We start from the raw sequence: 426,911 nt of genomic DNA on the forward strand, positions 1-426,911 counted from the left end.
TTGCACTCAACTCCATAAATAAAATGACGCCATAAGCAAATTCCTTTGCTAAGTTTGCAAGCGAATATCGCAAATAAACATAAAGTTTGTCGATCAAAGGGTTGTAACGAAAAATGTAGATATCTTTTAAAATATTAAAAAACAAAAGGTTATAAAATAAAAATAATAAATTAAAACTTTATGCAATCGAAAAAAATATGTGATAAACATCACAATTAAAGAATAGCAAAGACATATATCCCAGATTTATTTCATCCAATTGTTTGATTAATGAAGAAAACTATCCTTATACAATAATCTTCCCCCTACTTCACCCGGTATTTTATCCACTAAAAACCTATTTCACGCTCACAAAAATGATATCCAGATCTTGGGCTGGAATAAAGTTATGCTTGACCATCTGGAACTGGGTTAGGCTGATCTTTTCAACTTTGCCATTCCAACAGAAAGACACCAGCTCGTTATGATCACGCTCAACTGTCAATTTAAATTTTTCTATCGGTTTGGCCCAGTTTGCACCTGTAGTCAGGATATAGCTCAAGGCACTAAATGGTGAATGTTCTGCACTGGCTTTTTTCAAGCCCTGCTTAAATGATTTATCCATACAGAATTGCTGGTTATATTCATCTGGATAGAGCGCGACAGAACCACTAACCAAAGGTTTATATGCATGATAGATTTTAGTCACACTGTTGGCTTTAAAGTTCTGCTTCCAGCTATAGATCACTTGAGATGACCACGGGATCACATCATCTTTGTTGAAGCCCGCCAGAATTTTCTGTATCTGTGGCTGCTTACATTGTCTCAATTTATCTTGATAATATTCATAATCATCGTTATTTCTAGCCCAAGGATTGAGTATATCTGCCTGACTAAAGCCACATTGTTGAAATGCCTCGGTGCTATCTATCAGCGGCGATTTATCATCCCTTTGAATAAAGGTACGTACATGCATTTCAGGTTTTATATGTTGACCATCGACAATAATCTTAAAACTTTTTAACAGTGCTTCGGTATGGGCAAAATCAGCCTCAAAGAAATTATCGATACGCGGTAAGGGAAATAACACGGTTTCAGTAATATCGTGCTTACTTAAATTTTTATAAACATAATCAACCTTGATCAGCTTTTTGCTAATAAACAAATCTTCACTTTGCATCGCTATCTGCGCGTTTTTAAGATACTGAATGCCGTCTGTGCCAATATAGCCCGTAGAATCATTAGCTAGACTATAAGTTGATGATGAAGCTAAACAAACCAAAACCACTGTCATTTTTTTCATTTTTAACTGCTCTCACGGAACTTGTTATTATGAGATTTTCATTTATTAGAAATCATAGCGGTTGTAGCGCCACAATGTGAAATTTTTATGGGGATGGATGAGGGAAAAGCATTTATTTAGAGCAAATGTAAACTCCGGCTTAAAAAACATAAAGTATTGAAAATATAGACCTGTACCCCTCTTCTTATTTTAATCAGCAATGAAACGGCTTCCAGTTTTTTAGAAACCGTTTGAACATATTTACTGTTTAAAACTTAAAGCTATAGTCAATATTCAAGCGTGTTTCATTGGCAGCATGGAAAGTCATATTGGTTGGCATATCGTTGCGATAGTGAGAAAACCGAGCCCGCATTCCTAAGCCTTTTAACTTGCCTTCTGGAATTTTATAACCCAAATCAAACTCCATCGACTCTTCATTAAAACGCTGATCGCCATATTGCAACAAATCAATGTCTTCGCCTTTTGCATAACGAGTCATAAAACGTAGCCCATTTAAGGAAATATCGCCTAGTCGCGCATTTTTAAAGTCATATTCATAACGTATCGAATAGACTTTTTCGTCTTTATTTGAATAGTCCGAACTCATAAAATCAAGCACGACTGGACTTTCAGTTCCCGATAAAAACGGCAAACCCGTCGAGCCAAACGACTGCATATAACCCAAAGAAAGCGTATGATTTTGATAGTTCAAACCAAATAAGCCACTGATATGGCGGTTATCGACCTCTCCTATTTTTTTACTTCCAGTTTCGTCACTATTAAAAAAGCGCACGTCACTTAAAAAGTTAAGCTGATCATTTAAAGGTTGTTTGCCGTTAAAACCCAAAAACTGTTGCTGGTAAATGTCTTTGAGTTCAGCATGATAAGCCCGTAGACGATAATCCTTTAACTGATAATTTCCTCCCAAGGTATAAAAAGAATCGGTGGTTGCCGCTTTGTCAAAACGATGGTTGATATTATCCATGCCAACATCGGTAAAACGAATCGAGTCGCGTTGACGTACTTCGTCGACATAAAAGCCTTCGAGTTGAAGATTTGGAATTTCATTTGAAACAAAGCGAATACCGCGATAAGTCTGCGGAAACAATCGCGCTGGCGATGAAAATAGGGTCGGCAATTGCGGAACCAGATCTCCCACAAAAAGCTCATTTTTTCTAAATTTCGCCTTCCCTGTAATGCCGATTTTTCCATAATAATCGTCACGCGAATTATCGGTATTGACTTGAAGTAAGCCACTACGCGCATAGTCATCCGCCCGATTACCCATCAGGTTAAAGCCTGCCATTGCCAGCACATCAACACCGAAACCAACTGTCCCTTCGCTATAACCAGACTGTCCTTTAAAAATCAGACCCTGTGCCCAATCTCTGGCTGCAGTATAGGGATATGGGTCTTTTTTATAGTCTCGGTCAAAGTAAAAATTACGTAGTGTCAGCTCAGCTTTACTGTCTGCAATAAACTCGGCATGCACAACTTGACTAAATAATGGGCACAAGCATACCCCCACCCACAATGGTGTCTTTTTCATTTTTTATCTCAACTGTTTAATTTTTAATGATTTAAGGTGCTGTTTTAAACGAATAGCTTTGCTCTTTTTGACTTCGGTAAAAAGCATTGCCCAAACTTAAAATCAGGAAAATAGCCAAAATAAACACCACACCGTAATAGGCGTACAGCGTTGCGGGTGCAATCCCTTGATCTAAAAAAATGCCTGCAACCGTTGGCGATAAAATAGCCCCAATTCGTCCAAAACCAATGGCATAGCCCACGCCACGACTACGGATTTCAGCATCGTAAATTGTTGGAGAAATCGAATATAAACCGGCTACACAGCCATTAATAAGTGTGCCAAGTAATAACCCCACCATGAGTGCAACACTGACTTGAGCAGAGACTGCGACAAATAGGAAAACACATGCCGAGGTTAGACCTAAAAACAGGCTTAAGGCATAGAAGATTTTCATGCGTGATGCCAATAAACCAATAATGGCTGCCCCGAAAATCCCGCCAATACTAATTAAAATACCGGTACTTACACCTTGGTGTGGCGACATCCCCATTGAAATAAGAATTTTTGGTGTCCAGCTCATCACGAAGTAAAAGCCAAACATCACTAAAAAGAAGGCAAACCATAAACAAAGTGTTTGAAATCCAAGTTGTCCAGCAAATAGTTTGCCCAATTCACTACCATTTTGCGTACTGATTTTTTCATAACGCGGCATAACTGGTAATTCATTAAGCCCCATACGATTTACAGCTGCATTAATTCGTTCTAGTGCCTGTTTTGGTCGTTTTGCGAGTAAATAATCTAAAGATTCTGGTAATAACCAGGCACTGATCAACAGCATTGCAATGGTAGTAATGCCACCTGCTAAAAAGATTGAGCGCCAACCTAAATGCTCAATCAATGCCAGTGATAGCACTCCGCCAAGGGTCGCGCCAATGCCATAACCTGTAGACATTAAACTCACTGCAAGACTGCGCCAGCGAGCATTGGCATATTCACTTGCCAATACATTACTACTTGCAAGAATGCCACCCACCCCGATTCCAGTAATAAAGCGAAGTGCTGCCAACATGCCGTGACTTTGTACAAAAGCACAGCCCAACATGCTAAGACCTGCAATCACAAGACAAACCAAGATAAGTAAACGGCGACCGATTTTATCGGCCAAAGGTGCGAGGAAAATGGAACCAGCAGCCATTCCAAACAGGCCGGAACTGAGTAACAAACCAATTTGTGCACCTGAAAGTGACCATTCTGCTGACACGGATGGAGCGGTAAATGCCATTACCATCACGTCAAAGCCATCAATAATATTGAGACAAATACAAATCAAAATGACGAACCACTGGTAGCGGCTCATACTGTTTTGATTGATCTCATTGAGAACGTCTCTTTCCATTTGTGTATCTCCTAATGCGGATAAGAGACACATACGACATCGCCAATATGAGTAATTGTGTGCTTATGCATATCCGTATCCATAGACCTAGAGGAATATTTGTTTTTGAGCATCCTGCTCTTTTTCTATACTGAATATTTGGATCCAAAAAATCAACAATATTTTTTAAATTTAATTAAACCAAAATTAAACAACTGAAAAACATAAGTATAATTTATTTATAATAATAAAAACAAAAAATATGGATCCATAAAACATTACCCATTTTACTTACCCCAATTCCAAATATGAGATCCAGTTCAGCTTTCAAGCATACAAAATGGATCCAAATAAAAACCAATAAATTTTTCTCCCAAAAACTCAAAATAAATACAAAAAGCCTTTAATAACATCAGAAAATATACATAGAAGCCAAACCTAAAGATCAATATTTTTTCAAAATATACTGCTTATCAATTGACCAATATTTTTATTTATTATAAATTGGATCCAATAAGTGATAAGGAGTCGTCACAATGTTTATTAAAAATGCTTGGTATGTTGCCTGCCGCCCAGAAGAAATCCAAGACAAACCACTAGGTCGTACGATTTGTGGTGAAAAAATTGTTTTTTATCGCGGTAAAGAAAACCAAGTTGCAGCCGTTGAAGATTTTTGTCCCCATCGCGGTGCCCCACTTTCACTTGGCTATGTAGAAGATGGCAACCTCGTATGTGGATATCATGGCTTAGTCATGGGTTGTGACGGAAAGACCGTTTCAATGCCAGCTCAACGTGTCAATGGTTTCCCTTGCAACAAAGCATATGCAGTTGTCGAAAAGTTCGGTTTTATCTGGATATGGCCAGGCGAGAAAGCTTTAGCAGATGAAGCAAAACTGCCAACTTTAGAATGGGCAGAGCATCCAGAATGGAGCTATGGCGGAGGCCTATTTCACATTCAGTGTGACTATCGTTTGATGGTTGATAATCTGATGGATTTAACCCACGAGACCTATGTTCACTCAAGCAGCATCGGACAAAAAGAAATTGATGAATCATTACCAGTCACTAAAGTTGATGGTGATCATGTCATTACCGAACGCTACATGGAAAATGTAATTGCACCTCCATTTTGGCAAATGGCCCTTCGCGGCAATCATTTGGCAGATGATGTACCTGTTGACCGTTGGCAACGTTGCCACTTCTTTGCGCCAAGTAATGTCCACATTGAAGTAGGTGTAGCGCATGCCGGACACGGTGGTTACCATGCACCAAATGACAAAAAAGTTTCCTCAATTGTGGTTGATTTTATTACACCGGAAACCGAGACCTCTCACTGGTATTTCTGGGGAATGGCGCGCAACTTCCAGCCAGATAATGCTGAACTCACCGATCAAATTCGTGAAGGCCAAGGCAAAATCTTTACTGAAGATTTAGAAATGCTGGAGCAACAGCAGCAAAACATTTTAAACAATCCACATCGCAAATTACTGATGCTCAACATCGACGCAGGCGGTGTACAGTCTCGTAAAGTGATTGAGCGACTGCTTGCCGAAGAAAATAAAATACCTCCTGAAACATCCGCACAGAAGTTTCCAAACATTCGGATTATTTAAAGGAGCATGAACATGGACGTTATTATTCAAAAAATTCACCAGCTCACCCCGACTATTCGTGCTTTTGAGTTGGTCTCGGCAAATGGCACAGCGCTACCGAGTTTTGAGGCTGGTGCACATATTGATGTGCATCTAAAAAACGGTCTAATTCGTCAATATTCACTTTCAAACTGCTGCACTGAAAAGCATCGCTATGTCATTGGTGTTTTACATGATGCCAATTCACGCGGTGGCTCACGTTGCATCCACACCGAATATCGTGAAGGTGACCATTTAAAGATTGGTGAACCACGCAATTTATTTGAGATTCATCTTCAAACCAAACAAGCAGTTTTATTTGCTGGTGGTATTGGTATTACGCCTATTTTGTCGATGGCGTATCGGCTTAAGTCGGCCAATATACCTTTCGAATTGCACTACTTTGTTCGTAGTCATGGAATGATTGCCTTCTATGGCAACTTAACCGAGCACTTTGGTGACCAAGTCCATTTTCACATTCAAGACCAACCAGATACTGAAGGTAATATGGCAGAGGTTTTGGGTCAGAGTTCACCAGATAGACACTTATATGTATGCGGTCCAACAGGATTTATGCAGTTTGTCATGAGTTCAGCCGAACAGGCGGGTTGGCATAATGAACAATTACATCAAGAGCATTTCGTCGCTCAAAAAGTAGATACGTCTAACGATGAAGCTTTCACGATTGAAGTGAAAGGTACGGGCCGTCGAATTGAAGTACTACCAGAGCAAACTGCTACTGAGGCATTAATTGCAAATGGTTTTGATATCCCGGTTTCATGTGAACAAGGTATTTGTGGGACCTGTATTACCCGCGTTGTAGAAGGTACACCTGATCATCGGGATCTATTTATGACTGATGAGGAACATGCTTTGAACAACCAATTTACACCCTGCTGTTCTCGTGCAAAAACTAAACATCTTGTGATTGAGCTTTAATATTTAAGTTCCTTTATTCAGAAATAAAGGAACATTTCACCTTAAGCGCTGAGAACATTTCTTAGCGTTTCACCCAAAATCACCACACTACTGTGTTCGCGCATTAACGTTTCAGCACGCCCTGCTTGACGATGTACCAACGCATCAAAAATCGAACAATGCTGTAAATGCGCATAGTGCAAACGACGATATTCTGACAAAGCTTGGTTCTGGTCATAGGTAATGGCTTGGGCAGAAGCCATTGGCAATTGATTGTTTTTTGCTAAGGCTTGGATGAGCGCAACGTTTTGCGCGCCTTCAATAATGGTGTCATGAAAAATGACATTAAAATGGTGATAACGTTCCAGTTCAGCATCGCCAAACTCGTCTGTTTCATTAAAGAGTTTTTCAGTTTCTTGAATGCAATGTTGCAGCGTCTTTTTCTGCTCTTCGCTTAGGCCTTGTTCTGCCAAAGTTTTCGCAGCTAATCCTTCCAGCACACCACGCACTTCAAGCGCATCATGAACAAGTTGTTCTGAAATTTCACGAACCGTGTAACCACGAGTTGGGTTTTTAATCAGGAGGCCTTCTTGCTCAAGCAAGCGAAAGGCAATACGAACAGGCTGCCTTGAAACACCAAGTAACTCGGCAGTTGGAATTTCGGCAATTCTGGCACCGCCTTCAAGCTCCCCTGAAATAATCATTTTTCTTAGTTTAAGTAAAACTTGTTGTCCTGAAGACATTCGCTGCCACACATCACCAAAAACGTCACTTCGATGCTAGCAAGTTCATTTGCAAAATGAAATAAATTTTCTGTGTGAATCAGTGCTTAAGCATTTCTATTAAGTTTAATAAATTAAATTGCAAACAACCTTTTATCAAAGATTTTTAAGATTATTGACCATAATATCGAGGTTATTACGGATTAAATAAGCCAAGTTAATATCAATGCCTTCAAGCATTTTTTCTTCAACTTTCAAAACCACTTCATTACATTTATTTAGCTTATCAATACCACTGTCTGTCAGTGTAATTAAAATACGGCGGCCATGTGTTGGGTCAGGTTTTTTCTCAATCCAGCCATTCACCAGTAAATCTTGCAAAATTTTGTTGGCAGATTGCGGCTTTATAAAAGAGCGCTCAGCAAGCTTGGCATTGGATAAATTACTTTTTGAAGCTAAAACAGAAAGTGCAGTAAATTGCGGTAAGGTAATTTCAAGCTCTTTTAAATGTTCTGTTAAATGTTTACTAATAATTCGGTCAACACGAGCAATCATGTAACTTAACTTAGGCTCATCTTCTGCTTTTTTTTGAACTAAATTCGAACGTACCATAACCTTTCAATCATCATAAGAAAATCTGTAATGAAAGTATGAGGCTCGAACCCCATACTTTCGTTGAAACTTAGCCAGCACCTGAGCTTTGTATTAAATGTACAGGCTGTTTAGGTTTTTTGACAAGAAGTAATGCAGAGATCGCTGCAATTAAAATCACTGGAATGCTTGAACCAATTACAATGGTCGAACTTTGTCCAAGCGAGAGTAAAAAACCAGCCATTAAAGGTCCTGCAAAAGAACCAATACGCCCGATTGCAACCGCTGCCCCCACTCCGGTCCCACGCATTTCGGTTGGATAATACATGGCAGCCAGACCATACAACGCCGATTGTCCGCCCACAATGAATAAACCACAGCCCACTGCCGAAAGTGCAAGTAAAGCAACGGTTGGGGATATTGCCAAACAGCACAGTGAGAATAAAATGCCGAGATAAATCAGCTTAATCACAAAGCTCATGCGTAATTTATCAAGTAAGACACCCATGAGGATTGAACCTAAAATTCCACCCACGTTGTAGCCCATCTGCACATAGTTTGCCTGTAGTTTTGATAGGCCTTGCGCACCCATCAGCAATGGCAACCAGTTCAACAGGAAATACAGCACCACCAGCGTACAGAAAAAACTGACCCAAAGCTGAATCGTCGACATACGGCGTTCTTTCGCAAATAAAACTTCCAAAAATGGCGTGGTTTTTTGCGCTTGATCTTTACGTTGCAGGTAATCATTTGACTCAGGTAAAAAGCGCATAATCAACGGAATGAGTAAAATTGGTGCAATCCCACCAATATAGAAAATATGACGCCACTCTGCATCACCTGCCAACGACATAGCAACGACAGAAGTAAGTAATCCACCAAAAGGAATGCCGCTATACATAATACTCACCGCGGTTCCTTTATATTTATCAGGTACAGCTTCAGATGCCAGTGTAATCATCATTGGAAGTGCCCCACCCATTCCTAAACCAGTACAAAAACGAATGAGTAACAGCAAACTAAAGTTAGCAGCATAAGCCGTTAGCAAAGACATAATTCCAAAAAGTAAAATACTAAAAATCAGAATTTTCTTACGCCCGACAATATCTGCAAATCTACCACCTAATATGGCACCTGGTAGTGTTCCTAAAATTGCAGCACTAAATGCCCATGCCATCTGGCCATTGTCTAGCATAAACTCAGCCCGCATTCTTGGAGCGGCTACCCCCATTGACTGAAGATCAAAACCTTCAAAAATTGCTATTGCAAAGCATAATAGCAACGTGATTTTTGCCCTTGCAGACTGTCCTAATATCTTTTCCATTGTGTTATCCCTTATTGACTAGTCGTTCCATTTAGCCCTTTGTGTATTATTGTTTAAACACAGCAAAAATATCAGTTAAACTTACTAAAAAATCAACATATTTTTATATTAAATCATCAATAAAATTAATTAATGATTAGAATACAATTAATTATGAAATATTTATGAAATTTTATAAAAAAGACTTGAATGTAAGTTTGACTGATATTAAATTAAATCCCAGAACAGCTAAAAATCATTCAAGGAGTATGAAGATGAGTTATGAAAACCGCTGGGAAACAGTAGATGTTAAAGTTGAAGATGGAATTGCATGGGTAACACTAAACCGCCCAGAAAAGAAAAATGCCATGAGCCCAACACTCAACCGTGAAATGATTGATGTACTTGAAGCGATAGAACTTGATCAAAATGCACGTGTGCTTGTGTTGACAGGTGCAGGCGATTCTTGGACAGCAGGCATGGACTTAAAGGAATATTTCCGTGAAGTCGATACTCAACCAGAAATTTATCAAGAACGCATCCGCCGCGACTCATGCCGTTGGCAGTGGCAACTTCTTCGCATGTATTCAAAACCAACCATTGCTATGGTCAACGGCTGGTGCTTTGGAGGCGGTTTCTCACCTTTAGTGGCTTGTGACCTTGCGATTGCAGCAGATGAAGCAACTTTCGGTTTATCTGAAATTAACTGGGGGATCCCACCAGGTAACCTTGTAAGCAAGGCAATGGCAGATACGGTAGGTCACCGTGCCTCTTTGTACTACATCATGACGGGTAAAACCTTTAGTGGTAAAGAAGCTGAAACGATGGGCCTTGTAAATAAAAGCGTACCGCTTGAACAATTAAAAGCAGAAGTGACTGAGCTTGCAAACTGTCTACTTGAGAAAAACCCTGTGGTTCTTCGTACCGCTAAAAATGGATTTAAGCGTTGTCGTGAACTCACTTGGGATCAAAACGAAGACTACTTATATGCCAAACTTGATCAATGTATCCACCGCGATACAGAAAATGGTCGCCAAGAAGGTTTGAAACAATTTTTAGATGAAAAATCAATTAAACCGGGTTTACAGAGCTATAAACGTACTGGTTAACTTTTGATTCTCTAATGGCAATGTAAGGACACAACCCATGCAAAATGTACAGTTACTTATTCACGGTCAATCTGTTGATGCATCAAATCAGGCAACTTTTGAGCGTATTAGTCCCATTGATGGATCAGTGGCAACTAAAGCTGCTGCTGCAACTTTAGACGATGTTGATCGTGCAATAGACTCGGCACAACAAGCTTTCAAAGTATGGTCGAAACTCTCGCCTACCGAACGCCGTTTACGCTTATTAAAAGCAGCCGATTTAATGGACCAAAAGACCGAGCAATTCATTGAAACTGGAATGCAAGAAACAGGTTCAACTGCAACATGGTATGGGTTTAACGTTCATCTTGCTGCCAACATGTTACGTGAAGCCGCAGCAATGACCACACAAATTGACGGAAGTCTGATTCCGTCAGATGTGCCGGGCAATCTTGCGATGGGTGTGCGAGTTCCTTGTGGGGTGATTGTAGGAATTGCACCTTGGAACGCTCCTGTCATTTTGGCTACACGTGCGCTTGCCATGCCTTTGGCTTGCGGAAACACAGTGGTATTAAAAGCATCGGAAGCCTGCCCAGCAACACATCGTCTGATTGGTGAAGTGTTACATGAAGCAGGTCTTGGCGAAGGTGTGGTGAATGTGATTACGCATGCCGCTGAAGATGCACCACAAATCGTGGAGCGTTTAGTCTCTCACCCAGCCGTGAAGCGTATTAATTTTACCGGTTCAACCAAAGTCGGAAAAATTATTGCCGAGACTGCTGCCAAATATTTAAAACCTGTTTTACTTGAATTGGGTGGTAAGGCGCCTGTCGTGGTTTTAAATGAAGCTGATATTCATGAAGCCGTAAATGCAGTCGCTTTTGGAGCGTTCTTTAATCAGGGTCAAATCTGTATGTCGACCGAACGTGTTTTGGTTCAAGACAAAATTGCCGACCAGTTTATTGAAAAGCTGATTGAGAAAACCCGCTCTATTCGGGCAGGTAGTCCAATTTCAAAAGACAATGTACTCGGTGTTTTAGAAAGTCGACGTGCTGCAAACCGTATTCAGCATTTGCTGGAAGATGCTCAAAACAAAGGGGCTGACTTACCTTTAGGCATTCATATTGAAGACACCACCATGCAACCGACGCTGGTACTCAATATTAAACCTGACATGCTGCTTTACCGCGAAGAATCATTTGGACCTGTATGCACAGTTCAACGTTTTTCAAGCATTGAAGAAGGCGTAGCACTGGCAAATGACAGCGAGTTCGGCCTTTCTTCGGCAGTGTTTAGTCAAAATATTTCGCAAGCACTGGAAGTGGCTCAACAGATTGATTCGGGTATTTGTCATATTAACGGCGCAACCGTACATGACGAAGCTCAAATGCCATTTGGCGGAACAAAATCGAGTGGTTACGGACGTTTTGGTAGTAAAGTCTCTGTTGCCGAATTTACCGAACTACGCTGGATCACCATCCAAACCCAATCACGTCATTACCCGATTTAGTCAGGCTAATGCAGACAACAACAGATTAAATAAAAATTGCATGATGCAAAAAATTAAAGCGCAGTGATGCGCTTTCCATGGAGTGAAAGAAATGCAAATGAATGCCACTCAATCACAAGACCGCGAACGGTTCGTAAAATTAGGGCAACATGATATTCATTATCACCACAAAGATGACACGCTCTATATCAGCCCAAAAGAGCAATTAAAACCGTATCCACAAAAACTGACAGATCGGTTAATTCATTTTGCACAAACCAAGCCCGACCATATTTTTGCAGCAAAACGCAATGCTCAAGGTGAATGGGTTAAACTGAGTTATGCAGAAGTTTTACAACGTGCATGGCACATTGCTCAGGCATTACATGAACGTAAGTTAAGCCAAGAAAGACCTCTGGTCATTTTAAGTGGTAATGATCTCGAACATTTAACACTGTCTATGGCTGCCATGTTGGCAGGTGTACCTTTCTCAGCTATTTCCCCTGCCTACTCTCTGATTTCTCAAGACTTTGGCAAACTTAAACATGTGTTTGAAGTGCTTACACCTGGTATGGTTTATGCCAGCGATGGACAAGCTTTTGCCAAAGCGATTCAGGCATGTATTACACCTGACATTGAAGTGGTGACCAATAAAGGGATTGTGGGCGATCAGATCTGCACATCTTTTCAATCGTTGTTAGATACGCCTGTTTCAAATGTTCAAGAGTTTTATCAGACCCTTGATGAAAACCAAATTGCCAAATTCCTATTTACGTCAGGTTCAACCAAATTGCCTAAAGCTGTACCAACCACGCATTTAATGTTGTGTGTGAATCAGCAAATGTTATTGCAGACTTTCCCTGAGTTTGAAGAAACGCCGCCTGTCCTACTCGACTGGCTGTCTTGGCACCATACTTTTGGCGGCAGTCACAATGTCGGCATCGCGCTCTATAACGGCGGTACCATTTACATTGATGACGGCAAACCCGTTGCAGGAAAATTTGATGAAACCATTCGTAATCTGAAAGAAATTTCTCCAACCGTTTATTTAAATGTGCCAAAAGGTTGGGAAGAACTCACCGAAGCTTTAGAAAAAGATGAAGAATTAAGAGACCGCTTTTTTGCCAAAGTTAAAATTTTATTCTTTGCAGGCGCCGCGCTTTCAGAAGCGGGCTGGAACAGACTCGATAAAATTGCTCAGCAACATTGCGGAGAAAAAATCCGCATTATGAGCGGATTGGGCATGACCGAAACAGCACCATCTTGCGCTTTTACAACTGGCCCACGCGTAATGGCTGGCTTTATCGGTTACCCTGCTCCGGGATGCGAAATTAAGCTAGTTCCATGTGGTGACAAACTAGAATTTTGTGTTCGTGGCAAACATGTCATGAAAGGCTATTGGCGCTTAAAAGCAGACCAGCAAAGCACTGTGTTTGATGATGAAGGCTTTTTCCATACTGGCGATGCTGTTCGTTTGGTCGATATCAATGATCCGACCAAAGGCTTGATGTATGACGGACGAATTGCCGAAGACTTTAAACTCAATACAGGTACTTTTGTGAATGTGGGCACACTACGCAACAAAGTACTCATTCAAGGTAATTTACTGGTTCAAGATGTTTGTATTACAGGTTCAAACCTGAATGCGGCTGGCTTTTTGATTTTTCCAAAACTAGATGCTTGTGCTCAACAAGCTGGTCTTAAGCTGGGCGAACATTCTCCAGCAGAGATATTACAGCACCCTAAAGTCCAGCAATGGTTCCGCCAATTTTTAACCACCTTTAATAAAGATGCGACTGGTAGCTCAAATACAGTCTCAATGCTTTATTTAATGACCGAGCCGCCTCAACTCGATGCAGGTGAAGTCACCGATAAAGGTAACCTCAATCAAGGCAATATTACCAAACGTCGCGCCGCTTTCATTGATCAGCTTTATCAAAAGCAGACTGATAACCCGCTGATTATTCGGGTACCCACCTTAAAGCAATAAACAATTGAAATAAAAAAGGAAGCTCAAACTTCGGTTTGGGCCTTAGCCTCACTTTTGCCTAAAAAAAGGTTCAACATGCTACACGATACAGAATTTGAACTATTTCGGGACAGCTATCGCAGGTTCTTAAAAGAACAGGTTGCTCCGTATTATGTACAGTGGGAACACGATGGCCTCATCCCACGTGAGCTATGGCTTCGTCTCGGGGAAAATGGCTTTTTGTGCGTCGATGTACCCGAGGAATATGGAGGGTACGGTGCTCCTGTGCACTACTCACTCATGCTGGTTCAGGAAACGGCTCAAGCTGGTTTTGCATCTTTGGCGGTTGCCATTGGCGGGCAAAATGAGTTGGTTTCCCCTTATCTGCAAAATATTGGAACTGAAGCGCAAAAACGCTATTGGTTACCGAAAATGGTGACAGGTGAAATCGTCACTGCAATTGCCATGACCGAAGCGAATGCTGGCTCGGACCTACAAGCTATACGCACTCAAGCCATTTTAGAAAATGATCATTATCGTATTAATGGTTCAAAAACCTTTATATCAAATGGCTTGCATGCCGACCTGATTGTTTTAGTGACGAAAACTGATCCGCAAGCTAAAGCAAAAGGCATTTCCATTTTACTAGTCGATGCCGCTTTAGACGGCGTTAAAAAAGGCCGTTCATTACAAAAAATCGGGCTGCATGCCCAAGATACAGCCGAACTATTTTTTGATGATGTTTATGTGCCTACAACTCAGCGTTTAGGTGAAGAAGGACAAGGCTTTGCTTATTTAATGCAAGAGTTACCTCGTGAACGTTTGAGTATTTCCATGATGGCGTTGGGGTCAATTTTAGGCGCCATTGAAATTACTAAAGACTATGTGCTGGAACGTAAAGCTTTTGGACAACCGTTAAGCCAAATGCAAAACACACGCTTTGTGCTCGCAAACGCGCAAATCAAAGCAAAAGCCGCACAAGCCTTTGTAGATCAATGTGCAGCGCTGTATCAACAACAGCAGTTAAGTGTCACTCAAGTTGCCGCACTGAAATGCTTTATCACCGACACTCAATGTGAAGTGATTGATCAGTTACTTCAGCTCTTTGGCGGCTACGGTTACATGCAGGAATACCCGATTTCACGCTTTTTTGTGGATGCACGGGTACAGAAAATTTATGGGGGAACCAATGAAATTATGAAGGAAATCGTGGCCCGAGAACTGCTCGGAAAATAATTCGATTTAAAAACCAAATCAGGCAGACACAACAATCATGCCTTGTTTAAAACAAAAAAATATTATTTCAGGAAGAAATGCGATGTCGAAATTATGGATGTACTCTACCCTTATGCTCTCTGGTTCAGTGTGGGCTGGCAATTTTATTGACAACAGTTCAGTAGAACTCACCACGCGAAATTTCTATTTTGACCGTGACTATCAAGAGCAATCTGCTTACCCTGCTGCCAAGGACTGGACACAAGGGTTTATTCTTAAAGCCAATTCAGGTTATACCGAAGGGACTGTCGGTTTTGGGCTGGATATATTTGCAACGGCCGGCTTTAAGCTGGATGCCGATGCGCAACATGCAGGTACCGGCAATTTAATCAGAAATACGGTTACCAATGAACCTGCTGACTCTTATGGAGAAATTGGCGTTACAGCAAAAGCGAAAATGAGCCAGACCGAGCTACGCATCGGTACGCTCATGCCGATGAACCCTGTTTTAGTGGCTTCACCTGCTCGTTTGCTTCCTCAGACCTATCGTGGTATTTCACTCACCAGTAAAGATATTAAAGACTTCGACTTACAAGCGGCCTATCTCGATAAAGTGAATCATCGTGATTCGACTGACTACGAAAAAATTAAAATTTCAGGGGTGAATGGACGTTTCAAAGGTGCTGAAACCGATGGGCTCTATTATTTAGGGGGGAACTATCAGCTCAATCCAGCATTCAGGCTCACCGCTTTTTATATGGATGTTGATGATCTGTATCATCAGACGCTGGTCGGTGTATTACACCAACATAAAATTAATGACACTACCAATCTGAGTTCACAATTACGTTACTACCGCAGCCGAGATGACGGACAAGCAAAAGCTGGCTTGGTCGATAATGACCTGTATCATGCGCATTTCGAACTCAAACATCAAAACCATAAATTTATTTTTGGAACCTTCCAACATCACGGTGACACAGCCTTCCCGTATTTGACTGGCGGTGAAACTGGCTTACTCATTGATACATGGCCGGGCGAGTTTTTAAATCCAAAAGAGAAAGCCTATAGCTTCCGTTATGAATATGACTTCAAAGATTATGTGCCGGGTTTGCGTTTTATGACCCGTTACACCACAGGTCACAATATTTATGCACCCAACTTAGGCGGAACCAATCTAAAAGAACGCGAAACAGACTTTGATTTAGGCTACACCATTCAAAGTGGCTGGTTAAAAAATCTAGGGCTACGTGCGCGCTACGCCATTTATGACAACAACATGCTCTCTACAGCCAATATCAAACCTGTAAACGAAACCCGTATCAACATCGACTACACATGGAAATTTAAATAATCCAAAACCAGAGGTTCTGTCACTGATAGAACCTCTTTTTATTTCGGGAAATTCATCATGAAGAAAGTTGTAACACTACTCTGCGGAATGAGTCTGATTGCCCTGACTCATGCCGAAACGCAATATAGCCCACCACCTATTCAGCTTGAGCCTTTAGCAAAATTTAGTGTTGATTTAAATGCGCCTGTTTGGGAGTTAGGTACCACCAGTGACGCAGGTAAACGCCGAATTATTCCTATTACAGGTGGGACATTTGCAGGGAAATCACTTAAAGGCCGCATTTTAAATAATGGCGCAGATTGGCAAATTGTCGACAGTAAAGGATTAGCCATTATTGATACGCGATATCTGTTAGAAACCGATGACGGTGCACTTATTTATCTTCAAACCAAAGGTTACCGACATGGCTCGGCAGAAATACTAAAACAGCTTGCTCAAGGCAAAGATGTCGACCCGAAAAACTACTATTTCAAAATTACCATGCAGTTTGAAACCAGCTCACCCAAATATTCATGGCTTAACCAGACCGTTGCGGTAGGTAGTGCAATGCGCTTGGGCAAAGCGGTTATTTATGATGCCTACAGCTTGAAATAATCATTTTTATAACACCAACAAAAAGGATGGACCCTTCATTATGGATCAGAAAATTTTAGAACACTTACCGCCCATTCATCACCATTTGGGTGGACATAATATCCATTGGAATGACCAAAACACTAAACTCACCATCCATTACACAGCCCTAGAAAGCTTTACTAATCCACGCGGCACCATTGAAGGCGGCATGATCTGCGCCATGCTTGATGACGTGATGGGGCTTTTTGCATTTCTTGCAAATGACAGTAAACCAGCTACTACCATTAACTTAACCATGGATTTTTTAAGGCCCTGTGCTGTGGGCGAAGTCATTACAAAATGCCGATTCATTAAACAAGGCAGAACTGTACTGAATCTCGAAAGTGAAGCTTGGCAAAACAACAAAATGATTGCACGAAGCACAGCTAATTTTCTGGTTTTAGATTAATTGCGACCATTCATTCAATAAGGATATGAATCAATGAATGACACCAACAATAAACGAATTTTGACCCACTCCGCTTTAGTACTTGCCATGCTTGGCGCTTTGGCAGGCTGTGGAAGTGATAATGATGACACAACGGTTCCCTCAACAACCAAACCACCGCAGTTATCTCCTGCTGTTGGCGTAAAAATGACAGGAAGCTGTTCAGACTTACTGGGGTTTCAGTACAACAATACCGTTATTAGCTCAGCTACCCTTCAAGAAGCAGGTACATTGACTGTCACCAATAAACCGATTGGCGCACATTGTTTGGTCAAAGGTTATATGGATCAACGTGTAAGCCCTGTCGATGGACAAACCTATCAAATTGGTTTTGAAATGCGCTTACCTGTTGACTGGAACGGCCGTTTTCTCTATCAAGGCAATGGTGGAACCGATGGTAACCTAGTATCTGCAACGGGTCAGGTCGGTAGCGGTGGTCCACTCACCAATGCCCTGCATGATGGTTTTGCTGTTATTTCTTCCGATGCTGGACATAATGCCTCACAAAATCCAATGTTTGGTTTAGATCCTCAAGCCAGAATTAACTATGGATATGGTGCAATTACCAAACTCACGCCTATGGCAAAAAACCTAATTAAAGCCGCATATGGGAAATTACCAGATCGCTCCTATGCAGGCGGCACATCGAACGGTGGCCGTCATGCCATGATTGCCGCAACTCGTTTGGGCGACCAATATGATGGAATCCTGGCAAGCACACCGGGTTTTCACTTACCTCGTGCAGCCGCGGCTCAACTCTACACAGCACAGCAGCTCCGTCGTGTCGCAACAGATGAAAATGACCTAAGTACCGCCCTTACTCTTTCAGAGCGTAAAGTATTAGCAAAAGCGATTTTAGATCGATGCGATGCTCTAGACGGTGTTGCAGATGGACTTGTTCAAGATGTTGAGGCTTGCCGTACAGCTTTTGATATTCACAAAGATGTACCCGTTTGCTCAAGCACAAGAGATGGTACTTGTTTAAGTACCGAACAAATTGATGTATTAGCCAACATTTACCGCGGCCCTGTAAACTCTGCTGGACAAGCACTTTATGCAACCCAGCCTTTCGACCCCGGTTTAGTCGGTAGTAACTGGGCAAGCTGGAAATTCGAATCTTCGGTGGGAACAGCACGTGACCCGGTTGCAGTCGGCATTCTGTTTCAGGTTCCACCCGACCCAACCGTGACTCAAAACTCTAGACAATTTGCCTTTAATTTTAACTTCGATACCGACTATCCAAAACTCTCGGCAACCAATGATGTATACACCGAAAGTTCGATGTCATTCATGATGCCACCTGATGAATTGAATCTGGATAAACTGCGCAATCACGGTGGAAAAATGATTGTGGTACAAGGCACAGCAGACGGTGTTTTCTCTGTAGATGACACCCAAAATTGGTACGATCAACTACTACAACACTATAAAAATGATGCAAAAGGCACAGCACCTGAATTTGCACGTTTCTTTAGAGTTCCGGGCATGAACCATACCCGTGAGGGCATTGCGACCGATCAATTTGATGCATTAACGGCTTTAGTCAACTGGGTGGAATATGGGCAAGCACCTGACAAAATCATTGCGACCGCACGCGGCGCAGGTAACCCAAGTGGTCAAGTGAATACTGAGCTTCCTCAAGACTGGGCACCAGACCGTACCCGCCCACTTTGTCCTTACCCACTGATTGCCCGTTACAATGGTCAAGGTGATAGCGAAAAAGCTGAAAACTTTAGCTGTAAATAAGTTCGTTGGAACTAAAAGAGAGCTTATTTAAGCTCTTTTTTTATTTCCAAAAATTATGGCCTTGAACAAAGGTTAACTCGCTATGAAAGAGCTAAATTAAAAATCTTCAAAAACTCAGTGTATATTACTGCGGATGGTTTCTTTTTTTACTGCTGATATGAACAATACATTTTCTGATCACAAGCAAGTCGGTGTGGTGTCTACTTTCTCTGAACTGATTAATACGCATTTTCAAGGAGAAATGAATGCGCTTTGCTGGCATAGAAATCCGGTTGGAGATTTTAAAGAAATCGTGACTCAGCTTCAGTTAAAAGAAAATGTTACCGAAGTTTCGGCAGAAGACCTTTTAGTACTACACCTTTCAGAACAAGGAAACCTAGCTAGAACAATGATCTTGCAGGATATACAGTTATTGACTGATCTTGGCGCCTTGCCCACTCTTAATTTAATTGAAAGTTACCAGCGCGATGACGTACTGGATTTCATTTCAACAGATGTCTATTCCTATCATGTCGATCGTTCGCCCATCGCAACGGACACATTTTTATGCACCTATCATGGGGCTGCTAGCGAAATCCTGCCTAATGAACAGGTTGAGCAAAAAATTTTAATCCCGGAAATTAGAGAACAGCTCAGAAAATTACATGACGGGCCAGAAGCTGAATTTGAGCATTTCTTGCAAGAATACTTTTTTGATTTGCATTATCAGGCCCCACCTGATGCACAACCGGTCAGTTTAGGTGTGGGACATCTTTGGCGCTTAGCTGTAGATCACCCAACCCAACAGGTCTTGCCTTGTGTTCATAGAGCACCTATTGAAAAAGATGGCGAATATCGGTTACTGTTGATTTGTTAGGAGGCTAATGCACTAGATTAGACAGCTATTGTGTGAATATAGTGCATTTTTCATTTAAATTATCCAATAAAATCAAATTCTAGCGTGGCATAAAATTTGCTCTAAACATATCCGTTATTTTTTAAAATTCATTAGGATATGTTTTATGTTTAAGCGCTCGCTCCTCTCTTTTGTCATTCTCAGCAGTTTTGTGACATCAACGGTTTACGCAGAAAGTTTTAATATTCTTAAACAGATCTCAAATAAACCTGTCCAGCTAAAAGATGGTGACTATAAAGGCAATTATTATGTGCCTTCGACGTTACAGACCATCACTTGGGGCTATTTACCCAATAAAGATGCCAAGCCTGTTATTGCTGTTCCATCAGGAAGTGTGGTGACCTTTGATACGGTCTCACATGAAGGCTTGTTGGAGGATCAAGGGCGTGATGCAGAAAAATATTTTAAGTCGAAAGGTGTAAAAGCTGAAAATATTCTCGATGAAGCAAAAACAATTACGAAGTCTAATTTAAAACATGATTTTCATCAGGATGGCCCGCATATCGTCACAGGACCTATTGAAATTCAAGGTGCACAACCCGGTGATATTTTAAAAGTCGAAGTCATTAAAGTTGAACCTCGTGTTCCTTACGGCGTTATTTCCAATCGTCATGGTAAAGGAGCGCTGGTGGGTGAATTTCCTAAAAAACCTAAACAAGAAAATGCATCTACTGCTCACCCAGAACGCTATGGGAATGTTTCAGTATTTACCCCGATAGAAAAGAACGCCAAAGGTGAATACGAAGGTGTACTCAAAACAGAATCAGGAAAAGCAATTCGTTTCCCGCTTTATCCATTCATGGGCATTATGGGAGTAGCGGCCAATACATCTGAGCCTGTCCATTCTGTCCCGCCTGCAATGTATGGTGGTAATATTGATATCAACGAGTTAGGCGCTGGATCAACCATTTACTATCCAATACAAGTTCCCGGTGCGCTGTTCTATACAGGCGATAGCCATTTTTCACAGGGCGATGGTGAAGTTGCGCTGACAGCGCTAGAAGCATCCGCTCGTGCAACCCTTAAATTTACCTTATTAAAAGCAGGCAAAGATAAAATTCCGGGTAAAGAAATTGTGCAGCCTTTGGCAGAGAATGCAGAATTCTGGATTACGCCAGGACTGGATGAGGATTTAGATGAAGCTATGAAAAAGTCGACTCGTGAAGCAATCCGTTTTTTAAATCAGGAATATGGCATTGATGAAGCGCTTGCTTATGCTTATCTAAGTGCAGCCACAGATTTTGAGGTTTCGCAGGTAGTGGATAAAACCAAAGGAATTCACGCCAAAATACGTAAAGCTGATTTTAAAGAATTTAATCAAGCAGCCAAATAATACAGTTAATTCCCTATTCGTAATTTTGCTCAGAGAGTCAGCGTGTATCGCTTGGCTCTTTGAGCTTTATATTTAATTGATAGGATGAAGATAGTATGGAAATTGATACTTCTACTCACGCTATATATTTATTCTCTACAATGACCAGTGGCAATGGAATAAAACACGTTCAATTGGTGAGGAATATCACCCAATATCTTAAAAAAAGATACTAGATTGCTCAATAAAAATGATAATTAGTTAACACTTTATTAACATCAGTTCTTATGATTTCTTTTATGATGAGACTTTTCAATAATTGAGAAAACAAATGAAAAAAATCTTATTTATAGCATTAACAATAATTGCGCTAACAGCTTGTTCAAAAGACGCGAATAAACAGACTGAGACCAAACCCACAACTGAAGATAAATCTGTCACAGCACAAACGAGAGCAGAGCAAATGCCTAGCCGAGTTTCATATCTTGAGATTTTTCCAAAAACTCAAAAGTGTGATGCTGGAGCAGGACAAATGGATTGCTTACAAGTTAAACAACTTGATTATAAAGATGGGCAAAAAATATATAAGAGCAAAGATTGGGAAAATTTCTATGCAGGAATCGAAGGTTTTACGCATAAGAGCAATGAACAAGTCCTCATTCGTGTTAAAGAATATGACATCCCGAATCCACCAGCTGATGGCTCAAGTATCCGTTATGTCCTAGATGAAGTCATTGAAACGGTTCCTAATAAATAAAAATTTAAAGATAAAAACACTCGGTTTTAGCGCCGAGTGTTTTTCAATTTTAAAGCCTGAAATGTTTAGTTGACGGCTCGCCTACATCTTTCTTATATATGATTTAGAATCTGGCTCGCAAAGACAAGGTTACATTACGTGGTTCTCCCCAATACACGCCATTATAAAATCCTATTTCCTGATAGTACTTTTTATCAAATAAATTAGTAACTTGAATATTAGCACTCAGATCTTTACTTAATTCATAGCCAATATTGGCGTTTGCCAAAAAATATGCTTCTTGTCGAATGAAACCATCTGTATTCGATGGTGCTCCACCCCATTTGCGCTTTACTTCACTTTGCCAATTTACCCCAAACCCTACATTTACCTTATTTGCACCATCCCATAAATCTTCTGGTAATTTAAAGTTGGTATAAACCTTCGCTAAGTTTTGGGGAATAGAGGTAGAAGCGCTTACTTGTTCTGAACTTATGCTGTTTACATAGGTATAACCAGCTGTAATATTCCAATTAGGTGTGATCTGCCCAATAGCTTCGAGTTCAAAACCTTCAATTTTTAACCCCTCACCTGATGCTTTCATTGGGTCAGCACCATCATCTGTTTTAATACCCGCAGCGACTGCTTCACTATCAAGTATGGCAACATTCGATTTTTTAGACCAAAAAGCAGCAGCTGTTGCCAGCAATTGATTGTCTAGCAAACTTGCTTTCAAACCTGCTTCATAACTTTTACCAACTTCTGGCTCCAAGAAGCTATTATTACGGTCTTTTTGACTACTTGGATTAAACATATCGGTATAACTGGTATAAGCCGTTATAAAATCATTAAGATCATACGTCACTCCAAAGTAAGGCGTAAATGCATCAGCTTTTACATCACTTTTCGTTCCATTCGTCGCTGAATAATCACTATAGCGTCCGCCTACAATTAATTTTAATTCATCGGTAACATTGAGTTTTAAAGTGCTATATACCCCATAATTACGTTGTTTGGCATCTTTGGTTGCTGGCGTGACGGTATAATCTGGTTTAATGGTTGCATTGCCATCCCATGTACGCCAATCATTAATCACGCATGTATCACCAATATTATTAGAAGGTAAAGTGACATCATTCACTTTTTTAGTACAGGTCAATTGACCACTCGCCAAACCATTCAGCTGACCTGAAGGGCTATTTGTAGAACGGTCAAAGCCATTAGCACCAATAATAAGTTCATGTTCGCGATTAAATAACTGAAAAGGACCACTCGCATAAAGCTCTAAACTGGTTTTTTTAGACTCTGATGTTGGGTAGACTGTTGACCATACTCCAACTCCAGTTCCGTCATGTTGATTCGGGAAACCAGAACCACCATAGGACATTAACCAAAAACTTTTGGATAGTGAATACGCGGCAGCAGCCTTGATCATCCAGTTGTTATCAAATTTATAGGTCAAATCGGCAAATGCTGTTTTGTCTCGTTGGCTAATGGTGTTCCAGCTATTCGCCAAGCTGAAATTTCTTGGTAAATTGGCAAGAGAGCCATCTTGATTCCAGTAAGGTACTGTTCCCCATGTCGAACCACGGGGCTGATTATCTTGATACTGGAAGCCAACACTGCCGGTTAATTTTTCTGTAATATCGGCTTCTACCATTGCCATTGCAGCCAAAGTTTCAAGAGAGTAGTAATCCATATACGAATCACCCTCAGTCCGGGCTGCCATTACACGACTTCTTACACTGCCGTCAGCAGATAATGGAATCGAAACGTCAACCTCATTACGAATTTTATTCCAACGACTAAATGAAGTTGCTACATTACCCGACAGTTCTTTAGTTGGTCGCTTACGAATCATATTAATGGTTGCAGAAGGATTTCCAGTACTCCCTGTTAAACCCGTCGCACCCTTCACAACCTCAATACGGTCAAAGAAAAAACTATCTACACGTGGACTATTTTCACCTATTGGCATTCCATCGATTTGTCGATTTGTAATTGCATAACCTCTCGCAAAATAATTTGAACGCTCGCTATCACTTTTAGTGACCGTTACCCCAGGTGTAGCAGCAAGGACATCATCGATAATATTTAGATTTCGCTGTTCTATTTGTTCTCGTGTAATCACACTGACTGATTGAGGTGTTTCTTTTAAAGAAAGTTTAAGCTTGGATGAACTTCGAGATGAGTTCGCTTTAAAACTTTTATTCCCTTCAGTTTTTTCATCTTCTTCTGCAGTAACTTTTATCGTAGGTAAGATTGAAGATGACTCCTTGGCCAAAGGCTGTTCTTCTGCAAGCGCACTGTTTGATAAAACGCCCCACATTAAGATTGACTTTATCGCAATATTTAAAGCAGTTTTTCTGATCTGGCTGTCCATAATATTTTAACAAATAAACAAGAATCATTATTATTATCATTTAACCAACAAAAACAAACAAATTTAACTGATTTCTATTATTTATGAGTGATATAAGCAGCTCTTTATGATCCTTTCCATCTCACTAGGCCTGCTTAGCTCAAGTCTTTAATGCCCTTGCTTCAGCAATATTATGCTGTTCCACCAAAGTACGAATGGTATATTCATGACTGCTTTTCTGATCACAGGCAAATTCACATTTTTGATCCAACGGCAACGCACTACCCCCAAGCAATGGACAGCCTGCAAACAGCTCTGCTACCCAATCAACAAAGACCCGAACCTTATGCGATAAATGTCGACTTTGCAAATACACCACCGAAATCGGCATCGGTGCAGGCGTCCATTGGGGTAATACTTCTTTTAAAGTCCCTGCCTCAAAGTGATTGGTCAGCATATAACGTGGTCCTTGAATCAGGCCAAAGCCTTGTAGCGCCAAATCGATATAGGCATCGCCATCATTGACAGACACCTGCCCATTAACACTGACACTCTGGATCAGGTCATCGACCACAAAATCCCAGTCAAAATTACGTCCAGTACGGCTGGAGAAGAAATGAATGGCTTGATGATTTTTTTGTAAATCTTCAAGTGTTTTCGGTTCACCATATTTTTCTAAATAGCATGCTGATGCCGCTGTTGCACACTGAAACGTACCAATACGGCGTGCAATGAGACTGGAATCCTGCAATTCCCCCACCCGTATTGCACAATCCACCGCCTCGCCAACCAAGTCCACTGGCCGATCATTCATGCCAATGACCAGATCAATATCGGGATAGCGATGATGAAATTCTCTCAATCGTGGAATTAAAATCAAACGACCAATCGAGACAGGCACATCAATCCGTAAACGCCCTCGCGGCCCTCGTTCCTCGTCATGGAATGACGCCTCAATATCTTCAACATCCGCCAAAATTCGTAGGCTGCGGTCATAATACACTGCACCATCAGGCGTTAGGCTCAGTTTACGCGTGGTGCGATTGAGTAGGCGAACCTGTAAATGTTTTTCTAAACCCTGAATCGTGGTGGTCACCGAAGCGCGCGGTAGCCCAAGACTGTCTGCAGCCAGACTAAAGCTGTTGGTTTCAACCACTTTATTGAAGACTCTCATTGCATGAAATAGATCCACAGGCCCACTCCCATTGATGCATTTTTTAGATTTTATGCATCAATTGTTATAAAAATACGAATAGTGTTATCAAATTTAGTATATTTATTCGTAATTGACAAACTTTTATGCTCCTTCCATTCCATAAACCTGTTTCTCCCATACAGACCACAACAAAAAGTCTGAAAACAGGGATTCAAATAACCAGGAGCATCCCATGTCACTTTCCCGCAAGCAGCTAACGCTGTCTGCTGTCATTATTGCCGTTTTTGCAACAGGTGGCAGTTTTATTCTCTTCCAAGAAAATGCAGATGCTAAAGCGACTTCAACAGCAAACACACCGCCAGCGGCAACTGTTGATGTAGCCAATGTCGTCAGCCAAACCATTACCGACTGGCAAGAATATTCCGGACGTCTGGAAGCCATCGATCAAGTCGATGTCCGCCCTCAGGTCTCAGGCAAACTGATTGCCGTGCATTTTAAAGATGGCAGTTTAGTAAATAAAGGCGACCTGCTGTTTACCATTGATCCTCGCCCTTTTGAAGCAGAACTGAATCGCGCCAAAGCGCAACTGGCTTCTGCTGAAGCACAAGTCACCTATACCTCAGCAAATCTAGACCGGAACCAGCGTTTAATTCAAAGTAATGCCATTGCCCATCAAGAACTTGATCAAGCGCAAAATGAAGCCCGCTCAGCCAATGCCAATTTACAGGCAGCTAAAGCCGCAGTAGAAACCGCCCGTTTGAATCTGGAATATACCCGTATTACTGCCCCTGTCAGTGGGCGTATTTCCCGTGCCGAAGTCACGGTGGGTAACGTGGTTTCCGCAGGTAATGGCGCACAGGTGCTCACCAGCTTGGTTTCAGTATCACGTCTGTATGCATCTTTCGATGTCGATGAACAGACTTATTTAAAATATATCAGCAATCAACGTAATTCAGGCCAAGTCCCTGTTTATCTAGGTCTTGCCAATGAATCTGGTTTTAGTCGTGAAGGTTATATCAGTTCGATCGACAATAATTTAAATACCACCTCAGGCACCATCCGTGTCCGCGCTACCTTCGATAATCCCAAAGGCGTGATGCTTCCCGGACTGTATGCCCGCATTCGTCTGGGTGGAGGACAACCCCGCGCAGCCATTCTGATTAGTCCGACTGCGATTGGTGTCGATCAGGACAAACGTTTTGTGGTGGTGGTCGATGCGAAAAACCAAACTGCGTACCGTGAAGTAAAACTTGGCGCGCAACAAGATGGTCTGCAAATCATCAATAGTGGTCTGCAAGTCGGTGATCGTATCGTGGTGAATGGTTTACAACGTATTCGTCCGGGCGATCCTGTCAAACCTCATCTCATTACTATGCCGAATCCACAAATCATTGCCGATAACACAGCACAACAACCTCAGCCTTCAGAAAAAACCCAAACTTCGGCAAAAGGTTAATCCTCATGAATATTTCCAAATTTTTTATTGATCGCCCAATCTTTGCCGGGGTGCTGTCCGTCCTGATTCTACTGGCGGGCTTACTCTCCCTTTTCCAACTGCCTATTTCTGAATATCCAGAAGTGGTGCCACCCTCTGTGGTGGTGCGTGCTCAATATCCAGGTGCCAACCCTAAAGTGATTGCTGAAACCGTTGCTTCTCCACTGGAAGAATCCATCAACGGCGTAGAGAACATGCTGTATATGCAGTCTCAGGCCAACAGCGATGGTAACCTGACCATTACCGTCAATTTCAAGCTTGGAATTGATCCAGATAAGGCACAACAACTGGTGCAGAATCGGGTTTCTCAAGCCCTGCCACGCTTGCCAGAAGATGTACAACGTCTCGGTGTGACCACGTTAAAAAGTTCACCCACCTTGACCATGGTGGTGCACCTCACCTCTCCTGACAACCGCTATGACATGACCTACTTGCGTAACTATGCAGTGCTCAATGTCAAAGACCGTCTGGCACGCTTACAAGGCGTGGGTGAAGTCGGCCTGTTTGGTTCAGGCGATTACGCCATGCGGGTGTGGTTAGACCCACAGAAAGTGGCGCAACGTAACCTCACCGCCACTGAAATTGTGAATGCAATTCGTGAGCAGAACATTCAGGTTGCCGCAGGAACCATTGGTGCCGCGCCAAACAATTCACCATTACAGCTCTCGGTGAATGCACAAGGCCGTTTAAGTACCGAACAGGAATTTGCCGATATTATTTTAAAAACGGCAGCAGATGGTGCCGTGACTCGATTGGGTGATGTGGCCCGTGTTGAACTGGCCGCTTCACAATATGGCTTGCGTTCATTACTGGACAATAAACAGGCCGTGGCAATTCCAATTTTCCAGGCACCGGGTGCCAATGCCTTACAGGTCTCGGATCAAGTACGTAGCACCATGGCGGAACTGTCCAAAGATTTTCCAGCCTCGATTAAATATGACATTGTTTACGACCCAACCCAATTCGTGCGTTCAAGTATTAAAGCGGTGATTCATACCCTGCTTGAAGCAATTGCACTGGTGGTTGTGGTGGTGATCCTGTTCTTACAAACATGGCGCGCTTCTATTATTCCTTTACTGGCAGTACCTGTTTCAATCATTGGGACCTTCGCCTTGATGCTGGCCTTCGGTTATTCCATCAATGCCCTGTCCCTGTTCGGGATGGTGCTCGCCATCGGAATCGTGGTCGATGATGCCATCGTGGTGGTGGAGAATGTCGAGCGGAATATTGAAGCAGGACTCAGTCCAAGAGATGCCACCTATCGTGCCATGCGTGAAGTCAGTGGGCCGATTATTGCCATCGCGCTAACATTGGTTGCCGTGTTTGTCCCTCTGGCCTTTATGACCGGCTTAACAGGGCAATTCTATAAGCAATTTGCCATGACCATTGCCATCTCCACCGTGATTTCGGCATTCAACTCACTCACCCTGTCTCCTGCTTTGGCCGCCATGTTACTCAAAGGTCATGATGCCAAACCTGACTTCCTGACCCGCGTGATGAACCGTGTTTTCGGACGCTTCTTTGCCCTGTTTAACCGCGTATTCTCACGTGCCTCTGATCAATATGGCCGTGGCGTCAGTCGGGTGATTTCCCATAAAGCCTCAGCGATGGGTGTGTATGCAGCTTTACTTGGTCTGACCATCGGAATTTCTTATATCGTTCCGGGTGGCTTTGTGCCCGCACAAGATAAGCAATACCTGATCAGCTTTGCCCAATTACCAAACGGCGCCTCACTGGATCGAACCGAAACCGTGATTCGTAAAATGAGTGATGCTGCGCTGAAACAACCCGGCGTAGAAAGTGCGGTGGCTTTCCCTGGCTTATCCATTAATGGTTTTACCAACAGTTCCAGCGCAGGGATTGTGTTTGTGACCTTAAAACCTTTCGCTGAACGCAAAGCAGCTGATCTTTCTGCCAATGCGATTGCAGGTGCTTTAAATCAGAAATACGCCGCGATTCAAGATGCTTATATTGCAGTATTCCCACCACCACCGGTGATGGGTCTCGGCACCATGGGCGGCTTTAAACTCCAGCTCGAAGATCGTGGTGCTTTAGGTTATGCCGAATTGAATAACGCAGCGCAATCCTTTATGAAGGCGGCACAATCTGCACCTGAATTGGGGCCAATGTTCTCTAGTTATCAAATCAATGTACCGCAATTGAATGTTGATCTGGATCGAGTTAAAGCCAAGCAACAAGGCGTTGCCGTGACTGATGTATTTAATACCATGCAAATTTATCTCGGTTCACAATACGTGAATGACTTTAACCGCTTTGGTCGTGTCTATCAGGTGCGTGCCCAAGCGGATGCGCCATTCCGTGCCAATCCTGAAGATATTTTACAGCTTAAAACCCGTAACAATGCAGGACAAATGGTGCCGCTGTCTTCTCTGGTCAATGTCACTCAAACCTATGGCCCGGAAATGGTAGTGCGTTATAACGGCTATACTGCAGCCGATATTAACGGGGGTCCTGCACCAGGCTATTCATCCAGCCAAGCCGAAGCTGCGGTTGAGCGTATTGCCGCTGAAACCTTGCCACGTGGGGTGAAGTTTGAATGGACCGATCTGACCTATCAAAAAATCTTGGCAGGTAATGCCGGATTGTGGGTGTTCCCGATCAGTGTGTTATTGGTGTTCTTGGTCTTGGCGGCGCAATATGAAAGCCTGACCTTGCCATTGGCTGTGATTTTGATTGTCCCGATGGGTATCTTGGCGGCACTAACAGGGGTTTGGCTCACAGGCGGTGATAACAACATCTTTACCCAGATTGGCTTGATGGTACTGGTCGGGCTGGCCTGTAAGAATGCTATCTTGATCGTGGAATTTGCCCGAGAACTGGAAATGCAAGGCGCGACCGCATTCAATGCTGCGGTTGAAGCCAGCCGTTTACGTTTGCGTCCGATCTTGATGACTTCAATCGCCTTCATTATGGGTGTGGTCCCACTGGTCACATCAACCGGTGCGGGTGCTGAAATGCGTCATGCCATGGGCGTTGCGGTGTTCTTTGGCATGATCGGAGTGACCTTCTTTGGTTTGTTCCTGACCCCTGCCTTCTATGTGTTGATTCGTACCCTGAACAGCAAACATAAACTGCATTCAGCCGCTGTGCATGAAGCACCTCTGCACAGTTCACACGATCATTAAGGAGCAGGACATGACAGGATTCAAGCCCCACTGGATACTCTCCTCACTGATGGGAAGCCTGCTGCTTGCAGGCTGCTCATTGGCACCGGAATATCAGCCAGCCAAGGTGATTATTCCGCTGCAATTTAAAGAAGCGGATACCAGACTGGATGATCCCAACTGGAGCATCGCGCAACCTGCCGATGCGCAGTCTCGCGGTGAATGGTGGCGTATTTTTAATGATCCACAATTAAATGATCTGGAACAACAAGCCATTGTGGGTAATCAGAATCTAAAGGCAGCAGCTGCCAATATTCAGGCCTCACGTGCTTTAAGGTCTGCTGCACAAGCTGAACGCTTACCTAGTATTGGCGCAGGTTTTGGGCCAACCCGCCAAAAACCCTCACCTGCGTCTTTAGGACTTGATTCGGATGCATCCACATCTGCACGTACCTTATGGCGGGCGCAAGCCAATGTCTCTTATGAACTGGATCTATTTGGACGGATTGCCAGCAGTGTCAATGCGGCGACCGCAGGTGTACAGCAACAGGAAGCACTTTATCATTCGGCACTATTAGCACTGCAAGCAGATGTGGCACAGGCGTACTTTCTGATTCGCCAATTCAATGCTGAGCAAGCCATCTATGCGCAAAACATCAAGTTACTGACTGAGAATCAAAATTTGATTCAAGCACGTTATCGCAATGGTCTCGTCAGTGATCTGGATGTTTCTCGTGCACAAACGGAACTCTCGACCGCCCAAAGCAATGCGCTCAGCATTACACGGAATCGAGCCAGTACCGAACATGCGCTGGCGGTATTACTCGGGAAAGCCCCTGCTGATTTTAGCTTAGCCATTCAACCCTTGTCTGCTAAGGTGATTCGCCTGCCTGCGGGTTTACCTTCGAGCTTGCTGGAACGTCGTCCCGATATCGCTGCCGCTGAGCGTGCCATGGCAGCCGATAACGCCCGAATCGGTATTGCCCGTGCTGCCTTTTTCCCCAAACTTGATCTCACTGGTGCACTGGGTTATGAATCTGCAAGTTTAGGTGATTTAGGCAAATGGTCGAGTCGAACTTTTTTACTCGGCCCTGTTGCAGGCACAATTTTGTCTTTACCGTTATTTGATGGTGGGCAACGTAAGGCAGGTGTTGCACAAGCACGGGCTGGCTATGAACAAAGTGTGGCGAATTATCGACAGACCGTGCTGAATGCTTTCCGTGAGGTTGAAAATGGTTTGTCTGATCAACGTATTCTGGATCAGCAAATACAGGCTCAAGGCCAAGCACTTGCATCATCCCGACATGCCAATCAGCTTTCACATTTGCGTTATCGTGAAGGCAGCATTAGTTATCTGGATGTGATTGATTCGGATCGGAGCATTTTGCAGCAAGAGCAACTCGCTGCACAGCTTCATGGCAGTCGAATGATTGTCAGTGTGGATCTTATTCGGGCTTTAGGTGGTGGTTGGCATACTGGGCAAGTGGAGCTGGCACGGCAATAAGGCTTAAATTGGGAAAATATACAAGGATGTAGATTTTCTTGGTTATATTGGGCAACTTAAATTTTATCTCAACCTTCCTCAATCCGCATCTACTCAACAAAATGATTTGTTAGAAATATTTGAATGGATACAAAGCATATAAATCTTTAGATATCGTACTCATTGTTTGCTTAAATTTTTCTTGTTGATCTTTGCTTAAATTTTCATTTTTATCTAGTACTTGTTCAAGTGCTTGATAGTGAAACGCCATTGTCAAAAAATCTTTAAAGTTGATATTCAAACAATCACCTAACACTTTTTATCCCACCAACCCAGTAATGTTTCATCATCAAAATCTTCATAATTTTTATAAATATTAGTAAAAGCCCAGCTATTACCTGATATTTCACTAAAGTTTATAAAAAAACTATTTACTCTTTGAATACCTTGAGTTGAGGAAACAGTAATAGCCATATTATTCCCACTCAAACCATCTATAGTTCCTTCCAAATAATCTAAAAGCTCATTCTTAAAATCTTCATAATCCTCAAGAGTTAAATTTGCCTCATAAATATGTATATTAAAATTCCCACCTCGATGTATAACCTTTACGGGTTCTTCGCTATTAAAAAATTTAAAAATATCACCTTTTGCTAAATTTAGAGCTAAACCTGGTGCAGATAGCAGCTTATAAGTATTTACATCTATATCTTCTACAAGGACTTTCTCTGCTTTAGTATTACCAGAGCTAGTTTTTCCTGCACAAATATTTAATACTTTCAAACTATCCTTCACTTATCAAACACCTTCAACCACACAATAAAAATAATAAAATATTTCATTAATTTTCAATTTATAAGAGTATCTAAAAATGAATTTCTATTAATATCAACTAGACTAAGATTACTACTCGATTCTAAACAATCAAATTTCTCTATTCCATTTTTCAATATAAAATCTGCTTCATCCTTATAGACTGGGATTACCCATCGTAAAGCAACGTTATTAAATTTTTCTGCTATAAAGATATCAGCAAGTTCTTCTGCTTCTCCTCTTGCCTCATCAACAAGAATTGATTTTTGCAAAAAACAATTCGGTGCAATATTAATCTCTGAAATAACTCTAATATCACTTTCTGCCTCTGACTTAGAAAGATGCAGCGCTATATCTAATAAGTATTTCACAACTACCTCTTCATTTTTCTCTACAAAATCATATGGTAAGGCAAAAAGATACTCAAAATTAAATTTTTGCTTCTTGAATTGACTAATAAGCCCTATACCAATTGTTACTATACGAGATATAGAATCATTATCTTTCCTAGGGAAAAAATATATTTCTAATGGAATATCATTTTCTTTTTTAAAAATCCATCTATTCTCTGGCTGCCCCCACTCTTTAATATACAAAGATAAAATTTGAGAACGATATATATCTAATATCAGGCTTTCTTTGCTATCAAACTTCATTTTTTCCCTCTTGGCTTTCTGAATCGAGTTGGATAGTTTTCTTTTCTGATTCCCATTAATCCTAAAGAATCAATCCAACTTACAGGGTTTGGCGCGTAAGTATAAACGTTATTACCACCCAACAACCCAATCGGATCTTTAGAGATAAAACGTCCTAAATGAGGTATAGAGTAGCTGGAATGAATTAAACAATTTATTTTGATCATGACTGAGCACCGCTCAGTCTTTTTCTAAATTCTTAAAAAATTATTATTTTTCTAAAATATATCACATAATGCCTCAGATAATTTAGTCTTAATAATTTCATCAGATATTCCTATTACTTTAAGCAGTGTAAAAGCCCAATCTAAACTATCACCAATCTCACTTGACGGAGGTTTAGTCCATAAAGGCAAAATTGAAAACTTTAACTCTGGCTGAACATTAACATCATATGAAATATTTTTTTCTTTCATACATTTTAGTATCTTAACCCTTCTATCAATTATTTCTGACTCAGCAACATAGCTTTCGCCATAAAACCAAAATAGTTTAGCGTCTTCAATAGATTCAGCGACATAATTTAAATGCACACTATTCAACAAAGGAATTATTTTATAGCAAAACTTTATGTATACAAAATATGCTTTTTCCAACTCCATATCTTCTATTTTTTCTATCAAGCTTGCTATTTCTTGATTACTTTTCACTACTATTAACTCCAAATTGCTTTAAAACATTATTACAACTACTACACGCTGGTTTATGTGTACCATGGCGTTTGTCATTACTATTAATATTTACAACATCAATTGTAGCACCTTCAACATTTATACCCTTCTTTAATGCTTTATTAATTGCATCAACCTCCGCACAATTACCATGCCATGGAGCCTGTTCTTCTTCAGGAACGTTATTAAGTGCTTTCTTTAATTGTGGATGAATATTTTTATCTACTCTTCCACTTATACCACTAATATTAATACTTCCAACTTGTAAATCAGCTGCCGCACCTGATGTCTTACCTAGTTCAGATCTAGCTCTATCTGCTGTTAATTGTGCTGGCGTTTTCTTACGGTTTAAACCTAAGGGATCAATCCAACTTACAGGATTTGGCGCGTAAGCATAAACGTTATTACCGCCCAACAACCCAATCGGATCTTTAGAGATAAAACGTCCTACATAGGGCGAATAATATCGATAACGGTTGTAATGTAAACCTGTTTCTTCATCAAAATACTGCCCTTGGAAGCGAATATTATTGGTGACGATTTCTGAATTTTCAAAAAAGTTAGATGCTGACTTTACTGATACACGCTCGCCCCATGCCTTATATTCAGCTTTCCAGACCATTTGACCTTGAGCATCGCTCATCTCCTGAGGCGTCCCCAAATGATCACAATGATAGAAACAAATATCATCTAAAGATTTTGCTGGGGCAGTCTTACGCCATAAAGGATCTTTGGCAATATGATAAGGCTGATCTGTCCAATCAGGTGTTTGTACAAGCTCAATCGGTTCACGATAGATTGCTTGCAGTAGAGGGACAAAACTATCCTTCTCATACACATAATGCTTGGTGATCTGTTCATTGGATTCGAATGCCAAAGTATTGCCATCCCAGCCATAAATCACATTCTGTTCTTCACCTGTATGATGGTGTTTACTACGTTTTTGAATACACCGCCCTAAAGCATCATAACGATACTCCGCAGTGTATTCTGCATTACGACTCTTGATTAACCGCCCACAAGCATCCCACTCAAGGTACAAGTCCCCTTTAGATGACTTTTGACGCACCAATTGACCATAAGCATCGTACTGATATTGCTGATCTAGATATGCTTTAACAACATTATTCACCAAACGGTTATAACCATAAGCATGACTTGCTGTTGGGGCTGCACTCGGTTCTTGATGATGATTTCGGTCAATAATGTTACTTGCAGGGTCAAAACTAAAGGTTTCTTTGCCCAGCTTACTATTGGCTTCCAGTAAACGACCAACAGGATCGTATTTATACTGGATATTGCCACGGCGAGTATCTGCAATATTGAGCAATTGCCCCGTTTTATCGTACTGATATAAACGCTGAATCAACTGTTCAGTTTCTTGAATGGCATTGTTCTGTATTGCCTGCTGCGGCGATGTATATGCAAATTCATGCCCATTCAGTACGCGCTGCTGAGTCAGACGCCCCAATTCATCATAATGCTGCTTTTGGCTAATCCCGTTGGTATAATGGCGAACAATTTCACGATGCAAATCGTCTCTTTCAAAACTGACAGTATCTTCACCATTCAGGACCAAACCATGAACATGCCCACTGCCATAGGTTAACCAGTCGACCTGTTGTCCATCTGGACGTATGGTTTTAATCCGGTCATTAATTTCATCATAACTGTGTTTCCACACCGCAGTTTTATGCGTTTGATAATCTTGATGATGCTCTCTCACCAGATTGCCGACGACATCATAATACGCTTGGAGATTGCTCTCATTATTTTTAGCCTGAATCAATTGGCCATTATTGTTATAGGCAAATTCTTCAACCTGTTTTTGTTCTAATTCCTGCTCGGTATAGCCATAGCCTGCCTGACGCTGTTCCAGTCGTCCCATGCTGTCAAATAAGAATTGTTGAATACGATCTTTCGGTGCAGCCCGATCTTTTAAGTCCTGCCCAAATGCAGAGGCCACCTCAATACTGCTGGATAAATTACCATCTGTTTCATCGTATAGGCATCCGCTACATAGGTTAAACGGATATTTTCATCTCATGCCAATCAGCTTTCACATTTGCGTTATCGTGAAGGCAGCATTAGTTATCTGGATGTGATTAATTCGAATCGGAATATCTTGCAGCAAGAGCAACTCGCTTCACAGCTTCATGGCAGTCGAATGATTGCCAGTGTGGATATTATTCGTGCTTTAGGTGGTGGATGGCATACAGGACAAGCAGAGCTGGTACAGCAATAAAGTACATTTAGAATAGATTAAAGCCCCATATATGATGGGGCTCTTTTAAACTTAAAATTTAATCTTGTTCATTTATTATCTTTCAGCATTGTCAGTATGACTGATTCTATCCCATGTTTTTCCATCAAACCGAATCAAGTGCTTATAGCTAAGGATCCAAAGAACTCCATCTTTTTCCTCAACAGAGATGACCCCTTGTATATCACTTAACTCAGGAACGATGGAGTATTCCGAATCTGCATATTTATATAACCCCTGCTCGGAAGCTATGTAAATCATTTCTTGATAAAAAGCTGCATTATAAAAAGTCGAATTTATACTTCTATTTTTTAGACTTTTAAATCCATCATCTATATTCCCTTTCAGAAGTGCGCCATCTTGCCCAGTAATTAAAATATTTTTCCCATCTGGACATAACGTAATTCCATACAATGCAGAGGTCGCAATTCGATTAACCTCTATCCAATTATTACCATTAAAGAAGGCCATAAACCCAGCTTCTTTTTGTGTTCCACACATATATAAAGCATTGTTATTAAATCCATTTATATCATAAAAGCATCTATTAAAAGCTAAGTCATTTTCATATTCTAAACAGGATAAATCCTGATTTTTCAATTCAATTGGGTCTTCCTCTAACCCTATTCCGATAGATTTCCATTCATTCTGGTTATTCTTATAAACTTGACTTCCATCTCCACAAGCATAAAGATCACCATTAATTACACGGACATGATTAAATTGCCCATAAATTTTTTCCTCTAATTTATATCTAATTTCTTGATGTTCATTATTATTTTGTTGAAATATCCCAACATCTCCTTCTTGATCGAGTGAAATAATGGAAGGTTCACCCTCTCTACTTTGGTAAGCAACTGAAATAACTTTCCATCCTTCCAAATCCAAACATGACCAGTTTTGCTGTTCTAAATGTTTATAAATTATTGTTTTACTAAAGCAATCCCATGTATCCAATCCATCAACATTTGCTGATAAACAGAAACTATCGGCGCTAATAGCGCATCCTGAAGTAAATGTAATAGAATTTTTCATATATTTGATCTAATAAATATAACCATATCATTTTTTAAAAATATAAAATGACATAAAAAAAGCCCTTACGGGCTTACTCATCTTTTCCTAAACCTTGCTCGTCCACGAACTTACCAATATCTAGCATCATTCTTGGCGTATCAAGAGAGGCTAACAATTGTAGATGTGAAATAATTGGTAGCTTGCGTATATTCTCTAGTTTAGCTTCCCCACCTAGAATCAAAGCGGGTTCAAAACCAAACATTTCATTCGGTTTTAATACACCATACTTTTTGACGGCTCTATCAAAAAGTGGTTTATTTTTCCAATCACCTAAATCTAAATTACCTTTTTCTTGAACTATGAGAAATGTTCGAAGCAAACTATCCCATCTTTCATTTTTAGCAATTTCCATTTGTGGATAAATACGAGAAAATATAGATGAAATTGTTAAACAATGACCATGAATCGTACCCCATATTTCTAAATCCCCGAAGGCTGTTCGGGCAATTACAAAGTATTCTTCATGAGAAGGTAGTTCTACATGTTCTAACCAAGCATCAAGTACCTCTTGATAGTCATCAGGATTGACTAACCAAAATAAACCATTTCCCCAACCAGAGAAACCAAAAGCTTTCCAATATTCAAGTAACTGATTAGGTAATTTTCCTTCAAACTTAGCTAATATTTCTTTTGAGACGGGGGTAGACTCAATAGGAGGGCCAAACCCTTCATCATTATAGAAGTAGTCAAATGCCTCATCCATAATATATTTTTCAGCCATTCTCTTTACTCCTTACAATCTGGGCTAGAATCTAATTTTACATTCATACCGGTAGTATTTCTTTCACCTTCTGGTATTTGTCGAGCAGCAGCATCTAATGCTTCAACTTTTGTCTTCCATTGACTACCAATAGAAGAGTTAACATTTTTTAAACCTATTGCTTTATCTTTAATCTCATTCCGTCCACTAGCAATCTGATCGGGATTATGAAGAGCCGCCATTTCATTCATGATTCGTTCAGATTTCGCTTTTGCTTGCTTTTTAGCTTGTACTTCACTGATATCTGGATTTAGCTCAACATATTCTTTGGTATACTTTTCAACTAGCTTTTTTTGATACTTCTCTCTAGCATCAGCAGCAGGACCTCCGCCACCACGCCCTTTGTCATCAAATGCATCTCTCCCTTTTAAATAATCTTCAACAGACATCTCATTAAGACCCTTTTGTTGATTATCTAATTGCCACTGCATTTCTTTATCTAAATAGTCTTTTGATGATAACCCTGCACTACTTTTTGGATACCCCTCATTAGACATCTTAGTTGCATTAGAGTGTGCTTTTTTAGTATCGACTGTTTTAAAGCAAATCTTTTTTTCCTTCATTTTTTTAGTGACAGGTTCTTTCACTTTTGGCTGATGTACATTTTCAGGTGTTTTGGTGCCTGATGCACTTTTATTAGATGCGCCTGCTGTATGTACTACATTCGCTTTTGCAGTCTGAGGGTATGAAGGTCTAACCGTTTGTGTTGGTGTAGGAACGGGCTTTACCTTGGTTCCAACTGTAGCATAAGCAGGTTCATACTTGACCGATTGCTTTAATAAGTCCTGTAAATGTTCGTCAAACTCTTTAAAGCCCTGTTTAATTTTGATCGCTGATTTCTGAATCATTGAAATTAAAACCGCTTCAAATCGCTCCATTCTTAAGTAAATAGATTTGGCCCATCCTAAGCCCATCCAATTGATCTTTGCGCCGTAACTCAACAATGACTTAACACGTTTGACCAAACCAAGTAATTGATTAAGTATCGAGGTAATAATATTCGTAACAGCGCTAGCGTAATCTGAGTACTTTATCTTCTTCAATGTTGGAACTACATTGCCCTTCATAAAGCCATTGAGCTTAGAAATAATCGTTGCTAAATGAGGCGTTCTTTTAATAAGAAAAAGTCCTACACACTTAACAACATTTCCAATTTCGCTTCCGATAGCCCCACCAAGAACACCACCAGCTCCTGCACCTGGAGCGGCACCAACGCCTCCAAAAAATGCACCTCCAGCACCGCCTGTTGCAGCACCTGTCGCGGCAGTCGCACCAACTAAAACAAACGGTAGCAAATAAACAGCTAAAAGCATCCACTCCTGTACTTCATCTTGTTTCTTTGGATCATTTAGCATCCTCATGATAACCGCGATCGCATCTCGGGCACTAAATACAAGAACCGTCCCGGGAACAAAACCTGCGAGCATTTCAGTTACAATGACAGAAACAGGACGTTCATCTGTATTGAACTCACCATAAATGAAACTTTTAACCCAGCTTTGAGCGCCATCCAATGACTTACCATATTCTGCGATAAGTTCATTCAGCTCCTTCTCTACCCATTGTGCGGTTTGATTAAAATTGGATTGCAAACCATTGATAGATTGATTAAAGCTTCTCTGAAGCTGATTTTGGTAACCACTAAGTGTCTGTAACATATCCATAATTATTCTTCTGATTGATCGTCTACAAGTGGAAGTACAAAAATTTCAGTTTTAAATAAGTTATCTAACTCTTGCTCAAACTTCATTTCTAATGCTGACTCCAATGGATTTCTGTCATCACCATATTCGATAACAGCACGTCCATTTTTTTGATCAGCGTAAAATGCCATACCATTTGAATCCGTTTTACCTTGTTGCGTAGTTCCATCAGGCAAATGAATTGTATAAGGGATGTTAGGGCTAGGTGTCCCATCTGCATATACCTTTCTAAATTCAAGCAGATTCTTAGGCATTGAAAGAGCTGGAAAAATTGGCAAATTCTGTTTTACTGTACCTCCACCCATAAACAAATGCTGCCCCGCTTTCACCTCAAACTTGCCACCTGTGGTCGGAAAAATCCCTGAACCATTCAGCTTAAGTTGCGAACCTTGCGCGGTAAATACAATTTCTTTAGGGCTGGTAATTTCAATACGGTCTTCGGTGGAAATAATCTGAATCCCTTGCTTGGCAAGCAAGTCCATCCCATCCGATTGAGCATGTACCTCAAATTTACCTTTGGCAGCCACCTGCTTGATGCCATTCTGCGCTGCAAAAAGACTGATTCTATTCTGAACATGAGCAACCAGATTCTTTTGCGTACTCAAGTTAATGCTATCGCCCGCAATCTGATTGATCTGCCCATCTGCTGAAAGATGAATATCTTCATTAGTGCTGAGGCCAATTCCGGCAGGTGAATTCAATAGCAATAACGCTTTTTCAAATTTCGCAATCTTATCCTGAATCTGATCAGCAAAGTCTTTTAGCTGATCAAGTGATTCAATTTCATCCGTTTGCTGGTTCTTGGCCACTTCACTGAGCGCTTTGGCATTGCTTTGATTGCCTTCGATCTGTTGCTTGGCTGGCTGCGCATCGAGATGCTCCCCTTGGGCCTGATCCTGTTTCTGCGTACTCAGCAACAAACCTTGACCTGCACGAACCGCACCCCATTGATCAGTCCGCAGCTCAAAACCTTCACCTCGGTCTTCACTTTCAGCCTTGTCTTTGGGATGGCTGAGTTTACCCAGATTCAGTTGACTGGCAGCATGACTGCTTTGTAGTTGTGCACTGATCTGGCCCGTGGTGTCATCAAAGCGTAACTGGTTAAAACCTTCGCCTTGGACTTCTTTGGATTTGATCCCGGCCAGTTTTTTGGTATCCGGCAGCTTGCCGGCATTGTCAAACTTGGTCGGACTACGTTGTGCTTCATGAATCCTCCCTACCACATAAGGACGGTCAATATTGCCATCAAAGAAGTTGATCACCACAATCTCACCAATACGTGGCAAGAAACGTGCGCCGTAGCCTTCACCTGCCCATGGCGTCAGTACATCGATCCATGCAGAGTCAGTATCGTTATCATTAGCACCTGCGCCACCATCATGGCTATGGTCCTCTGCACGAGTAAACAGGAATCTGACTTTAATGCGTCCCCATTCATCGACATGGATTTCCTCGCCACTCGGCCCCACCACTTTGGCGCGTTGCGGATACGCTTCGGGACAATGCTGCTGAGGATTGTATGCCGGAACGATCTTGATCTGACGGCGTTGTAGTGTGAGCTGATTGGCTTGGCGTTCTTGGGTATTGCCTGTATTGAACTGTTTAGGTTGCCAGTGACTCTGTGCCAAGAGCTGATCAATTTGCTGATGCAGATCTTTAGGCAGATTGTTTTGATTATAGAAATGCTTGGCTGTAATCAGGAATTCCTTGTCTGCCCCAGCATGCTGATCAATTTCAGGATGGTCCTGCAACTCAAACCAGTAACCCACTTGTGCATCACGTAGGGTCGATTGGGCAATGAATTGCTTGGCCTGTGCATTATGGTAATGACTCAGGTTTTGATTAAAACGTTCAACCTGTTGATTACCTGAAGGTGTTGCGCCATCTTCCTTGTTCAGGTCTTGCATCCATGCAGGCGTAAAGTGCCATGCATCTTCCAGCGCCAAGCGGGTTGCATCATGCTGTTCTGAATGTTGCTGCGTGGTAAGGACCGAACCGGTGCCTTCATCCATATCTAAAGCATCAGGCTGCCAACGGTTCACATACACCGAAGTCGGTTGTAAGGAACGGTTGCCGATAAAACTGGTAATCGAGTCAAATTGTTCCGTTGCACTGCTACGATGGTACTGCACCTTGCGGCGATCCAGCGCCTGGTACTGGGCATTGTCATCAATCAGTCTTAATCGCTGCGGCTGAATGCTGCTATTTGAATTCGGTACAGTCAGTTGCGCTTCATCAATCAGCCAGTTGATCCCTTCGCTACGCATCAGGCGGGTCAGAAAATCATAGTCGCTTTCATTCTGTGACATGATAAATGGGCGAATATCGTAGTCTTGACTCAGTCCGCTTAAATCTAGCGTCAGACTGGCGGCAAAGAGCGGGCTTTTCTGTTGCCACTCCTTAAACACCAGTTCAACAACGTCCCGCACACTTTTATTCATGAATACACGGGAGTTGCGGCGTTTATGCCACAGTGCGGTCGGATCTTGCAAAGTCAGTTTATAGACCGTCAGGCTACCATCCGATTGTCCTTGCAATGCTTGAGTAATAATGCCGGTGGTACGGAATAGTTGTCCTGTATCTGTGACCTGATCAACGGCAACCTGACTGCCAATAAATTGTTTGAGTGGAATGGTCGCATTGGTCGACAGACAGATGAGTTCAGCTTCAACCCCGGCATTGATTTGATGTTGCCCATCGATACGCTGCAAAAAGACCTGCGTATTTAAATCTTGATTGGAAAATAAAATATGTAAGGCACGTTTTTGTGCAGTAAGCCCTAAGCTGTCTAAGGCTTGAAATATATTGTTCAACATCTTGTTATAGGCTTACGCTTAAATTTAGTGCATTTTACAAAGTATCGCGTTGCTCTGTCTATACGGTTCTGTCTATTTGTGACAATTTACGTCACTGAATTCCTTATGCCTAAGTCGCTCCTATCAAGATCAAGCTTAAAAATAAACAAGCCCACCATGAGATGAGCTTATTCATCCGATAAAATAAACTAACAGTTGCCCTTTTTGGCTTGTCCCGGAGGACAGAAACGACCATTGCCATGCCCGTCATAATATCGGCCATCATTGAGTCGTCCTTCCGGATCCACCACAATACTTCCTTCACGGGTATGCACAGCACAGGCAGTCAGTCCCACGCTGCCGAACAAAGTCACCACTAATAAAAAATATTTCATAATCCCCTCCCTTTTTAATAAAAAAATAAAATTATTTTGTCCACTTTTCAATCCAGATTTTGTTATCAATATTTTTTGTATGATCTGTCACTTAAGTGCCTGTACAGGATACTGCTATTGAGGTAAGAAGGCGTAAAGACGAGATGCTAAGCATGGATGCGTGATCATCCAGTATGTATGTCATCTCCCTGAGATATAAGGCTAACTTACGCGATAAAAAAGTAGATTCTCATCGTGCATTGCCATATTCCTGATTGATGAATATCGGCTTGATTCGCTCTAGACCAGAACTTAGCTGCAGCACACATGCTGCAGCCAAGCGAATGATTTACATCTGGCGTTAAATTTCAATCTGGCTTCCCAACTCGACCACACGGTTGGTTGGAATATGATAAAAATCACTGACAGCACTGGTATTACGTTGCATCGAAATAAATAAACGCTCACGCCAAGGTGACATGCCTTCCCCCACGCTATGTACAATACGGTCACGTGAAATAAAGAAGCTGATTTGCATTACATCATATTCAAACTCTAATTGTTCATAGGCCTGAACCAAGGCTTGCGGTACATCCGGCTCATCTTTAAAACCATAGAAAATCTTGATGCGATAAAAATGCTCATCCAGGGTTTCGACGCTAATCCGTTGCTGTTGTGCAACGAAAGGTACATCTTCAACCACGACCGTTACCAGAATGTTGCGTTCATGCAACACTTTATTATGTTTAAGATTATGCAGCATTGAATGCGGAACCACATTAGGCGTTCCTGTCAGAAACACGGCATCGCCCAGTACACGAGGGACACTATTCCCGATGCTTTTCACAAATAATTCCAGTGATAAGGTATCGTGCTCAAGCTTGGCAAAAGTAAGCTCCCGACCTCGCTTCCAGGTCATGAGAATGATCATTGCGACAGCACCGATTAATAACGGTACCCAACCACCTGAGAATATTTTTAAAGAGGCCGCAGCAACCAGAACCGACTCAAGAATGAAAAATGGAATGATCAGCAGAAATACTTTAGGTAAGCTCCATTTCCATCCATAGTAAATAAAGACTGCCACCAAAATAGTGTCACACAACATGGTCAGGGTAACCGCAAGCCCATAGGCGCTAGCCAGATTTGAACTGGTTTTAAAAATCAAAATCAGCATCACGATGGCAACCAGCAGCAACCAGTTCAGAAAAGGTACATAGATCTGGCCCGCCTCCTGATCAGAAGTGTGCTTGATACTTAGTCGAGGTAAATAACCCAACTGGATTGCCTGACGTGCCAGAGAAAATACACCGGAAATAACTGCCTGCGACGCAATCACAGCCGCCATGGTGGCGAGTATGATCATGGGATACAAGGCCCAGCCCGGAACCAGCAGATAAAAAGGATTTTCGATTGCAGCAGGATTACGCAACAGCAAGGCGCCTTGTCCTGCATAGTTTAAAACCAGACATGGAAGAACCACACTAAACCATCCAAAACGGATGGGTTGAGCACCGAAGTATCCCATATCTGCATACAGCGCCTCGCCCCCTGTCACGGTTAAGACTACGGCGCCCATAATAAAAAATGACTGTACCGGATGGGTAAAGATAAACTGTATCGCCCAGTGCGGACTAATCATCCCAAGCACCAAAGGCGTCTGTATCACGCTGACAATTCCGAGAATACCCAGTGAGAGAAACCACAACAGTGTAATCGGGCCAAAGAACTTGCCCACAAAAGCGGTGCCCTGTTTCTGCATTAAAAATAATGTCAGCACGATGACCAGCGCGATCGGCACAATAAAAGGATCCAGCACATTCGTGGCAATAGATAAACCTTCAACGGCCGAAAGTACGGATATGGCCGGAGTAATGATCCCGTCGCCAAAAAATAAAGAGGCGCCAATAAAACCAATTGCAATCAGATAAATTTTTTTATGATCGGAGATTCTGGCCTTGCGAAGGTTCAAGGCCAGTAAAGCCATAATGCCGCCCTCGCCATTGTTATCGGCACGCATCACGATGGCAATATATTTAATGCTGATAATCAGCATCAAGCACCAGAAGATAATTGAAAGAATACCCAAGACATTGCCGGGCTGAATCGCCAGTCCATGCGCGGCATGAAAAGACTCTTTTAAGGCATATAAAGGACTGGTCCCAATATCCCCAAAAACCACGCCTAATGCAGCTAATGCCGTGGCAGGCAATGCTGTCTTTTTTACAGTACTTTGCATAATCAATGTTCTATATCAGGTTATGGCAGGCAATATTTTTAATGACGCGTGTTGTAACTGAGCTCGGTTTATATGGATTTTGCCAGTGCTCAACTATTTTATTGCTTAAGCATCTGCTGGATTTCGATCGAGCTATAGCCTCTTTCTTTTAAAATCTGAACCATCATTCGTTGTATTTCAACAGGTTCCTCAGGATACTTTTCAACTAAAGCCTCGGTTGTATAACCCGTAAAGACACTTTTTTGATTGAGAAGCATGTTATGCAGGTGATTACTTTGACTGTCGGTATTAAATAAACCCATTAACCTACCTATAGGAACGATCTTCAAAATGATATTTTAGTAATCTTCAAAACTCGGCGGCGTAAAATTTGCGTAAATTTTTTATTTTATTGACCCTATTCTTAAATAAGCAGCATCTATTTATTATTGTAGCCAGACGACTCTAGGTTTCCATTGACCGACTTAAATTTAACGCTTGTTCGAGACTTCTCAATTCAGCAGAGCCAAATTCATTTAAAGCATGCGTTAAACTCAATCAGCCCAAAAAACGTAAGCCAACCCCTGCAATGGTATAAATATATTTGGGACTGAGGGCTGAATCGCCAATTTTTGTTCTGAGTTTTTTCACCAGGATCCTCAGATAATGAGTGTCTTCTTCATGAGTAATACCCCATAACTCGGTCATGATCTGTTTTTGCGTCACAATCTTGCCTTGGTGACGAATCAACAGCGCCAAGAGCTGAAATTCTTTTTTGGTCAAGGTAATTTCCTGACCTGCCAATTGCGCCGTATGCTCGGCGACATCGACCCAAAGCTGGCCATCATTAAAGACAATATTTTGTTCTAAGTGCTGCGGTTTATTGCGGAACATCACCCGGATACGGGCACACAGTTCCTGAATACTAAAAGGTTTGGTCACATAATCATTGGCGCCGGCATCCAGCAACCTGATTTTTTGATTTTCGTCCGGTCGCGCAGATAAGACGATCACGGGAATATCCGACCATTGCCGTAATTCTGTCAACACCTCTTGTCCTTCCATATCGGGCAAACCCAGATCAAGAATCAGCAGATCTGCACCACGGCTCGCCAGACTCTCCAGTCCTTTCACCCCATTCTCAGCAACATGGACCGAATAGCCTTGCGCGCGTAAGGCAATATCCAGAAATTTTCGAATTTGCGGCTCATCATCGATGATGAGAATAGAGGCATGCTGATTGAATGTGTGTGGCATAAAGAATGATTTTAATCCTGATGAAGTGGTAAGCGTATTCTAATTAAAGTCCCTTGAGCATGAGCTCCCGCTAAAGCTTCTATGCTGCCCATATGCGCCCCGATAATCGCTTTTACAATGGCAAGCCCTAAACCTGTTCCTGTTTTACCACGATCTCCACGTTGCATGGTATAGAACATATCAAAGATTTGTTCGCGTTCTTCTTCAGGAATGCCCACCCCTTGATCCATAATATCAATCTGAAGCGCGTTTTCCTCCTGCCGAATCCGTATTTCAATTGGCACATGATCTGGTGAAAACTTGGCTGCATTTTCCAGTACATTAAAAATCGCCTGTTCAATCAAGGCAGGATGCACATATAGTTGCGGCAAGTCTTCCGGAATCTGAACCTCAATACTCACCTGGGGTTGATAGCGTTTCAGTCGCTGGGTCGCGGAACCAATCAGTTCTTCCACCGCAATCCAGTCGCGACTCAAGCTTAATCCCTGATGACCGAGCCGGGTCATATCCAGCAGGTTTTGAATATAGCGGTCCAGTCGTTCCCCTTCGACATGAATGGTGTCCAGTAAACTTTCACGATCTTCTGCGGACATCTGCCCGGCATAGTATTTCAGGCTATCCGCCGAACCGATCATCGCTGCCAAAGGTGAACGTAAATCATGGGAAACCGATGACAATAATGCCGAACGCAATTTTTCAGTTTCGGCGACAATGCGGGAGTTTTCCAACTGCAAAGACAACTGCACCCGCGACGTGGTTTGGGCAATATCATCAATCATTAGTTCAGCCAGCCGCTGCTGCTCAAAACTGATGGTGTCTGTGTTTTGACTAAACCGCAGTGCAATCACACCATAACCGCCGACCAGATACAGCGGATTAAACCACCAGTCCGATTGGGTTAAGGTATTGGTAAATCGTCCACAGGCTTTGGCATTTTTCTGGGTCCAGTTTGCTGCAATCTGGTCTTTTTCATTCAATACACTGCTATCGCCTAATTCCTGCTCTCCGATTCTGAGCCAGACCGTCGCTTTTAAACAGCTCTCTAAATGTTGCTTGGCAACATTCATCACTTGCTCAATATCAACACAGCTAGACAGTTTCCGTTCCAATTCCTGCATTTGTAAGGAAACCGAATTTGCTGCACGTAAACTCAGCACCTGCGCACGTAATTGATTGGCTAAACGCCCAACCAGCAAGGCTGAAATAATGAAGATAATGATGGTCATGACCCCACGCTCGGCACTAATTCGTAGCGTAAATCGTGGTTCGATAAATAAATAGTTATATAACAAGAAGCAAATCAGTACACTCAAAATGGTGATGAACATTCTGGCGCGCATCGCCACGATCAGCACGGTAACCACAAAGATTAAGGCTAGCTCGCTATAACCGATAAAATGATCACTCACGGTTGCCGCAATCAAGCCGAGTAAAACAATCAAAATGCTTTCGATCATCTCGCGCGGATTGAAAGCCAGCCCCTGTTCAAACCAGGATGAGCGGACATGATCGCTCTGTGACCTGGCCTGATGATTTTGAGTTTTTAATGGTTGAACAAAGGTAATCTCAAAAGGATGCTGCTTTTCTAACAGCTGATCGGCAATATGGTCGGAAAATAGACGTTGCCAGAGCGACTTGCTTGGACTTTTCCCCAACAAAATATTGGATGCACCATAATCATAGGCTGCCTGCAAAATGGTCGATGCAATATGATTGCTATACAGCAAATAGGTATCGGCCCCCAGTTTTCTGGCTAAATTAAAGGCTTTAGTCACGGCAAAGGCTTGGGTATTGGCGTTTTGGCTCTTTTGGATCGAGATTACGCTCCAGCTTGCATTGCGTCGTTCTGCAATACGATGCGCGCGTCGCACCAAATCTTCAGAAAACGCTGAACCGTCAATCGCCAACATGACATGATTTTGAATCGGGATGATCTGTCCCTGCGCAACAAACTTTTCCCGATAATCAATCTCAACCTGCCCTGCAACAGTCTGAATCGCCAAATCACGTAATGCGGTTAAATGAGCAGGCTTAAAAAACCCCTGTAATGCATGGGGGGCAACATCGGCTAAATAAATCTTGCCATGGTTCATCCGCTCTAATAGCTCAGGTACCGGCAAATCGACCAGACGAATGTCTTTCAATCGCTTGAATAATGCGTCGGGAACGGTCTCAGCCACCCGAATGCCCGTAATCTGGTAGACCACATCATTCAGGCTTTCCAGATGCTGAATGTTTAAAGTGCTATAAACATCAATTCCTGCATCCAACAGTTCATTAACATCTTGCCACCGAAATTCATGCCGACTGTTCGGTACATTGCGATGTGCGAGCTCATCCACCAGCACGATTTCAGGCTTTATTTTGAGGATCTGGTCAAGATCCATCTCTTCCAATCGGCGGCCTTGATATTCTAGCGCCTTTCTTGGAATCACATTGAGACCTTGAATCAGGCGCTCGGTATCAGACCGACCGTGGGTTTCAACCACGCCCACCACCACCTGCTGCCCTTGTTGCATCAGTTCATGGGCCCGGGTCAGCATGGCATAGGTCTTGCCTACACCTGGCGCAGCCCCCAGGAAAATGGTCAAACGTCCAGACTGTTCACGTTGACTATGCGCCAACCATGCATCTGCTTTGTTATTGCGGTCAATCTGCATAAATGTGACTCTACCAACGAGATGTAGATGACAATTGATCTAAGGCCAGATTGAGCTGTAGCACATTGACCCGCGCTTGCCCATAGACACCGAACTGGGCCGGCTGAATCTGTTGTTGCACCAAATCCCGCAATTTTTGCTCTGCCAAATGGCGTTGCCCTGCTACGCGTTTCACCTGTAACAAGGCACTTTCAGGTGAAATGTCCGGATCAATCCCGCTGCCTGATGCAGTGATCATCTCATTTGGCACCTGTTGCTCTGAAATATGATGACGATGAGCAAATTGCACGGTTCTTTGCTTAATCTGTTTTTGTAACTCTGGATTGGAAATTGCCAAATTACTGCCTGCCATTGCAGCGACATTGTAACTTATCGCACTGGGCCGGCCATGAAAATATTGTTCACTGCTAAAAAGTTGTCCAACTAAACGCGAACCTACAATTGTTCCATTTAACTCAATCAAACTGCCATTGGCCTGCGTAGGAAAAATCAGTTGCGCGATAGAAACACTGGCCGTAGTGTACAAAAGTCCAGCCATTAAAAAGCCCACCAAAACAAGCCCCATACCCGGACGTAGCATTGATTGAGCTTCGGTTGATAAGGGCAGATTTTCTAATGTATTCATTTTCATCTCCTAAATCCACAATGACACAACAAGGTCAATCAACTTAATCGCAATAAACGGAAAGATCACGCCGCCTACGCCATAAATCAGCATATTACGGCGCAACAGTTGCAGGGCACTGGCAGGTTTAAACTGTACCCCTCTTAATGCCAAAGGGATTAACATCGGAATAATCAAGGCATTAAAAATCAAGGCTGAAATCACCGCACTGCTCGGACTGCCAAGTTGCAGAATATTCAGTACCGCAAGTTGTGGAATGGCTACCGCAAACAAGGCAGGCAGGATCACAAAGTACTTGGAAACATCATTGGCCAAAGAAAAGGTGGTTAAGGCACCCCGGGTAATCAATTGCTGCTTGCCAATTTCCACCACATCGAGCAGTTTGGTCGGATCGGAATCCAGATCCACCATATTGCCCGCCTCTTTCGCAGCCTGCGTGCCCGAGTTCATGGCAAGACCAATATCCGCCTGCGCCAAGGCAGGTGCGTCATTGGTCCCATCACCCACCATCGCCACCAGTTTACCCGCTGCCTGTTGTTGACGGATACATGCCAGTTTATCTTCAGGTTTGGCCTCTGCAATGTAGTCATCCACACCCGCTTCTGCTGCAATCGCGGCGGCAGTCAACGGATTATCACCTGTCACCATGATGGTTTTGATGCCCATCTCACGTAACAGTGCGAAGCGTTGTTTAATCCCTGATTTAATCACATCCGAAAGCTCAATCACGCCCAGAATGCTATGATTTAAAGCCACCACAAGCGGTGTCGCCCCTTTAGAAGCCACTTGTTCGACCCGGGTTTTAAGCTCGATGTTGTCTTTGATCTGTTGATGGGTAAAGTTCAGAATGGCGTCGACTGCACCTTTACGAATTTTTTGCCCATTGGCCAAGTCCACCCCAGATAACCGTGTCGAGGCACTAAACTGAATAAATTCTGCATCTTTTGGCTCCTGAATGCTTTCCCCCAGTTCTTTCCCTAGGCTGATGACCGATTTCCCTTCAGGGGTGGGATCCGCAAAAGAAGTCAGCATGGCTGCTTGACGCAACTCGGTGGCTGTCACACCGGCCAATGGATAAAAGGCGGTAGCCTGACGGTCTCCATAGGTGATCGTTCCCGTTTTATCCAGCAACAGCACATCAATATCACCCGCAACTTCAACGGCTTTCCCTGACTTGGCCAAGACATTGGCTTTTAAAGCGCGGTTCATTCCTGCAATCCCGATTGCAGGCAATAAGCCCCCAATCGTGGTTGGAATCAGACATACCAGTAGCGCGATCAGCAATACCATGCTGATTTTGATCCCGACCATAGACCCAATAAAAGGTAAGGTGATGACCACCACAATAAAGGTGATGGTCATGATGTTGAGCAAGATACTCAGTGCAATCTCATTCGGTGTTTTTTGGCGATTGGCCCCTTCAACCAAGGCAATCATACGATCCAGAAAGCTGTGACCAGCTTCATTGCTGACACGAATAATAATCTCATCGGACAGCACCTTGGTGCCGCCAATTACCCCTGAACGATCGGTATGGGCTTCACGCAATACTGGTGCGGACTCACCGGTAACAGCCGATTCATTGATGGTGGCAAAACCCTGAATAATCTCACCATCCGCAGGAATAATTTCACCAGCTTTAACAATGACTAAATCATCTTTTTTGAGCAGATTGGCAGCTATGATATTCGGTACCGCATTTAAGTCGAGGATACGATTTGCAGTTAAATTTTCACGCGCCTGCCGTAAAGATGCAGCTTGTCCACGTCCTTTGGCCTCGGCAACGGCTTCTGCATAATTGGCAAATAACACCGTGACCAGTAAAATCAGACTGAGGATCAAGCCAAAACCAAGGCCGGCATGACCCAGCAAAGTCGCAACAATCGTTAGAATTGTTCCTACCCAGACACAGGCCATTACCGGGTTTTTAAAAGCATATTGTGGCAACAACTTATGAAAGGTCTGTTGAATAATTTCTTTATTCAAAATATCCATTTGTTGTGTCGCATGAGAATGTTTCATTGTGCTTGCTCCACGCTTAAACTTTTAGAGATAAATAATCTGCAATTGGCCCGATCACCAACACGGGCATGAATTGCAACACGGTCAGGATCAACACGATCCCGATCAAAGTTAAAGCGAAGGTTGGGGATTCGATCTGTAAAGAACCTTTACTTTCAGCAGCTTGCGCTTTAGTTGCCAAACTGACTGCTATCAGTACAGGAATAATCAGTACGCTATAACGACCTGCCAATAACGCTACACTGGCACTCAGATTCCACCACAGCGTGTTATCGCCCAAGCCTTCAAAACCTGAACCGTTATTGGCATAGGCCGAGACATATTCATAGAACACTTGGCTAATGCCGTGGAAAGCTGGATTTGAATTCCCTGTAAGGGATGGAAAGGCAATCGCGATTGCGGTCAAGCCCAGGATCACCACAGGCTGTAACAAGATCACAAAAGCCAAAAGCTTGATTTCCGTGACTTCAATCTTGCGACCAAATAATTCAGGGGTACGTCCTGTCATCAAGCCTGCGATAAATACTGCAAGGAACAGATAAATAAAGAATTGTAATAGACCACAGCCGATCCCGCCCCAAATGGCATTGATCAGCATATTGCACAGTTCTACCAGTCCGGTCAGTGGTGAAGCCGAATCATGCATCATATTGACTGAGCCATTATTCACTTGGGTGGTCAAACTTCCCCACAATGCCGATGCTTCGGCCCCGAAACGGACTTCCTTGCCTTCCATTAAGGCAGTATCTGGAATTAAGGAAGATTTTTCAGTCCACAGCGTCAACAAGGTTGAGGCCAGCGACATCAGTAACATGCTACCAAAAATCATCCACATCAATTTCTTACGTTGGATAAAACGCCCCACCATAAACACCACGGACAATGGAATCAGTAAAATCGCAATCATCTCGATTACATTGGACAACGGCGTTGGATTTTCTAATGGCACACTGCTGTTCGGTCCATACCAGCCTCCACCGTTGCTGCCTAATTGTTTAATTGCCACCATCGGAGCAACGGGTCCCAGTGGAAGATGCTGGGTTTTAACGTCCGCCGTTTGTTCCAGAACCTGTGCGGTTGGACCAGCAGATAAAGTTGCTGGAACGCCCTGAAATGTCAGCAACAAAGAAAAAATCAAGCCGAGTGGAATAAAGAACCGAAACAACGGGCGGATGAGATCCATCCAGTAATTTCCTAGATTGATCGTCTGCCAGTCTTTTTTATTTGCTCCGTTCTTAAGCCCCGATTGCAGAAACAAAGCCCTCAACATGGCGACCAGTAAGGCCAGTCCCATAATGGGCGACAAATACTGCAATCCCACAATCACGGTCATTTGCGAGAGGTAAGACAGTTGCGCCTGCCCTGAATAATGTTGCTGGTTGGTGTTGGTCAGGAATGAAATACTGGTATGTAAAGCCAGATCCCAATTCATATTCGGACTATGATCCGGATTTAGCGGTAACCATGCTTGAGTCATCAAGATGGCGAGACTGGCTCCTAGCAGTAAAGCATTGCTAAGCACAAAAGCACCCAGATATTGCCGCCAGTTCATGCCGTTACGCTTGACACCGAGCACAGCATAAATCGGCTTTTCAATCCAGTTAAACAACGCATCACTTTTCATTGGCTTGGCCTGCATCACATCGGCAAGATAATTCCCGAGCGGATAAGCCAGCAGTAATGAAAGGACAAATACAGAGATAAATTCCCACATAGCAGATGCCATTTAATAATAGGTCAGCTTTAGTATGGAAATTGAAGGCGTAAATTCTCTATATTGAAAAAAGCCGAACTCGTAAATTTTGCGTAAATAAAAACCTATCCTGGTTGATGAAAGCAGATCATGCTCTTTGTCTGTATTCTGCGATGAGCTCAAGGCAGGTATTGCTATATTCTTGTCATACAACAGCGTAAACTGATCCTACCGATAGTGTTCTCATCCTATTGATAATGCCCATCATATTGATTAAATTGCTTCACTGAATAATCGGATGCCCACATATAAAAGAATATATTTCATGGAAATCAAACAAATAAAGTATTTTTTAACGGTGGTTGAGGCAGGCAGCATCGGTAAAGCTGCGCAAAAACTCGATGTCGGTGCTTCTGCAATCAGCCAGCAAATTAGTAAGCTCGAACAAGAGTTAAGCATTCGCTTATTACAGCGGAATGCTTTTGGCGTCACCCCAACCCCTGCGGGACTGGCCTTTTTAAAACACTCGCAACTCATTTTGCGTCAAGTAAACTTTGCGGTCGATGCTGCACATTCTGCACGACTTTCAGGCCATGTCAGCCTTGGTTTTCCACCGACCATTACCGCATTAATTGGCATCCCTTTAATGAAACTGATGTCTGAACGCTATCCAGACATTCGCCTAGAAATTGTGGAAACGCTATCGGGCAACCTGATTCAGTCGATTAATTCGCGTCAGCTTGATATTGCCATTATTTTTACCAATGAAATTGATAAACAGTGGTCGATCCAGCCCCTGGTACGCGAGCAAATGTATTTAATGGCACGTAAGGAAGTGCTTGAAAAATACGGTCTTTCCGAATGTATTAAAAGCGGAATGATTCAGTCGCAGCAAATTGGCGATATTCCCCTGGTGCTGCCACGGCAGCGTCATAGCTTAAGAAAGCTGCTTGAACATAAGATCGGACAACTGAACGTGGTCTATGAAATTGATGGGCTCCACTTACTTATGGACAGCCTGATTCATCTCGAACTTGCCAGTGTCCGCCCCGGAAGTGCCTGCTTGCAAGAATATAAACACAAAATCCAATTACTAAAACTGATTGATCCTGAAGTGGAGCGGATCAATTATCTGGTCAGCCTTGCCGAAGAAGAGCTGTCACCTGCTGCACTTGCTGCAAAATCAGCAATTAAAGCCTGTGTCAAAGAGCTGATTCAAAACCAGATTTGGCCGTGTTCTGAAATTATTTTATAAATAGTCATTAATTTTATTAAATACCTCATTAATTGTGCCCTCTCACTCCCTCCTGCTGTTTGAGATTACATTTTCATCTGAATGATAAGTGAATTTCTGTTTATCGACTTATAGATGTGTAGTTTGAACTGGAAACAAGGCATCACATTTTCTACCAAGGATACTTTTAAATCTCATCTCTAACCCATTTCCTATTTGGGTTTATTGAATGAGTCCATTTTAAAGCCCTCAATTGAAAATCGTGAATGTTTCCATTTTGTCAGGCCAAGGAGGTCTCCAATGGATGTCGTGAATAACCGTAGGGCTACTTTTAAAAAAATATTAAATGTAACGAGTGGCAACTTTTTAGAACAGTACGATTTTTTTCTTTTTGGTTTCTATGCCACTTATATCGCAGCAAAATTTTTCCACTCTGAAAATGAATATGTCTCTTTGATGATGACCTTTACCGTATTTGCTGCGGGTTTTCTGATGCGACCTCTCGGCGCTATTTTCTTGGGCGCTTATGTCGACAGAGTGGGTCGACGTAAAGGTCTTATTGTGACTTTAAGCCTTATGGCAATCGGGACCATCTTAATTACTTTCATACCAGGTTATGAAACCATTGGTATTATTGCGCCAATTTTGGTGGTGATTGGACGTCTATTACAAGGCTTCTCGGCCGGTGTGGAATCTGGCGGTGTATCGATTTATCTCGCTGAAATTGCAACAGATAAAAACCGTGGGTTTATCACAAGCTGGCAATCTGGCAGCCAACAAATTGCGGTGGTATTCGCAGCATTACTTGGCTACTGGCTCAACACCATTTTAACTCATGCTCAAGTGGGTGAATGGGGCTGGCGTATTCCGTTCTTAATTGGTTGTTTGATTATTCCTTTAATCTTCTTGTTCCGCCGTACGTTAGAGGAAACTGAAGACTTTAAAGCGCAAAAAACTCATCCATCGACCAAAGAAATTTTCAGCACATTGGCAAGCAACTGGCGCATCGTACTTGCGGGCATGATGATGAGTGCCATGACCACAACCACATTCTATTTCATTACGGTTTACACCACTGTGTATGCAAAACGTACTCTAGAAATGTCGGTAACGGATAGTCTTTTAGCAACCGTATTTGTGGGTTTATCAAATTTCTTCTGGTTACCAATGGGTGGCTTACTTTCAGACAAAATTGGTCGTCGTCCAGTTTTAGTCGGCATTACTTCCCTTGCCATCTTTACCACTTATCCAGTTTTAAGCTGGTTGGTGAGTGACATTAGTTTTACCAATCTGATTATTACGCTTGCTTACTTCTCGTTCTTCTTTGGTATGTACAACGGCACCATGGTGGCAACGCTTGCCGAAGTAATGCCAAAACGTGTACGTACAGTTGGCTTCTCTTTAGCGTTCAGCCTTGCAGCCGCTATTTTTGGTGGTATGACGCCAATGGCATGTACTTTCCTAGTCGAAAACACTGGTAACGCAAGTACCCCGGCGTTCTGGCTCATGCTTGCTGCGGTTTGTAGCCTCATCTCAAGCTTGTATCTATGTCGCGGTTCTCAACAGAAAAATACTGACGCGATTGCTGAGCCTGTCAAGGTGAGCGCTTAAAATAATAACGACTTCGCCTGAAATTTTAATGAACAGTACGGCGCATGTTGCAGCCGTACTGTGCTCTCCTATCATTAAAGCGAGATATTATGAAAAAATCCCCTATCTTTATGACCATTTGCTTAGCTGGAGCAGGTTTAGGCTCAACGCTTGCTAACGCAGATACACTCGAAGTGATTAGCTCAGGCGGTTTCTATTCATCTATGGAAAAACTCATTCCAATATTTGAAAAGCAAACTGGTCACACGGTTCACCTTTCGTCTGGTTCATCCATGGGCGCGTCGCCAACGGCAATTCCAAATCGACTCGATCGTGGTGAACGTTTTGATGTAGTGGTCTTAGCTGCTCCTGAACTGAACAAGCTCGCAGAAAAGGGTTATGTAGACCCAAATTCACAACGTGCTTTAGTCAATTCAAGCATTGGCATGGCTGTGCCTAAAGGTGCACCAAAACCGGATATTAGCTCTGCGGCAAAGTTTGAAAAAGTTTTACTCAATGCCAAGCACATCGGCTATTCAGCAAGTGCGAGCGGCACGCATCTTGAAAAAGATGTTTTCCCAAGTTTCCCACCTGTCGAATACAAAGTGATTGCTGGTAAAGCAGAAAAAGTAGTCGGTGACCGCGTTGCCAACCGTATTGCCGAAGGTCAGTTTGATATTGGGTTCCAGCAAATGAGTGAAATCAAACCGTTTACTGGCCAATATGGTCAAGTTGAATTAGTCGGTCCAATTCCTGCGCCTTATCAAAAAGTGACTGTGTTTGCAGCAGGCATTGGTAAAAACACTGAACATGAAAAAGTCGCAAAAGAGCTCATCAACTTTGTGAAGTCACCACAAGCCACACAAATTATTGAACAACAGGGGCTTGAGCAGGTTAAACAATAAAAGCATTAACAGGCAGCATCTGGTGATGATGTTGCCTGTTCGCTTTGGACGTTTTACTGAGACGATAGAACAGAATCTATGTGACAAAGCAGTGTAGAATTCATCCATAAAGGACAATGTAGTATTTGCCGTGGAACTCAAACAACTCAAGTATTTTATTACGGTGATCGAGACAGGAAGCTTGGGCAAAGCTGCAAAAAATCTCGATATTGGAACATCTGCATTAAGTCAGCAAATCTCAAAATTAGAAAGCGAGCTTTCGATTCGCCTGTTACAACGTACCGCTTTGGGTACGGTTCCCACCCCTGCAGGTTTAGCATTTTTTCAACAAGTTCAACTGGCACTTAGGCACTTAGACCATGCTGTAGATTCTGCACACTCTTCACGTTTAAGTGGTCATGTCACCGTCGGTTTTTCGCCAAGTGTCGCGTCGGTTATTGGCACACACTTTTTAAAACTGATGCGAAACCGTTATCCCGACATTAAAGTCCGTTTAATTGAAGGCTTATCGGGTGACCTCAAGGCCTTAGTGAATGCAAGGCAGCTCGATGTGGCCATCATCTTTAGTGATGATGTTGACCCACAGTGGGCCATACAGCCTTTAGTCAAAGAACAGATGTTTTTAATCTCGCCTAAAGAAGTGCTGAGTGAATACCAGCTTGAAAGCTGTATAGACACTCAAACGATTACCCATTCACAGCTTAAACAACTTCCCCTAATTTTACCGAGCCAACGACATGGACTGCGCTTGTTGCTCGAACAGAAAATTCATCAGCTTAAAGTGGCCTATGAAATTGATGGACTGCATTTGTTAATGGAAAGCATTAGCCAACTCGAAATGGCAACCATCCAACCTGCGGGTGCATCGTTAAACTCACGGCAAGACCTGTGTTTGCTACGCATTGTAGAACCTGCTATTGAGCGTATTAACTATTTAATTAGTCTGTCCGAAGAGGAACTCTCGCCTGCTACCTTAGCCACCAAAGTGGTGATTCGTGCTTGTGTGACCAACCTGATTAATGAAAAGCGTTGGCCCGGTGCGAAACTCATAAACACTTAAGCTCTTAGTGTTTATTTTTACTAAACACCCATTCAAGCTTAGCCTCTCACTTCACCTTCCCTTTTAAAGCTACATTAGCCCGAGCTGAGAAAGGGAGAAATCCATGCATGATGTGATTGTAATTGGCGGTGGGAATGCCGCACTGTGTGCCGCGCTCACAGCAAAAGAAAGTGGCGCGTCTGTGCTTGTCATAGAAGCAGCACCTAAAGAATGGCGTGGTGGTAACTCACAACACACTCGTAACCTCCGTTGCATGCATGATGCTCCTCAAGATGTATTGGTCGATGCCTACCCTGAAGAAGAATATTGGCAAGACCTACTTAAAGTCACTGCTGGAAAAACCAATGAGCACTTAGCTCGTCTCGTCATTCGTAGCACGGCGACCTGTCGTGATTGGATGCGTAAACATGGCGTGAATTTTCAACCACCGCTCTCAGGTGCTTTGCATGTTGCACGTACCAATGCCTTTTTTATGGGTGGCGGTAAAGCCCTTATTAATGCGTATTACCGTAGTGCCCAAAAACTTGGCATTGAGATTTTATACAACACAAAAATTAAAGATCTAAAGTTAAACCAAGGACATTTTGAAGCTGCAATTGCCGAAGATGGCCGTGTGTTTAAAGCGAAAAGCTGTGTATTGGCCGCAGGTGGTTTTGAATCAAATTTAGAATGGTTAAGAGAAGCATGGGGACAAAATGAAAACGGCGAATGGCCTGCCGATAATTTCATTATTCGTGGAACCCGCTTTAATCAAGGCAACTTACTTAAATTTATGATAGATCAAGGCGCCGATATTATTGGTGACCCATCACAATCGCATTGCGTCGCTGTAGATGCAAGAGCACCGTTATATGACGGCGGCATCTGCACCCGTATTGACTGCGTTTCACTAGGAATTGTGGTCAATAACAAAGCCGAACGTTTTTATGATGAAGGCGAAGACTTCTGGCCAAAACGTTATGCAATTTGGGGCCGCCTTGTTGCCAAACAACCGCAGCAAATTGCCTATTCGATTAACGACTCAAAAGCCATTGGTCGCTTTATGCCACCTGTGTTTGCGGGTGTAAAAGCAAATAGCATTCAAGAACTGGCCGAAAAAATTGGGCTAGATGTAAAAACCTTCTGTCACACCGTAGAAGAATTTAATCAAGCCTGCGTACAAGGCACCTTTAACCATACCGTTTTAGATGACTGCACTACCCAAAATATTGTTCCCAACAAAACCCATTGGGCCGTTCCTCTCGATCGCCCGCCGTTCTATGCCTATGCGCTTAAACCCGGCATTACCTTTACCTATTTAGGCTTAAAAGTCGAAGATGATGCTGCTGTGCGTTTTAACGATAAAGCCAGCCGCAACCTGTTTGTCGCTGGTGAAATGATGGCAGGTAACGTACTCGGTCAGGGTTATACCGCAGGCGTTGGTATGTCGATTGGCACAACCTTTGGACGCATTGCCGGAAAAAATGCAGCCCACTATGCACTTTCACAAGGAGTTGAACATGAATGCTAGTACTAAAGCCCTAATTCCAGTTGTTCAGCTCTCTGACCATGAGCAGGAAGTTCAAAGAGCGCTACAGATTTGTAATGCTTGTCGTTACTGTGAGTCGTTTTGTGCTGTATTTGCGGCGATGACTAAACGTCTTGAATTTAATCAAGCCGATATTCATTACCTCGCAAACCTGTGCCATAACTGTGGTGCTTGTTTACACGCTTGCCAATATGCCCCGCCGCATGAGTTTGGTGTAAACATTCCAAAAGCGATGGCGCAAGTACGTTTGGAAACTTACCAAGAGTTTGCGACACCTCAACCGCTAGGCCGACTTTATAAATCTGTAGGTATTGCTTTTGTTTCGGCATTAACCCTTATTTTCTTCTTATGCATGTTGGCTGGGGTGTGGTACAAAGGCACCGACCTGTTTGCAGGCTATCAAGGTAATTTCTATGCGATTTTCCCACATAACTTTTTAGCGCTCCTGTTTGGAGCGACCTTTACAGTTGCGATTGTTCTGCTCGGCATTGGGATTAGTAAATTTTGGCGACAGACGTCTAAAGTTATTCATGGCAAAGTTGAGAAACCCGACCTAGTTCAAGCCACCCAAAATGTATTAACACTTAAATATTTAGATGGTGGTCATGGCAAAGGCTGTAATGAACAGGATGACCGTTATACACAAATCCGCCGCGTGTTCCATCACCTAACTTTTTATGGCTTTATGCTCTGCTTTGCAGCCACAGGTGTAGCGACTTTATATCACTATTTCCTTGACCTACATGCACCTTATGCTTTCTTTAGCTTGCCTGTTATTTTGGGAACGTTGGGTGGAATTGGCTTAGTGATTGGACCATCTGGCTTGCTCTATTTAAATCTTAGACGCCATCCATTACATGGTGACCACGAGCAAAAACCTGTAGATCGGGGCTTTATTTTCCTTTTAATTTTAGTCAGTGCTTCAGGCTTAGCGCTTATGGCATTTCGTAATACACCTTATATGGCACTTTTACTGAATTTCCATTTAGCTACAGTCATGACTTTCTTTATCACCATGCCCTTTGGAAAGTTCGCACACGGTTTTTACCGTAGTGCAGCTTTACTCAAATTTGCCATTGAAAATAGGCTAACAAAACAATAAATCTGTATATGAATATAGGGCATGCATAACACATGTCTTATATTCAGCCATTCAGCGCCAGACCGGGAAGACTGTAGAATTGATTAGCAAGTGCTTAAATTAGCTCAAGTAAACGCAAACTGGCAGATAGGCCTATCACTTATAAATTTCATTTATTTTAAAATTAATACCGCCTTCAATATAATCTTTTAAGTATTTACCCAGCAAACGATGATCCTTGACGTTAGTCGGCCAGAAATGTTCCAGACCAATATCGCTAATCACGTTTAAAACAATATTAAAAGTAAAAAGAACTTTTAAGGAAAGAATATCAGGATCAGCCTCAGGAAGTGCAATCTGTAATAACGCTACAGCTTTCTTTGAAATAGGAACCAAAGTCTTGGCGACAATGGCACGCCCTTCATCTCCAGCACTTACCGTTTTAGAAAAAAATTTAATATAATGAATTCCATTTTCCTGCAAAAGTATTTGTACCATAGGCTTCGTTAAAGCCTCCACTACATCAGAAACTTTTATATTATTAGGCGGGATCTCATTCAGCAATTTCAAACTTTCCGTCATATAAGGTTGCATGACATGATCAAGAGCAGCTTCAACCAAGCCCCATTTGGACTTAAAGTGATAATAAAGGGCGGACTTATTTGCGACCCCTGCAATTTCATTGATCTTTTGCACAGACATTGTTTCAACATTGTTTTGTGAAAAAAGAACAATCGCTGCTTCTATCAGTTTTTCTTTAGTTTGTTTGCTCATTAAATCCTTCAATACAAAAGTTCAAATAAATCTGGAATTACTCGGGCAATTCAAAAAATAAACCAATCTTTTTAAGGGATTGGTTTATTTTTCTATTCTAGGTTATGCCTTAAGAACAGCCTTTTGTTTCAAAAGCTTCTTTAGAAGTATATTTTATATCTGGCAGATAATCACCCATCACCGCCTTTTCCTCTCCCCAGGCTTTTACATTCTGTACAGCCTGTTTAAATTCTGGATTCGGTAACAGATTACGCATGATGAAAATACCAAAATCAGCATGACCAAATGCCTTACCGTCTTCTGCCATATAGCCTGAACCACGTGGGCTTAATTCAAGGAAATATACCCCGCATTCTTCTCGAGCATTGGCTGGACGGTCTTCTGCCAATGAGGCAACAATGGTATAGAAACCATCTTTATCAACTTTCTGGATGTTCTCATCATATAAACAATAATTGGTTGCCGTACTGATGATTTCATTGCTACAGATCGACCAATACCGCACATCGGTTTTTTGCACAAATTGATCATTATTAAAGGTTTTTTCTGTATTCGGAACTTTACCCCGAAGCTCAATCACTTTACCTAGACGTCGGCTAGTGATTGCAAAAACATATTCATTGTCAGGCGTGGCCCAATAGTTCAGCTTAGGCGTTACGCTTAGCCCTTCACATTTATCCAGCGGCTGTTTGGTGACCGGATCAAATTTATAAGTACATTTAAAATTATCCAGCCCACTAAATGCTTTATACCATTTCGGTTCTAGCTGTGCGGGAAAACCGGTATATCTATTTTGGTTAAAAGCAGCCAGGGTGGCGGCCAATGGCAGGCTTGTGGTACGGTCTATAGGACCTTTTTTTACCTGTAAAATATTGCACACCTCTTGCCCACGTTTAACTTCACCACTTGCAAGCTGTACTTTAAATCGAGGAAAACTGACATTACCTTTTTCATTCATATTTTTATTGGGTACATAAACCCGATATAGAATTGCAACCTTATTGTCAGCAGTTTTAGGTGCATACAGGGTATTTGTAGCAGGCTGTTCTGGTAAGTCTGCCAATTGTAATTGTGTTGAATAAGCACGCTCTTTATCTAAACGGTTATTTCCTACCAAAAATGGATTGGTTGAACCCTGATTCGGTACAATTGCCCGATCCAGCAATGAATTAACACGTTCACCTTGCGCGGTATAACTCACCAAAGAAAAATGACGTGAATATGGGTAATCTCCATCAATCATCACTTTGGCTCCTTCTGGAACGATAAATTCCGATGACCAATAGCTTACATTTGAGTCAGGAAAAGCAAAATTCAACGGGTCTTCCCCAGTATGGGTTTTACTGGTCACCGAATTTTGCCACATACAATCTGTTAATACTGAATCTGTATCAGATGGGGTGCTTACCCGATTAGTATTATCACTCTCGTTACACGCGCTTAGGCTTATTGAACCGAGAACCGCCAGTAATACGCCAACGTTTATTTTTTTTGATCTTTGCATCAGACATCATCCTTTTAAGCCTAATTATCAAACACTTTTTCTATCATTGTTGTTATAGACCTTGCACAATCCTAACAAGGACTAATCTATACAGATTAAATAATAATCCGCTTAGATTAAATTGCAAGCATCTTTTAAAAATTCATGATTCACTTCGTGTCAGGGTTTATTTGCTGCAGCACAATATTGATAGGCTTTGAATCGTTCTAAACTGGGAAAGCATAAAAAGGCATATGATAAAAAAGAGAATCAAAAACTCTTTTATCTTTAGATCCACTTGGGCTTTGTCCAGAATATTTAAAGCTGAGTACTTATGAGCATGGCTATAGCTGGAGCGCTCAACATATTCTGATCGATAGCGTAAACAGACCAGCCCATTTCCTTTTGCTGCTTATTTCTGCATTCCCCTTGGCAATCCTTTTTGTGAATTTCCATGGATTTGATAAGATGAGCTATGTGCACATCCAATCTCACCTCATATGCGTTTAACCTCATGTGACATAAAAAAGCTATACTTTTTTAAGCAATTCGGTCAGATTTGCACAGAATAAAGAGGATGAATGATCACGCTCATCATCCAGAACAGATTTAACTAATTTTTAAGTTTTAAGGATTTAAAACGAATAAACAGCGCTGAAATCATGGCTGACCTAGATTCTCATACACCTATAATGCAGCAGTGTTTTATCTTTGATATTAAATAACTTTTTATTAATTTATTAAAAAAGGTATACTTAAAGGTACACTTGCGAAAAATTCATAATTTTTTTATTTGTGCCATATTTTGTGACAACGCCTTTTTTAAGCAATGCTTTTTATAACAAGAATTTGGTGGAGATGGCGTCAGTTAAACTAAATAAACAACCTACTGTTTTATTTGTTTTTATTTTCATTCAACTTAAATTTATCCAATTTTAATCCTTTACTCTTTCTGAATATCCTAAAGAAGGGGCACACCAATTTTGTTATGATCTTGACTCATTTATACCAAACGTTCAAATTCACCTATAACCTTGCATAGAAGTATACAAAACATCATGTTCTAATTAAATCTTAAATTTCATCTGATAGACGCTTTAAAAACAGAGTACTATCAGAGGAAATTTGAGCTTAGCCATCATTAAAATACGAGAAATGAAATTCTCTCGATATTTAAGTTATTAAAATTATGGCAGAATATCAAAGTCAGGTGATTTACAGATCATCTGGCCTGTCTTACCAAATTCTGCTATAGCTGCTGCTCGTGCTTGCTGAAGCAACTGCCCTAAAGTCGGTCCATAAAAAGTTCCTACCGATCTAATCTCACCCCATATGTATGTATCACAATAGATAGTTTTAACTGGTTTGGCTGGGGCTGCAGAAACAGGCCCTACATAAAATGCAAATAACGCAGGCAGGATAAATATAGATAGTTTTTTCATAAAATCTTCCATAAAACTTTAATTGAATGACTCTTAATTTAGAAATAAAACTATATAACAATGTCTCATTCCTACTTCAATATATCCCCTTAGCATTCACCTGTATGTAATAAAACCAGAAAATAAGTGTCATAATTCTCTTAAATATCATCAAGATACTCATTACTTAAACAATCCTAACTGCCATTATATTTAATCATAAAACTACATTTATTCATGCATTTTAAATTCTATTTATATAACAATGCATCCCCTAGGTTTAATTTATTAATACTGATATTTTCAATATGTAAACCTGCTTCATTACCACTGACATATTCGATTACTTTAGACTAAACCAACTGTATTTTTTAATTTAAAGACAATTTAATACATCATAGGCTGCCTGAATTCGCGCTTTATTCAGTATTCTCTTATTCATTAACATCACTAAATCAAAATTTTCTTAGGGAATTAAATAACATAAGCGCCAAAGCTGTTTTTAGAGCCATTTTTATGAAAAACTTTGGAATAAAATTGCATCGTGACTTTTTAAACGTGATTGGACTGCATCACTACTTGTTTAGAATTTCTTTCTTGTAAAACTTTAAGTATGGTTGGATAAGAAAAAACTTCCTATCCCAAAGCAGGAGCCATTGTGCCCAATTTAAAATACAAAAACATTTATGACACAAAATTAGAATATCTTGATTGAGAGAAAACCGTTGCCGTCATCTCATTCGCTTATTATTAAATGAATTTCCAGCCTACGCTTCTATCCCAAAAAAGATAAACAGCCTGATTCAATCATAGGTTTTTTTTAAACATCTCGTAATTTTCGCTTTTTGATAAAACCGGTTACTGCCTAGTAACCGGGCCTTATTTTATTGCAGCCGAATCCACGCATCCTGCCAATTTGATCCTTTACCCGGTACATAATGGTGTGAAGCGATCGTACACCAACCACTATACGGGAAAGGCTTACATTGATAAATTCTACCGTCAGCTCCCTTGACTTTTGTTCCAGTTTTATAATTACGTATATTCTGCGGGTAAATATGTTCATATCCCCCACCACCTTCCGTAGCTCTTATAATCTGGATTTCTACACTTTGAATATGACTGCCTGCCTTACTGAACACATCATTTTTGCCATTCACGGTTACGATTTTACCCGTTGAGCTTTTTACACCTGCCCGTAAATTAGTATGTTCAACATTAATTTTCTCAGCCAACAAGCGTGTCCATGTATTACGAGCACCATTCGCAGAGGAATTAATCACCAGCTCAGTTTTAAGATTAGGGTTTTCACCATTCAAATCAAATACACGCGTTACTACCCGATCATTTACTTTAAGATCATCGAGCGGATTAATATCCCCTACATCGTTCCAAGTCGATGGCGGTGGAGGCGGTGGTAACACTGGTGGCTTAGTCGCTTCTCCTTCCCCTACTTGCACATCAATCACATTATAAAATGCATTCGCCGTATCACCGACCTCCCATACTGCAAGTATTACATGATAACCATTACGGTCCGCGGGTACATTACAACGGTGAGTAACCTGACTTGGTGGTTTCTGGTATTTTCCATCCACTGAGCAAAAAGGCTTGAGATCGAATGAATTTCTCGAAAGCGGTATATTCTGGTTCCAGCCAGTTTTGGTTATATAATATTTCCAGCCTTGAGTTACATGGGGTGCTGTCAATTTCCAGGTAAAATCATTCGCCCCAGTAGGCAAGTTTATTTTTGTCCAACGGCTTGATGACTGAGCATTTAATTCAGCAAACTGGCTCAAATTTGCATTTGCAATGTGTCCATCCGGTGGTCCAGATTGAGGGAATCCTTTTGGTGCCTCTAAACTTTGAGGCTCCCACATTACACTACCACATTGTAAATTTTTATTAAGCTTACATGCATAGCCACGAGATTCTGGCTTCATTACATAACCATGAGCATATACCAAAGACGGAATTAAAGCGCCTAGTAAAACTAAACTCTGTTTGAGCAAGCTATTGTGTTGAATCTGACGGCTACTAGAATAACGTTTAGAGAATATCTGACTTAGATGATTCAAAATGACCTCCATGATCAAAACCAATAATATTCCAAAAAATATTATTAGGTATTAAAAAAACTAAAATTAAAAATACCTTCAACACTCACATGTGCCAAACATGTTGTATAAAAAATTGGCTGTTGCATCATCTTGGAATATATCTTTTGCTTTGACTCTAAATACCCGTCCGCTACATAAAATTGTAAAGTAATCACGATTTCTATTGATAACTACACCTCTAACAACATCTTTATTATTAATTTGATCAAATGTTTGATTAGTAATATCTTTATTTCGATAAAAATAGACTTTTCGCCCCACCTGGATACCATTCAAGTTTACTTTTTGATATAAACCACACTGTTTACAAATCCATCTTTTCATAGCTCAATTTTGGAATTACCATGCTTAGTTTCTGAATAGTATTAATATACCTTCGTAAATATTAAGGAACTTGGATGTTGTACCATTCCTTCTCACCACCTCATTATTTATAGTTTTATGGAGAAGTAGTATCATCAAAAAACTTAGAAATTGAACAAAAACCCTGATAATTCTGTAAGGGTTAAACTACATCAGACTACTAAAAATTAAATCTTGAGTTATATTTAAATATCTATAATTTTCTAAGCCTTATATATCGTTTCAATACTAAAGATACTTTGAAATTTTCTTTTTATAAAAGCTCCACGAGCTATAAAATATAAAATCTAGGAAAGTTAAAAATTATTTGGTATATCGACATGTCATCTATCCCCTACACCTATCCAAGCCTAAGACTTCAAAAAGATGATCCAATCCAACAATAAATACATCCAAGCCCGATAAAAACATCATCCTATTTTCACTATGCTCTGATCTGGATTTAACGTGTTTATTGATTGTGTATAGGAAGTTTCTTTATGAGAAAGGTTTTATTGGCCTTAGGCTATTTGATTGCAACACCAGCTTTTGCAAGCTCAAGCGGAGAAATTACTTTTTCCGGTTTAATCATTGAAGAAACAAGTTGTCAGATCATTACAATCCATAAAACGGTAAAACCAGAATGCTTTCACAATGGCGATGCCGTAGCCACCAGTGAGATCCTTGCCCAAACCCAGCTCGAGTATTTAGATCAAGAGAAAAATCTGGCAGTGATGCAACTTACTTATCATTAAACCAGTCGTCTCATTTAAAAATTATTTTTCTTTTCCAATATAAGTATCAACCGCTTGATTCAAGGTCATGACCACTTGAATCAGATGGTCGGTTAATTTCTGAATCTCATGAAAGTCCACTTGCTGTTCACAGGCTTGTTGCAATTCGCGACAAAGCTTTTCAATCTCCAAAGCACCAACAATTTGGGCTGCACCTGCCAGTCGATGAAAAGAATGGCCTAGAGCCAGTTTATCCTGCGTTTTAATTGCTTGTTTGACCTGATCAAGATCTTTTATATTTTCATCACGGGTTGTGGTTAATAACTTTTCTAATAGTTGCCGATCAGCTTGAACCAGTTGTTGTAATGCATCCAAATCAATAAGCTGTTCTAATGAAGATGCATTTTCAACAGGATGATGACTCTGACGGGCGACCTTATTGAGCAGACTCTCTAACTGCGTTAAACGTAAAGGTTTAAATAAACAATCATCCATTCCTGCTGCAAGACAACGGGCTTTTTCTTCAGGTTGAGCATTTGCAGTCAGGCCAAAAATTGTAACCGCTCTTGTTTGATCCTGACGTAAATGCCGAGTTAAGGTGATCCCATCCATGATCGGCATATTGCAATCGGTAATGACCAGATCAAAGTCATCTTCCTGCCATTGCTTTAAGGCTTGGTCTCCATTCTCTGCTTCCACAACCTTATGCCCTAAACGTTCAAGCTGAGATTTCAGCAACAATCGGTTGGCAGGATGATCGTCGACCGCCAGAATATGTAATGGTTGAATTTGATTAATCACCTCGGCAATAGGCTCAACCGACTCATGTATTCGCTGACGATGCTCAACCGGAATATGTACCGTAATATGGGTGCCCTTGCCTAACTCACTATGCAAGGTAATGACGCCACCCATCATCTTTACCAGTTGGGAACAGATCGCTAACCCTAGGCCAGTTCCGGTTTGCAGCTTACCCGCCTCAGACTGTTTGTAAGGTGCAAATATTTTTTCCTGATCTTTCTCAGCAATTCCGATACCGGTATCGGAAACCTGCATTTCCAATACCGCCGTGTGCTCGTTCTTTCGAAGAAATTTCACCTGCACATCAACCGAACCTTGCTCGGTAAATTTGATTGCATTACTAATAAAATTGGAAAGAACCTGATGCAAGCGTAGAGAATCAACAAAGATTTCATCGGGATGTAAGATATCAATATGGCTATAAAGGGTCAGATTTTTCTGACGTGCCAAACCATCAAATACTCGCACGATCGGTGTAATCAATTCATTAAAAGGCGTCCATTTAGGCGCCAGTTCAAGCTCGCCCGATTCAATTTTAGCCATATCCAGAATTTCACCAACCAGTCCCATAAGGGATTGGGCTGACTCATAAGCAACCTGGATGGCCTCTCTGTCCGTTTGGGAAAAGGTTTTATTGGTCACCGTCAATTCCAGCAAACCAATAATGGCACTGATCGGTGTACGGATTTCATGACTCATTGTCGCGAGGAACGTACTTTTGGTACGGTTCGCCTGTTCCGCTTTCTCTCTGGCTGAAGATAACTCGCCCAGAAGATACTCATGCTCGGTAATATCTTGCCAGCTGCAGATCAGTCCGCTGACTGCGCCGTGAATATCCTCATAAGGAACGGCCTGATGCATAATCACCCGTGCTTCTTCACCATTACTTATGGTATATCGATGCCTATGGAATGAATGCCCTTGAGGATGATTCAGGATTTTCTTTAAATTGGAATAAATCGTATATAACGGATGTGTGGATGAAGTGAGTGCCTGTTTATCCAGATCAGTCACATCCAGCTTAAAAAAATCGGTCCATGCCTGATTGTGGTTAAGGATATTTCCCTCACGATCAATTACATAAACTGGCACAAGCATACTATTAAATAATGTTTCTCTAAATACGATTTGTTCTTGTAGCTGTGTTTGGGTTTTCTTGCGTCGAGCAATCTCTTGGCGTAAGTAATAATTCCAAAATAGAGAGGTCAGGACCAAAGCCACAAAAATGCCTGCTAACCAATAAAACTCTTTACGATAAACGGTCCAGGTATCTAATTTGACGTCCGGCGTTCCTTGCCATTTATTGGCAATGATCGAGATATCCCGAGGTGAGATATCTGCCAAGGCTTTATTCAATATGCTATAGAGTTGTGGTTCATCACGGCGTACAGCAAAGCCCATCTGTGAAGGAACATCGCCTATTCTTGACGCAATCTTAAGTTCGCCCCGAAAAAAGCGATCAATCATGTAGTTGGCGCCCATCAGGTTATGAACCGCCCCATCAACTTTATTCTCTTTCACCCATTGCATGGCCAAACTGGCATTATCAGCTTTGACCAATTCAATTTGCGGATATTCTTTTTTTAACCACTGCCATAAAGAATTATCAGAAGTGATGGCTAAAGTTTTAATTTCAGAGAGTGAGGTTGGAGCTGTGGCACTATTATTTACAATCAATACAAAGGGTGGATGCACATAAGGCCGTGTAAAGATTAACTGCTTGTCCCGCTCATCGCTATAACTCATCGCAGCAATAAAATCAGCCTTTTTCTGTTTCACCAGTTCAAACATATCTGCAACTGATGTTGCTTCGATCACTTTGAAATTTAAACCGGTTCTTAAGTGAATCAAGCGTAATAGGTCTGCCCCGACACCATAAAACTGCCCATTTTCATCAAACATGGTAAAGGGTGCATATAAAGGATTAATCACCACCCGTATTTCAGGGTTCTGCTCTAACCAACGCTGCTCTTTCGACGTCAAAGTAAATGACGGCTGAGATTTCCATAATGCCTCAGCTTGACTCCACTGACTGGTAATAGCTTTATGCTGTACCAGTGTCACCGCATTTAAAACGGTATTTACAACATGCTGAAGCGGCTGATCTTGTTCTCGAAATACGAAATGAGGCCCTGTGATCTGGTCTGTCGACACCACATCGGTAATGGACAGTAAATTGGCGTAATTACGCTCAATCAGAAAACTGGTTTCGGTAAGATTCCCAATAAAATAGTCATTTTCACCAAATGCCACAGAGGATAAGGCAACGGGGGCAAATGCATAACGGGTGACTTTTGCTTTTGGATAATGTGCTTTAACCCAGTCATCACTCAAATAACCTTGCGGCATTGCAATTTTTACATCTGAGCTGTCTGTTAAAGCTGAGGCCAAAGGCGTATCACGGCTTACAAAGGCAATATAAGAAGGATTAAAAGGCTGACTCGCGATCAGATGATCCGCTTGTTTAAAACTTTTATTGGCATAGTCGATCAGCATATCCACCTGACCTTGTTTAAGGCCCTCTAACGCAGCAGCTCTATCGGCATAACGCAATACCTTGATTCGTAGACCCAATGAATGCGCAACCAGAAGACTATAATCCGCAGCAATTCCCTCCCATACACCAGACTCAGTCACTAAATCAAAAGGAGGTTTTTCAGGGGCATAGACCGCAACTGAAATTTCTCTTTTTCTGCCTAACCAGCGCCAGTCACTGTCTTTTAACTCAAACTTAACCTGAGGCAGAGGTTCCCGACTGAAAATATTCATGGGTTGTGGATTTTGTGCCCACACACTGCCCACTATCAAGCAAGAGAGGATGCAACCCATGAACCAGCGCTTAGGCATAAGCATATTTAACCTAAATTATTTCTTTGAACAAAGTCATATAGTTCCATCATATTTTTTAATTCCAGCTTTTCCATCAAACGGCGTTTATAGGTACTGACTGTCTTGTCACTGATATGCATCAGGGTCGCAATATCAATAACCTTTTCACCTTTGGCCAGAAAATTTAAAACTTGTAACTCTTTAGCCGAAAGTCCTGCAATTCTTTCTTTATCACCAACCGAATTATTGGTGGCAGCTTCATAACGTGCAAGACTACGTGGAAAATAACCATAGCCACTTCTCAGCACACGGATTGCATCGTGGAGTTCTGTAAGCTGGTTTTTTTTACTGATAAAACCATCGGCACCAGCACTGGCACAACGCTTGATATAATGGTCATCATCTTTACCACTCAACACCAGCATACCGCCTTTATAGTCATTCTTGCGTAAGCGTTGCACCACATCGATTCCATTCATGGATGGAATATCAATATCAATCACCACTAAATCAGGAGCGAGTTGCTTTATCAGTGACATTGCTTCCAGTCCATCACCAGCTTCTGCAATAACGGTCATACCCTCTTTTTCAAGAAGCATTCGAACTGCCATACGGGCAACTGGATGGTCATCTACAATTAAAGCGTTTCGCATATCGTTCCTTAAAATAAGTCCCGTCAACCCGACATAAATCGATGAGTAACTATTTTTACATTATATTATCAAGCCTACTACACCCTACAATTCAAGGTTATAGTCGATCTACTATATCTCCGTCATTTTAACACTACTTTTAAATCAGGATTATCTGATATTGAAAAAAAACAAAGCAATTCATAATCCTCTCTAACATAGTTTGTTAGCAAGCAAGCCTAGTTTATGAACAGAAATATCGAACATCAGGATTACCTCACTCGCTTTGTTTTAAATCTGGCAAATATTATTTCATGGCTAGTCATCGCCACTGTCATGATTTGCTTTTTTTACCTTCTGGCACTGGAATACCAGCTTGTTCCTGCCTGTTTACATATTTCAGATAAAGCTCAATAAGCTTATTCGATATATCAGTAACATCACTGTTTTTATAGGGGTCACCAAACCCTATAAGCTGCCCCCCATAGCACTATTTTGGGGGCTTTTTTTATGCCTGCTCATTTTTCCTTAGCCTATTCAAAAAAACCCGGAAGGCTAAAATAAAAAATATCCTTGCTAAAATAGAAGGACACTCTAAAAAATATAATCGATATGAGATATGCCTAGTAGGAAATAAACAGATAAATAATCAATTCAGATTATTTACCTTTAATTAGATTAAACTCAGTCATACGGGACAAGAATATAAAAATAAACACTCAGGAAGATCAACAAAGCCGTTGCCAGACATAAATATGTATCGATATTACAAAAACTTTTCAGGAATTTTACTAGATCCATTGATCTCACCCTCTGTTACATTCAACAATCGCACGCCACTCTGAGCCATCTTTTCAGCATCTGTTTTGACTAAAACAGACTCTCAGGATTGCGGTTCATACCGTATGGCAAACACAGCCATCATCATCAATACCACCAGTAAAATCGCAGCTGAAATGCTTAAAAGCTCAGTCCATGCTGAAATGCCTGACAATAGAGACACAACGGCGAGTATCCCGGCTGAACCTCGATTTAACATTTAATCACCTTGATTTATTGATGGTTTCATCTAAAAAGATTATCTCGGGTTCAAGCCACAGATACTGTCATTCAAGCAGGTTTCAATCGTAGGGCCAGCATGATGTTATTGTAGTCAATGGACTACATTGGAGTTTTTAAGGAATGGCTAAAAGAGAAATATTCTTTAGAAATGAAAAAAGACATCAAAGGATGCCTGTTTTCATTTCTAAGTTATGAGCTGTAGCAGCTTAAGATCTGCGTTCAATTTATTTATAATTGACCAATATGGTGGCTTGGGCATTTAACAAACCAGGTTTAACAGGAGCATTATCTAACTTATGATAGCGAGCTAAGAATCGTTTGGTTACTGAGGGTCGTGTACCTCCACTTAAAGTACCAAACACATCAGTTGTATTATGAGTAATAACTTTATTCCCCATATCGTCATATACAGCAACACCAACATTATTAGTTTCAGTCACCGTATTTGTCAAAAAATTAGTCTTTACTGTTAACGGTGCATTATTATCCATCATTGTATACATCAATTGCTTACCAGCATCAGCTGCTTCACAGCTCGCTGTTATAGCAAAACTAGCACCGCCAATCTCATCACCTATATTTCGTAAATTTCCAGCAGGAACATCTGGGAGTTGTACTGTTTCACTTGTAACAGAACAACTTTCAGCTAATGAGGGTAAGATATTTAAGGTGATATATGCATTTTGATAAGCATATAAGATAATATATCCATCTGGATTACTCCAATTTACACCAAGTGTCGACGATAATTGACCTAAGTCTATTGAAATGTTATCAAGTTTTTCTTTAGGCCCAGTAATCGGATTACCTGCTGTATCAAAGAAACTTACACTAATTGAGTCAACTTGAATACCATGATTCGCAGTCCCCCTAACCCCGCTAAATCTATAACGTAACTTTTGAACAGCTGATGAAGAAATCCCATTTTCACCTGTTATTTTGAAAAAAATAAACCCAAATTTATTTAAGAAGTCAGAACCAGTATTTTTCAATCCATAATATGTCTTTCCATTTGAAGTTACGGACTTATTAAAATCAATATTTACACTTTTATCAAAATAAAAACTTAAATCTGCTAAAAACACATCACTTTCTGGTATCGCTCCACTTGGTCCTGCATCATCACATTTATTTAAATCAGGACTTTTCAAAACTGCAGAAAAACTGGCTACACCCTGACTATTGCTAATGCTATTGAGGTTTCCGTAAGTATTCCCTTCAATTAAATTATTATTAGGATTATGGTTGCAAGAATAAGAATCAATAGCCAACACTGCAGATGTCTGAAATACTGTCCATAGACCAGTTAATGCTATAAAAAAAATGTTTTTAAATTTCATCACTTACACTCCACAGCAACCATCTGCACACTTTTAGATGGCTTTGGTTCAGCAATTTGTTTTTGCGGTAGATCAATCACACAACGTTGCTGTTCTTGCGTGCCCCACTGTACCCACAGCTGATCTTTGAGCAGGCCAGCGTTTTCAATAAACAGCTGATTTGACTGACCAAACATCCCTACCGCCTGTCCCTCTTCAGTCATGGCTTGAACCCCGATCGGAACCTGTTTACCGCCTTCAGGCACCGTGACCTCGAGTAGAAGATTAGAGGTTTGTTCGACATCAAATTTGACCAAGGTCGAGCTAAAGCGTCGTGGAATCACTTCAGTCTGGTTCGCCTTAATATTGACATCCATCCCCAAATCTTTGACATCAATCGCAATGCGGTTGCTAGCATAAGGACTGAGATTGGAATAGATCGCATTGCCCCAATAATCAAGCTTTGCTCCCCAAGCATTCATAACACTGGCACCACGTGCGCCTTTGGCATGAACGATGGTATAGGTATCCGAGATCTGATTGGTCGCAGTAATGCCATATGGGTGAGCAACCAAGGCTCCACGGGCACTAAATCCATACTGGCTTTGTGTATTACTTTTTCCAACAACCGCCCCTAACCGTACCGAAGGCAAGTTATAGTTCAGATTGGCTGAAATGGAAGAGTTGCGCTCGGTAAAGTCATTCCAGTTGTGGCTGGTAGTGACCGCATAGCCGATCTGATTATATTCACCAGCAACGCCCGAAAAACCTAAGGATGCATTGGTCGGACGCCCAGCAGTATCAGCATGCTGTATATTCGAGTGAATATTGGTACGATGTTTAGCCCATGACAACGGCAGCGATAGGCTCAGATTAAAGCGTTGCTCTTTCTTTGTTTGTCCCAGATAGTTCTTTTTGTCATTGCGTGAATATCCGAATGAGTAACTGAGTTTTTTCCAGCGATTATTATAAGAAAGACCATATTGGATAATATCCTGATCACTGTTCCAGTAATCGCTTTTTAACAGGCTCACTGATATTGCCCCTAATTCTGGTCGGGCGAAACTTTTATTCAGGCTCAAGCTGAGTTGCTGTTTTAAGTTATAGGATAAAAAGAAGTTATCCAGTTGGTCCTGATCCAGCTCATCGTAATTCTGCAATGACATCATGCTGTTCAAGGTCAGGAATTTCGGGTCTTGATATTGCGCCGAGGCATATAGTGAAAGCTGAGAGGCTGTATGGTTATATTGATAGTCCAGCTTATATTTCTGACCGATTTGATCGCGTTGGGCTAGTTGTGCCTTGGAATGTTCCAGATCCAGTCGAAACCCACCTAAACGGTTACTATGTCCAAAGCCCAGCAGATAGTTCTGATAACGATCACTGATATTTGCTCCGGTATACAAACTTAGATAGTTATTAACACCGTATTCACTACTCAGCTGCCCTACATAGGTATCGGTCAGTTGATTTCCAAGTTGATAGCGTCCAGAAGCAACACTATAGTTCAATTGCCCTGCGCGGATCAGGTTCATATTACTTTGCAACGGCATGATGAAACTACGTTTCTCACCACCATTTTCAGTAATTTGTACAGTCAGGTCCCCACTGCTTCCCACCGTCAGATCATTAAATTCAAACTCCCCCATGGGCACTGTTCGCTCATAGATTTTTTGCCCGTTCTGGAATACCGAAACCAAGGCATTGGTATTGGCAATACCGCGAATGATCGGGGCATAATTACGCTGTGACCACGGCAGCATACTCAGGTCAGTCGCTAGTTGTAGACCACGTATCTTTGCTGACTCAAGTCCATAAGTCTGGGTATTAAATTCCCCCCCGGTAACACGTGCATTGAGTGGTATTACATCGGTCGAGATGGTATTCAGATAAGAACGGTAACGGGACAAATCTGAACCAGTAGATTCAAAACTCCCTGCATGGCGAACATTAAAACGGGCAAGATTCAGCCCGCCAGTCAAATTCAAATAATTATTTGACGTCTCTTTTGCCCCTTCTCTCTTATTCGTATATCGATTGAAATCGTAACCGACAAATGCAGAGGTCACCCCCTGATCATAGGCGTCAGGAGCAATATAACCTCGTGGTCGCTGGTTAATAATGGTCAACGGTAAAGACAGGTTCAGCATCAACTCCGCCATATCCAGATCATAATACGCATCCGGACTCAGGTCTTTAGCCACCAGACAGTCTTTTTTAGGCAGTTTCTCTAAAATTTCAGGACGTAAATCCAGTCGTTGCAGCAATTGCTCATCAATACACAGTACCGCGGTCAGGTTCGCATCGAGATGATCAAACTTTAAATTCAGGGTGCCTAATGAACGCTCATGGTTGATCGAGGTATTGAGTGAATAAGTGCCAACCGCGACTCCGTTGCTTTGTCTGACATAACTTAAATCGATATCCTGATTCTGTCGACCAAACAGGGAACGCGCATCAAAACTGTACAGGCGTTCAGAGGGTACGGCTTTGGCCTGTAGTTGCTCCGCCTGTAATTCATGTTCAGCCGCATAGCAGTATTTTGCGAGCAAGAGAAATACCACACTCGACTTTAGCACCAGTCTCATGATTAATTCTCTTGGGTTGGGATAACGAGTGATTCAGACGAAGCTGCACCAAGTTCGGCGGTATGGGCGACACTGCCGCCATAGTCATTAATCAACAGATAACTGGCTTGTGTGGGATGAAACTTAAGCTCAGGTTTGATGGTTTCAGTCGCATAAGGTGCCACCATCAATGGTTCGCTATAGGCAAACTGCTGTTTGGCATTCTTGAAATCGACATGTTCAAAATTGATATAGTAGGGTGAAGGGTTATGAATACTGATCGCTTTGTTTGCCGCATCATATTGAAAATGTAGCGATGAAAATGCTTTTTGCTGGCTCATGCCCAGTTTTTCAGGACGATAAAACAACTTGATCCGGGTACGGATAGAAACCATTAATTTATTGGTTGCCTGATTTTCTTGCTGCTGTACCGTGGCCGGAATGTCCAGAATATTAAACCAGTACACACTCTCCCGATCCTGAGGCAAAGCGCTGGTGCCTTTCTGAATCAGACGGATCATTTGCCCTTTTTTTGCTTCGATGCAGGTCAACGGTGGAGTTAAAATAAATGGCACTTCTCCTGCTTCAGGAATGGTTTTAGAATCTCCATTGTCCAGCCAAGCCTGAACCATGGCAGGCTTGGCTGATGAATTAGTCAACTGCACTGTTGCAGTCTGCTGACTGGCGGGAAATATGATACGCGTACCGGTAATTGTCACACCCGCAAAACTGGAAGATGCCAAACAACACATCAGCACTGTTGCCAATTTACAAACCTGAAAATACTTAGTCATATCTTTACTCCACCAATTCAACAGACTCAACACATAAGCCAAATAAAATAATTATTTATATAAAATGCTATAAGTTACCGAACCTTCTACGTTGCCTTTTGCTGCTGTATCTGTTGCGAAATAACGGGCAAAATATTTAAAGTCTGTAACATTTGAACCTAGATCTATTCCAGTTGTCGTTTTTTGAGTAACAGGTGCCTCGTTCAGGTCAATCACGTCTTTTGTGCTTGTGACTAATTGAATTTCGACTTTATCTGCTTTATCACTACTAGCAGTATTAATTAATCGCCCTGCAGCATTTACTTTGGTCGGATCTGCCTCAAAATAAGGTGTGGCGATCTTTACTGTCCCACCAGTCGTTTTACAACCCGCTCCGCTTAACTTAATGATAAATGGTGTATCACCATATGTTTCATTGGCAGCGGCTAATGAAGCGATATTCACAGTTGGCAAGATAAAATCGCCATTTACACTACTAGTACTGCCGATTGTTGCATCGCAGGTACCATCTACCAATGTACCTGTAAAATTAATCGTACCTGTGGGTGCGGCAAATACTGTTGATACGGCGCCAAGTGTCAATACTGCAAGACCTAAGTTTAATTTTTTCATTTCAGATTCCTCACTTTTAAAAATCAAAACTACACTGATTGATCACTTCACAGATTGATCGCAATAACCAACACGATGTTTATCCTGTAGCGGTGACCTGCTGAATGCATATGTGTAGGAGGATTATTCCTGAGTTTTCACTTAATCTATGCCATACGATTATGATTCACCTGTAAGGCTTAAACATTTAATATGTAATCTTTGCCTTACAAAATAGTTTTATTTACATCTAAAACAAAGCTAAAAAACAATAAACGTGAGCCAATCATCTAATCTTATTTAGTTTTTATAAAACAAATAAAATACAAATAAATTAACTACTAAGAAAAAACAAAATTTAAAAACCTATATTAAAATACAAAAGGATTACAACGCTTGGCTTAAGAAGCAATAAAAATTATTATATAAAGATAAAATCAATTTTTTATTCTTATTTACTGGATCATCTCTTAATGAAAAAACTCAACTTATCAGTTATTGTTTTAACCCTGTTCTGCTCACCTACTTATGCAAATACCGATCCGTTAAAAGGATGTGCCGCAAAAAAGCGTAATATTGAAATAAAACTCAAACATGCAATGCTGAGAGGAAATAAGCATGAAATACAGGGTCTGGAAAATGCATTTCACCAGAATATAAACAGCTGTGATGATGCAGCCCTAAAAGCGCAAAGAACGCAGAAAGTCTCAGAAAAGCAACGTAAAGTAGAAAAGTTAAAAGCGGAACTTCAACAACAACTTGATCAGGGCGATCAGAGTAAGATACTGAAAAACAAAATAAACTTAGCAAAGTACAAGATGAGCTGAAGCAAGCCAGAAATGAGCTAGAACGCTAAAACTATGGACTTTTCCAATCCTTTAAAGGTTGATGTCATCGTTGTACTACACCGACACCATATAAAGATGTCATCTCTATCATCTTTCGCTGCTAGGCAAGAAATATCCAATTTGGCACCATGTTGAGTAATGAATCAGAAAGTATATTTCCCAAATATCCTATACTTTCTGGTTCATTTTCTCTCCTTTTAAGTAGGACTTCCCCTCCTACTTTTTTTACCCCGTATTTCTCACGGGGTTTTTTTCAATTCATATAACGACAATATTGGATTAACGCCAGACTATTTTAATTCAATATCACTTTACACCTCTTATCTATCATTCATCCAAATATGACAGCAAGATCATCTTTCGGGGACATTGCATAAAAAAACTTTCTGCCATACTTAATACCTACCATGACAATAGCAGAATTCACAAAGGATTAAGGGGGTAATATGGAGTTTTCCTTGTACATGATATTTATCGTCGCGTGTATAACACTATGGGTGCTATTTAATATTTTTATTTATTATTATTTCCTAAATATCGACAAACCTAAAAAACAAAATAAATCCTGAATCAAAATCACTGGGCAGCTAAATAGTCAAACTTAGTTGCTTAATTTCATTAAAATTCCTCAATATTCAAAATACGTTTTTACATATTTCTCGCCTCGCATTAGCTTCATGTCATTGTAGCCTTACACGATTATCAGGAATAGACAACTCGCGGATCATCCTTTTCTGATCTCAGCTATAAGTAAACTTGACAGTTAGCTTAGCTCCATTGATCAAAAGCGTTCTGGAAGCTCGTCATCAAATTTAATCGTATCAGGCTCATTGTTATGCAAAAGAAATTTCTGTTATCCATGTTATCTGCAACAACGTTATTAGTGGCTGCTTTTACCGTGCCTCAGTATAGCCATTCAGAACAACAGATGCAGATAAAGCAAAACACAGAGAGAACTATCCAGAAGATATTTGATGAAACCCGTACCCATGGTGTCATTATCATTCAGGATAAAGAGAAGGTTTTAGTCTATGGCAACAATTTAAACCGGGCAGAAACCGCCTATGTACCCGCCTCTACGTTCAAGCTACTGAATGCTTTAATTGGTCTGGAAAATAACAAAGTCACCTCTTCAGAAGTCTTTAAATGGGATGGCCAGAAAAAAAGCCTGCCAGCATGGGAAAAAGACATGACGCTTGGCGAAGGAATGAAATTTTCCAATGTACCTTTATATCAAGAACTGGCACGCCGTATTGGCCTGGAGTTGATGCAAAGTGGTGTGCAACTTGCAAATTTTGGCAATACGGATATTGGCAATAAAGTCGATGATTTTTGGCTAGTGGGTCCCTTAACAGTCACCCCGATCCAGGAAGCAAATTTTGCATATCGACTTGCGCATAAAACTTTACCCTTTAAGCCAGCAGTACAAGATGAAGTGCAAAAAATGGCGTTTATAGAACAGCGCAATGGTAAAAAGATCTATGGTAAAACTGGATTGGGAAAAGATGGAGATACACAGGTCGGCTGGTTAACGGGCTGGGTTGAACAACCGAATGGCGATAAAATCGCATTTTCTTTAAATATGGATATGCAGCCAGACATCCCTTACACGACTCGTAATCAAGTGTCCTATAAAGTTTTAGAGTTGCTTGGTATCTTATAATTTCTATAAACTCAATCTCGGAAAAGCTGGTGTTGTACGTTAAGCTTAAACAACATCAGTTTGGATTAACTTATGTTGAAAGCCCTACTCTTGATTACTTGTCTATGTTGTTCTGGCTTTACGCAAGCGATGGATCATCAATTGGTTGCTTTAATCAATCAACGCCTGTCCTGGATGAAAGATGTTGCGGGTAATAAGGCTATTCACCATCAAGCTATAGAAGACTTGTCTCAAGAAGAAAAAGTACTTGCAGCAACTTTAAAACAGGCCGCAGAGCGAGGAATTGAAGCGTCTTCGATACGACCTTTTATTATGGCTCAAATGGATGCCGCAAAAGCAATTCAATATCGTTATCGTGCAGATTGGCTGGCACAACCGGAAGAGAACTGGCAGCCAGAAGACCTAAATCAGGTCCGTACCAACATATCGAAACTGTCTTCTGAGATTATAGATAGCATTGCAGATGAACTATATAAAAAAGGCAATCTGGATCATTATTCAGATGAATCATTTATGAAATTTTTAAATCAACAGAATTTAAGCCAGGCTGATAAATCTCTGTTACTCAGGACTTTAAGCCAAATCCGTTTGAAGTAGTTGAGCAGTCGAAAACGTTTCACCTCTTACTAAGTTCTTCTCGCCAAACCAGAATGAATAGAAGAAGCACGATTATAGGTCGTGCTTCTCTGCTGACGCAGCTAGGAAAACTACTTTAAATGTTTACGCAGTTCCGTTCCTGCCTGTGCTAAAGCAACTTTAACAGCAGGCTCATGACTGAGCGGATTCAAAAGGCCAAAATCATGAATGACACCATTGTAACGCGTTACCGTGACCGGAATTCCGGCCTCATCCAGCTTACGACCAAAGGCTTCGCCTTCATCTCGTAATACATCCAATTCTGCAGTTTGAATCAAAGTAGGAGGGAAAGCTTTGAGCTGTTCCTTACTGGCTCTAAGCGGTGAGGCAAGGATATTGTTACGATCTTTCGTGTTGGTGGTGTAGTGATCCCAGAACCATTTCATCATATTCTTTGTTAGAAAATATCCATTCTCGTATTGGTTATAAGATGCATTGTCAAAATCAGCATTGGTTACTGGCCAGAGCATCACGTTATAACGAATTTTTGGATCATTAAACTGCTTGGCTTGCAATGCCACAGCAGCCACCATATTACCGCCGACACTATTCCCCACCAAGGCTAAACGTTGACCATCTACCCCAATCTCTTTACCGTGCTGGCTTACCCATTTGGTCGCCTCGAATGCCTGATTAATTGCGACAGGAAAATGCGCTTCCGGCGAAGGCGTATAATCAACATACACAGCTGCCGCACCAGACTCGCGGACTAAATCCCGAATCAAACGTTCATGGGTGTTAAAATCCCCGAGAACCCAACCACCACCATGGAAAAACATAAATACAGGAAGAATGCCTTTGGCATCCACTGGTTTGACAACTTTAAGCTTAAGCTCTTGTCCATCGACTATAATCGTCTTATCAACAACTTTAGCAGGTGGAAGTTTGGCCCCTTTTTGAGCCCCAATGAGTACCTGTCGTGCCTCTTGAGGTTGCATCTGTTCTATAGGCTTACCTTTTCCAGAATTTAATACATCCAGAAACGCTTTCATCCCTGTGGTGGGGGAAGGTTGGTTAATCTCTTGAGCAGATAGAGTAGATACGAAAATTGTCGAGGCGACTAAAACCAATAACTTTCTCATATTACTCACCTCCTTTATTTGCTGTAGGATTTTGCAAACCTAAGCTGATTGCCTGACTGATCTTTACCTGTAAACCAGTCGCTTCTATCAATAAATTTCTTGATTGAGAAATACGTTTCATCATTCCTAGCATTCCATGTTGAAATATGATCTTTATCGATGTGCTCTCAGCAATATCGACCTACTCACAATAGATCTCTAGGCCCAAGATAAATATAAGAAAAATCTTTATAGTTTTACTTTTAATAACGTTTTTTTCGTAGGGAGTTGACTACAGCGCAACTGATTAAGCAGAAAGATACGAGCTCTTCAAACTAGCAAACAGCACAATAAAAAAAAGGGAATAAAAAGCTTATCCCCTTGAAGTAATAACGCATAACAGCTAATTCATAGCTTTAAATTAACATTCACAGACACCAAACATGTTATACACAAAATTGACGGGAGCATTCTCAAGGTAGAGATCTTTATCGTTGACCTTAGAGATGCCTTTATTGGTCAAAACGGATATAAGCCCATTTTCTTTTCTTAACACAACACCCTTAATCGGCTCTTCATTGATTTGAACAGATGTCTGTTCCTCGCTTTTTTTCTTTTTATAAAAATAAACACGTTGTCCCACTTTTATATTATTAGGATTAACTTTCCGGTATAACCCACAATTTTTGCAGATCCATTTTTTCATGATCAACCCTCTAGACGATTCAGTAATCTTTAAAAAACACTCATCTACCACCTATCTACTGCAAATATTGTGAATAAAAAAATTTAAACCAGATATCATCCAAAGATGTCAATTCTGTAGAGGCAGCCTGCGAATGAAGTAGTACAAGGATTACATCAGCCAATAGAATTATTAAAATGTATAAGAAATAAAGTGATGGTTAATTATTACGTTTCCCTTTTTAAAACTAATACTTATAGGCTCTCTTTGTTCTGATTGCCTCTCTCCTGATGCTCAATCCATTCATCTCTTCTAAATACGCTATCTACACGAATGCCCTCATAATCGATAGATATATCTTTGCACTCAGCAACACTGTTTTTATTATCTAGCAGCTCCTGCTCAACGCTATACAAGATCCAGCGACCATTAAAAACATCATCTAGTTTTCTAATCGCTATCTCAAACTCCCCACCGTTTTGCTGCTCTACTCTACTCAGCTGATTTTTATACGGACTATCTTTCAATGAGATAACATTTTCCGCTCTTTGATAGCAATAATACAGGCGGAGTGAAAGTTTTCTTGCTACCAGATACTCAAGCAAAAATTCTCTTTTTATCTCAATCAAAATATGGTTACCCTGTTTATCAAATTCTTCGCGGGCCACTACTACATCCCCTTCCTCTGGCCTTACCCAGTTATTCCCCTGTTTGACCAATCTTAAAGCAACAATAAGATCAGGATTTAAGATCCACTTCCTCTCTCCAGTCACAGGCTGAGAGTGATCAAAAACCAGATGTACTCCCGTAACCTCGTTACTATTTATTTTAAAGTTTTCGATGCAAGAATAATGACCATCTTCATCTATTGATGGAAGGAACTCATGACTACAACCTAGCTTTCTCCATGTTAATTGTTCTGCAAAACGGCGTTTTTCTGAAAAAAAAGCAATTGAACTACATGAGAAGAAATCTGCACTATAACCTGGCTTGTCAACATTACCTTTTTCTTCATTTCTGGACGCTTTAAGTGGAATCCAATCAGCAGTACTTATTGTGGTAGAAATTTCTTTGCTTTGAAGCATCCAATCTAGACTCATCATTCTTTTTCACACAATGCTTTGGCTAATATCAGTGGTATGTATAGATGCTATCACTCAAAGAATATTAAGATGCAATAGATATCATTTCAGTTATCAAAATTAACAAAAAGTTGCTTATACAAACCTGTTATCGAAGGATTTCGGGTCATATTCGGTGAAGGTGGGGTCAGTTGAAATAAACAAACAATTAAATGATCTCAATTTGCCCTGTTTTTGCAGCACCTTCAGTAAAAGATGGGAGCTGTGATTTAGTGCATTAATGTGAGATTAAATATTAATTTATAAAGATTTTTTACAGTGGTATAGCGCTATACCAATATTACTTTCTCTTATACTTTATCTGCTTAATGTATTATTAATTTATCATGTATGCCTATAATTGCTTTAATAAGCAAATTGAATAAGTTATAAATAAGAGTAAAGTAGAGAAAGTTTGAATTTTATAACTTTATATAAATTGATAATGCATGCAGGCAAAGACATGGAAACCATACAGGATTTTTATCGCCGCTTTTCTTTAACCAGAGATAGCGATTACGCGGTTCCATCGACTTCGTTTGGACATTTTAATGTGTTCCAACGCGATGCCTGCTCGTTCCTTACACCATATAGCCGTCGCGATTATTATAAAATTTCACTGGTTTTAGGCACAGGCGAACTTCACTACGCCAACCGCTGGATACGGGTAGACCGCCCTGCTTTGTTGTTTTCAAATCCGATGGTTCCCTATGCATGGGAAATTAATTCGCCAGAACAAGCAGGCTGGTTCTGTCTATTTACCGAAGAGTTTGTAAACCAAGAATCAAGACAAAGTTTTTTAAAAGACTCCCCATTGTTTAAAGTCGACGGTGACCCGTTATATTTTTTAAACAACCAACAGGTTGAAGAAATTTCATTTATTTTCAAAAAGATGATGACAGAAATAAATTCAGACTATATTTATAAATACAACGTTTTAAGAAACTATTTGCACCTGATTGTGCATGAAGCCATGAAAATGCAACCGACCAAACAGTTTGAAAAACATAGTAATGCTGCGGTTCGGATCTGCCATTTATTTTTCGAATTATTAGAGCGCCAGTTCCCCATCGATTCACCACATTTTCAACTTAAACTCAAAACTGCAAATGACTATGCCTATGGTCTGTCGGTACATGTAAACCATTTAAACCGAGCTGTAAAAGAAGCCACGGGTAAAACGACTTCTGAACATATTAGCTCGCGTATTACGCAAGAAGCCAAAGCGCTGCTACAACACACCAGTTGGAATATTTCCGAAATTGCCTATAGCTTAGGCTTTGAATATTCAGCATATTTCACTAACTTCTTTAAGAAAAATACGGGTTTTTCGCCTAAAAAATTCCGTGAAGACTGTGTAGCCTAAAAATAGATTGTTTGAATTTTATAATTATTGGTTTGAATGTTATACGTCAGTTTGAGCCAAAGCATTTTATAGTTTTTCTACTCAAGTGATTTTGCAAAAAGAGTGTGAAAAATGAAATATAGAACTTTAGGACAAACAGGCGAAAAAGTATCAGCACTTGGTTTAGGTTGCATGGGAATGAGCTTTGCCTATGGTGCCTCAGACGACACACAAAGTATTGCAACTTTAGAAAAAGCCTTAGATCTCGGCATTAACTTTTGGGACACCGCTGATATGTACGGCAACGGTGCAAATGAAGTTTTGCTCTCAAAAGTTTTAGAGAAACATCGCGACAAAGTGTTCTTGGCGACCAAATTTGGCTTTCGTTATAAAGAAGACAACCTTAACCCACAAAACTCTTTAGACTCTTATATCGACGGTTCTCCTGAGTGGATTAAGGTTGCGGTAGAGAATAGTTTAAGACGTTTAAATACAGACGTAATTGATCTGTATTATGCACACCGTATTGACCCCAATGTTCCGGTTGAAGACACCATTGGTGCAATGGCAGACTTGGTCAAACAAGGTAAAGTGCGTTATTTGGGACTCAGTGAAGCATCGGCTGAAACCATTCTTAAAGCGCATTCAATTCACCCTATTGCAGCGGTTCAACATGAATATTCATTGCTTACTCGTGAGTTTGAGCAAACCCATTTGCAAACTATTCGTGAGTTAGACATTAGCCTTGTGCCGTATTCTCCGCTGTCACGTGGTTTAATCACTAATACACTTGATGTGGGCAGCCTAGATGAAAACGATTTCCGCCGCCAATTACCACGCTATCAAGGTGACAGCTGGAAAAATAACCAAAGCTTGGCGCAAGCATTTAGTGACTTTGCTCAAAGCAAAAACGCCACAGCAGCTCAATTGGCTTTAGCTTGGATTTTGGCACAAGGTGAAGACATTATCCCGATTCCAGGTACGCGTAAAATCGAGCGTCTTGTGGAAAATGCGGGTGCTATAAACCTTGATTTAACAGCGACAGACTTGGCAGAAATCGATGCAATTATTGCAAGATATCCAAACATGGGCGCACGCTATAACGCTCAGCAATTTGCTGCGGTAAACCACTAAAATTTCTAGTATTAAGAACCTTGGATTTTATATCTAAGGTTCTATCTTCAACTGAATCCAATCATGAATTTCTTGTGCAATCCAACTACCCCTATTTGAATCATTACCCAAAGTAATTTTCTTTATAGCATTATCTATAGGACTTCTATGATGATAGATAAAACTTTTAAGTCCTGTCTTCCCATAAAAAAATCTTAAACCTGTGTATTCACCAATATCACTTTTATCAACCTTACCCGCCTTCATTTTATCTATGGCACGAGCTGACAGCGCAACTTTCTTTTTGTTGCTTATTTCTTCACTCATTACGGCAATCCTTTTTGTGAATTTCCATGGATTTGTTAAGATGAGCTATGTGCACATTCAATCTCACCTCATATGCGTTTAACGTCATGTGACATAAAAAAGCTATACTTTTTTAAGCAATTCGGTCAGATTTGCACAGAATAATCAGGATGAATGATCACGCTCACCATCCAGACCAGATTTAACTAATTTTTAAGTTTCAAGGATTTAAAACGAATGAACAGCGCTGAAATCATGGCTGACCTAGATTCTCATACACCTATGATGCAGCAGTACCTCAAAGTCAAAACCGACTATCAACATGCTTTGCTGTTCTATCGTATGGGAGATTTTTACGAGCTTTTCTTTGAAGATGCTCACTTGGCCGCCAAACTGTTAGGAATTACCTTAACTCATCGTGGTAAGGCCAGCGGACAACCGATTCCGATGGCGGGGGTTCCGTATCATTCAGCGGAAGGTTATCTAGCACGTTTAGTCAAAGCTGGCCGTACAGTTGCGATATGCGAACAAGTCGGTGAGGTCACTGGAAAAGGGCCTGTTGAGCGTAAAGTTGTTCGTATTTTGACGCCTGGAACCTTGACCGATGATGCCTTGCTGGGCAGTTATCAATCTTCAAATCTGGTGGCGCTGTGCATTCAGCAAAATCAGCTCGGTCTGGCTTTACTTGATCTCAGTGCTGGTATTTTTAAAGTCCAGCAGCAGGACTATAAGCAAGAGCAACTGGCAATTGAACTGGCACGTTTAATGCCGAGCGAAATCCTGATTGATGAAGATCTGATTGACCAAAATATTATTGAACAGATCAAGAAAAATCTGGACTGCCCCATTGCCAAACGTCCGAATGTCGACTTCAATTTAAATAATGCGCAAAAAACCTTATGTGATCAATTTTCAGTGTCGACCTTGTCAGGGTTTGGTCTTGATCCATTCCCGCTTGCCAGAGCTGCCGCTGCTGCCCTGATTCATTACGCAAAAGAAACCCAAAAAACCGCGTTACCGCATATCCGCTCCATCCAGATTGAGCAAAGTACTGACTTTATTGCACTTGATCCAATTACGCGCCGCAATCTGGAGATCATTGAGCCGTTATTTGAACATGGTACTTCACTGTTTCAGCTCATCAATGATTGCCAGACCGCGATGGGCGGACGTTTGCTGAGCCGAACCTTAATGCAACCGATCCGTGACACAGCCATATTGGATGCACGTCTTGATGCGACTGAACAGTTATTAAAAGGCTTTCATGAAGCCCCTGTTCGGCTGGTGCTGAAAGAAATTGGTGATATTGAACGTGTGCTCAGCCGGGTTGCTTTAGGCAGTGCTCGTCCCCGTGATCTGGTACAACTCCGTCATGCCTGTGCACAGATTCCGTTCTTGCGTCATGCTTTAGCGCCTGTATTAAAAACCCAGCAATCTAAACTGCTAACACAGCTTGACCAAGAGCTGGGTGATTTTAAGAGTCTACATCAGCACTTGATGGCTGCGATTGTTGAAAATCCACCAGTGCTATTACGTGACGGCAATGTCATTGCTGAAGGCTATGATGATGAACTGGATGAACTCCGAAAAATTCGTGATCATGCAGGTCAGTTCCTGATTGATTTAGAAATTAAAGAGCGTGAACGTACTGGCATCAATACCCTGAAAATCGGTTATAACCGGGTCAGCGGCTATTATATCGAATTGACACGAGCGCAAGCTGAACAGGCGCCCGCCGATTATATTCGTCGCCAAACCCTGAAAAATGCGGAACGTTACATCACACCAGAACTGAAAGGCTTTGAAGATAAAGTGCTTTCAAGTGAGTCGCGCGCCCTCGCCCGTGAAAAGCTTTTATTTGAATCATTGCTTGATGAATTACGTCAGAATATTGCGCATTTGCAAATGATGAGTGCCGCGATTGCACATATCGATGTATTGGCAAACTTTGCCCATCAAGCGCGATTAAACAGTTGGGCAAGACCAGAATTTACCGCTGAAACCTGCATCAAGATTCAGGCTGGTCGCCATCCTGTGGTCGAAGCATTAAATAAAGCCCCGTTTACACCGAATGATACTTTCCTTGATCCCCAGCATCGTATGGCGATCATTACCGGTCCAAACATGGGCGGTAAATCGACCTTTATGCGTCAGACCGCCTTGATTAGCCTGCTTGCTTACTGTGGCAGCTTTGTCCCGGCCAAAGCTGCAAAGCTGGGTTCAATTGACCGTATCTTTACCCGTATCGGCTCAGCGGATGATTTATCGACAGGTAAATCGACCTTTATGGTGGAAATGACCGAAACCTCACAGATCCTTCATCATGCCACCAGCCAGTCTTTAGTGCTGATGGACGAGGTCGGTCGTGGAACCAGTACCTATGATGGCCTTTCTCTGGCTTGGGCCTGTGTGGTTGATTTAACCAAACGGGTAAAATGTTTGTGTCTGTTTGCGACCCACTATTTTGAACTGACTGAACTGGGTAGCGAAGCAGGCATTGATAACTATCATGTCACCGCACAGGAACTGAATGGCAATCTGATTTTGCTACATAAAGTTCAGCATGGCCCAGCCAGCCAAAGTCATGGTTTACAGGTTGCGAAACTGGCCGGGATTCCTGCAAGCGTAATCAAGGAAGCCCAAAAGCGTTTAAAAATTCTGGAAAAGCAACAGCATCAGCATTTGCCTAGTAGCGTTCAGAATGACTTATTCAGTTCTGTTGAACATGAAATCGAAACCCAGGTGATTGAGAAAATTGTTGAGGTTGAAGCTAAATCACCGGCCTTAGAGTTGTTACAAAATATTGATGTTGATGACCTGACACCACGTCAGGCACTGGAACAGTTGTATCAACTCAAAGCCTTATTCAAGACCAGTCAGACACTTGAAAGTTAACTGTGACCCAATCAGCTCTGGTGTTTATACTAGAGCTGATTTACACAGATACCGTTTAAACAAACAATCCCTCACCCATTGCCTGATCTGATCATGTTATTTCTAAATCAGATCTATCAGTCTATGGAGAAATATGTCATGTCTCGTGGTGATAAAACGGCCTATACCGCAAAACAGAAACGACAAGCCAAACATATTGAAGAAAGCGAGCTAGACCAAGGCCGCTCTCAGGAAGAGGCTGAACGGATTGCTTGGGCAACAGTGAATAAGCAAGACGGCGGCGGTCTCAAGAAAAAGCATAAATAAGCGAATTACGGCTGTAGTTGAGACTTATTATCAACAAAAGTCATATAAATAAGTCCATTTCATTGATACGAATAATAAATATCAATAAAAGGAATTGTTTCTATCGGTATTTTTTGCCTAAAATACGCTATTCAAAATGAAAACCATATTTTTAGGTAGCTGCCGCCATGACCTTTGTTGTCACCGAAAATTGTATTAAATGTAAATATCAAGATTGTGTGGAAGTTTGTCCAGTAGACTGCTTCTACGAAGGTCCTAACTTCCTGGTGATCAATCCGGATGAGTGTATTGACTGTGCACTATGTGAACCTGAATGTCCGGCAAATGCGATTTTCTCGGAAGATGAGTTACCAGAAGGCCAAGAAGTCTTTATCGAACTCAATGCCGAATTGTCTGAAAAATGGGCAGGCAATAATATCACTCAAATCGGTGAGCAACCTGCTGACCGCGAAGAGTGGAATGGCAAGCCAGACAAGCTGCAATATTTAGAAAAATAATGAAGAAAGGCCAGTTTTACTGGTCTTTTTTATACTTTAATCACACATTTCTTTGCAATTACCTCATTATTCAGGCGCCATTTTGCATTAAAATAATACGCCTATCGATTATGAACTGCGCTTTTTATGATTCGAAATAAATTACAGGGTCTATTATCATTATTTGTCATCCCTGTGATGATGGTGGGTTGCTCGAGTTCAACCCCGAAAGTCAATCAAAACCAAGGTAAAAGAATTTATATTCCTCAAGAACAAGTCACTTTTACCCGCCCTGTTCCCAATAAAGTCGAACCTGCCTCCTATCGCCAATGGCTCGGTCAAGGCGACAATTATGCACGTGTCCGCGAATATGAACAGTTTTTAGCGCGTAATAATGTTGCGCATATTGTGCCAAGTTTTGAATTGTTACGTACGGCACGCGACTGGCAGAAATGTGGCCGTTCCGAATATATGGTGCCAAACCGTGAGTTATGGGGAAATGCCCTTCCAACCTTACGTGTCTTTAAATATCTGGTCGCAGCAAAAGTCTTAACCGATTTTGAAGTTACCTCGGTTTACCGCGATTTACCATTGAATCAATGTGCAGGCGGTGCAGGTTCATCCAAACATCTGTTTAACTCGGCTATTGATTTCCGCATCGGGCCTGAATATCCGCAACCTCAAGACTATGCCTTTATCGAACAGACCAAATTCAAGTTATGCCAGTTTTGGGCACAGCATGGACAAAGTCTGGACATCGGCGTTGGTTTATATAGTTCCGGACAGATTCATATTGATACACAAGGCTATCGTACCTGGGGCCCTGACCTAACCCGTAATAGCTCGATGTGTAATTTCTAACAAACCTATATCCACTTAAAAAGAGATCAAATTGATCTCTTTTTTATTTCATTACACCAGATTAATTGAGCAATCAAATTGCACTCTGGTTATAAACGTTTAAAATGCAGCTAACAGATTCATAGGTAAACTTGATTATGCAACAGATGTGGACCGAGATTGATGACTATATCAATTCACATTTAATTCCCACAGACCCAAGACTTCAACATGCATTAGACAATACCGATACCCAGGGTTTTTCTAATCATTTGGCTGTTGCACCTAATCAAGGCATGTTTTTGCAGATGCTGATCCAGATGAACCAATGCAAACGTGTATTGGAATTAGGCACATTTGGCGCTTACAGTACCATTTGGCTCGCCAAGGCATTGCCGGAAGATGGTTACCTGCTTACCGTGGAAGGTCGCGATACCCATGTTGTTATCGCACAGGAAAATATTGATTTTGCCAATATGCCCACCACCATCGAGCTAAAAAAAGGTCGTGGTGCAGATATCATGAATCAGTTGATTGCTGAAGGCAGCCAACCCTTTGATTTGATTTTTATTGATGCGGACAAGCAAAGTTATCCTGAGTATTTTGAGTTAAGTTTAAAACTGGCTCATTCGGGTACCATTATCGTGCTGGATAACGTGATTCGTGCCGGGGATATTCTAGACCCGAATAACAAGAAACCCAGTATTGAAGGGATTCGTGAAGCATTCACGGCGTTGAAAGATCATCCTCAACTTTTATCTTGCACCGCATTACAAACAGTCGGCTCAAAAGGTCATGATGGCTTTGCAATTGCCATCGTAAAATAGAGATTAAAAAACAACCTATTTAATTTAGTTGTGTAATATCAACCAATTATATTTATCTCTTATGCTTTTCCATACAGTTATCCACAGGAATTGCGGATAACTATATGGAAAGAAATGAATCACTTAGCGACAAGTAACGGCACATTGGCATTCCGGAAGATCGTCGTGGTAATACTTCCCAGGAAGAACTGATGAATTTTACTATGGCTAAATGCCCCGAGTACAATCAGCTGAATATCGTGTTCCTTTTGATATTCAAGAATATTTTGCGCAACATCACCATAACGGTACACCGATACCACCTCTAAACCGGCATCGGTTAAGTACTTCTCAGGCTCTGCCAGCATCTCCGGATGATCACCGACGTAAAGCAGATGACATTGCAATAGTTTCAACAGATCACTTTTTGCAATCCGTTGCAGCATTTTCTGACAGGTTGGCGAATATTCATAAGCAAAAATAAACCGTTTTGGTGGCTGAAAATGCTCGCCTACTGTAATGACGGTACAGTTTGCGCCACGGATAAAGTTTTCAACATTACTTCCAATCGGTTTGTTTTTCTCAGCAGCACGCTCACCCACCCGACCAATAATCACGATATCGTTTTCATCAAGCAGATTAAAACTTTGTTCAAGAAAATCACCTTTTTCCTGAATCTTGGTACTGGTCAGACCATACTGTTTCTCGATCAGCTCCGAGATATGTTTTAGTAAATTATTACTATAATCCAGGGCCAGCTCACTTTGTTTTTGTTCGAGCTCAGCCAGTTCTTTCAGTAACATGGCATTACTTTCAAAACCAATTACCCCACTGATTTCACCTAAATGATAGCTCGCTGGGTAATAGTCCAGAATTTGCAACAGTACCAATTCTCTTTGTGTCTGTTTAGCTACCCATACGGCCGCCTCAGCCACAGCATCAATGCAGGGTGAAGAATCGATACATGCAATTACACGGTTCATTTTCGCCTCTCTTTAGGTACATACCTTAGGTCTTCTACTTGTTTTTAACTTAACATAGATAAAAGTGAGGAAGGTTAAATTTATGTATCGAATCTCAGATGCTTTTTAATAAACTTTTACTTATTGCGATAACGGATTATTTTTGCTGGATTCCCTGCCACAATTGCGTAATTGTCTACATTTTTAGTGACCATACTGTTCATTCCGATAACGGCATGATCTCCGATTTTAATCCCGTCCTTGATGCCCACATGTGCGCCAAGCCAGACATCACGTCCAACTTCAATTCCTTTAGAGCGAACAGGCTGTTGGTAAATGGCACGATCCATTTCCATACCATGGTCAAAGGCATATAAATGACTATAGGCTGCGATTCTAACCTGATCATGTAATCTGATCCCTGCACGTCCCCCATCCAGAATACTGTGATGGTTAATCGCGACTTCATTGCCGATCTCTAACGGGCCATGCAAGGTACAATCCGCTGCGATAAAAGTATTATCTCCAATCGAAATCTTGCGACCGCGCTCAGCAAAAATATGTGCCAATGGAGAAATGAAGCAGTTCTTGCCGATTTCCACCGTCTCCATCTCCATGAGATAGGCCTGATACTCAGCTTGCCATGCTTCTGCCCATTCACGATGTTTCGGCTTGAGTGTCCAATACAGCCACGGCATGTAATTAAGGCGCTGTTTATGCTGCTCTCGGTATTTTAATAAAGGATCATTCATTGTCTTGCTCCTCAACCAATACCAATTGCTCGCGACCTCTAGTGACATCTTGGAGTTTTAACCTTAATGGCTCAAGCTGATGCACTTGCAACCGGGCCTGAACCGTAACACCGGTATCAGTATAACTTTCCTGATACTCAATCTGTTGCTGCATCAATTCATACTGCATAATGGCCCATTCATTGAACAGACATGCAAAACGTATTTCTTTCTTTTCAATCAGTTCAATTTTTTCTGCCAACAATAAGCACTGGCCTGCGCAACCGCCGTAGGCACGAACCAAGCCGCCCGTCCCCAGTTTTATACCGCCATACCAGCGATTGACCAGTACAATCACATTGGTGAGTTCATTACCTTCAATGGTTGCAAGTATTGGGCGACCTGCCGTACCCGAAGGTTCGCCATCATCATTAAAACGGACATGATGCCCAATTTTCCATGCCCAGCATTGATGTGTAGTTGAAGTATCTTTGTACTGTTCCAGAAAATCTTTAACCTGCTGTTCATTTTCAACAACAGCCGCAATCGCCTGGAAACGACTTTTTTTAATGTCTTCTTCAAAAGTTACCGTACTGGCAATGGTAAATGGCATAAAAAACAAGATAAAAACTGAAAAACAGATTATAGCTGCTTCACTGGCAAATAAAAAACCTCGCCTGAAGCGAGGTTTTCTCAATCCACATCACTTAGCGTTCGCGTAATGCTTCCTTGGCTTTATTAAACGGTTTGAGCAGATAATCCATAATGGTTTTTTGACCGGTACGAATATCGACTGTCGCCACCATCCCCGGCGTAATACTGAAGGCCTTACCCGCCTTGTTATAGAGGCGGTCCGAATCGGTCCGGATATAGACACGATAATAGAACTGATCCTGTTTCACTTCATCACGAATGGTATCTGGAGAAATAATGGTAACTTTCCCATCCAGACCACCGTAAATAGAGTAATCATAGGCCGTAATCTTGACCAGAGCCTCTTGTCCTGGACGAATGAAAGCAATATCTCGCGGTGAAATACGAGCTTCGATCAGCAATTTATCTTCCAGTGGGACAATGGTCATCAATTTACCATTTTGCGGAATCACCCCACCTAAAGTCGTGACATCAATTTCTTTGACCACACCCCTTACTGGTGCTTTAAATACCGCACGTTGCAAGCTGTCAGCACGTCCATTCACCACCTGTTGTTGGGTCTGAATGTCAGTATTAGCCTTGGAAAGCTCTTCTCGCGCTTTGACATAATATTCGTTACGCGTGTCATTGATCTTATTATTCAAGTCATTGGCTTCACGTTTTAAACGCAACACTTCAACTTCACTGGCTGCACCTTTGGCTACTAATGGCTCGGTCATGGCCAGTTCTTGTCGTACTAGCTTGGCCGCCTGTTCATAACCTGCGATGGATTGCTCCAGATTCTCACGGCGCGAATAATAAAGTGCAGTTTCCTCTTGAACCAGCTTAGGACTTTTCTTAACTTCTTCAGGAAAGGTCAGTGGCGTGCCATTCACTTCGGCACGTAAACGCGCTGCGGTGGCCTGTGCCGAAATCAGTAAAGACTGCGACTCGCCCACATTCGATGCCAAACGTGTCGGATCGAGTTGGGCCAGAATCTGCCCCTTTTCCACCACATCCCCTTCATTCACATCAAGCTTGGTTAGGATACCCCCTTCAAGTGACTGAATGATCTGTTCTTTCGAAGATGGAATAACTTTACCTGTCCCCGTAGAAACTTCTTCTAAATTAAACAACCATGCCCAGATCAAGAGTACAAGTAAACCAATCCCAATCATCCAAACAACGAGTGTCGAACGAGGTAACTTAGGTTCCTTGTAAGTTACATTCATCGGACGACTACCCGTTTTTTGTTCTTCACTCATAAATTTGCCTCTATGCTCTAAGTATTAAACTATTTTTTGTTTTATTGCTGATTGTTGTAAGACTTGTTCCACTGGTCCATCCATTACGATCTTGCCTTCATTCATGACAATAATCCGGTCCACCAGTTCCAGAACGGCACGACGATGGGTCGCCACCACTAAAGTCCGATAACCGAGCCAGCTTCTTAAATGATCAATCAGCTGCTTCTCGGCGACATCATCAATGGCTGCCGTTGGCTCATCCAGCAATAGAATGTTTGGTTGACGGATCAAGAGACGTGCCAACAATAACGCTTGTCGTTGCCCCCCGGAAAAACCGACCCCACCCTCTAACACCAGATGATCCAGTCCTTCTTTCTTCTCATGCACAAAGCTCAATGCACCAGTCACTTTCAGCGCTTTTAAAATGTCTTCATCGCGTGCCAGTGGTGCGCCTAAAGTCAGGTTTTCACGAATGGTGCCATAGAATAAATGTGCATTCTGATTGAGTAAGCCCATATCACGACGGACATCGGACGGATCAATCAGGCTAATATCCAGATCATCTAAATGTACCGAACCTGCATTTGGAAATTGCATCGCCGACAAGATTTGTAATAGTGTCGATTTACCCGCACCATTACGTCCAAGAATGGCAATACGCTCACCCGCCCGGATCTTCAAATGTGGAATAGACAGACTTGGACGTGGATCATCTTCGGAATATTGGAATACGACTTTTTTAAGCTCATAGTCGCCATGTAGCACTTCTTTATGCACCAGATGAGCCTGATCTGCCTGATCCACCGGCTTTTTCATTAATTCATCCAGACCTTTTTTCGCTACTTTGGCTTGTTGTAAACGCCCGAGAATCCCGGTGATTTGCGAAATCGGTGCCAGCATACGCGAAGACAAAATCGAACAGGCCACCAGTGCACCCGTCGTCATATCACCTTTCATCACCGCAAAACAGCCCACCAGAATCACCGCAGCATAGGTCAGACCCTGAATCTTTTGTGTCCATGCCGTGAGTACCCCCACAATTTTACGTTGCTGCATACTAATATCGGCAGACACCTCATTCATGTGGTTCCACTGGTTCTGGAAACGCGACTCTGCACGTAATAGCTTGATATCTTCAATACCTTGCACGGCTTCAACCAGAATCGCATTACGAATGGAGGATTCGCGCATCCCTTCTTGAGCCAGTTGCGCCAGTTTCTTTTGTGCCAAGATCGCAGGCAAAATCATTAAAGGTACGACCAGTAGCATGACCCAGAATAAATTTCCGCCAATCAGCGCAAAAATAACCAGGAATAAGAAGAAAAATGGTAAATCTGCAATCGCGCCCATTGTGGTCGAAGTGACCAGCTCACGTACGCCTTCCAGCTCCCGAATCTGGGAAATAAAAGTACCGGTAGATTTGGAGCGCTCACTATTTTTGATACGCAGTGCATGACCAAATACACGGTCAGACACTCGTAAATCGGCCCGTTTTCCAATAATGTCTGAAATGTAAATACGCGAAAGACGCAGCACAAATTCGAAAATCGCGGCGATGAGTACACCCGCTGCCAGTACCCACAGCGTCGGAATAGATTGCGAAGGAACGACCCGATCATAGACCTGCATGGAGAAAATAATGGTCGCCAATGCCAAAATATTGGCAATCATCGATGCCAGCATGATATCGATATAGCGCTTCCAGTCTTGTAAGGCAATCGACCAGAACCAGCTCGGTTGATAAGGCTTGATATATTCATCAACACGCGCATCAGGAACCGACTGTTCAGGACGCAGTACATAGACATTCTTAATGATGTGTCTTAGCGCGCCGACGGCAAATTTCTGTGACAGGCCCTGATCACCACTGAGCTGAATGCTGACATGTCCGGTACCATCCGCCTTATCAATCACACCAACCTGCCCGTCGGCCAGTTCGACCAGTACCGGTAGGCGCCAAGGGTTAATCACGTCATTGCTAAAGGCAACTTTGCGTAAGTTCAGGCCAATCTGCCGACTGATCAGAATCAGGACCTCATCCAGGTTCTGGTTCTGGTTCCAGTCCAGTTGTAAGCGAATCCGTTCTTCAGATGGTTCAATCCGGTAATGCTTGGCGATGGTTAATATTGCCTGTAACCATGGCTGATAATTTATTTTTGTAGTAATCATGGTTGTACCTCAAACCCTTGTATATTTAAATTATTGAGGTCATAGGCCTGACGAGAACGTCCTGTCGCAGCAATGTATTGTGCAATGCTGCTGTAAATATCATAACGTGCTGTTTCAGCCTCTGAGTTCGCACTATGAATCGCTTGTTCTGCATTGAGCAAATCGACTAGAGTCCGTGTTCCCAATTTATATTGTTCTTGATAAAGTTCTCTTGTACGTATTGTTGTTGCTTGTTGTCCTGCCAAAACCTGCATCTGGCGTTGTTTATTTTCAATCTGTTCACGACTGGTACGGATCTGGTCCAGCACCTTGAGATAAACCGCATTTACTTGCGCTCTTGCTGCCTCTTCAGCATAACTGGCGGCGCGTGTTCTGGAAGAAGTCGCTCCCCCTTGGTAAAACTGGCTGCTGGCTTCCAGCATGATGGCACTATCAAAGCCGCCTTCTTTATCATTTCCCGGGTTACGTCCGTGTAAAGCCTGACTCAGTTCTCCTTTTACCGATAGTGTCGGATAATTACTCACCTGTGTCTGTAATTTTTGATTACGCGCCACTTCAATGCCCGCCTGTGCAGCAATCATTTGTGGAATGGTATTGAACTGTGGTGTTGCGTATAAATCTGATTGTTTTACAAAATCGTCAGGAATGGTCCATTGCACGTTGCGGGTATCAAAACCAAGCAAGGTATAAAGATGTTGCTGGTACTGACTGAGTAAAGATTGCTGGGCAATCATCGCCGACTGTGCAGATTGTAAATAAGACTGGGCCTGGATCGGATCAGCCTGACTACTGATCCCGGCATTGGCACGCAGATTGGCCATTTCCTGAATTCGCTTAATCCCGGCAATCTGCTGATTGGCAATCCGGATAAGCGTCTGATAACGCTGAATATTGATAATAGTTTGTGCCACATCCAAGGAGATATCGTCAATTTTGACCAGCACATTGGCCTGTCCAACCAACACCTTGGCTTTTTCTACATTGACACCCGATTTAACCTTGCCGAAATCATAAAGCATCTGGGTTGCATTCAAGGTCAGTAATTGCTGCCCCCGTGTACTTTTCTTCCCCAGATCTCCTGTGCTGACACCACCGCCAATCTGTGGATAGTAGCCTGATTTTGCCACGTCGATATTGGCATTTTGCGATGCCAGTGCCGCGATTCCTTGTGCAATATCCGGATTACGCTGTACCGCTACCTGCACGGCATCTCTCAATATCTTACGCTGATTCTGCCAAAATGCATTTGCGATCGCCGTCTCTTGTGGACGTCCTGATCCAACAACAGGTAAATCATTGCCTAGTGAGGAATCGACCGAAAAGTTGCTCAACTTTTGCATTTGCGCAACTTTAAACTCATCACTACTTTGCGGAACAAACAGCCGGGACAAATTGTTCTTTAAAGTGTGATACTGTTCACTTGGTGTGGTTGCATGTGTCATTGGTACAGATAGCGTTGCTGCATAAAGTAACCACTTAAAACTCATACTTCTTTTCCATGATCCATTATTCACTTTTATATCGTTCTTTAAGTTCATATTTTTTCGTATTGTTATCATTTCAGCATTTTCATTTTAATCATTTTTTTACATAAAACACTATGTTCTAAACACGTTTTCACACATTTATAAGTGTTTATTTTTGTAAAACAGTTCTCATTTTTATAAAATATGCCAAACTAATTAAAAAAATAAAATAAATATTTATCAGCTAATTAGAATAAAATTCTCGCTATTCCCCACTAAATGAGTTGGGATTGGCAATCTGATTTATATGCAGCCATAAAAAAAGAACCTTTCGGTTCTTTCTTCACATACACAGTTGATTCGAGGTTAAACGACGAAATCATCACCTAAATAGACTTTACGTACCTGTTCATTGTCCAGAATTTCTTGCGGTGTTCCCTCCGCAATGACTGAACCTTCACTAACGATATAGGCTTTTTCACAAATCGCCAGCGTTTCACGTACGTTATGATCGGTAATGAGCACCCCGATACCACGATCTTTCAGCGTCTGGATAATATCTTTAATATCACCGACAGAGATCGGGTCGACCCCGGCAAAAGGCTCATCCAGCAGCATGAACTTCGGATCTGCGGCCAAAGCACGGGCAATTTCAGCACGACGGCGTTCACCACCAGACACACTCATACCCAGTGAATCTTTGATATGAGTAATTTTAAAATCACTTAACAGTTCGTTCAGACGTTGCTGACGTTGCTGTTTGTTCAAATCTTTACGCGTTTCTAAAATCGCCATAATATTTTCAGAAATGGTTAATTTCCTGAAAATGGAAGCTTCTTGCGGTAAATAGCCGATGCCTTTACGCGCACGTTCATGCATCGCAAGGTCAGACATGTCGAGGTCATCTAAATGAATCTCGCCTTTATCCATCCGAACAAGGCCAACAACCATATAGAAGCTGGTGGTTTTACCTGCACCATTCGGGCCAAGCAGACCCACGATCTGCCCACTTTGCATGGTAAAAGATACATCTTTGACCACCCAACGTTTACTATAGTTTTTCGCTAAATGCTTAATACATAAAGTCTGGGGTTGTTGCACTGCCTGTTCCATTAATCACGTGCCCCTGGGAAGCTTTTAGAGCTTGATGGTGGAATAATGATTTGTACACGGTTACTTGATGAGCCCTGCGCCTCGACATCGCCTTTATTCATACTATATTTCAGGCTATTACCACGAATACTTGATCCATCCTGATAGAGGTAGGCATTACCTGTTAGCGTAATAATCCCGGTATCTGCGTTATATACGATATTTTGCGCTTCACCACGTGCCAGACCTTTGTTGGCATCCATTTGTTGCTGGAACTTTGCAGGTCGTCCCTTTGCCGTAATGGTTTGAATTTCTTTCTTGCTATTCAGGTTGGCCACCAGTGAATCTGCTTGCAGTTTCATGGTGCCCTGCTCAATCACGACATTACCGGTATAGGTGGTTACACCAGACTTATCGTTATAGGTTGCACGATCAGCAACCAGTGAAAGCTGTTGATTGCGGTCTGAAGGCAAGGCAAAGCTGGTGCTTGCAGATAATGCAATCACAGCCACGCAGCTGGCTTGTTTTAGGAAAGTGAGACGAGATTTAGAATTAAGAGCTTGGCGCATACTTTCCTCGAATTTTGTAAAATTCATATTGACCATTATTCATATTAGCCTTGAGACCTTGACTCACAAACTCAGCAGTCGGTGATTGAACCGTAACCTGATGTTGTGTTTCGAGTTCTCTTGTTTTCGGGTAACCCGTGAGCTCATCGGTATGAAACTCCATTTTACCCTGATCGGACAATTTCGTCGCAACGACATTACCAAGCAAGACAACTTTAGTGTTGTCGTCATAGCCATTTGCCTGTTTTGCGTAAAAGGTTGCGTCTGCTTTGCCCTGTTTGTACATCACTGCATTCAGTTGATCAAGCTGAGAGGTTTTCAGTTGCATATTCTGTTGCAACTGTTTCACTTCAGCACGAATATATAAATTACCCTGCTCATCAGTTTGTGTTAAGTGAACACCCTGTGCGGAATAGGTCATATTCTTGGCTGAATCAACGTCCAGCTTTTTTGCCTTGCCACTGTAATAATAATAGCCACCGCTCACCGCAGCGACTGCAACAGCAACAACATATAAAACTTTGGTATCCATAAACTGGGTTACCTAACCTTTGAGCAAATCAACACTATATTAATGTGGTACCGCAAGATATTTTTCAAGCAGTTCTTGGTAAACACCTTTTGCCATCAACAACATATCACAGACTTCCCGGACAGCCCCACGACCGCCCATCGCTTGGGTCACCAGATTGGCACGACGACGCACTTCTTCATGGCCATTGGGAACAGTGACTTTCATTCCGGCAATTGCAAATGCAGATAAATCCGGCCAGTCATCCCCCATATAGATACAGTCTTCAGGCAATAAACCGAGTTGGGCGCACGCTTCACGTAAGGCTGTACCCTTATCTTCACGGCCTTGATAAACCAGATCGACACCAAGATCAGACATGCGTTTTTCAACGATATGGCTTTTCCGGCCCGTGATAATAATCACCTTCATACCCGCTTGCTGGACCAGTTTCATGCCCAGACCATCACGAATATCAAATGACTTAATTTCATCACCCGAATTGGTTAAGGTCACGAAGCCATCGCTTAAGATTCCATCCACATCAAGTACAAGTGCCTGTAAATGACGTGCTTGTTCTTGTAAAGCATAAGATGCCATGGCTTAATTTACTCCCGCCTGAATAAGGTCATGCATACTGATCACACCAATCACTTTTTTGCTGTCATCCACCACTACAAACTGGTTAATTTTTCTCTCATGCATTTTTTCTAATGCTTCCACCGCACGGGCTTCCTGAGAAATGGTGAACGGATTTTTAGTCATCACTTCAGAAACCGCCAGATTGACATCAAAACCTTGTTGCTGGTCAATCATGCGACGCAAGTCACCATCAGTGAAAATACCCAATAAGGTGTCATGCTCATCAACAATCGTGGTTAAACCAAGACGTTTATCCGAGATTTCATAGAGCACCTTGTTCATTGGTGTATCAGGACGTACCTTGGGTAATTCTGAACCTGTATGCATCAAATGCTTCACATGCAACAGCAAACGTTTACCCAATGCACCTGCCGGATGCGAACGCGCAAAGTCATCTGCGGTAAAGCCACGTGCTTCCAATAACGCAACTGCCAAAGCATCACCGAGCACCAATGTGGCGGTTGTACTTGAGGTTGGCGCCAATCCTAGAGGGCACGCTTCGTCAGCTGCGCCCAGTGTTAATGCAACATCTGCATTTTGTGGCATTGGCCCTTTATCATCACGGCTAATCGTGATTAGTGGCACGCCTAAATGCTTGATCAGTGGCATCAACATCATGATTTCATCACTCTTGCCCGAATTTGAAATCGCAATAAGTACATCGCCACGCACCAGCATGCCCAGATCGCCATGCCCCGCTTCACCTGGATGCATAAAAAATGAAGGTGTACCTGTCGATGCAAATGTAGCTGCCATTTTACGACCGATATGACCCGATTTCCCCATCCCCGTGATGACCACACGACCTTGGCATTGCAATAATATTTCACATGCACGATCAAAATGTTGATTAATCTGGGTCGCAAGCACTTCAATCGCTTGCTGTTCAATACGCAGGGTTTCGAGTGCGCTTTTCTGGAAATTTATGGCGTGTGACATATGAGTTTGACTCAAAATAATACTCTATCTACCAATCGGCAGATGATTTTAATCAAAAGAATGAAGGCGATTCTAACATAACTGTGAATTCTGCACGTTTCTAAATGTATAAGTTTTCGTGAAAAATGGATAGACTTCTAGCAGCGTTCTTGCCTTGCCTTGTGCTATTCAATTTAAAAATTCAGCCTTATGCATCTATATAGAAACCTTAGCTAAATCAAAAATCTGGAATTTACCTTTTTTAACACAAATAAAATTGCTCACATATAACCCAAGTTGTATATACATATTCATATCAATATATACATGCTCGTATTTTAATACCGCATGTATTTTTAGTGACAATCAGTGCTCCAGGGAAAAGGCGTATACAAATGAGCTCATTGGATGAGAGAGAAAAACATCAATTTATTGAAAACCGCAGTATTGATTTCATTCCCGAACAAGAAAGGCATGGCAGTGTTTTTGGGCAATTTACTTTATGGTTCGGCGCCAATTTACAAATCACGGCAATCGTTACCGGTGCTTTGGCGGTGGTTCTTGGTGGAGATGTTTTCTGGTCGATTATCGGTTTGTTGATTGGACAGTGCTTCGGTGCCATCGTGATGGCATTGCATGCAGCTCAAGGCCCTAAACTCGGCCTTCCACAAATGATCTCAAGCCGTGTTCAATTTGGTGTATATGGTGCCTGCATTCCAATCCTGTTGGTTTGTCTGATGTATATCGGTTTTACAGCCACTGGTGAAGTCCTTGCAGGTAAAGCGATTGCGCAACTTATTCATGTCAGCAATAGCACCGGGATTTTAATCTATGCGGTCTTTATTGTGATCTTTGCCACCATTGGCTATCGTTTAATTCACTGGGTTGGAAAAGTTGCAAGCATTATCGGGCTGATTGCCTTTGTCATTATTTTGACTCAAATTTTAACTCATTCAAACATTTCAGAGTTAATTGCTGTTCAAAAATTTAGCTGGTCCTCATTTTTACTCGCGATTTCCCTTTCTGCCTCATGGCAAATCTCATTTGGACCTTATGTCGCTGACTATTCCAGATATCTACCATCAAACACCTCCTCCAGCCGTGTCTTTCTGGCTGTTGGCCTAGGTTCGCTGCTCAGTTCACAAATCTCCATGACCTTAGGTGTATTGATTGCACAAATCTCACAAGGTGGCTTTGTTGGAAATGAAGTGCAATATGTTGTGGGAATGAATGCAGCTGCACTGATCATTACTTTCCTCTATTTCAGTATTGCCTTTGGTAAAGTGACCCTGTCCACCCTGAATGCCTATGGTTGTTTTATGTGTATTGCAACCATTTGGAATAGTTTCAAACCTGAATATCACATTTCAAGAATGACCCGTTTAGGTGTGGTACTGGCTATGGTTGCCATTTCTACCATCATCGCAATTCTTGGTGAACATACTTTTTTAAATACCTTTAAAGCGTTCATTCTGTTCTTGCTCACCTTCTTCATTCCATGGAGCGCAATCAACCTTGTAGACTACTATTTTATCTCTAAAGAACAATGTGATGTCGCGGCACTCTACGACCCGGATGGAAAATATGGTCGCTGGAATCGAATTGGCATTGGTTGCTATGTCATGGGCGTGTTATTACAACTTCCCTTTATTCATAGCAAGGTTTATACAGGTCACATCGCGACCATGCTAGGTAATGTGGATATCTCCTGGCTGGTGGGTATCTTAGCAACTGCTATGATCTACTATTATTTTGCCAAAAAAGCCCAACTTCGAACGCCCCGTCAAATCCGTTTTGAATAAAGAAAATATTGCAAACTAAAGCCATCTTTTTTCTGCTGATAACTTTATGAAATATGGTGCATACGTTATGATGAATAACGATTTTTGTAGAGTGTTTGAAAACCCTTATGCAACCTTTTGTTCTATATAACTCTGAGCAACGTAAAAAAGTTGAATTTGTCCCACGCAAAGAAGGTCAAATCGATATGTATGTCTGTGGTATGACGGTTTACGATTACTGTCATATCGGGCACGCTCGGGTTATGGTTGCATTTGACTACATCATTCGCTTCTTGCGTAGCCAAGGCTGGAAAGTTCGCTATATTCGCAACATTACCGACATTGATGACAAGATCATTGCGCGTGCCAACGAAAATGGTGAAAGCATTCAACAGCTCACGGCACGTTTTATCGATGCCATGAATGAAGATGCAGCCAACCTGGGCTGTACGGCACCGGATGAAGCACCCAAAGCAACTGAATATATTGATCAGATGCAAAGCATGATTAATACCCTGGTTGATAAAGGTGCTGCTTACCCTTCCAGCAATGGCGATGTTTATTTTGAAGTCAGCAAATTCGATAAATACGGTCGTCTATCTGGCCGTAAACTGGAAGACATGCAAGCGGGTGCATCTGAACGCGTTGATGTCGAAGTGGAAAAGAAACATCCCTTTGACTTTGTGCTGTGGAAACATGCCAAAGAAAATGAACCTGCATGGGCTTCACCTTGGGGCAATGGCCGTCCAGGCTGGCATATTGAATGTTCTGCGATGTCGACTTGCTGCCTAGGCAATCATTTCGATATTCATGGTGGTGGTTCAGATCTGATGTTCCCGCATCATGAAAACGAAATCGCACAAAGTGAAGCCTCAACTGGCGAACAATATGTGAATTACTGGATGCATGTTGGTTTCATCAATGTCGATGGCGAGAAAATGTCTAAGTCTTTAGGCAACTTCTTTACCATCCGCGATGTGATGGAGAAGTTCCATCCGGAAGTGATTCGCTACTTCATTGTGTCGTCGCATTATCGCAGCCCAGTTAACTTCTCTGATGTGGCATTAAAAGAAGCAAAAACAGCGCTTAGCCGTTTCTATCATTCTTTCAAAGCCTATCAGCAAGTCTATGGTCAAAAAACGATTGAGACTTTAGAACAGAACTTTGTTGAGCGCTTTAACAATGCAATGTGCGATGATTTCAATACTGCTGAAGCAATGGCGGTACTATTTGAACTCAATAAAGAACTCAACCGTGCGGTGAAAGAAGAGCAAGCGGAGCAGGCAACGGCTCTTTACTCTACCCTGCGTCATTTAACTCATATTCTGGGTCTGGTTCAACATGATGTAGATGAGTTCCTGAAATCGGATATTGGTCAGGAAGCCTTAAGCCTCTCTGATGCTGATATTGAAGACTTCATTCAGCAACGCGTTGATGCGAAAAAAGCCAAAGACTTTGCCAAAGCTGATGGTATTCGCCAGTCTTTACTTGATCAGGGTGTAGTTTTGGAAGATACACGTCAAGGTACAATCTGGCGACGTGCTGATTAATTCAACACTTAGCATTATAGAGAGTTGACAGTTGAATGAAACTCTCTATAATGCGTCCTATTGCGGGAATAGCTCAGTTGGTAGAGCATAACCTTGCCAAGGTTGGGGTCGCGAGTTCGAGTCTCGTTTCCCGCTCCAAATTCAAAAAGCCCTTATCGAAAGATAAGGGCTTTTTTATTGATATATTTAAATGCACATTCCCGATAACCAACCATATATACATACTTTTGATCCAGCACTATTGAAATCCGGATTTCAACAGTGCCTAGAGCATAGATATTAATTTTTATGTTTAGAGAAGCGGTAACCCTGATCACATAACGCGGCAACCACAACAAATACTGCTGCCGTAATTAAAATCATGATAACACTGGCTGTTGAATGTGTTGGCGATGCTGCAACCATGCTCAACGCCCCTAATGGAGCCAATCCACCCGCAATAGCCGTACCAATTTCTCGGCTAGAACTCACGCCGGTAGAACGATTCTCCACTGAAAATTGTCGGCATAAAAATGAGCTCTGCGAAGCAAACATCATGGGCGCCAAAATACCGGTTCCTATCGCAATTGCCACATAGATAAAGATATCCTGACCTGTCTCCAGTAATTTCATAAATGGATATGCAAATAATAGTGATAAAAGCCCACCTAAGATCAGAACTTTTTTACTACTCCAGTAATCGCATAGCCACCCAAACAATGGCACAGTGACAATGGCGACCAAACTGGCAATGGTAATCGACAAGGAAGTAACATGGGCTGTTACCCCTTTAAACTGTGTCAAATAAGCCAATGAGAAGGTTTTAAAAATATAGCTGAGCGCGTTATATCCAATTGCGACAATCAAAACCACCAAGATGCCTTTTAGATTCGCCTTCAGTAAACTTTTAAAAGGATTTTCAGTTCTAATTTCTGAATCATTATTAATTTTTTGTTCAAAATCTGGCGTTTCAGGTAAATTTTTTCTGACCCAAATTCCGACAAGTACCAATACAAAGCTGAGTAAAAATGGAATACGCCAACCGCCATTTAATAAAAATTCATCCCCGTTTAAAGTGAGTAGGAAAATAGTGAGTGAGGATAATAATAAGCCTAAATTCAGACCCAATGCTGGCCAGGCGCCTTGACGGCCACGTTTTTCATCTGATGCATGTTCATAGGAGGTGATTGCCGCTCCGGCAAACTCAGCTCCTGCACCCAGCCCCTGAATAATCCGGAAAAATACCAACAGGATCGGCGCCCAAATCCCAATCGTGTCATAACTGGGAATTAAACCGATAAAAACGGTACATAAGCCCATAAGCAAAAAGGTAATGTAAAGCATTTTCTTACGACCATAACGATCGCCAAAAAAACCAAAAAATATACCGCCAAATGGTCGGGCAATAAATCCGATTGCAAAGGTTGCAAAGGCCGCGATTGCTGCTGTACTCGGATCAGATTTATCAAAAAAAACTTTACTAAAAACAATAGAGGCCATCGTGGCATATAAGTAGAAGTCGTACCATTCCAACATTGAACCCACAATGGTCGCTGTGGCCACTTTCTTTAGACGTTTGGCTTTTTCTTGTTCTGTTTCATAAACATGTTGCATATTGATAATCCTTTATTTAAGGCACATGACCCCTATCGCCTATAGTTTCCATCTATAAGACAGGTCATCATTCAAGCGGATAATTAAAAGTAAAAAGACGCGCTAATCTGAAGATCAACAATGGATAAGCATATCGGGATTCAGCTCATCACAACGATTAACACCTAACATTGCCATATTGCGATCGACTTCATCACGTAACAGGTTAATCGCATGCTCAACTCCCGCATCCCCTGCCACAGCAGCTGCATAATTAAAAGGTCGTCCAACGAAGACCATCTTTGCTCCTAATGCGATGGCTTTGAGCACATCTGAGCCTCGTCTAAAACCACTATCAATCATGACCGGATAATCGGAACCTAATGCCTGAACCACATCTGGTAAAATTCGCATCGGTGAAGTGGCACCATCCAGCTGACGACCACCGTGATTAGATAAAATGATGCCATCTGCCCCCATGTCTTTGGCAAGATGGGCATCTTTAACACTGAGCACGCCTTTAATCACTAAATGTCCTTGCCAATACTCACGAATCTGCTTGAAATGTTCCCAATTCAAATGATCTCTGGCAGAAAAATCACGAAGCACATTTGCAGATAAGATCGGCGCACCTCTTGTGGCAAAGGAGTTTTCAAAATGAGGCATTCCATGCTGCATCAGTGTCCGGCAAAAAGTCCCAAATAACCAGGAAAGCCGGGTCAGCCCATCCCAAGCCAAACGTAAACTTGGACGCAGGGGCGTCGAAAAACCTGTACGCACATTATTTTCACGATTGGCAGAAACAGGGATATCCACCGTGATCACCAAGGTCTGAAAACCCGCATGCTTTACCCGCTCCAGCAAGGCCAAAATACGTGCGGTATCCCCGGGAAGATAAGCTTGAAACCATGTATCTGGTGCAGCTTTTGCTACAGTTTCCAACGGAATCAAGGATGAACCACTCATAATTGAAACAATATTGGCAGCCTGTGCGGCCCGTGCTAACACCACATCTCCCCGATAAGTTGACAATGCATTTAAGCCCATGGGTGCGATGCCAAACGGAGCGTGATAGGTCTTTCCAAATAGTTCTACTTTTTGATCTCGTCGAGAAACATCTGTCAAGACCTGCGTGATAAAACGATAATCTTTAAAAACTGTACGATTATCCTGCAGGCTCGTATTATCTTCTGCCGCGCCAGCAATATAACCAAAGATCGGTCGGGGGAGTTTTCGACGTGCTTTTGCCTCAAAATCTTGTAAACATAAAATATCGTCCAGAATTTTAGGCTGGTGCTTAGAAGGCATCGCTCCTGCCTGAATATTTTGCTTATTTACGTCCATACATCGCTCATCCATATTCCACTATCTACTTTATAGTGATAGAGCAACATAAAGAAAAGCGATATTATTTAAACAAGGTTATTCGGAAAAATCGAACAATGTCATCTCCGACCATCAAGCAACTGGAAGCTTTTTACTGGGCTGCGACATGTGATAATTTTGCAATCGCAGCACAACGCCTGCATATCTCTGTTTCATCGTTATCTCAAAGAATTCATGAATTAGAATGTATTTTAGATCATCAACTTTTTGATCGACGTGGCCATCGAGCGGTTTTAACTGAGGATGGAGAGCGTCTTTTAAGCATGGCCAGTAATGTGCTTGAAGCCGTCATCACCCTACAAACCACCTTTACGAATCAACACAAAGGCTTGAATGGAAGGCTGAAGTTTGGTGTGGGTGAATTATCCGCACTGACCTGGTTACCTAAATTTATTGCCATTGCCCAGAAACAGCACCCTTTATTACATCTAGAACCCTATGTAGATGTAGGTGCAGTGCTTGAACAGAAATTGGATGCAGGAGAACTCGATTTTGCCATCATGGCGGGCCGGTCTTCTAAAAGCAGTATTCTCTCTCAATCCATTACCAAAGCTGATTTTGTATGGATGATTGCCGAGTCTTTACTCGATCAGGACTCACCCCAAGATTTAATCAGTCTATTAACTCAACATACACTGGTTACCCTACCCGCTGGTGCGGGAACAACCCGTATTCTGGATGACTGGCTATTAAGCCAAAATATTCATGAAATTAAACGTATTACCTGTAATAACTGGAGTGCTGTTGCCGGCATGATTCGAGAAGGTGTTGGAATTGGTTTTTTACCCAAAGGCTGGATGGAAAATGGTGCAGATTCCACACTGATTCAACTTGAAAGTCATCCTCCACTCCCTTCACTGCATTATGCTTTTCAGTGGAGACGTGGCGATATTCGAAATATTATTCCAACCATGCAAATATTAGTACGTGAACACATCAATTTTTCGCTAAGACCGAATGATATTTTATAACACCTGTTATCGCCTCCAAATTACGGATAAGAATTCAATATAGATGTTCTCAATTTATCTATAGCAATTTAAAAACAGCTAGTTCTCTTGCCAAACTTGGAGACGCGAGTTCATCCCTTGCTCTAAATTCAAAAAGCTCGTATTAAACGATAGGACTTTTTATTTCCAAGCTCCCTTTATTTAGACTTTCGACAATGAGATCAACTTTACAGCATAAATAAAATGTAATATTATAACATTACATTAAATATAGAGAACCATAATGAAAGTCTGCTCATCCCTTAAAAGTGCCAAACGCCGTAGTGCTGATTGCCAGATTGTAAAGCGTCGTGGCAAGTTATTTGTGATCTGCAAATCAAATCCACGCTTCAAGGCAAGACAAGGTTAAGCTTGTCTTGCTTTACCAAAGGTTAAACAACCCTTACATTCCCTTACTTCCATTTCTTTTTAAAATCTAATAACTTGGATATCAATACTTTCCAATAAGGTTCTATCCAAGATGAAAAAATCAATTATTGCCATTTCTCTAGCATCGGTTTTCCTTGTAGCGTGTAACAAGGCAGAAACACCAAAAACTGACGAGCAAACCCCTCCAGCTGCAACCACAACAGAAACAACGCATGAAGCTGTTGACAGTGCGCACACAGCGGAAAACTCACTCGACTGGAATGGTACTTATAAAGGTGTCCTTCCATGCGCTGACTGCGAAGGTATTGAGACTGAGCTTGAACTAAATCTAGATAAGACTTATGAATTAAAAGAAAAATATTTAGGCAAAGGTGATGGTAAAGCCTTCGAAAGCAAAGGTAGCTTCGCCTTTGATAGCAAAAATACCTCAGTCATTACCTTGGATAAAGCCGGTGACGGTCGTAAATATTTCGTTGCTGAAGGTTACCTGAAAGCTTTAGATACCGAAGGTAAAGAAATTACAGGTGAATTGGCAAGCAAATACGAGCTAAAAAAAGAAGCTGAATAAGCCTTAAATAATATTAAAAAGCCCATTTGATGAAGTGGGCTTTTTAATAGGCGATAAAAAACCCAGTCAAAATGACCGGGTTTTTTTAGAAGATACGAATTACTTCGCAGCAGCCTGAGCAGCAGCAACTTCTTCTGCAAAGCTCATTTCAGCTTTCTTCTCAATACCTTCACCCACTTCGAAACGAACGAATTGAGCAACAACAGTACCAGTCGCTTTCAATACATCAGCAACTTTCTTGTCATTGTCGATAACATACATTTGACGATCAAGAGCAACTTCGTTCAAGTATTTTTCAACTGAACCAGTTACCATTTTCTCAACGATGTTCGCTGGTTTACCAGATTCTAATGCTTTCGCTTCAGCAATTTCTTTCTCTTTAGCGATCAAGTCAGCTGGAACAGCTTCTGCATTTACCGCAACTGGGTTGAACGCAGCAACGTGCATTGCAATACCTTTACCAGTGTCAGCATCACCTGTGTAAGAAACAACAACACCGATTTTTAAACCGTGCTTGTAAACAGCCAAGTTTTCGCCTTCAACGATTTGAGCACGACGAACCTGAATGTTTTCACCGATTTTTTGAACAAGTGCAACACGCGCTTCTTCTACAGTTGAACCGTCTTCAAGTTTAAGTTCAGCAATTTTCGCAGCATCAGTTTCGTTTGCAGCAAGTGCAGCAGCAGCAACTTTATCAGAGAAGTTTTTGAAGTTTTCGTCTTTTGCAACGAAGTCAGTTTGACAGTTAACTTCAACAAGAATCGCTTTGTTGCCTTCCTGGATGATTGTGATCGCGCCATCAGCTGCAATGTTACCTGCTTTTTTAGCAGCTTTTGCTTGACCTGATTTACGAAGGTTGTCAATCGCAAGTTCGACGTCACCACCAGCTTCTGTTAATGCTTTTTTGCATTCCATCATTGCAAGACCAGTACGGTCACGTAATTCTTTTACCATGCTTGCAGTAATTGCAGTCATGTTGTTCTCCTAAAATCGGTAGAAAATAAATCTGTTCAACAAAAACGGCCCAAAGAATCTCTGGGCCGTTTGCAATCTCGACGCTTTAATTTGCCACCATTACATGTCGCAAAAATGACAAGCTTGCGTCAAAACGCATTAAGCCTCAGAAGCGTCTTTAGCAGCGTCGTCGCCTTTTGCTTGTGCATTTGCTTGTGATTGAGCATATTCTTTACCAGCAAGAATCGCATCAGCCATAGCAGAAGCATACAAAGTTACTGCACGGATCGCATCGTCGTTACCCGGAATAACGTAATCAACGTTGTCTGGGTTAGAGTTTGTATCAACGATACCGATTACAGGAATACCTAAGTTTTTCGCTTCTTTGATTGCAATCGCTTCGTGATCTACGTCGATTACAAATAATGCGTCAGGTAAACCACCCATGTTCTTAACGCCGCCCAAAGCACGTTCAAGTTTTTCCATCTCACGAGTACGCTCTAAAGCTTCACGTTTAGTAAGCTTAGCAAAAGTACCGTCTTGAGATTGAGTTTGAAGATCTTTTAAACGGTTGATAGATTGGCGAAGTGTTTTCCAGTTCGTCAACATACCACCTAACCAACGGTGATCTACATATGGTTGACCAGCGCGTTGAGCTTGTTCACGGATGATGTTAGAAGCAGCTCGTTTTGTACCAACGAATAATACTTTGTTCTTTTTGCTCGCTAGGTTGTTAACGAAGTTCAAAGCATCATTTAACGCAGGAACAGTGTGCTCAAGGTTGATGATGTGAATTTTGTTACGCGCGCCAAAAATGTATTGACGCATTTTTGGGTTCCAGAAACGAGTTTGGTGACCAAAGTGTGCGCCTGCTTGAAGAAGGTCGCGCATGCTTACGTTGTAATCTGCCATTTTCTTTACCTTAAAGTTTGGGTTAGGCCTCCATATATCCGCATTCTCCACCTATTGCTAGGCACCCAGAGTAATGTGTCGATATATGTGCGGATTTTTTTACGACTATAATTATCAGATAATTTCGTAAAATATATTCACGAAAAGCATTTGATAAAATAGGCGGCTATTTATACCATAGACGCTTGCAAATTACCAAAAGTTTTTAGAGATCATGAATACAACTTATACAGCCCCTCGTCGATTAATCAAAACACCTGAAGAAATTGAAAAGATGCGTGTTGCTGGCAAATTGGCGGCTGAAGTTCTAGACATGATTAAACCGCATATTAAAGCGGGCGTGAGCACACTAGAACTCGATACCATCTGTCGCAATCACATTGAAAATGTTCAGCAGGCAATTCCGGCCTGTGTCGGCTATGGCGCAGCACCAGGTCGCCCTGCGTTCCAGCATTCTATTTGTACCTCGGTCAACCATGTGGTTTGTCACGGTATTCCGTCTGAAAATAAAATCTTAAAGAACGGCGATATTCTTAACATCGATGTAACTGTCATTAAAGATGGTTATCACGGCGATACCAACATGATGTATATCGTGGGCGGTGAAACCTCTATTCTTGCAAACCGTTTGTGTTCAGTGGCTCAGGAAGCCATGTATCGTGGCATGGCCACGGTAAAAGACGGTTCATATCTGGGTGATGTCGGTTATGCCATTCAACAATATGTTGAATCTGAGCGTTTCAGTGTCGTGCGTGAATATTGTGGTCATGGTATCGGCAATGTCTTCCATGATGAACCACAAGTTTTGCATTATGGACAAAAAGGCACCGGTATGCGTCTGGAAGCAGGCATGACCTTTACCATTGAACCAATGGTAAACGCAGGTGTTTGGCAAACCAAGCTTTTAGGTGATAAGTGGACAGTTGTCACAAAAGATCACAAATTGTCGGCCCAATATGAACATACGATTTTGGTAACCAAAACGGGTATTGAAGTATTAACCGCGCGTCCTGAAGAAGATTTATCTCGTTTTATGTAATTTATTTTCTTTAATTTCTTTAGAAAAAAGTCACTTCGGTGGCTTTTTTTGTATCTTCATAATTTCTTCATCAATTTATCTAAATCAAACAAATTTTTTCATAAGCATAACAATTATAAATTTTAACTAAACAAAGTAGGCCTAAAAAAGAGTTATCGTGGGCGCAAGAAAAATCCTTACAAACTTTAGGACATGGAGTCCCAAGATGATGAAGAAGTCATTTGCTTGCCTGCTTACAGGCTTATGTGCCCTACCAACAATTACTTTCGCAGACTCACCTTATTTCAGTCTAAAAGATGGCGATGGGTTTAAACGCTTTTCAGTTTCTGCTGGTTGGTTGCATGCCATGCCGCAAGGATCTGCCAATCCAATTGATATCAATACCAGTGTTGCTGAAGGCACTAAATCTAAAGTCGGAGAAGTATCTAAACAAGCTGTACTTGCTGCTGCAGTAAAAGAGTCAAATCCTATAGCTTATGGTGCAATTCAAGCATGGCCTACCAGTACAGTACCAGCTTTTGCTACAGGTACAGCTACAATTAACGGACTTTCTAACTGGAAAAGTGAAGGAACCGGCTTAGAGGCTGATGATGTTGATACCGTAGGTATTATGGCCAATTATCATTTTACTGATAATGTTTCTTTAGAGATTAAAGCCGGGATTCCACCAAAGGTTGATATCAAAGGAAAAGGCGATATCTATGCACCTTTAAATGGTTCAGCAAGCACTATCCTAGGTAATATTGATTTAAGACAAGACCTACATATTACTGACCTTACCCAAGGTGATAAAGCTGCCACCGCACGCGCCTGGTTACCAGCTTTTGAATTACACTATCAATTCGGCAAATCAGGCGTCAATAAATTCCGTCCTTATGTTGGTGCGGGTGTCATGTATGCCTATTTTAATGATTTAAAAATGAATTCAGGCATCGAATCAGACTTAATCAAAGCAGGCCACATGATCCAGAATATTCATGACGGCAAAGCAGGTGCAGCTTTAGATAATAAAACTTCTTCCGCAGATCCAGTTGTAAAACTTAAAGCAACTGATACCTTTGCTCCGATTGTCACTGTAGGTGCAACTTATGACTTTAATCCAAACTGGTTTGCTGTAGGTTCTGTGTCTTATTCAAAAATGAATAATGAAGCAAAAATCTCTGTGACTGATCGTAATACTGGCAAAGAACTGATTCGTGCCAATACAAAAATTGATATCGATCCATTAATCACTTATGTTGGTGTCGGCTATCGTTTCTAAGCGACCTAGCTCATAAAAAAGCAGCCTTCGCTGCTTTTTTATTTCCTGATATTTCTAATAGTAAAGAAATTACTCAAACAAATAGAACGCTAATCATTTTTTTAGAATCGAAATATAGACAGAAGTATTTTAAAATACTTTTCACTTATTCCTTGATCATAACAACAATGTCAAAGCCACAATTCTCAAAACAGTTGACCTATATGCTGATAGGAAGTGCACTGATCCTTGCACTTTCGCTGGGCGTACGTCATGGCTTCGGTTTATACCTGGTCCCGATGAGCGACGCATTTGGCTGGGGACACCATATTTTTAGTTTTGCCATTGCCTTACAAAACTTGATCTGGGGTGCGGCCCAACCTTTCACAGGTGCAATTGCCGATAAATATGGTACCAAGAAAGTGGTTGCAGCAGGCGGCGTGCTCTATGCGATTGGCTTGGTAATGATGGCATTCAGCTCAACCGGAGTTCTGCTAAATCTTAGTTTAGGGCTTGTCATTGGTCTGGCTTTATCTGCGACCTCATTTACAGTACTGCTTTCAGCCGTTGGTCGTGCAGCTCCGCCAGAAAAACGCAGTATGGTAATGGGGATTGCCAGTGCAGCAGGATCATTCGGTCAATTTATCATGTTGCCATCCACCCTACTGTTACTCAAAAGTATAGGCTGGTCCTCCGCACTACTCGTCAGTGCATTCGCGATTGCATTCATTATCCCGTTGGCATGGTTATTAAAATCCCCTACTTCGACCGCACCGAAGGCACTGAATCAACCCAGTCTCGGCTTTAAACAGGTTCTTAACATTGCCCGCAAACATAAACCGTTCTGGTGGTTATCCCTAGGCTTTCTGGTCTGCGGCTTTCAGGTGGTATTCTTAGGAGTGCATTTACCGGGTTATTTAATTGATCATGGCTTTGATGCCACCACAGGCACCATATTTTTAGCACTGGTAGGCCTGTTCAATATTGTGGGGACCTATGGGGCTGGCTGGTTAGGCGATCGTTATTCAAAACCGAAACTGCTGATGTTGCTGTACGGCTTACGTGGCGTCGCCATCATTGCCTTCCTGTTATTACCCCTGAGTATATTTACCGTTTATAGTTTTGGCATCATCATGGGATTGCTCTGGCTTTCAACGGTACCATTAACCAATGGTATTGTTGCGAATATGTTTGGCGTAAAATATTTATCGATGCTGAGTGGCATTGTGTTTTTTACTCATCAAATCGGTTCATTTTTTGGAGGCTGGTTAGGGGGTATCAACCACGACATGACCGGCAACTACAATATGATCTGGCTTGCCTGCTTGCTATTAAGTGCTTTTGGCGTGGTGATTCATCTGTTCGTCAATGAAGAGGCCATTATTCATGACTAATCTTGAACGAAATTTTAAAATTTTACTGATGGGCTTTATTCTTGGTTTAATTAGTCTTTCAATCTTGATCTGGTTTCAAACGCCTGATCTATTTGAATATTTCAATCAGGCATTTTGTGCCCACTAATTACGTATTTCCAAGTTTCACACTTGTCATTGAATCATCAAAAATTTGTCATAAAACGATAAAATTTGCATGATTTAATGAAAAATAAAAACACCTATAAAATGTAAAAAAGCTTGTTGGCCTTATCGTCAACAAGCTTTTTTATTGCAGCCATAAAAAGGGCCGCTTTAAGCGACCCTCTCTGGTAAAACCATCTTGATTAAGGATGTTTCGGTAAAGGTATATATTGAGATTGCGTATTTTGCTGTACTTTGCGCTCTCCCACCTTCACTTGGAGCGTTTGCTGCTTGCCTTCTCGCTCCACAATCACATCAATCAGACTACCCGGCGCTTGCAATGCCACATAATTAATTAAATGCGAAGCGGAAGAAATCTGTTCATTATTGACCTGGATAATTTTGTCACCACGTTTAATGCCTGCCGTATCCGAAGGTCCGTCACGCAATACATCAGCCACGGTAACCCCAATCGGTTTTGTTGCCAGAACATCCTCTTCAATGGTATTTGGAATCAGGCTAATCCCCAACCAGCCTCGTACCACACGGCCATCTTTCAAGATGGAATTAAGCACTTGCTGACAAACCTTGGCTGGAATAGCAAAGCCAATTCCCAAGGAACCGCCAGATTGAGAGAAAATTGCAGTATTGACACCGATCAGGTTGCCCGCAACATCAATCAATGCACCACCCGAGTTACCCGGATTAATGGCAGCATCGGTTTGAATAAAGTCTTCGTAGGTATTGATTCCCAAGTCAGAACGACCTGTGGCAGAAATAATCCCTTGAGTTACGGTTTGACCGACACCAAATGGATTACCAATCGCAAGTACTACATCACCTACTTCGTTACCACTCAGCTTAAATGGTAGCACTGGCAGATTATCTAATTCGATCTTGATTACAGCCAGATCTGTATCTGGATCAGTACCAATTACTTTGGCTTCAGCACGACGGCCATCATGCAATGCCACCACAATATGTTCAGCCTGAGCAATCACATGATTATTGGTGAGAATATAACCGTCTGCACGTACAATCACCCCTGAACCCAGACTGTTTTCATTTTGAGGCTGTTGCGGCATTTGATTGCCAAAGAACTCGCGAAATACAGGATCATTCAATAATGGATGATTCATCTGTTTGACTTTCTGCGTGGTAAAAATATTCACCACAGCAGGTGCAGCCACTTTGACTGCAGCACTATAAGAAACCACCCCACCGGCACGTGATGTATCAATGAGAGGCTCAACCTTTTCTGCCGGCATTTTTACCCCATCAGCCGCAACAGTCGGTTTCGGTTGATGTGATTTCTGCCAAGCCAGAAAACTAACGATAACAAGAATGAGTAATACCCAAGGTAACCATGTAAATGCACGGCGCACGTCTATTATCCTCTAGGCGAAATTATGTAATGTACGTAATTTATTGAAGAACTGGAAGTTTCCACTATTGTAAAGTAAATTGCTTAAAATCAATGCAAAAGTTAAAAAAGTTTTGTCTAGCTTTAGTTACATTTAAAAATATGTTTTTATTGAGCTCTAACAAGCTGTTAATCATTTGAGGAATCGCATGGCAAATGTGCAAGATATTGTGCACTGGTGTAATCAGACTTTAAAAGCAAACGAGTTTAAAGACTACGCACCAAATGGCTTACAAATTGAAGGCAAAGCTGAAGTCAATAAAATTTTATGCGCCGTGACCGCTTCTGAAGATGCGATTGATGCCGCGATTGCTCAACAGGCGGACGCCTTACTGGTGCATCATGGCTACTTCTGGAAAGGCGAACCCTATCCGATTACCGGTATGCGTGGCAATCGCATTAAAAAACTGATCCAGAATAATATTTCCCTAATTGCCTATCACCTGCCACTAGACGCGCATCCGACTTTAGGCAATAACGTCGCCATTGCCGATTTGTTGGAGCTAAACGATCTGGAAGCATTAGATCCAAGTGAAAAGCACCCTATCGGCAACATTGGTTATTTAGACCATGCACTGAGCCCTGAGCAATTTAAAGCAAAGTTACAAGCTGTCTTTGATTTTAATGTAATTCATTTACCGAGTACTAAAACTACAATCAAAAAAATAGGCTTCTGCACAGGCGGCGCACAAGACTTTATTGCCAAAGCTGCTCAAGCAGAATGCGATGCTTATATTTCAGGTGAAGTCAGTGAACGCACTTTCTATGAAGCCAAAGAGTTAGGGGTTCACTATTTTGCTTGTGGTCATCATGCCACTGAACGTTATGGCGTACAGCGCTTGGCACAAGCCATTGCAACACAGTTTGCCATTGAATCTGAGTATTTTGAGCTCAACAATCCAATTTAAGCCGATGCACGGATAAAGGAGTGAAATTCATTTCATTCCTTTATCTGATTTTTATTTTCCAATTTTCTGCCTCCCCATCGATTCTTTCTGGTCGCTTAATGATGCAGGGTTCTCATTGCCTAGCGGCTCATCTCTATAGCCATAATTTTAAATACATAACCACTTCTAGATTCCTCACTCTTAATCAACTGATAAATAAAATTTATTTTTTAATTCATATCACATAGATAAAAGCAAATTAAAAGATATTGATTCTCATTTGCTTTTATATCAATAATGAAAGCGGTTAAATTCATCCTCATAAAACCACATTGATTACAAAAGGAATCAAACACATGGCTTATTCTTTACCTGCGCTGCCTTATGCCTATGATGCACTTGAACCCAATATCGATACCAAGACCATGGAAATTCATCATAGCAAACACCATCAGACCTATATCAATAATATTAATGGCGCAATTCAAGGCACGGTATGGGAAAAATTTCCTGTAGAGGAGCTAGTCGCCAAAGTGAATCAAGTTCCAGCAGACCTTAAACCTATGGTGATCAATAATGCTGGCGGACATGCCAACCATTCATTGTTCTGGACCGTTATGAGCCCACACGGTGGTGGTGAACCGACAGGTGATATTGCAAAAGCCATTGACCAGCAACTTGGTGGTTTCGATGCTTTTAAAGAGGCATTTACCAAAGCAGCGATTAGCCGTTTCGGAAGTGGCTGGGCGTGGCTGAGTGTCACACCTGAAGGTAAAATTGTGGTGGAAAGCAGTGCCAATCAGGACTCACCCCTGATGCATGGTCATACCCCTATTTTAGGACTGGATGTATGGGAACATGCCTATTACCTAAAATATCAAAACCGTCGACCTGAATATATTGCGGCTTTTTATAATGTGGTGGACTGGGATGAGGTCAATCGCCGCTACCATGCGGCTTTAACAGCAATAAAAAATTGATTTTAAATAATAAAGTTAAAAAACTCTGCTTGATCAAGGTAGATTAGAGCCAGCTCGAAGATAATCTAAAATAATCATTGGCTCTAATTCTATCTTGTGTATGGTATATGTCTCAGATGGAAATTTTTTGCATATTTTGTGTATTAAAAGACTGCCCTATTGCATGCAGAATCATTTACAATAAAAACACTTAATGTAAAACCCAGCAAATTTGCAAGGAATGAAACATGACAACCATTACTTTACCTGCACTTCCATATGGCTATGATGATCTAGCGCCACATATCACTCGCGAAACTTTAGAATACCATCACGACAAACACCACAATACTTATGTTGTTAACTTAAACAACTTAATCAAAGGTACTGATCTTGAAGGTAAAACTTTAGAAGAAATCATCAAGGCTTCTGCTGGTGATGCATCTAAAGCTGGTATCTTCAACAATGCTGCTCAAGTATGGAACCACACATTCTACTGGAACAGCATGAAGCCAAACGGTGGTGGTAAACCTACAGGCGCGATTGCAGCGAAAATTGACGAAGCATTTGGTAGCTACGAAAAATTTGCAGAAGAATTCACTGCTGCTGCAACAACTCAATTCGGTTCAGGTTGGGCTTGGTTAGTTGCTGACGAAGTAAACGGTAAATTATCAATTACTAAAACTTCAAATGCAGACACGCCGCTTGCGCACGGTCAAATCGCTGTATTAACAATCGACGTTTGGGAACACGCTTACTACATCGACTTCCGTAACTTACGTCCAAAATACATCGCGACTTTCTTAGAAAGCCTGGTTAACTGGGACTATGCAAATGCAAAACTTGCAGGTCAACCAGCAGGTGTTGAGAAATAAGTTTTTATTTCTGCAATAAAAAAACTGCTCTTGATGAGCAGTTTTTTTATACCTATATTTTTCAACTTTACATCCCCTCTAGCCTTGTTTTAAAACTCATTTCTCTCACAAATCAACAAGTACTCTAGAGCTCTGGCCAAGCTTTTAAATATAAGACATCTCCCTATCCATCATCAGAAAAATCTCAACCTTAATCTTGTTTAAGTCAAATCCCTATTCTGCGTCCTACACTTTGTAAAACAATAAAAAAACCCTGCTTGCGCAGGGTCTTTTTTGAATCAGTTCAGTGCTTAGTGAGCAGCGAATTGGTTCATTGTGTTTTTAGCATCATCATGTGCTTTAAGCGCATTATCACCAGAGAAGATTTCTTTGTGATCATCACCGATGTCAGAACCCGCCATTGCTTGGTGTTTAACACAAGCGATACCGCCACGGATTTCTTTACGTTGTACGCCAGCAACATAAGCCAACATACCTTCAGAACCGAAGTAACCTTGTGCAAGCTCATGCGTAGAAAGAGCAGCAGTGTGGTAAGTCGGAAGTGTGATCAAGTGATGGAACACCCCTGCTTCACGAGAAGCATCTGCTTGGAAAGTACGGATCTTAGCATCAGCATCAGCAGCTAATTCAGTATTGTCATACTCAGCGCTCATTAATTTAGCACGGTCGTATGCAGAAACGTCTTTACCTTCAGCAACCCAACGGTCATAAGCTTGTTGACGGAAGTTTAAAGTCCAGTTGAATGATGGGCTGTTGTTATAAACAAGCTTCGCATTTGGCACAACTTCTTTAACACGGTTAACCATGTGAGCGATTTCTTCTACGTTTGGAGTCGCAGTTTCGATCCAGAGAAGGTCAGCACCATTTTGAAGGCTAGATACACAGTCAAGTACCACACGGTCAATTTGAGTGTCAGGACGGAACTGATATAAGCCAGAAGCTAAACGCTTAGGACGATGTAATTTACCATCACGCTTGATCAGGATTTCATCTTCTTGAGCATCAGCGATGTCAATTTCAGTTGTATCCAAGTAGCTGATGTATTGAGAAGCGATGTCGCCTGGCTCTTTAACCACTGGGATTTTTTGAGTCAAGTCAGCGCCTTCAGAGTCAGTACGTGCAACGATGATACCGTCATCAAGACCCATTTCTAAGAATGCATAACGTAATGCATGGATTTTAGCGATGAAGTCTTCGTGTGGAACAGTTACTTTACCAGCTTGGTGACCACATTGTTTTGCATCAGATACTTGGTTTTCGATTTGAAGTGCACATGCACCCGCTTCGATCATTTTCTTCGCAAGTAAGTAAGTCGCTTCTTCGTTACCGAAACCAGCATCGATGTCCGCAATAATTGGCACAACGTGAGTTTCAAAGTTGTCGATTTGAGCAGTGATTTCAGCTGCTTTAGCAGTATCACCCGCTTCTTGTGCTTTTTTAAGTGCACGGAATAAATCGTTTAATTCTTTTGCGTCAGCTTGACGTAAGAAAGTGTAGATTTCTTCGATCAAGGCAGGAACAGAAGTTTTTTCATGCATTGATTGGTCAGGAAGTGGACCAAATTCTGAACGAAGTGCAGCAACCATCCAACCAGAAAGGTAGATATAGCGACGCTCAGTTGTACCGAAGTATTTTTTGTTCGCGATCATTTTTTGTTGAGCGATGAAACCGTGCCAGCAACCTAATGATTGAGTATATTTGCTAGAATCGGCATCATAAGCAGCCATATCACGACGCATAATCGCAGCTGTGTATTTCGCAATGTCTAAACCAGTTTTGAAACGGTTTTGTAGTTGCATGCGAGCAGCATCTTCAGGACTAATATCTGCCCAAGTGTTGCCAAATTTTGCTTTTAATTCGCGGATTGCATCAATCGCTGTTTGATATGTAGTCATGATCTATTCCTTTGAGGATTGGCATCGAACGGGGGCTAAAAATCCTGATTTTATTTAGTCTAGATTTCAAGCACCTCATCAACATGTCTCAAAGCTTAGTCTTTGGCAAGCGATTTAGCCAATATTCTAGCTTAATCTTCGGTATTTTCTTAGAAAATGTATGTATAGGCTTTTATCAAAAACTTCAAAAATATAATATAAGCAATTGTTTTTAATTAATTTTCAAAATACACCAAAATGCGTAAAAACCCTTTTTCAGGCTATTTTTCTAGACTGGTCAGTTCAAAAAACACGGCAAAACAAGTCTTCAAATCCTAAAAATATTTAAATTTTCAGCGCATTTTACTGGTGTTACAAACAACAATTGTATCAAAGTTGAGCATGACCCGATCAATAAGTGCACCCGATATTTCAAGCGATGTTATGTGCCTTGGCGCTGTTGCTTTTATGTAGGATTAAGTTACACAAAAGGCTTTAGATATGTCATAATTCAACACAATTTAAGGATTTTATTTTCGGTATTTTTTTTATGAATCTGGAGCGGGTCGATCTTAATTTATTAATTTATCTTGACGTACTTCTTCGTGAAAAAAATGTCACACGCGCCGCAGAGCAACTCGGTGTTACCCAGCCTGCGATGAGTAATATTTTACGTCGTTTACGTAATCTGTTTAATGATCCCCTCCTGATTCGCTCTTCTGAAGGCATGACGCCGACTGAACGCGCATTAGAATTACAACCACGTATTCGCGATGCGCTCTCAGATCTTTCCATGATTCTGGAGCCACGTACCGAATTCCGTCCTTATACCAGTACGCGCGTGTTCCGTATCATGACCTCAGATTATGCCGAAGCAACCTTAGTGCCTCGCCTGGTCAAGGCATTGCGCTCGGAAGCACCTAATGTGGTACTGGATTTCTTGACGCCGAGTGATGTGTCTTATCGGGACATGGAGCAAGGTAAAGTAGATCTTGCCATTAACCGCTTCAATGAAATTCCACAAAGCTTCCATCAGGTTCTGGTTTGGCGTGATAGCTTTAGCTGTATTTTAAATGACAAACACCCTGCTGTAACCCACTTAAATCTGAAAAGCTATTTAGATGCGCAGCATATCTGGGTCTCAAAAACCGGTATGGGGGTTGGTTTCGGTGTTAATCCGGATAAACAGGCCGGACTCGGCTGGATCGATCAGGCGTTGGAGCGTATTGGTCAACGCCGTAAAATTTCAGTATTTACCCGTCATTATCAGATGCCGGCATTGTTAGCGCAAAATGTAGATTTGATTGCTACCCTGCCAACCCGTATGGCGCGTTTGCAAACCCAAAATCCAAAGCTGGTTATAAAGGATCCTCCATTTTATATTCCTGAGTTTGAATTAAAAATGGCATGGTGTCCGTTGTTACATCATCATCCTGCCCATCGCTGGTTAAGACAGCTTATTCTGTTTGTGGCACGCCAGATGATTGAAGAAGAGAATCGTGAATTTCTCTTAAATAACTCACAATTTTCACAATACTAAAAATATTGCTCTATAATCATATTTAATTTCGAATGGATATGCTTGTTTGCTCAGCAAAACTGTTATTACGAGGTAATGATTTGATTACCTCTGTTCTTTTTTGTGTTACAACATATTCATAATAATATGCAACACAGGTGATGTGTGAGTCTCTTCCAGAATATTATTGTTATCGCCCTGCTGATTTCAGCAGCAGGCTTTTTATCACTCACAGAAATTGCTCTCGCTGGCGCTAGAAAAGTTAAATTAAAAATTTTGGCCGAATCTGGCGAAACCCGCGCTCAAAAAGTTTTAGATCTACAAGAACAATCCGCTGATTTCTTCGCAGCCTCGCAAATCGGTTTAAATGCCGTTGCAATCCTCGGCGGTATTCTCGGTGAAGCTGCCTTCCGACCATTCTTTGTTGATCTGATTGTGAAGTTTTATGCAGGTCCTTGGCTAGAAACCATTGGTTTTGCCCTCTCCTTTACCATGGTCACCTCTTTGTTCATTCTGTTTGCCGATCTGATGCCAAAACGTTTGGCCATGATTGCGCCAGAAAAAATTGCCATTAGCGTCATTGAGCCGATTCAGATTTTTATTAAAATCTGCAAACCTCTGGCTTGGGGCATCAATGCAATTGCCAATCTGTTATTCCGCTTATTCAAAGTCAATACCATCCGTGACGACAATATTACCTTTGATGATATTTCAGCAGTCATGGATGCAGGTGCACAAGCCGGGGTGCTACAAAAGCAGGAACATCATTTTATTGAAAACGTATTTGAACTGGAGGAACGTACTGTTCCTTCAAGTATGACCACCCGTGAAAATGTGGTTTTTTTCACCCTCACAGAACCTGAAGACAGTATTCGTCAAAAACTGGGTGAATATCCGTATTCAAAGTTTCTGGTCTGTAATGAACATATTGATCAGGTGATTGGCTATGTCGATGCCAAAGATATTCTGGTGCGTATTCTGAATAAACAATCTTTTACACAACTGAATGAATCGACCATTCGTAATGTGTTAATGATTCCAGATACCCTAACCCTGTCAGAATTACTCGACCGCTTCCGCTCGACCAAAGAAAAATTTGCGGTCGTGATTAATGAATATGCGCTGGTGGTCGGGGTGATTACGCTAAGCGACATCATGATCACCGTCATGGGCGACTGGGTAACGCCAATGGATGAAGAACAGCAGATCATTAAGCGCGATAATCATTCCTGGCTCATTGATGGGGGCACACCGATTGAAGACGTCAAACATGTTCTGGAAATTGAAGAGTTTCCTGAAAATGAGAATTATGAAACCATTGCCGGCTTTATCATGTATCGCCTACGCAAGATCCCGCGTCCTGCAGATGCCGTAGAATATGCGGGCTTCAAGTTTGAAGTGGTCGATATTGACCATTATAAAATTGACCAGTTATTGGTGACGCAAGTTTTACCGAGTCAGGAAAATGACACGATTATCCAGTCTGAAGACTAAGTAAAAGTCAAAAAAAAGCCCGTTTGACGGGCTTTTTTTATTTCATGATCCACCAGATCAGAATGGTCAAAAACACCACAATAAAGACCACAACCTTTACACCACCACGGCTACGCTGTGCCACCTGTTCCTGCACACGTGCCTGTTCTTGTGGATGGGCTTGCAAATACTGGTCAATTAAATCCTTTGATTCCTTTAACCCCAACCCGGTTTTCTCACGGGTAATCTTGATGGCTTCAATCAGTTGCCCTTCACGTAACACATCTAATGCTTCAGGTGGAATATGAGGTAATGAACTCATAAACTAACATTCCTTGTTATGTTTGATTGATGAGTAGAACTGGCATTTATCCGCGCTTAGTTTCCACCAAGTTGTGCCAATAAGGTATCTAATGTTGCCTGATAATGAATGCTAATATCTTCGGCTAGAATCTTGTATGCATTGTCGAATTGAACCATTGGCCAGCCCTCTTTCCAAAATGGAAAAATATTGTGCAGGTCATGGGTCACCGTTGCATCTTCACGACCAATAGCCTGTGCAACCTGAGCCAATACCTGTGCGGTTTCTGCACCATCAATCGCTAAATAATCAATGCCACGGGCTTTTAAAATACGGATACGGTCTTTTTTATAACGAATTTTTTTAGCCTGACCTGAATTCAGACCCAATGCCAAAGTCACAGCTTCGACAAACTTGTCCTCAAAGCTGGTATTCAGTGCAACCAAAGCCTGTTTATGTGCTTCTTGACGCCCAGCTTTCCCCCCATTACGGATGATCTCATTTGCTTCCGTATCCAGCTTATCTTTTTTCATAGACTGTAAAATGTCTAAAATTTCGATATCGCTTAAAGATTCAGGAGATTGCTCAATCATGGGAGTCCTAATACACAAAAATAAAAAAACATTGTCTCATAAAAGCGCGATCAACGCAGAATAAAAATGAAAATTGGCATTCTATCTGCATTATTTTTTAGATCAGTTTTCCAGAATTTAGCCTAACTGGCTTAAATCCCTTTGAGAAAATGGACCAATGTGTTTGCTAAACTACTTTTACCCTGATAATATTATTTTACCCGTATAAAACTATGTGCATAAAATGAATACTCAACCGACCTATACTGCTTTTTCAGGCTATACGCTGATTGCTCAAGCGCAGCTTGCTGACATTGCATTAAAGCTCAAACAACTTGGTGAAACTGCCGAGACGATCCTGATTTTTAATGATCAAACAGGTCGACAAATCGACCTTGACCTTTCAGGTGCTGAGCAACAGATTCAGCAGCGCTACAGCGAACCTGAACCGGAAAAGAAAGTTGGCCGCCCAAAACTGGGTGTGATCTCTCGCGAAATTACCTTACAGAAAAAACACTGGGACTGGTTAGATCAACAGAGTGCCAGTGCATCTGCAGTGATTCGCAAACTGATTGATAAGGAGCTGAATGATCCAACATCTGAAAGTAATATCATGCTGGCTAAACAAGCCACTGATCGCGTTATGTCGGCAATATTAGGCAATATGCCCAACTACGAAGAAGCAACCCGTGCTTTGTATCAAGGTGATCAGGCTGTTTTCTTAAAGTTAATTAAAGACTATCCTTTAGATCCGCAGCAATATATCCGTAGATTATCCATGCATGCCTTTTAAAAAAGCAGCCTTGATGTATTGAGAAGCCTCTATTGCAGGGGCTTTTTTTAAACTAGGTTTTTCTTTTCTTTATATGCTTTTACCTTACGATCACTGACATCTTCCGGATAACAATAAGGTGTGTACCCACCGGCACGGTTATAAGCACTACGTTTTCCACAGCGACTACCATTACGTGCAGTGTTATAGGGACACGGACAGTTACCTGGATAGCTTTCAATAGATTCTTGAATAATTTTTCTTTTAATTGCTGCTGTACTATTCGCTATCTGTTTGGCCTCAACATTAAAAGCCAGACATAACCCCATTAAAAATAATATTTTTTTCATACACACCTCTCTAAGGGAGGCATTGTATAGTGAAATATTTTATGTGAAATATCACATATATTTTAAATGCTTTATTATTATGCGATTAAATCTGTAAGCATAAAAAAACCCGCTTACGCGGGTTTTTTCAAATCAGTTCTGCCTATTAAAGACGAACCAACTCCACAACTTTCTCAGCTGCTTCTTCAACCGTTTCAGCCATGATTTCTGTATCCGTACCTTCAACAGTTGTGGTAACAATCACCACACCTGTTTCACGTAATAATGCAATTTGCTCAGCCGTTAAATTGGCTTTCGCAATCGCAACCACACCTTGCTGAATCAATAGACTCTCTAAAGCTTGAGCTTTCTCAATCAACGATGCAGACACACCAATCACCGCAGGCTTTTGACCTAAACGCGCCGCACGATCTTCTGCAGTCACAGGATTGCTATGCGCAGTCCATTCAACTGCCGCTTCAACCATACCGGCACCAACCGTGACATTGCTTAAACGGTCAATAAAGATAAATGAACCTGTGTAACGGCTATCTTGGTATTGATCAAACACGACTGGCGCATCAAACTCAACCACAACATCTGCAATGGCATTCAACTCAAGCTCTTCAACTTGCGTATGTTCCAATGTATTGACATTGACACGGAAGTTAATCGCAGTGACTTTAGCAGGCACTGTCTGCGTACCAATTTTGACGTTGTACAGCTTGCCTTTCACCAACGGATGTTCATTCATCCATACCACTGAAGCACGTACACTACGCGAAATCAAAGGCTGCTCGCCCGCACGGACTAAAACGTTACCACGAGAAATATCAATTTCATCGTTTAAGGTTAAAGTCACAGCCTGTCCTGCAACGGCCTGCTCAAGATTGCCATCAAAGGTGACAATTTCTTTCACCGTTGATTTCTTGCCTGATGGCAATGCAACAATCTCATCACCCACATTGATTGCACCCAATGCAACCGTTCCGGCAAAACCACGGAAATCAAGGTTTGGACGGTTTACATACTGAACCGGGAAACGGAATTCTTGTTTATTTGATTCGCGTTTAATTTCCACAGACTCAAGAATGCTCATCAAGGTTTGACCCTTGTACCATGGCGTACTTGCAGAAGGGTTCACCACGTTATCGCCATTCAATGCCGAGATTGGCACGAACAGAATATTCTCAGGACGACGATCACCGAGTTGGCTGACAAAAGCATCATATTCAACCTGAATTTCGTTGAAACGCGCTTCCGAGAATTCAACCAGATCCATTTTGTTGATCGCAACAACGATATTTTTAATCCCGAGCAAGCTTGCAATAAATGAATGACGGCGGGTTTGGGTTTGCACACCATAACGCGCATCAATCAGGATAATGGCAAGATCGGCAGTGGAAGCGCCCGTCGCCATGTTACGTGTGTATTGTTCATGCCCCGGTGTATCAGCAATGATGAACTTACGCTTTTCAGTCGAGAAATAACGGTAAGCGACATCAATGGTAATCCCCTGCTCGCGCTCAGCCTGCAGACCATCGACCAGCAAAGCAAGGTCAGGTGCATCACCCGTCGTTCCGACTTTCTTACTATCACGTGTTACGGCTTGCAACTGATCTTCATAAATCAGTTTTGAATCGTAAAGTAGACGACCAATTAAAGTACTTTTACCATCATCGACGTTACCGCACGTCAAAAAACGCAATAAGTCTTTTTGTTCATGTTGTTTTAAATAACCCAAGATATCTTGGCTAATAAGATCTGATTGATGAGACATTGCCCAAAACTCCACATATTCTTTAGAAATCGCTTTTAATCTCCCTAAATCCCTCTTTAAAAAGAGGGACTTGCTTAAGGAAATTAGAAATAACCTTCTTGCTTTTTCTTTTCCATCGAGCCCGCTTCATCGTGATCGATCATACGACCCTGACGCTCAGAACTGGTCGCTAAAAGCATTTCCTGAATAATTTCAGGCAAGGTATCTGCTTCAGACTCCACTGCACCTGTTAACGGATAACAGCCCAGCGTACGGAAACGTACCGATTTCATTTGTGGAACTTCGCCCTCTTTTAAGCGCATACGTTCATCATCCACCATGATCAACGTACCACTGCGTTCAACCACAGGACGAACTGCAGAGAAATAAAGAGGAACAATCTGGATATTTTCCAGATAGATATATTGCCAGATATCCAGCTCGGTCCAGTTCGATAACGGGAAGACACGAATACTTTCGCCTTTGTTCACTTTACCGTTGTAAAGGTTCCAAAGTTCTGGACGCTGGTTTTTAGGATCCCAACGGTGCTTACTATCACGGAACGAATAGACACGTTCCTTGGCACGTGATTTTTCTTCATCACGGCGCGCACCACCAAAAGCGGCATCAAACTGGTATTTATCCAAGGCCTGTTTTAGACCCTGGGTTTTCATGATGTCGGTATATTTTGAACTACCGTGATCAAACGGATTAATCCCCGCATCACGGCCCTCTACATTTTGATGCACGATCAAATCAAAGCCGTGGGTTTTTGCCATGTTATCACGGAACGCAATCATGTCTTTAAACTTCCAGCCCGTATCGACATGCAATAGCGGAAATGGAAGTTTTGCCGGATAGAATGCCTTAAGTGCCAGATGCAGCATCACGGCTGAGTCTTTACCAATCGAGTAAAGCATCACGGGATTTTCAAATTCAGCTGCAACTTCACGAATAATATGAATACTTTCTGCCTCAAGTTGCTTGAGGTGCGTTAATCTATTTTCAGTCATGTACAATTCCTCCTTTATCCATGCTATCCATAAAATCTATAAGTGGTATCAAACCACCACTTTGAAGACTGTGTGGAGGAACGAGTGCCATAACAACTCCAATTTTTCATGATATCGAGATTCTTACTCGTGTTACTTTCACGATCGAGTAAAGGATATTCATTATAATAATTTAGATGCGGTTCTTTAGCTTGTTTTTTCATATTGATATGCAAAATTATGATATGAAAATAACAATCTGGAATATCAATACAATCTATTTCACATGAATAAATAAAAAAAGAAGCCCATCAGGACTTCTTTTTTATCGGCTCAGCTTTGTTTAAAAGCGGAACATTTTGGTTTCCAATGGAATTTCAACACCCACTGACACCCCACCATCACGTCCATCACGATCTGAGTCGCTGACCCAGCCATTTACTTTTAATGGAATGGTTGGTTTTAGGTAGTGGGTCCAGGTTAAATCCAGACCTTTGATGGTATCGGCTTCAGGGAATGCAGCATTATTGTCTTGAACGCGTTGGGTCTGGCTTACTTTAGCGTAGATCACGCGCCCACCTAGGCGATTCATCACATCAAAACGAATATCACCACCCACCGAATACATCTGACCATCACCGCCCATGGCATGTCCTAATGGGAATCCATGCTGGTAGTAACCATCTTTATAGGTGGTATGGCTATATGAAATGCCTTTCGCTTCGCCGTTGGTACGGGTATCTGCCCATTCCGCATAAAGCTGGTACGGCATATTGTTATAGCTTGAGGAGTAATCAGCACCAGCAAGGTACATATATTTTGCAGGTAGACCACCCGCTTCATCTTCACCTACAAATTGCGTATACAAACTGACAGGTACATTAAATAAAGGTTGTAAGAACAAACGCCCATCAAAGCCTGCAATCTGGTTAGATGGGTCTGCTTTACCTGTACCGCCATTGTCTTTGGTTCCTGTCCAGGCATCCCATAAAGAGCTTAAGCTTTCAGGACGTCCTTCACCACCCCACTGAATCGCGCGTGAAGCACCGAGTTCTAAAGCCGGGAACGGGCGTGCTGTTAAACGCAAACCAATCAATTTGGTGTCTGGAACGGCTTTGTAGTCATCTAACTGTCCAGCAAAAGCCTGGTACTGCCACGGTCCGATCCAAGAAAGCCACTTGGTCTCAAATGCATTTTGTACTGCACGTTGCACAGTCACGCCATATACGGGACGACTAGCATCACCACGAATCAAGCTACCATCATGGCCAGGGCCCCAATACGTTGGAATCTGACCGGCAATCACCCATTGGTTCCACAATTTACCTGCGATATATGAACCTTCGACATTGGCATCATGACCATTATCAATCAATGGATCTTTCTCACCATTGACACGTAGTTTGGCATCCCAGTTCTCGCCACCCGCATTAAATTCAGCAGCAATTTGATATTGAGATTTTTGATTATCACCAAAAGCTTGAGGAACCGTTTTAAGATCAGTACCTGCATGCAAGCCGACTTTGACGGTAGCATTATCTGCCTGTAATGCATTCAATACAGAGTTAATCACTTTCTGCTGCGTGTTATTGCTTACTTTTGCTTGGGATAATGCACGTTGAATCTCATCACCGCTCATTGGCCAAGTCGATGTGCTGATTTGAATGACACCTTGCTGGTTCAACCAGTTTAAATCTGTTCTTAAATTTTCATCGTTGAGTACAAGACCCTGAGCAAATACCGGGGAAGAAAGAGCAGCAAATAATGCGATACAAAGCGATTTTTTTAAAAACATGTCCAGACTGTTCTCAAATTTATTTATGCAGACATGATCGTTGGTTTAAACATACTTTTCAATCACCAAACGGAACAATTACATTTTTTAACATGCAAGATCAAATTGACAAAAATTATGGGTGATCAGTACCATTCATTTTACTTATAACATCAACGAAATTAAATCATGAAAAAATTGTTTATAACCATTATTCTAGGCACCGTAATTTCCATACCTGCGTTTGCGCAACCTGCTTCAAAAGATTCTATAAAGCAGTTATTAAAAATCACCAAGTCAGAACAGTTTCTGGGCCAAATGAGCCCACAGATCAGTAACATGATGCATTCAAGTATTGAAAAGTTCACTCAAGGTAAACAGCTCACCACAAAACAAGAGCTTGCTCTAGTCAATTATTCTCAGGAACTCGGCAAAATTATGCAAGAGGAATTGACCTGGGCAAAACTAGAACCAGAAATGATTAAAATTTATGCCGAAGAATTTACCCAACAAGAAATTGATGGCATGATTCAATTCTATAAAACGCCTGTAGGGCAATCGACCATTGATAAAATGCCCATCGTGATGCAAAAAAGCATGCAAGTGGGCTATAAACAAATGGATGCGATTACGCCTAAAATTATGCAGGCCGCAGAAAAATTTGCGAAAGAAATGCAAGCTGAATAAAGCATTCAGGCATAAAAAAAGCCACGCTAAACGTGGCTTTTTTTAGAAAGAGGATTAGTCTTTACGGCGCATATGCGGGAATAACAATACATCACGGATACTTGGTGCGTTGGCAAACAACATCACCAAACGGTCAATACCAATCCCCTGACCTGCTGTCGGTGGCAAGCCATATTCCAAGGCTTCAATAAAGTCTGCATCGTAATGCATGGCTTCATCATCACCTGCATCTTTTTCAGCAACCTGTGCCTGGAAACGTTCAGCCTGATCAATCGGGTCATTTAACTCCGAGAAGCCATTGGCTAACTCACGACCACCGATAAAAAATTCGAAACGATCGGTAATGTGTGGATTGTCATCATTACGGCGCGCAAGCGGTGAGGTTTCAGCTGGATATTCAGTAATGAATGTTGGCTGGCGTAACTTGGTTTCTACCGTTTCTTCAAACACGATGGTTTGCAACTTGCCCAAACCGAAACCAGGTTTTACCTGTTCTTTTAACACGTCCTGAGTGAATTTCGCCAAGAACTCACGGTCATTGACATTTTCAGGCGTGAAGTCCGGGTTATGTTCAAGAATTGCATCAAACATCGAGATTTTCTTGAATGGGCCTTTGAAGCTATACACTTCATCACCATACGGCACATCAGTAGTACCTAAAATATCAATTGCCAGCTTTTCAAGCATGTTCTCAGTCAATACCATCAAGTCTTTATAGTCAGCATAAGCCTGATAGAATTCAATCATAGTGAATTCCGGATTATGACGTGTTGAAACCCCTTCATTACGGAAGTTACGGTTAATTTCAAACACACGCTCGAAACCACCCACAACCAGACGCTTTAAATAAAGTTCAGGTGCGATACGGAGGTAAAGCTCCATATCCAGTGCATTGTGATGGGTTACGAATGGTTTTGCAGATGCACCACCCGGAATCACATGCATCATTGGCGTTTCAACTTCCATGAAACGTTCATTGGTTAAGAATGCACGGATACCCGCGACTACTTTGGCACGAATTTCAAAGGTCTTACGGGTTTCTTCGTTGACAATCAGGTCGAGATAACGCTTACGATATTTCGCTTCAGTATCGGTTAAACCATGGAATTTGTCTGGCAGTGGACGTAGTGATTTGGTCAGTAATTCAAAGCCTTCAAGGTGTACATATAAGTCACCTTTACCAGAACGGCCAATATAACCTTCAGCCGCAATAATATCGCCAAGATCCAGACTCTTGATCGTTTCTAAAACGTCTGTTGCTAAACCTTTACGGTCAACATATAGCTGGATACGGCCGGTCATGTCCTGAATCACGATAAATGATCCACGGTTCAACATCACACGACCCGCAACCTTGACATAAACTTTTTCAGCACCTTCGATTTGTGCTTTATCTTGATCTTTAAATTGTTCTTGCAAATCAGCTGTATAGTGTTCACGTTTAAACGTGTTTGGCCACGGGCTCTTACCCGTTTGTTTTGCAGTCTCTTGGATTTGCTTTAACTTGGCATGACGCTGTGCGATTAAATCGTTTTCGGAAAGTGTTTGTTCAGAAGTCGATTGAGCGTTTTGTTGCGTCATCTCTGCCTCGATTAAGTAAAAAATGAAGTGACATAGAATAGCAGATCACAACCCATTTTCGTATTATTTCAATCAGACAATTCAAAAAAATCAAGATTTATCAATTTTGAATCGAGATTACGCAACAGTTGACCTTGTTAAATCAACCTCCTCAAGGCTTATTTTTCAGCCAGATGCTTGACCATTGCCAATCCCTGATCAAAGCCTTTATTCATGAATTCGGCATGCTCTGGCTGAATATCCACTTCAACATGTAACTGGGTTTCGCCGTTAAAATCAAACAGCATATATTTTTCCAAGGCACCCGCCCAAGTCTTGATCTCTTCACTTTCCAGATCTTCCTGACCATTCTGGATCATTCCCAGATGCTTAAATACAACTTGTTTCGGTTCTTCCAGACTTTCAATGGTAGAGACCATGCCATTGCCCTTGCCATCGCCAAAATAGGTTTTACCTCCCACTTTCCAGTCAGTTTGCATGGTGGAGTCGCAGGCAAAGAATTTTGTCCATTCCGGATAGCTTTCAGGGGACCAAAGAACCTGCCAGACTTTTTCAGGGGTCGCATAAATTTTAATATTATAAGATAAGGTTTCCATGCGTTATTCTCCTTCTATCATTGTTTTCTTCATCATAACTTGATTTTGAATGTTTGTTTTTTATACATACTATTTTTATACGATTGGCTTTTTTCATTATATAAGTCCTGAACTTTCGATAAAATTTTAGAGCAATTGCTCAAATAACAAGACTTTCAGATAGAATTGCCATATCGCTTTTTGAATAAATGATTAAACTCTTGCATTTACTTTACTTAAATGTCGTTCTGCGTAAAAATCTAATTCCCGATTAACATAAGTTAGTTCCTCTTGCAGCGATCATAGCGACATTACGGAATAGTTTTACTGAAAGGCAACTTGAGCATACCGATCAGTTTGGAGAGTCACATGAAAAAATATCAATGTATCGTTTGTGGTTGGATTTACGACGAAGCAGAAGGTTGGCCACAAGACGGCATTGCAGCAGGGACCAAATGGGAAGATATTCCTGATGACTGGACTTGCCCAGATTGCGGCGTTTCAAAAGCTGATTTTGAAATGGTTGAAATCTAAAGATTAAAGAAAAAAAGACTATGAAAATCATGGTCTTTTTTTCTGAGCATTCATTTTTAAATAAGAAAATACTGGAGAATATAATGCACCCTATCGTCATCATCGGATCAGGTATGGCTGGATATACCGTTGCACGAGAATTTCGCAAATTAAGCCCAGAGCAAGAGCTGGTCATGATCTGCGCGGACGATGCGGTAAATTATGCGAAACCAACCTTATCCAATGCCTTTGCAGGTAAAAAAGCACCGGAACAGATCGCGCTCGGTGATGCGGAAAAAATGGCGACCCAATTGAATATGCGCATCGAAGCGGAAACCTGGGTCAAACAAATCCATGCCGAAAAACATGAAATTATTTTAGAAAAAAATGGCGCAAGCATTACCCAGCCTTATTCAAAATTAGTCCTCGCAGTCGGTGCCAATCCCATCCGTTTAGCCATCGCTGGCGATGGAAGTGAAGACATTCATGTGGTGAATTCACTGATTGACTATCGTACTTTCCGTGAAAATCTGTCGAAACGTAAAGACAAACGTGTGGTGATTCTGGGCGCAGGTCTGATTGGCTGTGAATTTGCCAATGACTTACTGCATAGTGATTATGAAGTGACGGTGATTGACCTTGCGCCACAGCCTTTAGGTCGCTTACTGCCTAATCATGTCGCAGATGCATTCAGAACCAATCTGGAACAGGCAGGCATTAAATTTGCGCTATCAACCACGGTTGAAAAAGTCACGAAAATTAATGATGGCGAAGACTATGCAGTCACTTTAGCCAATGGCCAGACCTTAGTCGCAGATATTGTGCTTTCTGCCATCGGTTTACAGCCAAATATTGCTTTAGCGAAAGCTGCAGATATCCAGACCAGCCGTGGCATCATTACCAATACCTTGTTAGAAACCAATCAGGCGGATATTTATGCGGTTGGTGACTGTGCTGAAGTAAATGGTACCTTGCTCCCATTCGTCATGCCTATTATGCAACAAGCCCGTGCTCTAGCCAAAACCCTGAGTGGTCAAACGACTGCCGTTCACTACCCGGCTATGCCCGTTGCAGTAAAAACCCCTGCCGCACCATTAACCGTATTACCAGCGCCACTGGATGTTGAAGTGAACTGGGAAACTGAAGAATTTGAAGATGGGATGCTCGCGAAAGCAGCGGATGGCGAAGGTACCTTAAGAGGATTTGTCCTGTTAGGTGCAACTGCGGGTAAACAGCGTTTGACCTTGACCAAACTGGTTCCGGACTTGATTCCAGCACAGGTTTAGGGTTTAAATACGAGGACTTGCCGAGAAAAGAATGTCCGGCAAGCCCTTAAGTTATAAAAAGAATTCAATTCGGAACGAAGATCATGAACAGTGCCCTCCAGTTTAATGTGTCACCTTATGCTTCCTTTATGCAAGAAACCAAAGTTACTTTGGGCAATGGCATTGAATTGCATGTTGAAATTGGCGGAAACCCTGAACACCCAACAATTCTGCTGGTCATGGGCTTAGGTGCTCAAATGTTATTCTGGCCTGACTTTTTCTGTAAGGCACTGATTGATCAAGGCTTCCGGGTCATCCGTTTCGATAACCGTGACATCGGCTTATCTTCTAAAATCCGCAATAAAGGCAAACGGCTCAATACCATGAAATTGATGAGTCGCTTTATGTTTGGTCTGGGGAATGAAGGTGCACCCTATACGCTTTATGATATGGCGGATGACGTCGCAATGCTGATGGATCAGCTTGGCCTGGAGAAAACCTATATTCTTGGCGCTTCCATGGGCGGTATGATTTCACAAATTGTTGCGGCAAAATATCCAGAAAAAGTGGAAAAGGTCGGCTTATTATTTACCAGCAATAATCAACCGCTTTTGCCACCGCCCTACCCGAAACAACTTTTCAGCCTGCTCGGCAAGCCTGCCGCACACGATGAAGAAACTATTATCAATCACAGCCTGAATGTTTTCCGTATTATTGGCTCACCAGGTTATGTCAATCCGGTTGAATCAATTCAAACCATTCGCAAATTATATCGTCGTAGTTTTTATCCTGCGGGTGTACTTCAACAGTTTTTAGCAATATTATGTACGGGTTCTCTGTTACCATTGAACAAAACGATGACTCAGCCGACGCTGGTTGTACACGGATCAAAAGATCGACTGTTACCGCCAAGTCACGGGAAAGCTGTTGCAAAAGCAATTTCTGGTGCTAAGTTTGAATTAATCCAAGGAATGGGGCATGATATTCCTGCACATTTCATTCCGCAACTTAGTGGTTTGTTTGCTCACCACTTTAGATCATCACACTAGGACTCTATGGCTGCATTACCCTCATTAAGACAGCTATCATATTTAGTTACGTTGTCAGAAACTTTACATTTTACTGAAGCAGCGCGTCGTTCCTTTGTCACCCAGTCGACGTTGTCTGGCGGCATCATGGAATTAGAGCGCTTATTAGGTGGCGTCTTAGTTGAGCGTGATCGTCAAAACGTCCGTTTAACACCATTAGGTGAACAGGTGGTAGCGCGTGCGCGTGTATTGCTTGCCGATGCTCAGGATTTGATGCGCTTAAGCCGTGAAATGAGCGAACCGCTCACAGGTGATTTGCATCTTGGTATTATCCCAACCATTGCACCCTTTATCCTGACGCAGCTATTGGAAGAAGTGCATCAGCAACTGCCAAAAATTCAGCTGCATTTACATGAAGCGCAAAGCGAGAAGATTGTAGAAAAGCTGGAACATGGCAATCTGGACATGATTGTATTGGCGCTTCCTTTCGATACACGCAGCCTTAAAGTTGCCGAAATCGCGAAAGAACATTTGTTCCTGGTGTACAACAAAAAAGATACCAATGCGGCAAATGCAAACTCTCTCGATGACCTTGATTTATCACGTCTGATGTTGCTTGAAGAAGGACATTGTTTACGTGACCATGCTTTAAGTGCCTGCCCGGTCGGTGAGCGTAAAAATGATCACCGCTTAAAAGCAAGTTCATTGCCAACACTGGTAGAAATGGTATCGTCAGATCTTGGGTTTACCCTGTTACCTGAGATTGCCTTGAAAAACAGCATGATTCACTTTAATGAAGACATTGATGTGAAATCAATCGAAGCTGCACCAAGCCGTACATTGGCTTTAGTGACTCGTAAAAGTACGCCGTTACAAAGTGAATTTGATGTGATTCTGCAAATTCTGCAAAAAATCACGGCTCACTTAGAATAATCAAATAAAAAGCCTGTAATTGAATTACAGGCTTTTTTATATCAACAAGAATAATTATTTGATATCCAGTAAATTGACCTGTTCAACCTGCACATCACTCATTCGCTGCCCCTGATCCAGTAATTGATCAAAGTAACTCTCAACGACTTTTGCCTGATCTGCGGTATTTTCTACTTTGTACATGTTCTGGCGGAACTCGTTACTTGAACGTAATCCTTTGGTGTACCAGGCAATATGCTTACGTGCAATACGACAACCCGAATATTCACCATAGAATGCATACAGTTCAGTCAGATGTCCCAATAACACTGCTTTGACTTCTGCAATATCTGGCGCGGCGAGATGCTCACCGGTTTTGAGGTAATGGGCAATTTCCCGAAAGATCCATGGTCGGCCTTGAGCAGCACGCCCGATCATAATGGCATCTGCACCGGTGTAATCCAGCACATATTTGGCTTTTTCAGGACTATCAATATCACCATTGGCAATCAATGGAATATCAATCAGCTGTTTCACCTGCTTGATCAGTTCATAACGTGCCGTATTTAAATACATATCCTCACGGGTACGTCCATGTAAAGCTAAGGCAGCAATTCCTGATTCTTCGGCACGTTTGGCCACACGTAAAATATTTTCATGACCATTTAAAAAGCCCAAACGGGTTTTCAAGGTGACAGGCACATCAACGGCTGCAACCACGGCATCCAGAATACGGGCGACCAGGTCTTCATCTTGTAATAAGGCCGAACCTGCCAGTTTATTGCAGACTTTTTTGGCCGGACAACCCATATTGATATCAACAATTTGCGCCCCATTTGCCACCTGATAACGTGCCGCTTCCGCCAGTTGTTCAGGATCAGAACCCGCGATTTGTGCAGAAATTGGCGCAAGCTCACCGTCGAAATTCGCCCGATAAAGGCTCTTCTTGCTCATGCGCAAAGTCTTGTCTGCAGTCATCATTTCACTGACCGCATGTCCTGCACCAAAGTACTTACAGAGTGTTCTAAATGGTCGGTCTGTGACGCCGGCCATTGGGGCAACGATCAAATTATTTGACAGTTGATATGAACCAATATACATATATTTTCTTACAATTTCTGACCAACATAGTATACTTCATTCGCCCGTTCGGCTCATCTTTTTGTGCGGTGTTGTCTTCATTATGAACAAATCTGTTTCGACTCGTCCTCTACTCAAAACATTTAGCCTGTTGGCAATCAGCATAAGTTTAACGGCTTGTGGGGATAGTTCATGGTGGTCAAATAGTAAAGAGCCTGAAATGAAGGCAGAACAGATCAAAAAAGTTCTTCCACCACGGGTAAATAACCGTGAATCCTGGTCGCAAGATATTTTTGATATCATGCAACAATTAAGCATTCCAAAATCCAAGCAAAATGTATGTAGCATTGTGGCGGTCGTGGATCAGGAATCTAACTTTGTTGCCGACCCTGCTGTCCCAGGTTTAGGGCAAAAAGCAGTTCAGGAAATCAATACCCGACTTAAAGAGAAATTTGAAGCCAAATTAGGTGAAACCATTGGCGGCACGGTGGCAGGATATTTTGAAGATGTGTTGAAAAATCAGCCCTCTCCTGAAAATAATTACATGAGCCAGATGCGCAGGGTAAAAACCGAACGTGAGCTGGATTTGCTTTATCGTGAAATCTTTGACTATATGTCCAAGCATTATCATGTCAGCGCCTTAACCGGTGCTGCAAAATTAATCGGCCAGGACATTGGCGAGAAAATGAATCCGATCACCACGCTGGGTTCGATGCAAGTACATATTAACTATGCCAAAGAGCATAAACGTCAAAGTGGCAATATTGCAGAATTGCGTGATGATCTGTATACCCAATACGGTGGGTTATATTATGGTATTCATCGCCTGATGGAATATTCGGCGGATTATGACAAAGCCATTTACCGCTTTGCAGACTATAATTCGGGCATGTATTCCAGCCGTAATGCTGCTTTCCAAAAGATGCTTGAAGTCATCCAAGATAAAGATCTTGATTTAGATGGTGACTTATTACTTTATAATAAAGATGGTAATCCGCAATCCGCCCTGAGCCAGTCAGAAAAAGAAATTATTGCTGCATTTACCAGCAATCGGGTGCTGGTCACGCCACGTCAGATCCGTGCGGATTTAAAGAAAGAAAAAGAGAGAAAATTTGAAGATACACAGACTTACCTAGCGGTTCAAAAACTCTATCAAACTAAAACCAATAAAGAACCAATTTATGCAATTATGCCAGAGGTGGTTATTTCAGGACCTAAACTCAGCCGTGATTACAATACCAATTGGTTCGCAAGTCGTGTAAATGGAAGATATGAAGCATGCATGCAAAGAGCGAAACGTATAAAACTATAAATCTTGCCTTATTTGATTTTGATGGAACACTTTATCCCAAAGACAGTTTTACGGGATTTATTTTCTTTGCGCTATCAAAACGCCATATTGTGAAACGAGGCCTGAAAATCCTGCCGTGGATTCAGGCCTACTATTTACGTCTCTACCCTGCGCATGCCATGCGGCCACGTCTATTCGAAACTATGTTTAAGGACACACCGATCGACGTTGTGGAGAAATTAGCACAGGAATATACTCAAAAATTATTCAAAAAATTAGATCCGGATTTACTCAATCAACTTCGACAACACCAACAACGCGGTGATCATGTAGTACTGGTCTCCGCTTCGGTTGATCTTTATCTGTTTCCAATCTGCGATATGCTCAAGATTGACGTAATCTGCACCCAGACCGAAATCAAAGATGGTCTGTTAACAGGAAAATATCGCTCCGAAGACTGTAGTTGCGAACAGAAGAAAATCCGCATTTTAGAAATGTATAATTTAGATGATTATCATGCGGTTTATGCTTATGGCAACAGTGAAGAAGATGTAGAGATGCTTTCACTGGCAGATTACCCTTATATGATGGGCGAACAAAAAGGATTACCCGTCCTGGATGCCAAATACGCAAAATCCGTCGACATAAAAAAGCCCGCCTAAAGCGAGCTTTTTTTTATCGATGGTCATTTAATAAATGGCCATATGGTCCCGATGAATCATTTCTAGCGAACGTGCTTCACCTAACACCTGATAGACTTTTTCTGATGATAAACCTTTGATCATTTCTGCCGAACGTGAACTGAAGTTGACACGTCCAACCGCAATACGAGCACCGTTTTTATCGACGCATTCCACCACATCACCACGATCAAAATGTCCTTCAATCGCTTTTACGCCAACTGGTAATAGACTGCGGTGTTTGCGCTTGATCGCTTCAACCGCACCATCATCAATGACTAAACGCCCTGCCGTTTGCAAATGCGCGGCCAACCATTGCTGATGTGCCGTGACACGGTCATTGTCTGTGGTAAATAACGTGCCCAGCATCTCGCCCGCCATCAAACGTGCAAGCACATTGTCACTTTCACCACTGGCAATCAACGTTGGGCAACCTGATCTCGCCGCGAGACGTGCGGCACGGACCTTGGTGACCATACCGCCACGACCCAGCACACCACCGCCACCTGCCATTTCAAACAGGCTATCATCAAGTGCCCGAACAGCTGAAAACAGTTTCGCATTCGGGTTACTACGTGGATCGGAATCAAACATCCCCTGCTGATCTGTCAGGATAATCAGTAACTCTGCATGCACCTGACCCGCAACCATGGCCGCTAAAGTGTCATTATCACCAAAACGGATTTCATCCGTAGAGACGGTGTCATTTTCATTAATCACCGGAATCACATGCCAGTCAATCAGGTTCTGCAAAGCGTCACATGAGTTGAGGTAACGACGACGATCGGCAAGGTCATCATGCGTGAGTAAAACCTGTGCGGTCTGGATACCATGTTGATCAAGCACACTTGACCAGGTATGGATCAGGCCCATTTGGCCAATCGCCGCACAAGCTTGCAAACTGGGTAGATCGGTGGGTCGACTCGCAAGTTTCATGCGTACCATCCCTTCTGCAACTGCACCTGAAGACACCAGAATAATCTCATGTCCGGCATTGTGTAGATCTGCAATCTGTTTCGCCCAGTGCGAAATTGCATTTAAATCTAGACCTTGCCCATTTGCAGTGAGTAAAGATGATCCGATTTTAACAACGATTCGTTTACACGCATTGAGCTGACGTTGCCCATCGACCACTTCTATCATTTTTCCCTCGGTTTACTAGTCACGAATGTAGATACTTTCTACATCGCCTTCATCCTCATCGTCATCAAAGTCTTCGTCATCGTCCAGACCAGCTTCACGCTGAGCTTTACGCATGGCACGATAGGCTTCTTTAGCTGCGATGGTTTGTTCACGTGTTTCAGCCTCAAGCTGCTCACGGAATGCTTTAACTTCTGCTGCGTATTCTGGATCTTCAACTTCGCGTTCACGTTGTTGTTCGATTTGATCCATTAAATAGTACACCACCTCTTTGGTGCCTTCAGACATCAAACCAGAGGTTTTAAATACAGGGCCTTGCCATTGCAATTCATCCAGAATGTGCTGACACCACTCTTCTTTAGATTCTTCTGGAAGCTGGTCAAGTTTGTTTAAAACCAGTACCACTGGAAGTTTTGCCAAGGTTGGTGAGAATTTAATCAACTCACCCAGAATCGCTTTGGCATTATGGGCAGGATCTGAACCATCAATCGGTTGAACATCAACGATATGCAACAGGATACGGGTACGTGCCAAATGCTTAAGGAAGCGAATCCCTAGACCTGCACCTTCTGCCGCGCCTTCGATCAGTCCTGGAATATCCGCCATCACAAACGAACGGTGACGGTCGGCATCGACCACACCTAGGTTAGGTACCATTGTGGTAAACGGATAATCAGCAACTTTTGGTTTTGCCGCACTGACTGCACGGATAAAGGTCGATTTACCTGCATTCGGCATACCCAACAAGCCAACATCTGCGAGCACTTTTAACTCTAGACGGACTTCGCGGTATTCACCTTTAATCCCGTGTGTACATTTACGCGGGGAACGGTTGGTTGACGATTTAAAGTGAGTATTGCCTAAACCGCCATCACCGCCTTGGGCAACTTTGACACGTTGACCATCAGCAACCAGGTCACCAATAATGTCGCCAGACTCAGTATCAACAATGGTTGTACCGACTGGTACTTTTAAAATAACGTCTTCACCGCCACGGCCTGAACAGTTTGCACCCGAACCATTTTTACCGCGTTCTGCGCGATAACGACGGGTATAACGGTAATCTACAAGTGTGCTGGTATCATCATCCGCCTGGATGTAAATACTTCCGCCACGTCCCCCATCACCGCCATCCGGGCCACCGAAAGGGACAAATTTTTCACGGCGAAAACTGGCTACGCCATTGCCACCGTCGCCAGCCTCTACGGTAATGACTGCTTCATCAACAAAGCGCATGTGCCAATCCTCTGAATTCTTTAAAACGGGGTATTTTGCCACATTTTAAGAAAATTCTCGAATAGAAAAATCAGCAAATTGATTTTTTTAAATTTATTCTGGGTTGAATATTCAAATTGAACAATTCAGCACCGAAAAATATCAATTTAGGCAGAAGATTTACCGCCTGATTTTTTAACAACTGGAAAATATCGATTACGGTTTTACATTTTTTAAAGGTAAGGCCATTTGCATATCCAGATTGGCTTTGGTCTGCTGTACCGAGTTATACATGATGGCATCAAAAGATGAAATTTTACTCATATTAATCGCATCATTCATATAGAAGCTGGGTTTAAACTGATGTTTGACCGGTAAGTTAATTGTTTCATCAAAGGCAAAATGCACCGGACCATCGAATACGATTTTTACCGGTACGGTATAGGTGCGTTTCAATTGAAATGGGATGTCCAGCTTTACTGGAATATTCAGGCTCAACGGAAATTTCGGTAATAATTTATTTTGATAGATCAGATCGGTATTGGTCTCAATCGGTACCACATCATCAACTTTCAGAACCGTTTCATAGTTAATATCGACGGTAATCGGCGTTTCAACTTCAAAACTAAGATCAGCCAGATATTTACCTGATAAAGGCAAGCTTAAACTGCGATCAATATCCAGCACAGTATCCAGTTGGCCTTGTGACTTGGCGCTTAAATGATCCCCGACCTGAATTTTAGTAGCTAATGATTCAGGCAAGCGAATATCCGCCTGCTGGGCAGATACAATTAATGAAGCCTGAATATTCAGATAAAACCAGAATAAGATCGCCACCAAGGTCGTCACGATCACAAAACTGATCAGCATACTTTTTATTGACTTGGTGATATCCACTACTCACCTACCTTGACGTCAGTTGGCGTTGCGGGTTCATCAACCGCTTGGGTTTTTACACGTCCCAGATACATGCTGGATAGAGGAATCTTGAGTTCACCCTGCGCAATTTTGACAGGCAAGGTATTTTTCACATCCACAGAAGCATTCAGTTCCGAGGTAATCGGTACATTTAAATTGCCTTGAATGGGAATATTGGCATTCAGTTGTGCTTTTAACGGAATATTTAAATTTTCCTTGAGCACTGTGCGCACTGGCGCATCAAACTTCAAATGTACCTTTTGTTGTAAAGGCACCTGAATATCAATCGGCACATCCAGTTGCAAAGGAATCGAGCCTTTTAAAGGCAACGTCACGTCCTTACCCAGAATTTTAACCTGTACCTTGGTATCGATCGGCAAACTTTGATTCACCTTGATGGTTTCTTTGACAGGAATGGTGGTACTGATCGGAACCTGACTATCAAAGTACACCCGTGGCGTCAGGGTCTGGGTCAGCGGTACATTCAGTTGCTCGTTAATTGGAATCTTGGCATTTACCCGCCCGTTCACATCGACATTAAGCGCATCTTTCACTTTGACGCGAACTTGCAGCGGCTCTTGCAGATCAATCGCCACATCCTGATTCTTTAAGGGGATATAAATATTAAAATGCTTGAACACCCACATTGCGATATACACACCACACAAGTTGGCCACCACAATCAGAGCAAATACCACGAATAAACGTCTAAACTGCAACAATGATCTATCCTTTGTTTAATTATGTCCCTTTTCCTGCATTTTCATCGATTTTTATGTTTTATTCAGCATATATTCTGTACAGTCATTAAAAAAGCCCAGTTTAAAACCGGGCTTTTTTTATTGCGATGCAAACAAATTATGCATTTGTTTCAGCAGGAACTTTGGTATAGCTTACGCCACACATTTGTTCAGCAATACGTAATACCTGACAGCTATAACCGACTTCGTTATCGTACCAAACATAAGCAGTTAAGCGTGTACCAGAAGCGATGGTTGCTTGCGCATCAAACACACCTGCTGTACGTGAACCGATAAAGTCACTTGATACCACTTCAGTTGAGTTGGTATAACCGATCTGACCTTGTAACTTCGAGTTGATCGAGATTTGACGAATGTATTCGTTCACTTCTTCACGATCAATTTCTTTCTCTAAGTTTAAGTTCAAGATGGCAAGCGAAACGTTTGGTGTTGGAACGCGAACAGAGTTACCTGTTAACTTGCCTTTTAAGCCAGGTAAAGCTTTCGCAACCGCTTTCGCAGCACCAGTTTCAGTGATGACCATGTTCAACGTTGCAGCACGGCCACGACGGTCAGCTTTATGATAGTTATCAATTAAGTTTTGGTCGTTTGTGAAAGAGTGAACGGTTTCAACGTGACCATTCAATACTTTGTATTTGTCGTCTAAAACTTTTAATACAGGGGTAATTGCGTTGGTTGTACAGCTTGCAGCAGAGATGATTTTGTCTTCATCCAGGATATCGCCGTTGTTCACACCAAATACAACGTTCTTCATTTCGCCTTTACTTGGAGCTGTTAATACAACACGTGCAACGCCTGCACATTGTAAGTGTTGGCTCAGGCCTTCAGCATCACGCCATTTACCGGTATTGTCGATCAAAAGTGCATTTTCGATACCGTACGCCGTGTAGTCCACTTCGCTTGGGCTTGATGCATAAATCACTTTGATGAACTGACCATTGGCAATAATTGCTTCGTTTTCTTCATCTACAGAAATCGTGCCGTCAAAGGTACCGTGAATAGAATCACGACGTAATAATGAAGCACGTTTCGCCAAGTCACCATCAGATGATTTACGCACAACGATAGCTTTAAGGCTTAAACCACGTCCTAAACCAGACTGGCTGATGATTAGACGAGCCAAGATACGACCGATACGACCAAAACCGTAAAGTACAACATCTTTAGGCGCGCCAGCAGTTGGGTTACCTTGAATTGAAGCAACAGCGTTAGCAACAAAAGCGTCTACATCACCGCCTGCATTTTTATATTCAACCGCAAGTTTACCGATATCCACTTCAGCAGAACCGATGTTTTCAACTTTCATTAACGCTTCCAGAATCGGGAAGGTATTCACCACAGAAAGTTCAACATCAAGCATACGTGTACGACGATGCGTTTTTAAAATCTGGATCACTGAACGGTTAATTAAAGAACGGCCGTAAACAGAAACAACAATATTTTTCTCACGGTATAATTGACCGATTAAGGTAATCATACGTTCCGCGATTTCTTCACGGTTTTTCCAACGACCTTGGTGTTCTGCGTGTAGGGCAATGATAGTGTCTTTGCTCACTGTTACGTCCTCTAATTTATATATACTGGGCGTGAATTTTTAAAACGCCATAATTGTAATAGAATTATCATCAAGATTGAATCAAAAGCTGCTCAACGAGCTAAGATTTTGTCCTAATTGACTATAAATTCATAAAATACCTATAATTATTTTTGTGAATTTAGGTAAAAATCTTTTTCTTTCATCATAATAGCTGTGATTTACATCACAACCATAACAGTTTTACTGATAATTCCTGTCGTATTCGCGGATTTTTTAGCTCTTATCGTTCAAATCGACGCGTTTCGAATACTGCTGCAGATTGAGTGCCAACTGTTTTTTACGCTGATTTTGCTGATAAAGATGGACTGCTCCCTCAATCACCAATACCAGCACCGCTAACCATATGGGGATATAAGTTAGCCACTCTTCTGCGCCAATTTTCTCTCCCATGACCAAAGATGCCAGTGCCAGCAGTACCGGTTCCAGATAGCCCAACAAACCAAAAATAATCAGTGGCAAATAACGGCTGGCCAGAATATAGCTGCCTAGACCAATGGCACTTAATAATCCCAGACCGATCACGACAAGAATCAGACCGGGATGTTCGAGAAACTTGGCAAAAGAAGCATCGCCAGTTTGGGTAAAGAAGATGGCGACCGGAAGAATAATCAACAGATCCCACCAGAAGCCACCCAGGTTATCTGTCTGGATTTTTTTACGCAGAATAAAATAGGCTGCATAACCCAGCGCAACAAGTGCAGTTTCCCAGGCCATGCTGCCTAGACGCCAGATCTCATGCCCCACTCCAAATACCGCAAAAGACACAGCGATATACTGGAATTTAGACAGTTTCTCTCCGTACAGGAAACTTCCAGCAAGGACCAATACAAGCGGTAAAAGAAAATAACCTAATGACACCTGCAAACCCCGTCCATGCATCGGTGCCCACAGGAACAGCCATAACTGCGCTGAGGTCAGGACCGAAGTGGTCATTAGAAAAAGTAATAAAATCGGCTTTTTTAAAATTCTTTTAAAGATGGTTTTGATATGGATCAAATCGCCAGTCAACCACATAAACAGGGTTAAAACCGGCAAGGTCGCAATAATCCGCCAGCCAAAGGTCTGCTCGCTGTCCAGTGCGCCCAGCAGTTGGGTATAAAAATATAACACCCCAAATGTAATAGAAGCCAAAACTGAATAAGCGATACCTTTAACCACTTTGAACCTCTACATGGGGAAATTTAAAAAAATACGTGATTTATCCACTATCTAAAAATAAAAAAACCATGCATGCATGGTTTTTAAACAAGTCTATCTTATTCTAACGATGTTCAGGATAAATCACATCACTAATATTATAGCCCAGTGATTTCGCATAATTTAAATATTCATGAATGGTGTCTTTATGGGGGTTCGGTGTTCGCGACAATACCCATAAATATTTACGGCGCGGCTCTCCTACCAGTACGGTTTGATAATCATTATCCAGTTTCAAAATCCAATAATCGCCACGTGCCATCGGCACCCAGCGCACCACCTCAGGTAAAAAACTGACCCGTAACTTGGTATTAAATGGTGCATTGGCAACAAAAGCTTCACCCACACTTTGCTGTAGATTTCCTTCACTGTCATAGCATTTATTATCAACCACAATATTGCCATTTTCATTGAGGGTATAAGTGGCAGTAATGTTATAGACACACTTTCGCTCAAAGAACATCGGTTTTCGGGCGACTTCATACCAGACACCCAGATATTTATCCAGTTCTACTTTTTCAACAGTCGGTAAAGGTTTTGCCTGTGCATAAGCAATGGTCCCAACCGCTAACCCAGTTAAAACCACCCCACCCACTGCAATCTTTGTTAAACGCCAACTGGCTTTCGGGAAATTCTTAATCAATGGCATGAGAAATCCTCAAAACAAAATTTGTTATCAATAGTCATATACTTAGCACTTCAAAATAGCCTATTTAATAAACAAAAACTGTTGCGATATGTATCACTTTTGAGGGTTTCTCTGCGCAATTAAGATTGCAACATGTGTGCTTTTAAACGCACAATTTCATCACGCAATCGTGCTGCCTGCTCAAACTGTAGTTCTTTCGAGGCTTTCAGCATTTCCTTTTCCAGTTTGCTGATATGTTTTGCAAACAGTTTTGGATCAGACAATAAATGCCGTTCATCCGCACTGATCGCTTGCGCCTGCTCAAGTACATTTTCATCAATTTCTTCATCAGTCAGCACTTCACCGGTATCAATTTCCTTAATCGCCTGACGGACTGCACTACGCGGGGTAATGCCATGTGCTTCATTAAACTCGATCTGCTTGTTCCGACGACGTTCGGTTTCATCCATGGCCTTACGCATGGAGTCGGTAATCCGGTCTGCATATAAAATCGCTTTACCCTTCACATTACGTGCAGCACGCCCAATGGTCTGGATCAATGAACGCTCTGAACGCAGGAAACCTTCCTTATCGGCATCCAGAATCGCCACCAGAGAAACTTCGGGCATATCCAGACCTTCACGCAACAAGTTAATCCCGACCAGTACATCATGCACGCCAGTACGTAATTCATGGATAATCTTGACCCGTTCCACCGTATCAATATCCGAATGCAGATAAGCGACTTTAATCCCATACTCTTTGAGATAGGAGGTTAGATCCTCTGCCATACGTTTGGTCAAGGTGGTCACCAGCACACGTTCATTCAGCTGTTTACGAATATTGATCTCGGACAAGACATCATCGACCTGGGTCAACACCGGACGTACTTCAATCTCGGGATCAATCAGCCCTGTCGGACGAACCACCTGCTCCACAATTTGCTCGGATTTTTCCAGTTCATAATGTGCTGGCGTTGCGCTCACAAACACTGTGGTCGGAACGATCCGCTCCCACTCTTCGAATTTCATTGGACGGTTGTCCAAGGCGCTCGGCAAACGGAAACCATAATTGACCAGATTTTCTTTCCGTGAACGGTCACCTTTATACATTGCACCAATCTGAGGTACCGTCACATGCGACTCATCAATAATCAGCAAGGCATCTTCGGGCACATAATCAAATAAAGTTGGCGGCGCCTCACCTGCGGTACGACCAGACAAATGGCGTGAATAGTTCTCGATCCCGTTGGTATAACCGAGCTGTTGCATCATTTCCAGATCATAACGGGTCCGCTGCTCAATACGTTGCGCTTCCAGTAATTTGTCATGATCCTTGAAAAATTTCAGCTGGTCTTTCAACTCATCTTTAATGGTATCAATGGCACGGGTTAAATGGTCCTTCGGCGTAACATAGTGACTTTTTGGATAAATCGTTACCCGCGGAACTTTACGTACCAGTTTTCCGGTCAATGGATCAAACCAGCGAATCGAATCGACCTCATCATCAAATAATTCGACCCGAATTGCATCCTTATCCGATTCGGCAGGGAAAATATCAATAATTTCACCGCGAATACGATAAGTACCGCGCAAGAATTCCAGCTCATTGCGGGTGTATTGCATTTCCACCAGACGGCGAATAATGTCATCGCGGCTGACCCGATCACCTTGCACGATATGCAACAGCATTTGCATATAGGCATTTGGATCGCCCAGACCATAAATCGCAGAAACCGAAGCCACGATAATCGCATCACGGCGCTCTAATAAAGCACGCGTTGCTGACAAGCGCATCTGGTCAATGTGATCATTGATCGCCGAATCTTTTTCAATAAAGGTATCTGAGGATGGCACATACGCTTCAGGCTGGTAGTAATCGTAGTAACTGACGAAATACTCTACCGCATTGTTCGGAAAGAAGGCCTTGAATTCACCATACAGCTGAGCTGCAAGGGTTTTGTTGTGTGCCATCACAATGGTTGGACGTTGGGTTTGGGCAATCACATTGGCCATGGTATAGGTTTTACCTGAACCGGTTACCCCAAGCAGCAACTGATTACGAAAACCCTGGTTAATACCACTGACCAATTTCTCAATGGCCTGAGGTTGATCGCCCGCAGGTTGATAATTGGTGACTAACTCAAAAGGCTGGTTTTCGCTCACAAGCTCATTCCTACACTAAAACTTAATCTCTATTTATGGGGGAAAATGTTATTGATTTAAAGTGTTGCATCGATGATTTTATGAAATCTTTTGTGCCATGCAATTTGGTAGATTTTACTTGACCATCTGCCTAATCAACTGCAACATGAAGTTATACTCGATTTCAATGGTAAAAATATGTCTTACCAATACCACGACGAAACAATTGTAACGGAACTCCCAGAAGATACGGTCTTTGTTTTTGGCAGTAATCTGGCGGGTATACACGACAGCGGCGCCGCCCGTGTTGCAGCACAACACTTTGCAGCAGTCACAGGGGTTGGTCGTGGTTGGGCTGGACAAAGCTTTGCAATACCCACCCTGAATGAACATTTACAACAAATGCCACTCGCCCAGATCGAGCATTATGTGGATGACTTCAAAATCTATGCCAAGAACCATGCAAAAATGAAATACTTTTTGACGGCTTTAGGTTGTGGTATCGCCGGCTATAAAGTCTCTGAAATCGCACCATTATTTAAAGGCATCCATTCCAATGTGATTTTCCCCGAATCATTCCGTCCTTATATTGAAGAAGATGCGGTTTCACAATTTCCCAACTTAACCGCAGCCACGGTGCAGGCCTTTATTAATGATGAAGTAATTTTCTACTTCAATCATGGTTATGAATCTTTTGAAGAGGCACTGGATAAAACCAGTTTAACGGCAGCCGAAAAAGCCATTGCCCTGGTAGTTTTAAATGAAGAGCTTTATCCACGTGACCGCTATGGTCGTGGCCGTGAACATGAAATCAGCGATATTCTTGGCAAGCTCAACGGCAAGATTTTTAATTTCCATGACAAGTCGGAAGGTGCAATGATTTTTGTCAGTGTGATTATTGCCTTGATGGAGCTTTACGATATTGATGAATATGATTTTATCAAGCTGTGGCGTGGTGAACTAGAAATACAACATCCATTAAATCGCCATTAAAAAACAAAAAAGCCAATCAGATTGATTGGCTTTTCTCTTAACGCTTCCCCATCGAACGACGTGTGCCGCGTGGTGGCATCCAGGTACGATCTGCGTATTGCTCAGGTTTTGGACGAACCTGATTATGCGCCGCATCTTCAGAATCATCCTGAGCAGATGGCATCGGGAAGGGTAATTTCACTAAAGCTTTTTTTGCTTTAGGTTGCTGGGTACTCATTGAAATTCTCTCGAAATCTAGATTTCTAGCCGCTATTGTAATGGATTTTTAGGCATTTGATAAAAATAAAATATGTAAAAAAATAGAAAGCCTGCAAGAACTAAATTTTGGTAACTTTTTATGCGATTAAGGCAAGTTTCGGCCACAATGAAGTCTAATTAGGCTAAGATAAGCTGCTTTTTATTTTTTAATCCCATAAGAAGGAATAATGCCGTGGACGTACGTCTCTCTGATCGTGTCAATGCTATCAAACCGTCCCCTACACTTGCAGTAACCAACAAGGCTGCTGAGTTAAAAGCTGCAGGTAAAAACGTGATTGGTTTAGGCGCAGGCGAACCAGACTTCGATACACCTCAACACATCAAAGATGCTGCCATTGAAGCCATTAATAAAGGTTTCACCAAATATACAGCGGTAGACGGTACTCCAAGCTTAAAAAAAGCAATTATTGCAAAACTTAAACGCGATAATAATCTCGATTATCAAGCCAACCAGATTCTGGTGTCTTGTGGTGGTAAACAAAGTTTCTTTAACCTTGCACTGGCTTTGTTAAACAAAGGCGATGAAGTGATTATTCCTGCGCCGTTCTGGGTCAGCTATCCAGATATGGTAATCATTGCGGAAGGTACACCTGTTATCGTGAAATGTGGTGAAGAACAACGTTTCAAAATCACCCCAGAACAACTAGAAGCGGCAATTACTCCAAACACACGTTTAGTGGTCTTAAACAGCCCATCGAACCCGACTGGCATGATCTACAGCAAAGCTGAACTGGAAGCTTTGGCTGAAGTATTACGTCGTCACCCACAAGTATTCGTTGCCTCTGATGACATGTACGAACCAATCCGCTGGGAAGATGAGTTCTACAACATTGCAACAGTTGCGCCAGACTTATATGACCGCACCATCGTTTTAAATGGTGTGTCTAAAGCTTATGCAATGACAGGCTGGCGTATTGGTTACGCAGCGGGCCCTGCAAAAATCATTGGCGCAATGAAAAAAATCCAGTCCCAATCAACGTCTAACCCAACTTCAATTTCACAAGTTGCGGCTGAAGCAGCATTGAATGGTCCACAAGACGTTTTACAACCAATGATTGAAGCATTCAAACGCCGTCATGACTTAGTGGTTAATGGCTTAAATGAGATCAAAGGTATTTCTTGTTTACCTGCTGATGGTGCTTTCTATGCCTACGCCAACATCCGTCCATTGATTCGTGCCAAAGGTTTAAAATCTTGCACAGAATTCTCTGAATGGTTACTTGAAGAAACTGGTGTTGCCGTAGTTCCTGGTGATGCATTCGGTTTAGGCGGTTTTATGCGTATCTCTTATGCAACTGCGGATGAAGTGCTGGTTGATGCCTTAGCGCGTATCAAAAAAGCAGCTGATTCAATTGAGGGCGTAGACGCTGCCATTGCCTCAATCGAAGCTGAAAAAGCGGCAAAATAAGTTCTGCTGTAAAAAAAAGCTTCCAGATGGAAGCTTTTTTTCTATGTGATTCTTTTATCCAGATATTCCGCCCAGGCTATTTTGGGGATTCTTCATTAAAGAGTGCAATGACCTCTGCCTCTGTCATCTTCTTGGTCGGATTCTGAAACGTATAAAAATCGGGTTTGCAATCAATATAAATTTCCAGATCCAAATTCAGATCTTGTAGTGGTTCATTCAGAGAAAATGCATTGATATTGCAATAGTTCTGATCTTTAGTGCGCCAAAACAAATTTGTTCCACACGCATTACAAAAACCCCGCTCTCCCCATGCAGATGAGTTGTATATTGCTAAATGATCCTGCTTCAAAAATTTTAAACTGCCCTGTTCGACATCAAGCGTCATAATCACGCCACTGGTCTGTCTACGACAAATGGAGCATGAGACGTATACGTCGCAAGGGCATGCACATCATGATGACTTAATTCAACTTCAAAAGTGGTTTCCCCACATACACATTGTCCGTTCATTATAAATTTACCTTTTATTCAAAATTTTTATAAAGACATTTATAAACATCATAAAACAAAGCATTTCGCGAGTAACTTAGAATTTACAAAATACTCAGCGAAGAGATGCGCAATATTGACAGCCCGATCTCTCAAGGCTATGTTATCAACAAGTTCTATTTTAGAACTCCAAAAGGAAATATAAGATGAAACATCCAAAAGAAATGAATGGACTTGAATTTTTAACTGCCATGTGTGAAGGGAAAATTCCACCCGCCAGTATTAGCCAAACCATCCCCATGCAACCCATTGAAGTTGCGGAAGGTTATATCAAATTTGAAGTACAGGCCGATGAACGACACCTGAATCCTCTCGGAGGTGTGCATGGAGGTTTTGCTGCAACGGTACTGGACTCGGTAACAGGTTGTGCTGTGCATACCCTTTTAGAAGCTGGTGTAGGTTACGGCACCATTGATCTGAATATTAAAATGTGTCGCCCTGTTCCAAGAAATCAGAAGCTCATCGCCACTGGAAATATAATTAATATCAGTAAAAATTTAGCTATTTCCGAAGGCAAAATTGTTGATGCAGAAGGCAAGCTCTATGCACATGCGACTGCAACCTGCATGATTATTCGCCCATAAACCGAAATGAAAGCCAATGGGCTATTTCATCATAGCCCTATGCAATGGCTTTGTTTTGTTTGAACAGCTTTGGTCGAATGCACAAATGGCTAAACACCGCATATTGCCAGATACTTTTAACCTGTACTGTGACCACCTTCTGCTCTGCGACCGACCATGCCAATGCAGTATTTGCGCCTAAAAAGAGTTCTCCGCCCAGTTGAAATAAATACAGCGGGGAATCTTGATCAAGTGTTAAGGTATTTTTTTGTGTTAACAGGTTATTAGCATTCTGAATTTTCCATTTATTACCAAACCATAATTGCAATAAATCACCCAAATACAAGGCCTGTTGCTTAAAAGGAAAGGTATTTAAGAATGCATGTTCCACTGGCGTATAATATTGCGCCGGATCCTGAATGATTTCGAGATAATGGTCTTGATAAAAAGAAAAGTTTGAAAAAATAGATTGAATATTAAGAATAGTCATTTCGACCTCCGGTTTAGCCATTTTAGTGCTGGCAAGTAGGGTTAAATCCACACTGTTTAGATGAATATCTAAACGTTCTTTCTAATTCGAATCTAGCAACAGCCTGATCAAAGTTCAAGTTATTTTTCCTACTTTCGCGTAATTGTGCAAATAAAAAGCATACGGCACGAAAATGAAGGAAACATGACATTTTTAGCTTGACCGATTTTAAAAGCTGCCTATAATGGCACTCAGATTCTCCCATAGCTCAGTCGGTAGAGCGACGGACTGTTAATCCGCAGGTCCCTGGTTCGAGCCCAGGTGGGAGAGCCAAGATTCTAAAAGCCCAGATCATTGATCTGGGCTTTTTATTTTTAAGTCTATAAAAAAATAATGCTTCATTTGAATTACGGTGAATCTGTTCACTTCATGTTGAATATCGTATAAATTTAAACCACTCCTCTTTTTATCATTTAAAATAAAATTTCATTATTATATTAGGGAAAGCAAATAATGAAAAAAATCCTGTTGTGCGCAATATTTTTCTGTAGTCCGGCAATGGCAGCCCAGACCACCTGGTATGCTGGTTCCAGCTACAAAGGTACCGTGACCGTTTCGATTGAGAATGGCCCCAATGTGGTCTGGAAGTGTAATGGAAAGGTATGTAGCATGTCTGGCCCTTGGGGCAATGCCTTATCGGTAGATTCTTGCCAAAGCCTTGTGCTGCGTATTGGCAAGATTAGTTATTATAAAAACTCGGCAGGCGCCAGCTGGGATGCACGCTCTCCTGAACTGGCACAATGTAATCAGGTTGCCCGCTAATCCACAATATTTTTGTTAAGCGATTATTATTCATACTCATTTTACTTGACGGGCCTGCATTTAAGCCCTAGAATTCGTTCCAGATTCTCCCATAGCTCAGTCGGTAGAGCGACGGACTGTTAATCCGCAGGTCCCTGGTTCGAGCCCAGGTGGGAGAGCCAAGATTCTAAAAAACCCACTCTTATTGAGTGGGTTTTTTCTTTGTACGCTATTAAATCTATGTTTCAATCGAATTATCTCCTGTTCCTGACTATTGGCTTGATCAGCACAGCTTGGCTGCTTTATAGCTGCCTACGCCCCTTCTTTCCCAAACAGAAATTTTTTGCACGTCCTGTCATTACAAATTTCGAATCACGGATGTTTATTCGTCTGCAACAAGCCTTTCCACAGCATCACGTACTTGCTCAAGTGGCCTTTAGTGCCCTAATAACCAGCGATCATTATAAAATTCGCAGTAAGTTCAATCGTAAGGTCACTGACTTTGTGGTTTTAGATCAGGGTATGAAAGTGCTGGCGATTATTGAACTGGATGACCCGAGTCATATAGGTAAGGAATCAGAAGATAAAAAACGTGATCAGATGTTGCAAGAGGCTGGTTATCAGGTTCAACGTTATACCCAGATTCCATCTGTAAAACAGTTACAGATGGATATTCGATAACAAGAGATCTGGAAAGAGATTATTCAGCTTTTTGCGTTTGCTCAGCACTTTTCTGCTGTTCAAACTTTTTGGCGATTTCTGCATGTTGCTGATCATATTTCTTCTTGGTCTGCGCATCACTTTTTGCTGCCAGGAAAGCCATACCTACAATAAAAATAGGAATCAATAATCCTAGCCCCATCAATAACCAAGGGACTGATTTTTTTTCAACAGGTTGCTGGCTCATAGCGGCTTTAAACTCAAACGACATCAATTTTAAGAATGCAACAATATAACAAAAAAGAGCCTCGATAAAGAGACTCTTTTTTTTAAAGCAAATTTCTAGCTAAATGAAAATTTTAGAATTTACCTGTACAGTGAGGGCTTTGGCTGGCATCAATTTTGGATGGATCAACGACTATGTTCGTTTTCGCTGGCATCTGCGCTTGAACAAAGTTATACACCTGAAGATTTCGACATACAATGGCTTGAGTATGAGTCGCATTTACAACAGGATCAAGGGCCACATTTGCTGATCCTAGAGCCTTTAAATTATCAACTAATGCTTTGGTTACTGGGAACGGCACATTGGTATCCGCAGTTCCCTGAACAATGTACACAGGTTTATCTAGTCGTTTAGTTCCAGGTTGATTATCTAACAAGAATTTTTGAACCGTTTGATTATTCTTGAAGTTATTCGTATCTAATCCCGGATAATCCATAACCTTCTTATCTGGATTAGCAGTCATATATTGGATAATATCCGTTTTAAACTTTTCAATCAGACTTAAACTTGGATCACTTCCATCATCCAAACATAGTCCATTTTCACCTGTTGTTCCTTCTGCAAATTCGGCAAGCGATTTAGCTCTTTCTTGGAAAATATCACGATAATTAAATCGTGGTTCATAGGCTTTAATCCCCACTCCTGTCAATGCAGCATAAGCCAGTAGGGTTGCATAGGAGTCAACCGATATACGGTTTGCTAAAGGTACTCCTGCTGCTATTTCTTGGGATTCAATATTTGCTAAAGCTGCTGGCGCAACTTCTAAAATAATTTTACCTAAGCTGGATGCAGGCGCACCAGCAACGGCTCCTTTATAACTTGCATCAGCGTTTGCATATTCTGCAGTACCCAAAGAAGCTTGGCCACCTTGTGATTGACCAATCGACATCCATTGCCCATTAAGCTTTGTTCCATAATGATCTTTGGCTGCTTTTACCGCTGCAATGGCAGACTTAGCTTCACTGCCTAAATTCAGATAAGGATGAATACCTGGGGTGCCTAAACCCTCATAATCAGGCGCAATGACAACATAACCTGCTGCCAGTAAACTATCCGCAAGGATTTTAAAACGTGGATTCACAGTATTGTTACTTGGTGCACAGCTATCACCTACCCCAACCGTACCATGTTCCCACACCACCACACGATAACCATCAGCAGGCTGAGCAACTTTAGGCATCATCACCAGTGCAGTTGCTTTAGCAGTCCGCCCTTGGACATTGACCATGTTATAAGTCATGATTTTGATTGATGAGGCATTATCCACTTTATCCTTAGAATAAGTGGTTTCCGATAAATATGTTTTGTTTGAATCCCCGTCCGTATAACTATCATTATCGTCATTACATGCGGTTAAAAATAATGCAGAAATTGAGAACGTCATCGCCAATGCAATCTTCGACCGTTTCATAAAATATCCTTTTAGTGTTCGTGTTATTTTTGTGCATGAAACTACATGCCAGTTTATTAAGGCATAAAAAAAGTGCCCTGCATAGGACACTTTTCAACTATACAGTCAGATTAAGCTACTAATTCTAAAAAAATTCCAATAAATATAATCAACCCGACCCAACGATTGTGACGGAATGCCCAAAAACAGATGTGGGGATCCCGATCTTTGGTTTTCATCGCCTGATAAATAAAATCAACGGCAACAATACCCAAGGCAATCAAGCCAAAAGGCAACAAAAGATTTTCGAGATATAAGGCACTGCCAATCAAGATCAGACTCATTAACTGAAGCAAACCGATCATCTGGATATCATAGCGACCAAATAAAATAGCCGTCGATTTCACCCCAATCTTTAGATCATATTCACGATCGGTAATCGCATATTGGGTATCGTAGGCCACTGTCCAGGCCAGATTACCAAAATAAAGCAGCCAGCAAGTTAAATCAGGCGTTTGCCCAACAGCCGTATACGCCATTGGAATTGACCACGAGAATGCTGCACCTAAAAATACTTGCGGTAAATTGGTATAGCGCTTCATAAAAGGATAGATAAACGCTAAGAATAATGCCCCAAAAGACCAGTAAAATGATTCAATCGGCAGAAAAAATAACAAGGCAGCACTTGCCAGCACCAAAACAAGAAAAACAAAGACAGCCTCTCTAGCGCGGATCACTCCCGTTGCTAAAGGACGTGTTTTGGTTCGCTCCACATGCGCATCTACCTTCCGGTCAGCAAAATCATTAATGGCACAGCCTGCTGCACGCATAAAAATGACCCCTAAAATCATCACAAACAGGATTTTAAGATCAGGGATTCCTTTGGATGCAATCCATAATGCCCACATGGTTGGCCAAAATACCAGCTCTGTGCCAATCGGCTTATCAAAACGACAAAGGTAGTAATAAGCCTCTAAACGTTGTCGCCAAGTCGTATGCTGCACTGTTTCCATGATAATCCTTAGCGTCAATGCTGTTGAATAAACTGTTCAAATGCGGGTAAAAACGTTTCCTGCACGATAAATTTACAACCATGCCAAGTATAACAACTCTGACGTGTCCATCCTTCTTCCAGATAAATGACCCGTCTCTCACAAGCTGGACTGGTTCTGTGAAACAGGAACCAGCCAATCGGTTTGTTACCAATATGCTGAAATAATCTCGCCTTTTTTTGCAGGCTTAAGATTGGAAAAATACTTTTTGCTTTTACCCAGGCCTGCTCTTCGCTGCCATAAAGATGGGTTTCTCTCACCCATGCCACATGCTGGGGCGGCATTTTCATCCACTGGCTGTCATTCAAAGTCATTCGCTGATAATGCTCTTTGATACGTTCAACATGAAATTGACCTTGCCCTAAATCGGTCAATTGTTGGGTCAGTGATCCCGATGCATACAACCATTTTTTTAATACTGCAGGAAGCTCTTTTCCTTTTATTCTGTTTGGTCGTAAATTTCGCATGCTTGGCTCACTAAAAACAACGCGATTAGTTTACATTAATTTCTCACCAAAAAGAGTACGACTTTCAACCGAATCAAAAACATAAAAAAAGCTCGCCGAAGCGAGCTTTTTTTGAATCAGTGATGTATTACAGACTGTAGTACATATCAAATTCAACTGGGTGAGTCGTCGTATTAAGACGACGTACATCTTCAGTTTTAAGTTCGATATATGCATCAAGCATTTCTTTAGTGAACACGCCACCTTTCAACAGGAACTCATGGTCATTTTGAAGTGCTTCAAGTGCCATATCCAAGCTGTGAGCAACGGTTGGGATTTTTGCTTCTTCTTCAGGAGGAAGATCATATAAGTTCTTATCAGCAGCTTCACCTGGATGAATCTTGTTTTGGATACCGTCAAGACCAGCCATCAACAACGCCGCGAAACCTAAGTACGGGTTCATCATTGGATCTGGGAAACGTGCTTCAATACGCTTGCCTTTCGGGCTAGAAACGTAAGGAATACGGATCGAAGCAGAACGGTTACGTGCTGAGTAAGCAAGCATAATTGGCGCTTCAAAATGTGGAACCAAACGCTTATACGAGTTTGTAGAAGGGTTTGTAATTGCATTCAATGCACGAGCGTGCTTGATTACACCACCGATAAAGAACAATGCCATTTCTGATAAACCAGCATATTCATCACCAGCAAACAGGTTCTTGCCATCTTTAGAGATTGACATATGCACGTGCATACCAGAACCGTTATCGCCTACCATTGGTTTAGGCATAAAGGTTGCTGTTTTTGCATATTGATGCGCAACGTTCCAAACTGCATATTTGAACTGTTGAACTTCGTCAGCTTTACGAACAAGAGTATTGAAGCTCACACCAATTTCTAACTGGCAAGATGCAACTTCGTGGTGATGTACTTCTACACGACCTGGGCCCATGATGTCTTCAATTTTTGCACACATGTCAGCACGCATGTCTTGTGAAGAATCAACAGGAGGAACCGGGAAGTAACCACCTTTCACACGTGGACGGTGGCCTGAGTTACCTGCTTCATAATCTTTACCAGTCGACCAAGCCGCTTCTTCAGCGATCAATGTGTGGCGCGCGCCAGACATGTCGATATCCCATTTCACTTCGTCAAAAACGAAGAATTCTGGTTCTGGACCAAAGAACGCAGTATCACCAATTCCTGTAGATTTCAAATATTCTTCAGCGCGACGAGCAATTGAACGTGGGTCACGCTCGTAACCTTGACCAGTTGATGGCTCGATAACGTCACAAGTCACTACAACAGTCGGTTCAGCAAAGAACGGGTCAAGGAAACCGGTTTCAGCATCTGGACGTAAGATCATGTCAGAAGCTTCAATGCCTTTCCAGCCAGCAATTGAAGAACCATCAAACATTTTACCATCTTCAAAGGTATCTTCATCAATGGTATCAGCTGGGTAAGTTACGTGCTGCTCTTTACCCTTGGTATCAGTAAAGCGAAAATCGACCCATTTTGCGCCACTTTCTTTGATGAGTTGAAGGACCTTGTTCGCCATGCTCATTTGCTCCAATGAAATTTTTATGCACTTGTTAAGTGCGTGTTAGGTGTTGATGTATAATTAGCAATTATCATACCAACAATTTTAAAGCATACCTAAAACATTGAATTACTTATAAGTAATCGTGATTTAGATTCCTTGTCTTGAACGCATTATACTGTTTGCTTGTGTAAATGCACCATATTCACACATTTTCAAATTATGGCATATTTAAATAGCTCATTATTGCCCTTATTTGGTGCAAAATTGTTGCACTGTTATAACCCATTGCATCAATTTCAAACAGCTGTTCAAGATCATAATACTTTCTTATATAGAATGCTGAGATTCTTATCGGATAACCCGAAAAATAATCACATCTTTTATAACCGCTTGTTCAATGCATTTTTTGAGTTTATTTCAAGAACTTAAATTTTTTTATTCGCTTATTCATTCATGAGCGGCATTCTTAATTAAAAGTCTAATCACTATTTTTCATTTTTATAGATTTTTGTTATGAGGTACACGATTTAATCACTGTTTGGCCAGTGTCTTAAACCTGTTAGCTTAGACTTGTCGTTACTGAACCGAAAGCAAATTTTACTATTCATATTCTTTTTCATTCACTTTTTTTATACAGGCCAAACTTGCTTTTACAATTAAAAAAAACTAAAAATCGTATACATAAATTTTTATTATTAATAAACAAACTCAAAGTTATGTTTATAAAAACTTAAAATCATTCAAGGATTTGATTAATGAAATATGACTTTGAACGAGCGGATAAAGCTTTTTTTGGCCATCCCAAACCTTTACAAACGCTTTTTTTCACAGAACTTTGGGAAAGGTTTTCCTATTATGGTATCCGACCTTTACTGATCCTTTATATGATTGCCATGGTCAATCAAGGTGGTCTGGGCCTTGATCGACCCACTGCCGCAGCGATTGTCGGATTGTTCGCAGGTTCGATGTATTTAATGACCGTTTTTGGTGGCTGGATTGCAGATAATTGGTTAGGTCAAGCACGCGCTGTCTGGTATGGTTCTATTATTATTGCCTTGGGTCATCTTTCCATTGCCCTTACCCCTGTATTTGATCAGTCTTTCTTTTATTTAGGTTTAGTACTGATTGTTTTAGGTTCCGGCCTATTTAAAACATGTATTTCGGTGATTGTTGGAACCTTATATAAAGCCCAGGATACAAGACGTGATGCAGGCTTTTCCATTTTCTATATGGGCATTAATATGGGGTCATTTATTGCCCCGCTGATTATAGGGCTTTTGGTCAAAGATCATGGCTGGCATTTAGGCTTTGGTATCGGTGGCCTCGGGATGCTGATTGCCTTATTCATTTTCCGTTTTAGGGCGATTCCCCAGCTCGAAACTTTTAACGCGCTACGTCAGGAAAACAATAGCTGTAGCAAACCGGTGGTAGAAAATAAAAATGCAGCTAAAATTGTATTTGGCTTTTTATTCACAGTTGCAGTCGTTATTGTTCTAACCTTCTTAGGCATCATTCACATCAACCCTGTCGCTGTCGCGACCTATTTAACTGTAGGGATTGGTATAGGAATTATTGCCTATTTTGCTTATTTGCTGCTTTTCCTTAATTTAGACCAAAATGACAAATTTAAAATTATGATTTGTTTTGTGCTCTTGATCACGTCTGCCCTTTTTTGGTCCGCATTTGAGCAAAAACCAACTTCATTTAATTTATTTGCTCAGGATTATACCAATCGCAATGTTTTAGGTTTTGAGATTCCAACCGTATGGTTCCAGTCGATTAATGCCCTCTTTATTATTATTTTTGCGCCAATTGCTGCATGGCTGTGGGCAAGACTGGGCAAATCGAACAAAGACCCAAGTTATATTTCAAAATTTATTATTGCACTTTTACTGGCAGCAAGCGGCTTTTTACTAATGTCACTGGCGAGTCATTTTGCCATTAGCAATGGTCTGGTCTCACCATTGTGGTTAGTGGGTGCTGTATTGCTGCTGACTTTAGGAGAACTCTGCCTAAGCCCGATCGGTTTATCAACCATGACCAAACTTGCTCCAGATGTTATTCGTGGACAAATTATGGGACTATGGTTCACGGGTTCAGCCTTAGGCAACCTCATGGCAGGTTTGATTGGTGGACAGGTCGCCGCAGATGCTATCGAAAATTTACCCACCCTGTTTATGCGCTGCGTATTGGCCTTGGTTATTGGTGCAATCGTGTTATTTTTATTAAAGAAACCAATGAACAAATTAATGGGCAAAAGTACCAGCAAAGTTCAACCTGACTTGGAAACCATATGAACAACTTAACTGTGCCAGAAAAACTGGTTCAACTTCGTGAACTCATGAACAATCAACATGTTGATGCTTTGGTTGTCATGAGTGCAGATCCGCATATGTCAGAATATTTACCTGACTACTGGAAAGCAAGGCAGTGGTTAAGCGGTTTTAGTGGTTCTGTCGGCACGTTGGTTGTGACCCAAAACTTTGCAGGACTCTGGGCTGATGGGCGTTATTGGGTACAAGCCGAACAACAACTCGCTGGAACCGGCTTCCAATTACAAAAACTGACCAGTGATGAATCTTCGACACATCTTGCCTGGATGGAGAAAAATCTACAGCCTGGTTCGGTCATTTCAGTGAATGGACAAACGCTTTCAATCCAGCAGTTTAAGGCATTGAAAAATACGGCAAGACAACGCGACTTTACACTTGAAACACAGCAAGATTTAATAGGCTTAATCTGGTCTAATCGTCCAGAACTGCCCTCAGAAAAAATCCATTTAATGCCTGCAGGCTTAAATGCTCTATCCCGTAAAGAAAAAATCCAAGCAATACGGGAAACTTTAGACACGAAGGCGATTGAAGGACATTTCATTTCATCTCTAGATGATATTGCCTGGGTCTTAAATGCACGTGGTCAAGATGTAGAGTACAACCCGGTATTCCTTTCACACTTATATATCAGTGCTCAACAGGCTGTTGTATTTGTGGATCGCAATAAGGTAGATCTAAGCACACAAGAGGCATTCAAAGCGGATGGCATTGAGATTCGGAACTACCAGGACGCAGCTCAGTTTTTAGCCAATATTTCTAATACATCTGTCCTGTTAGATCCAGCCAAAGTATCGATTCACCATGAACAAGCGATCGCAAAGGATATTCAGGTTGTCTACGACATCAACCCAAGTACACTTTTTAAATCGCGTAAGCATGAAAGCGAAATTGCGCATATCCGCCATGCCATGCTTAAAGATGGGGTTGCCCTTTGTCATTTCTTCCACTGGCTAGAAAAAGCTCTTGATCGTCAGGAGAACATTTCAGAACTGACCATTGATGAGAAAATTACTGCCTTCCGAGCTCAACAAGACGGCTTTATAGGGCCAAGTTTTGCCACGATTGCAGGCTTTAATGCCAATGGTGCATTGCCTCACTACCGTGCAACGCCAGAACACTACTCATTCATCGAAGGTGATGGTCTATTATTGATCGACTCTGGCGGGCAGTACGTCGATGGCACCACGGATATCACCCGCGTTGTTCCCGTTGGGACACCAACAGAACAACAAAAACGTGACTATACGCTGGTTTTAAAATGTCATATTGCTTTGGCAAAAAGCATTTACCCAGAAGGTTTGGCTGCACCGCTCCTTGATTCAATTTGTCGTCAGACTTTATGGCAGCATGGTCTGGATTATCGCCATGGCACAGGACACGGTGTAGGTTTTGCGCTGAACGTTCATGAAGGACCGCAAGTGCTTTCTTATTATGCGCCAATACATGCCTATAGCAAATTGCGTGAAGGCATGATTATCTCCAACGAACCTGGGCTCTATCATGAAGGGAAATACGGCATTCGCATCGAGAATCTGGTTGCAAACCGGCTGCATGCTGGCTTTGAAAAAACCTACGGTGAATTTTTAGAGTTTGAAACACTCACCCTTTGCCCCATCCATTTAGATTGCGTCGTGGTAGATATGCTCACGCAGGAAGAGAAAGACTGGATAAATCGCTACCATCAAACCGTTCAAGAAAGACTAGCCGAACATCTCTCTGGAGAGGTTTTAGGCTGGCTGATTGATAACACCCGTAAGATTTAATCTTCTTCCATGACCGAGGCAGAATGTTTTTTTATGTCTAAAGAAAAGCTGATTCTGCTTTGATTGTCGTGATCTCTGTGAGGAATCATATGTGCCCCCCGTTAAAGCTTTTTTCTGCCAAGTTGTAATGAATGAAATAGTTAAACTGGTCACTTCATTTTTTGTTATATTAGCCGCTTAAATAGCGGCTTTATTTTTATCCAATGTTTTGGGCACTTAATTCAAAACGGGTAACCAAACGGGTATCGTGAAAGACAATATTTAAGAATACATTAAATATCAAGAGGTTGAGCTTAAAATGCTTCTAATGATCGACAATTACGACTCTTTTACCTATAACATCGTCCAGTATTTTGGCGAGTTAAATCAGGACGTAAAAGTAGTTCGCAATGACCAAGTCTCATTAGAGGATATTGAACGATGGCAGCCAAAATATTTAGTGATTGGACCGGGCCCATGTTCGCCAAGTGAAGCAGGAATTTCTATTCCAGCGATAAATCACTTTGCAGGAAAAATTCCTTTACTGGGTGTGTGCTTAGGTCATCAAGCCATTGGACAGGCGTTCGGTGGCAACATTATTCGTGCGAAAACCGTGATGCATGGTCGCTTATCCGACATGTACCATACCGATAAGGGAATTTTTAGCAACCTCCCTTCTCCATTCGCAGCGACCCGTTATCACTCCTTGGTCATTGAGCAGGAAACACTACCAGAATGTCTGGAGCTCACTTGCTGGACCAATCAGGCAGATGGCACGATTGAAGAAATTATGGGTGTTAAACATAAAACGCTTGCTGTGGAAGGTGTACAGTTTCATCCCGAATCAATTTTAAGCGAACATGGACATCAGATTTTTAAGAACTTTCTAGAGCAGTATGCTTAAAACCAAAACCTGATTTTCTATTTCGGCCTGTAAACAGCTTATTGCTTCTCAATAGGCTGTTTTTATTTTGAACATATAAAAACAATATACAACTTATACAAACTGCCTGTTTTTTAAGCTTTAAAATTAAACAATAGGCTATACCATTAACACAAATCATTCTTTTTCAATAATTAATCCACTTTTCACAGATTATAAAAAGTAAAGCTGCGACGGGATTTCAGATTAAACAACTCCCTTTTTACTTTTTTAGATTAACTATAGTCATAGGAATGATTAAGTTTCAGGGCAGCTGGATGGTAGAATCTATGCCATTATTTTTTAGCATCCCCCTGAAATATCAATCAGGACAACCTATAGTGAATACCTTGGTTTTATTGAATATTATTATTTTTGTCCTGCTTATGGCCGGATTGTTCTTTTCCTACCGAAAAGATTGGAGCCTTTCCAAGAAAGTTCTGATCGGTATGGTGGTGGGTATCATTTACGGCCTGGCGCTCAAAACCATTTATGGTGACGGTCAGATCATTGAACACTCAGTCGCGTGGTTCAACCTGGTCGGTAATGGTTATATCCAACTGTTACAGATGGTGATCATGCCGCTGATTTTCGTTTCAATTTTAAGTGCGGTGGTGAAATTACATCAAACCACATCCCTTGGAAAAATTAGTGTTCTGGTCATTGGTATCCTGTTAGCAACAACGGCGATTGCTGCGCTCGTAGGCGCCACTATTACCAACCTGTTTGGTTTAACCGCAGAAGGTCTGGTACAAGGGACCAAGGAAACAGCGCGTTTAGCCGCCATTCAGAGCCAATATATTGGACAGGTCGCCGACTTGGACATCCCTAAACTGTTACTTTCTTTATTCCCGCAAAATCCGTTTGCAGATTTAACCGGTGCTCGCCCAACTGCAATCATCAGTGTGGTCATCTTCTCTGCATTTTTAGGTGTTGCCGCTTTAAAGCTGATGGATAAAGATAAGGTTAACGGTGAAAGAATCAAACATGGCATTGAAGCCTTACAAGCTTTGGTGATTAGCCTTGTGCGTCTGGTGATGCAATTTACACCTTATGGCGTGCTGGCATTGATGGCCAAAATGGTTGCCACTGCGAATCTTGCCGATATCGTAAAACTTGGCGAGTTTCTGGTGGCCTCTTATCTTGGTCTTGCGATCATGTTCCTGGTTCACGCACTGATTCTGGTCTTCGTACGCATCAATCCGGTCGATTTTTTCAAGAAAGTCTTTCCGGTATTGAGCTTTGCCTTTATTAGCCGTTCAAGTGCTGCCAGCATTCCGCTAAATATTGAAGCGCAAACCAAGCAATTGGGTGTACCCGAAGGCATTGCCAGCTTCTCGGCTTCATTTGGCGCGACGATTGGTCAAAATGGTTGTGCAGGTTTATACCCGGCGATGCTTGCCGTCATGGTTGCACCTACGGTCGGTATCAATCCACTTGATCCCTTATGGATTGCCCAACTGGTGGTTGTGGTCACACTGAGTTCAATCGGTGTTGCTGGTGTGGGTGGCGGTGCAACTTTCGCGGCTTTAATTGTACTGCCTGCGATGGGTTTACCGATTACCTTGGTAGCTTTGCTGATTTCAATCGAGCCATTGATTGATATGGGCCGTACCGCATTAAATGTGAACGGTTCAATGACGGCGGGTACAGCAACCAGTCAGTTATTGGGGGTCAGAAATCCTGACGCTGCGGATGATGCCTAAATTATCCTGAAAATAGAAAAGCCAACTTTTCATAGTTGGCTTTTTTTATGACGAGTAAATTACAACTTCAATTGCTGCACGATTGAACCATCCTGTTTTGCAACTAAGGATTCACACAGTTGAATCCGCTCTTTGGTCTGATTCAAACCGCGTTCGACTCCAACCAGCTCTTTGGTGCGTGGTGCAAAGAAAGTGTTGAGCTGTGTTGCTTCCTGTTGCGTACATGCCGCGCCACTAAACAAGGCCGGAAAACGTCCAGCAGAAGACTTGCCCAAGCGATCAAACACAGCCTCATGATTATCCTCAAACCATGCCCATAAACCGCCTTGCTCTCCGCTATAGTTATTGATGGCATTAATCACGGTACGAACTTCACCGACTTTCACCCGCGGATCTAAAACCAGTTGCTGTGCCAATGGACGTGTTTCAGTCTGGTTGGCTGAACCTAAAGCAGACAGGATGGCCAGACGTTGTGTCGGTTGGGTGACACGTTGTAATTCCCCAGCTAAACGATCAAACGCAGGCTTGCCCTTTTCTTGCACACGGACTGCCAGAATCGTCGGCAATAACTCTGGCGTAAGCTGGGCAAAGTTCAGTTGTGTCTGTTCAAATAAAGCATCAGATTGCTTTAACAGTTGTTGGCGTACTTCTGGTACCTGAATATCCAGTGCAAGGAACTGCGCCAATTCACTCCGCCATAAACTGTCTTCGGCAGACTCACCTGATTTACTGGTATAGCCCAATTGCTTCAACTTTGGCAGATATAAATTCGTGAGTACTTTTCTAAAATGTTCACGTTCCGTCGCGGTTTTTAACACATGGCGATGAATCGTACTCAATTGCGGGAATAATGCAGTACTGATTTGACGGCTGTCTGAAGCGGCGAATTTCTTGGCGACATCTACCACTGCCAATAAATTAATATCACCATGATTAAACGCTGCCGAAACTGCATAGGCATAGGCCAATTGTTCGCTGTTGGATAATTTCCCTGTCGCAGCGGTTAAACGTGCCAACTCTTTTGTCGGCAAACTGAACTGGTAATAGCCTGCCGCACCGGCATTTGGAATATACCAGCTATTCACGGTTGCGCCTTTGAGCTCAATTTTGGCATGGGCCTGATCAATCAACTCACACTGAACTTTACTTGAACCATTCGGCACCTCGTAACGTACACATAAAGGTACGCCCCAAAGACTGTTGGCATCACCTTTAGAACCCACAGGGAGATAACGCGTTTGCTGCACATTTAAAAAGACTTTGTTCCCTTGTTGTTGTAAAGAGGTATTCAGCAAAGGTACGCCCGGTTGATCAATAAAACTTTTCATCGCCTTGGCAAAGCGCTCGCCTTGACCCGACTGCTCTGCTAACGCGCTGATTAAATCATTGGCTGTAGCGCTGCCATATTGATGTTTTTTAATATAATTGCGCACCCCTTGTTTAAATTTTTGTTCTCCGAGATAGCTTTCGAACATATTTAAAACTGCTGCGCCTTTTTGATAGGTGATCCCGTCAAAAGCAGTTTGAATATCAGCATTGCTTAAAATCGGCTGACGAATACGGCGTACACTGACCAGACTATCACTTTTCATGGCACCCGCAGTATCAACGACGCGTTCCAGATCTGCATTAAATTCAGGGTGCAATTGTTGAGTGATTTTACTTTGCATCCACGTCGCAAAAGATTCATTCAACCACAGGTCATCCCACCACGGCATGGTCACCACATCCCCGAACCATTGATGTGCCAACTCATGTGCATTGACATTAAATGAACTTTGTACAAATGACACAGGAGAGTCTTTATCCAGCAGCATCAGATAATCTCTGAAGGTGATCAGTCCCGGATTTTCCATCGCCCCAGCAGCAAAGTCAGGTGCAGCAAGTAAGTCCAGCTTGTCGAACGGATAAGCAAAGGCAAAATAATCTTCTAATGTTGTTAAAATTGCTGGCGTTTCAGACAAGGCATGCTGCATTTTTTCAGCCTTGCCAGCGGGTGCCAGTCCACGTAATTTGATCGCTTCTTTACGCCACGCTGTTGCACCAATATCAGGGCCTTGTTGTACTTGCCATGGTCCAACTGCCAGTGCCAGTAAATAGGTTGGTAAGAGTTTTGTTGGAGCAAAGCTGAGGGTTTTCCAACCTGATTTTTCGGTCTGTTCAGCAACCTGATTGGTATTGGCGAAGCCTGAATATTTACTTGGAATGGTTAAACGAATATTAAAGGGCGTTTTAAAACGTGGTTCATCAAAAGAAGGAAAAGATTGACGCGCACTGATCGCTTCCATTTGAGTCATGACATAAGGTTTACCCTCAAATTCAATTTTATAAATACCATCCAGTTGCTGGTCATAATCGGCATTAAAATCCAGTACCAAGCTGTACTGACCTGCAGCTAGCGTCTTGGCGAATTTAATTACACTCACCCCATCGACTTCGGAAGCCTGCTCATATTGGGCCGTAGTTTTCTGTCCAGTTGCCGATAGGATATGAGCATCTTTTACCGACAAAGATTTACCATGAAGCCAGACATGATCGGTGGCTTGGGTCAGCTTTAAATGAATGGTGGTTTTACCGGTATAGCTTTTTTGTGCAGGGTCAATTTTAAAATCCAGATCATAAGATTCCGGTATGGCCCATTCAGGTAATTTACCGATTGGAATCTGTTCATTGCTGTTTGATGCAAAAATCTGTGTGGCAGATAAAGAAAGTAATGTTGTCAGTAGCAATTGTTTTTTAAATGAAGGTTTGACCAACATAGGAGATCTGTCCTCTGTAGTTTTTAAAATAAAAAGATGCAGCAAATGCTGTACCACTTCGCTGCATCCGTACATCGTTGTTAGAATTTGTAGTTAAACTCCAGCCAGGCCTGACGGCCGAATGGTGAATAAGATCCTACTGGATAATATGGCCAGCCGCCTGTGTCATCGTGTTTCACTTTGTCAAACAGGTTATTCACAATGATTGATGCAGAGGCTTGAGATGAGATTTGATAGCTTCCACTCCAGTTCACTAGATAAGTCGGGCTTAGATAAGCCGTTTGATCGCCGTTTGGAATCTTGCCATAACGGTTGACGAGCACCGTTGATGACCAGTCACCACGACTCCAGCCCAGACTGGTGTTAAAACGGTCGCGCCAATCTGGAATGGTCAAATCTTTTAAATAGTTATCTTTCTCGCCATCTTTGGACTGTTGATATTCACGTTCAAGCACACGGCTATAATTCACGGTCCATAAGAAGTTACCCAGACGGTCTGTTTTCCAGCGCCATTTACTGGTGAAATCAATCCCGCGGGTATGATCTGAAGCCGCATTGATCGGAACAATATTGATATTGTTGATCACATTTGGATCAACCACGGCATTTGCAGGGTTGCGCTCAACTCGTGCTAATGCATCGATACATGACGCAGAATTGATATCTTGCGTCCCTAAACGACACGCAGCTTCTTGACGTAGAATTTTATCTGGGCTGAGATTAGTCACCAGATTATCAATTTTGATATCCCAGTAGTCGACAGAGAGGTCAAATTTATTACTTGGTGACCAGACGAAACCTGCCCCATAAGATTTACCCTCTTCAGGTTTTAAATCTTTATTGCCTGTTAAGGTGTAATTGGCACCCGGCGAATAATCTTTAAAACTACATTTGTCTAAAGGCTGGCCTGTTTGACTGCAACGTAAATAATCGGTGGTACTTGGAAAATATCCCTTCTGTTTATTTAAAAACAGATAATTCATATCTGGGGCGCGAAAACTGGTCGCGTAGTTACCGCGAACCAATAAGGTTGGATGGGGCCTAAATTCTAGTCCCGAACCGAAAGTGAACTTATCAATACTATTATCTGACAAGGCATAGCGGTCGTAACGTCCAGATAAGGTTAAATTTAATGGCTTGGCTAAAGGTAAGAACAACTCTGCACCCAAGGCTTGACGGGTACGTGCCCCACCATATTCACCACTGGAGGTCGCATTATAAAATTCACCGTTTTCCAGCGCTTTATCCGGTTTAATGGAAAAACCTTGACGACCAATTTCTGCCACTGCCGCAAGCTTGGCAGTTCCGGCAGGTAATTCAAACACGTCGCCATTTGCACTCAGGGTTAAACTTTGTGCCCATGACTTATCATTTTCCTCAGTCGTGCCTGAAATAGCTCTAAATTCACTGGCACTTAGTGGTCGACTGATACGATCTAAATGAGGTGAATATATCGGAATGCCATCGGCATTTGTCCCCAATTGCCGGCCTAAGAAATATTCATCAACATTTGAACGGACCAGACCTTGTTTGCGTAATTGACTGGTATAAATCGAGCCATTATAGGCTGCTTCATAGCTCCAACTGCTGTCCCCAATATCGCCACGGATACCAAAGTTTAAATTGGAGGAAAGTTCTTTCCATTTTTTATTGGCTTGCTCAACGCCACCGAGTTCTTCTGGCGCAAAACGTCGCGTCCAGATTTCATAATTTCCTGTGTCTTGATTGAGGAAATAGCCACTCCTTGCACCTAAAGAAGTCCATGTCGGACCACGGGTATTATTTTCAATTTGATTAGCGCCAATCAACACATCTGCGAATAACTGGGTTTTCTCATTCAGCTCATAATCTAAACCGAGATAACCATTCTGGCTGCGATTCTTGGTCTGTACTGTCCAGTAGGTCGGTCGGGCCAGACCACTGGCACAGTTATCGGCTCCCGCTTTTCCGATATTTTTTACTGAACCTTTAAATAGTCCATCAAATGCGTCACACCCACCAATAGAAAGATACTGGCCAGTGTTGGCATTTTTACGCCCGACGATCGTGTCTGGCTTTTCTCCCCGGCGGGTTCGGCTGGTCATAAAGTCCCGGTCTGCTGCCCAGATCGGTTCACGTCCACTCAGCTCAAGTCCGTACACCAGATTGAGCTTATCCAGTGTTTTACTGCCACTCAGTTGTAGGCGTAGGTTCTCCCCACCTTCTTTGGTCCCACCTGCCTTGATATTGAATTGTGTGCCATCGGTTTTCTTTTTCAGGATGATATTCACGACTCCCGCAATCGCATCTGATCCATAAATCGCGGAAGCACCACCATTTAAGATCTCAATCCGGTCAATGATTGCCGTGGGAATATTGGCTAAATTGACAAAATTGACCGCACCGTCATAGGGTACAGGATAGTCAGCAACACGATGCCCGTTAATCAAGGTTAAGGTATGGTTCGGTCCTAATCCACGTAAACTGATCGCATTGGCTGCTGGCGTAAAGGTATTGCCATAGTCAGCCCCTTGTACAAAGCCGGTATTTTGGGTCAGGTTATTTAATGCGTCGAAGGCATTGCTATAGCCGTGTTTTTCAATATCGGCCGCGGTAATCACCGTCACACTGGTCGGACCATCTTTTTGAGCTTTGGAAATACGTGATCCTGTAACTGCAACACGTACCACTTTATCCGACGTGGTCTGGGTTTGTGGTTTTTCTACATTGGTCTCAGCATAGCTTTCTAATGGATGAAGGCATGCAAAAAAGACAAAAACAAAACAACCTTTGTTTTTCACGGCCCCAAGATATTTCAAGTAATTTAGATACATATTTATGGATGCATAAAATGAAGACCGACCTAATATATCCACTTTTATTTAGTTGATTTATACTCATTTTTTCTAGTGATATGTAGGATTAAGATATACCAAATGGTTAATTCCTTATCATAAAAACTCAGAATAAATTAAAGCCTTTTTCCATAAAAAACTGGAGTGAACGCAACATACCGGATTGGCAAACCAGCAAATTTTTTAAAACTCTGATCGAACAACAAAAATCTTTGTTTATTTTCTGATAACATAGCTCACAACTTGTGAATCATGGATCACAAAAAGCCAATCCACCCAGACAACTGACCTCACTCAAAATTTCAATCATTAATGCTATAACTCATGACTATGAATATCCAACAGGCGCTGAACCACATTACCAAAAACATTCATCTGACCCAGTCTCAAATGGAAGATGTCATGCGTAGCATCATGCAAGGCGAAGCAACTGAAGCCCAGATTGGTGCGCTGATGATGGGCCTGCGCATGAAAGGTGAAAGTATCGATGAAATGACGGCGGCTGCACGGATCATGCGTGAATTTGCCATCAAGATCGATGTCAGTGACCTGCCTCATCTGGTAGATATCGTAGGTACGGGGGGTGACGGTCAAAACCTGTTTAACGTTTCAACCGCTTCAAGTTTCGTGATTGCGGCCGCTGGGGCTACCATTGCCAAACATGGTAACCGTGGTGTGTCGAGTAAATCAGGTTCTTCAGACCTGCTCGAACAGGCCGGTATCCATCTTGACCTGGACATGCAACAAACCGAACGCTGTATCCGTGAAATCGGTGTAGGTTTCCTGTTTGCACCGAATCATCACAAAGCCATGAAATATGCCGCTGCACCCCGTCGTGAATTGGGGATCCGCAGTATTTTCAACTTGCTTGGACCATTGACCAATCCAGCGGGTGTCAACCGCTTTGTAATTGGCGTCTTCTCCGATGAATTATGTCGCCCGATTGCCGAAGTCTTAAAACAGCTGGGTGCAGTGCATGTCTTGGTGGTGCACTCTAAAGATGGTCTGGATGAAATCAGTCTGGCTGCACCAACCACTGTTGCTGAACTGAAAGATGGTGAAGTGACCGAATGGACACTCAATCCTGATGATGTCGGTATTCCTTCTCAAACCTTGTCAGGTTTAGTGGTCAACAGTTCAGAAGAAAGCTTAAAGCTGATTAAAGATGCATTAAGCCGAGACAAATCAGAGATTGGTGAAAAAGCAGCAAATATGATTGCATTGAATGCAGGTGCAGGAATTTACGTGGCAGGGATTACCAAAACCTATAAACAAGCGGTTGAGCTGGCTCAGGATATTCTTTATGGCGGACAAGCGCTCGAAAAAATGAGTATCTTGGCTGAATTTACCAAAACATTGAAACAATATCAGGCAGACTAAGGACTTCTCATGATCGATATTCAAAATACCATTTTAGGTAAAATTGTTGACCGCAAACATGAGGAGCTGGCAGCACGTTTAAAACAACGTAGCTTGCATGATGTTGAACAATGGGCAAAACAGGCAAGCCCTGTGCGTGGTTTTGCCAAGGCCTTGCAACATAAACGTCCGGCTGTGATTGCTGAAATTAAAAAAGCATCGCCATCTAAAGGTGTGATTCGGGCGGATTTTAATCCGGCAGAAATTGCCCAGCAGTATGAACAAGCGGGTGCTGCTTGCCTGTCTGTATTAACGGATGTGGATTTCTTTCAGGGCGCCGATGAAAATATTGCCATTGCCCGTCAGCATTGTGCCCTGCCAGCTTTACGTAAAGACTTCTTGATTGATCCTTATAACGTGGTTGAAGCACGTGCTTTACAAGCCGATTGTATTTTATTGATCGTTGCCTGCCTATCTGATCAACAGCTGGAAGAAATGTCGAAAACGGCATTTGAGCAACAGCTGGATGTGTTGGTTGAAGTACATGATGAATATGAATTAGAACGTGCTTTAAAGCTGTCTGAGCAATGTATTTTGGGTGTCAACAACCGCAATCTTAAAACCTTTGATGTAGATTTAAATACCTCATTGCGTTTAAAGCAATTATTGCCTGCTTCTCGTATCTTGGTTACTGAAAGTGGCATCGCTACACCTGCAGATGTAGACATGATGCAAGCCAATGATATTCATACTTTCCTGGTCGGTGAAAGCTTTATGAAACAGCCTCGACCAGATCAGGCGTTTAATGAATTATTTGGACAACCTGAACAGGTTTAAAAATAAACCGAAATGAAAAGCCCAATTCTTGATAATTGGGCTTTGATAATTATTTAAAAAATACCATGCCAAAATATGGATTTGAATTGACAATAAAATAAAGAGTTTGAATTTATGTCGAATAAAGAAATTGAATCATTACAAAGAAGCTTATGTAGAAGATATGATACTCCTTATTGCCCAACTTTAGAGGGTACGAAGTTAGGAATAACACTGAATATCAAAGAAAATATAATTCCTATTAATGGCTTAAGACATCCTCCTGAAGACAAGACGAATGGATGGTATAGCTGGGGCGGTGAAGATTTTTCTGATGATCCTAATTTTTTTAAATCTATACATATAGAGCATATTACTGAATGGTGCCCACAAATACAAAAGTTTCTAGCATTACCTCCGGGATGGAGATTCTTAATAGCTAATAATTATGAGGACGTTTGGTTTGATGAGTCATTACTTGACATTTAGTTGTATAAAACTTTTTTCTTAATAATCTAATCTTGAATAATCTTATAATTACAATTAATTGACCATTTTTGAACAGCCATTCACTATTTTAGATTTTCTACAACATTGCATGAATGCAATTCAGTTCAAATTATCTCGGTTTCAGACTATAATTTCACACCTCTCTGGTATCTTGCCTATTGTTCTAAAATTATGAGTAAACATGATTCATCGCTTTCTAAAGATCAGTTTAATTTACTGAAAGCCTTTAAAAAGCAAATCTCTAATCCTCAATCCAGCGCGATTGCGAAGCAAGCCGAATCAAAAAAAGCTCAAGCTGCTGAAGAGCTGGAAGATACAGAACTGTTTAAAAAAGCCCTGCTTGGGGTCAAACCCATCGACAATAACAATATTGCCGATACCAAAGTGACACGTAGCAAAAAAGTTGATGCCCAAACGCTGGCAAAACGTGCTGCGGCAGAAGGTGGTGCTGAGCAAGAGCTGACCGAAATTTCGGATACCCAAGCGATCTTGAATCCGGTTGCAAGTCAAGCTGCTTTAAGCTATCGCATCGCCACCTTACAGCACAAGGTATTTGAAGATTTAAAAGCCGGTAAAATCCGTTGGTTTGAAGCAGTGGATCTACATGGTTGTACTGTTGAACAGGCACGTGCAGCGGTTCTGCAAATCATTCAGATGGCCAAAGATGAAAACCAGAATGTCATCAAGATCGTGCACGGTAAAGGCCCCGAAGCGATTTTAAAAACCTATGTCAACGGCTGGCTGAGACAACACCGTGATGTATTAGCTTTTGTCAGCGCACCTGAAAATCAGGGGGGTACCGGAGCAGTTTTAGTCTTGCTCAAACGTGCTGAAAAGAACCCTAAATTCAAACAGTAATCGGCATTTATATCAAAATTAAGATTTTTAATCGTTTTCTGATACAATTGCCGTTTTTGTTCAACCCACCTAAGTGAACATTGTTATGTCTATGCAGCAATCGTACGCAAATATCTTAACTGCCGTTGGTGAAGACCTGAATCGCCCGGGCTTACAAGATACACCGATGCGTGCGGCGAAAGCTTTTTCTTTTTTGACTTCTGGTTATAGCAAAACGCTTGAAGAAGTTACGAATAGCGCACTCTTCCCTTCCGATAACCATGAAATGGTATTGGTTAAAAATATCGAATTTTATTCGCTTTGCGAACACCATTTACTGCCATTTTATGGCCGTGTGCATATCGCCTATTTACCTGAGGGTCAGGTACTGGGTCTATCAAAATTTGCCCGTATTACTGAAATGTTTGCACGTCGCTTACAAGTTCAGGAAAACTTGACCCAGCAGATTGCCGAAGCCGTTGCTCAGGTCACTCAGGCACGTGGTGTTGCCGTGGTGATTGATTCTGCACATATGTGCATGATGATGCGTGGTGTGGGCAAGCAAGAATCGACTACGCGTACGGTTTCTTTTATTGGTGATTTTAAAACTGATAAAGACACACGTCGTGAATTCTTGAGCGCTGTACCAGAAAGCTATTAATACGAGTTCTGCATATGTCATCCATTCAGCTCGCCGGTTTCGGTCATTTAATACAAAGTGAAGCCAGCATTGATTATCCTCGACCAGATCGTCTGGTTCAGGGTAATCCTGAACGGCTCACCTATGGCCTATATGAACATCCGCATATGGACTGTGGCATCTGGCACTGTGAAGTCGGTGCCTGGAAAATTCAATTTGCTGAAAACAAGCAAGAATTCTTTCAGATCATTGAAGGCATTGTGCGTATCCACGATGCGAAAACCAATTCCTTTATTGAAGTGACTGCGGGAAATGCAGGCATTATTCCACCTGCATTCGCCGGAACATTTGAAGTGGTGGAGGCTGTGAAAAAATACTATGTGATTGTAGAAGTCTGATCAGATATTTTTGAAAATACCTCTGGAAAACTTTGATATTGCGTCATTTCATTCAGGTCGATTTGATAAAGTTTACATAGAATTAAGACCTCAAAGCGCCACTTTCCAAATAATGCAATTTGATGAAAAAACTTCTTTGACCAATATTTGCCTTGTTGCTGGTCCCGTTCGATCTGCTCTACATACTCCCCTATGCTTGAAGCATCTACGCCTGTATTCAGAAGCTGATCGAGCTGTTGAAATGGATAACTGACTGCGTAAGCAGGACTAATTGATTCCACCTCAAGGTAAGGATAACTGATCAGGTCAATTAAACAATCTGAGGGATAACCCAGTAACCCATCAATGATTTTTACTATGTCGGTTTCATCGCCATAACAGATTGCACAGCACAGCAATAACAAGGCATGTGCATAGTCAGTGGTAAGTTGAATTGCAGTGATACCAGTCGAATGTCCCTGCTGTTGAATCAGAGAAAGTAAGTCTACATAGGCCAGCCAGAACGCATAGACAGACTGATAAATATCGCGGATCTGGTCAGCTGTCAGACCAAGGTCATAACCGAGACGAATCAGATAGGTGATCTCGAGACAGAAATTTTTAAAATAGATGTCCAGTTCTAATAATTGATAAATATCTATAGCTGCCGAGGGATAGGAATCAAAGAATAAATACTCATTCTTTTTATATTCAATAATTTGCTCTTTAATACTATTCCAGTGATCTAAACAACCTGGCTGTGGCACTCGCCAGTTTTGTACATCAGAAACCACGCCGTTTAGCACTTCAAGGAGTTGTTGTAATTTTTCAAATTCACTAGCTTGATCAATATGATACATGATTAGAAAAACCGTATATAAGCTAAACCCACTTTATTCCAGTCTTTATGATCCTGCTGTTCAAAATCCCAATTCAAACGCATAGCATGATTGGCATTCAAACTATATTGAAGCTGGGTACCGACTCTTAGATTCCACTGACTTAAATCTTGCCAATAGGGTAATTCTACCTGTACCACACTGTTGATATTGTCCGACCATACATTCATACACCCCACTGTAGGCCCGACACCAACACGCCAGCCTTTATCCAGCGCTTTGCCACCTTGAATATGACTTTGCAGCTGACCATAGCAAATATGTCGACGGTCATAATCAGCCAGACTATAGCCGGCTTGCATATTCAGGTTCATCACGCCATGTTGTTTATCTTCACTAAACTGTCCATTTTCAATGGCTTCCTGTTTCCAGCCTAAATTAAATCCCCAGCTTAAGGGCGATTTAAAAGGTTGAACCGGATTATATGAATTGACCGATAAAAAATCTAAGTGCTCAACTTTAAGCTTGTCATCGCGATACTGCACGCTGCCATCCAGAAACAGTAATTGCGTACCTGTGCGATAGCCTGCTTGTGGATCAATCAAGTCGTGATAGGCCTGACGATGCCCAAGTTCGACAAAGCTCTGGCCTTGTACTTCACCTACATTGACTGAAATATTACGTGCATGATGCCCTTCAACAGGCTGTTTCTGTGGTCGGGTCGGTTCCTGACGTTGTTTATCCACCTGAATCTGACTACGCTCAGCAAGGAGCTGGCGCAGTTGCGGTTGGGCAAAATCAGTATCAACTTTACGGCTAATAAATTGCAGATATAAATCGTCATAGGCCATTTCAAGAATTTTGGCCTGCTCAGACTGACTGTAATTTTTGAGAATTGGCTGTGTCTGTTCAACCTCGGTAAAGGCGACTTTATGTGCAACTTTAGCCAAAGCTGTGCCATGCTGTTTGGCTTGAGCAAGTAACTGGGTTTCCAGTGCAGGTCGATAGACCACCTCTTTAACCAGATTTTGCTGATCAACAACCTTCAAGGTTTCAATCGGAATCGCAGCATAATTAAACTGCTGTTTTAAGTTTAAATTCGGACGTACCAGATCAATCAAGCCAAGCAAACGGTAAGCACAGTTATCGCTGACGAAATAGTAGGGAAAACTGACGTGCTGCATTTCCCAGATATGCTCGACCAGAAAGCGGGTTTCTTCTGGTGTCAGATTGAGTTCATATTCCCACAAGTCACGGCTTTCAAAATCACCATATTCTTTGACTTTACGGTAATACGGCATTAATGAATATTCACCGGGATACTGTCCGGTTAAGCCTTTCCATGCATAGGACCAGTTGTCCTCACCTTTCACCGTTGCCGCATAATTGACTGCGTATGACACCAGATTGAGCTGCTTCTGGTCTTTAGGGTCTAGACGTAGCAAGGTATGCCCGAACATCGAACTGGGATTACCCATAAAATCTGTTGCGTAAATCAGGGTAGCTTTATGCGGTTTAATTTGATTAATCCATTCATCAAATTCCACACAATTTACTTTCGGCAGTTGTTGAGGGTCAATCTGAAGCTGCTGCATTAACCAACGGCTGCGTGCAGGGAATTTACAGCGGATCGACTGATTATCTGCAGCTTGCTGAAATAAGGCTTTGATATCAGCTTGTAATTCGCTATTTAAATTTGTTTTGCCATCTTTGGCATAAAAATAACCAGCATAACTGACTTCACTATTTTGTTTTTGATCGGCATACATCAGACGTTGCCATGTAATGTTTTGATCTAATTGTTTTTGTTGAGCAAGGTCCAAATATTGCTGTAAGTCCGTTTCAATCGAGGCATGTGCAAAATGACACATTAAAGACGCTATCGTAAAAGTTATTAATTTCATTCAGCAGCAAATATTTTAAGTATAAGGAAAATAACGATAACAAAACCCTGCCATCAAGACAGGGTTTTATCATGCAGCAAATTAAACGTATGCTTTTAACACCGCATCTTTTGCCATTACACTTTGTAAAGAGTCTAATACCTGAAGGGTATTTTTGTTTTTGCTTGAGTAGATTTCAGCAAAGTTTGCTTTAGATACTGCAAAGAAACGTGCTTTATCATTGGCTTTGATCTGCATTAATTCAGCAAGTACATTCAGGCTCTCACCTTGACCAACTGACATATCACGCGCTAAAGATTCAGCATTTTCATTGGTAAACGTGACCACCTGAGCAGTCACTGTTCCACCCTGACGGCAACCTAAAGTACCAAATGTGATACCGAGTAACTGGTTAGTAAAGATACCATTAGTGGTAGCCGCAAGAATTTTCGGCACTACACCCTTTTGACCCGCCCAAACCTGTGTACCCACACCACAACCTACATCGTTATCAGCCATTGCTACACTTGAACCAGCGGCCAATAATGCAGCTAATGCAATTTTCTTTAACATAGGAACGATCTCCAGCATAAATTATTTAAATATTTGTTATCACTATTGTGTTGTGTAATTGTTTTACACACAAATTAAAATAACCAGCTTGGCTTGTTTTAGCAAATAAATTTTGAAATATATGTGAAATATTCATAATAAAATTTCAAATAATTGAAGATGGTGCTTTTAATTCAGCTGCCACGTCCCATTTTTATCACGATTACCCAAAATTTTTAACACTAAAACCAGACTGAGTAATAATAATAAATACCAAGACCCTAATTTCCCCCACCCCACCATATGCCATGCATCCACCTGACTTGGATATAGCCAGATTTGATAAAAAGTACTAATATTTTCAGCAATCCAGATCAGGAATGCCAACAGCAGCAGAACCGGTAACATCGGCACTTTAAAACGATGCTGATGGAGCTGGAAATATAGTCGGGTCTTCCAGAAAATCAGCACACTCCAGATAAATAAAGCCACCCGGATATCTGGAATAAAAAACTTGGTCATAAAGTTTAAATACGATAAAACCGCCAGACACAACATTGTGCTAAAACGTGGCAAATCTGCCATTGAAACCTGATATAACCGTAACGAGCGTGCAAAAAAACTGCCCACAGCCGAATACATAAATCCTGCGAAAAGCGGCACAGTCCACAATTTAAATACGGCAGGCTGCGGATATTGCCAGGATGCAATTGCAGGATGGGTCAGAAAGATTTCCATCCCCATGGCCATGATATGAAACAAGGCAATGACCTTGGCTTCTGCCCATGACTCCAGTTTTAAATAGATCAGACAGACCTGAATGAGTAAAGCGTAAAACAGCAAATAGTCATAGCGAAAGAAGCCCCAGTATTCATGACTTCCCATCGGTGCCGTGACTGCAAATGCAATCAGCAGCAATAATCCAAATAAGGCAGCCGAAGCTGCCTTAGTGATAAAACTGAGTGGTAATACAATCAACTGCACGAAACTGATCCTAGCCTGTTTAACTTTAAATATCTGTTCAATATCAGCCTAGATATTTCGCACTGTATTCATGTACGGTATCCACAAAAATCTTCGGACGTGCCGGATCAACCCACTGGGTAATACCATGCCCCAGATTGGCGATATACCCTGTTTTCTCGCCATTGGCATAAGCATCATCCAGCATGGCTTTGACCGATTTCTCAATTGAAGCCGCTGAACCGTAAAGTACCGCCGGATCTAAGTTACCTTGTAAGGCAGCACGTCCTGCAATAACATCACGTGCCGTGTAAAGCGGTGTGGTCCAGTCCAGTCCAAATGCATCTGCACCCGTAGTCAGCATATTTTCCAGCCACTGCCCGCCACCTTTGGTGAAGACAATAATCGGAATACGGCGACCGTCTTTTTCTCGCTGCAGCCCGGCAATGATTTTGCTCATATAGTTCAAGGAAAACTCAACATATTCCCTATGCGCCAGTGCACCGCCCCAGCTGTCAAAAATCTGGATTGCCTGAGCACCGGCATCGATCTGTGCATTGAGATAATCAATCACTGAATCTGCCAGATGATCCAGTAATGCGTGCAAGACTTCTGGCTGCGCATACATCATATTTTTGGTAAAACGGAATTCTTTGCTTGAACCGCCTTCAATCATATAAGTCGCTAAAGTCCAGGGACTGCCAGAAAAACCGATTAACGGCACCTGACCGCCTAAAGCAGAACGAATGGTCGAAACTGCATTCATGACATAAGCCAAATCGGACTTGGCATTGAGTTTAGGCAGATTGGCAACGTCTTGTTCAGTACGTACTGTTTTATGAAACTTTGGACCTTCCCCTGTTTCAAAATATAAGCCTAAACCCAGCGCATCAGGAACCGTTAAAATATCCGAAAATAAAATCGCCGCATCAAGTTCATAACGACGCAATGGCTGTAATGTCACTTCACAAGCAAATTCAGTATTCTTGCATAAAGAAAGGAAATCACCGGCCTGCGCACGTGTTTCCCGATATTCTGGTAAATAACGTCCTGCTTGACGCATCATCCATACGGGCGTGGTGTCTACAGGTTCACGTAATAAAGCTCGTAAAAAACGATCATTTTTCAACGTTGTCATTACCAATCTCTAAATTTTCATATATCGCGCATGATAACAAAGTTAGCCTGGAATTTATAATTTGAATGCCATACAAAATTTCAGGCTTAAAATAAATTTTCGCTTTGACACAAAACTGCTACTGCAAGCGCGCTCATTTTCTGTAATACTTGCAATATCTTATATCTCAATATGAATAATTCATAAGGTTGAATTACATGTTTGTTCGCTCATTACTCGCTATGAGTTTAAGTTGTATTCTTGCTAATGTTGCTTTTGCTGCTCCAACAACTGAGCAACCATTAAATCCCAAAAAAATTGCTGGTTCAGTACAAGATCCGATTGATCCTCTCGCCATTGAGCGCCCTGCTTCAGCTGTTGCAGCTCAACCCGCTTCGAGTGTCGTCGCCCAAGCCGCATCTGAACCTCAGGTGAATACTGGCGCTGCTTCAGCTGTTTCGCAAAAATTAGAAAATACACCGGACTCAAGCACCACGACTGCTGCTCCTGCGGCGAAAGTTTCATGGACCCTGGATAGCATGAATAATGCTGAATGGCCTGAAAGTTTACCTAAAGGCCAGCTTCCAGCCTATGCCCGTGCGCACGTCATGCTCAACAATGCACATGCTTCACCGGGTGCTATTGATGGTTCAAATGGTAAAAATACCTTAAAAGCGATTGCTTCATTCCAGCAAATGAACGGTATTACCCCTACAGGTCAATTAACCAAAGAAACCTGGGATGCGCTGGTTGCCAAGCAAACCAAACCTGCTTATGTAGAATACACGCTGACCGAAGCGGACTTTAAAGGGCCTTATGCGGATTCAATCCCGTCAGATTATGCCTTACAGGCGAAAATGAAAGGCTTGTACTACACCCGTGTGACAGAAATGCTGGGTGAAAAATTCCATATGGACGAGGCTTTCCTGAAGAAGCTAAATCCTACTGCAACCTTTAAAAAACCGGGTGAAAAAATTATTGTGGCCAATGTCCGCAATGACTTGCCTGAAGATATTCATCTGATCGTGGCGCATAAAGGTGCACGTCAACTGTATTTATTCAACAGTAACAACCAGATGATTGCTTCATTTCCTGCAACAATTGGCAGTACTGATACGCCTTCTCCGACAGGTACCTATAAAGTAGTAGGCGTAGCGAAAAACCCTTGGTATAGCTATTCACCATCAAACTTTGTACAAGGTAAAAACCTTAAACCGCTTTCTCTACCACCAGGTCCAAATGCGCCAGTCGGCAATATCTGGATCGGTTTGAGCAAGAAATCGTTTGGTATCCATGGTACGCCTAATCCGTCTTTAATTTCTAAGACTGCATCACATGGCTGTATCCGTTTGACCAACTGGGATGCCAATGATCTGGGTGCCAAAGTACGTTCAGGCGTGACTGTAAAATTCTTGGAATAATTCAGAATTGTTTTAGACAAAAACCGGATATTGCCTTGATATCCGGTTTTTTATGGTCTAAATATTTTCTTCTACGACCGGTAATGGCTGATAGTAAATCTGGTTACGTCCCAATTGCTTGGCACGGTATAACGCTTTATCAGCAGTATGGATCAGCATTTCCTGACTGATTTTTGCATTGCCGTTAAACACCGTAATCCCCAAACTAATAGTGACATAATGGGAAACCATCGATTTTTGATGCGGGATCATTAAGCGGTCAATCGCGCGATAGATATTGGTCGCCACCGCATAGGCCCCTTGAGCTGAGGTTTCAGGAAGCAACACTACAAATTCTTCGCCACCATACCGCGCTACAAAGTCCATATGCCGAATCGAGCCTTTGATCGTTTTGGCAATTTCAGAAATGACCTGATCCCCCATTTGGTGACCATAAAAATCATTATAATTTTTAAAATAATCAATATCGATAAACAGTACCGACAAGGCGGTATGTTCTGTACAGGCCTGCTGATAATAATAAGTGCACATTTCCTCAAAAGTACGGCGGTTTGAAACATTGGTCAGTTCATCATGCTGACTGAGATGTAACAGTTCAGAGGCCTGCAGGCGTAAAATCTGCTCATCAATTTCCGAAATTTTTGACTTGATAAAGATTTTTCTCTCTTTGGAGGTCAGCATCACACTAATTGAAAAACCCAATAATAAGCTGCCAATCAGGGTCCTGCCGATCATGAGAAAATCACAGGGAATATTCAATACATATAGAAATACAACAATGCTCAAGGCTGCAAAAGAACCAATCCACAGCATATGTACCGGTCGAATGCCGCTCAGGATAAAACCTAACATGTACAGGAATGCCACCAGCACCATGGCCTGATTTTGCAAGACCACATTGGAGACACTCATCATTAACAATGAGGTCAATACGATGGTCAGAAAAACAATCACACAAACAGCCGGATAGAATAAGGAACTTAGTTGTTTAAAACGGGACACGGCCCAAAACAGGAACAGCGCAGCGCCGACCACAATCAGGCTGAGGATGCTATAAATAAAATCCAGAACAAAATTTTCACTGTTGCGTATTACAATGAAATTGGTGGGTAAAATCAGCAACACGAAAATCGTATAGGTAATGACACCCTGACCGAAAAATTGAATGGCATTCATCCGGGTCCGGTCGATATTAAAGTTCCAGAATTCATTTTCCAGATTTTGGGGTAAAGTTTGATGGGCATTTTTGGACTGGACATGTTGGGCAACAAGCTGCTCTAGATCTTCTTTTGACCTCCTTAATTGATCAAGATCATATTGCTTATCCATCCCGACGACTCTTTTTATAATGCACTGTTCTTGTGCCGCATAAAAATAACACAATTTCTCATTTTGTCATGTGCTTTGCTTAACCACTTATCCGTAATTGTAGTTACCATTTTCGCGGTTTATGCATTATTATTTGTATTATTTTTAAGTTTGAAGTAGACCTTGAATACTCTTACACTTTTACAACCCGATGATTGGCACGCACACCTGCGTGATGGTTTAGCTTTAAAACGTACTGTCCCTGATTTAGCCAAACAATTTGCCCGCGCAATTTGTATGCCGAATCTTGTTCCACCCGTTAAAACTGTCGAAGAAGCTTTGGCATACCGTGAGCGTATTCTGGCGCATGTACCGGAAGGCCTGGATTTTGATCCACGCATGGTACTTTATTTTACCGATCACACCTCTCCGGATGAAGTTCGTAAAATCAAAGAATCTGAATTCGTCAATGCAATCAAGCTCTATCCTGCCGGTGCAACCACCAACTCGGATAATGGTGTCAGTGATATCCGTAAGGTCTATGGCGTGATTGAACAGCTTGAAGAACATCAGGTTCCTTTATTGCTCCATGGTGAAGTAACCCATAATCACGTCGATATTTTTGATCGTGAAAAAAGATTTCTGGATGAAGTCCTGTCACCGCTGCTCAAGCAATTCCCGCAATTAAAAGTCGTGCTAGAACATATTACAACAAGCGATGCGGCTAATTTTGTGCTTGAACAGGATCGTAATGTTGCTGCAACAATTACCCCGCAACATTTACTGTTTAACCGTAATGACATGTTAGTCGGCGGTGTTAAACCGCATTTCTACTGTTTGCCAATTTTAAAACGTCAAACTCACCAAACCACGTTATTAGAAGTGGCGACCAGCGGTAATCCAAAATTCTTCCTCGGCACAGATAGCGCCCCGCATGCGCAAAATGCCAAAGAGAATGCATGTGGCTGTGCGGGCTGCTATAGCGCACCCAATGCCATTGAGCTATATGCACAGGCATTTGACCAGGTCGGCAAACTGGAACGTCTGGAAGGTTTTGCCAGCATGTTCGGTGCTGATTTCTATGGTTTACCACGTAATACTTCAACTATCACTTTGGTGAAAGAAGAAAATACGGTTGCCGAGTCTTTTGATTATCTTGAAGATCAAAAAATTATTCCACTTCATGCAGGTAAAACGCTGCAATGGAGAAAAGTGTGACACAAGAAGAAAACAAAGCGCCTGTGATTGGTCAGCGTTTTCGTGGATTTTTGCCTGTTGTGGTCGATGTCGAAACAGCAGGTTTTAACTCACAAACCGATGCACTGCTTGAAATCGCGTGTATTCCAATTGTTTACGATGAAAAAGGTCAATTTGTACCGGGCCCATCGTTTCAAGCGCATATCAATCCGTTCGAAGGTGCCAACCTGGATCGTCGCTCGCTGGATTTCATTGGCATTGACCCTTCTAACCCAATGCGTATCGCCATGGCTGAAGATGAACGTACTGCTTTACGCCGTATTTTCAAATCTTTAAATGAAGTCCGCAAAGCACAACATTGTACTCATGCCGTGTTGGTGGGTCATAATGCACACTTCGATTTGGGTTTCCTGCAAGCTGCGATTGCGCGTTCTGGAACGAAGAACCAGAATCCGTTCCATAGCTTTTCAGTCTTTGATACGGTGACGCTAAGCGCGGTGATGTTCGGACAAACCGTGTTGGCACGTGCCTGTATTCAGGCTGGAATCGAGTTTGATGGCAAAGAAGCGCACTCTGCGTTATACGATACCCAGAAAACTGCTGAACTGTTTTGCTATATTTTGAACAAACTGTCTCCTCACCTTCTTGACACTTTGGTGACAGAGCCCTAATATACACCCACCTCAAGAAGTCCCTATCGTCTAGAGGCCTAGGACATCGCCCTTTCACGGCGGTAACCGGGGTTCGAATCCCCGTAGGGACGCCAAATTTGAAAAAGCCACTGCATCTTAAGACAGTGGCTTTTTTATTTAATTAAAATATTTTCTACAATAATCAAAGTACTTTTTGTTCATGTGATTCAGTTTCAAAAATAAAAGCCTCTGAGACTAGAGCAGTCTTCTCTAGTGTTTCAGATTCAATTGTTGTGATTGCTATAGAAGTTATTCCAAAATCTTTTTTAACTTGATCTATATCAGGTGTTCTTTGATAGCGAATGATTCGATATCCTGCTTCAATAATTAAACTATCTCTTTCCGCATCTTTATCTTCTTTCCCTTTATGAGATGAGTCATCAAGTTCAACAATAGCTACAATGTTGAATTGTTTATCTAATACAACAAAATCAGCAACTTTACGATTAAATAAATTCCTGGTAGCGTAGCCCTGAGCTGTCATAAATGCACTAAATGAAACCTGCGCCAAAATAATATGCTCTGGTAATGCTTCTCTTAATCTGATGAAAGTTGGTTGTTCATTCATTGTTAGAATACGTTTACCTTTAATCGGATTACGCGCTCCACCTTTCTTTTCTTTTTTCACATTCCCTAAAATTAAAGCCAAAATTGTAAATACAACAATTAAAATAATGATCCACGTCATAAATATCTCCCCTTCAATAAAAAGAACATTCTAAATGTAATTATTAAAAGAATTCTACTACGACGTTATTGATTAGAAATAAAAAGGACTCCGAAGAGCCCTAACATAAATTACGCTGACTTACGCGAATTGACACGCCCTTTTACCACCGCCTTGATATTTCCTTTGGCATAATTCAAAAATACCAATAATGGGGATAGTTTTGGTTTTGGCTTTTTGCCTTGTCCAATCGCCTTAAATTGTGCTGCGTACCAGATGATTTCCATGATGGCCATTTTATCGACAAATGGAATTCCCGTTTTAATCTGATTCACCGCATAACGAACATCATGTCCTGCGATTAAACGTTCAGGTAAATCAACTTCAACTGCCAATGGACGCGCAATTCCAATAAAATCACATGCACCACTTTGCAATGCAGCATTCATTCCTTCCGCGGTACGGAAGCCACCAGTTACCATCAGCTTACATGACACATGCTCACGGATCTTTTCGGCAAATTCCAAGAAATAGGCTTCACGGGCAATAGTGCTGGCTTTGCGTTTTTCTGCTTTTGCACCCGCCATCGCAGGCGCTTCATAGGTACCGCCAGAGATTTCAATGATATCAACGCCAACTGCATCAATTGCCTTAAATACGGTAATTACATCTTCTTCGGTAATTCCACCACGCTGGAAATCAGCGGAATTTAATTTAACTGAAATGATGAAGTTTTCGGAAGTGACTGCACGTACGGCCTTGTAGATTTCCAGCAGGAAACGCATCCGGTTCTCGATAGAACCACCCCATTGATCAGTACGTTTATTGGTTAAAGGTGATAAAAACTGACTGATCAAATAACCATGTGCACCATGGAATTGTACCCCTTCAAAACCCGCCTTTTCACACACCGCAGCAGCAGTTGCAAATCGCTGGATAATATCCAGAATTTCTGCATGCGTCAGCTCACGTGGCGTACCAAACATGGTTGCCAATACCGGACTAAAAGGTACAGCCGAAGGTGCAACCGTTTCTTTATTTAAACCCTTTGGACACTGGCGACCTGGATGTGACAGTTGAATCAATTGCACCATCCCGTGTTTTTTTCCCACGGCAGCCCATTGCTTTAACTTTTCCAGATCACGTTCACTTTCAATTGCCACCACACCCGGCTCATTCTTGGCCCCGATATTCACCATCACATTGCCTGTAATGGCACAGCCTAAACCACCTTTCGCCCAGGCTTCATATAATCCAATCAGCACATCATTGGGTTGTCCTGCATCATTGGCAAGCGCTTCACTCATTGCCCCTTTAATGATGCGATTCTTAAATGTGGTATTGCGTATCTGGATACTGTCTGCAATCTGACTCATGGTCATCCTCTGCTTTAATTAGAGTGTTTACTCTAATTTAATCTGATTATTATGGCTGTCAATAGTTGTTCCGACAAATTGACAATATCACATGTCAGTTTATTTACAATGCCCATATCGGCTGGCAGCAATGAGCTGACGGGTATATTCAGTTTGAGGATGGGCAAATAAGGTCTCGGTTGCTTGATATTCCAAGGCTTTCCCTGCATGCATCACCAGCACTTGCTGACACAAGGCTTTTATGACTTGCAAGTCATGACTAATGAACAGATAACTGATCTGCTCTTGCTGTTGCAAACGCCGCAATAACTGAATGATGGCAAGCTGGGTAGATCGATCCAGCGCTGAAGTAGGTTCATCCAGAATAATCAGTTTCGGCTGCACCACCAGCGCACGTGCCAGTGCGACCCTTTGTCGTTGCCCGCCCGAAAGCTGATGTGGATATTTATGTTTATCCTCTGGCGACAATTCAACCTTGAGCAAAACTTCTGCAATTTTTGCTGCGCATTGTTGTGGGGACATGGACTGTAATTCAAGTCCTTCGGCAATACTCTGCCCAACCGTCATTCGCGGATTTAAACTACTCAAAGGATCCTGAAAGACAATTTGCAAGTCACGACGAATCGGTCGAAGCTGCTTCTGGTTAAGCTGGTTCAGGTCTTGGCTCTGAAAACTGATTTCACCTGTACTGGCAAGTAAACGGGCAATTGCCAAGGCAATCGAGGACTTACCTGAACCACTTTCCCCGACAATGCCTAGCGCCTCACCTCGCATGAGCCTGAAGCTGATGGATTCAGCGGCAATTTTATAAGACTGAATCCTGTTCAATAAGCCTCGTTTTAAGGGATATTTTACTGTGACCTGTTTGAGTTCAAGCACAGGCTCAGTCGCTTGTAAAGTCAAAGCTTGCCCAAAATCGTGATTCAATAAATTTTGTGTATAGACGGTCTGAGGACAGCTAAAGATTTCCGTGCTACCGCCCTGCTCTTCTACACGCCCTTGGTTCAGCACCAGCACATAATCTGCATATTGCTGAACAAGACCAAGATCATGGCTAATCAAAATCATTGCCATCTGGCGTTGTTGCTGTAGTTTTTTTAATAAGCTCAAGACCTGTGCCTGTAACACCACATCTAAAGCCGTGGTTGGCTCATCTGCAATTAAGATCTCGGGCTCTAAAGCCAAAGCCAGGGCAATCATCACGCGTTGACGTTGACCGCCAGACAATTCATGAGGATAACGCTTTAAAATGTGTTCTGCTTCTGGCAGACCCACCTCATGTAATAAGCCTAGTGTGTGCAGTCTTAGCGTAGCTTTTGTCTCACCCTTTAAAAGCAGGCTTTCGCCAAGCATTTTTTCCACGCTATGCAAAGGATTCAATGCCGTCATCGGCTCCTGAAAAATCATGGCAATTTTTTTGCCACGTATGTGCTGCAACTGCGGTTGGCTCAGTCTCAATACATCCTGATCTTGAAATTGAACTTCACCTGTCACTTTTAATGTCTGAGCTAATAAACCCAATAATGCTAGCGCAGTAATGGATTTACCTGAACCACTTTCCCCCACGATGGCAAGCGTTTGTGCAGGGTAAATTTCAAAACTGACCTGCTCAAGCAGCGTTTCTGAACCATGACTAATACTGAGCTGCTGTACGTTGAGTAAAGGTTGCTTTAGAGGCAAATTATCGTCTTGGGTCAAATGCATCACGTGCCGCCTCCCCAATATAAATTAGCAAAGACAAAACCATCGCCAAGCTAAAAAAGCCCGACAACACCAACCACGGCGCATCCAGATTATTTTTCCCTTGTAATAATAGTTCTCCGAGTGAAGCTGAATCAGGTGGCAAGCCATAACCCAAAAAATCCAGGGCAGTTAAGGCAATAATATTGGCCGTGAGCATAAAGGGAATTTGCGACAAGCTAGAACTCATCGCATTGGGTAAAATATGCTTAAAGATAATCTTATGCTGACTGACACCCAAGGCTTGCGCTGCACGAACATAATCCAGATTGCGGGCACGTAGAAATTCGGCACGTACCAATCCTACAAGCTCGGTCCAGCCAAACAGCAGCATGATCACAAACAGCCAATACACACTCGGACTAAACATACTGACCAGAATCATCACGATGAAAAGCATCGGTAAGCCACCCCACACTTCCAGAATGCGTTGTCCAATCAAGTCAACCCAGCCACCATAGTAGCCCTGTATTGCTCCCACTATCATCCCGAGCACCGCAGAACAGAGTGTGAGTGCGAATCCAAACAGCAGTGAAACCCGCAGACCGTACAGGATTCGAGCAAATACATCCCGTCCCTGATCATCGGTGCCAAGCCAGTTCTGTGCGCTTGGAACAGAAGGCACGGGTACAGCAAGGGAAAGATTCGGGGATTGATAGGAAAAAGCCACAGGGGGCGAAATCATCCAGCCCTGTGCCTGTATCAACTGCTTGACCACAGGGTCCTGATAATCCGTAGCTGTTTCAAATCCCCCGCCAAAGGTGGTTTCCGGATAATCTTTCAGAATCGGAAAATAGAATGACTGCTGATAACGCACCAGCAAAGGTTTATCGTTAGCAATCAGTTCCGCCAGCAAAGACAATCCAAAAATAATCAAGAACAGAATCAGGCACCGAAAGCCCAGCTTATTTTGCCGAAAACGATCAAATCGCGCTTGCATCAACGGTGATATCATTGCCCACCTCTTGATTCAAAATCAATTCGCGGATCAATGAGCTGATAAAGTAAATCACCCAGTAAACGTAAAAGCATGCCGAATAGGGTAAATAAAAATAAAGTGCCAAAAATAACCGGATAATCACGTTGGGTAATTGCCTCAAAGCCTAATAATCCGATCCCATCCAGATTAAAAATGATCTCGATAAATAAATTACCGACAAAGAAAATCCCCACCAGCGTTTCTGGCAAAGCAGCAACCACAATCAGAATTGCATTACGAAAGACATGTCCATACAGCACCTGATTTTCACTTAATCCTTTCGCTCGGGCTGTTAATACATAAGGCTTGTTCAGCTCTTCTACAAATGCATATTTTGTCAGGTAAGTTCGTGCGGCAAAGCTACCGAGCAGCATACTCAAAATCGGCAAACACATGTGCCACAGATAATCTTTGATTTTTGCCAGGAAGCTTAACTGGGAGAAATTTTCAGACACCAGCCCTTGCAATGGAAACCATTGCAAATAACTGCCACCTGCAAAAAAAACAATCAATAAAATGGCAAAAACAAATGATGGAATGGCATAACTGACCGCCAATAATAACGATGTGGATTGATCAAACAGCAAGCCATTATTTTTTGCTTTTTTAATCCCGAGTGGAATGGCAATCAGATAAATCAGGAAAGTACTCCACAACCCCAAAGACAAGGTCACAGGCAGCTTTTCATAGAGCAGTTGCGTGACAGGTTTATCTTTAAAAAAACTGCTGCCAAAATCCAGGTGCATATAGCCCTTCAGCATCAGCCAGAAACGTTCTGCAACAGGACGATCAAAGCCATACTGGGCTTTAATCTTTTCGATCATTTCGGGGCTTAAACCCCGTGCACCCTGATATTGTGCCAGATTCGCCAAACTCGTCTGTCCGCTTGCTCCTGCACCTAAACCTTGTGCATTTTGAATGTGCTGAATGGCCTGTTCAACCGGCCCGCCAGGCGCAATTTGTACAATCAAAAAATTAATCAATAAAATCAAAAATAATGTCGGGATCATCAACAACATTCTTTTTAGAATATAGTGCATCATTGAAATCGAACCCTTATTCATTAATTTACTCAGTTTTTATGAAATCTAACATGAGATAAAATACGCGGAAACGTCATCCACAAGCTGCGTGTTTTCAACAAGATCATGTTGTTGCGAAATAATAAAGAGGTCCAATAAGTAAACAGGTTTTGCGGTGAGCTGCGATTATAGCAGCGCAACAAGCCTTGCTTCTGCAGCGTCGCTGGTTATTAGGCGAAACCAAAGTCAATCCAGCTGAAAGCTTATCCTGAAATTAAGATGAGAACTCGGTAAGACACCGTCATATTAATCTAACCACTTCATCAAACGCTAGTCAAAAGCATGCTAATTAATACTTTTGAACAGACTGCCCCTGTTTCTTAGCCTGATCTGCATCCACCCACCAATATTCCCATCCCACAGAAAGCTTTGGCTTCACGGACGGTTGCTGATAAATATCCCAATAGGCAAACCAGCGTTCAGGTTTTCCATAGGTCAGAATCTGGTAATAACCTGCACGTAACAAACGATCAAGCACACGGGTATACAGCACAACCTCTTCACGTGTTTTGGCCCTGACAATTTTTTCAATCATCTGATCAATGACAGGATTTTTAATCCCTGAATAGTTATAGTTACCCGCTTCATCTGCTGCTGCACTCCCCCAGAATTGGGCCTGTTCTTTACCCGGCGTTAAGGTCTGTGGCAATTTCAATACCATCATATCAAAATCCTGACGGCGAATCCGTTCCATGTACTGAGGAACATCGACCTGTCTCAGATTAACCTGAATCCCCAGTCTTTTCAGGTTCCGTACAAAAGGCATCAGCTCACGTTGCGGATTTTCCTGCTGCATCAACAGTTCAATTTGAATGGCTTTGCCAGTGCGATCATATAATTTTCCGTCACGAATCACATAACCTGCAGCTTTTAAGAGCTTTTGCGCGATCAATAAATTGTTTCGGTTAAAGCCACTGGCATCGGAAATCGGATAGCGCCAGTCTGCCAATACTCCTTGTTGCATCAACGGATTCAATTGTGCCAAATAAGGTTTGAGTATGTTTAACTCAGCGGCACTGGGAAGACCTGTGGCAGCTAGATCGGTATTGTCAAAATAACTTTGCAATCGCTGATTTTGATTAAAAAACAACGCTTTATTCTGCCATTCAAAATCATAGGCATAGGTCAATGCCTGACGTAGATGAATGTCATTTAAAGGCTTGCGACGGATATTAAATACCAGACTTTGAATATCAAGCGGTGTGGCTAAACGTGCTTTGTATTTTTTGACCAAGCCTGCTTTCGCAGCCGGGAAATGATAGGAGGTGACCCAATTTCGGATATTTTTTTCTTCGTATAAATTAAATTGCCGTGATTTAAAGCCTTCAAAACTGACCTCTAAATTTCGGTAATAGACATATTTCAATCGATCAAAATTATAACGGCCTTTATTCACCGGTAAATCTTTGGCCCAATAGTTCGGACTGCGTTTATAGGTAATACTGCGTCCAGCATCAATACGTTCCACCATATAAGGCCCGGAGCCGACTATGGGATGCAGCGTGACACGACTAAAATCTTTATTTTTCCAGTCCAGTTTTGAATAGATCGGTAAGCTCGCCACGATCAGGGGCATTTCGACATTATGTTTAGATTTAAAAATGAATTTCACCTGATGCCGAGACAACACTTCCGTTCTGGCCAGATCAGACAAATACATTTGAAAGCCAAGATTGGCTTTGGTCTGGTAGGTGTCAAAGGTAAATTTGACGTCTTCTGCCGTTAACGGCTGCCCATTATTAAAACGGGCTTTGGGATTTAGATGGAAGGTGATCGACTGTAAATGATCCGGATCATAACTGACCTGTTCAGCCAGTAAGGGATACATCACCCGAGGTTCATCCAGCGAACGATCCATCAGGCTATCAAACAGGTAATTCACCCCTTCAGTGGAACTGCCCTTGCCATTCATGCTATTTAAATTATCAAAGGTTCCTAGACTGGATTGACTGAGTACTCCGCCTTTGGGCGCATTAGGATTGGCATAAGGCATTGTCTTGAGCTGGGCATATTTAGGCTGCACATGCATGGCCAAATAGGGGGTGGTGTGGATGGCGCCAAATGAAAGCGGAGCAAAAAGGCTTAGTCCATAGCATAGACTAAGCCTTTTTATGCAAAGCAATGAATTCATGCTGAATTACAGGCTAGGCACTTTAATCACATCACCAATGCGTAACTGAGTACTTGGGGTTAAGTCATTCATTTCTGCCAATGCATTGGTTTCCATGCCATAACGACTTGCTAAACCAATCAGCGTATCACCACGTTTAACTTTGTACTCGGCAATGGTTTTCGGTACCAAGATATTTTGTCCACGTTGCAGACTGGTATTGGCTTTCAGATTATTTAAATCAGCCAACTCACGGCCCGACATACCAAAACGATTGGCAATACTGTTCAGCGACTCGCCTGCTTTTACACTATAGCGCTCGGTATTGCGGCCTGATGCTGCAGCTTTAGGGGCTGTTTTCGCCGTGTCTACACTGGCTGTTTCAGCCTTAGGCGCATCTCCCGTAAGTTTCAAGCGTTGACCGATACGTACGTTACTGCTACGGGTTAAACCATTTAGGCCCGCCACATAATCCAGTTGTAAATTATAACGGCTGGCAATATTGCCTAAGGTGTCACCCGACTTGACGGTGTAGACTTCTGGTGTACTGTCTTCTCTCGACTTTGTATTGCTGCCAGTCGCTGTTTTTGCAGGAACATCGCCTGTTAATTTCAAGCGTTGACCTACACGTACGCCCGCAGTTCGTTCCAGACCATTCAGGTCAGCCACATAGCTCAATTGCAGGTTATATTTGGCAGCAATCGCATTCAGGCTATCACCTGACTGGACCACATACTGGTCAGGCACGGTTGAACCAGCTGGAATCTTCAGACTTTGGCCTAAACGCACACCGCTATTTGCCTTTAAATTATTAAGTTCGGCCAGTTCACTCAAGCTGATTTTTGACTTGGTTGCAATGCTGGATAAGGTATCACCCCTTTGCACGGTATAGTTTTCAGTTTTATAACTGGTCGATGCCGTTACATTTTCATATTTAACCGTGTTCTTAGCCGGCTCGGCAGCTTCTTCTGTTTGTGAAACTTCATGCAGGGGCACATTGATTTTTTGTCCCACAAATAAACTGCTGCCCGCAGTTAAGCCCGAGGTTAAAGACGCCAGCTCCTGATTCGATAATGCATAACGATCAGCAATCAGTTTCAAATATTCGCCACGCTTAACCGTATAAGATTTTGTCGCAACCTTGGCTGTAGCAGACGCTTTGCTCTCGTTATTACGGGCGCTTTGCTGAGTCGTACGTGCATTATTTTTAGGCTCAAGCAATGTAAGTCGTTGACCAACGAATAAACCATCCGTCACAGATAGATTATTATAATCCGCGAGCTGCTTCAGGCTTAAATCAAAACGTGAAGCCAGATTGGTTAAGCTATCGCCTGATTGCACCACATAACTGTCAGGTTTCTCTGCGGCTTTCGGTGCTTCCGCTTGTGGTTTGGCATTGTATAAATACAAACTTGCGCCAACAAATAAAGTTCCGTTTGGATCAATCTGGTTCCATTGTGCAATATCGCGCCAGTTCACACCATTTTTCTGGGCAATAACGGCCAAGGTATCCCCTGGTTGTACCACATAGGTACTGCGTTTACCCTTCGGTGCAGTTACAACGACATCAGTATCGGTCTTGATATAAGGCTTGCCCTGGTTACGTTTAGCATCTTCGCTATTTGCCGTGGCACTGTCTTCAAGCAGATTCTTTGGATACGCAAAGCCCTTACTGACTTCCTGCCCTTTTTCATCTGCAACCGATTGGCTGGTTTGAATCGCAGTTAATTTGATTTTGCCATCAAATGGATCGACAATCTCGGTCCCTTTCGGCGCAATTGCCTTAATTTCTGCAACCACCTGATCCCGTTCAGCCTGAGTCGCTTGTGGCTCTAAAGCCTGAGCAACGGTTTCCTTTTTACCCTCTTCCTTGATTGCAGCCGTGATTTGCTCACGCTCTTTCAGTGAAATTGGTGGCTCTGTTTTCACAGGTTTGACATTTGCAGCAGGCGTAATTGCCACAGGAATACGTGGTGCACTTGGCACATCTGCGGCGGCTGCAAATGAAGCCAGCGCATCCGATCCTCTAGGCGTATTGACCTTTGACTTTGGAATGGTTGGCGTGGTGGTACGCGTGCTATTGCTAGCCGTCAAATTAGGTGGTGTCTTGGTCGACGGACTCACGGTTTGTGGCGTGCTGGTTGTGGTCCGAATAGTGGTCGATGTACTCGACGAACTGTTTGCCATTGGCGGTGGTGTTTTATTGCTGGCCCAGAAACCACCTGAACCTGATTTGCCTGAACGTAGCTTGGCATCAATTGATGGGCTCAAATCCGCTGGGATTAAAATTCGCATCGGGCTCATTGGATCAACCATTTCGCCACGATAGCCCGGGTTCAATGCATATAATTCGGCACGACTCAAACCGGTAATCGAAGCGATCTGGTTTAACTCGAGTGGTGCTGACAAACTGACTTCACGGAAGTGAGGACGGTTGGCAATCGGCGGTAAACTCACACCATACGCCCCTGGATTTTTAATAATTTGGGCTACTGCCAAGAAACGCGGTACATAGTTCATGGTTTCTTGCGGCAGTTTTAAAGACCAGTAATCGGTTGGCAGGCCCGCTGCGCGGTTACGGTTAATCGCCTGTTGAATACGGCCAGGGCCAGCATTATAAGCAGCCAGCGCGAGTTCCCATGAACCAAACTGGTTATACAGGCTTCCAAAAAACTCATAGGCAGCACGGGTTGACTCTACAACGTCACGGCGACCATCATACAGGCTGGTTTGTTGCAAACCATAAATACGTCCCGTACTTGGAATAAACTGCCATAAACCTGCAGCCGCAGCACTACTGGTCGCTGCCGGATCGTAAGAACTTTCAATAATCGGAAGTAATGCTAGCTCGGTCGGCATACCGCGACGTTCTGCTTCTTTGACCGTGTGATATAAATAACGACTGGCACGGGCGCTCAAACGGTCTAGATAAGGTTGACGTGAAATAAACCAGCTACGTTGTGCTTCAATACGGGAATCCCAATGATTCAGGTCCATCTTGAAACCGACCGTCATGCGTTTCCACACATCGCCGTGTTTAAGTACCAGTAAACGATCCCCTTCCACAGCACGCATATCGGTTGCAGAAAGCAAGTCTTCCAGTGAATCTAAACTGCTTGCATCCAGATAGCCTGAACCGACCTGTTTAGAAGATGAGGTTTTCCCTGATTGAGGTGTTGAAGAACAACCCGTGGTAATTCCCAACGCGGCGAGAGCAGAAGTGAGTACAGTGATTTTGAATAATGATGTTGCAGATGTTTGCGACATCAATTTGCCCGATTTATACATAAAAACTTCCAGTCAACTCACGCTAGTTTTACTTTAGATTTGCCATTGTATTAAAGCATGTCACTTAGACAAGGTAATAATTTAACGTGATTTGCATGGAAATGTTACAAGAAATTAAAAAAGATGAGTTTTGTAACGTTCAAAAACAGAATTTGGCTTTACAATACCCCTTCGGGCATGGGGATGCTAAAATTCTCAAATGATCTGAACTCAAGTAAAAATCTGGGTTCTGGTTCATTTGCTTAATCCGCAATTGAAGATTAGCTTTCATTTTCGGATTCTAAAACTCAGATTTTTCACGCTGCTTATTTTATTGTTCAGGTTCAGATATGTCACAAACAATCACGCTTTATGTTGATGGCGCATGCAAAGGAAACCCAGGTCTCGGTGGTTGGGGTGCGTATGTCATTACCGAACAAGGCGAACACAAGCTTTGTGGCGGTGAAGCGTTAACAACCAATAACCGCATGGAACTGCAAGCGGCTATTGAAGGCATTTCCTTTTGCCCGGTAGATGCGCATCTGATTATCTGGACAGACTCCAATTATGTCAAACAAGGCATCACCGAGTGGATTCATGGCTGGAAAAAGAAAAACTGGAAAGATGTTAAAAATCCGGATTTATGGCAAAAACTGGATGCTGTCTGTGCCAATCGAAACATCGAGTGGAACTGGATCAAGGGACATGCCGGCCATGAAGGCAATGAAATGGCCGACCAGCTGGCAAATTTAGGCGCAGAACAGACGGCTCAACAATTAAAAAATGCAACGCAGGCTAACGCTGATACAAAAAAGCCTGAAGCTGACTGGCTCTTAAATGATCCTTTTGGCTTGGATATGGATGCAGAAACGGATGATGTTGAGATGATCGAAGACACCGAAGATGATGTTGCAGACGAAATTGAAACTTCAGAAGAGACGTCCCCGGCACCAGTTTCCAGTCAACATCCACAGATTGTGGTCACTGAAGCAAAATTAAAGCTGCGAGGCCCCCGTCAACTGATTCTGGATACCGAGACCACCGGTTTTTACTATCAGGATGGCGACCGGATTATCGAGGTGGGTGCGATTGAGATGATCAACCGTAAACTAACCGGTAGCTCGATTCATATTTATATCAATCCGGAAAAACCGGTTGGTGACTCTGAAAATGTCCATGGTATTAGTGATGACTTTCTAAAGGACAAGCCGAAGTACGCCGAAATTGCCGACGTTCTATTTGCTTACCTGAAGGGTGCTGAAATTATTGCGCATAACGCGACCTTCGATATGAACTTCCTGGATATGGAGTTCAAACGCACTGGGCTACCTGCACTTTCAGAAGTCTGCGACGTCACCGATACCTTGGCAATGGCCAAAAACAAGCATCCAGGACAAAAGAACTCTCTAGATGCGTTGGTACGTCGTTACGAAATTCCGGCACGCGATCGTACTTTCCATGGTGCGTTACTCGATGCTGAAATTCTGGCAGATGTGTACCTTGCCATGACTGGTGGGCAGGTCTCTTTTGATATGGATGCCCTCTCCCAGACCGAACAAAATCAGAATAAAACTACCCGTCAACGCGTAGAAGTCGATTTACCTGTGATCGAGCCTTCTGAACATGAGTTAAATGAACATGAGACCTGGGTCAAACAATTCGAGCAAAAACATGGCGAACCTTGCCTTTTCGCAAAATAAATTTACTGCTCAATGTAACTTTTTGTATTTCAAGTTTTAAAACTTACGTTATATTAACTCTTAAAGAATCAGGCCTTCTTTTTCAGAAGGCCCATGGATATAACAACTCAGGAAAGGTGTAGGTCATATGTCTTACCAAACCTCGATTCACTTCGACCCAACGGCATTATTAATAATAAAAAATGAGATCGATAATTCGATTAAATTGGTAGAAACAGCCGTCAATACCCTTGCCGAAGAACAAGCCTTACCCTTCGGGATTGATGATGCACTCAACCAGTTTGAACAATGTACTCAAGTACTTGCTCTGATTGATATGCCTCACTTATCACAAATTACTCAATATGCTGCTGAGCTGATGCGTAAAATCATGGCTCAGCCGCAACAGGTTCAGACCAGTGATGTGGTTGCCCTCAGTGAAGGCACCACCATGCTCAAGCGTTATATTGAGTTTATCTGCTTACGTGAAGTGAAAGTGCCACAGTTCTTGCTGGACACACTCAATCGTCTGGAAAAAGCATTAGGTAGACCGCTTACCAAAGAAGGTCAGACCGTTCAGCCATTGCTGGAATTGATTACCCCAAGTTTTAATTTGCCGCAGGCACCTACGCTGGAGCAATCGCAGTACATTCATCAGTTATATAAGCTTTGCCTGAACAAACTGATCAAACAATCTGAAACAGCGCTTGACCTGCAAGGCATTAAATTAGTGGGCGTTTATCTTGCTGGTTTAGCAGCGGGCCAACCTAGCCAGCAGTACTGGCAACTGGTCAATATTGGCTTAGGTCACATTGATGAGCTTTCGATTACCGAAGCACGTTTACGCACCCTCATCCAGATCGAAACCAATATCGGACAATTCCTGGCACAACCCCATGCTTTCAAAAATAGCATTGCTGATCTGGCCGATATTTTATGTATCTGTATCAGTCAGGAAGATGAGATTTCTGAACATATTCGCGAACAGTTGAATATTGGTGATGAGTTACTCAGCGATACCCAGCTTCAGGTGCTGAGCCGCCATCTATATGGTCCTGACTATGAAACGGTACATACCATTAGCCAGTTAATGACCAGCGAAATGGTGCAAATCCGTAATGAAATTGAATACAACCATCAGAATATGTCGCCTGAAAAGACGCAGGAAATTCAGCAAAAGCTGACGCAGCTTTGTAATGTTTTCAAAGTATTGAATCTCAACGAAGCCGCGAGAGAATTAACCCAGCAGGCGGAAAAACTGAGTTTGCCAAATACCTTGACCGATGCAACTTCAGTGCAGCAGCTCATGAACAGCATTCTGGCATCGATGAACTCGATTGGGATTCTGGAACGGAATTACACCTCAAGCCGTTTACAGTTACGGGTCAACAATATGCAGATCTCGCTGGACCGTTTGGATGAAGCGCATCAGGCCTTATTGACTGAAACCAAAACACTGGTGGAAACCTTGACACAGACTTTAAGCTTGTATGTTCAAGACCCGGCCTCCCATAGTCTGGAAGCTTTGCCAGGCTATTTGAAAGAGCTTGCTGGTGCTGCCCTGTTCCTGGGAAGTTCGGCGCAACAAAATGCCTTAATCGGAGCTGCACAATTTGCCCAGCATCGTTTGGATCAACATCAGGCCTTCTCTGCGGACGAAATTAATTGTGTTTTAAATGTTGTTGCCGGCCTGGATTTACTGGTGGATAACTTGAAGAACAAGCAACCCGTCTTGCAATCTATGTTTGATGTGGCATTATCAAACAGTCAGCAATTACAATCTAAAGCCGCATAATGACTCAACTATCACTTGCTTATATTTTTCAACACCAGAAACTTTTAGTAGATGAAAACTTTCAACTGCCTAAGGTTGAAAAGTTGGCAAGTGACCTACCCATCCACCAGAATGATCAAGTCATCGCACGTGATCTTCTGGAAGATGAAGCCATTCCAGAAGGCTATCAACTGATTCCAATTCGGGAACTCATTCAAAGCTGGTCAAGCAGTGATTTTTTGCAAGCTAGCCGCGCCGTGCAATTACTGGAGTGGCGACGTAACCACAAGTTCTGTAGTCACTGTGGTCATGCAACCGAAGTGCATGCTAAAGAATATGCCATGGTCTGTCCTGCTTGCGCTTATCATCAATATCCGCGTGTTCAGCCGTGTATCATCACGATTATCACCAAAGGTGACAATGAAGTGCTGCTGGCTAAATCAGCGCACAATAAAAGCAATATGTATGGACTGATCGCAGGCTTTGTTGAAGTCGGCGAAACCTTGGAAGAAGCGGTACAACGCGAAGCTTTTGAAGAAGTCGGACTGAAACTGAAAAATATTCGCTATATGTCGAGCCAGCCTTGGCCATTTCCAAGCAACCTGATGATTGCCTTTCATGCGGAATATGAATCGGGTGATATCCAGCTGCAGCTTGAAGAAATCAGTGATGCACAATTCTTTAAATTCGATCAGCTACCAGAAATTCCATTCAAAGGCAGTATTGCGCATAACATGATCATGCAAATGATCGACAGTAAAACCGAGGCCTAATGGCTTTGATCAGGTTCTAGTCCATACACATAGCCTAATCAATGGATGTCTTTCATTCCGGCAATAATCCGCTGCATGTGCGCTGAATCAAGCTGCAATGCTTGTGATAAATGCTTCAGCACATCACGCACCTGTTCATCTGACCATTGTCGGAAAAACATCAGACTCAGGGTCTGCTGAATTAACCAGCAATGCGCCTGCTGATCGAGTAGATGTGAAATACTGAATAATTGTGGGCCAATATGTTGCAATCGCATGCTGGAACTTGACTGAAGTATCCGTTGAACCAGCTTCTGCTGTGCATCAGGATAATGCTTAAACAGGCTCTGAATGACTGGTACTAGTCTAGCTTCACATTGTCCTTTTTCATTACGGATCAAAAAATGAAATAGATTTGCCAATGTTGCAGGCACCACTTCTGGGGGAAATATCTCAGGATCCAGCAATTGCGGCGCTAAAGACAACAGCTTCGGGGGAGACTCCTCTGTTAGCAACGCTTGGGCCCAATGTTGTATATCATTGTTGCAATTCATATCCGCCATACTATTGCTCCTGTTTTCGCACTCCCTTTGCCCTCCAAAAAAACTCGCTGGAATGACGATTTTTTATAGCGACTGCCTAACATTCAATCCCCCTCAACCTGTGTAAATTTTTATTGATCTATGTCGCAACTTCAGATTTTTTTATGCCCAATCCGACACTAGCTTTGTACCTATTTTGGGTAATTGAGTTAATTTACCATAAATAGGTACAATGACAAGTAGTATTCATACCGATGAAATGAACATTTTGTGCCATTGGCTTAAACAGCAGCGCACAATTCAACAATTGACCATGCGTGAACTGGCCTCACGCATGGCTAAGCCACATTCATATGTACAAAAAGTGGAGCAAGGAGAACGGCGGCTGGATGTGGTGGAATATGTCTGGTACTGTACAGCGCTGAACATTGATCCACACACAGGGATTCATCTTATTCTGGATGCCATGCAATCACACAAAAAATAAAGGCAGATCACCGAGTTTCAGTAATCTGCCTTGAATATGCTATGGATTGATCAGATGATTCCTGTTTTAAGGCTCCAGTGCCTCATCCAGAAAATGCAGGATAGTCCGCTTGGTCTTGAAATAATGGCTCATTAAGCTCGCCAGCGTCGCCACTATCGTGATATGACCTGTCTTTGGAATCATGGCGATATGACTATGATTCCCCTTCGCTCTTAGCGCCTTATCCAGATCAAAGCTATTTTCCTTCGCCACCAGTTGATCCTGTTCGGCCATCAATAAATAATGTTTAATCTGGTTCGGCTCAATAAAGTAATAAGGCATGACTTGCTGATAGGAAACTTTCTGGTCAAAAGCATGCTCTGCCAGCGGATCACCCTTATAGTCGAAATGATAAGGACCAGCCATGCCGACAATGGCACGGATCTTGTCTTTATATTTAAAATTTTGTGAGTAAGCAGAATACACCACAGACATCACATTAAAAGCGCCCGCCGAGTGCCCCATCAAAATGATATTATCGGTAGAAATATTGAGCTTGTCCTGATTCTGGCTCAGGTAGTGAATTGCTTGCGCAATGTCATCGATAAAGGTGGGAAAGATATGAGCTGGAGCAAGGTGATAATTGATCACCGCAACATCATAGCCTTCTCTGGCAAAACTTTCTCCAACAAATAAATAATCACGCTTATTGCCATGCTGCCACGAGCCACCATGCACAAAAACAATCAGTGGTCTTTGCTTTTTCGGGGTTTTGGTCCGATACAAATCCAGCCGCTGTCTTGACTTGAGCCCATAGGCCAAATGCTCGTGTTTTTCAAACGTATCTTTCGGGGTTAGATAATTAATCGAATAACTGGCAAAATCATAAAGGCGAAACTCCTGATAGAACGTTTTCGCCTTGATGACATTTTCTTGTACTTGTTGGATGAGTTGCTTCATAAATTAAGGATTAGTTGGAGTAATGGTCGCAGGGTCCGCCTGATCTGGATCAATTGCAACAGGTGTCTCAACTAAAGGCTGTGTCGTCGCAGTATCCACCATTGGCGTAGCTGCTGTTGAACTGGCGACAGTACCTGAAGGCTGGTCCACATTGTCAATGAGCGTCACAATTTTAGTCACATTTCCAACTTTTTGTAAGACGTCATCCAAATCTCGTGATTCAGCTGTATTTAAACGTCCCATCACATACAGCACACCATTTTCGGTATGTACCAATACTTTGCTATCCGACACTACTGGCGCTTTCATTAACAGGCCACGAGTATTTGCAGTAACCGTCGCATCTTGCATGATGGTGTTATAGCCAACTTTGTCGCCCACCGTAATATAGTTGTGTACTGCTTTAACATCCGTCATTGAGCGCAAGTTATCTTCAGCCAACTGTTTTAAATACGGATCAGGAACCTGTCCTGTCAATAAAACATTGCTGTGAAAACTTTCAATGTTGATACGTGACTGTTTAAAACGGTGATCTAATTTATATAAATTAATATTTGCAGTACGCTTGATTGAAGAATCAATAAAAATCTGCCCCAGACTACGCTCACCACTATTTGTTCCGACTGGTGACGTTCCCGTACCCCCAGAAATAAAACTCGCACATCCCGATAAACTTGCAGCGCAAAGCAACGTAATCGTTAAACGTTTTAACACTTGGCAAGACTCCCTAACTACAAATACATTTGTTCAATTTCAATATTCAGCTTCAGACCCGTGCATTCACCCGTCTAAAGTAAACGCATGTTCAATCCATTGCTGATCATACTGCAATTTTGAAAAATCTGGTTGTACTGTTTTTGCAAATTTCCGTGGAAAATCAAAACAAATCACATCAAAACGACAGTCAAAGTCATAATATTTAGGATATTTCTGTAAAAACAGCTGAGCGGTTTTAATAATTTTTTGTTGTTGAGCTGGGGAAATCACCTCACAGGCTGCAGCATAACTCCCCGCCGATCTGGCTTTGACTTCGACAAAGACCAGTTCATGCTGGCGCTGTACAATCAGGTCAATTTCACCATAACGTGAATGATAATTTCGCGCGACACACTCATAGTGATGGGATTGGAGCAAGGCAAGTGCTGTCTGTTCAGCCCATTGCCCTAGATCCTGACATGACGGTTGCATGGATGGACCGTCTACTTCAATACCTGAATGCCATTTTTCTGTTGTTGATAACAATACGGCTGTCGGTAAATTTTACCGTCCTTCACCTCAATTGCTCCAGTACGGCCCTCAAAATTAAATTTCCTGTCCGGACTGTTTAGGAATTGCTGACTGATACTCCAGGCATCGCCACCAAATGCCAGTAAACGCTGGAACGCCATATTTTCAGGCTGCTCTTTATAAGCCTTGATGACATCGGCCCACTGTCCATTATATAAAGCCGGTGTATCACAGAAACTTAATCCTGTAGGAATCGGTTTATCCTGCTCTATACTTAGCGCTGTGGCATAAATATTCTTTTCTGGCAATGGGCCCAGTTGTTCTAGCCATTGCTGGTCTCCGAGCAATAATAGCCCTTCTTTACGTGCCAGTTTTTTCGGCAGTTCATTCACGACATGAATATCTGAACCAAACTCGGACATCAACGCCATCATAAACAGTTCTGTTGCAGACTCGGTTCCTGCCTGACGTAGCACCAGTAGTTTTTTGATTTTATCTTTTTTCAACAGTTGATTCAGTGCAACCGCATCATGCTGTTTAGCCAAACTGAACTGCCAGACATTGGTCGCTTGAGTATTCATATCATTCAAAGCCAGCACCGGAATCGCAGGATTACGCTGCATCACATTTTCAATATCCGGTCGGGCCAATGGTCCAACAATCAAACGGGTCTTGTTATTAACCCGCTTTTTGAAAATAGTATCGATGTTATTTTTAGCGGAATCTACAAAAATGATTTTTTCTTTGCTACCAGATGCTGTATAAGCACTCAAGAAACCGCGTTTGATGTTCTGACCGGCTCGCGCCATCGCACCAGATTCGGGTAGAATCACCAGTACGTCCGCATAAACCGGACTCACAATTGCTGCCAAACTGAGTAGCAGCCAATATTTTTTGTAATACATGAGGGAGTTACCTTTTATGAGTGCTCAATTATTTGTTGTAGCAACCCCGATTGGGCACTTAGATGACATGACCTTTCGTGCAATTGATATATTAAAATCCGTTTCGGTGGTTGCCGCAGAAGACACTCGTCAATCTGCTCAATTATTCAAACACTATAATATCTCAACTCCACTAACCGCGTGTCATGATCACAACGAAAGTAACAAAATTGATCAACTTCTCCAAAAAATGTTAAATGGTGAAAGTGTTGCCTTAATTAGTGATGCTGGAACGCCCCTGATTAGCGACCCTGGTTTTAAACTGGTGCGTGCTGCACAAGAGCACGGCATTCGCGTGATTCCTGTGCCTGGTGCCTGTGCTGCGATTGCTGCATTAAGTGCGGTGGGTTTACCCAGTGACCGTTTTAGCTTTGAAGGCTTCTTGCCGTCGAAAGCGTCGCAACGGATTAACCAGCTGGAAAAGCTCAAAGATGAAACCCAGACCCTGATTTTTTATGAAGCACCACACCGTATTCTGGCCTGTATTCAGGATATGGCTCAGGTCTTTGGTGAAGATCGTCCTGTCGGTTTTGCCCGTGAAATTACCAAGACATTTGAAACCATCAAGAAAATGACCTTAAAAGAATTGGTCACCTTGATTGAAAATGATCACAACCAGCAAAAAGGTGAAATCGTGGTGGTGGTCGGCGGTGCTTCTGCCGAAAAAGATATGGAACAAGATAAACTGGATACGTTGTTAAAACGCCTATTACAGGATTTATCGGTAAAAGCAGCATCACAATTGGCTGCTGATTTGACCGGAATTAAAAAGAAAATCGCTTATCAACGAGCTTTAGAACTCACCCAACAAGACCAATAAAACCCCTAAGGGGCGATTACAAAAATCGTCCCCTTATCATTTTAATATGAAATAACGATACGCTGTTTTAAGCCTTGGTCATGAGATTTGTTTGATCCATTTTTCTTTCTGCTCTCGCCTGCTTAATCACAGCCAAACCAGAAGAAACACCTAAATACGCAATAACAAAAGCAACGAATAAATCGGGGAGCATAGTTCCTGTTCCAAATACACCGATCGCTGCGATAATGATCGCGATATTGGCAATCGCATCATTCCGACTGCATAACCATACCGAACGCATATTGGCATCGCCATCACGGAATGCATAGAGCATCAACGCAGAGATGACATTGACAGTCAATGCCAATACACCAATTGCGCCCATAAGCATTGGTTCAGGTGTTACACCTAGCCACCATGACCAAAACACTTTAACAATCACAAAAATACCAAATGCAGCCATGGTGATTCCTTTGACTAAGGCTGCGGTCGCTCGCCAGTATAGGGTCATGGACAATACAGCCAAAGAGATGGCATAGTTTGCTGCATCACCAGCAAAATCTAGTGCATCAGCCCAAAGTGAGACTGAACGTGCATGCGAACCACCAATAATCTCGACAAAGAACATCAGTGCATTTAGAACAAGCGCGATCCATAAAGCTTTGCGAAACTTTGGACTAATCTTTTGTGTTGGGGAACATGTTGTATTGCAACCACATCCTGCCATGACTTTTCTCACTTAATCTTTTATAGTGATTTAAAACCCTAGAGTAACTCCAGAGTCAAGCATGATAAATCTTACCATTGGGCAACTGGCAAAAAAGACGGGCGTATCAGTGGATACCATACGTTATTATGAAAAAATTGGGCTGCTTGAAAAAGCCAAACGTACGGCGGGCAATTACCGGCACTATTCTGAACAGATGCTGTCCGAGCTTCTGTTTCTCAAGCATTGCCGTGAACTGGGCATTACCTTACAGGATATCCAAAAGCTCAAGGATATGTCAGAGAACCCCAATCAAACCTGCATGGAAGTCGATCATCTGATTGATCAATATCTGGCTGAGGTTTCCCAGAAAATTAAAAATCTGGAACATCTAAAACAGGATCTAACCCATTTAAAACAGCAATGCTCACAATATCGTACCATTGAACAATGCGGAATTTTAAAGGAACTCCATCAGCCACTGGAGTGCGAACACGAATCACACCAGCACAAAAAAGCACCACAACCGTGATGCTTTTTTGCTGTCTTTATTCGACTTAATCTTGATGTTCATCGGGTGGGACTTCGGTAATGCGTCCACCACGTGCAAGAAACGCAGCAACTTCATCTTCTAAAGCCTGGCGCTGTTTCTGTTTTGCCGTTACCGTTAAGGTTTCAGCCTCGGCAAGGTCAGCATCATTGGCGCTCGATTCTTCGCTATCTGCACCAGTTTCTGCTGCTTTCGCCTCATCATCGTCTACAGCAGAATCTTCTGTGTTGTCGTCGTAATCATTCATTTCCGTCATATTAATCTCCCCACAATGACTAAACTTCTCATCATCGCTATTTGGTCATCAGAACTTGATGAAATTTAGCAAGCTCTTTTCATTTCGCAAAGTACAATATTGCTAAAATCGTATTTTTTACGACCAAATTCACTCTGATTTATAAATGATTGTTTAAAAAATATCTACTCTTTTTTAGCAAGCGTAACGGGTGTCTTTTAACACACCTAATCCGTTGGCCTGTTGCATGAAACGATCCTTAAACCCGTCAAATTGTTCGACCTGTTTTAAGCCAAAATTTCGTGCCCAGACAAACGGAAATAGCTCCGAACTTTCCAGCCAGCCAATCGCAGACATGCTATGCATCATGGCATCATTCTGACCTTTACGTTGGTGCTCGTAACGCAACAAGGTCTGTTCATTGGCCCATGCACCACGTTTTAAATCATGCAGTAACACATCACAAAGCACCGCGGCATCCAGACAACCTATATTCACGCCTTGTCCTGCCAGGGGATGAATCACATGTGCTGCATCACCAATCAATGCCAGCCCCGATTTAATATAACGCTGTGCAGCACGTGCCTTGAGTGGGAATTGTGCTCTGGAACGCACCTCAACCACTTCCCCCAGCATTTGCAGGCTTTCCTGAGTCAGCAATTGCATAAACTCTTGATCACTGAGTGCTGAATATTCATCGGCATAGTCATCGGGCAATGTCCAGACGATCGATTGCCAGTAACCATTGTCCTGTGCATCCAGACTGGCCATCGGTAAATAGGCCAATGGGCCGGTCGGCAAGAAAATCTGGCGAGCCACATACTGATTCGGTTGTGTGGTTTTAATCGCACAACTGATGGCAGCCTGTTTGTAATCTAGTACATCTAGATCGATATATGCCTGCTCACGTACAAATGAGTTGGCACCATCTGCACCAATCAATAACCTGGTTTTTAAGGTCGTACCATCCGCCAGTTGAATCGACCAGCCTTGGGGAATCTGTTCAATCCGGATGACTTTGACCTGGGTACGGTAGTCTTTAAGCTGCTGCAACATCTTTTGTTGAATGGCAACATTGAGGACACTCGGCTCAACCATCGAACCTAAGGCCTGATCTGAGTGTGGTGGCTGCTCAGAAGCATGGCCAAAATTGATTTCGCCATAGCCATTTTTATTCCAGACCTGCATGCCCGAATAAGGCATTTGCCGTGCCAGATCATTCCATACATCAACCGTTTTGAGTAAGTGAATGGTTGCCTGACTGAGTGCCAATACACGCGGATTCATGACCGCTAAAGTCTTGTCCTGATCAAGCACAGGCGCAGCATCCAGTACTGTGGCTTGTACGCCACCTTGGGCCAATAATAAAGCGCTTAGACCACCTACCAGTCCACCACCGACGATGACCACATCTAACAGTTCACTCATGCTTTTAGCCCCATCGCATAGTTGGCAACCAAAGGCTTAACCCCCGGAATCACATCAAATGCAATCAGCCCAGTATTACGTAATAATTTAAGGATTGGATTCTGATTACTAAAACCACGCACCACCGAATCACAGAACTTGATCACACGTTGCTGATCCTTTAAACGGGATTGCTCATAGGCCAGTAAATTTTCAGGCGCGCCAATATCATCAGACTTCGCCAGTTGCTCCATCAAGAAACGAACCAGTACATCGGCATCACGCAAGCACAGGTTAAAACCTTGTCCTGCAACGGGGTGAATGGTATGTGCGGCATTCCCCATCAGCACCACACGTCCAACAGCCTGCTTATGCGCCAACACTTGTGACAATGGATAACTAAAACGCTTGCCAGTTTTTTCAAATTTACCCGCACGATCACCATAAGTTTCCTGTAAAGCATCGAGGAAGTGCTGGTCATTTTCTTCGCCTAACCATTCTGCTTCTGTGCCCTTCTTCACCGGCCATACCACTGAACGACGGTATTCCCCCGGTAAAGGCAATAATGCCAATGGCCCTAATGCGCTAAAGCGTTCAAAACCAACGTGCTGATGCGGTTTAGAGGTTTGTACGGTCGTGACAATCGCGACCTGGTCATAATCATGCTCATCTACACCGACCCCGATGGCTTGTCGACAGAAAGAATCACGACCATCGGCTGCAATTACCAACCTGGATTTCAAGGAATGAATATATTCACCATTGCGCATCGCTTCGATGTGAACCTCATCTTCATTTTGCGTGAGTGAGGTCACTTGCACCCCGTCAATCAGCTCGATTAACGGCTGCTGACGCACTTGGGTCAGTAACACGCGTCCTAACCATGCATTCTCGATCACTTGTCCAAAGCTTTCTACTTTTTCTTGTTCAGCAACGAGGCGTGCCTTACCAAAACTACCCTGCTCGGTAATATGCACTTGCAGAATTGGGGTGGCATGTTGCTGTAAAGCTTCCCATAAACCTAACTTTTGGTAAATCTGTACGCTACGACGTGACAAAGCGGTATTACGTGCATCAAAACTGGAATGATAAGGGGCAACATTTTCATCGTCATAATTCGGATATTTCACAGCTTCTAATAGCTTCACTGCGATATTAGCTTTTGCCAACATTAAAGCAAGGCTGAGTCCAACCATACCTCCACCGACAATGATGACGTGTTGCTGCATAATATTATTCCTTATCAGTTTTTCATGACTTGATGTTTCGGGACCTATCTTACTCTAACTCAAATCAGGAAGGGAATTTGTACTTTGTTTGGTCTATGTTTTTAAAATATATTCAAAAGTTGTTTTGAACATCAAACTAAATAATCCGAGTTCCACAATAATATGATACTCGGAAATGTCATCCGCAACTGTTTGAGACAGGACTCCATTAATAAGGTATTGTTTCTGCGACTCATTAAATTAGCTGACAGCAATCAACGAGTTTTGCGGATGACAATGGTTTTGCCTACTTTTGCCGAAACAAAAGTAGGTCCAGCCGACGGCTTATCCTAAAATTGGATGATTACTCAAGAAGATTCCACAAAGATATTTTTTTCAATAAGTTAGAAAAATTTAAGTTAAACCTAAGGTAAATAAAAAGGCCTATCAATCGATAGACCTTTTTCTCAACTTCAAACTTAATTCGCAGCCATCAAACTTTCAATCTCCTCAACGGTTTTCACCACATTTTTGGTTAGAACCAATGGCCCATTTTCAGTGACCACAATATCGTCCTCGATACGAATGCCGATACCACGCCATTTTGCGTCGACCGTTTCATCATCAGGTGCAACATACAAACCTGGCTCAACGGTCACCACCATACCGGCTTCATAAGCACGCCAGTCTTCACCATTCTTATAAGCGCCGACATCATGCACATCCATACCGAGCCAATGCCCTGTACCATGCATATAGAATTGACGGAATGCTTCGCTTTCAACCAGCTCTTCCACATCCCCACTCATTAAACCAAGATCAACCAGACCTTGAGTTAAAATCTTTACCGCCACTTCATGCGGATATTTATAAGGATTGCCGATACGGGTTGCATCAATCGCAGCCAGCTGAGCATCAAGAACCACGTTGTATAATGCTTTTTGTTCAGGGCTGAATTTACCGTTTACCGGAAATGTACGAGTAATGTCCGATGCATAGAACTCATATTCACACGCCGCATCGATCAACACTAGATCACCATCTTTCAACGGCTTATTATTCTCAACGTAGTGCAAGATACAGGCATTTTCACCACCGCCGACAATACTGTTATAGGCTGGCACGCAGCCATTTTGACCAAAGATATAATTCAGTTCCGCTTCGAGTGCGTATTCCATCATCCCAGCTTTAACCGTTTGCATGGCACGGGTATGCGCTTCTGCACTGATATCCGATGCAATCTGCATCAACTCAATTTCTTGTGCTGATTTTTTTAAACGCATTTCATCAACAATACGATCAAGCTGTACGACTTCTGCGGGCGCAGTCCCCCCACGGTGTGCATCCGCCTTTTGCATCCATTGACTTACACGTGCATCAAATTCAGCATTCTGAGCAATACGATAGTAAAGACGGTGTTTATTTAATAACTTGTCGATGATTTCTTCATCAAGCAGATCAATTGCATAAGCTTCATCAGCTTCATAGATTTCAATCGCGCCATCAATTCCGGCACGATAGCCATTCCAGATTTCCATTTCACGATTGCGTTCACGACAGAATAAGCTATAGCTATATTCCTCACCCTCTTCAAAGGTTTCGATCACGGCAACCGCTTCTGGCTCTGCAAATCCAGTCAGATAATAAAAACTACTGTCGGCACGATATTTATAATCCGCATCGCGGTTACGATACATTTCTGCCCGCGTCGCAATAATTGCAATGCTATTGCTGCCTATATGTTGAGCGAGAAGATCACGACGTTGCTTAAAATCGGCCTGACTTAATTTCATATTGTCCTTCTGATGAAGATGAATGATTGTAAGTATCTTTATTTATAAAAGTTTAAGGCACCGCCCGAGTTAACTCGGACGATGTGGGGTAAACATTTCTACCACGGTTTGCGGATCGGAAGGGTTGTCTGAATTTCTGCTTTTAGCATGAAAATTTTGTAACAAAGAACTTTCAGCCACAGCAATCTTTTTACGGCCAATCGACAAGCTCACAGGAATCAGGCGTACAAACTCATACAATTCCTGATAGCTTTCTTCGCCTTCTTCATCATTGTCTGAGTCTTCAAACTCAACCGCTGCAACATCTTGTAAATGTTCAATCAGCTCTTGCTCCTCGCCACGAATATGACCCGAAGCCAAACCGAAACCCAGCACCACTCCGGCACACCAGTCAGCCAATGCCTGAACACGATCAACCAGCAAATGACTGTCATCCGGGAGCATCGGCAAATAGTCTAATTCATCATCAGATAAAGCATGCGCCACATCCTCTGCTTCATCCGTCAAACTGTCCAGTGCTTGGGGTTGTAAAGCAGGTACATTAAGGGTGTTTAAGATTTGTGACCATTCATCTGCGGTTGGCGCTTGTGTCACACAAACTATACCAGTGAGTAAACCATGTAACTCACTTGGACTTGAAATTTCTTCAATCCCATCAAAATGGGCATTCCATTCCGTCCAACCTGAAATATCGTCTTGCATTCGTTTATCCAATCTCTATACTGCTGTATATATTACCTTTGATTGCAACTCTGTGCGACCTTCGTTATGTTAGAACAATTACAGCGTCTACAAGCGCATATTGGTGTTTTAAAAACACGCCTACATCACTTTGAGCGAGAAAATACATCGCTCACTGAAGCTAAACAATTAGCTGAAACTGACCATCATGCACAAGTTGTGCAGAAAAATAGCATCATCACGCAAAAGCAGGAAGAAGTTGATAACTTAACTGAACAACTGACTCAGTTACAAGATCAATTTAAACAACTGAATCAAGATGCAACAACTTTAGCGGAACGTTATAGCCGTTTAGAGAAAAGCACCACCGATTTAAAAAATCGTTTTCAGGAAATCTTGGCCGAGCGTAACGACTTGCGTGTCAACAAAGAAAAATTACAGGCACAGCAACGTCATAGCCAACAAGAAATTCAGGATTTACAACAGGATCGCGATCGCTTGTTGCAAAAAAATGAACTTGCAAAATCTAAAGTGGAAGCCATTATCCAGCGTCTTTCTATTTTAGGTACCGCCCAAGATCAACATGCACAAGAAATTCAGCAACTCGCTCATCCCAATGCTGAAACTCACGAGGAGACCTGATCATGAGTGAATCCATTGTTGTCGAACTTCGCTTGATTGAACAGACTTTCCGTTTAAATACGACTGAAGATAAACGTGAAGAGCTGGAACGTGCGGCTGAATTGCTGAATCAGAAGTTTCATGACATGCGTCGCAATGCGCCACGCGTAGAACATAACAAACTGGTAATCATGGTGGCCCTGCAAATGGCGCAGGAAGTGTTTAGCCTGAATAAGTCTTTACAGGAATATGCCCACTGCGAACGTCTGCTCCAGACCATTTTGGAAGATGTCGAACAAACTGTTGAGTAAAATTGCACAAAGCCCCATCAATTAGTAAGTATCTTTACAGATAACTGCCTTGTAAGGATTGTCATCGCGTAAAGATCAGTTATACTAAAACTGTCTCTAGGGTGTTCGCCAGTACGTCTAGTCCCCTGCCGATACTTATATTTATGGATGTGTTCTGTGTATTTTGAGTGTATGCCTGCCTCGAGTAGGAAACCCATTAAGTACGCGTCACCTCCACCTTGAACTCATCGGGTTCAGGGTAACGACCATGCAGCGGCACCTCTGGAGCATTATTTTTAATATAAAAATAATAACTAACATCAAACCATTTTTCTCTAAAACCTTTCTTTTTCTACTCTATTTATCAAACATAGACATATTGTTAGTAGGCGTTAAAGATATTTTTATAATAATTTATTACTATCAATTAAATATTGCTGTAAAAATGCTGTGAATGAATCAGCAATTTTTCTTTTTGATGATCCTCCCACATGATATACAACACCATCCGAACCAATCTGATCGAGTAGTACTGCATATCCCCAACACCACACTAGATAGTCCGAAAATACAAAACAGTTAGGATATAAAAACTTATCTTTATCATAGTAGCTTGAAATACTTTCAACCGATTGAAATTCACCCAGCGACACGAACGTAAAATATTTATCATCCATATTTCGGTCAGCTATACCATTGAATTCCAAAAAGTAAGCTCTTAAAACTGGTGATAATTTAACTTGATGCTTATATTCAAAAGCCAAAATTTCCTGCCACGTTGCTGGTTTATTCAAGCTTATATTCTGTTTCTGCAATTTACGTTTAATCTTATTAATTAAATCCATGATTTATCCTACTAGATATCAATCTAAATAAAATAAATCATTCCTACAAACCAGATGATCAATTCTTTGGATATGGTTTATTACTCATCATTTAAAGCACATTCATAATTGCTTGGCTCTTGCGAACAACGCACCTGCTTCAACAACTTCATCATATCTTTGTCGTAAAAACCTTCTTTGGTCATTTGAATCCGCGCTTCACGCATCAAACGCACATAACCAGGCTTATCACTTTCATTCAGTTTTAACCAGAACTTGTCTGGAATCTTGGCTTCAATCTTGTCTACAAATTCAAAGGCGGGATTCAACTGTTTGGAAATCACTTCACGAGCAATCGAGCCCATCCCTGCCGGAAACTTATTGCGCTGCATAATCAAGGTTCCTGTCACCTGTATCACAGGAAATTTAATAATACCGCCAACCGCTTTACCTGATTTATCGGTCATGCCTTTTTGTAGATCCAATGGCTCAAATAAAATCGCTGGCCCAGCCATGATATCGACTTCTTTATTATTAAACTTTCCGCCCACTGTCACCAGATCGACAGAAACCGGTTGTGCACCGACATTCTGTACCAGTTTCTTTTGCGTTTCATCAAACTGGAATACCGCAACCTTTTTACCCGCAGCTTTTGCCAAGGTATTAATATTACGATCGGTCACCATGATATAGGCGGCACCCAAAGGTACGATTCCCACGACTTCATAATCTTTATTGACCATCTTTTCATCGAATTTTGGATTGGCCAAAACCTGAATGACGGAACTGAGCTGCTTATAAGTTTGCAATGCACCAATCGCATCAATACTGCCGACGAATTTATTAAATTGTTTGGCACGGAGGTTACTGATTCCGGCACCATCACAGCGCTTGCTACGGAAATCCTCAGTAAGCACCGCTTCATTGGTATAGACCTTGAGATTGACTAAGGTTGAGGCCTGTTTTTTTAATTTGGGGTAATCAAAATCCAGTTTAAATTGTAAATGCGAAGGCCGGGTCACATTCATGTTGACGCCGAACTGTTTTGCAACACGAACCATGCGCGGGATTTCAGTAATATAACTGGTGGCCTGCTCAAATGCTTCACTATGCTCGCCATTAGGTGAAAACACACATAAAGTGACTTGCTTGGAAATCTGTTGCCAGGTTTTCGGATCATTGAGCAACTGTTTGATCTTATTCTGTGAATGTGTCGAAAGCGTCAAGTCCAGTTTGCCTTCGGGTGCTGCATAAGCTGTATTCATCAGCAGAATTGAACTTGCCAAAGTACAATGAACCAAAAAGGATTTTGTAAATTTGATAAATTTATTATTTTGCATGGTCCGATCCATTTTTAGCTATTTCCCAACAGTTTTATTCAAGTTAAGGAGAAAAGATAAAAATAGAATTGACTGTATTTAGTTAGCTGATGTCAATTGTGTCAATATAAATCAGGCGCTTAAATTTAAGCACTAAAAGATGCTTGGCAATGCAAGGATGTGGTCTTGTAACAGGAATTTCGCGTTTATCGGATATTTTTATAAATCGGTAGATTTAATTGAAATATGGTAAATAAGCTGCTCTTTAGCGCATTAAAACCAGCAGCTTATCCAAGGCTTTTTAAATTAAATAAATGACCAGAGCACATTTTCATCCTGGGGTTTTAACAAAAAGCTGGTCTGAGCATCATCTTCTACCACGATATGCTGATTCGAAATCATTTTCACCTTGAGCAAAGTATCATTTTCATAAACCAGATCACGTTTACCTTCTTTTTTTAAGACAAGCATTTGATCCAGAACAATGAGATTTTTTGATTCAAACATGTTTTTCCCCTCGTAAGCGATACCCGGTGAATGACTTTTTCAAGCAACTATTTCACGCCGTGCATTTTAGATCATTTATTAAGCATAATTATATGTTTTGTCTAACAGTTCACAAAAAATTATCTTTTTGCCTTATCTGAAGCAAAAGTAATTCTGTTTGACTTAAAATGCTTGATGACATCTAGCTGACTGATTTCATATAGAAATAAAAAATGGCCACTATTAAAGCAGCCATTTTTTAAGATGAACTGTATTACCAGCTTACGTTAACGCGTCGGTTTGGTGCCAAACAGCCCACAAGTTTAGCGTTGGCTTTGCTGCCTGCACATTGTTGATAAAGGTCAGTCTGGCTATTTGCCTGAATCTGGATACGGTTTGCATCTACACCTTCATTTACCAGCAACTTCGCGACTGTATTGGCACGTTGTGCTGATAATTGGTGGTTATACGCAAATTTACCCAACGGATCAGCAAAGCCAGAGACAAGGATTGGACCTGTCGCATTGCCTTGTTTAATACGTTGTGCAATTGCTGATACTGAAGCCGAACCTTGTTCAATTGCATTGGCATTGAATCGGTCAAAGGCAAAGAATACGCTACCAGAACGTGCAGTATTTACGTTTGCATCGCTCGGCACCTGATTATTTGCACCCCAAGCCATTAAACCCTCACAGGCTTCACCTTTCCATGACAATCTTTCTGACAGATATTTTTTGTCAAAATCGACACGGAGTTGGCAACGTAAATAGTCTTGGCTATTCGGCTGACGAATATCTAAAACATAGTTCCAGGTTTTTACCAAGAATACGCCTTCGCTAAATTGAGGATTGCCCAATAAATGACGGATCTGGTCTTTGGTTAAACCTGTATCTAAACGGGCAACGTCATCATATTCATAACGCTTTACCTGTTTTAAATAACTTTTTTCAACCGCAGGAAACTTGATTTCTTCCTGTTGAACTACCGCTGTATCTTCGTCTGCATAAGTCGCTACCGAGAAACCGGCAAGAGCTGCTACTGCCAAGCATTGAATCGTTTTTTTCATTTCATAACTCTCTTGATATGTTGAGTAAGGAGAGCCTGCGCTCTCCCCGCCAGTTTCTTAGTTAATGACACCACTTACACCGATACGTACGCTTGGCTCACCTTGCGATGCTGCAGCAACACCACCGGTAATTGACCAGCGGCCATTATCCGAAGTTTTACGCAAGGTAACGCCGACTGCATTTTCACCGCCATGGTAAGCAGCACCCGCAGCATAGGTATATTTACCTGCAACGAATGGAGCTGCTTCCAATGCCATTGCTGCTGCAATACCCGCATTGGCTTTTTTCTCTACGCTATCGATACGCTGGTTCGTGTCGTAGAACGCTTGCTGTAACTGATCACCCAAGTTCGTAATACGGTTACCCAATTCCTGATTTGACTGGTTCAGGGTACCAATCGCATCATGGATATTGTCTTTACCTGTGCCACCAATGTTGTTGGTTTTGATCGTACCGTCTTTTGGATCAATAGTCGTGTTACCACCAATGCTGTTCTTGATGCTGTCAGAGATATTATGGATCTGACCACCATTCACAGCCTCTTTAGAGTCTTTGGCAATGGTTCCATTATCGACGCCCTTAATGACACGGTCGCCATCTTTACCTGCCATATTGACACTCTTACCACCAGTGTCTTTACCAACCGTGATTTCGCCCTTCGGATCCTGTTGCTGAACAAGACCAGACTTACCATTGTTGATGTTGTTGATATTGTTCTGGATGTTCTGGATATCATTGGTGTTCTTGTCAACATTCTGTTTGACATCCCACAATTGACCGCCATTCACCGCATCTTTAGAACCTTGCTCAACCTTACCATCAGCAACATTCTTCAAGTTAGTGCCCTTATCGCCACCACCTAAAGTCACTGAGTTTTTATCAACATTGCCATCTTTGTCTTTGTCATACTTCACAGCATTATCAGACAAATCACCAATCTCTTTACCAATTTGGTCTTTAACATCATTGATTTGCTTGTCCAGCTGGCCTTTATTTACAGCATCTTTCGCATCGACACCGTCAGCAACATTGGTAATTTTCTTACCACCAGCATCAACACCATTAATGGTGATACTTGGGCCACCTTTAATTACCAGGCCATTGTTGTTCAACACTGTATTGCCCGTGGTAATGCTGTCGAACTTCGCATCTTTCAACAATTCGATTTTGATACCATCTTCTGTCGTACGGGTAATGACATTTTCACCGCTAGTCTTGTCTTCTGCTGTTGCAGCATCCGCTCCACCTACGATGTTGAGCTTGTCACCCAACTTACGATGAACGTCTTTACCTGCATTACCAGCAAAGTTGAGACCTTTATTGGTCAGGTCATTCACACCATTGGTCACCTTGTCATCGACTGACTTGATCGCATCATTGATGTTGTTTTTACCTGTACCACCAATGTTATTTGTGGTAATGCTACCGTCCTGATTAACCGTGGTGTTACCACCGATGCTGTTCTTGATGCTGTCAGAAATATTCTTGATCTGACCGCCATTCACCGCATCTTTAGAACCATTGGCAATTGAACCGTCGGCAACGTTAGTAATGACTTTATTACCTGCATTGATGCCATCTTTAGTAATGCTTGGGCCATCTTTGATAGTTAAGCCATTATTGTTGAGTACGCTATCGCCAGTCGTTACGCTGTCTAAGGTCAGGTCTTTCTTGGTCGATACTTCGTAGTTGGTACTGCCATCTTTATTGGTCGTTTCCTTAACAACAATGTTGTCGCCTTCAGTCACTGTGGTTTTCGCTTTGGTTGCAGCGTCTTTCACATTGCTGATCGCATCATTGATGTTGTTTTTACCTGTACCACCAATGTTATTCGTGGTGATGCTACCGTCCGGATTAACCGTAGTGTTACCACCGATGCTGTTCTTGATGCTGTCAGAAATATGCTTGATCTGACCGCCATTCACAGCATCTTTAGAACCATTGGCAATTGAACCGTCAGCAACGTTGGTAATGACTTTATTACCTGCATTGATGCCGTCTTTAGTGATGCTTGGGCCATCTTTGATGGTTAAGCCATTGTTGTTCAATACGCTGTCGCCAGTGGTGATGCTGTCGAACTTCGCATCTTTCAACAATTCGATCTTGATGCCATCTGCTGTCGTACGGGTAATGACATTTTCACCGCTGGTCTTGTCTTCTGCTGTTGCTGCATCAGCACCACCCACGATGTTTAATTTGTCACCCAACTTACGATGAACGTCTGCACCTGCATTGCCAGCAAAGTTTAGACCTTTATTGGTCAAGTCATTTACACCATTAGTCACCTTGTCATCGACTGACTTGATCGCATCATTGATGTTGTTTTTACCTGTGCCACCAATGTTATTTGTGGTAATGCTACCGTCCGGATTCACCGTAGTGTTACCACCGATGCTGTTCTTGATGCTGTCAGAAATATGCTTGATCTGACCGCCATTCACGGCATCTTTAGAACCATTGGCAATTGAACCGTCAGCAACGTTGGTAATGACTTTATTACCTGCATTGATGCCATCTTTAGTGATGCTTGCGCCATCTTTGATGGTTAAGCCATTGTTGTTGAGTACGCTGTCGCCAGTCGTTACGCTGTCTAAGGTCAGGTCTTTCTTGGTCGATACTTCGTAGTTGGTACTGCCATCTTTATTGGTCGTTTCTTTAACAACAATGTTGTCGCCTTCAGTCACTGTGGTTTTCGCTTTGGTTGCAGCGTCTTTCACATTGCTGATTGCATCATTGATGTTGTTTTTGCCTGTACCACCAATGTTATTCGTAGTGATGCTACCATCCGGATTAACCGTAGTGTTACCACCGATGCTGTTCTTGATGCTGTCAGAAATATGCTTGATCTGACCGCCATTCACCGCATCTTTAGAGCCATTGGCAATTGAACCGTCAGCAACGTTAGTAATAACTTTATTACCTGCATTGATACCATCTTTAGTGATGCTTGGGCCATCTTTGATGGTTAAGCCATTGTTGTTCAATACGCTGTCGCCAGTGGTGATGCTATCGAATTTCGCGTCTTTCAACAATTCGATCTTGATGCCATCTGCTGTAGTACGGGTAATGACGTTTTCACCGCTAGTCTTGTCTTCTGCTGTTGCAGCATCAGCACCACCCACGATGTTGAGCTTGTCACCCAACTTACGATGAACGTCTGCACCGGCATTACCAGCAAAGTTCAAGCCCTTGTTTTCCAACTCGGTCTTGGTGTTGTCAATCTTGCTGTTTAGCTCAGTCTTGGTATCGGTAATCTGAGTGGTTAACTGATCTTTAGTGTCATTTAACTTGTTATTGGTATCCGTGATCTGGTTACCCAAGTCTTTTTTAGCATCGTCTAACTTGTTGTTGGTATCGGTAATCTTGTTATCCAGACCATCTTTGGTTTTGGTTAACTGGTCAACATTCACTGCATCTTTACCATTTACACCATCAGCAACGTTAGTAATAACTTTATTACCTGCATTGATACCATCTTTAGTGATGCTTGGGCCATCTTTGATGGTTAAGCCATTGTTATTCAATACGCTGTCGCCAGTGGTGATGCTGTCGAACTTCGCATCTTTCAACAATTCAATCTTGATGCCATCTGCTGTCGTACGGGTAATGACATTTTCACCACTGGTCTTGTCTTCTGCTGTTGCAGCATCCGCTCCACCTACGATGTTGAACTTGTCACCCAAGTTACGATGAACATCTTTACCCGCATTGCCAGCAAAGTTCAAGCCCTTGTTTTGCAACTCGGTCTTGGTATTGTCAATCTTGCTGTTTAGCTCAGTCTTGGTATCAGTAATCTGATTAGTTAACTGATCTTTAGTGTCATTTAACTTGTTATTGGTATCCGTGATCTGGTTACCCAAGTCTTTTTTAGCGTCATCTAACTTGTTGTTGGTATCGGTAATCTTGTTATCCAGACCATCTTTGGTTTTGGTTAACTGGTCAACATTGACTGCATCTTTACCATTTATACCATCAGCAACGTTAGCAATAACTTTATTACCTGCATTGATGCCATCTTTAGTGATGCTTGCACCATCTTTGATGGTTAAACCGTTGTTGTTGAGTACGCTATCGCCAGTGGTGATGCTGTCGAACTTCGCATCTTTCAACAATTCGATTTTGATGCCATCTGCTGTCGTACGGGTAATGACATTTTCACCGCTAGTCTTGTCTTCTGCTGTTGCAGCATCAGCGCCACCCACGATGTTGAGTTTGTCACCCAAGTTACGATGAACGTCTGCACCGGCATTACCAGCAAAGTTCAAGCCCTTGTTTTGCAACTCGGTCTTGGTATTGTCAATCTTGCTGTTTAGCTCAGTCTTGGTATCAGTAATCTGATTAGTTAACTGATCTTTAGTGTCATTTAACTTGTTATTGGTATCCGTGATCTGGTTACCCAAGTCTTTTTTAGCATCATCTAACTTGTTGTTGGTATCGGTAATCTTGTTATCCAGACCATCTTTGGTTTTGGTTAACTGGTCAACATTGACTGCATCTTTACCATTTACACCATCAGCAACGTTAGTAATAACTTTATTACCTGCATTGATGCCATCTTTAGTGATGCTTGCGCCATCTTTGATGGTTAAACCGTTGTTGTTGAGTACGCTATCGCCAGTGGTGATGCTGTCGAACTTCGCATCTTTCAACAATTCAATTTTGATGCCATCTTCAGTAGTACGGGTAATGACATTTTCACCGCTGGTCTTGTCTTCTGCTGTTGCAGCATCAGCACCACCCACGATGTTGAGCTTGTCACCTAAGTTACGATGAACGTCTGCACCTGCATTACCAGCAAAGTTCAAGCCCTTGTTTTGCAACTCGGTCTTGGTGTTATCAATCTTGCTATTTAGCTCAGTTTTAGTATTGTTAATTTGATTACCTAAATCTGTTTTAGCATCATTCAGATTTTTATTGGTATCTGCAATTTGATTGCCCAAATCAGTTTTGGTGTTATCAATTTTCTGATCCAGATTGGTAATGTTTTGCGCATTCTCATTCACACGAGCATCAACATGTTTAAGCTGACGAACAGTCACGGCATCAGAATCAGCTGCACCATCTTCAACATTGGTGATACGGCGCTCTTTACCCGCAGAACCAACAGAGATCACACCATTTGACATTGATGCATCACGATTGGTGAGGAATGAGTTTCCAGTTGCTTCTGTCGCAACTGCATCTTGTCCTAATGCCACACTGTTTTCTGCTTCAACCCGGCTGCGTGCACCTAAGGCTACACCACCGACAACCAGAGATTGCGCACCTTGACCCACAGCAACTGCATTTTCCTGATCAGCTAAAGCACCGCCACCAATTGCAGCAGCGTTTTTGCCTGTCGCCTTGGCACCGCCACCAATCGCAGCAGCATTTTCATTGCTTGCTTCAGCACCTTTACCTACCGCAGCAGCACTATCACCCGTTGCTTTGGCATTGCTACCGATTGCAGCAGCACCATTACCTGTTGCAGTCGCACCTTCGCCTGGTTTATTACCCGAACCAATTGCAGTTGAATTGGTCCCAGACGCAAGTGAGTTAATCCCCATTGCCGATGCGCCATCGCCTGTCGCCTGAGCGACCGCACCAAATGCAGCAGCACCTTTACCTGATGCATTTGACATCACACCAAATGCAGCTGATGCATCACCTGTTGCTTTAGAGGTCATACCAAATGCAGACGAAAATGCACCTGTACCTAAAGCCTGAGTACCAACTGCTGTTGAACCATGATTCGCTTCAGTGGTTGGATAACTACCCGCTTTTAATACACCACCTGTAATGTCAGTATATTTTTGACTTAACTCAGTATCTCGTGCAATTTTATCAACATCATCACCACCAATGGCAACGGATGAGTTACCGCGTGCAATAACATCTGCACCAATTGCCACAGACTGGTCACCAATCGCCTTAGTCTGGTCACCGATTGCAATAGACTGGTTACTATTTATCCCTTCTGCACCTTTGGTCGATGAGCCACGACCAATCGCTACATCACCACGACCAACCGTATTGGCACTTGCACCCATCGCAACAGAACCTGAACCTACAGCCTGGGCACCACTTCCCATTGCCATCGCTTCACGTCCAGCTGAACTTGCATTTACACCAACAGCAATCGAATTAAGACCTTTTGCGCCATCATTCTCATAGTTACCGCCTTGTACACCATTATCATTTACGCTGACATAATGGGTACGTGCCGCTTTTAACTGACGAACAGTAGCAGCATCAGAGTCAACAGCACCATCTGCAACATTCTGGATACGACGTTCAGCACCCACATCACCAATAGACAAAACGCCTGTTGGAGCAGCTTGCTTGGTCAGGAAACTTTCGCCTGTCGCCTGAGTTGCTTTTGAATCTTTTCCTAGTGCAATACTGTTTTCTGCTTCTGAACGCGCACCTTTACCAACAGCGACACCACCATCAAAAGAAGCTTCTGCCTGGTCACCGATAACAACTGCATCGTCTTTGTTTGCCTTAGCACCGGTACCAATCGCAACTGATTTTTTACCTGTAGAAGATGAAAATGCACCAATTGCCAAAGAGTTTTCCTGGGTCGCAACCGCACCACCACCAAATGCAATCGAATCTTTACCTGTTGCCTTGGTCGCCATGTTTGGCTGATATGAAGCACCTGCCTGACCTGCGACAGAACCGGCATTTTCAATATCAGGTGAACCAATTGCAATTGAACGGTAACCTTCTGCTGTTGCAGAGTGACCAATCGCTAATGAACCTTTCCCTGTCGCAGCAGCCACGTTACCAATAGCCTGAGAGAAATCTCCAATTGCTGCTGACTGACGACCAATCGCAAGTGCAGTATTACCGGCAGACAGTGCTCCAGTACCAATGGCAACACCTGCAATTTCTTTTACTGATGCATAAGAACCAATTGCAGTACCCAAGCCTTTCTCAACATTTGCTCCTGTACCAAAGGCAATTGATCCACCCTCTTTATTGCCCCCATCAGCGAATGCACCCGTAGTGTTGTTATATGGATTATTACGGTCTGCAATTAATGAACCACGCCCTAAAGCGGTTGTTTTAGAACCACAACCAATTGCAATATCAGAACGATTACCAGCACTTGCTTGAGTTTCTACACATTGAGCAGATGAAATACCTGTTCCCGGCCCTTTTCCATTTTCAATACCTTGTGCCGCAAATGCTGCAGGAGAAAAACTAATTGCACCAACCAATACTGCAGCGGTTAGATTTGAAATTTTAGATTTAGTCTTGGTTCTACTTTTTGCCAGTTCAGAAGTTGCGACCCATGCTCCAATAGATGCATTCCAAACCACTTTATATACTTTGTTCATAAAAATTCTCAGACGTTTACTACAGTTATGGATGGTCTAAAAATGCAAATGAGCATTTTTAGTGTCAGCGCTAAAAAAGAGACGCGGATGCTAATAAACCCGAGTAAATTGGTAAAGATACAGTGAACATTTTTTGATAAAATGTGAGACTTATTTCTCATATTATTAAAAAATCATATAAAATAAATCCATGATTTAACTACAAAAATAATTCTATGTTTTATTTTGTCTTCATTTTGTTTCTTTTTATAAATAAAATGAAAAGTAGAGCAAAAACTCAATAAAACAAAGCAAAATAATATTCAATACCTTTAATTATCATTAATTATTGAAATAAGTAATCAAAAAACCATTTATTAGCTGGAATAAAAATAACCACAACACTATCAATTTTTACTTATAAATTCCAAAACACTGGGTTTTAGATATTGTTTGCTAAATCGAGTATGATTCTCTTATCCAAAATATTGCTGCAATCTTATGGGCCAAGATTTAAAATTATTAAGAAAACAGCTACGCGTTAAAAGAAGACAACTCTCCTCTTATCAACAAAAGCAAGCTGAACAGCAGGTTTTGTTTCAGCTCAGAAAATCAGTCCCTTTTCAAACATCAAGAAAAATCGGGCTGTATCTACATGCCTTTGGTGAAATTCATACTCACAAAATTCTAAAACTCTGTTTTCAGCACGGAAAACAGGTCTATTTACCCATGATCTGTAATATGAACCGGCAACTGGTCTGGGTCCGGGTGCATTCAAAGCAATATCTTAATCAACGCTTTTCACACCATCCGCTTGGGATGAAGGAACCCATGGCAAATCGCGGCCACCATGTTTCCCGACTCGATCTACTGCTTATGCCTTTGCTGGCCTGTGATTATCGGGGAACACGTATCGGCATGGGAGGTGGTTTTTATGACCGGACTCTAGCCAGTGCTCAACAACGTCCTTATCGTCTTGGCCTGGCCCATGACTTCCAATATATACAACAACCTTTATTACGGGAGAAATGGGATCAACCTCTAGATGGATTACTCACGCCTAAAAAATTCTATTTTTTCAAGCGCTAACTCGTACTTTTTGTTATCACGGCCCTAAATCTTGAGTAATTTAGTCTTTTTTTTATATTTTCTAAGTAAAAACCCTTGTAATTTTTAAAATGCACATCACTATAAAAAACATGGCAACACCGTTGTCACTCATTAGGAGTGCCCATGTCTGAATATATTTTAAATAATGAAACAAGCTTAGAGCCACAGGTTCCAAGTGTATTACCACTATTAGCGTTACGTGATGTTGTGGTGTATCCGCACATGCAAATTGCGCTATTCGTGGGTCGTGAAAAATCGATCAATGCAGTGGATGTGGCTCGTAACAGTGACAATTTAGTATTTGTAGTTGCGCAAAAAGATTCGCTTACAGAAGAAATTGATCACGATAATCTCTATCAATATGGAACTGTGGCTAAAATCGTACAGGTTGTTAATCATGAAAATGATGAAAACTGCATTAAAGTACTGATCGAAGGCCTACACCGTTCTAAGTTAGAACGTATTATTGATGGTGAAGAATACTTAACAGCTGAACACCATTTAAGCCCAATGACATTATCTTTGGATCAAGAGACCCAAGAAACTCGCTTAAATGAATTACGTACCCTTTTTGCTCAATATGCCGAAGCAAAATTACGTAATGCGCGTGAACTCGTCGCAGCAGCAAATAAAATTGAAGACTTATTACAATTGATGTTCTTCGTTGCCACTCGTGTGCCTTTAAATATTGAAGTCAAACAAAAATTTTTAGAGCACGATGAATTTGAAGCTCACTTGCAAGAGTTGATGAATTATTTGATGAATCAATCTGCTGAACAGCAAATTGAACAAACGCTGCACGACAGTGTAAAACGCCAAATGGAAAAGAACCAACGTGAATACTTTCTAAATGAAAAAATGAAAGTCATTCAACGTGAACTTTCCGATATGAATGGCGGGGCTGAAGATGACGTTGCAGAAATTGAAAAACGTCTGGCTGAAGCCGATTTACCTGAACACGTCCGCAAAAAAGCTGAAGCTGAGTTTCGTAAACTTAAGGCCATGCAACCTGCTTCAAGTGAAGCCGCTGTAGTTCGCAACTATCTGGAAGTAATTTTGGATACGCCATGGAACAAAGCCAGCAAGGTGAGCATTAACCTGAATAAAGCTCAGGAAATTCTTGATACCGATCATTACGGCCTAGATGACGTTAAAGATCGTATTGTGGAATATCTTGCGGTTCAGTCTCGTGTGAAAAAACTCAAAGGTCCGATCCTCTGTCTCGTCGGTCCTCCAGGTGTGGGTAAAACATCGCTTGGCGAATCTGTTGCCAAAGCGACAGGCCGTGAGTTTGTTCGTATGGCACTCGGTGGTGTACGTGATGAAGCTGAAATTCGTGGTCACCGTCGTACCTATATCGGTGCGATGCCAGGTAAAATCGTGCAGTCGTTGACAAAAGTTGGTGTGAAGAACCCATTGTTCTTACTCGACGAAATTGACAAGATGGCACAAGATTATCGTGGCGACCCGGCATCAGCCTTGCTTGAAGTTCTAGATCCATCACAAAACAGCAAGTTCAATGACCATTATTTAGATCTTGATCTTGACCTTTCTGAAGTGATGTTCATCTGTACCGCAAACAGCATGAATATTCCAGAGGCCTTACTGGACCGTATGGAAGTGATTCGTCTACCGGGTTATACCGAAGATGAAAAAGTCAATATTGCTGAACGTTACCTTGTTCCGAAAGCAATCAAGAACAATGGCTTACGTACTAAAGAATTGACTGTTCATGAAGAAGCAATCCGTGACATCGTACAACGTTATACACGTGAAGCGGGTGTTCGTAGCTTAGAGCGTGAAGTCTCTAAAATTGCCCGTAAAGTGGTAAAAGAAGCGGTCAGCAAGAAGTCGAAAAACTTACAGATTGACGTGACTTCTGCCAATCTTCCTGAATACTTGGGTCCGCATAAGTTTGACTTTGGTATCGCAGAAGATGAAGCACAGGTGGGTCGTGTCAACGGTCTGGCTTGGACGTCTGTTGGTGGTGAATTGCTGACCATTGAGGTTGCTGCAGTTAAAGGTAAAGGTAAATTCATTACAACCGGTTCACTCGGTGATGTTATGAAAGAGTCGATTACCGCAGCAATGACCGTGGTACGTACCCGTGCGGATGAATTGGGCATTGAATCTTCACGTTTTGAAGAAACCGATGTTCACGTGCATTTACCTGAAGGTGCAACACCAAAAGATGGTCCATCTGCTGGTTTAGCTCTTACGACTGCCCTTGTATCGGCATTCACAGGTATTCCGATTCGTCCAGATATCGCCATGACCGGTGAAACCAGTCTCGGTGGCCGTGCGATGCGTATTGGTGGTCTGAAAGAGAAACTTCTTGCAGCACACCGCGGCGGAATCAAGCTGGTCTTCATTCCACAAGATAACGTTCGCGACTTGGCTGAGATTCCAGATAACGTGAAAGAAGGTTTAGAAATCAAGGCTGTGAAAAGTATTGATGAAATCCTGCCTTTAGCGTTAACGGATACACCAAAGCCTTTACCTAAAACACCGATTGTAAAACCGGTGGAAGAGGCAAAAGCTGCACGTCACTAAGCAGTAACTGATAAAAGAGAGAGCTTCGGCTCTCTTTTTTTGTTACATCTTCTGGTTGAAAAATAACCAATATCTTGCATAATAAAATAGAGTCGATAAAACAAAGATCAAGTTTGACTCAGTGAACTCATTTTAGTGCCATCTGAACTCCAGACGGATGGCTCTTTGATCGCAGCTCATACGCATTTTGAGCTGCGTTTTTTATGGGAAATATAAAACAGCTTTTTGTATTATTTATGACAAGATAAACCGCAGCTTTTGCCCTATGCGGGTCCGCAACATTTATAATGTGTGGAATTTGCCAAATAAGCCGTTCTTATGAAAATTCGCATTCTTACCATTGGTCAAAAAATGCCTGCTTGGGTTCTTACCGGATTTGAAGACTATTTCAAACGTATCCAGCCATTCGTGCAAACACAAGTGATTGAACTACCGATGGCAAAACGCGGAAAAAATGACTCCGAAGCAGATATTTTAAAATACTGTCAAATTGAAGGTGAAAGTATTTTAAATGCGCTCAAGCCAAATGAAACCTTGATTGCCTTAGAAGTCGGCGGGCGCGAACTCAGTACCGAGAAACTGGCAGATACCATGAAACACTGGATGCTGGAAGGCAATGATATTGCGCTTGCAATTGGTGGGCCGGATGGACATTCAGATGCGGTTCGTAAGGCAGCAGCCTGGCATTGGTCATTATCGAAATTGACCATGCCCCACCCGATGGTGCGTATCCTGCTAATTGAACAGTTATATAGAGCGATGAGTATTAACCATAATCATCCTTATCATCGGGCCTAAAGGCTGTTCTGATTTTAGAACAATATGTTGACGTTTAATGGCTGTCATTGTCATCACTTTTTTGTCACGATAATCATGTCATTTTAATCAGGTGCCCTATATGACTTTCCAGACCTTACCCGGACTCTTTATTTCTCATGGTTCGCCTATGCTTGCCCTTGACCCGGAACAGGTTGGCCCGGCCTTAAATCGCTTGAGTAGCAACCTGCCTAAACCTCAAGCGATTATTGTCATGTCGGCACATTGGGAAAGTCAGGCGCTGGAAGTCAGTACATCGACACGCCCTGAAACTTGGCATGACTTTCGTGGTTTTCCACCTGCACTTTATGAGATTCGCTACCCGGCACCTGGCGCACCGCAGTTGGCAGAAGAAATATTGAAGCTGTTTGCTGAAGCAGGTTTGGCTGCGCATGCCAACAGTACCCGTCCACGAGATCATGGAGTCTGGATGCCGTTACTGCATATGTATCCAGATGCAGATATTCCGGTGATTGAAATCTCATTACCGATACATATGAATGCCGACGAGATTTATAAAATTGGACAAGTACTTTCACCACTGCGTGAACAACAGATTTTACTGATCGGCTCAGGCAGTATCACCCATAATCTGGCTGAACTTTCCTGGCAAGCAGACGCCGATGTGCCAGTTTGGGCCAGCACTTTCCGCAATGCAGTGGTCAACAAACTGACTCATCAGGATTATGATGCTGTGCTGGACTGGCCATCCTTACCCTATGTACAGAGAAATCACCCCTCTCTAGAGCATTTTGCACCACTTTTCTTTGCTATGGGCACAGGAAATCGCTTTAATATTGTGCACAGCAGCTTCTCGATGGGCTCCCTCGGGATGGATATTTACCGATTCGACTAAATTGCATACTGAATCACATAAAAACAAAATAGGCTTGCATATAATATTAGCAAGCCTATAAATCCATTATATTTTTTAAAATTTACAAATAGAAACATTTAACAAACTTAATGCCTAAGTGGCACCCATGCTCTTTTTTTAAGAATACTTTAAGCTTAGGTCTGTTATTTATTTCCCGTTGTTTTGAATATGAAAATTAAATATTTAGTTCTTGCCTTACTTCCACTTTCTTTAATGGCGTGTCAAACGGTACAAAATGTGACTGATAACGTGATTTCACAAATTAATACAACTGCTGCAAAAAATTTGGCTGAATACAACTGGACTTACCAAGGTTCAAAAGCGTCTAAACCTTTAGTTTTAGCATTTGGTGCAGACCAGAAGCTTGCAATCCAAACCGGTTGTAACAATCAGGGCGGTACTTGGAAAGTTGAAGGCAATACCATTGTCACTTCTCCACTGGTATCAACCATGATGGCGTGTGCAGACGATTTAATGCAACAAGAACGTTTATCTGCTGATATTTTCAGCGAGAAAAAAGTACCTTTTGAAATTAGTACGGTGAATGGTCAGGCAATCTTGACTGTGACGGACAGCAAAGGTCAAAAACACGTATTCACAGGTGCTAAAGTGACAAATAACAATGTATTGACCAATTATACCTGGTCATATCAACCTGCTGATACTAAACGTCCAATCGTATTAAGCTTCTTAGGCAATGACCGTTTATCTGTAGATACAGGTTGTAACCGTCAAAATACCTCTTGGAAAATCGAAAACGGCGCGATTGTGACCGGTGCGTTGGCTTCAACAATGATGGCTTGTGAACCTGCATTGATGAAACAGGAACAGTTTGCGGGTGACCTTTTACAAAAACGTAAAATCGCTTATGAAGTGAATACAAGCAATCCAGAACAACCAACTTTGGTCATCGCGGATGCAAAAGGTCAAAAATATACATTCGTGGGTAAAATGACACCTGAAGCAAAATACCAGTCTGAAGGTAAAACTGTTTTCTTGGAAATTGCACCAGAAACTAAATCTTGCACAGGCGTTGCGCCACAAACCTGTATGCAAGTGCGTGAAGTTAAATATGACGACAAAGGTTTAAAAACTTACGCTGACAAAAACTGGTCGCTTTACTACGGTCAAATCGAAGGTTTTGAGCACAATCCACAACAACGTGTGATTGTACGTGTGAAGCGTTTTGACATTCAAAACCCAGCTGCTGATCAATCAAGCATTGCAGACGTACTCGATATGGTTGTTGAACAAGAGATTGTTAAAAAACCGTAATTCATAGCTGTAAATAAAAAAATCCGATGTCTTAACATCGGATTTTTTTATGGGAGGTCCCTCTTGATTAAAGGGAGATTTTTAATAAATACCCTGCGCTAAAATGGCATCAGCAACCTTTACAAAACCCGCAATATTGGCACCATCAACATAATTGATTGAGCCATCTTCCTGAGTACCATATTTGACACAGTTACGATGAATCTCTTTCATGATTGCATGTAAGCGCTCATCGACCTGTTCAAAAGACCAGCCCAAGCGGTTAGCATTTTGGGACATCTCAAGACCTGAGGTTGCAACGCCACCCGCATTCGAAGCTTTACCGGGTGCATACAAAATCTTCGCTTCAACAAACTTTTCAACCGCCTCAAGCGTTGATGGCATGTTGGCCCCTTCTGCAACACAAATCACGCCATTTGCCAGCAAAGTTGCAGCATCTTCCGCTTTTAACTCATTTTGTGTCGCACACGGTAAAGCAATATCCGCAGGAATATGCCAAGGTGTTTGACCTTCGAAATATTCGAAACCATGTTTTGAAGCAAACTCGGAAATACGGCCACGTTTTTCATTTTTCAGTTCCATCACTTCATCAAGTAATGCTTTGCTGAAACCATTCTTTAAATAGACTGTGCCGTTTGAATCTGACAAGGTCACTACCTTTGCGCCCAGGAACATGGCTTTTTCTGCTGCATATTGTGCAACATTACCAGAACCTGAGATCGAAACCGTTTTACCTGCAAAGCTTTCGCCACGGGTTTTCAGCATTTCTTCTGCAAAGTAAACCGTGCCATAACCTGTCGCTTCAGGACGGGCCAAGGAACCTCCAAATGAAATCCCTTTACCGGTAAAGACACAAGAAGTGTCATTGCTCAGCTTCTTCATCATGCCGGTCATGTAGCCAACTTCACGACCACCGACCCCAATATCCCCTGCCGGAATATCGGTATTCGAACCGAGATGGCGATAGAGCTCCAGCATTAATGCCTGACAAAAACGCATGATCTCGGCATCTGATTTACCTTTCGGATCAAAATCAGAACCGCCTTTACCGCCGCCCATGGGTAGCGTCGTTAAGGCATTTTTAAAGGTTTGTTCAAAGCCTAAAAACTTTAAGATTGAAAGATTCACTGAAGGGTGAAAACGCATTCCCCCTTTATAAGGCCCGATCGCTGAGTTGTATTGCACCCGGAAAGCACGGTTCACATGGGTTTGACCCTGGTCATCCATCCACGATACTCTGAACTGGATGGCGCGTTCAGGTTCAACCAGACGCTCGAGCAGACCATATTGAGCATACTTAGGATTTTTCTCAATGAACGGCCACAAACTGGTCATGACCTCTTCGACAGCTTGTAAAAATTCAGGTTGATTAGGATCTCTCGCTTTAACATAATCCAGAAAGTCATTTAAGCTGTTGTACTTCAACATTCACCCCCAAGTCCATGATTTATCTTGGTGCGAAAAATGCACCAAAATAGAATATCGCATATATTTAATACAGATTACTATTGCATCACAATATTATTTTTTAGGCCAAACTTTATATCATTAATAATCAAAAACTTATTTAAATAAATGTTCATTATTTTTATAATAAATGTACCTAAAATTGCTTAAAAAAATGCGGTGATATTTTTCCAGCTTTATCCTTCATATCGCGGTCCTATTTTTAGTTCGCACTAAAAAACATCAACAATCGCACTATTTTCAAGCAAAAAACAAACATGCGATCTGGATGATTTTCCAGCTTGGCGACCCCGCCTAAAGTCATTATTTGCTATACTAGACTCCCTGTTTTTTGCTTCATCCATGTCCATGTCATCAACCGTACAACATTCTCTTATCGTCCAAATAGATCAGCTCTTACCACAGACACAATGTGGTTTATGTGGTCATCGTGATGGATGTTTACCTTATGCAAAATCGATTGCAGAAGGCGAAGAGGCAAATAAGTGTGTACCGGGTGGCCAACCGGTTGCTGATGCATTGGCAGCGCTATTGCAACGTCCTTCTCTTCCGGCTGAACCCAGTGTCTGGGAAATTCAAGCGGATGGTCGTCCACAGCGTATGAAAGCGATCATTCGGGAAGATGAATGTATTGGCTGTACCAAGTGTATTAGTGCCTGCCCAGTGGATGCAATTATCGGCAGTGGTAAGCTGATGCATAGCATTTTGACCGATCTGTGTACAGGCTGTGAGTTATGTATTCCGCCTTGTCCAGTGGATTGCATTGATCTGGTGGCAGACAGCCAACCCTTGCCAAGCGCAGAACAACGCAGCGTTGAACAGGACGATTTAAGACATCGTTACTACGCACATATTCAACGTGAAGAGAAACGTCGTTTAAGCCGTAAAGGCCCGATTGTCCGTGCAGAAATTGATGTGGAATTCTTTGCCCAGTTTTCTCAGGCACTCAACAATGTGCCTGTGATTACCCTCGTGGATAAACCCAAAGAAACGCCAGCACTGGATGCTAAAACTACCATTGAACTTGCCAAAGTACGCACGCAGATCAAGAAACTGGAAAAACAGCTGAGTGTCCGTGCAGATGAGCAAAAACAAGCCCAGTTACTGGCTTTACAACAACGTTTAAATGAATTGCAGGACATCTAAATGCCCGTTAAAAATATGACCAAAAAGCAGATTCAGACTTTTTTCGAACGTTTACGTGAACAAAGACCGCATCCACAAACCGAGCTGAACTATTCTTCACCGTTTGAATTGCTGATTGCGGTTCTGCTGTCTGCTCAGGCAACCGATGTGAGTGTCAACAAGGCCACCGATAAACTCTACCCAGTTGCCAATACCGCTCAGGCGATTTTAAATCTGGGGGTGGATGGCTTAAAAGAATATATCAAGACCATCGGCCTGTATAATTCTAAAGCCGAGAATGTGATTAAAACCTGTCGTATTCTGGTAGAGCAGTATCAGGGCAAAATTCCAGAAACACGTAAAGAACTGGAAGCTTTACCAGGTGTAGGCCGTAAAACCGCCAATGTGGTACTAAATACTGCATTTGGTCAGCCGACTATGGCGGTCGATACCCATATTTTCCGTGTGGGAAATCGTACAGGTCTGGCAGTGGGTAAAAATGTGCTCGAGGTTGAAGATCGCTTGATTAAAGTGATTCCCAAAGAGTTTATTATCGATGCGCATCACTGGCTAATCTTGCACGGTCGTTATTGCTGTATCGCACGTAAACCGAAATGTGATGAATGTGTGGTTGCCGATGTCTGTAACTGGCCGGATCGCTTTGAATTTGGCGCAAACAAAGCCATTGCTGTCAAAAACCTCAGTTAATCCTGAGGTTTTTTATGCTGCTGTAATTTTGGATGTAGCTGACGTGCTTTACCGTTCAGTTTATTTTCCAAAGCCTGCTGTTTCTGCACATGACGCAACATTTTTTGGCTTTGATACAATAAAAACAACAGTAAAACCAAGCTAAAAATTACAACTAAAATCAGAACAACTTTTAGTAGCATGGTCTTTCTCCAAAATAAAAAGAGCCCTATACCAGAGCTCTTTTATTGTCTGCAATTCAGATTATTTATCTAAAATCGCAAATAATTCTTTTTGAACGTCTTCAATTGCACGTAAACCATCTAGCTTATCGTAAGTCGGTGCATTTTCACCAGACGCAGCACGACCTTGATAGAAGCCAACCAATTGCTCAGTTTCGCTGTGGTAAGAACCAAGACGCTTACGAATGGTTTCTTCCTGGTCATCCGGACGTTGTACCAGGTCTTCGCCGGTTTCGTCATCTTTACCTTCCACTTTTGGTGGATTGTAAACCGTGTGATAAACACGGCCAGAAGCTGGATGCTGACGACGTCCAGAAAGACGTTGCACGATCTCTTCATCCGGTACATCAATTTCGATCACATGATCAATGCTGATGCCCGCTGATTCTAATGCTTCAGCTTGTGGAATTGTGCGTGGGAAACCGTCAAAGATACAACCATTTTCACAATCAGGCTGAGCAATACGCTCTTTCACCAAACCAATGATCAATTCATCAGAAACTAAACCGCCTGACTCCATGACACTTTTTGCTTTTAAGCCAAGTTCAGTACCTTCACGAATTGCAGCACGGAGCATATCACCGGTTGAAATTTGTGGGATATTGTAGCGCTTACAGATCAACTGAGCTTGAGTACCTTTGCCTGCCCCAGGTGGTCCGAGTAAAATAATGCGCATAAAAGAACATCCTCATTTAAAAACAATAAATCTTAAATTGAGCAATATCATACAGAGTTATCGCTCAACCAACATCAAATTAATTATAAGAAAGCAACAAATAAGTGAATTAAACCAGCAAAGAAACCAGTCACTCCACCTAGTACAATCAAAATCCACTCATCTTCCTGGAAAGCAGGACGCAATAAATTCTGGAACTCTTTCGGTGTTAGTTCACGGATGCGGTCTCTAAACATTTGAAAGATCTTCTGCGCACGACTTGCATTCAGAGCTGGGTCACATACTGGTCCCATGGTAATTTCAATTGAGCGATCAATCAAGTCAGTCTTGAGTCTAGCATACTCTCTTGGCCCTAATGAAAGCTGCAAAGAGGTTCTGACTAATGGGGTTTCCATGATTTCATTGATATGGCGCTTGACAATACGACGGGTTTTGTCTTTCTTGCTGCCATACATCATCTCTGTCATGATCGATTTTAAGGTAATTAGATCTTCAGTCACTACACTGGCAAATACATCCGAAACCTCTTCCTGACGCTTCATAAATGCACCTTGGACATTGTAGGTTCCAATCTTCAAGACAGGTATAATCCACGGGAATTTACGGTCTTTGGTCAAACGGAAGATCTGTGGATAGCGGATATAGTGTGGTTCAATCGGATTGAAGACCATCCAGATGGCGATCCAGTTGGTTAAAAAGCCCCAGATGGCCGCCCAGAACGGGACGGTCCAGTGCCAAGGCACCACAAACCAGACGATCATCTGGAAAATACCAAAGAACATACCAATTAGCGCACTGATATGCCAAATAAAGTTGATCTCTTTCTGACCTACTTTCAGGAACATGCGCACCATTAAACGGCGGTCACCTTCCATCTGGCTCACCACCATTTCACGCATATCGACCAATGACTCGACGTTCATGGTCAGCTCAGTCACAAGTTCTCTAAGCGTATTGGGCAATTGTTTATGGGCTTGTGCATAGATACGGCGTTTAATCGAATAAGGCAGATTTTCCCAGAGCACCGCATTACGATCGATCATCACCTCATCAATCAGGTGTTCAAGCTCAAAACCGACCTGTTCACCAATAATCATGGCCATATCTTCAGGGTCCATGGCTTCCAGAAACTCGCGCAGTGATCCCAATTTAGATAAGGTATTATCGGTAATGATGCCTGAAATACGTCCAGCTTTACGCGGCACGATCCCTTGCCAACCGACAGGTAACGGGCCTAAATGGAATCCCCAGAAATTAATTGGGTAAAATACCATTTTCAGTGCCATCCACACGTGCGCCCAAGTTACAAAGGCGGTCACGGGAATGATACTTAACACTGCCAGATGGTCTGGTCGATTTAAGAAAATCTGCCACAATTCATTGACGTAATCAAACATGCATGACTCTCAGAATTATTGATACATGATGGCTTATAAAAGAATAAATCTGCATTCTCCTCTTATAAACCAAAACTTAAGGTGTAAGAAAACTGCAACACGGGTTGTGCTTTTTTCACCGTGTTGCCATCCCCATCTTCTAATTTTTCACGTACTCCTGCGCCGACGCTGAAGGTACTAATCCGTTCACTGTTCAGCCAGACATATGCAAGATCAGCACCAACACCCAGGTTGGCTTTTTGCTTACCGCCATAATTTTTACTGTCTAGATGGCCTGCATAGACCCCAACGTAATAACCATTTTTATCAGTACCAGTTAGATAGTACGGATAGCGAAAACCGACTTGTCCACCAATTTCGTTGTCATCATTTAAGAAAGCGCCTGCTTTCGCATAGGCGATCCCGTAAGGATTGACCCATTCCAAATTGCCATGTAATAATTTTTTAGTAAAACCTGCCCCGACATTCCATGTTGAAACGTTTGCATCTTTCAATTTAGGCTCAGGCATAAATGGATTATCATCCGCATGACTTAAGCCCGTAAGTGTTAAAACCGATAATAAAAGGCAAATTTTTCTCATTATTTTCTCCATTTTCCCTATGTCTGTATTGGAAAATCCTATTTCGAATAGTTTGTGACTTTAACAGAATTATTTTGCTTCTAATATACAAGACCCTATAATTTTAATGTCTGCAAAGTCAAAAACTGTCGCGTCAACATTTGCATGAATTGTTGAAAATTCTACAGTATGATCATGCAACTTACGTTAAAATATTGCGTCTTTGTATCTCTCACCTCTGTAATTAAGTCGACACCCTATGAAACAGCACTTTCCTTTAAAAAACATGCAACAAGAAAAGCGCATTTATAAGGGTCGAATCTTCTTTGCCATTTTTCTGGTCGGTTTTTTTCTCCTGTTACTGATCTGTCGTTATGCATATTTACAGATTGTTCATTACGATGACTTTACAACGGCCTCAGATAAGAACCGAATTCGCTTACAACCTCTGGCACCTGCCCGTGGTTATATCTATGACCGCAACGGGGTGTTGCTCGCAGATAACTATCCGGTCTTCACCGCAACCTTAAGCCGGGCCGATGTCAGCGATATCGATGACACCATTACCCGTCTGATCCCGATTTTAAATCTCAGTCAGGAAGATGTAGAGCGTTTTAAAAGTCGGGTCAAAACTGCACGTAAAACCGAACGTCTGGCAATCAAATTAAACCTGACTGAAGCCGATATCGCGAAATTCAGCGAAGTAAAATATGCTTTTCCCGGGGTGAAAATTGAAACGCAGATGACCCGCTACTATCCGCATGGCGAATTGTTTGCCCATGTGATTGGATATGTCGGACGGATTAATGATAAAGAGCTCAAATCGATTGATAAGGATTTATACGCAGGCACTAACCTGATTGGTAAAATCGGGGTGGAAAGAAGTTATGAAGACTTGTTACACGGCACACCAGGCTATGAATCTGTGGAAGCGGATGCCCACGGTAATGTACTGCGTAATTTAGGCCGCCAGAACCCAGCCCGTGGTAATGATCTTTATTTATCCATTGACTACGGTCTACAAACCGTTGCTGCACAGCAATTAGCAGACCGTCGTGGTGCCATTGTGGCCATGGATCCACGTACAGGTGAAATTCTGGCACTGGTCTCTAGTCCAAGCTTTAATCCAAACCTGTTTGTTACAGGGATTAGTTCAAAAGACTATAGCGGACTGCGTGACAACCTTGACCAGCCCCTGTATAACCGTGCAGTTCAAGGCGCTTATCCGCCCGGCTCAACCATTAAACCGATGTTTGGTTTAGGCGGTATTCATTACGGTCTGGTGGATTGGGGCACCGCTATTTCAGATCCGGGTTATTTCTCCCTGCCGGGCGATAGTCACCGCTTCCGTGACCATAAGAAAAGCGGACATGGTTCAGTCAACATGCATAAGGCTCAAATCGTTTCCTGCGATACCTATTTCTATGTCCTGTCCTATCGCATGGGTATTGAGAAAATGAATGACTGGATGCGTCAGTTTGGCTTTGGTGAAAAAACTGGTGTGGATTTACCAAGCGAGAGCTCAGGCCTCTACCCAAGTCCAGAATGGAAAATGCGTACCCGCAAATCCAAATGGCTCAAAGGTGAAACCATTTCGGTCAGTATCGGGCAAGGTGCATTTACCGCAACGCCATTACAACTGGCCATGGCCACTGCGATTACCGCCAATAAAGGCTCGCATGTTACGCCGCATGTACTCAGAGAAACCAAAGGTGCCAAAAAGTTTGCGGTACACAATGCGCCTGATGGCAAAATCCAGTTTAACGGCACAGAACAAGACTGGACCAATATGCATGATGCAATGGTTGATGTGATTCAATCCGGTACAGGTCGCGGCATCAAAGGTGGTTTGCAATATTCAATTGCAGGTAAAACCGGTACGGCACAGGTGAAGAGTATTGCACAAGGTAAACGCTATAACGAAGCGGCCCTGTCCTCTCGCCAATGGGACCATGGTCTGTTTGTTGGCTTTGCACCCGCTGATCATCCAGAAATTGCCATTGCCGTAGTTTGGGAAAATGGTCGACATGGTGGTTCAGCTGCACAGATTGCCCGTCCAATCTTCGATTACTGGCTGGTGACGCGTAAGAAGAATCCACTGCGTCCAGCCAATCATCAGGTCAGTGGCGGTTTAATGACGGCTGGCATCAAGCCAGGTGAGTTATCGATGGCAAATGCGGCAGCAGCACAAAATGCAGCGCCAGCTTCAAGCCCGGTCGCAACGCCACCTGCGACCACACCGCCAGCCGCTCAACCCGCAGATGATGGAGTCACTGAATAATGAAGAATCAATTACGAATTATCGGTGGTGAATGGAAACGCCGTACTTTACCCTTTGCAAGTATTGAAGGCTTACGCCCAACCCCGGATCGTGTCCGTGAAACCTTATTTAACTGGTTAATGTGGGATATTCAAAATGCACAAGTGCTTGACTTGTGCAGCGGTTCTGGCGCATTGGGCTTTGAAGCCCTTTCACGTGGTGCTGCTCAAGTCACCATGATTGAACCGAATCCGACCCAGGCACGCTTTTTAAAAGACAATATTCAGCTGTTAAAAGCTGAAAATTGTCAGTTACTGGTCACAACGGCCCAGCAAGCTTTAAGCAAATTAAAAAATAGCTTTGATGTGGTCTTTCTTGATCCACCTTATAGCCTTGATTTATGGCAAGAGCTGGCTGAGCTGGCTGATCCAATGCTTAACCCGAATGCTTATATCTATGTAGAAGCCGATCGTGACCTGTCCCAACTGAAGCTTCCGCTGAGTTGGCAAAAAATCAAAGAAACCAAAGCGGGTATGGTTAGAGCTGGTCTCTACCAAAAAGCAGTTTAGAAAATACTCAGCCAGAAAAACCGGATCATTTGGCCACGGTCAAAAGGAAAACTGGACAGATATTCATAACCAATGCGATGACGAAAATTCAGCTGATAAGCGACGCCATACCCGACTGAAATCGAGAAATCGTCTAATGACAGACTGCTGGTATCACCCGTTAGCATCTTATGGTTAAACTGATTGGTCTGGTAAGCGGTATGGTTATAGACACGCCACCGTTCATTCTGAAAAAACAGGTTATGCAAAACTGAATAATCTGTTTTCATTTGTGGATAGGCGGCGTCAAACATTTCTTCGCGGTCATCATGGAACGGCTCAAAGAAATCATAATCTTCTGCCTGCGCCCCAGCAGTGCAACAAAGCAGCAGAAACAGTAAAAAAATATGCTTAATACGCATCGTCATCTATATTACTTATCCCCCGAACTAGGATAACGCTAAAAGTTATTTCTTATCAATCAATTAAAATTTATTCGACTGATCTTTGTGCATGCTTCGATGGGCTATTTCAATCCTGCAGTTTTTGCTAGAGTGAAATCATGCAAAAGATGTATAAGTTTTTTTAATTTTTATTCTGTCAGACATAAATATTTAATTTATAAAACTAAACTTCTATACAATAATAGCGTCTTTAAAATTTCACTGTATCTCGATCTATCATGAAACTTTTGTGCTTACTCCTTGCCACGCTTAGCTTAACCGGTTGTATCTTTGGAAAATCAAGCGAGGTCAAGCGTGCAGAGAAAGTCTTACAAAATTTTCAATGTCATAATATTGAATCCAGTGAGCTGGCGACCTCTTCTATTTCAACTTTTTATCAGCAATCCTTGGCTGCCAACAAGGAAAAGGCCGCTTCTTATATTGAACAATATAAAAATGGTGAAGATCTCTTTGACATTCCCCTAGATGAAGTTGTACAACAAAAATATCAATTATATATACAAGCGTGTCAGGCACTTGGCGGTATATCTACAACAAAAGAACCGATTGCTGTAACTTCTACAGAGTAAGGGGAATACGCTTTTCCTGATCGCGTTTAGGACGTGACATGATCGAAAAACAATTTACTTTAAAACATTATCTGGCACTGGCGCTGATCGTAGTCGCCGTTGCCATTGCAAGTATTGATCCACTGGAGTTTGAGGCATATCTGTTACATCAGGCTGGCACTGTCTTTATGTTGATTGCCCTGCTGGTGGCATTTAAAAGAATCGGACTGAGTTATTTCAGTTTCTGTTTATATTTAGCCTTTCTGTTGATCCATATTATTGGTGCGCACTACCTCTACTCCTATGTCCCTTATAACCAATGGATTCTCTATTATTTCAATTTTGATTTAGATCAAAGCATGGGCTGGTCACGCAATATGTATGATCGGCTGGTTCATTTTTCTTATGGACTGCTGCTCTATCCTTTTGTCTATCGCTGCTTTCAGGTCTGGCTACCCACTGCAAAGCCATTTTCGTTATTTCTGCTTGTAATTCAGTTCATCATGGCCTCCAGTGTATTTTATGAACTGCTGGAATGGGGACTTTCTATCGGGTTATCGCCGGAAGATGCAGAAAACTATAATGGTCAGCAAGGTGATATGTGGGATGCGCATAAAGATATGTTTCTGGCAACAATGGGAGCGATCCTGACCGGTATTATTCAACTGGTCAAACAAAAGACGCTTATTAAAAAATAAGCGTCTTATTATATCAGTATATAGATTAGATAATTGAATGCTGTAATACATCCAACTGGTCAAAAGGCCCTGCCTTGATGGTTTGGGCAAAATCAAAATTTTCCACATGCTGATGGTCTGGGCTTGCAGTAGCCGTCGATGGGGCTTGAGTGGCAATAATTTGATTCAATACCTCATCGACCTGATGGTTTGACGTTTCCGTAGTAGACAACAATTCACTAAGATTTAACTTCTCTGCTGCAGATGAGGGTGAGACCGCGGCCTGTTTGCTTTGAAAAGCCTCCAGATTGATGGCATCAACCAGAGAGGCTTTCGTTACGGCAGAGTCGGAAGCTTCACTTTGTAGTGATGCTGTCGTGGTCAGCGCAACCACATTGAAACTAAATCCATCACTCATTTCACTGATATTACCCGCAGCATCGGTCTGGGTTAAGGTGATCTTATGTGCACCGAGTCCTAATTCTTGGCTAAAGTTAAAACTCCATTTGCCATTATCTCCTACGGTTACCGTACCCACCGGCTGACCATTATCATAAATCGTCAGCACCGCTTTGGCCTCTCCAATCCCCGCTAAAGTCGGCTTGCTATCATCGGTATTTGCACCTGCAGCAATGGCCCCTTTGACCGGTCCCACATCATCAGTCACCGTTTGCAAGATCGGTTTATTCGGGGCAATGGTATCTTTTGCGCCCAGTACATCAGTGGCATCCGAACGATTACCAGCCGCATCAATCACATATACTTTACCCATATTTTTATCGGTTAACGCAGGAGAGACAGTGATGCTAAATTTCCCATCGGCTCCAACCGTGCCTGTCCCGATCGTTTTGCCATCCGGGCCTTTAATTTCAATTTTACTATTCGCTTCGGCAGTACCGGTAACCGTATCACCTGCAGCATTGATCTGGGCAGCAGCTTTGTCTGGTGCGATAGTATCTTTACCTGCAGTGATTTCCAGTGGTTTTGAAACATTACCTGCCGCATCTTCCAGCACGATAGAGGCCTTTTTATCCGCACCTAAAGCCGGTGACAAGCCAATCTCAAACTTGCCTTGCGCATCAGTAGTGCCACTTCCAATCACATTACCCTCGGCATCTTTGACCACAACTTTGCTATTGGCTTCTGCCCGCCCTACGATTGAAGTCCCTTCTTTATTCACTTCTACGGTCGGTTGATCGGGTGCAACCGTATCCTTGCCGGCAAATACCTTTGAAGGTTCTGACTTGTTGCCTTCCTTATCTTCCGCCACAACAGTTCCCCCCTTCTCGCTGGTTAAAGGAGGTGAAACCTTGATCGAATACAGTCCCTGTTTGTTGGCGATTACGGTCCCGAGCAGGTTATTATTGGCATCATAAATCGAGACTTTGGCATTGGCCTCGGTCTTACCGGTGACAATGGTGCCATCGGCATTAAGCTGGGCAGTCGGTTGATCAGGTGCAATAGTATCTTTATTTCCCGTTACAACAGCCATCTTTGAAGCATTTCCCGCGCTATCAATTGCAGTGACTCCAACCCTGCCGCCATTCACCAAAGGCTGCTCCAGTTTGACCGTATAATTACCTTGTGCATCGGCTTGTCCCGTGGCAAGCACTTTCCCGCTGGCATCCTTGACTTCAATTCTGGCGTTTGCTTCGGCTTTACCAGTAATCGTTTGGGTATCGGTGCCTAAAGTTGCAGTCGGCGTCTCAGGTGGAGTCAGATCAATCGGTTTGTTATTGTTACTGTCCTTTTTATCGTCATCATCTTTGACAGCCAGCAAATAAACGCCTTCTGCCGCCAAGGCCACCAATCCCGCTTTGAGCAACTGTGATTTGGTAATCCCCAAGTCTTCTGTAGCATCTGACATCATCATGCTCTGTGAAGGTGGCTGCGTATAAGCAAACTGAGTCAATTGCGTGGTCGGTACATAACGCACGAACTGGCCTGAATCATCAAACTGGGCGATGCTATAGCTACCATCTTGTTCAGGAAAAGCCAAAGTATGTTCCGTGACATTTGCATCAGTATAAAAATCACTAATAATGATTTTTTCACCGTTTTTAAGTGTAATGACAAGATCATTACCTTGTTTCATAATAGATTTGATATCGTCCTGATTTACACCAATCTGGACAATCGAAGGCTGATCGAGCATGACCGCTTTTATTTGTCCATCTTGTAAAATATTCGAATTTTTCTTCGAAGAAACGACAACTCTTGTCATTTTTATGCTCACTTATCAATTATATTTTTATCTATTTGTCGGTTAATGAATAATTAAGTAATTCACCCACATTTAAAATATCAAAACATTCCTACAACAACAATCTCTACAGCAGCATTTATGCGGTTTAATTTAAATTGACCATGCGTTCAAAAACTAGACTATAAAAAATGATCCATATTTTGATGCCATATAAAAAAACCAGCCTGATCTGGCTGGTTTCTTGAAGTAGACTCGGATTAGAATTTTGGATCGCGCATTTGTACAAGAGTACTATTGGCCTTCGCAAGACTATCTGTAATTTTACCCATTACCGCCGGTATAAGACTCTCAGCCATTTGTGCCGCTTGTAGACCCAGCTTTTCACCAAATGTTGGGCGTTTACGCGTGTTAATCACATAGATATCATGCTTTGGCAGCAGGCTCAGTAAATATTCATCTGAGGTCTGCAAGGTATCCACCAGATTTAACTCGCGGGCATCTTCACCATACCAGTGCTCACCTGTTGCAACTTTGGCAACATCCAGTTGAGGACGATATTTCTCAACAAAGTGCTTAAATAAGGCATGAGTTTGCTGGAGTTCTTCTTCGAACTTCGCCTTGCCTTCCGGAGTGTTTTCCCCAAACATGGTAACGGTACGTTTGTATTCACCTGCGGTATACAATTCAAAATCGACATTATGTTGTTTTAACAGGCGGTTAAAGTTAGGAACCTGAGCAACAACACCAATTGAACCTACCACCGCGAATGGTGCCGAGATGATTTCATTGGCAATACACGCCATCATATAACCGCCACTTGCCGCCACTTTATCTACACAGATCGTGACATGAAAGCCAGCATCGCGTAAACGCACCAGTTGCGCTGCTGCCAGCCCATAACCATGCACCATGCCACCCGGGCTTTCCAGACGCACCACGACACGATCATGTCCAGCTTTTGCTGTTGCCAAGATTAAAGTGATTTCTTCGCGGATGGTATCCACAGCAGAAGCCTGTACATCGCCTTTAAAATCGAGCACGTAAATTTTTTGATCATTCTTGCGACGCACTTTTGCTTCTTTGGCAAGTTGCTGAACCAGTTGCAGTAATTCCAGACGAGACGCTGTTGTTTGTGCAATTTTTTTTCTTTGTTCATTCACACGCGCATTGAGATGACTAATACGAATTTCAGCGGGAAATTTGGGTAAATGGAATAACATACAGTAAGTGCTCTATAAGTTCGGCTTTATCCATCTAAGATGTGGCCTGCTGAATAAAAATTCAATAGTGAATTTGCAAAATAGATTCATTTTCATTTATATAATAAAAAAAAGAGCCCGTAGGCTCTTTGATTGATCTGGCTTTGCTTAACCAAAACGACCGGTAATATAGGCTTCAGTCAACTGATGGTCAGGTTGAGTAAATACTTTCTCGGTTGAGTTGACTTCAATCAGGTCACCCAAATGAAAATAGGCCGTACGATCCGATACCCGCGCCGCCTGTTGCATCGAGTGGGTGACGATTGCAATTGTATATTGTTCTGACAATTCCGAAATCAGCTCTTCAATCTTTGCCGTTGCAATTGGATCAAGTGCTGAACAGGGTTCATCCATCAAAATCACTTCCGGACTCACCGCAATGGTACGGGCAATACATAAACGTTGCTGCTGACCACCCGATAAACCTGTACCCGGCTGACTTAAACGATCTTTGACTTCATCCCATAAACCTGCTTTACGCAAGCTGTTTTCTACGATTTCTTCCAGATCATATTTGTCACGTGCCAAGCCATGCAATTTCGGGCCATACGCCACATTGTCAAAAATGGATTTTGGAAATGGGTTCGGCTTCTGGAACACCATCCCGACTTGTGCACGAAGTAAAACGACATCAAGATTTGGATCATAGATATCCTGATTATCAAGCGTTACCTTACCGGTTACCCGACAGCTATCAATGGTGTCATTCATACGGTTTAGGGTACGCAGGAAAGTCGATTTACCACATCCTGACGGACCAATGAATGCAATCACTTCATTTTGGTAAACATCCAGGTCAATCCCCTTGATGGCCTCAGATTCACCATAATAAACATGAACATCTTTGGTACTGATTTTTACGTCACTTGCTTTTGGCTTTTTATTTGAAGCAGCCGTTTCAAACTGAGAAACAAATGCAGTGTTCGATTGCTGAACTTGCCCTTCCGCTGAAGTAAATTCTGTTTGCTGTGGATTCACTGATTTATCCTTTTCTACGGCGTTCATAATATCAATCGTATTCATTGTACTCTCCTCAATTACCAACGCACTTCAAATTTCTTACGGAGCCAGATTGCAAGGCTGTTTAAACTAATCATTAACGCAAGCAACACGATAATTGCTGCCGCGGTACGTCCTTCAAAGAAGTTACGTAATTCATTACCTTGCCATAAATAAACCTGAACAGGCAATGCAGTGGCTTGATCAAGAGGTGTAGTCGGTACACTGGCAACGAAAGCACTCATCCCGATCAACAGCAATGGCGCGGTTTCACCCAGTGCATGTGCCACACCAATGATTGAACCGGTCATGATGCCTGGCAAAGCCAATGGCAAGACATGATGGAAAACGGTTTGCACTTTGGATGCGCCCAAACCTAAAGCCGCCTGACGAATCGAAGGTGGAACCGCTTTTAATGATGCACGCGTGGTAATAATCACGGTCGGCAAGGTCATCAGACTCAGCACCAGACCACCGACAAGTGGCGCAGATAATGGCAGTTGCATCCAGCCGATAAAGATTGCAGCGCCCAGTAAACCGAATACGATCGAAGGAACCGCTGCCAGGTTATTGATGTTGACTTCAATAATGTCCGTCATCATGTTCTTGGGTGCAAATTCCTCAAGATAGATCGCACTTGCCACACCAATTGGAATCGAGATGATGATTACAATCAGCATCATGAACAATGAACCCATGAAGGCACCCGCCAAGCCACTGGTCGCTGGCGAACTACGTGAGTCTGGGCTAACAAACAGGTTAGTATTAAAGGTACTGTCAATAATACCTTCTGCTTTTAGCTTATCTGCAAGCTGACGTACTTCAGGTTCAAGCTGTTGCTGGTCATCCGGTAATGAGCGATCAATATTGCCCGCTAACCATACATCAATATTGGCATCTGCCAGGAATTTGATCTCTTGCTTGCTACCAATCAACGCCGGGTTGTTCATGACCATATCGCGTAAGCGGTAAGCTTCAGAACTGGTATACAAGCTGCTCAAATAATCACGCTGGCTTTCAAGTGCCTTATCTTTAGACACGATGCCATTCACGATCAGCGCATCCCAATCCACCATGCCCATTTCAGTTTGCCAAGCGACCATACGCTCTTCAAAATGTGCCGGTGTTTCCCCTGCGGTTGCTTTGGGCTTGGCGCCAACATTGATAATGGCTGGGTCAAAATAAACCGGAACGGTCAGGCTGCTTTGCCAGAAAGAAGGCAAACCTTTGGCCAGAATACTGCCAAACAGCAAGGCAACAAAAGCCAGACCGATCACCACCGCAGAGAAACCTGCGAAACGGAATGTCTTTTCTTTACGATGGCGCTTTGCCAAAGAGCTTTGAATTCTTCTTTTGCGCTGTTCACGTTGTTCAGCAGCCACTTGCGGATCAAATACGTTCTGATCCAGAGGAGATGAGGTATTTGATGAACTCATTCGTATTGCTCACGATATTTACGCACGATGTACAGTGCAATAATGTTTAGACCCAAAGTGATCACAAACAAAGTTAAACCAAGGGCAAAGGCCACCAATGCTTGCGGGCTGGCGAAATCGGTATCACCGGTTAATTGCTTCACAATCGTCACGGTGACGGTTGAAACAGCTTCTAATGGGTTGGCATGCAGTAATGGGCTATTCCCTGCTGCAAGCACCACAATCATGGTTTCACCCACCGCACGCGATACTGCCAACAAGAATGCACCGGTAATTCCCGGTAAGGCAGCAGGTAATACAACCTGACGAATGGTTTCCGACTTGGTCGCCCCTAAGCCTAAAGAACCATCACGTAATGAACGTGGCACCTGAGTAATGATGTCATCAGATAATGATGAAACGAATGGGATAATCATGATGCCCATTACGAAGCCAGCCGTTAACGCACTGGTTGCATTGATATCAACGCCGATACTCTCACCGACCAGCTTGAAAAATGGACCAATGATCATCAGGGCAAATACACCATAAACAATGGTCGGAATACCCGCTAATACTTCAATAGTTGGCTTTGCCCAAGAACGTAATCGTGGAGAAGCATATTCAGCCAGATAAATCGCAATCAGCAAACCAATTGGCACCGCAACCAACAAGGCGATACCACTGACCATCAGGGTTCCCCAGATTAACGGCAAGATCCCGTAGCTCCCCTCTGCATTTCCTGAGGTGCTAAACCCCGGGTTCCATTCAGTACCAAAAAAGAAATCCACTGGACTGACAAACTGGAAGAAGTGTAATGCCTCTCTCAACATTGATAAGACGATACCAATCGTGGTTAAAATCGCAACGCCAGAACACAGAATCAACCCCACATTGATGGCTTTTTCGACCTGGTTACGGGCGCGGAATTGCTGGCTGACATGACGTTTGGCCCAGACGAGACCGGCTAAACCGGCACAGATCACCACTGCAAGTTTTGCGAAAGAACCAATGGTCTGGAATTTTGCCAGTTGTTGTGCTGCAGCGACTTCATATGCTGCTGGCTGGTCTGTGACTCCGAAACCCGATGCAATTGCCTGTACGCGACTGCTTAGGACATCACGTCCTGCGGCATCCAGATTGGCACTGACAGAGGCTGGGATATTATTGAAAATGATATGTTGTAAAACGCTGGGTTCAACCAAGTTCCAAATAATCAAAATTAAAAAAGCAGGAATACCACACCACAAAGCAACCAACGCGCCATAATATCCAGGACGTGAATGTAGTGCTGCTGAGTTATTTCCCTTACCTGCTAGGTTACGGCTTTTACTTAGCCCGATTTGATATGCAATTGCCACAAGGGCCAATAACACACCGATAAGTAGCAGATTCATGTAATCTCCACTGTTTTCTCAATTTTCATGATTTGAAAAAACTTCGCTAGACAAAAAGGCTGATGATCCTAAGTCTCACCAGCCTCCCTTTTCACAATATTACTTAACTGATTTACCCGCTTTAAAATCAGCCAGGATTTTTGCGCGCTCTTTATCGCTTAAAGGAATCAAGCCCGCTTTTTCTAACTTAGAACCTTTACCAGAAATTTTCTTGTTTAGGAAGAATTCTGTGTACTGTGGTAAGCCTTTGATTGATTTTAAGTGCTCGCCTTTCACGTAGAAGAACAATGGACGAGAAACCAGATAGCTACCATCCAGAACGGTCTTCTCTGATGGTGTCACGCCATTTACTGTCGCCACACGTAATTTATCGCGGTTTGAATCATAGAAACCTAGACCAAATACACCCACGGCATTTGGAGACGTTTTCAGGCGCGCTAAAGTTTCAGTATAGTCACCCGCAATTTCAATCACGCGGCCATCTTTACGGAAAGTTGAACATGCTTTCTTTTGATCATCTTTGCTTAAAGCTTTGTAGTAATCAAATGCTTCACAACCTGCATCTACCATTTTTTCCTGGAACACTTCACGGGTACCGTGGTTAGACGCTGGAATCACCAAAGTAATCGGTTCATTTGGTAATGATTTATCGATTTGGTTCCAGGTTGTATATGGGTTCGGAACCAGTTTACCATTTGAAGGTAATTGCGCAGATAAAGCCATGAACACATGCACTGGTTTTAATTTATATGCCGCTTTTTTAACGTTTGATGCAAATACGATGCCGTCATAACCCACTTTGATTTCTTGGACTTGGTTTACGCCAGATTTTTTACATGCATCTAATTCTGAATCTTTGATTTGACGAGAAGCATTTGCGATGTCGATGGTGTTATCACCAACACCTTGACAGAATTGTTTCAAACCACCACCCGTACCGCCTGAGCCAACAACAGGTGCTTTAAATTGAGGGAAGGTGTTGCCAAACTCTTCAGCAACAATACTTGCAAACGGTAATACAGTAGATGAACCAGCAATTTGAATCGTATCACGAGCTGCATTTGCAGTCGTTGCTACAGTTGCCCCAGATACAGCTAATGCAATTGCGATGTGACGTGGATTTAAGCGCATTCTGTTTTCTCTCATTTATGCAATTTGATTTACAACTCTTTTCAAGTTAAGTGTTGTACTTTGGTTAACTGCATTTTGAGCAGATAATATGACAATTAAGTGACAACTTTATGACGCTTTTGTGATGGTCATATTCCACCTTAATTTTTTTGAAAATGATCGCTGATAAAATCTCAGCCTAGCTTTCAGATTTGTCATAAATCATAAAGAATAAAAACATAACCAATTAATTTAATTAAATTTTATAGATAACTAAAAAATTTTAATTAACAAAAAACCTGTTGGGCGAAAACGCCAGTTTATATATGTTTTATGACAATTCCGTCTAAAAAAGGTCAGCTGCAATGTCAAATCCTGTCACAATTACAACACAAATGATGATTGGTCAGCCGGTCTCCAACGTGTTTGAAGCCTTTATTGATCCGGAAATCACCTCAAAATTCTGGTTTAGCGCTTCCACGGGAAAACTCGAACAAGGTCATACCGTGATCTGGACCTGGGAAAAATACCAAGTGTCAACAAAAGTCACAGTGACAAACATCATTGCAAATGAACTGATCCAGATTCAATGGGGTGAACCCAGCACGACCGTGGACTTTAAATTTGAAGCACTCAATGAATCACAGACCTATCTCACTATCCACAACTACAATATTCCTTTAGAAGGCGAAGAACTGATTGCTTTTATTATTGATAGTACCGGTGGCTTCACCACTGTATTAGATGGTTTAAAAGCCTATTTGGAACATGGTCTACAACTTCATCTGGTACAGGATAAGTTTCCGCCTTTTTGATAGTGTTACTAGCGCTGACAATAGCACGCCACTATTTTCCATCAGCCGTTTTAAAGCCTATCTCTAGCTATTGGAGATAGAACATGACTCATCTATGGCCGATCACCGCCTTCACATTCTGCTGATTAATCGCACCGCTCATCACATAAGCGTCTGATTCAGGAAAATCGCGTTTTTGGGAAAAATCTGACTTTTGAATTGATGACCTGATGATCTATCCGACTGCAAACAAAAAGGAGTTCAAATATGAACTCCTTTTCTCGACGCTTAAATCAACTCAGTTTTAAATATTTGGCTGAGCTTGCGTCGACAACACTTCTTTCTTCTTATACTTAAGCACATAGACCAATGCCAGGAGCGCTAGCCAGATTGGCACCAGCATCACGGCAAGCCGCATATCCGGGGTGAGGCTCATGATCAGTAAAATCGCAAAGATGAAACCAATGGTCAGGTAATTACTCCATGGCGTTAAGATACTTTTGAACTTGGTGATGTGCTGTTGCTGTTGCATGGCTTTTCTAAATTTAAGATGGGTCCAGGAAATCATTAACCAGTTCACTACCAACGCTGCCACCACCAGCATCATAAGAAACTGGAAAGCTTTGCCTGGCATCAGGTAATTCACGACCACACAAAGTGCCGTCACAGAAGCAGACACAATCGCTGCCGCCATTGGAATACCACGGCGATTGACCTTTTGCAGGATTTTAGGCGCATTACCCTGCATTGCCAGACCATGCAGCATACGGCTATTACAATAAATACAGCTGTTATAGACTGAAATTGCTGCAATCAGTACCACAAAATTCAGCACATTGGCGACCCCATGACTATCTAAGGACTGGAAGATCAGTACAAAGGGACTACCTCCTTCCGCCAGTTGATTCCATGGAAATAAACACAGCAATACCCCAATCGCACCGATATAAAAAATCAGGATCCGGTAGACGATCTGGTTTATCGCCTTAGGAATGGTTTTATCTGGATTTTTGGTCTCGGCCGCAGTAATCCCGATCAGCTCAAGACCACCGAAAGCAAACATGATCACGGCCATCGACATGATGAAGCCATGCATGCCATTCGGGAAAAATCCGCCGTATTGCCACAAATTGGCCACACTTGCTTGTGGGCCTGCGCTGCCAGAGACCAGTAAATAGAATCCAAAACCGATCATGCTCAGGATGGCAATAATCTTGATACAGGAAAATAAAAACTCGGACTCGCCAAAGAAACGGACATTCACCAGGTTGATGCCGTTAATCAGGATAAAAAAGAATAAGGCTGTGATCCATGTGGGCAGTTCAGGCCACCAGAACTGTATAAAGGTACCGATTGCACTCAGTTCCGCCATACTCACCAGCACATACAGCACCCAGTAATTCCAGCCCGACATAAAGCCCGCCATCGGGCCCCAGTATTTGTTGGCAAAATAACTAAAGGAACCACTGACCGGTTCCTCGACCACCATCTCACCGAGATGACGCATAATTAAAAAGGCAATCACGCCAGCCAGTGCGTAACCCAGCAGAACCGAAGGTCCTGCCAGTTTAATGGTTTGGGAGATACCCAGAAACAGGCCTGTGCCGACCGCACCGCCTAATGCAATCAGCTGTATATGCCGATTGGATAAACCTTGTTTTAAATCATGTTTATTGTCTACATCCATCACTTATCTCCAATGTGTGTGTCACATCCTGTACACCTTTATGCAGCGTTAAACTCGAAGCCAAAAATCCGGCTTCGAATCTGCTTCGCTTTCTTATCAATTTATAAATTTGAAGATTGTTCCTGCCTGATCGCTGATCTAGAAAGAAATCACTTTTTGACAGGGCGTGGTCTGAGCACGCTGCTTGAGAATTTCATAGCCGCGATCACCATAGTCAAAGCGCGCAATCACCGAAGCAAATTTTTTCAGGCTCAGCGGTGCATCCATTGCAGGAAGTTTTAATTCGATAAAAGTCAGACCATCAAATTGCTCGATACTGTCCAAGGTCTGTTTAAGTTGACCTGCTGTTTCAACTACACAGCTCTTATATTGATGCTTGCCATTAAATACCCCAGGAATCTGGGTATAATGCCAGTTTTGAATATCATTATAAGCGGCATTTTCTCCCATGATCAAACGTTCAATGGTATAGCCGCCATTATTCAACAGGAAGATAATCGGCTTGAGATCATGACGGATAATGGTGGAAAGTTCCTGTACCGTTAACTGGAATGAACCATCTCCAATAAACAGGATTTGACGACGTTCCGGGGCCGCCAGCAAACTACCGAGTAAGGCTGGCAAGGTATAACCGATCGAACCCCATAGTGGCTGGGCAATATATTTGGCCGTTGCCGGGAGCTTTAAACCTGCCAGTGCAGAATTGGAAGTCCCCACCTCGCCGATAATGACATCATCCTCTTTAAGAAAATTAGCCACTGCATTCCAGAGAATATCCTGACTCAGCTTTTGCTGTTCAGGGACATCAATTGCTAGTGAGGGTTGTTTTTCCAGCATCGGCTTGGAGAGTTTCCGTGGTGCAACTTTTTTATTCAGTTCAACCAGAAGCTGTCCAATCTCAATTCCCGGATAATCCTGACCAAAAATCGTCAAGGCATAGGGTTTGATTTCAATATAATGTTCAGTGGCGATCTGATGGGTAAACACGCCCGTACCGACATCGGAAAAACGGACGCCGATTCCAATCAGGCAGTCGGATTGTTCAATGGTATTGCGGACATGCGGCTGACTCGCGCCTCCCACATAGGTTCCCACATAACGGGGTGAACCTTCATCCATAATATTTTTTGCCGTGAGCATGCTGGCAAAAGGAATCGAACATTTTTGCGATAAATCATTCAGCAATGAAGTCACCCCAAATACGGATGCTTCGTTATCAATTAACAAGGCTGGATGTTGAGCGGCACCGATCACTTCACATAGTTTCGCCACAGCACTGTGTAGCAGCTCTGGCTCAACCGCTGGATAGGATAAATCCAATGGACGGTCTGTCACTTCAATTTTGACATGGGTAATGTCTGAAGGGAGCTGGATATGCACTGGACGACGATCAATAAAACACTGACGTAACACACGGTCAATTTCAAATGCAGCATTGGCAGGTGTCAAACGGGTTTGTGCCACGGTGAACTCTTTCATACAGTTCATGATATTGTCATAATTGCCATCCACCAGCGTGTGATGCACCAAGGTGCCCTTCTGAACCACATGCAACGGTGGAATTCCCGAGATATGTACCACAGGTACATTTTCGGCATAAGCACCGGCAATGCCATTAATCGCGCTTAAATCACCTACACCATATGTCGTCGTCAAGGCCGCAAAACCGTTGATCCGTGCATAGCCGTCTGCGGCATAGGCCGCATTTAATTCATTACAATTGCCAATAAATTCGAGTTGTGAGTCTGCTTCTACTTGTTCGAGATAAGACAGGTTAAAATCACCGGGTACACCAAAGAGATGCAGGATACCCATTTGTTTTAGACGAAGATTTAAAAAGTCACCGATTTCTATGAACATTGCGCTACATCCTTTCAAGTCAATTTTTTATTCCATAGAAAAATAATATTTCATCTGTGTTTTAGATTTCGTGCATAATGGAAACGGATTTTAATAAAAATACAATATTTGTGTATCATAAAAGGATTTTATGCAATGGATAAGTTCGACTGGAAAATCATTCAGGCATTACAAAAGAATGGACGGCTCACCAATCAGGAAGTTGGCGATTTAATCGGTTTATCCGCATCTCAATGCTCAAGAAGACGACAATTACTGGAGCAGAAAGGTGTGATTCTGGGTTATGCAGCACGCATCCACCAACAGGCTTTAGGTCTGGAAGTCACCGCGATGATTCACATTAACCTGCGTATCCATGAAGCCAAGTCGCAGCAAGCCTTTCAGGAGTTAATTGAAGCAGAAGACAATATTCAGGATGCCTTTTCAATTAGTGGTGATGCCGATTTTATTTTGAAAGTAGTGGCAGAAAATCTGGAACAGCTGTCGCAGTTTGTGACTGAGCGGCTGCTTTCTTATCATTTTATTGGCCATATCAAATCTTACATTGTGTTAAAAAAGATCAAGGAACAGAATCATTTCATGAGCAAAGGTAAAAGCCCGAGTTACCACCCAGCGACCTAAGCCGAGAAACAATAAAGCTCAAAAAAGGCGGATATTGAATCCGCCTTAACATATTATAAAATTTAAACTTTATTGATATGTAGCGTTTGCCCGATGGTATTTTCCAGTAATCCTTCCATACCAAATTCAGCACCAACACCCGACATTTTCCAGCCACCAAAAGGCGCATGCGGCACGATTTCCGCATGGGTATTGATCCAGACGGTGCCGCATTCAAGTTGTGTTGCATAGAATTGTGCCGCTTTCAGATCAGTTGACCAGATCGAGCCACCCAAGCCGAACTCACAGGCATTAGCACGCGCGATAGCATCATCAATGCTGGTATATTTCAGAATCGGCAACACCGGGCCAAACTGTTCTTCCTGTACCACTCTGCATGTTTCATCCACATCAGTTAAAATCGTCGGGGCAATAAAATAACCCTGTTCAGGTAAGCTCTGATCACCCGATAGAACGTTCGCCCCCTGGGCAATGGCATCAGCAATCAAGGCTTTAACCTTCTGGTATTGCATCTGGTTCTGCACAGGCCCGAAAGTGGTCTCCGATGCCATGCCATCTCCTACAATCTGTGCCTTAGCGATATCTGCAAGTTTTTGTGCTAAAGCATCATATTGGCTTTCATGCACATACAGACGTTTTAAAGCAGCACAGGTTTGTCCAGCATTTAAAAATGCAACGTTGAAAATCCGTTGTGCAATCTGATCCAGATCCGAATCAGGCAACACAATCCCGGCATCATTACCGCCAAGCTCTAGTGTTAAATGTTTTAAGGTCTTTACTGCACCGGACATAATGTGTTGACCAGTTCTGGTTGAACCGGTAAATACCACCTTTTGTACGTCCGGATGCGTGGAGAGTGCTTCACCAATTTCTCCATCTCCCACCACGATCGAGATGACCCCTGCCGGCACTTCTTGCTGAATGATTTCACATAGCTTTAAAGTGGCTAAAGGCGTAAATTCAGAAGGCTTATTAATCACCACATTGCCTGCACGCAAGGCAGGCATGATATGCCAGACGGCAATCATCAGCGGCCAGTTCCATGGTGTGATTGAAGCCACTACACCCAAGGGTTGATAATGACGCTCGATACGTTTCTGTTCGCTATCTTCCAGGACATCAACCGGTAAGTCCAGACTTGCCGTATAACGGGTCCAGCCAATCGCACCCTGCACTTCCATTTGCGCCAATGCCAATGGCTTGCCCTGTTCCAATACCACCAGCTCAGCCAAAGTTTCAGCATGCTTTTCGATACCATCGGCAATTTTGTTAAGTATATTTTTACGTTCTTCATGCGGACAGCGCTGCCAGCTTTTAAAGGCCTGCTTTGCTGCAGCAATGGCTTGATTCACCTGAGCAACGGAGGCTTTGGCACAATGTGCTGCCACTGAACCTGTCGCAGGATTAATAATCTCAAGTTCACCTTGTTCGCCTAAACAAGATTGACCGTCAATAATAAGTTTAAATTCGTTTTGCATATTCACTTGTTGCATTTCTTTTCCTGATCTTAACTGTCTTTTCCGCTTTATTGTCCGCGTCTATGATTGGAATATAAGTCAAGTAAACGCGATCCTGAATGACATCAATGCATCACAGACACTGAGGGTCTATCAATACAATATGGAATTTGCCATCCACACTTCATGCATAATTATTTCTGATTTAGATTCAAGATGCATATTTTGTGCATAAACGTTGCAAAACCAACACAAGAACTTAATAAAGAAATTTTTGAACAATAAAAAAGGCACCCGAGGTGCCTTTTTTATGGAACGATCGATTAATCGATGGCCGGAACATAAGTGCCCGCAGCAATTGCATCCTTAATACGATCAGCTTCTGCAAGCACCAGTGCAAGCAAGTTCTGAACGTTTTCAAGTGTTGCAACCGGACTTAAAGTGGTCATTTTCAATGATTGAACATTGCCAACTTTAGTCACACCAATATTCGCTTCGCCACGTGCAAACAGTTCATCTGCAACGTTCTGGTTCAAGCTATCGATGAATTCAGTAGGATAAGCGTCTGGTACTACACGGAACAGAACTGATGCGAATTGTGGTTCAACCAGCAATTCCAGACCTGCTGTTGCTTTAATATAATCAGCAACTTCACGTGTTAATTTCACACCATGATCGATCATTGAACCATACAGCTCTTCGCCTAATGCTTCAACGGTCATCCATAATTTCAATGCATCAAAACGACGGGTCGTTTGTAATGATTTAGACACCAGGTTAGGTACACCATGTTCTTCATCATAAGCAGAGTTAAGATATTCTGCTTCATAATGCATAAAGCGATAGTTGGCTTCGTCCTTCAACAAGAAAGCGCCACAGCTAATGCTTTGGAAATAATGCTTATGGAAATCAAGCGTGATTGAGTCTGATAATTCAATACCATCCAGCATTGCACGATGGTCATTTGAAAGAATCAGTGCACCACCCCAAGCGGCATCAATGTGCATCCATGAACCATACTTGGTAGTAATTTCACGGATTTTCTTGAGTGGATCAATCGCACCAGCATCTGTGGTACCTGCAGTCGCAACCACACATGCAACGATTTTTCCTTCAGACTGAAGATGCGCCATGGTTTTTTCCAGTGCATCGACATCCATTTGGGCATTTTCATTAACAGGCACAGTCACAACCGACTGGAAGCCCATGCCCATCATTGCCATGTTCTTTTGCACAGAGAAGTGCGCATTTTCAGAACAGATGACTTTGACGTTTTTCATTGCATCTGCAGGGATACCATCACGCTGAACCGACCATGGCTTGCCATTTTCGTCTTTCCAGTTTTTCGAGATACACCAGTCACGTGCCAGCAATACGCCCATCAGGTTAGATTGCGTACCACCCGAAGTGAACACACCCGCCTGACCTGCACCATAACCGACTTTTTGACGAAGCCAGTCAATCAACTGCACTTCCATCAAAGAACCCGCTGGGCTTTGGTCCCATGAGTCCATCGACTGGTTGGTTGCATTGATCAACACTTCCGCAATCTGGCTCATCACCATGGTTGGGCAGTGTAAATGTGCCAGTGAATGTGGATGATGGACTTTCAAGCTTTTGTTGAGGAAAAGCTCAACCATACGTTGTAATGACTGCTGTACACCCAAACCTTGTTTTGAAGGCGCAAAAGAGATTGCTGCGCGCAAATCCTTGATGCTGCCACCTGTGTACATTTTGTCATTTTGCAACCATGCTGAAACGGCATTTACCGCCTCGCCCATTGCTGACTGATAGTCAGCAATAGATTGAGCATCATTGCAGAGTAACGCTTTACGATGTTCTGCAAAATCAACCATGAATTAGCCTCGTACTGCTTTTAATGCTTCAGCAATCGCTTTCTTGAAGCGAGCAATCACTTCAACACATTCGTCTTGGTTGATGATTAATGGACAAAGCAAACGAATGACTGTACCGTTACGACCACCTTTCTCAAGCAATAATTTATTGTTGAAACATGCGGCTTGAATCGCTGCTGCCAACTGAGCATCCGCAGGATGAGAACCGATACGGTCAGCAGGTTTACGCTCATCAATGATCTCAATACCGATCATCAGGCCACGGCCACGCACGTTACCGATACAAGGGAATTCTTGTGCAAGTTTTTTCAACTCAGCTTGTAAGAAGTCACCACGCTCTTGCGCATTTTGAGCCAGATTTTGTTCTTTGATCACTTGCAGTGATGCCAGACCTGTACCCATCGCAAGTTGGTTACCGCGGAATGTACCTGAGTGTGTACCTGGCTGCCATGCATCAAACTTACGTTTAATACCTAACACAGCCAATGGCAAGCTACCACCCACCGCTTTCGACATCACCACAACATCAGGCTCGATTCCTGCATGTTCAAAGGCAAACATTTTACCTGAACGTGCAAAACCAGCTTGAACTTCGTCCAAAATTAAAACGATGTTGTGCTTTTCAGTCACTTCACGAATTTTTTTCAACCATTTAACTGGCGCAGTCACCACACCGCCTTCACCCTGAATCGCTTCAAGAATGACAGCTGCAGGTTTGGTTACACCGCTTTCAACATCTTCAATGAAATTTTCAAAGTAGTATGTCAAAGCATCAACACCAGCTTCACCACCTAAACCCAGTGGGCAACGATATTCATGTGGATATGGCATAAACTGCACGCCAGGCATTAAACCATTGACCGCATTTTTTGCGTTCAGGTTGCCTGTCATTGCAAGCGCGCCGTGGGTCATACCATGGTAGCCACCTGAGAAACTAATCACAGAGCTACGACCCGTATAAGTTTTTGCAAGCTTAATTGCTGCTTCTGTACCATCTGCGCCTGTTGGGCCACAGAATTGTAAGCAATACTCTTCTTTACCGCCTGGCAAATATGCCAGCAGCGCTTCAGTAAACGCATCTTTTAAAGGAGTCGTTAAGTCTAAAGTATGCAATGGCAAACCACTTGCCAATGTGTCTTGAATACTTTGAATCACCGCAGGATGATTATGGCCCAAAGCCAATGTTCCTGCCCCAGCTAAACAATCAAGGTACTGTGTACCTTCAACATCAGTAACCCAGCAGCCTTGTGCTTTCGCTATCGCTAACGGTAATTTACGTGGATAACTACGAACATTTGATTCCATCTGACTTTGGCGAGTCAGATAATATTCGTTGGTTGCATTAGCGGCAGGATTTACGGAAGTAACGCTCATATCGAATTACCATCTCTGATATGGGTGAAAGAAATAAGTCTGGTGACTTGCGGTCGTTTGACTCGGTGCTTTTTAGAATCTAGTGAGACACAAATTTTATATCTTTCAACTAGGAGCGAGATGATACCTAATTTTGCAAGAAAATAAACACTTTTTATGCCTGACATTGATCTAATCTTATTGAAAAAATGTATCATTCCAACAACTATGATGAATTATGATCATACTATGTGACAAGCGAAAGAAAGTAAGCTTTTTTAAATCCTGATTGCATTTTTAGATAAATGGTCAAATCAATCTATCTAATCATCTAATTTTTAAAGCTTTTCATTTATTTTTCCTGTTGCAAAACACTGCTAATCCCTTACAAAGTCACCACAAAATATGCCGAAGTTCACCATCAGTTCTTTTTAATATCAAATCTGTAAAAAATAAATTTTCGATATCAAATTCTAAGGACAATTTTATGCGTACTTTAGCACTTGCTACATTGATGATCGGGGCGGCCCTCAGCCCAAAACTGTTTGCCCATGAGACAGAAAACTTGAACTACAATATTGTGAATATCCAAGCGGATGCCTCACGCCAAGTCGCAAATGATGAGATGCGTGCCGTCCTGTATATTGAAAAAAGCAACAAACAACCGGCTGAACTCTCTAACCAGATCAATCAGCTGATGAATCAGGCGCAAGCAATTGCACGTAAATATAATCAGGTCAAGGTCGAAACCGGTACACAAAGTACCTATCCTGTTTATGACAATGACAGTAATAAACTGAAAGAATGGCGTGCCCGTGCCGAGATCCAGCTTGAAAGTAAAGACTTCAAGGCCGCAAGCCAATTGATTAGCGAATTACAGCAGAGCTTCCAGACCCAGTCGATCAACTTTACCGTGTCGGATGAACAGCGTAAAAAAGTTGAAAATGAGCTGATGATTGAAGCATCGAAAAACTTCCAGCAACGTGCCCAAGCCATTACCCAAGCATGGAATAAGGGTCAATATAATCTGGTGAGCTTGAATCTCAATACCAGCAATTATTTCCCGCAACCGATGATGCGTGGCGGTGGTATGGCTAAGTTTGCAATGGCAGAAGCGGCGCCTGCTCAGGACATGGCTGCTGGCGAATCAAAAATCACGGTCAGTGCCAATGGTTCGATCCAGTTTAAATAATTCTTTTTTTCAAAAAAACCGTGCTCAAGCACGGTTTTTTGATGTTTGAAATAGCCAAAAATATCTTTAGCAAAAAAACAATTAACTTAACTCATCTCATAGTTATAAGTGATAATCGTTCTTATTCTATTTCTTAAGATAAGCGATTAAGATTCGGGGAAATTTACAGCATTTACACATCTTATGAAACCTGCCACCTATTCTGCTGCATCTAAAGATTTTCAACCCTCTCCCCTGAGCATTGCCCTTGCGATTCTATTCAGTGGAATTTCTCATACAACATTTGCCAATGAGGAATCCTCTACTGAGACTCAGACACTTGCAACCATTTCTGTTAAAGCTCAGGGTAACTGGCTGGAAAATGCCAATGCAGAAAAGGTACAACAACATGCAGGCGCACGAAGCATTATTGATCGTAAACGCTTGGATGAAATCGCAACAAGCTCGATTCGTGATGCATTAAAACAAATACCCGGGGTTCAAGTGCAGGACAGCAATGGTACCGGCGGCAGTGATGTTTCCTTAAATATTGGTGTGCGTGGCCTCACCTCTCGTTTATCGCCTCGCTCTACTGTGCTTATGGATGGCGTCCCGCTTTCTTTTGCACCTTATGGTCAACCACAATTATCTTTAGCCCCTGTGTCGATGGGCAATATTGAATCTGTAGATGTGGTTCGTGGCGCAGGTTCTGTCCGTTTTGGGCCACAGAACGTGGGTGGAATCATTAACTTTAGTACACGTGCCATACCACAAGAGTTTTCAGGTTCAGTTGGCTTAACCACTGAGTTTGCAACAGGAACAGATCAACTCAAATATACGCCTAATCTATTTATTGGTGGCACTCTAGATAACGGCTTAGGTTTGGCCTTACTCTATTCAGGGACCAAGGGTGATGGCTATCGAGAAGCCAATAATAAAATTGATATCGATGATGTCATGTTAAAAACGGCTTACCAATGGACCGATCAGGATGCGATTGCTGTCAATCTGCATCATTATGAAGGTCGTGGTGAAATGCCAGAAGGTTTAACTACAGCACAATTTGCTGACAATCCTTATCAATCGAATCAAAACCGTAATTATTTCGCGGGCCGTCGTTCTGATATTTCTGTCAAATACAGCCATAAAGATGAACTCAATAACTTTGAAGTATTGGGCTATTACGTCGATTCTTTCCGTACCAGCGATTTAGAGTCAATTGGTACAACAGGCACCAGCCGTATTAGCAACTCACCACGTGACTATAAATATTTTGGGATTGAGCCACGTTACTCACGTGCCTATAGCTGGGCTGGTATGGATAACGAAGTCACGGTTGGCTATCGTTACTTACAAGAAGAAAGTTCCGAATTTTCAGGACGTACAGATACATATAATACAATCACAGGTACTCCGGGAGAGCGTATCGCCAATACTACCAGTGACGGCGGTACCAAAGCACATGCCATCTATATTGACAACCGTTTTGGTATGGGGAATTGGGTTATTACTCCAGGTGTTCGTTTCGAGTCAATTGATACACATAATGATTTCACTGCCTATCAAAAAGGTGTTGCAATCAATACGGTTCATCCAAAAATCAAATCAGATGAGTTTTTGCCAAGTTTATCGGTGCTTTATAAAGCCAGTGAAAACTGGAATCTCTTTGCCAATGCGGGCGTCTCATTTGGTCCCCAACAATATAATCAGTTGGTCACCACTAAAACAGTAAATGGTAACAATACTGCAGTGACGACATTAGATGGCTTACATCCGGAAAAATCGAAAAACTATGAAATCGGAACCAAATACCTTGGAAATGGGCTTAGCGCAGAGTTCACTGTATTTTATTTAGATTTCGATAAAGAATTGATGTTAGAACGACCTGATAATATTGGGACAGGGATCTGGACAGACTTGGGTGCAACCAGTCATAAAGGTGTTGAAACTGGGATCAGTTATGATTTCGGACAACTGGCAGATGTACTGGAAGGTTTAAAAGTCTATGGTAACTATACTTTTACCAAAGCAACATCCGAAGCAGGAAAGTTTGAAGGTAGAGATCTTCCCTACTACTCACGCCATGTCGGCAATTTAGGAATGGCTTATCAAATAGATAACTGGTCGGTCAATGCCGATATGTTTGCCCAGTCGAAACAACATGCGCCAGGCTCAGGTGATATTTATCAGGTTGAAGAGACCGCGGATGGTCGTACAGGTGATATCCCCGGTTATTCAACCTTTGCAGTACGTGCAGGCTATGATTTTAGTAATCAGCTTAAAGGCTTAAAAATTGCTGGTGGGATAAAGAATGTGTTTGATAAGCAATATTATACCCGTTCATCAGATTCAACTGGGGGTAAATATGTGGGGCAACCAAGAACAATTTTCTTACAGACCTCTTATGATTTCTAAAGCAAAAAAAGCCGGACTTTGAAGTTCGGCTTTCTTTTTCATCACTCACCGTAAAGCTTTTTTCATGAAGGTAACGACTATCGATTCATGTCAAAATAGTTTTCCAATTCATTCAAATCGGGTAGCTCATCAAATACCCGAAGCACTTCATGTGCCTCCGCCCAACTCACTTTGGAATTTACACAAAAGTTTAACTCAAGTTCAGGGGTGAACTGTTCCTGAAGCAAGCCCAAAGGAATCCACATAATCTCTGGCTTACTGCCTAAGGCATTCGGGACAGGAGAACCACACTGTTTGCAAAAGCAACTGGTAAAGCCCGTCTCCTTGACATAGGTCTGAATCAATTGCTCGCCCTGCTGCCACCGGAATACACCAGTCGGCACAACGGTAGAGGCATTGGAGGCTGCCCCACTCTGCTTGCGACATAGACTGCAATAACAACGATAGATCATTTTAATCCGGTTGAGATGCAATTCAAATTGCACCGCGCCACATAAGCATCTGCCGCTAAAGTACTGTTTGCCATTATCTATACGCATGTGTTGTTATCCTGAAAATCGCTGATCGGCCTTTTTATTTATTTTGAGCCAGATTCTGTAATGAATCCCAAGCAGCTTGGGCCAACGTTTCCCGATAAAGGCTCGGCGTTGTACTGACTTTTCCAGATAACCAGGCTCGGCTATAACTTTCTGACGCTCCAATGACCAGAGACATCATCAGTTCTGCGGGTACGGCTCTCAACAGCTTTGCCTCGGTATAACGCCCGATCTGGCTGGCAATTTTCTGATTCCGCAGTTTGTTTTTCTCATCTAGCTGCGGTCGGTATTCCCCTTGCATCACATTAAAGTGAGCCAGTAACAGAAATCTGGCAAATTCAGGCTGATCAGAGACCCAGTCGGTATAACTGTAAATCAGGGCGTACAAGCATTGTTGTAAAGAATGTGCTTCCTGCAGGTACCGTTCACGCAATTGTGCCTGATCTTCCAGAGCCGCAAATACCAGTGCCGCGACAATCCCCTCCTTGTTTTTAAAATGATGATAAATCGCTCCGACACTACTCTCGGATTTTTCACGGATCATTTCAATACTGGTGGTTTCCAGACCATAGTCAAGAAAACAGCACAAGGCATCCAGCAAGATTTGCCGTTTTAATAAGGACTTCCGTTGCGGGTATAAGCGTTCCAATAATTGCTGAGCGGCCTGCATAGTTCTATCAAATTTACCAATGGTCGGAACTATTGTGTATGACTTGACCACAACTTGTAAACAGAATTATATTCTGTAAAAGAATTTAATTCTGTCACAGGACATCTGAACATGGCTTCTACCTTAGAACTCTGGCATAAAGTCTCAGCCTTACCGGCCGGGAAATGGACCTTTACCCGCATGTTATGCCTCAAAGCCCCTTATTTCAGTAGTATTTCTCCGCTATTTGAAGAGCTGAAACCCAATTCTTGTAAAATCAGTATCAGGAAAAAGCGTTCCGTACTGAACCATATTGGTACGGTGCACGCGATTGCGATGTGTAATATGGCCGAACTGGCGGGCGGTACCATGACCGAGGTGACAGTTCCTGCGACACATCGCTGGATTCCCAAAGGAATGACGGTTGAATATTTAAAAAAAGCTGAAACCGATCTGGTTGCAATTGCTACCCCGGTTGATGACCACTACGATTGGGATCAGGCGGGTGAATATCTGGTGAATGTCGATGTGCTTGATCAGCACAAGGACAAGGTATTTCATGCCACCATCACCATGTGGGTTTCCAAAAAGAAGAAATAAAATAAAAAAAGCCCTGAGGCACATAGCTTCAGGGCTTTTGTTAAGGGTTTATCCCTTACTTTTTAAATGGCAGTGCATATTTAAAAATACGCCCCACCACTTCACCAAACTGTTTTACAAAGCTGGCATTGTTGTAATGCAGTCCATATTTCTCACAGACTGCCTGTACTTTCGGGGCAACCTGACGATAGCGGCGTGCAGGAATATCCGGGAATAAATGATGTTCAATCTGATGGCTCAAATGCCCGGTTAAAATATGAAAGGCTTCTGAACCGGTCAGATTCGATGAACCGCGGATCTGGCGCATATACCAATGCCCGCGACTTTCATTCTGTAATACCGCTTTCGGGAATACTTCCACATCTTTGGTAAAGTGACCACAGAAAATGATACTGAAGGTCCAGACATTTCGAATCCCGTTGGCCACCAGATTGCCGGTAAATACAGGAATCGCGGCTGGACCGGCAATCAGTGGAAAGAACACGTAGTCCTTAAACATTTGCTTAAGAATTTTCTTCTGTGCAGGCTGCCATTCACGCTTGAATTGCGCGATGCTTTTACGCTTATATACGACCTTGCCCAACTCCAGATTCTGGATCGCGACACCCCACTGAAATAACAGGCTAAATGGCACGATGTAGATCGGCTGAATCAAGGTGAATTTAGACCAGCGCTGTTCCGGGAACAAACGGAAGACACCATAGCCAACATCATCATCCATCCCTTTAATGTTGGTATAGGTATGGTGCTTATAGTTATGGGTCTGGCGCCAGTTGTCAGAGGTACCGACCGTATCCCACTCATAGGTTTGACCGTTGAATTTTGGATCATTCATCCAGTCATATTGACCGTGCATCACGTTATGGCCCAATTCCATATTTTCCATGATCTTGGCGAAACCGAGTAAGCCCGTGCCCAACAACCATGCTGGCGGAAACCAACCCAGAAATAAACAGGCACGCCCAGCCAAACTGCTATAACGAATGGTGGAATAGACACGGCGAATATATTTGGCATCTTTTTCACCAATATCATCGAGTACTTCTTGTTTAATTTGATCCAGTTCACGGGCAAACGCATCTAACTCGGCAGCAGTCAGATCACGGTTTTTAGGATTTTTGAAAAATTCAATTTTAACAGGCATGTTCATAATCAATTTCTCTCTTATAGATCAATCACAAGATCAGACTGGGCTGAATTGACACAAATTTTTAGCAACTGAGCAGGTTCATTATTGGCAGCACCATTTAATAGGTTTTTGGTCGCACCTTGCGCCTTGTTGCAGGCACATTTATTACAGATTCCCATCCGGCAACCGTGATTCGGTTTAATACCTTGATGCTCTAAACTTGCAAGAATCGACTGGCCTTTCGGAATCGCAATCGTCTTATTGGATTGCGTCAAGGTCACATTAATAAAACCAGTCTCAGTTGCATCTTCAGCAAATTGACTTAAACTAAAGGCTTCTGTTTGTAGCGCTGCGGCATCTTTAAACAGGCTTTCCGCTGATGCAGCAAAACCCGAAGGTCCACATGCATAAACTGTGGTGTCGCTTAAAACCGTGCACTGATCCACATGACTTTGATTTAAACGCTGATCCTGTTCTTGGGTATAAAAAATCTGATAACTAAAATTAGGGAAGTTTTCTGATACTTCCTGCAGATATTCAACATAGGCTGCGTCAGGCTGCGTTTTGACCCAATACAGCAATTGAACCGTATGGTGATTTAACTGTTTAGACTGGCACAAGGCTTCAATCAGACTCAGCATCGGGGTGATACCACTACCTGCCGCCAACAATAGCAAGTGCGAGGTTGCAATGTGCTGTTGCATGTCACCATACGGTTGTCCCAAACGTAGCATATCACCGGTCTGACTGTGTTCAACCAGCCATGAACTCACTAAACCCTGTTCAACTTTTTTCACGGTTAAACACAGGTGATCGGCATCAACCTGCATCAAACTATAGGTCCGCTCGTAATGACGTCCTGCAATCTCAACTGTTACCGGATGATGCTGCCCTGCCACACCGCGTACGACATGGCGGTTGCATTGCAAAATCAAACTGACCGTATCTTTTGCCACATTTTGTTTTTTTACGATTTTGGCGAGTGGCTGATTGATTGACCACAATGGATTGATTTTCTGTAACCAAAAATTGGCATCATGGCTGTTCATTACACTTTGAGCCAACGAATTAAATAGAGAATTTCTCTTTTCAATTGCTTGCATGAGCAGTTTTACTCTGGTTGTTTGTTAATTATTATACATATGTATATATATTTGTATATACACTCGTATAAGAATTTACATTTCACAAGTACACCGACAATCGCTATAATCCCGAGTAGCTTACTTATATATTGAAAATAATGGTTCATTCTTCTTTTTTACCGCTCGGCCATGACACCGTAAACGAACAAGATGTCATTCCCATGAAATCTCCTGTACGTTCGGTGGGTAGGAAAGCAACAATTACCAAAGAAGAGTTGTTTCAGGCCACACTGAGCCTGATCGGCCCACAAAAAAGTATCGCATCGCTCAGTTTGCGTGAAATTGCACGTGAAGCTGGCATTGCACCAAACAGTTTCTATCGTCATTTCAAGGATATTGATGAACTGGCCATTGCCCTGATTGATCAATCTGGTCTGGTCCTTCGCCGTATTATCCGTGAAGCACGTTTACAGGCTTCCAAGCAGCAAAGCATTATCCGTAGTTCGGTTGAAGTGTTTATTCAGCAACTGAATACCGATGAAGGCAACCTGAGTCTGTTATTACGCGAGGGTTATACCGGTTCAACTTCGTACAAAGCTGCGGTTGATCGTCAGCTCAATTTCTTCCAGCAAGAGCTGCAAGAAGACCTGATTCGTCTGGAACGTCTGAATAATAGCAAAATCAGTCATGCGGATCTGGCTGCCAAGGCCATTACCCAGCTGGTGTTCAACATGGGGGCGAAAGTCATTGATCTACCTGTGGAGCAACGTACCGAAGTTGCAGAACAGACCATGGTGATGATCCGTATGATTTTAGAAGGCGCCCGTCATCTAAATGAAATGGAAATTGATTAATTGTTTGTATCACCCTACGATGGACCTCGGCAAAATTAAATTTTGTCCTTTGCATCACCCCACATTCTAATCAGGCTTATAGATCATGAATCTACTGAATGACCGTCAAAGCATCATCGCCAGTTTTATCCTGATGTTTTTATTTTTAATGATGGTCATTCCCCTGCATTTACTGCCGAGTTTCTTTGCCGGATTTCTGGTTTTTGAAATTATTAACAGTTTAAGTTCGATTGTTGAAAAGCATATTGATGGCCAACGTGCACGTATCTTTATCAGTATTATTCTGGGGATATTGGCAACCGTGCTGATCGGTTTCTTTATCACCAGCCTGATCAGTTTTGTGATTTATGATCTTAAAGGCACAGGACTCAATTCTTTCAATATCAAAATCGACCAGACCCTGATCAAGTTTCAGGCTGAGATGAGCCATTATTTGCCAGGTTATCTGCCCCATAGTGTGGCTGATATCAAAAATCAGATCTTGTCCTTTATCAAGAACAATATTTCCATTGTCAAAAATACAGGCACCGATATTCTGCACAATCTGGCCACCATGGTGATCGGCCTGATTGTGGGTATTCTGGTATCCATCCAGAATTTTAAACAACATGCCCCACAGCCTGCGTTTAAGGCGGCCATTCTGCATCGCATCCAGAAGCTTTCCGTTTCTTTTAAAAATGTTGTTTTTGCTCAGGTCAAGATTTCACTGATTAACACCGTGTTATTCATGATCTTTGTGTTTATTGTGCTGCCAATATTTAATATCCACTTACCTTTTGCCAAAACCCTGACCATTCTGACCTTTATTTTTGGTTTGCTTCCAATTATTGGTAACCTGATTTCCAACACCCTGATCATTATGGCCGGCTTGACCATTTCCCTGTCTGTGGCAGCGGTTGCCCTGGCCTATCTGGTAATTATTCACAAGCTTGAATATTTTATTAATGCCAAAATTATTGGCACCAAAATCAATGCCAGTGCCTGGGAAGTGCTCTTGGCGATGCTGATTTTTGAAGCTATTTTTGGATTGAGTGGGCTGATTGTTGCGCCTATTTTCTATGCCTATATCAAACTGGAATCTAAGGATGCCGGTCTGATCTAAGCATTTTTATACATTCAAAATACTGGGCTTAACAGACTGAAGCACTCTTTAATCTGAATGAAAACGGTTGTTATAAAAAGAAAAGTACCGATAAGTAAACTTACAAAAGGCTAGAAAACGAAAACACTTAGAAGCCGGTTCAAGGCGTAAGCTAGAGATGAAGTAACGGTTTTATTCGTTCTATTTCATCACATATATAATTAAATGAGGTAACTATGAGTTCTTCAGCAACTAAAGCTTTAAAAGTATATACACGTAATAATTTAGATGATGCGATCAAAGAATCGACCGTAAAAATTTTAAACCAAATTCTTGCCAACCTGATCGATCTGTCATTACTGACCAAACAGGCGCACTGGAACATGCGAGGCAGTAACTTTATTGCAGTGCATGAAATGTTAGATACGTTCCGTACGTCGTTAATTACCCATCTGGACAATGTGGCTGAGCGTGCAGTACAGATTGGTGGCACAGCGTTGGGAACCACGCAGTCTGTGGGTGAAAGTTCACACCTGAAGCCTTATCCGGTTGCTATCCATGCGGTGCAGGATCACTTAAAAGAACTGGCAGACCGCTATGGCGTAGTCGCCAACCATTTGCGTGATACCATTGATGAAATTCAGGACCCGATTTCAGAAGATATTATCCATGCTGCCTTAGAGGATCTGGATCAATATTTATGGTTCCTGGAAGCCAATATTGAACAAAAATAATTAAAACAGCTGAAAAAAAAGAGGACCTTCGGTCCTCTTTTTAATTTCATGCTCAATTATGGTTTAACCACTACCAATACCTGAATCGCTTCAGGGGTTACAGAAAGACCATCTAGCAGGCCCAAGCCTTCTTTCTGGAATTTCTGTAAGCGCTCGATTTCATCTTCACGAATACTTGGATTGAATTGCTTGAGGTAGCTTAAACGGTCAATCTCGTATTGCCACTTGCCACTGTAATGCTCTTTGGCTTGCTGCATCAATTCTGGCAATGATCCCTTGGCAATCTCTAAAGCTTGCGCATAACGGGTTTCAATCACTTCACGGCGCGCTTTTACGACCTGACGGCAGCTATTGCCATCTAAATGATGCAGATACGGACGTAAAATGCTTGGATCAATCTTGGCAGACAAATCCTGACCATTTTCACTGAGTAAAACGCGAATTAATTGTTTCGGTAAACTTGATGGCAAGTTTAAGGCTTTCGGCGCCACCACATCGACCTTAAACCAGACTTCAAGCAATACCGAGCCTTGTTTCAATGCATTCGATTTCAACAAAGCCACATTGGTACTACCAAATGACTGGGTGCGGATCATTTCCATCACACTTTCAATAAATGGATGTTCCAGCGTCAAATATTGTGCATCTTCACGGATTTGTGCCTGATCACGATAGAACGTCGCCGTCATGCCTTCTTCATCCAAGGTCAGACCTTGCACCTGCATCTGATCGGTCGGCTTGATGATCACGGTACCGTTGCTTTGCTCATCAAAATCAATATTGGTCGATGACATAAAACGCTTCACAAACATGGGTAAAGTGGTGTTGTCATCATAATCTTCAAGTGCTTGTACAATGCCTTGCGCAACTACGGGACGGCAGGAGTTGTACTCAAGCAAACGGTCACGACCCGCCTGTAATTCAGCTTCCAATGCCTGACGCTGTACATTGACTTCTTCAAGCAAGTCTTCAAAGGTCTGACCTTGATCTGCGAGTAAGCAATCTTTTAGCTCAACAATAAAATTCTCTTGTAGCGTTTGCGCCGTTGGAGAAATATTGCTGAAAATATTCAGTGCTTCATTGTACCAGCGGAACATACGCTCTTGCGCTGTGCCCATAAGGTAAGGTACATGGATCTGGATACGGTTTTCCTGACCAATACGATCCAGACGACCAATACGCTGCTCAAGGACGTCCGGGTTTGCTGGCAAGTCAAATAAAATCAAGTCACTGGCGAACTGGAAGTTACGCCCTTCTGAACCAATCTCCGAACACAATAAGATTTGAGCGCCATAACTGTCTTCGGCAAAGTAGGCTGCCGCCTGGTCACGTTCGAGCAGGCTCATGCCTTCATGGAACATCGCAGTACGAATACCAGCATGTAAACGTAGAACATTTTCCAGTGCTTCAACCACTGGACCACTGCGGGCAATCAATAACACTTTTTTGTGTTTTAATTCTTTACGCAGCACTTCCATCAACCAAGGCACACGCGGATCATTTTCCATCCATGCGCCATCCAGCTGACCTTCTTCTGGCCACATCTGTTCGCGCATTTTGCCGTCCATTGACCAGTCTTCTGGCGCTGGTAAAGGCGCTGGCTGGCAATCACGTCCCGGGAAGCCCTGAATCGCTTCACGGGTATTACGGAACAGGATACGACCTGTGCCGTGACGGTCTAATAATTCATGAATCGCACGCATACGCTGTTCAGGCTGATCATCAATCCGATGACCCAACAAGCCTTCCAGTGCAGCCAGATGCTCTTCTGTTAAGGCCTCATCTGACATCAATACTTCTGCAATTTTCGCAGTTTGCTGGTATTGCTCTTCTTCATCAAGGAAACGGTCAAGGCTGCTAAAACGTTGCGGATCAAGCAAACGTAAACGGGCAAAATGACTTTCTACACCCAGTTGCTCTGGGGTTGCAGTGAGCAACAACACACCTGCGGTCTGTTCTGCCAATTCTTCAACCAGATCATAGCGATCATTGCCGCCCTCTTCCTCACTCCACATCAAGTGATGCGCTTCATCGACCACCAATAGATCAAAACCAGCTTCCATCGCTTGCTCACGCAAGTCATCATGGTCAACCATCAGATCAACGCTGGCAATAATGCATTGTTCAGTCAGGAACGGATTTAAATCAGGATCATGTTCTTTGATCGATGCGGTACGGGTCAAATCAAATAAAGAGAATTGCAAATTGAAACGGCGACGCATTTCAATCATCCACTGATATTGCAGTGAATCAGGCACCAAGATCAGGATACGTTCTGAACGGCCTGTTTTCAGTTGCTGGTGAATGATTAAACCTGCTTCAATGGTTTTACCCAAGCCCACTTCATCCGCCAGTAAAACACGCGGAGCAAAACGTTTACCGACTTCATGTGCGATATAAAGCTGGTGTGGAATCAAGCCTACACGCGCACCTAGAAAACCACGTAACGGGCTGGTATGCATTTGCGCCTGCAATAACATGGCTTCAATACGCAGGTCATACCATTCTTTATAATCGACCTGACTCGCCAGCAGACGCTCTAATGGTTTTGACAGCTGGATTTGTGCACCGATACGGGTTTCGTTCAGTGACTTGCGCTCTTGTTCACCATTTTCCAGGCTACGAACCACATCATAACGCAGTACACCATGACGGTCTTCAATCGACTCAACCGTCCACTTGATACCTTCCTGGTCTTGGACTTCATCATTCACGTTAAAGATGATGCGAGATAAAGGCGCATTGTTACGTGCATAGACACGTGTTTCATCACTTTTAGGGAATAAAATGCTGATAGAACGTTCATCTACATCAATCAGAACCCCTAAACCGAGTTCAGTTTCAGTATCTGATAACCAACGTTGACCAATAGCAAACTGCTGCAATTTTTCCACCTTTATCTCAAGTTAGCCCACATATTTTATGCCCTGACTCCAATAAAAGTTAAGGCATTTTATGTAGTTTTCAACGATGTATTTTGACACAAAGCATCATTAAATAGCGTGCATCACATCGTGTTTCATAAAAAAGTTTTTAGACTAAAACGGTACCGCACAATCAAAGGTCAGTTGTGCGCCTGTTTTAGGATGAGCGAAGCTTAATTGCGTTGCATGTAAGCACAAACGCGCATAAAGCTGCTGCTGTTCTGGTGTGGCATATAAGGTATCGCCTAGAATCGGATGATCTAAATATTGCATATGCACACGAAGCTGATGTGAACGCCCTGTAATCGGAATCAGTTTCACCCGGGTTACAGCTTGTCCTTGAATTTCTAAATGCTCAATCGCTTGCCATTCCGTTAATGCCGGTTTGTGATGCATGGCATCAACAATATGTAATGGCGGGTGGCTTGAGTCATAAATCACAGGTATATCGACGGTGCCCTGACCTTCTAAATGGCCAGCAACCAAAGCTTGATAAATTTTTGAAGTTTGACGATCCTGAAACTGACGTGAAATCGTGCTCTGTCCAAATTTGGATAAACCAAACACCAGAATACCTGAAGTGTCACGATCGAGACGATGAATCAGTAAGGTTTTGGGTTCTAGTTCTAGTAGACGATTGATTAAACAATCTTGTAAATCTGGCGTTTTCCCAGGTACCGTGAGTAAGCCTGCTGGTTTATGGATGACCATAAAATCTTCATCACGATGAATCAAATGTTCACTTAGAAAATCACTCAAGGTAGCCTTCCAACGACTGGATGAAAACAAGCGGGCAATCATAAAAAGCTTGGCGCTGAATTACAATGCATGACACGTATTTTTACTGATTTTTTTCGTGTTTCTCTCGATTTTTCATCCAGATTCGAATTTAAATGATGATTTAGGTGTGTTGCTCTAGAAATTGTTGAATCGCATGCTGGGCAATTTCTGCATCTTGGAAGGATTGTACCCCCGAAACCCCCACAGCTCCCACAACCTGTCCTTGATAGACAATCGGCTCACCACCTTCCAGCATGCCTTTCGCAGCATTGATGGTTAAAAAGCCGATTTTGCCATCACGGATCATATCTTCGGATGCCTTGGTTGCTCTGCGGCTGACTGCGGCAGAATGTGCTTTTTCCTGACAAATCTGTGTCGATAATACCGATGCGCCATCCATGCGCTTCATCATTAACAAGGTGCCACCGTCATCGACAACAGCAATGCTGACATTAAAATTATGTGCTGTCGCATATTGTGCTGCTGCATTAACCAGAATTTCCACATCCGCCGCAGTTAAATAATGTTTAGTTTTCATTGTTACTCCATTCCCATGAGTTTGTTATCAAAAGCTTATTCAAAATAAAATATATAGAAGCGGTCTCTATCACCTGCGCCAACCAGAACGTGAATGCTTTGCAGCAGTCGCAGACCAACGCAAATATAGTTTATTATTCAAGCATTATTTTGACTGGCAGTACAATAAAGATTATTTATCTTTTTGTTGATCGCAAAGGTTTATCCTATAAACAGCTAGCAAATCAGTACGGTTGTGTTAAGGCCTACCCTTATTTTTTTAATACCTTAAGTTTTTTATTCATTTCAGATTAAAGATATATCCATTAAAAAAGCCCGAAAAAATCGGGCTTTTTTAGACATCACGGCATTACTTCATTTCAGCAAAAGTTTCTTTTGCGGCCTGAATGGTATCGGCAATATCCTGATCTGAATGCATTGACGAAATAAAGCCTGCTTCAAATGCGGATGGTGCAAGATAGACGCCACGCTTTAACATGCCATGGAAGAATTTCTTGAATGCTTCCACATCACAGGCCAACATTGAATCAAAGCTAGTAATGTCATCCTGATCGGTAAAATACAAACCGAACATACCACCGACTTGCTGGGTCTTAAATGGAATGCCTGCTTCATCTGCAGCAGCCTGTAAACCGGCAAGCAATTTGGCGAGCTGCGCAGCAAGCTTGTCATAGAAACCAGGTTCACGTAAATGTTTGAACATCGCGATACCAGCACGCATGGCCAATGGATTGCCTGACAATGTACCGGCCTGATAAACACCACCTAAAGGTGCGATGCATTCCATGATTTCACGTTTACCACCAAAAGCACCAACCGGTAAACCAGCACCAATAATTTTACCCAACGTGGTCAAGTCAGGCTTAACCTTATACACCGATTGTGCGCCACCTAAAGCGACACGAAAACCAGTCATCACTTCATCAATAATAAACACTGATTTGTATTCATCACAAACATCACGAATTGCTTGCAAGAAACCATCAATTGGCGTTACCAGATTCATATTACCTGCAACCGGCTCAATGATCACACCCGCAATCTCATGACCAAATTTGCTAAAGCATTCTTTTAAGGCTTCGATATTGTTATACGGTAAGGTTAAGGTATGTTTGGCAAAATCAGCAGGTACCCCTTTTGACGTTGGCTCACCTTCACCAAGGGTCAATAAGCCTGAACCTGCTTTCACCAATAACGAGTCTGAATGACCGTGGTAGCAGCCTTCAAATTTTACAATCTTGTCACGCCCCGTATAACCACGTGCCAGACGAATCGCGGTCATGGTCGCTTCTGTACCTGAACTGGTCATACGCACCAATTCGATTGAAGGCATAATGTCGCAAATCGTGTCTGCCAGCGTCGTTTCGTGCACAGTTGGCGCACCAAAACTTAAACCATCTTCTGCCGCAGTTTGTACCGCCTGAATAATATCCGGATGCGCATGGCCTAGGATCATTGGGCCCCATGAACCGACATAGTCTACGTAGCGCTTGCCATCAACATCCCACAAATACGCCCCTTTTGCCTTTTCGATAAAGACTGGCGTACCGCCAACACCGTTAAATGCACGTACAGGTGAGTTAACCCCACCTGGAATATGTTTATTTGCTTGTTTAAATAGCTGTTCTTGCTTTGGAGATAAACTCATATAAGGCTCAACCTGGAATCAAGGACAAGGAACGCTGTCGTTCCGAGAAACAATGAAAGCTCCGCAAAAGCGGATGCCTATAATTAGTCAAATAACGTTGCCCATGCAGTGACACGAGCAGGAATTTCGGCTGTTGATCGTCCTAATATATCACTAATTACCGCACAAAGGCTCGCCCCAGACTCAATCACCACTTGAGAATTTTCCACAGTCAGACCACCAATTGCACAAATCGGTACAGCAAACTTTTGTTTCGCTTGTTTGATCACTTCGATACCGACATTACCGGCTTCGGGTTTGGTTGAAGTAGCATAGACTGCACCAAACGCCACATAAGTCGCTCCATCGACAATCGCTTTTTCAGCCAATTCCAGTGAGTTTAGGCAGGTACGACCAATAATCACACCTTTTGGCAAACGTGCAGCAGCATCACTTATTTCCCCATCGGACTGTCCAAGATGGACACCCAAACCAAACTGTTCAGCCAGTGCCAGATCATCATTAATGACGAATGGTACTTGATGTTGTTCACAGAGTGCTTTGATCTGCTCGACTTCGCTTGACTGCTCTGCCTTTGCTACCTTCTTACGGCGATATTGCAGAATCGCAACCTTCCCGGTGGCTAATGCGACATCTAGTTTTTCAAGTAAGAGCTGGATTGGATCATCGTTAGTAATGAGGTAAAGACCGCGCATGAACGTTTCACTATTCACTATAATTACATTAGCTTCAGGGTATATTTTCTTATCTAAAATTTAAAGAGAGGGAGTGTATAAGTTCTTATCAAATGATCTATTAGATGCCCCATTTCACCTGAAAATAAAAATATTCGTATGAATGGCTAATAGATATATTATTTAGCCTGCAATTATTTATAAATGACATATGCTTTGAATCGCTAAAAATTGATGTAAACCTCAGAAATCCCAACACTAAGTAAAATTAGAATATAAGTTATTAATTTAAAATCCATATGTAAGATTAATAAGGATTATAGACCTATAGAAAAAGCCATTACTTAATAATAACTTTTTCTATAATTTTAGAATTAATTATCTATTTGAAAACTGTCTTCATTAATACACAAATGAAAAACCGTTTTCATAGATCTTATCAGTAGGTACATAGTAATAGCCCTGACAAGCACCTGACTGATCATCCATAAGACCTAGAGAAAGAATACCACTGGCGATTGTTGATACTGTAAATACGGGTCCACCGCTATCACTTGCACCGCAAGTATTTGTACTTACTCTAACCCAGAAATCACCTGGAAAATTTGGATCCCCAACTTTAGTTGCAACTTCCTCAACTTTACCACAACTATATCCTGTCGCCACCCCGTAATGACAAACTTGGTCACCTACTTTTGTAGCACCTAAAGTACGTCTTCCTGTCAGTGTTCTTGTTGTTGAAGGGCCTACATAAAACTTATTGGTTATTGTCGCAGCCGTACTGTTCCATTGAAAATCATTTTCTTGATTAAAAGGAATTTCGCCTACAAATGAATACTTCGTTCCATTTTGCTTATCTTCAAAATTGTTAGGGCAGTGAGCAGCCGTGCTCATATACTTTTTTCCAGCCGAGTCCTTAATCCCAAAAGCTGTTGTACAATCATAATATGTAGGTGCCTGAGATTTATCGACTACAAATGATCCCCCGTGGGCATCCACCAATGGTTTAATTGTCCAGTTAACAAATTTAAACTCTAAAGGCAAATTTAGATTATTCCAAGCCATTTTAATGGCATCAACTTTCTTTAAATTTTCTGCTGTTTCCTTACCTTTGACTGACACTACTATAGCGCCAGTTCTTTCATCATAAGCATACGACTGGACAGTATTAAAATAGGTTTTAACTAATTTGCTTACGTTGTTAATTTGGGCTCTTCCAGCTTCTCTGGTTTCTGTAGCGCCATACTGAATTTCTATCGGTAAATTTTCTTTAGCAACAGTATTTCCAACAGCTACATTTCTTTTTTGATTGGTGCCAGAACCCTTGACACGTACAACTATCTTATAAGTAGGAGAACTCTCTACATAAATACCAGAGATTCTTCCTTTAAATTCTTTTTCGATAGCATCCAATGCTGCATCACGATTAGCATCTAAAAATAATGATTTTTTAGCTTCCGCGGTACTAACACCATTTAAGACAGATAAGGCTCGGATATCCATATCTATATCTTCATTCGCTAATACACAAGTTGATATTGCAGAAACTACTAAAGATAGAGCGAAAATTTTTTTCATTTTACCACCTGTTTAATTATTGTTCTAAAATAATATTTTAATTATTCTTAATAGTCTCTAATTTAAATGTAGTTTCATGTAAATGAAATATGCATTTTTTAATAAACCAATATTATTCTTTTAGAAATTAAACGTAATGTTATAAAAAATCTTGCCATTTGATTAAGTAATGTTTTCTCACCTTGCCATGTATCCCATCATGCACTTTCCGAACAACTACAACAAAACCACTTTAAATTTCTAAATAGCGTATGCCGCCATGAACAATTCCATTCTTGTATTTTTCCCTCATTTTTTTATGATCTTACTGAAACAGTGAACAATAAAAAAGCTGCCGAGGCAGCTTTGCGACACCTAATGTCGCTTTATAGTTTTAGAATATCCTTGATTTACGACTCAATTTTATCAAACTGACGATCAATCAGACTCAAACGGCCACGTGCAATATCCGACAGCATCCGCCAATCCGAAATAAAGCTATATAGTGGCTGCTTAAAGCTGGCAGGCTTATTATGTTCAAAAAAGAAATGCCCGACCCAGGCACAGGCATAACCCGAAACCAAACCATATAAGGCATATTTGGCCTGACGCTTACGAATGGCTTTGCTAAAGAAATACAAACCAATCGAGCTACCTGTCGCATGCAAACGGCGGCTGGCAATATTGCGATGTTCAGTTAAATAAAAGCGATAAAATTCATCATAGTTTTTAATCGGTAATGAAAATTCCACTGGCTGGGTGATATTGGCTGGTGCATTCATTTCTAGATCATCCTAATCCTGCAAGACTTTACACACGTTAATGCATTTTTTGTACAAAATAAAGTCATTCTATGCCCTGCTTTCAATCCTTAAAACAACTTTACAATAATTTTTCAGATCAACAGTTTATACTCATTTATATATTTATCATTCTCGCTGGTCAGGAGTCATAACATCATGGAAATAGAGCTAAAATTTCAACTTCCTGAATCTAAGAAAAAAAGTGTTTTACAGGCCTTAAGCAAACAAAAAGCACAGAAAATTCAGTTACAAGCAAAATACTATGATACCGCTGAACGTTTGCTTGCTAAAAATTATGTGGCAATCCGTCTACGTCAAGAAGGCGAACATTGGGTACAAACTTTTAAAGCAGCCAGTAAGAATCATTTACAACGTATCGAAGAAGATATTTATTTAGGCAAATGTGCTCAAGAACCTGAGCTTGATCTGTCCCTCTATAAACATAATCAAACCGTTCAAACCGTACTGCGTGAGGTTTTAGGCGAAGCGCCAGCCGAGCTAGAATTACAGTTCCAGACCAATGTACAGCGTACTTTTCATGTATTCGAGTTTGAAGGTTCACACATTGAAGTCTGTCTGGATGATGGTGAAATCCGCACCCCAACTGATCATGCCCGAATTTGTGAAGTCGAATTTGAGTTAAAACAAGGTTCAGCTCAAGAGCTGATTCAGTTTGCCAAAACCTGGGTCAATCAATACCAGCTCTGGCTGGATGTGCGCAGTAAAGCTGAACGTGGAAATTTACTGGCCCAAGGCAAAGTCGTCTCTGCTGCCACCAAAGCAAAATCACTGAACCTAGATAAAGATGTCAGCGCTGAACAGGCTATTAAACAGATTATCGAAAATACCCTCAATCATATTCTGCCCAATGCAGCAGCGATTGCGGATGGCGTCGCCGAAGCGGATCATATTCACCAAGCCCGTGTCGGCTTACGTCGCCTGCGCTCGGCTTTAAAACATTTTTCCAACTGGTCGGCACAGATTGATCCGACTTGGGAAAGCCAATTGGCAGATATTTTTAGAGCCTTGGGACAATCACGTGATAATGATGCCATTCAAGACTCCGTCGTTCCATTAGTCAAACAAGTCTGTGATTTTGATTTTCCGTTCCCTGAAAATGTCGACACCAATATTGCTGGATTATTAAGTGACAGCAAAACAACCCAGCTGTTTTTATCCTTATTTAGCTTTAGCTATAGTGAGCATCAATCAAAATCCAAACTTTCTAAACAAGCTGCCAAAAGCTTAACCAAGCTGTATCAAAAGATACTGAAAGATGCAGCTCAATTTTCAAGCTTAGCGGCGGAACAACAACATCGTACCCGTAAGCGCGTTAAACAATTGCGTTATTGCATCGACTTTATTGCAGGAATTTACCCAGAAAAACAGGTTCAGCAATTTTTGAGTAAGTTACAACCGATTCAGGAATATTTAGGCTTTTATAATGATCTGTTTGTTGCGGAGCAAATCTTTGAACAACAGGCTGCGAAGCATTCACAATTTTTATTTGCTTTAGGTTGGGTTAAGGCACAGCAACCACATGTGGCAAAAAAAGCGGCAAAGAAACTACAGGCTTTATCGACTAAAGATATTTTTTGGAAATAAAGTTTTATTTCCCAAGTTAACTTCATAGCGGAGTCATGCCGAGTTCTCATTCAATTTCAGGATATACCTTCGGTGACCTACTTTTCTTTCGGGAAAAGTAGGCAAAACCATATGTCATCTACAAAACCTGTTCTCTGCTTTCACACATCTCATTTTATCAACTCACCAAAATCATTCACTTTTTTAATACCACGCAGGTTGTAGATGACGCTCCCGACGCTCATATTCCTGAGTAAGATACTCACTTAAATTACTTACCGATATTTTCCAAAAATCTTCCACGTTCCATTATCTGCAATCGGATCACTATAGCTATCATTACGCTGTTTACGGGGTTTATCCCGCGCATCCACCAATTTAAAATGCGGCTCTACACTCAAAATCACGCCATTCATATAAAAACGGGTGCGGGTATAGTCGCTTTGCCCATGCTGAAACACATAAGTCCGTAAATCAATAAACTCACGATGCGCCACCAAAGCAGCGGTATCGTCACTCCCTAACCATTCTTGCATGGCAAAAATCTGATCGGTCTCAAACTGTCCACATTTTTCCAATAAGGCCGCGACTCCGCGAAAAGTTTTCGATTCTTTGGCACGGGTTTTATTAATCCTGATCCGATCGACATGAAAGAAAAACAGCGGCAGGTTTAAGTGGCTGGGTAAATGAATGGCATCCAGCACCTCATCTTCCATAAAAGGCTGGCATAACTGCTGCGCCCTCTCAATCAAAGGCTGCCATTGACGGTAATATTCATCGACTTCATCCTTTAAACCATAATAAATCGGCAGGCCTTCAACATGTTCTAAAAATTGAGGCGGATAGATATGCTGGCGCAGTAAGGCAATATCCGTTTTTAAACTTTGAATCGCGATTGCATCTTGCATAGTCATTCTTCGAATTGCTTAGGCTATTTTTAGGTTAAGGCAAAGGTTTAGTTTCGACAAGGCTTTGTCTATAATAATGTGTCTTAACTTGTCGCTGGAAAATCTCATGTCTCAAAAAATTAACGCTACCGATGTGACGGAAGAAGAAGCTTTAAATGCCGTATTTTTTGAGCGTGCCGATGAATTTATCAAACTCGCCAATGATTTTTGCCGTCCGCCAAAGGGCCAGCAAGCCCAACCCGAAGAATTACGTGGTCAGGTCAGCGCAGCCATGTTATTCGCTACTGCCCGTTTCAACACCTGGGTGGCAGCAAATAACTTTAAAGATGGCGAAGAAATGCGTGAAGCGAAAGAACAAGTGATGTCTTATCTGCTGCAACAGTTCCAGATGATGCTGGAAGATAATTTTGACGAATATTGTGAACAGTTCGAAAACTACTTACGTTTCCGCAAAAATGAAGATTTTCATGCCCATAAACATGATCATTAAGCTTTGATGCAAAAAAGAAAGCCACCTGACCGGTGGCTTTCTTTTTGATTGCTTATTTCAAGTTTTGAGGCTGACCATACTGATCCGCCATTACTTCGACAAACTGATCCAGCTTGATATATTTTTTGATGGCCGCATTCACATCATCTTTGCTTAATTTAGCAAGTTCCTGATCACGTTCAGCACGATCCAGCAAGGTTTTGTTGCGCTCTAACTGACCTGTCAACATGCCATGAATATTACGCTCATCTTCCAAAGCCGTGACACGTTTTTTCATGATGTCTGCTTTGGCGGCTTCAACTTCCTGCTCGGTCACGCCTTTGCTTAACAGCTCATTCAAGACTTTATGCACCGATTGTGATACTTGCGCCGAGCGTCCAGAGGTATAGTTCGCAGTAATACTTAAAGTACCATCATTGATATCTGGATCTAGGTCTAGACCACTGCCAAAGCCATAAACCAAGGCATTTTTCTCACGTAACTCCTGCGCCAGACGCGATGAAAGCTGCGAGTTACCCAAAATATGGCTCAGGATAATTAACGCGGGTGCATCTGGATGATATGAACCAACAGGCAATGCCAGCACGCTCTGGTAGCTACCGAATTCACGCTGTTCCGATAAAGCATGCACTTTCTGCGCTTTATAGACGGTATATTGGCCTGTTACTTTGGTATACGGCTGTTTTGCTTTCCAAGAACCAAATGCCTTTTGTAAGGTCTTTTGCATTTTCTTGGCATCAAAATCTCCTGTTACCGCAATCTGTGCATGATCGGTCACAAAGAATTGATCATAAAATTGCTTCACTTGCGGCTGAGTCACCTCACTGATCTGTTTTTTCGCAAAATCAGGCTCAAAATGATAACGCAAATCACCAGGTTGATAGATTTCCAGAATTTTAGACAAGGTCATCGAAGCCACAACCGCAGGCTCAGTGTACGGACGATCCAGTACCGATAAACTTTGATTTTTGGCAAGATCAAACTCTGTTTGTGAGAATTTTGGCTGCTTCAGCACATCAACAATAAAGTTGAAGAAGTCTTCAAATTTGTCTTTTTTCGCCTGCACCACAATGGTAAAACCATTGCCATTCGAGCTTACAGATGCACCACCGCTGGCAGCAATCGCTTTATCGGTAATTTCTTGCAGACTATGCTTATCAGAACCACGCAACATCAGATAACTGGTTAGATCCAGTGTGACACCTTTACCAAATAATGCTTTTTCATCACCAAAATCCAGGCTAATGGTGGCATAGGTCTTATCATCACGGGTTGCAGTCGGGAACAAGGCATAACGAATACCATTCTTCAACTCACCACGCTGGATTTTCTGTTCGTTTTTCTGTAATTGCTGGGCAGACTGTGACATAAACTGGGTCACTTCCTGCTTGTAAACATTCGGATCTTTTAATGGCTCAGGCTGCTCATCACTTTGATCCAAGGTCTTTGGTTTCTCTTCCGCCTTCAACGTCATCGCTTTCTTCTGGTCCTCAGGGGTTGGCAAAATATCCCCTGAGATACGATGTGAAGCGGTTAAAAACGCTTTCAGCGTTGCATTGGTATCTTTTAGCTTTAAGGCCTGAACGGTCTTTAAGTCTTTGAAGTACTGGTCCCATTGTCCCTGAGAAGAGACTGCATAATCACTGAGGCGTGAACCTAAAGCTACTGCATCATTGGCAATAGTATCCGCGGTATTCTGGGTAATATTCTTGATACGCTGTAACTCGGCTTCGGTGAATGGCTGACTGTTTTCCACGCCAGTTTTCAATGCATCATCGACTTTTTTCGCATCATGGCTTGGTGCGTAAACTGCGCCCATAAACACCACGTTAAAGTCCTGATCTAACCAGGTTGCAGATTGAACTGCGGTACTGATCCCGGTCTCGACCATATTTTTATATAAAGGGCCACTCGGTTGCATGGTATAGAGAGAAGGTGCCAGTGCCAGAATCGGTTGTAATTCGGTATTTTTTCCATTCATATAAATATTGAATTTGGCCAGATCACTGCCCTTTTTCACGGTGAATTGACGTTGTTCAATCTTGCTGGCATCAAGCACAGGCACTTTCACCTGAGCAGGTACCGCGCGTGCAGGGATTGGACTGAAATACTGGTCAATCTTATTCAGTACTTCGGTTTTATCAAACTTACCCGAAATGACCATAACCGCATTATTCGGTGCATACCAGGTTCTGTAGAACTGATTCAATTCATTGAGCTGAATCGACTTGAGCTCAGGTAAGTCACCTATCGGCAAACGACCTAAATATTGATTGCCATAGGCAGCTTTCCATACCTGATCCATTAAAACTGCAAAGGGCTGATCCATACGGATTTCGCGTTCACGTTTTACGATTTCAATTTCAGAGGGTACAAATTTTTCCTGCAACACCAATTTATCCATACGCTCGGATTCGAGATACAGGATTTCATTCAATGCATTTTTTTCAGGACGAACGATATTTAAGTATTTGGTCGCGTAATAATCGGTACTGGCATTGGTCATCAAGGTATATTGATCCAGACGGCGCTGGAACTCTTCACCTTTCACATTTTGAGTGCCTTTAAAAGCCAGGTGTTCTAATAGATGTGCCAGGCCACCCTTACCTTTTGGATCATTCAGTGAACCCGTCAGGTAAACCGTATTAACATAGACTTTATTTTCTTTATCGTTTGGCGCCAGAATAACCCTGAAACCATTATCTAATTTATATTCTTCGATATTTTTTTCACTTTTTACGAGCACTGTCTGAGACCAAGACGTCGCACTCAACCCGATCAAACATAGAGAGAGAGTAAGCTGCTTAAAGCGCATTAACATAATTTATCCAATTATTTATGGTGATTTAAATCATACAGACAAGCTATGGTAGAGAATGATTCGCATTTTTAATAGTTATGTTTTGAAAAAAGCTGTTTATTTAAACAGCTTTTATCTTTGTTTTTGCACAATTTAAGCTAAAAATCAGATTGCCAGTTCAGCTTGCATATACAATTTGGCATAACCTGAAATTTCGATACGCTCATCAGATTCAATCACGCAGTCTAAAACGCCACCGCGTGCTGACGCCTGAAAGGCCACCAGTTTTGTCTGGTTAAGCTTCTCTGCCCACAGCGGCACAATCGCGGTATGAATCGAACCTGTGACAGGATCTTCATCAATGCCGATCGCTGGGGCAAAGTAACGAGAAACGCAATCAAACTTGCCTTCGCCTCGAGCGGTAATTGCCACGTCAGGCTGAGAAGCAGTAATCGCTGTCCGAATTTTACCCAAGCGTTTTAATACTTCCAGATCAGGTTGCTCATCCAATACATCCTGTACCGTTTCATATTCAATAATATAAGCTTGAGGATTGCGATACACCGCTTTAAACGGCTTGGTTAGCCCTTCACGCAGTTCTGACGGATAGTCAGATACAAGCGCCGCCCGACGGATCGGGAAGTTCATCTTGATTTTACCATCCGCATCCTGACTAACGATAAAAATCCCCAGATCACGGACATGAAACTGAATTGTTGTGGCTTGTGTAAAATCCTTAAACAGTACAAAAGCACTGGCCAACGTGGCATGACCACAAAATGCCACCTCTTCCAATGGAGAAAACCAGCGAATCTCATAATTGCTGTCATCAAGCGTTCGAACAAAAGCAGTTTCTGACAGGTTATTTTCCATTGCAATATTCTGCATCAACTGCTGATCTAACCACTCATCAAGCACGATGACAGCTGCTGGATTTCCTTTAAATAATTCCTGGGTAAAAGCATCCACTTGATACATTTTCATGGCATAGCACTCGCTCTATTTTTCCACTATTTTGACCATCTACAGACGAATTGATAGATACAGATTTTCCTAAATTTACGATACACCACAGCTTTTCTTGTTTTAGCTGCTTAAATGATTAAAAATCAAGCCAAAAGTATGCGCGGCTTGCTAACAAATCAGATCAAAAGTCCAATGATTTAGCATAATTCAAAATAAGCCATACACAATATTCACAATCAAAAATTTGAAGCTCTCTAAGGTATGAGATAGATAAAACTTGTGAGAAAAGTCATGCGTATTCCTGTTCATGCCATTGTATTTGAAGAATTTGAAACCCTCGATATTATGGGGCCGGTCGAATTATTTGGTTTACTGCAACAACATTATCAAGTGCAGTTTTATAGCCTGAATGGCGGACTGGTTTCCAACAAACATGGAGTCTGTATTCAAACCCAACCATTTACTGAAATACAGACACATGCACAAAGCATTTTGCTGATACCAGGCGGGATCATCACCTTTGAACTCATGAAAAATCAGGAGTTTCTCGATCAACTCAAAATATTGGCAGATCAAAGCAGATATGTTCTGACGGTTTGTACAGGGAGTTCGTTACTGGCAGCAACCGGTATTTTGAATGGTATTAAAGCGACATCGAATAAAATGGCCTTAGAAATTGTACGAAGCCTCAATAATCAAGTGTTATGGCAAACTCAGGCACGCTGGGTGACTGATAGAAAGTTTTATACCTCTTCTGGCGTCAGTGCAGGTATGGATATGACCCTTGCTTTTATTCAGGACACGCAAGGTGAAAATATGGCCCAACTTTGTGCCGAAGAAGCCGAATACCTCTGGAACAGCAATCCAGACCTTGATCCCTTCTGTAAAGTGAAAGCTGAATAATCGCGCTAGCTGATGAGACCGAATCATTGATCAGTGATACTAGCGTCTTTCCAGCTCTGCTTTATGGCGAATCACGATTGACCTAGTGTGGATGGCATTTATGTGCACTGATCTTTTTAAGGATTCATGTTGTATTCATTCTTTTAAAATGAGTGGCGCCATCCCGCTCATGTTGAGTAAAGCGTATTGCCCCTGCTCAGTCGATGCGAACATCAAAACCCAAGTTCTCTGCAATCATTAAAGTTTGATCAAGGTTAATAATGGCTGCTTTTATTTGAGTTTCTTTCGGGTCTAATGCACTTAAATCACTGCCTCTTAAATCACATTCAGTCAAATCTGCACTGTGCAGCCATGCACCCGATAAGTCACTCTCCCGAAGTGAACTCCCACGACAACGCGCCCCAGTCAAATCGGCTTCTCTTAACCGCGTTCGAAGAAAAGAGGCTTTCTCTAAATCAGCACCCGGCAACCCAACAAAGGCCCAGTCACTGTCTTCCACCCGCATATGATGAAACTGGCAATCACTGAACATGCTGCCCACAAACTTACAGTCAGTAAATTTACTGTCAAAAAAATTACTAGAAACAAAGGTACAGTTGATAAAAGCGCTGTTTTGATGGACTGAACCATTAAATCGGGCATGGCGAAAAGTACATTCATTAAATACTGCACCTGTACTGTGCGCCTCAGACATATCTAAATCGACAAATAAAGTACGCTCATATTTCTGATTCCTGAGCACTTGCTCATACCAATCTAAACTGGCAATGCTGTCTGTCGTTTTGGGTGCAGCTTCACCATATTTTCTTTCAGCCATGATGTTCAAGTTTTTATTTTAGAATTGTCCAAAATATGCCATGTCTTTAGTTTTGTACATGCTTTTTTCATGACAACCTTATCTATTCCTCAATAAAGAAGAGCAGAAAAACCCGCCCTTTTAGTGAAAATAAATCATCAATCTTGCATATGTTCGATAATCGCTTGCGCAAATTCCGAACAACGCAGCAAGGTTGCATTTGACATCAAACGTTCAAAATCATACGTCACGGTTTTAGCAGAAATCGCGCCTGAAATACCAGTAATAATTAAATCCGCAGCTTCTGTCCAGCCCATATCCCGCAGCATCATTTCCGCAGACAGAATAATCGAACCCGGATTGACTTTATCCTGTCCTGCATATTTAGGTGCTGTACCATGCGTCGCCTCATACATGGCAATCGCACCGCCAATATTGGCACCCGGGGCAATGCCAATACCACCGACTTCAGCGGCAAGTGCATCAGAAATATAGTCACCATTCAAGTTTAGGGTCGCAATCACCGAGTAATCTGCAGGACGCATTAAAATTTGCTGTAAGAAAGCATCGGCAATCACATCTTTAATAATAATGTCTTTACCATTTTTGGGATTCTTGATTTTTACCCAAGGCCCCCCATCCAGCAGCTGTCCACCAAAACGCTCCATCGCCAGTTCATAGCCCCACTCTTTAAACGCACCTTCGGTGTATTTCATGATATTGCCTTTGTGGACTAAGGTCACAGACGGTTTATCATTATCAATTGCGAATTGTATCGCTTTACGCACCAGACGCTGGGAACCTTCTTTCGATACAGGTTTGATCCCGATACCACATTCCTTAGGAAAACGGATTTTTGTGACGCCCATTTCTTCTTGCAGGAATTTAATTACTTTTTTCGCTTCCGGAGAATCTGCTGGCCATTCAATGCCTGCATAGATATCTTCCGAGTTTTCACGAAAAATCACCATATCGGTCAGTTCGGGATGCTTGACTGGCGAAGGTACACCTTCAAACCAGCGAACGGGCCGTACACAGACATATAAATCCAGTTCCTGACGTAATGCGACATTTAAAGAACGAATTCCACCGCCTACAGGTGTGGTTAACGGGCCTTTTATTGATATAATAAACTCGCGTAAAGCATCAAAAGTTTCTTCTGGCATGTAGCTGCCATAAATTTTGTCTGCTTTCTCACCGCAGTAGACTTCCATCCATTCGATCGAACGTTTGCCACCATAAGCTTTTAGCACGGCGGCATCTACTACTGCTTTCATTGCTGGTGTAATATCCACACCAATACCATCACCTTCAATAAAAGGAATGATCGGACGATTTGGAACATTCAGTGACAGGTCTGCATTTACTGTGATTTTGTCTCCGTCTGCAGGAACCACGATCTTCTGATAACCCATTTTGCAGGTTCTCCCTCATGTATTTAGCGATTATGTCGATGCCTTCTGTGGCAAGCTTTCGTTTTTTATTACATGAAACAGTTTAGTTCAAAACAGGTTTTTTTGAGATTTATACGGGAAATAACAACATTTTCCCATTAAATAAAAACCTTTATTGTTATGATGCCGCCCATAGCCAAAGCAGTATACAGATATGAAAATAGTCGTATTAAATAAACCTTTTGACGTTTTGTCACAGTTCCGTGAGGATTCCGCTCATCTCACCCTTTCCCATTTTATCCATGATCCTGATTTACGTCTTGCGGGCCGACTTGACCTTGATTCAGAAGGACTGATGTTTCTGACCGATCACGGCGGTCTGAATCAATACATTACCAATCCGGCCAATAAGAAATTTAAAACCTATCTTGCGCAAGTCGATGGCGATGTGACTGAAGAAGCTTTAGAGCAACTTCGAAAAGGTGTCGAACTTGCTGATGGTATGACTTTACCGGCAAAAGCGCTTAAAGTGGATCAACCAGAATGGTTATGGGATCGTGATCCTCCTGTACGTTACCGTGCCAATATTCCGACCAGCTGGATTGAACTGCAAATTTGTGAAGGCCGTAACCGTCAGGTGCGTCGTATGACTGCTGCTGTGGGTTTCCCGACACTACGTTTGATCCGGACCAAAATCGGTGCAATCGACCTGATTCGTCTGGGCTTACAACCCGGTGAGCAAACGGAAATTGAACCGTTACTTTATCCTGATTTTAAAGATCTGCCTGAAGATAAACCGTATCGCTCTCGTTCTTATGTGAAAAAACCAGGTGGTACGGGCGGTAAGCCGATGCACCAGAAAAAGAAAGAAGGTGATAAAAAAGACGGCGACAAGAAAAAATCAGGCACCAAGCGTATCTGGCAAATGGATGAAAGCGAAAAGCCACGTCGTAAGACCAATGGTACGACGCGTCCAAACACCAAAGCACCGCGTGGTCGTAGCCGTAATGGTCGCTAGAATTTAGATGTTTTAAAGCCCACTATCGTGGGCTTTTTTTATGGGGATCATCTAAGTCATCATCCATAAAAAAGCCGATGCTTTCGCATCGGCTTTTTTATACCACCAACAAAACTGTCAGTAATATTTAAACTTAAGCTGTTTCAAGTGCTGCATTCAATGTTGCGCTTGGACGCATGACTGCGCTTACTTTTGCAGGATCAATGGCATAGTAACCACCGATATCAGCAGCTTGACCTTGTACTTGAGCAAGCTCGGCAACAATCTTCTCTTCATTGTCAGCAAGTGCTTTCGCAAGCGGAGCAAACTTCGCTTTTAACTCAGCATCTTCGTCTTGAGCAGCCAATGCTTGAGCCCAATACAATGCCAAGTAGTAGTGACTACCACGGTTATCCAGCTCACCGGTACGACGTGATGGAGACTTGTCGTTATCAAGCAGTTTACCTGTTGCCTGATCCAGTGTCTTGGCAAGCAATTTCGCGCGGTTATTGTCTTCTTTAAGACCCAACTCTTCTAAAGAAACAGCTAACGCAAGGAACTCACCCAAAGAATCCCAACGTAAGTGGTTTTCTTCGACCAACTGCTGAACATGTTTCGGCGCTGAACCACCTGCACCAGTTTCATACATGCCGCCACCCGCCATTAACGGCACGATTGACAACATTTTCGCAGAAGTACCCAGTTCCATGATCGGGAACAAGTCAGTCAGGTAGTCACGTAAGATGTTACCGGTTACAGAAATGGTATCTAAACCACGTGCTACACGCTCAAGCGTATAACGCATTGCACGTACTTGTGACATGATCTGGATATCAAGACCTGTGGTGTCATGATCTTTCAGGTATTTTTCAACTTTCTTGATCAATTCATTTTCGTGTGGACGGTACGGGTCTAACCAGAAGATTGCTGGCATGCCAGAGTTACGTGCACGTGTTACGGCAAGTTTCACCCAGTCACGAATCGGTGCGTCTTTCACCTGACACATACGCCAGATGTCGCCTTCTTCGACATTCTGGCTCATCAACACTTCACCCGTGTCTAGATCCGTAATGTTGGCAACGCCTGCTTCAGAAATTTCGAAAGTCTTGTCGTGTGAACCGTATTCTTCCGCTTTCTGCGCCATCAAACCGACGTTTGGCACAGTACCCATGGTACGTGGGTCAAAGTTGCCATTCCACTTACAGAAATTGATCATTTCCTGATAGATACGCGCGAAAGTTGATTCAGGCATCACTGCTTTACAGTCGTAAGGTTTGCCGTCAGCACCCCACATTTTACCGCCACCACGGATCATTGCAGGCATAGAAGCATCTACAATCACGTCATTTGGTGAGTGGAAGTTGGTAATACCTTTCGCAGAATCAACCATCGCCAGTGCAGGACGGTGTTCTTGGCAAGCATGTAAATCTTCAATAATTTCTTCACGCAGTGAAGTCGGTAAAGTTTCGATCTTCTCGTAAAGACCGGCCATACCGTTATTTACGTTGATGCCTAACTCGTCAAATAATTTGCCGTGTTTTTCAAACGCATCTTTGTAGTAAATTTTCACACAGTGACCGAATACGATCGGGTGTGAGACTTTCATCATGGTTGCTTTGACGTGTAACGAGAACAGGATGCCCGCTTCACGACAATCTTCAAGTTCTTTCTCATAGAAATCGCAAAGCGCTTTCTTGCTCATGAACATTGAATCGATGATTTCACCATCCTGAAGTGCAACTTTTGGCTTCAGCACAATCGTTTCACCAGACTTGGTGATGAGCTCCATCTTGACGTTACGCGCACGGTCTAAAGTCATTGATTTTTCACCGTGGTAGAAGTCGCCTTCATCCATGTGAGAAACGTGAGTTTGTGACCATTGTTTCCACTCGCTCATTGAGTGCGGGTGTTTTTTCGCGTAGTTTTTCACAGCAGCAGGTGCACGGCGGTCAGAGTTACCTTCACGCAATACCGGGTTGACTGCCGAGCCTAGGCATTTGCCATAACGCGCCTTAAGTTCTTTCTCTTCTTCAGTTGCTGGATTTTCTGGATAGTCAGGAATCGCATAGCCCTTCGACTGGAGCTCTTTGATACATGCGGTCAACTGAGCCACAGAAGCACTGATGTTTGGAAGTTTAATGATGTTGGTATCTGGATCTTGCGTAAGACGACCTAACTCTGCAAGGTTATTGTTTACCTTCTGTTCATCTTTAAGGTAATCTGAAAATTCTGCAAGTACACGTGCTGCAACTGAGATATCACTTTTCACAATCTCGATGCCAGCAGGCTTGGTAAAGGTCTCAATGATCGGTAGCAATGAATAGGTCGCCAATAACGGCGCCTCATCAGTCAGTGTATAAATGATTTTTGACTTTCCACCAGCCATATATAGCCCCTTGTGTTGGATTGAGTTATGGAAAACTGCGCTTGTGGCCCAGCTCCTAGAACCGATTTGCTTAAAACAAACTTGAGAGTATCAGCGTTCATAGCATACTAGTCAACGCCCTATCCCGTGATAACGACATTTCGCTAAAAAATACTACAATTATATATAATAGATACTGCAAGTTCATATAATTTGGGCCAAATGTTGCCTTTTCAACTACAAAAGCTTTCTCTTGCGGAAAATGCCCAGCAAACTGATCATTTAGCAAACAAATAGGTATTGATAAATAAATGTGCCCTATTTTGTCAGAATTTCATGAAAATTAGGTTAAGGCTTTAGTGGTAATCGCAACCTAAATGTGACGCCTTCAGGCTGATTTTCAACTTCAGCACACCCACCATGTAACTGCATAATTGATCTGACGATGGCCAGCCCTAGCCCGCCGGTTTGCGCTCTGTTATGTCGACTCTCATCAACTTGATAAAAACGGTCAAAGAGATAAGGCAAATGTTTTTCATCAATCCAGATGTCATGCGTCACAATATCAATCACACAATCCGCCTGTTCCCTTTGTACCATTAGGGTAATAGGCCCCTGTTCTGCACCGTAGACCACCGCGTTACTGATTAAATTGGCAATCGCACGCTGCATGAGGGCTTCATTCACCTTTAAATTCATTTCATCAGGAAGCTGAAGCATCAAGCTCATCTGCCGTTCTTCGATCAGATAATCAAAATACTCCGTCACATTCCGGATCAACTCTGGAATATTTACCAGACTTTTCTCAAGCCCGTGTTCTCCATATTCGGAACGGGCAATAAATAACATGCTCTCGATCATTTTGGTCAGTCTTTCGTACTCTTCCAGATGCGAATACAGCAGATTTTCCAGTTCCTCTTTCTGACGCGGTTGGGACAGCAAAATCTGGGTTTGCCCCATCAAGTTATTGAGTGGCGTTCTTAATTCATGCGCAATATCTTCAGAAAACTGGGCCAGTTTTTGATAATCCTGCTGGATTTTATCCAGCATTTCATTCATGGCATGGCTGAGTTGTTGTACTTCGGTATTGCTGGTCTCGACCTGAATACGGTGATTGAGTTTTTGCACGTTGATTTTACTGGTTGCTGCAATCAACTCCCGCATCGAACGGAACAGGTAATGCCCGACCATAAAACCTAATAAACTTGATAATAAAATGCCCAGCCCACTATAAAAGGCAATTTTCCAGAAATATTGCTTCAGGGTTTGATTGACGGCATACCATTGTTGACCTGCAATCAATTGATAATGCTGATCGCCATGTTGTACCGATTGAAATGCAAGCCGTGTGGTTGGCTGTTCAGGACTATTGTTCGTAAACTGGATTTTACTGGAAGAGTTTAAGTGAGGGATGTTGACGTTTAACGGATTGATTCGGATCAAGTCCTTACCCGTCTCTTTAACGATAAAGATACTGTCCTCATGTCCAACCATATTTTCATACAGCTTGGGATATTTCCCCAAAATCTGCACGGTATAGGCATCGGTTAAAAACACTTCCATGCGTTTAATCCGTGCCGCAAGTGCTTTGTCCTGCTGGATATACACCATTTCACGAAAACTTTGATAAGACAATGTGCCAATACTGATAAAAACCACGCATGAAATCAGACTAAACGCGATTCTCAGACGCGAAGCCAAAGACAATCTATTCATCGTCATGGTCTTCTTTTAAATCGATTTTATAGCCCATTCCTCTCACCGTATAAATCAGCTTGGGAGAAAAATGGTCATCAATCTTTGCGCGTAGACGACGTATCGCCACATCGACCACATTGGTGTCAGTATCAAAGTTGATATTCCACACCATAGAGGCAATTTGTGTTCGTGTGAGCACTTCACTGCGATGTTGTAGCAATAATTGCAACAGCACAAACTCTTTGGCGGTTAAATCGATTTTGCTCTCTGCACGATGCACTTCCCGACTTAAACGGTTCAAGCTAAGATTGGCAATGCTATAAATCTCTTGTTCAACCTTGGGAACACGACGTAATAAACTTTTGATGCGTGCCAATAATTCGATATATGAAAACGGCTTAACCAGATAGTCATCCGCCCCCAGTTCCAGACCTTTGACCCGATCCATGACCTGATCTTTCGCCGTGAGCATGAGTACAGGGATTTTTGAAAATGTACGGAGCGTCTGCAACACTTGCCAGCCATCCAGTTTTGGCAACATCACATCCAGAATTAATAAATCAAATGCTTCTTCTTGCAAGCGTGACAAAGCGGCCATGCCATCTTTTGCAATCGCACTGGTATAGCCTGATTCATTTAATCCTTTTGCCAGAAACTGCGCAATCTTGGATTCATCTTCAACAATTAAAATATGCATCCCACATCTTAACCTTTTTTATTCAACGCAAAGATTACAAATCGGTAATCCAATTGTCATCATGGTCCCATGCATTTTTTCCTAGCATGTACTGAGGAAATAAAGATTTTTATTGCCCAACACGTCTTCATGAAATTTGGAAAATTGTATATGGACAAGCAATTTATACGCTTCACTTTGGGTTCTGTATTATTGATGACCGCATCATTCAGCTATGCACAAGATACAGCGCTTTCTGGCTATTATCTCTCTGCAAAAGTCGCGGCAGCCGAACTCAGAGCGGACAATATGGAAACCAGCTTACGCCCGGGGATTGGCAAATTTGTCGCAGGTGACGATCAAAAAGATTTAACCAATGCATCACTAGGGTTCGGTTATGACTTTGGCAATGGCTGGCGTACCGAAGGAGAATATACCTTTAAAAACGATGCAGAATTTACCAGCGGTTCAACTAACTTTCCAAGCAGTCTCAACCATCATAAAGTCGAGACGCAGCGCCTAATGCTGAATGCTTATCGTGATTTTGAAGTGATGCAAAATGTCGCTGTATACGGCAATCTGGGATTAGGGGTTGCCCGTACCGAATCTTCAGGCTGGCAAGGTAATGCCTCTCGCCAATATCTTTCCAATACCGAAACCCAACTGGTGTATAGCATAGGTGCGGGTGCAAGTTATCAAGCAATTGACAACCTTAAGCTGGACTTGGGCTACCGTTATGTCGACTTGGGCAAAGCTGATAGCGGTCTGAATAACTTCACCAATGCACGTAACTTGCAAGATGAACAGATGAAAGCCCATCTTTATTCAAGTGAGTTCTATCTCGGTGCCAGATACGCATTCTAAAGTTTAAAGGCACTGATCAGCAGTGCCTTTTTTTGCACTCGTCCTCATGTATTGCCCTCACCACAACTGATGGCAATACATAGCAAAACATTGATCAAGAAAGGTGGAATATTGTGATGTATAAAAATCTATTCGCCATCGCTGCCCTCTCGGCTTCAAGCAGCTTGTACGCAGCGACAAACCCTTTGAGTGTGCATGTACTCAACCAGCAGAATGGTCTACCTGCTGCTGATGTCACCGTTGTGCTCGAAGCGCAACAAAAAAACCAGTGGATCGAAATCAATCAGGCCAAAACTGATCAGAATGGACGAATTACTGCGCTTTATCCGGCACAGCAACAGTTAAAGTCGGGTGTTTATAAAGTGACGTTTAAAACAGGTGACTGGTATAAAGCACAACAGCAAAGCAGCTTTTTTCCCGAAATTCCGGTTATTTTTGAAGTTGACGGCAGTTTACCGCACTATCACATTCCACTACTGCTCAGCCCTTACGGGTATTCGACTTATCGGGGTAGCTAATAAAAAAGGACGCTAGTCGCGTCCTTTTTAAAGAGTCTTAGCCCTTCAACCAGCGATCAACTTTTTGCTGGTCTTCAACTTTTAATTCAACCGTGGTCAATTTATTTTCACCCGCTTGCAGTTCAACTTGCAAAAGCTCATCACGACGGAAGGCATAAACCGTAAATGTGCCTTGTTGTTTGGCATACTTGGCTAACAGCTTCTCAGAAGCCTTAACTCCATCAATGGCAAGGATCACATCATTGGCAGACAAACCTGCTTGAGCGGCTGCGCTATCACGACGCACTTGCTGTACCACCACGCCTTCTGCTTTATCTACCCCTTTCAGGCCAAAAGCCAAAGCCTTGTCATGTTTAAGCGTGTAACTCAATCCAAACTCGGGGAACAACTGATCCAGTGGTAATTCATCGGTGGTATTGATCAAGTGATTGATTTGCTCAATCCAGTTATCGCCTGTCAGTTCATGACATAATTCAAAAATAGTGCGTTCATTGACCTGAATACCCTGTTGGGTATTTTGGTATAAACGGCGCATTAATGCATCCAGATTTGAACCACGCAATCGTAAGCCCAAATCTAGACAAAGTGCCACTAAACTGCCTTTGTTATAGTAACTGGTGCCTGCATTGTTGGAGTTTTCATCCTGACGATAGAACTTGATCCACGCATCAAAACTTGACTCTGAAACCGATTGAATCAAGCGACCCGGATTCTGCAAATAACGATCCAGCTGTGCTTTTAACAGATCCAGATAAGACTGCTGCGAAATCACACCGCTACGCAATAAAATCAGGTCATCATAATAAGAGGTAAAGCCCTCAAAGATCCACAATAAGCTGGTATAGCCCTCTTTATGTAGATCATAATTGGCAAAGTTTTCCGGGCGAATAAATTTAACTAACCATGAATGGAAATACTCATGGCTACATAAACCCAAGAAACGTTGATAATCCTTAGATGGTTCTTCGGCTTCATCTGCTTTGGGTAAATCGTCGCGCGGTGTAATCAAGCTGGTGCTATTACAATGTTCCAGACCACCATAACTATTGCCGGTTGCCATGGTCATAAAAGTATAGTTCTGGAAGGGCGCTGACCCGAACATGTTGATTTCAGTCTGGCAGATCTTTTGAATATCCGCCTCTAAACGGCCCATATTGGTCGTGTGTTTCCCCGAAATCACAAACTCATGTGGAATCCCGTTTGCTTCAAAGCTGAAACGGCTCTGCTCTGCCAGTTCAAATGGACTATCAATCAATTGATCATAATTGTCTGCTTTTAAGGTAAAACGCCCTTTGACCAGACTCTTGCTCGGTAAACCCGTTGCAAGCTGGAAATGTTTTAATTCATCCGGTAGGAAAACCTCAACTTCACAAGCTGCCTGTTCCTGATCTTGCAGGCCCAAACAGACACAGGCTGGGTTAACGTACAAACGGCTCTGATCGACATAGGCACCACGTACAGATAGATCATAAGCATAGACATCATATTCAACCGTAATCAGTTCATGATCGGTATTGAATAAACGCCAGCGATTTTTCTCGGTTTTTTTAATATTCAGTATACGCCCGGCTTCATCAGAGGCTTTCACCGACTCAATATGCTTGGAAAACTCCCGAATCAGATAGCTGCCAGGGATCCAGGTCGGTAACCACAACTCCTGATTAGGATTGGCAAGAAAACGTAGGGTGACATGAATCAGGTGTTGGCGATAATCGTCGAACTCAATTTGATAGTGCAACATAATTTCTAATCATGAAAATAGGAACGGTTTCACACAGCTTAGCATTTTTTTACAAAGTCATGCGCAGATGTCGTAATTGTCAGCAAAAGTTGCTGGATTCTTCAACAAAAAAGTCATAGCATTCTCCTCTCACATTTAAGGCCACCGGATCGGCAATACAAGGTATGCACGTGAAATTTCTCCTCTCTCTCTTTACGTTGTTCAGTCTCATCTGTGCAAATCTCGCCCATGCAAACTTGCTTAACATTGCACCTGAAACAGTTGAGGCTGAAGCATGGTCCATCATCGATGCCCAGTCTGGACAAATCATTGCTGAACACAACAGCCATGTTCAGCGCGCCCCAGCTTCACTCACCAAAATGATGGTGGCTTATATCGCATTAAAAGATATTGAAGCAGGTAAATTACGTAAAGAAGATGTTCTGACTGCCACACCTGTGGTGAGTACGGTGATGTGGGATGAATCACAAATGTATCTAAAAGCAGGTGAACAGATTTCTGTTGATCAGCTTTTAGCAGGTCTGATCGTGATGTCTGCCAATGATGCTGCGGTAACGCTTGCTGAAAAAATTTCTGGCAGCGTGCCACAATTCGTCGCCCGGATGAATCAGGAAGCTCAGGCATTGGGCATGAAGGATACCCATTTCAGCAATCCAGCTGGGATCACCATGACCGATCATTATTCAACAGCAGCTGACCTCAGCCTGTTAGCCAAGGCCATTGTGAAAGAAACGCCTGAATATCTGTATTATTCTAAAATGCCGAGCTTTAGCTACAATCAACGTTTCCACCATGCCACTAACCTTGCCCTGAAAATGGACCCTACCTCAGATGGTCTTAAAACAGGTTATACTAAGGCGGCAGGTTATAACCTTGCCCTGACAGCAGAACGCCCAACATTCAATCCGCATGTTGATAAACGTCGTCTGATTGTGGTGGTACTGGGAACGCCAAGTGCAGTCAAACGCGCGGAAGTGGCACATAAGTTAATGAACCTGGCCTATACCTATACCCGTGATGAGGAAGTCATTCCAAAACAAAAACTGATTGCAGAGTTGCCTGTGATTAAATCGACCTTGAAAATGTTTAAGGTCGAAACGCAGCAACCGACTATCGTCACCACGTCTTTATACGGTCAGGCAACACCCATCGACTTAAATACTTTTGATCTACTCACCCAACGCATTCATCTAACCGATGCCAATCAGCAAGTAACGACGGTTGAGCCATTACAAACCACCAATACCCGTATCAATATTGAACTGAATGAACAGCATTTGACTGCACCTTTGACGCAGGCCATGAATCTGGCGACGGTTTCAATTTACCAGAATAACCAGTTGATTCGCAGCTTACAGATTGAAAATGATGTGCAGATTGAAGAAGCCAATATTTTTCAGAAAATTATGCTCTGGTTCTCTAACCTGTTTTCATTCTTTTCGACCAGCGATAGCAAAACTGCCAAACTTTATCCTTTAAATCAAGGGTAAAAAACCAACTTTTTTTATCAAGATTAAACATACATTATTGAAAAAAGGATGGCATAATCCAGCCATCCTTTCACAAAAATAATTAGGTTAATCATGAGCAAAACCTTACATCATATCGTGATTGTGGGCGGTGGCGCAGGTGGTTTGGAACTTGCGACACAGCTAGGTGAACGTTTTGGCAGACGAGAGAAAGCCAGAATTACCCTAGTCGATCAAAATCTCACACACATATGGAAACCGCTCCTCCACGAAATTGCAGCCGGCTCGCTAAACCCTCACGAAGAACAAACCAATTATTTTGCCCATGCAGAAAAACATCATTTTGAGTTCGTGCTCGGCACACTTGTTGATGTAAATAAAGATCAAAAACAAATTACCCTTTCTCCCCCGCAGCTTTCTAAAGAACATACGCCGCAGATTCAAACCCTTAGCTACGACACGCTCGTCTTGGCAGTCGGTTCTGTGTCCAATGACTTTGGTACCGAAGGTGTACGTGAACACTGTCATTTTCTGGATAGCCGTCAACAAGCCGATATTTTCCAGCAGGATTTATTTCACCTCTATATCGAGGCACAAAATCAGTCAAATGAACGGGCCTTGAATATTGGCATCGTCGGTGCTGGCGCAACCGGGGTTGAACTGGCAGCAGAACTGATTGAAACCACCAAGAACTTCTATCGCTATGGATTAAAGAAAATTAATCCGAAGCAAGTCAAAATTACCCTCATTGAAGCCTCTGACCGTATCTTGCCTGCCCTGAATGAAAAAACGGCAGCGCATAGTGCCAAGCAGCTCAAGAAAATGGGGATTGAGATTCTGACTCAACATAAAGTCCAGAAAGTCGAAGAAACCCAGGTCTACTTCAGTAATGGTAATGTCATTCATTCCGATATTACGGTGTGGGCCGCAGGTGTCAAAGCGCCGAAAGTTCTCGAGTCTTTGACTGATTTTAAACGGGACAAGATCAATCGCCTGATGGTGTACGCCACCCTGCAAACCTATTCTGATCCGAATGTATTTGCGTTTGGCGATTGTGCCAACTGTCAATTAGATGCACGCCAGCCGCCGTTAGGTCCGCGTGCACAGGTAGCGAGTCAGCAAGCAACCTTCCTCGTCGATGCAATGGCTGCACGTTTATCCGGTTCTCCACAACCAATGTTTACCTTTAATGACAAAGGTTCACTGGTTTCACTGAGTCGTAATCAGGCGGTAGGAGAATTGTTAGGTGATGTCAGCGTACAAGGTTTCATTGCCAAAACCATGTATGTTTCACTTTATCGGATGCATCAGGCCAATATTCATGGTTATACCCAAGCGGGCATGTTGACCATGAAAGATTTCCTGACGCGTCGTGTCCGTCCAAAAATTAAACTGTATTGAGTTGAAATTTGATATTTCGTCTCAATATTTAACTAAATCGTTTCAAAAAGTGGAAAATAGTCAACAAAAGCTGTTTTTCACTTTATGATATACAGTTAAAACTATTGATGACATGGATTTAAAACATGACTGCTATTGCAAATAACCACGTGGTTTCATTCCACTACACTTTAACAAACGCTGAGGGTGAAACACTTGATCAATCTCAAGGTGAACCACTTGCATATTTGCACGGCGCGGGCAACATCATTCCTGGTTTAGAAAATGCACTTACAGGTAAAACTGTAGGCGAAAAATTCACTGTAAACGTTCCAGCTGCTGAAGGTTATGGCGAATATAACCCTGAACTTGTTCAAGAAGTTCCGGCTCAAATGTTCCAAGGCGTGGACAACATCCAGCCTGGTATGCAATTCCAAGCACAAACTGATGACGGCGTACAAATCGTAACTGTTAAAGCGATTGAAGGCGACAACATCATCGTTGATGCAAACTTCCCGCTTGCTGGTCAAGACCTTACTTTCGAAGTAGAAATCGTTGAAATCCGTGATGCTTCTCAAGAAGAATTAGATCACGGTCACGTTCACGGTGCAGGTGGTCACCACCACTAATTCATTTTTGAATTAGACGAAAAAAGCAAAGCTCCGGCTTTGCTTTTTTATTGGCCCTACTTTTATAAAATCAGAAAATCGCTTATGGTCATGTCAATTTCTTTAAAATAAACAGAATTATGTCGACTGCTTATCAACTGGTCTGGTTTCGTCAGGACTTGAGAATTCAGGATCATGCTGCGCTCTGGCATGCGACTCAGGCTGGCCCTACCATCGCACTTGTAATTTTATCGCCTGAACAGTGGCAATTACACGATGATGCCCCGATTAAAATTGACTTTTATCTTCGACAACTGCAAAGCTTAAAAGACCAACTTGCAAGTCTGAATATACCACTACTGGTTCACAGCATTTCACTCTGGAAAGATATACCTGAGTATTTCGCAACGCTTATACAGCAACTGCCGATTCAACATGTATATGCCAATGTTGAACTGGGTGTAAATGAATTAAAACGCGATCAGGCTGTACAGAAACTTTTAAATCAGCAAGACAAGGAACTGACGCTTTTTCATGATCGTACCCTGTTTCCTGTTGGCTCGATTCGTAACCAGTCCAATCTGCCTTATCAAGTATTTGGTGCGTTTAAAAAGACCTGTTATCAGCATTTACAGCCTGCTCTACCACAATGTTATCCAATACCAGCTCCTCAACAAGCGATAACCGATTTAAAGCTGATCTCATCAACCGATATCAAGTCACTACAACTCGAATATCAAAAACACATCCAGCACCCCCATGATCACGAATGGCAGGTCGGCGAAGCCTATGCCTTGCAACAACTCGACCAGTTTATTGAGGAACAGCTCAGTGACTACAAAATTGCACGCGATTTCCCTGCACGCGCGGGTACCAGTCAGCTTTCGGCTTATTTAAATATCGGCATCATTTCGATACGCCAGTGTCTGCAAGCCCTGTTCAGAGCACAGCAAGGCCATTTTGATATTCAATCCGATGCCCAGCAAAGCTGGCTGGATGAACTGTTATGGCGGGAATTTTATCAGCATATCCTGTTTGATTTTCCGCGTGTCTCACGGCATTTACCCTTTAAGCAATCAACGCAGAATATCCCTTGGCGCGATGACCCCCTCGCTTTACAACAATGGCAGCAAGGTCAGACTGGCATTCCAATCGTTGATGCGGGTATGCGTCAAATGTTAGCAACTGGCTGGATGCATAATCGGGTACGGATGATTTGTGCCATGTTTCTGAGCAAAAACCTGCTGATTGACTGGCGTAAAGGTGAACAATGGTTTATGCAGCATCTGCTTGATGGCGATCTGGCAGCCAATAACGGTGGTTGGCAATGGTGTGCATCGACCGGTACAGATTCCGTCCCTTATTTCCGTATCTTTAACCCGGTGAGCCAATCACAGAAGTTTGATCCTGAGGGTGAGTATATTCGGAAATGGCTGCCCGAGCTGGCCCATCTTGATAAAAAAACCATCCATGAACCCTATGCAAAAAAGCACTCTTTGGCGCTGGATTATCCCCACCCCATCGTTGATTTAAAGCTCAGCCGTGCCCGTGCCATCGAGGTATTCAAAGCATATTTATCCTAGTTACATAAAATAAAATTTATTTGAAATACAAAGCTTTTCTTCGTTCCTTTGAATAGACTATATTGTATGTTACTGTTTATAAAATTATTTTACACAATCCCTAACAGAAAATTTATCGTCATAGCCGTAAAATAATGATACCTTGATCACAAAATACATTTATTAAAACTAAAAATATTATGCAGAAAAATCCGGCTTCAGCACTCGTCTTGTGGATTATCTCAGCCCATGTTTTTATGGGCATCGTCGCGTATGAGTGGTTACCGGCAAGTTATCGTGGCAGTTGGGTTTTCCTGCTTATCCTGTTGATCGCAGGTGCCTTTGTAAATGTCGGTCTGGCCATCATTCTGGGATTAATTACCTTTATTGGCGTCGCTGTTTATTTCCTGCTTGACTTGGCCAATCAAACCTATGTGGAACGTCAACTGCTGTTGCTGTTTGTGCTGCCGATTACCCCGATTTTTTTAAGTGCCATTCGTCACAACATTCAGAATGCGCTCAAGACCTTCCGAGCCATTCAAAGTTATGATCGTAATTATCAACACGATATTTTGCCACTGACGGCCTTGAAACATTTTCAGGGCGAGTTAAAGAAGTTGCTTAAACTTACGCAGAAAGATCATTACAAGGTTATTACCACTCAGATCAATAATACGGTGCTGATCCGGGAAATGCTGGGTGAAGATATCTGGAAAGAAACGCAGAACAAGATCATGGCGATTCTTTCCACCGAAAGAGACAGCGTCATTTATCATTTTATCAATGAAGAGCTGAGCCAGATCAAAAGTATCGTCATTCATGAACCGGTGATTGAGGAAAATCAGGTCTATCCTGTATTTATCCAGCAACTTCAAGACATGTCGGTATTGAAGCTTAAAATTGAACAACACACTGAATATCTGCGCCCTCAAGATCAAGAGGTGCCTTAATGTCCGTACTGCTTAATATTTGTGGTTTGCTGGTGACCACCGCAAATTATCCAGATACCACCTTGCAACAGTTTTATCAGCAGTACTATCACTGCTCGATCCAGCCTGCACAAAATCAGCTCAACCCTCAGACCCAACTTCCCAGAACGATTGCAGGTTTTTTCCCGCAACCCTCAACCTGGTGGCCAGTGTTTACCGCCGATCAGGTAGAATCGGAAAGTTTTAAACAACTGATGGAGAAAGGGATTAAACCGGGCATCATCCTGCCCAATGAATATTTTAGCGCAGTTAAATATTATAAAATCAAAAAGGCAGTCAATGAGGGTGCAATTCCGGTCGCCTTCTATCAGATGCAGCATTCCAAGTATTTTGCCGCCAAAGCCACCTTTTCAACGGCCCTTGGACTGCGGCCTCTCGCTGCCCTGATTGAAACAGGCTGGGATGAAAACCTGATTTCGCAACCAGCGGGCAGTTATCTGATTCAATCCGATAGCCCCAATGAACTTCGAATTCCTGCACGTAAAATTCAGCAGCATCAACATTATTTTTATCAGGTGATCAAGGATCCTTCACAAGCTTCGGGTTATCAGGTGGTAATCAATCCTCCAGCAGATATGCCTGTTAACAATATTGAATATCCGCATCTGGGTATCTCCTGGGACATTAACAATATTAAATACACCAGCACCATCGACGGTGTAGAAACCAATATTTTTGGTTATTTGCTGATTGCCTTGAGTACGGTCGTGATTCCGCTGGATTATATCTATTCCGCGCATTATCCAAGCCTGCTCAGCACCTTTGGTAGCTCTATTTCCTGGATTTCCTTGCTGCTTGGCGGCGGACTACTGCTGATCCTGATCATTTCCATTATTCGCAGGAGAAGAATAAATGCCCGCAATTGATATTCTTTTTCTATTTGGCTTTCTGGGCATCTGGATTCCTCAGGCCTTTTGGGCATGGCTCAGTTATCAGGCCTGGAAATATTCTAAAAATGCTGCCAAAGAACTGGAAAACATGCCTGTGCCGGAGCATTGGCCAGTATTAAGCGTATTAATTCCCGCCTATAACGAAGGCGTGGTCATTGAAGATACCTTACATGCAATTGCACAACAGGATTATCCAGCGCATGCCTATGAAGTTTTACTGATCAATGACGGTTCTAAAGACAATACTTTAGAAATTGCCGAGCGTATGGCAGCGATTTATCCCTGCATTAAAATCGTCAATGTACCGAAAGGCATGGGTGGTAAAGGTAAATCCCGCACCTTGAATAATGGCCTGCCGCATGCCAAAGGTGAATTAATCGTGGTCTATGATGCAGATAGTACCCCTGAGCCGGACTGTGTACGTTTATTGGCACAGACCTTATTGGCAGATAAAAAACTGGTTGCCGTCAACGGTAAAGTACGTACCCGTAACTGGCGTGACAGTATCCTGACCCGATTCATTGCCATTGAATTTATCTTCTTTCAATGGATTTTTCAGGGAGGACGCTGGCAACGTTTTGAACTTTCTACCCTGATGGGAACCAATTATGTGATCTGGCGGGATGCACTGGAAACCCTAGGTGGCTTCGATGAAAAATCTCTGGTCGATGATACCGAAATGAGTTTCCGGATTTTTCTGGGTCAACGTCGGATTAAATGGGTACCCTACGCCGTCGGCTGGCAGCAAGATCCACCATCCTTAAGTGTCTTTGTCAAGCAACGCTCGCGTTGGACCCAAGGAAACTTCTATGTCACCAGCAAATATTTACCGATTGCGCTAAGAAAACCGTTCCCGATCGGAATTGAAATTTTTAACAATATTATGTGTTATGTCCTGTTTGTGCCGGCCCTGATCTGGAGTCACATTACTTTAACCCTCGGTTTACTGGGTATTGCCGGGATTACCGTTCCCGGCCCGTTTACCCTGCTTTGGGGCTTATCGTTCTGTCTGTATGTCGCACAAATGTGGTTTACCCTATCTCTGGAAAGAGCTCAACCTCAACTCTATTTCTTCTCGGTTTTATCGTATATCACCTATTCACAGGTGTTTCTGTTTATCGTGTTCAAAGCGGCCTATGACATGCTGAAAAATAAGATACAGGGAAACTCACTACAATGGTACAAAACTGAGCGCAGCAAGGAGAAAAAATAAATGAAAAAGAAGCCATTACATCAACAAATTTTTAAAATACTGGTCGCGAGTGCCGCGATCTCCTTGCCGGGGTTAAGCTTCGCCGACACGATAAACACCTGGACATTTGATAATATCAATACCTCCAATAAGTACACCATTGAACCGCATTTCTTTTATGTGGGCAAAGGCTCGGAGTGGCAGAATATTCAGTTTAGTAGTGAATATTCGACCGAACATTTCACCACTTTGCTGGTGAAATATGATGACAAGCTGATTTATAACACCACCTTGAATGGTGATGGGATGCTGAACTTTAATATTCCAGCGACCAAGAGTGGCTTTCACCGTCTAGATTTCATCTTGCAACAATATTCGCCACCGACCTCGCCTGCAGCTGATCGAACCACCTTCTGTAGTGAAGATGTGGATCAGGTCACCTATCTTAGCAATTCCAAGATTGATTATTCCCGCCACCGACCTATTTATCGTTTAAAAGATTTACCTGATGCCTTATTTAACCCGCAGGTGGTCCGTCCCACACCTTTTGTCGGGGTATTAAAATACAATCAGGCCAATCTCAATGAAGCCTCGATGCTGGGGCGTTTAATCAGTGCCTGGAGCTCAGTTACCCCGATCCAGTGGTATGAAAAGAATGCGCCAGAGAATCAGCCAGCTAACTTTTTTATTGAAATTGCAAAGTCTGCAACGCCTTTGCCGAATGGCACTCTGGTACAGATTAGTGCCGAGAATGAGGTCCCGACTTTACGCATTCAATATGATAATCCAGAAAAACTGGTCTCTGCCATCAATGGCCTATTAAATCCAAATTATTTACAGCAACTGGATATCTCTTCCACGACGCTACCCAACAAGCTGGCCGCACCGCCTTGGGCCAGAATTAAACAAATCAAATCCCTTGCCGATTTGGGCATCAGCGATTTCCGACTCAATCAGGCAGAAAAGAACCTGTTCTTAAACTTCCCTGCGGTTTGGCAACCCACCGATATTTTGCAAGGGCAAATCGCCTTGCGCGTGCAGAGTGGTTTACTAGAGGGCTCAAATATTACCACCTGGATTGATGGCGGTCTGGCCGGTAGCTTAAAAACTGCTGAACTGGATTCGGACCCGGTCAACCGGCAATTTAACTATTTTGCCAAAACCATTTCCAATAATACCAACTTCAGCATGAAGCTGGAAAACTCGGTGATCGTAAACTCGCAATGTTTGCCTTCAGCCAAAGGCTCACTCTGGATTGATACACAAAAATCGACCGTAAAACTGCCGCATAAAATCAAAAACGGTGTCGCTTCGCTTTCGATGAGTTTTGCCACCCATCCTACCATTGCGATTGATGGCAATTCGGGCAGTCTGGAAATTGCCATGACCATGAGTCAGGTGGCGAAAAAGATGCTGATGACCAATGATCCGATTCCATTAAATCTGGTCAAGTTTGATCCAGCCAAACCTGAGCTTCTCAATGTGCAGGTCAACCCGAATATATACCGCCAGCAAGTTCTGATGCATAAAGATATTCTGTACGCGCCCGCCACTGCACGCGGTTTTCTGGTCAGTTTCCATGAGCAACGTTTTGATGTGATTACCGACTCGATTGAAGGTGCGCAGAACTTCAGCAAGCTCTGGGATAAGATTCAAACCAACATCCCGAATAATGCCAGCAAAATATTGGTGGCAGAAAACGGGCAAGTATTTATCTTACAAAAAATTATTGTCGGTAATCAGAAAGCGCCTCTGGTTCAGCAATCATCATTCTTTATCTTGGTGGTAATAATCTCTGCTATCATGATTCTGGCAATTTTGCTCTGGTACTGGCGTAAACGACCGAATGCTAAAAATAAGGCAGATTAAATCTAAACTTTTAAAAACGATTACGTTATCAGCCTTAATCAGTTTAGGAGGTTGCATGCACCTGTTTCAGGCAGATGTGCAGCCTCCCCAAATTGAGGGAATATTCTGGCAACCCGATCTTGCCACCGCTCCCCCTTCAGGCAACTGGAATTTACTTGGCGTTTCCACCTTTGTACCGCAATGGTCAACGGTGCAGTCCAAAGCCTGGTTCGATCATGACATGGGCTTTGAAAAGTGGGACAAAACACTTAACTTAAAACAGCTCAACCAGCAGCCGTGGTCTGAAAATATTATTTTGGGACTAGCAGGTGAATATGATGAAAAACTGGCCCGCTCTAATGTGCTGCAACTGGCAGAAAGTTCGAAACAGATCATTGAACAAACCCAGTCCGTTCCTCTAAAAGGTTATTATTTTCCTGTTGAGGCCGATCCGACCTGGCTCGGTGTCGGTATGTTGGCACAGGCGATCAGTAGCTTGCCCAAACCGGTCTGGGTCAGTATCTACAGTGCTGAACAGTCCCCTGAACATCTGGATGTATGGCTGAAAAGCTGGTTACCGCACAATACCCATGTATTTTTTCAAGATGGTGTCGGTGTCGGAACGCGTTCGCCCCAGCAAGCAAAAATGATTCTGGAAAATCTTCAGAAAGAGTTTGGTAAGGATAAGGTGGTGATTGTTTTGGAAGCTTTCCGCCCAGCAAAATCAGGCCAGTTCCGCTCAGCTTATCCGTGGGAAGTGGTGGAACAGCTTAAGGCCTATGAAGGACAGAAAGTGTATATTTTTGACGGTCCGCATTATATGAACCGTATGACTGTTTATGCCGTGGCATTATGGTACAAACTGAAATACGGCTAGCGGATAACCCTATCTTACAAACGCGCGAGGCTAGAAGCTCTTATAAAACACCAGTTCCGTGCGCGTATTGTTATAGCGATCCGTTCCATCAGCTAATGCATCTTTGAAATAATGCCCATATAAGCGCTCAACGCGTAGTTTTACCGGCACATAGTTAAATGGCTGCCATGCAACACCCGCACCATATTCAAATAAGTTATTGTAATTTTCACCTTCCGAATCCGCTAAAGTATGTAGCTTGCCATAGGCCTGTACGGTACCCGCTTCACCACGATAGAGATTAAAACCCGAACGCAATCGTAGGTCGGCAATAACGTTATAGTCTTCTCGTGAGTAACTCGCGACATTACCATATAAATCAGTAAAGTAATCATTCCAAAGGGTACGTTGATCAACAGCTGGATTGGCATACCATTCCTGATAGCCAGTAACACCACCGACCACACTTTCACGGAACTTATCCCGATTACGATCAATCAGATCATAACTCCCACCCACCTCTAAATAGGCACGTACAGGAATCGATTGCCACGGCTGATAATTTGCACCAACACCGACGGTTACTGCATTTTCGTCAATAATCTCGGGACGTACCCCGCCTTTGGATTTGGTATCACGGTTCAAGTTTACAAAGCCATACACCTGTGCCCGACCATTATCCAGATTTTTACCATAGCGCATTTTCAATGGGAAAATGAAATCGTCATAACGCGATTCATAAGAAGGCGCAAAGTAAATATCTTTAAAGGTGGATGAGACGGCTGAAGCACTCAGATTCTGGACTGCTTGCTGAGCCTTGCTTGCCATTTCCGGATCAGATGAAGCCGATAAATCTTTAAAGATCACCAAGGCTTCTTTATTTCTTTTTTGCTGGTTGAGTAAATAAGCTTCCTGTAGTTTCAGCTGTTCATCCTGCGGCGCAAGCTGCTCGGCTTTACGCACGCTCTGGATGGCTTCATTTTGCTTGTTCAAACGAATTTGCAGATAGGTCAGGCTTTTCCAGACTTTAAGGTCTTGTGGGGTAAGTTGCCCCAATTCAAGCAAGATTTTTTCAGCTTCTTCCGGCTGGCTTTGTTCAAGCTTGTAAAATTTGTCCCAACGGTCATAAATCGGATTGCCCGGTTTATAGGCCGCATCCCCTTCCTTTACAAATTCAGGTTCGGCACTCAGTACCTGTTGTACAGGCAAGATTAGCCCCAAAATGAATAGTGTATGACTCAGCAGCTTATTTTTGGAATTGTTCATCGCAAATCTCAACTAAAAATACTCACAACAGGGCCTATGGTAAGAAGGGCTTATTCGCATTTAAAATGTTAAATTGTTCACACATGATAACCAAATCATCGTTATGCTATCGTTAAAATAAGTTAATTTATAATAGATTAAGTTTATGAAACAACAATAGAATTTTACAGACAATTGAGCCCTTATAAAACCAGGCCTGAACAGATTAAATAAATTTAAACGAGTAGGATTATGTCTTTTTCACATCATGCAGAACCTCATGTCATGCAACGCTCAGGCTGGCTGCGTGCGGCTGTACTCGGCGCCAATGATGGCATCATTTCGGTGACCAGCCTGATTATGGGGATGGCAGCCAGTGGTGCCAGCTCGCATACCTTATTGATCACCTGTATCGCTGGGCTGATCTCTGGTGCGACCTCTATGGCGGCAGGCGAATATATTTCAGTCAAGTCCCAGGAAGATATTGAAAAATCCGACCTGCGTTTTGAGGCCCGAGAACTGGAAAACAACCCGCATGCCGAACTCAAGGAACTGACCCAGATTTATATCTCACGCGGTTTAAATCCGGAACTCGCACATGAAGTGGCCAGACAGCTGACCGAGCATGATGCGCTGGGTGCACATGCACGGGATGAAATTGGCATCCATGAAAATACCGCCGCCAATCCCGTTCAGGCGGCGCTTTCTTCTGCCGCATCGTTCTCTTGTGGTGCGGCCTTACCGATGCTGGCGATCTTGCTCAGTCCAGACCGCTGGATTGCATCCGCTGTATTAATTACCGGGATTATTGCATTGGCGCTCTTGGGAGCATTGTCCAGTTACTTTGCCCGCACTTCCCTGCTGAAAGGCAGTCTGCGGATTAGCTTATGGGGCATGCTGGCCATGGCATTTTCCAGCTGGGTCGGTTCCCTGTTTAATGTCACCCCGATTTAAACCGAAGATGTTGACCTATTGAAAATAGTACCTATATTCAATAATTAAATAGCGATTATTATTTGCAAGCCTTTTTGTTTTTACGTTAAGGTGATTAAAAATGCAATGAGTCATTGATCATGTCGATTTTAGAATTATTAGAAATAAAACATCCGATTTTGCTTGCGCCGATGGCTGGGGTTTCCACACCGGAACTTGCCGCTGAAGTGTCCAATCAAGGTGCATTCGGGTCTTTAGGTCTGGGGGCCAATACTCCTGAAACAGCCAAAGCACAAATTTTGAAGACACAAGAGTTGACCGATCACCCTTTTCAGGTCAACTTCTTTTGCCATCAATCTGAACAACTTGACCCCGAAATTGCCCGGCAATGGATTGATTATCTTCGTCCCCAATTTGAGAAATTCGCTGCAGAAGCGCCAACCGCACTTCACTGTATTTATCCAAGCTTTCTAGACAATGATGACTTCCTGAATGTAGTGCTGCAAACCCGTCCCAAGGCGGTCAGTTTTCACTTTGGTATTCCTCATCCGCATCAAATTCAGGCTTTGAAGCAAGCAGGTATCATCACCATGGTTTCCGCAACCAATTTACTTGAAGCTCAAGCGATTGAAGCAGCGGGGATTGATATTATTATTGCGCAAGGCATTGAGGCTGGTGGGCATCGCGGGATTTTCAATCAACATTTTGATGCTGCAATTAAAACCAGCGATCTGGTTCAACTGATTACCACACACTGCGATCGTCCAGTGATTGCCGCTGGCGGGATCATGAATGGCGAACAGGCCAAAGAGATGTTGAATCGTGGCGCTTCAGCAGTCCAGCTAGGTACCGCCTTTGTGCAATGTAAAAGTTCCAGTGCCAATGCCGCCTATCGCAAAGCATTGTTCAGTCAAAGCATTACCCAGATTAGCGCTAGTCTTTCCGGTCGTCCGGCACGTGGCTTGATTGGGACTTGGCATACCCAGATTGATACACCGAATCGTCCTGCAACCCCGCAATACCCATATACCTATGACTTGGCCAAGCAGTTGATGAGCATTGCCAGTGCACAGCATGATTTCAGTTATGGCGCGTTTTGGGCTGGGAGTAATGTGGCACAAATCAGAGAGTTAGAGGCCGCCGATCTTGTCAATCAACTGGTGCTGGAAATAAAAACCAACTAAATTTCATGTATAAAAAAGCCGACCTATCAGGATCGGCTTTTTGCTTTTTCAGGTTATTTAATGGCTTCCAGCAAGGTCTGCTGGGCATTATGTGGCGCTTCACCTTCTACAGGTCGTGCACGTTCCCACACCCCGTCTCCTTGTAACAACCAGGCTTGCTGATTGTCTTTGAGATAGTTGAGTAAGCCCTGTTGATAGATCCGCTTTTTCAAGGTCGGCTCTTCAATCGGGAAACAGGCTTCAACACGGTTAAACAGGTTACGGTCCATCCAGTCAGCACTTGAACCGTAAATACGCGGATTACCGTTATTACTGAAATAATAAACCCGGGTATGTTCCAGAAAACGCCCGACAATCGAACGCACGCGAATATTTTCCGACAGATTCGGTAAACCTGGACGTAAACAGCAGATTGAACGAATGATCAGGTCGACCTGCACACCCGCTTGTGAGGCTTCATACAATTTATTAATCAACTGAACTTCAGTTAAGGCATTCACTTTAATAATGATCTGTGCAGGTTTGCCTTCCTTAGCGTTGGCAATTTCGTCATCGATATAATTAATCAACTGCGCATGTAAAGTGAATGGCGCATGCAGTAACTTTTTCGGCTTGGCCATTTTACCCATGCCGGTCAATTCCTGAAAAATACGATGCACGTCTTCACACAGGTCTTTATCCGTGGTCATTAAACCATAGTCGGTATAGATACGGGCATTGGTTGCATGATAGTTGCCTGTACCTAAATGCACATAACGCACCAGTTTATTATTTTCACGGCGCACCACCAGAATCATTTTGGCATGGGTTTTATAACCAACGATGCCATACACCACCACGGCACCCGCTTCCTGCAACACATTGGCCACTTCGATATTGGATTCTTCATCAAAGCGGGCACGTAATTCAATTACTGCTGTGACTTCTTTCCCATTCCGTGCAGCTTCGGCAAGCACCTGCACGATTTCCGAGTCTGCGCCACTACGATACAGGGTTTGCTTGATCGCCAGCACTTGCGGATCACGCGCAGCTTCACGCAACAGTTGAATTACTGGGGCGAAGGATTCAAAAGGATGGTGCAATAAAATGTCCTGCTTTTGCATGGCTGCAAAAATACTTTCCGACTTTTTAAAGGCTTTTGGAATCACAGGCGTATGCGAGTCATAACGCAAATGTGGACGTTTAAAGTTGGATAATAAACGTGCCAAGTTGACAGGGCCGTCAACGCGATACAACTGTTCTTCGTTTAGGTCGAACTCATCAAGCAGATACTCATAAATATGTTTTGGACAGTTATGGGTCACTTCCAGACGGACCGCACGACCAAAACGGCGCGAGCTCAACTCACCTTTCAGCGCTTTTGCCAAATCTTCAACATCTTCGTTCAAGGCCAGATCGGCATTACGGGTGACACGGAATTGATAGCAACCCGTTGCAGTCATACCCGGGAACAGATCAGAAATATGTTCATGAATAATCGCCGAAAGCATCACGTGATGTTCTTTACCATCGGTCAATTCGTCAGGCAAACGGACTACACGCGGTAATGAACGTGGCGCAGGTACAACAGCCAGATCAATTTGACGACCAAAAGCATCCTTCCCTTCCAGCGTGACAATAAAGTTCAGACTTTTATTGACCAGTCGCGGGAACGGATGGGCCGGGTCCAGGCTGATAGGCGTAAGCACAGGTGCAACCTGCTCATGGAAATATTTTTTGATCCAAGCCGATTGTGCCGGTGTTAATTCACCACGACGCAGGAAGCAAATATCTTCTTTACGTAATTTCGGCAGGATTTCTTCATTTAATATGCGGTACTGGCGTTCAATTGCAGCATGCGTGGTTTTAGAAATCTGTTCCAGAACCTGCTTTGGGGTCAAGCCATCTGGCGTGCGGCTTTCATTGCCCAAGGTCAGTTGTTCCATCATGCCCGCAACACGGATCTCAAAGAATTCGTCCAGATTGCGTGAAAAGATCAAAAGGAAGTTCATCCGCTCTAATAATGGATGAAGTGGATCGACAGCCTGTTCCAGTACACGTAAATGGAAATCGAGAATCGAAAGCTCACGATTGATATAACGATCGTTGTAACTATATTCTATTGGCGTTGTTGTCGTCACTGCAGTATTCATACCCAACCTTGTTGCTTTATCATTCATCAAGTGATGATTTAAGTATGCTGCAAAATTATGTCAATTTGGTAAAAAAGCCCAAAATATTGGGCTTTTTTTTAAAATTTGGTGAATTATTGCGGAAGTTGTATGCCGTTCATATATTTTAGGATCACCCGCTTGCGATATTGCAGCTTACGGTCATTGCGGTTGTCCTGATAATACTTTGGATTGGGCAACAGCGCGGCTAAAAATGCAGCCTGCTCCCGGGTTAAACTTTTAGAGCTTTTACCATAATAAAACTGGGCTGCCGCCTCAACTCCATAGATGTTTTGGCCAAACTCAACCGAGTTCATATACACTTCCAGAATGCGTCGTTTTGACCACATCCGCTCCATCATCCAGGTGGCCACTGCTTCCTGGCCTTTGCGAATAAAAGAACGTTTATTATACAGAAACAGGTTTTTTGCCAACTGCTGGGAAACTGTTGAACCACCCGCCACCAGTTCACCTTTCTCGCTATTGCGTTCCAGCGCAAACTGAATCCCTGCCCAGTCAAAGCCATGATGATGAATAAACTTGGCATCCTCACCCGCTAAAATGGCGCGTTTGAAATTATCACTGATATTGTCATAGTCACGCCATTCCTGCTTGATCGGTTTAAAGTCGGTCAAATAATCCCAACGCATAAACATGGTGGTGTTGACCGGATGGGTGCGCCACCAGACCAGACTACTAAAAATCCAGAGCTGGATCAGTAGAATGACGCCGATAATCAACATTACTGCGCGTGCTAAAAAGGCTTTCATTAAAGTGCATCACTCCATCATGCAATAAATTCATGCTAAGCTATTTTTTATATCAATCACTAGCCTAAACATATGACTGAAACGACTCCACCACAAATCAACCAAAAATTGCAAATACAAACTTGGTGGTTTACTGCGTTATTAATCGCAGTCAATGTCGGATTATTTGGCTGGCAGATTCTTTCAGGGGTGAATATTACCGACCCTGCCCCTGTTGATGCAATCGCCTGGGGCGCAGATTTTACCCCGCTCACCTTTTCCGGGCAGGCAGAACGCTTGTTCACCAGTATGTTTTTTCACTTTGGCCTGATCCATTTAATGTTAAATATGTGGGCACTGTATATCTTTGGCAGTGTGGCAGAACAATTATTTGGTCGCAGCTATTATATCGCTATGTATGTGCTGGCTGGCCTGATGGGCAGTGTCCTGTCCAGTTATCTGAGCATCCGCGATGGCTACGCGCTGTTACAACATTTTGACCCAAAATTACTCCCGCATATCAGTGCAGGCGCTTCGGGTGCAGTGATGGGACTCGGTGCAGCACTTACGGTCATTTCCCTGTTTCCCCCTTTGCCCCAGCAACGCTTTTTGCTGGATAAAAAATCATTACTCATGGTGATGGGGATTAACCTGGTCTTCGGTTTCACCGTTTCAGGCATTAACAATGCCGCGCATATTGGCGGCATGCTGATGGGGGCATTACTGGCCGCAACCTGGTATTTCAGCCAGAAAACGCCAAGAAAAGCACTGGCTCAAGCCATTGCTATGACGATGGGCAGCTTACTGCTTTATGCATTCTATTTTTATTGCACCCAACTCAGTACAGGACTTACTCCACTGTGGAATGAAATCCTGCGTCAAAACCAGCTTACTTTCTAAGACTGGTTCATTTCTCTTAAACTTTGTAAGGGCGGAATATCGCATAAGTAACTCAAACGATAGCGCCCGATCAGCGTACATACCACTAGCATGCTCAACGGTAGAATCAGCCAGATTTGCGCATGCCACTGAATCGCCATTTGCATCTTGTAACTGGCAATGGCACTGATCACCTCTGCAAACAGACAGGCCACCACACCCGCCAGCAGACCGATAAAACCGATTTCCAGACTGAGCATGCGTTTTAATTTATGCTTGGCGACACCAAAGGAGCGCAATAAAGCCACCTCCTTACGGCGCTCATCCATCAGCACATTTAAACAGGCAATCAGTACCAGTACCCCCGATAAACCCACCAGCAAGGCCAGAACCGTGACAATCTGCACCAGAACATTGACCAGACGTTTCACCTCTTCCAGAATACGCCCGACATCAATAAACACCGTGTTGGAAAATTGCTGAATCAATTGCACCATTTTCGGCTGATCCGCTGGCGGGACATAAAAGCTGCCTAAATAACTGCCTGCATTTTCATCCATGGTTTTCGGTGAAAAAATAAAGAAGAAATTCGGACTAAAACTTTCCCATTCCACGCTCCGCAGATTGATGACGGTCGCATTCAGTGGCCCTTCGGGTAAGCTGAAACTGAGCTGATCGCCGATTCTGATTCCCAGTTCCCTGGCTAGTTTGACTTCGACCGACACCTGCCCCGTCTGGGTAAAATCTGGATTGCCCTCAGTAATCAGATTATCTTTCGGATACACTGCGGCTTGGGTCAGATTCAGTTCACGACGCAACGAATTATTTTGCTTGACCAGTTCTGCTGCAAAAGGCTGACCATTTTTGGCTACCAACCGGCCTCGAATATTTGGATAAAGTGGGGTACTCGACCATTGATTCTGCTCAAGCTGCTGTTTCAATTGCGGCATATCAAATGGCGGTAAGCCATAAACAAACTGGTTCGGTGTTCCTGCTGGCAATTGTTGCTGCCAACGCTGCAATAAATCTGTTCTTAAGACACTCAAGACCGTAATCAGGCTCAGCCCCAAAGCCAAAGCAGTAATCTGTAGCGCAGTTTGATGCGGAATGCGTACATAGGCAGAGATCGGATGCTTGAGCTGCTTGATCGCTTTTAACAGCAACCAGATCACGGCAAAAAGCACCGCACATAATATCAAGATCGCGGCCAACACCCATAGACTTAACTGCAAATTATCACTCAGCACCAGACTAAACATCACCAGACTGGCAATACCGACTGCAAACATGGCGATATACGATTTACGTGAACGCTCCTGCTGACGGATCACCCGAATCGGAGGGGTATTGAGTAACTCCCAGATACTGGGCAAGATAAAACCAATCAGCACCATCACACTGGTAAAAATGGCGACTGGCAAAGCAAATAGCAAATCAGCCAGTGCAAAGCTCAATTGTAATTGTGGAATCAGCTGTAACATCAGCTGCAATAAACCATAGCCTAAAGCAATCCCGATCAGACTGCCCAGCCCAATCGACAAAGCACTGACAATGCCAAGCAGGGCCAGATAAGCCAGCAAAATCTGTCTCTTGCTTGCCCCCAGACAGCGCATCAGGGCAATATGATCCTGATTTTGTTGCACATAACGTTGACTGGTCAAGGCAATGGCAATACCACACAGCAAAATAGTTAATAAATTGGCAAGCTGTAAAAAGGTATCCAGATTTTCAATCGGTTTCATTAAGCGCGTATTGGATTGGCTGGCATCGCGTAATTTCAGTGAAGCCTGTTCATCCTCTTCCATCTGCTGCTCATCGGGCTGGTCGTGCATCGCTTCAGGATGGGTCTGTTGCCTGAAGACGTTTTTAAAAGCCCTAACCTGTTCAGGCAGCCCTGCCATCAATAACCGATACTCAATCCGGCTGCCCACTTGCACGGCATGGGTTTTGGCAATATCGGCCTGATGAATCATCACTGTCGGCGAAAATCCGGAAAAGCCAAGCTCCTGATTAGCATCGTGTTCAATAATCCCGGTTACTTTAAACTGAGCATCCGCTACCGCAACCTGATCCCCCACTTTCGCCTGTAACAGATCAGCGGCCCGCGGGCTCAACCAGACCTGTCCAGTTTGAAGGCCTTGTGACTTGGGCTGAATTTCAAGTTCACCGCGTAATGGAAAATGCGCATCAATCGCTTTGACATTGACCATCACAAACTGATCCGAGGTATGCGCCATCGAACTAAACACCGTCACCGCTGCCTGTTGCAAACCCAGTTTTTGGGCTTGCTGTGACCATTCGGTCTGAATCGGGTCCTTATCGTAGAGCACCAGATCCGCAGCCAACATTTCAGCGGCCTGTAGGGTTACGGCATTTTGGACTTGGGTATTACTAAACTTAAGGGCTGTGGTGGCACTGATCGCTAAAGAAAGGGCAATGATTAATAAATACAAGCCTCCCGTACGAAAGCTTTGCAGTAAGAGAGGCTTAAGCACTGAACTCATAGGCCCTCTCCAAGTTTGACGATGTCCTGAATCTGACCATCCGCCAGTTTGACATGACGTTGACATAAAGCTGCCAGATTCTGATCATGCGTCACCAGCACCAAAGTTGTTCCTAATTCTTTATTAAGCTCAAATAATAGCTGTTCAATTTCTTCAGCCGTTTGTCCATCCAGATTACCTGTCGGTTCATCGGCAAAAATAATTTTGGGTTCTGCAATCAGGGCACGTGCAATGGCTACGCGCTGCTGCTCCCCACCCGAGAGCACTTTCGGTGTTTGCTGGGCCTGACGTACTAGCCCAACCCGTTCTAACCAGGCCAATGCTTTCTGTTCTGCCTGCCTGAAATTAAAGTCAGGTTGTAAGCGTAAGGGCAACATGACATTTTCCAGTGCACTGAGCTGCGGCAATAGCTGAAAAGACTGAAATACAAAACCGATATTTTCCAGACGAACCTGTGCACGCTGCTCTTCAGACAAGCTGTGCACTGCCTGCCCACATACCCATAACTCCCCGGCGCTGGGACGATCAAGCGTTGCCAGGATGCCCAATAAGGTTGATTTGCCTGAACCTGAGCGACCGGTAATGGCAATCTGTTCGCCTGGATAAATATCCAAATCGATCTCTTTTAAAATCGTTAAACTTTGCTGATTAATTTGAATCTTTTGTGTAACTTTTTGGGCAGAAATAATCGGTTGTGGCATGATGTCACGTATCCTTTAGGACAAATTTGAAGTGCAATGCAAATATCTAAAGTTATCTTGTCAGTATCTAAAACGCTTGCAATGATCAGTGTCTGCTTGATCCCGACACTGGTTTCAGCAAAGACTATTTTAATTTTGGGTGATAGCCTGAGCGCAGGTTATGGCATAGATGCAAAACAAGGTTGGGTTCACTTGTTACAACAACGTTTAGACCAACAGTATCCGAAACAGCACAAGGTGGTCAATGCAAGTGTCAGCGGCGAAACCACCAGCGGCGCACTGGCCAGACTGCCAAAATTATTGCAAACCTATCGGCCGGAAGTGGTGGTGATTGAACTGGGTGGCAATGATGGCTTGCGCGGTCAGCCTCCACAAATGATTCAAAACAATCTTGCCCAGCTGGTGCAGTTGAGTCAGAAACAGAAAGCCCATGTTTTACTGTTCGGGATGAAAATACCACCGAATTATGGCACCGCTTATAGCAAGGCCTTTGAAAATAATTACAAGCTGGTCAGCCAGCAATATAAAGTGAAATTACTGCCATTCTTTCTTGACGGCGTCGCAGGACAGAAGCACTTGATCCAGAACGACCAGATCCATCCGAATGCGAAAGCACAACCCCTGATGCTGAATCTGGCTTATCCTTATATCAAAGGTGCGTTATAAACCGCGCCTTTGAAGAAATTGACGATTTCAACTGATGTTTTTCTTAAAATAAACCACACGCTCGGTTTCCTGAAAGCCCAGCGCGCGATGCATGGCATGACTGATCGTATTATCCAGCGCAGCATCCGAAGCAAATTCGGTACATGCAAACTGCTTGGCCCAGTGTTCTACCTGCTGTACCAACGCGCTAACAACACCTGAACGTCGATACTCTGGCAACACATAAATGCCTTCCAGAAAAGCCACCGGTGAAGTTTGTGTGCCATTTACATATTCATATCGAATCGAGGCTTCCAGCATGGCAATTGCTTGCTGCTGATCGTTATAGCTTAATAATTGCAAAGTATGTGGTTGTTCGAGTAACTGCCGCATTTCCAGTAAATGCGCGTCTTCATGATCTGGCCAGAGTAATCGTCTTAATTGCAGCCAGTCGGCCAGGAAAGGCTCGGTTACAGGCATGATTTTCATATCGATTCTGCCCTTTTATCGCCTGAGTATTTATTTTAATTCAATAAACCATAAAGTTTAAGCGTAAACCCGATTGAATAGGGCGAGTTAAAACTCGCCCTGATCCTTAGAAATCAAAAAAAGAAACTTCACCGGTTTCGAGTGAATATTCTGCACCAACCACAATCATTTTGCCCTTTTCAATCAGGCTTTCCAGCACAGCTGAACCGTGACGGAGCTGATTCACAGAAGCAAATACGTTTGAACGGACCGCATGTGCAGACAATTTTTTCAAATCATTTTTGAGTTCGGTTTGCATCAGTATTTCAACCGAAGGACGGACACGGTTGACGATCGACATTAAATTCGATGAAGGCGGCTGATCAGGGTTCATCAAGGTATCAATCGTGGCTTGAATCGCGCCACAATGGCTATGTCCCAGCACCACCACCACGGCGCAATCGTAACGCTCTGCAGCGAATTCAACACTGCCGACCTGTGAAGGTGCCACAATATTGCCTGCCACACGAATCACGAACAAGTCACCCAAGCCTTGGTCAAAAACCATTTCAGCAGGTACACGTGAATCAGAACAGCCTAAAACAATTGCAAAAGGATTTTGATCACTAGCCATCTCGGCACGTTCTTGGTGAGATAACAATTTTTGTTGAACTGCTTCTCCTTTTACAAAACGGGCATTACCAGCTTTTAAACGTTCTAATGCTTCTTGTGCGGTGAGCATGTGTATATCCATGTGTGATTGACCTGAGGCAACAGTTTAATGTGCGCCCGTTTGAAAGTCACTGACAAAAATAGAAACGATCAGCATACTTGCTAATCTTTTGAACGCTAAAATAGCGGAAAATTGCTGAATTCATTGGCAAGAATTTCCATACATCTGTAGATTATGCAAATGACTCACGTCGTCTCTTCCTCAATAATCAATTGGTTTAAAAATAGATCAAGGATTAAACAAAGATGATCAATACCCGATTTGCCCAACCTTTGCGCAAGACGTTTGGTGCTGCGTTACTGGCCTGTAGCTTAAGCACACTCGCAGTAAGTACAACTCAAGCTGCCGAAATAGAAATGAGCTTTCAAAACCTGTTGCAGCAAGAACGTGCCTGGGCTGGTTTACAAAGCAAAACCTTAAAAGTGGGTGATATCACCTGGTCTTATAGTGAAGGCGGTCAAGCCGGCAAGCCTATTATTATTTTAATTCATGGTCTGGCAGGCAGTCGTGACAACTGGAACCGTGTCGCACGCGCCCTCACAGCAAATTACCACGTCATCATTCCGGATTTACCAGCCAGCGGTGAAACACTGGTTCCAAAGGATTTTGACTATTCTGTGCCGAATGTCACCGAAAAATTACGCCGTTTTGTGGAAGCCGCCAATCTGACCGGACCTGCACATATTGCCGGTCATTCACTGGGCGGTTCAATTGCCATGCTCTATGCGGGCCAATATCCCTTTGAAACCAAGAGTCTTTTCCTGATTGATGCAGCAGGTGTCTATAAGGCCGCAACAACACCTTATTTAAAAGATCCAAATCAGGTGAAAAACATGATTGTGAGCAAGAAAGGAGATTTCAATTTCCTGATGCAACAAGCCATGTTTACTCCGCCGTTCATTCCGAAGGAAATTGCTCAGGCTCAAGAAAAAATGATGATTGGTCAGGTTGAGCAGACCCAGAAAATGGTCGATCAGGTGATTGCCTTGAACAAGCTCTATACCCCGGATTCATTTGCCTTGCTGGCAAGATCGATTGATGCACCGACCCTGATCTTATGGGGCAAGCAGGATAAAATCGTCAATGTCGAAGTCGTCCCTGAATTAAAAGCATTACTGAAAAATGCCCAGGCGCCTGTCATTCTGGACAATGTCGGCCATATGCCGATTCTGGAAGCAGATCAACTGGTGGTTCAGCAATATCTGCCGTTCCTGAGCAAGATTCAGGCACAAAAAACTGCTGCGGCTCCAGCGCAATAAACTTAATTTAGCGATTTGAGAATATATGTCTAAACATCCAATGATAGAACAACTGATTGATGCACAGCTCGACTTTCTTGAACATGAGTTTGCTCAGCCAGACACCATTCAAACTGAATTTAAACAGTTCTATCATTGGTTACGCTTGCAACCGTTACAGCAACTCTGGTCTTTTGAACAAATTTTTAACCTGATTGAAAAACAGATTCTTGCGACACCTGCAAGTGCCTTTCTGGTTGAGCAGATTGCGGAGCATATCCGTTTTGCCCTGATTCATCCCGTTAACGAGCAGACCACCATTGAAGATGTTATTCCTGTTCTTACCGTAGATTCGATTGCGCAGTATGTGGCCAGTAAAAGTGGCCATCGCCAGCGTTTAATCAAAACCGTGGTGAACAATCCCGCGTTCTCAGCATTGATTAGCCAGTTAATCCAGCACTCGATTCAGGATTATCTGGATAATTCAGTGATGTCAAAGCGCGTTCCTGGTGTCGGGCATTTTATGAAAATGGGCAAATCGGTTTTAGAAACAGTGACCGATTCCAACCTGAACCAGACCATTGCTCATTATCTGCAAAAAAATATTTTAAAAATCAGTCGAATGAGTGAAAGAGTACTCAACCAGCACTTTAATGATGACAAGCTCTATCATTTTCAGGCCAATCTCTGGCATAAAATTAAAGTCATGCCCTTATCGGTATTGCGGAATTATATTGAAGTACACGACTTACCAAAAACCGTCGAGATGGGACACGAAATCTGGGAGCATATTCGTCAAACACCTTATCTGAAACAACAAGTGCATGATGGCGTCTATGCCTGGTACGCACGTAATCAGGAACGGACTTTTGATCTTTTATTACGTGACCTGAATATTGATGAGGCATTGATTGAACATGAACTCAGTCAATTACTTATCCCTGTACTGCAACAGGTAATCGAGACAGGTTATTTACGTGAGCGTGCCCGCCCTTATTTAGAAAAGTTTTATTATTCGCATCAAGTCGTACATATCTTAAATGTAGAAGGATAAGGCCTTAAAACCTTACCCTTCCCTTCAAATTCTAGAAGCTATAGGTCACACCAAGATTATAACGGCGGCCATCTAACACATAGTTATAGGTCGCAGTATCAATCTCTTTATCAAATAGATTGTAAATGCCTGCAGCAACCGCAATATTTTGCGTTGGCTTATAGTTCACTCCAACATCCACCATCGTATAAGCCGGTTTACCTTTGGCCATGGCTGTACGGCTTAAGTAATCCGAAGTTTTACTGCGGTAATTCACACGGCCCCAGCTTGAGAATTGATCGTTAATTTCCCAATCTGCTGTGGTGTTAAACATGTGTTTAGGCATTTCATTTAAAGGTTTACCTTTATTCGCGCCACTCTTTTGCTCAGTATCCGTGAAGGTATAATTCGCACTCAAGTTCACATTTGGGAGGACTTTCCAGCCAAAGGTTGCTTCTGCACCACGCATACTGGCTTTATCCACGTTCTCACGCAGGCTGACAAAGTCAAACTTCTCACCCAGCCAGTCACAGCCCATTGATCCAGATGCCCCCTGACAGGTTCTGATTTCAGTGATCTTGTCTTTAAACTCACTATTGAATAGTGTAAGACCTGCAGTTAGATTATCTAAATTGTCCCAGTTAAAGGACATTTCATAGTTCACACTTTTTTCAGGTTTTAGGTTCGGATTGCCAACAATCACACCTTTACTTTGCCCACCACCTGTTGCCTGCCCCCACTCTGCAACGGTTGCACGCAGTGCTGGTGTTTTATAACCTGTTGAGACACCACCTTTAATCACCCAATTATCATTCAGCCCCCAAACGCCATAGACTTTCGGACTCCAATGATCACCAAATTTTTCATCTTTATCTAAACGCAGTGAACTGGTTAAAGTGAAATCATCGACAATATTCCAGGCATTTTCCGCAAATAATGCCCAGCTATAACGATCAAGATTGGAAACAGGTTTTGCCCCACCAACGCTTAGCTGATTACCTTTGTCATCTAATTCTTCTTTGAGGTACATCCCGCCAAAGCTCAAACTATGACGATCAAAATTAATTTTATTGATGGTATTAAATGTAGTATTGATCGCTTCCATATTCCGTGATGGATTTTCATTCTCTTCACGCTGAATATAGGAATGTGTTTCTACTGCTCCAATTTTTCCACGATGCGTTAAGCTATATTCGGTACGATAGTAGTCTGAGAATGAGTTTGCTGGTGGATTTCGACCTGTTTGTATTGGAGAAATACTCTTGCCAACGGTTGCATCGCGGTTTTGAATAGAACGCTGGTACTCCAGATCAATGGTGTGATCATCATTGGGGGTCAGGCTAAATGCAGCTCCACCTGCGCGAATTTTTTGCTTGCTATACCCCCCATAGATTTCATCTTCATCACGTTGCGAATAAAGACCATTGGCTTTAAACGATAATAGATTGGCGATTAGAGGACCTGCAATATAAGCATTGGTTTGATATTGATTACCTGAGTCAGAATTTTCCTGCAACGTGGTATCAAGCTTGATCGAACCCGTCCACTCAGTTACATTTTTCTTGGTAATAATGTTAATCACACCACCCATCGCATCTGAACCATATAAGCCAGACATTGGTCCACGGATCACTTCAATGCGTTCAATAGCGCCAATATTCGGTAACCAGCCTTGCTCAATGCCTGAGTTATCACTATTTGGACGTACTGAACGTGAATTTACTTTTTTGCCATCAACCATAATCACGGTATAGGCACTGCCCATACCACGGATACTGATATCACTTGAGCTACCGCCTCCTGTCACCACCACACCTGGAACATCTTTCAGTGCATCGGTCACATCACGATATGCTTTTTTATTCATTTCTTCTTGTGTAAGCACAGAAATAGAGGCTGCTGCTTTTTTAATGTCCTGCTCAAATCCACTTGCCGTGACAACAATCTTTTCCAGTTGTACAGGCTCTTTATTGACCTGAATTTCTGCTGCCTGTGCAAGCGCCATCATACCGCCCAATACGGAAATAGTGAGGAGTGATTGACGTGCTATTTTGTTGGACATATTCCCACCCGATTCAGAGATATCTTAAAGATTGCTTAAAATTTATGGGAATTCTAACAAAAAACAAATAAAACTCAATATAAATGATAATTATTATTATTTATATGTTCATTTTTAATTGTTTGCCGATAGCTTATCAATTGAGGCAAACCAGTTTAAATTTTTAACTTTCAGTCAAAAATAATGATTCCAAATCATTCATTTTATTTAACAATGATCTGATTACATTTAAGTAAAAAGTTAATGATGAAGTCTGGGTTAGAAGCTAGCTGTTATTGAAATGGTCGGCTGACTCAAGCTGTTCAAATTTAAAGACGTTTTATAGCTTAAATCGCTTCTTTAAAATTATGATACTTTTCTAGTAATTTTTATGCATATTACGTTGTTTTTTGATTGCGCAAGTTGAAAAGCGCGCCCCATATCTGGACCACGTTTCAACTTGCATGTCGCATCGTGACTTAAGCCGGAATTTGCTGAGTAATGCAGTGAATATTGCCGCCACCGAGTAAGATTTCGCGCGCAGGAACACCTGTGATCAGATAGTCTGGATACATCTGCTGGAACAATGCCTTCGCCTGTTCATCAGTACGTTCATCCAGTAACGGGAAAATAATCTGCTGGTTACTAATCAGGTAATTGACATAAGAGCCCGCCAGACGATTACCTTCAAAACGTTCAATGGCATTGCCCTTATCAATATCGATCGTCTCGTTTCCACTGGCATACAGTGGCCCGGGAGATGGCAACTTCCACACTTTCAATTGACGGCCTTTTGCATCCTTTGTATTTTCCAGTACTTGTAATGCAGCTTGTGAACGTGCGTATTGCGGATCATTGAGATCATCTGTCCAGTGCAATGCCACTTCACCAGGACGGACAAAGCAGCACATATTATCAACATGCCCATCGGTTTCATCATTAAATACACCTTGAGGCAACCAGATGAAAGTGGTGACACCCAAACATTCTTGCAGAATATTTTCAATCTGGGCCTGAGTCAGATGTGGATTTCGGTTTGGATTCAGCAAGCATTCTGCGGTGGTCAACAATGTGCCTTCACCATCCACATGAATGGCCCCACCCTCTAAAATCAGCGGTGTCGAGTAAGTGTCAATGCCGTGCTGTGCTGAAATCTTGCCTGCAATCAACTGATCCTGATCCCATGGGAAATACAATCCGCCATTTTCCCCACCCCATGCATTAAATACCCAGTTGATGGCTTTTTTCTGGCCTTGCGCATTCTTGACAATGGTTGGTCCCGTATCACGTGTCCAGGCATCATCACTTTCCATTTCCACCAGTGTGACCTGTGCAGGCATAACTTGACGTGCTTTTTCCATTTCTGCTTGAGGAACAGCCATAAATACTGGCGTTTTCTGGGCAATTGCAGCCGCAACCTGGGCAAAAGCCTGTTGTGCAGGTGCGCCATTGCCACGCCAGTTATCCGTACGATACGGCCAGATCATCCATACTGCTTCTTGTGCAGACCACTCGCCGGGCATGCTAAAACCTTGCTGATTTGGGGTTGTCGCATTCTGTTCCATATTGTCTATCTCCATATGTTCATATCTTTTGAAGTCAAATCTACATTGATCAAATCAATTGTTTAAAACGGTTTAAGTGGTGGCCCCAAACGAGAGCGGCTGTTTGCGGATACGCTTATAAAGCAGCAGTAAAACCCCAGCCAATAGCCACACGCCTCCAAATTCCAGTGCCGATTTTTCCAGATGTACCCATAAACCTAATAGGCACAGTACCGAAACCAGTGGTAGCAGCAAATTGAAGAAAATGTTTTTCAAGCCCGTACGCTCTTTACGAAGCACAAAGAATTTCATGAATACAGAGAAGTTCACCATGGTAAATGCAATCAAGGCACCAAAACTGACCAGACTCACCACGGTTGCCAGATCAACGGTAATCGCTAACAGGGAAATCAAACCTACAAATAAAATCGAATATAACGGCGTACCTAGTCTGTGATTGACATAACCGAATATTTTTTGGTTAAACACACCATCACGCCCCATGATGTAAAGTAAACGTGAAGCGCTGGCATGAGAGGCCAAACCGGAGGCAAATGCATTCATGATCTGTACGGTAAGCAAGGCTGACTGGAAAAATACGCCTCCAACAAACAGTGCAATTTCAGGTAAGGCTTCATCTGGATTTTTAAACTGGTCCAGTGTCGGAAAGGACAATTGAACAAACCACGAAACCGTAATAAAAATCAGGCCACCTAATAAGGTTGTCAGCATAATTGCCCGGGGAATGGTCTTGGTCGGATTGCGGCTTTCATGGGCTAAGGTCGAGACCGCATCAAAACCCAAATAAGAGAAACAGACCAATGACACACCTGTCAGCAAGGTCAGATATTCGGGATTACCATTGAATAACGGCTTGATTGTCGCCAGGCTTTGATAACCCTGCGAATGCCCCATGCCTGTGACCACCAGAAAAATAAACACCAGCATCATTGAAATCGTAGCTGCAATAAAGATAAAGCTAAAATTGGCCAGAATATTGATACGAAAGCTGTTGATTAGCGTGATAATCCCGACCATGATCACCACCCAGGTGGTATAGGAAATATCGGGCATCAATGCATTAAGATAAAATGAGGCGAGTAAAACATTGACCAACGGAATCAGTAGATAGTCAATCAGCGAGCACCAGCCCACAAAAAAACCCGCTGTCTTGCCGCATGTTTCAGTGGTATAGGTATAAGCCGATCCTGATTTTGGTGTCAGTTTACTAAAGCGTGCATAGCTAAATGCAGTTAATAGCATCGCAAATAAAGCCAGAATATAAGCCAGAGGAACCCGTCCCTCGGTAACTCTTGAAATAATACCAAAAGTATCAAATACAGTGGCTGGAGCCATATAAGCCACACCAATGACAACCACTTGCCACAATGACAGCCCTTTTCGGTTGTTTTCGCTTTCCATGCATGTTTCTCCTGCATCAATGCAAACACTTTCGCAGTGCTTTTTTTATTCATCTTGGATAGTGATACTGAACAGAGAAGTCCCTTTCCCGATTCAATAAGCAGTTGAAGAATTAGAGCGTAATCACGTTTTCTTCGAGATAACTTTGCATTCCCGATTCACCCAGTTCACGCCCAATTCCACTTTTCTTGAACCCGCCCCATAAAGAGCCAGGCTGAATCATTTGATGACAATTGATCCAGATATGACCAGAGCGAAGTCGCTTGGCAATTTTTTTACCGTGCTGCAAAGATCCGGTGATAATGGTGGCAGCCAGCCCGAAGTCAGAATCATTGGCTAGCCGGATCGCTTCTTCTTCAGTTTCAAAGCTTCGACAACACATCACCGGGCCAAAGATTTCCTCGGTCCATAAGCGGCTTTCAGTCGGTACATTTACAAAAACATGGGGCTGAATGAAAAAGCCCTTTTCCGGAATGGCAATCTGTTCAGGATCAATTAAGGATTGAAGCTTTTCCTGTTGTGCGATAGTTAAATATTCATGAACTTTCTGATATTGCTTTTGCGTCGTCATCGGTCCCATGCTCAACGGGCCGCTCAGATCAGAACCTAAAGTCATCGACTCCACCGCGATTTTAAGCTTCTGGTAAAAGCGCTCTGCCAGTGATTGGTGTACCAGTAAACGTGAGGTTGCAGAGCACATTTGACCACTGTTGTAAAACATGCCGCCAAGTGCTTTATCGACGGCTTCATCCAGATCGGCATCTTCAAGAATCAGGATCGGCGATTTGCCACCCAGCTCTAACGTGACACGCTTGACTGATTGCGCTGCTGCCTGCATCACGTGAATACCCACTTCCGTACTACCGGTGAAGGAGACTTTATTGACCTCTGGATGGGTCACCAGATGCTGGGCTGCCACGGCATCTCCCAAAATCAGGTTAAAGACCCCCTGCGGAAACTGGATCTGATCCAGTAATCGGGTAAATTCATACTCTGGCAATGGCACCAGTTCGGATGGTTTAAAGATCAGTGTGCAACCTGCGGCAAGGGCGGGTGCGATTTTCCAGGCGCTGGTGATTAATGGGAAATTCCACGGCGTAATCAAAGCAACCACACCCACCGGATTTTGCTGATGGGTCAGTTCAATGCCATCTTCACATTGGGTCACCTGACTAAACGCAAATTCTTTGACGAGATTGGCATAGTAGCGATAGCACTTAATGCTATTCTCGACGTCGACTTGGGCTTGCTCCGAAGATTTACCATTATTACGATGAGAAAGTTCAATCAAGGTATTCTTTGCTGCGTCTATGGCATCGGCAATTTTGTTTAACCAGTTTGCCCGTTGTTCAGGACTGGTCAAACTCCAGCTTTCCAGCGCCTGTTGCGCAGCCGCCACGGCAGCATCTACATCTTGTGGGGAAGCGGTCGTAAAACGGGTTAATTCTTCTTCACTGGCTGGATTCACCACCGTAATCTGGGAGCTTCCTGACGTATTTTCCCATTTTCCATTGATATAATTCTTCATCTGCTTGCTCTCATACGAGTTCTAAAGCGGATTCATCGTGACTGCCCACAGGATTTCAGCCTGCTTCAAGTCAACCCAGTCGCTTTATTCCTCATTCATTCCATCGACATCATCTGTTGTTGTCCCGCTATTTCTATCGATCAGCGAGACTCAACTCACCCTGCAGGGCAAGTTGACTGCTTGAAAGATCAAAGAGATTCGGCTTACAAATGACCTTCAGCCTTTAATTCCTGAATGGTATTCTGAATCGCATGACGTAAGGTTTTCACGGCAAAGTCAATTTGATCACGTGTCAGGATCAAGGGTGGAGACAACACATTCATGTGACCCACAGGACGTACAATCAGACCGAGTTTCTGGCAATGATTGGCAATACGTTTGCCTACCCCAACAGAACGGTCAAACAGTTCTTTAGTTTGTTTATTACGCAGGTTTTCGATACACATCATGAATTTTTTGCCGCGTACTTCACCGACAATTTCCAGATCTGCCAACGTCTTTAATTGCTCTTCAAAGTAAACGCCCATGTCCTGGACATGTTCACAAATCTTTTCCTTTTCCAGAATTTCAATATTCTTCAGTGCAGCAACACAACTGACCGGATGACCTGAATAGGTAAAGCCATGGGTAAGCAAACCACCTTCATGATGCGGTTTACTGATGGCCTCATAAATCTCATCCGAAATGATGGTTGCACCTAAAGGCAGGTAACCCGAAGACAGGCCTTTTGCACAGGTAATAATGTCAGGCACAATGCCAAACACGTCTTCTGAAGCAAACATATGACCTAAGCGACCAAATGCGGTAACCACTTCATCAGACACATACAGCACATTGTATTTCTTACAGACGGCCAAGGTTTTGGCATGGTAGCCTTCTGGTGGAACAATCACCCCGCCCGCCCCCATAATTGGCTCGGCAAAGAAAGCCGCGACATTATCCGGGCCAAGTTTCAGAATGGTATCTTCCAGTTCCTGAACCTTTTCATCACAGAAATCTTCCATCGACTGAGATGCTGGCTTGCGGTATGGATTTGGACATGACACATGGTGAACCAGCTCATTGTGAATTTCGAAACCGACATGATCGGCTTCAATACCGGTCAAGGTCATACTGATATAGGTACTGCCATGATAAGCATCTTTACGGGCAATCAGTTTCTTTTTCGATGGTTTGCCAATCTGATAGAAATAGTGGTGAATTAAACGTACTGCAGTATCGTTCGCTACTGAACCACCACAGCCATAAAACACATGATTCAGATTACCCGGTGCCAACTCAGCCAGTTTAGCCGCCAACTTGGCTGCTGGTGCTGTGGTTTGATGACCAAATGGTGAATAATAAGGTAGTTCCATGATCTGTTCAGCAACGGCATCGGCAATTTCTTTGCGTCCATAACCGACATTGACACACCACAGGCCACCAATACCATCTAGATATTTATTGCCCTGCGCATCATAGACATAGACATTTTCACCTTTCGACATGATTAAAGAGCCTTCGTCTTTAAAGGTCGAAAAATCTGTCCATGGGTGAATCACATGATCCTTATCTTTTTGCCAGATATCCTGAATATCGACATTTACAGGTAATTTTGAGTTCATCTTCTATCCATCCATTTTTTATTGCAATGCTCCATTCCAGCAGCATGCATGTCTTACACATTGTTAATTTGTTGATCATTAAACTGTTACTGTATTCTTCTGCGCCACTTGTGCGGTTGACTGTGCGTCATAATTTAAGATCGCATTCAGCAACACATCGGCACCTTGGGCCGCATCTTGCATATAAATATCTTCTGCCTCGTTATGGCTTAAACCATCAATACACGGAATAAAGATCATCGTCGTCGGACAATGTTTTGCGATATTGATGGCATCATGTCCTGCACCACTCACAATCGGCTGATTGCTGTAGCCCAGGCTGTTTACCGCTGCTTGAACCGTTGCCACACAAGTCTTATCAAAATAAGTCGCCGGACTCAGCCAATGTTGAGACACCTGAACGTCCAGATCTCTTTCTGTCGCCAGACGAGACAAGATTGCTCTGGTTTCCACTTCCATGACTTTGAGTGCAGCATCATCTGGATGACGTAAATCAATGGTCCACTGAATCTGGCCCGGGATGGTATTGCGCGATGAATTTGCCACCTGCATTTCACCAAAGGTCACCAAACCTTGCGGGAATTTCTCAAGAATGCATTTTTCAACAGCCACAATCATTTCTGCAGTACCGACCATGGTGTCTTTACGCATATTCATCGGGGTTGTGCCTGCATGTGCTGCTTTGCCTTGAGTTTCAACATCTAGCCATAAAATGGCTTGACCACCGGTGACCACGCCAATCGAGATCTGGTTTGTTTCCAATACAGGCCCTTGTTCAATATGGGCTTCGTAATACGCCTGGAATGGACGCGCCAGTGGATAATCGCCGAGTTGCCCGGTACGGACCAGTTCGGAATAAACAGAAATACCGTTTTTATCGGTGGTGTCATAGACTTGCTGTTTAGGTAATACCCCAGCGAAAGCGGCGGAGCCCATCATTGCCGGAGTGAAACGTGCGCCTTCTTCATTCATCCACACCACCAGTTCAAGTGGATGAGCCGTCACAATATTCTGTTCTTCCAGGCGCTGTAATACTTCCATACCCGCCAGCACACCATAAATACCATCAAAGCGTCCGCCCTTGGGCTGGGTATCCAGATGGCTGCCCATAACGATAGGTAATGCGGTATGGTCTTGACCGGAACGGCGTAAAATCAGGTTACCGACTTCATCATAATGAATAGAAAGATTAATCTGCTTGGCCCACTCAAGCAGTAAAGCCCGACCTGAAATATCTTCATCCGTAAGCGCTAACCGTGTATTACCACCCTTGCTGGTGGCACCAATTTTTGCCATGTCCATGAGCATCTGCCATAAACGCTCTGCATTCACTTTCATTGTTTTAACATCCCTTTTATCGATATATCACTATCGCTTTATTCACTCTACTTTGATTAATTCTTCCATTAAAAACGAGTGCCAATTCTTTCAAAAAAACAGGTACCAATTTAAATATCAATAAATAAATAAAATTCCTTTTGTTTTTCAAACGAATAAGCAAATGATTAAACTAATCCTATTTTTATAAAAATCAATTTATTTTTTATTACTTTTTAATTATTTCTAACCACATTCAACACCGAACACAAAACAGCCAAAAAGTTTTATATATAAAACTTTTTGGCTGCTGTTTGATCTAAGAAAATTTTAAACAGGACTATTTCAACCATCAAAGCATGATTTAAAAATACAAATGCTCACATTTAAACTAAAACAGTTTGGTTAAACTAAATACCACTGTCTTATCTGCACTGGGTAAATCTTTATTAACATTTGCATTGGCATAATATAAATCAAAAATAAAATCCTGATAATTAAAATCCACTCCTAACTTATAATCATAGAAGTGGCTTCTCTGATCTGTTCCCCAAAGTACGCCATAGGCATCTTTATTTGCAAACTGGTTATATGCTACTTGCGTATATATATTCCACTGCTCCGCGACTGGATAACGATATCCCACCTCATAACGCAGCATTTTAGCGGTCTCTAGCGTATAATCAGGTGAATAGTAAAAAACCAGATTCAACTCATCCTGCGCATGGAGGAGATTTGATTTCAACACGCCAATTGAGTATTCCTCAAAATCTACGCGGGGCAGGGTTTGATCTTCTCCTGGGTAGTTCACATCCAGATATTGCAGATTCAGTTTAAGATCATTATTTATTTGATAATTATAGCCAATATAATAATCCAGCTCTAAACTACTGCCAATATCCAGCTGTATATTTGATGCAAACAGTTGCGTATACAATCCTGAATCATGATCTAGTCTTAATGTTCCTTGAACAGCCGGTTTGCCTTTGGTTTGCGTAGTGCCACGCCAATAATACTCTGTTAAAAAAGCCATTGAACCACTGACTGAAAAACGTTGCTGCTGATTTTCAGTAGGACTATCGGCGGGTTTTGCATATACTGGCGCTAATAGTGTAGATGTTAAGATAGCTAGAATCCATTTCTTGTTGATCATCTATTTATTCCATGAATATATGATTATTTTTGAATTCTGATTATCTTTCACACATCCTATAAATCGAGAACCAATTTCACAAAAAACAGAAGAGCCATTTATTTTATAAAAACTAGGTTTAATTCATATCCGCATAAAATCAAAGCAAGCTTATCACTTTCTTTGATTTTAAAATTTATTAACATTCTTGTATCAGTCATATTTTTAACTGTATTGAATAGACAATAAAAGTCCCCTCTCCTTTTTAAAGGATGAGCGTAGTTACGCGTAAAAGGGAGAGGATTTAGATCAAGCATTTCCCCTCATCCTGACCTTCTCCCAAGGGAGAAAGGACTTTTAACACCAATGTTGAGCATTTTTTGAATTTTGAAAGCGCTCTGTTCTTTATTGTTTATTCACTTCCCTTTATATACCTGTTTGCCTGCAAACCAGGTCTCAGCAACTTTCCAGTCTTTGATATCTTTATTCAATGGCGTTTTTAAAGCATCTTGCAAGACCACAAAATCAGCCCACTTTCCGACACTGATACTGCCAATCTGATCCCCCCAGCCTGCAATATTGGCAGGTGCTTGAGTATAGGCATATAAGGCTTCATCCAGACTTAAAGCGTTATCGCTATAGCGGGTTTTGCCCTGATACTCACGGAAAACCACATCACTCAGCTGTAGCATTGGATTTTCAGATGCAGTCGGCCAGTCACTTCCCAATACCATGGTAGCGCCGCTACTGAGCAAAGATTGCCAAGCATAACTATATGGCATACGCGCCTTACCCAAACGCGATTCCTGATAGTTACCGCTAATGGCATGGTCCGGCTGCATTGAAGCCACCACCCCTAACTGGGCAAAACGCGGAATTGCATCTTTAGAGATCACTTCAATATGCTCAATTCGATTGGCAAACTGACGATGTTTCGGACTATTCTCAATCGCATTCAGGGCCATATCGACACTTTTGTCACCAATGGCATGTATCGCCACCGGGAAACCAGCTTCATTCGCATTTTTCACTGAATTATTCAGCTCTACCTGTGAGGTAATCGGCGCGATATTAAAATGATGACGATCTGCATACGGTTCATTCAATGCAGCGGTGTAATTCATCAAGGTACCATCAACAAAATATTTCATATAGGCAAAGCGGAACTGCGGTCCAGTTTTCCACTGCTGTTCTTTTTGCATAAACTGCTGATTGAGTTGATCACGTTGCTTTGCATAAGCCTGAAAATGGGCTGGTGTGACCTGATCCTCTCCCGCCATCAAGCCAAAACGTATCCGCATCGGCAATTGCTGTTTCGACTCCAGTAAAGCAGGATAAACCGTAGCCAACTCAGTCCACATATCATGTACGGAGGTAATCCCCAAACTGTTAAAATGCGCAATGATTTTTTCAATGGCAGGAAGTGCCGCTTTGCCCGAAAGTAATGCACTGCTGTACTTTGGATTGCCCAAAATCAGTTGCATGCCCGCAGTTTCCTTAAAAATACCAGTCGGCTCTCCTGTTTGCGGATCTTTGACAATCTCGCCCCCTTCCGGTGCTTGGGTATTTTTATCAATCCCCAGCAATTGCATCGCCTTGCTATTTACCCAGACCGAGTGATAGTCAATGTCCTGTAACACCACAGGGCGATCGGGCACAATCGCATCCAGTTCCTGACGGGTCGGCATATGACCATCTTTGAGGCTGCTGATATCCCAACGACCACCCACCAGCCAGGCGCCTTTCGGTAACTGTTTATCCTTTTCGGCGATCAATCTAAACCATTCCTGACGATCGCTGATTCCAAAAAGGTCCACCCCTTCCCAAAGCTCTAGCCCACCCAATAAATGGGTATGCGCATCGGTTAAACCAGGCAGCACCGTCTTGCCTTTTACATCAATAATTTGTGTCTGCTTGGTCGCCATCTGCTGAATAAAGCGGTTATCGCCTACAGCCAGAAACTTTCCATCTTTCACAGCAAAAGCTTGTGCTTTTGGCTTGGCCGGATTGGATGTCCGTACATCGGCGTTCAGTACAATGACATCAACCTGAGGCGTTTGTGCATAGCTGTTTAAGCTTATGACGCCGATACTGATCGCTAACCATAATTTCTTATTCATAAGTCCCTTATTTCCCTATCCAGTGTTATTTTTCCATTTTTATTCTCGTTGCTTTCTCTGCAAAACCTAGAACCAATTCAACTGAAAATGCAGGAACCATTTTTATTGACATACCACCGATTCAAGTCAAACGAAAGCACCTACCTGTTCGAATGCCTTTTATCGAGGCTACGGTTTTGCAGCATAGACCTGTCGGCCTGCAAACCAAGTTTCCGCGACCCGCCAGTCCTTCAGATTTTTAGGGAGTGGTGGCTGTAAGCTACCTTGTAAAATGACAAAATCGGCCCATTTACCCACACTGATACTGCCCATTTCATTTCCCCAGCCTGCAACATTGGCAGGTGCTTGCGTATAAGCATATAAGGCTTCATCCAGACTCAGGGCATTTTCGCTATAACGGGTTTTTCCGTTATATTCACGAAATATGGCATCACTGAGTTGTAACATCGGGTTTTCTACGGCCGTCGGCCAGTCACTCCCCAGGACCAGCGTAGCCCCACTGCTTAATAGCGACTGCCATGCATAGCTATAGGGCATACGTGCTTCGCCCAAACGTGATTCTTGGTAATTACCTGAAATGGCATGATCAGGCTGCATCGAAGCCACCACACCTAACTGGGCAAAACGCGGCATGGCTGCTTCACTCATGACTTCAATATGTTCGATTCGATTGGCAAACTGACGATGTCGGGGACTGCTTTCAATCGCATTTAAGGCCATATCGACACTTTTATCTCCAATCGCATGCATCGCAACAGGAAAACCCACTGCATTCGCATTGCTGACCAAATCGTTTAATTTGGCCTGTGAGCTTATTGGCTCACTATTAAAATCATGCCGGTCTGCATAATCTGCATTCAATGCAGCGGTATAGTTAAGCAATGTGCCATCGACAAAATATTTAAGATAACCATAGCGGAATTGCGGTCCCTGTAACCATTGCTGTTCTTTTTGTTTAAATTGCCGGTTCAGTTCATCGCGTTGTCTTGCATACTCAGCAAATTGTGCTGTTGTGGTTTTTTCTGCCGATGTATCTGCCATATAGCCAAACCAGACCCGCATAGGTAATGGTTGCTTTTGTTGTAGCATTGCAGGATAAACCGACCAATCACTTCTCCACATATCATGCACTGAGGTCACACCCAACTGGTTAAAATGCGCAACCAGTTTTTTCAAAACAGGCAGTGCTTCTGTTCCAGCAACTACCGCTTTGAGATAGACCGGATTTTTACGCACCAGTTGTGTTGCCGCGGTTTCTTTAAATATCCCGGTCAACTCGCCGGTATGTGGGTCCTTAACAATTTCGCCTCCCTCTGGTGCGATGGTGTGACGATCAATTTCCAGAAGTTGCATGGCTTTGCTATTGAGCCATGCGGTATGATAATCAATATCCAGCAATACCACGGGTCGATCTGGCACAATCGCATCCAGTTCCTGTCGTGTCGGCAAGCTTTGCTCAGACAACAAACTGATATCCCAGCGGCCTCCGGTCATCCACTGGCCTTTGGGTAGCTGCTTATCACGTTCTGCAATTTGCCTGAACCATTCAGCACGATCATTCAAACCATATAGATCAATGCCTTGCGCAATTTCCATCCCACTACCAAAATGTGTATGCGCATCGGTTAAACCCGGGATGACGGTACGACCCTGAGCATCAATGACGCGCGTGTGCTCGGTTGCCATATGCCGGATAAAACTGTTATTGCCTACCGCCAAAAACTTTCCCTCTTTGACCGCAAATGCCTGTGCTTTTGGCTTTGCCGGATTAGAAGTTCGCACATCAGCATTGAACACAATCACATCAACTTGTGGCGTTTTTGCATAGCTTGCCAAACTCGTGACACCAATACTGAGGCCCAACACGAATGTTTTATTCATAAATCCCTTCCACCCTTATCCTGAATTATTCTGCTGTTTTTTTTTATTTTGTCTATTTTGCTCTTAAAACCTAGAACCAATCTGCCTGCAAAAACAGGAACCATTTTAAGTCCCGTACCTCGACTAAAGTTTTTATCCTCTGTTTTTATTGATCAGGAGTGATGAACAAATCTGCATAATATGTGCATCTAAACAACTTCATTGGATGATTAACTGCAAAATTAATTTTCATTTAAAATTATCAAAATCAGCATGTGAAAAATAAAAAAAGCCCTCGAAAGGACTTTTTAAAATACAGTAGATTTCTCGCGATTATTTAAAATACGCGCCTTCTGCCTGTGTATGGTCTGTTTGATCCACAACGCGCTGTAACTCTGGTACATGCTGTCTTAAGGTGGTTTCTACACCTTGTTTTAAAGTGACATCAATCGCAGAACACCCCTGACAACCACCACCGAATTTCAATACAGCGGTTAAGCCATGCTCTGGACTGTCCTGTACTTCAACCAGACTACAGTTACCGCCGTGGCCTGCTAAGCCTGGGTTAATTTCAGATTGCAACACATAGGTGATACGTTCTTCAATTGAGGCATCTGGCCCAACGCGTGGCACTTTAGAGTTCGGTGCGCGGAACGTCAATTGACCACCAAAACGGTCTTTGTTGTAGTCAATCACTGCATCCACTAAATATGGAATTGAGGGCGCATCAACATAGGCAGGAAAATCTGGATAGTCCTGCTTATAGTCGGTTGGCACCACTTCTTCAGGGGCACTATAAGCCATACAACATTCAGCACGTGGAGTACCTGGATTTTCTACAAAAACACGAACGCCAATCCCTGGAGTATTCTGCTTTGCTAATAAATCACTTAAATACTCTTGTGCAGAGGGAGTAATCAAAAGGTTTGGAATTTCTTCTGCGACAGCAGTGTTGGTGTTCTCAGTCGACATAACAATAATCCTCAAGCTGATGTCGTTATATTAACCGAAGATGGAGGGTAATTAAAAAAAATCAACCATTTTTGTAGGAATTCTATGCAAGATCATTGTTTATTAAGTTTTTAATGGCATTATTGCTTAGACTCTGATCAATTTAAACTATTTATGTTACATCTACCCTTTGGTCACACTGTGACCCTGATCATTATTACTGTTGCAATTTCCTTGTTGGCTTTCTCCAATCAGGCAGTGATGAATCGTCTGATTTTCTGGCCGCCTGCCATGCAACGCGGGCAGTATGACCGTTTTATCACGCATGGTTTTATTCATGCCGACGGTACGCATCTCCTGTTCAATATGATCACGCTGTTTTTCTTTGGCAATATCATTGAAAGTTTTTACCGTCAGTTTTTTTATGACATGGGCTTTGTCTTATTTTATTTGGGTGGATTGATTGTTGCCATTTTGCCGAGTTATTTAAAACATCGCCATGATGCCCACTGGGCCAGCCTAGGGGCCTCTGGTGCAGTATCAGCGGTGCTATTCGCTTATATTCTGTTTCAGCCCTGGAACCTGATCTTCGTGTTCTTTATTCCAGTACCTGCGATTATTTTTGCGATTTTATATGTGGCTTATAGCATTTGGTCTGGCAAACGGGGCAATAGCAATATCAACCACAGTGCGCATCTTTGGGGAGCCGCCTATGGTGTTGTGGTCACCATTATTCTGGAACCTCGCGTCATTCCACATTTCCTGAACCAGTTGACCAAATTGCCTTTTTAAATAGATTTAATATTCGCCCCAGAGATGGGGCTTTTCTTTTTTTAAGATTAATAATCAAATTTTAATTATTTTTATCATAAAAATCATCTCTCTAAACTCGACTCTATTATTTTAACGGATTAAGTCGATTCTCATGCCTCGTAACAGCCTGCTCACCACCTTGTCGATTGCCCTGTTTAGCCTTTCGATTTCAGCATGCAGTAATGATGATTCCAAAGAATCCAGTACTGTGGTCGAAACCCAGAAAAAACCTAACATTTTATTCATCATGGCCGATGACTTAGGCTATTCAGACTTAGGCGCTTTTGGTGGAGAAATTCATACCCCCAATATTGATGAACTCACCCGAGCAGGTCGTATTTTAACCGACTATCACACTGCCCCAACCTGCTCGCCAACCCGTTCGCAATTGATTTCAGGGACTGACCACCATCTGGCGGGTATTGGCGCGATGGCCGAGCTGACACCAGATCATTTAAAAGGCCAACCCGGATATGAAGGCTATCTGAATGAACGTTCACTTTCGATTGCTGAAGTCCTTAAAGACAATGGCTATCGCACTTATATCAGTGGTAAATGGCATCTGGGCTTAACCCCTGCAACCAATGCCCATGCCAAAGGTTTTGACCATTCCTTTACCTTGCTGCAAGGACTGGATTTGCATTTTAAACAGGCACCGGCTGCCTATAAACGCAACGCCACTTATACCGAAGATGGTAAACAAGTGCCGATTTCATCCTTACCTGATGATTTCTTCTCGACCAACTATTTCACAGACAAATTGATCAGTTATCTAGAGTCAGGTAAAAACTCAGGCAAGCCATTCTTTGCCTATGCGGCGTACACTGCACCGCATTGGCCTTTACAAGCCCCTGCTGAATATCGTGACCGTTATCGTGGTGTTTATGACGTCGGCTATGACGTGATTCGCGATGCACGTATTGCCCGCCAGAAACAACTCGGCCTGATCCCTGCAAACTTTATTGCCGCTGAACCGATCGCTACGCAAAATGCGCCACAAAAATATGGCAAATGGAACGAGCTTTCGGCTGAACAAAAAGCGTTGGAAGCCCGTAGAATGGAAATCTACGCGGGCATGGTGGAAAATCTGGATGCCAATATTGGTCGAGTGATTCAATATCTCAAACGCAATAATTTATATGACAATACACTGATTTTCTTTGTTTCAGATAATGGTGCCGAAGGTTTTATCCGTGGCAACTATGGCCCCGAATCAGGCTTTGATAACAGCGTCAGCAATGTGGGTACATCCAGTTCTTATCATTATGTCGGGCCACGCTGGGCAGAAGTGAGTGCTGCGCCATTTCATTTGTGGAAAGATACGGCAGGTGAAGGTGCGACCACTGCCCCTGCCATTGTAAAACTCCCTTATCAAACCCAGGCTCAGGCGACTCATCATGGTTTTGCTTCAGTGCTGGATGTTTTCCCGACGGTTTTAGATTATGCCAATATTGCTGTGCCACAGGGCCAATATAAAGGTCGTCAGGTGAATACCCCAAGCGGCTATTCATGGAAACCGCTACTTGAAAACAAGGCTCAGGCAATTCGCCCAGTCAACTTTAGCTTTGCCGATGAATTACATGGCAGTAAATATGCACGCCAAGGCGACTGGAAAATTGCCTTACAAGGCAAAGCTGAACTGGGTACAGGCAATTGGGAACTCTATAACCTGAAAAATGATCGGGGTGAAACCCAAAACCTTGCCCAAAGTAACCCAGCGAAGCTACAAGAACTGGTCGATGTATATAACAAATACACCCAGCAAAATGGCGTTAAGGAATACAACCCTCAATGAAACTGAGTAGCATTCTAGTTTTCCTCTGTAGCCTGTCCCTTGCGGCAGGTTGCAGCAAAGTTGAGTCCAAGTCAAAGCCATCGCAACAACACCCAACAACTCAACCTTTATCGTTGGGCACTTTAAGCCAATGCCAGAATTATTCTGGCTTACCCGATGCCTGGCAAAAACATAAAACAGCAGGAATGGTCTGGATTCCTAAAGGCTCCTTTCCACTGGGTTCTAATCAGGCCTATCCCGATGAACTCAATTTTGGCGCCAGAGAGCGTCAAGTCGAGGGCTTCTGGATCGACCAGACCGAAGTCACAGTTGCCCAGTTTTCCAGTTTTGTCAAAGCGACTGGCTACGTTACCGATGCAGAAAAGCAAAAGCAGGCGGCGGTATTCTCTCCTGATCTGAATCGCCCGAATCAATGGTGGCAACTGAAAGCTGACTATACCTGGAAAAGCCCGAATGGCCCTCAGGGTCAAGCCCCTCTGCCCTCCGAACCAGTGCGCTATGTCACCAAGAATGATGCAGAGCATTATGCAGTCTGGTTAGGACACGATTTGCCCACCGAGCTGGAATGGGAATATGCCGCCAAAGCCGGTTCAAAAACAGATACCCCTTTGCACCAAGCCCCACAAGATGCCCATCAACATCCGCAAGCCAATTATTGGCAAGGTGATTTTCCAGGTAAGAATATCGTTGAAGATCATTTTGAAGGTGTTGCACCCGTCGGCTGTTATCCGGCCAATGCCTTTAAACTGTTTGACATGATTGGCAATGTCTGGGAATGGACGTCTTCGGTCTATCATGGTGCACATGATCAACACATGGGTAATTATACCGACTTGCGTCAACACAATAACGCGACCACGCAATATGTGCTGAAAGGTGGCTCATTCTTGTGTGCCTCTAATTTCTGTGCACGTTATCGCAATAGCAGTCGTTATCCTCAGGAGTTTGATCTGGCGGCAACCCATGTCGGGTTTAGAACCGTTTTAAGACCTTAATTATGAAATCAATCTTAAAGTTTTAGTCCCGTTCTGTTAAAAAGCAACTGATCGTTTTAAAGTGATCCTTAAAGCAATAAAAATACGGGACGGAACCATGAAAAATATCACGCTACCTTGATCTGCTGTTGATATCCAGCCTATCCGCTTGTGCAGTGCATACACCGCATGGCAGTGTTGTGGACGATCCGGAAGGATATCACGATGGCCATGGCGACTTTTGCCCACCAGGACAGGCCAAAAAAGGCCGTTGCTAAATGTCATCTTGCCTAAAGCCATGAGGGTTATGGCTCATTTCATCTATCATTGTATAAAAAATTACATTTTTTCTGATTGATCATTTTATTTGGATAAAACCCATATAAACTATATGGAAATAGATCTTGCTCTTTGCTGGACACATTCAATGAATCAAACCCAATCCCATGCTGTACTGGACATTCTGAACAAGGTTCAACATGCTGATGACTGGTTGATTTTCCTTGAACAGCTAAACCAGCATTTTGACCTTCAGGCCACACAACTTCTGGCAGTCGATCTTGAAGTGCAGGCCCTGTCATTTAGTGTACATCATGGGGTTGATCTTGATCCCCAGCAACTTGAGCGAGCGGCGCTGCAACAACTTCGTTTAGCTTTTGATGATGACCCACAACTAAAAAAATTATTGGCAGCACCGCTCACAGGCTGGATGCATTGCACACAACACTTTAGCGAACAGGACATTGTTCAGACCCAGGTCTACCAACAGATTTTACAACCGCTCAATTTACGTTTTTGCTCAGCACTTCAGGTCATTTATGATCATAAAATCTGTGTGATTCTGGCCTTGCTTACCAGCCCTGATCGTGGTGCATTAAGTTGCTCTGAACTCCAGCCGATTTATGAGATATTGCCGCAGATCCAGCAAAAGCTTCAGCACTATCGCCATCATTTTGAATATTCCACCATGACCTTGCTTGGATCACAATTGATCCGGAAAATGAATCAACCCATTGCGATTATTAATCTCAACGGCGATATTCTGGAGATGAATGCCGAGGCAGAAAAATTTATCGAACATAATGCGCACATCCGCATTGAGCAGCGCCGCTTCTACTTCGAACCACATAAACAGCAAATATTTGAACAGCACCTGCTTGAATTAGAACGCCTGCATCACACCAGTTCTCAGGTCGGTTATACTGAACGAAGTCAGGTGATGCACCTCGATCATCAGCTATTTTTAACACTGGATCTGCTCTGCCCCGAAAAAACCCATAAGATTTTTGGTTTACGTCCCGTATTACTGGCAACATTTTCAGGGCTGCAACATCCGCCTAAATATCAAAAAGACCGATGTACCCAGCTGTTTATGTTCACACCGGTCGAACATAAAATATGCGAGCAACTGTTGAAGGGCAAAACCACTAAAGAAATTGCCTTTTTATATGAAATTCAGGCCGATACCGTGAAAAAGCACCTGCAAGCTATTTTCAAAAAGACCAGAACACATCGACAAAGTGAATTGATCCAGTTGCTGATGCAATTAGTCTAGGCTATAAAATACGCAGCATTACGCAATTTCGGCAGGGAAAGCAATCACCTGATCAATCTTGACCTGATTCATCACCACCATCAATAAACGGTCAATCCCTAACGCGATTCCGGAACATTCAGGCATATGCGGTAAAGCTGCCAGCAAATAGTGATCGGTTGGCATCACAGGTAAACCTTGTTGTGCACGCTCTGCATTATCGGCTTCAAAACGGGAGGCCAATACCTCGGCATCTAGCAATTCATCATAGGCATTCGCCAGTTCCAGCCCTTCAATATAGACCTCAAAACGTGCTGCAACCAGTTCACCCTCTTCATCCTGTTTCACTTTGGCCAGTGATGCCATTTCAGGTGGAAAATCGGTTAAAAAGACAGGCGCATCAAAACCCAGACTTGGCTCGACAAAGTGCGAAAACAGCAAGTCCATATACCCCAGACGATCATCGCCCAAGTCAAGATTCAAACCGACACGATGGGCGGTATCCTTGAGTTGTTTTAAGGTTGCCTGCAACGGATTAATCTCCAGGCGATCCTGAAAGGCATGCTTATAACTGAGAATCACTGGACGAATTTCACCGAAACGATGTGCCAAGCATGTTTCTAACAATTCTGCAGTTTCATGCATCAGTGCCTTTAAATCCAGCCCCGGACGATACCATTCCAGCATGGTAAATTCACTGTTATGCTTGCGCCCATGCTCATCATCACGAAACACTTTACAGATTTGATAGATTGGTCCACTTCCACTGGCCAATAAACGTTTCATTGGAAACTCGGGTGAGGTTTGTAAATATTGCGTATTTAATTTGCCATGAATATGACGCTGTACCTGCACTGAAGCCAAATGCACATCAGTCACACCTGCCTGAGACAGCACTGGGGTTTCCACTTCCAGAACCTGACGCTCAGCAAAAAACTGGCGAATTTTCAGATACATCGCTGCACGTGCTTTTAAAGCCTCAATGGAGCACGTTGGCTGATAGTTGTTCATCGTCTGGCTCATGCTTTTGGCCCACCATGTGCAGCCCATTCACGGCGCAAAGGATAATTTTTTCGGAGTAAATCAAATGCGGTTTGCTCGACCTTGCCATCCTGAACACAAGCACAGAGTTGCTGATCATCTGCAGCAATATCATAAATCTGCGTGAGATGCTGTTTAAGTGCCGCTTTTAAATCATGATTAAAGTATTGAGGCACCTGTGGCAACTGGCTCTCAAAACGTTTTGTCACATCATAAGCAAAGGTCTGGCAAAACGCCTCATAGATCATCTGTGTGCCTCTGGCCTTACCCTCCAGACTATAACCAGCAATATGCGGCGTCGCTAATGCCAGTAGATCCAGTAATTGTTCTGAAATTTCTGGCTCGAACTCAAACACATCCAGCACCACTTGACGTTTGCTTGTCGCAATGTCCGCCATCAAGGCAGCTTGCTCAACCACAGGCCCACGTGCACTATTAATCAAAATAGCGGATGGTTTCATTGCAGCAAATGCAGTCGCATCAAATAAATGCTGGGTTGGATAATCGCCAGACACCGTTAAAGGTACATGAATTGAAATGGCATCGGCACGATTTAACAATGCCTCAAAAGAAACATTTTCAATCCCGGCAAGTTGCACATAAGGATCGTAACCAATCACATTCCAACCCAATAGTTGCGCCATCACCGCCAGACGGCTACCCACATTGCCCAAACCCACAATCGCTAAAGTGAAGTCCTTATTTTTTTCTAATAAATCCACATTTAAATGCAATAAAGCCGTAATCACATATTCCGCCACCGCTTGTGCATTACAGCCTGGCGCATTGCTCCAGACAATGTTTTGTTGTTCCAAGGCCTGAATATCTAAATGATCGGTTCCAATGGTGGCACTGCCGACAAACTTGATTTTAGTCTGATCAATTAAGGCATGGTTCACTTTGGTCACCGAACGAACCAACAGTGCATCGGCATCCTGTACATCCTGATGCTTCAAGCTACGTCCTGCCCGATGCTGTATTTCTGCAAATTCCGCAAAGAAATAATCGGTAAATGCCAAATTTTCATCTGCGATAATTTTCATGCAGCAGCTTTCCTCAATAGATTGATGCTTATTATCCTTAGCCTGATTCGAATTGACAATTCCTAAATACCACACGGCCTGTTTTGATGGCAAAAAAAGGCGCTGATTGGTACACGCATGCGACATCTTGCCAATTTACTGCAACATATTTGGATTTATACTAAAGCTTTCTTCAGTCTCTCCATATCGCAATGACCCCCTACTCTCCTTATAAAGGCAAAAATGGCCTCAAACGGATTTTCAATGCAACGGGCTATTCACTAGCCGGCTTTAAAGCAGCGTTTAGTCATGAAGCTGCATTTAGACAAGTGATCTTGCTCAATGTCATCTTGATTCCGCTGAGCTTTTTTGTGCATGTCTCGGCTTTGGAACAGGCTTTGATGGTCGCTGTCTGCCTGTTGGCGATTATTGTAGAGTTATTCAACTCCGCCATTGAAGCCGTTGTTGACCGCATTTCGCTAGAAAAACATGAGTTGTCTAAAAATGCCAAAGATATGGGCAGCGCTGCGCAATTTGTTTCTTTAGCCATTATCTTTTTTACTTGGACGATTATTTTATTTAAATAAACATTCAATATTTGGCATATAAAAAAATCCCTGCATAGGCAGGGATTTTTTTTGATCTAGACGTCGATGCGCAATTACATCATTCCGCCCATACCACCCATACCGCCCATATCTGGAGCAGCTGGTTTGTCTTCTGGAATGTCAGTAATCATGCATTCAGTCGTCAACATTAAACCGGCAACAGAAGCTGCGTGTTCAAGTGCAGAACGCGTTACTTTAGCAGGGTCAAGGATACCCATTTCTAGCATATCGCCATATTCACCAGTTGCAGCGTTATAACCGAAGTTACCTTCACCCGCTTTAACTGCATTGATCACAACTGAAGGCTCATCACCTGCATTTGAAACGATTTGACGAAGTGGCGCTTCAATCGCACGACGTAAAATGTTGATACCCGCAGTTTGATCTTCGTTAGCGCCTTTTAAGCCATCTAACACATTTACAGCGCGTACTAATGCAACACCACCACCTGCAACAACACCTTCTTCAACTGCTGCACGAGTTGCGTGAAGCGCATCGTCTACACGGTCTTTCTTCTCTTTCATTTCAACTTCAGTTGCCGCACCAATTTTGATGACTGCAACACCGCCCGCTAATTTAGCAACGCGTTCTTGAAGTTTTTCTTTGTCATATTCAGAAGTAGATTCTTCGATTTGCGCACGGATCTGTTGAACACGTTCAGCGATTTGCTCAGCATTACCTGCACCATCAACAATCACAGTGTTTTCTTTAGATACTGTGATTTTGTGCGCAGTACCTAAATCTTGAAGAGAAGCTTGCTCTAAAGACATACCTACTTCTTCAGAAATAACAGTCGCGCCAGTCAAGATCGCGATGTCTTGAAGCATTGCTTTACGACGGTCACCAAAACCTGGTGCTTTCACCGCACATACTTTGATAATACCGCGCATGTTGTTCACAACAAGAGTCGCAAGCGCTTCGCCTTCAACATCTTCAGCGATGATAAGTAGTGGTTTACCTGTTTTAGCAACAGCTTCCAATACCGTAATCAATTCACGGATGTTGCTGATTTTTTTGTCAACAAGCAGGATGAACGGATTTTCAAGTTCAGCAGTTAAGGTATCTTGCTTGTTTGCGAAGTATGGAGAGATATAACCACGGTCGAACTGCATACCTTCTACAACGTCTAAAGCGTCTTCGAAGCCAGAACCTTCTTCTACAGTGATGACACCTTCTTTACCCACTTTTTCCATCGCTTGAGCGATCAGTTTACCTACAGTGGTATCAGAGTTCGCAGAGATTGAACCTACTTGTTCAATTGCTTTGAAATCATCAGCAGGTTTTGCGTTGGTACGGATATTTTCAACCACAGTTTTTACTGCGATGTCGATACCACGTTTTAAATCCATTGGGTTCATACCAGCAGTTACTGATTTGATCCCTTCATTTAAAATTGCTTGAGCAAGTACGGTTGCAGTGGTTGTACCGTCACCTGCGATGTCATTGGTTTTAGAAGAAACTTCACGAACAAGTTGAGCACCCATGTTTTCAAACTTGTCTTTTAAAGAAATTTCTTTCGCAACAGTCACACCGTCTTTAGTGATGTGTGGCGCACCGAAAGAACGGTCGATAACAACGTTACGGCCTTTAGGGCCCAGAGTTACTTTTACTGCATCTGCAAGTACGTTAACACCTGCAATCATTTTTGAGCGAGCTGAATCACCAAATTTTACGTCTTTAGCTGACATGTTAAACTCCGAATCTTTTTAATTACTGAATCTGATAATAAATTTGAGTTATGTGTCGATTAGCCTTCAAGCACAGCTAAGATATCCGACTCTTTCATAATCAAGAGTTCTTCACCACTTACTTTTACTGTTGTACCCGCATAAGTACCGAACAATACTTTGTCGCCAACTTTAACGTCTAAAGCACGAACGCCGTTGTCAGTGATCTGACCATTACCGACTGCAATTACTTCACCTTGAGATGGTTTTTCTGCAGCAGAACCTGGAAGTAAAATACCACCAGCCGTTTTGGTTTCTTCTTCTACGCGACGAATCACAACACGATCATGTAATGGACGAATGTTGCTCATAGTTAACTCCATCAGACTTAGTCTTATTGATTAATGTGTGTCACCAGTTCGTGGCAACACATATAAAATTTTGGTATGCCACTTTTTTGGGGATGAAAAAAATGGCTTCAAGGGGAAAATAAAAAAAAATTCTATTTATAGATGTTTTTTTGAGCACAAGAATAAGGTTATGCCGAATTAAACAACATTTTGTGATTTCACAAATGTTTGCAGCGATTCATCGAACCAGTAATGCTCGATCCGCCCCTGATCCGAAATCACATTAAAACTGTTGGATAATCCGAAGCGTAAACGCTTGGATGTGGCTGTTCCTGCATGAATATCCAGAATTGGATGATCAAATCCCAAATGAAAAATCTGATTGAGATCGTGTACCGCTACTTTATGTAAATGACCATGTAATAAACCGAACAAGCCGGTTTTACCCCACCGCTCCAAAGCAATTTTCCCCAGCACTGGACAGTCTTTATCGCCATGTTCATTGGGAAAGGTATAAAAAGGTTGATGAAACACCACCATTTTGATTTTATGCGCGGGCGCATTGTTCAAACGCTGATAAGTTTCATGAATTTGCTCTAGAGAAACATGTCCCCGGGTATGGTAGCGCCGCCGGATACTATTTACCCCCACCAGATAAAAATGTTCAGTCTCCAAGGTGGTTTCCATGCGGCCAAAGAAGGCCTGATAACGCACAAAAGGAGAGAAAAAACGGTTCCAGACATGATAAAGCGGAATGTCATGATTACCAGGCACCACCAGATAAGGAATTTCAAGTGCATCCAGAAATTGACGGCAGGCATAAAACTGCTTTAATCGCGCACGTTGGGTCAGATCGCCACTCACCACCACCGCTTCTGGACGATGATCCAGACAAAACTGTTTGATCGCGTCAATACAGGCTTCACGCTCCGTTCCAAAATGCAGGTCAGACAGATGCAGTAACATTCGGAACCATTACCTTTAAAGCAGATTTTTCAACGGCAAATTTTAATGGGGTTTGCATCTCTTTCAACTCTCCATCTATTGCAACAGTTAACTGTGGCTTTTTACAATCGACCTGGATATGCTCGGCACAAAATGTATAGACACCAGAAGCCTGATCGATTTTCCCTTGAATCAGTTTCCATAACAATTTTAACAAACTGAAGCGGTCACTTTTAGCCACCACCACCCCAGCCAGTTTGCCGTTGGCAGCACACTCCGCAATTCTTAATTTCATGTCACTGAGTTGTAGCTGATTATTGCCAAAGAAAATCAATGGCGTTGCCACAGGATATTTTTCTCCATCCACGCAGACTGAAAGTTTCAAGGATTTATGCTCACGCAACAAAACATCTAGCGCAGAGGTATAAGCATTTAAAGGAAGACGCCCTAGATGCTGATTAAAGCGCTCACGCTTTTTAATAAACAAAGGATACAGCCCGAGACTGGCATTATTTAAGTAAATCTGATCATTGATCGTGGCAATATGGACTTTCTGAATCGCGCCGGTAGCAATCACCTCTGCAGCCTGAAACACATCCAGGGGAATATTCAAGACCCGTGCCACATAATTAAAAGTGCCCAAGGGAATAATGCCCATCGGAATATCGGTATGCATCAGTTTTTTTGCGACCGCATTGAGCGTGCCATCTCCTCCCGCTGCCACCACAACGCCGCGTGATTCCGTCTGTTGATGCCGGGCCAGCACCGTTCTCATCATGGCATCAAAATCTGTTTGCGAACTGAGCTCAAACACCTGAATTTCGAATCCATATTGCGTCCAGAAGGTCATCAGACGCTCATATTCTTCATCTTGCTGTGCCGCATGAAAACCTGATTTTTGATTATAAATAATGGACAGAGGCTGGACATTAGGGGACATAACTTTCAACCTTAAGGAAGATTACAGGGCTATTTTTGTTTACAAAATCAACAAATAATAGCTTGTTTATGTAAATTTTGAATGAGCTTCATTCATATAATCAATAACAATTCTCAAGAAAATAAAAAATAATTAAACTATTGTTTTTAATAAAAATTTATAACAAAAATAACATATATAAATAAACAAAATAGCAAAATATAAAATGATAAATTATTTTAAAAACAAAAACTTATAAACATGTTAGCAATCCCTGCTTTAGAACCCACCCTATTCTTTAGTCTTATATTTTTTATGATTTTATGCTTTAATACAGCCACTTTTTTTACTTCATCTGTCTTACTGCCATCCAGTAGATAGAACTTGTACGTTGTACACACTTTAAAAAGGCATCACCATGACCCAAGTGAACGCACCAGAATTCGTTCGTCACCCAAAGCTAATTGCATGGGTGGAAGAAATTGCAAAATTAACCAAACCAGCAAAAATCGAATGGTGTGACGGTAGCGAAGAAGAATATCAACGTCTTATGGACTTGATGATCGCTAACGGCACCATGCAGAAACTTAACCAAGAAAAACATCCTGGTTCTTATCTTGCAAATTCTGATCCTTCTGACGTTGCTCGTGTTGAAGACCGCACTTATATCTGCTCTCAAAACCAAGAAGATGCTGGCGCAACGAATAACTGGGTTGCTCCTGCGGAAATGCGCGCAAAATTAAATGGATTATTTGACGGTGCAATGGAAGGCCGTACCATGTATGTGGTTCCCTTCTCGATGGGTCCTTTAGGAAGCCACATTGCGCATATCGGTATCGAATTAACAGATTCTCCTTACGTTGCTGTCAGCATGACAAAAATGGCACGTATGGGTAAAGCAGTTTATGACGTGTTAGGCACAGATGGCGAATTCATCCCATGTGTACACACCGTTGCTGCACCGCTTAAAGATGGTCAAAAAGATGTTGCTTGGCCATGTAACAATGAAAAATATATCGTTCACTATCCAGAAACACGTGAAATCTGGTCTTACGGTTCTGGTTACGGCGGTAATGCCTTGCTTGGTAAAAAGTGCCTTGCATTACGTATTGCTTCTGCAATGGGCCGCGAACAAGGCTGGTTAGCTGAACACATGCTGATTTTAGGCGTGACCAATCCGCAAGGTGAAAAACACTACATCGCAGCTGCATTCCCTTCTGCTTGTGGTAAAACCAACTTTGCCATGTTGATTCCACCAGCTGGCTATGAAGGCTGGAAGATTGAAACTGTAGGTGACGATATTGCCTGGATCAAACCAGGTGAAGATGGTCGCTTATACGCAATCAACCCTGAAGCTGGTTTCTTCGGTGTTGCACCAGGTACCAATACCAAGACTAACCCGAACTGTATCGCAACGATGCATAAAGATGTTATCTATACCAACGTTGCAGTGACCAAAGACGGCGAAGTATGGTGGGAAGGTTTGACTAAAGAAGTTCCAGCTGATCTTATCACCTGGAAAGGTCAACCATACGTTGAAGGCGAAAAAGCTGCGCATCCAAACTCACGCTTTACCGTTTCTGCGGGTCAATGCCCTTCGATTGATGCTGACTGGGAAAATCCAGCAGGCGTACCGATCTCTGCATTCATCTTCGGTGGTCGTCGTGCAGACACCGTGCCGTTAGTCTCTGAAGCATTTGACTGGGTTGACGGCGTTTATAAAGCGGCAACCATGGGTTCTGAAACCACTGCTGCGGCTGTTGGTCAACAAGGTATCGTTCGTCGCGATCCTTTCGCAATGCTTCCATTTGCCGGTTACAACATGGCTGATTACTTCGGTCACTGGTTAGAGATGGGCAAAAAAGTCGGTGCGAAAGCTGAAGCTGCGGGTAATAAATTACCAAAAATCTTCAACGTAAACTGGTTCCGTCGTGATGCTGAAGGCAACTTCGTATGGCCTGGTTTCGGTCAAAACATGCGTGTTCTTGAGTGGATCATCGATCGTTGTGAAGGCCGCGCTGAAGCGACTGAAACACCTATCGGTTATGTTCCAACTTACGAACAATTGAACTGGACAGGTATCGAGTTCTCTAAAGAGCAATTCGAAACAGTTACAGCACAAGATAAAGACCAGTGGATCAAAGAACTTGAAAGCCACACTGAGTTATTTACCAAACTTGGTGACCGCTTACCTCAAGCGCTTAAAGATCGTCAAAATGAATTACTAGCAGCGGTTAAATCTGCTTAAGTCTCTTAACTTCCCTCTTTCATAAAGCGGGTTCAAAGAGAATAAAAAGGTCACTTCGGTGGCCTTTTTTTATGGCTTGTCGAAATTTTCTATCAATCCCCTGCTTAGCCCTAACTATTCCCATTAAGCTTAAGACAAAACAAATTGCAAAATTAACGAATATTAACAATAATTATAATAATAATATTTCTCATTTACACGGTTGTAAGCATGAGCTCTTCCCCACTGTTTAAACGCACTCCCCTGTTTTTAGCAATTTCTACACTCGTCAGTATCAGCTCATATAGTCATGCAGTTGATGAGGCATCGCAACAACTCCCGACGATTAAGGTACAAGCCACTCAAGAGGATGGAAGTAGCGAACAAAGCAAAGCCTACACGATCAAGCACAGTTCAAGTGCAACCAAACTCAATATTGAAGCCAAAGAAATCCCGCAAACGATTAATGTGGTGACACGCCAGCAGATTGATGATTTTAGCCTCACCAGTTCCCGCGACATTTTAAATAACACTCCGGGGGTGACCGTCAACTCATCTGAAACTGAACGCTCTGTGTATATGGCACGTGGTTTTGAGATTTCCAATATTCTGGTCGATGGTGTCGGCTTCCCTGCAAGCGCATGGAACTATAACGATACCAATCCCGATAGCTTTTTTTATGATCGCATTGAAGTGATTAAAGGTGCAGATGCGCTCACCAACGCCTTTGGCGACCCGAGCGCAACCATCAACTATATTCGCAAACGTCCGACCAAAGAATTTCAGGCCAATGCCGGGTTGAGCTATGGTTCATGGGATACGCAACGCTATGAAGCAGATGCTTCTGGTAGCCTGACACCAAGTGGCAATATTCGTGGTCGCCTTGCCGCTTTTGAGCAGAGCGGTGACTCCCATTTAGATCGCTACACCTCCGAAAAAAATGGGATTGCAGGGGTTTTAGAGGCAGATCTTACGGATAACACCCTCATTACAGTGGGTGCCAGCCAAGAAAAGAACAAACCGAATGCCAACAACTGGGGTGCATTACCGCTGATGGATTCCACAGGCAAGCAACTCAGTTATGATCGTTCTTACAATCCCAATCCGGACTGGACCTATTGGGACAACACCTCACGCAACGCATTCTTTGAACTAAAACAAAAGCTCTCTGACACATGGTCTGCCAACCTGAGCTATAACTACAATGAAAAAGAGCGTAGTAGCCAGTTACTTTACTACTATGGCTATCCAAAGGCCGATGGTTCAGATGTCGATCTAACCGCTTGGGGTGGAACAGAACATAATAAACTACAAACTGCCGATTTTAACCTGCAAGGTAAATTTGATCTTTTAGGTCGCGAACATGAAGCCATTGTGGGCTACACCTATTCTCAAAGCGAACAAAAAGATAAGCAGAAATCCGGAACGATCCTCGACAACAATATCGGGTCATGTACCCGTGGTACAGGTGCTAATCAATACCAAGCCCAATGTACAACGGGCTGGGCAAGCTGGACACCAAATAATGTCACCTGGAGTGCCTTAACGGATGCTGCGGATTACACCCAACGGAATCAGTCCGTTTACGCAGCAACCCGCCTGCATTTAAACGAAGACCTAAAATTAACCTTAGGTGCGAACTATGTTCAAGCCAAAAGTAAAGGCGCAAGTTATAGCTCGCCGATGAATTATGATGAAAGCAAAGTCTCACCGTATGCAGGCATCACCTATAACTTTACTCCTGAATATACAGGCTATATGAGCTATACCTCGATTTTTCGCCCACAAACATCAGTGGATGAAACAACAGGAAAAGTTGCCGATCCAATCGAAGGTAAAAGCTACGAAATCGGGGTAAAAAGTGCATGGTTAGACAATAAACTAACTGGCACATTAGCCGTATTTAGAACCGAGGAAAATAATTATCCACTTCGACCAGCCGACAGTCATCCACTTAATCGTACCTCAGCAATTAGCGACTTACGCTCACAAGGTGTAGAAGTCGGCTTGGCTGGTCAACTCACCGATCAGGTCAATGTCTCTTTGGGCTATACCCAATTCAGTCTGCAAGATATGAAAAATGGTGGTGCAGCTAGAACCTATAATCCAACCCAAAGCTTCAACTTGTTAACTACTTATTCACCTACCCAGCTACCAAAACTGAAAGTGGGCGCAGGCTTAAAATGGCAAAGCAAGATTACCCGCTTCGATCCGACGTATTCGACTTACCTGAAACAGGGGGATTATGCCTTGCTCAATTTGATGGCAAGTTATGAAGTCAGCCCGAACTTTAGCATTCAGGCCAATGCCGACAATGTTACCGATAAAAAGTACCTGAACAGCTTCACTGATGGTCAGGCATTCTACGGCGAGCCAGCAAACTATACCGTCGCGCTGAAATTTAAATACTAATAAAAAAAGCCCCCTATATCAGGGGGCTTTTTTATGAAAAGACTTAAGCAGCAACAGTGCGATGTGGTTTAGTTGCCAAATAGGCATCTAAACTTTCAATCTCGCTTTGCGCAAAGTTCAGACCCAATTTAGAGCGTCTCCATAACACATCCTGACTATTGCTCGCCCATTCAACAGCACATAAGTAGTCAACTTCTTGTGCATACAGGCCTTGACCAAAATGCTGTCCAAGCTGCTCGATTGAAGTGGCTTCACCCACAATATTCCAGATGCGCGAACCGTATGCAGATGCCCAACGTTTTGCTAAAGCTTCAGAAGCATCTGTCACTTGTGCACGAATTTCTTTTGCCAACTGTTCAGCCGACTCCATATTTTCACCACCCGGTAAGGCTTCAGTTGCCGTCCAGCTCCCCTTCATGTCCGGGAAGAATGGTTTTAACTGTTGCATGGCAGACTCTGCCAACTTACGGTAAGTGGTTAATTTACCGCCAAACACTGAAAGTAACGGCGCCTGTTCAGCCGACTCTTTAGACAGTGCCAAGGTATAGTCACGAGTAATGGCAGATGGATTATCCGATTCATCATCACACAATGGACGCACACCCGCAAAAGTCGACACGATATCAGCTTGCGTTAACTGATTTTTAAAGTGTGCATTGCTCACTTTAATCAGATAATCCGTTTCTTCCTGGGTAATTTTCACTTGTGCTGGATCACCCTGGTACTCACGGTCTGTGGTTCCAATCATGGTGTACTGATCCAGATACGGAATCGCAAACACGATACGACGGTCATCATTTTGCATAATAAATGCTTTGTCGCCTTCATACAGCTTCGGCACAATGATGTGACTGCCCTGAATCAGACGGATACCGTATGGTGATTTAAGCTGTAAATCCTGCTTAATGAATTGTGCAACCCACGGGCCAGCAGCATTCACCAAAGCCTTGGCTTTGATCTGGAATTGACCCTGTTCATTTTCCAGATCAACCACCCAGTACTGACCTTCACGTTGTGCAGATAAACAACGGGTACGGGTCACAATATCAGCACCCTTTTCACGTGCATGCATGGCATTCAACACCACCAGGCGAGCGTCATCGACTGCACAATCCGAATACTCAAAACCACGGGTAATCGCAGCATTTAGCGGACTGTCTTCCTTAAAGTAGACATTATTTGAACCCAATAATTTTTCGCGTTTGCCCAGATGGTCATAAAAGAACAAGCCGGTACGGATTAACCAGGCCGGACGCAAATGCGGACGATGCGGCATGATAAAACGCATTGGACGGATAATATGCGGCGCTTTGGCCAACAATACCTCACGTTCAGCCAATGCTTCACGCACCAAGCGAAACTCCTTATGCTCAAGGTAGCGCAGACCACCATGAATCAGCTTACTACTTGCAGAAGATGTATGGCTGGCCAAATCATCTTTTTCGCACAAGAACACCGACAAACCACGACCTGATGCATCAGCTGCGATACCAACACCATTGATACCACCACCAATCACGGCAAGATCATAAATTTTATCATTTGACTGAGGAGAAGTTTGCATAAATCACCGCAAATGTTCATTATTGTTCAATTACGAACATTTAAACATGTTAAATGAAAATAAACAATAAAGATTAGCCTAAAAAATGCCAATTTATAGACATTTTTAGATAAATGGTCAAAAATGAAAAGTAAGACAATGCAAAGATAAAAATTACGGAAAGCTATTGTTTATAAGAGAATCAGGATTATTTTAATCAAGTGATCTCGAGCCAAAAGCCTTTGGCTCAAGAAAAGTAACAATTTTTCGAAAATGAAGATTTATTTAGCGATAATCAAACCGACATCCAGTTCCTGAATGGTTTTCATAAAAGCCTCATTCGGTTGCTGATCGGTAAAAATACAATCCACCTGCTTGAGTGACCCCAGACGGATCATGGCATTACGGCCAAATTTACTACTATCGGCAGCAAGAAAAACCTGACGTGCACTGGAAACAATTTCTTGCGAAACGCAAACTTCCTGAAAATCGAAATCTAGCAAAGTCCCATCTTCTTCAATACCACTAATCCCAACCAGTGCATAATCCGCTTTGAACTGTTTAAAGAAGTCCGCAGTCGCCTGACCAATCACCCCACCATCCGGACGCACACGACCACTGGCAATCAGAACTTCAAAGTCTTCTTTGGTACTGAGAATTTTCGCAACATTGAGGTTGTTGGTAATAATCCGCAAACCGGTATGGTTCAGCAATGCGTGCGCAATTGCTTCGGTTGTGGTCCCGATATTAATGAATAATGAAGCATGATCCGGAACGGCTGCAGCGACAGCCGCTGCAATGGTTCTTTTTTCTTCCAGCATATGCCCGACACGCATGGTATATTCAGTGTTTTCCACACTTGAATCATGCGCTGCACCACCATGGTAACGACGCAATAACCCCTCATCCGCCAATTGATTAATATCACGGCGAATGGTTTGCGGCGTCACATCAAAATGCTGAGCAAGCTCTTCAATACTGATATAGCCACGTTCTCTCACTAATTCGAGGGTTTTCTGTTGGCGCAATATCAAGCTCATGCTCATCCATCCTGTATTGTTTTAGGTGTTACTCAATCGGGTTATTTTAACTTAATCTTCCGCCCAATCACGAGTACGTCCGACCGCTTTTAACCAACCTTTGTACAGTTTTTCAGTCACTTCCTGACCGCACTCCGGGGTAAAGGTATTTTCGATGGTCATCCTACTCTTTAATTCGTTCAGGTCAGACCAGAAACCGACCGCCAAACCTGCCAAGAAAGCAGCACCCATTCCCGTGGTTTCTTTCATGGCTGGACGTTCTACCGAAGTCCCCATGATGTCGGCCTGGAACTGCATCAGGAAGTTATTGGCGGTAACACCACCATCCACACGTAAGGTCCGTAACTTTTCGCCTGAATCCTGTTGCATGGCATCCAGTACATCACGTGTCTGGTAAGCAATTGACTCGAGTGTGGCACGGATAATATGTTCAATGCTGACACCACGGGTAATGCCCATAATTGCACCACGCGCAGTCGGGTCCCAATACGGTGCACCCAAGCCAGTGAATGCAGGCACCACGTAGACGCCATTGCTATCTTTGACTTTGGTGGCATAGTATTCAGAATCATGTGAGTCATTAATGGCTTTCAGTTCGTCACGTAACCACTGTACGCATGAACCACCATTAAACACCGCACCCTCCAGTGCATAGTTCACTTCTCCACGCGGACCACACGCAATCGTCGTTAGCAGACCATGATCTGACTGAACCATACGTTTGCCGGTATTCATCAGCAAGAAACAGCCAGTACCATAGGTATTTTTTGCCTGTCCGACTTCTACACACATTTGACCAAACAAGGCTGCCTGTTGATCACCTGCAATCCCGGCAATTGGAATTCCAATTTCCTGACCGCTAATGGTGTGGGTATAACCATAGACTTCTGAAGAACTACGCACTTCTGGCAACATCGCTTTGGGAATATCCAAAGCTTCAAGCAGCTTATCATCCCATTCCAGTGTTTCAATATTGAATAACATGGTGCGTGATGCATTGGTATAGTCAGTGACATGAGCCTGACCATTAGTCAGTTTCCACAATAACCAGGTATCAATCGTACCAAACAGCAATTCACCACGCTTTGCGCGTTCACGGCTGCCTTCCACACGGTCAAGAATCCACTTGATTTTTGTGGCCGAGAAATAGGGATCAATCACCAGACCCGTCACTTTACGCACGTAGTCTTGCCAGCCATCCTGACGAAGCTGATTACAAATCTCATTGCTTTGACGACTTTGCCATACAATTGCATTGTAGATAGGTTTACCTGTCTGCTTATCCCAGATCACCGTCGTTTCACGTTGGTTGGTAATCCCGATCGCCGCAATCTGATCACTTGAGATACTCGCCTGCGCTAAAGCTTCAACCCATACTGCGCTTTGCGTCGCCCAGATTTCCATAGGATCATGCTCAACCCAACCTGGTTGTGGGTAAATTTGCGTAAATTCACGCTGAGCAATACTGATGACATTCGCATCGTGATCCAATACGATTGCACGGGAACTCGTTGTACCTTGGTCAAATGCAACCACGTATTTTTTTTGACTATCTGTAGAGATCATGACATACCTATCCAGACTTGCTTGTGTATAGTGCAATAAATTAAATGCCCGTTAAAAAACGGGCTCCAATACTGCAAAAAAGCAATGACTTCTGTATTAAATAAAAAACTTGGCAGATTATATGCAAAATTGTTCGAAAACGAAAATTCTTTCTTTAACTTTGAACATAAAAACGATGAATAGCCCGTGTTTTAAAGATAACTCACAATAAAAAGCTGTTTTTATGCGATACTAAAAGCAGAAATAACAGGACCATTGATATGAAAAAAACGAATTTATTCTTTCTTGTAAGCGGTACTCTTCTTATTGCAGCCTGTCAAAGCAGTCCACATCAATATAATGGTGTGACTGGCTACCAAATTGAAAATAAAACAACGACTTCGGCAACGATTGCCTACACACTGGCAGCACATAGCAATCGTGATATTGATGAGAAAAAGTTACAACATGCCTGCAAACAGGTCTTAGGTGCAGAAAAAAACTACAAAATTTCAGTGCTTAGCGTCAATGAAATTATGAATCCGACCCAACAAGAACAATATGGCGTCAAGCTTGGTAACAGTCGCGCAACTTTTGGCCTATCAAACTCGCCAGATTTCAATAATAGCGAAGGTTATGCGACTCGTCAGGCACTTGAAGCCCGTCCTGCCACCTTAAAAGTGGTACGTTACAACTGTTCTTAATCAGACCGATTGTTTAAACAAAGGATATCCCCGGCACTGGAGATATCCTTTTTTATTATTTTAAAACGTCATGAATCGAGAGATCTTTATCAAATACCGATTTTGCAAACGGACATAAAGGAATGACTTTCACCTGACGTTCACGCACAAAGGCAATCAACTCCTTTAATAGCTTATGCCCTACACCTTGCCCACGAAATTGATCATCGACATCTGTATGGTCAATAATGAGCATACCGTCTCCCGCCCAAGTATATGCCATTTCACCTGCCAGTAGCTCACCTTCGAACAACTTAAAAGCGCCGTGTTTACCATTGTCAACGTGTTCAATTCCCATAGGATGCTCCATTTATGTTCTATTTAATGCCATCTTACAACGTCATTACCGATCTTCTATGTTTTAACATGGGCTTGGGCCGTGCTGTGTTAAGATTTTATATTTAACCATCTGACGATAAACTCATCCTGAACCTGCCTGATGTTATTTGGTTCGATAAAAGCTCACATTACGGAATTCTTTTGATTCGTCCAGATCTGGCCAGGTGGTGGCACTGCGCTCGTCAATTTTTAGATATTGCGGATGACTAAAGTTCTTGACCCGACTATCTGCCACCCACACTTCAGGGGCAAACTTCAGGAACTCATCCAGAAAGAAACGATTACATTGATCGTAGAGTACATCTGCAGCTAACAATACGTCGACTTGCCCGGACTGATACAAATCATCCAGATATTCCAGCTCCACATCATTCAGCAGCGCATTTTCACGACATGATGCCAGACTGACCGGATCAATATCACAGCAAATCACCCGCTTCGCACCTGCCATTTTTGCTGCAATGGCAACTACACCCGATCCAGCACCAAAGTCCAGCACCACTTTATCTTTAACATGATGCGGCTCTGCCAATAACCATTGCGCCATGGCCAGACCAGACGCCCAGCAAAAAATCCAGTACGGTGTTTCATTCCAGATGCGTCGAATCACTTCATCATCTAAACGGTCTGTTGGAAATACCGGAGGAATCAACCACAGTGAAATCGGCGTTTCAGGTAACTGTTGTGCCAGCAAGTCGGTGTTTGGAATGACCTCATGCAATGCCTTCAACAATTGCTCAGGCGCCTTGGCAAATTGAAATGTACAACTCATATAGATTTAGTTCTAAAAAAACCCCTCTTGGCGAGGGGTTATCAATGCTTATCCTAATGCTTTTTCAGCAGCTTCTACAGTTTGACGAATCAAGGTGGTAATCGTCATCGGACCCACGCCACCCGGCACTGGGGTATAAGCTGAAGCAATCTCTTCAATACCCACCAACTGGATATCACCTACACCGCCACCATCACATGGATGGAAACCGGCATCCACCACAACTGCGCCTTGCTTGATCCAGTCTTTTTGGATCAGTTCAGCTTTACCCACTGCACCCACAATAATATCGGCCTGTTTCACCAGTTCCGCTAAGTTTTGAGTACGAGAGTGGCAAATCGTCACAGTCGCGTTTGCTTGTAACAGCATCATCGCCATCGGTTTACCCAAAATAGCAGAACGGCCGACAACAACTGCATGCTTACCCGCAATTTCAATCTTGTTTTCTTGCAAAATGGTCATGATACCCGCAGGAGTCGCTGAACCATAAGCGGCTTCGCCCATTGCCATACGACCAAAACCTAAACAAGTCACCCCATCCACATCTTTTGCCAGTGAAATCGCATCAAAACATGCTCTTTCATCAATTTGTTCAGGCACAGGATGTTGCAACAAGATGCCATGCACATCAGGATTGGCATTTAATTTTTCAATTTCAGCCAAAAGCTGTTCAGTTGTGGTTTCTTTTGGAAGCTCAACCTTAAGCGAATCCATCCCGACACGGCGGCAGGCATTACCCTTCATACGCACATACGTTGCAGATGCACCATCATCGCCAACCAGAATGGTGGCCAAGATTGGGGTACGTCCCGATTTTGCTTTTAATGCTTCTACACGTACCAACAAATCCGTTTCAATCTGTTTTGCTAATGCACGACCGTCTAAAACCAATGCCACAGCACATCTCCAAAGTGGGTATGAATGAATTGGGTAAATAATACATGATAATTTGAGCAATATTCTTTTAGATGTTGTTTTTATGTGCATATTCGCGATAAACACTATTGTTTTTTTTTAAAAGATTGCTAATATGTGCATCACCAAGAGATGGCGGGGTGGCAGAGTGGTCATGCAGCGGACTGCAACTCCGTGTACGCCGGTTCGATTCCGACCTCCGCCTCCATTGGTAAAGCCCGAGTGGTGAAATCGGTAGACACAGGGGATTTAAAATCCCCCGCCCACAAAGCGTGCCAGTTCGAGTCTGGCCTCGGGCACCATTTTTCAGCTAATGAAACATGGTGCAGATAAAAATCCAGCGTAAGCTGGTTTTTTTATGTCTGAAATTTGGAACATCATAAAAAAGCCAAGTACATTGACTTGGCTTCCCACCACGCTTGAAACTTAAGCCACTTGCTGCCCTGTTTTGACTGCAACTAAGTTTTTATCCAGCGTTAACTGATAGCCACGGCTCTGATCAACCGCATAGTCAGACTTTTTGATCGAATCCAGATAAATCCACTGTGACTGAACCTGCGCTGTATCAAATTGAACCATTAAATAACCTCTTTGATTTAAGTTGCAGTAATTCAGCTCATCAATCAAGGTGGTGAAGGCAAATTCAAACTGTTGTAGCTGCGCCAATGGAATATCTAAATATTTTTCCAAACCAGGTGAAGATACCGAACTGGTCGCCAACTCCACCCCAACAAAGACACCATCTTTACTATATAAGTTCGATGACCATGCATTATGGGTATCCCCTGCTAACACCACTACTTTTTTCTTTAATTGTGCCAAAGCTGCATACACAATCTCACGCTCAGCAAAATAACCATCCCATGCATCTAGGTTGTAAGGTGCAACTGTCAAAACACGCGCTTTTTCTTGTGCTGTTAAACCAGGATCGCCTTTCTGCAAACGGATTTTCAACGTAATCAGCTCAGCAATCTGTGCATTCATTTTTTCCAAAGTTTCATCACTCGGATGTCCCGAAGTAATTTCTGCCAACGCAAACAGTAACTCTGCTGGAACCAGCATTTTAGTCATCAGAATCTGTTGACCTAAAACATCCCAAGTTGCAGTTGAGCTTTGCAAGACACCTACTATATTTTTCTCTTTACTCCCCAATAACCACTCACGCTGAGTTTCCCCCATTAAAGTACGTGTTGGATTGATCCAATCCGTCTGAAATTTTGCAATATCCAAACCATTCGCTGTCATATAGTTGGCATAGTTCAACTGTTCGTCACGCGCAATAATGCGGGTATCCAACATCATTAAATTGACAAGCCCGCCAAAATCAAATTGACGATAAATTTTGGTGTGTTGCGCATCAACAGGACGGATTGGCATCCACTCAAAATAGGCCTGTAGAGCTGCCAACTTTCTTTCTAAAAACTTACCTTCATTCTTTGCTTGTGGAGTTTCTTCAGTATGATTTTCCGCCCCTTCTCGCCATGCATCATTGGCTAACTCATGGTCATCCCAAACGACAATAAACGGATGACGTTGATGTAATGCCTGCAAGTCTTTATCTTTACGATACAGCGCATAACGCTTGCGATAATCATCCAGCTTGATAATTTCCTTATCATTATCTGCAGGCAATGTCCGTCCTAGGTCCTTCGCTTCTTCTGTCGCATAGCCATTGGCACCATATTCATAAATATAGTCCCCCAGATGAATCACTACATCGACATTTTGCTTGGCCATTTCACGATACACATAGAAATAACCTGCTGGATAATTCGAACATGAACATACCGCAAAACTGACTTTTGTCGCACTGCTGGGCAAAGTCTTGGTTTGACCGATAGGTGAAACCTTATCTCCAAAGATAAAACGGTAGAAATAGCTTTGATCTGCTTTTAAACCTGTGGCATCGACCTTTACGGTAAAATCATAGGCTGCCGTTGTCATGACTTTATCGGTTTTAATGATTTGTTTGAATTGCTGATCTAAAGCGATTTCCCAGGTCACTTGCAGACGCGCACTACTCTCGCTTGGCGTCAAGCGTGTCCACAAGATCACGCGATCCTGCAATGGATCACCACTGGCAACCCCATGTTCAAAATTCACTTGCAATGTTGCTGTCTCTTGATCTGAGCTGTCGTTACAGCCCGTCAACCCCGCAGTTAAAGACAACGCCCCGAAACCGAATAGACTTTTTTGAATGAGTTCCCGCCGTGAAATTTTTGCTGTCATTTGGATCGCTACCTTACTTTTATTGGTTTAAATAAATGAGTAAAGTTAATTCGCCAACATGAAGCTTTAATCTCAGTTTGATGAAAGAATCATGAAGGTTATATGACAATGCTTAATTTTCATCAGACAAACTTCTGAATCGCTTGAAAAAAAAGCAAATAGTGAGTTTTACTCTTGCCAAGTTTTAAAGTGTCCTCTATTATTGCGCACATGCCCGAGTGGTGAAATCGGTAGACACAGGGGATTTAAAATCCCCCGCCCACAAAGCGTGCCAGTTCGAGTCTGGCCTCGGGCACCATTCTTCAGCTAATGAAAGATGGTGCAAATAAAGATCCAGCGTAAGCTGGTTTTTTTATGCCTGAAATTTATAAAGATAAAATAAAAATGCCCGAGAAAAGACTCAGGCATTCACTCTAAAACCGTAAAGATTATTCCACCCGAATAATTTTACCATTCTCATCATGATGTACGATACTGACCTTCTGCTGACGCCCTGCCTGAATTTCTTGCTCAGGTAGCTCAAAATAACGTGCATAATCAGGCAGTGTCTTTTCCACTACATGTTTTTGATGCACACGCTTGGCCGGTAACAGTCCCCAAAGCAATAAGGCTACCGCACACATAAACAGGGCTGTTACACCATGCTCAATGCCGTCACTCAATGCCGACATCAAACGCTGGGCAATATGGGCCTTTTGTAATTCAATCAAGACCCAGACCAAAATAAAGGGACGCCATAATAACAACCAGACTGCCCACATCATTGCGGTGGTGGTGGTCGAAAAATAACGTTTATGCCATGGGAGCTGGCGACGTATATCAATAATCAAACTGTCTGCTTTCATTGCTTGTTACTCAGCAAAATGAATCTTTGCGATTCAACGAATTCCACGATCTGGGCTAATCCAACGGGCACGCTTTTCATCATTACGCAACAGGACCTTTGGAAAGGCGACGATTGTAGCAGTAATCGTGATTAACCAAAACACAAACGGGTACCAAATCATCCAATAATAATTTTTCCCTAAGTTTGGCTCATAACGACTATCCATCCATTTGCTTAAAGCAAACTGAATTAGACAGGTGGCCCCCAATAAAATTCCACTGCCATATGGTAAAAATGGAGAGCTGACCACTGCCAGTGCCGGTATCGCAAGCACGAAATGCAATAACCAGATCACCGCCATAATAAGCATCAAATATGACCAAACGAGTGTCAAACACAGCTCAAACATCAACGGCCATAAAAAATTTAATTTTGGTTTCAGGAAGACATCAATATTCTTGACCAGCACCTGTGCCCCGCCCATCGCCCAACGCAAGCGCTGCTTCCACAATCCATTAAAAGTTTCAGGCATTAAAATCCACACCAGCGCATTCGGCTCAAAACGCACATCCCAACCGGCACGTTGCAATTTCCAGGTAATATCAATATCTTCGGTCAGCATGTTCGGTGACCAATAGTCCACCTGATGCACCGCACTTTTACGAAAAGCGGTAATCACCCCAGATACGGTAAATAAACGGCCAAAAGTACGCTGGGCACGCTTGATCATGCCGACAATTGAAGAAAACTCTCCCACCTGAATCCGCCCGAGCAATGTTGAACGGGTACGGATTCGTGGATTGCCTGTTACCGCTGCAACCGTTGGGTCTTCTAGAAAATGTCGCATCATCCATGTAGCAGCATGCGGATCGAGCAAGGCATCGCCATCAATCCCGATCAGGAATTCAGCATCGGTCATCAGACTACCTGCTTGCAGTCCCATGGCTTTGCCCTGATTTTGCGCTAAATGGACCACACGCAATTTGTCGTACTGGGTCGCCAAACGATCCAGCACTTCACCAGTATTGTCAGAACTGCCATCATTAATCGCAATCACTTCAAAGTTAGGATAGTCCAGTTTCAGTGCATGGCTAATGGTTTCTTCAGCATTATCCCCTTCATTAAAGCAGGGAACCAAAACCGCAACTTTTGGATACTCAGGTAAAGCAGCAGGTTGCTGATAAGGCGGATCCTGACGCTCTTTCCAGTAGAAAATAATTGCCCCGACCATCCACAAATACGACATGAACAAGGGATAGTAAAAAACAAACTTAATGGCATATGACCACAATAAAGCAAGCCAACTCATCTACATTACTCGACTATGGTACTAATTGAGATGATTTTAGACTAAAAGCCTTATGCATTGTTTCTACATCTGGATGCCCTTTGATCGGATCGTCAGGATAATAGGCAATATGCATCGCCCCCTGTTCATATAGAGACTTAATGGTCGCTGACATTTCCTCGGAAGGCACTTTTTCATTATTGCGCCAGTTGATGGCCTGTAGCTCCATCACGGTCTTTTTCACACCATTTGGATACTTCTTCACGCGATTTAAAATATCACTGTAGAACTTTTCCGGATTCTCGGATTGCTCCATATAAGGCATAGCCATAATCGCGGTAAAGTCATAACGATTCAGTGATTGCTCCAACGACTGGGCATACCAGTTTTCCGCATAAGGATTTAACGCCACCTGTGCATATAAATTACGCGCAGTCACCAGGAAAGGTTGATATTGACGCACCTCTCCTGCCAGTTCCATTGCGAAATCATCTAAATAGCGTGTCTTATAGGCCGTCCATTTTTGCAAATCAGCGTCATTATCACGAATCTTTGCCAAGTCGGTCGGTAGACCTTGCTTAGCATAAGCAGCCAAAGCCTCTGGACTCGCATCTTCGTAGTCTGACAAGGTCACGTCATCATGGAACAATAGGCCATCAAACGGCGTCGATTTTGCCAGATCCTGATAAATTTCCTTAATGGTTTGACGCGCTTCTGGCGAGAATGGGCTGAGACGGATATAGCCCATATTTAAATGGTCACCTGCTTTTGCCTGCTGCGTTTCCACCAGATCTTTGGATACCGGATCGGTTTTTGGCAGTTCCCACGCTAGTAACGGCATCCACGCATATAAACGTTGTACAGGGGTGCGGGTCTGGATTTGCCAAGCCACCCGATTAAATAAATCGGCACGCATTGGAATATGGCGGTTCGGGAAATACACCATATCCGCTGAGCCATTGGCATCCGGGTCAGAGAAGGCTTGTAAATAGACGGTATTGACGCCCATGCCATTAATACGGTCAATCAGATGATCCAGATTACGTTCTTGCTGCTTCTCATCCGGATCATAAATATAGTCCAGATCCACATGCATGATTTTTTGCGGACGATTATTGTCGTTCAGGTTCAGTTCACGATTTTTAATTTCTTGCGCCAGTGCACTGGTCGACATACTGCCCTGAATCAGGATACGACTCATATTTTGTAAGGATTGCTTGGCATGGTCTGCCCCATCGTCCAGCGTGATGGTAATCGGCATACCGAGCTGCTTCGCGGCTTGTACCAGTTGCATGTTATAGCGCCCATACGGCCAGACCATGACACGCGGTGAACGGAGACCATGGGCTTTTAATAGCTCATTATTCTTTTTCAGGTCTCCAAAAACACGTGCCTGATAAGTTGCATCACTTTCATAGCTTTTGCTTTTTGGATCATAAATGCGTGCAATCGCGGCAGGCTCCAGATTACCTTGAGGATTGGCATTAATGCCTTGATGTAAATGGTAACTATGGCTGGCAATTTCCACCAGACCACTATTTTGCATATCTTTCAGCTCTTCCCAGCTCAAGATTTTATTACGTGCAATTTCCTCACCGCCAAAGTCCACCTTCTGGCCCGCCTTAGGTTCTAGCCATGACCCCACCACTGCCAGCACCACCGGGATTTTTTTAGCACGAATAATCGGATAGGCATTTTGGTAGAAAGATTGATAACCATCATCCACCGTTAACAACACTGGTTTTGCCGGCAGTCGATACTTGCCCTGATGTGCCTTGATCAACTGATCAACATTGATAAAGTGATAGCCATTCTTCTTGAGCCAGTCGATATGTTCACTGAACTGTTGTGCCGTCACCGAATAGCTAGGAATCAGCGCATCTTTCCTGTCTGTGATTTCATGATAGCCAATGACGGTTAAGGTGGTTGCATCGATTTTTGGTTTTGCAGCAAACGTAGTGGTGCTGGCAACCACGCCAAACACAAGACCTAAAACTGTATTTAAGGTCGGAGACACGAAACGTGTGGTCATAGAGATATCGTCTCAAGATTAGAAATGTGCTGATCGCAAAGCATGCCTGAAGCCTCTTACACTTTATTGAAACATCAGAGAATTTAAATGATCAGCTGGGAATATGGATTGTATTTATAATTTTAAAAACTGAAAATAAACTTAAAAGTATTTTTTATGAAATAAATCACAGGATAACTGGAGTTTTATTAACAAAAATCTAAAAACTCCTAAGATGACACGCAACATTAGGAGTTTTCGAATCGTGATTGGCTGGCTTTAATACTGGATGGACTGAAAATTCGGATCGTCTGCGAGCTGCTGTAAATAGTGCCGTTCTTTTTGATAAAAATATTTATTTAAACGGTTCACCCATTCCCCACGGCGGAAGGTCAATATTTTTTTATGCACACCATCATATTCCAGTAATACCACATTACTGTCATCTTCGCCTGTCGCCAAACGGGTCAATTTATAATCATGCGGCGCATATTGATGCGATGGCTGCAATGATCTCAAAATTTCGACTTTATATTCACCATCCAGCCAGTAATGTTTATCCATTAAAGCTTTTTCATTGACCCAGAAACCAGTTTCCGCACCATCATGGGTATCAATCAGAAAAAAATGATCCAGCTCCCTTAACAACTCTGATGCAGTGATATCCAAATAATCATTCATACCCACCTCTACTCACTCAAATTCTTATCGTTGCTTATGCTATTTTTTTATCATGGCTGAATTACAAGTGGTCTTGCCCCCGCCACCTGTAATCACCCAAAGCACAAATGATCATGACCTGTAGTGAATAATGGGTTTTTGCAACAGTATCATCAAAAATTGCGCTTTTCATTCAAACATATACAGGAGCGTATAGAGAATCAATATTTTTCTCTTGGGTTGCTCTATAATTCAGATAAAAGAAATTTATTTAAAAATCATAATGTTATTTAAAGATTATGTTTATAATAGTATATGATTGATTTTAAAGTGATTTAGCTAAAAACCAGACTAAATCACCTTTATTGCTACGCTACAAAAATGTTATTCGTCGCGGGTTTTTACATCAAAAAGCTCGATCTCAAAGGTCAGATTGGCGTTGGCCGGAATAATCTTTCCAATCTTACGCGCGCCATAAGCCAAGTGTGCTGGCACAATCAGTTTACGCTTGCCACCCACGCGCATGCCGATAATGCCCTGATCCCAACCCTTGATCACACGGCCTGTGCCAATCACGGTTTCAAAATAGTTGCCGCGATCCAGTGAAGAATCAAACTGGGTACCATCTTCCAGCCATCCGGTATAGTGCGTGGTAATTAAGGCACCTTTCACCGCTTCTTTACCTTCACCGACTTTTAAATCAATAATTTCTAATTCTGCGCTCATTTCTATCTCTCCAAATTACTCAAACCAAGATTATTGCAATTGTTGCCATTGAATGTCGACCTGACCTTTGTCGCTGAGCAAGGTCCATTCGCCATCCATGATATTCAGCTGTAATTGCATGGTCCGTTCGCATAAGCCTTCAAGCGCTTGTGTGGTTTGAGGAGCCAATTGCCACACTTGTACATTGCTTAAGGTTTTAATCTTGCTATTCTTCTGCCACCAGTCGTCTGCTTGCGAGCCATACGTCACGACAGCCACCTGCTTACAACGGGCACTGGCCTTTTTGACTTTATCTTCCGATGGGCAACCCACTTCAATCCACTTTTCTAACAGTCCCGTAAGATCTTTTTGCCATAAAGCAGGCTCATCTGTTTCAAACAGGTCTTTGGTAAATTCCAGACGCTCATCGGCAAAACGCGCATAAGCAAGAATGCGAACCATTAAACGCTCAATGGTTTCAGATGGATGCAACGCCAGTGTCAGTTGGTAATCTGCATAGATATGCTCATCCATATTGGCAATATTCAGGTCTGCCTTATATATTGTTGCTTTTAACGCCATAAACGATACTCTTAAAATACGGTACTCTCAAATTTGGCGCTAAGCATACTCTATTTTGCGGGCAAAAATGCGCTGAATTATTCAGGTGCTCGATGAATCTTCAGGATTGCGACAAGCCAGTAACTGGGTCTCAAATGCCAGCCAATCCTGCTCAAACTGTGTAATCACCTCAATGCGGTTATCAATGCCTTCTTCGGCAGATTTATAGTTAAATTGCTGTGGATTGAAATTAAAACTTTTCCAGCCCTGATCGGTATGAAAAATCCCCTTGATCCGTATCCAGTCTTGCTGTGTACACAACAGATCCAGCAGCTCATAAAAATTGAACTGCCAACGTTTGGGAAGTTTCCAGCCTGCAACCGTATACCCCTGAGCTGTCTCAATATAGTGATAAGGCAGCTGTTTAATTTCAGCGACTGGTGCATGCATCGGTTGTGTGTGTTGTAGCTTTAATAAAGGTTGGATTTTACGTTGTATTGCCTGCTGCTGAATATCCAGTCGTTGAATATCCACTTGCCCATTTTCAGCTTCAATCCAATATTGAACATAGGTTTCATAGTCTTGTTTTAATGCAGTAAAAGCCTGACGATCATCTGCAGTCATACAGTCGATATGGGATAGCACCACAATTTGTGCCGCTTTGAGTTGGTCTGTATATAAGTTTTGCTTGACCCACTGCTCATCATGTAAACGGCTACCATCCACCACGATCACTAAAGCCCGCATCGCCAAACTGCTGTGCCAGTGTGGCTCAGTCAATTGTTCCAGAAGCTGCGCAGGATGGCCCAAACCGGTCGGTTCGATAAATAAACGGTCAGGTTTACTTTCAGTTAATAGTCGTGCAAGTGCAATTTGCATCGGCAATTGACTACTACAACATAGACAGCCGCCCAATAGCTCTTTGACTGCATAACCTTGTTGTTGGCTAATCAATTGTTGATCGACACCAATTTGGCCAAACTCGTTCATCAAGATTGCCCAAGTCTCATTCTCAGGCTTTTGCGTCAATAAGTGCTGTAATAACGTGGTCTTACCCGCTCCTAGAAAACCGGAAATAATATGGGTGGGGACCGTTTTGGGCGTAAGAAATTTCACGAGGCACTCGCATTAAAAATTTATTTCATTCTAATGAGAAAAATTGATTAAATAAATTAAAGAATATCGATTGATATACTATGTCTTTAAACGCATTAATTCAAAATAAGGTGATATTCATCACAATCAACATCTAAAAAATATATTTAATCTAAAAAAACAAATGGTTTATTCAATTACGCCATATTCGTTAAACTTAAATCAATGTTTAAAATACGTAAAAAATCCGCTTGTTTTTTGATCACAAAAACATATTTCCATACATTTTCATCCTTAATTTCTCCATGCTATTTTACACAGCGACTACATAAAGCGACGCAATATTTCATATTGTTAAGAAGGACGTAATAGATTGTTAAGGATGTTGCTGCAAAAACGTTTGGCCCATAGCATGGACCTCATGCCGAAATGAGAGATTCGGATTGACTGAATCCTCCATTGATGGCTGTTATTTTAAATGAAATAAGGATGCCAAACATGAAACTTATCAAAACTCTTCTTGCAACAACTCTTACTCTTGCAGCAGCGTCTTCATTTGCAGCAACAGCTGATGAACAAGCTCAGACTCAGGACAGAGTAGTTGTTTCTACTCAAGAGCAACCTGGTACTCAAGCTGCGACTGACGCAACTGCTGAAGCACCTGCATCTACACCTGCACCAACAAACTAAGCAGATCTGAAGGTCTCCTCCAGACCTTTAGACCAACATTCGTAATGATCTAACGCTTATTTCATTACCAATGTAAAAAAGATCGGACCATGCTGCGGTCCGATTTTTATTTTTGAGCATATTAAACTTTAGACGCTTAGCATTGCGTCGATTTTTTAAACATACTGCATGAAGGTTGATGAACTTCTTGCAAACGTGTAGCTTTACGCTGCTCTGCTGCCTCAAAACGACAACGTTTCCATTCCGTATCCAGATTTAAGGCGGGTACCTGTTTGGGCTTACGCTGCTCATCCACTGCAACCATGGTGAAATAGCAGGTATTGGTATGGCGTATGGTTCTATTCTGGATATGTTGCGCTTCGACACGGATACCGATTTCCATTGAGGTGCGCCCAACATGATTGACGCTGGCCAGAAATGTCACCAGTTCGCCCACATAAATCGGTTCTTTAAAATTCACCCGGTCAACCGATAAAGTCACCACATAACTTCCTGAGTATCGACTTGCACATGCATATGCAACCTGATCGAGCAGCTTGAGAATCGTCCCCCCATGAACATTGCCTGAAAAATTTGCCATGTCTGGGGTCATCAAAACGGTCATGGTCAGCTCTGACTGGTCATCAGGCGCCTGGTTCGCTTGATCTAATTGATACATGAGAACAGCTCATTAAGAATGTAACCTGATTATTATCGTTGATTCATGCGCATAAAAATATGCGCAAAACGCTAAAACATCATCAATTATTTTTATGATCTTTCTATTATTTAATTGGAAATAATGACATTAAAGCTGTTTTTACACGGGATAAAAGGCTCTATTCCGGATAAAAACAGCTCCAGTTCAAAGATTATTCAATGGTTCTAGCTTAAATTGGCCGAGCGTATCAGACCCACTACTCCATTGACGATCATATCAATTGCAATGGTACCAATCAGCAAGGCAGACAACCGGCCAACAATATCAAAATACCGGTCAATATATTTGGCATGTTTATAACGAAGGTGATCATGACCAAACTTCATCAGAATGAGAATACTACAGGTCAGGATCAAGGTAAGCGCGATCACTGCAATTGCACCGCTAAACGGTACGCTCACTCCGGTCACGACCGCTGCACTGATGGTACCCGGACCGATCATAAAAGGCATCGCAATGGTACCCGCCAGATGCTCAGGCGCCCCCCGCATCTCACCGATGGTTTCCGCCCCCTGAAACACATAACGGTAGCCAATCACCAGAAAGATGAAGCCACCAAAAATCTGGAATGATTCAAAGCGGACATTCAAATAACGGCTAAAAATGTTCTCACCACCCCATGCAAACAGGATAAACACCCCAAAAGCAATCAAACTGCCTTGAATCAATGCCTTACTAAATACCTTGGCCTCGGTATTACGGATCATCCCCACCATATAGACGCTCATCAGGAAGGGGTTTAAGAGAGAGAAAAACAATGCAAATGCATGAATATAAGGAGAAAACATAGCACTCTCGTGATCAGCGGAAAAATTCAAAAATGAACAACATAAGAAAAAATCAAATCATCAACTCATGCACCGGTTAAAAGCTGCTTGCAACGGGGTGTGACATTGTTGAGTGAATCATCTTTATTCAGATCCAGCGTCGCACCAATACCCAACAAACTCACATGAATTTTTGCATGACTAGGGTTCAATGCTTTCACATTAAATTTTATACCTTGATCACTGTACAGCACATTGTCGACCAATTTTACCTTGTAAGACATCGCTTCCTTACGATCATCCATACACAACATACCGCTTCCCTGACGATTTAGTTTTAAAACGGCCATCGATGCCCCTGCCTCGCCAGACCAGCTCCCTGAAAATGGAATCTGGGTCGGACTTAACTGACTGAATTGAGCAGGTGTCATGGTTGTTATCGAAGTACAGCCTCCCAAAACAAAAGCAAGACTTCCGGCCAATAAAATATTCTTCGCAACCATAGCTAACCCAATAAAAATCAAACAATTCCGTATATTTTCTCACATTTAAGCTTTTTTTAATTTGTACTGCATGTATATAGCTAGTATCGGAAATGTTAAAAAATTTAGCACAACTCACCTTACGAATGAGATTGTTCAATCAATATTCACAGTTAATACATCTTTATTTTTAATATCAGGATTTAAATGATTAGACCCATAAATCCCTATTTATCCCTCTAAACTAAATAGTTTGTAAAAATTATTTTAAATATAGAATTATGACTTGATTTTCATTGCAATGATCTGTAGATTTTCTTTTTGAGCGAGTAATTCAAATGACTTTCCAAACGATCTTTGAAACCTTTCAAGCGCTTCCGAATGGAACAGATACCTACAAAAAAATCAAATCTCAATGTGAACAGGCCATTATTCAGGCCGAACATCCTCTAGAACATTGTGCTTTATTACTCATCTATGGTTTTACAAAAAATTATGTCTTGCTCTATGAAGATCAACCGGTCAGCCCTGATTTTTCAAGTAAAGTGAAAGCCCAACTCACGCATTATATGCAGGAAATCAATAACGCTCTGGCGACTGAAGATGCAGCGTCTATCCTGGCTGCCTTAAATGATGTGTCTAAACAATATATAGATAGCTCTAGAATTTTCTAATCCTTGCAAGCTATTTAAATAGCCACTAGACTTCATATATCTCGAAATACTGCTTCTAAATATCGGCCGATTATATTTAGAAGCTACTCCGTATAAATATGACCTGAGAATTAAATATATTACTCATGTTATAATATGTATATAAATATGCATTCTTCATTTTAAATAAACTTCTTGGTTTATTTATATCAGGATTGCTTTTGCCTGACTGACAATATGCTGGGTTAAAAGCTGTAAGGGTTTGGATTGTTGATTCCAGTGATGCCAGTACAAGGGTACTTCCATTTTTGCTTCGGGCAACAGCTCAACCAAAGCATCTTCATTCTTCTCAGTCACCAACTGCAACTCCGGCACCATGCCATAACCCAGTCCCAGCTTGATGGCGGTGACAAAAGATTCGGAAGATGGAATTAAATGACAGGGATAGCTGCCTTTCATCAGACCAAAATGCTTTTCAAGTATATCGAAGTGTAGCCGGTCCTTATGATTAAAAATAATCGCAGGCGTATGGCGCAGATTTTCCCGGTCGATACCATGAGCAAACCACTTTTTTCTGAATGACGCAGTCGCCACCATTCGGTAACGCATCACCCCCAGATATTCTGCATGACAGCCCCGCATCGGCTGGTCTTCAATTGAAATACAGGCACTGACGGTGCCCTTTTCCAGTAAGGAATAGGTATGTGACTGGTCATCTGTCCTTAGCTCAATCACGATTTTCTGTTTGAGCAATACCTGTTGTAATGCAGGCAGAAGCCAGGTTGCTAAAGAATCTTCATTAGAACCGATCACAGTCTTGAAAAAGTTGGCATCTCCTCCTCCTGTCAAACCATGCAACAGGTTTTGCTCCAGTCGTTTTATATGTTGCAAATACTCGAACAGTTGCTGGCCTGCCTGAGTCAGTACACAAGGACGACCACGGATCAATAACAATTTGCCCAACTCTTTTTCCAGCGCCTGTACCCTCAGCGTTACCGCTGAAGAAGTAATACAAAGCTTTGCTCCAGCCTGTTCAAAGCTTCCATCTTCTGCAACAGCAAAGAAGGCTTCACATTGTTTATTGTCTAGCATCGCAAACCTTAAAAAAATTTAGGTAATCCAAAACAATCTTAATTTTACTGAATTTTTAAATTTTAAAAAGGCAATGGTAAATATAAACGTTCAATCTGAAAAATTTCCCATGCTTTGAAGCAATGGATCTAAAGACTTTAAGATGCCATTCTGATTTAGCTTGCCCTCCCTGATTTTTGCAGGGCCATAGTTAATTTCCTGATCCCTAACCGTCACCCCGTACTTTGTCTGGATTGATGCAGATCAAAGCAGTCGTTTTCTCAAATAAATAATACTGAGTAACGCAAATGCCAAGCCGATAAAAGACGGTGCATAACCAAAGGGAGTCGCTAATAACCCAACCATCACTGCACCTGCGACTGCCCCTCCATAATTAAAAATATTCACGCGAGCAATAATTTCATCTCTTCGGGTTTCATCCAAACGGCCTACAGCAGAATATGTAAGTGGAACCAAGGCGCCTACCGCTACACCAGCCAGTGCGAAACCTAAAATAACGATAACAAGTGAATGGCTTATCCCGGATAACACACAGCCAAATGCCCCAATCAGAAGCGTGACCAAAGCAACCCATGTCGCAGTTTTAAATTGCAGCAAGTAATCCAGTCCTAAGCGTGTTAGTAAAATGCCAATCTGATAAGCGGCATAACCTAAAGGAGCAACAGTTGCCGAGCTGGCTAAAACATCTTTGAGATAAATTGAACTCCATGTACTGATGGCAGAATCAACCGTAAATATAATCAGGATAATCATCCCAAAAATGAGAAGTTGCGGATATGGAATCACTGCTTTCTGTGGTGAAGATAATCCTGAAGATTGTTTTTGCTGAAATAACCAGTATCTCGAGAGTTGCGAGGTGATCAATGCAATCACTGCTGCAATACATAATGCTGTCGTTGCGCCAAGTGAAGTTGACACAGTGGCTGACATTATTAATGCACCCAAAAATGCCGCCGCTGTATAACAAGCAAAGAAACCACCAAATACACTCTTACCAAGCCGTTGTTCCATCATAACAGCCTGCATATTCAGTGCCGCATCTAAACAGCCTAGTCCAAGTCCATAAAGCAAAAAGCTGGCAATCATCAGCATCACATTTGGACTACATGCAGCAACTGCAACCCCAACAGCTTCAAGCAGAAAACCCGTTACAACAGCAAGTCGCGATCCGAACTTGACTGCGGTACGATCAGCGAGAACCGAACCGAGCGCCGCTGCTATGCATACCCCCAGAATAATCAGCGATAACTGATCATCGGACAGCCTGAAGCGGCCTTTTATGCTGGGAAGTGCGGTCATTACGGTCGCGTAGCCAAGACCTTGTGTCGCAAAACCAAGCGCAATTACTTTCCGTGTTTTACTGGAGATTTCATCGTTTACACTTTGGATAGGAAGATTGAGATCCATGCCTGACTCACTGACTTATTTTTAAAATATTTGTTTAGAGATTCACTCGAACACGTCCTGTGTCGATTATGTTTAATTTTTATTTAAAACAACGCTCAAGGTAAGGGTAATAATGGGAAAATAAAGGGGGGAAATTCGGACAACAAGATTTCAAATAAACTGGGTTACATCAATCTACCTTAAAAAAATTTAGGCAACCCAAAACAATCTTAATTTTACTGACTTTTAAAATTTAAAAAAGATAATAGCAACCATAAATTTTCATTGTGGAACATCTCCCTTCTTTCAGCGTCTAAGTCATTGCGATGTCTGATCTTAAATCGGCATCCAAAGCTCAGATCAGGAAAGAACAATCCTGTTCCACCCTAATTCTTGAGGAGCTCAATCTATGACCGCATTTTTCTATGGGCTTGGTATCGGCTTTTCTCTCATTTTAGCCATTGGCGCACAAAATGCCTTTGTACTGAAACAAGGTTTAAAACAGCAGCATGTCTTTTGGGTCTGTTTAATCTGCGCACTTTCCGATTCTATTCTGATCTATCTGGGGGTGACCGGTTTCTCGAAAATTGTGGTGGATTTCCCCCTGATTGTCACGCTTGCGAAATACTTTGGTGCAGCCTTTCTGTTTCTGTATGGCCTGCGAAATTTTTATTCTGCTATCCAGAATAATAGTGGACTGAATCCAAGTGAAATTGAAAAGGATTCACTGCTTAAAATTATCGGCATGTGTCTGGCCTTTACCTGGCTCAATCCGCATGTCTATCTGGATACCGTGATTCTGGTTGGCTCTATATCCGTACAATTTGCAGATCAAATCTATCTCTTTGCGGCAGGCACCATTCTGGCGTCGTGGATCTTCTTCTTTGCGCTGGGCTATGGTGCAAGAGCGTTATTACCTTTATTTAAAAAGGCCAGCTCATGGAGAGTATTAGATGTTCTGGTCGGTCTCATGATGTGGGCGATTGCCACCAAATTATTGATCTAAATCATCAGGCAATAAAAAAGCCCTTGTGTTCACAAGGGCTTTTTCGTATTTGGCGGAAGCGGTGAGATTCGAACTCACGGAGGACTCACACCCTCGTCGGTTTTCAAGACCGGTGCATTAAACCGCTCTGCCACGCTTCCAATGGCGGCTATCATATAAATAAAAGTTCAACTTGGCAAATCTTTTATTTAAAAACCTGCATCAAATGCTCAAAATAAAATCAACAAGCGGTATTTTTACGAATTTTCAGGCTTTTCATAGCGAATTGAGTTGATATACCACACTTTTTCCCCCAAAGGTGTGTGCACTTCCACCTCATCATCGACCTGTTTACTGAGCAATGCACGCGCCATCGGTGACTCGATCGAAATATGCTGAGGATGATGATCATAGATTTCATCCACCCCGACAATTCTTAATTTTTTTTGTTCGCCGGCATCATTTTCAATTTCCACCCAAGCCCCAAAGTAGACCTTGCCTTCCTGCTCAGGTACATAATCTACAATTTTTAATTCTTCCAGACGTTTGCCTAAATAACGGACACGGCGGTCTATTTTCCGGAGTAGCTGTTTATTGTACTGGTAATCGGCATTCTCCGAGCGATCACCTAAGCTTGCAGCCCAATTCACTTTTTTAGTAATTTCCGGACGTTCGTCATGCCAAAGTTTCTTGAGTTCGGCAACCAGTAAATCATGTCCGGTACGGGTGATTAAATTCGATTTCATAGGCTTAAAATACGTTACTACAACATTCTATTTACAAGTTTTTGCATTGTATGCCTTATTTCGCCACGACTAAAGTGTATAAATTTTATTCTTTTTCTAAATCATGTGTTTGTGATGCAATTCTCATTTTTTCTTACGCTAAAATTTGACAATCTGGTTTTTGGCGCTTAATATGCGCGCCTAAGTTTGATTTTGTCTATTTTTTGTACGCATTATTAATGTTGTGAAACATTTGCGTCATTTTTTCCCTTTAATCGATGTCATTTTGAATGACGTTCATGACTTGCCCACCCCTTATTGAATTTATCAACTTTTAAAAGTTAAGGCAGTGTATTGCTGAACTTTTAGGGCATAAATTATCTGTAGCGGAGACAACATGCACAGTAATTCAAGTTCTGGGTCTAGGCCTAGCCTTAACTCTTTATCTTCCACACTCCCGTTCCAAGCATTAGCTTTAAGTATTGCGGTTTTACCTTTTAACAGCTTGAATGCAGAAAAATCGCATCAATACAACTCTGTTGTAACCACCAATGTACTCACTGTCGTTGCAGTTGAAAGCCCAACCACAGTATTTAATGACGGTCAATTTTTACATGGTTTCGGCTATGATCTCGCGCGTAATTATGCGCAAAGTCTTAATGTAAAACTTGATTTTAAAACGGTTCCTGACAATGCCACGGCATTGAAATGGGTGGCTCAGGGCAAAGCCAATCTTGCCATGACCACAGCCAACCTCGCTGCAATTGAGAACAAACAACTGGTTTCTTTTTCAGCCAGTTGTGGCGATCAGGCCAGCCTCAGTAAAAATGGTTTAAACCCTCAGTTAAACTGGGTATTTAAACAGGCAGATGATCCGCTCACTCTAACCGCAAGTGGTTATGTCTGCCAGAGCAAACAGATGGGAACCACCCAGCAGCTCGCTTCATTTTATAACCGGAATGTGGTGAAACCAGAGTCTTGGTCAACCATTCAGAAAGATCTGAAACAACGCTTGCCGATTTATAAAGCCAGCTTTAAACAGAGCGCTTCTAAATACAATTTAGATTGGCACTTGCTGGCTGCAATTGGCTATCAGGAGTCTTATCTTAAACCGACCTCAGTTTCTCCCACTGGTGTACGTGGTTTAATGATGCTGACCAATAGCACAGCTCAAGCCATGGGTGTCAGTAATCGTTCTGATCCGGTCCAGAGTATTCAGGGCGGTGCTAAGTATTTTGATCTGATGCTGGACCAGTTTTCGAATGTACCTTATCCGGACCGCAACTGGTATGCATTGGTGGCTTATAACATGGGCCCTGGCGCTGTCAGTCAGATTCAAAAGCGTATCCGTGCCCAAGGTAAGGATCCAAATCAATGGGTCAACCTGTACGATCACTTGCAACGCAATCAGGCACGTAATGGTCGTTATAAGCAAGCGCTACAATATGTCACGCGGATTCGTACCTACTTGGAACACATCAAAACCAATAGCCGTATTGATGTCTAAGTTTCAGGCAATAAAAAAGCTTACCTTAAGGTAAGCTTTTTTATGGAGAAAGAATTTAAGCAGTTTGCTCAAGCACTTTCTTGAATAAATCTTTTTGCTCTTGGCTTGGCTTCGCTGTTTGTAAAGCCATAAGCTGAGACATATCACCTTGCACCTTGATTTTACCTGTCATGAATGCTTGCATTGCAGCAGCCATGTCAAACTCAAGGAATACTTTACGTAAAGTTTCAGCATCCATGTTTAAGGTTGTTTTCGCATTTGAAGATAAACCTTTCTGGATTTTACCTGCATCCAAAGAGAGCTCTGTATTACCAGCTGCATCTGTTACAACCAAGTTAATCGCTAAATTCGCAAGCGCAGGTGGCAAGTTTAAATCACCAGCTTCAGCAGTAAGTTTTTCAACAGTTGCAAACCAATCATCAGTTAAAAATGCAGCCATGATTATTCCTCAAATGTATTTGTTCAATTTCTTGTGCCATCTATCCAGACGACATCTCATGAAGCAATTTGCTTGTGCCCTGTTATAGCATGTAATTTTTATTTTGGGCTATGATTTTTTGTACGCAGGATTCAATTTTTAAATTTTTTATAAAAAAAAGGTACTTAACCAGTACCTTTTCAAAAAAAATTATACTTTACTCTGCCGCAAAACTCAGGTTGACCACGTCCAGACGGTTTTTCATCTCTTCCGGATCTTTCATGTCAAACTCGCGTTGACCATCAAGGGCCTCAAAATCGAATAACTCACGGTCCGCCAGTTGCGAAGGAGAAACGTTCTGTAATGCACCAAAAATACTGTGCAAACGTTTCGGGTGCTGTTTGTCCCATTCACGTAACATGTCATTGATAATGGCACGCTGCAAGTTTTCCTGTGAACCACACAAATTACATGGAATGATTGGGAACTGGCGTAATTCCGCGTACTTGATGATGTCTTTCTCTTCGACATAAGCCAAAGGACGGATCAGGATATTCTTTTTATCCGAAGACAAAAGTTTTGGTGGCATGGCTTTTAAACTGCCACCATGGAATAAATTCAAAAAGAAGGTCGCCATGATATCATCACGGTGGTGACCCAACGCGACCTTAGTGGCGCCGATCTCCTGCGCAAAGCCATACAGCGAACCACGGCGTAAACGTGAGCATACCGCACAGTAGGTCTTGCCCTCAGGTGTCAAACGCTTGGTAATGGTATAGGTATCTTTTTCCAGGATGTAATAAGGAATATTGTTCTCTTCCATATAACGTGGCAAGACATCTTCAGGGAAACCCGGTTGTTTCTGATCCAGGTTGACGGCAACCACATCAAAGTTGATTGGCGCAATACGCTTGAATTGCAACAGGATATCGAGCATGGTATAGCTGTCTTTACCGCCCGACACACAGACCATGACCTTGTCGCCCTCTTCGATCATGTTGTAATCACGAATTGCATGCCCCACCTGACGACGAAGTTTTTTCAACAGGCGATAATACGCCGAACTTGTCGGAAGCTCTGGCTTGAAATTAAATCCTTGGTTGGACTCCACTGGCGCGTACATAGACGTGATTTACTCATAAACAAAAATACCGCGCGATTTTATCTCATTCCGAAAAAATGCGCATCTAAAGAATTTTTCAATTTCTTTCAATCGTCATATTTCAGTTTCATACTGGTAAAATTCTGATCACAAAATGTCAAACTGGCCCAGATTGCTTATATTTCAAACTTTTCCACAGTTGTCCACAAAAGCTGTGGATAAATTTGTGGATTTCTTAGCTATTGACAAACTGCCTTTATCTTAAAATAAGGCTTCCCATTAAATTGATCATTTTTTAACCAATCATTTTATCAATTTAAAATCAATAACTTATATAAGTCAAGACTTAGTTTTTAAAATAAATATTTTAATTTTTTTTGCTGAACATTCGCACAAATTGACTTGATTTTTGTCTAACAGTAAAAAATAAAAAAATTGTAGCAAAAGATCTTTTTTTGCTTTTTTTTGTTAAACTGCCACATGCAACTTATGCTCATCCTTTTGCGAATATTATAACGATGAACAAAACAACTTATTTTTTTGCTGTTTGCTTGGGAACAATCGGTTTTTTTAATGTGACAGCATCAAGTTATGCTGGGCAGACCATTTATCAATTTAAAGATGATAATGGGACAACACTACTCACCAATAAGAAAAAGGCAGAGTACAGTCATCTAAAAGTGGTCAAAGCCACTTATTATCCTGACAGTAATATTCATAACTATAGTAACTGGGGCGCCAGTGAAGCTTCTGTACTGCCGAGCTATAGCCGGAATAAAAATGCATTTGACCAGCTGATCCGTCAAGCCGCTCAACAGCACGGAATTTCAGAGGGCTTGATTAAAGCTGTCATGCATACCGAATCAGGCTTTAATATCAAAGCCCGTTCACCAGTCGGTGCACAAGGTTTAATGCAACTGATGCCAGCCACTGCACGCCGTTTTAATGTCAGTAACGCCTATGATCCGCAACAGAACATCTTTGGCGGTGCAAAGTACCTAAGCTGGTTACTGAAACGCTTTAATGGTAATACCCAACTGGCGATTGCGGCTTATAATGCCGGTGAAGGCAATGTCGATAAATACGGCGGTATCCCGCCATTTCGTGAAACTCAGGATTACGTCCGTCGTGTTACCAGCCGTTACCAAAATCTTTATGCTTCAGGCTTAGGCACGTTTACAGAATCAAACAGCAGCAATACTCAGGTACTGGCGCAATCTGCGAATTATTCCTCATCATCCAATAATATTGCTGAAGCCACACCTGCCCCTAGATCCTACAATCGCCAGATCATTACACTGGCAGATGGGACCTTTACCGATGCGCCATCGGGAACCTATACCACCGCCAATGCCACCGCAACTGCCCGAATCCGTCTAAGCAACTGACAATTCAGGCTGTGTATTCTCATGGCATGATTTTTCCTGCTGTTTTTTAGACAAAATCGCATTTAAGTCCCTGTTTCACAGCCAGTTCATAATTTTATTGGCTAAATGTATCTGCACCGATTTTTTTCTTGAATTTTTAGGGTTCGCCCTGCATATTAGCGTTATGATTTATAATTTATAAATCAGATCACTTTTTCTTTATAAGAGGGTTTTCTCAATGATGCGGATTGGTTTGTTCTTGCTAACCAACCTCGCGGTACTGGTTGTAGCTGGCATTATCTTGTCACTCTTCGGTGTCGGTAGTTACCATGGCGCGGGTGGCTTGAATCTAGGCAACCTACTGGTCGTCTGTTTTGTCTTTGGTATGGTGGGTTCGATTATTTCCCTATTCATGTCAAAGTGGATGGCTAAAAAAACCACTGGGACAGAATTAATTGACCCAAATGCACCCCGTAGTCAAGCAGAAGCTTGGTTATTACAAGAAGTGGCACAATTATCCCAACGTGCAGGTATTAACATGCCTGAAGTGGGTATTTTCCCTTCTTACCAATCCAATGCATTTGCGACAGGTTGGAATAAAAATGATGCTTTAGTAGCTGTTTCAACAGGCCTACTCGAGCGTATGAACAAAGATGAACTTCGTGCCGTACTGGCGCACGAAATCGGTCACGTTGCCAATGGCGACATGGTGACTCTTGCGCTGATCCAAGGTGTGGTCAACGCCTTCGTGATGTTCTTTGCACGTATTGCAGGTGACTTCATCGACCGTAACGTATTTGGTCGCGAAGATGGTGAAGCACCCGGTCTTGCTTATTTTGCCATTACCATTGTACTCGACATCGTCTTCGGTATTTTGGCCTCTGCCATCGTGATGTGGTTCTCTCGTCAACGTGAATATCGCGCAGACGAGGCTGGCGCACGTTTAGCAGGTAAACAGGCCATGATTTCTGCCCTGCTTCGCTTACAGGCAGAGTCAGAAATGCCAGATCAAATGCCGAAAGAAATGAAAGCATTTGCAATCGCGGAAGGTAAGGAACAAGGCTTTAGCTTAGCGGCTTTATTCCAGACCCACCCAACCATTGAACAACGTGTTGCGGCATTGCAGCAATTAAACGTTCAATAATCAGTATCAGATTCATGATAAAGCCTCCATCATGGAGGCTTTATTTTTTGCCTAAAGACTAGCGTGTCTGGAAAGATTGATAAAATTGCCACAGATAACTGAAACCTGCCCACACTGCCAGCACCAGTAACATCACCACTGCGATGCCCAATAAATCGGGAATGCGTAACCAGATCCAGCTCACCACAGGATTACGCCAGAAGGCAGAAGTTTTCTGTTTTTGCTCAAGTGACTCATGCAGGAATGGATGCACCACATGAATATCACTGTGGACCTGATACTCTTCCCGAATATGCTCATGCACGATCTCCAGTGTCTTGCGGCTGGGGCGGATGAATACGTCAAATACAGTGCCGACAATCGGTACGAAGCCAACCAGCATATCCATAATTGCCAGTTTCACCACACCTTTGAGCTTATGTTGCGGTACGCCAACGTCTCTGGCTTTTTTAAAGGCATATAAGGTCAGGATAAAACCGGCAATATCTCCAGCAAATGGAATCGTGCTGAGTGCAGCATCCGCGCCTACGCCCTGCTTGGTAAACGGTATGCGGACCAGACTGTCCATAGTATTGGCAAATTTGGCCAAATCACGCTCGACTGCAATCGCTTGCTGCTGAGTTAGTTTTTTTTGTTCTGGGTAATCAGTCATCCGCTCAACCTAAAAACGATGTTTATCCTTGAGAATAAAGTAGTTTTTAGGTTTTGTCGGTACAATTATGATTACAGCCTAGAATAAAATCATGGAGGCGATAAATAAATAAACGATCACCCCGGTGGCATCACAAATCGAAGTGACCAGCGGTGCGGATGCACTGGCTGGATCAAGCCCGGCCTTATTTAAAATAAACGGCAAACTCATCCCGATCAGACAGCCCATCAATACAATCCCCATCATACTTAAGGCCAGGACTAGTGCCACCATTTCGTCACCACGGAAATAGCCCAGTAGCGAAACAGCCACCGCCATGGTACCACCCAGGCACAGGGCCACCAGACTTTCCCGCCCCAGTAGCGAGAACCAGTCTTTAAACTGCACATCTCCTGTCGCCAAAGCACGGACCATCAGGGTGGAAGATTGCGAGCCGGCATTTCCACCACTCCCCACCAGCAATGGCAAGAAGAAGACCAGCACCAGATTCTGCGCAATTACATCTTCATAATGCGCAATCCCGATGCCGGACAGTAGGCTTCCAAATACCAAGAAAACCAGCCAGAACACCCGTTTCCGGTAGAGCTGTAAAATCGGTGCAGATTTAATGCTGAGTTTGGATGAAGCATCGACCGCCCCGACTTTTAAGAAGTCTTCGGTGGCTTCTTCACTGGCCACATCCATCGCATCATCATAGGTTACAATCCCGACCATCATGTCGTAGTGATCAAGAATCGGGAGTGCCAACAGATCATAACGGGCAATGGTCTTGGCCACCTCATCCTGATCGGTATCGACATAGGCAGTCAGCACATTGGTTTCCATCAACTCATTAATATTCTGTTCTTCATCTGCCAGAATTAACTGTTTCAGGGATAAAACCCCCAGAATTTTTCGTGCCTGATCCAGTACATAGGCAAAATAAATCGTTTCGGTATCGGGTGCTTCCAGACGCAACATTTTAATTGCATCCTTAACCGTAATATCAGGTTTGAGTGTGGCATATTCAGAACTCATGATTGCCCCCGCTGTTCCTTCCAGATAAGCAGAAAGCTGGCGAATATCTTCTCTTTCAGCCTGCGCTAAGGCAGGCAGTAATGCATTCTGTTGTTCCTGATCCAGACACTTGAAGACATCAGCGCGCTTATCCGAAGACATCTCTCCAATAATCTCTGCCAGTATATGTCTAGGCATGGCTTTGGCCAGTTTGACCTGTTCATTGGGCGGAAGATAGGAGAAAACGTAGGCACGCTCAGGTAAGTGGGTAAGTAACTGTTGGCTTTGCTCTACAGAGAGCTGGGTCAAGACATCGGCAAGATCCACCGCCCGAAAGGTCTGTACGGATGCGAGTGCAAGTTCAATATGGTTATTTTTAAGTGCGTCGCTTAGTAAATATAAAAAATTATTGTAGCTCATGTCAGCCTCTTCACTACAAATGCTCTGCAATGAAGAACTACAAGCAGCCTATTGGTTTACTGCTAAATAGAAAGCTTCATGCAGACTTTGATGAAAATAAAAATGTGTAATCTGGGATAAATTACAACTCTGCGTGTCCATTTAGGCAATCAAACCTCATTAGACCGTTTATACGGCACGGCAATACTACAAATTTTTTTGAATATTCTCAACTTACTCAACAAAAATGAACAGTTGCTGGCTTAGACTAAGCCAGCAACTGTTCATTTTAGCGCTGTTGTAAAACAATATGGTTAAGCAGTTTCAATCTTCGGTTTTGGCTTGAATGCCGTTCTGACCAAGACATACATAAACGGGATAAAGATCAGTACCAGAATGGTCCCGAAAACCACCCCGCCAAACACGCTATAACCAATCGCCTGTCGGCTTAACGCACCCGCACCACTCGAAAACATCAGCGGGATAACGCCGGCACCGAAGGCAATCGAGGTCATCAAGATTGGGCGTAGTCGTAATCCTGCGGCATGTAAAGCCGCTTGCAGTGCGGTTTGTCCCTGTTGTTGCAGGCTGGCTGCAAATTCAACCATTAAAATGGCATTTTTACAGGACAAACCAATAGTGGTGAGCAAGGCAATCTGGAAATAAATATCGTTGGAGAATCCAAACAGGTAACTGAATAAAATCGTTCCGCCGACCCCTAAAGGAATCGCCGCCATCACCACCGAAGGAATAGACCAGCTTTCATATAGAGCTGCAAGGCACAGAAAAATAAAGGCAATCGAAATGAGATACAGCCAGATCGCCTGATTGCTGGATTGCTGTTCCTGATAAGACAGTCCACTCCAGGCCAGGCCGACATCTGGCATTTTATCGACCAGTCCCTGAATGGCCTGCATCCCTTGCCCACTACTAAAACCGCTCGCAGCATCCGCTTCCAGACTAATGGCAGGATAGCCCATAAAGCGCTCCAGCATTGGTGGCGCTCCCTGCCATCCAATCTGACTGAATTGCGAAAACGGCACCATTTGTCCATTGGCATTTTTTACATACCAGTAATTGAGATCTTCTGGCTTGGAGCGGTATGGTGCATCGCCTTGTAGATACACGCGCTTGATCCGGCCACGATCAATAAAGTCATTGATATAACTGCCACTCCACGCGGTCGATAAGGTGCGGTTAATATCACTGACGTTGAGCCCGTGTATCATGGCCGCTTTATGGTCAATCTTGATATTCAGTACAGCCTGATCATCATTGCCTTTTTTATCCACATTTTCGACCGAATCCAGCGCATTGCCCTGTTGCTGTAAATCCTGAAAAGAGCTTAATAGACTCTGTCTGCCCAAACCTTTGGTATCCTGTAGCCAGAAATCGATCTTATCTGAATTTCCAAGCCCACGAATTACCGAAGGCATCATCACCATAATGCGGGCCTGATTATTCTGCGAAAAATACTGCATTGCTCGCGCACGAATTTGCTGGGCACTGTTTTCCGTGCCCTTGCGCTCATCCCAATGTTTAAGTGAAACAAAGGCCTGCCCAAGATTTTGTCCGGTACCTGAAAAATTGCGTCCATGAATCACCATTACCCCGTTTAAGTTGGCCTTTTCATGTTCAAGGAAATAGTCAGAAATCTGTTTGCCGACATTTTCCGTTTTGCTCATCGGCGTACCTTCCGGTAAACGGAATTGCACTGCTAAAGTTCCTTGGTCTTCCTGAGGTAAAAAGCTACTAGGCAATTCGCGATACACCCAGACAAAAATCCCAATCAGGAGAGCAATGCCGATCAGGGACATGCTTTTCAGGCTGATGACTTTGTTAGACACCTTCAGATAACGTGTTTTAATAGAGTCCAGCCCTTGATTAAATTTGACAGCCCAACGTGCTTGTTTGTGTTGCGGTTTAAGCAAAATGGCACATAAAGCCGGGGTTAGAATCAAGGCGACCAGTAAGGACAACCCCATCGCCACCACCAAGGTGATGGAGAACTGTCGATAAATAATCCCTGTCGCCCCACTAAAAAAGGACATCGGAATAAAAACGGCGGTCAGGACCAAGGTAATCCCGACCAAGGCCCCACTGATTTCCTGCATCGATTGAATCGAGGCTTGTTTGGCACTGAGTTGCTGCTCGTGCATAAGACGCTCAACATTCTCAACCACCACAATCGCATCATCAACCAGCAAGCCAATCGCCAGCACCATGGCAAATAAGGTCAGGGTATTAATACTCATGCCCAAAACAGCCAAGACCGCAAAAGTGCCTAGGATTACCACAGGTACCGTGATGGCAGGAATCAAGGTGGCTCGCCAGTTTTGCAGGAAGATAAACATCACCAGTACCACCAGTCCGATGGCTTCAATCAGGGTGGAGACCACCTGCGACATCGACTCTTTTACAAATGGCGTGTCATCCCGTGGATACATCACAAAATAACCTTCTGGTAAGGTTTTTTCCAGACGGGCAACTTCTTTATACACCGCATCCGCCACTTGCATCACGTTCGCGCCAACAGTCAGCGACAAGGACAGCCCCGAAGCAGGATAACCATTGATCCGGTTAAACACCTGATAATTTTCCGCCCCAACTTCAACTCGGGCGACATCCTTTAAATAGACAAAACTGCCGTCAGCATTGGCTTTGACGATAATATTTTCAAACTGTTCAGGCGTGCGTAACAACGAGCCTGAAGTGACTTTAGCATTCAGGTATTGATCACTTGCCGCAGGTAGTGCTCCGATCGCACCTGCTGCCACTTGTGTATTCTGGTTTTCAATCGCTGTTCGGACATCACCCACCTGAAGCTGATAACGTTCAAGTCGTTGCGGGTCCAGCCAGATGCGCATGGCATATTGCGAACCAAACACACTGACTTCGCCAATGCCTTCAATCCGGCTTAGATTGAGTTCAAAGTTATTGGTGATGTAATCGGAAATATCCAGATTGGTTGATCGGCCAGACTTATCCCCGACCCCAATCACCATAAAGGAATCACTTAAAGATTTGCGAACATTCACACCTTGACGTTGAACATCATCAGGAAGGCGGTTAATTGCCCCATTGACTGCATTTTGGACCTGTACCTGTGCCTGATCAGGATCGGTGCCTTGCTCAAAGAACAAACTGATACGGCTACTACCACTTGCATCACTACTCGAACTAAAATAGAGCAGGTGATCAATGCCTTTAATCTGCTGTTCCAAAACCTGGGTCACACTATCTTCAACCGCCTGAGCATCCGCACCGTTATAATTGGCCGATACCGTAATTCGGGGCGGTGCAATATCGGGATAACGTTCTACGGGCAAATTCAGAATGGCGAATAAACCAACTGCCATCATAATAATTGCCAGCACAGTGGCAAAGATCGGACGATGAATAAAAAACTTAGATAGCATGGCTGTTCATTCCATTAGTGAAACAGTCAGTTTTTCAAAAAGATAGGCAAATACAGGCACTTTTCAGAATATGATCATTACCGAGCTGACAGGCAAACACCATCCCTATTAACATATCATTTCAAAAAGCGTAAATTGCGGAGAAATAATGAATTTCAGGTTATTTGCAATAAAAAATAATGCGCTAACTTTGCAATAATTCAGCAGTTTAATACTGTTAGGTAATTTAATTTACTGTGCAATCAAATACTTCTTAATTTTGAATTGACATACCCCCGACTTAAAACCATATTAGCACGCTTAGTTTATCTCCCCTCCCCATACTGTATTAGGCATATATGAAGGCCAGCTTAAAAAACTTGAATATTCTGCTGTTGATCTTATTGCCCGCCTTGATCACAGGCGGCTTACTGATTGCAGTCGGTAATTTATCTGATGGTTTAAGACTTGGCTGTTTATCATTGCCTGGCGTACTGTTTGTTTATCTGGCCATTACCCGACAAAAAATCTATTGGTATCTCCTCGCCATCATCTGGTGGTTTTTGGCTTGGTTAGATGCCTTGCTACGCTCAAGCACCTGGTTTTTGTTCAATAGTGATAATGAGGCCTATTTCATTATTGAAGCGCTTGCCAATACTAACCGTCGGGAAAGTCTGGAGTTTTTTCAGCTTCATCTCGGTACCATGCTTATGGTGGGAGCAGGTCTGTTGACCTTAGTCATCCTGTATAGCATTACCGTATTTAAACTGGTTAAACCGATTCATTTTAGCCGACTCTGGCATAGCCGAATTTATCGGGGCTGTATTATTTTTCTGATCTTGCTGGCGATCACCAGTTATCTGATGAAACCCTCCCGCAAGGTACATCCAATTGTATTCTGGACGGAGTATCAGACCAAAATCCAGGATTTTAAAGACCGCATCAAACAGCATAAAAATGTCCATTTGCAATGGGACAAAAGTGCCAAGCAGAATCTGGTACTGACCGAACAGGCTAAAGGCAAACAGACTCATGTACTGGTCCTGTCAGAAAGTTTAACCAGTTTAAATCTGGGTATCTGTGGCTACCCACGCAATACCACGCCTGAACTGGCAAAACGCGTGAATGAGATCAAGGTCTTTTGTAATGCTTTCTCTCCTTCACCGTCTACAATCAATGCATTACGTGTACTGTTAACCGAAAGCCCGGCTTCACAACATGATCAATATTCACCAGAAAGTATTCTGGCCTATGCCCGGGCTGCGGGATATAAAATTTACTGGCTCAGTAATCAGGATGATACCTATTTATCTTCTTTATTCGGTGCCTATGCCGATAAAGCAGTCTATAAAAATAAGCGTTCGGGACGCAGCAGCACCTCGTTGGATGAATCACTCATTCCTGATTATCAACAGGCGCTGGCAGATCCTGAACCGAAAAAACTGATTATTCTCCATCTGATTGGCGCCCATCCAAACTATGAAGAGCGCTATCCAGCAGCATTTAACCGCTTTACAAGTGAGAGCAACGATGCTGTCGAAACTGATCTCAAAAATCGGGACATTGATCCGTGGATTCGTTCACTGCGCAATGACTATGATAATGCAGTCTTGTATGAAGATTCATTACTGAGCCAGTTTTTGGATGATTTAAGAGCAGATGCGACACCTGATTTTAGATCCTTTACCGTGGTTTCTGATCATGGCAATGAAGTCGGACATGAAATTGATTATGCCGGTCATAGCCCAAATACCAGAGCAGGTTATCAGGTCCCTGTAATCATGTGGTCAGATGGCTTACACAGCACAGGTGTAGATAAAGAAAAAACCTTGAATACTGCGGAACTGGACAATAATCTGCTGCACCTTATGGGACTTAAAGACAAATCCTCCCCATCTCAAACTTACTGGTTAGATGACAATTATCATTTCACACCAGAAGCCAACTGGCCTTATTGGAAGAAATAGCTCTTCATTATCTCTTTGTTTTTGAATCCAGTTTAGACACAAGCTCAAACTGGATTTCTTATTTCAGTGCGACTGCTTTTAAAATTCTTGATATTTTCATAAAACCATCATCTCTCTGTCATGTGTTTGATAACTTCAACGCTCAAACTAGTGGTTTGAATAAAAAACACATGAGCTTATCTATGTTTAAAAAAGCAGTTTTTTGTCTGAGCCTGATCAGCCTTGCTGGTTGCAATGATGACAACAATGATCAAAACAATATCAAACAACCGAATAATCAGGATCCAAAAATTCTGGTGGTGGGACATCGCGGTGCCAGCGCATTACGTCCAGAACACACCCTTGCCTCATATCAAAAGGCGATTGACGACGGTGCTGACTTTATTGAGCCAGATCTGGTTTCAACCAAAGATGGCGTTCTGGTTGCCCGTCATGAAAATGAAATTGGCGGTACCACCAATGTTTCAACCCTGCCGCAATTTGCTGATCGTAAAACAAACAAAGTGATTGATGGAACATCTTTTAATGGCGGTTGGTTTACCGAAGACTTTACATTAAACGAATTGCAACAACTGAAAGCACGTGAGCGTATTCCACAATATCGTCCTGAAAACCAGAAGTATAATGATCTCTATACCATTCCGACCTTGGAACAGATTATCGAACTGGCTGAAGCGCATTATAAGAAAACTGGCAAAATTATTGGTCTTTATATTGAAACCAAACATCCCACCTATTTTCAAAAACAGAATTTGGCAATGGAAGACACACTACTTAAAACACTGTCTAAATACCAATACACCCGCGATATTGCACCGATCTATTTACAGTCTTTTGAAGTGGGCAATTTGAAATACTTAAAGAACCAGCTTGATCTGCACAAAAGTGTCAAACATGCCCAACTGATCCAACTTTACGATGAAAAAACAGTACGCCCTGCGGATTATGTCGCTCAAAATATTGCGACTACCTATGGCAATATGGCAACTGCACAGGGATTAAAAGACGTTGCAAAATATGCCAATGGCGTCGGCCCTTGGAAACCTTATATTATCGACCAAGAAACCATGCAAACCACCTCCTTTGTTAAAGATGCCCATCAGGCGGGCCTAAAGGTGCATCCATATACCTTCCGGCCTGAAAATAACTTCCTGCCAGCCAGCTTAAAATGTAGCGCAGATAAAGCCAAAGAAGCAGAACGTTGTGCCACAGGTTCAATCAAGGAAATGCAGCTGTATTTCAAAGCAGGTGTGGATGGTATCTTCACCGATGATCCAGCATTGGGGCGTCAGGCAGTACAAATTTATCAAGCCACGGTAAAATAAGTCTTGTTTCAAACTTAAGGGCAGCATCAGCTGCCCTTATTTATGCATGGCCAAGTTGTTTTTGCTTGACCTGTTGCCATTGCCACCAGCCATAAGCCGCCAGCCCGACAAAGGCGGCATAGAGCCCTGCGGTCAGGAAAACTTCTTTGTAGATAAACATGCCCACATAGATGATATTGACAAAAATCCACAGAATCCACGTGGCAATATGCTTTCGACTGGTCCAGTAGGTGGCTAATAAGCTGAATGCCACCAATTGCGAATCCAGCATCGGTACCGCAGCATCAGTAAAATGTTTAAGCATCAAGCCCAACAGCAGACCAAAAATAACCGCCATACCCATTTGCGCCAATACCAGAGTTTTGGCAATCGGCTCAATCCGGATCTCATGGTCCTGACGTTTGCCTTTCAGCCAGTAATAGAATCCATACACATTCATCGCAATAAAGAAAAATTGCAGCAGTGTTTCACCATATAAGCGGATGCTAAAGAAAAAATAGGCGTATAAACTGCACGCCAGAAAATTAAACCACCAGCACCACATGTGGCGTCGAATGGTTAAGGTCACACCAATCAGACTGATCACGACCGCAAAAATTTCAAAGGCAGACAAGAGCAAACTTCTTTCAGAATTTGTTGGCAACATTATGGAAAAATCTGCAATTTTAGCAATGCCCAATTATTGATTTACTTTATCTATATTTTTATCTTGATTTGAGAAATGGCTATTTTTCAAACACCCTCTATGCTATAAAAGATCAGAATCAGTTTCGAATATTTTATATGTTGAACCCTCAAGCTTCCTGCTCACGTCCAAATGCGATTGCGCATGACATTTCTGTCTATGCGGCATGGCGACGTGTCTACGCGTTACCGCGAGGAGACTTGATATATTTCAGATGATGACACTTTAAACATCAGTTGAATCCACAGGTCGCCTCATGAGCGACCTTTTTTATTGTCTTAATTTCACCATTGTTATTACAGGAATCATGTCATGACCCAATTATCCGAAAAGAATGCTCTCTCCATAGCACAGCTACAACCGGCTGTAGCCCCTGTTTCCCCTCGCCTTGCTACAGTCGGACAATTCATCACCGTGGTGCTGATCTGGTCATTTACACCTTTAGCTGCGGTCTGGACAGTACATGAAATTCACTGGGCTTGGGGATTATTCTTACGATTCAGTATCGCCATTCCACTGGCCTTACTGTGCCTGCTTTATTTTCGCTTGAAACTGACCATCAACAAAACTGCCCTACTCAGTTATAGTGCCGGCGCGCTTGGGCTGTTCGGCTCCATGACCTTTTGTTATATGGGTGCAACCCGCGTCTCTTCCGGCATGATCTCGATTATTTATGGGACCGCACCGTTATGGTCGGGACTGATCGCCGTATTTATCCTCAAACGCGAACACTTTTTAAAACGCCAATGGTATGGACTCATCCTGGCCGTTTTCGGACTTTCGCTCACCTTAGGTCTTGGCGCAATGCACATCCAGCTAGATAGGCTTGGGGTCATCTATGAAATTATTGCAGTGCTGCTGTACGTATTTTCCATGTTTGCCGTTGCACAAATTGGTGCCGGTATCCATCCCATTATTCAAACCACAGGCTCAACGCTCGTTTCGTGGTTCGGCTATCTGTGTTTATTACCCTTTTTCCTGAGCCAAGCACCGACCCAGTTGCCGAGCCTGCAAACAGGTCTGGCCTTGTTATATAGCGCATTATTTTCGTCGGTGCTGGCCATGATTTGTTATTTCCACCTGATCCAGAAACTGAACCCGACCACGGTGATGCTGATTAGCATATTAACCCCCGTTCTTGCGACTGGCTGGGGGGTATGGTTCAACAATGAGGCGTTAAGCTCCCATCTGATCATTGGACTTATTTTTCTATGCTTCGGCCTATTTATTTACGCTTATCGTAGAAAATAAGGTATAGATAAGGTTTTAAAACTGACAGGTCAGTCAACAGGACCTGTCAGCAATAGTATCGGCCAACAAGCCACAGTAAACTATCCCGATCACCTCGTGATTTCTCAAAGATTTGTTCAAGGATGAAATAATCTATGCGTTCTTACGTCTTCTGGCTCTGCTTCGGCCTATTATTCGTCTTGCAAGGGTGTGTACATGCCTCAACCCAAACAACCGTGGTGACCAGCAAAAGTACCGAACTGAAACAACGCTATTATCAGGTAAAGACTACGGCGCCGGATGGGACTGTACTTGCCTTTACGGTGTATCAACCGCATTTAAAACCTGACCAGACTGCACCTTTAATTTTACATACCCATGGCTTTGGTCTCTCCCGGATGAAACGCCCGGAACTGAGTTTGTATGGTTTCCTGTTACCTACTGGACAAGTCGCGAAAACGGCTTGGCAGAAGGGCTACTGGGTCATGAGTTATGACCAGCGTGGTCACGGTGATAGCCAAGGAAAAATCCGCCTGACTGATCCGGAGAAAGAAGCTCAAGACGTCATCACCCTGATGAACTGGGCAGAAAAAAACCTGCCGCAACTGGCAACAAATCAACATGGCGTGCGAACAGGCATGATCGGTGAGTCTTATGCAGGTGGCGTACAATACATTGCTTCAGCACGTGATCCCCGTTTACAGGCCATCGTTCCTATCACCACTTGGTATGACATCGTCAATAGTCTTGCGCCGAATGGAGTACCCAAAAGTAACTGGATCGGTTTTCTCAACCTGATTGGCGATTGGTGGAACTGGAATAAGTTTGATCCCGAATTAAAACAGGCCTATCTTGAAACGCAACAAGGTCAACTGAAAGCATCTACCTATGATTTTTTAAAAACCCATCAAGCCAGCTGGTTTTGCGATCATGCACAGGCACCTCAAGCAGATGCACTGATTATTCAGGGTTTTAGAGATATCTTGTTTCCCTTTAATGAAGGAGTAAAAGCAGCCCAATGTATTCAGCATGCTCAGCATGACGTTCATTTGGTTGGAGTACAGGGCGGACATTTACAGCCTTTTGCCCAGCATTCGCCTCGCGGCAACACACCCTTCTGGTATATTGGCAAAACGGTGAGTTGTGGCAACCAGCAAAAATATAATCTGCAAAATACCATCTTGGACTGGTTCAACCAGAAGCTCAAGGACCAAACGCCAGCGATCAACTTACCGGAGTTATGTGTGGATCAAAGTCCTGTCACGAGCTTAAATGACCTGAATGCAACTCAGTCCTATCGTCTGAATAAAACCTGGATCGCACCGACTGCAACTCAAGCAGTCTTCGTTCCTATCCATACCGCCACCCAACGCGGTTATATCACGGGTGCCCCACGGCTGTCTTTACAGGTAGAAATACCATCTAAAGTAGATCCGACCTTATTTATCTCTATGGCGATTAAATCCAAACTCACAGGGAAATATGAGGTTTTAAATGATCAGACTGCGCCGTTTAATGCAGCCCGAAAACAGGCTTATGACCAGATTACCCAAGACATAACCCAGCTGGATGAACCGCATTTAACCATTGAGTTGCCAAGTATGAATGGGCGATTGAATCAAGGCGATACCCTAGGCTTACTCATCAATACACAGAGCATGTACTATCAAAAAATAAAACAACCTAAAATTGAGGCTTGGATTTCAGGGCACATTGTTTTACCTAAATTTTGGAGTGAGACCGCTTCGAAATAATATTTATTTTTATAAAAAACCAGCGAGAGTGAATTCTACCACTCTCGATTGGCAATCAATTCTTCCATTTCAATATCCAGATAACCGACCTCTTGCACCACCATCATCATGGCTTCAGCAATATAATCTGCGGCAGTGTCATCTAAACTGGAATCCAGATCTTCAAATTGCGGTTTCATTTCGTTAATTTCGATCATGGTTTGATGTGCAAAACGATAGATTTCCGTTTCAGATAAGTCAGTACGGCTCACCTTTTTTGAAAACTTCTGGATATGCTGTTTCACTTCAGCCACGAGAATATCGGGATAATATTCATCGTCAAACATGGGGAGGAGTAAATCTTCGAACATAAAAAATAATATGCCAATAAAACGCCATGCTTATAACATAATCTAACCAAAATCACGATATTTAGACATAAAAAAAGCGGTTTTCTGACCGCTTTTTTTAATCATGTTTACTCTTTTTTAGCACTTAAACTTTTGGCAATCTTTGCAAGCTCCACAAACTCTTCTCGCATTTGATAAGGATCGGGTTTCGCCGATTGCTGTGCAAGCTGAATAATCTGATCCCATCCCATTGCGCCATTGTACTGTCCACCATTTAACTGCTGGGCATAAGAGGCCACAGCAATGGCAAAACGGGTATCGTTATTGGCTTGAACCAAGGGTCTGCTTTCCGCCCTCACCGCTTGACTCAATAAAATACTTTTCTCTTGATTTGGTAATTTATAGCGCAAGTTTACAAAAGCATATTCCGACTTTTTGGCTGTGTCAGTTTTTGCCGATGCCTGATAACGTGAATCATTGAGCCAGCCTTGTTGCCCCACTGGAATAATTTCATAAATCGCGGTGACATTATGTCCCGCTCCAATATCCCCGGCATCGACTTGGTCATTGTTAAAATCTTCCTGCTTCAACATCCGGTTTTCATAACCGACTAAACGATATTCTTTCACCGTTGCAGGATTAAATTCGACCTGAATTTTGACATCCTGAGCAACAGTCGCAAGGGTCGATGAAAGCTGACGCTGTACCACTTTTTTCGCTTCATTTTTATTATCAATATAGCTGTAATTGCCATCGCCTGCATCCGCCAGCTGCTCCATCAACTGCTCATTGTAATTCCCAGTACCAAAACCTAATGTCGTTAATGAAATACCGCTTTTACGTTTCTCTGCCACCATGCCTTTCAAGGTACTAAAATCGGTAATACCGACATTAAAGTCCCCATCTGTCGCCAGCAGAATACGGTTAATGCCATTTTTCACAAACGCTTTTTCAGCCTGCTGATAGGCCAACTGGATGGCTTGTTCACCTGCGGTTGCCCCACTGGCCTGCAAGGCATTAATCACGGCCAGGATCTTGTCTTTTTGATTGCCTGCGGTCGGTTCTAGTACCAGTTTTTCACCGCTGGCATAAGTAATGATGGTGACCTTATCCTGTGCTCGAAGTTGCTCGGTGAGTAAGCGTAAAGTCTGTTTTACCAGAGGCAGTTTGTCAGCTGCATCCATACTGCCAGAGACATCGACCAAAAAGACCAGATTGGCAGGTGGCAGTTGTTTGGTGCTCAGGTCTTTGGCCTGAATGCCAATCTTGATCAGCTTGGCATTTTGTTTCCATGGCGAATCAACTGTTTCGGTAGTGACCGAAAAAGGATGAATGCTATTTGGCTGCGGGTACTGATAATCAAAATAATTAATCATCTCCTCGGCACGAACCGCATCAACAGGCGGTAATCGCCCGTCATTTAAAAAACGACGTGTGTTGGTATAACTACCTGTATCTACATCAATACTAAACGTTGAAACAGCTTGATCCGCAACACGATGTACTGGATTGACTTCATTATTTTGATATTTTTCAGTGTTCTGCTCTAAGCGCGGTCCTTCCATGGTCGGCATCACGGCAATATAAGATGCTGGTGCGATCATCTTGCGTGCTTTGATCAATCCCTGATTTGACTGACTCATTGGTGAGGGGGCTACAGGCATCGCAGTTTCAACTGCAACCTGATCATACTGTTTAACAGGTGTACTACAGGCCATGATCATGCAACTAAGCAAACTCAGGGTTAAAATTTTTGTTGATTGATGCATTATTCACTTCCCCCATTTATTTCATTTTTTTCAAATACAGTCGCTATACAAAGAATTGTATGCAAAAAAAGAAAGATACACCGTATTCGAATGTATCTTTCCAGCATGGCTGATCAATCAGCTAAACCGTTGTTCTAATCAATCGCATAATTGATGGTCACCACCACACGGGCAATTTTATTAATGGTGGCCTTGTCATAAGCACCGCCATAATCACTATCATCATCCGAGCCACTTTCTGGCAAGATATAAAATGCCCCTTGACTGGCAGAACGCATCATTCCGACCTTTACACCACCCACTTTGGCAAACTCGTTGGCACGGCTATAGGCATTTTGGGTGGCATTGGCAATCAGCGACATTTTGATTTCCTCTAAATTTGATACCAAATATTCAGGTTTCTGCTCAATCGCAATGCCCTTTTCATCCAGTAGATATGCATCTTTGGCAGCCTGTTCAATCTTCTTGATATCGCGGCTATTAACCACCAAATTCTGTAAAGCGGTATAGCCTTTAAACTCACGATTGATTCGCCCGTCCCCCAGATTCACTTCTTCATAATAAGGTTGTGAACTTTTATTTCCGAGTTGCATATCTGCGGCTTTAAAACCATGCTCTACAAAGAACGCCTGTAAGGCTTTCATTTGCTGATCAAGTAATTGATAGGCCTGTGGAATCGTGTCCGATGTATGGCTACTTTGGAGATGAATCTCCCAGCGTGCTGAATCAGCCTGAATCGGTTTTTCAGCCAAGCCCTTGACTGTAATTGAATTTTTAGTGCTATTAAACTGTTTCAGGGCATAGCCCATAACCCCTGCAGAAATAATGAATCCAAGGCTCAAAATGAGTGCAAACACCCATAAACTTTTATATGTAATTGTTTTATTTTCCATTTTTAATATCACTTTGCTTATTTTATAGTCTTGTTATATGTAATCTGACCAAGCAAGTCAATAGAGCCCTGAAGCTCTACTGACATCTCAGCCACTTTTAAGCCTGCATCATTTTCCAGACCTTGATCGCATCGCTCGTGGCTTTAACATCGTGTACCCGAACAATACTTGCCCCTTGCTGAATACTTAAAAGATGCCCTGTCACGCTCCCCACCGCACGTTCTTGGGCTGGGACACCATTTAAAGCTTCACCAATAAAACGTTTCCGTGACAAGCCCGATAAAATTGGATACCCCATTCGGTTAAGTTTCCAGAACTCATTGAGTAATTGGAAATTTTGCAGGGCATTTTTGGCAAAACCAAAGCCTGGATCGATAATAATATTTTCCGGCTTAATTCCAACCGCAATGGCCTGATCCAGACGTTGTTGTAATTCCTGAATGACCTCTTCGGTCACGTCATCATACTGATCCAGCTGATTCATATTGGTCGGTTCACCCCGCATATGCATCAACACCACAGGAATATTTAACTCGGCTGCGGTTTCCAAGGCTTGAGGGCGGGTTAAGGCACGCACATCATTCCAGATATGCGCACCGGCTTGGACGGCAGCACGCATGACTTCAGGCTGACTGGTATCAATCGACATGATCACATCATATTTGGATAATGCCTCGACCACAGGAATCACACGGCGAAGTTCTTCCTCCAGCGCCACAGGTGATGCATTGGGGCGGGTAGATTCGCCCCCAATATCAATAATGCTTGCCCCTTCTTCAATCATCTTTAAAGCATATTGAATCGCCTGATCTTTCTGGTGATGCTGCCCCCCATCACTAAAGGAATCCGGGGTTACATTCAAGATTCCCATCACCTGGGGTTGTGAAAGGTCTAATCGAAAACGACCACAGGATAATTGACTTTGGGGTAATGGCATCAACTGCATCATCAAAACTCTTCGCACTTTAACAGGCTTATTTTAACAACACAGCTGATGCTGCGTTGCTGATTTATTTTCAGTTTGGCATAAAATCCAGACAAAAAAAGAGCGACCGAAGTCGCTCTTTTTATTTGATCTTTGATCAGCCCATTGCTGGTAAAGGTGGTGGTGTAGATGGACCATCTTTCGGTGGTTCAAATGCCGCCACTGGATTATCAGCAACATAAACTTTAGGTGGTTGCGGCTCACGACCTTCCATGATGTCACGGATCTGGTCACGATCGATTGTTTCCCAATCCATCAACGCTTTCACCATTGCATGTGCGATATCCTTGTTATTTTCCAAGATCTCACGTGCAACTTTGTATTGCTCATCCAGGATACGACGTACTTCTTCATCGACCTTTTGCTGAGTCGCTTCAGAAATGGTACGGCTACCGACATTACCGAAGAAACCATTCTGGTTTTCATCTTCATACACCATAACGCCAAGCGCATCAGACATACCGTATTTGGTTACCATAGCACGCGCCATTTTAGTTGCACGTTCAAAGTCGTTCGATGCACCAGTCGACATTTGGTTAATAAACACTTCTTCCGCAATACGACCACCAAACAAGATTGAAAGTTCATTCAACATCTTATCTTTATAGTGGCTGGTCTGATCTTGCTCCGGCAACTGCCAGGTCACACCTAATGCCCAACCGCGTGGCATGATCGTTACTTTATGCACAGGGTCAGTACCCGGTAGCATCTCGGCAACAATCGCATGTCCCGCTTCATGGTAAGCTGTAGCACGACGTTCTTCTTCACGAATCACCATCGATTTACGTTCAGGGCCCATATAGATCTTGTCTTTGGCATCTTCAAAGTCATGCATATCGACCGTGTTTTTATTACGGCGAGCAGCAAACAATGCAGCTTCATTGACCAAGTTTGCTAATTGCGCACCCGAGAAGCCCGGTGTACCACGTGCAAGCACTTTAAGATCCACACCTGTCACCGAAGGAAGTTTCTTCAGGTGAACGTTCAGGATCTGCTCACGGCCACGAATGTCTGGTAAACCCACCATCACTTGACGGTCAAAACGACCTGGACGAAGCAAGGCTTTATCCAGTACGTCTACACGGTTGGTCGCAGCAATCACGATTACGCCTTCATTGCCTTCAAAACCATCCATCTCGACAAGCATCTGGTTCAAGGTTTGTTCACGCTCATCATGACCACCGCCTGTACCCGAACCACGATGACGACCGACTGCATCAATCTCATCAATAAAGATGATACATGGCGCATGGCGTTTCGCTTGTTCAAACATGTCACGAACACGAGAAGCACCGACACCGACAAACATTTCAACGAAGTCAGAACCCGAGATACTAAAGAATGGAACCTTAGCTTCACCGGCAATAGCTTTCGCCAATAATGTTTTACCCGTACCTGGAGGACCAACCATCAGTACACCACGTGGAATGGTTGCACCAAGGCGTTTAAATTTGGCTGGGTCTTTTAAGAAATCAACGATTTCAACCACTTCTTGTTTTGCTTCATCACAGCCAGCGACGTCACTGAATGTTAACTTGATCTGATCTTCAGATAACATTTTCGCTTTTGACTTACCAAAGCTCATAGGACCGTTTTTACCACCAGCACCACCGCCCATATTACGCATGAAGAACATGAATAACAGGATGATCAGTAATACCGGGAAACTTGCAATGAGAAGTTGCATCAAAATGCCTTGACGTTGCGGTGCTGTGCCCTCAACCACTACATTCTGTTTATTTAAGCTTGGTAGCAACTCAGTGTCTTCTACTTGAGGACGAACCGTCTCAAATGAAGAACCATTGGTTTTTTCACCATTAATATTTAAACCGTCGATTGTGACTTGTTTAATTTGCCCAGCATTCACCGCTGCAACGAAATCAGAATATTTCATCGCTGCAGGCTTATTGCGGTCACTGACGTTGCTAAAAATCAAAATCAGAACACCGAGTATGATGAGCCACAATACGGCATTCTTGAAGTAATCGCTCAAGGCTTTATTCCCATATCAATCTAATTTGATCATACCTAATCTTGGCTGACCTTCACAAAAACAGCAATGAATTTGCGTTGCAAAAAACTTAAAAGGTACAAAATGCACAATTTTTAACAACTTGGCAAGTACACTTTTATTGCAATGCCTTTTTACGACCTTGACCAATCAAAAAAACTTCTTTCGATCGAGCACGTGATGCCGCAGGTTTGGCTGTTTTTAATACATCAAAACTATCGACCACCTGTTTGCGGAATTCGTCAAATCCTGAACCTTGGAACACTTTAACAACAAACTGTCCATTTGGTCCGAGAACTTTCTGAGCAAAATCCAAAGCCAGTTCACATAAGTAAATCTGACGCGGTTGATCAACAGCCCTATTACCTGATGTATTGGGGGCCATATCCGAAATTACAACGTCTACTTGACGTCCATTTAAAATATTTAACAATTTTTCGAAAACTTCTTCCTCACGGAAGTCGCCTTGCAGGAAGGTTACGTCTGGCAATGCATCCATTTCCAGAATGTCTGAGGCAATCACCAAACCATTTGAGCCAACCAGTTTACCCGCAATCTGAGACCAGCTGCCTGGCGCCGCACCCAAGTCGACCACCGTCATACCGGGCTTGATCATTTTATATTTTTCTTGGATTTCAAGTAACTTATACGCCGCACGTGCGCGATAACCTTCCTTTTGTGCTTTTTTTACAAAAGGGTCATCTAAATGCTCTCTCATCCATGCACGACTGCTTTTAGACAATTTTTGATTGGTAATGCGTGTCGCCATAACTCACTAAATTTCAAAAAACTTCTGATGAGTCATTGTACGTGAAAATTCCGCCTATTACAGTACGGATGTACTTCATTCACACGAACTTTTACAGATTTTTTCCGATCAGGCCAATTGGTTATTTCAGCAATTTTTCACATATTTGTTTGAAGTGTCGGTCTGCAAATCTATCTTAGAAACAGGATGCAAGTTATACTAGGTCGTTTTTCCAATCAGGTATTTTTAATGGCGGCTTTATCTATCCATGAACGTAAACGTTTACGTCAAATCGGTCATGCACTTAATCCAGTTGTAATGATTGGTAGCCAAGGTCTTACAGAAAACGTCATTGAAGAAACAAATCGTGCGTTAAACGACCACGAGTTGATTAAAGTGAAAATTGCGGGTGAAGACCGTGATGCACGTGGTGCCGTCATTGACGCGATTGTAGAAGCAACTGGTGCCGAGTCTGTACAAAAGATTGGTAAAATTGTTCTGCTCTATAAAAAAGCGGCGAAACAAAACCAGCACCTGTCTAACTTAGTTCGTTTTGCTCACTTAAGTAATAAGTAATTAGCATGGCGAGTTATGAACTATCCGCTTTTGATCGCTTTAGTGCCATTACGGTCGTTGGGGCGATTGAGCAACAAACACCAGCAACCTTGAATGTTGGTTTTTGGGTTCGTGACCCAAATCAATTTTTGATTTACCCAGATCAGGTTACGGCGCATCCACGTCATGATTTTTTATGGGAACAGACCTGCTTTGAAATTTTTGTGGGCGTGAAAGATCAAGATTTCTACCGAGAAATTAACCTTTCCCCTTCTCAAGCGTGGCAAGTCTATCAATTTGAAGAATACCGCTTCCCTGAAGATATGCCGCCTGTCGCTGCCTATGATATTGAACTGAATCATTTACAACGCACGCATTATGGCTTGAATGTCAGTCTGGATTTCTCCCAGTTTATGCGTGAGCATCAACTTAAATGGGCTGATCTGTATATCGGTTTAACCGCTGTACTTAATACCACTCAAGGTATGCATTATTTTGCAATGCAGCACAGCAGCCCTCAAGCTGACTTCCATAACAAGCGCGACTGGTTACATCAGTTTTAATAGGTTAAGCATAAAAAAAGCGAGAAAAATTCTCGCTTTTTTTAATTCTTTGGGCAATTAGCTGGCACGAACCTTGTTCCATGCTTCAACCGCTTGCTCTTTAGTGCGCTTAAAACTACCGACCAGGGTATCTTTATGCTTTACTGAAATCTGGCTAATATCATCTTTCAGTTCTTTGCTCACTTTGCTTAAGTCTTCAATCAATGCATTCAACTCAGTTTTCAATGCATTTTTCAGTTCAAGCAAGTTACCTTGTGATGAATTCAGTTGAGTTTTAATCACTTCAATACGCTCTAAAATATCCTGCTTGATTTGCGCAAACTGGTTTTGAACATTTTGATTTAACTCTTTTGCTTCAGTCTCAATTTTTTCCTGAGTTTCTGCCAAAGCCTCTTTCACTTGACCTTGCGTTTCAGCAATCACTTCTTTCGCCTGCTCTTGTGTCTCGGCAAGCACTTCTTTTGCCTTTGCGGTTTTTTCTGCGACTGCTTCTTTCGCTTTCGCAGTTTTCTCTGCCACAGCAGTTTTCACTTCAGCCGTTTTTGCAGCAACCTCTTGTTTCGCTTTGGTTGTTTTCTCAACAACTGTATCTTTCACTTCTTCAGCCGTTACCGGTGTCGTTTGATTCTCAGCCATTTTGCTTACCCTCTTCTTGATTGTTAATTTTTGGCTAAGCATAGGATAAAACGGCTACTTCTTAGACAACATTAAAATTGTCAGACAATTTGCATAATATCTCATGATAACCATATAAAGATGAGAGATTTTGCAATAGACAGTTATCTAGTCATTTAAAAAAATAAATCGTGTAATTCCTGATTTTAATAAATAAAAACACATAGACTTTTCACGCACTCATGCGTATAATGCGCTGTTAAGTTACAAGCGAGCAGACTGGAAGGAGGGGCATGTTTTTTTAAGACAGCCTGCCTTTTTTTATGTCTTCTCGCTTTTTTACAGCCTAATTTTTGTGGTCTTAGTTCAGGAGCTTTGGTTTGAGCACCCCCGCCATTTTAGCCCTCGCAGATGGAACGATCTTTAAAGGAACGTCTATCGGTGCATCGGGTAGTACGACTGGTGAAGTCGTTTTTAACACTGCCATGACTGGTTATCAAGAAATTTTGACCGACCCAAGCTACGCACAACAAATTGTGACGTTGACTTATCCTCATATTGGAAATACTGGCTGTAATAGTGAAGACGTTGAATCAGGTCGCATCCATAAAGTATGGGCGAATGGTTTGATTATCCGCGATCTTCCTTTATTGCACAGCAACTTCCGTTCTGAACAATCACTCAGTGAATACCTGGAGCAACATAATGTTGTAGCCATCGCTGATATCGATACCCGTAAATTGACACGTATTTTACGTGACAAAGGTGCACAAAACGGCTGTATCCTTGCTGGCGAAAATATTACAGAAGAACAAGCGATTGCGAAAGCACGTGAATTTGGTGGTTTAAACGGTCTCGATCTTGCGAAAGAATGCTGTGACCCGACGGGTTTTGAATGGACTGAAGGTTCTTGGACTTTAGGTCAGGGTTTCACTCAACCAGAATTAAAATATCATGTGGTTGCATACGATTATGGTGTCAAAACCAACATCTTACGTATGCTTGCAGACCGTGGCTGTAAATTGACAGTGGTTCCTGCACAGACTCCTGCTGAAAAGGTTCTTGCTTTAAATCCGGATGGCGTGTTCTTGTCAAATGGTCCTGGTGACCCGGCAGCATGTGACTATGCCATCGAAGCAGTCAAAACCATTGTTGAAACCACAACATTGCCAGTATTCGGTATTTGTTTAGGTCATCAGATTTTAGCGCTTGCTTCAGGTGCGAAGACCATGAAAATGAATCACGGTCACCACGGCGCGAACCATCCTGTACAAAACCTTGAGAACGGTACAGTGATGATTACTTCTCAAAACCACGGCTTTGCTGTCGATGAGAGTACTTTACCAGCAAACTTGAAAGTGACACATCGCTCACTGTTTGACGGTACAAACCAAGGTATTCATCGTACTGACAAACCAGCATTCAGCTTCCAGGGTCACCCTGAAGCCAGCCCTGGTCCACATGATTGTGCGCCGTTGTTCGATCATTTCATCGAACTTATCGAAGCCGCTAAGAAGTAATTAAGGAGCGAATAATGCCTAAACGTACGGATATTAAAAGCATCTTAATTATTGGTGCTGGTCCTATTGTCATTGGTCAGGCGTGTGAGTTTGACTATTCAGGTGCGCAAGCATGTAAAGCGCTTCGTGAAGAAGGTTATCGCGTTATTCTGGTCAACTCGAATCCAGCGACCATTATGACTGACCCTGCAATGGCAGATGCAACGTATATTGAGCCAATCACTTGGCAAACTGTTGCACAAATCATTGAAAAAGAACGTCCAGATGCAGTCCTTCCAACCATGGGTGGTCAAACTGCATTGAACTGTGCCCTTGCACTTGATGAGCACGGCGTTCTTGAAAAATATAATGTTGAACTGATTGGCGCATCAAAAGACGCGATTGAAAAAGCAGAAGATCGTAAACTGTTTGATATCGCAATGCGTAAAATTGGTCTGGAATGTCCAAAAGCGGCCATTGCTGAAACAATGGAAGAAGCTTTGGCCATTCAAGCCGGTTTCGGTTTCCCTGTCATCATTCGTCCATCATTCACGATGGGTGGTTCTGGTGGTGGTATCGCTTATAACCGCGAAGAATTCCTTGAAATCTGTGAACGTGGTTTCGACCTCTCTCCTACTCACCAGTTATTGATCGATGAATCTTTGATTGGCTGGAAAGAATACGAGATGGAAGTTGTTCGTGACAAAAACGACAACTGTATCATCGTCTGTGCGATCGAAAACTTTGACCCAATGGGCGTTCACACTGGTGACTCAATCACCGTTGCGCCTGCGCAAACATTGACAGACAAAGAATATCAATTGATGCGTAATGCATCGGTTGCAGTTCTGCGTGAAATCGGTGTTGAAACAGGTGGTTCAAACGTTCAGTTCGGTATTAACCCGAAAGACGGCCGTATGGTTGTGATCGAGATGAACCCACGTGTATCACGTTCATCTGCACTTGCCTCTAAAGCAACAGGTTTCCCGATTGCAAAAATCGCGGCGAAACTTGCAGTGGGCTACACCCTTGATGAATTGAAAAATGACATCACTGGCGGCGTAACCCCAGCATCTTTTGAACCATCGATTGACTATGTTGTGACCAAGATTCCACGTTTCAACTTCGAGAAATTCCCACAAGCTGAGCCGGTATTAACCACTCAGATGAAATCTGTGGGCGAAGTGATGGCGATTGGTCGTAACTTCCAGGAATCTGTACAAAAAGCACTTCGTGGTCTTGAAGTTGGCGTCAGTGGCTTTGATGAAAAAATCGAAGCAGGTACTGCCAATGCCAAAGACATCATCCTAAAAGAGCTTAAAGTTCCGGGTCCAGAGCGTATCTGGTATGTTGCGGATGCATTCCGTCACGGTTTCTCTTTAGATGACGTATTTGAAGCAACCAAAATCGACCGCTGGTTCCTGATCCAGATCGAAGACATCATTAAAACTGAAGCTCAAGTGAAAACTTTAGGTTTTGGTGATTTAAATGCTGACAATATTCGCTCGTTCAAACGCAAAGGTTTATCTGACCTGCGTATTGCGGACTTGATGGGTATTTCACAAAAACAATTCCGTAAACATCGTTGGAACCTGGGTGTCTATCCAGTTTACAAACGTGTTGATACTTGTGCAGCAGAGTTTGAATCTGGCACTGCTTACATGTATTCAACTTATGATGAAGAATGTGAAGCAAATCCATCAAACCGTGACAAGATCATGGTGATTGGTGGCGGTCCTAACCGTATCGGTCAAGGGATCGAGTTTGACTACTGCTGTGTACACGCTGCATTAGCTATGCGTGAAGACGGTTATGAAACCATCATGGTGAACTGTAACCCTGAAACCGTTTCTACTGACTATGACACATCTGACCGTCTATACTTCGAGCCTGTAACACTTGAAGATGTACTTGAAATCGTACGTACCGAGAAGCCGAAGGGCGTGATCGTACAGTACGGTGGTCAAACACCATTAAAATTGGCGCGTGCTTTAGAAGAAGCCGGTACACCAATTATCGGTACATCTCCAGATGCAATTGACCGCGCTGAAGACCGTGAGCGTTTCCAGCAAATGATCCAGCGTTTACAGCTTCGTCAACCGAACAACAGCATCGTAAAATCTGCTGAAGAAGGTATTTCTGAAGCGGCTAAAGTAGGTTATCCGTTAGTTGTTCGCCCATCTTATGTATTGGGTGGCCGTGCGATGGAAATCGTGTATAACGAAGAAGAGCTTAAACGCTACCTTCGTGAAGCTGTACAAGCCTCAAATGAAGCGCCTGTCCTGCTTGACCATTTCCTTGATGATGCAACTGAAGTCGACGTTGACTGTGTATCTGACGGTAAAGATGTTGTGATCGGCGGTATCATGCAGCATATTGAACAGGCTGGTATTCACTCTGGTGACTCTGCATGTTCGATTCCTCCTTACTCGCTTTCTCAAGAAGTTCAGGATGAGATGCGTCGTCAAACGGTTGCAATGGCAAAAGAGCTTGGCGTAATTGGTCTGATGAACGTTCAATTTGCAGTCAAAGGCGATGACGTTTACGTACTCGAAGTGAATCCACGTGCATCCCGTACCGTGCCATTCGTATCGAAATGTATTGGTGACTCTTTAGCGAAAGTGGCTGCACGTTGTATGGCGGGCCAATCCCTTGAATCTCAAGGTTTCACTAAAGAAATCATCCCGACCCATTTCGCAGTGAAAGAAGCGGTGTTCCCATTCGCTAAATTCCCTGGCGTAGACCCAATGCTTGGCCCTGAGATGAAATCGACAGGTGAAGTCATGGGTGTGGGTACCACATTTGGTGAAGCATTCTACAAGGCAGTACTCGGTTCAAACGAACGTTTACCTGGCTTGCCAACTGAAGGCGAAGTCAAGCATGCCTTCTTGTCAGTTCGTGAATCAGACAAGAAATACATTGCCAACATCGCTCAACAGTTGATTGACTATGGTTTCAAACTTGTTGCGACCAATGGTACACACCGTGTATTGAAAGAAGCGGGTATCGAATGTGAAGCTGTCAATAAAGTGACCGAAGGTCGCCCACATATTGTTGACCGCTTGAAAAATGGTGAAATTCATCTTATTGTCAACACAACAGAAGGCAAACAAGCTCAGTATGATTCTGCCATGATTCGTCGTGCTGCCCTACAAGGCAAGGTGTACTACACCACGACAATCAACGGCGCTGAAGCAGTTTGCCAAGCATTTGCTGTGAAATTGCCAATGGATGTGTACCGCTTGCAAGATTTACAAACTGTAGGTTAATTCTCTACCGATAAAGTCCCGTCACCTTATCGGTGGCGGGCTTTTTCTTTTTTTAATCCTGTATTTTCCCAACCACTTTAGAGGGACTGAAATGCAACGTTATCCTATGACTCCCGAAGGCAAGGTTGCCTTAGAGAAAGAATTACAACAGCTCAAGACAGTTGATCGCCCACGTATTATCCAAGCGATTGCTGAAGCACGTGAGCACGGTGATTTAAAGGAAAATGCTGAATATCATGCTGCTCGTGAACAGCAAGGTTTCTGCGAAGGCCGTATTCAGGATATCGAAGGTAAACTCGGTGCAGTTCAAGAAATTGATGTCAGAACACTCGAGCAAAATGGTCGTGTTGTATTTGGTGTGACTGTTACCATTGAAAACCTGGATACCGAAGAACGTAAGACTTATAAAATTGTAGGCGATGACGAAGCAGATTTTAAAATCAATAAAATCTCAGTAAACTCCCCGATTGCTCGTGGTCTTTTAGGTAAAAACGAAGGCGACGAAGTAAAAATTCAAACACCGCAAGGTGAGGTTGAATACGAAATCGTAAGTGTGGAATATATTTAACACGCTCGATTAAGTCTCCAAAGAACTCTTCATTTATTGAAGAGTTCTTTGGTTTTGGACGTGTTATTTTCAAAAAAATGACCTTGCTCTATGCATTTATTGGTTTTTTATTTCCTCATCATCTTCAACGCCTGTTTACCTGGATGAGGAAATTTTTCCCTCATAAAAAGAACCGTATTCACTTTAGTCGTTATAATAGCGACGCTTTCCTCTCGTAGTTATTGTTAAGATATGGATCAATTAATCAACTCTCCTGTTAAACACTGGTGTGAGTTCGAGTTTATTTCTAAGACGGTGAAAAACCCCAACATCCATATCAAGGGCAATTATTCTTATTATTCTGCGTATTGGGATCAGGGCTTTGAACGTTGTGTGGTGCGTTATCTACATGATAAGCCGTCCACACCCGAGAAACCGATTGATCAACTTTATATTGGTAATTTTGTCTGTTTCGGCGCGGAATGCGTGATTATGATGGGTGGGAATCAACTGCACCGCCCTGACTGGATTTCGACCTTCCCTTTTGATACACGCAGCTTTCTGCCTGCAGGTGACACCATGATTGCAGATGGTTGCTGGATTGGTAGTCGTGCCATGATCATGCAAGGGGTGAAACTGGGTGAAGGTGCTGTGGTGGCAACAGGCGCTGTGGTCACGCAGGATGTTCCCCCTTATGCCATTGTCGGTGGTGTCCCAGCCAAAGTCATTAAGTATCGCTTTTCTGAACAAGACATTGAAAAACTGCTTTCCCTTAAACTTTATAACTTAGACGAAAAGCAGATTCTAAACATGCGGGAACAATTGCAGACGGATGATGTAGAAGCCCTTATCCAATATTTCGAGCAAAGTTAATCTAACTTTTTATAGATAAATCATAATGATAGTCCCCTTTTATTTTTATGGAAATTTCATCTATTCTTAAACACATCCAAGCTTAACCATACTGCTATAAATAATAACTATCCCTATAAAAATGCTAGGTTTTATTCTCATCGCAATAGGTCTAGAATAGAATCACAGCTCATATATTAAGCAAATTTTATTGACCCAATTCAATGCAAAATCATAAATATAAGGAGTAACAACATGGCTTATCAAAAAATCTTAGTGGCGATCGATGACTCCGAAATTGCTGCGAATGTCATCCGTGAAGCAGCTCAACTGGCGAAGGCCTTAGACAGTGAAGTGACTGTGGTTGAGGTCATGGCACTTGATCCTTATCTGGCAGATGCTTATATCCGTATGGGTCAAAGCAATGATTTGATTGAACGTGTTCGAGGTTATGTTCAGGATAATTTAACGAAAGCCGAGCAAAAATTTGAAGAGCATGGCCTGACGGTAGCCACACAAATCTTAGAAGGCTTTGCCGTGCATCAGGAAATTATTGGCGCAGCGCAAAACCTAGGTGCTGACCTGATCGTGATGGGTTCACATGGTCGTACAGGCTTTAAACAGTTTGTCTTGGGTAGCGTGGCACAAAAGGTTTTGGCTGAAAGCCATATTCCAGTATTGATTGTTCGCTAGAAGGTAAATACTGCCGGATTGATAAAAAACATGGTAAAGGTTTACCATGTTTTTTATTTTGAATTATTGAGTTTTTAATTCAATAGGTTTGGCTTTTTCTAAAACATCATTCGAAATTTCATTGGTCGATACAATTGTTAATGATTGGCCCTTAGCCTGAAGTTTCTCTTTATTCAGATCATTTAAAACAACATTGGTATCTTTGGTATTTAGGCTATACATCGCACCAGTTGCCGGATCGATAATGAGTAATCCTAAAATACCACCGAATAGAATATTACCGACATACCAGCCGTTTACACTTGAACTTACGGTAATTTCTTTCTTTTCATAGCCTTCTTTTTCAAAAATAACCGTATATCTTTCAGGAACAAAGAAGCCGGCACCGCGGTTTAAACTGACCGTAACAGGTGCTTTACCCACATGAATTTTTTTTCCATCACGATTTAAAATTGTAATATCACTTAACTCTGGCGTACTTTGGAACGTCATGGTTTGGGTTTTACCCGAAATGATGCTGGCACAACCAGATAAACTGAGAACAACAGCCCCACAAAGTAGAGAAATTTTTTTCATTTAAATACCAAAAACACTAGTGTAATTTTATGTATCGAAGTGTAAATAAACTGTAAAATAATTTCAAGATATTCATTCTGGTTTAGTCTGAGATTATTTAAGGCTGCCAGCCAAAGGTTTTTAAACTGACCTTGCCATTTAATAAATAGATTCCCTCTTGTTCTAATAACATCTGTTGAACATTTTCACCACGCTGATTGATGCGAGTTACACTGATTTTTCCTTGAGAATTAATAACACGATACCACGGGATTTCACTTTGCTTGTCTAAATGCTTGAGCACATAACCGACTAAACGCGCATGTTTAGGCAAGCCCGCCAACTTGGCAACTTGTCCATAACTTGCCACTTTGCCATATGGAATCAACGCAATCACTTCCAAGATTTGTCGATGTAGTTCATTGGTATCTTGCACAATACAACCTATAAAAATCTGCTAAGATGATAAAAATCATGCGAAAACGCTAGACACAATAATTAAAATGCTACGACTTGAGAGAACAACAATGCGGTTAAAATTCACAGCACTGACAGTATGCTGTCTGGTCTTTAGTGCATCCTGTACCACACAAAAATCACCTGTAAAAATCACACCTTATAAATATCACGCAGGTGCTTCAGATGACTTGCCTGTAGTCAATGTCAGTTTTATTTTTACCACCAATCGTCCTGAAGCCCAAGCCTTTGATAGCAAAAAGCAAATGTATAAAGAGCTGGGCATCCTGAACCAGTATTTTGTCGATGAAAATAATCAAAAAATCTTTAAGTTCAAATTCCATCGCTACTATTCTTATCAAGACTTTAGTAAACGAAAATGTGATCTGGCCAATCAACTCAATCAGCCCAGAGCCTTGATTGCCGATAATATTCCTGGTGCAGTAAAAACCTGCTTTCCTCGTCGCAAAAGCAAGGAAGTGCTGTTTTTTATTTATGATTCCTACGGCGATAAACTCAAATATGCCGATGTGACCAGTTGGGGCTTTAGAAACCAGGGTCAGCCTTTTATTTTAATTGACTGGGAACGCCTAAATTACCAGATTCAGGCCGCCAGTGTACACGAGATGGGCCATGCTTTTGGCTTAAGCCATGTCTGTGCCCCGAAAGCCACCAAAGCCACACCAACCAATATTATGACCAGTTATGACTGTAAACTCGGTAGCGGTGGCTTACGTAATCTCGGCTTCACCCAAGAACAGCTCAGTATCATGCTCGAGAATTACAAACGTTATCCTTAAAATTTTAGCTGGATATAACGACCCAAATGATCTTGTCCCAACCTGTAATCTACCGAATTGAGTTGACCGGTTAAAAAAGCCTGTGCTTGCTTGAATTGTGCTTCATTTACAGGATAAGGCTGCCAAAAGCTGTGTAAATTATCCGTGAAGATTGGATAAAGCTGTACGCTTTGCGCCTTTAAATTGATTCGAACCACCAGTCCGTACGGCAAAGCCTGATATTTTTCAAACTCGCCATTGCTATTAAATACGCCATTGCCAATTCCGAATATGACCGGTTTATGCTGAATATACTGCATTGGCTGCAGAGTATGCGCACCATGACCAATCACCAGATCAGCACCGATCCGGGTTAACACCTGTGCAAGCTGTTCCTGTTCAGGATGCGTGCTTTTAAAATCGATGCCCCAATGACAAATCACAATAATTTTATGCTGTGGATATTGCTGTCGATACTGCATGATTTGTTCAAATAGAATGGCATTGATACTCGCCACACCTGCACTCTGCCCCAATGCATAAAAGTCATGCGCTTGATAAGCCGTCTGCCGATGCCAATAGCCATTAAAAATCGCAACTGTTTGCTGTTCAGCATGAATTTGCAGGCACTGATGCGCCTGCTGTTGATCAGCCCCTGCCCCGATAAAATTAATCTCAGCTTGATCTAACAACGCTAAAGTATGTACAAGGCTTGGAGTACCATAGTCTTTTAAATGATTATTGGCGAGACATAGCGTATTCAAATGCACGTGCTTAAACTCGGCCAGAGTCGGTTCAGGCTGTGCTCCCAGAATAAAGGCTTTTTTATCATTAAGCGGCGAATCTTGATCAAGGTTGAATACGGCTTCAAAATTGGCAATATTGATCTCATCTTCATGGAAAAACGGTTTGATCTTCTCAAAAGAATGCGCATAGCCATAACGTTGTAGCGCATCGTCTATGCCCTTGTTTTTTCTTTTATGGGTATAAAACTCACCGAAATAGGTATCGCCAATGATATTGATCCATTCACGTTTGGCCTGAATCTGTTTGGCAGGCAATAAAGCAGGTTCAAAATAGTGATAATACGGCAGCAGATGGTCAATCCGATGCAAATTATCCAAGAGATAAAAAATGCCTAGACTCTGATTTTCATGGCGATAAGAAAAATAATAATGTTGCTGCTGATTTGAGAGAATCAGGACAGCATCGAGCTGGCAACAGCTTAATACAGCGCTGAATGGTGCAATCTGCTGCCCTGCAAGCTTGAATGTTTTGACAAATACCGTATGCAATAAGGATACAGGCACGTTAAAGATGGCTTGGGCAAGACCTGATAAATTTTGCAGGGTATTCTGTACATGACGGTCTGGATCAGGCAGTTGCAATCCAAATTGCCGGGCAGTCTGCACCATCTGGATTTGAGCCTGCTGCCAATCGCCAAACAAAGCACAACCAAGTGCCTGCTTGTGCTCAAGCCTTTGGGTAAAACTCCAATATTGCAATAGCACCAAAACAGAAGCCCCCTGTTTCAGCAACTGTCCCTGTTGATGGTGCTGTTCAAACGGCTGCTCGATTACTATCTTCTGCTCAAGTTGCACCTGACCTGCAACAATAGCTTGCAAAGCCAGATAAACTAAAATCCAGTCACTACAGTCGCCTGCGATTTTAGTCTGCCAGAGCGGATGCTGATAATTTTCATTGCCAATTCGACTGATGATCTTGATTTCTTGAGGAGAGCGCATGGGTTTTATCCTCAATGTTTCAGTTTTCAAAATGCTGAACATAGGCCACATAACCGGAAAGATTATGTTCCTGATCATCAATACGGACACGGAAGCGGTCATGCCGGACATAAAAGGCATTCAGACACTTTTCAGGACAGGCCATATACATGGCCACTTCGGGATAGAAAAATCCGGTGCGCTGAAAATCGCTACGAAACTCGATCAGCTTTTTTAAATCATCAAACTGAGCCTGTACAAATAGCTCATGCAAACCCAAATCCCGAATCCGGCACAGCATTTGATAAGCCGCCATCATCATTTCCAGCAAAGTGGCATAGGCGGTTTTACGATTGCGGATAAACACCAGATGCCTGCGATAATTGTTGATCCCAAATTGAAAATATTTTTCCTCTGGACAAATTTTGGTGAGCTCATTGCTACAGTAACTCAGCCAATGGTCATGATAACGATCATATTTTTGTTCGATAAAGCGTTCAAACATGCGCTTGACCGTGCTTAGCAGCTTTTCATCAGCCTGTAGCTGATAAAGTCGTAACAAAGCCAAGGCCGCTTCACCGTCATAATAAATAATGCGAAACTTTTCTTTCACGCTATAGTCTGGGTAGTGCAGGACATGTACGGTTTCGCCTGCAGCATTGACCATCGACAAAATACCATTGGCCAAGGCTTGGGCAAACTTCAGATAATGATCATCCCCTGTCATTTCCTGATATTTACTCAACATCAGAATTGCAGCGGCATTGGCACCCAGCTTGATTTCATTCAGTTGGCTGAGATCTGCGCCATCTAACATATAAGCCAGACCACTTTGCTTTTCGATATAGAAATGTTTTAAGGCATATTCAATGGCTGTCTGGATTTTTGCGATTCTGTGCTGTTGTGGGAAAAGTGACAATGTCTCAATCAAGGCATAGGTCGAAGTACAATGCCGCACCGTGTTATAGCTACGGATGTCACGGTCATAGGCTGGAAAAAAACCATAGATAAAACGTCCATCCGCCTGAATCTGCTGTTCAAGAAACTGGGCGTTGGCCTCAATCATCTGCATGAAATGCTGTTTTTTGTCATCTGTTAAATAGCGAATTCCATGTTCAGTAAATTGGCTGTGTAAAGGAAAGAGTTGGCCATGTTCATAAAATATGGCATGACTATCAAAGCTCCAGACCTGCTGGATTTCACTGAGCTTGAGCGGACTCTCTTGATGCGGATATTTCTTTGAAATACTGGTATTCAGGTTATCTTCATCAAAAAAGTTGGGCGTGTCATAACTCAAGCCACGGATGATGGCCTTGCCATAAAGTTCCTGTTCCAAAAAACAGGTCTGGAAGTGTTGATCAAAACTGATGCCTTTGCGATAATGATTATTATGAAATTGGCATTTTAAGTCTTGTTCAATTTGCTGCCAGTGCTTTGGCTGGATGTTATAGGCCAGATCAAATTTTAACAATTCTGCCAGTTGTCCCTGCTCGTTGAATTGTTTATCCAGAAAAGTAAACAACGCCTGTTGCGCAGATTGTAACTCAGTCAATGCAGTATTCCAGACCTGGCAACGTTGGGTTCTTTCGCCATAAGACAAGAAAATAACCGTATGGGTGAAACCCAGATGTTGCTGAATCTTTTCAAAGTAAGCACTGAGTTGATGTTTGAGTTGTTCAAGTGCTGAAATCGTCGTAATCGTCATGTCTTCAGTTGTTAGAATTTTTAAGCGTTTTAAACAAGATAGCACAATTTTTTATGATCTTCTCAAAATGAAAAAAGAGAACCCGAAGGTTCTCTTTTTATGCTAAAGCTTTAGGATTAGTAAATGATCTGGTTGTTATTTAACAGCGTATTCAGATCTGTTGTCACCCCTTCAAGTACCAACAATGGTGTATACGTACTGCTACCAAGGATACCAGGATCACCATTACGATCGATTTCAATCGTTGTATTACCACCACTTGTGGTTACACGGAGGTACTCGCCAATATTCAGTGCATTTTGATCACCATCCAACAGATGCTGGATATCGATCTTGTCTGCCTGATCATTGTAGTTCGCTGCACCAGTATTGGTGTTGCCAACAACAAAGTCTGTCCAGTGATCAACACCATTACCGCCTGTATTTGCACCATTACCCGCTGATGCCGCACTACCATTCAGGATTTGGAAGATCAAGGTATCTGATCCAGTACCTGTGGTGAAGGTATCATTGGCAGTTGTACTGGTATAAAGCAGGTTGTAATCCGTATGGGTCAAATCAATATTCAAGGTAGAAGTTGACTCGACACCTGTTGCAGAAATGATCTTGTAGTCAATGCTATCCGCCGATGTTAAATGTGTAGTCACATTGACATCATTTGGACGGTATTCATAGGTACCATTGGCCTGCATGATCAGGATACCGTTACCGGTATTGATACTTTGTCCAATCGCATCGACATAAGATCCAGCGACGCTATCCCACACCTGAAGTTTATAACCTTCATGTGTTGGAAGACCTGTATCCGCAACCCCACCAATATCATCTCCGAGTAACACGTTACCGTTGATCCATTCAGAGCTGTATTGATTCAGATGAATTGTGGTTGTGGTGACACTTGTATCCAAGGTAGTTGCGCCTAGAGATACGCCTTGTAAAGTGTATTGAACACGATACAGACCCGCTGCCAGATAATCGACATTGTCCTGGAAGGCCACACTGCCCGCCTGAATTGTTGCAACACTACCCAAGGCAGTTTGTGAACCAGTGTAGATAGTATTGGTCCAGGTCACTCCACCATCGTTACTGCGTTGAATCACGTAACTGACTGTTGGCAACAAACTCGCAAGTGGTTGAGCCGTATAAACTGCCGCCAGATCAATATTGGCCACTGTTCCGGCCGCTACCGTAAAGCTATTTGAAGTCACCGAAGTTGAACCAATGAGATTGACCGTAATATTCGGACTATCGACATCAACAGCTGCATCTCTGCTATTCGAGAAGTCTATTGTTGCCACTGCATTGTCTGCATTGGCTGTGAATTGAACCACACCATCATTGCCAGGGTTGACTGTATCCCAAACCACAGTTGCATCAGGTGAACCGACTTGAATATGCAATTGCGCCGTATCGGTCGCACCGGTCAACACGTCACGGATGGTATAGGTAAAGGTATCAACTTTACCCACCGCACTTAAATCAGTGGTATTTGGCGTATAGGTGTACTCGCCGTTGGCAGAGATCACCAAGGTACCATAAGCCCCAACGATGGTTGTATTGGTTCCGATGGTTTCAGTTGGCGCCCCAGCAACTTCTGAAGTCACTGTTGAAACCTGTGTGGTCAAGGTAATTGAATCACCTGTTAACACATTGCCTTCAGCCTCAATCGCAGTATTGGTTGGTGCAACGGTATAGTCGAAGTCATCTTTCACTACACTCATGGTACCCAAGATACCGACGCCCACACCGGTGTAGACCATGAAGGCGCGGTATTCGCCCTGACCTAGATCAGGTACTGTTACACCAATACCACCACTACCTAACAGACCGATATTAAGCAATCCAGTGCTTGAACCACCATCAATGTTATGCCAAGTACCATCTGCTGCTTTTTCTTGCAGAACCACCTTGTAGTCATTGAATAAAGACAGTGAAACTGTTGGTGCGTAAGAGAAGGTCACGTCCGCACCATGTCCAGCTGCAATATTAAATTTCACACTTGGTGTACCCAGTAATGAAAGGTTGAGGTTCTCAGACACACCCACCAGTAACAGATAACTTGCTGAACCGACGGCAACACCCAACTGACCTTGTGGAACAACATCGATACCCGCAGACACCACATCATCAATCGCATCTACAGGTGTAGCCACGATATCAGCCGGTTGTGACGGATCCGCCGGATTCCAGGTCATATCGACCGCATCGCTGTCAATATGGAAGTACAAGGTGGCTTGCGATGAATTCACCCCGTCCGTCAAGGTATAGGTAAATTGATCGACTTGGCCCACACCACTTGCATTGGCAGTTGGTTGATAGCTGTAATTACCATTGGCGTAAATCGACAATGTACCGTAGTCACCGACAATGGTTGTGACACCCGTCGCATTCACTGCATGTGCAACACCATTGAATTCAACGCTGGTGATGCTACTGAAACCAGATGCAGTATCTGCATGTCCATTGAGACCAATGTCATGGATCACATTACCTTCTGCAGCTTCTACGCTGTAACCGGTGATGTTGGTTGCATCAAATACATCTTTCTGAACAGAAAGCGTACCCAGCAAGCTGACACCGATACCGCTACCCGCATAGGTCATGAAGGCTCTGTACTGACCTGCACCCAGACCCTCTAATGTCACTGAATTACCACCAAAGGCTGCAAGGCTCAGTAAATCAGCTTCCCCTGTACCATGTACGGCTACCCATTGATTGGTCGCAGTATCAAATTTCTGAACCACGAGTACATAGTCAGCAAGCAGGCTTGCGTCGATTAATGCACTGTAATTGAATGTCACATCGTTTAGGGTGTTGTCGGTTAAGGTAAAGCCAACACCTTGTCCACCCAACTGGAAGTCAAAGTTCTCGGTTAAGCTTAATAACGCTAGATATAAGTAACTACCAGCTGCAACATCGTTACCAATTTGCAGATATTCCGGATTAATCTCGGCAACTGCAAGGTCATCAACTGCAATCACTGGCGTACTGTTGCCAATGGTGAAGTCCAGACTTGCACTTGAGGTATTGCCACCCAAAGGATCTGACAAGGTATAAGTGAAGTGATCCACCAGACCTAGATTTGCATTGGTATTATTCGGTGTATAGATATAATCGCCATTTGCAAATATTTGCAGTGTTCCGTATTGACCGACAATGGTTGCACCATTGGTGAGATCAACTGTGGTTGTTACCCCGTTGAACGTTACAGAACCAACCACGGTATAGCCTGTGACTGAGTCGGCATTGGTACCCACACCTAGACCAGTAATCACGTTGCCTTCTACTGCAACACCTGTGTAATCCACTTGTGTTGGATCAAAGACATCCATGGTACCCGTCAATGTGCCCAGGATACTCTTACCGTATAGACCGTTATAGGTCATGAAGGCACGGTATTGTCCTTCTTCCAGACCTTCAAGAACCACACCCGGTGTTGCATTCAAGCCGATACCTAACACGCTGAGGTTAAGTAAAGATGCTTCACTGCTACCGGTAATTGATTCCCAACGGTTTGTGACCGTGTTGAATTTCTGTACAACAAGCTGGTAATCGCCCAATGCGCCTTCATTAATCAGACTACTGTATTTGAAGGTTGCCGTACCTTGCTCACCCGCAGCCACATTGAAGTTCACTGTGCTGTTCACGAATGGTAAAGGTGCTTGGAGGTTGATACCTGCCAACGATAGCAATGCAAGGTAAGTTGCGCTGCCCAGTGCACGGTCATCTTCAATAAGATGCGGTTGCGCACTAATTCCAGCATTCACGGCATCGTCTGCTGCAATAATGGTTACGGTTGCAGGTTCTGATGGATCCGCTGGGTTCCAGTTCATATCGACAACTTTACTATCGAGGTGAACATAGAAGGTCGCTTGTGAAGTGGTACCTGATGCCGGATCACGTAAGGTATAGGTAAATTCATCGACCTGTCCTAAACCAGCACTGTCAGGATTTGGTGTATAGGTGTAGTCACCATTTGGATAGATCACCAAGGTACCATGAGCTCCTGGCACCGTAGTTGGAGAGCCAGTGATGGCAACACCGTTAATTTCACTGATGACACTGTTTGGTGTAGCAATGTCAATTGCACCATTGGTATTTGGATCAGAGATCAGGTTACCGTGTGCTGCAACAACATCGTAGCCAGTAATCACCGCAGGGTTGTAGAGATCAACCTCACCGTTCAGGGTAACACCGACTGCACCACCGACCAGACCATTGAAGGACAAGAATGCTCTATATTCGCCTTCGGTCAAGCCTGCAATTTGCGCGGTTGGTGTGTTACCTAATAAGGTCAGATTCAGTAATGAACGGTCACCTGTACCATTCACCGCTTCCCATTGACCGGTCACTTCATTGTATTTTTGCAATACAACATTGTAGTTACCGAGTGCCGATGCGCCAATCAGACTGTTGAAGCTAAAGGTTGCAACACCTTCTTGTCCAGCAGCGACATTGAAATCAACAGTATCCACAGTCAGCAATTGCAAGTCGACCAGATTTCCGACATTCAACAAGACACCATAGAATGCTGAATCTGTTTCTGTGCCCACCAATTGGTATTGTGGATTGATTTCCACTTCTACCAAGTTGTCCGCAGCACGGATTGAATCAAACACAATATTCAGATTGGCTTGTGTGGTCGCACCTGTGACCGGATCGGTTAAGGTATAAGTGAATTGATCTGTTTGACCCACACCCGAGCCATTCGCGAACGGAACATAGGTATAACTACCATCTTGATGGAAGGTAATCGTTCCATATTGACCATCGAAGCTTTCACCATCGGCATCAATCGCATGACCATTCACCGAAGAAACAATCGTGGTCGATGTAATTTGATCGACTTGTCCAGTTGGATCTGGATCAAGGATCACGTTACCTTCGGCATTACCGACTTCGTATCCGCCAGGGATCGATAGATCATAGTCATCCATCGTCGCAGACAAGGTACCAAGTACACCAACACCTAATAAGCCATCGTAAGTCAGGAAGCCGCGGTATTGACCCGCTTCTAAACCTTCAAGTACGACACCCGGAACATTACCGATGCCAAGACCGAGTAAGTGCAAGCTAAGCAATGAAGCATCGCTATCGCCGTGGATAGATTCCCACTGATTGGTTGTGGTATTAAATTTTTGTACCACTAATTTATAGTCTGACAACAATGCAGCATCAATTAAGCCACTGTATTGGAAGGTCACTGTACCCTCATGCCCAGTCTGTACATCAAAACCGATTGAGTTACCACCAAGTTGAAGATCAATGCCTGCCAATGAAGTTAACAATAGGTATGAGGTACTACCCAAGCTCACATCATCTTGTACCAATGCCGGTTGTGGGCTAAGCACTGCATGTCCAATGTTGTCATAAGCGATTAAGGTACCGGTGTTCACCGTATAAGTGACATCACCAGTGACATTACCGACGTTACCTGCTGCATCTGTCGCCTTCACAGTGACATTAATCACTTTATCAGCATCTGCAACCAGCTCTGCACCGGCTACGGAGATACTCCATACACCGCCTGCTTGAACTGTGGTGTTAATATCCACACCATTTACATTGACGATGACTGCATCACCAACCGTAAACTCTCCAGTGACCGTACCGCTAATGGTCTGGTTCAATCCTGCTTCAATTGAGTCAACAATATTGTCACCTGTAATCGGATCAATCGTGACTGTCGTTGTCGCACTATCTGGTGGAGTAATATCCACGGTATAGACTTGAGTATCGATGATGTTGCTACTGTTACCTACCGCATCGGTGAAGGTGGCTGTAGCCGCAATGGTCTTGTCTATATCCGCCAACAGGTCACTACCTGCTACATCTGCAGTCCATGTACCCGCTGCTGCATCTACAGTTGCAGTGTATGTCACGCCATTGATGACTAAAGTCACCACTGTGGTGGCTGCATCTGCAGGGATACCGGTTAAGGTCCCTGTGATGGTCACTGTACCAGCTGATTCTGTTGCGTTAAGAACGTTGTCTGCTGTAACAGCATCAATATTCAGTGTCGCACCAGTGGTATCTGGCGGAGTAAGATCCACAGGTTCTGTACCTGGTACAGACGGGTTGCCTGCAGGGTCGGTGGCAATCGCAGTGATGGTATCACCATCCACCAGACCGCCTGGGTTTGGTACAGTCCATTCGCCTGTTACCGGATCAGTCACCACATCAACTGTGCTGCCATCCGGGAAGGTCACAGTCACGGTTGAACCTGGTTCTGCTGTACCGGTGATTGGATCGGTACCATTGACTGGATCAATCTCTGGGGCATTCGGTGCAGTCACATCCACGTTATAGACTTGGGTGTCAGTCACGCTGCTGCTGTTACCGGCTGCATCGGTGAAG

General features: G+C 42.7%; 360 protein-coding genes, 8 tRNA genes, 1 other RNA gene and 4 pseudogenes. 157 read left to right on the forward strand and 216 right to left on the reverse strand.

Going from position 1 to position 426,911, the window contains the following annotated elements:
• Window positions 1-337: 337 nt before the first annotated feature.
• The 3 genes from JO943_RS09410 to JO943_RS09420 form a co-directional block, all read right to left on the reverse strand.
• Window positions 338-1,282, reverse strand: a complete 945-nt coding sequence (locus JO943_RS09410; RefSeq protein WP_202740628.1) for a DUF4424 family protein — start codon at window positions 1,280-1,282, stop codon at window positions 338-340.
• A gap of 247 nt (window positions 1,283-1,529) precedes the next feature.
• Window positions 1,530-2,810 carry an OprD family outer membrane porin gene (locus tag JO943_RS09415; RefSeq protein WP_202740629.1) on the reverse strand — a complete coding sequence of 427 codons (1,281 nt, stop codon included), beginning with the start codon at window positions 2,808-2,810 and terminating at the stop codon, window positions 1,530-1,532.
• A gap of 31 nt (window positions 2,811-2,841) precedes the next feature.
• The gene (locus JO943_RS09420; protein ID WP_202740630.1) at window positions 2,842-4,188 is read right to left on the reverse strand and encodes an MFS transporter; all 1,347 of its coding nucleotides are present in this window, start codon (window positions 4,186-4,188) and stop codon (window positions 2,842-2,844) included.
• Window positions 4,189-4,703: 515 nt separating this feature from the next.
• On the opposite strand from JO943_RS09420, the gene JO943_RS09425 reads away from it, so the two are divergent.
• Window positions 4,704-5,780 (forward strand): aromatic ring-hydroxylating oxygenase subunit alpha, encoded by a 1,077-nt coding sequence (locus JO943_RS09425; protein ID WP_005231461.1) that lies wholly within the window; start codon window positions 4,704-4,706, stop codon window positions 5,778-5,780.
• 12 nt (window positions 5,781-5,792) lie between these two features.
• The gene (locus JO943_RS09430) at window positions 5,793-6,737 is read left to right on the forward strand and encodes a PDR/VanB family oxidoreductase (RefSeq protein WP_005231462.1); all 945 of its coding nucleotides are present in this window, start codon (window positions 5,793-5,795) and stop codon (window positions 6,735-6,737) included.
• 41 nt (window positions 6,738-6,778) lie between these two features.
• Here the strand turns inward: JO943_RS09430 and JO943_RS09435 are convergent, their stop codons facing one another.
• The 3 genes from JO943_RS09435 to mhpT all read right to left on the reverse strand — a co-directional run bounded on the left by JO943_RS09435 (window position 6,779) and on the right by mhpT (window position 9,353).
• Complete coding sequence (locus tag JO943_RS09435; protein ID WP_005802836.1) at window positions 6,779-7,471, reverse strand: GntR family transcriptional regulator; 693 nt, start codon at window positions 7,469-7,471, stop codon at window positions 6,779-6,781.
• A gap of 123 nt (window positions 7,472-7,594) precedes the next feature.
• Window positions 7,595-8,050, reverse strand: coding sequence for a MarR family winged helix-turn-helix transcriptional regulator (locus JO943_RS09440; protein ID WP_005231463.1), 456 nt, complete (start codon window positions 8,048-8,050; stop codon window positions 7,595-7,597).
• Between the two features lie 70 nt (window positions 8,051-8,120).
• Entirely contained in the window at window positions 8,121-9,353 is a 1,233-nt protein-coding gene (gene mhpT / locus JO943_RS09445) for a 3-(3-hydroxy-phenyl)propionate transporter MhpT (RefSeq protein WP_005231464.1), read from the reverse strand.
• 248 nt (window positions 9,354-9,601) lie between these two features.
• On the opposite strand from mhpT, the gene JO943_RS09450 reads away from it, so the two are divergent.
• The 11 genes from JO943_RS09450 (at window position 9,602) to JO943_RS09500 (ending at window position 22,220) form a co-directional block, all read left to right on the forward strand.
• Window positions 9,602-10,441 (forward strand): p-hydroxycinnamoyl CoA hydratase/lyase, encoded by an 840-nt coding sequence (locus JO943_RS09450; protein ID WP_171056853.1) that lies wholly within the window; start codon window positions 9,602-9,604, stop codon window positions 10,439-10,441.
• A gap of 37 nt (window positions 10,442-10,478) precedes the next feature.
• On the forward strand, window positions 10,479-11,930 hold the full coding sequence (locus JO943_RS09455; RefSeq protein WP_202740631.1) for an aldehyde dehydrogenase: 1,452 nt from the start codon (window positions 10,479-10,481) through the stop codon (window positions 11,928-11,930).
• A gap of 82 nt (window positions 11,931-12,012) precedes the next feature.
• Entirely contained in the window at window positions 12,013-13,899 is a 1,887-nt protein-coding gene (locus JO943_RS09460; protein ID WP_202740632.1) for a feruloyl-CoA synthase, read from the forward strand.
• Window positions 13,900-13,974: 75 nt separating this feature from the next.
• Window positions 13,975-15,114 carry an acyl-CoA dehydrogenase family protein gene (locus JO943_RS09465; protein ID WP_202740633.1) on the forward strand — a complete coding sequence of 380 codons (1,140 nt, stop codon included), beginning with the start codon at window positions 13,975-13,977 and terminating at the stop codon, window positions 15,112-15,114.
• Between the two features lie 82 nt (window positions 15,115-15,196).
• Window positions 15,197-16,447, forward strand: a complete 1,251-nt coding sequence (locus JO943_RS09470; protein ID WP_202740634.1) for an OprD family porin — start codon at window positions 15,197-15,199, stop codon at window positions 16,445-16,447.
• A 57-nt stretch (window positions 16,448-16,504) separates the two neighbouring features.
• Entirely contained in the window at window positions 16,505-17,041 is a 537-nt protein-coding gene (locus JO943_RS09475; protein WP_202740635.1) for a DUF3237 domain-containing protein, read from the forward strand.
• 40 nt (window positions 17,042-17,081) lie between these two features.
• Complete coding sequence (locus tag JO943_RS09480) at window positions 17,082-17,471, forward strand: PaaI family thioesterase (RefSeq protein ID WP_202740636.1); 390 nt, start codon at window positions 17,082-17,084, stop codon at window positions 17,469-17,471.
• Window positions 17,472-17,504: 33 nt separating this feature from the next.
• A complete protein-coding gene (locus JO943_RS09485; RefSeq protein ID WP_202740637.1) occupies window positions 17,505-19,256 on the forward strand; it encodes a tannase/feruloyl esterase family alpha/beta hydrolase in 1,752 nt (583 codons plus the stop codon).
• A 157-nt stretch (window positions 19,257-19,413) separates the two neighbouring features.
• On the forward strand, window positions 19,414-20,112 hold the full coding sequence (locus JO943_RS09490; protein WP_202740638.1) for a DUF1826 domain-containing protein: 699 nt from the start codon (window positions 19,414-19,416) through the stop codon (window positions 20,110-20,112).
• Between the two features lie 145 nt (window positions 20,113-20,257).
• Window positions 20,258-21,484, forward strand: a complete 1,227-nt coding sequence (locus JO943_RS09495; RefSeq protein ID WP_005231477.1) for an acetamidase/formamidase family protein — start codon at window positions 20,258-20,260, stop codon at window positions 21,482-21,484.
• A gap of 310 nt (window positions 21,485-21,794) precedes the next feature.
• Window positions 21,795-22,220 carry a DUF4377 domain-containing protein gene (locus JO943_RS09500; RefSeq protein WP_202740639.1) on the forward strand — a complete coding sequence of 142 codons (426 nt, stop codon included), beginning with the start codon at window positions 21,795-21,797 and terminating at the stop codon, window positions 22,218-22,220.
• Window positions 22,221-22,323: 103 nt separating this feature from the next.
• Here JO943_RS09500 and JO943_RS09505 read toward each other — a convergent pair whose 3' ends face one another.
• Together JO943_RS09505 and JO943_RS09510 are read right to left on the reverse strand one after the other, a co-directional pair.
• Window positions 22,324-24,582, reverse strand: a complete 2,259-nt coding sequence (locus JO943_RS09505; protein WP_202740640.1) for a TonB-dependent siderophore receptor — start codon at window positions 24,580-24,582, stop codon at window positions 22,324-22,326.
• 139 nt (window positions 24,583-24,721) lie between these two features.
• Window positions 24,722-25,753 (reverse strand): LysR family transcriptional regulator, encoded by a 1,032-nt coding sequence (locus tag JO943_RS09510; RefSeq protein ID WP_202740641.1) that lies wholly within the window; start codon window positions 25,751-25,753, stop codon window positions 24,722-24,724.
• 196 nt (window positions 25,754-25,949) lie between these two features.
• Between JO943_RS09510 and JO943_RS09515 the strand changes: the two genes are divergently transcribed.
• From JO943_RS09515 to JO943_RS09525, 3 genes are read left to right on the forward strand one after another with little or no spacing between them, the layout of a single operon-like run.
• A complete protein-coding gene (locus JO943_RS09515; protein WP_202740642.1) occupies window positions 25,950-27,173 on the forward strand; it encodes an efflux RND transporter periplasmic adaptor subunit in 1,224 nt (407 codons plus the stop codon).
• Between the two features lie 5 nt (window positions 27,174-27,178).
• Window positions 27,179-30,358 (forward strand): multidrug efflux RND transporter permease subunit AdeG, encoded by a 3,180-nt coding sequence (gene adeG, locus JO943_RS09520; RefSeq protein ID WP_004805372.1) that lies wholly within the window; start codon window positions 27,179-27,181, stop codon window positions 30,356-30,358.
• 10 nt (window positions 30,359-30,368) lie between these two features.
• Entirely contained in the window at window positions 30,369-31,841 is a 1,473-nt protein-coding gene (locus tag JO943_RS09525) for an efflux transporter outer membrane subunit (RefSeq protein ID WP_202740643.1), read from the forward strand.
• 109 nt (window positions 31,842-31,950) lie between these two features.
• Here the strand turns inward: JO943_RS09525 and JO943_RS09530 are convergent, their stop codons facing one another.
• The 6 genes and pseudogenes from JO943_RS09530 to JO943_RS18530 all read right to left on the reverse strand — a co-directional run.
• Window positions 31,951-32,121, reverse strand: a complete 171-nt coding sequence (locus JO943_RS09530) for a hypothetical protein (RefSeq protein WP_202740814.1) — start codon at window positions 32,119-32,121, stop codon at window positions 31,951-31,953.
• Window positions 32,122-32,129: 8 nt separating this feature from the next.
• The gene (locus tag JO943_RS09535; protein WP_005231486.1) at window positions 32,130-32,615 is read right to left on the reverse strand and encodes a DUF4265 domain-containing protein; all 486 of its coding nucleotides are present in this window, start codon (window positions 32,613-32,615) and stop codon (window positions 32,130-32,132) included.
• A gap of 53 nt (window positions 32,616-32,668) precedes the next feature.
• Entirely contained in the window at window positions 32,669-33,289 is a 621-nt protein-coding gene (locus tag JO943_RS09540; protein WP_202740644.1) for a suppressor of fused domain protein, read from the reverse strand.
• The gene (locus JO943_RS09545) at window positions 33,286-33,495 is read right to left on the reverse strand and encodes an RHS repeat domain-containing protein (RefSeq protein ID WP_227614451.1); all 210 of its coding nucleotides are present in this window, start codon (window positions 33,493-33,495) and stop codon (window positions 33,286-33,288) included. The genes JO943_RS09540 and JO943_RS09545 overlap by 4 nt, the downstream gene beginning before the upstream one ends.
• A gap of 51 nt (window positions 33,496-33,546) precedes the next feature.
• Window positions 33,547-33,978 carry a hypothetical protein gene (locus JO943_RS09550; protein ID WP_005231489.1) on the reverse strand — a complete coding sequence of 144 codons (432 nt, stop codon included), beginning with the start codon at window positions 33,976-33,978 and terminating at the stop codon, window positions 33,547-33,549.
• Window positions 33,968-36,004 (reverse strand): annotated as a pseudogene (locus JO943_RS18530) (RHS repeat-associated core domain-containing protein); the annotation flags it as partial. The gene JO943_RS09550 and the pseudogene JO943_RS18530, both read right to left, overlap by 11 nt.
• 33 nt (window positions 36,005-36,037) lie before the next feature.
• Between JO943_RS18530 and JO943_RS09560 the strand changes: the two are divergent.
• Window positions 36,038-36,244 (forward strand): annotated as a pseudogene (locus tag JO943_RS09560) (RND transporter); the annotation flags it as partial.
• 75 nt (window positions 36,245-36,319) lie between these two features.
• Here JO943_RS09560 and JO943_RS09565 read toward each other — a convergent pair.
• The 12 genes from JO943_RS09565 to kdpA all read right to left on the reverse strand — a co-directional run bounded on the left by JO943_RS09565 (window position 36,320) and on the right by kdpA (window position 53,467).
• A complete protein-coding gene (locus JO943_RS09565) occupies window positions 36,320-37,297 on the reverse strand; it encodes a hypothetical protein (RefSeq protein WP_202740645.1) in 978 nt (325 codons plus the stop codon).
• A 73-nt stretch (window positions 37,298-37,370) separates the two neighbouring features.
• A complete protein-coding gene (locus JO943_RS09570; protein WP_227614453.1) occupies window positions 37,371-38,060 on the reverse strand; it encodes a GAD-like domain-containing protein in 690 nt (229 codons plus the stop codon).
• A gap of 5 nt (window positions 38,061-38,065) precedes the next feature.
• On the reverse strand, window positions 38,066-39,763 hold the full coding sequence (locus tag JO943_RS09575) for a polymorphic toxin type 15 domain-containing protein (protein ID WP_202740646.1): 1,698 nt from the start codon (window positions 39,761-39,763) through the stop codon (window positions 38,066-38,068).
• Between the two features lie 2 nt (window positions 39,764-39,765).
• The gene (locus JO943_RS09580) at window positions 39,766-42,618 is read right to left on the reverse strand and encodes a type VI secretion system Vgr family protein (RefSeq protein ID WP_202740647.1); all 2,853 of its coding nucleotides are present in this window, start codon (window positions 42,616-42,618) and stop codon (window positions 39,766-39,768) included.
• Between the two features lie 188 nt (window positions 42,619-42,806).
• Window positions 42,807-42,992, reverse strand: coding sequence for a hypothetical protein (locus JO943_RS09585; RefSeq protein ID WP_032874254.1), 186 nt, complete (start codon window positions 42,990-42,992; stop codon window positions 42,807-42,809).
• A gap of 340 nt (window positions 42,993-43,332) precedes the next feature.
• Window positions 43,333-45,210: a potassium transporter Kup gene (locus tag JO943_RS09590; protein ID WP_202740648.1), complete on the reverse strand. Its 1,878-nt coding sequence runs from the start codon at window positions 45,208-45,210 to the stop codon at window positions 43,333-43,335.
• 98 nt (window positions 45,211-45,308) lie between these two features.
• The gene (locus tag JO943_RS09595) at window positions 45,309-45,512 is read right to left on the reverse strand and encodes a hypothetical protein (protein ID WP_005287500.1); all 204 of its coding nucleotides are present in this window, start codon (window positions 45,510-45,512) and stop codon (window positions 45,309-45,311) included.
• 235 nt (window positions 45,513-45,747) lie between these two features.
• Complete coding sequence (locus tag JO943_RS09600; RefSeq protein ID WP_150951947.1) at window positions 45,748-46,446, reverse strand: response regulator transcription factor; 699 nt, start codon at window positions 46,444-46,446, stop codon at window positions 45,748-45,750.
• Between the two features lie 11 nt (window positions 46,447-46,457).
• Window positions 46,458-49,106 (reverse strand): sensor histidine kinase, encoded by a 2,649-nt coding sequence (locus tag JO943_RS09605; protein WP_202740649.1) that lies wholly within the window; start codon window positions 49,104-49,106, stop codon window positions 46,458-46,460.
• 10 nt (window positions 49,107-49,116) lie between these two features.
• Entirely contained in the window at window positions 49,117-49,731 is a 615-nt protein-coding gene (gene kdpC / locus JO943_RS09610) for a potassium-transporting ATPase subunit KdpC (RefSeq protein WP_202740650.1), read from the reverse strand.
• A gap of 9 nt (window positions 49,732-49,740) precedes the next feature.
• Window positions 49,741-51,753: a potassium-transporting ATPase subunit KdpB gene (kdpB, locus tag JO943_RS09615; protein ID WP_202740651.1), complete on the reverse strand. Its 2,013-nt coding sequence runs from the start codon at window positions 51,751-51,753 to the stop codon at window positions 49,741-49,743.
• A 16-nt stretch (window positions 51,754-51,769) separates the two neighbouring features.
• The gene (kdpA, locus tag JO943_RS09620) at window positions 51,770-53,467 is read right to left on the reverse strand and encodes a potassium-transporting ATPase subunit KdpA (protein ID WP_202740652.1); all 1,698 of its coding nucleotides are present in this window, start codon (window positions 53,465-53,467) and stop codon (window positions 51,770-51,772) included.
• Window positions 53,468-53,771: 304 nt separating this feature from the next.
• On the opposite strand from kdpA, the gene JO943_RS09625 reads away from it, so the two are divergent.
• The 6 genes from JO943_RS09625 to tcuB all read left to right on the forward strand — a co-directional run bounded on the left by JO943_RS09625 (window position 53,772) and on the right by tcuB (window position 60,865).
• Window positions 53,772-54,701 carry a LysR family transcriptional regulator gene (locus tag JO943_RS09625; protein ID WP_005231507.1) on the forward strand — a complete coding sequence of 310 codons (930 nt, stop codon included), beginning with the start codon at window positions 53,772-53,774 and terminating at the stop codon, window positions 54,699-54,701.
• Window positions 54,702-54,980: 279 nt separating this feature from the next.
• Window positions 54,981-56,291: an MFS transporter gene (locus tag JO943_RS09630; protein WP_202740653.1), complete on the forward strand. Its 1,311-nt coding sequence runs from the start codon at window positions 54,981-54,983 to the stop codon at window positions 56,289-56,291.
• 89 nt (window positions 56,292-56,380) lie between these two features.
• A complete protein-coding gene (locus JO943_RS09635) occupies window positions 56,381-57,175 on the forward strand; it encodes a substrate-binding domain-containing protein (RefSeq protein ID WP_202740654.1) in 795 nt (264 codons plus the stop codon).
• 130 nt (window positions 57,176-57,305) lie between these two features.
• Window positions 57,306-58,235, forward strand: coding sequence for a LysR family transcriptional regulator (locus tag JO943_RS09640; protein WP_202740655.1), 930 nt, complete (start codon window positions 57,306-57,308; stop codon window positions 58,233-58,235).
• A gap of 103 nt (window positions 58,236-58,338) precedes the next feature.
• Complete coding sequence (gene tcuA, locus JO943_RS09645; protein ID WP_202740656.1) at window positions 58,339-59,745, forward strand: FAD-dependent tricarballylate dehydrogenase TcuA; 1,407 nt, start codon at window positions 58,339-58,341, stop codon at window positions 59,743-59,745.
• Complete coding sequence (tcuB, locus tag JO943_RS09650) at window positions 59,735-60,865, forward strand: tricarballylate utilization 4Fe-4S protein TcuB (protein WP_202740657.1); 1,131 nt, start codon at window positions 59,735-59,737, stop codon at window positions 60,863-60,865. Before tcuA ends, tcuB begins: the two co-directional genes overlap by 11 nt.
• Before the next feature lie 135 nt (window positions 60,866-61,000).
• Here the strand turns inward: tcuB and JO943_RS09655 are convergent, their stop codons facing one another.
• From JO943_RS09655 to JO943_RS09675, 5 genes are all read right to left on the reverse strand, one after another.
• On the reverse strand, window positions 61,001-61,618 hold the full coding sequence (locus JO943_RS09655) for a TetR/AcrR family transcriptional regulator (protein ID WP_202740658.1): 618 nt from the start codon (window positions 61,616-61,618) through the stop codon (window positions 61,001-61,003).
• Window positions 61,619-61,727: 109 nt separating this feature from the next.
• A complete protein-coding gene (locus JO943_RS09660) occupies window positions 61,728-63,122 on the reverse strand; it encodes a hypothetical protein (protein ID WP_202740659.1) in 1,395 nt (464 codons plus the stop codon).
• A 1,166-nt stretch (window positions 63,123-64,288) separates the two neighbouring features.
• Window positions 64,289-64,543: a hypothetical protein gene (locus JO943_RS09665; protein ID WP_202740660.1), complete on the reverse strand. Its 255-nt coding sequence runs from the start codon at window positions 64,541-64,543 to the stop codon at window positions 64,289-64,291.
• Window positions 64,544-65,406: 863 nt separating this feature from the next.
• A complete protein-coding gene (locus JO943_RS09670) occupies window positions 65,407-66,612 on the reverse strand; it encodes a lytic polysaccharide monooxygenase (protein ID WP_413814528.1) in 1,206 nt (401 codons plus the stop codon).
• Between the two features lie 66 nt (window positions 66,613-66,678).
• On the reverse strand, window positions 66,679-66,966 hold the full coding sequence (locus JO943_RS09675) for a hypothetical protein (protein WP_202740661.1): 288 nt from the start codon (window positions 66,964-66,966) through the stop codon (window positions 66,679-66,681).
• Window positions 66,967-67,484: 518 nt separating this feature from the next.
• Here JO943_RS09675 and JO943_RS09680 point away from each other — a divergent pair.
• Complete coding sequence (locus JO943_RS09680) at window positions 67,485-67,739, forward strand: hypothetical protein (RefSeq protein ID WP_202740662.1); 255 nt, start codon at window positions 67,485-67,487, stop codon at window positions 67,737-67,739.
• A 21-nt stretch (window positions 67,740-67,760) separates the two neighbouring features.
• Here the strand turns inward: JO943_RS09680 and JO943_RS09685 are convergent, their stop codons facing one another.
• A complete protein-coding gene (locus JO943_RS09685; protein WP_202740663.1) occupies window positions 67,761-71,366 on the reverse strand; it encodes a transporter substrate-binding domain-containing protein in 3,606 nt (1,201 codons plus the stop codon).
• Between the two features lie 8 nt (window positions 71,367-71,374).
• Complete coding sequence (locus tag JO943_RS09690) at window positions 71,375-72,001, reverse strand: response regulator (protein WP_202740664.1); 627 nt, start codon at window positions 71,999-72,001, stop codon at window positions 71,375-71,377.
• Window positions 72,002-72,226: 225 nt separating this feature from the next.
• Between JO943_RS09690 and JO943_RS09695 the strand changes: the two genes are divergently transcribed.
• Window positions 72,227-72,397, forward strand: a complete 171-nt coding sequence (locus JO943_RS09695; protein ID WP_202740665.1) for a hypothetical protein — start codon at window positions 72,227-72,229, stop codon at window positions 72,395-72,397.
• Between the two features lie 466 nt (window positions 72,398-72,863).
• Here the strand turns inward: JO943_RS09695 and JO943_RS09700 are convergent, their stop codons facing one another.
• From JO943_RS09700 to JO943_RS09720, 5 genes are all read right to left on the reverse strand, one after another.
• A complete protein-coding gene (locus JO943_RS09700; protein WP_202740666.1) occupies window positions 72,864-73,019 on the reverse strand; it encodes a hypothetical protein in 156 nt (51 codons plus the stop codon).
• Between the two features lie 247 nt (window positions 73,020-73,266).
• Window positions 73,267-74,382: a fimbrial protein gene (locus JO943_RS09705; protein ID WP_202740667.1), complete on the reverse strand. Its 1,116-nt coding sequence runs from the start codon at window positions 74,380-74,382 to the stop codon at window positions 73,267-73,269.
• Window positions 74,382-76,949, reverse strand: coding sequence for a fimbria/pilus outer membrane usher protein (locus tag JO943_RS09710; protein WP_202740668.1), 2,568 nt, complete (start codon window positions 76,947-76,949; stop codon window positions 74,382-74,384). The genes JO943_RS09705 and JO943_RS09710 overlap by 1 nt, the downstream gene beginning before the upstream one ends.
• A 2-nt stretch (window positions 76,950-76,951) precedes the next feature.
• Window positions 76,952-77,722 carry a molecular chaperone gene (locus tag JO943_RS09715; RefSeq protein WP_202740669.1) on the reverse strand — a complete coding sequence of 257 codons (771 nt, stop codon included), beginning with the start codon at window positions 77,720-77,722 and terminating at the stop codon, window positions 76,952-76,954.
• A 51-nt stretch (window positions 77,723-77,773) separates the two neighbouring features.
• A complete protein-coding gene (locus JO943_RS09720) occupies window positions 77,774-78,334 on the reverse strand; it encodes a fimbrial protein (RefSeq protein WP_202740670.1) in 561 nt (186 codons plus the stop codon).
• Window positions 78,335-78,786: 452 nt separating this feature from the next.
• On the opposite strand from JO943_RS09720, the gene JO943_RS09725 reads away from it, so the two are divergent.
• The 3 genes from JO943_RS09725 to JO943_RS09735 all read left to right on the forward strand — a co-directional run bounded on the left by JO943_RS09725 (window position 78,787) and on the right by JO943_RS09735 (window position 81,421).
• Window positions 78,787-79,140 (forward strand): DUF1090 family protein, encoded by a 354-nt coding sequence (locus JO943_RS09725; protein ID WP_202740671.1) that lies wholly within the window; start codon window positions 78,787-78,789, stop codon window positions 79,138-79,140.
• A gap of 856 nt (window positions 79,141-79,996) precedes the next feature.
• Entirely contained in the window at window positions 79,997-80,824 is an 828-nt protein-coding gene (gene blaOXA, locus JO943_RS09730) for a class D beta-lactamase (protein WP_202740672.1), read from the forward strand.
• Window positions 80,825-80,896: 72 nt separating this feature from the next.
• A complete protein-coding gene (locus JO943_RS09735) occupies window positions 80,897-81,421 on the forward strand; it encodes a chorismate mutase (RefSeq protein WP_202740673.1) in 525 nt (174 codons plus the stop codon).
• 110 nt (window positions 81,422-81,531) lie between these two features.
• Here the strand turns inward: JO943_RS09735 and JO943_RS09740 are convergent, their stop codons facing one another.
• The 4 genes from JO943_RS09740 to JO943_RS09750 all read right to left on the reverse strand — a co-directional run bounded on the left by JO943_RS09740 (window position 81,532) and on the right by JO943_RS09750 (window position 84,309).
• Complete coding sequence (locus JO943_RS09740) at window positions 81,532-82,542, reverse strand: alpha/beta hydrolase (protein ID WP_202740674.1); 1,011 nt, start codon at window positions 82,540-82,542, stop codon at window positions 81,532-81,534.
• A gap of 1 nt (window position 82,543) precedes the next feature.
• Complete coding sequence (locus JO943_RS18620; RefSeq protein WP_009510815.1) at window positions 82,544-82,666, reverse strand: hypothetical protein; 123 nt, start codon at window positions 82,664-82,666, stop codon at window positions 82,544-82,546.
• 276 nt (window positions 82,667-82,942) lie between these two features.
• Window positions 82,943-83,227, reverse strand: a complete 285-nt coding sequence (locus JO943_RS09745; protein WP_202740675.1) for a hypothetical protein — start codon at window positions 83,225-83,227, stop codon at window positions 82,943-82,945.
• A 233-nt stretch (window positions 83,228-83,460) separates the two neighbouring features.
• Entirely contained in the window at window positions 83,461-84,309 is an 849-nt protein-coding gene (locus JO943_RS09750) for a hypothetical protein (protein ID WP_202740676.1), read from the reverse strand.
• A 481-nt stretch (window positions 84,310-84,790) separates the two neighbouring features.
• On the opposite strand from JO943_RS09750, the gene JO943_RS09755 reads away from it, so the two are divergent.
• Window positions 84,791-85,693 (forward strand): helix-turn-helix domain-containing protein, encoded by a 903-nt coding sequence (locus JO943_RS09755; protein WP_202740677.1) that lies wholly within the window; start codon window positions 84,791-84,793, stop codon window positions 85,691-85,693.
• 111 nt (window positions 85,694-85,804) lie between these two features.
• Window positions 85,805-86,806, forward strand: a complete 1,002-nt coding sequence (locus JO943_RS09760) for an aldo/keto reductase (RefSeq protein WP_202740678.1) — start codon at window positions 85,805-85,807, stop codon at window positions 86,804-86,806.
• A gap of 33 nt (window positions 86,807-86,839) precedes the next feature.
• Here JO943_RS09760 and JO943_RS09765 read toward each other — a convergent pair whose 3' ends face one another.
• A complete protein-coding gene (locus tag JO943_RS09765; protein ID WP_227614455.1) occupies window positions 86,840-87,112 on the reverse strand; it encodes a hypothetical protein in 273 nt (90 codons plus the stop codon).
• Window positions 87,113-87,328: 216 nt separating this feature from the next.
• On the opposite strand from JO943_RS09765, the gene mutS reads away from it, so the two are divergent.
• The 5 genes from mutS (at window position 87,329) to JO943_RS09790 (ending at window position 92,435) form a co-directional block, all read left to right on the forward strand.
• On the forward strand, window positions 87,329-89,986 hold the full coding sequence (gene mutS / locus JO943_RS09770) for a DNA mismatch repair protein MutS (protein ID WP_202740679.1): 2,658 nt from the start codon (window positions 87,329-87,331) through the stop codon (window positions 89,984-89,986).
• Window positions 89,987-90,124: 138 nt separating this feature from the next.
• Window positions 90,125-90,292: a hypothetical protein gene (locus tag JO943_RS09775; RefSeq protein ID WP_032866431.1), complete on the forward strand. Its 168-nt coding sequence runs from the start codon at window positions 90,125-90,127 to the stop codon at window positions 90,290-90,292.
• Between the two features lie 167 nt (window positions 90,293-90,459).
• The gene (gene fdxA, locus JO943_RS09780; protein ID WP_004652744.1) at window positions 90,460-90,789 is read left to right on the forward strand and encodes a ferredoxin FdxA; all 330 of its coding nucleotides are present in this window, start codon (window positions 90,460-90,462) and stop codon (window positions 90,787-90,789) included.
• A gap of 126 nt (window positions 90,790-90,915) precedes the next feature.
• On the forward strand, window positions 90,916-91,629 hold the full coding sequence (locus tag JO943_RS09785; protein ID WP_005231517.1) for a D-Ala-D-Ala carboxypeptidase family metallohydrolase: 714 nt from the start codon (window positions 90,916-90,918) through the stop codon (window positions 91,627-91,629).
• A 137-nt stretch (window positions 91,630-91,766) separates the two neighbouring features.
• On the forward strand, window positions 91,767-92,435 hold the full coding sequence (locus JO943_RS09790; RefSeq protein ID WP_005231518.1) for an O-methyltransferase: 669 nt from the start codon (window positions 91,767-91,769) through the stop codon (window positions 92,433-92,435).
• A gap of 119 nt (window positions 92,436-92,554) precedes the next feature.
• Here the strand turns inward: JO943_RS09790 and JO943_RS09795 are convergent, their stop codons facing one another.
• From JO943_RS09795 to JO943_RS09845, 11 genes are all read right to left on the reverse strand, one after another.
• On the reverse strand, window positions 92,555-93,397 hold the full coding sequence (locus tag JO943_RS09795) for a universal stress protein (RefSeq protein WP_005231519.1): 843 nt from the start codon (window positions 93,395-93,397) through the stop codon (window positions 92,555-92,557).
• A 116-nt stretch (window positions 93,398-93,513) separates the two neighbouring features.
• A complete protein-coding gene (locus JO943_RS09800) occupies window positions 93,514-94,128 on the reverse strand; it encodes an acyltransferase (RefSeq protein WP_202740680.1) in 615 nt (204 codons plus the stop codon).
• Window positions 94,121-94,720, reverse strand: coding sequence for an IMPACT family protein (locus tag JO943_RS09805; RefSeq protein ID WP_199973533.1), 600 nt, complete (start codon window positions 94,718-94,720; stop codon window positions 94,121-94,123). Before JO943_RS09805 ends, JO943_RS09800 begins: the two co-directional genes overlap by 8 nt.
• Before the next feature lie 94 nt (window positions 94,721-94,814).
• Complete coding sequence (locus tag JO943_RS09810; RefSeq protein ID WP_005231522.1) at window positions 94,815-96,005, reverse strand: HlyD family type I secretion periplasmic adaptor subunit; 1,191 nt, start codon at window positions 96,003-96,005, stop codon at window positions 94,815-94,817.
• 24 nt (window positions 96,006-96,029) lie between these two features.
• A complete protein-coding gene (locus JO943_RS09815; protein ID WP_032868162.1) occupies window positions 96,030-98,153 on the reverse strand; it encodes a type I secretion system permease/ATPase in 2,124 nt (707 codons plus the stop codon).
• Window positions 98,153-99,643: a TolC family protein gene (locus tag JO943_RS09820; protein WP_202740681.1), complete on the reverse strand. Its 1,491-nt coding sequence runs from the start codon at window positions 99,641-99,643 to the stop codon at window positions 98,153-98,155. Before JO943_RS09820 ends, JO943_RS09815 begins: the two co-directional genes overlap by 1 nt.
• A 345-nt stretch (window positions 99,644-99,988) precedes the next feature.
• A complete protein-coding gene (gene lptB / locus JO943_RS09825) occupies window positions 99,989-100,735 on the reverse strand; it encodes an LPS export ABC transporter ATP-binding protein (protein WP_004773613.1) in 747 nt (248 codons plus the stop codon).
• Window positions 100,735-101,283: a lipopolysaccharide transport periplasmic protein LptA gene (gene lptA / locus JO943_RS09830; RefSeq protein WP_032881366.1), complete on the reverse strand. Its 549-nt coding sequence runs from the start codon at window positions 101,281-101,283 to the stop codon at window positions 100,735-100,737. Before lptA ends, lptB begins: the two co-directional genes overlap by 1 nt.
• Window positions 101,267-101,815: an LPS export ABC transporter periplasmic protein LptC gene (lptC, locus tag JO943_RS09835; protein ID WP_005231526.1), complete on the reverse strand. Its 549-nt coding sequence runs from the start codon at window positions 101,813-101,815 to the stop codon at window positions 101,267-101,269. The genes lptA and lptC overlap by 17 nt, the downstream gene beginning before the upstream one ends.
• A 39-nt stretch (window positions 101,816-101,854) precedes the next feature.
• Entirely contained in the window at window positions 101,855-102,394 is a 540-nt protein-coding gene (locus JO943_RS09840; protein ID WP_004773617.1) for a KdsC family phosphatase, read from the reverse strand.
• A 3-nt stretch (window positions 102,395-102,397) separates the two neighbouring features.
• A complete protein-coding gene (locus JO943_RS09845; RefSeq protein ID WP_005287734.1) occupies window positions 102,398-103,375 on the reverse strand; it encodes a KpsF/GutQ family sugar-phosphate isomerase in 978 nt (325 codons plus the stop codon).
• Window positions 103,376-103,749: 374 nt separating this feature from the next.
• On the opposite strand from JO943_RS09845, the gene JO943_RS09850 reads away from it, so the two are divergent.
• The 3 genes from JO943_RS09850 to JO943_RS09860 all read left to right on the forward strand — a co-directional run bounded on the left by JO943_RS09850 (window position 103,750) and on the right by JO943_RS09860 (window position 106,823).
• Window positions 103,750-105,156, forward strand: a complete 1,407-nt coding sequence (locus tag JO943_RS09850) for a purine-cytosine permease family protein (RefSeq protein ID WP_202740682.1) — start codon at window positions 103,750-103,752, stop codon at window positions 105,154-105,156.
• 107 nt (window positions 105,157-105,263) lie between these two features.
• Window positions 105,264-106,685, forward strand: coding sequence for a cysteine--tRNA ligase (gene cysS / locus JO943_RS09855; protein WP_202740683.1), 1,422 nt, complete (start codon window positions 105,264-105,266; stop codon window positions 106,683-106,685).
• 62 nt (window positions 106,686-106,747) lie between these two features.
• A tRNA-Gly gene (locus JO943_RS09860) sits at window positions 106,748-106,823 on the forward strand.
• A 141-nt stretch (window positions 106,824-106,964) separates the two neighbouring features.
• Here JO943_RS09860 and JO943_RS09865 read toward each other — a convergent pair.
• Window positions 106,965-108,278, reverse strand: a complete 1,314-nt coding sequence (locus JO943_RS09865; protein WP_202740684.1) for an MFS transporter — start codon at window positions 108,276-108,278, stop codon at window positions 106,965-106,967.
• 114 nt (window positions 108,279-108,392) lie between these two features.
• Entirely contained in the window at window positions 108,393-109,601 is a 1,209-nt protein-coding gene (locus tag JO943_RS09870; protein WP_202740685.1) for an alpha-hydroxy acid oxidase, read from the reverse strand.
• A 98-nt stretch (window positions 109,602-109,699) separates the two neighbouring features.
• Here JO943_RS09870 and JO943_RS09875 point away from each other — a divergent pair, with 98 nt between their 5' ends.
• The 3 genes from JO943_RS09875 (at window position 109,700) to JO943_RS09885 (ending at window position 111,590) form a co-directional block, all read left to right on the forward strand.
• Window positions 109,700-110,614: a LysR family transcriptional regulator gene (locus JO943_RS09875; RefSeq protein ID WP_009511255.1), complete on the forward strand. Its 915-nt coding sequence runs from the start codon at window positions 109,700-109,702 to the stop codon at window positions 110,612-110,614.
• A gap of 262 nt (window positions 110,615-110,876) precedes the next feature.
• On the forward strand, window positions 110,877-111,002 hold the full coding sequence (gene ykgO / locus JO943_RS09880; RefSeq protein ID WP_005231541.1) for a type B 50S ribosomal protein L36: 126 nt from the start codon (window positions 110,877-110,879) through the stop codon (window positions 111,000-111,002).
• A gap of 111 nt (window positions 111,003-111,113) precedes the next feature.
• Complete coding sequence (locus tag JO943_RS09885; protein WP_032874313.1) at window positions 111,114-111,590, forward strand: copper resistance protein NlpE; 477 nt, start codon at window positions 111,114-111,116, stop codon at window positions 111,588-111,590.
• A gap of 99 nt (window positions 111,591-111,689) precedes the next feature.
• Here the strand turns inward: JO943_RS09885 and tsf are convergent, their stop codons facing one another.
• Both tsf and rpsB read right to left on the reverse strand, forming a co-directional pair.
• Window positions 111,690-112,565, reverse strand: coding sequence for a translation elongation factor Ts (gene tsf / locus JO943_RS09890; protein WP_005287814.1), 876 nt, complete (start codon window positions 112,563-112,565; stop codon window positions 111,690-111,692).
• 138 nt (window positions 112,566-112,703) lie between these two features.
• Window positions 112,704-113,456 carry a 30S ribosomal protein S2 gene (gene rpsB / locus JO943_RS09895; protein WP_004652723.1) on the reverse strand — a complete coding sequence of 251 codons (753 nt, stop codon included), beginning with the start codon at window positions 113,454-113,456 and terminating at the stop codon, window positions 112,704-112,706.
• 214 nt (window positions 113,457-113,670) lie between these two features.
• Between rpsB and map the strand changes: the two genes are divergently transcribed.
• The 3 genes from map (at window position 113,671) to JO943_RS09910 (ending at window position 117,129) form a co-directional block, all read left to right on the forward strand.
• Complete coding sequence (gene map, locus JO943_RS09900) at window positions 113,671-114,495, forward strand: type I methionyl aminopeptidase (RefSeq protein WP_004773623.1); 825 nt, start codon at window positions 113,671-113,673, stop codon at window positions 114,493-114,495.
• 205 nt (window positions 114,496-114,700) lie between these two features.
• Window positions 114,701-115,756 (forward strand): OmpW/AlkL family protein, encoded by a 1,056-nt coding sequence (locus JO943_RS09905; RefSeq protein WP_005231544.1) that lies wholly within the window; start codon window positions 114,701-114,703, stop codon window positions 115,754-115,756.
• A 167-nt stretch (window positions 115,757-115,923) separates the two neighbouring features.
• A complete protein-coding gene (locus tag JO943_RS09910) occupies window positions 115,924-117,129 on the forward strand; it encodes an MFS transporter (RefSeq protein WP_032866395.1) in 1,206 nt (401 codons plus the stop codon).
• Window positions 117,130-117,455: 326 nt separating this feature from the next.
• On the opposite strand, the gene JO943_RS09915 is transcribed toward JO943_RS09910, so the two are convergent.
• Window positions 117,456-118,637: a trypsin-like peptidase domain-containing protein gene (locus JO943_RS09915; RefSeq protein WP_005231547.1), complete on the reverse strand. Its 1,182-nt coding sequence runs from the start codon at window positions 118,635-118,637 to the stop codon at window positions 117,456-117,458.
• Window positions 118,638-118,824: 187 nt separating this feature from the next.
• On the opposite strand from JO943_RS09915, the gene JO943_RS09920 reads away from it, so the two are divergent.
• The 3 genes from JO943_RS09920 (at window position 118,825) to JO943_RS09930 (ending at window position 121,396) form a co-directional block, all read left to right on the forward strand.
• Window positions 118,825-119,583 (forward strand): Nif3-like dinuclear metal center hexameric protein, encoded by a 759-nt coding sequence (locus JO943_RS09920; RefSeq protein ID WP_032882727.1) that lies wholly within the window; start codon window positions 118,825-118,827, stop codon window positions 119,581-119,583.
• Window positions 119,584-119,918: 335 nt separating this feature from the next.
• Window positions 119,919-120,542 carry a superoxide dismutase gene (locus JO943_RS09925; RefSeq protein ID WP_202740686.1) on the forward strand — a complete coding sequence of 208 codons (624 nt, stop codon included), beginning with the start codon at window positions 119,919-119,921 and terminating at the stop codon, window positions 120,540-120,542.
• A gap of 227 nt (window positions 120,543-120,769) precedes the next feature.
• Window positions 120,770-121,396: a superoxide dismutase gene (locus JO943_RS09930; RefSeq protein WP_005231550.1), complete on the forward strand. Its 627-nt coding sequence runs from the start codon at window positions 120,770-120,772 to the stop codon at window positions 121,394-121,396.
• Between the two features lie 290 nt (window positions 121,397-121,686).
• On the opposite strand, the gene JO943_RS09935 is transcribed toward JO943_RS09930, so the two are convergent.
• On the reverse strand, window positions 121,687-123,291 hold the full coding sequence (locus JO943_RS09935; protein WP_005231551.1) for an isocitrate lyase: 1,605 nt from the start codon (window positions 123,289-123,291) through the stop codon (window positions 121,687-121,689).
• Between the two features lie 529 nt (window positions 123,292-123,820).
• On the opposite strand from JO943_RS09935, the gene JO943_RS09940 reads away from it, so the two are divergent.
• The gene (locus JO943_RS09940) at window positions 123,821-124,810 is read left to right on the forward strand and encodes a LysR family transcriptional regulator (RefSeq protein WP_004773639.1); all 990 of its coding nucleotides are present in this window, start codon (window positions 123,821-123,823) and stop codon (window positions 124,808-124,810) included.
• A gap of 144 nt (window positions 124,811-124,954) precedes the next feature.
• Entirely contained in the window at window positions 124,955-126,283 is a 1,329-nt protein-coding gene (locus tag JO943_RS09945) for a hemolysin family protein (RefSeq protein WP_005231552.1), read from the forward strand.
• Window positions 126,284-126,320: 37 nt separating this feature from the next.
• Here JO943_RS09945 and JO943_RS09950 read toward each other — a convergent pair whose 3' ends face one another.
• Both JO943_RS09950 and JO943_RS09955 read right to left on the reverse strand, forming a co-directional pair.
• The gene (locus JO943_RS09950; protein WP_202740687.1) at window positions 126,321-126,584 is read right to left on the reverse strand and encodes a ribosomal protein L7/L12; all 264 of its coding nucleotides are present in this window, start codon (window positions 126,582-126,584) and stop codon (window positions 126,321-126,323) included.
• A gap of 56 nt (window positions 126,585-126,640) precedes the next feature.
• Window positions 126,641-127,156, reverse strand: a complete 516-nt coding sequence (locus JO943_RS09955) for a hypothetical protein (RefSeq protein WP_005231554.1) — start codon at window positions 127,154-127,156, stop codon at window positions 126,641-126,643.
• A 223-nt stretch (window positions 127,157-127,379) separates the two neighbouring features.
• Here JO943_RS09955 and JO943_RS09960 point away from each other — a divergent pair, with 223 nt between their 5' ends.
• Complete coding sequence (locus JO943_RS09960; RefSeq protein ID WP_376746131.1) at window positions 127,380-127,928, forward strand: DUF2239 family protein; 549 nt, start codon at window positions 127,380-127,382, stop codon at window positions 127,926-127,928.
• Between the two features lie 47 nt (window positions 127,929-127,975).
• Here JO943_RS09960 and JO943_RS09965 read toward each other — a convergent pair whose 3' ends face one another.
• From JO943_RS09965 to JO943_RS09980, 4 genes are all read right to left on the reverse strand, one after another.
• Window positions 127,976-128,257: a hypothetical protein gene (locus JO943_RS09965; RefSeq protein ID WP_202740689.1), complete on the reverse strand. Its 282-nt coding sequence runs from the start codon at window positions 128,255-128,257 to the stop codon at window positions 127,976-127,978.
• 145 nt (window positions 128,258-128,402) lie between these two features.
• A complete protein-coding gene (gene cysN / locus JO943_RS09970; protein ID WP_202740690.1) occupies window positions 128,403-130,016 on the reverse strand; it encodes a sulfate adenylyltransferase subunit CysN in 1,614 nt (537 codons plus the stop codon).
• An 83-nt stretch (window positions 130,017-130,099) separates the two neighbouring features.
• Window positions 130,100-131,008, reverse strand: coding sequence for a sulfate adenylyltransferase subunit CysD (gene cysD, locus JO943_RS09975; RefSeq protein ID WP_005231558.1), 909 nt, complete (start codon window positions 131,006-131,008; stop codon window positions 130,100-130,102).
• A gap of 322 nt (window positions 131,009-131,330) precedes the next feature.
• Window positions 131,331-132,782 carry a capsule assembly Wzi family protein gene (locus JO943_RS09980; RefSeq protein ID WP_005231560.1) on the reverse strand — a complete coding sequence of 484 codons (1,452 nt, stop codon included), beginning with the start codon at window positions 132,780-132,782 and terminating at the stop codon, window positions 131,331-131,333.
• Between the two features lie 168 nt (window positions 132,783-132,950).
• On the opposite strand from JO943_RS09980, the gene JO943_RS09985 reads away from it, so the two are divergent.
• Complete coding sequence (locus JO943_RS09985; RefSeq protein WP_032874341.1) at window positions 132,951-133,448, forward strand: DUF2059 domain-containing protein; 498 nt, start codon at window positions 132,951-132,953, stop codon at window positions 133,446-133,448.
• A gap of 54 nt (window positions 133,449-133,502) precedes the next feature.
• Here the strand turns inward: JO943_RS09985 and lysS are convergent, their stop codons facing one another.
• Window positions 133,503-135,029 carry a lysine--tRNA ligase gene (gene lysS / locus JO943_RS09990; protein ID WP_202740691.1) on the reverse strand — a complete coding sequence of 509 codons (1,527 nt, stop codon included), beginning with the start codon at window positions 135,027-135,029 and terminating at the stop codon, window positions 133,503-133,505.
• 158 nt (window positions 135,030-135,187) lie between these two features.
• The gene (locus JO943_RS09995) at window positions 135,188-135,625 is read right to left on the reverse strand and encodes an SRPBCC family protein (protein WP_202740692.1); all 438 of its coding nucleotides are present in this window, start codon (window positions 135,623-135,625) and stop codon (window positions 135,188-135,190) included.
• Window positions 135,626-135,973: 348 nt separating this feature from the next.
• Between JO943_RS09995 and rubA the strand changes: the two genes are divergently transcribed.
• From rubA to oxyR, 4 genes are all read left to right on the forward strand, one after another.
• Window positions 135,974-136,138 carry a rubredoxin RubA gene (rubA, locus tag JO943_RS10000; RefSeq protein ID WP_004678010.1) on the forward strand — a complete coding sequence of 55 codons (165 nt, stop codon included), beginning with the start codon at window positions 135,974-135,976 and terminating at the stop codon, window positions 136,136-136,138.
• Between the two features lie 83 nt (window positions 136,139-136,221).
• Complete coding sequence (gene rubB / locus JO943_RS10005; protein WP_202740693.1) at window positions 136,222-137,403, forward strand: rubredoxin reductase RubB; 1,182 nt, start codon at window positions 136,222-136,224, stop codon at window positions 137,401-137,403.
• Between the two features lie 83 nt (window positions 137,404-137,486).
• Window positions 137,487-138,431, forward strand: coding sequence for an esterase EstB (estB, locus tag JO943_RS10010; protein ID WP_005231565.1), 945 nt, complete (start codon window positions 137,487-137,489; stop codon window positions 138,429-138,431).
• A 6-nt stretch (window positions 138,432-138,437) separates the two neighbouring features.
• Entirely contained in the window at window positions 138,438-139,343 is a 906-nt protein-coding gene (gene oxyR, locus JO943_RS10015) for a LysR family transcriptional regulator OxyR (RefSeq protein ID WP_004773664.1), read from the forward strand.
• A gap of 54 nt (window positions 139,344-139,397) precedes the next feature.
• Here oxyR and dusB read toward each other — a convergent pair whose 3' ends face one another.
• On the reverse strand, window positions 139,398-140,423 hold the full coding sequence (gene dusB / locus JO943_RS10020) for a tRNA dihydrouridine synthase DusB (protein WP_202740694.1): 1,026 nt from the start codon (window positions 140,421-140,423) through the stop codon (window positions 139,398-139,400).
• A gap of 82 nt (window positions 140,424-140,505) precedes the next feature.
• On the opposite strand from dusB, the gene JO943_RS10025 reads away from it, so the two are divergent.
• The gene (locus JO943_RS10025; RefSeq protein ID WP_199950088.1) at window positions 140,506-141,714 is read left to right on the forward strand and encodes a DUF1615 family protein; all 1,209 of its coding nucleotides are present in this window, start codon (window positions 140,506-140,508) and stop codon (window positions 141,712-141,714) included.
• Complete coding sequence (locus tag JO943_RS10030; protein ID WP_202740695.1) at window positions 141,681-142,355, forward strand: HAD-IB family hydrolase; 675 nt, start codon at window positions 141,681-141,683, stop codon at window positions 142,353-142,355. Before JO943_RS10025 ends, JO943_RS10030 begins: the two co-directional genes overlap by 34 nt.
• Before the next feature lie 27 nt (window positions 142,356-142,382).
• On the opposite strand, the gene proB is transcribed toward JO943_RS10030, so the two are convergent.
• The 8 genes from proB to uvrB form a co-directional block, all read right to left on the reverse strand.
• Window positions 142,383-143,516: a glutamate 5-kinase gene (proB, locus tag JO943_RS10035; RefSeq protein WP_005231634.1), complete on the reverse strand. Its 1,134-nt coding sequence runs from the start codon at window positions 143,514-143,516 to the stop codon at window positions 142,383-142,385.
• A gap of 15 nt (window positions 143,517-143,531) precedes the next feature.
• Complete coding sequence (gene cgtA / locus JO943_RS10040; RefSeq protein ID WP_202740696.1) at window positions 143,532-144,749, reverse strand: Obg family GTPase CgtA; 1,218 nt, start codon at window positions 144,747-144,749, stop codon at window positions 143,532-143,534.
• A gap of 195 nt (window positions 144,750-144,944) precedes the next feature.
• Window positions 144,945-145,625, reverse strand: a complete 681-nt coding sequence (locus tag JO943_RS10045) for a hypothetical protein (RefSeq protein WP_202740697.1) — start codon at window positions 145,623-145,625, stop codon at window positions 144,945-144,947.
• Complete coding sequence (locus JO943_RS10050) at window positions 145,625-146,368, reverse strand: hypothetical protein (protein WP_005231637.1); 744 nt, start codon at window positions 146,366-146,368, stop codon at window positions 145,625-145,627. The genes JO943_RS10045 and JO943_RS10050 overlap by 1 nt, the downstream gene beginning before the upstream one ends.
• A gap of 136 nt (window positions 146,369-146,504) precedes the next feature.
• Window positions 146,505-147,962, reverse strand: a complete 1,458-nt coding sequence (locus JO943_RS10055) for a glyceraldehyde-3-phosphate dehydrogenase (RefSeq protein ID WP_005231638.1) — start codon at window positions 147,960-147,962, stop codon at window positions 146,505-146,507.
• A 255-nt stretch (window positions 147,963-148,217) separates the two neighbouring features.
• Window positions 148,218-149,162, reverse strand: a complete 945-nt coding sequence (rarD, locus tag JO943_RS10060) for an EamA family transporter RarD (RefSeq protein ID WP_202740698.1) — start codon at window positions 149,160-149,162, stop codon at window positions 148,218-148,220.
• Window positions 149,163-149,265: 103 nt separating this feature from the next.
• Window positions 149,266-149,850: a lipocalin family protein gene (locus tag JO943_RS10065; protein ID WP_005231640.1), complete on the reverse strand. Its 585-nt coding sequence runs from the start codon at window positions 149,848-149,850 to the stop codon at window positions 149,266-149,268.
• A gap of 119 nt (window positions 149,851-149,969) precedes the next feature.
• A complete protein-coding gene (gene uvrB / locus JO943_RS10070) occupies window positions 149,970-151,994 on the reverse strand; it encodes an excinuclease ABC subunit UvrB (protein WP_005231641.1) in 2,025 nt (674 codons plus the stop codon).
• Between the two features lie 177 nt (window positions 151,995-152,171).
• Here uvrB and JO943_RS10075 point away from each other — a divergent pair, with 177 nt between their 5' ends.
• The gene (locus tag JO943_RS10075) at window positions 152,172-152,966 is read left to right on the forward strand and encodes a hypothetical protein (RefSeq protein WP_199973504.1); all 795 of its coding nucleotides are present in this window, start codon (window positions 152,172-152,174) and stop codon (window positions 152,964-152,966) included.
• Window positions 152,967-153,003: 37 nt separating this feature from the next.
• Here JO943_RS10075 and JO943_RS10080 read toward each other — a convergent pair whose 3' ends face one another.
• Window positions 153,004-153,183 carry a hypothetical protein gene (locus tag JO943_RS10080; protein WP_005231643.1) on the reverse strand — a complete coding sequence of 60 codons (180 nt, stop codon included), beginning with the start codon at window positions 153,181-153,183 and terminating at the stop codon, window positions 153,004-153,006.
• Window positions 153,184-153,396: 213 nt separating this feature from the next.
• On the opposite strand from JO943_RS10080, the gene JO943_RS10085 reads away from it, so the two are divergent.
• On the forward strand, window positions 153,397-154,632 hold the full coding sequence (locus JO943_RS10085; protein WP_032874352.1) for a pyridoxal phosphate-dependent aminotransferase: 1,236 nt from the start codon (window positions 153,397-153,399) through the stop codon (window positions 154,630-154,632).
• A 76-nt stretch (window positions 154,633-154,708) separates the two neighbouring features.
• On the opposite strand, the pseudogene JO943_RS10090 reads toward JO943_RS10085, so the two are convergent.
• A pseudogene (locus JO943_RS10090) lies at window positions 154,709-155,142 on the reverse strand (GFA family protein).
• Window positions 155,143-155,327: 185 nt separating this feature from the next.
• Between JO943_RS10090 and JO943_RS10095 the strand changes: the two are divergent.
• Window positions 155,328-155,765 (forward strand): PaaI family thioesterase, encoded by a 438-nt coding sequence (locus JO943_RS10095; RefSeq protein WP_032874358.1) that lies wholly within the window; start codon window positions 155,328-155,330, stop codon window positions 155,763-155,765.
• Window positions 155,766-155,802: 37 nt separating this feature from the next.
• Here JO943_RS10095 and JO943_RS10100 read toward each other — a convergent pair whose 3' ends face one another.
• Window positions 155,803-156,234: a hypothetical protein gene (locus JO943_RS10100; RefSeq protein WP_009510829.1), complete on the reverse strand. Its 432-nt coding sequence runs from the start codon at window positions 156,232-156,234 to the stop codon at window positions 155,803-155,805.
• 236 nt (window positions 156,235-156,470) lie between these two features.
• Between JO943_RS10100 and JO943_RS10105 the strand changes: the two genes are divergently transcribed.
• From JO943_RS10105 to JO943_RS10120, 4 genes are all read left to right on the forward strand, one after another.
• A tRNA-Asn gene (locus tag JO943_RS10105) sits at window positions 156,471-156,546 on the forward strand.
• A gap of 180 nt (window positions 156,547-156,726) precedes the next feature.
• The gene (locus tag JO943_RS10110; protein ID WP_005287919.1) at window positions 156,727-157,035 is read left to right on the forward strand and encodes a hypothetical protein; all 309 of its coding nucleotides are present in this window, start codon (window positions 156,727-156,729) and stop codon (window positions 157,033-157,035) included.
• An 85-nt stretch (window positions 157,036-157,120) separates the two neighbouring features.
• Window positions 157,121-157,196 (forward strand) — tRNA-Asn (locus JO943_RS10115).
• 58 nt (window positions 157,197-157,254) lie between these two features.
• Window positions 157,255-157,695: a DUF2726 domain-containing protein gene (locus JO943_RS10120; RefSeq protein WP_199973502.1), complete on the forward strand. Its 441-nt coding sequence runs from the start codon at window positions 157,255-157,257 to the stop codon at window positions 157,693-157,695.
• A gap of 19 nt (window positions 157,696-157,714) precedes the next feature.
• On the opposite strand, the gene JO943_RS10125 is transcribed toward JO943_RS10120, so the two are convergent.
• From JO943_RS10125 to glnA, 5 genes are all read right to left on the reverse strand, one after another.
• Complete coding sequence (locus tag JO943_RS10125) at window positions 157,715-157,921, reverse strand: hypothetical protein (protein ID WP_202740699.1); 207 nt, start codon at window positions 157,919-157,921, stop codon at window positions 157,715-157,717.
• A gap of 112 nt (window positions 157,922-158,033) precedes the next feature.
• Window positions 158,034-159,371, reverse strand: a complete 1,338-nt coding sequence (locus JO943_RS10130) for a lipase family protein (RefSeq protein ID WP_202740700.1) — start codon at window positions 159,369-159,371, stop codon at window positions 158,034-158,036.
• Window positions 159,372-159,481: 110 nt separating this feature from the next.
• Complete coding sequence (gene ubiA, locus JO943_RS10135; protein ID WP_202740701.1) at window positions 159,482-160,363, reverse strand: 4-hydroxybenzoate octaprenyltransferase; 882 nt, start codon at window positions 160,361-160,363, stop codon at window positions 159,482-159,484.
• A 14-nt stretch (window positions 160,364-160,377) separates the two neighbouring features.
• Window positions 160,378-160,869, reverse strand: a complete 492-nt coding sequence (locus tag JO943_RS10140) for a chorismate--pyruvate lyase family protein (RefSeq protein WP_202740702.1) — start codon at window positions 160,867-160,869, stop codon at window positions 160,378-160,380.
• 127 nt (window positions 160,870-160,996) lie between these two features.
• Entirely contained in the window at window positions 160,997-162,412 is a 1,416-nt protein-coding gene (glnA, locus tag JO943_RS10145) for a type I glutamate--ammonia ligase (RefSeq protein ID WP_171067993.1), read from the reverse strand.
• A gap of 734 nt (window positions 162,413-163,146) precedes the next feature.
• Between glnA and JO943_RS10150 the strand changes: the two genes are divergently transcribed.
• The 4 genes from JO943_RS10150 to JO943_RS10165 all read left to right on the forward strand — a co-directional run bounded on the left by JO943_RS10150 (window position 163,147) and on the right by JO943_RS10165 (window position 169,094).
• Window positions 163,147-164,688, forward strand: coding sequence for a peptide MFS transporter (locus tag JO943_RS10150; protein ID WP_202740703.1), 1,542 nt, complete (start codon window positions 163,147-163,149; stop codon window positions 164,686-164,688).
• The gene (locus JO943_RS10155; RefSeq protein ID WP_202740704.1) at window positions 164,685-166,487 is read left to right on the forward strand and encodes an aminopeptidase P family protein; all 1,803 of its coding nucleotides are present in this window, start codon (window positions 164,685-164,687) and stop codon (window positions 166,485-166,487) included. The genes JO943_RS10150 and JO943_RS10155 overlap by 4 nt, the downstream gene beginning before the upstream one ends.
• A 298-nt stretch (window positions 166,488-166,785) precedes the next feature.
• A complete protein-coding gene (locus JO943_RS10160; protein WP_202740705.1) occupies window positions 166,786-167,370 on the forward strand; it encodes an anthranilate synthase component II in 585 nt (194 codons plus the stop codon).
• 359 nt (window positions 167,371-167,729) lie between these two features.
• The gene (locus JO943_RS10165; RefSeq protein WP_202740706.1) at window positions 167,730-169,094 is read left to right on the forward strand and encodes an L-cystine transporter; all 1,365 of its coding nucleotides are present in this window, start codon (window positions 167,730-167,732) and stop codon (window positions 169,092-169,094) included.
• Between the two features lie 59 nt (window positions 169,095-169,153).
• Here the strand turns inward: JO943_RS10165 and JO943_RS10170 are convergent.
• Window positions 169,154-171,920 (reverse strand): annotated as a pseudogene (locus JO943_RS10170) (M1 family metallopeptidase).
• 13 nt (window positions 171,921-171,933) lie between these two features.
• Window positions 171,934-174,666: a TonB-dependent receptor plug domain-containing protein gene (locus JO943_RS10175; RefSeq protein ID WP_202740708.1), complete on the reverse strand. Its 2,733-nt coding sequence runs from the start codon at window positions 174,664-174,666 to the stop codon at window positions 171,934-171,936.
• Between the two features lie 351 nt (window positions 174,667-175,017).
• Here JO943_RS10175 and trpD point away from each other — a divergent pair, with 351 nt between their 5' ends.
• The 6 genes from trpD (at window position 175,018) to JO943_RS10205 (ending at window position 179,247) form a co-directional block, all read left to right on the forward strand.
• Complete coding sequence (gene trpD / locus JO943_RS10180; protein WP_009511060.1) at window positions 175,018-176,067, forward strand: anthranilate phosphoribosyltransferase; 1,050 nt, start codon at window positions 175,018-175,020, stop codon at window positions 176,065-176,067.
• Window positions 176,068-176,076: 9 nt separating this feature from the next.
• Window positions 176,077-176,883, forward strand: a complete 807-nt coding sequence (trpC, locus tag JO943_RS10185) for an indole-3-glycerol phosphate synthase TrpC (protein WP_202740709.1) — start codon at window positions 176,077-176,079, stop codon at window positions 176,881-176,883.
• A 114-nt stretch (window positions 176,884-176,997) separates the two neighbouring features.
• Entirely contained in the window at window positions 176,998-177,351 is a 354-nt protein-coding gene (locus JO943_RS10190; protein ID WP_202740710.1) for a hypothetical protein, read from the forward strand.
• Between the two features lie 192 nt (window positions 177,352-177,543).
• Window positions 177,544-178,230 (forward strand): Smr/MutS family protein, encoded by a 687-nt coding sequence (locus JO943_RS10195; RefSeq protein WP_005287961.1) that lies wholly within the window; start codon window positions 177,544-177,546, stop codon window positions 178,228-178,230.
• A 91-nt stretch (window positions 178,231-178,321) separates the two neighbouring features.
• A complete protein-coding gene (gene folE, locus JO943_RS10200; RefSeq protein ID WP_171062185.1) occupies window positions 178,322-178,870 on the forward strand; it encodes a GTP cyclohydrolase I FolE in 549 nt (182 codons plus the stop codon).
• Window positions 178,871-178,884: 14 nt separating this feature from the next.
• Window positions 178,885-179,247: a cupin domain-containing protein gene (locus JO943_RS10205; protein WP_202740711.1), complete on the forward strand. Its 363-nt coding sequence runs from the start codon at window positions 178,885-178,887 to the stop codon at window positions 179,245-179,247.
• Here the strand turns inward: JO943_RS10205 and JO943_RS10210 are convergent.
• The 5 genes from JO943_RS10210 to hemE all read right to left on the reverse strand — a co-directional run bounded on the left by JO943_RS10210 (window position 179,226) and on the right by hemE (window position 184,601).
• Entirely contained in the window at window positions 179,226-180,086 is an 861-nt protein-coding gene (locus tag JO943_RS10210; protein WP_202740712.1) for a PoNe immunity protein domain-containing protein, read from the reverse strand. The genes JO943_RS10205 and JO943_RS10210 overlap by 22 nt on opposite strands.
• Before the next feature lie 2 nt (window positions 180,087-180,088).
• Entirely contained in the window at window positions 180,089-181,969 is a 1,881-nt protein-coding gene (locus tag JO943_RS10215) for a DUF4105 domain-containing protein (RefSeq protein ID WP_199950071.1), read from the reverse strand.
• Between the two features lie 81 nt (window positions 181,970-182,050).
• Window positions 182,051-182,521: a DUF3015 family protein gene (locus JO943_RS10220; protein WP_005231668.1), complete on the reverse strand. Its 471-nt coding sequence runs from the start codon at window positions 182,519-182,521 to the stop codon at window positions 182,051-182,053.
• Between the two features lie 168 nt (window positions 182,522-182,689).
• Window positions 182,690-183,484: a DUF817 family protein gene (locus JO943_RS10225; RefSeq protein ID WP_005287971.1), complete on the reverse strand. Its 795-nt coding sequence runs from the start codon at window positions 183,482-183,484 to the stop codon at window positions 182,690-182,692.
• A gap of 43 nt (window positions 183,485-183,527) precedes the next feature.
• On the reverse strand, window positions 183,528-184,601 hold the full coding sequence (hemE, locus tag JO943_RS10230) for a uroporphyrinogen decarboxylase (protein WP_009510911.1): 1,074 nt from the start codon (window positions 184,599-184,601) through the stop codon (window positions 183,528-183,530).
• Between the two features lie 197 nt (window positions 184,602-184,798).
• Here hemE and JO943_RS10235 point away from each other — a divergent pair, with 197 nt between their 5' ends.
• Complete coding sequence (locus JO943_RS10235; RefSeq protein ID WP_202740713.1) at window positions 184,799-186,001, forward strand: L,D-transpeptidase family protein; 1,203 nt, start codon at window positions 184,799-184,801, stop codon at window positions 185,999-186,001.
• A gap of 57 nt (window positions 186,002-186,058) precedes the next feature.
• Here the strand turns inward: JO943_RS10235 and JO943_RS10240 are convergent, their stop codons facing one another.
• Window positions 186,059-187,330 (reverse strand): GGDEF domain-containing protein, encoded by a 1,272-nt coding sequence (locus JO943_RS10240; protein ID WP_202740714.1) that lies wholly within the window; start codon window positions 187,328-187,330, stop codon window positions 186,059-186,061.
• Between the two features lie 162 nt (window positions 187,331-187,492).
• On the opposite strand from JO943_RS10240, the gene pyrC reads away from it, so the two are divergent.
• From pyrC to JO943_RS10255, 3 genes are all read left to right on the forward strand, one after another.
• A complete protein-coding gene (gene pyrC, locus JO943_RS10245) occupies window positions 187,493-188,527 on the forward strand; it encodes a dihydroorotase (RefSeq protein ID WP_199950068.1) in 1,035 nt (344 codons plus the stop codon).
• Window positions 188,512-189,177 carry a ribonuclease T gene (gene rnt, locus JO943_RS10250; RefSeq protein WP_202740715.1) on the forward strand — a complete coding sequence of 222 codons (666 nt, stop codon included), beginning with the start codon at window positions 188,512-188,514 and terminating at the stop codon, window positions 189,175-189,177. Before pyrC ends, rnt begins: the two co-directional genes overlap by 16 nt.
• Window positions 189,178-189,196: 19 nt before the next feature.
• A tRNA-Glu gene (locus JO943_RS10255) sits at window positions 189,197-189,272 on the forward strand.
• Between the two features lie 68 nt (window positions 189,273-189,340).
• Here JO943_RS10255 and JO943_RS10260 read toward each other — a convergent pair.
• From JO943_RS10260 to JO943_RS10290, 7 genes are all read right to left on the reverse strand, one after another.
• On the reverse strand, window positions 189,341-189,886 hold the full coding sequence (locus tag JO943_RS10260) for a DUF2726 domain-containing protein (RefSeq protein ID WP_005287985.1): 546 nt from the start codon (window positions 189,884-189,886) through the stop codon (window positions 189,341-189,343).
• 110 nt (window positions 189,887-189,996) lie between these two features.
• A complete protein-coding gene (locus JO943_RS10265) occupies window positions 189,997-191,241 on the reverse strand; it encodes an NADH:flavin oxidoreductase/NADH oxidase family protein (protein ID WP_202740716.1) in 1,245 nt (414 codons plus the stop codon).
• Between the two features lie 99 nt (window positions 191,242-191,340).
• The gene (locus JO943_RS10270; RefSeq protein WP_202740808.1) at window positions 191,341-192,945 is read right to left on the reverse strand and encodes a dipeptide ABC transporter ATP-binding protein; all 1,605 of its coding nucleotides are present in this window, start codon (window positions 192,943-192,945) and stop codon (window positions 191,341-191,343) included.
• Window positions 192,923-193,936, reverse strand: coding sequence for an ABC transporter permease (locus JO943_RS10275; RefSeq protein ID WP_376746145.1), 1,014 nt, complete (start codon window positions 193,934-193,936; stop codon window positions 192,923-192,925). Before JO943_RS10275 ends, JO943_RS10270 begins: the two co-directional genes overlap by 23 nt.
• On the reverse strand, window positions 193,933-195,003 hold the full coding sequence (gene yejB / locus JO943_RS10280; RefSeq protein WP_202740717.1) for a microcin C ABC transporter permease YejB: 1,071 nt from the start codon (window positions 195,001-195,003) through the stop codon (window positions 193,933-193,935). Before yejB ends, JO943_RS10275 begins: the two co-directional genes overlap by 4 nt.
• 328 nt (window positions 195,004-195,331) lie before the next feature.
• On the reverse strand, window positions 195,332-197,173 hold the full coding sequence (locus tag JO943_RS10285) for an extracellular solute-binding protein (protein WP_202740718.1): 1,842 nt from the start codon (window positions 197,171-197,173) through the stop codon (window positions 195,332-195,334).
• Between the two features lie 6 nt (window positions 197,174-197,179).
• Window positions 197,180-200,440, reverse strand: a complete 3,261-nt coding sequence (locus tag JO943_RS10290) for a lytic transglycosylase (RefSeq protein WP_202740719.1) — start codon at window positions 200,438-200,440, stop codon at window positions 197,180-197,182.
• Window positions 200,441-200,769: 329 nt separating this feature from the next.
• Here JO943_RS10290 and dnaQ point away from each other — a divergent pair, with 329 nt between their 5' ends.
• The 3 genes from dnaQ (at window position 200,770) to nudC (ending at window position 204,645) form a co-directional block, all read left to right on the forward strand.
• Window positions 200,770-202,119 carry a DNA polymerase III subunit epsilon gene (dnaQ, locus tag JO943_RS10295; RefSeq protein WP_202740720.1) on the forward strand — a complete coding sequence of 450 codons (1,350 nt, stop codon included), beginning with the start codon at window positions 200,770-200,772 and terminating at the stop codon, window positions 202,117-202,119.
• Window positions 202,120-202,246: 127 nt separating this feature from the next.
• Window positions 202,247-203,893, forward strand: a complete 1,647-nt coding sequence (locus tag JO943_RS10300; protein WP_202740721.1) for a chemotaxis protein — start codon at window positions 202,247-202,249, stop codon at window positions 203,891-203,893.
• Window positions 203,893-204,645, forward strand: coding sequence for an NAD(+) diphosphatase (gene nudC, locus JO943_RS10305; RefSeq protein WP_202740722.1), 753 nt, complete (start codon window positions 203,893-203,895; stop codon window positions 204,643-204,645). The genes JO943_RS10300 and nudC overlap by 1 nt, the downstream gene beginning before the upstream one ends.
• Before the next feature lie 38 nt (window positions 204,646-204,683).
• Here the strand turns inward: nudC and JO943_RS10310 are convergent, their stop codons facing one another.
• The gene (locus JO943_RS10310) at window positions 204,684-205,187 is read right to left on the reverse strand and encodes a hypothetical protein (RefSeq protein ID WP_202740723.1); all 504 of its coding nucleotides are present in this window, start codon (window positions 205,185-205,187) and stop codon (window positions 204,684-204,686) included.
• 211 nt (window positions 205,188-205,398) lie between these two features.
• Here JO943_RS10310 and JO943_RS10315 point away from each other — a divergent pair, with 211 nt between their 5' ends.
• Window positions 205,399-205,653 (forward strand): helix-turn-helix domain-containing protein, encoded by a 255-nt coding sequence (locus tag JO943_RS10315; RefSeq protein WP_202740724.1) that lies wholly within the window; start codon window positions 205,399-205,401, stop codon window positions 205,651-205,653.
• A gap of 66 nt (window positions 205,654-205,719) precedes the next feature.
• On the opposite strand, the gene JO943_RS10320 is transcribed toward JO943_RS10315, so the two are convergent.
• The 4 genes from JO943_RS10320 to JO943_RS10335 all read right to left on the reverse strand — a co-directional run bounded on the left by JO943_RS10320 (window position 205,720) and on the right by JO943_RS10335 (window position 208,724).
• Window positions 205,720-206,592, reverse strand: a complete 873-nt coding sequence (locus JO943_RS10320) for an alpha/beta hydrolase (RefSeq protein WP_202740725.1) — start codon at window positions 206,590-206,592, stop codon at window positions 205,720-205,722.
• Between the two features lie 3 nt (window positions 206,593-206,595).
• The gene (locus tag JO943_RS10325; RefSeq protein ID WP_005288019.1) at window positions 206,596-207,306 is read right to left on the reverse strand and encodes a BON domain-containing protein; all 711 of its coding nucleotides are present in this window, start codon (window positions 207,304-207,306) and stop codon (window positions 206,596-206,598) included.
• 66 nt (window positions 207,307-207,372) lie between these two features.
• Entirely contained in the window at window positions 207,373-207,780 is a 408-nt protein-coding gene (locus tag JO943_RS10330; RefSeq protein ID WP_199950145.1) for a YraN family protein, read from the reverse strand.
• A gap of 11 nt (window positions 207,781-207,791) precedes the next feature.
• Entirely contained in the window at window positions 207,792-208,724 is a 933-nt protein-coding gene (locus tag JO943_RS10335; RefSeq protein WP_005231692.1) for a penicillin-binding protein activator, read from the reverse strand.
• Window positions 208,725-208,740: 16 nt separating this feature from the next.
• On the opposite strand from JO943_RS10335, the gene rsmI reads away from it, so the two are divergent.
• Window positions 208,741-209,583 carry a 16S rRNA (cytidine(1402)-2'-O)-methyltransferase gene (rsmI, locus tag JO943_RS10340; protein WP_202740726.1) on the forward strand — a complete coding sequence of 281 codons (843 nt, stop codon included), beginning with the start codon at window positions 208,741-208,743 and terminating at the stop codon, window positions 209,581-209,583.
• A 67-nt stretch (window positions 209,584-209,650) separates the two neighbouring features.
• Here rsmI and JO943_RS10345 read toward each other — a convergent pair whose 3' ends face one another.
• A complete protein-coding gene (locus JO943_RS10345) occupies window positions 209,651-210,292 on the reverse strand; it encodes a cation transporter (protein WP_202740727.1) in 642 nt (213 codons plus the stop codon).
• Between the two features lie 61 nt (window positions 210,293-210,353).
• Here JO943_RS10345 and JO943_RS10350 point away from each other — a divergent pair, with 61 nt between their 5' ends.
• Window positions 210,354-210,803 carry a MerR family transcriptional regulator gene (locus tag JO943_RS10350; protein ID WP_005231696.1) on the forward strand — a complete coding sequence of 150 codons (450 nt, stop codon included), beginning with the start codon at window positions 210,354-210,356 and terminating at the stop codon, window positions 210,801-210,803.
• A 25-nt stretch (window positions 210,804-210,828) separates the two neighbouring features.
• On the opposite strand, the gene JO943_RS10355 is transcribed toward JO943_RS10350, so the two are convergent.
• From JO943_RS10355 to JO943_RS10375, 5 genes are all read right to left on the reverse strand, one after another.
• Window positions 210,829-211,077 (reverse strand): hypothetical protein, encoded by a 249-nt coding sequence (locus JO943_RS10355; RefSeq protein ID WP_005231697.1) that lies wholly within the window; start codon window positions 211,075-211,077, stop codon window positions 210,829-210,831.
• A 174-nt stretch (window positions 211,078-211,251) separates the two neighbouring features.
• Window positions 211,252-212,484, reverse strand: a complete 1,233-nt coding sequence (locus JO943_RS10360) for an FAD-dependent monooxygenase (RefSeq protein ID WP_202740728.1) — start codon at window positions 212,482-212,484, stop codon at window positions 211,252-211,254.
• Entirely contained in the window at window positions 212,481-213,692 is a 1,212-nt protein-coding gene (gene ubiH / locus JO943_RS10365; RefSeq protein ID WP_202740729.1) for a 2-octaprenyl-6-methoxyphenyl hydroxylase, read from the reverse strand. Before ubiH ends, JO943_RS10360 begins: the two co-directional genes overlap by 4 nt.
• 458 nt (window positions 213,693-214,150) lie before the next feature.
• Window positions 214,151-215,464, reverse strand: a complete 1,314-nt coding sequence (locus JO943_RS10370) for an aminopeptidase P N-terminal domain-containing protein (RefSeq protein ID WP_202740730.1) — start codon at window positions 215,462-215,464, stop codon at window positions 214,151-214,153.
• A gap of 69 nt (window positions 215,465-215,533) precedes the next feature.
• Window positions 215,534-216,166 (reverse strand): UPF0149 family protein, encoded by a 633-nt coding sequence (locus tag JO943_RS10375; protein WP_005231702.1) that lies wholly within the window; start codon window positions 216,164-216,166, stop codon window positions 215,534-215,536.
• A gap of 66 nt (window positions 216,167-216,232) precedes the next feature.
• On the opposite strand from JO943_RS10375, the gene JO943_RS10380 reads away from it, so the two are divergent.
• The 3 genes from JO943_RS10380 to ssrS all read left to right on the forward strand — a co-directional run bounded on the left by JO943_RS10380 (window position 216,233) and on the right by ssrS (window position 217,349).
• Window positions 216,233-216,787: a hypothetical protein gene (locus tag JO943_RS10380; protein WP_004773773.1), complete on the forward strand. Its 555-nt coding sequence runs from the start codon at window positions 216,233-216,235 to the stop codon at window positions 216,785-216,787.
• A 2-nt stretch (window positions 216,788-216,789) separates the two neighbouring features.
• The gene (locus JO943_RS10385) at window positions 216,790-217,077 is read left to right on the forward strand and encodes a cell division protein ZapA (protein WP_009511386.1); all 288 of its coding nucleotides are present in this window, start codon (window positions 216,790-216,792) and stop codon (window positions 217,075-217,077) included.
• A gap of 90 nt (window positions 217,078-217,167) precedes the next feature.
• Window positions 217,168-217,349: non-coding RNA, 6S RNA (gene ssrS, locus JO943_RS10390), on the forward strand.
• Between the two features lie 111 nt (window positions 217,350-217,460).
• On the opposite strand, the gene JO943_RS10395 is transcribed toward ssrS, so the two are convergent.
• The 5 genes from JO943_RS10395 to JO943_RS10415 form a co-directional block, all read right to left on the reverse strand.
• The gene (locus JO943_RS10395) at window positions 217,461-217,901 is read right to left on the reverse strand and encodes an SMI1/KNR4 family protein (protein WP_202740731.1); all 441 of its coding nucleotides are present in this window, start codon (window positions 217,899-217,901) and stop codon (window positions 217,461-217,463) included.
• A gap of 80 nt (window positions 217,902-217,981) precedes the next feature.
• Window positions 217,982-219,220: a putative solute-binding protein gene (locus JO943_RS10400; RefSeq protein WP_202740732.1), complete on the reverse strand. Its 1,239-nt coding sequence runs from the start codon at window positions 219,218-219,220 to the stop codon at window positions 217,982-217,984.
• Window positions 219,221-219,505: 285 nt separating this feature from the next.
• Window positions 219,506-219,706, reverse strand: a complete 201-nt coding sequence (locus JO943_RS10405) for a hypothetical protein (RefSeq protein ID WP_005231707.1) — start codon at window positions 219,704-219,706, stop codon at window positions 219,506-219,508.
• A gap of 253 nt (window positions 219,707-219,959) precedes the next feature.
• Window positions 219,960-220,751, reverse strand: coding sequence for a trimeric autotransporter adhesin/peptidogylcan-associated protein TpgA (tpgA, locus tag JO943_RS10410; protein ID WP_202740733.1), 792 nt, complete (start codon window positions 220,749-220,751; stop codon window positions 219,960-219,962).
• 57 nt (window positions 220,752-220,808) lie between these two features.
• Window positions 220,809-228,077, reverse strand: a complete 7,269-nt coding sequence (locus JO943_RS10415; RefSeq protein WP_202740734.1) for an ESPR-type extended signal peptide-containing protein — start codon at window positions 228,075-228,077, stop codon at window positions 220,809-220,811.
• A gap of 480 nt (window positions 228,078-228,557) precedes the next feature.
• Here JO943_RS10415 and JO943_RS10420 point away from each other — a divergent pair, with 480 nt between their 5' ends.
• From JO943_RS10420 to JO943_RS10435, 4 genes are all read left to right on the forward strand, one after another.
• Window positions 228,558-229,145, forward strand: a complete 588-nt coding sequence (locus tag JO943_RS10420; protein ID WP_202740735.1) for a 5-formyltetrahydrofolate cyclo-ligase — start codon at window positions 228,558-228,560, stop codon at window positions 229,143-229,145.
• A 144-nt stretch (window positions 229,146-229,289) separates the two neighbouring features.
• Entirely contained in the window at window positions 229,290-231,719 is a 2,430-nt protein-coding gene (gene lon / locus JO943_RS10425) for an endopeptidase La (RefSeq protein WP_005288076.1), read from the forward strand.
• Between the two features lie 318 nt (window positions 231,720-232,037).
• A complete protein-coding gene (gene rlmH, locus JO943_RS10430) occupies window positions 232,038-232,517 on the forward strand; it encodes a 23S rRNA (pseudouridine(1915)-N(3))-methyltransferase RlmH (protein ID WP_005231713.1) in 480 nt (159 codons plus the stop codon).
• A 100-nt stretch (window positions 232,518-232,617) separates the two neighbouring features.
• The gene (locus JO943_RS10435) at window positions 232,618-233,391 is read left to right on the forward strand and encodes a DODA-type extradiol aromatic ring-opening family dioxygenase (RefSeq protein WP_005231714.1); all 774 of its coding nucleotides are present in this window, start codon (window positions 232,618-232,620) and stop codon (window positions 233,389-233,391) included.
• On the opposite strand, the gene JO943_RS18655 is transcribed toward JO943_RS10435, so the two are convergent.
• Window positions 233,388-233,489: a DUF3953 domain-containing protein gene (locus tag JO943_RS18655; RefSeq protein ID WP_153560050.1), complete on the reverse strand. Its 102-nt coding sequence runs from the start codon at window positions 233,487-233,489 to the stop codon at window positions 233,388-233,390. The two genes, JO943_RS10435 and JO943_RS18655, sit on opposite strands and share 4 nt — an antisense overlap.
• A 91-nt stretch (window positions 233,490-233,580) precedes the next feature.
• Between JO943_RS18655 and JO943_RS10445 the strand changes: the two genes are divergently transcribed.
• Window positions 233,581-234,687, forward strand: a complete 1,107-nt coding sequence (locus JO943_RS10445) for an META and DUF4377 domain-containing protein (protein ID WP_199974570.1) — start codon at window positions 233,581-233,583, stop codon at window positions 234,685-234,687.
• A gap of 81 nt (window positions 234,688-234,768) precedes the next feature.
• Here the strand turns inward: JO943_RS10445 and gdhA are convergent, their stop codons facing one another.
• Window positions 234,769-236,115, reverse strand: a complete 1,347-nt coding sequence (gene gdhA / locus JO943_RS10450) for an NADP-specific glutamate dehydrogenase (protein ID WP_005231717.1) — start codon at window positions 236,113-236,115, stop codon at window positions 234,769-234,771.
• Between the two features lie 387 nt (window positions 236,116-236,502).
• Here gdhA and JO943_RS10455 point away from each other — a divergent pair, with 387 nt between their 5' ends.
• Both JO943_RS10455 and nth read left to right on the forward strand, forming a co-directional pair.
• The gene (locus tag JO943_RS10455; protein ID WP_005231718.1) at window positions 236,503-237,300 is read left to right on the forward strand and encodes an RnfABCDGE type electron transport complex subunit B; all 798 of its coding nucleotides are present in this window, start codon (window positions 236,503-236,505) and stop codon (window positions 237,298-237,300) included.
• The gene (nth, locus tag JO943_RS10460) at window positions 237,301-237,987 is read left to right on the forward strand and encodes an endonuclease III (protein ID WP_005231719.1); all 687 of its coding nucleotides are present in this window, start codon (window positions 237,301-237,303) and stop codon (window positions 237,985-237,987) included.
• Here the strand turns inward: nth and JO943_RS10465 are convergent.
• The 4 genes from JO943_RS10465 to JO943_RS10480 form a co-directional block, all read right to left on the reverse strand.
• Window positions 237,984-238,169, reverse strand: coding sequence for a hypothetical protein (locus JO943_RS10465; RefSeq protein ID WP_005231720.1), 186 nt, complete (start codon window positions 238,167-238,169; stop codon window positions 237,984-237,986). The genes nth and JO943_RS10465 overlap by 4 nt on opposite strands.
• Before the next feature lie 61 nt (window positions 238,170-238,230).
• Window positions 238,231-238,884: an adenylate kinase gene (adk, locus tag JO943_RS10470; RefSeq protein WP_005231721.1), complete on the reverse strand. Its 654-nt coding sequence runs from the start codon at window positions 238,882-238,884 to the stop codon at window positions 238,231-238,233.
• A gap of 83 nt (window positions 238,885-238,967) precedes the next feature.
• Entirely contained in the window at window positions 238,968-240,281 is a 1,314-nt protein-coding gene (locus tag JO943_RS10475; protein WP_005231722.1) for a hypothetical protein, read from the reverse strand.
• Between the two features lie 62 nt (window positions 240,282-240,343).
• Complete coding sequence (locus JO943_RS10480; RefSeq protein ID WP_005231723.1) at window positions 240,344-240,862, reverse strand: hypothetical protein; 519 nt, start codon at window positions 240,860-240,862, stop codon at window positions 240,344-240,346.
• Window positions 240,863-241,100: 238 nt separating this feature from the next.
• Here JO943_RS10480 and mrdA point away from each other — a divergent pair, with 238 nt between their 5' ends.
• Entirely contained in the window at window positions 241,101-243,122 is a 2,022-nt protein-coding gene (mrdA, locus tag JO943_RS10485; protein ID WP_005231724.1) for a penicillin-binding protein 2, read from the forward strand.
• Window positions 243,122-243,670 (forward strand): 16S rRNA (guanine(966)-N(2))-methyltransferase RsmD, encoded by a 549-nt coding sequence (gene rsmD, locus JO943_RS10490; RefSeq protein WP_199974573.1) that lies wholly within the window; start codon window positions 243,122-243,124, stop codon window positions 243,668-243,670. The genes mrdA and rsmD overlap by 1 nt, the downstream gene beginning before the upstream one ends.
• On the opposite strand, the gene JO943_RS10495 is transcribed toward rsmD, so the two are convergent.
• On the reverse strand, window positions 243,667-244,071 hold the full coding sequence (locus tag JO943_RS10495; RefSeq protein ID WP_202740810.1) for a hypothetical protein: 405 nt from the start codon (window positions 244,069-244,071) through the stop codon (window positions 243,667-243,669). The two genes, rsmD and JO943_RS10495, sit on opposite strands and share 4 nt — an antisense overlap.
• Window positions 244,072-244,331: 260 nt before the next feature.
• Here JO943_RS10495 and JO943_RS10500 point away from each other — a divergent pair, with 260 nt between their 5' ends.
• Window positions 244,332-244,682 (forward strand): hypothetical protein, encoded by a 351-nt coding sequence (locus JO943_RS10500; protein WP_005231727.1) that lies wholly within the window; start codon window positions 244,332-244,334, stop codon window positions 244,680-244,682.
• A 38-nt stretch (window positions 244,683-244,720) separates the two neighbouring features.
• Window positions 244,721-245,359 carry a DUF2238 domain-containing protein gene (locus tag JO943_RS10505; RefSeq protein ID WP_202740736.1) on the forward strand — a complete coding sequence of 213 codons (639 nt, stop codon included), beginning with the start codon at window positions 244,721-244,723 and terminating at the stop codon, window positions 245,357-245,359.
• Window positions 245,360-245,384: 25 nt separating this feature from the next.
• On the opposite strand, the gene blp2 is transcribed toward JO943_RS10505, so the two are convergent.
• The 6 genes from blp2 to JO943_RS10535 all read right to left on the reverse strand — a co-directional run bounded on the left by blp2 (window position 245,385) and on the right by JO943_RS10535 (window position 253,745).
• Window positions 245,385-247,562, reverse strand: coding sequence for an Ig-like repeat protein Blp2 (blp2, locus tag JO943_RS10510; protein WP_202740737.1), 2,178 nt, complete (start codon window positions 247,560-247,562; stop codon window positions 245,385-245,387).
• Window positions 247,563-247,801: 239 nt separating this feature from the next.
• A complete protein-coding gene (gene sohB / locus JO943_RS10515; protein WP_005231730.1) occupies window positions 247,802-248,764 on the reverse strand; it encodes a protease SohB in 963 nt (320 codons plus the stop codon).
• A gap of 147 nt (window positions 248,765-248,911) precedes the next feature.
• A complete protein-coding gene (pstB, locus tag JO943_RS10520) occupies window positions 248,912-249,826 on the reverse strand; it encodes a phosphate ABC transporter ATP-binding protein PstB (RefSeq protein ID WP_005231731.1) in 915 nt (304 codons plus the stop codon).
• Window positions 249,827-249,840: 14 nt separating this feature from the next.
• Window positions 249,841-251,238, reverse strand: coding sequence for a phosphate ABC transporter permease PstA (gene pstA, locus JO943_RS10525; RefSeq protein WP_005231732.1), 1,398 nt, complete (start codon window positions 251,236-251,238; stop codon window positions 249,841-249,843).
• Window positions 251,235-252,614 (reverse strand): phosphate ABC transporter permease subunit PstC, encoded by a 1,380-nt coding sequence (gene pstC, locus JO943_RS10530; protein ID WP_032882923.1) that lies wholly within the window; start codon window positions 252,612-252,614, stop codon window positions 251,235-251,237. The genes pstA and pstC overlap by 4 nt, the downstream gene beginning before the upstream one ends.
• A 99-nt stretch (window positions 252,615-252,713) precedes the next feature.
• Window positions 252,714-253,745 (reverse strand): substrate-binding domain-containing protein, encoded by a 1,032-nt coding sequence (locus JO943_RS10535; RefSeq protein ID WP_199974576.1) that lies wholly within the window; start codon window positions 253,743-253,745, stop codon window positions 252,714-252,716.
• A 344-nt stretch (window positions 253,746-254,089) separates the two neighbouring features.
• On the opposite strand from JO943_RS10535, the gene JO943_RS10540 reads away from it, so the two are divergent.
• Window positions 254,090-254,539: an SRPBCC family protein gene (locus JO943_RS10540; protein ID WP_202740738.1), complete on the forward strand. Its 450-nt coding sequence runs from the start codon at window positions 254,090-254,092 to the stop codon at window positions 254,537-254,539.
• 283 nt (window positions 254,540-254,822) lie between these two features.
• Here the strand turns inward: JO943_RS10540 and JO943_RS10545 are convergent, their stop codons facing one another.
• Entirely contained in the window at window positions 254,823-256,205 is a 1,383-nt protein-coding gene (locus JO943_RS10545; RefSeq protein ID WP_005231736.1) for an amino acid permease, read from the reverse strand.
• Window positions 256,206-256,343: 138 nt separating this feature from the next.
• A complete protein-coding gene (locus JO943_RS10550) occupies window positions 256,344-258,065 on the reverse strand; it encodes an alpha-keto acid decarboxylase family protein (RefSeq protein ID WP_202740739.1) in 1,722 nt (573 codons plus the stop codon).
• Between the two features lie 135 nt (window positions 258,066-258,200).
• Here JO943_RS10550 and JO943_RS10555 point away from each other — a divergent pair, with 135 nt between their 5' ends.
• Window positions 258,201-258,686 carry an Lrp/AsnC family transcriptional regulator gene (locus tag JO943_RS10555; RefSeq protein ID WP_202740740.1) on the forward strand — a complete coding sequence of 162 codons (486 nt, stop codon included), beginning with the start codon at window positions 258,201-258,203 and terminating at the stop codon, window positions 258,684-258,686.
• Between the two features lie 62 nt (window positions 258,687-258,748).
• Here JO943_RS10555 and JO943_RS10560 read toward each other — a convergent pair whose 3' ends face one another.
• The 3 genes from JO943_RS10560 to JO943_RS10570 form a co-directional block, all read right to left on the reverse strand.
• Window positions 258,749-260,179, reverse strand: coding sequence for an aldehyde dehydrogenase family protein (locus tag JO943_RS10560; RefSeq protein ID WP_202740741.1), 1,431 nt, complete (start codon window positions 260,177-260,179; stop codon window positions 258,749-258,751).
• Between the two features lie 287 nt (window positions 260,180-260,466).
• Complete coding sequence (locus JO943_RS10565) at window positions 260,467-261,999, reverse strand: pyridoxal phosphate-dependent decarboxylase family protein (RefSeq protein ID WP_005288135.1); 1,533 nt, start codon at window positions 261,997-261,999, stop codon at window positions 260,467-260,469.
• 3 nt (window positions 262,000-262,002) lie between these two features.
• The gene (locus JO943_RS10570) at window positions 262,003-263,373 is read right to left on the reverse strand and encodes a diaminobutyrate--2-oxoglutarate transaminase (RefSeq protein ID WP_005231743.1); all 1,371 of its coding nucleotides are present in this window, start codon (window positions 263,371-263,373) and stop codon (window positions 262,003-262,005) included.
• A gap of 466 nt (window positions 263,374-263,839) precedes the next feature.
• Between JO943_RS10570 and JO943_RS10575 the strand changes: the two genes are divergently transcribed.
• Both JO943_RS10575 and JO943_RS10580 read left to right on the forward strand, forming a co-directional pair.
• Entirely contained in the window at window positions 263,840-264,544 is a 705-nt protein-coding gene (locus JO943_RS10575; protein WP_202740742.1) for an SIMPL domain-containing protein, read from the forward strand.
• A 183-nt stretch (window positions 264,545-264,727) separates the two neighbouring features.
• Window positions 264,728-266,938, forward strand: coding sequence for a TonB-dependent receptor family protein (locus JO943_RS10580; RefSeq protein ID WP_202740743.1), 2,211 nt, complete (start codon window positions 264,728-264,730; stop codon window positions 266,936-266,938).
• Window positions 266,939-267,015: 77 nt separating this feature from the next.
• Here JO943_RS10580 and JO943_RS10585 read toward each other — a convergent pair whose 3' ends face one another.
• Both JO943_RS10585 and JO943_RS10590 read right to left on the reverse strand, forming a co-directional pair.
• Complete coding sequence (locus JO943_RS10585) at window positions 267,016-267,477, reverse strand: GFA family protein (protein ID WP_202740744.1); 462 nt, start codon at window positions 267,475-267,477, stop codon at window positions 267,016-267,018.
• Window positions 267,478-267,511: 34 nt separating this feature from the next.
• Window positions 267,512-268,144: a TetR/AcrR family transcriptional regulator gene (locus tag JO943_RS10590; protein ID WP_202740745.1), complete on the reverse strand. Its 633-nt coding sequence runs from the start codon at window positions 268,142-268,144 to the stop codon at window positions 267,512-267,514.
• Between the two features lie 111 nt (window positions 268,145-268,255).
• Between JO943_RS10590 and JO943_RS10595 the strand changes: the two genes are divergently transcribed.
• Window positions 268,256-268,723, forward strand: a complete 468-nt coding sequence (locus JO943_RS10595; RefSeq protein ID WP_199949926.1) for a hotdog fold domain-containing protein — start codon at window positions 268,256-268,258, stop codon at window positions 268,721-268,723.
• A gap of 55 nt (window positions 268,724-268,778) precedes the next feature.
• Here JO943_RS10595 and JO943_RS10600 read toward each other — a convergent pair whose 3' ends face one another.
• Together JO943_RS10600 and JO943_RS10605 are read right to left on the reverse strand one after the other, a co-directional pair.
• A complete protein-coding gene (locus tag JO943_RS10600) occupies window positions 268,779-269,873 on the reverse strand; it encodes a fatty acid desaturase family protein (RefSeq protein ID WP_005231749.1) in 1,095 nt (364 codons plus the stop codon).
• Window positions 269,874-269,887: 14 nt separating this feature from the next.
• Window positions 269,888-270,955 carry a ferredoxin reductase gene (locus JO943_RS10605; RefSeq protein ID WP_202740746.1) on the reverse strand — a complete coding sequence of 356 codons (1,068 nt, stop codon included), beginning with the start codon at window positions 270,953-270,955 and terminating at the stop codon, window positions 269,888-269,890.
• Between the two features lie 140 nt (window positions 270,956-271,095).
• Between JO943_RS10605 and fabR the strand changes: the two genes are divergently transcribed.
• From fabR to dps, 3 genes are all read left to right on the forward strand, one after another.
• Window positions 271,096-271,791: an HTH-type transcriptional repressor FabR gene (fabR, locus tag JO943_RS10610; RefSeq protein ID WP_005231751.1), complete on the forward strand. Its 696-nt coding sequence runs from the start codon at window positions 271,096-271,098 to the stop codon at window positions 271,789-271,791.
• 85 nt (window positions 271,792-271,876) lie between these two features.
• Complete coding sequence (locus JO943_RS10615; protein WP_202740747.1) at window positions 271,877-272,893, forward strand: AI-2E family transporter; 1,017 nt, start codon at window positions 271,877-271,879, stop codon at window positions 272,891-272,893.
• A 215-nt stretch (window positions 272,894-273,108) separates the two neighbouring features.
• Window positions 273,109-273,606 (forward strand): DNA starvation/stationary phase protection protein Dps, encoded by a 498-nt coding sequence (gene dps, locus JO943_RS10620; protein ID WP_005231753.1) that lies wholly within the window; start codon window positions 273,109-273,111, stop codon window positions 273,604-273,606.
• A gap of 56 nt (window positions 273,607-273,662) precedes the next feature.
• On the opposite strand, the gene rapA is transcribed toward dps, so the two are convergent.
• From rapA to JO943_RS10655, 7 genes are all read right to left on the reverse strand, one after another.
• A complete protein-coding gene (gene rapA / locus JO943_RS10625) occupies window positions 273,663-276,500 on the reverse strand; it encodes an RNA polymerase-associated protein RapA (RefSeq protein ID WP_005231754.1) in 2,838 nt (945 codons plus the stop codon).
• A 144-nt stretch (window positions 276,501-276,644) separates the two neighbouring features.
• Window positions 276,645-277,289 (reverse strand): RluA family pseudouridine synthase, encoded by a 645-nt coding sequence (locus JO943_RS10630; protein WP_202740748.1) that lies wholly within the window; start codon window positions 277,287-277,289, stop codon window positions 276,645-276,647.
• 142 nt (window positions 277,290-277,431) lie between these two features.
• Window positions 277,432-277,848, reverse strand: a complete 417-nt coding sequence (locus JO943_RS10635; protein WP_202740749.1) for a GlcG/HbpS family heme-binding protein — start codon at window positions 277,846-277,848, stop codon at window positions 277,432-277,434.
• A 348-nt stretch (window positions 277,849-278,196) separates the two neighbouring features.
• A complete protein-coding gene (hemL, locus tag JO943_RS10640) occupies window positions 278,197-279,495 on the reverse strand; it encodes a glutamate-1-semialdehyde 2,1-aminomutase (protein ID WP_032870439.1) in 1,299 nt (432 codons plus the stop codon).
• An 83-nt stretch (window positions 279,496-279,578) separates the two neighbouring features.
• On the reverse strand, window positions 279,579-280,190 hold the full coding sequence (gene thiE / locus JO943_RS10645) for a thiamine phosphate synthase (RefSeq protein WP_202740811.1): 612 nt from the start codon (window positions 280,188-280,190) through the stop codon (window positions 279,579-279,581).
• Window positions 280,191-280,571: 381 nt separating this feature from the next.
• The gene (locus JO943_RS18535; RefSeq protein WP_227614457.1) at window positions 280,572-281,747 is read right to left on the reverse strand and encodes a S1 family peptidase; all 1,176 of its coding nucleotides are present in this window, start codon (window positions 281,745-281,747) and stop codon (window positions 280,572-280,574) included.
• Window positions 281,748-282,136: 389 nt separating this feature from the next.
• Window positions 282,137-282,508 (reverse strand): DUF962 domain-containing protein, encoded by a 372-nt coding sequence (locus JO943_RS10655; protein WP_202740750.1) that lies wholly within the window; start codon window positions 282,506-282,508, stop codon window positions 282,137-282,139.
• Window positions 282,509-282,685: 177 nt separating this feature from the next.
• Between JO943_RS10655 and JO943_RS10660 the strand changes: the two genes are divergently transcribed.
• On the forward strand, window positions 282,686-284,134 hold the full coding sequence (locus JO943_RS10660) for a CYTH and CHAD domain-containing protein (RefSeq protein WP_202740751.1): 1,449 nt from the start codon (window positions 282,686-282,688) through the stop codon (window positions 284,132-284,134).
• A gap of 254 nt (window positions 284,135-284,388) precedes the next feature.
• Here the strand turns inward: JO943_RS10660 and JO943_RS10665 are convergent, their stop codons facing one another.
• Window positions 284,389-285,021 (reverse strand): hypothetical protein, encoded by a 633-nt coding sequence (locus JO943_RS10665; protein WP_202740812.1) that lies wholly within the window; start codon window positions 285,019-285,021, stop codon window positions 284,389-284,391.
• Window positions 285,022-285,127: 106 nt separating this feature from the next.
• On the opposite strand from JO943_RS10665, the gene JO943_RS10670 reads away from it, so the two are divergent.
• Window positions 285,128-285,511 carry a DUF3144 domain-containing protein gene (locus tag JO943_RS10670; protein WP_202740752.1) on the forward strand — a complete coding sequence of 128 codons (384 nt, stop codon included), beginning with the start codon at window positions 285,128-285,130 and terminating at the stop codon, window positions 285,509-285,511.
• Window positions 285,512-285,563: 52 nt separating this feature from the next.
• Here JO943_RS10670 and JO943_RS10675 read toward each other — a convergent pair whose 3' ends face one another.
• Both JO943_RS10675 and JO943_RS10680 read right to left on the reverse strand, forming a co-directional pair.
• On the reverse strand, window positions 285,564-288,332 hold the full coding sequence (locus JO943_RS10675; RefSeq protein ID WP_202740753.1) for a M16 family metallopeptidase: 2,769 nt from the start codon (window positions 288,330-288,332) through the stop codon (window positions 285,564-285,566).
• Between the two features lie 144 nt (window positions 288,333-288,476).
• Window positions 288,477-289,295, reverse strand: a complete 819-nt coding sequence (locus tag JO943_RS10680) for a PhzF family phenazine biosynthesis protein (RefSeq protein WP_199974608.1) — start codon at window positions 289,293-289,295, stop codon at window positions 288,477-288,479.
• Between the two features lie 273 nt (window positions 289,296-289,568).
• Here JO943_RS10680 and JO943_RS10685 point away from each other — a divergent pair, with 273 nt between their 5' ends.
• Complete coding sequence (locus JO943_RS10685; RefSeq protein WP_202740754.1) at window positions 289,569-290,180, forward strand: DJ-1/PfpI family protein; 612 nt, start codon at window positions 289,569-289,571, stop codon at window positions 290,178-290,180.
• A gap of 196 nt (window positions 290,181-290,376) precedes the next feature.
• On the opposite strand, the gene JO943_RS10690 is transcribed toward JO943_RS10685, so the two are convergent.
• Both JO943_RS10690 and icd read right to left on the reverse strand, forming a co-directional pair.
• On the reverse strand, window positions 290,377-290,997 hold the full coding sequence (locus JO943_RS10690) for a pentapeptide repeat-containing protein (protein WP_202740755.1): 621 nt from the start codon (window positions 290,995-290,997) through the stop codon (window positions 290,377-290,379).
• 137 nt (window positions 290,998-291,134) lie between these two features.
• Complete coding sequence (gene icd, locus JO943_RS10695; protein ID WP_009510897.1) at window positions 291,135-292,391, reverse strand: NADP-dependent isocitrate dehydrogenase; 1,257 nt, start codon at window positions 292,389-292,391, stop codon at window positions 291,135-291,137.
• Between the two features lie 193 nt (window positions 292,392-292,584).
• On the opposite strand from icd, the gene JO943_RS10700 reads away from it, so the two are divergent.
• Entirely contained in the window at window positions 292,585-293,388 is an 804-nt protein-coding gene (locus JO943_RS10700) for a pseudouridine synthase (protein WP_009511275.1), read from the forward strand.
• Between the two features lie 133 nt (window positions 293,389-293,521).
• On the opposite strand, the gene JO943_RS10705 is transcribed toward JO943_RS10700, so the two are convergent.
• The 3 genes from JO943_RS10705 to JO943_RS10715 form a co-directional block, all read right to left on the reverse strand.
• Window positions 293,522-295,753, reverse strand: coding sequence for an NADP-dependent isocitrate dehydrogenase (locus tag JO943_RS10705; protein WP_005288190.1), 2,232 nt, complete (start codon window positions 295,751-295,753; stop codon window positions 293,522-293,524).
• Between the two features lie 327 nt (window positions 295,754-296,080).
• On the reverse strand, window positions 296,081-297,448 hold the full coding sequence (locus JO943_RS10710; protein ID WP_202740756.1) for a heavy metal sensor histidine kinase: 1,368 nt from the start codon (window positions 297,446-297,448) through the stop codon (window positions 296,081-296,083).
• Complete coding sequence (locus JO943_RS10715) at window positions 297,441-298,127, reverse strand: heavy metal response regulator transcription factor (protein ID WP_202740757.1); 687 nt, start codon at window positions 298,125-298,127, stop codon at window positions 297,441-297,443. The genes JO943_RS10710 and JO943_RS10715 overlap by 8 nt, the downstream gene beginning before the upstream one ends.
• A 150-nt stretch (window positions 298,128-298,277) precedes the next feature.
• Between JO943_RS10715 and JO943_RS10720 the strand changes: the two genes are divergently transcribed.
• Both JO943_RS10720 and uraH read left to right on the forward strand, forming a co-directional pair.
• Entirely contained in the window at window positions 298,278-298,970 is a 693-nt protein-coding gene (locus JO943_RS10720; RefSeq protein ID WP_202740758.1) for an outer membrane protein, read from the forward strand.
• 116 nt (window positions 298,971-299,086) lie between these two features.
• Complete coding sequence (gene uraH, locus JO943_RS10725) at window positions 299,087-299,488, forward strand: hydroxyisourate hydrolase (protein ID WP_202740759.1); 402 nt, start codon at window positions 299,087-299,089, stop codon at window positions 299,486-299,488.
• 37 nt (window positions 299,489-299,525) lie between these two features.
• On the opposite strand, the gene JO943_RS10730 is transcribed toward uraH, so the two are convergent.
• Entirely contained in the window at window positions 299,526-301,229 is a 1,704-nt protein-coding gene (locus JO943_RS10730) for a M61 family metallopeptidase (protein ID WP_202740760.1), read from the reverse strand.
• 170 nt (window positions 301,230-301,399) lie between these two features.
• Between JO943_RS10730 and JO943_RS10735 the strand changes: the two genes are divergently transcribed.
• The 9 genes from JO943_RS10735 to JO943_RS10775 all read left to right on the forward strand — a co-directional run bounded on the left by JO943_RS10735 (window position 301,400) and on the right by JO943_RS10775 (window position 312,044).
• The gene (locus tag JO943_RS10735) at window positions 301,400-302,719 is read left to right on the forward strand and encodes a D-alanyl-D-alanine carboxypeptidase PBP6B (RefSeq protein ID WP_032870412.1); all 1,320 of its coding nucleotides are present in this window, start codon (window positions 301,400-301,402) and stop codon (window positions 302,717-302,719) included.
• A 93-nt stretch (window positions 302,720-302,812) separates the two neighbouring features.
• Window positions 302,813-304,099 (forward strand): NAD(P)/FAD-dependent oxidoreductase, encoded by a 1,287-nt coding sequence (locus JO943_RS10740; RefSeq protein ID WP_009511282.1) that lies wholly within the window; start codon window positions 302,813-302,815, stop codon window positions 304,097-304,099.
• Window positions 304,100-304,224: 125 nt separating this feature from the next.
• Window positions 304,225-304,707, forward strand: a complete 483-nt coding sequence (locus JO943_RS10745) for an FKBP-type peptidyl-prolyl cis-trans isomerase (RefSeq protein ID WP_004770302.1) — start codon at window positions 304,225-304,227, stop codon at window positions 304,705-304,707.
• A gap of 119 nt (window positions 304,708-304,826) precedes the next feature.
• Window positions 304,827-306,269 carry a cryptochrome/photolyase family protein gene (locus JO943_RS10750; RefSeq protein WP_202740761.1) on the forward strand — a complete coding sequence of 481 codons (1,443 nt, stop codon included), beginning with the start codon at window positions 304,827-304,829 and terminating at the stop codon, window positions 306,267-306,269.
• Between the two features lie 179 nt (window positions 306,270-306,448).
• The gene (locus JO943_RS10755) at window positions 306,449-307,198 is read left to right on the forward strand and encodes a hypothetical protein (protein WP_005231782.1); all 750 of its coding nucleotides are present in this window, start codon (window positions 306,449-306,451) and stop codon (window positions 307,196-307,198) included.
• Window positions 307,198-308,103 (forward strand): hypothetical protein, encoded by a 906-nt coding sequence (locus JO943_RS10760; protein ID WP_199974632.1) that lies wholly within the window; start codon window positions 307,198-307,200, stop codon window positions 308,101-308,103. Before JO943_RS10755 ends, JO943_RS10760 begins: the two co-directional genes overlap by 1 nt.
• Complete coding sequence (locus JO943_RS10765; protein ID WP_005231784.1) at window positions 308,090-309,340, forward strand: glycosyltransferase family 2 protein; 1,251 nt, start codon at window positions 308,090-308,092, stop codon at window positions 309,338-309,340. Before JO943_RS10760 ends, JO943_RS10765 begins: the two co-directional genes overlap by 14 nt.
• Window positions 309,341-311,188, forward strand: coding sequence for a hypothetical protein (locus JO943_RS10770; RefSeq protein ID WP_199974634.1), 1,848 nt, complete (start codon window positions 309,341-309,343; stop codon window positions 311,186-311,188).
• Window positions 311,166-312,044, forward strand: a complete 879-nt coding sequence (locus tag JO943_RS10775; protein WP_171067708.1) for a hypothetical protein — start codon at window positions 311,166-311,168, stop codon at window positions 312,042-312,044. Before JO943_RS10770 ends, JO943_RS10775 begins: the two co-directional genes overlap by 23 nt.
• Before the next feature lie 30 nt (window positions 312,045-312,074).
• On the opposite strand, the gene JO943_RS10780 is transcribed toward JO943_RS10775, so the two are convergent.
• The gene (locus JO943_RS10780) at window positions 312,075-313,289 is read right to left on the reverse strand and encodes a tetratricopeptide repeat protein (RefSeq protein ID WP_005231788.1); all 1,215 of its coding nucleotides are present in this window, start codon (window positions 313,287-313,289) and stop codon (window positions 312,075-312,077) included.
• A gap of 231 nt (window positions 313,290-313,520) precedes the next feature.
• On the opposite strand from JO943_RS10780, the gene JO943_RS10785 reads away from it, so the two are divergent.
• The gene (locus tag JO943_RS10785) at window positions 313,521-314,222 is read left to right on the forward strand and encodes a VIT family protein (RefSeq protein ID WP_005231789.1); all 702 of its coding nucleotides are present in this window, start codon (window positions 313,521-313,523) and stop codon (window positions 314,220-314,222) included.
• A gap of 119 nt (window positions 314,223-314,341) precedes the next feature.
• A complete protein-coding gene (locus JO943_RS10790) occupies window positions 314,342-315,385 on the forward strand; it encodes an NAD(P)H-dependent flavin oxidoreductase (RefSeq protein WP_005231791.1) in 1,044 nt (347 codons plus the stop codon).
• A 53-nt stretch (window positions 315,386-315,438) separates the two neighbouring features.
• On the opposite strand, the gene ppk1 is transcribed toward JO943_RS10790, so the two are convergent.
• On the reverse strand, window positions 315,439-317,517 hold the full coding sequence (gene ppk1, locus JO943_RS10795; RefSeq protein ID WP_005231793.1) for a polyphosphate kinase 1: 2,079 nt from the start codon (window positions 317,515-317,517) through the stop codon (window positions 315,439-315,441).
• Window positions 317,518-317,630: 113 nt separating this feature from the next.
• On the reverse strand, window positions 317,631-318,305 hold the full coding sequence (gene mtgA / locus JO943_RS10800) for a monofunctional biosynthetic peptidoglycan transglycosylase (protein ID WP_005231795.1): 675 nt from the start codon (window positions 318,303-318,305) through the stop codon (window positions 317,631-317,633).
• A 72-nt stretch (window positions 318,306-318,377) separates the two neighbouring features.
• Between mtgA and JO943_RS10805 the strand changes: the two genes are divergently transcribed.
• Window positions 318,378-319,184, forward strand: coding sequence for a rhomboid family intramembrane serine protease (locus JO943_RS10805; protein WP_202740762.1), 807 nt, complete (start codon window positions 318,378-318,380; stop codon window positions 319,182-319,184).
• Here JO943_RS10805 and JO943_RS10810 read toward each other — a convergent pair.
• Window positions 319,181-321,667 (reverse strand): ABC transporter permease, encoded by a 2,487-nt coding sequence (locus JO943_RS10810; RefSeq protein WP_202740763.1) that lies wholly within the window; start codon window positions 321,665-321,667, stop codon window positions 319,181-319,183. The two genes, JO943_RS10805 and JO943_RS10810, sit on opposite strands and share 4 nt — an antisense overlap.
• Complete coding sequence (locus JO943_RS10815) at window positions 321,664-322,368, reverse strand: ABC transporter ATP-binding protein (protein WP_202740764.1); 705 nt, start codon at window positions 322,366-322,368, stop codon at window positions 321,664-321,666. The genes JO943_RS10810 and JO943_RS10815 overlap by 4 nt, the downstream gene beginning before the upstream one ends.
• Before the next feature lie 42 nt (window positions 322,369-322,410).
• Here JO943_RS10815 and JO943_RS10820 point away from each other — a divergent pair, with 42 nt between their 5' ends.
• A complete protein-coding gene (locus tag JO943_RS10820) occupies window positions 322,411-323,034 on the forward strand; it encodes an arylesterase (protein ID WP_171067753.1) in 624 nt (207 codons plus the stop codon).
• 27 nt (window positions 323,035-323,061) lie between these two features.
• On the opposite strand, the gene aac(6')-I is transcribed toward JO943_RS10820, so the two are convergent.
• Together aac(6')-I and JO943_RS10830 are read right to left on the reverse strand one after the other, a co-directional pair.
• Window positions 323,062-323,502 (reverse strand): AAC(6')-Ighjkrstuvwx family aminoglycoside N-acetyltransferase, encoded by a 441-nt coding sequence (gene aac(6')-I, locus JO943_RS10825; RefSeq protein ID WP_202740765.1) that lies wholly within the window; start codon window positions 323,500-323,502, stop codon window positions 323,062-323,064.
• A 106-nt stretch (window positions 323,503-323,608) separates the two neighbouring features.
• Window positions 323,609-324,223, reverse strand: coding sequence for a carbonic anhydrase (locus JO943_RS10830; protein ID WP_005231802.1), 615 nt, complete (start codon window positions 324,221-324,223; stop codon window positions 323,609-323,611).
• Window positions 324,224-324,459: 236 nt separating this feature from the next.
• Here JO943_RS10830 and JO943_RS10835 point away from each other — a divergent pair, with 236 nt between their 5' ends.
• Both JO943_RS10835 and JO943_RS10840 read left to right on the forward strand, forming a co-directional pair.
• Window positions 324,460-325,473, forward strand: coding sequence for an alpha/beta fold hydrolase (locus JO943_RS10835; protein ID WP_202740766.1), 1,014 nt, complete (start codon window positions 324,460-324,462; stop codon window positions 325,471-325,473).
• A gap of 25 nt (window positions 325,474-325,498) precedes the next feature.
• A complete protein-coding gene (locus JO943_RS10840; RefSeq protein WP_202740767.1) occupies window positions 325,499-326,506 on the forward strand; it encodes a hypothetical protein in 1,008 nt (335 codons plus the stop codon).
• A 31-nt stretch (window positions 326,507-326,537) separates the two neighbouring features.
• On the opposite strand, the gene JO943_RS10845 is transcribed toward JO943_RS10840, so the two are convergent.
• The 10 genes from JO943_RS10845 to nfuA form a co-directional block, all read right to left on the reverse strand.
• Window positions 326,538-328,547: a ligand-gated channel protein gene (locus JO943_RS10845; RefSeq protein ID WP_032874503.1), complete on the reverse strand. Its 2,010-nt coding sequence runs from the start codon at window positions 328,545-328,547 to the stop codon at window positions 326,538-326,540.
• A 458-nt stretch (window positions 328,548-329,005) separates the two neighbouring features.
• Entirely contained in the window at window positions 329,006-330,091 is a 1,086-nt protein-coding gene (gene aguA, locus JO943_RS10850) for an agmatine deiminase (RefSeq protein WP_032874505.1), read from the reverse strand.
• Window positions 330,092-330,163: 72 nt separating this feature from the next.
• On the reverse strand, window positions 330,164-331,492 hold the full coding sequence (locus JO943_RS10855; RefSeq protein ID WP_202740768.1) for an APC family permease: 1,329 nt from the start codon (window positions 331,490-331,492) through the stop codon (window positions 330,164-330,166).
• 112 nt (window positions 331,493-331,604) lie between these two features.
• Entirely contained in the window at window positions 331,605-333,020 is a 1,416-nt protein-coding gene (locus JO943_RS10860) for an aldehyde dehydrogenase family protein (protein ID WP_202740769.1), read from the reverse strand.
• Window positions 333,021-333,223: 203 nt separating this feature from the next.
• Entirely contained in the window at window positions 333,224-334,624 is a 1,401-nt protein-coding gene (locus tag JO943_RS10865; RefSeq protein WP_202740770.1) for an aminotransferase, read from the reverse strand.
• Between the two features lie 78 nt (window positions 334,625-334,702).
• Window positions 334,703-335,962 (reverse strand): Zn-dependent hydrolase, encoded by a 1,260-nt coding sequence (locus JO943_RS10870; RefSeq protein ID WP_202740771.1) that lies wholly within the window; start codon window positions 335,960-335,962, stop codon window positions 334,703-334,705.
• Between the two features lie 370 nt (window positions 335,963-336,332).
• Window positions 336,333-337,094: a TorF family putative porin gene (locus JO943_RS10875; RefSeq protein ID WP_202740772.1), complete on the reverse strand. Its 762-nt coding sequence runs from the start codon at window positions 337,092-337,094 to the stop codon at window positions 336,333-336,335.
• A gap of 395 nt (window positions 337,095-337,489) precedes the next feature.
• Complete coding sequence (locus JO943_RS10880; RefSeq protein ID WP_202740773.1) at window positions 337,490-339,193, reverse strand: amidohydrolase; 1,704 nt, start codon at window positions 339,191-339,193, stop codon at window positions 337,490-337,492.
• A gap of 168 nt (window positions 339,194-339,361) precedes the next feature.
• Window positions 339,362-341,074 carry an amidohydrolase gene (locus tag JO943_RS10885; protein ID WP_202740774.1) on the reverse strand — a complete coding sequence of 571 codons (1,713 nt, stop codon included), beginning with the start codon at window positions 341,072-341,074 and terminating at the stop codon, window positions 339,362-339,364.
• A gap of 312 nt (window positions 341,075-341,386) precedes the next feature.
• Complete coding sequence (gene nfuA, locus JO943_RS10890) at window positions 341,387-342,025, reverse strand: Fe-S biogenesis protein NfuA (RefSeq protein WP_009511435.1); 639 nt, start codon at window positions 342,023-342,025, stop codon at window positions 341,387-341,389.
• A gap of 153 nt (window positions 342,026-342,178) precedes the next feature.
• On the opposite strand from nfuA, the gene JO943_RS10895 reads away from it, so the two are divergent.
• The 5 genes from JO943_RS10895 (at window position 342,179) to JO943_RS10915 (ending at window position 347,141) form a co-directional block, all read left to right on the forward strand.
• Entirely contained in the window at window positions 342,179-342,796 is a 618-nt protein-coding gene (locus tag JO943_RS10895) for a rhomboid family intramembrane serine protease (RefSeq protein ID WP_005231817.1), read from the forward strand.
• 133 nt (window positions 342,797-342,929) lie between these two features.
• Entirely contained in the window at window positions 342,930-344,612 is a 1,683-nt protein-coding gene (locus tag JO943_RS10900; protein ID WP_202740775.1) for an arylsulfatase, read from the forward strand.
• The gene (locus JO943_RS10905) at window positions 344,609-345,607 is read left to right on the forward strand and encodes an SUMF1/EgtB/PvdO family nonheme iron enzyme (RefSeq protein ID WP_202740776.1); all 999 of its coding nucleotides are present in this window, start codon (window positions 344,609-344,611) and stop codon (window positions 345,605-345,607) included. The genes JO943_RS10900 and JO943_RS10905 overlap by 4 nt, the downstream gene beginning before the upstream one ends.
• 104 nt (window positions 345,608-345,711) lie before the next feature.
• A complete protein-coding gene (locus tag JO943_RS18540; RefSeq protein WP_227614458.1) occupies window positions 345,712-345,864 on the forward strand; it encodes a hypothetical protein in 153 nt (50 codons plus the stop codon).
• Between the two features lie 149 nt (window positions 345,865-346,013).
• Window positions 346,014-347,141: a helix-turn-helix transcriptional regulator gene (locus tag JO943_RS10915; protein WP_202740778.1), complete on the forward strand. Its 1,128-nt coding sequence runs from the start codon at window positions 346,014-346,016 to the stop codon at window positions 347,139-347,141.
• Between the two features lie 18 nt (window positions 347,142-347,159).
• Here JO943_RS10915 and epmA read toward each other — a convergent pair whose 3' ends face one another.
• Both epmA and JO943_RS10925 read right to left on the reverse strand, forming a co-directional pair.
• Window positions 347,160-348,143, reverse strand: coding sequence for an EF-P lysine aminoacylase EpmA (epmA, locus tag JO943_RS10920; protein WP_202740779.1), 984 nt, complete (start codon window positions 348,141-348,143; stop codon window positions 347,160-347,162).
• Window positions 348,140-349,204, reverse strand: coding sequence for a 4-phosphoerythronate dehydrogenase (locus tag JO943_RS10925; protein WP_202740780.1), 1,065 nt, complete (start codon window positions 349,202-349,204; stop codon window positions 348,140-348,142). Before JO943_RS10925 ends, epmA begins: the two co-directional genes overlap by 4 nt.
• 191 nt (window positions 349,205-349,395) lie before the next feature.
• On the opposite strand from JO943_RS10925, the gene JO943_RS10930 reads away from it, so the two are divergent.
• Window positions 349,396-349,770: a diacylglycerol kinase gene (locus tag JO943_RS10930; protein ID WP_005231823.1), complete on the forward strand. Its 375-nt coding sequence runs from the start codon at window positions 349,396-349,398 to the stop codon at window positions 349,768-349,770.
• 74 nt (window positions 349,771-349,844) lie between these two features.
• On the opposite strand, the gene groL is transcribed toward JO943_RS10930, so the two are convergent.
• From groL to JO943_RS10950, 4 genes are all read right to left on the reverse strand, one after another.
• The gene (gene groL / locus JO943_RS10935) at window positions 349,845-351,479 is read right to left on the reverse strand and encodes a chaperonin GroEL (RefSeq protein ID WP_004878354.1); all 1,635 of its coding nucleotides are present in this window, start codon (window positions 351,477-351,479) and stop codon (window positions 349,845-349,847) included.
• Window positions 351,480-351,538: 59 nt separating this feature from the next.
• Window positions 351,539-351,829 carry a co-chaperone GroES gene (groES, locus tag JO943_RS10940; RefSeq protein WP_004652030.1) on the reverse strand — a complete coding sequence of 97 codons (291 nt, stop codon included), beginning with the start codon at window positions 351,827-351,829 and terminating at the stop codon, window positions 351,539-351,541.
• A gap of 177 nt (window positions 351,830-352,006) precedes the next feature.
• Window positions 352,007-352,774, reverse strand: coding sequence for a metallophosphoesterase family protein (locus JO943_RS10945; protein ID WP_202740781.1), 768 nt, complete (start codon window positions 352,772-352,774; stop codon window positions 352,007-352,009).
• Window positions 352,755-353,693, reverse strand: a complete 939-nt coding sequence (locus JO943_RS10950; protein WP_005231826.1) for a diacylglycerol/lipid kinase family protein — start codon at window positions 353,691-353,693, stop codon at window positions 352,755-352,757. The genes JO943_RS10945 and JO943_RS10950 overlap by 20 nt, the downstream gene beginning before the upstream one ends.
• A gap of 397 nt (window positions 353,694-354,090) precedes the next feature.
• On the opposite strand from JO943_RS10950, the gene JO943_RS10955 reads away from it, so the two are divergent.
• Together JO943_RS10955 and JO943_RS10960 are read left to right on the forward strand one after the other, a co-directional pair.
• The gene (locus tag JO943_RS10955) at window positions 354,091-355,920 is read left to right on the forward strand and encodes a phosphoenolpyruvate carboxykinase (GTP) (protein ID WP_199949881.1); all 1,830 of its coding nucleotides are present in this window, start codon (window positions 354,091-354,093) and stop codon (window positions 355,918-355,920) included.
• 210 nt (window positions 355,921-356,130) lie between these two features.
• Window positions 356,131-358,311, forward strand: a complete 2,181-nt coding sequence (locus JO943_RS10960) for a TonB-dependent siderophore receptor (protein ID WP_202740782.1) — start codon at window positions 356,131-356,133, stop codon at window positions 358,309-358,311.
• A 43-nt stretch (window positions 358,312-358,354) separates the two neighbouring features.
• Here the strand turns inward: JO943_RS10960 and glpD are convergent, their stop codons facing one another.
• The 3 genes from glpD to glpK form a co-directional block, all read right to left on the reverse strand.
• On the reverse strand, window positions 358,355-359,875 hold the full coding sequence (gene glpD / locus JO943_RS10965) for a glycerol-3-phosphate dehydrogenase (RefSeq protein WP_199974689.1): 1,521 nt from the start codon (window positions 359,873-359,875) through the stop codon (window positions 358,355-358,357).
• Between the two features lie 260 nt (window positions 359,876-360,135).
• Entirely contained in the window at window positions 360,136-360,894 is a 759-nt protein-coding gene (locus JO943_RS10970; RefSeq protein WP_005231831.1) for a DeoR family transcriptional regulator, read from the reverse strand.
• Window positions 360,895-360,945: 51 nt separating this feature from the next.
• Window positions 360,946-362,460, reverse strand: a complete 1,515-nt coding sequence (glpK, locus tag JO943_RS10975; RefSeq protein WP_005231833.1) for a glycerol kinase GlpK — start codon at window positions 362,458-362,460, stop codon at window positions 360,946-360,948.
• Between the two features lie 260 nt (window positions 362,461-362,720).
• On the opposite strand from glpK, the gene JO943_RS10980 reads away from it, so the two are divergent.
• The gene (locus JO943_RS10980; RefSeq protein ID WP_009511110.1) at window positions 362,721-363,143 is read left to right on the forward strand and encodes a hypothetical protein; all 423 of its coding nucleotides are present in this window, start codon (window positions 362,721-362,723) and stop codon (window positions 363,141-363,143) included.
• A 55-nt stretch (window positions 363,144-363,198) separates the two neighbouring features.
• On the opposite strand, the gene JO943_RS10985 is transcribed toward JO943_RS10980, so the two are convergent.
• From JO943_RS10985 to folD, 3 genes are all read right to left on the reverse strand, one after another.
• A complete protein-coding gene (locus JO943_RS10985) occupies window positions 363,199-363,480 on the reverse strand; it encodes a GNAT family N-acetyltransferase (RefSeq protein ID WP_199974693.1) in 282 nt (93 codons plus the stop codon).
• 144 nt (window positions 363,481-363,624) lie between these two features.
• Complete coding sequence (locus JO943_RS10990; protein WP_005288333.1) at window positions 363,625-364,293, reverse strand: class I SAM-dependent methyltransferase; 669 nt, start codon at window positions 364,291-364,293, stop codon at window positions 363,625-363,627.
• Between the two features lie 48 nt (window positions 364,294-364,341).
• The gene (gene folD / locus JO943_RS10995; RefSeq protein ID WP_202740783.1) at window positions 364,342-365,190 is read right to left on the reverse strand and encodes a bifunctional methylenetetrahydrofolate dehydrogenase/methenyltetrahydrofolate cyclohydrolase FolD; all 849 of its coding nucleotides are present in this window, start codon (window positions 365,188-365,190) and stop codon (window positions 364,342-364,344) included.
• A 152-nt stretch (window positions 365,191-365,342) separates the two neighbouring features.
• Between folD and JO943_RS11000 the strand changes: the two genes are divergently transcribed.
• Both JO943_RS11000 and JO943_RS11005 read left to right on the forward strand, forming a co-directional pair.
• Window positions 365,343-365,416: transfer RNA gene (locus JO943_RS11000), tRNA-Cys, on the forward strand.
• Window positions 365,417-365,424: 8 nt separating this feature from the next.
• Window positions 365,425-365,510, forward strand: a tRNA-Leu gene (locus tag JO943_RS11005).
• Window positions 365,511-365,634: 124 nt separating this feature from the next.
• Here JO943_RS11005 and JO943_RS11010 read toward each other — a convergent pair.
• Window positions 365,635-367,437 (reverse strand): alkaline phosphatase D family protein, encoded by a 1,803-nt coding sequence (locus JO943_RS11010; protein WP_202740784.1) that lies wholly within the window; start codon window positions 367,435-367,437, stop codon window positions 365,635-365,637.
• 212 nt (window positions 367,438-367,649) lie between these two features.
• On the opposite strand from JO943_RS11010, the gene JO943_RS11015 reads away from it, so the two are divergent.
• Window positions 367,650-367,735, forward strand: a tRNA-Leu gene (locus tag JO943_RS11015).
• A 130-nt stretch (window positions 367,736-367,865) separates the two neighbouring features.
• On the opposite strand, the gene pgaD is transcribed toward JO943_RS11015, so the two are convergent.
• The 7 genes from pgaD to JO943_RS11050 all read right to left on the reverse strand — a co-directional run bounded on the left by pgaD (window position 367,866) and on the right by JO943_RS11050 (window position 374,604).
• The gene (gene pgaD / locus JO943_RS11020; protein WP_005231841.1) at window positions 367,866-368,282 is read right to left on the reverse strand and encodes a poly-beta-1,6-N-acetyl-D-glucosamine biosynthesis protein PgaD; all 417 of its coding nucleotides are present in this window, start codon (window positions 368,280-368,282) and stop codon (window positions 367,866-367,868) included.
• Between the two features lie 33 nt (window positions 368,283-368,315).
• A complete protein-coding gene (pgaC, locus tag JO943_RS11025; RefSeq protein ID WP_005231842.1) occupies window positions 368,316-369,572 on the reverse strand; it encodes a poly-beta-1,6-N-acetyl-D-glucosamine synthase in 1,257 nt (418 codons plus the stop codon).
• A gap of 13 nt (window positions 369,573-369,585) precedes the next feature.
• Window positions 369,586-371,583 (reverse strand): poly-beta-1,6-N-acetyl-D-glucosamine N-deacetylase PgaB, encoded by a 1,998-nt coding sequence (gene pgaB, locus JO943_RS11030; protein ID WP_032870317.1) that lies wholly within the window; start codon window positions 371,581-371,583, stop codon window positions 369,586-369,588.
• A gap of 258 nt (window positions 371,584-371,841) precedes the next feature.
• Entirely contained in the window at window positions 371,842-372,243 is a 402-nt protein-coding gene (locus JO943_RS11035; RefSeq protein WP_005231844.1) for a hypothetical protein, read from the reverse strand.
• Between the two features lie 363 nt (window positions 372,244-372,606).
• The gene (locus JO943_RS11040) at window positions 372,607-372,948 is read right to left on the reverse strand and encodes an FKBP-type peptidyl-prolyl cis-trans isomerase (RefSeq protein ID WP_005288344.1); all 342 of its coding nucleotides are present in this window, start codon (window positions 372,946-372,948) and stop codon (window positions 372,607-372,609) included.
• A gap of 30 nt (window positions 372,949-372,978) precedes the next feature.
• A complete protein-coding gene (locus JO943_RS11045; protein ID WP_032870313.1) occupies window positions 372,979-373,509 on the reverse strand; it encodes a YaeQ family protein in 531 nt (176 codons plus the stop codon).
• 81 nt (window positions 373,510-373,590) lie between these two features.
• The gene (locus JO943_RS11050) at window positions 373,591-374,604 is read right to left on the reverse strand and encodes a CobW family GTP-binding protein (protein WP_202740785.1); all 1,014 of its coding nucleotides are present in this window, start codon (window positions 374,602-374,604) and stop codon (window positions 373,591-373,593) included.
• Window positions 374,605-375,081: 477 nt separating this feature from the next.
• Between JO943_RS11050 and JO943_RS11055 the strand changes: the two genes are divergently transcribed.
• Complete coding sequence (locus JO943_RS11055; RefSeq protein WP_005231849.1) at window positions 375,082-375,273, forward strand: hypothetical protein; 192 nt, start codon at window positions 375,082-375,084, stop codon at window positions 375,271-375,273.
• 136 nt (window positions 375,274-375,409) lie between these two features.
• On the opposite strand, the gene JO943_RS11060 is transcribed toward JO943_RS11055, so the two are convergent.
• From JO943_RS11060 to JO943_RS11070, 3 genes are all read right to left on the reverse strand, one after another.
• Window positions 375,410-375,931, reverse strand: a complete 522-nt coding sequence (locus JO943_RS11060) for an acyl-CoA thioesterase (RefSeq protein ID WP_005231850.1) — start codon at window positions 375,929-375,931, stop codon at window positions 375,410-375,412.
• A 206-nt stretch (window positions 375,932-376,137) separates the two neighbouring features.
• Window positions 376,138-376,761: a MarC family protein gene (locus JO943_RS11065; protein WP_005231852.1), complete on the reverse strand. Its 624-nt coding sequence runs from the start codon at window positions 376,759-376,761 to the stop codon at window positions 376,138-376,140.
• A 65-nt stretch (window positions 376,762-376,826) separates the two neighbouring features.
• Window positions 376,827-377,243, reverse strand: a complete 417-nt coding sequence (locus JO943_RS11070) for a J517_1871 family lipoprotein (protein WP_032870310.1) — start codon at window positions 377,241-377,243, stop codon at window positions 376,827-376,829.
• Between the two features lie 317 nt (window positions 377,244-377,560).
• Between JO943_RS11070 and JO943_RS11075 the strand changes: the two genes are divergently transcribed.
• Window positions 377,561-377,896: a hypothetical protein gene (locus tag JO943_RS11075; RefSeq protein ID WP_150956538.1), complete on the forward strand. Its 336-nt coding sequence runs from the start codon at window positions 377,561-377,563 to the stop codon at window positions 377,894-377,896.
• A gap of 183 nt (window positions 377,897-378,079) precedes the next feature.
• Here the strand turns inward: JO943_RS11075 and JO943_RS11080 are convergent, their stop codons facing one another.
• Both JO943_RS11080 and JO943_RS11085 read right to left on the reverse strand, forming a co-directional pair.
• Window positions 378,080-378,967: an ArgP/LysG family DNA-binding transcriptional regulator gene (locus tag JO943_RS11080; RefSeq protein WP_202740786.1), complete on the reverse strand. Its 888-nt coding sequence runs from the start codon at window positions 378,965-378,967 to the stop codon at window positions 378,080-378,082.
• Between the two features lie 243 nt (window positions 378,968-379,210).
• Entirely contained in the window at window positions 379,211-380,374 is a 1,164-nt protein-coding gene (locus JO943_RS11085) for an MFS transporter (RefSeq protein ID WP_202740787.1), read from the reverse strand.
• A gap of 388 nt (window positions 380,375-380,762) precedes the next feature.
• Between JO943_RS11085 and JO943_RS11090 the strand changes: the two genes are divergently transcribed.
• A complete protein-coding gene (locus JO943_RS11090) occupies window positions 380,763-381,359 on the forward strand; it encodes a LysE/ArgO family amino acid transporter (RefSeq protein ID WP_005288361.1) in 597 nt (198 codons plus the stop codon).
• A gap of 50 nt (window positions 381,360-381,409) precedes the next feature.
• Here the strand turns inward: JO943_RS11090 and JO943_RS11095 are convergent.
• Window positions 381,410-381,499 (reverse strand) — tRNA-Ser (locus JO943_RS11095).
• A gap of 96 nt (window positions 381,500-381,595) precedes the next feature.
• The gene (greB, locus tag JO943_RS11100) at window positions 381,596-382,084 is read right to left on the reverse strand and encodes a transcription elongation factor GreB (RefSeq protein WP_202740788.1); all 489 of its coding nucleotides are present in this window, start codon (window positions 382,082-382,084) and stop codon (window positions 381,596-381,598) included.
• A 376-nt stretch (window positions 382,085-382,460) separates the two neighbouring features.
• Between greB and JO943_RS11105 the strand changes: the two genes are divergently transcribed.
• A complete protein-coding gene (locus JO943_RS11105) occupies window positions 382,461-383,570 on the forward strand; it encodes a transglycosylase SLT domain-containing protein (RefSeq protein ID WP_005231860.1) in 1,110 nt (369 codons plus the stop codon).
• A gap of 55 nt (window positions 383,571-383,625) precedes the next feature.
• Here JO943_RS11105 and JO943_RS11110 read toward each other — a convergent pair whose 3' ends face one another.
• Together JO943_RS11110 and ttcA are read right to left on the reverse strand one after the other, a co-directional pair.
• A complete protein-coding gene (locus JO943_RS11110) occupies window positions 383,626-384,009 on the reverse strand; it encodes an SCP2 sterol-binding domain-containing protein (protein WP_005231862.1) in 384 nt (127 codons plus the stop codon).
• 196 nt (window positions 384,010-384,205) lie between these two features.
• Window positions 384,206-385,111, reverse strand: a complete 906-nt coding sequence (gene ttcA / locus JO943_RS11115) for a tRNA 2-thiocytidine(32) synthetase TtcA (RefSeq protein ID WP_004774851.1) — start codon at window positions 385,109-385,111, stop codon at window positions 384,206-384,208.
• A 497-nt stretch (window positions 385,112-385,608) separates the two neighbouring features.
• Between ttcA and JO943_RS11120 the strand changes: the two genes are divergently transcribed.
• Together JO943_RS11120 and htpX are read left to right on the forward strand one after the other, a co-directional pair.
• Window positions 385,609-386,478 carry a lytic transglycosylase domain-containing protein gene (locus JO943_RS11120; protein WP_032883281.1) on the forward strand — a complete coding sequence of 290 codons (870 nt, stop codon included), beginning with the start codon at window positions 385,609-385,611 and terminating at the stop codon, window positions 386,476-386,478.
• Between the two features lie 217 nt (window positions 386,479-386,695).
• Window positions 386,696-387,601 (forward strand): protease HtpX, encoded by a 906-nt coding sequence (htpX, locus tag JO943_RS11125; RefSeq protein ID WP_005231873.1) that lies wholly within the window; start codon window positions 386,696-386,698, stop codon window positions 387,599-387,601.
• A gap of 58 nt (window positions 387,602-387,659) precedes the next feature.
• Here the strand turns inward: htpX and JO943_RS11130 are convergent, their stop codons facing one another.
• The 3 genes from JO943_RS11130 to JO943_RS11140 form a co-directional block, all read right to left on the reverse strand.
• Complete coding sequence (locus tag JO943_RS11130; protein WP_202740789.1) at window positions 387,660-388,253, reverse strand: DUF4112 domain-containing protein; 594 nt, start codon at window positions 388,251-388,253, stop codon at window positions 387,660-387,662.
• Between the two features lie 78 nt (window positions 388,254-388,331).
• Window positions 388,332-389,669 carry a magnesium transporter gene (gene mgtE / locus JO943_RS11135; protein ID WP_202740790.1) on the reverse strand — a complete coding sequence of 446 codons (1,338 nt, stop codon included), beginning with the start codon at window positions 389,667-389,669 and terminating at the stop codon, window positions 388,332-388,334.
• A 293-nt stretch (window positions 389,670-389,962) separates the two neighbouring features.
• Entirely contained in the window at window positions 389,963-393,067 is a 3,105-nt protein-coding gene (locus tag JO943_RS11140; protein WP_202740791.1) for an efflux RND transporter permease subunit, read from the reverse strand.
• A 338-nt stretch (window positions 393,068-393,405) separates the two neighbouring features.
• Here JO943_RS11140 and JO943_RS11145 point away from each other — a divergent pair, with 338 nt between their 5' ends.
• Window positions 393,406-395,013 carry a phosphoethanolamine transferase gene (locus JO943_RS11145; protein ID WP_202740792.1) on the forward strand — a complete coding sequence of 536 codons (1,608 nt, stop codon included), beginning with the start codon at window positions 393,406-393,408 and terminating at the stop codon, window positions 395,011-395,013.
• Between the two features lie 182 nt (window positions 395,014-395,195).
• Entirely contained in the window at window positions 395,196-396,338 is a 1,143-nt protein-coding gene (locus JO943_RS11150) for a glycerophosphodiester phosphodiesterase (protein WP_202740793.1), read from the forward strand.
• Between the two features lie 40 nt (window positions 396,339-396,378).
• Here JO943_RS11150 and pnuC read toward each other — a convergent pair whose 3' ends face one another.
• Complete coding sequence (pnuC, locus tag JO943_RS11155; RefSeq protein ID WP_202740794.1) at window positions 396,379-396,984, reverse strand: nicotinamide riboside transporter PnuC; 606 nt, start codon at window positions 396,982-396,984, stop codon at window positions 396,379-396,381.
• A 351-nt stretch (window positions 396,985-397,335) separates the two neighbouring features.
• Here pnuC and JO943_RS11160 point away from each other — a divergent pair, with 351 nt between their 5' ends.
• Together JO943_RS11160 and JO943_RS11165 are read left to right on the forward strand one after the other, a co-directional pair.
• Window positions 397,336-398,274, forward strand: a complete 939-nt coding sequence (locus JO943_RS11160) for a DMT family transporter (RefSeq protein WP_202740795.1) — start codon at window positions 397,336-397,338, stop codon at window positions 398,272-398,274.
• 134 nt (window positions 398,275-398,408) lie between these two features.
• Window positions 398,409-400,007 carry an alpha/beta hydrolase family protein gene (locus JO943_RS11165; protein WP_202740796.1) on the forward strand — a complete coding sequence of 533 codons (1,599 nt, stop codon included), beginning with the start codon at window positions 398,409-398,411 and terminating at the stop codon, window positions 400,005-400,007.
• A gap of 35 nt (window positions 400,008-400,042) precedes the next feature.
• Here JO943_RS11165 and JO943_RS11170 read toward each other — a convergent pair whose 3' ends face one another.
• From JO943_RS11170 to rlmE, 6 genes are all read right to left on the reverse strand, one after another.
• Window positions 400,043-400,357, reverse strand: a complete 315-nt coding sequence (locus JO943_RS11170; protein WP_005288399.1) for a DUF5713 family protein — start codon at window positions 400,355-400,357, stop codon at window positions 400,043-400,045.
• Between the two features lie 107 nt (window positions 400,358-400,464).
• On the reverse strand, window positions 400,465-402,105 hold the full coding sequence (locus JO943_RS11175) for a vWA domain-containing protein (RefSeq protein ID WP_202740797.1): 1,641 nt from the start codon (window positions 402,103-402,105) through the stop codon (window positions 400,465-400,467).
• A gap of 134 nt (window positions 402,106-402,239) precedes the next feature.
• Window positions 402,240-402,998: an SIMPL domain-containing protein gene (locus JO943_RS11180; RefSeq protein ID WP_150957359.1), complete on the reverse strand. Its 759-nt coding sequence runs from the start codon at window positions 402,996-402,998 to the stop codon at window positions 402,240-402,242.
• Window positions 402,999-403,095: 97 nt separating this feature from the next.
• Window positions 403,096-403,944, reverse strand: a complete 849-nt coding sequence (folP, locus tag JO943_RS11185) for a dihydropteroate synthase (RefSeq protein WP_202740813.1) — start codon at window positions 403,942-403,944, stop codon at window positions 403,096-403,098.
• Window positions 403,945-404,080: 136 nt separating this feature from the next.
• Window positions 404,081-405,976, reverse strand: a complete 1,896-nt coding sequence (gene ftsH / locus JO943_RS11190; protein ID WP_005231889.1) for an ATP-dependent zinc metalloprotease FtsH — start codon at window positions 405,974-405,976, stop codon at window positions 404,081-404,083.
• Window positions 405,977-406,112: 136 nt separating this feature from the next.
• Entirely contained in the window at window positions 406,113-406,763 is a 651-nt protein-coding gene (gene rlmE, locus JO943_RS11195) for a 23S rRNA (uridine(2552)-2'-O)-methyltransferase RlmE (protein ID WP_005231890.1), read from the reverse strand.
• 228 nt (window positions 406,764-406,991) lie between these two features.
• Here rlmE and yhbY point away from each other — a divergent pair, with 228 nt between their 5' ends.
• Window positions 406,992-407,318 (forward strand): ribosome assembly RNA-binding protein YhbY, encoded by a 327-nt coding sequence (yhbY, locus tag JO943_RS11200; RefSeq protein WP_004774823.1) that lies wholly within the window; start codon window positions 406,992-406,994, stop codon window positions 407,316-407,318.
• A 5-nt stretch (window positions 407,319-407,323) separates the two neighbouring features.
• Entirely contained in the window at window positions 407,324-407,860 is a 537-nt protein-coding gene (locus JO943_RS11205) for a DOMON-like domain-containing protein (RefSeq protein WP_005231892.1), read from the forward strand.
• Window positions 407,861-407,917: 57 nt separating this feature from the next.
• Here JO943_RS11205 and JO943_RS11210 read toward each other — a convergent pair whose 3' ends face one another.
• A complete protein-coding gene (locus JO943_RS11210) occupies window positions 407,918-408,496 on the reverse strand; it encodes a hypothetical protein (protein WP_199949849.1) in 579 nt (192 codons plus the stop codon).
• A gap of 359 nt (window positions 408,497-408,855) precedes the next feature.
• On the opposite strand from JO943_RS11210, the gene carA reads away from it, so the two are divergent.
• The 5 genes from carA to JO943_RS11235 all read left to right on the forward strand — a co-directional run bounded on the left by carA (window position 408,856) and on the right by JO943_RS11235 (window position 415,335).
• On the forward strand, window positions 408,856-409,995 hold the full coding sequence (gene carA, locus JO943_RS11215; protein WP_005231896.1) for a glutamine-hydrolyzing carbamoyl-phosphate synthase small subunit: 1,140 nt from the start codon (window positions 408,856-408,858) through the stop codon (window positions 409,993-409,995).
• 14 nt (window positions 409,996-410,009) lie between these two features.
• Window positions 410,010-413,243 (forward strand): carbamoyl-phosphate synthase large subunit, encoded by a 3,234-nt coding sequence (gene carB, locus JO943_RS11220; protein WP_005231897.1) that lies wholly within the window; start codon window positions 410,010-410,012, stop codon window positions 413,241-413,243.
• Window positions 413,244-413,334: 91 nt separating this feature from the next.
• Complete coding sequence (gene greA, locus JO943_RS11225) at window positions 413,335-413,811, forward strand: transcription elongation factor GreA (protein ID WP_005231898.1); 477 nt, start codon at window positions 413,335-413,337, stop codon at window positions 413,809-413,811.
• A 231-nt stretch (window positions 413,812-414,042) separates the two neighbouring features.
• On the forward strand, window positions 414,043-414,663 hold the full coding sequence (locus JO943_RS11230) for a CatB-related O-acetyltransferase (protein ID WP_202740798.1): 621 nt from the start codon (window positions 414,043-414,045) through the stop codon (window positions 414,661-414,663).
• Window positions 414,664-414,897: 234 nt separating this feature from the next.
• Window positions 414,898-415,335, forward strand: a complete 438-nt coding sequence (locus tag JO943_RS11235; protein ID WP_005231901.1) for a universal stress protein — start codon at window positions 414,898-414,900, stop codon at window positions 415,333-415,335.
• A gap of 63 nt (window positions 415,336-415,398) precedes the next feature.
• Here the strand turns inward: JO943_RS11235 and JO943_RS11240 are convergent, their stop codons facing one another.
• The gene (locus JO943_RS11240; RefSeq protein ID WP_032874675.1) at window positions 415,399-415,911 is read right to left on the reverse strand and encodes a hypothetical protein; all 513 of its coding nucleotides are present in this window, start codon (window positions 415,909-415,911) and stop codon (window positions 415,399-415,401) included.
• 97 nt (window positions 415,912-416,008) lie between these two features.
• Window positions 416,009-416,326, reverse strand: coding sequence for an MGMT family protein (locus JO943_RS11245; RefSeq protein WP_005231903.1), 318 nt, complete (start codon window positions 416,324-416,326; stop codon window positions 416,009-416,011).
• A 91-nt stretch (window positions 416,327-416,417) separates the two neighbouring features.
• On the opposite strand from JO943_RS11245, the gene JO943_RS11250 reads away from it, so the two are divergent.
• Entirely contained in the window at window positions 416,418-417,146 is a 729-nt protein-coding gene (locus JO943_RS11250; RefSeq protein ID WP_032870245.1) for a metalloprotease, read from the forward strand.
• Here the strand turns inward: JO943_RS11250 and JO943_RS11255 are convergent.
• The 3 genes from JO943_RS11255 to JO943_RS11265 form a co-directional block, all read right to left on the reverse strand.
• Complete coding sequence (locus JO943_RS11255) at window positions 417,143-418,870, reverse strand: CapA family protein (protein WP_202740799.1); 1,728 nt, start codon at window positions 418,868-418,870, stop codon at window positions 417,143-417,145. The genes JO943_RS11250 and JO943_RS11255 overlap by 4 nt on opposite strands.
• 19 nt (window positions 418,871-418,889) lie before the next feature.
• Window positions 418,890-420,554, reverse strand: coding sequence for a poly alpha-glucosyltransferase (locus tag JO943_RS11260; protein WP_202740800.1), 1,665 nt, complete (start codon window positions 420,552-420,554; stop codon window positions 418,890-418,892).
• A 116-nt stretch (window positions 420,555-420,670) separates the two neighbouring features.
• Window positions 420,671-426,911 (reverse strand): BapA/Bap/LapF family large adhesin (locus JO943_RS11265; protein ID WP_202740801.1); only part of this gene is annotated, 6,241 nt, incomplete at its 5' end.

The sequence above is a fragment of the Acinetobacter sp. 'aerobic (ED)' genome, assembly GCF_904886855.1.
Taxonomy (GTDB): domain Bacteria; phylum Pseudomonadota; class Gammaproteobacteria; order Pseudomonadales; family Moraxellaceae; genus Acinetobacter; species Acinetobacter courvalinii.

What these genes read in the sequence shown, in the direction of transcription:
- JO943_RS09410 (WP_202740628.1), bottom strand. Translation starts at nt 1,282, where the DNA reads ATGAAAAAAATGACAGTGGTTTTGGTTTGTTTAGCTTCATCATCAACT.
- JO943_RS09415 (WP_202740629.1), bottom strand. Translation starts at nt 2,810, where the DNA reads ATGAAAAAGACACCATTGTGGGTGGGGGTATGCTTGTGCCCATTATTT.
- JO943_RS09420 (WP_202740630.1), bottom strand. Translation starts at nt 4,188, where the DNA reads ATGGAAAGAGACGTTCTCAATGAGATCAATCAAAACAGTATGAGCCGC.
- JO943_RS09425 (WP_005231461.1), top strand. Translation starts at nt 4,704, where the DNA reads ATGTTTATTAAAAATGCTTGGTATGTTGCCTGCCGCCCAGAAGAAATC.
- JO943_RS09430 (WP_005231462.1), top strand. Translation starts at nt 5,793, where the DNA reads ATGGACGTTATTATTCAAAAAATTCACCAGCTCACCCCGACTATTCGT.
- JO943_RS09440 (WP_005231463.1), bottom strand. Translation starts at nt 8,050, where the DNA reads ATGGTACGTTCGAATTTAGTTCAAAAAAAAGCAGAAGATGAGCCTAAG.
- mhpT (WP_005231464.1), bottom strand. Translation starts at nt 9,353, where the DNA reads ATGGAAAAGATATTAGGACAGTCTGCAAGGGCAAAAATCACGTTGCTA.
- JO943_RS09450 (WP_171056853.1), top strand. Translation starts at nt 9,602, where the DNA reads ATGAAGATGAGTTATGAAAACCGCTGGGAAACAGTAGATGTTAAAGTT.
- JO943_RS09455 (WP_202740631.1), top strand. Translation starts at nt 10,479, where the DNA reads ATGCAAAATGTACAGTTACTTATTCACGGTCAATCTGTTGATGCATCA.
- JO943_RS09465 (WP_202740633.1), top strand. Translation starts at nt 13,975, where the DNA reads ATGCTACACGATACAGAATTTGAACTATTTCGGGACAGCTATCGCAGG.
- JO943_RS09470 (WP_202740634.1), top strand. Translation starts at nt 15,197, where the DNA reads ATGTCGAAATTATGGATGTACTCTACCCTTATGCTCTCTGGTTCAGTG.
- JO943_RS09475 (WP_202740635.1), top strand. Translation starts at nt 16,505, where the DNA reads ATGAAGAAAGTTGTAACACTACTCTGCGGAATGAGTCTGATTGCCCTG.
- JO943_RS09480 (WP_202740636.1), top strand. Translation starts at nt 17,082, where the DNA reads ATGGATCAGAAAATTTTAGAACACTTACCGCCCATTCATCACCATTTG.
- JO943_RS09485 (WP_202740637.1), top strand. Translation starts at nt 17,505, where the DNA reads ATGAATGACACCAACAATAAACGAATTTTGACCCACTCCGCTTTAGTA.
- JO943_RS09490 (WP_202740638.1), top strand. Translation starts at nt 19,414, where the DNA reads ATGAACAATACATTTTCTGATCACAAGCAAGTCGGTGTGGTGTCTACT.
- JO943_RS09495 (WP_005231477.1), top strand. Translation starts at nt 20,258, where the DNA reads ATGTTTAAGCGCTCGCTCCTCTCTTTTGTCATTCTCAGCAGTTTTGTG.
- JO943_RS09500 (WP_202740639.1), top strand. Translation starts at nt 21,795, where the DNA reads ATGAAAAAAATCTTATTTATAGCATTAACAATAATTGCGCTAACAGCT.
- JO943_RS09505 (WP_202740640.1), bottom strand. Translation starts at nt 24,582, where the DNA reads ATGGACAGCCAGATCAGAAAAACTGCTTTAAATATTGCGATAAAGTCA.
- JO943_RS09515 (WP_202740642.1), top strand. Translation starts at nt 25,950, where the DNA reads ATGTCACTTTCCCGCAAGCAGCTAACGCTGTCTGCTGTCATTATTGCC.
- adeG (WP_004805372.1), top strand. Translation starts at nt 27,179, where the DNA reads ATGAATATTTCCAAATTTTTTATTGATCGCCCAATCTTTGCCGGGGTG.
- JO943_RS09525 (WP_202740643.1), top strand. Translation starts at nt 30,369, where the DNA reads ATGACAGGATTCAAGCCCCACTGGATACTCTCCTCACTGATGGGAAGC.
- JO943_RS09540 (WP_202740644.1), bottom strand. Translation starts at nt 33,289, where the DNA reads ATGAAGTTTGATAGCAAAGAAAGCCTGATATTAGATATATATCGTTCT.
- JO943_RS09545 (WP_227614451.1), bottom strand. Translation starts at nt 33,495, where the DNA reads ATGATCAAAATAAATTGTTTAATTCATTCCAGCTACTCTATACCTCAT.
- JO943_RS09565 (WP_202740645.1), bottom strand. Translation starts at nt 37,297, where the DNA reads ATGAAAAATTCTATTACATTTACTTCAGGATGCGCTATTAGCGCCGAT.
- JO943_RS09570 (WP_227614453.1), bottom strand. Translation starts at nt 38,060, where the DNA reads ATGGCTGAAAAATATATTATGGATGAGGCATTTGACTACTTCTATAAT.
- JO943_RS09575 (WP_202740646.1), bottom strand. Translation starts at nt 39,763, where the DNA reads ATGGATATGTTACAGACACTTAGTGGTTACCAAAATCAGCTTCAGAGA.
- JO943_RS09580 (WP_202740647.1), bottom strand. Translation starts at nt 42,618, where the DNA reads ATGTTGAACAATATATTTCAAGCCTTAGACAGCTTAGGGCTTACTGCA.
- JO943_RS09585 (WP_032874254.1), bottom strand. Translation starts at nt 42,992, where the DNA reads ATGAAATATTTTTTATTAGTGGTGACTTTGTTCGGCAGCGTGGGACTG.
- JO943_RS09590 (WP_202740648.1), bottom strand. Translation starts at nt 45,210, where the DNA reads ATGCAAAGTACTGTAAAAAAGACAGCATTGCCTGCCACGGCATTAGCT.
- JO943_RS09595 (WP_005287500.1), bottom strand. Translation starts at nt 45,512, where the DNA reads ATGGGTTTATTTAATACCGACAGTCAAAGTAATCACCTGCATAACATG.
- JO943_RS09600 (WP_150951947.1), bottom strand. Translation starts at nt 46,446, where the DNA reads ATGCCACACACATTCAATCAGCATGCCTCTATTCTCATCATCGATGAT.
- JO943_RS09605 (WP_202740649.1), bottom strand. Translation starts at nt 49,106, where the DNA reads ATGCAGATTGACCGCAATAACAAAGCAGATGCATGGTTGGCGCATAGT.
- kdpC (WP_202740650.1), bottom strand. Translation starts at nt 49,731, where the DNA reads ATGAATACATTAGAAAATCTGCCCTTATCAACCGAAGCTCAATCAATG.
- kdpB (WP_202740651.1), bottom strand. Translation starts at nt 51,753, where the DNA reads ATGAAACATTCTCATGCGACACAACAAATGGATATTTTGAATAAAGAA.
- kdpA (WP_202740652.1), bottom strand. Translation starts at nt 53,467, where the DNA reads ATGTGGGAATTTATCTCTGTATTTGTCCTTTCATTACTGCTGGCTTAT.
- JO943_RS09625 (WP_005231507.1), top strand. Translation starts at nt 53,772, where the DNA reads ATGGAAATCAAACAAATAAAGTATTTTTTAACGGTGGTTGAGGCAGGC.
- JO943_RS09630 (WP_202740653.1), top strand. Translation starts at nt 54,981, where the DNA reads ATGGATGTCGTGAATAACCGTAGGGCTACTTTTAAAAAAATATTAAAT.
- JO943_RS09635 (WP_202740654.1), top strand. Translation starts at nt 56,381, where the DNA reads ATGAAAAAATCCCCTATCTTTATGACCATTTGCTTAGCTGGAGCAGGT.
- tcuA (WP_202740656.1), top strand. Translation starts at nt 58,339, where the DNA reads ATGCATGATGTGATTGTAATTGGCGGTGGGAATGCCGCACTGTGTGCC.
- tcuB (WP_202740657.1), top strand. Translation starts at nt 59,735, where the DNA reads ATGAATGCTAGTACTAAAGCCCTAATTCCAGTTGTTCAGCTCTCTGAC.
- JO943_RS09655 (WP_202740658.1), bottom strand. Translation starts at nt 61,618, where the DNA reads ATGAGCAAACAAACTAAAGAAAAACTGATAGAAGCAGCGATTGTTCTT.
- JO943_RS09660 (WP_202740659.1), bottom strand. Translation starts at nt 63,122, where the DNA reads ATGCAAAGATCAAAAAAAATAAACGTTGGCGTATTACTGGCGGTTCTC.
- JO943_RS09665 (WP_202740660.1), bottom strand. Translation starts at nt 64,543, where the DNA reads ATGAAAAAACTATCTATATTTATCCTGCCTGCGTTATTTGCATTTTAT.
- JO943_RS09670 (WP_413814528.1), bottom strand. Translation starts at nt 66,612, where the DNA reads ATGGAGGTCATTTTGAATCATCTAAGTCAGATATTCTCTAAACGTTAT.
- JO943_RS09675 (WP_202740661.1), bottom strand. Translation starts at nt 66,966, where the DNA reads ATGAAAAGATGGATTTGTAAACAGTGTGGTTTATATCAAAAAGTAAAC.
- JO943_RS09680 (WP_202740662.1), top strand. Translation starts at nt 67,485, where the DNA reads ATGAGAAAGGTTTTATTGGCCTTAGGCTATTTGATTGCAACACCAGCT.
- JO943_RS09685 (WP_202740663.1), bottom strand. Translation starts at nt 71,366, where the DNA reads ATGCCTAAGCGCTGGTTCATGGGTTGCATCCTCTCTTGCTTGATAGTG.
- JO943_RS09690 (WP_202740664.1), bottom strand. Translation starts at nt 72,001, where the DNA reads ATGCGAAACGCTTTAATTGTAGATGACCATCCAGTTGCCCGTATGGCA.
- JO943_RS09695 (WP_202740665.1), top strand. Translation starts at nt 72,227, where the DNA reads ATGAACAGAAATATCGAACATCAGGATTACCTCACTCGCTTTGTTTTA.
- JO943_RS09700 (WP_202740666.1), bottom strand. Translation starts at nt 73,019, where the DNA reads ATGTTAAATCGAGGTTCAGCCGGGATACTCGCCGTTGTGTCTCTATTG.
- JO943_RS09705 (WP_202740667.1), bottom strand. Translation starts at nt 74,382, where the DNA reads ATGAAATTTAAAAACATTTTTTTTATAGCATTAACTGGTCTATGGACA.
- JO943_RS09710 (WP_202740668.1), bottom strand. Translation starts at nt 76,949, where the DNA reads ATGAGACTGGTGCTAAAGTCGAGTGTGGTATTTCTCTTGCTCGCAAAA.
- JO943_RS09715 (WP_202740669.1), bottom strand. Translation starts at nt 77,722, where the DNA reads ATGACTAAGTATTTTCAGGTTTGTAAATTGGCAACAGTGCTGATGTGT.
- JO943_RS09720 (WP_202740670.1), bottom strand. Translation starts at nt 78,334, where the DNA reads ATGAAAAAATTAAACTTAGGTCTTGCAGTATTGACACTTGGCGCCGTA.
- JO943_RS09725 (WP_202740671.1), top strand. Translation starts at nt 78,787, where the DNA reads ATGAAAAAACTCAACTTATCAGTTATTGTTTTAACCCTGTTCTGCTCA.
- blaOXA (WP_202740672.1), top strand. Translation starts at nt 79,997, where the DNA reads ATGCAAAAGAAATTTCTGTTATCCATGTTATCTGCAACAACGTTATTA.
- JO943_RS09735 (WP_202740673.1), top strand. Translation starts at nt 80,897, where the DNA reads ATGTTGAAAGCCCTACTCTTGATTACTTGTCTATGTTGTTCTGGCTTT.
- JO943_RS09740 (WP_202740674.1), bottom strand. Translation starts at nt 82,542, where the DNA reads ATGAGAAAGTTATTGGTTTTAGTCGCCTCGACAATTTTCGTATCTACT.
- JO943_RS18620 (WP_009510815.1), bottom strand. Translation starts at nt 82,666, where the DNA reads ATGATGAAACGTATTTCTCAATCAAGAAATTTATTGATAGAAGCGACT.
- JO943_RS09745 (WP_202740675.1), bottom strand. Translation starts at nt 83,227, where the DNA reads ATGAAAAAATGGATCTGCAAAAATTGTGGGTTATACCGGAAAGTTAAT.
- JO943_RS09750 (WP_202740676.1), bottom strand. Translation starts at nt 84,309, where the DNA reads ATGATGAGTCTAGATTGGATGCTTCAAAGCAAAGAAATTTCTACCACA.
- JO943_RS09755 (WP_202740677.1), top strand. Translation starts at nt 84,791, where the DNA reads ATGGAAACCATACAGGATTTTTATCGCCGCTTTTCTTTAACCAGAGAT.
- JO943_RS09760 (WP_202740678.1), top strand. Translation starts at nt 85,805, where the DNA reads ATGAAATATAGAACTTTAGGACAAACAGGCGAAAAAGTATCAGCACTT.
- JO943_RS09765 (WP_227614455.1), bottom strand. Translation starts at nt 87,112, where the DNA reads ATGAGTGAAGAAATAAGCAACAAAAAGAAAGTTGCGCTGTCAGCTCGT.
- mutS (WP_202740679.1), top strand. Translation starts at nt 87,329, where the DNA reads ATGAACAGCGCTGAAATCATGGCTGACCTAGATTCTCATACACCTATG.
- JO943_RS09775 (WP_032866431.1), top strand. Translation starts at nt 90,125, where the DNA reads ATGTCTCGTGGTGATAAAACGGCCTATACCGCAAAACAGAAACGACAA.
- fdxA (WP_004652744.1), top strand. Translation starts at nt 90,460, where the DNA reads ATGACCTTTGTTGTCACCGAAAATTGTATTAAATGTAAATATCAAGAT.
- JO943_RS09785 (WP_005231517.1), top strand. Translation starts at nt 90,916, where the DNA reads ATGATTCGAAATAAATTACAGGGTCTATTATCATTATTTGTCATCCCT.
- JO943_RS09790 (WP_005231518.1), top strand. Translation starts at nt 91,767, where the DNA reads ATGCAACAGATGTGGACCGAGATTGATGACTATATCAATTCACATTTA.
- JO943_RS09795 (WP_005231519.1), bottom strand. Translation starts at nt 93,397, where the DNA reads ATGAACCGTGTAATTGCATGTATCGATTCTTCACCCTGCATTGATGCT.
- JO943_RS09800 (WP_202740680.1), bottom strand. Translation starts at nt 94,128, where the DNA reads ATGAATGATCCTTTATTAAAATACCGAGAGCAGCATAAACAGCGCCTT.
- JO943_RS09805 (WP_199973533.1), bottom strand. Translation starts at nt 94,720, where the DNA reads ATGCCATTTACCATTGCCAGTACGGTAACTTTTGAAGAAGACATTAAA.
- JO943_RS09810 (WP_005231522.1), bottom strand. Translation starts at nt 96,005, where the DNA reads ATGAGTGAAGAACAAAAAACGGGTAGTCGTCCGATGAATGTAACTTAC.
- JO943_RS09820 (WP_202740681.1), bottom strand. Translation starts at nt 99,643, where the DNA reads ATGAGTTTTAAGTGGTTACTTTATGCAGCAACGCTATCTGTACCAATG.
- lptB (WP_004773613.1), bottom strand. Translation starts at nt 100,735, where the DNA reads ATGGAACAGGCAGTGCAACAACCCCAGACTTTATGTATTAAGCATTTA.
- lptA (WP_032881366.1), bottom strand. Translation starts at nt 101,283, where the DNA reads ATGCGCCAAGCTCTTAATTCTAAATCTCGTCTCACTTTCCTAAAACAA.
- lptC (WP_005231526.1), bottom strand. Translation starts at nt 101,815, where the DNA reads ATGGATACCAAAGTTTTATATGTTGTTGCTGTTGCAGTCGCTGCGGTG.
- JO943_RS09840 (WP_004773617.1), bottom strand. Translation starts at nt 102,394, where the DNA reads ATGGCATCTTATGCTTTACAAGAACAAGCACGTCATTTACAGGCACTT.
- JO943_RS09845 (WP_005287734.1), bottom strand. Translation starts at nt 103,375, where the DNA reads ATGTCACACGCCATAAATTTCCAGAAAAGCGCACTCGAAACCCTGCGT.
- JO943_RS09850 (WP_202740682.1), top strand. Translation starts at nt 103,750, where the DNA reads ATGAGCTCATTGGATGAGAGAGAAAAACATCAATTTATTGAAAACCGC.
- cysS (WP_202740683.1), top strand. Translation starts at nt 105,264, where the DNA reads ATGCAACCTTTTGTTCTATATAACTCTGAGCAACGTAAAAAAGTTGAA.
- JO943_RS09865 (WP_202740684.1), bottom strand. Translation starts at nt 108,278, where the DNA reads ATGCAACATGTTTATGAAACAGAACAAGAAAAAGCCAAACGTCTAAAG.
- JO943_RS09870 (WP_202740685.1), bottom strand. Translation starts at nt 109,601, where the DNA reads ATGGACGTAAATAAGCAAAATATTCAGGCAGGAGCGATGCCTTCTAAG.
- JO943_RS09875 (WP_009511255.1), top strand. Translation starts at nt 109,700, where the DNA reads ATGTCATCTCCGACCATCAAGCAACTGGAAGCTTTTTACTGGGCTGCG.
- ykgO (WP_005231541.1), top strand. Translation starts at nt 110,877, where the DNA reads ATGAAAGTCTGCTCATCCCTTAAAAGTGCCAAACGCCGTAGTGCTGAT.
- JO943_RS09885 (WP_032874313.1), top strand. Translation starts at nt 111,114, where the DNA reads ATGAAAAAATCAATTATTGCCATTTCTCTAGCATCGGTTTTCCTTGTA.
- tsf (WP_005287814.1), bottom strand. Translation starts at nt 112,565, where the DNA reads ATGACTGCAATTACTGCAAGCATGGTAAAAGAATTACGTGACCGTACT.
- rpsB (WP_004652723.1), bottom strand. Translation starts at nt 113,456, where the DNA reads ATGGCAGATTACAACGTAAGCATGCGCGACCTTCTTCAAGCAGGCGCA.
- map (WP_004773623.1), top strand. Translation starts at nt 113,671, where the DNA reads ATGAATACAACTTATACAGCCCCTCGTCGATTAATCAAAACACCTGAA.
- JO943_RS09905 (WP_005231544.1), top strand. Translation starts at nt 114,701, where the DNA reads ATGATGAAGAAGTCATTTGCTTGCCTGCTTACAGGCTTATGTGCCCTA.
- JO943_RS09910 (WP_032866395.1), top strand. Translation starts at nt 115,924, where the DNA reads ATGTCAAAGCCACAATTCTCAAAACAGTTGACCTATATGCTGATAGGA.
- JO943_RS09920 (WP_032882727.1), top strand. Translation starts at nt 118,825, where the DNA reads ATGGCAAATGTGCAAGATATTGTGCACTGGTGTAATCAGACTTTAAAA.
- JO943_RS09925 (WP_202740686.1), top strand. Translation starts at nt 119,919, where the DNA reads ATGGCTTATTCTTTACCTGCGCTGCCTTATGCCTATGATGCACTTGAA.
- JO943_RS09930 (WP_005231550.1), top strand. Translation starts at nt 120,770, where the DNA reads ATGACAACCATTACTTTACCTGCACTTCCATATGGCTATGATGATCTA.
- JO943_RS09935 (WP_005231551.1), bottom strand. Translation starts at nt 123,291, where the DNA reads ATGACTACATATCAAACAGCGATTGATGCAATCCGCGAATTAAAAGCA.
- JO943_RS09940 (WP_004773639.1), top strand. Translation starts at nt 123,821, where the DNA reads ATGAATCTGGAGCGGGTCGATCTTAATTTATTAATTTATCTTGACGTA.
- JO943_RS09950 (WP_202740687.1), bottom strand. Translation starts at nt 126,584, where the DNA reads ATGAGTTCATTACCTCATATTCCACCTGAAGCATTAGATGTGTTACGT.
- JO943_RS09955 (WP_005231554.1), bottom strand. Translation starts at nt 127,156, where the DNA reads ATGATTGAGCAATCTCCTGAATCTTTAAGCGATATCGAAATTTTAGAC.
- JO943_RS09960 (WP_376746131.1), top strand. Translation starts at nt 127,380, where the DNA reads ATGAATACTCAACCGACCTATACTGCTTTTTCAGGCTATACGCTGATT.
- JO943_RS09965 (WP_202740689.1), bottom strand. Translation starts at nt 128,257, where the DNA reads ATGAAAAAAATATTATTTTTAATGGGGTTATGTCTGGCTTTTAATGTT.
- cysN (WP_202740690.1), bottom strand. Translation starts at nt 130,016, where the DNA reads ATGTCTCATCAATCAGATCTTATTAGCCAAGATATCTTGGGTTATTTA.
- cysD (WP_005231558.1), bottom strand. Translation starts at nt 131,008, where the DNA reads ATGACTGAAAATAGATTAACGCACCTCAAGCAACTTGAGGCAGAAAGT.
- JO943_RS09980 (WP_005231560.1), bottom strand. Translation starts at nt 132,782, where the DNA reads ATGTTTTTAAAAAAATCGCTTTGTATCGCATTATTTGCTGCTCTTTCT.
- JO943_RS09985 (WP_032874341.1), top strand. Translation starts at nt 132,951, where the DNA reads ATGAAAAAATTGTTTATAACCATTATTCTAGGCACCGTAATTTCCATA.
- lysS (WP_202740691.1), bottom strand. Translation starts at nt 135,029, where the DNA reads ATGACGCAACAAAACGCTCAATCGACTTCTGAACAAACACTTTCCGAA.
- JO943_RS09995 (WP_202740692.1), bottom strand. Translation starts at nt 135,625, where the DNA reads ATGGAAACCTTATCTTATAATATTAAAATTTATGCGACCCCTGAAAAA.
- rubA (WP_004678010.1), top strand. Translation starts at nt 135,974, where the DNA reads ATGAAAAAATATCAATGTATCGTTTGTGGTTGGATTTACGACGAAGCA.
- rubB (WP_202740693.1), top strand. Translation starts at nt 136,222, where the DNA reads ATGCACCCTATCGTCATCATCGGATCAGGTATGGCTGGATATACCGTT.
- estB (WP_005231565.1), top strand. Translation starts at nt 137,487, where the DNA reads ATGAACAGTGCCCTCCAGTTTAATGTGTCACCTTATGCTTCCTTTATG.
- oxyR (WP_004773664.1), top strand. Translation starts at nt 138,438, where the DNA reads ATGGCTGCATTACCCTCATTAAGACAGCTATCATATTTAGTTACGTTG.
- dusB (WP_202740694.1), bottom strand. Translation starts at nt 140,423, where the DNA reads ATGTATATTGGTTCATATCAACTGTCAAATAATTTGATCGTTGCCCCA.
- JO943_RS10025 (WP_199950088.1), top strand. Translation starts at nt 140,506, where the DNA reads ATGAACAAATCTGTTTCGACTCGTCCTCTACTCAAAACATTTAGCCTG.
- JO943_RS10030 (WP_202740695.1), top strand. Translation starts at nt 141,681, where the DNA reads ATGCATGCAAAGAGCGAAACGTATAAAACTATAAATCTTGCCTTATTT.
- proB (WP_005231634.1), bottom strand. Translation starts at nt 143,516, where the DNA reads ATGATAGAAGTGGTCGATGGGCAACGTCAGCTCAATGCGTGTAAACGA.
- cgtA (WP_202740696.1), bottom strand. Translation starts at nt 144,749, where the DNA reads ATGCGCTTTGTTGATGAAGCAGTCATTACCGTAGAGGCTGGCGACGGT.
- JO943_RS10065 (WP_005231640.1), bottom strand. Translation starts at nt 149,850, where the DNA reads ATGCCATTGATTAAGAATTTCCCGAAAGCCAGTTGGCGTTTAACAAAG.
- JO943_RS10075 (WP_199973504.1), top strand. Translation starts at nt 152,172, where the DNA reads ATGTCTTACCAATACCACGACGAAACAATTGTAACGGAACTCCCAGAA.
- JO943_RS10080 (WP_005231643.1), bottom strand. Translation starts at nt 153,183, where the DNA reads ATGAGTACCCAGCAACCTAAAGCAAAAAAAGCTTTAGTGAAATTACCC.
- JO943_RS10095 (WP_032874358.1), top strand. Translation starts at nt 155,328, where the DNA reads ATGAAACATCCAAAAGAAATGAATGGACTTGAATTTTTAACTGCCATG.
- JO943_RS10100 (WP_009510829.1), bottom strand. Translation starts at nt 156,234, where the DNA reads ATGACTATTCTTAATATTCAATCTATTTTTTCAAACTTTTCTTTTTAT.
- JO943_RS10110 (WP_005287919.1), top strand. Translation starts at nt 156,727, where the DNA reads ATGAAAAAAATCCTGTTGTGCGCAATATTTTTCTGTAGTCCGGCAATG.
- JO943_RS10120 (WP_199973502.1), top strand. Translation starts at nt 157,255, where the DNA reads ATGTTTCAATCGAATTATCTCCTGTTCCTGACTATTGGCTTGATCAGC.
- JO943_RS10125 (WP_202740699.1), bottom strand. Translation starts at nt 157,921, where the DNA reads ATGAGCCAGCAACCTGTTGAAAAAAAATCAGTCCCTTGGTTATTGATG.
- JO943_RS10130 (WP_202740700.1), bottom strand. Translation starts at nt 159,371, where the DNA reads ATGAAACGGTCGAAGATTGCATTGGCGATGACGTTCTCAATTTCTGCA.
- ubiA (WP_202740701.1), bottom strand. Translation starts at nt 160,363, where the DNA reads ATGGAAACAGTGCAGCATACGACTTGGCGACAACGTTTAGAGGCTTAT.
- JO943_RS10140 (WP_202740702.1), bottom strand. Translation starts at nt 160,869, where the DNA reads ATGCGAAATTTACGACCAAACAGAATAAAAGGAAAAGAGCTTCCTGCA.
- glnA (WP_171067993.1), bottom strand. Translation starts at nt 162,412, where the DNA reads ATGAGCATGGCGAACAAGGTCCTTCAACTCATCAAAGAAAGTGGCGCA.
- JO943_RS10150 (WP_202740703.1), top strand. Translation starts at nt 163,147, where the DNA reads ATGAAATATGACTTTGAACGAGCGGATAAAGCTTTTTTTGGCCATCCC.
- JO943_RS10155 (WP_202740704.1), top strand. Translation starts at nt 164,685, where the DNA reads ATGAACAACTTAACTGTGCCAGAAAAACTGGTTCAACTTCGTGAACTC.
- JO943_RS10160 (WP_202740705.1), top strand. Translation starts at nt 166,786, where the DNA reads ATGCTTCTAATGATCGACAATTACGACTCTTTTACCTATAACATCGTC.
- JO943_RS10175 (WP_202740708.1), bottom strand. Translation starts at nt 174,666, where the DNA reads ATGTATCTAAATTACTTGAAATATCTTGGGGCCGTGAAAAACAAAGGT.
- trpD (WP_009511060.1), top strand. Translation starts at nt 175,018, where the DNA reads ATGAATATCCAACAGGCGCTGAACCACATTACCAAAAACATTCATCTG.
- trpC (WP_202740709.1), top strand. Translation starts at nt 176,077, where the DNA reads ATGATCGATATTCAAAATACCATTTTAGGTAAAATTGTTGACCGCAAA.
- JO943_RS10190 (WP_202740710.1), top strand. Translation starts at nt 176,998, where the DNA reads ATGTCGAATAAAGAAATTGAATCATTACAAAGAAGCTTATGTAGAAGA.
- JO943_RS10195 (WP_005287961.1), top strand. Translation starts at nt 177,544, where the DNA reads ATGAGTAAACATGATTCATCGCTTTCTAAAGATCAGTTTAATTTACTG.
- folE (WP_171062185.1), top strand. Translation starts at nt 178,322, where the DNA reads ATGCAGCAATCGTACGCAAATATCTTAACTGCCGTTGGTGAAGACCTG.
- JO943_RS10205 (WP_202740711.1), top strand. Translation starts at nt 178,885, where the DNA reads ATGTCATCCATTCAGCTCGCCGGTTTCGGTCATTTAATACAAAGTGAA.
- JO943_RS10210 (WP_202740712.1), bottom strand. Translation starts at nt 180,086, where the DNA reads ATGTATCATATTGATCAAGCTAGTGAATTTGAAAAATTACAACAACTC.
- JO943_RS10215 (WP_199950071.1), bottom strand. Translation starts at nt 181,969, where the DNA reads ATGAAATTAATAACTTTTACGATAGCGTCTTTAATGTGTCATTTTGCA.
- JO943_RS10220 (WP_005231668.1), bottom strand. Translation starts at nt 182,521, where the DNA reads ATGTTAAAGAAAATTGCATTAGCTGCATTATTGGCCGCTGGTTCAAGT.
- hemE (WP_009510911.1), bottom strand. Translation starts at nt 184,601, where the DNA reads ATGACAACGTTGAAAAATGATCGTTTTTTACGAGCTTTATTACGTGAA.
- JO943_RS10235 (WP_202740713.1), top strand. Translation starts at nt 184,799, where the DNA reads ATGTTTGTTCGCTCATTACTCGCTATGAGTTTAAGTTGTATTCTTGCT.
- JO943_RS10240 (WP_202740714.1), bottom strand. Translation starts at nt 187,330, where the DNA reads ATGGATAAGCAATATGATCTTGATCAATTAAGGAGGTCAAAAGAAGAT.
- rnt (WP_202740715.1), top strand. Translation starts at nt 188,512, where the DNA reads ATGGAGAAAAGTGTGACACAAGAAGAAAACAAAGCGCCTGTGATTGGT.
- JO943_RS10260 (WP_005287985.1), bottom strand. Translation starts at nt 189,886, where the DNA reads ATGACGTGGATCATTATTTTAATTGTTGTATTTACAATTTTGGCTTTA.
- JO943_RS10265 (WP_202740716.1), bottom strand. Translation starts at nt 191,241, where the DNA reads ATGAGTCAGATTGCAGACAGTATCCAGATACGCAATACCACATTTAAG.
- JO943_RS10270 (WP_202740808.1), bottom strand. Translation starts at nt 192,945, where the DNA reads ATGCATTTGACCCAAGACGATAATTTGCCTCTAAAGCAACCTTTACTC.
- JO943_RS10275 (WP_376746145.1), bottom strand. Translation starts at nt 193,936, where the DNA reads ATGATATCACCGTTGATGCAAGCGCGATTTGATCGTTTTCGGCAAAAT.
- yejB (WP_202740717.1), bottom strand. Translation starts at nt 195,003, where the DNA reads ATGATGCACTATATTCTAAAAAGAATGTTGTTGATGATCCCGACATTA.
- JO943_RS10285 (WP_202740718.1), bottom strand. Translation starts at nt 197,173, where the DNA reads ATGAATTCATTGCTTTGCATAAAAAGGCTTAGTCTATGCTATGGACTA.
- JO943_RS10290 (WP_202740719.1), bottom strand. Translation starts at nt 200,440, where the DNA reads ATGTATAAATCGGGCAAATTGATGTCGCAAACATCTGCAACATCATTA.
- dnaQ (WP_202740720.1), top strand. Translation starts at nt 200,770, where the DNA reads ATGTCACAAACAATCACGCTTTATGTTGATGGCGCATGCAAAGGAAAC.
- JO943_RS10300 (WP_202740721.1), top strand. Translation starts at nt 202,247, where the DNA reads ATGTCTTACCAAACCTCGATTCACTTCGACCCAACGGCATTATTAATA.
- nudC (WP_202740722.1), top strand. Translation starts at nt 203,893, where the DNA reads ATGACTCAACTATCACTTGCTTATATTTTTCAACACCAGAAACTTTTA.
- JO943_RS10310 (WP_202740723.1), bottom strand. Translation starts at nt 205,187, where the DNA reads ATGGCGGATATGAATTGCAACAATGATATACAACATTGGGCCCAAGCG.
- JO943_RS10315 (WP_202740724.1), top strand. Translation starts at nt 205,399, where the DNA reads ATGACAAGTAGTATTCATACCGATGAAATGAACATTTTGTGCCATTGG.
- JO943_RS10320 (WP_202740725.1), bottom strand. Translation starts at nt 206,592, where the DNA reads ATGAAGCAACTCATCCAACAAGTACAAGAAAATGTCATCAAGGCGAAA.
- JO943_RS10330 (WP_199950145.1), bottom strand. Translation starts at nt 207,780, where the DNA reads ATGCAACCGTCATGTCAGGATCTAGGGCAATGGGCTGAACAGACAGCA.
- JO943_RS10335 (WP_005231692.1), bottom strand. Translation starts at nt 208,724, where the DNA reads ATGTATTACAAAAAATATTGGCTGCTACTCAGTTTGGCAGCAATTGTG.
- rsmI (WP_202740726.1), top strand. Translation starts at nt 208,741, where the DNA reads ATGAGTGCTCAATTATTTGTTGTAGCAACCCCGATTGGGCACTTAGAT.
- JO943_RS10345 (WP_202740727.1), bottom strand. Translation starts at nt 210,292, where the DNA reads ATGGCAGGATGTGGTTGCAATACAACATGTTCCCCAACACAAAAGATT.
- JO943_RS10350 (WP_005231696.1), top strand. Translation starts at nt 210,354, where the DNA reads ATGATAAATCTTACCATTGGGCAACTGGCAAAAAAGACGGGCGTATCA.
- JO943_RS10355 (WP_005231697.1), bottom strand. Translation starts at nt 211,077, where the DNA reads ATGACGGAAATGAATGATTACGACGACAACACAGAAGATTCTGCTGTA.
- JO943_RS10360 (WP_202740728.1), bottom strand. Translation starts at nt 212,484, where the DNA reads ATGAGTGAACTGTTAGATGTGGTCATCGTCGGTGGTGGACTGGTAGGT.
- ubiH (WP_202740729.1), bottom strand. Translation starts at nt 213,692, where the DNA reads ATGCAGCAACACGTCATCATTGTCGGTGGAGGTATGGTTGGACTCAGC.
- JO943_RS10370 (WP_202740730.1), bottom strand. Translation starts at nt 215,464, where the DNA reads ATGAAATTAAGTCAGGCCGATTTTAAGCAACGTCGTGATCTTCTCGCT.
- JO943_RS10375 (WP_005231702.1), bottom strand. Translation starts at nt 216,166, where the DNA reads ATGCAAGACGATATTTCAGGTTGGACGGAATGGAATGCCCATTTTGAT.
- JO943_RS10380 (WP_004773773.1), top strand. Translation starts at nt 216,233, where the DNA reads ATGTTAGAACAATTACAGCGTCTACAAGCGCATATTGGTGTTTTAAAA.
- JO943_RS10385 (WP_009511386.1), top strand. Translation starts at nt 216,790, where the DNA reads ATGAGTGAATCCATTGTTGTCGAACTTCGCTTGATTGAACAGACTTTC.
- JO943_RS10395 (WP_202740731.1), bottom strand. Translation starts at nt 217,901, where the DNA reads ATGGATTTAATTAATAAGATTAAACGTAAATTGCAGAAACAGAATATA.
- JO943_RS10400 (WP_202740732.1), bottom strand. Translation starts at nt 219,220, where the DNA reads ATGCAAAATAATAAATTTATCAAATTTACAAAATCCTTTTTGGTTCAT.
- JO943_RS10405 (WP_005231707.1), bottom strand. Translation starts at nt 219,706, where the DNA reads ATGTTTGAATCAAAAAATCTCATTGTTCTGGATCAAATGCTTGTCTTA.
- tpgA (WP_202740733.1), bottom strand. Translation starts at nt 220,751, where the DNA reads ATGAAAAAAACGATTCAATGCTTGGCAGTAGCAGCTCTTGCCGGTTTC.
- JO943_RS10415 (WP_202740734.1), bottom strand. Translation starts at nt 228,077, where the DNA reads ATGAACAAAGTATATAAAGTGGTTTGGAATGCATCTATTGGAGCATGG.
- JO943_RS10420 (WP_202740735.1), top strand. Translation starts at nt 228,558, where the DNA reads ATGGGCCAAGATTTAAAATTATTAAGAAAACAGCTACGCGTTAAAAGA.
- lon (WP_005288076.1), top strand. Translation starts at nt 229,290, where the DNA reads ATGTCTGAATATATTTTAAATAATGAAACAAGCTTAGAGCCACAGGTT.
- rlmH (WP_005231713.1), top strand. Translation starts at nt 232,038, where the DNA reads ATGAAAATTCGCATTCTTACCATTGGTCAAAAAATGCCTGCTTGGGTT.
- JO943_RS10435 (WP_005231714.1), top strand. Translation starts at nt 232,618, where the DNA reads ATGACTTTCCAGACCTTACCCGGACTCTTTATTTCTCATGGTTCGCCT.
- JO943_RS18655 (WP_153560050.1), bottom strand. Translation starts at nt 233,489, where the DNA reads ATGTTTCTATTTGTAAATTTTAAAAAATATAATGGATTTATAGGCTTG.
- JO943_RS10445 (WP_199974570.1), top strand. Translation starts at nt 233,581, where the DNA reads ATGAAAATTAAATATTTAGTTCTTGCCTTACTTCCACTTTCTTTAATG.
- gdhA (WP_005231717.1), bottom strand. Translation starts at nt 236,115, where the DNA reads ATGTTGAAGTACAACAGCTTAAATGACTTTCTGGATTATGTTAAAGCG.
- JO943_RS10455 (WP_005231718.1), top strand. Translation starts at nt 236,503, where the DNA reads ATGTCATCAACCGTACAACATTCTCTTATCGTCCAAATAGATCAGCTC.
- nth (WP_005231719.1), top strand. Translation starts at nt 237,301, where the DNA reads ATGCCCGTTAAAAATATGACCAAAAAGCAGATTCAGACTTTTTTCGAA.
- JO943_RS10465 (WP_005231720.1), bottom strand. Translation starts at nt 238,169, where the DNA reads ATGCTACTAAAAGTTGTTCTGATTTTAGTTGTAATTTTTAGCTTGGTT.
- adk (WP_005231721.1), bottom strand. Translation starts at nt 238,884, where the DNA reads ATGCGCATTATTTTACTCGGACCACCTGGGGCAGGCAAAGGTACTCAA.
- JO943_RS10475 (WP_005231722.1), bottom strand. Translation starts at nt 240,281, where the DNA reads ATGTTTGATTACGTCAATGAATTGTGGCAGATTTTCTTAAATCGACCA.
- JO943_RS10480 (WP_005231723.1), bottom strand. Translation starts at nt 240,862, where the DNA reads ATGAGAAAAATTTGCCTTTTATTATCGGTTTTAACACTTACGGGCTTA.
- mrdA (WP_005231724.1), top strand. Translation starts at nt 241,101, where the DNA reads ATGAAACAGCACTTTCCTTTAAAAAACATGCAACAAGAAAAGCGCATT.
- rsmD (WP_199974573.1), top strand. Translation starts at nt 243,122, where the DNA reads ATGAAGAATCAATTACGAATTATCGGTGGTGAATGGAAACGCCGTACT.
- JO943_RS10495 (WP_202740810.1), bottom strand. Translation starts at nt 244,071, where the DNA reads ATGCGTATTAAGCATATTTTTTTACTGTTTCTGCTGCTTTGTTGCACT.
- JO943_RS10500 (WP_005231727.1), top strand. Translation starts at nt 244,332, where the DNA reads ATGAAACTTTTGTGCTTACTCCTTGCCACGCTTAGCTTAACCGGTTGT.
- JO943_RS10505 (WP_202740736.1), top strand. Translation starts at nt 244,721, where the DNA reads ATGATCGAAAAACAATTTACTTTAAAACATTATCTGGCACTGGCGCTG.
- blp2 (WP_202740737.1), bottom strand. Translation starts at nt 247,562, where the DNA reads ATGACAAGAGTTGTCGTTTCTTCGAAGAAAAATTCGAATATTTTACAA.
- sohB (WP_005231730.1), bottom strand. Translation starts at nt 248,764, where the DNA reads ATGTTATTCCATTTACCCAAATTTCCCGCTGAAATTCGTATTAGTCAT.
- pstB (WP_005231731.1), bottom strand. Translation starts at nt 249,826, where the DNA reads ATGAATACGATTGATATTATGAACGCCGTAGAAAAGGATAAATCAGTG.
- pstA (WP_005231732.1), bottom strand. Translation starts at nt 251,238, where the DNA reads ATGAGTTCATCAAATACCTCATCTCCTCTGGATCAGAACGTATTTGAT.
- pstC (WP_032882923.1), bottom strand. Translation starts at nt 252,614, where the DNA reads ATGAATCTGCTACTTATCGGTGTGTTATTGGCCCTTGTGGCAATTGCA.
- JO943_RS10535 (WP_199974576.1), bottom strand. Translation starts at nt 253,745, where the DNA reads ATGCGCTTAAATCCACGTCACATCGCAATTGCATTAGCTGTATCTGGG.
- JO943_RS10540 (WP_202740738.1), top strand. Translation starts at nt 254,090, where the DNA reads ATGTCAAATCCTGTCACAATTACAACACAAATGATGATTGGTCAGCCG.
- JO943_RS10545 (WP_005231736.1), bottom strand. Translation starts at nt 256,205, where the DNA reads ATGGATGTAGACAATAAACATGATTTAAAACAAGGTTTATCCAATCGG.
- JO943_RS10550 (WP_202740739.1), bottom strand. Translation starts at nt 258,065, where the DNA reads ATGTTCATAGAAATCGGTGACTTTTTAAATCTTCGTCTAAAACAAATG.
- JO943_RS10555 (WP_202740740.1), top strand. Translation starts at nt 258,201, where the DNA reads ATGGATAAGTTCGACTGGAAAATCATTCAGGCATTACAAAAGAATGGA.
- JO943_RS10560 (WP_202740741.1), bottom strand. Translation starts at nt 260,179, where the DNA reads ATGCAACAAGTGAATATGCAAAACGAATTTAAACTTATTATTGACGGT.
- JO943_RS10565 (WP_005288135.1), bottom strand. Translation starts at nt 261,999, where the DNA reads ATGGTTGATTTTGCAGAACATCGTAAAGCGTTACTCTGCAATGATGCT.
- JO943_RS10570 (WP_005231743.1), bottom strand. Translation starts at nt 263,373, where the DNA reads ATGAGCGTTACTTCCGTAAATCCTGCCGCTAATGCAACCAACGAATAT.
- JO943_RS10575 (WP_202740742.1), top strand. Translation starts at nt 263,840, where the DNA reads ATGCGTACTTTAGCACTTGCTACATTGATGATCGGGGCGGCCCTCAGC.
- JO943_RS10580 (WP_202740743.1), top strand. Translation starts at nt 264,728, where the DNA reads ATGAAACCTGCCACCTATTCTGCTGCATCTAAAGATTTTCAACCCTCT.
- JO943_RS10585 (WP_202740744.1), bottom strand. Translation starts at nt 267,477, where the DNA reads ATGCGTATAGATAATGGCAAACAGTACTTTAGCGGCAGATGCTTATGT.
- JO943_RS10590 (WP_202740745.1), bottom strand. Translation starts at nt 268,144, where the DNA reads ATGCAGGCCGCTCAGCAATTATTGGAACGCTTATACCCGCAACGGAAG.
- JO943_RS10595 (WP_199949926.1), top strand. Translation starts at nt 268,256, where the DNA reads ATGGCTTCTACCTTAGAACTCTGGCATAAAGTCTCAGCCTTACCGGCC.
- JO943_RS10600 (WP_005231749.1), bottom strand. Translation starts at nt 269,873, where the DNA reads ATGAACATGCCTGTTAAAATTGAATTTTTCAAAAATCCTAAAAACCGT.
- JO943_RS10605 (WP_202740746.1), bottom strand. Translation starts at nt 270,955, where the DNA reads ATGCAAGCAATTGAAAAGAGAAATTCTCTATTTAATTCGTTGGCTCAA.
- fabR (WP_005231751.1), top strand. Translation starts at nt 271,096, where the DNA reads ATGGTTCATTCTTCTTTTTTACCGCTCGGCCATGACACCGTAAACGAA.
- JO943_RS10615 (WP_202740747.1), top strand. Translation starts at nt 271,877, where the DNA reads ATGAATCTACTGAATGACCGTCAAAGCATCATCGCCAGTTTTATCCTG.
- dps (WP_005231753.1), top strand. Translation starts at nt 273,109, where the DNA reads ATGAGTTCTTCAGCAACTAAAGCTTTAAAAGTATATACACGTAATAAT.
- JO943_RS10635 (WP_202740749.1), bottom strand. Translation starts at nt 277,848, where the DNA reads ATGAAAACTAAACATTATTTAACTGCGGCGGATGTGGAAATTCTGGTT.
- hemL (WP_032870439.1), bottom strand. Translation starts at nt 279,495, where the DNA reads ATGAGTTTATCTCCAAAGCAAGAACAGCTATTTAAACAAGCAAATAAA.
- thiE (WP_202740811.1), bottom strand. Translation starts at nt 280,190, where the DNA reads ATGCGCGGTCTTTACCTCATTACTAACGATGATCCAATCCAGCTCTTA.
- JO943_RS18535 (WP_227614457.1), bottom strand. Translation starts at nt 281,747, where the DNA reads ATGAAAAAAATTTTCGCTCTATCTTTAGTAGTTTCTGCAATATCAACT.
- JO943_RS10655 (WP_202740750.1), bottom strand. Translation starts at nt 282,508, where the DNA reads ATGAATGCACCAGCCAATATCACCCAGCCAGTGGAATTTTCATTACCG.
- JO943_RS10660 (WP_202740751.1), top strand. Translation starts at nt 282,686, where the DNA reads ATGGAAATAGAGCTAAAATTTCAACTTCCTGAATCTAAGAAAAAAAGT.
- JO943_RS10665 (WP_202740812.1), bottom strand. Translation starts at nt 285,021, where the DNA reads ATGCAAGATGCAATCGCGATTCAAAGTTTAAAAACGGATATTGCCTTA.
- JO943_RS10670 (WP_202740752.1), top strand. Translation starts at nt 285,128, where the DNA reads ATGTCTCAAAAAATTAACGCTACCGATGTGACGGAAGAAGAAGCTTTA.
- JO943_RS10675 (WP_202740753.1), bottom strand. Translation starts at nt 288,332, where the DNA reads ATGTTAATGCGCTTTAAGCAGCTTACTCTCTCTCTATGTTTGATCGGG.
- JO943_RS10680 (WP_199974608.1), bottom strand. Translation starts at nt 289,295, where the DNA reads ATGAAAATGTATCAAGTGGATGCTTTTACCCAGGAATTATTTAAAGGA.
- JO943_RS10685 (WP_202740754.1), top strand. Translation starts at nt 289,569, where the DNA reads ATGCGTATTCCTGTTCATGCCATTGTATTTGAAGAATTTGAAACCCTC.
- JO943_RS10690 (WP_202740755.1), bottom strand. Translation starts at nt 290,997, where the DNA reads ATGGCTGAAAGAAAATATGGTGAAGCTGCACCCAAAACGACAGACAGC.
- icd (WP_009510897.1), bottom strand. Translation starts at nt 292,391, where the DNA reads ATGGGTTATCAGAAGATCGTGGTTCCTGCAGACGGAGACAAAATCACA.
- JO943_RS10700 (WP_009511275.1), top strand. Translation starts at nt 292,585, where the DNA reads ATGAAAATAGTCGTATTAAATAAACCTTTTGACGTTTTGTCACAGTTC.
- JO943_RS10705 (WP_005288190.1), bottom strand. Translation starts at nt 295,753, where the DNA reads ATGGCTGGTGGAAAGTCAAAAATCATTTATACACTGACTGATGAGGCG.
- JO943_RS10710 (WP_202740756.1), bottom strand. Translation starts at nt 297,448, where the DNA reads ATGAATAGATTGTCTTTGGCTTCGCGTCTGAGAATCGCGTTTAGTCTG.
- JO943_RS10715 (WP_202740757.1), bottom strand. Translation starts at nt 298,127, where the DNA reads ATGCATATTTTAATTGTTGAAGATGAATCCAAGATTGCGCAGTTTCTG.
- JO943_RS10720 (WP_202740758.1), top strand. Translation starts at nt 298,278, where the DNA reads ATGGACAAGCAATTTATACGCTTCACTTTGGGTTCTGTATTATTGATG.
- uraH (WP_202740759.1), top strand. Translation starts at nt 299,087, where the DNA reads ATGTATAAAAATCTATTCGCCATCGCTGCCCTCTCGGCTTCAAGCAGC.
- JO943_RS10730 (WP_202740760.1), bottom strand. Translation starts at nt 301,229, where the DNA reads ATGTTGCACTATCAAATTGAGTTCGACGATTATCGCCAACACCTGATT.
- JO943_RS10740 (WP_009511282.1), top strand. Translation starts at nt 302,813, where the DNA reads ATGAGCAAAACCTTACATCATATCGTGATTGTGGGCGGTGGCGCAGGT.
- JO943_RS10745 (WP_004770302.1), top strand. Translation starts at nt 304,225, where the DNA reads ATGACTGCTATTGCAAATAACCACGTGGTTTCATTCCACTACACTTTA.
- JO943_RS10750 (WP_202740761.1), top strand. Translation starts at nt 304,827, where the DNA reads ATGTCGACTGCTTATCAACTGGTCTGGTTTCGTCAGGACTTGAGAATT.
- JO943_RS10755 (WP_005231782.1), top strand. Translation starts at nt 306,449, where the DNA reads ATGCAGAAAAATCCGGCTTCAGCACTCGTCTTGTGGATTATCTCAGCC.
- JO943_RS10760 (WP_199974632.1), top strand. Translation starts at nt 307,198, where the DNA reads ATGTCCGTACTGCTTAATATTTGTGGTTTGCTGGTGACCACCGCAAAT.
- JO943_RS10765 (WP_005231784.1), top strand. Translation starts at nt 308,090, where the DNA reads ATGCCCGCAATTGATATTCTTTTTCTATTTGGCTTTCTGGGCATCTGG.
- JO943_RS10770 (WP_199974634.1), top strand. Translation starts at nt 309,341, where the DNA reads ATGAAAAAGAAGCCATTACATCAACAAATTTTTAAAATACTGGTCGCG.
- JO943_RS10775 (WP_171067708.1), top strand. Translation starts at nt 311,166, where the DNA reads ATGCTAAAAATAAGGCAGATTAAATCTAAACTTTTAAAAACGATTACG.
- JO943_RS10780 (WP_005231788.1), bottom strand. Translation starts at nt 313,289, where the DNA reads ATGAACAATTCCAAAAATAAGCTGCTGAGTCATACACTATTCATTTTG.
- JO943_RS10785 (WP_005231789.1), top strand. Translation starts at nt 313,521, where the DNA reads ATGTCTTTTTCACATCATGCAGAACCTCATGTCATGCAACGCTCAGGC.
- JO943_RS10790 (WP_005231791.1), top strand. Translation starts at nt 314,342, where the DNA reads ATGTCGATTTTAGAATTATTAGAAATAAAACATCCGATTTTGCTTGCG.
- ppk1 (WP_005231793.1), bottom strand. Translation starts at nt 317,517, where the DNA reads ATGAATACTGCAGTGACGACAACAACGCCAATAGAATATAGTTACAAC.
- mtgA (WP_005231795.1), bottom strand. Translation starts at nt 318,305, where the DNA reads ATGAAAGCCTTTTTAGCACGCGCAGTAATGTTGATTATCGGCGTCATT.
- JO943_RS10805 (WP_202740762.1), top strand. Translation starts at nt 318,378, where the DNA reads ATGACTGAAACGACTCCACCACAAATCAACCAAAAATTGCAAATACAA.
- JO943_RS10810 (WP_202740763.1), bottom strand. Translation starts at nt 321,667, where the DNA reads ATGAGTTCAGTGCTTAAGCCTCTCTTACTGCAAAGCTTTCGTACGGGA.
- JO943_RS10815 (WP_202740764.1), bottom strand. Translation starts at nt 322,368, where the DNA reads ATGCCACAACCGATTATTTCTGCCCAAAAAGTTACACAAAAGATTCAA.
- JO943_RS10830 (WP_005231802.1), bottom strand. Translation starts at nt 324,223, where the DNA reads ATGCTCACCGCACAAGAAGCATTAGAACGTTTAAAAGCTGGTAATGCC.
- JO943_RS10835 (WP_202740766.1), top strand. Translation starts at nt 324,460, where the DNA reads ATGATCAATACCCGATTTGCCCAACCTTTGCGCAAGACGTTTGGTGCT.
- JO943_RS10840 (WP_202740767.1), top strand. Translation starts at nt 325,499, where the DNA reads ATGTCTAAACATCCAATGATAGAACAACTGATTGATGCACAGCTCGAC.
- JO943_RS10845 (WP_032874503.1), bottom strand. Translation starts at nt 328,547, where the DNA reads ATGTCCAACAAAATAGCACGTCAATCACTCCTCACTATTTCCGTATTG.
- aguA (WP_032874505.1), bottom strand. Translation starts at nt 330,091, where the DNA reads ATGGAACAGAATGCGACAACCCCAAATCAGCAAGGTTTTAGCATGCCC.
- JO943_RS10855 (WP_202740768.1), bottom strand. Translation starts at nt 331,492, where the DNA reads ATGGAAAGCGAAAACAACCGAAAAGGGCTGTCATTGTGGCAAGTGGTT.
- JO943_RS10860 (WP_202740769.1), bottom strand. Translation starts at nt 333,020, where the DNA reads ATGAAGAATTATATCAATGGAAAATGGGAAAATACGTCAGGAAGCTCC.
- JO943_RS10865 (WP_202740770.1), bottom strand. Translation starts at nt 334,624, where the DNA reads ATGAACTCAAAATTACCTGTAAATGTCGATATTCAGGATATCTGGCAA.
- JO943_RS10870 (WP_202740771.1), bottom strand. Translation starts at nt 335,962, where the DNA reads ATGAAAGTGAATGCAGAGCGTTTATGGCAGATGCTCATGGACATGGCA.
- JO943_RS10875 (WP_202740772.1), bottom strand. Translation starts at nt 337,094, where the DNA reads ATGATCAACAAGAAATGGATTCTAGCTATCTTAACATCTACACTATTA.
- JO943_RS10880 (WP_202740773.1), bottom strand. Translation starts at nt 339,193, where the DNA reads ATGAATAAGAAATTATGGTTAGCGATCAGTATCGGCGTCATAAGCTTA.
- JO943_RS10885 (WP_202740774.1), bottom strand. Translation starts at nt 341,074, where the DNA reads ATGAATAAAACATTCGTGTTGGGCCTCAGTATTGGTGTCACGAGTTTG.
- nfuA (WP_009511435.1), bottom strand. Translation starts at nt 342,025, where the DNA reads ATGTCGACTGAGAACACCAACACTGCTGTCGCAGAAGAAATTCCAAAC.
- JO943_RS10895 (WP_005231817.1), top strand. Translation starts at nt 342,179, where the DNA reads ATGTTACATCTACCCTTTGGTCACACTGTGACCCTGATCATTATTACT.
- JO943_RS10900 (WP_202740775.1), top strand. Translation starts at nt 342,930, where the DNA reads ATGCCTCGTAACAGCCTGCTCACCACCTTGTCGATTGCCCTGTTTAGC.
- JO943_RS10905 (WP_202740776.1), top strand. Translation starts at nt 344,609, where the DNA reads ATGAAACTGAGTAGCATTCTAGTTTTCCTCTGTAGCCTGTCCCTTGCG.
- JO943_RS10915 (WP_202740778.1), top strand. Translation starts at nt 346,014, where the DNA reads ATGAATCAAACCCAATCCCATGCTGTACTGGACATTCTGAACAAGGTT.
- epmA (WP_202740779.1), bottom strand. Translation starts at nt 348,143, where the DNA reads ATGAGCCAGACGATGAACAACTATCAGCCAACGTGCTCCATTGAGGCT.
- JO943_RS10925 (WP_202740780.1), bottom strand. Translation starts at nt 349,204, where the DNA reads ATGAAAATTATCGCAGATGAAAATTTGGCATTTACCGATTATTTCTTT.
- JO943_RS10930 (WP_005231823.1), top strand. Translation starts at nt 349,396, where the DNA reads ATGACCCCCTACTCTCCTTATAAAGGCAAAAATGGCCTCAAACGGATT.
- groL (WP_004878354.1), bottom strand. Translation starts at nt 351,479, where the DNA reads ATGTCAGCTAAAGACGTAAAATTTGGTGATTCAGCTCGCTCAAAAATG.
- groES (WP_004652030.1), bottom strand. Translation starts at nt 351,829, where the DNA reads ATGAGCAACATTCGTCCATTACATGATCGTGTTGTGATTCGTCGCGTA.
- JO943_RS10945 (WP_202740781.1), bottom strand. Translation starts at nt 352,774, where the DNA reads ATGTTACTGCATCTGTCTGACCTGCATTTTGGAACGGAGCGTGAAGCC.
- JO943_RS10950 (WP_005231826.1), bottom strand. Translation starts at nt 353,693, where the DNA reads ATGTCCCCTAATGTCCAGCCTCTGTCCATTATTTATAATCAAAAATCA.
- JO943_RS10955 (WP_199949881.1), top strand. Translation starts at nt 354,091, where the DNA reads ATGACCCAAGTGAACGCACCAGAATTCGTTCGTCACCCAAAGCTAATT.
- JO943_RS10960 (WP_202740782.1), top strand. Translation starts at nt 356,131, where the DNA reads ATGAGCTCTTCCCCACTGTTTAAACGCACTCCCCTGTTTTTAGCAATT.
- glpD (WP_199974689.1), bottom strand. Translation starts at nt 359,875, where the DNA reads ATGCAAACTTCTCCTCAGTCAAATGATAAAATTTATGATCTTGCCGTG.
- JO943_RS10970 (WP_005231831.1), bottom strand. Translation starts at nt 360,894, where the DNA reads ATGAGCTTGATATTGCGCCAACAGAAAACCCTCGAATTAGTGAGAGAA.
- glpK (WP_005231833.1), bottom strand. Translation starts at nt 362,460, where the DNA reads ATGATCTCTACAGATAGTCAAAAAAAATACGTGGTTGCATTTGACCAA.
- JO943_RS10980 (WP_009511110.1), top strand. Translation starts at nt 362,721, where the DNA reads ATGAAAAAAACGAATTTATTCTTTCTTGTAAGCGGTACTCTTCTTATT.
- JO943_RS10985 (WP_199974693.1), bottom strand. Translation starts at nt 363,480, where the DNA reads ATGGGAATTGAACACGTTGACAATGGTAAACACGGCGCTTTTAAGTTG.
- JO943_RS10990 (WP_005288333.1), bottom strand. Translation starts at nt 364,293, where the DNA reads ATGAGTTGTACATTTCAATTTGCCAAGGCGCCTGAGCAATTGTTGAAG.
- JO943_RS11010 (WP_202740784.1), bottom strand. Translation starts at nt 367,437, where the DNA reads ATGACAGCAAAAATTTCACGGCGGGAACTCATTCAAAAAAGTCTATTC.
- pgaD (WP_005231841.1), bottom strand. Translation starts at nt 368,282, where the DNA reads ATGAAAGCAGACAGTTTGATTATTGATATACGTCGCCAGCTCCCATGG.
- pgaC (WP_005231842.1), bottom strand. Translation starts at nt 369,572, where the DNA reads ATGAGTTGGCTTGCTTTATTGTGGTCATATGCCATTAAGTTTGTTTTT.
- pgaB (WP_032870317.1), bottom strand. Translation starts at nt 371,583, where the DNA reads ATGACCACACGTTTCGTGTCTCCGACCTTAAATACAGTTTTAGGTCTT.
- JO943_RS11035 (WP_005231844.1), bottom strand. Translation starts at nt 372,243, where the DNA reads ATGAATGATTATTTGGATATCACTGCATCAGAGTTGTTAAGGGAGCTG.
- JO943_RS11040 (WP_005288344.1), bottom strand. Translation starts at nt 372,948, where the DNA reads ATGAGCGCAGAATTAGAAATTATTGATTTAAAAGTCGGTGAAGGTAAA.
- JO943_RS11045 (WP_032870313.1), bottom strand. Translation starts at nt 373,509, where the DNA reads ATGGCGTTAAAAGCAACAATATATAAGGCAGACCTGAATATTGCCAAT.
- JO943_RS11055 (WP_005231849.1), top strand. Translation starts at nt 375,082, where the DNA reads ATGAAACTTATCAAAACTCTTCTTGCAACAACTCTTACTCTTGCAGCA.
- JO943_RS11060 (WP_005231850.1), bottom strand. Translation starts at nt 375,931, where the DNA reads ATGTATCAATTAGATCAAGCGAACCAGGCGCCTGATGACCAGTCAGAG.
- JO943_RS11065 (WP_005231852.1), bottom strand. Translation starts at nt 376,761, where the DNA reads ATGTTTTCTCCTTATATTCATGCATTTGCATTGTTTTTCTCTCTCTTA.
- JO943_RS11070 (WP_032870310.1), bottom strand. Translation starts at nt 377,243, where the DNA reads ATGGTTGCGAAGAATATTTTATTGGCCGGAAGTCTTGCTTTTGTTTTG.
- JO943_RS11075 (WP_150956538.1), top strand. Translation starts at nt 377,561, where the DNA reads ATGACTTTCCAAACGATCTTTGAAACCTTTCAAGCGCTTCCGAATGGA.
- JO943_RS11080 (WP_202740786.1), bottom strand. Translation starts at nt 378,967, where the DNA reads ATGCTAGACAATAAACAATGTGAAGCCTTCTTTGCTGTTGCAGAAGAT.
- JO943_RS11085 (WP_202740787.1), bottom strand. Translation starts at nt 380,374, where the DNA reads ATGGATCTCAATCTTCCTATCCAAAGTGTAAACGATGAAATCTCCAGT.
- JO943_RS11090 (WP_005288361.1), top strand. Translation starts at nt 380,763, where the DNA reads ATGACCGCATTTTTCTATGGGCTTGGTATCGGCTTTTCTCTCATTTTA.
- greB (WP_202740788.1), bottom strand. Translation starts at nt 382,084, where the DNA reads ATGAAATCGAATTTAATCACCCGTACCGGACATGATTTACTGGTTGCC.
- JO943_RS11105 (WP_005231860.1), top strand. Translation starts at nt 382,461, where the DNA reads ATGCACAGTAATTCAAGTTCTGGGTCTAGGCCTAGCCTTAACTCTTTA.
- JO943_RS11110 (WP_005231862.1), bottom strand. Translation starts at nt 384,009, where the DNA reads ATGGCTGCATTTTTAACTGATGATTGGTTTGCAACTGTTGAAAAACTT.
- ttcA (WP_004774851.1), bottom strand. Translation starts at nt 385,111, where the DNA reads ATGTACGCGCCAGTGGAGTCCAACCAAGGATTTAATTTCAAGCCAGAG.
- JO943_RS11120 (WP_032883281.1), top strand. Translation starts at nt 385,609, where the DNA reads ATGAACAAAACAACTTATTTTTTTGCTGTTTGCTTGGGAACAATCGGT.
- htpX (WP_005231873.1), top strand. Translation starts at nt 386,696, where the DNA reads ATGATGCGGATTGGTTTGTTCTTGCTAACCAACCTCGCGGTACTGGTT.
- JO943_RS11130 (WP_202740789.1), bottom strand. Translation starts at nt 388,253, where the DNA reads ATGACTGATTACCCAGAACAAAAAAAACTAACTCAGCAGCAAGCGATT.
- mgtE (WP_202740790.1), bottom strand. Translation starts at nt 389,669, where the DNA reads ATGAGCTACAATAATTTTTTATATTTACTAAGCGACGCACTTAAAAAT.
- JO943_RS11140 (WP_202740791.1), bottom strand. Translation starts at nt 393,067, where the DNA reads ATGCTATCTAAGTTTTTTATTCATCGTCCGATCTTTGCCACTGTGCTG.
- JO943_RS11145 (WP_202740792.1), top strand. Translation starts at nt 393,406, where the DNA reads ATGAAGGCCAGCTTAAAAAACTTGAATATTCTGCTGTTGATCTTATTG.
- JO943_RS11150 (WP_202740793.1), top strand. Translation starts at nt 395,196, where the DNA reads ATGTTTAAAAAAGCAGTTTTTTGTCTGAGCCTGATCAGCCTTGCTGGT.
- pnuC (WP_202740794.1), bottom strand. Translation starts at nt 396,984, where the DNA reads ATGTTGCCAACAAATTCTGAAAGAAGTTTGCTCTTGTCTGCCTTTGAA.
- JO943_RS11160 (WP_202740795.1), top strand. Translation starts at nt 397,336, where the DNA reads ATGACCCAATTATCCGAAAAGAATGCTCTCTCCATAGCACAGCTACAA.
- JO943_RS11165 (WP_202740796.1), top strand. Translation starts at nt 398,409, where the DNA reads ATGCGTTCTTACGTCTTCTGGCTCTGCTTCGGCCTATTATTCGTCTTG.
- JO943_RS11170 (WP_005288399.1), bottom strand. Translation starts at nt 400,357, where the DNA reads ATGTTCGAAGATTTACTCCTCCCCATGTTTGACGATGAATATTATCCC.
- JO943_RS11175 (WP_202740797.1), bottom strand. Translation starts at nt 402,105, where the DNA reads ATGCATCAATCAACAAAAATTTTAACCCTGAGTTTGCTTAGTTGCATG.
- JO943_RS11180 (WP_150957359.1), bottom strand. Translation starts at nt 402,998, where the DNA reads ATGGAAAATAAAACAATTACATATAAAAGTTTATGGGTGTTTGCACTC.
- folP (WP_202740813.1), bottom strand. Translation starts at nt 403,944, where the DNA reads ATGCAGTTGATGCCATTACCCCAAAGTCAATTATCCTGTGGTCGTTTT.
- rlmE (WP_005231890.1), bottom strand. Translation starts at nt 406,763, where the DNA reads ATGGCGACACGCATTACCAATCAAAAATTGTCTAAAAGCAGTCGTGCA.
- yhbY (WP_004774823.1), top strand. Translation starts at nt 406,992, where the DNA reads ATGGCGGCTTTATCTATCCATGAACGTAAACGTTTACGTCAAATCGGT.
- JO943_RS11205 (WP_005231892.1), top strand. Translation starts at nt 407,324, where the DNA reads ATGGCGAGTTATGAACTATCCGCTTTTGATCGCTTTAGTGCCATTACG.
- JO943_RS11210 (WP_199949849.1), bottom strand. Translation starts at nt 408,496, where the DNA reads ATGGCTGAGAATCAAACGACACCGGTAACGGCTGAAGAAGTGAAAGAT.
- carB (WP_005231897.1), top strand. Translation starts at nt 410,010, where the DNA reads ATGCCTAAACGTACGGATATTAAAAGCATCTTAATTATTGGTGCTGGT.
- greA (WP_005231898.1), top strand. Translation starts at nt 413,335, where the DNA reads ATGCAACGTTATCCTATGACTCCCGAAGGCAAGGTTGCCTTAGAGAAA.
- JO943_RS11230 (WP_202740798.1), top strand. Translation starts at nt 414,043, where the DNA reads ATGGATCAATTAATCAACTCTCCTGTTAAACACTGGTGTGAGTTCGAG.
- JO943_RS11235 (WP_005231901.1), top strand. Translation starts at nt 414,898, where the DNA reads ATGGCTTATCAAAAAATCTTAGTGGCGATCGATGACTCCGAAATTGCT.
- JO943_RS11240 (WP_032874675.1), bottom strand. Translation starts at nt 415,911, where the DNA reads ATGAAAAAAATTTCTCTACTTTGTGGGGCTGTTGTTCTCAGTTTATCT.
- JO943_RS11250 (WP_032870245.1), top strand. Translation starts at nt 416,418, where the DNA reads ATGCGGTTAAAATTCACAGCACTGACAGTATGCTGTCTGGTCTTTAGT.
- JO943_RS11255 (WP_202740799.1), bottom strand. Translation starts at nt 418,870, where the DNA reads ATGCGCTCTCCTCAAGAAATCAAGATCATCAGTCGAATTGGCAATGAA.
- JO943_RS11260 (WP_202740800.1), bottom strand. Translation starts at nt 420,554, where the DNA reads ATGACGATTACGACGATTTCAGCACTTGAACAACTCAAACATCAACTC.